General features: G+C 70.7%; 403 protein-coding genes, 4 tRNA genes and 1 pseudogene. 266 read left to right on the top strand and 142 right to left on the bottom strand.

Features of this window, described 5'->3' with window-relative positions; genetic code table 11:
* Nucleotides 1-67: 67 nt before the first annotated feature.
* On the bottom strand, nucleotides 68-1,036 hold the full coding sequence (locus tag LLS1_RS06240; RefSeq protein ID WP_226654054.1) for a Gfo/Idh/MocA family protein: 969 nt from the start codon (nucleotides 1,034-1,036) through the stop codon (nucleotides 68-70).
* A gap of 225 nt (nucleotides 1,037-1,261) precedes the next feature.
* On the opposite strand from LLS1_RS06240, the gene glsA reads away from it, so the two are divergent.
* From glsA to LLS1_RS06255, 3 genes are all read left to right on the top strand, one after another.
* Nucleotides 1,262-2,311 carry a glutaminase A gene (glsA, locus tag LLS1_RS06245; RefSeq protein WP_226654055.1) on the top strand — a complete coding sequence of 350 codons (1,050 nt, stop codon included), beginning with the start codon at nucleotides 1,262-1,264 and terminating at the stop codon, nucleotides 2,309-2,311.
* The gene (locus LLS1_RS06250; RefSeq protein WP_226654056.1) at nucleotides 2,311-3,930 is read left to right on the top strand and encodes an MFS transporter; all 1,620 of its coding nucleotides are present in this window, start codon (nucleotides 2,311-2,313) and stop codon (nucleotides 3,928-3,930) included. Before glsA ends, LLS1_RS06250 begins: the two co-directional genes overlap by 1 nt.
* Before the next feature lie 83 nt (nucleotides 3,931-4,013).
* Nucleotides 4,014-4,535: a hypothetical protein gene (locus LLS1_RS06255; RefSeq protein WP_226654057.1), complete on the top strand. Its 522-nt coding sequence runs from the start codon at nucleotides 4,014-4,016 to the stop codon at nucleotides 4,533-4,535.
* A 15-nt stretch (nucleotides 4,536-4,550) separates the two neighbouring features.
* Here LLS1_RS06255 and LLS1_RS06260 read toward each other — a convergent pair whose 3' ends face one another.
* Nucleotides 4,551-4,982 (bottom strand): hypothetical protein, encoded by a 432-nt coding sequence (locus tag LLS1_RS06260; protein ID WP_226654058.1) that lies wholly within the window; start codon nucleotides 4,980-4,982, stop codon nucleotides 4,551-4,553.
* A 159-nt stretch (nucleotides 4,983-5,141) separates the two neighbouring features.
* Nucleotides 5,142-5,957, bottom strand: coding sequence for a DeoR/GlpR family DNA-binding transcription regulator (locus tag LLS1_RS06265; RefSeq protein WP_226654059.1), 816 nt, complete (start codon nucleotides 5,955-5,957; stop codon nucleotides 5,142-5,144).
* A gap of 128 nt (nucleotides 5,958-6,085) precedes the next feature.
* Between LLS1_RS06265 and melA the strand changes: the two genes are divergently transcribed.
* Together melA and LLS1_RS06275 are read left to right on the top strand one after the other, a co-directional pair.
* Nucleotides 6,086-7,399, top strand: a complete 1,314-nt coding sequence (gene melA, locus LLS1_RS06270) for an alpha-galactosidase (protein ID WP_226654060.1) — start codon at nucleotides 6,086-6,088, stop codon at nucleotides 7,397-7,399.
* Nucleotides 7,396-8,256, top strand: a complete 861-nt coding sequence (locus LLS1_RS06275) for a class II fructose-bisphosphate aldolase (RefSeq protein ID WP_226654061.1) — start codon at nucleotides 7,396-7,398, stop codon at nucleotides 8,254-8,256. The genes melA and LLS1_RS06275 overlap by 4 nt, the downstream gene beginning before the upstream one ends.
* A 135-nt stretch (nucleotides 8,257-8,391) precedes the next feature.
* Here LLS1_RS06275 and LLS1_RS06280 read toward each other — a convergent pair whose 3' ends face one another.
* A complete protein-coding gene (locus LLS1_RS06280; RefSeq protein ID WP_226654062.1) occupies nucleotides 8,392-9,459 on the bottom strand; it encodes an amidohydrolase family protein in 1,068 nt (355 codons plus the stop codon).
* 139 nt (nucleotides 9,460-9,598) lie between these two features.
* Here LLS1_RS06280 and LLS1_RS06285 point away from each other — a divergent pair, with 139 nt between their 5' ends.
* The 6 genes from LLS1_RS06285 (at nucleotide 9,599) to LLS1_RS06310 (ending at nucleotide 15,695) form a co-directional block, all read left to right on the top strand.
* Nucleotides 9,599-10,480, top strand: a complete 882-nt coding sequence (locus tag LLS1_RS06285; protein WP_223358170.1) for an SIS domain-containing protein — start codon at nucleotides 9,599-9,601, stop codon at nucleotides 10,478-10,480.
* Between the two features lie 117 nt (nucleotides 10,481-10,597).
* Nucleotides 10,598-11,920, top strand: a complete 1,323-nt coding sequence (locus LLS1_RS06290) for an ABC transporter substrate-binding protein (protein WP_226654063.1) — start codon at nucleotides 10,598-10,600, stop codon at nucleotides 11,918-11,920.
* 19 nt (nucleotides 11,921-11,939) lie between these two features.
* Nucleotides 11,940-12,893 carry a carbohydrate ABC transporter permease gene (locus LLS1_RS06295; protein ID WP_226654064.1) on the top strand — a complete coding sequence of 318 codons (954 nt, stop codon included), beginning with the start codon at nucleotides 11,940-11,942 and terminating at the stop codon, nucleotides 12,891-12,893.
* A complete protein-coding gene (locus LLS1_RS06300; RefSeq protein WP_226654065.1) occupies nucleotides 12,893-13,780 on the top strand; it encodes a carbohydrate ABC transporter permease in 888 nt (295 codons plus the stop codon). Before LLS1_RS06295 ends, LLS1_RS06300 begins: the two co-directional genes overlap by 1 nt.
* A 5-nt stretch (nucleotides 13,781-13,785) precedes the next feature.
* Nucleotides 13,786-14,757, top strand: a complete 972-nt coding sequence (locus tag LLS1_RS06305) for a carbohydrate kinase family protein (protein WP_226654066.1) — start codon at nucleotides 13,786-13,788, stop codon at nucleotides 14,755-14,757.
* On the top strand, nucleotides 14,754-15,695 hold the full coding sequence (locus LLS1_RS06310) for a 1-phosphofructokinase family hexose kinase (RefSeq protein WP_226654067.1): 942 nt from the start codon (nucleotides 14,754-14,756) through the stop codon (nucleotides 15,693-15,695). Before LLS1_RS06305 ends, LLS1_RS06310 begins: the two co-directional genes overlap by 4 nt.
* Before the next feature lie 29 nt (nucleotides 15,696-15,724).
* Here LLS1_RS06310 and LLS1_RS06315 read toward each other — a convergent pair whose 3' ends face one another.
* Both LLS1_RS06315 and LLS1_RS06320 read right to left on the bottom strand, forming a co-directional pair.
* Nucleotides 15,725-17,386: a sialidase family protein gene (locus tag LLS1_RS06315; protein WP_226654068.1), complete on the bottom strand. Its 1,662-nt coding sequence runs from the start codon at nucleotides 17,384-17,386 to the stop codon at nucleotides 15,725-15,727.
* A 94-nt stretch (nucleotides 17,387-17,480) separates the two neighbouring features.
* The gene (locus LLS1_RS06320; RefSeq protein ID WP_223358163.1) at nucleotides 17,481-18,497 is read right to left on the bottom strand and encodes a LacI family DNA-binding transcriptional regulator; all 1,017 of its coding nucleotides are present in this window, start codon (nucleotides 18,495-18,497) and stop codon (nucleotides 17,481-17,483) included.
* A 79-nt stretch (nucleotides 18,498-18,576) separates the two neighbouring features.
* Between LLS1_RS06320 and LLS1_RS06325 the strand changes: the two genes are divergently transcribed.
* The 7 genes from LLS1_RS06325 (at nucleotide 18,577) to LLS1_RS06355 (ending at nucleotide 27,927) form a co-directional block, all read left to right on the top strand.
* Complete coding sequence (locus LLS1_RS06325) at nucleotides 18,577-19,941, top strand: ABC transporter substrate-binding protein (RefSeq protein WP_226654069.1); 1,365 nt, start codon at nucleotides 18,577-18,579, stop codon at nucleotides 19,939-19,941.
* A 13-nt stretch (nucleotides 19,942-19,954) separates the two neighbouring features.
* Nucleotides 19,955-20,869, top strand: coding sequence for a carbohydrate ABC transporter permease (locus LLS1_RS06330; RefSeq protein ID WP_226654070.1), 915 nt, complete (start codon nucleotides 19,955-19,957; stop codon nucleotides 20,867-20,869).
* Between the two features lie 2 nt (nucleotides 20,870-20,871).
* Entirely contained in the window at nucleotides 20,872-21,807 is a 936-nt protein-coding gene (locus LLS1_RS06335; protein WP_226654071.1) for a carbohydrate ABC transporter permease, read from the top strand.
* A 2-nt stretch (nucleotides 21,808-21,809) separates the two neighbouring features.
* Complete coding sequence (locus LLS1_RS06340) at nucleotides 21,810-23,912, top strand: glycoside hydrolase family 2 protein (protein WP_226654072.1); 2,103 nt, start codon at nucleotides 21,810-21,812, stop codon at nucleotides 23,910-23,912.
* A gap of 150 nt (nucleotides 23,913-24,062) precedes the next feature.
* A complete protein-coding gene (locus tag LLS1_RS06345) occupies nucleotides 24,063-24,848 on the top strand; it encodes a DeoR/GlpR family DNA-binding transcription regulator (protein WP_226654073.1) in 786 nt (261 codons plus the stop codon).
* Nucleotides 24,845-25,792 carry a 1-phosphofructokinase gene (gene pfkB, locus LLS1_RS06350; RefSeq protein WP_226654074.1) on the top strand — a complete coding sequence of 316 codons (948 nt, stop codon included), beginning with the start codon at nucleotides 24,845-24,847 and terminating at the stop codon, nucleotides 25,790-25,792. The genes LLS1_RS06345 and pfkB overlap by 4 nt, the downstream gene beginning before the upstream one ends.
* 32 nt (nucleotides 25,793-25,824) lie before the next feature.
* Nucleotides 25,825-27,927 (top strand): fructose-specific PTS transporter subunit EIIC, encoded by a 2,103-nt coding sequence (locus LLS1_RS06355; protein WP_226654075.1) that lies wholly within the window; start codon nucleotides 25,825-25,827, stop codon nucleotides 27,925-27,927.
* Between the two features lie 73 nt (nucleotides 27,928-28,000).
* Here the strand turns inward: LLS1_RS06355 and LLS1_RS06360 are convergent, their stop codons facing one another.
* A complete protein-coding gene (locus LLS1_RS06360) occupies nucleotides 28,001-29,086 on the bottom strand; it encodes an alkene reductase (protein WP_226654076.1) in 1,086 nt (361 codons plus the stop codon).
* A gap of 121 nt (nucleotides 29,087-29,207) precedes the next feature.
* Here LLS1_RS06360 and LLS1_RS06365 point away from each other — a divergent pair, with 121 nt between their 5' ends.
* From LLS1_RS06365 to LLS1_RS06385, 5 genes are all read left to right on the top strand, one after another.
* Nucleotides 29,208-29,699, top strand: a complete 492-nt coding sequence (locus LLS1_RS06365) for a hypothetical protein (protein WP_226654077.1) — start codon at nucleotides 29,208-29,210, stop codon at nucleotides 29,697-29,699.
* A 136-nt stretch (nucleotides 29,700-29,835) separates the two neighbouring features.
* Nucleotides 29,836-31,578, top strand: a complete 1,743-nt coding sequence (locus LLS1_RS06370; protein WP_223358153.1) for an MFS transporter — start codon at nucleotides 29,836-29,838, stop codon at nucleotides 31,576-31,578.
* The gene (locus LLS1_RS06375) at nucleotides 31,562-32,035 is read left to right on the top strand and encodes a MarR family winged helix-turn-helix transcriptional regulator (protein WP_226654078.1); all 474 of its coding nucleotides are present in this window, start codon (nucleotides 31,562-31,564) and stop codon (nucleotides 32,033-32,035) included. Before LLS1_RS06370 ends, LLS1_RS06375 begins: the two co-directional genes overlap by 17 nt.
* Nucleotides 32,036-32,118: 83 nt before the next feature.
* On the top strand, nucleotides 32,119-32,580 hold the full coding sequence (locus LLS1_RS06380; protein ID WP_226654079.1) for a hypothetical protein: 462 nt from the start codon (nucleotides 32,119-32,121) through the stop codon (nucleotides 32,578-32,580).
* A gap of 146 nt (nucleotides 32,581-32,726) precedes the next feature.
* Nucleotides 32,727-33,377, top strand: a complete 651-nt coding sequence (locus LLS1_RS06385; RefSeq protein WP_226654080.1) for an HAD family hydrolase — start codon at nucleotides 32,727-32,729, stop codon at nucleotides 33,375-33,377.
* A gap of 12 nt (nucleotides 33,378-33,389) precedes the next feature.
* On the opposite strand, the gene LLS1_RS06390 is transcribed toward LLS1_RS06385, so the two are convergent.
* On the bottom strand, nucleotides 33,390-34,772 hold the full coding sequence (locus LLS1_RS06390) for a sensor domain-containing diguanylate cyclase (protein WP_226654081.1): 1,383 nt from the start codon (nucleotides 34,770-34,772) through the stop codon (nucleotides 33,390-33,392).
* Nucleotides 34,769-35,590, bottom strand: a complete 822-nt coding sequence (locus LLS1_RS06395) for an alpha/beta fold hydrolase (protein ID WP_226654082.1) — start codon at nucleotides 35,588-35,590, stop codon at nucleotides 34,769-34,771. Before LLS1_RS06395 ends, LLS1_RS06390 begins: the two co-directional genes overlap by 4 nt.
* A 175-nt stretch (nucleotides 35,591-35,765) precedes the next feature.
* Between LLS1_RS06395 and LLS1_RS06400 the strand changes: the two genes are divergently transcribed.
* Nucleotides 35,766-36,551, top strand: a complete 786-nt coding sequence (locus tag LLS1_RS06400; RefSeq protein WP_223358147.1) for an EAL domain-containing protein — start codon at nucleotides 35,766-35,768, stop codon at nucleotides 36,549-36,551.
* A 19-nt stretch (nucleotides 36,552-36,570) separates the two neighbouring features.
* Here the strand turns inward: LLS1_RS06400 and LLS1_RS06405 are convergent, their stop codons facing one another.
* Nucleotides 36,571-36,831 (bottom strand): hypothetical protein, encoded by a 261-nt coding sequence (locus LLS1_RS06405; RefSeq protein WP_226654083.1) that lies wholly within the window; start codon nucleotides 36,829-36,831, stop codon nucleotides 36,571-36,573.
* A 134-nt stretch (nucleotides 36,832-36,965) separates the two neighbouring features.
* Here LLS1_RS06405 and LLS1_RS06410 point away from each other — a divergent pair, with 134 nt between their 5' ends.
* Nucleotides 36,966-37,286 (top strand): hypothetical protein, encoded by a 321-nt coding sequence (locus LLS1_RS06410; RefSeq protein ID WP_223358145.1) that lies wholly within the window; start codon nucleotides 36,966-36,968, stop codon nucleotides 37,284-37,286.
* A gap of 7 nt (nucleotides 37,287-37,293) precedes the next feature.
* Here LLS1_RS06410 and LLS1_RS06415 read toward each other — a convergent pair whose 3' ends face one another.
* From LLS1_RS06415 to LLS1_RS06445, 7 genes are all read right to left on the bottom strand, one after another.
* Nucleotides 37,294-38,097 (bottom strand): energy-coupling factor transporter transmembrane protein EcfT, encoded by an 804-nt coding sequence (locus tag LLS1_RS06415; RefSeq protein ID WP_226654084.1) that lies wholly within the window; start codon nucleotides 38,095-38,097, stop codon nucleotides 37,294-37,296.
* Entirely contained in the window at nucleotides 38,094-39,836 is a 1,743-nt protein-coding gene (locus LLS1_RS06420) for an ABC transporter ATP-binding protein (RefSeq protein WP_226654085.1), read from the bottom strand. The genes LLS1_RS06415 and LLS1_RS06420 overlap by 4 nt, the downstream gene beginning before the upstream one ends.
* Before the next feature lie 5 nt (nucleotides 39,837-39,841).
* Nucleotides 39,842-40,435, bottom strand: a complete 594-nt coding sequence (locus LLS1_RS06425) for an ECF transporter S component (RefSeq protein ID WP_223358142.1) — start codon at nucleotides 40,433-40,435, stop codon at nucleotides 39,842-39,844.
* Nucleotides 40,436-40,482: 47 nt separating this feature from the next.
* Nucleotides 40,483-42,054, bottom strand: coding sequence for an amino acid permease (locus LLS1_RS06430; RefSeq protein ID WP_226654086.1), 1,572 nt, complete (start codon nucleotides 42,052-42,054; stop codon nucleotides 40,483-40,485).
* A 136-nt stretch (nucleotides 42,055-42,190) separates the two neighbouring features.
* Complete coding sequence (locus LLS1_RS06435) at nucleotides 42,191-42,439, bottom strand: hypothetical protein (protein ID WP_226654087.1); 249 nt, start codon at nucleotides 42,437-42,439, stop codon at nucleotides 42,191-42,193.
* Between the two features lie 92 nt (nucleotides 42,440-42,531).
* Nucleotides 42,532-43,410: an EamA family transporter gene (locus tag LLS1_RS06440; protein ID WP_226654088.1), complete on the bottom strand. Its 879-nt coding sequence runs from the start codon at nucleotides 43,408-43,410 to the stop codon at nucleotides 42,532-42,534.
* Entirely contained in the window at nucleotides 43,410-43,994 is a 585-nt protein-coding gene (locus tag LLS1_RS06445) for a dihydrofolate reductase family protein (protein ID WP_226654089.1), read from the bottom strand. Before LLS1_RS06445 ends, LLS1_RS06440 begins: the two co-directional genes overlap by 1 nt.
* A gap of 94 nt (nucleotides 43,995-44,088) precedes the next feature.
* On the opposite strand from LLS1_RS06445, the gene recQ reads away from it, so the two are divergent.
* Nucleotides 44,089-46,071 (top strand): DNA helicase RecQ, encoded by a 1,983-nt coding sequence (recQ, locus tag LLS1_RS06450; protein WP_226654090.1) that lies wholly within the window; start codon nucleotides 44,089-44,091, stop codon nucleotides 46,069-46,071.
* A gap of 169 nt (nucleotides 46,072-46,240) precedes the next feature.
* Nucleotides 46,241-46,684, top strand: coding sequence for a DapH/DapD/GlmU-related protein (locus LLS1_RS06455; RefSeq protein ID WP_226654091.1), 444 nt, complete (start codon nucleotides 46,241-46,243; stop codon nucleotides 46,682-46,684).
* A gap of 121 nt (nucleotides 46,685-46,805) precedes the next feature.
* Here the strand turns inward: LLS1_RS06455 and LLS1_RS06460 are convergent, their stop codons facing one another.
* The 3 genes from LLS1_RS06460 to LLS1_RS06470 form a co-directional block, all read right to left on the bottom strand.
* On the bottom strand, nucleotides 46,806-47,228 hold the full coding sequence (locus LLS1_RS06460) for an Hsp20/alpha crystallin family protein (protein WP_223358135.1): 423 nt from the start codon (nucleotides 47,226-47,228) through the stop codon (nucleotides 46,806-46,808).
* Nucleotides 47,229-47,340: 112 nt separating this feature from the next.
* Nucleotides 47,341-47,847: a hypothetical protein gene (locus LLS1_RS06465; RefSeq protein ID WP_226654092.1), complete on the bottom strand. Its 507-nt coding sequence runs from the start codon at nucleotides 47,845-47,847 to the stop codon at nucleotides 47,341-47,343.
* On the bottom strand, nucleotides 47,840-48,448 hold the full coding sequence (locus LLS1_RS06470) for an RNA polymerase sigma factor (RefSeq protein WP_226654093.1): 609 nt from the start codon (nucleotides 48,446-48,448) through the stop codon (nucleotides 47,840-47,842). The genes LLS1_RS06465 and LLS1_RS06470 overlap by 8 nt, the downstream gene beginning before the upstream one ends.
* A 131-nt stretch (nucleotides 48,449-48,579) precedes the next feature.
* On the opposite strand from LLS1_RS06470, the gene LLS1_RS06475 reads away from it, so the two are divergent.
* The 3 genes from LLS1_RS06475 (at nucleotide 48,580) to LLS1_RS06485 (ending at nucleotide 52,001) form a co-directional block, all read left to right on the top strand.
* Nucleotides 48,580-49,134, top strand: coding sequence for a hypothetical protein (locus tag LLS1_RS06475; protein WP_226654094.1), 555 nt, complete (start codon nucleotides 48,580-48,582; stop codon nucleotides 49,132-49,134).
* Between the two features lie 171 nt (nucleotides 49,135-49,305).
* Nucleotides 49,306-51,393 carry an acyl-CoA dehydrogenase gene (locus LLS1_RS06480; protein WP_226654095.1) on the top strand — a complete coding sequence of 696 codons (2,088 nt, stop codon included), beginning with the start codon at nucleotides 49,306-49,308 and terminating at the stop codon, nucleotides 51,391-51,393.
* A 113-nt stretch (nucleotides 51,394-51,506) separates the two neighbouring features.
* Complete coding sequence (locus LLS1_RS06485; protein ID WP_226654096.1) at nucleotides 51,507-52,001, top strand: hypothetical protein; 495 nt, start codon at nucleotides 51,507-51,509, stop codon at nucleotides 51,999-52,001.
* A gap of 4 nt (nucleotides 52,002-52,005) precedes the next feature.
* On the opposite strand, the gene LLS1_RS06490 is transcribed toward LLS1_RS06485, so the two are convergent.
* Complete coding sequence (locus tag LLS1_RS06490; RefSeq protein WP_226654097.1) at nucleotides 52,006-52,989, bottom strand: malate dehydrogenase; 984 nt, start codon at nucleotides 52,987-52,989, stop codon at nucleotides 52,006-52,008.
* Nucleotides 52,990-53,109: 120 nt separating this feature from the next.
* Between LLS1_RS06490 and LLS1_RS06495 the strand changes: the two genes are divergently transcribed.
* From LLS1_RS06495 to LLS1_RS06505, 3 genes are read left to right on the top strand one after another with little or no spacing between them, the layout of a single operon-like run.
* Nucleotides 53,110-53,994, top strand: coding sequence for a neutral zinc metallopeptidase (locus tag LLS1_RS06495; RefSeq protein WP_226654098.1), 885 nt, complete (start codon nucleotides 53,110-53,112; stop codon nucleotides 53,992-53,994).
* A gap of 21 nt (nucleotides 53,995-54,015) precedes the next feature.
* Nucleotides 54,016-54,975 (top strand): prolyl aminopeptidase, encoded by a 960-nt coding sequence (pip, locus tag LLS1_RS06500; RefSeq protein ID WP_226654099.1) that lies wholly within the window; start codon nucleotides 54,016-54,018, stop codon nucleotides 54,973-54,975.
* Nucleotides 54,972-56,189 (top strand): amidohydrolase, encoded by a 1,218-nt coding sequence (locus LLS1_RS06505; protein WP_226654101.1) that lies wholly within the window; start codon nucleotides 54,972-54,974, stop codon nucleotides 56,187-56,189. Before pip ends, LLS1_RS06505 begins: the two co-directional genes overlap by 4 nt.
* Nucleotides 56,190-56,307: 118 nt before the next feature.
* Here the strand turns inward: LLS1_RS06505 and LLS1_RS06510 are convergent, their stop codons facing one another.
* A complete protein-coding gene (locus tag LLS1_RS06510) occupies nucleotides 56,308-57,162 on the bottom strand; it encodes a glycosyltransferase family 2 protein (RefSeq protein ID WP_226654103.1) in 855 nt (284 codons plus the stop codon).
* A 197-nt stretch (nucleotides 57,163-57,359) separates the two neighbouring features.
* Here LLS1_RS06510 and LLS1_RS06515 point away from each other — a divergent pair, with 197 nt between their 5' ends.
* From LLS1_RS06515 to LLS1_RS06580, 14 genes are all read left to right on the top strand, one after another.
* Nucleotides 57,360-61,910, top strand: a complete 4,551-nt coding sequence (locus LLS1_RS06515; RefSeq protein WP_226654105.1) for a DUF4082 domain-containing protein — start codon at nucleotides 57,360-57,362, stop codon at nucleotides 61,908-61,910.
* Nucleotides 61,911-61,978: 68 nt separating this feature from the next.
* A complete protein-coding gene (locus LLS1_RS06520; RefSeq protein WP_226654106.1) occupies nucleotides 61,979-63,061 on the top strand; it encodes a Gfo/Idh/MocA family protein in 1,083 nt (360 codons plus the stop codon).
* Complete coding sequence (locus LLS1_RS06525; protein ID WP_226654114.1) at nucleotides 63,058-64,050, top strand: NAD-dependent epimerase/dehydratase family protein; 993 nt, start codon at nucleotides 63,058-63,060, stop codon at nucleotides 64,048-64,050. The genes LLS1_RS06520 and LLS1_RS06525 overlap by 4 nt, the downstream gene beginning before the upstream one ends.
* Nucleotides 64,050-65,186 (top strand): DegT/DnrJ/EryC1/StrS aminotransferase family protein, encoded by a 1,137-nt coding sequence (locus tag LLS1_RS06530; RefSeq protein ID WP_226654116.1) that lies wholly within the window; start codon nucleotides 64,050-64,052, stop codon nucleotides 65,184-65,186. The genes LLS1_RS06525 and LLS1_RS06530 overlap by 1 nt, the downstream gene beginning before the upstream one ends.
* A 235-nt stretch (nucleotides 65,187-65,421) precedes the next feature.
* The gene (locus LLS1_RS06535; RefSeq protein WP_226654123.1) at nucleotides 65,422-66,066 is read left to right on the top strand and encodes a NeuD/PglB/VioB family sugar acetyltransferase; all 645 of its coding nucleotides are present in this window, start codon (nucleotides 65,422-65,424) and stop codon (nucleotides 66,064-66,066) included.
* A complete protein-coding gene (locus LLS1_RS06540) occupies nucleotides 66,063-67,100 on the top strand; it encodes a glycosyltransferase family 2 protein (RefSeq protein WP_226654125.1) in 1,038 nt (345 codons plus the stop codon). Before LLS1_RS06535 ends, LLS1_RS06540 begins: the two co-directional genes overlap by 4 nt.
* The gene (locus tag LLS1_RS06545) at nucleotides 67,097-68,608 is read left to right on the top strand and encodes a lipopolysaccharide biosynthesis protein (protein WP_226654127.1); all 1,512 of its coding nucleotides are present in this window, start codon (nucleotides 67,097-67,099) and stop codon (nucleotides 68,606-68,608) included. Before LLS1_RS06540 ends, LLS1_RS06545 begins: the two co-directional genes overlap by 4 nt.
* Before the next feature lie 168 nt (nucleotides 68,609-68,776).
* Nucleotides 68,777-69,883 carry a DegT/DnrJ/EryC1/StrS aminotransferase family protein gene (locus tag LLS1_RS06550; protein ID WP_226654129.1) on the top strand — a complete coding sequence of 369 codons (1,107 nt, stop codon included), beginning with the start codon at nucleotides 68,777-68,779 and terminating at the stop codon, nucleotides 69,881-69,883.
* Nucleotides 69,880-70,974 (top strand): glycosyltransferase family 2 protein, encoded by a 1,095-nt coding sequence (locus LLS1_RS06555; protein WP_226654131.1) that lies wholly within the window; start codon nucleotides 69,880-69,882, stop codon nucleotides 70,972-70,974. The genes LLS1_RS06550 and LLS1_RS06555 overlap by 4 nt, the downstream gene beginning before the upstream one ends.
* Nucleotides 70,975-70,976: 2 nt before the next feature.
* Complete coding sequence (locus tag LLS1_RS06560; RefSeq protein ID WP_226654133.1) at nucleotides 70,977-72,233, top strand: glycosyltransferase family 1 protein; 1,257 nt, start codon at nucleotides 70,977-70,979, stop codon at nucleotides 72,231-72,233.
* Complete coding sequence (locus tag LLS1_RS06565; protein WP_226654134.1) at nucleotides 72,230-72,982, top strand: hypothetical protein; 753 nt, start codon at nucleotides 72,230-72,232, stop codon at nucleotides 72,980-72,982. Before LLS1_RS06560 ends, LLS1_RS06565 begins: the two co-directional genes overlap by 4 nt.
* Before the next feature lie 19 nt (nucleotides 72,983-73,001).
* Complete coding sequence (locus LLS1_RS06570; protein WP_226654136.1) at nucleotides 73,002-75,023, top strand: O-antigen ligase; 2,022 nt, start codon at nucleotides 73,002-73,004, stop codon at nucleotides 75,021-75,023.
* A gap of 153 nt (nucleotides 75,024-75,176) precedes the next feature.
* Nucleotides 75,177-76,310 (top strand): hypothetical protein, encoded by a 1,134-nt coding sequence (locus tag LLS1_RS06575; protein ID WP_226654138.1) that lies wholly within the window; start codon nucleotides 75,177-75,179, stop codon nucleotides 76,308-76,310.
* 126 nt (nucleotides 76,311-76,436) lie between these two features.
* Entirely contained in the window at nucleotides 76,437-77,357 is a 921-nt protein-coding gene (locus LLS1_RS06580) for a glycosyltransferase family 2 protein (protein ID WP_226654140.1), read from the top strand.
* Nucleotides 77,358-77,441: 84 nt separating this feature from the next.
* On the opposite strand, the gene LLS1_RS06585 is transcribed toward LLS1_RS06580, so the two are convergent.
* Entirely contained in the window at nucleotides 77,442-78,089 is a 648-nt protein-coding gene (locus tag LLS1_RS06585; RefSeq protein ID WP_226654141.1) for a TetR/AcrR family transcriptional regulator, read from the bottom strand.
* Nucleotides 78,090-78,198: 109 nt separating this feature from the next.
* Between LLS1_RS06585 and LLS1_RS06590 the strand changes: the two genes are divergently transcribed.
* On the top strand, nucleotides 78,199-78,894 hold the full coding sequence (locus LLS1_RS06590) for an SDR family oxidoreductase (protein WP_226654143.1): 696 nt from the start codon (nucleotides 78,199-78,201) through the stop codon (nucleotides 78,892-78,894).
* 19 nt (nucleotides 78,895-78,913) lie between these two features.
* Here the strand turns inward: LLS1_RS06590 and LLS1_RS06595 are convergent, their stop codons facing one another.
* The 3 genes from LLS1_RS06595 to asnB are packed head-to-tail and all read right to left on the bottom strand — an operon-like array spanning nucleotide 78,914 to nucleotide 83,177.
* Complete coding sequence (locus LLS1_RS06595) at nucleotides 78,914-80,116, bottom strand: glycosyltransferase family 4 protein (protein ID WP_226654145.1); 1,203 nt, start codon at nucleotides 80,114-80,116, stop codon at nucleotides 78,914-78,916.
* A gap of 10 nt (nucleotides 80,117-80,126) precedes the next feature.
* Nucleotides 80,127-81,311: an L-2-hydroxyglutarate oxidase gene (lhgO, locus tag LLS1_RS06600; protein WP_226654146.1), complete on the bottom strand. Its 1,185-nt coding sequence runs from the start codon at nucleotides 81,309-81,311 to the stop codon at nucleotides 80,127-80,129.
* 9 nt (nucleotides 81,312-81,320) lie between these two features.
* Nucleotides 81,321-83,177: an asparagine synthase (glutamine-hydrolyzing) gene (gene asnB / locus LLS1_RS06605; RefSeq protein ID WP_226654148.1), complete on the bottom strand. Its 1,857-nt coding sequence runs from the start codon at nucleotides 83,175-83,177 to the stop codon at nucleotides 81,321-81,323.
* Nucleotides 83,178-83,284: 107 nt separating this feature from the next.
* On the opposite strand from asnB, the gene LLS1_RS06610 reads away from it, so the two are divergent.
* From LLS1_RS06610 to LLS1_RS06630, 5 genes are all read left to right on the top strand, one after another.
* Entirely contained in the window at nucleotides 83,285-84,661 is a 1,377-nt protein-coding gene (locus LLS1_RS06610) for a glycosyltransferase family 4 protein (RefSeq protein WP_226654150.1), read from the top strand.
* A gap of 318 nt (nucleotides 84,662-84,979) precedes the next feature.
* On the top strand, nucleotides 84,980-86,512 hold the full coding sequence (locus tag LLS1_RS06615) for a sugar transferase (RefSeq protein ID WP_226654151.1): 1,533 nt from the start codon (nucleotides 84,980-84,982) through the stop codon (nucleotides 86,510-86,512).
* 52 nt (nucleotides 86,513-86,564) lie between these two features.
* Nucleotides 86,565-87,206 (top strand): DapH/DapD/GlmU-related protein, encoded by a 642-nt coding sequence (locus tag LLS1_RS06620; RefSeq protein WP_374758249.1) that lies wholly within the window; start codon nucleotides 86,565-86,567, stop codon nucleotides 87,204-87,206.
* Nucleotides 87,206-87,877, top strand: a complete 672-nt coding sequence (locus LLS1_RS06625; RefSeq protein WP_226654153.1) for a hypothetical protein — start codon at nucleotides 87,206-87,208, stop codon at nucleotides 87,875-87,877. Before LLS1_RS06620 ends, LLS1_RS06625 begins: the two co-directional genes overlap by 1 nt.
* A gap of 124 nt (nucleotides 87,878-88,001) precedes the next feature.
* The gene (locus LLS1_RS06630) at nucleotides 88,002-89,012 is read left to right on the top strand and encodes a hypothetical protein (protein ID WP_226654155.1); all 1,011 of its coding nucleotides are present in this window, start codon (nucleotides 88,002-88,004) and stop codon (nucleotides 89,010-89,012) included.
* Nucleotides 89,013-89,216: 204 nt separating this feature from the next.
* On the opposite strand, the gene LLS1_RS06635 is transcribed toward LLS1_RS06630, so the two are convergent.
* The 5 genes from LLS1_RS06635 to LLS1_RS06655 form a co-directional block, all read right to left on the bottom strand.
* Nucleotides 89,217-89,927 (bottom strand): SOS response-associated peptidase, encoded by a 711-nt coding sequence (locus LLS1_RS06635; protein ID WP_226654157.1) that lies wholly within the window; start codon nucleotides 89,925-89,927, stop codon nucleotides 89,217-89,219.
* Nucleotides 89,928-89,954: 27 nt separating this feature from the next.
* On the bottom strand, nucleotides 89,955-91,145 hold the full coding sequence (locus LLS1_RS06640) for a DUF998 domain-containing protein (RefSeq protein ID WP_226654159.1): 1,191 nt from the start codon (nucleotides 91,143-91,145) through the stop codon (nucleotides 89,955-89,957).
* 26 nt (nucleotides 91,146-91,171) lie between these two features.
* The gene (locus LLS1_RS06645; protein ID WP_226654161.1) at nucleotides 91,172-92,734 is read right to left on the bottom strand and encodes a hypothetical protein; all 1,563 of its coding nucleotides are present in this window, start codon (nucleotides 92,732-92,734) and stop codon (nucleotides 91,172-91,174) included.
* Nucleotides 92,735-92,926: 192 nt separating this feature from the next.
* The gene (gene mgrA, locus LLS1_RS06650) at nucleotides 92,927-93,964 is read right to left on the bottom strand and encodes an L-glyceraldehyde 3-phosphate reductase (protein WP_226654163.1); all 1,038 of its coding nucleotides are present in this window, start codon (nucleotides 93,962-93,964) and stop codon (nucleotides 92,927-92,929) included.
* 124 nt (nucleotides 93,965-94,088) lie between these two features.
* Nucleotides 94,089-94,343, bottom strand: a complete 255-nt coding sequence (locus LLS1_RS06655) for a DUF1049 domain-containing protein (RefSeq protein ID WP_226654165.1) — start codon at nucleotides 94,341-94,343, stop codon at nucleotides 94,089-94,091.
* Nucleotides 94,344-94,607: 264 nt separating this feature from the next.
* Here LLS1_RS06655 and LLS1_RS06660 point away from each other — a divergent pair, with 264 nt between their 5' ends.
* Genes LLS1_RS06660 through LLS1_RS06670 form a run of 3 tightly spaced genes read left to right on the top strand, consistent with a single transcriptional unit; the run spans nucleotide 94,608 to nucleotide 96,060 of the window.
* Entirely contained in the window at nucleotides 94,608-94,970 is a 363-nt protein-coding gene (locus LLS1_RS06660) for a helix-turn-helix transcriptional regulator (protein WP_226654167.1), read from the top strand.
* Nucleotides 94,967-95,449, top strand: coding sequence for an SRPBCC family protein (locus tag LLS1_RS06665; RefSeq protein ID WP_226654169.1), 483 nt, complete (start codon nucleotides 94,967-94,969; stop codon nucleotides 95,447-95,449). The genes LLS1_RS06660 and LLS1_RS06665 overlap by 4 nt, the downstream gene beginning before the upstream one ends.
* Nucleotides 95,446-96,060 carry a dihydrofolate reductase family protein gene (locus tag LLS1_RS06670; protein ID WP_226654178.1) on the top strand — a complete coding sequence of 205 codons (615 nt, stop codon included), beginning with the start codon at nucleotides 95,446-95,448 and terminating at the stop codon, nucleotides 96,058-96,060. Before LLS1_RS06665 ends, LLS1_RS06670 begins: the two co-directional genes overlap by 4 nt.
* Nucleotides 96,061-96,229: 169 nt before the next feature.
* On the opposite strand, the gene LLS1_RS06675 is transcribed toward LLS1_RS06670, so the two are convergent.
* The 8 genes from LLS1_RS06675 to LLS1_RS06710 form a co-directional block, all read right to left on the bottom strand.
* The gene (locus LLS1_RS06675) at nucleotides 96,230-97,444 is read right to left on the bottom strand and encodes a sensor histidine kinase KdpD (protein WP_226654179.1); all 1,215 of its coding nucleotides are present in this window, start codon (nucleotides 97,442-97,444) and stop codon (nucleotides 96,230-96,232) included.
* Nucleotides 97,441-98,109 carry a response regulator transcription factor gene (locus LLS1_RS06680; RefSeq protein WP_226654181.1) on the bottom strand — a complete coding sequence of 223 codons (669 nt, stop codon included), beginning with the start codon at nucleotides 98,107-98,109 and terminating at the stop codon, nucleotides 97,441-97,443. The genes LLS1_RS06675 and LLS1_RS06680 overlap by 4 nt, the downstream gene beginning before the upstream one ends.
* Nucleotides 98,110-98,158: 49 nt before the next feature.
* A complete protein-coding gene (locus LLS1_RS06685) occupies nucleotides 98,159-98,911 on the bottom strand; it encodes an FAD:protein FMN transferase (RefSeq protein WP_226654183.1) in 753 nt (250 codons plus the stop codon).
* Nucleotides 98,908-99,408, bottom strand: coding sequence for an FMN-binding protein (locus tag LLS1_RS06690; protein ID WP_226654185.1), 501 nt, complete (start codon nucleotides 99,406-99,408; stop codon nucleotides 98,908-98,910). The genes LLS1_RS06685 and LLS1_RS06690 overlap by 4 nt, the downstream gene beginning before the upstream one ends.
* Nucleotides 99,405-100,793, bottom strand: a complete 1,389-nt coding sequence (locus LLS1_RS06695; RefSeq protein WP_226654186.1) for a ferric reductase-like transmembrane domain-containing protein — start codon at nucleotides 100,791-100,793, stop codon at nucleotides 99,405-99,407. The genes LLS1_RS06690 and LLS1_RS06695 overlap by 4 nt, the downstream gene beginning before the upstream one ends.
* 130 nt (nucleotides 100,794-100,923) lie before the next feature.
* Nucleotides 100,924-101,841, bottom strand: coding sequence for a helix-turn-helix domain-containing protein (locus LLS1_RS06700; RefSeq protein ID WP_226654188.1), 918 nt, complete (start codon nucleotides 101,839-101,841; stop codon nucleotides 100,924-100,926).
* Between the two features lie 78 nt (nucleotides 101,842-101,919).
* Nucleotides 101,920-103,260, bottom strand: coding sequence for a threonine/serine exporter ThrE family protein (locus LLS1_RS06705; RefSeq protein WP_226654190.1), 1,341 nt, complete (start codon nucleotides 103,258-103,260; stop codon nucleotides 101,920-101,922).
* Nucleotides 103,257-104,816 (bottom strand): LuxR family transcriptional regulator, encoded by a 1,560-nt coding sequence (locus LLS1_RS06710; RefSeq protein ID WP_226654192.1) that lies wholly within the window; start codon nucleotides 104,814-104,816, stop codon nucleotides 103,257-103,259. Before LLS1_RS06710 ends, LLS1_RS06705 begins: the two co-directional genes overlap by 4 nt.
* A 210-nt stretch (nucleotides 104,817-105,026) precedes the next feature.
* On the opposite strand from LLS1_RS06710, the gene LLS1_RS06715 reads away from it, so the two are divergent.
* The 8 genes from LLS1_RS06715 (at nucleotide 105,027) to LLS1_RS06750 (ending at nucleotide 114,820) form a co-directional block, all read left to right on the top strand.
* Complete coding sequence (locus LLS1_RS06715; RefSeq protein ID WP_226654194.1) at nucleotides 105,027-106,247, top strand: amidohydrolase family protein; 1,221 nt, start codon at nucleotides 105,027-105,029, stop codon at nucleotides 106,245-106,247.
* 79 nt (nucleotides 106,248-106,326) lie between these two features.
* Nucleotides 106,327-107,091, top strand: a complete 765-nt coding sequence (locus tag LLS1_RS06720) for an ATP-binding cassette domain-containing protein (RefSeq protein WP_226654195.1) — start codon at nucleotides 106,327-106,329, stop codon at nucleotides 107,089-107,091.
* Nucleotides 107,088-109,043 carry a YhgE/Pip domain-containing protein gene (locus tag LLS1_RS06725; RefSeq protein WP_226654197.1) on the top strand — a complete coding sequence of 652 codons (1,956 nt, stop codon included), beginning with the start codon at nucleotides 107,088-107,090 and terminating at the stop codon, nucleotides 109,041-109,043. Before LLS1_RS06720 ends, LLS1_RS06725 begins: the two co-directional genes overlap by 4 nt.
* A gap of 48 nt (nucleotides 109,044-109,091) precedes the next feature.
* On the top strand, nucleotides 109,092-110,495 hold the full coding sequence (locus tag LLS1_RS06730) for a glutamate decarboxylase (protein ID WP_223361012.1): 1,404 nt from the start codon (nucleotides 109,092-109,094) through the stop codon (nucleotides 110,493-110,495).
* A 75-nt stretch (nucleotides 110,496-110,570) separates the two neighbouring features.
* Nucleotides 110,571-111,236, top strand: a complete 666-nt coding sequence (locus LLS1_RS06735; RefSeq protein ID WP_226654199.1) for a hypothetical protein — start codon at nucleotides 110,571-110,573, stop codon at nucleotides 111,234-111,236.
* Nucleotides 111,233-112,141, top strand: a complete 909-nt coding sequence (locus LLS1_RS06740) for a DMT family transporter (protein ID WP_226654201.1) — start codon at nucleotides 111,233-111,235, stop codon at nucleotides 112,139-112,141. The genes LLS1_RS06735 and LLS1_RS06740 overlap by 4 nt, the downstream gene beginning before the upstream one ends.
* Nucleotides 112,142-112,248: 107 nt before the next feature.
* A complete protein-coding gene (locus LLS1_RS06745; protein WP_226654203.1) occupies nucleotides 112,249-113,907 on the top strand; it encodes a LuxR family transcriptional regulator in 1,659 nt (552 codons plus the stop codon).
* A 121-nt stretch (nucleotides 113,908-114,028) separates the two neighbouring features.
* The gene (locus tag LLS1_RS06750; RefSeq protein ID WP_226654205.1) at nucleotides 114,029-114,820 is read left to right on the top strand and encodes a thioesterase family protein; all 792 of its coding nucleotides are present in this window, start codon (nucleotides 114,029-114,031) and stop codon (nucleotides 114,818-114,820) included.
* On the opposite strand, the gene LLS1_RS06755 is transcribed toward LLS1_RS06750, so the two are convergent.
* A complete protein-coding gene (locus tag LLS1_RS06755; RefSeq protein WP_226654206.1) occupies nucleotides 114,807-116,423 on the bottom strand; it encodes an MFS transporter in 1,617 nt (538 codons plus the stop codon). The genes LLS1_RS06750 and LLS1_RS06755 overlap by 14 nt on opposite strands.
* Before the next feature lie 159 nt (nucleotides 116,424-116,582).
* Here LLS1_RS06755 and LLS1_RS06760 point away from each other — a divergent pair, with 159 nt between their 5' ends.
* The 9 genes from LLS1_RS06760 (at nucleotide 116,583) to LLS1_RS06800 (ending at nucleotide 127,710) form a co-directional block, all read left to right on the top strand.
* Complete coding sequence (locus LLS1_RS06760) at nucleotides 116,583-118,508, top strand: sensor domain-containing diguanylate cyclase (protein WP_226654216.1); 1,926 nt, start codon at nucleotides 116,583-116,585, stop codon at nucleotides 118,506-118,508.
* Nucleotides 118,509-118,542: 34 nt separating this feature from the next.
* Nucleotides 118,543-119,874 (top strand): diguanylate cyclase, encoded by a 1,332-nt coding sequence (locus LLS1_RS06765; protein ID WP_226654219.1) that lies wholly within the window; start codon nucleotides 118,543-118,545, stop codon nucleotides 119,872-119,874.
* Nucleotides 119,875-120,052: 178 nt separating this feature from the next.
* Entirely contained in the window at nucleotides 120,053-121,312 is a 1,260-nt protein-coding gene (locus LLS1_RS06770; protein ID WP_226654221.1) for an ABC transporter substrate-binding protein, read from the top strand.
* Nucleotides 121,313-121,323: 11 nt separating this feature from the next.
* Nucleotides 121,324-122,277 carry a carbohydrate ABC transporter permease gene (locus LLS1_RS06775; protein ID WP_226654222.1) on the top strand — a complete coding sequence of 318 codons (954 nt, stop codon included), beginning with the start codon at nucleotides 121,324-121,326 and terminating at the stop codon, nucleotides 122,275-122,277.
* A complete protein-coding gene (locus LLS1_RS06780) occupies nucleotides 122,277-123,251 on the top strand; it encodes a carbohydrate ABC transporter permease (RefSeq protein ID WP_223358070.1) in 975 nt (324 codons plus the stop codon). Before LLS1_RS06775 ends, LLS1_RS06780 begins: the two co-directional genes overlap by 1 nt.
* 1 nt (nucleotide 123,252) lies before the next feature.
* Nucleotides 123,253-125,178 carry a hypothetical protein gene (locus LLS1_RS06785; RefSeq protein WP_226654224.1) on the top strand — a complete coding sequence of 642 codons (1,926 nt, stop codon included), beginning with the start codon at nucleotides 123,253-123,255 and terminating at the stop codon, nucleotides 125,176-125,178.
* Complete coding sequence (locus tag LLS1_RS06790) at nucleotides 125,175-125,966, top strand: ribonuclease activity regulator RraA (protein ID WP_223358068.1); 792 nt, start codon at nucleotides 125,175-125,177, stop codon at nucleotides 125,964-125,966. The genes LLS1_RS06785 and LLS1_RS06790 overlap by 4 nt, the downstream gene beginning before the upstream one ends.
* A complete protein-coding gene (locus tag LLS1_RS06795; protein ID WP_226654226.1) occupies nucleotides 125,936-126,877 on the top strand; it encodes an aldo/keto reductase in 942 nt (313 codons plus the stop codon). Before LLS1_RS06790 ends, LLS1_RS06795 begins: the two co-directional genes overlap by 31 nt.
* Entirely contained in the window at nucleotides 126,874-127,710 is an 837-nt protein-coding gene (locus LLS1_RS06800) for an amidohydrolase (RefSeq protein WP_226654228.1), read from the top strand. The genes LLS1_RS06795 and LLS1_RS06800 overlap by 4 nt, the downstream gene beginning before the upstream one ends.
* Here LLS1_RS06800 and LLS1_RS06805 read toward each other — a convergent pair.
* From LLS1_RS06805 to LLS1_RS06830, 6 genes are all read right to left on the bottom strand, one after another.
* On the bottom strand, nucleotides 127,698-128,375 hold the full coding sequence (locus tag LLS1_RS06805; protein ID WP_223358065.1) for a GntR family transcriptional regulator: 678 nt from the start codon (nucleotides 128,373-128,375) through the stop codon (nucleotides 127,698-127,700). The two genes, LLS1_RS06800 and LLS1_RS06805, sit on opposite strands and share 13 nt — an antisense overlap.
* Complete coding sequence (locus LLS1_RS06810) at nucleotides 128,372-128,986, bottom strand: SGNH/GDSL hydrolase family protein (protein ID WP_226654230.1); 615 nt, start codon at nucleotides 128,984-128,986, stop codon at nucleotides 128,372-128,374. Before LLS1_RS06810 ends, LLS1_RS06805 begins: the two co-directional genes overlap by 4 nt.
* Before the next feature lie 137 nt (nucleotides 128,987-129,123).
* On the bottom strand, nucleotides 129,124-131,127 hold the full coding sequence (locus LLS1_RS06815; RefSeq protein WP_226654231.1) for a right-handed parallel beta-helix repeat-containing protein: 2,004 nt from the start codon (nucleotides 131,125-131,127) through the stop codon (nucleotides 129,124-129,126).
* A 71-nt stretch (nucleotides 131,128-131,198) separates the two neighbouring features.
* Nucleotides 131,199-133,154, bottom strand: a complete 1,956-nt coding sequence (locus tag LLS1_RS06820; RefSeq protein WP_226654233.1) for a DUF2264 domain-containing protein — start codon at nucleotides 133,152-133,154, stop codon at nucleotides 131,199-131,201.
* Nucleotides 133,151-134,287: a substrate-binding domain-containing protein gene (locus LLS1_RS06825; RefSeq protein WP_226654235.1), complete on the bottom strand. Its 1,137-nt coding sequence runs from the start codon at nucleotides 134,285-134,287 to the stop codon at nucleotides 133,151-133,153. The genes LLS1_RS06820 and LLS1_RS06825 overlap by 4 nt, the downstream gene beginning before the upstream one ends.
* Complete coding sequence (locus tag LLS1_RS06830; protein WP_226654237.1) at nucleotides 134,284-136,350, bottom strand: heparinase II/III family protein; 2,067 nt, start codon at nucleotides 136,348-136,350, stop codon at nucleotides 134,284-134,286. Before LLS1_RS06830 ends, LLS1_RS06825 begins: the two co-directional genes overlap by 4 nt.
* A gap of 146 nt (nucleotides 136,351-136,496) precedes the next feature.
* On the opposite strand from LLS1_RS06830, the gene LLS1_RS06835 reads away from it, so the two are divergent.
* Complete coding sequence (locus LLS1_RS06835) at nucleotides 136,497-137,516, top strand: hydroxyacid dehydrogenase (protein ID WP_226654238.1); 1,020 nt, start codon at nucleotides 136,497-136,499, stop codon at nucleotides 137,514-137,516.
* 159 nt (nucleotides 137,517-137,675) lie between these two features.
* Here LLS1_RS06835 and LLS1_RS06840 read toward each other — a convergent pair whose 3' ends face one another.
* The 7 genes from LLS1_RS06840 to LLS1_RS06870 form a co-directional block, all read right to left on the bottom strand.
* Nucleotides 137,676-138,089: a hypothetical protein gene (locus LLS1_RS06840; RefSeq protein WP_226654240.1), complete on the bottom strand. Its 414-nt coding sequence runs from the start codon at nucleotides 138,087-138,089 to the stop codon at nucleotides 137,676-137,678.
* 180 nt (nucleotides 138,090-138,269) lie between these two features.
* Nucleotides 138,270-138,443 (bottom strand): CsbD family protein, encoded by a 174-nt coding sequence (locus LLS1_RS06845; RefSeq protein ID WP_226654242.1) that lies wholly within the window; start codon nucleotides 138,441-138,443, stop codon nucleotides 138,270-138,272.
* Nucleotides 138,444-138,486: 43 nt separating this feature from the next.
* Complete coding sequence (locus LLS1_RS06850; protein WP_226654244.1) at nucleotides 138,487-139,116, bottom strand: hypothetical protein; 630 nt, start codon at nucleotides 139,114-139,116, stop codon at nucleotides 138,487-138,489.
* Nucleotides 139,113-139,685, bottom strand: a complete 573-nt coding sequence (locus LLS1_RS06855) for a DUF6286 domain-containing protein (protein ID WP_226654252.1) — start codon at nucleotides 139,683-139,685, stop codon at nucleotides 139,113-139,115. Before LLS1_RS06855 ends, LLS1_RS06850 begins: the two co-directional genes overlap by 4 nt.
* Nucleotides 139,682-139,999, bottom strand: a complete 318-nt coding sequence (locus LLS1_RS06860) for a hypothetical protein (RefSeq protein WP_226654258.1) — start codon at nucleotides 139,997-139,999, stop codon at nucleotides 139,682-139,684. Before LLS1_RS06860 ends, LLS1_RS06855 begins: the two co-directional genes overlap by 4 nt.
* Complete coding sequence (locus tag LLS1_RS06865) at nucleotides 139,996-140,187, bottom strand: hypothetical protein (RefSeq protein WP_226654260.1); 192 nt, start codon at nucleotides 140,185-140,187, stop codon at nucleotides 139,996-139,998. Before LLS1_RS06865 ends, LLS1_RS06860 begins: the two co-directional genes overlap by 4 nt.
* Nucleotides 140,184-140,606 (bottom strand): Asp23/Gls24 family envelope stress response protein, encoded by a 423-nt coding sequence (locus LLS1_RS06870; RefSeq protein ID WP_226654262.1) that lies wholly within the window; start codon nucleotides 140,604-140,606, stop codon nucleotides 140,184-140,186. Before LLS1_RS06870 ends, LLS1_RS06865 begins: the two co-directional genes overlap by 4 nt.
* Before the next feature lie 189 nt (nucleotides 140,607-140,795).
* Here LLS1_RS06870 and LLS1_RS06875 point away from each other — a divergent pair, with 189 nt between their 5' ends.
* The 3 genes from LLS1_RS06875 to LLS1_RS06885 are packed head-to-tail and all read left to right on the top strand — an operon-like array spanning nucleotide 140,796 to nucleotide 142,287.
* Nucleotides 140,796-141,350, top strand: a complete 555-nt coding sequence (locus tag LLS1_RS06875; protein WP_226654264.1) for an RNA polymerase sigma factor — start codon at nucleotides 140,796-140,798, stop codon at nucleotides 141,348-141,350.
* Complete coding sequence (locus tag LLS1_RS06880; RefSeq protein ID WP_226654265.1) at nucleotides 141,347-141,943, top strand: Asp23/Gls24 family envelope stress response protein; 597 nt, start codon at nucleotides 141,347-141,349, stop codon at nucleotides 141,941-141,943. Before LLS1_RS06875 ends, LLS1_RS06880 begins: the two co-directional genes overlap by 4 nt.
* Complete coding sequence (locus LLS1_RS06885; protein WP_226654267.1) at nucleotides 141,940-142,287, top strand: hypothetical protein; 348 nt, start codon at nucleotides 141,940-141,942, stop codon at nucleotides 142,285-142,287. Before LLS1_RS06880 ends, LLS1_RS06885 begins: the two co-directional genes overlap by 4 nt.
* A 48-nt stretch (nucleotides 142,288-142,335) precedes the next feature.
* On the opposite strand, the gene LLS1_RS06890 is transcribed toward LLS1_RS06885, so the two are convergent.
* Nucleotides 142,336-143,076, bottom strand: a complete 741-nt coding sequence (locus tag LLS1_RS06890; protein ID WP_226654268.1) for a TetR/AcrR family transcriptional regulator — start codon at nucleotides 143,074-143,076, stop codon at nucleotides 142,336-142,338.
* A gap of 107 nt (nucleotides 143,077-143,183) precedes the next feature.
* Here LLS1_RS06890 and LLS1_RS06895 point away from each other — a divergent pair, with 107 nt between their 5' ends.
* Together LLS1_RS06895 and LLS1_RS06900 are read left to right on the top strand one after the other, a co-directional pair.
* Nucleotides 143,184-144,659 carry an MFS transporter gene (locus tag LLS1_RS06895; RefSeq protein WP_226654270.1) on the top strand — a complete coding sequence of 492 codons (1,476 nt, stop codon included), beginning with the start codon at nucleotides 143,184-143,186 and terminating at the stop codon, nucleotides 144,657-144,659.
* 59 nt (nucleotides 144,660-144,718) lie between these two features.
* Nucleotides 144,719-145,435, top strand: a complete 717-nt coding sequence (locus LLS1_RS06900; RefSeq protein WP_226654272.1) for a class I SAM-dependent methyltransferase — start codon at nucleotides 144,719-144,721, stop codon at nucleotides 145,433-145,435.
* A 104-nt stretch (nucleotides 145,436-145,539) separates the two neighbouring features.
* Here LLS1_RS06900 and LLS1_RS06905 read toward each other — a convergent pair whose 3' ends face one another.
* Complete coding sequence (locus LLS1_RS06905; protein WP_226654274.1) at nucleotides 145,540-147,309, bottom strand: chloride channel protein; 1,770 nt, start codon at nucleotides 147,307-147,309, stop codon at nucleotides 145,540-145,542.
* A 68-nt stretch (nucleotides 147,310-147,377) separates the two neighbouring features.
* Here LLS1_RS06905 and LLS1_RS06910 point away from each other — a divergent pair, with 68 nt between their 5' ends.
* Nucleotides 147,378-147,848 carry a MarR family winged helix-turn-helix transcriptional regulator gene (locus LLS1_RS06910; protein WP_223358039.1) on the top strand — a complete coding sequence of 157 codons (471 nt, stop codon included), beginning with the start codon at nucleotides 147,378-147,380 and terminating at the stop codon, nucleotides 147,846-147,848.
* A gap of 14 nt (nucleotides 147,849-147,862) precedes the next feature.
* Here LLS1_RS06910 and LLS1_RS06915 read toward each other — a convergent pair whose 3' ends face one another.
* The 13 genes from LLS1_RS06915 to LLS1_RS06975 all read right to left on the bottom strand — a co-directional run bounded on the left by LLS1_RS06915 (nucleotide 147,863) and on the right by LLS1_RS06975 (nucleotide 161,652).
* Nucleotides 147,863-149,041: a redoxin domain-containing protein gene (locus LLS1_RS06915; RefSeq protein ID WP_226654276.1), complete on the bottom strand. Its 1,179-nt coding sequence runs from the start codon at nucleotides 149,039-149,041 to the stop codon at nucleotides 147,863-147,865.
* Nucleotides 149,038-149,880: a cytochrome c biogenesis CcdA family protein gene (locus tag LLS1_RS06920; RefSeq protein ID WP_226654278.1), complete on the bottom strand. Its 843-nt coding sequence runs from the start codon at nucleotides 149,878-149,880 to the stop codon at nucleotides 149,038-149,040. The genes LLS1_RS06915 and LLS1_RS06920 overlap by 4 nt, the downstream gene beginning before the upstream one ends.
* Entirely contained in the window at nucleotides 149,880-150,860 is a 981-nt protein-coding gene (locus tag LLS1_RS06925; RefSeq protein WP_226654280.1) for a cytochrome c oxidase assembly protein, read from the bottom strand. Before LLS1_RS06925 ends, LLS1_RS06920 begins: the two co-directional genes overlap by 1 nt.
* A gap of 274 nt (nucleotides 150,861-151,134) precedes the next feature.
* Nucleotides 151,135-153,042, bottom strand: a complete 1,908-nt coding sequence (locus LLS1_RS06930) for a family 20 glycosylhydrolase (RefSeq protein ID WP_226654282.1) — start codon at nucleotides 153,040-153,042, stop codon at nucleotides 151,135-151,137.
* A complete protein-coding gene (locus LLS1_RS06935) occupies nucleotides 153,042-154,142 on the bottom strand; it encodes a hypothetical protein (protein ID WP_226654284.1) in 1,101 nt (366 codons plus the stop codon). The genes LLS1_RS06930 and LLS1_RS06935 overlap by 1 nt, the downstream gene beginning before the upstream one ends.
* 10 nt (nucleotides 154,143-154,152) lie before the next feature.
* On the bottom strand, nucleotides 154,153-154,296 hold the full coding sequence (locus LLS1_RS06940; RefSeq protein WP_226654286.1) for a hypothetical protein: 144 nt from the start codon (nucleotides 154,294-154,296) through the stop codon (nucleotides 154,153-154,155).
* Nucleotides 154,297-154,451: 155 nt separating this feature from the next.
* A complete protein-coding gene (locus tag LLS1_RS06945; RefSeq protein WP_223358032.1) occupies nucleotides 154,452-155,138 on the bottom strand; it encodes a PIG-L deacetylase family protein in 687 nt (228 codons plus the stop codon).
* 37 nt (nucleotides 155,139-155,175) lie between these two features.
* The gene (locus LLS1_RS06950) at nucleotides 155,176-156,060 is read right to left on the bottom strand and encodes a carbohydrate ABC transporter permease (RefSeq protein ID WP_223358031.1); all 885 of its coding nucleotides are present in this window, start codon (nucleotides 156,058-156,060) and stop codon (nucleotides 155,176-155,178) included.
* On the bottom strand, nucleotides 156,060-157,022 hold the full coding sequence (locus tag LLS1_RS06955) for a carbohydrate ABC transporter permease (protein ID WP_223358030.1): 963 nt from the start codon (nucleotides 157,020-157,022) through the stop codon (nucleotides 156,060-156,062). The genes LLS1_RS06950 and LLS1_RS06955 overlap by 1 nt, the downstream gene beginning before the upstream one ends.
* Before the next feature lie 79 nt (nucleotides 157,023-157,101).
* The gene (locus LLS1_RS06960; protein WP_226654287.1) at nucleotides 157,102-158,397 is read right to left on the bottom strand and encodes an extracellular solute-binding protein; all 1,296 of its coding nucleotides are present in this window, start codon (nucleotides 158,395-158,397) and stop codon (nucleotides 157,102-157,104) included.
* Nucleotides 158,398-158,426: 29 nt separating this feature from the next.
* Nucleotides 158,427-159,401: a GNAT family N-acetyltransferase gene (locus LLS1_RS06965; protein WP_226654289.1), complete on the bottom strand. Its 975-nt coding sequence runs from the start codon at nucleotides 159,399-159,401 to the stop codon at nucleotides 158,427-158,429.
* Between the two features lie 125 nt (nucleotides 159,402-159,526).
* Nucleotides 159,527-160,723, bottom strand: a complete 1,197-nt coding sequence (locus tag LLS1_RS06970; RefSeq protein WP_226654291.1) for an exo-beta-N-acetylmuramidase NamZ domain-containing protein — start codon at nucleotides 160,721-160,723, stop codon at nucleotides 159,527-159,529.
* Nucleotides 160,724-160,782: 59 nt separating this feature from the next.
* The gene (locus LLS1_RS06975; protein WP_226654293.1) at nucleotides 160,783-161,652 is read right to left on the bottom strand and encodes a MurR/RpiR family transcriptional regulator; all 870 of its coding nucleotides are present in this window, start codon (nucleotides 161,650-161,652) and stop codon (nucleotides 160,783-160,785) included.
* A 315-nt stretch (nucleotides 161,653-161,967) separates the two neighbouring features.
* Here LLS1_RS06975 and murQ point away from each other — a divergent pair, with 315 nt between their 5' ends.
* The 5 genes from murQ to LLS1_RS06995 all read left to right on the top strand — a co-directional run bounded on the left by murQ (nucleotide 161,968) and on the right by LLS1_RS06995 (nucleotide 166,429).
* Nucleotides 161,968-162,909, top strand: a complete 942-nt coding sequence (murQ, locus tag LLS1_RS06980; RefSeq protein ID WP_226654294.1) for an N-acetylmuramic acid 6-phosphate etherase — start codon at nucleotides 161,968-161,970, stop codon at nucleotides 162,907-162,909.
* 10 nt (nucleotides 162,910-162,919) lie between these two features.
* On the top strand, nucleotides 162,920-163,954 hold the full coding sequence (locus tag LLS1_RS06985) for a Gfo/Idh/MocA family protein (protein ID WP_226654296.1): 1,035 nt from the start codon (nucleotides 162,920-162,922) through the stop codon (nucleotides 163,952-163,954).
* Between the two features lie 806 nt (nucleotides 163,955-164,760).
* A complete protein-coding gene (locus LLS1_RS06990; RefSeq protein WP_226654297.1) occupies nucleotides 164,761-165,903 on the top strand; it encodes a G1 family glutamic endopeptidase in 1,143 nt (380 codons plus the stop codon).
* A gap of 37 nt (nucleotides 165,904-165,940) precedes the next feature.
* A complete protein-coding gene (locus tag LLS1_RS19465; RefSeq protein ID WP_264186835.1) occupies nucleotides 165,941-166,072 on the top strand; it encodes a hypothetical protein in 132 nt (43 codons plus the stop codon).
* A gap of 111 nt (nucleotides 166,073-166,183) precedes the next feature.
* The gene (locus tag LLS1_RS06995) at nucleotides 166,184-166,429 is read left to right on the top strand and encodes a hypothetical protein (RefSeq protein WP_226654299.1); all 246 of its coding nucleotides are present in this window, start codon (nucleotides 166,184-166,186) and stop codon (nucleotides 166,427-166,429) included.
* A 745-nt stretch (nucleotides 166,430-167,174) separates the two neighbouring features.
* Here LLS1_RS06995 and LLS1_RS07000 read toward each other — a convergent pair.
* From LLS1_RS07000 to LLS1_RS07010, 3 genes are all read right to left on the bottom strand, one after another.
* Nucleotides 167,175-167,250 (bottom strand) — tRNA-Phe (locus LLS1_RS07000).
* 56 nt (nucleotides 167,251-167,306) lie between these two features.
* Nucleotides 167,307-167,383: transfer RNA gene (locus LLS1_RS07005), tRNA-Asp, on the bottom strand.
* Nucleotides 167,384-167,432: 49 nt separating this feature from the next.
* A tRNA-Glu gene (locus tag LLS1_RS07010) sits at nucleotides 167,433-167,505 on the bottom strand.
* 340 nt (nucleotides 167,506-167,845) lie between these two features.
* Between LLS1_RS07010 and LLS1_RS07015 the strand changes: the two genes are divergently transcribed.
* The 6 genes from LLS1_RS07015 (at nucleotide 167,846) to LLS1_RS07040 (ending at nucleotide 176,806) form a co-directional block, all read left to right on the top strand.
* The gene (locus LLS1_RS07015) at nucleotides 167,846-169,138 is read left to right on the top strand and encodes a peptidoglycan DD-metalloendopeptidase family protein (protein ID WP_226654300.1); all 1,293 of its coding nucleotides are present in this window, start codon (nucleotides 167,846-167,848) and stop codon (nucleotides 169,136-169,138) included.
* Complete coding sequence (locus LLS1_RS07020) at nucleotides 169,131-170,420, top strand: C40 family peptidase (RefSeq protein ID WP_226654302.1); 1,290 nt, start codon at nucleotides 169,131-169,133, stop codon at nucleotides 170,418-170,420. The genes LLS1_RS07015 and LLS1_RS07020 overlap by 8 nt, the downstream gene beginning before the upstream one ends.
* 27 nt (nucleotides 170,421-170,447) lie before the next feature.
* Complete coding sequence (locus LLS1_RS07025; protein WP_226654303.1) at nucleotides 170,448-172,853, top strand: LuxR C-terminal-related transcriptional regulator; 2,406 nt, start codon at nucleotides 170,448-170,450, stop codon at nucleotides 172,851-172,853.
* 74 nt (nucleotides 172,854-172,927) lie between these two features.
* Complete coding sequence (locus LLS1_RS07030) at nucleotides 172,928-173,200, top strand: hypothetical protein (protein WP_226654305.1); 273 nt, start codon at nucleotides 172,928-172,930, stop codon at nucleotides 173,198-173,200.
* Nucleotides 173,193-175,655: a LuxR C-terminal-related transcriptional regulator gene (locus tag LLS1_RS07035; protein WP_226654307.1), complete on the top strand. Its 2,463-nt coding sequence runs from the start codon at nucleotides 173,193-173,195 to the stop codon at nucleotides 175,653-175,655. Before LLS1_RS07030 ends, LLS1_RS07035 begins: the two co-directional genes overlap by 8 nt.
* Before the next feature lie 89 nt (nucleotides 175,656-175,744).
* The gene (locus LLS1_RS07040; RefSeq protein ID WP_226654309.1) at nucleotides 175,745-176,806 is read left to right on the top strand and encodes an alpha/beta hydrolase; all 1,062 of its coding nucleotides are present in this window, start codon (nucleotides 175,745-175,747) and stop codon (nucleotides 176,804-176,806) included.
* A gap of 173 nt (nucleotides 176,807-176,979) precedes the next feature.
* Here the strand turns inward: LLS1_RS07040 and LLS1_RS07045 are convergent, their stop codons facing one another.
* The gene (locus LLS1_RS07045; protein ID WP_226654311.1) at nucleotides 176,980-177,516 is read right to left on the bottom strand and encodes a DUF4232 domain-containing protein; all 537 of its coding nucleotides are present in this window, start codon (nucleotides 177,514-177,516) and stop codon (nucleotides 176,980-176,982) included.
* A gap of 159 nt (nucleotides 177,517-177,675) precedes the next feature.
* Between LLS1_RS07045 and LLS1_RS07050 the strand changes: the two genes are divergently transcribed.
* On the top strand, nucleotides 177,676-177,984 hold the full coding sequence (locus LLS1_RS07050; protein ID WP_226654313.1) for a hypothetical protein: 309 nt from the start codon (nucleotides 177,676-177,678) through the stop codon (nucleotides 177,982-177,984).
* 55 nt (nucleotides 177,985-178,039) lie between these two features.
* On the opposite strand, the gene LLS1_RS07055 is transcribed toward LLS1_RS07050, so the two are convergent.
* Both LLS1_RS07055 and LLS1_RS07060 read right to left on the bottom strand, forming a co-directional pair.
* Nucleotides 178,040-178,801, bottom strand: a complete 762-nt coding sequence (locus LLS1_RS07055) for a hypothetical protein (protein WP_226654315.1) — start codon at nucleotides 178,799-178,801, stop codon at nucleotides 178,040-178,042.
* Complete coding sequence (locus LLS1_RS07060; protein ID WP_226654317.1) at nucleotides 178,798-179,220, bottom strand: nuclear transport factor 2 family protein; 423 nt, start codon at nucleotides 179,218-179,220, stop codon at nucleotides 178,798-178,800. Before LLS1_RS07060 ends, LLS1_RS07055 begins: the two co-directional genes overlap by 4 nt.
* Before the next feature lie 275 nt (nucleotides 179,221-179,495).
* Here LLS1_RS07060 and LLS1_RS07065 point away from each other — a divergent pair, with 275 nt between their 5' ends.
* Nucleotides 179,496-181,400 carry a putative Ig domain-containing protein gene (locus tag LLS1_RS07065; RefSeq protein ID WP_226654318.1) on the top strand — a complete coding sequence of 635 codons (1,905 nt, stop codon included), beginning with the start codon at nucleotides 179,496-179,498 and terminating at the stop codon, nucleotides 181,398-181,400.
* 75 nt (nucleotides 181,401-181,475) lie between these two features.
* On the opposite strand, the gene LLS1_RS07070 is transcribed toward LLS1_RS07065, so the two are convergent.
* Nucleotides 181,476-181,967 carry an inorganic diphosphatase gene (locus LLS1_RS07070; RefSeq protein WP_223358013.1) on the bottom strand — a complete coding sequence of 164 codons (492 nt, stop codon included), beginning with the start codon at nucleotides 181,965-181,967 and terminating at the stop codon, nucleotides 181,476-181,478.
* Nucleotides 181,968-182,013: 46 nt separating this feature from the next.
* Here LLS1_RS07070 and tilS point away from each other — a divergent pair, with 46 nt between their 5' ends.
* The 13 genes from tilS (at nucleotide 182,014) to lysS (ending at nucleotide 194,198) form a co-directional block, all read left to right on the top strand.
* On the top strand, nucleotides 182,014-183,081 hold the full coding sequence (gene tilS / locus LLS1_RS07075) for a tRNA lysidine(34) synthetase TilS (protein WP_226654320.1): 1,068 nt from the start codon (nucleotides 182,014-182,016) through the stop codon (nucleotides 183,079-183,081).
* 16 nt (nucleotides 183,082-183,097) lie between these two features.
* Complete coding sequence (gene hpt / locus LLS1_RS07080) at nucleotides 183,098-183,649, top strand: hypoxanthine phosphoribosyltransferase (RefSeq protein WP_223358011.1); 552 nt, start codon at nucleotides 183,098-183,100, stop codon at nucleotides 183,647-183,649.
* Nucleotides 183,650-183,782: 133 nt separating this feature from the next.
* A complete protein-coding gene (gene ftsH, locus LLS1_RS07085) occupies nucleotides 183,783-185,789 on the top strand; it encodes an ATP-dependent zinc metalloprotease FtsH (protein ID WP_226654322.1) in 2,007 nt (668 codons plus the stop codon).
* Between the two features lie 12 nt (nucleotides 185,790-185,801).
* Nucleotides 185,802-186,377 carry a GTP cyclohydrolase I FolE gene (folE, locus tag LLS1_RS07090; RefSeq protein ID WP_226654324.1) on the top strand — a complete coding sequence of 192 codons (576 nt, stop codon included), beginning with the start codon at nucleotides 185,802-185,804 and terminating at the stop codon, nucleotides 186,375-186,377.
* Entirely contained in the window at nucleotides 186,374-187,177 is an 804-nt protein-coding gene (gene folP / locus LLS1_RS07095; protein WP_226654326.1) for a dihydropteroate synthase, read from the top strand. The genes folE and folP overlap by 4 nt, the downstream gene beginning before the upstream one ends.
* The gene (gene folB / locus LLS1_RS07100; protein WP_226654334.1) at nucleotides 187,170-187,547 is read left to right on the top strand and encodes a dihydroneopterin aldolase; all 378 of its coding nucleotides are present in this window, start codon (nucleotides 187,170-187,172) and stop codon (nucleotides 187,545-187,547) included. The genes folP and folB overlap by 8 nt, the downstream gene beginning before the upstream one ends.
* Nucleotides 187,544-188,104 carry a 2-amino-4-hydroxy-6-hydroxymethyldihydropteridine diphosphokinase gene (gene folK / locus LLS1_RS07105; RefSeq protein WP_226654336.1) on the top strand — a complete coding sequence of 187 codons (561 nt, stop codon included), beginning with the start codon at nucleotides 187,544-187,546 and terminating at the stop codon, nucleotides 188,102-188,104. The genes folB and folK overlap by 4 nt, the downstream gene beginning before the upstream one ends.
* The gene (locus LLS1_RS07110) at nucleotides 188,101-188,580 is read left to right on the top strand and encodes a DUF3180 domain-containing protein (RefSeq protein WP_223358005.1); all 480 of its coding nucleotides are present in this window, start codon (nucleotides 188,101-188,103) and stop codon (nucleotides 188,578-188,580) included. Before folK ends, LLS1_RS07110 begins: the two co-directional genes overlap by 4 nt.
* Nucleotides 188,564-189,070, top strand: coding sequence for a PH domain-containing protein (locus tag LLS1_RS07115; protein ID WP_226654338.1), 507 nt, complete (start codon nucleotides 188,564-188,566; stop codon nucleotides 189,068-189,070). Before LLS1_RS07110 ends, LLS1_RS07115 begins: the two co-directional genes overlap by 17 nt.
* On the top strand, nucleotides 189,067-190,728 hold the full coding sequence (locus LLS1_RS07120; RefSeq protein WP_226654340.1) for a PH domain-containing protein: 1,662 nt from the start codon (nucleotides 189,067-189,069) through the stop codon (nucleotides 190,726-190,728). Before LLS1_RS07115 ends, LLS1_RS07120 begins: the two co-directional genes overlap by 4 nt.
* Complete coding sequence (locus LLS1_RS07125; protein ID WP_226654342.1) at nucleotides 190,725-191,549, top strand: Rossmann-like and DUF2520 domain-containing protein; 825 nt, start codon at nucleotides 190,725-190,727, stop codon at nucleotides 191,547-191,549. The genes LLS1_RS07120 and LLS1_RS07125 overlap by 4 nt, the downstream gene beginning before the upstream one ends.
* A 217-nt stretch (nucleotides 191,550-191,766) precedes the next feature.
* Nucleotides 191,767-192,642 carry a pantoate--beta-alanine ligase gene (panC, locus tag LLS1_RS07130; RefSeq protein WP_226654344.1) on the top strand — a complete coding sequence of 292 codons (876 nt, stop codon included), beginning with the start codon at nucleotides 191,767-191,769 and terminating at the stop codon, nucleotides 192,640-192,642.
* A gap of 41 nt (nucleotides 192,643-192,683) precedes the next feature.
* Nucleotides 192,684-194,198: a lysine--tRNA ligase gene (gene lysS, locus LLS1_RS07135; RefSeq protein WP_226654346.1), complete on the top strand. Its 1,515-nt coding sequence runs from the start codon at nucleotides 192,684-192,686 to the stop codon at nucleotides 194,196-194,198.
* A gap of 13 nt (nucleotides 194,199-194,211) precedes the next feature.
* Here the strand turns inward: lysS and LLS1_RS07140 are convergent, their stop codons facing one another.
* Entirely contained in the window at nucleotides 194,212-195,105 is an 894-nt protein-coding gene (locus tag LLS1_RS07140; protein WP_226654348.1) for a cytochrome c oxidase assembly protein, read from the bottom strand.
* A 100-nt stretch (nucleotides 195,106-195,205) separates the two neighbouring features.
* Here LLS1_RS07140 and cls point away from each other — a divergent pair, with 100 nt between their 5' ends.
* Nucleotides 195,206-196,669, top strand: a complete 1,464-nt coding sequence (gene cls, locus LLS1_RS07145) for a cardiolipin synthase (protein ID WP_226654350.1) — start codon at nucleotides 195,206-195,208, stop codon at nucleotides 196,667-196,669.
* Nucleotides 196,670-196,777: 108 nt separating this feature from the next.
* Here cls and LLS1_RS07150 read toward each other — a convergent pair whose 3' ends face one another.
* Both LLS1_RS07150 and LLS1_RS07155 read right to left on the bottom strand, forming a co-directional pair.
* Nucleotides 196,778-196,951, bottom strand: coding sequence for a hypothetical protein (locus LLS1_RS07150; RefSeq protein ID WP_223357996.1), 174 nt, complete (start codon nucleotides 196,949-196,951; stop codon nucleotides 196,778-196,780).
* Between the two features lie 135 nt (nucleotides 196,952-197,086).
* Nucleotides 197,087-198,085, bottom strand: coding sequence for a pirin family protein (locus LLS1_RS07155; RefSeq protein ID WP_226654352.1), 999 nt, complete (start codon nucleotides 198,083-198,085; stop codon nucleotides 197,087-197,089).
* A gap of 74 nt (nucleotides 198,086-198,159) precedes the next feature.
* Between LLS1_RS07155 and LLS1_RS07160 the strand changes: the two genes are divergently transcribed.
* Entirely contained in the window at nucleotides 198,160-198,588 is a 429-nt protein-coding gene (locus LLS1_RS07160) for a hypothetical protein (RefSeq protein WP_223357994.1), read from the top strand.
* Nucleotides 198,589-198,621: 33 nt separating this feature from the next.
* Here LLS1_RS07160 and LLS1_RS07165 read toward each other — a convergent pair whose 3' ends face one another.
* Genes LLS1_RS07165 through LLS1_RS07175 form a run of 3 tightly spaced genes read right to left on the bottom strand, consistent with a single transcriptional unit; the run spans nucleotide 198,622 to nucleotide 199,944 of the window.
* Nucleotides 198,622-199,074 carry a VOC family protein gene (locus LLS1_RS07165; protein ID WP_226654353.1) on the bottom strand — a complete coding sequence of 151 codons (453 nt, stop codon included), beginning with the start codon at nucleotides 199,072-199,074 and terminating at the stop codon, nucleotides 198,622-198,624.
* A gap of 10 nt (nucleotides 199,075-199,084) precedes the next feature.
* Nucleotides 199,085-199,327, bottom strand: coding sequence for a helix-turn-helix transcriptional regulator (locus LLS1_RS07170; protein WP_226654355.1), 243 nt, complete (start codon nucleotides 199,325-199,327; stop codon nucleotides 199,085-199,087).
* Nucleotides 199,327-199,944, bottom strand: a complete 618-nt coding sequence (locus LLS1_RS07175) for a hypothetical protein (RefSeq protein ID WP_226654357.1) — start codon at nucleotides 199,942-199,944, stop codon at nucleotides 199,327-199,329. The genes LLS1_RS07170 and LLS1_RS07175 overlap by 1 nt, the downstream gene beginning before the upstream one ends.
* Before the next feature lie 176 nt (nucleotides 199,945-200,120).
* Here LLS1_RS07175 and LLS1_RS07180 point away from each other — a divergent pair, with 176 nt between their 5' ends.
* The 3 genes from LLS1_RS07180 to LLS1_RS07190 all read left to right on the top strand — a co-directional run bounded on the left by LLS1_RS07180 (nucleotide 200,121) and on the right by LLS1_RS07190 (nucleotide 203,938).
* Nucleotides 200,121-202,649, top strand: coding sequence for an ATP-dependent Clp protease ATP-binding subunit (locus LLS1_RS07180; protein ID WP_223357990.1), 2,529 nt, complete (start codon nucleotides 200,121-200,123; stop codon nucleotides 202,647-202,649).
* A 92-nt stretch (nucleotides 202,650-202,741) separates the two neighbouring features.
* Nucleotides 202,742-203,257 carry an amino-acid N-acetyltransferase gene (locus LLS1_RS07185; RefSeq protein WP_223357989.1) on the top strand — a complete coding sequence of 172 codons (516 nt, stop codon included), beginning with the start codon at nucleotides 202,742-202,744 and terminating at the stop codon, nucleotides 203,255-203,257.
* 45 nt (nucleotides 203,258-203,302) lie between these two features.
* Nucleotides 203,303-203,938, top strand: a complete 636-nt coding sequence (locus tag LLS1_RS07190; RefSeq protein WP_226654359.1) for a hypothetical protein — start codon at nucleotides 203,303-203,305, stop codon at nucleotides 203,936-203,938.
* Nucleotides 203,939-204,053: 115 nt separating this feature from the next.
* Here the strand turns inward: LLS1_RS07190 and radA are convergent, their stop codons facing one another.
* Nucleotides 204,054-205,415 carry a DNA repair protein RadA gene (radA, locus tag LLS1_RS07195; protein WP_223357987.1) on the bottom strand — a complete coding sequence of 454 codons (1,362 nt, stop codon included), beginning with the start codon at nucleotides 205,413-205,415 and terminating at the stop codon, nucleotides 204,054-204,056.
* A gap of 141 nt (nucleotides 205,416-205,556) precedes the next feature.
* Here radA and LLS1_RS07200 point away from each other — a divergent pair, with 141 nt between their 5' ends.
* Nucleotides 205,557-206,483 carry an alpha/beta fold hydrolase gene (locus LLS1_RS07200; protein ID WP_226654361.1) on the top strand — a complete coding sequence of 309 codons (927 nt, stop codon included), beginning with the start codon at nucleotides 205,557-205,559 and terminating at the stop codon, nucleotides 206,481-206,483.
* Here LLS1_RS07200 and LLS1_RS07205 read toward each other — a convergent pair.
* Entirely contained in the window at nucleotides 206,422-207,258 is an 837-nt protein-coding gene (locus LLS1_RS07205) for an SGNH/GDSL hydrolase family protein (protein WP_226654363.1), read from the bottom strand. The genes LLS1_RS07200 and LLS1_RS07205 overlap by 62 nt on opposite strands.
* A 108-nt stretch (nucleotides 207,259-207,366) precedes the next feature.
* Here LLS1_RS07205 and LLS1_RS07210 point away from each other — a divergent pair.
* The 4 genes from LLS1_RS07210 (at nucleotide 207,367) to LLS1_RS07225 (ending at nucleotide 210,770) form a co-directional block, all read left to right on the top strand.
* A tRNA-Ser gene (locus LLS1_RS07210) sits at nucleotides 207,367-207,456 on the top strand.
* Nucleotides 207,457-207,637: 181 nt separating this feature from the next.
* Nucleotides 207,638-207,928, top strand: coding sequence for a helix-turn-helix transcriptional regulator (locus LLS1_RS07215; protein ID WP_226654365.1), 291 nt, complete (start codon nucleotides 207,638-207,640; stop codon nucleotides 207,926-207,928).
* A 17-nt stretch (nucleotides 207,929-207,945) separates the two neighbouring features.
* A complete protein-coding gene (locus LLS1_RS07220; protein WP_226654367.1) occupies nucleotides 207,946-209,007 on the top strand; it encodes a protein kinase in 1,062 nt (353 codons plus the stop codon).
* On the top strand, nucleotides 209,007-210,770 hold the full coding sequence (locus LLS1_RS07225; RefSeq protein WP_226654368.1) for a hypothetical protein: 1,764 nt from the start codon (nucleotides 209,007-209,009) through the stop codon (nucleotides 210,768-210,770). Before LLS1_RS07220 ends, LLS1_RS07225 begins: the two co-directional genes overlap by 1 nt.
* A gap of 12 nt (nucleotides 210,771-210,782) precedes the next feature.
* Here LLS1_RS07225 and LLS1_RS07230 read toward each other — a convergent pair whose 3' ends face one another.
* A complete protein-coding gene (locus LLS1_RS07230; RefSeq protein ID WP_374758253.1) occupies nucleotides 210,783-211,202 on the bottom strand; it encodes a site-specific integrase in 420 nt (139 codons plus the stop codon).
* A gap of 38 nt (nucleotides 211,203-211,240) precedes the next feature.
* On the opposite strand from LLS1_RS07230, the gene LLS1_RS07235 reads away from it, so the two are divergent.
* The 3 genes from LLS1_RS07235 to LLS1_RS07245 all read left to right on the top strand — a co-directional run bounded on the left by LLS1_RS07235 (nucleotide 211,241) and on the right by LLS1_RS07245 (nucleotide 213,058).
* The gene (locus LLS1_RS07235) at nucleotides 211,241-211,546 is read left to right on the top strand and encodes a transposase (protein ID WP_226654370.1); all 306 of its coding nucleotides are present in this window, start codon (nucleotides 211,241-211,243) and stop codon (nucleotides 211,544-211,546) included.
* A gap of 307 nt (nucleotides 211,547-211,853) precedes the next feature.
* Entirely contained in the window at nucleotides 211,854-212,426 is a 573-nt protein-coding gene (locus LLS1_RS07240; protein ID WP_226654372.1) for an ABATE domain-containing protein, read from the top strand.
* Nucleotides 212,423-213,058 (top strand): LysE family translocator, encoded by a 636-nt coding sequence (locus tag LLS1_RS07245; RefSeq protein ID WP_226654374.1) that lies wholly within the window; start codon nucleotides 212,423-212,425, stop codon nucleotides 213,056-213,058. The genes LLS1_RS07240 and LLS1_RS07245 overlap by 4 nt, the downstream gene beginning before the upstream one ends.
* Nucleotides 213,059-213,166: 108 nt before the next feature.
* On the opposite strand, the gene LLS1_RS07250 is transcribed toward LLS1_RS07245, so the two are convergent.
* Nucleotides 213,167-216,088 (bottom strand): aminotransferase, encoded by a 2,922-nt coding sequence (locus LLS1_RS07250; RefSeq protein WP_226654376.1) that lies wholly within the window; start codon nucleotides 216,086-216,088, stop codon nucleotides 213,167-213,169.
* A 41-nt stretch (nucleotides 216,089-216,129) separates the two neighbouring features.
* Complete coding sequence (locus LLS1_RS07255) at nucleotides 216,130-217,971, bottom strand: MOSC domain-containing protein (RefSeq protein ID WP_226654378.1); 1,842 nt, start codon at nucleotides 217,969-217,971, stop codon at nucleotides 216,130-216,132.
* Between the two features lie 300 nt (nucleotides 217,972-218,271).
* Between LLS1_RS07255 and LLS1_RS07260 the strand changes: the two genes are divergently transcribed.
* The 9 genes from LLS1_RS07260 (at nucleotide 218,272) to LLS1_RS07300 (ending at nucleotide 227,706) form a co-directional block, all read left to right on the top strand.
* Nucleotides 218,272-219,897 carry an ABC transporter substrate-binding protein gene (locus LLS1_RS07260; RefSeq protein ID WP_223357957.1) on the top strand — a complete coding sequence of 542 codons (1,626 nt, stop codon included), beginning with the start codon at nucleotides 218,272-218,274 and terminating at the stop codon, nucleotides 219,895-219,897.
* A gap of 2 nt (nucleotides 219,898-219,899) precedes the next feature.
* The gene (locus LLS1_RS07265; protein ID WP_226654379.1) at nucleotides 219,900-220,871 is read left to right on the top strand and encodes an ABC transporter permease; all 972 of its coding nucleotides are present in this window, start codon (nucleotides 219,900-219,902) and stop codon (nucleotides 220,869-220,871) included.
* Nucleotides 220,868-221,749 (top strand): ABC transporter permease, encoded by an 882-nt coding sequence (locus LLS1_RS07270; protein WP_223357955.1) that lies wholly within the window; start codon nucleotides 220,868-220,870, stop codon nucleotides 221,747-221,749. Before LLS1_RS07265 ends, LLS1_RS07270 begins: the two co-directional genes overlap by 4 nt.
* Nucleotides 221,746-222,594, top strand: a complete 849-nt coding sequence (locus LLS1_RS07275) for an ABC transporter ATP-binding protein (RefSeq protein ID WP_226654381.1) — start codon at nucleotides 221,746-221,748, stop codon at nucleotides 222,592-222,594. Before LLS1_RS07270 ends, LLS1_RS07275 begins: the two co-directional genes overlap by 4 nt.
* Nucleotides 222,591-223,346, top strand: a complete 756-nt coding sequence (locus LLS1_RS07280) for an ATP-binding cassette domain-containing protein (protein WP_223357953.1) — start codon at nucleotides 222,591-222,593, stop codon at nucleotides 223,344-223,346. The genes LLS1_RS07275 and LLS1_RS07280 overlap by 4 nt, the downstream gene beginning before the upstream one ends.
* 14 nt (nucleotides 223,347-223,360) lie before the next feature.
* Complete coding sequence (locus tag LLS1_RS07285; protein ID WP_226654383.1) at nucleotides 223,361-224,392, top strand: P1 family peptidase; 1,032 nt, start codon at nucleotides 223,361-223,363, stop codon at nucleotides 224,390-224,392.
* Nucleotides 224,393-224,406: 14 nt separating this feature from the next.
* Complete coding sequence (locus LLS1_RS07290; RefSeq protein WP_226654385.1) at nucleotides 224,407-225,468, top strand: P1 family peptidase; 1,062 nt, start codon at nucleotides 224,407-224,409, stop codon at nucleotides 225,466-225,468.
* 87 nt (nucleotides 225,469-225,555) lie between these two features.
* A complete protein-coding gene (locus LLS1_RS07295; protein ID WP_226654387.1) occupies nucleotides 225,556-226,629 on the top strand; it encodes a C45 family peptidase in 1,074 nt (357 codons plus the stop codon).
* 12 nt (nucleotides 226,630-226,641) lie between these two features.
* Complete coding sequence (locus LLS1_RS07300) at nucleotides 226,642-227,706, top strand: LacI family DNA-binding transcriptional regulator (protein WP_226654389.1); 1,065 nt, start codon at nucleotides 226,642-226,644, stop codon at nucleotides 227,704-227,706.
* Nucleotides 227,707-227,825: 119 nt separating this feature from the next.
* Here LLS1_RS07300 and LLS1_RS07305 read toward each other — a convergent pair whose 3' ends face one another.
* From LLS1_RS07305 to LLS1_RS07320, 4 genes are all read right to left on the bottom strand, one after another.
* Complete coding sequence (locus tag LLS1_RS07305) at nucleotides 227,826-228,950, bottom strand: epoxide hydrolase family protein (RefSeq protein WP_226654390.1); 1,125 nt, start codon at nucleotides 228,948-228,950, stop codon at nucleotides 227,826-227,828.
* 55 nt (nucleotides 228,951-229,005) lie between these two features.
* Complete coding sequence (locus LLS1_RS07310; RefSeq protein WP_223361008.1) at nucleotides 229,006-229,335, bottom strand: multidrug efflux SMR transporter; 330 nt, start codon at nucleotides 229,333-229,335, stop codon at nucleotides 229,006-229,008.
* On the bottom strand, nucleotides 229,335-229,748 hold the full coding sequence (locus LLS1_RS07315) for a multidrug efflux SMR transporter (RefSeq protein WP_226654392.1): 414 nt from the start codon (nucleotides 229,746-229,748) through the stop codon (nucleotides 229,335-229,337). Before LLS1_RS07315 ends, LLS1_RS07310 begins: the two co-directional genes overlap by 1 nt.
* A 124-nt stretch (nucleotides 229,749-229,872) precedes the next feature.
* Nucleotides 229,873-230,364 (bottom strand): hypothetical protein, encoded by a 492-nt coding sequence (locus tag LLS1_RS07320; protein ID WP_223357946.1) that lies wholly within the window; start codon nucleotides 230,362-230,364, stop codon nucleotides 229,873-229,875.
* A 130-nt stretch (nucleotides 230,365-230,494) separates the two neighbouring features.
* Here LLS1_RS07320 and LLS1_RS07325 point away from each other — a divergent pair, with 130 nt between their 5' ends.
* Both LLS1_RS07325 and LLS1_RS07330 read left to right on the top strand, forming a co-directional pair.
* Nucleotides 230,495-230,839 carry a helix-turn-helix transcriptional regulator gene (locus tag LLS1_RS07325; protein WP_223357945.1) on the top strand — a complete coding sequence of 115 codons (345 nt, stop codon included), beginning with the start codon at nucleotides 230,495-230,497 and terminating at the stop codon, nucleotides 230,837-230,839.
* A 114-nt stretch (nucleotides 230,840-230,953) separates the two neighbouring features.
* Complete coding sequence (locus LLS1_RS07330; RefSeq protein WP_226654394.1) at nucleotides 230,954-232,825, top strand: alkyl/aryl-sulfatase; 1,872 nt, start codon at nucleotides 230,954-230,956, stop codon at nucleotides 232,823-232,825.
* A gap of 42 nt (nucleotides 232,826-232,867) precedes the next feature.
* On the opposite strand, the gene LLS1_RS07335 is transcribed toward LLS1_RS07330, so the two are convergent.
* Nucleotides 232,868-233,587, bottom strand: a complete 720-nt coding sequence (locus tag LLS1_RS07335; protein ID WP_226654396.1) for a DUF1345 domain-containing protein — start codon at nucleotides 233,585-233,587, stop codon at nucleotides 232,868-232,870.
* A 109-nt stretch (nucleotides 233,588-233,696) separates the two neighbouring features.
* Here LLS1_RS07335 and LLS1_RS07340 point away from each other — a divergent pair, with 109 nt between their 5' ends.
* Nucleotides 233,697-233,966 carry a hypothetical protein gene (locus tag LLS1_RS07340; protein ID WP_226654398.1) on the top strand — a complete coding sequence of 90 codons (270 nt, stop codon included), beginning with the start codon at nucleotides 233,697-233,699 and terminating at the stop codon, nucleotides 233,964-233,966.
* Between the two features lie 101 nt (nucleotides 233,967-234,067).
* On the opposite strand, the gene LLS1_RS07345 is transcribed toward LLS1_RS07340, so the two are convergent.
* Nucleotides 234,068-235,603 (bottom strand): MFS transporter, encoded by a 1,536-nt coding sequence (locus tag LLS1_RS07345; RefSeq protein WP_226654400.1) that lies wholly within the window; start codon nucleotides 235,601-235,603, stop codon nucleotides 234,068-234,070.
* A 71-nt stretch (nucleotides 235,604-235,674) separates the two neighbouring features.
* Here LLS1_RS07345 and LLS1_RS07350 point away from each other — a divergent pair, with 71 nt between their 5' ends.
* Nucleotides 235,675-236,304 carry a TetR/AcrR family transcriptional regulator gene (locus LLS1_RS07350; protein WP_226654402.1) on the top strand — a complete coding sequence of 210 codons (630 nt, stop codon included), beginning with the start codon at nucleotides 235,675-235,677 and terminating at the stop codon, nucleotides 236,302-236,304.
* On the opposite strand, the gene LLS1_RS07355 is transcribed toward LLS1_RS07350, so the two are convergent.
* The 6 genes from LLS1_RS07355 to LLS1_RS07380 all read right to left on the bottom strand — a co-directional run bounded on the left by LLS1_RS07355 (nucleotide 236,279) and on the right by LLS1_RS07380 (nucleotide 246,836).
* A complete protein-coding gene (locus LLS1_RS07355; protein ID WP_226654404.1) occupies nucleotides 236,279-236,758 on the bottom strand; it encodes a hypothetical protein in 480 nt (159 codons plus the stop codon). The two genes, LLS1_RS07350 and LLS1_RS07355, sit on opposite strands and share 26 nt — an antisense overlap.
* Nucleotides 236,755-238,140: a hypothetical protein gene (locus LLS1_RS07360; protein ID WP_226654406.1), complete on the bottom strand. Its 1,386-nt coding sequence runs from the start codon at nucleotides 238,138-238,140 to the stop codon at nucleotides 236,755-236,757. Before LLS1_RS07360 ends, LLS1_RS07355 begins: the two co-directional genes overlap by 4 nt.
* Before the next feature lie 25 nt (nucleotides 238,141-238,165).
* Nucleotides 238,166-238,804 carry a SipW-dependent-type signal peptide-containing protein gene (locus LLS1_RS07365; protein WP_226654408.1) on the bottom strand — a complete coding sequence of 213 codons (639 nt, stop codon included), beginning with the start codon at nucleotides 238,802-238,804 and terminating at the stop codon, nucleotides 238,166-238,168.
* A 3-nt stretch (nucleotides 238,805-238,807) separates the two neighbouring features.
* Nucleotides 238,808-239,419 (bottom strand): SipW-dependent-type signal peptide-containing protein, encoded by a 612-nt coding sequence (locus LLS1_RS07370; RefSeq protein WP_226654410.1) that lies wholly within the window; start codon nucleotides 239,417-239,419, stop codon nucleotides 238,808-238,810.
* 31 nt (nucleotides 239,420-239,450) lie between these two features.
* On the bottom strand, nucleotides 239,451-244,136 hold the full coding sequence (locus tag LLS1_RS07375; RefSeq protein ID WP_226654411.1) for an IPT/TIG domain-containing protein: 4,686 nt from the start codon (nucleotides 244,134-244,136) through the stop codon (nucleotides 239,451-239,453).
* 180 nt (nucleotides 244,137-244,316) lie between these two features.
* Entirely contained in the window at nucleotides 244,317-246,836 is a 2,520-nt protein-coding gene (locus tag LLS1_RS07380; protein WP_226654413.1) for a LuxR C-terminal-related transcriptional regulator, read from the bottom strand.
* A 206-nt stretch (nucleotides 246,837-247,042) separates the two neighbouring features.
* On the opposite strand from LLS1_RS07380, the gene LLS1_RS07385 reads away from it, so the two are divergent.
* From LLS1_RS07385 to LLS1_RS07400, 4 genes are all read left to right on the top strand, one after another.
* Nucleotides 247,043-247,879, top strand: a complete 837-nt coding sequence (locus LLS1_RS07385; RefSeq protein WP_226654415.1) for a siderophore-interacting protein — start codon at nucleotides 247,043-247,045, stop codon at nucleotides 247,877-247,879.
* A gap of 291 nt (nucleotides 247,880-248,170) precedes the next feature.
* Entirely contained in the window at nucleotides 248,171-248,878 is a 708-nt protein-coding gene (locus tag LLS1_RS07390) for a cohesin domain-containing protein (RefSeq protein WP_226654417.1), read from the top strand.
* 32 nt (nucleotides 248,879-248,910) lie between these two features.
* The gene (locus LLS1_RS07395) at nucleotides 248,911-250,767 is read left to right on the top strand and encodes an amidase family protein (protein WP_226654419.1); all 1,857 of its coding nucleotides are present in this window, start codon (nucleotides 248,911-248,913) and stop codon (nucleotides 250,765-250,767) included.
* A 132-nt stretch (nucleotides 250,768-250,899) separates the two neighbouring features.
* Nucleotides 250,900-251,373: a hypothetical protein gene (locus LLS1_RS07400; protein ID WP_226654421.1), complete on the top strand. Its 474-nt coding sequence runs from the start codon at nucleotides 250,900-250,902 to the stop codon at nucleotides 251,371-251,373.
* A 27-nt stretch (nucleotides 251,374-251,400) separates the two neighbouring features.
* Here the strand turns inward: LLS1_RS07400 and LLS1_RS07405 are convergent, their stop codons facing one another.
* The gene (locus tag LLS1_RS07405) at nucleotides 251,401-251,883 is read right to left on the bottom strand and encodes a DUF805 domain-containing protein (RefSeq protein WP_226654422.1); all 483 of its coding nucleotides are present in this window, start codon (nucleotides 251,881-251,883) and stop codon (nucleotides 251,401-251,403) included.
* A gap of 217 nt (nucleotides 251,884-252,100) precedes the next feature.
* On the opposite strand from LLS1_RS07405, the gene LLS1_RS07410 reads away from it, so the two are divergent.
* Nucleotides 252,101-252,676, top strand: a complete 576-nt coding sequence (locus LLS1_RS07410) for a ScbR family autoregulator-binding transcription factor (RefSeq protein ID WP_226654424.1) — start codon at nucleotides 252,101-252,103, stop codon at nucleotides 252,674-252,676.
* Nucleotides 252,677-252,739: 63 nt separating this feature from the next.
* On the opposite strand, the gene LLS1_RS07415 is transcribed toward LLS1_RS07410, so the two are convergent.
* The gene (locus tag LLS1_RS07415) at nucleotides 252,740-253,615 is read right to left on the bottom strand and encodes a LysR substrate-binding domain-containing protein (protein ID WP_226654425.1); all 876 of its coding nucleotides are present in this window, start codon (nucleotides 253,613-253,615) and stop codon (nucleotides 252,740-252,742) included.
* A 224-nt stretch (nucleotides 253,616-253,839) separates the two neighbouring features.
* Here LLS1_RS07415 and LLS1_RS07420 point away from each other — a divergent pair, with 224 nt between their 5' ends.
* Entirely contained in the window at nucleotides 253,840-258,633 is a 4,794-nt protein-coding gene (locus LLS1_RS07420) for an ExeM/NucH family extracellular endonuclease (protein WP_226654426.1), read from the top strand.
* Nucleotides 258,634-258,737: 104 nt separating this feature from the next.
* Here the strand turns inward: LLS1_RS07420 and LLS1_RS07425 are convergent, their stop codons facing one another.
* The 7 genes from LLS1_RS07425 to LLS1_RS07455 form a co-directional block, all read right to left on the bottom strand.
* Nucleotides 258,738-259,043 (bottom strand): DUF2470 domain-containing protein, encoded by a 306-nt coding sequence (locus tag LLS1_RS07425; RefSeq protein ID WP_226654427.1) that lies wholly within the window; start codon nucleotides 259,041-259,043, stop codon nucleotides 258,738-258,740.
* 97 nt (nucleotides 259,044-259,140) lie between these two features.
* On the bottom strand, nucleotides 259,141-259,479 hold the full coding sequence (locus LLS1_RS07430) for a CHY zinc finger protein (protein ID WP_226654429.1): 339 nt from the start codon (nucleotides 259,477-259,479) through the stop codon (nucleotides 259,141-259,143).
* Complete coding sequence (locus LLS1_RS07435; RefSeq protein WP_226654430.1) at nucleotides 259,476-260,072, bottom strand: energy-coupling factor transporter transmembrane component T; 597 nt, start codon at nucleotides 260,070-260,072, stop codon at nucleotides 259,476-259,478. The genes LLS1_RS07430 and LLS1_RS07435 overlap by 4 nt, the downstream gene beginning before the upstream one ends.
* Complete coding sequence (locus LLS1_RS07440) at nucleotides 260,066-260,755, bottom strand: energy-coupling factor ABC transporter ATP-binding protein (RefSeq protein WP_226654431.1); 690 nt, start codon at nucleotides 260,753-260,755, stop codon at nucleotides 260,066-260,068. Before LLS1_RS07440 ends, LLS1_RS07435 begins: the two co-directional genes overlap by 7 nt.
* Nucleotides 260,752-261,921: a thiolase family protein gene (locus LLS1_RS07445; protein WP_226654433.1), complete on the bottom strand. Its 1,170-nt coding sequence runs from the start codon at nucleotides 261,919-261,921 to the stop codon at nucleotides 260,752-260,754. The genes LLS1_RS07440 and LLS1_RS07445 overlap by 4 nt, the downstream gene beginning before the upstream one ends.
* Nucleotides 261,914-263,053, bottom strand: a complete 1,140-nt coding sequence (locus LLS1_RS07450; protein ID WP_226654435.1) for a fatty acid--CoA ligase family protein — start codon at nucleotides 263,051-263,053, stop codon at nucleotides 261,914-261,916. The genes LLS1_RS07445 and LLS1_RS07450 overlap by 8 nt, the downstream gene beginning before the upstream one ends.
* A complete protein-coding gene (locus tag LLS1_RS07455; RefSeq protein ID WP_226654437.1) occupies nucleotides 263,050-263,742 on the bottom strand; it encodes a biotin transporter BioY in 693 nt (230 codons plus the stop codon). Before LLS1_RS07455 ends, LLS1_RS07450 begins: the two co-directional genes overlap by 4 nt.
* Before the next feature lie 56 nt (nucleotides 263,743-263,798).
* Between LLS1_RS07455 and LLS1_RS07460 the strand changes: the two genes are divergently transcribed.
* Nucleotides 263,799-264,452, top strand: a complete 654-nt coding sequence (locus tag LLS1_RS07460; protein WP_223357921.1) for a TetR family transcriptional regulator — start codon at nucleotides 263,799-263,801, stop codon at nucleotides 264,450-264,452.
* Here the strand turns inward: LLS1_RS07460 and LLS1_RS07465 are convergent.
* The gene (locus tag LLS1_RS07465; protein WP_223357920.1) at nucleotides 264,433-264,810 is read right to left on the bottom strand and encodes a DUF3566 domain-containing protein; all 378 of its coding nucleotides are present in this window, start codon (nucleotides 264,808-264,810) and stop codon (nucleotides 264,433-264,435) included. The two genes, LLS1_RS07460 and LLS1_RS07465, sit on opposite strands and share 20 nt — an antisense overlap.
* A 147-nt stretch (nucleotides 264,811-264,957) precedes the next feature.
* On the opposite strand from LLS1_RS07465, the gene poxB reads away from it, so the two are divergent.
* A complete protein-coding gene (gene poxB, locus LLS1_RS07470) occupies nucleotides 264,958-266,691 on the top strand; it encodes a ubiquinone-dependent pyruvate dehydrogenase (RefSeq protein WP_226654439.1) in 1,734 nt (577 codons plus the stop codon).
* Between the two features lie 21 nt (nucleotides 266,692-266,712).
* On the opposite strand, the gene LLS1_RS07475 is transcribed toward poxB, so the two are convergent.
* Together LLS1_RS07475 and LLS1_RS07480 are read right to left on the bottom strand one after the other, a co-directional pair.
* Nucleotides 266,713-268,464, bottom strand: a complete 1,752-nt coding sequence (locus LLS1_RS07475; protein ID WP_226654441.1) for an LCP family protein — start codon at nucleotides 268,462-268,464, stop codon at nucleotides 266,713-266,715.
* Nucleotides 268,465-268,592: 128 nt separating this feature from the next.
* Nucleotides 268,593-269,111, bottom strand: coding sequence for a MarR family winged helix-turn-helix transcriptional regulator (locus tag LLS1_RS07480; protein ID WP_226654443.1), 519 nt, complete (start codon nucleotides 269,109-269,111; stop codon nucleotides 268,593-268,595).
* Nucleotides 269,112-269,456: 345 nt separating this feature from the next.
* On the opposite strand from LLS1_RS07480, the gene LLS1_RS07485 reads away from it, so the two are divergent.
* Entirely contained in the window at nucleotides 269,457-270,035 is a 579-nt protein-coding gene (locus LLS1_RS07485) for an NADPH-dependent FMN reductase (protein WP_226654445.1), read from the top strand.
* A 99-nt stretch (nucleotides 270,036-270,134) separates the two neighbouring features.
* Here the strand turns inward: LLS1_RS07485 and LLS1_RS07490 are convergent, their stop codons facing one another.
* The 3 genes from LLS1_RS07490 to LLS1_RS07500 all read right to left on the bottom strand — a co-directional run bounded on the left by LLS1_RS07490 (nucleotide 270,135) and on the right by LLS1_RS07500 (nucleotide 276,402).
* Nucleotides 270,135-270,911 (bottom strand): DNA-formamidopyrimidine glycosylase family protein, encoded by a 777-nt coding sequence (locus LLS1_RS07490; RefSeq protein ID WP_226654447.1) that lies wholly within the window; start codon nucleotides 270,909-270,911, stop codon nucleotides 270,135-270,137.
* Nucleotides 270,912-270,949: 38 nt separating this feature from the next.
* Nucleotides 270,950-275,605 (bottom strand): ATP-dependent helicase, encoded by a 4,656-nt coding sequence (locus LLS1_RS07495; protein WP_226654449.1) that lies wholly within the window; start codon nucleotides 275,603-275,605, stop codon nucleotides 270,950-270,952.
* Between the two features lie 146 nt (nucleotides 275,606-275,751).
* Nucleotides 275,752-276,402 carry an alpha/beta hydrolase gene (locus LLS1_RS07500; protein WP_223357913.1) on the bottom strand — a complete coding sequence of 217 codons (651 nt, stop codon included), beginning with the start codon at nucleotides 276,400-276,402 and terminating at the stop codon, nucleotides 275,752-275,754.
* Nucleotides 276,403-276,518: 116 nt separating this feature from the next.
* Between LLS1_RS07500 and LLS1_RS07505 the strand changes: the two genes are divergently transcribed.
* Nucleotides 276,519-277,103, top strand: coding sequence for an NUDIX hydrolase family protein (locus tag LLS1_RS07505; protein WP_223357912.1), 585 nt, complete (start codon nucleotides 276,519-276,521; stop codon nucleotides 277,101-277,103).
* Nucleotides 277,104-277,188: 85 nt separating this feature from the next.
* Here the strand turns inward: LLS1_RS07505 and LLS1_RS07510 are convergent, their stop codons facing one another.
* Nucleotides 277,189-277,848 carry a TetR family transcriptional regulator gene (locus tag LLS1_RS07510; protein WP_226654451.1) on the bottom strand — a complete coding sequence of 220 codons (660 nt, stop codon included), beginning with the start codon at nucleotides 277,846-277,848 and terminating at the stop codon, nucleotides 277,189-277,191.
* A 59-nt stretch (nucleotides 277,849-277,907) separates the two neighbouring features.
* Here LLS1_RS07510 and LLS1_RS07515 point away from each other — a divergent pair, with 59 nt between their 5' ends.
* The 3 genes from LLS1_RS07515 to LLS1_RS07525 all read left to right on the top strand — a co-directional run bounded on the left by LLS1_RS07515 (nucleotide 277,908) and on the right by LLS1_RS07525 (nucleotide 280,280).
* A complete protein-coding gene (locus LLS1_RS07515) occupies nucleotides 277,908-278,780 on the top strand; it encodes an SDR family NAD(P)-dependent oxidoreductase (RefSeq protein WP_226654453.1) in 873 nt (290 codons plus the stop codon).
* A gap of 62 nt (nucleotides 278,781-278,842) precedes the next feature.
* A complete protein-coding gene (locus LLS1_RS07520) occupies nucleotides 278,843-279,700 on the top strand; it encodes an alpha/beta fold hydrolase (RefSeq protein ID WP_226654455.1) in 858 nt (285 codons plus the stop codon).
* The gene (locus tag LLS1_RS07525) at nucleotides 279,693-280,280 is read left to right on the top strand and encodes a TetR/AcrR family transcriptional regulator (RefSeq protein WP_223357908.1); all 588 of its coding nucleotides are present in this window, start codon (nucleotides 279,693-279,695) and stop codon (nucleotides 280,278-280,280) included. The genes LLS1_RS07520 and LLS1_RS07525 overlap by 8 nt, the downstream gene beginning before the upstream one ends.
* 92 nt (nucleotides 280,281-280,372) lie before the next feature.
* Here LLS1_RS07525 and LLS1_RS07530 read toward each other — a convergent pair whose 3' ends face one another.
* Nucleotides 280,373-282,106 carry a DEAD/DEAH box helicase gene (locus tag LLS1_RS07530; RefSeq protein WP_226654457.1) on the bottom strand — a complete coding sequence of 578 codons (1,734 nt, stop codon included), beginning with the start codon at nucleotides 282,104-282,106 and terminating at the stop codon, nucleotides 280,373-280,375.
* Nucleotides 282,107-282,366: 260 nt separating this feature from the next.
* Between LLS1_RS07530 and LLS1_RS07535 the strand changes: the two genes are divergently transcribed.
* Complete coding sequence (locus LLS1_RS07535) at nucleotides 282,367-284,586, top strand: ATP-binding domain-containing protein (protein ID WP_226654458.1); 2,220 nt, start codon at nucleotides 282,367-282,369, stop codon at nucleotides 284,584-284,586.
* A 45-nt stretch (nucleotides 284,587-284,631) separates the two neighbouring features.
* On the opposite strand, the gene LLS1_RS07540 is transcribed toward LLS1_RS07535, so the two are convergent.
* Both LLS1_RS07540 and LLS1_RS07545 read right to left on the bottom strand, forming a co-directional pair.
* The gene (locus LLS1_RS07540; protein ID WP_226654460.1) at nucleotides 284,632-285,312 is read right to left on the bottom strand and encodes a DUF1684 domain-containing protein; all 681 of its coding nucleotides are present in this window, start codon (nucleotides 285,310-285,312) and stop codon (nucleotides 284,632-284,634) included.
* Nucleotides 285,309-285,935: a hypothetical protein gene (locus LLS1_RS07545; protein ID WP_226654462.1), complete on the bottom strand. Its 627-nt coding sequence runs from the start codon at nucleotides 285,933-285,935 to the stop codon at nucleotides 285,309-285,311. The genes LLS1_RS07540 and LLS1_RS07545 overlap by 4 nt, the downstream gene beginning before the upstream one ends.
* A 123-nt stretch (nucleotides 285,936-286,058) precedes the next feature.
* Between LLS1_RS07545 and LLS1_RS07550 the strand changes: the two genes are divergently transcribed.
* The 6 genes and pseudogenes from LLS1_RS07550 to LLS1_RS07575 all read left to right on the top strand — a co-directional run bounded on the left by LLS1_RS07550 (nucleotide 286,059) and on the right by LLS1_RS07575 (nucleotide 290,016).
* Nucleotides 286,059-286,556: an EVE domain-containing protein gene (locus tag LLS1_RS07550; RefSeq protein ID WP_226654465.1), complete on the top strand. Its 498-nt coding sequence runs from the start codon at nucleotides 286,059-286,061 to the stop codon at nucleotides 286,554-286,556.
* On the top strand, nucleotides 286,553-287,143 hold the full coding sequence (locus tag LLS1_RS07555; RefSeq protein ID WP_226654473.1) for a 2-phosphosulfolactate phosphatase: 591 nt from the start codon (nucleotides 286,553-286,555) through the stop codon (nucleotides 287,141-287,143). Before LLS1_RS07550 ends, LLS1_RS07555 begins: the two co-directional genes overlap by 4 nt.
* Before the next feature lie 106 nt (nucleotides 287,144-287,249).
* The gene (locus tag LLS1_RS07560; protein ID WP_226654475.1) at nucleotides 287,250-287,552 is read left to right on the top strand and encodes a DUF427 domain-containing protein; all 303 of its coding nucleotides are present in this window, start codon (nucleotides 287,250-287,252) and stop codon (nucleotides 287,550-287,552) included.
* A gap of 34 nt (nucleotides 287,553-287,586) precedes the next feature.
* Nucleotides 287,587-288,769 (top strand): annotated as a pseudogene (locus LLS1_RS07565) (sorbosone dehydrogenase family protein).
* Nucleotides 288,770-288,878: 109 nt separating this feature from the next.
* The gene (locus tag LLS1_RS07570; RefSeq protein WP_226654477.1) at nucleotides 288,879-289,391 is read left to right on the top strand and encodes a hypothetical protein; all 513 of its coding nucleotides are present in this window, start codon (nucleotides 288,879-288,881) and stop codon (nucleotides 289,389-289,391) included.
* 115 nt (nucleotides 289,392-289,506) lie between these two features.
* On the top strand, nucleotides 289,507-290,016 hold the full coding sequence (locus LLS1_RS07575) for a SprT-like domain-containing protein (protein ID WP_223357898.1): 510 nt from the start codon (nucleotides 289,507-289,509) through the stop codon (nucleotides 290,014-290,016).
* A gap of 14 nt (nucleotides 290,017-290,030) precedes the next feature.
* On the opposite strand, the gene LLS1_RS07580 is transcribed toward LLS1_RS07575, so the two are convergent.
* On the bottom strand, nucleotides 290,031-290,639 hold the full coding sequence (locus LLS1_RS07580) for a GNAT family N-acetyltransferase (protein ID WP_226654479.1): 609 nt from the start codon (nucleotides 290,637-290,639) through the stop codon (nucleotides 290,031-290,033).
* A 100-nt stretch (nucleotides 290,640-290,739) separates the two neighbouring features.
* Between LLS1_RS07580 and LLS1_RS07585 the strand changes: the two genes are divergently transcribed.
* From LLS1_RS07585 to LLS1_RS07600, 4 genes are read left to right on the top strand one after another with little or no spacing between them, the layout of a single operon-like run.
* Nucleotides 290,740-291,354: a CGNR zinc finger domain-containing protein gene (locus LLS1_RS07585; RefSeq protein ID WP_223357896.1), complete on the top strand. Its 615-nt coding sequence runs from the start codon at nucleotides 290,740-290,742 to the stop codon at nucleotides 291,352-291,354.
* Nucleotides 291,355-291,403: 49 nt separating this feature from the next.
* Nucleotides 291,404-292,165: a LamB/YcsF family protein gene (locus tag LLS1_RS07590; RefSeq protein WP_226654481.1), complete on the top strand. Its 762-nt coding sequence runs from the start codon at nucleotides 291,404-291,406 to the stop codon at nucleotides 292,163-292,165.
* The gene (gene pxpB, locus LLS1_RS07595; protein ID WP_226654483.1) at nucleotides 292,162-292,779 is read left to right on the top strand and encodes a 5-oxoprolinase subunit PxpB; all 618 of its coding nucleotides are present in this window, start codon (nucleotides 292,162-292,164) and stop codon (nucleotides 292,777-292,779) included. Before LLS1_RS07590 ends, pxpB begins: the two co-directional genes overlap by 4 nt.
* On the top strand, nucleotides 292,776-293,654 hold the full coding sequence (locus tag LLS1_RS07600; RefSeq protein WP_226654485.1) for a biotin-dependent carboxyltransferase family protein: 879 nt from the start codon (nucleotides 292,776-292,778) through the stop codon (nucleotides 293,652-293,654). The genes pxpB and LLS1_RS07600 overlap by 4 nt, the downstream gene beginning before the upstream one ends.
* Before the next feature lie 117 nt (nucleotides 293,655-293,771).
* On the opposite strand, the gene LLS1_RS07605 is transcribed toward LLS1_RS07600, so the two are convergent.
* Entirely contained in the window at nucleotides 293,772-294,638 is an 867-nt protein-coding gene (locus tag LLS1_RS07605) for a spermidine synthase (protein ID WP_226654487.1), read from the bottom strand.
* 173 nt (nucleotides 294,639-294,811) lie between these two features.
* On the opposite strand from LLS1_RS07605, the gene LLS1_RS07610 reads away from it, so the two are divergent.
* From LLS1_RS07610 to LLS1_RS07825, 44 genes are all read left to right on the top strand, one after another.
* The gene (locus LLS1_RS07610) at nucleotides 294,812-295,330 is read left to right on the top strand and encodes a hypothetical protein (RefSeq protein ID WP_226654489.1); all 519 of its coding nucleotides are present in this window, start codon (nucleotides 294,812-294,814) and stop codon (nucleotides 295,328-295,330) included.
* Between the two features lie 7 nt (nucleotides 295,331-295,337).
* Nucleotides 295,338-296,489: a sensor histidine kinase gene (locus tag LLS1_RS07615; protein WP_226654490.1), complete on the top strand. Its 1,152-nt coding sequence runs from the start codon at nucleotides 295,338-295,340 to the stop codon at nucleotides 296,487-296,489.
* Nucleotides 296,486-297,157: a response regulator transcription factor gene (locus LLS1_RS07620; protein WP_223357885.1), complete on the top strand. Its 672-nt coding sequence runs from the start codon at nucleotides 296,486-296,488 to the stop codon at nucleotides 297,155-297,157. Before LLS1_RS07615 ends, LLS1_RS07620 begins: the two co-directional genes overlap by 4 nt.
* A gap of 45 nt (nucleotides 297,158-297,202) precedes the next feature.
* The gene (locus LLS1_RS07625; RefSeq protein WP_226654492.1) at nucleotides 297,203-298,240 is read left to right on the top strand and encodes an aldehyde reductase; all 1,038 of its coding nucleotides are present in this window, start codon (nucleotides 297,203-297,205) and stop codon (nucleotides 298,238-298,240) included.
* Nucleotides 298,241-298,561: 321 nt separating this feature from the next.
* Nucleotides 298,562-302,059, top strand: a complete 3,498-nt coding sequence (gene rpoB, locus LLS1_RS07630; protein ID WP_223357883.1) for a DNA-directed RNA polymerase subunit beta — start codon at nucleotides 298,562-298,564, stop codon at nucleotides 302,057-302,059.
* Between the two features lie 48 nt (nucleotides 302,060-302,107).
* Nucleotides 302,108-305,983 carry a DNA-directed RNA polymerase subunit beta' gene (gene rpoC, locus LLS1_RS07635; protein ID WP_226654494.1) on the top strand — a complete coding sequence of 1,292 codons (3,876 nt, stop codon included), beginning with the start codon at nucleotides 302,108-302,110 and terminating at the stop codon, nucleotides 305,981-305,983.
* A gap of 85 nt (nucleotides 305,984-306,068) precedes the next feature.
* The gene (locus LLS1_RS07640) at nucleotides 306,069-306,299 is read left to right on the top strand and encodes a hypothetical protein (RefSeq protein ID WP_226654496.1); all 231 of its coding nucleotides are present in this window, start codon (nucleotides 306,069-306,071) and stop codon (nucleotides 306,297-306,299) included.
* 234 nt (nucleotides 306,300-306,533) lie between these two features.
* On the top strand, nucleotides 306,534-307,649 hold the full coding sequence (locus tag LLS1_RS07645; protein ID WP_226654497.1) for a hypothetical protein: 1,116 nt from the start codon (nucleotides 306,534-306,536) through the stop codon (nucleotides 307,647-307,649).
* A 10-nt stretch (nucleotides 307,650-307,659) separates the two neighbouring features.
* The gene (locus LLS1_RS07650) at nucleotides 307,660-308,154 is read left to right on the top strand and encodes a hypothetical protein (protein ID WP_223357879.1); all 495 of its coding nucleotides are present in this window, start codon (nucleotides 307,660-307,662) and stop codon (nucleotides 308,152-308,154) included.
* Nucleotides 308,155-308,491: 337 nt separating this feature from the next.
* Complete coding sequence (gene rpsL, locus LLS1_RS07655) at nucleotides 308,492-308,866, top strand: 30S ribosomal protein S12 (RefSeq protein ID WP_011186743.1); 375 nt, start codon at nucleotides 308,492-308,494, stop codon at nucleotides 308,864-308,866.
* Nucleotides 308,866-309,336: a 30S ribosomal protein S7 gene (gene rpsG / locus LLS1_RS07660; RefSeq protein ID WP_021759597.1), complete on the top strand. Its 471-nt coding sequence runs from the start codon at nucleotides 308,866-308,868 to the stop codon at nucleotides 309,334-309,336. The genes rpsL and rpsG overlap by 1 nt, the downstream gene beginning before the upstream one ends.
* A gap of 84 nt (nucleotides 309,337-309,420) precedes the next feature.
* A complete protein-coding gene (gene fusA, locus LLS1_RS07665) occupies nucleotides 309,421-311,535 on the top strand; it encodes an elongation factor G (protein WP_263282051.1) in 2,115 nt (704 codons plus the stop codon).
* Between the two features lie 113 nt (nucleotides 311,536-311,648).
* The gene (gene tuf / locus LLS1_RS07670) at nucleotides 311,649-312,842 is read left to right on the top strand and encodes an elongation factor Tu (RefSeq protein WP_223357878.1); all 1,194 of its coding nucleotides are present in this window, start codon (nucleotides 311,649-311,651) and stop codon (nucleotides 312,840-312,842) included.
* Nucleotides 312,843-313,309: 467 nt separating this feature from the next.
* On the top strand, nucleotides 313,310-314,272 hold the full coding sequence (locus LLS1_RS07675; RefSeq protein WP_226654499.1) for an endonuclease domain-containing protein: 963 nt from the start codon (nucleotides 313,310-313,312) through the stop codon (nucleotides 314,270-314,272).
* A gap of 405 nt (nucleotides 314,273-314,677) precedes the next feature.
* Nucleotides 314,678-314,986 carry a 30S ribosomal protein S10 gene (gene rpsJ / locus LLS1_RS07680; RefSeq protein WP_005050520.1) on the top strand — a complete coding sequence of 103 codons (309 nt, stop codon included), beginning with the start codon at nucleotides 314,678-314,680 and terminating at the stop codon, nucleotides 314,984-314,986.
* 14 nt (nucleotides 314,987-315,000) lie between these two features.
* Nucleotides 315,001-315,660 carry a 50S ribosomal protein L3 gene (rplC, locus tag LLS1_RS07685; RefSeq protein ID WP_226654501.1) on the top strand — a complete coding sequence of 220 codons (660 nt, stop codon included), beginning with the start codon at nucleotides 315,001-315,003 and terminating at the stop codon, nucleotides 315,658-315,660.
* Between the two features lie 5 nt (nucleotides 315,661-315,665).
* Complete coding sequence (gene rplD, locus LLS1_RS07690) at nucleotides 315,666-316,322, top strand: 50S ribosomal protein L4 (RefSeq protein ID WP_226654503.1); 657 nt, start codon at nucleotides 315,666-315,668, stop codon at nucleotides 316,320-316,322.
* Entirely contained in the window at nucleotides 316,322-316,621 is a 300-nt protein-coding gene (rplW, locus tag LLS1_RS07695) for a 50S ribosomal protein L23 (RefSeq protein WP_223357874.1), read from the top strand. Before rplD ends, rplW begins: the two co-directional genes overlap by 1 nt.
* Nucleotides 316,622-316,645: 24 nt before the next feature.
* The gene (gene rplB, locus LLS1_RS07700) at nucleotides 316,646-317,485 is read left to right on the top strand and encodes a 50S ribosomal protein L2 (RefSeq protein WP_223357873.1); all 840 of its coding nucleotides are present in this window, start codon (nucleotides 316,646-316,648) and stop codon (nucleotides 317,483-317,485) included.
* 12 nt (nucleotides 317,486-317,497) lie between these two features.
* The gene (gene rpsS, locus LLS1_RS07705; protein WP_018191964.1) at nucleotides 317,498-317,779 is read left to right on the top strand and encodes a 30S ribosomal protein S19; all 282 of its coding nucleotides are present in this window, start codon (nucleotides 317,498-317,500) and stop codon (nucleotides 317,777-317,779) included.
* A 25-nt stretch (nucleotides 317,780-317,804) separates the two neighbouring features.
* Nucleotides 317,805-318,215: a 50S ribosomal protein L22 gene (gene rplV, locus LLS1_RS07710; RefSeq protein WP_223357872.1), complete on the top strand. Its 411-nt coding sequence runs from the start codon at nucleotides 317,805-317,807 to the stop codon at nucleotides 318,213-318,215.
* A complete protein-coding gene (rpsC, locus tag LLS1_RS07715; protein ID WP_021759580.1) occupies nucleotides 318,215-318,982 on the top strand; it encodes a 30S ribosomal protein S3 in 768 nt (255 codons plus the stop codon). Before rplV ends, rpsC begins: the two co-directional genes overlap by 1 nt.
* Before the next feature lie 2 nt (nucleotides 318,983-318,984).
* Nucleotides 318,985-319,404 carry a 50S ribosomal protein L16 gene (gene rplP / locus LLS1_RS07720; protein WP_021755781.1) on the top strand — a complete coding sequence of 140 codons (420 nt, stop codon included), beginning with the start codon at nucleotides 318,985-318,987 and terminating at the stop codon, nucleotides 319,402-319,404.
* Nucleotides 319,404-319,739 (top strand): 50S ribosomal protein L29, encoded by a 336-nt coding sequence (gene rpmC / locus LLS1_RS19525; protein WP_308443799.1) that lies wholly within the window; start codon nucleotides 319,404-319,406, stop codon nucleotides 319,737-319,739. Before rplP ends, rpmC begins: the two co-directional genes overlap by 1 nt.
* Nucleotides 319,739-320,044, top strand: a complete 306-nt coding sequence (gene rpsQ / locus LLS1_RS07730; protein WP_018191959.1) for a 30S ribosomal protein S17 — start codon at nucleotides 319,739-319,741, stop codon at nucleotides 320,042-320,044. The genes rpmC and rpsQ overlap by 1 nt, the downstream gene beginning before the upstream one ends.
* The gene (gene rplN, locus LLS1_RS07735; protein WP_223357871.1) at nucleotides 320,041-320,409 is read left to right on the top strand and encodes a 50S ribosomal protein L14; all 369 of its coding nucleotides are present in this window, start codon (nucleotides 320,041-320,043) and stop codon (nucleotides 320,407-320,409) included. The genes rpsQ and rplN overlap by 4 nt, the downstream gene beginning before the upstream one ends.
* Nucleotides 320,410-320,412: 3 nt before the next feature.
* Nucleotides 320,413-320,772, top strand: coding sequence for a 50S ribosomal protein L24 (gene rplX / locus LLS1_RS07740; RefSeq protein ID WP_021755778.1), 360 nt, complete (start codon nucleotides 320,413-320,415; stop codon nucleotides 320,770-320,772).
* Nucleotides 320,772-321,359, top strand: coding sequence for a 50S ribosomal protein L5 (rplE, locus tag LLS1_RS07745; RefSeq protein WP_226654505.1), 588 nt, complete (start codon nucleotides 320,772-320,774; stop codon nucleotides 321,357-321,359). The genes rplX and rplE overlap by 1 nt, the downstream gene beginning before the upstream one ends.
* Before the next feature lie 112 nt (nucleotides 321,360-321,471).
* Nucleotides 321,472-321,870 (top strand): 30S ribosomal protein S8, encoded by a 399-nt coding sequence (gene rpsH, locus LLS1_RS07750; RefSeq protein WP_223357869.1) that lies wholly within the window; start codon nucleotides 321,472-321,474, stop codon nucleotides 321,868-321,870.
* Between the two features lie 6 nt (nucleotides 321,871-321,876).
* The gene (gene rplF / locus LLS1_RS07755) at nucleotides 321,877-322,413 is read left to right on the top strand and encodes a 50S ribosomal protein L6 (RefSeq protein WP_226654507.1); all 537 of its coding nucleotides are present in this window, start codon (nucleotides 321,877-321,879) and stop codon (nucleotides 322,411-322,413) included.
* Between the two features lie 2 nt (nucleotides 322,414-322,415).
* Nucleotides 322,416-322,787, top strand: a complete 372-nt coding sequence (rplR, locus tag LLS1_RS07760) for a 50S ribosomal protein L18 (protein WP_223357867.1) — start codon at nucleotides 322,416-322,418, stop codon at nucleotides 322,785-322,787.
* Complete coding sequence (gene rpsE / locus LLS1_RS07765) at nucleotides 322,784-323,491, top strand: 30S ribosomal protein S5 (RefSeq protein ID WP_021759563.1); 708 nt, start codon at nucleotides 322,784-322,786, stop codon at nucleotides 323,489-323,491. Before rplR ends, rpsE begins: the two co-directional genes overlap by 4 nt.
* Nucleotides 323,491-323,676, top strand: coding sequence for a 50S ribosomal protein L30 (gene rpmD, locus LLS1_RS07770; RefSeq protein WP_025156611.1), 186 nt, complete (start codon nucleotides 323,491-323,493; stop codon nucleotides 323,674-323,676). The genes rpsE and rpmD overlap by 1 nt, the downstream gene beginning before the upstream one ends.
* Complete coding sequence (gene rplO / locus LLS1_RS07775; RefSeq protein WP_226654508.1) at nucleotides 323,676-324,356, top strand: 50S ribosomal protein L15; 681 nt, start codon at nucleotides 323,676-323,678, stop codon at nucleotides 324,354-324,356. The genes rpmD and rplO overlap by 1 nt, the downstream gene beginning before the upstream one ends.
* A gap of 76 nt (nucleotides 324,357-324,432) precedes the next feature.
* Nucleotides 324,433-325,755: a preprotein translocase subunit SecY gene (gene secY / locus LLS1_RS07780; RefSeq protein WP_223357865.1), complete on the top strand. Its 1,323-nt coding sequence runs from the start codon at nucleotides 324,433-324,435 to the stop codon at nucleotides 325,753-325,755.
* Nucleotides 325,752-326,351 carry an adenylate kinase gene (locus LLS1_RS07785; protein WP_226654510.1) on the top strand — a complete coding sequence of 200 codons (600 nt, stop codon included), beginning with the start codon at nucleotides 325,752-325,754 and terminating at the stop codon, nucleotides 326,349-326,351. Before secY ends, LLS1_RS07785 begins: the two co-directional genes overlap by 4 nt.
* 8 nt (nucleotides 326,352-326,359) lie before the next feature.
* Complete coding sequence (gene map / locus LLS1_RS07790) at nucleotides 326,360-327,190, top strand: type I methionyl aminopeptidase (protein ID WP_226654512.1); 831 nt, start codon at nucleotides 326,360-326,362, stop codon at nucleotides 327,188-327,190.
* Nucleotides 327,191-327,374: 184 nt separating this feature from the next.
* Nucleotides 327,375-327,596 carry a translation initiation factor IF-1 gene (gene infA / locus LLS1_RS07795; RefSeq protein WP_011186713.1) on the top strand — a complete coding sequence of 74 codons (222 nt, stop codon included), beginning with the start codon at nucleotides 327,375-327,377 and terminating at the stop codon, nucleotides 327,594-327,596.
* An 81-nt stretch (nucleotides 327,597-327,677) separates the two neighbouring features.
* On the top strand, nucleotides 327,678-327,791 hold the full coding sequence (gene rpmJ, locus LLS1_RS07800) for a 50S ribosomal protein L36 (RefSeq protein WP_021759549.1): 114 nt from the start codon (nucleotides 327,678-327,680) through the stop codon (nucleotides 327,789-327,791).
* Between the two features lie 156 nt (nucleotides 327,792-327,947).
* Nucleotides 327,948-328,322: a 30S ribosomal protein S13 gene (gene rpsM, locus LLS1_RS07805; protein WP_025156616.1), complete on the top strand. Its 375-nt coding sequence runs from the start codon at nucleotides 327,948-327,950 to the stop codon at nucleotides 328,320-328,322.
* A gap of 36 nt (nucleotides 328,323-328,358) precedes the next feature.
* Complete coding sequence (gene rpsK, locus LLS1_RS07810; protein ID WP_018191944.1) at nucleotides 328,359-328,757, top strand: 30S ribosomal protein S11; 399 nt, start codon at nucleotides 328,359-328,361, stop codon at nucleotides 328,755-328,757.
* A gap of 120 nt (nucleotides 328,758-328,877) precedes the next feature.
* Nucleotides 328,878-329,873 (top strand): DNA-directed RNA polymerase subunit alpha, encoded by a 996-nt coding sequence (locus LLS1_RS07815; protein ID WP_021755754.1) that lies wholly within the window; start codon nucleotides 328,878-328,880, stop codon nucleotides 329,871-329,873.
* Between the two features lie 55 nt (nucleotides 329,874-329,928).
* Nucleotides 329,929-330,483 (top strand): 50S ribosomal protein L17, encoded by a 555-nt coding sequence (rplQ, locus tag LLS1_RS07820; RefSeq protein ID WP_226654514.1) that lies wholly within the window; start codon nucleotides 329,929-329,931, stop codon nucleotides 330,481-330,483.
* A gap of 73 nt (nucleotides 330,484-330,556) precedes the next feature.
* Nucleotides 330,557-331,600 (top strand): GNAT family N-acetyltransferase, encoded by a 1,044-nt coding sequence (locus LLS1_RS07825; RefSeq protein ID WP_226654516.1) that lies wholly within the window; start codon nucleotides 330,557-330,559, stop codon nucleotides 331,598-331,600.
* A gap of 10 nt (nucleotides 331,601-331,610) precedes the next feature.
* On the opposite strand, the gene LLS1_RS07830 is transcribed toward LLS1_RS07825, so the two are convergent.
* Nucleotides 331,611-333,560 (bottom strand): acyltransferase family protein, encoded by a 1,950-nt coding sequence (locus tag LLS1_RS07830; protein ID WP_226654517.1) that lies wholly within the window; start codon nucleotides 333,558-333,560, stop codon nucleotides 331,611-331,613.
* Nucleotides 333,561-333,703: 143 nt separating this feature from the next.
* On the opposite strand from LLS1_RS07830, the gene truA reads away from it, so the two are divergent.
* From truA to glmM, 4 genes are all read left to right on the top strand, one after another.
* Nucleotides 333,704-334,570, top strand: a complete 867-nt coding sequence (gene truA, locus LLS1_RS07835) for a tRNA pseudouridine(38-40) synthase TruA (protein WP_226654519.1) — start codon at nucleotides 333,704-333,706, stop codon at nucleotides 334,568-334,570.
* A gap of 227 nt (nucleotides 334,571-334,797) precedes the next feature.
* On the top strand, nucleotides 334,798-335,244 hold the full coding sequence (rplM, locus tag LLS1_RS07840; protein ID WP_223357858.1) for a 50S ribosomal protein L13: 447 nt from the start codon (nucleotides 334,798-334,800) through the stop codon (nucleotides 335,242-335,244).
* A gap of 48 nt (nucleotides 335,245-335,292) precedes the next feature.
* Nucleotides 335,293-335,805 (top strand): 30S ribosomal protein S9, encoded by a 513-nt coding sequence (rpsI, locus tag LLS1_RS07845; RefSeq protein WP_374758250.1) that lies wholly within the window; start codon nucleotides 335,293-335,295, stop codon nucleotides 335,803-335,805.
* Between the two features lie 27 nt (nucleotides 335,806-335,832).
* On the top strand, nucleotides 335,833-337,194 hold the full coding sequence (gene glmM / locus LLS1_RS07850; RefSeq protein WP_226654521.1) for a phosphoglucosamine mutase: 1,362 nt from the start codon (nucleotides 335,833-335,835) through the stop codon (nucleotides 337,192-337,194).
* A 1-nt stretch (nucleotide 337,195) separates the two neighbouring features.
* Here the strand turns inward: glmM and LLS1_RS07855 are convergent, their stop codons facing one another.
* The 3 genes from LLS1_RS07855 to coaA all read right to left on the bottom strand — a co-directional run bounded on the left by LLS1_RS07855 (nucleotide 337,196) and on the right by coaA (nucleotide 338,940).
* Nucleotides 337,196-337,504, bottom strand: coding sequence for a helix-turn-helix domain-containing protein (locus LLS1_RS07855; protein WP_226654523.1), 309 nt, complete (start codon nucleotides 337,502-337,504; stop codon nucleotides 337,196-337,198).
* A gap of 89 nt (nucleotides 337,505-337,593) precedes the next feature.
* The gene (locus LLS1_RS07860; protein ID WP_226654530.1) at nucleotides 337,594-337,896 is read right to left on the bottom strand and encodes a helix-turn-helix domain-containing protein; all 303 of its coding nucleotides are present in this window, start codon (nucleotides 337,894-337,896) and stop codon (nucleotides 337,594-337,596) included.
* A gap of 78 nt (nucleotides 337,897-337,974) precedes the next feature.
* Nucleotides 337,975-338,940 carry a type I pantothenate kinase gene (coaA, locus tag LLS1_RS07865; protein ID WP_223357853.1) on the bottom strand — a complete coding sequence of 322 codons (966 nt, stop codon included), beginning with the start codon at nucleotides 338,938-338,940 and terminating at the stop codon, nucleotides 337,975-337,977.
* Nucleotides 338,941-338,982: 42 nt separating this feature from the next.
* Between coaA and glmS the strand changes: the two genes are divergently transcribed.
* The 12 genes from glmS (at nucleotide 338,983) to LLS1_RS07925 (ending at nucleotide 348,696) form a co-directional block, all read left to right on the top strand.
* A complete protein-coding gene (gene glmS, locus LLS1_RS07870) occupies nucleotides 338,983-340,833 on the top strand; it encodes a glutamine--fructose-6-phosphate transaminase (isomerizing) (protein ID WP_226654532.1) in 1,851 nt (616 codons plus the stop codon).
* Between the two features lie 17 nt (nucleotides 340,834-340,850).
* A complete protein-coding gene (locus tag LLS1_RS07875; protein ID WP_223357851.1) occupies nucleotides 340,851-341,207 on the top strand; it encodes a holo-ACP synthase in 357 nt (118 codons plus the stop codon).
* Nucleotides 341,204-342,319 (top strand): alanine racemase, encoded by a 1,116-nt coding sequence (gene alr / locus LLS1_RS07880; protein WP_226654534.1) that lies wholly within the window; start codon nucleotides 341,204-341,206, stop codon nucleotides 342,317-342,319. The genes LLS1_RS07875 and alr overlap by 4 nt, the downstream gene beginning before the upstream one ends.
* On the top strand, nucleotides 342,316-342,840 hold the full coding sequence (tsaE, locus tag LLS1_RS07885) for a tRNA (adenosine(37)-N6)-threonylcarbamoyltransferase complex ATPase subunit type 1 TsaE (protein ID WP_226654549.1): 525 nt from the start codon (nucleotides 342,316-342,318) through the stop codon (nucleotides 342,838-342,840). Before alr ends, tsaE begins: the two co-directional genes overlap by 4 nt.
* Nucleotides 342,841-342,849: 9 nt before the next feature.
* Nucleotides 342,850-343,140, top strand: a complete 291-nt coding sequence (locus LLS1_RS07890; protein WP_226654551.1) for a hypothetical protein — start codon at nucleotides 342,850-342,852, stop codon at nucleotides 343,138-343,140.
* Nucleotides 343,140-344,960: an alpha/beta hydrolase gene (locus LLS1_RS07895; RefSeq protein WP_226654553.1), complete on the top strand. Its 1,821-nt coding sequence runs from the start codon at nucleotides 343,140-343,142 to the stop codon at nucleotides 344,958-344,960. The genes LLS1_RS07890 and LLS1_RS07895 overlap by 1 nt, the downstream gene beginning before the upstream one ends.
* Nucleotides 344,944-345,429, top strand: a complete 486-nt coding sequence (locus LLS1_RS07900) for a hypothetical protein (RefSeq protein ID WP_223357846.1) — start codon at nucleotides 344,944-344,946, stop codon at nucleotides 345,427-345,429. Before LLS1_RS07895 ends, LLS1_RS07900 begins: the two co-directional genes overlap by 17 nt.
* Nucleotides 345,429-345,713 carry a WXG100 family type VII secretion target gene (locus tag LLS1_RS07905; RefSeq protein WP_226654555.1) on the top strand — a complete coding sequence of 95 codons (285 nt, stop codon included), beginning with the start codon at nucleotides 345,429-345,431 and terminating at the stop codon, nucleotides 345,711-345,713. Before LLS1_RS07900 ends, LLS1_RS07905 begins: the two co-directional genes overlap by 1 nt.
* Before the next feature lie 38 nt (nucleotides 345,714-345,751).
* Nucleotides 345,752-346,372: a tRNA (adenosine(37)-N6)-threonylcarbamoyltransferase complex dimerization subunit type 1 TsaB gene (gene tsaB / locus LLS1_RS07910; protein WP_226654563.1), complete on the top strand. Its 621-nt coding sequence runs from the start codon at nucleotides 345,752-345,754 to the stop codon at nucleotides 346,370-346,372.
* Nucleotides 346,369-346,854, top strand: coding sequence for a ribosomal protein S18-alanine N-acetyltransferase (rimI, locus tag LLS1_RS07915; RefSeq protein WP_226654565.1), 486 nt, complete (start codon nucleotides 346,369-346,371; stop codon nucleotides 346,852-346,854). Before tsaB ends, rimI begins: the two co-directional genes overlap by 4 nt.
* Nucleotides 346,851-347,921: a tRNA (adenosine(37)-N6)-threonylcarbamoyltransferase complex transferase subunit TsaD gene (gene tsaD / locus LLS1_RS07920; RefSeq protein WP_226654567.1), complete on the top strand. Its 1,071-nt coding sequence runs from the start codon at nucleotides 346,851-346,853 to the stop codon at nucleotides 347,919-347,921. Before rimI ends, tsaD begins: the two co-directional genes overlap by 4 nt.
* 85 nt (nucleotides 347,922-348,006) lie before the next feature.
* Entirely contained in the window at nucleotides 348,007-348,696 is a 690-nt protein-coding gene (locus LLS1_RS07925) for a DUF4190 domain-containing protein (RefSeq protein ID WP_226654569.1), read from the top strand.
* Between the two features lie 30 nt (nucleotides 348,697-348,726).
* Here LLS1_RS07925 and LLS1_RS07930 read toward each other — a convergent pair whose 3' ends face one another.
* Nucleotides 348,727-349,914 (bottom strand): class I SAM-dependent methyltransferase, encoded by a 1,188-nt coding sequence (locus LLS1_RS07930; protein WP_226654570.1) that lies wholly within the window; start codon nucleotides 349,912-349,914, stop codon nucleotides 348,727-348,729.
* Between the two features lie 136 nt (nucleotides 349,915-350,050).
* On the opposite strand from LLS1_RS07930, the gene groES reads away from it, so the two are divergent.
* The 11 genes from groES (at nucleotide 350,051) to LLS1_RS07985 (ending at nucleotide 361,167) form a co-directional block, all read left to right on the top strand.
* Nucleotides 350,051-350,347 (top strand): co-chaperone GroES, encoded by a 297-nt coding sequence (groES, locus tag LLS1_RS07935; RefSeq protein ID WP_223357839.1) that lies wholly within the window; start codon nucleotides 350,051-350,053, stop codon nucleotides 350,345-350,347.
* Nucleotides 350,348-350,431: 84 nt separating this feature from the next.
* A complete protein-coding gene (gene rarD / locus LLS1_RS07940; RefSeq protein ID WP_226654572.1) occupies nucleotides 350,432-351,361 on the top strand; it encodes an EamA family transporter RarD in 930 nt (309 codons plus the stop codon).
* Nucleotides 351,362-351,365: 4 nt separating this feature from the next.
* Nucleotides 351,366-352,361 carry an Lrp/AsnC family transcriptional regulator gene (locus tag LLS1_RS07945; protein WP_226654574.1) on the top strand — a complete coding sequence of 332 codons (996 nt, stop codon included), beginning with the start codon at nucleotides 351,366-351,368 and terminating at the stop codon, nucleotides 352,359-352,361.
* A 96-nt stretch (nucleotides 352,362-352,457) separates the two neighbouring features.
* Complete coding sequence (locus LLS1_RS07950; RefSeq protein ID WP_226654577.1) at nucleotides 352,458-353,948, top strand: aldehyde dehydrogenase family protein; 1,491 nt, start codon at nucleotides 352,458-352,460, stop codon at nucleotides 353,946-353,948.
* On the top strand, nucleotides 353,945-354,667 hold the full coding sequence (locus LLS1_RS07955; RefSeq protein WP_226654578.1) for a gamma-glutamyl-gamma-aminobutyrate hydrolase family protein: 723 nt from the start codon (nucleotides 353,945-353,947) through the stop codon (nucleotides 354,665-354,667). Before LLS1_RS07950 ends, LLS1_RS07955 begins: the two co-directional genes overlap by 4 nt.
* Nucleotides 354,664-355,143: a DUF3830 family protein gene (locus LLS1_RS07960; protein WP_223357834.1), complete on the top strand. Its 480-nt coding sequence runs from the start codon at nucleotides 354,664-354,666 to the stop codon at nucleotides 355,141-355,143. The genes LLS1_RS07955 and LLS1_RS07960 overlap by 4 nt, the downstream gene beginning before the upstream one ends.
* Nucleotides 355,140-356,039, top strand: a complete 900-nt coding sequence (locus tag LLS1_RS07965; RefSeq protein ID WP_226654580.1) for a transporter substrate-binding domain-containing protein — start codon at nucleotides 355,140-355,142, stop codon at nucleotides 356,037-356,039. Before LLS1_RS07960 ends, LLS1_RS07965 begins: the two co-directional genes overlap by 4 nt.
* A gap of 10 nt (nucleotides 356,040-356,049) precedes the next feature.
* Nucleotides 356,050-357,015 (top strand): amino acid ABC transporter permease, encoded by a 966-nt coding sequence (locus tag LLS1_RS07970; protein WP_226654582.1) that lies wholly within the window; start codon nucleotides 356,050-356,052, stop codon nucleotides 357,013-357,015.
* Nucleotides 357,012-357,776, top strand: coding sequence for an amino acid ABC transporter ATP-binding protein (locus LLS1_RS07975; RefSeq protein WP_226654584.1), 765 nt, complete (start codon nucleotides 357,012-357,014; stop codon nucleotides 357,774-357,776). Before LLS1_RS07970 ends, LLS1_RS07975 begins: the two co-directional genes overlap by 4 nt.
* 88 nt (nucleotides 357,777-357,864) lie before the next feature.
* Nucleotides 357,865-359,367 (top strand): IMP dehydrogenase, encoded by a 1,503-nt coding sequence (gene guaB / locus LLS1_RS07980; RefSeq protein ID WP_226654586.1) that lies wholly within the window; start codon nucleotides 357,865-357,867, stop codon nucleotides 359,365-359,367.
* A 111-nt stretch (nucleotides 359,368-359,478) separates the two neighbouring features.
* Nucleotides 359,479-361,167 (top strand): ABC-F family ATP-binding cassette domain-containing protein, encoded by a 1,689-nt coding sequence (locus LLS1_RS07985; protein ID WP_226654588.1) that lies wholly within the window; start codon nucleotides 359,479-359,481, stop codon nucleotides 361,165-361,167.
* 22 nt (nucleotides 361,168-361,189) lie between these two features.
* On the opposite strand, the gene LLS1_RS07990 is transcribed toward LLS1_RS07985, so the two are convergent.
* From LLS1_RS07990 to LLS1_RS08015, 6 genes are all read right to left on the bottom strand, one after another.
* Nucleotides 361,190-362,308: a hypothetical protein gene (locus LLS1_RS07990; protein ID WP_226654590.1), complete on the bottom strand. Its 1,119-nt coding sequence runs from the start codon at nucleotides 362,306-362,308 to the stop codon at nucleotides 361,190-361,192.
* A complete protein-coding gene (locus LLS1_RS07995; RefSeq protein ID WP_226654592.1) occupies nucleotides 362,257-362,874 on the bottom strand; it encodes an ATP-binding cassette domain-containing protein in 618 nt (205 codons plus the stop codon). Before LLS1_RS07995 ends, LLS1_RS07990 begins: the two co-directional genes overlap by 52 nt.
* Nucleotides 362,865-363,920, bottom strand: a complete 1,056-nt coding sequence (locus LLS1_RS08000) for a peptidoglycan-binding protein (protein ID WP_226654594.1) — start codon at nucleotides 363,918-363,920, stop codon at nucleotides 362,865-362,867. The genes LLS1_RS07995 and LLS1_RS08000 overlap by 10 nt, the downstream gene beginning before the upstream one ends.
* A complete protein-coding gene (locus tag LLS1_RS08005; RefSeq protein ID WP_226654595.1) occupies nucleotides 363,917-364,555 on the bottom strand; it encodes a hypothetical protein in 639 nt (212 codons plus the stop codon). Before LLS1_RS08005 ends, LLS1_RS08000 begins: the two co-directional genes overlap by 4 nt.
* A gap of 93 nt (nucleotides 364,556-364,648) precedes the next feature.
* Nucleotides 364,649-364,948, bottom strand: coding sequence for a lactococcin 972 family bacteriocin (locus LLS1_RS08010; protein WP_226654597.1), 300 nt, complete (start codon nucleotides 364,946-364,948; stop codon nucleotides 364,649-364,651).
* A 135-nt stretch (nucleotides 364,949-365,083) separates the two neighbouring features.
* Nucleotides 365,084-366,229, bottom strand: a complete 1,146-nt coding sequence (locus LLS1_RS08015; protein ID WP_226654599.1) for a MalY/PatB family protein — start codon at nucleotides 366,227-366,229, stop codon at nucleotides 365,084-365,086.
* Nucleotides 366,230-366,306: 77 nt separating this feature from the next.
* On the opposite strand from LLS1_RS08015, the gene LLS1_RS08020 reads away from it, so the two are divergent.
* The 7 genes from LLS1_RS08020 to guaA all read left to right on the top strand — a co-directional run bounded on the left by LLS1_RS08020 (nucleotide 366,307) and on the right by guaA (nucleotide 374,301).
* Entirely contained in the window at nucleotides 366,307-367,425 is a 1,119-nt protein-coding gene (locus LLS1_RS08020) for a GuaB3 family IMP dehydrogenase-related protein (RefSeq protein WP_226654662.1), read from the top strand.
* 37 nt (nucleotides 367,426-367,462) lie between these two features.
* Nucleotides 367,463-369,307, top strand: coding sequence for a glycerol-3-phosphate dehydrogenase/oxidase (locus tag LLS1_RS08025; protein ID WP_226654601.1), 1,845 nt, complete (start codon nucleotides 367,463-367,465; stop codon nucleotides 369,305-369,307).
* 131 nt (nucleotides 369,308-369,438) lie between these two features.
* Nucleotides 369,439-369,969 (top strand): cation:proton antiporter regulatory subunit, encoded by a 531-nt coding sequence (locus LLS1_RS08030; protein ID WP_223357822.1) that lies wholly within the window; start codon nucleotides 369,439-369,441, stop codon nucleotides 369,967-369,969.
* 4 nt (nucleotides 369,970-369,973) lie between these two features.
* Nucleotides 369,974-371,359 carry a cation:proton antiporter gene (locus LLS1_RS08035; protein ID WP_226654603.1) on the top strand — a complete coding sequence of 462 codons (1,386 nt, stop codon included), beginning with the start codon at nucleotides 369,974-369,976 and terminating at the stop codon, nucleotides 371,357-371,359.
* Between the two features lie 57 nt (nucleotides 371,360-371,416).
* Nucleotides 371,417-372,223 (top strand): SURF1 family protein, encoded by an 807-nt coding sequence (locus LLS1_RS08040; protein ID WP_226654604.1) that lies wholly within the window; start codon nucleotides 371,417-371,419, stop codon nucleotides 372,221-372,223.
* A gap of 4 nt (nucleotides 372,224-372,227) precedes the next feature.
* Nucleotides 372,228-372,677 carry a DUF3817 domain-containing protein gene (locus LLS1_RS08045; protein ID WP_223357819.1) on the top strand — a complete coding sequence of 150 codons (450 nt, stop codon included), beginning with the start codon at nucleotides 372,228-372,230 and terminating at the stop codon, nucleotides 372,675-372,677.
* Between the two features lie 22 nt (nucleotides 372,678-372,699).
* Complete coding sequence (gene guaA, locus LLS1_RS08050; RefSeq protein WP_223361002.1) at nucleotides 372,700-374,301, top strand: glutamine-hydrolyzing GMP synthase; 1,602 nt, start codon at nucleotides 372,700-372,702, stop codon at nucleotides 374,299-374,301.
* A gap of 87 nt (nucleotides 374,302-374,388) precedes the next feature.
* Here guaA and LLS1_RS08055 read toward each other — a convergent pair whose 3' ends face one another.
* On the bottom strand, nucleotides 374,389-375,186 hold the full coding sequence (locus LLS1_RS08055) for a Bax inhibitor-1/YccA family protein (protein ID WP_226654606.1): 798 nt from the start codon (nucleotides 375,184-375,186) through the stop codon (nucleotides 374,389-374,391).
* A gap of 41 nt (nucleotides 375,187-375,227) precedes the next feature.
* Nucleotides 375,228-375,773 carry a hypothetical protein gene (locus LLS1_RS08060; protein WP_226654608.1) on the bottom strand — a complete coding sequence of 182 codons (546 nt, stop codon included), beginning with the start codon at nucleotides 375,771-375,773 and terminating at the stop codon, nucleotides 375,228-375,230.
* Nucleotides 375,774-375,837: 64 nt separating this feature from the next.
* On the opposite strand from LLS1_RS08060, the gene LLS1_RS08065 reads away from it, so the two are divergent.
* From LLS1_RS08065 to LLS1_RS08075, 3 genes are read left to right on the top strand one after another with little or no spacing between them, the layout of a single operon-like run.
* Nucleotides 375,838-376,908 carry a glycerophosphodiester phosphodiesterase family protein gene (locus tag LLS1_RS08065; protein WP_226654609.1) on the top strand — a complete coding sequence of 357 codons (1,071 nt, stop codon included), beginning with the start codon at nucleotides 375,838-375,840 and terminating at the stop codon, nucleotides 376,906-376,908.
* A gap of 52 nt (nucleotides 376,909-376,960) precedes the next feature.
* Nucleotides 376,961-379,471 carry an ATP-dependent helicase gene (locus LLS1_RS08070; protein WP_226654611.1) on the top strand — a complete coding sequence of 837 codons (2,511 nt, stop codon included), beginning with the start codon at nucleotides 376,961-376,963 and terminating at the stop codon, nucleotides 379,469-379,471.
* The gene (locus LLS1_RS08075; RefSeq protein WP_226654612.1) at nucleotides 379,468-380,499 is read left to right on the top strand and encodes an FUSC family protein; all 1,032 of its coding nucleotides are present in this window, start codon (nucleotides 379,468-379,470) and stop codon (nucleotides 380,497-380,499) included. The genes LLS1_RS08070 and LLS1_RS08075 overlap by 4 nt, the downstream gene beginning before the upstream one ends.
* Here LLS1_RS08075 and LLS1_RS08080 read toward each other — a convergent pair.
* Both LLS1_RS08080 and LLS1_RS08085 read right to left on the bottom strand, forming a co-directional pair.
* The gene (locus LLS1_RS08080; RefSeq protein ID WP_226654614.1) at nucleotides 380,496-381,356 is read right to left on the bottom strand and encodes an oxygenase MpaB family protein; all 861 of its coding nucleotides are present in this window, start codon (nucleotides 381,354-381,356) and stop codon (nucleotides 380,496-380,498) included. The two genes, LLS1_RS08075 and LLS1_RS08080, sit on opposite strands and share 4 nt — an antisense overlap.
* 45 nt (nucleotides 381,357-381,401) lie before the next feature.
* Nucleotides 381,402-382,910: a hypothetical protein gene (locus LLS1_RS08085; RefSeq protein WP_226654615.1), complete on the bottom strand. Its 1,509-nt coding sequence runs from the start codon at nucleotides 382,908-382,910 to the stop codon at nucleotides 381,402-381,404.
* 245 nt (nucleotides 382,911-383,155) lie between these two features.
* Here LLS1_RS08085 and sucC point away from each other — a divergent pair, with 245 nt between their 5' ends.
* The 11 genes from sucC to LLS1_RS08140 all read left to right on the top strand — a co-directional run bounded on the left by sucC (nucleotide 383,156) and on the right by LLS1_RS08140 (nucleotide 398,180).
* Entirely contained in the window at nucleotides 383,156-384,319 is a 1,164-nt protein-coding gene (gene sucC, locus LLS1_RS08090) for an ADP-forming succinate--CoA ligase subunit beta (RefSeq protein WP_226654617.1), read from the top strand.
* A 14-nt stretch (nucleotides 384,320-384,333) separates the two neighbouring features.
* On the top strand, nucleotides 384,334-385,221 hold the full coding sequence (sucD, locus tag LLS1_RS08095) for a succinate--CoA ligase subunit alpha (RefSeq protein WP_025156668.1): 888 nt from the start codon (nucleotides 384,334-384,336) through the stop codon (nucleotides 385,219-385,221).
* A 171-nt stretch (nucleotides 385,222-385,392) separates the two neighbouring features.
* On the top strand, nucleotides 385,393-386,778 hold the full coding sequence (locus LLS1_RS08100) for a hypothetical protein (RefSeq protein WP_226654618.1): 1,386 nt from the start codon (nucleotides 385,393-385,395) through the stop codon (nucleotides 386,776-386,778).
* Between the two features lie 55 nt (nucleotides 386,779-386,833).
* Nucleotides 386,834-388,084, top strand: coding sequence for a DUF6350 family protein (locus tag LLS1_RS08105; RefSeq protein WP_226654620.1), 1,251 nt, complete (start codon nucleotides 386,834-386,836; stop codon nucleotides 388,082-388,084).
* Nucleotides 388,081-389,403 (top strand): threonine/serine exporter ThrE family protein, encoded by a 1,323-nt coding sequence (locus LLS1_RS08110; protein ID WP_226654621.1) that lies wholly within the window; start codon nucleotides 388,081-388,083, stop codon nucleotides 389,401-389,403. Before LLS1_RS08105 ends, LLS1_RS08110 begins: the two co-directional genes overlap by 4 nt.
* Before the next feature lie 67 nt (nucleotides 389,404-389,470).
* On the top strand, nucleotides 389,471-390,064 hold the full coding sequence (purN, locus tag LLS1_RS08115; protein ID WP_223357807.1) for a phosphoribosylglycinamide formyltransferase: 594 nt from the start codon (nucleotides 389,471-389,473) through the stop codon (nucleotides 390,062-390,064).
* On the top strand, nucleotides 390,061-391,641 hold the full coding sequence (gene purH, locus LLS1_RS08120; protein ID WP_226654623.1) for a bifunctional phosphoribosylaminoimidazolecarboxamide formyltransferase/IMP cyclohydrolase: 1,581 nt from the start codon (nucleotides 390,061-390,063) through the stop codon (nucleotides 391,639-391,641). Before purN ends, purH begins: the two co-directional genes overlap by 4 nt.
* An 87-nt stretch (nucleotides 391,642-391,728) precedes the next feature.
* On the top strand, nucleotides 391,729-392,808 hold the full coding sequence (locus LLS1_RS08125) for a Glu/Leu/Phe/Val dehydrogenase family protein (RefSeq protein WP_226654624.1): 1,080 nt from the start codon (nucleotides 391,729-391,731) through the stop codon (nucleotides 392,806-392,808).
* A gap of 25 nt (nucleotides 392,809-392,833) precedes the next feature.
* Nucleotides 392,834-394,057 (top strand): dimethylargininase, encoded by a 1,224-nt coding sequence (gene ddaH, locus LLS1_RS19530; protein WP_308443802.1) that lies wholly within the window; start codon nucleotides 392,834-392,836, stop codon nucleotides 394,055-394,057.
* A 464-nt stretch (nucleotides 394,058-394,521) separates the two neighbouring features.
* Nucleotides 394,522-396,369: an ABC transporter ATP-binding protein gene (locus LLS1_RS08135; RefSeq protein WP_226654626.1), complete on the top strand. Its 1,848-nt coding sequence runs from the start codon at nucleotides 394,522-394,524 to the stop codon at nucleotides 396,367-396,369.
* Nucleotides 396,366-398,180, top strand: coding sequence for an ABC transporter ATP-binding protein (locus LLS1_RS08140; protein ID WP_226654628.1), 1,815 nt, complete (start codon nucleotides 396,366-396,368; stop codon nucleotides 398,178-398,180). Before LLS1_RS08135 ends, LLS1_RS08140 begins: the two co-directional genes overlap by 4 nt.
* A gap of 93 nt (nucleotides 398,181-398,273) precedes the next feature.
* Here the strand turns inward: LLS1_RS08140 and LLS1_RS08145 are convergent, their stop codons facing one another.
* Nucleotides 398,274-399,290, bottom strand: a complete 1,017-nt coding sequence (locus LLS1_RS08145; RefSeq protein ID WP_226654629.1) for a hypothetical protein — start codon at nucleotides 399,288-399,290, stop codon at nucleotides 398,274-398,276.
* Nucleotides 399,291-399,429: 139 nt separating this feature from the next.
* On the opposite strand from LLS1_RS08145, the gene LLS1_RS08150 reads away from it, so the two are divergent.
* From LLS1_RS08150 to LLS1_RS08160, 3 genes are read left to right on the top strand one after another with little or no spacing between them, the layout of a single operon-like run.
* On the top strand, nucleotides 399,430-399,777 hold the full coding sequence (locus tag LLS1_RS08150; protein ID WP_226654631.1) for a response regulator transcription factor: 348 nt from the start codon (nucleotides 399,430-399,432) through the stop codon (nucleotides 399,775-399,777).
* Nucleotides 399,778-399,781: 4 nt separating this feature from the next.
* Nucleotides 399,782-400,465, top strand: a complete 684-nt coding sequence (locus LLS1_RS08155; protein ID WP_223357800.1) for a response regulator transcription factor — start codon at nucleotides 399,782-399,784, stop codon at nucleotides 400,463-400,465.
* Nucleotides 400,466-400,470: 5 nt separating this feature from the next.
* A complete protein-coding gene (locus LLS1_RS08160) occupies nucleotides 400,471-402,267 on the top strand; it encodes a histidine kinase (RefSeq protein WP_226654632.1) in 1,797 nt (598 codons plus the stop codon).
* 21 nt (nucleotides 402,268-402,288) lie between these two features.
* On the opposite strand, the gene LLS1_RS08165 is transcribed toward LLS1_RS08160, so the two are convergent.
* The 3 genes from LLS1_RS08165 to LLS1_RS08175 all read right to left on the bottom strand — a co-directional run bounded on the left by LLS1_RS08165 (nucleotide 402,289) and on the right by LLS1_RS08175 (nucleotide 403,577).
* Nucleotides 402,289-402,714, bottom strand: a complete 426-nt coding sequence (locus LLS1_RS08165; RefSeq protein WP_226654634.1) for a hypothetical protein — start codon at nucleotides 402,712-402,714, stop codon at nucleotides 402,289-402,291.
* A gap of 85 nt (nucleotides 402,715-402,799) precedes the next feature.
* Nucleotides 402,800-403,141, bottom strand: coding sequence for an MGMT family protein (locus tag LLS1_RS08170; RefSeq protein WP_223357797.1), 342 nt, complete (start codon nucleotides 403,139-403,141; stop codon nucleotides 402,800-402,802).
* Nucleotides 403,125-403,577: a GNAT family N-acetyltransferase gene (locus LLS1_RS08175; RefSeq protein WP_226654635.1), complete on the bottom strand. Its 453-nt coding sequence runs from the start codon at nucleotides 403,575-403,577 to the stop codon at nucleotides 403,125-403,127. The genes LLS1_RS08170 and LLS1_RS08175 overlap by 17 nt, the downstream gene beginning before the upstream one ends.
* Nucleotides 403,578-403,723: 146 nt before the next feature.
* Here LLS1_RS08175 and LLS1_RS08180 point away from each other — a divergent pair, with 146 nt between their 5' ends.
* From LLS1_RS08180 to nagB, 12 genes are all read left to right on the top strand, one after another.
* Entirely contained in the window at nucleotides 403,724-404,941 is a 1,218-nt protein-coding gene (locus LLS1_RS08180; protein WP_223357795.1) for an NADP-dependent isocitrate dehydrogenase, read from the top strand.
* Nucleotides 404,942-405,150: 209 nt separating this feature from the next.
* Complete coding sequence (gene nrdH / locus LLS1_RS08185; RefSeq protein WP_226654637.1) at nucleotides 405,151-405,387, top strand: glutaredoxin-like protein NrdH; 237 nt, start codon at nucleotides 405,151-405,153, stop codon at nucleotides 405,385-405,387.
* A gap of 8 nt (nucleotides 405,388-405,395) precedes the next feature.
* Entirely contained in the window at nucleotides 405,396-405,794 is a 399-nt protein-coding gene (gene nrdI, locus LLS1_RS08190) for a class Ib ribonucleoside-diphosphate reductase assembly flavoprotein NrdI (protein WP_223361000.1), read from the top strand.
* A gap of 68 nt (nucleotides 405,795-405,862) precedes the next feature.
* Nucleotides 405,863-407,944 (top strand): class 1b ribonucleoside-diphosphate reductase subunit alpha, encoded by a 2,082-nt coding sequence (gene nrdE / locus LLS1_RS08195; protein ID WP_374758254.1) that lies wholly within the window; start codon nucleotides 405,863-405,865, stop codon nucleotides 407,942-407,944.
* A gap of 47 nt (nucleotides 407,945-407,991) precedes the next feature.
* Nucleotides 407,992-408,966, top strand: a complete 975-nt coding sequence (gene nrdF / locus LLS1_RS08200; RefSeq protein ID WP_226654641.1) for a class 1b ribonucleoside-diphosphate reductase subunit beta — start codon at nucleotides 407,992-407,994, stop codon at nucleotides 408,964-408,966.
* 137 nt (nucleotides 408,967-409,103) lie between these two features.
* Nucleotides 409,104-410,309 (top strand): ROK family transcriptional regulator, encoded by a 1,206-nt coding sequence (locus LLS1_RS08205; RefSeq protein WP_226654643.1) that lies wholly within the window; start codon nucleotides 409,104-409,106, stop codon nucleotides 410,307-410,309.
* Between the two features lie 95 nt (nucleotides 410,310-410,404).
* Nucleotides 410,405-411,754 (top strand): extracellular solute-binding protein, encoded by a 1,350-nt coding sequence (locus tag LLS1_RS08210; protein WP_226654645.1) that lies wholly within the window; start codon nucleotides 410,405-410,407, stop codon nucleotides 411,752-411,754.
* A gap of 104 nt (nucleotides 411,755-411,858) precedes the next feature.
* On the top strand, nucleotides 411,859-412,827 hold the full coding sequence (locus LLS1_RS08215) for a carbohydrate ABC transporter permease (protein ID WP_374758251.1): 969 nt from the start codon (nucleotides 411,859-411,861) through the stop codon (nucleotides 412,825-412,827).
* Entirely contained in the window at nucleotides 412,824-413,732 is a 909-nt protein-coding gene (locus LLS1_RS08220; RefSeq protein ID WP_374758252.1) for a carbohydrate ABC transporter permease, read from the top strand. Before LLS1_RS08215 ends, LLS1_RS08220 begins: the two co-directional genes overlap by 4 nt.
* Nucleotides 413,729-415,267, top strand: coding sequence for a beta-N-acetylhexosaminidase (gene nagZ / locus LLS1_RS08225; protein WP_226654647.1), 1,539 nt, complete (start codon nucleotides 413,729-413,731; stop codon nucleotides 415,265-415,267). Before LLS1_RS08220 ends, nagZ begins: the two co-directional genes overlap by 4 nt.
* The gene (locus tag LLS1_RS08230; protein ID WP_226654648.1) at nucleotides 415,264-416,166 is read left to right on the top strand and encodes an ROK family protein; all 903 of its coding nucleotides are present in this window, start codon (nucleotides 415,264-415,266) and stop codon (nucleotides 416,164-416,166) included. Before nagZ ends, LLS1_RS08230 begins: the two co-directional genes overlap by 4 nt.
* The gene (nagB, locus tag LLS1_RS08235; RefSeq protein ID WP_226654650.1) at nucleotides 416,159-416,944 is read left to right on the top strand and encodes a glucosamine-6-phosphate deaminase; all 786 of its coding nucleotides are present in this window, start codon (nucleotides 416,159-416,161) and stop codon (nucleotides 416,942-416,944) included. The genes LLS1_RS08230 and nagB overlap by 8 nt, the downstream gene beginning before the upstream one ends.
* Before the next feature lie 252 nt (nucleotides 416,945-417,196).
* Here nagB and nagA read toward each other — a convergent pair whose 3' ends face one another.
* Genes nagA through purU form a run of 3 tightly spaced genes read right to left on the bottom strand, consistent with a single transcriptional unit; the run spans nucleotide 417,197 to nucleotide 419,644 of the window.
* Nucleotides 417,197-418,351 (bottom strand): N-acetylglucosamine-6-phosphate deacetylase, encoded by a 1,155-nt coding sequence (nagA, locus tag LLS1_RS08240; RefSeq protein WP_226654651.1) that lies wholly within the window; start codon nucleotides 418,349-418,351, stop codon nucleotides 417,197-417,199.
* Nucleotides 418,348-418,710 carry a YrdB family protein gene (locus LLS1_RS08245; RefSeq protein ID WP_223357784.1) on the bottom strand — a complete coding sequence of 121 codons (363 nt, stop codon included), beginning with the start codon at nucleotides 418,708-418,710 and terminating at the stop codon, nucleotides 418,348-418,350. Before LLS1_RS08245 ends, nagA begins: the two co-directional genes overlap by 4 nt.
* A 43-nt stretch (nucleotides 418,711-418,753) precedes the next feature.
* Nucleotides 418,754-419,644: a formyltetrahydrofolate deformylase gene (gene purU, locus LLS1_RS08250; RefSeq protein ID WP_226654653.1), complete on the bottom strand. Its 891-nt coding sequence runs from the start codon at nucleotides 419,642-419,644 to the stop codon at nucleotides 418,754-418,756.
* Nucleotides 419,645-419,728: 84 nt separating this feature from the next.
* On the opposite strand from purU, the gene LLS1_RS08255 reads away from it, so the two are divergent.
* From LLS1_RS08255 to LLS1_RS08265, 3 genes are all read left to right on the top strand, one after another.
* Entirely contained in the window at nucleotides 419,729-421,213 is a 1,485-nt protein-coding gene (locus LLS1_RS08255; protein WP_226654655.1) for a cytosine permease, read from the top strand.
* Entirely contained in the window at nucleotides 421,210-421,758 is a 549-nt protein-coding gene (locus LLS1_RS08260) for a cysteine hydrolase family protein (RefSeq protein WP_226654656.1), read from the top strand. The genes LLS1_RS08255 and LLS1_RS08260 overlap by 4 nt, the downstream gene beginning before the upstream one ends.
* Before the next feature lie 169 nt (nucleotides 421,759-421,927).
* Nucleotides 421,928-423,124: an MFS transporter gene (locus tag LLS1_RS08265; protein WP_226654658.1), complete on the top strand. Its 1,197-nt coding sequence runs from the start codon at nucleotides 421,928-421,930 to the stop codon at nucleotides 423,122-423,124.
* 21 nt (nucleotides 423,125-423,145) lie between these two features.
* Here the strand turns inward: LLS1_RS08265 and LLS1_RS08270 are convergent.
* Nucleotides 423,146-424,044 (bottom strand): Ig-like domain-containing protein (locus tag LLS1_RS08270; protein WP_226654659.1); only part of this gene is annotated, 899 nt, incomplete at its 5' end.

The following is a 424,044-nucleotide window of genomic DNA, read 5'->3' on the forward strand; positions in this document are numbered from 1 at the left end:
CCCGCCGCGGGGGGGGGGCGGCCCCCCCCCCCGCGATTGCGGCGGCGGCGCCGCGAAGGGGCGCCGGCTAGGAGTAGTGCAGGCCGATGCGCTCGCGGATCGCGTCCAGCGAGCCCATGATCTCGACCGACTGCGAGAGCGGGAGGCGCGGGTCCTCCACGCCGCCCGCCGCGATCAGCCGCTCGATCGCCTGCGCCTGGTACTGCATCCCGCGACCGGTGACCGTCGCCTCGAACCGCTCGACGACCGTGTCCTCCGGGTCGAGCACCCGGAAGGCGGTCGGAGCGAAGAAGAACGGGTCGAACTCGATGCGGCCGTCGGTGCCGATCACGGTCGCGGTGTTGCTGCCGCGTGCGTCCAGCTCGGTCGTCAGCACGGCCTGCGCGCCGCTCTCGTAGGCGAAGAGGATGGCGGTCTGCCGGTCGACGCCGGTCGCCGTCGGCGTCGAGATCGCGTGGATGCCCGAGGGCGCTCCGAGCACATCCCACGCGAACGACACGGGGTAGATGCCGAGGTCGAGCAGGGCGCCGCCGCCGAGCGCCCGGTTGAGCATCCGGCCGGCCGGGTCGGGGCTCGCCTTCTGCGAATGGTGGGCGATGACCGAGCGGACCTCGCCGATCGTGCCGTCCGAGATCACCTCGTGCATGCGCAGCATGTGGGGGAGCCAGCGCGTCCACATGGCCTCGAGGGCGACGAGCCCGCCGGCCCGGGCGGCCTCCGCGATCTGCTCGGCCTCCGCGCGGTCCATCGTGAACGGCTTCTCGACCAGCACGTGCTTGCCGGCGCGGAGAGCGAGCAGCGCGTTGGGGGCGTGCTGCGGGTGCGGGGTGGCGATGTAGACCACGTCGACCTCGGGATCGGCCACCAGCTCCTCGTAGCTGCCGTGCGAGCGCGGGATGCCGTGGGACGCGGCGAACCGCGCCGCGGACTCCGACGTGCGCGAGCCGACCGCCCCGACCGCGTGGCCGTGCAGCGTCAGGTCGGCGGTCATGGCGGCGGCGATCCCGCCGGTGCCGAGGATTCCCCAGGTGGTCATTCGTGTCCTCTCGTCGGGCCCGCATCGGCACGGACCCGCGCCGCCATCGTAGCGACGCTCCCGCCGCGCTCGACTGCGCGCGAGTCATCGAGGCGGCCGACTGTGGGCCGTCTCGGCGTCGCGCACGGCATGTCGGGCCGTCTCGACGCAGCCGGGCCACACGGGGTCTGGCGGAGCGGCGTGCGGATCGATAGCGTCAGCACGGCAGGCGGCGGGAGGAGCGCGATGTTCGAGACGGACACCGAGGGGATCCGGCAGGAGGCGGCGACCGGCGCGCTCCCCGCGCGCGACCGCGTGGAGCAGTTGGTGCGAGCGGCCCACGAGCGCTACCGCGGGGTGGATGCGGGATCGGTCGCCGACTACATCCCCGCCCTCGCGGAGGCCGACCACGGCTGGTTCGGCATCTGCGTGGCCGACACGGCGGGCGGACTCGTCGAGATCGGCGACACCGGCGTCCCGTTCTCCATCCAGTCGATCTCCAAGGCGTTCGTCTACGCGCTCGTGTGCGACGCATTCGGGCACGAGCGGATCGGCGAGCTGGTCGGCGTCGACAACACCGGCCTCCCCTTCAACTCGGTGATCGCGCTGGAGCTCAACGGCGGCCACCCGATGAACCCGATGGTCAACGCCGGCGCGATCGCCACCACCGCGCTCGTCGCCGGGGAGACCGCCGACGCGAAGTGGGAGACGATCGCGCGCGGTCTCGCCCGTTTCGCCGGGCGCGCCCTGGAGGTGGACGACCGCGTCTTCACCTCCGAGTCCGAGACGAACTCCCGCAACCAGGCGATCGCCCGCCTCCTGCAGAGCTACGGCCGGCTGGACGGGGAGCCCGGCGAGATCGTCGAGGTCTACACCCGCCAGTGCTCGCTGCTGGTCACCGCCCGCGACATCGCGATCATGGGCGCGACCCTCGCCGACGGCGGCGTGAACCCGGTCACGGGGGAGCGGGTGGTGTCGGAGGAGGTGAGCCGCGACACGCTCGCCGTGCTCGCCGCCAACGGACTGTACGAGCGCTCGGGCGAGTGGCTGTTCCAGATCGGACTGCCTGCGAAGTCCGGCGTCTCGGGCGGCATCGTCTCGATCGCGCCGGGCAAGGGGGCGATCGGGACGTTCGCCCCTCCCCTGGACGCCGCGGGCAACAGCGTGCGCGGCGAGCGCGCGACCGCCTACCTGTCGCGCACGCTCGGCTTGAACCTGTTCGCGTCGGCCGCGGTCGGGGCGTCTGCCGTGCCTGCTCCCGCATCCACGCCCGCCCCCGACGAAAGGACCGTGTGATGACCGCGACGTCGGACACGCAGACCGCCCCCCGAGCCTCCTGGGCCCCGATGGTGGGGCTGTTCCTCGCCCAGGTGCTGATGTCGTTCAACGTGGCGGCACTGCCCGTCTCGCTGGGCGGCATGGTCCAGGACTTCGGCGTGCCGCCCACCTCGGTGAGCACGGCGATCGTGACCTACGGCCTGACGGTCGCGGCGCTGGTGATGGTCGGCGCGAAGCTCGGCCAGCGGATCGGCTGGGTGCTCATCTTCCGCATCGTGGTCGGGATCTTCGCGGTCTCTGCGCTCACGATGATCCTCGCTCCGACCGTGGGCTGGGTGATCGCGGCACAGGCCCTCGCCGGTGCATCGGCGGCCATCATCGTGCCGTCGCTCGTCGCCCTGATCGCCGAGAACTACCGCGGCGCGCAGCAGGCCACCGCCGTCGGGTCGCTCGGCTCGGCCCGTGCGATCTCGGGCGTGAGCGCCTTCCTGATCGGCGGCGCGCTCGGAACGTTCGTGGGCTGGCGGCCGGTGTTCGGCATCGTGCTCGTCCTCGCGATCCTGGTCCTCATCTTCAGCACGCGGCTGCGCAGCGACGGCGCCAATCCGGCCGTGAAGATCGACGTGGTCGCCGCGGTGCTCATCGGCGCGGCGATCGTGCTGCTCACCCTGGGCTTCAACAACCTGAACGCGTGGGGCGTGCTGCTCGCGCGCGACAGCGCACCGTTCAGCATCCTCGGGCTCTCGCCGGCCCCGGTCTTCATCCTGCTCGGCCTCATCCTGGGCCAGGCGTTCTTCCTCTGGACGCGGAGGCGCACCAAGCAGGGCAAGGTGCCTCTCGTCAGCCTGACCGTGCTCGGGTCCTCGCGTGAGCGGGCGGCGGTCTATGCGATGTTCATCGTCGTCGCGCTGGAGGCGGCGCTCAACTTCTCGGTGCCGCTGTACATCCAGATCGTCCAGGGTCGCACCCCGTTCGACACGTCGCTCGCGATGATGCCGTTCAACCTGACGGTGTTCATCGTGGCCACGCTCGTCGTGCGCTTCTACGGGAGGTTCGCTCCGCGCACGATCGGGGTCTTCTCGTTCTCGCTGACCACCGTGGCGCTGGTGTGGCTGGCGTTCGTCGTGACCAACAACTGGGAGACGCTGCCGACCATCCTGGGCCTCATCGTCTTCGGCGTCGGGCAGGGCGCCCTCGTGACCCTGGTGTTCAACGTGCTCGTCACATCCGCCCCGAAGAAGCTCGCGGGAGACGTCGGGTCGGTGCGCGGCACCACGCAGAACCTCGCCTCCGCGGTCGGCACGGCGCTCGCTGGGGCGATGCTCGTCACCATCCTGGGACTCAACGTCGGCCAGGCGGTCGCCGACCACCGCGAGCTGCCGCCCGAGATCGTCGCCCAGGTCGACCTCGACGACATCAACTTCGTCAGTAATGACGACCTGCGCGCGGCGCTCTCCCGCACCGACGCCACCCCGGCCCAGGTGGAGGCCGCCGTCGCGGTGAACGAGGACGCCCGCCTCAGCGCTCTGAAGCTCGGCCTCCTCATCCTCGCGGGCGTCTCGGCGGTGGCCATCATCCCGGCCTCGCGCCTCCCCCGGTACCGTCCCGGCGAGATCCCTGAGCCCGAGAACGTGTAGCCGCCGAGTCCGCGAATTCTCTGCGTACTCAACGGTTTCGGCCCCACTTTCCGCAGACTCGTCGGGGGCGGGAGGATGGTGGGGTGAGTATTCCTGCCAGCGAGCGCATCGTGTCGGTCAGCGTGAACCGGATCGAGCTGGAGGCCGAGGCGCCGTTCGTCGCGCTGCGGGCCGCGCTCGAGCGGGAGGTGCCGGCGCTCGACGAGAAGCGGGTGGCGTCACTCCTGCGCGCGGGCGCGTCGTGGGCGGAGCTGACCCGGGAGGTCTCGGGGCCGTCGGGGCTGCTGCGGTTCTGGTCGTACGACCCCACGCCGGTCATGCGCGTGGGCGGCGCCGACCTGCCCGCCGCCGGTTACGCGCTGGGGGACTACGTCACCGCGGCCCGGATGTTCCGCCACGACCCGGGGACCGCGCTCTACGCCCCCGCGCGCCTCGAGCTCCACGCCCGCGGCTCCCGCACGGTCCTTGCCTTCGACCAGCCGAGCTCTGCGCTCCGCACCTTCGGCAACAACAAGATCACACAGGCCGCCTTCGAGCTCGACCGCCTGCTCGGCGACCTGCTCGAAGACCTCGGCCTCCCGCGCCCGTCGGTGCTGCGGCTCTGAGACGGCGAGGCGGGGTCAGCCCTCGGCGGGCCGCGGGCTCGCGATCAACCGAACGGTCATCGCCACGGCGAAGACCAGCGACAGGAGGACGGAGACGGTCGCGCCGAGCCACGCCGCGCCCGCGATCTGCAGGAACAGCAGTTCGCCGGCGCCGGCCTGCACGCTGAGGAAGTGCTGACCCATCGCCAGTGCTCCGGTGATGCCCAGCCAGAGGGCGCACGTGACGGCGATCCACACCCGGCGCGGGAGGGACGCGGAGCCGAGCCGGCGGGTGGCGCGCGTCGCGAGGAAGTTCAGCACCGGCGGCGTCACGAGCGCCGCCGCGACGGACACGGCGGCGGCGAGTGCGCTGCCGCTGTTCGTCCCGACGAGTGCGGCGAGGGCGAGGAGGGGCAGCGCGAGGGCGAGGATGCGGACGGCCTGACCGGAGGTGCTGGTGCGCTTCATGGCTCCAGTCCACCGCGCGGGAGGCGCAGGCGCGTCGGCCGAGAGGACCAACCCGTCGTCCGTCCGGAGGATGACGTCACGAGCTCCGCGAGGTTCACGTCGTGGCCGTCACGCACGCGGAATGGCCGCACGGACGTGAACCTCGGCGGCCGGGCACCGTCACTCCTCGTCGGCGATGACGACCTTCACTCCGGCGGCGCGCAGCCGGTCGAGCTCGTCGGGGTCGGCGCTGCTGTCCGTGATGAGCATCTCGACCTGCTCGATCTCCGCCATCTGGGCGAGGGCGACGCCGCCGATCTTGGAGCCGTCGGCGACGACGACGGTGCGCTGCGCCTTGGCGACCATCGCGCGGTTCGTGCGCGCCTCGGTCTCGTCGTGGGTGGTGACGCCGCTCGTGGCGCTGATGCCGTCGGCGCCGAGGATGGCGGTGCCCACGTTGACGGCGTTGAAGGTGCTCTCGGCGAGGGCGCCGACGAGCTCCAGCGACTGCGGGCGCAGGAAGCCGCCGGTCATCACGACCCGCACGCCCGCGTAGCCGGAGAGCAGACCGGCGATGCTGAGGGAGTTGGTCACGACGGCGATGTCGCGGTGGTTCGCGAGGGCACGCGCGACGCTCGCGGTGGTGGTGCCGCCGCTCAGCGCGACGACGTGCCGCTCGGCGGGCAGCCTCCTGACCATGGCCTTCGCGATCGCCCGCTTGGCCTCCTGGAACCGTGTGTCGCGCAGCGCGACCGGGATCTCGCGGCCCTGCTCCAGGGCGGAGGCGCCGCCGTGCGTGCGTAGGATCAGGTTCTGGTCGGCGAGGTCGGAGAGGTCGCGGCGGGCGGTGGCGGCGGAGATGCCGAGTGCCTCGGAGAGATCGGCGAGGCTGATGGTGCCGCGCTCGGAGATCAGATCGAGGATGGCGAGCAGGCGCTGGGCGCGGCGACCGGAGGTGACGCGTGCGATGAGCGATTCGGCGGCGGGAGCGACCATGGAGCGGTCCTTTCGGCAGAGCGGTCGAGCACGGAGACGATCGCGAATCGATCACTCCACATGATCACTTTAGCGGTGAATCGCTCATTCTGTTGCGCGGAGTAGACACGCTACCGCAGGATCGCATCATGCCTCAGATTGTCTTCCTCGGAGCGGGCAGCGTGGTCTTCACCCGCCAGCTCCTCGCCGACCTGTTCCGCTTCGACGACCTGCCCTCGCTGCGGATCGTGCTGCACGACATCGACGCCGAGCGCCTCCACGTGGCGCAGGGCACGGCCGAGCACGTCGCCGAGCGCTTCGGCCGCACCGCCGAGATCGTCGCCACGCTCGACCGGCGTGAGGCGCTCGCCGGCGCGGACTTCGTGATCAACATGATCCAGGTCGGCGGCATCGACGCCACCCGCGTCGACCTCGAGGTCCCGGCCGCGGCCGGCCTCCTGCAGACCATCGGCGACACCACGGGCGTCGGCGGGGTGTTCCGCGCGCTGCGCACCTTCCCCGTGCTCTCGGGCATCGCCGCCGACATGCTCGACCTCTGCCCGGACGCGTGGTTCCTCAACTACACCAACCCGATGGCGATGAACGTGTGGTGGATGTCCGTCGTCGCCCCCTCGATCAAGACGGTCGGCCTGTGCCACAGCGTCTACTGGACGGTCCACGACCTGTGCCAGCTCATCGGCGTCCCGATGGAGGGCACGCACTACCGGGCCGCGGGCGTCAATCACCAGGCCTGGCTCGTGGAGTGGTCGCGCGACGGCGAAGACCTCTACCCGAAGCTGCGGGAGGCCGTCGAGCGCGACCCGGAGCTGCGCCGCCGCGTGCGCGTGGAGATCTTCCGCCGCATCGGCTTCTACCCGACCGAGACGAGCGAGCACTCCTCGGAGTACCTCGACTGGTTCCTCCGCTCGCCCGAGCAGATCGAGCGCTTCCGCCTGAACCCGCTCGAGTACATCGGCATCTCGGAGGAGAACGTCGCCGAGTTCGAGCACGCCCGGGCCGCGCTTGCCGCCGGGGAGCCGCTGGCGCTGGAGGAGGGCGCCGCCGAGTACGCGCCCCAGGTCATCCACTCGGTGCTCACCGGCACGGAGCGGATCATCCACGCCAACGTGGTCAACCGCGGTCTGATCGACAACCTGCCGGAGGGCGCCGTCGTCGAGGTGCCGAGCCGGGTGGACGCGGACGGCGTGCACCCCCTGCCGTTCGGCGCGATCCCCGTGCAGGGCGCCGCACTCAACCGCACCTACCTCTCGGTGGCGGAGCTCACGATCGAGGCTGCCCGCAGCGGCGACCCGGAACTCGTCCGCCGTGCCGTGCTCACCGATCCGAACGCGTCGTCGTCGCTCACCCCGGAGCAGATCTGGGCGCTGTGCGACGAGCTGACCTCCCGGCACGCGCCCCTGCTGCCCGCCGCTCTCGGCGGCACCCTGCAGGGGACGCCGTGAGCCTCGCGGCGACCCGCGAGCTGATCGCGGGGGCGGTCGCGGAGGGGGGAGCGCTCTCGGCCTTCAACGTGCTCTCCCTCGACCACGCGGAGGCCGTGGCGGCGGGGGCCGCCGCGGCCGGCTCTCCCGCGCTGCTGCAGCTCAGCGAGAACGCGATCGCGTTCCGCGGGGCGCCGGAGCCGCTGCTGGCGGCGTGCCGAGAGATCGCCGCCGCGTCGGAGGCGCCGCTGGGCGTCCACCTCGACCACATCGAGAGCAGAGACCTGGTGGATCGGGTCCTCGCCCGCGCGCAGGAGTTCGGCGTCGGCTCGCTCATGTTCGACGCCTCCCGGCTGCCGTACGACGAGAACGTCGCGGCGACCAGGGATGTCGTCGCCCGCGCCCACGAGGTCGGCGTCTGGGTGGAGGCGGAACTCGGCGAGATCGGCGGCAAGGACGGCGCGCACGCGCCCGGCGTCCGCACCGATCCCGGAGAGGCCGCCGAGTTCGTGTCCGCGACCGGGGTGGACGGCCTGGCCGTCGCGGTCGGCAGCTCGCACGCGATGCGCGACCGCTCGGCGCAGCTCGACCTCGACCTGATCGCCCGGCTCGCCGCCGCCGTCCCGGTGCCGCTGGTGCTGCACGGCTCGTCCGGCGTCGCCGACGATGTCATCGCCGCTGCCGTGGCCGCGGGCATCCGCAAGGTCAATGTGGGCACCGCGCTCAACATCGCGTACACGAGCGCGCTGCGCGGCGCTCTCGCCGACCAGCCGGACGCCGTCGATCCGCGCCGCTACACGCGCAGCGCGCGCGCTGCCATGGCCGACCTCGTCGCCGCCTTCTGCCGGGTCGTGGAGTCCCGCCGCACCCTCGCCTAGCCGCAAGCGATTCGTGCCGAATGTGGCGAAAGCGCGTCGCTTTTCCGCGATTCGTGCCGAATGTGGCGAAAGCGCGCCGCTTTTCCGCGATTCGTGCCGAATGTGAAGCGTCCTCGCGCGCGCACGAATGTGCGGTCAGAGGGCGAGGAGGCGGCGGGCGTTGCCGCGGTACACGGGCTCCAGGAGGACGGGGTCGAGATCGAGGGCGGCGACGTCCCATCGACCCTGACCCGGGATGTCGCTCTCGGGCGCGTAGCCGAAGCCCTCGTCCGCGGTCTCGAAGAAGCGGTAGTGCAGCCGGTACTGCTCGGCTGTCACCGGGTAGATGTCGGTGCCGAAGAGCACGCGGTCGGGATGCGCGGCCACGAGGCGCGCGAACCGCCGCGGCTGGCGGCCCAGCTCGGCCATGCGGCCCGCCGTGTCGATCGCGTAGTTCGGTGCGGCCTCCAGCAGACGCTCGACGCGGTCGAGATCCTCGGCCGCGCACCCGGCGTGCGCCCCGATGAACCTCGTTCCGGGAGCACCGAGCACGAGCGCCGCGTGCGCGTCGAGCAGCCGGTCGAAGCGGGGGTGCCGGTCGCTGTCGCCGAACCACCACTCGGGCATCGCGCCCAGCTCGTCGATCCGCTCGTTGTGGCGGTCGAGCGGCTCGAAGAAGGCGATGGGATCGGCGGTGTGGATGAGCACCGGGAGGCCGAGCGAGCCGGCGTGCGCGAGCACGTCGATCACCCGCCGGTCGTCCGGGAGGATCAGGGTGCCGTCCGCGTCGCGCACCGTCAGGCCGAGGCTCTTCCAGACCTTCACACCGCGGGCTCCGCGGGCGGCGCTGTCGTCGAGCGACGCGATCAGCCGGGCGACGCCGTCCGGCGCGGCCAGGAGGTCCCACTCCAGCTGGCAGAACGTGGCGAAGCGGCCGGGATGTGCGCGGTCGTAGCGCTCGACGTTCGCGGTGACCTCCTCGCCCCACAGGCCGTCGAGGTTGACGATCGTCTCCACCCCGCATTCGTCCATGAGGGCGACGAGCGCGGGCACGTCGTCGATCATCCAGTCCCCGTCGGTCAGCCAGCGACCGAGGTGGTTGTGCACGTCGATCACGGGATGGGCCGGCCTGTCGACGACGGTGGTGCGGGTGCGCAGCTGGCTGCGCGGCGCCCAGTCGGCGAGGCGGAGGTCGGCGAGGGAGGGGTGGTCCTGCTTCGGCATTCGAAACCTCTCTGTAACAAACAATCAGGCAGACTGAGCGATCTGCACAGTTTCGTTGTCAAACGCTCAATGTCCGCCAATGATAATCACAACGCGCACCGGAGTGCGCACGCACCGGAACGACCAACAGGAGCACCTCGTGACACTGACCTCCCGCGAAATCGCCAGCCAGCCGGACATCTGGCGCGAGGCGCTCGCGACCCGAGCCGACCGCGCGACCGAGCTGCTCGCCCGCCCGGGCGAGAGCGTCCTCGTGCTCGGCTGCGGCACCTCCGCTTTCGTCGCCGAGTCGTTCGCCTACCTGCGCGAGGGCGCCGGGCTGGGCGTGACCGACGCGGCCTACGCCTCCGAGCCGTGGACGTGGCGCGACTACGACGCCGTGCTGCTGCTGAGCCGCTCGGGCACCACGACCGAGGTGCTCGACGCGATCGAGACCATCCCGGCCGGCGTCCGTACCATCGCCGTCACCGGTGTGGCGGACTCGCCGGTCGCCGAGCGCGCCGACGACGTGCTGCTGCTGGACTTCGCCGACGAGGAGTCGGTCGTGCAGACCCGCTTCCCCACCACCTTCCTCCTGCTGGCGCGCCACGCCCTCGGCCAGGATGTCTCCGCCCTCCCCGCCGAGGCCGAGGCCGTGCTCGGCCGCCCGCTCGACGTCGACCTCGACGGCGTCAGCCACTTCGTCTACCTCGGCAGCGGCTGGACCTACGGGCTGGCCCAGGAGGCGGCGCTCAAGATCCGCGAGGCCGCACAGGCGTGGGCCGAGTCGTACCCGTCGCTCGACTACCGTCACGGCCCGCTGGCCGTCGCGGACTCCCGCTCGCTCGTGTGGATCATCGGCAAGGCCGAGCCCAGCCTCGTCGCCGACATCGAGCGCACCGGCGCGACCGTGCGCGTGGGCGACGCCGACCCGCTCGTCGAGCTCGCCCAGGCGCAGCGCCTCGCGGTCGCCGTCGCCGAGCGCGCCGGACTCAATCCCGACACCCCGCGTCACCTGACCCGCTCCATCGTGCTCGGCTGACCCCCCAGCCGCGCTCGTGGGGGGGGGGGGGGGGGGCGGGCGCCCCCCCGCCCGGCTGACCCGCAGCCGGGCGCGACAGAATCCGACACCAGCAGAATCCACAAGGGAGATCCGAAGATGCTGACTCCATTCCGCAGACGGGCGCTGCGCGCCACCGCCGTGCTGGCCGCCACCGTCGGAGTCGTCGCCCTGGCCGGGTGCAGCGGCTCGCAGGGCGCGACCACGCTCGACACGAAGGCCAAGGTCGAGATCGAGGTCTGGTCCGGCCAGGCCGACGCCGCGCAGAAGGTCATGGAGGGACTCGCGAAGGAATTCGAGAAGGCCCACCCGAACGTCACCATCGACCTCTCGCCGGGCGCCTCCTCGACCGACCAGCTGCTGCAGAAGCTCTCCGCCGGCTTCGCGGGCGACCAGTACCCGGACATGTCGTACGCGTTCGGCTCGTGGGCCGGCCAGCTGGAGGCCTCCGGGCGCACGCTGGACATCTCGGACGAGGTGAAGAAGCCGGAGGTCAAGTGGGACGAGTTCACCGCGGCCGCCCGCGGCACCGCCCAGCCCACCGGTAAGAAGGTCATCGGCTTCCCCGCCGTGGTGGACAACATCGGCCTCCTCTACAACAAGACGCTCTTCGACAAGGCCGGTGTCGCGTACCCGACGGCCGACTGGACGTGGGACGACTTCCGGGCGGCGGCGAAGAAGCTGACCGACCCCGCCAACCACATCTACGGCTACGGCTACTCGGTGTCCGGCAGCGAGGAGACGACCTGGCAGTTCTGGCCGCACCTGTGGCAGAACGGCGGCGCCATCCTCAACGACGACGCGACGAAGGCCGAGTTCGCCTCGCAGGCCGGCGACGACGCCCTGACCTTCCTGCGCGACATGGCCGTGGACGACAAGAGCGTCTATCTCGACCAGACCGACGTGAAGTTCGGCCAGCTGTTCGTCAGCGACCGGATCGGGATGATCACCTCGGGCCCCTGGCAGCTCTCCGACCTCAAGACCGGGGGCACGAAGTACGGCGTCGTGCAGCTGCCCGGCACGGACGGCGACCACCAGACGGTCTCCGGGCCGGACATCTGGGCGCTCTTCGACCACAAGGACAAGAACCGGGCCTACTGGGCGACGCAGTTCGCCGAGTGGCTGACATCGCCCGAGCAGGACGAGCGCTTCAACGTCGCGATCGGCAACCTCCCGCTGCGCTCGTCGGAGGCCGACTCCGCCGCCGTCGCCAAGGAGGCCGCGGAGTACCCCGGCTACGAGGTCTTCGTCGCCAACTCCGCCAATGTGAAGCAGACACGCCCGACGACCAAGGGGTACGCGGCCCTCTCCGTGGCGATCGGCAAATCGATCTCGGCGGTGCTGCAGGGCGACGGCGAGCCGAAGGCGGCGCTCGAGGACGCGGCGAAGACCGCCGACGCGGCCCTCGCCAAGGACAAGTAAGAGGGGCGAGGCCACGCGCATGGCAGACACCACCGCCCCCGCGCTCCGGCGGCCCGGCGCGTCCTCGGACGCGACCGGGTCGCGCCGGGGCCGTCGGCGCCGCGGGCTCACCTCGGCGCTGACCGGCTGGGGCTTCGTCGCCCCGGCGACCATCATCATCCTGGGCCTGTCGATCTTCCCGGCGCTGTGGGCGTTCGTGCTGTCATTCCAGAGCTGGGACGGTTTCAGCGACGCGTCCTGGGTCGGCGGGGACAACTACGCGCAGCTGATGAGCGACGCCGACTTCGGCAACGCCGTGCTCAACACGGTCGGCTTCACGCTGCTGTTCGTCCCCGCCTCCGTGCTGCTGGGGCTGTTCCTGGCTGTCGCCCTCAACCGGCGGATCCGCTGGATGGGCTTCTACCGCACCGCGATCTTCGTCCCGTTCGTCGCGTCGGCGGCCTCCACCGGCATCCTGTCGACGTACCTCTTCAGCCCGCAGTTCGGTCTGGTCAACAACGTGCTGCGGGTGCTCCACCTGCCGCAGCAGGGCTGGCTCGACGACCCGAAGCAGGCGATGCTCGTCATCGCGATCATGTCGCTGTGGGGTTCGGCCGCCTTCACGACGGTGATCTACCTGGCGGCGCTGCAGGATGTGCCCGCCGACCTCATCGAGGCCGCGCGCATCGACGGCGCGAACCGCTGGCAGACCTTCTGGCGGATCGTGTGGCCGCAGCTCGCGCCCGTCACGGCGTTCGTCGCGATCTGGCAGACCATCCAGGCGATCCAGCTCTTCGACCTCGTGTACACCACCACGCGCGGCGGCCCGCTCGACGCGACGAAGACCATCGTCTACTTCCTGTACGACAAGGCGTTCCACGCGCTGGAGTTCGGCTACGGCTCGGCCGCCGCCTACGTGCTCTTCGCCGCGACGCTGCTCATCACGATCGGCGTCGTGGTCATCCAGCGGCGCCGGGGCTCGGAGGCGTTCTGATGGCCACGGTTCTCGACGAGGTCTCCTCGGCCTCCCGCACGGTGGCGGAGGAGACGCGCGCCCGATCGCCGCGCCGCCGCCGGCTGAGCGGCTGGCACTTCGTGCTCTTCCCGATCGCGATCCTCTTCCTGGTGCCGTTTCTGCAGATGGCGCTCGCGTCGTTCTCGCCGGCGAAGGAGCTGGTCGCGTTCCCGCCGCCGTTCATCCCGTCGCACTTCACGATCGACGGGTACGTGAAGCTGTTCCAGCAGACCGACATCCTGCTCTGGCTCGGCAACACGGTCATCGTCTCGGCGACGGCGATCGTGTCGAACATCGTGCTGTGCTCGCTGGCGGGCTACGGCTTCGCCCGGCTGAAGTTCGCGGGCCGCGACTTCGGGTTCCTGATGATCCTGGCGACCATCATGATCCCGACGCAGCTGCTGATGATCCCGACCTACATCCTGTTCGCGAAGCTGGGGCTGCTGAACGGTCTCGGCGCGGCGATCGTGCCCTGGCTGGCGACCGCGTTCGGCATCTTCCTGATGCGGCAGTTCTTCCTCTCGCTTCCGGCCGAGCTGGAGGAGGCCGGAGCGATCGACGGCTGCAACCGCTGGCAGGTGTTCTTCCGGATCGTGCTGCCGCTCGCCCGCCCGGCGCTCGCCACGCTCGCGATCTTCACCCTGCTCGGGGCGTGGAACGACCTCGTCTGGCCGCTCATCGCGATCAACAACCAGTCGGCGTTCACCCTGCAGCTCGGCATCGCGAACTTCCAGGGCGCGCACCAGACCGATTGGAGCCTCATCATGGCCGGCAACGTGATCGCCACGCTTCCGCTCATCCTGTTCTTCCTGTTCGCGCAGCGGCAGTTCATCGCGACCATGACGTTCTCGGGACTGAAGGGATGAGCGGCGTGGCTGCACCCGGCGGCGGCGCCACCGTCGACGTGCTGGTCGTGGGCGACGCCAACCCCGACCTCCTGCTCACCGGAGACACGGTGCCGCGGTTCGGCCAGGCGGAGCAGCTGCTCGACTCGGCGGAGCTGCTGCTCGGCGGCAGCGCGGCGATCGTGGCCTGCGGGCTGGCGCGGCTGGGAGTGCGCACCGGGCTCGCTGCGGTCGTGGGCGACGACCAGTTCGGGACCGTCGTGCTCGACCGGCTCCGTGCCGGGGGCGTGGACGTCTCCGCAGTGACCGTCGACCCCGACCGGCCCACCGGCCTCTCGGTCGTGCTCTCCGAGCCCGGCGACCGCGCCATCCTCACCCTGCCCGGCACCATCCCGGTGCTCACCGTGGAGGCGGCCCGTGCGGCCATCGAGCGGCTGCGGCCCCGGCATGTGCACTTCGCCTCCTACTTCCTGCTTCCGGGCCTCGCGGCCGAGCTGCCCGCGCTGCTCGACGAAGTGCGTGCAGCAGGTGCGACCGTCAGCATCGACACGAACTGGGACCCGGCCGAACAGTGGGCGGGCCTGGAGGAGGTGCTCGCGCGCGTCGACCTCTTCCTGCCGAACCGCGAGGAGGCCCTCGCCATCGCCGCGGCGGTCGCCGGTCGCGCCTTCGCCGAGCTCGACGAGGCGGCCGCGGCGCTCTCCGCTCTCGGCTGCCGCGTCGTCGTGAAGGCGGGAGCCGACGGAGGCGTGGCGTTCGAGGGCGGCGCCCGTGTCGCCGCCGCGCCCGGGCTCGTGCTGGACGTCGTCGACACGACCGGCGCAGGCGACAGCTTCGACGCCGGGTATGTGGCCTCCCTCCTCGCCGACGTGGCGGAGGAGTCCGACCGCCTTCGCTGGGCCGCCGTCGCCGGTTCGCTCTCCGTTCGCGGAACCGGCGGAACCGGAGCGCAGGCCACGCGCGACGAGCTGGCCGCGCACACGGAGGTGCCGGTGTGACCGTCCACACGCTCGGGCTGACGCCGGCCCTCGACGTCGTCTACGTGCTCGACGAGGTGCGCGCCGGCGCGATCCACCGCCCTCCCGTGGTGCTGCGGTCGGCGGGCGGGAAGTCGCTCAACGTCGCGCGCGCCCTCGCGCTGCTGGGGGTCCCTGCCCGTGCCGTGGCACCGCTCGGCGGGCGCATCGGCGATCTCGTCGCCGAACTGCTGGCGCGGAGCGACGGCACGGGGGCGGGCACGGTGGAGCTCGACCGCATCCCCACTGCCGTCGAGACCCGGCTGTGCATCACGGCCTGCGACACCGGCGCGCGGAGCCTGACCGAGTTCTACGAGCCGGTCACCGAGTTCGATGTGGCGCCGGCGGAGATCGCGTCACGGCTCGCCGTCGCGCACCCGGGCGAGTGGCTGACGGTCTCGGGAGCGGCGCCCGCGGGCATCGACTCCGCCGCCTTCGCGGAGCTCCTCGCGGCCGAGTCGGCCCGCGGGGTGCTGTTGGCCGTCGACGTGCACGGGCCGACCCTCGGCGCGATCGTCGAGCGCGCCCGTCCTCGGCTTGTGAAGGTCAACCGAGCCGAAGCGGCGGACCTCACCGGGGCCGCCACCGGCGAGGAGTCGGCCCGCCAGCTGGTCGCACGCGGTGCGGCGATCGCCGTCGTCACCGATGGTGAGGCCGGGTCGGTCGCGGCGACGGCCGACGGCGATCTGGTCGTCGCGCCTCCCGTCGACCGGCCGGGGCTCTTCCCGGTCGGCAGCGGCGACTGCTACCTCGCCGGCCTGGTCGCAGCGCTGGACGCGGGAGCGGACCTGCAGCGCGCTCTGGAGGTCGCGGCCGCGGCCGGGGCGGCCAACGCGCAGGTCCCGGGCGCCGCGCGCTTCGACCCCGCCGAGGTGAGCCTGAGCGAGGTTCACGAAGTGGCGCCCATTCCGCCGGAATGAGCGCCACGACGTGAACCTCGGCTACGCGCCTAGGCCGGGATGGTCCACTGCTGTGTCCAGAGGCCGTTGCAGTCGTAGATCTGCAGCTTGGTGCCGTCGGTGGTCACACCCTGAGGGTCGTCCAGGCAGCGGCCCGACTGCGGGTTGAGCAGCGAGCCGTTGGCCTGGTGCACCCACTTCTGTGCGCCCGAGCCGTTGCACTCCCAGAGCTGCACCTTGGTGAAGTTGGCCGTGCCCTGGGCATCGACGTCCAAGCACTTGCCGAACGCGCGGATGCTGCTGTCGGGTGAGACCGACCAGTCCTGCCCCGAGGCCGTGCCGCACGTCCACAGCTGGGCGCGGTTGCCGTTCACCGCCGTGTTGGTGTCGACGTCGAGGCACTTGCCGCCCGGGCCGACGATCGCACCGGTTGGGCCCGGGAGGGTGCCGAGGCCCACGCGCACGTCGCACTGGTTGCCCTGGCCGAGCCAGGTCGCCGCGAAGTACAGGTAGGTCGTCCCGTTGCTCAGGGGGATGGCCGGGGTCGAGTAGCCCGGGCACGAGGGCACTCCCGAGGCGTAGCCGCCCGTCGGGTTCACCGTGACGGGGGTGGCGGCCTCGTACCAGGTGCCGGCGCCCAGCTGGGTGTTGGTGAAGAGGACGGTCCCGGACTCGGCGAGCACAGTCTTGTTGCCGGTCGGGCCGGCGACGACGCGCTGGCCAGAGAGCAACAGGGTGCCGTTCGGGCCGCCTCCCGGTGCCCACGAGATGTACGGCGTGTGCAGCAGTTCGCGGTCGTCGGACGTGCGGACGAGTGTTCCCTTGTCGCCGGCCGCGCCCCAGTTCAGGCCGTTGGAGCTGAACTTGATGTAGACCTCGCACGCGTGATCGGCGTTGGTCGCGTCACGGCACATCTCGTAGCTCATGACGAAACGACCGTCGGGGAGCTTGGCGAACGTCTGCATCCCGGGGCGGGCAAGGTTGTCGGAAGGGAAGACGACGTCGTCGGTCATGGCCGAGCTCCAGCTCGCACCGCCGTTCGTCGACGTGTAGTGGCCGATCTTCTGGTTGTTGGTGGTGCTGCCGGCCGGCCGCTCGTCCGAGATGAAGCAGGCGAGGGTGTCGTCGTTCGCCACGACGAACGATGGCTCCCAGATGCCGTGGCCCCAGGAGTTCGGGAGGCCGGAGGTCTGGGTGCAGTTCGAGAGGAAGGTCCAGCTCGCCCCGCCGTTCGTGCTCTTGAACACCTCCACCTTCTGGGTGGTGTAGTCGCCGACGTGCCAGGCCGTCCCGGCCGCGAGGATGTCGCCTGCGGCTAGGCCGGGGATGGTGCGCGGAACCTCGAACAGGGTCGGTGCCTCGATGTCCCACCCGGCGGTGTTGGACGAGATCGTCGAGATCTGCGACCAGCTCGTGCCGCCGTTGGTGCTCTTGTAGACGGGGAGGGTGCCGGGAGCGTTGTGGCCGCCCTTGGCGAAGGTCGCCAGCACGGTGTCGGCCGAGGTGCCGTCGTGCTCGAGGGCGATGGCCCGCGGGTAGCCGGCGGTGCCGTTGGGGAAGCTGCTCAGATTCGGCGAGTACAGCACGGAGCCGGGCAGGGCGGCTTCGGCGGGCGGTGCCGAGCCGGGGGAGATCGTGAGCACCGTCGCGGCGGCCAGGGCCGCTGCGGCGAGCAGTGGGAGCCGTCGCCCCCGACGCAGGATCGATTCCATGGAAAGTCCTCTCTGGTGAGGCGTCCGCGGCTTTGCGGACGTTGCAAACAGACCTTGCCAGGCATTTGCAAACGTTGCAAGGGGCAATCGCGGCTCAGACCGCGGGCGCGGTGCTCTCCCGGACGACGAGACGATGCGGCGCGACGACCTCTTCGGCGGGGAGGCCCGGCTCGTCGATCCGCGCGACGATGCGACGCACGGCCTCGCGCGCGATGAAGGGTGTGTCGAGGGAGACCGTGCTGAGCGAGGGCCGAGCGAAGCGACCCTCGTCGACGTCGTCGATACCGATTACGGCGACGTCCTCCGGCACGCGGAGTCCCGCGTCGAAGACGGCGCGCATCGCGCCGATCGCCAGAAGGTCGGAGAAGCAGAAGATCGCATCCGGTCGCTCGTCGAGGTCGAGGAGCTCCTGCGCTGCGCGATAGCCGCCCGGCCGGCTGTAGTGGCCGGCGGTCTTCACGAGATCCCCGTCGTACGGCAGTCCTGCGGCGGTGAGGGCCTCCGCGTATCCGGACTGGCGCTGGAGCGGGGTGGCGTACTCCTCGGCCGGCTGGGCGCCGATGGCCGCGATCCGGCGACGGCCGGTGGCGACCAGGTGCCCGACCGCGTCCTTCGCGGCCTGTACGTTGTCGATCGCGACGTGGTCGTAGCGGCCGTCGAACTCGTGCTCGCCGAGCAGGACCAGGGGCATCCGGGTCGCGCCGTGCATGTCGAGCAGTTCGGACTTGGTCACGAGCGGGCTGAACAGGAGGCCGTCGAACAGCATGGTCCGGTCGTCGCCGAGGAGCAGCTGGCGCTCCCGTTCGTGGTCGTGCCCGGTCTGGTCGATCATCACGCGGTAGCCCGTGAGTGCGGCGGCGTCGATGACCTCGCGCGCCAGCTCACTGAAGTACGGCACGTCGACTTCGGGCACGACCAGCGCGAGCATCCCCGTGCGCCCGGTCCGCAGTGTGCGGGCGACGGGGTTGGGACGGTAGTCGAGTGTCTCGATCGCCGCGAGGACGCGGGTCCGCATCTGATCGCTGACGTGCTCGTAGCCACTCACGACGTTCGACACCGTGCGCACGGAGACCTGGGCGAGCCGGGCGACGTCTCGCAGTGTTGCTGGCATGGAGTCATCGTAGCGTTTGCAACGTTCGCAAACGAACGCTACAGTTTGCATACGTTGGCAAAACACAAGGGAGTGTCCCATGAACCACCACCCGAAACGGCGGGTCCGCGGCCTCACGGTCGCTGCGGTGCTCGCCGCCTCCGCCTTAACCCTGACCGCCTGCGGTCCCGACATCGGTAGCGGCGGCGGGGGCACCGCCTCCGACCGCCTGCAGGCGCCGACCACCGATCAGCCCGAGGGTGAGATCACCATCTGGGACCGGTCGGGCGACCTGTTCAAGGTGTTCGACGGCGTCATCGCGGACTTCAACAAGAAGTACCCGAAGATCACCGTCCACCACGAAGCCGTCGACATCAACGCGAAGCTGCAGAACACGCTCATCACCGGGACCGACGTGCCCGACGGCGTCTTCCTGGACGACGCGATGGTCAGCGGATTCGCCGACCACCTGTGGGATCTCAGCGACGTCCTGAAGCCGTACGTGAAAGACATCGCCCCGCAGAAGATCGACGCGAACACCGTCGACGGCGGTATCTACGGCGTTCCGTACGACCTGAACCCTGGTCTGCTGTATTACAACGCGACGGCGCTCGAGTCGGCCGGCATCGACGCCACGAAGATCGCGACCTACGACGACCTCCTCGCCGCGGCCCGCGAGTACCAGAAGGCCAAGCCGGGCGCGAAGCCGATCCACCTCGAGCAGGGCGCCTTCCTGGGCCAGCTGCAGTTGGAGATGTACGCCAGCCAGCTCGGCACCTCGCTCGCGGACGCGAAGGGGAAGCTGCGCCTCGACAGCCCGGAGTACAAGCAGATCCTCACCTTCCTCGACACCGTGCAGAAGGAGGGTCTCGGCACCCGTTCCGAGTACCTCGGTCAGACCGACATCGCCGAGATGGAAGCCGGCAACGAGGTCTTCTACCCGTGGGCGATCTGGTTCGACTTCGCGCCGCAGCAACTGCTTCCGGAGACGAAGGGCGACTGGCGCGCGATGGAGCTCCCCGCCTGGAAGGACGGCGGCGCACGCAGCGGTGCGATGGGCGGATCCTCGTTCGTGCTGCCCAAGGACGGCAAGAACTCGCAGCTCGCGTGGCTGTTCTACGAGTTCCTGATGTACGACGAGGCGGGCTACTCGGCCGTCTGGGGCCCGAGCGATGTCTACCCCGAGGGGCTGAACACGTCCATCCCGGCCTACCTGCCGGCGGCGGAGCCGACGAAGCCGCTCTTCCAGAAGGTGCCGGCGCTCGGCGACCAGGACCTCTGGAAGGTCGCGACCGAGGCGGGCTCGCAGATCCCGGCCGACACGGCGATCCCCTCCTGGTGGAACGCGTCGACCGACTACCTCGGCACCGACCTGCAGCGGATGTACGACGGCGAGTTGAGCCCCGATCAGGTGATCGAGAAGGCCGGCGCGGACATCCAGACCAACCTCATCGACCGACAGTGAGCGCCAGAGAACGATGACGACCACGACCCTCCCCTCCGCGGCCCGGACGCGCGGCCGCTTCGGCGGCCCGCGACTGCGGCGCCGTCTCGCCCCGTACCTCTTCGTGCTGCCGTTCGTGGTGATCTTCCTGGCGTTCAGCGTGTACCCGCTGATCTTCACCGCCCGGCTGAGCTTCACGAACTGGCACGGGACCGGTGCCGCGGAGTGGGTGGGCTGGGGCAACTACGCCTACCTGCTGGGCAGCCCCGCCTTCTGGAGTTCGCTCGGCAACTCGGCCGTGCTCTGGCTCCTGATCGTGCCGGTGCAGATGGTGCTCGCGGTGATCGTCGCGGTGCTGCTCGACTCGGCCAAGCTGCGGCTGCGCGGGATGTACCGGGTCGCCTTCATCGTCCCGTTCGTCACGCCCCTGGTGGCGGTCGCGCAGATCTGGGTCGTCTTGTTCGACCAGGACCACGGCGCGGTCAACGCGCTGCTCGGGCTGGTCGGCCTCCCCGACGTCGGCTGGCTGACGACGAGCGCCTGGGCGAAGCCCACCCTCGCGCTCCTCTTCCTCTGGAAGACGACCGGCTTCATCGTGATCATCCTGCTCTCGGGGCTGCAATCGATCGACCGCTCGATGTACGAGGCGGCCGACCTCGACGGCGCCTCGCCGATCCGCCAGCTCTGGAGCATCACCGTCCCGCTGCTGCGCCGCACGATCATGTTCGCCGTGGTGCTGCAGACGCTCGCGGTGTTCCAGATGTTCGCCGAGCCGTTCGTCGTGACGCAGGGCGGCCCGTACAACTCGACGACGACGGCCGGCTACTACCTCTACAACCACATCACCCGGGGAGACCTCGGCACAGGAGCGGCGAACTCGTTCCTGCTCGTCATCATCGTGATGATCCTGTCGTTGTTCTTCGTCCGCCTCCTCCGAGCGAAGGACTGACCATGGCCACCCCCACGCTCCTCGACGGGCCGGCCGGCACGGCGGCCGCGCACCCGGCTCCGGCATCCCCCGCCTCCCCGCCCCGTCGGCCACGGCGCACGCGGCCGCGGATCGGGACGCAGGCGTTCCTCCTCCTGCTGCTGGTCGCCTTCCTCGCCCCGGTCGCCTGGGCGATCGTCTCGGCGTTCAAGCCGGCGAACGACATCATCCGCGACCCGCTGGGTTTCGACCCGTCGGCGTTCACCCTCGACAACTTCGCGGCGATGTTCCACGACGTGCCCATCGGCCAGGGCTTCCTCAACACCGCGGTCGTGCTCGTGGCGAAGGGCGCGATCACGCTGTTCTTCGCTCCGCTCGCCGCCTACGCGTTCGCGAAGTACCGGTTCGTGGGCAAGAACCTGATCTTCGGCACGGTCCTCGTCACGCTCATGCTCCCGACGATCGTGCTCATCATCCCGCTGCTGCTGGAGATGAAGACGTTCGGCTGGGTCAACACCTACCAGGCCCTCATCCTGCCCGGCTCGGTCGACGCCTTCGCGATCTTCTGGATGCGGCAGGTCATCAGCGCCGTGCCCGACGAGCTCCTCGACGCCGCACGCGTCGACGGCTGCGGCGAATTCGGCATCTTCTGGCGGGTGGTGGTGCCCGTGATCCGTCCGGGTCTGGCCGGGCTCGCGGTGCTCACGATCATGAACATCTACAACGACTTCGTCTGGCCCGTCGTGGTGGCGAGCTCCGACCGGATGGCCACCCTCCAGGTCGTGCTCTCCACGCTGGCGCAGAACATCACGGGCAATCGCATCGGCGCCGACTACGCCACGGTCACCGGTGAGCTGCTCGCGGCGAGCTCGATCGCCCTGGTCCCCCTGCTGGTGCTCTTCATCGTGCTCCAGCGTCACTTCATCAACGGCATCCTCGCCGGCAGCGTGAAAGGCTGAACATGACACTCTCCACGACCGACTCCGTCGTCACCGCCCCGCGGGCGACCCCGGATCAGCCGCGACCGGAGTATCCGAGGCCCGACCTCGACCGCTCGTCCCGCTGGCTCAACCTCAACGGGGTGTGGGACTTCGATGCTGCGGACGCGGCTCCGTCCATCACGGTGCCGTTCGCGTGGGAGACCACCGCGTCGGGCGTGAACCGCACCTGGCTCGAGCATGCCGTCTACCGCCGGTCGGTGACGGTCCCGGAGGACTGGGCGGGCGCGCGCGTCGTCCTGAGATTCGGGGCCGTGCACCACCATGCGGTCGTGCGGATCGACGGCAGCCCGGTCGGCGAGCACACCGGCGGCTACGAGTCGTTCGAGTTCGATGTCACCGCCCATCTCGTGCCCGGCATCGCGTCCGAACTGAGCGTCGAGGTGCACGCCCCGGCGGACAAGCGGGCCGTCCCGCACGGCAAGCAGCGCTCGATCCCCCGCGACGACTACGACGGCGTCTCGTTCACGCCGACCTCCGGCATCTGGCAGACCGTCTGGCTGGAGGCGCGCGGGCGTACCTACGCCCGGACCGTCTCTCTGCGCGGCGACAGCCTCACCGGCTTCGACCTCGTCGTGGACACGGCGGGCGAGGCCCCCGCAGGAGCTGTCGTGCGCGCACGCATCCGCGAGACGGGGGAGTCGGTCGACGTGCGCGCGGACAGCGAGGGCCGTGCCGTCGGGCGGCTCGAGGTCGCCGCGCCGCGTCTCTGGTCGCCGGCCGCTCCCCACCTCTACCGGGTGGAGGTCGCGGTCGGCGACGGGGAGCACGCGGACACGCTCATCGCAACGGCGGGCCTTCGCCGCATCGAGACCCGCGGCGAGCAGCTCGTGCTGAACGGCGAACGCTTCTCCATCCGCGGTGTGCTCGACCAGGGCTACTGGCCGGAGACGGGTCTGACCGCACCCGATGAGGCGGCGCTCCGCGGCGAGATCGCCCTCGCCCGCGGCCTGGGCTACAACCTCGTGCGCAAGCACCTCAAGTTCGAGGAGCCGCTGTGGCTCCACGAGGCCGATGTTGCCGGGATGCTCGTCTGGGCGGAGCCGCCGTGCCCGAGCCGGTTCTCGACCGAGGCGGCGGAGGCGTTCGAGGCGCAGCTGCCGGCCATGGTGGAGCGCGACGGCAACCATCCCTCGATCGTGATCTGGGGCCTGTACAACGAGGAGTGGGGGCTGGACTGGGATATCTCCGGCAGCCCGGAGCGGGCCGCCGCCGCCGAGCACGCCTACGAGACGCTGCGGGCGCTGGACGACACCCGTCCTGTCGTCGAGAACTCGGGCTGGTCGCACGTGCGCACCGACCTCGTCGACTGGCACTACTACGAGCCGGACCTCGCCGAGTGGAAGCGCGCGGTCGCGGCGATGGCCGACGGGTCGCAGGACGACTTCTCCGTCCGTCTCGGTCCGGACTTCATCGTGGACAAGTCCTTCTACGCCTCCGACGCGGTGCCGCGCACCGGGGTGCCGATCGTCAACAGCGAATACGGCGAAGGCTTCACGAGTCTCGAGCGCGCCTGGCACCTGCGCTGGGAGACCCAGGAGCTGCGCCGGCACGACCGCTTCGCCGGCTACGTCTACACCGAGTTCGCCGACGTGGAGCACGAGGCCGCCGGCCTGCTGACCACTGATCGGCGCGCGAAGGACTGGGGAGGCTGCGTGCCCGCGGACGTCAACGCCGAGACGGTCCTCATCCTCGACCTCGTGCCGCTGCGTGCCGGAGCGGATATCGAGCCGCCGCGCGAGCCGTTCGCGCTCACGGTGCACGTCTCGCACCACGGCCGCCTGCCGGTCGACGTGCGCGTCCAAGCCGCCTGGTTGTCGGCGGGCGCCCCGGTCGACGGTGCATCGGCACGGGCTGCGCGCGGTCGTCCGGATGCCGTGGGCGCCGAGCTGCGTGTCGAGCCGTTCGTCGTGTCGGACGGAGTGGAGCTCACGGTCAGCGCGTCGCCGGTCGCGGCACGGCTGCTGGTGTGGGCGACCGACACCTCCGGTGCCGTCGTCGCGCGGGCGTTCCTCGATGCGGCCGAAGTGGAGGCGCCCAACCGTCGCGGCGCGCGCCAGGTCTGACGCGCGAAGTTCACGTCGTGGTGCCCATTCCGCCGGAATGAGCGCCACGACGTGAACCTCGGCGGCCGACCCTGAGAAAGCAACACAAATCAATGTTGCTCTCTGTTGGTTTCTGTTGTAGCTTGTGGGAAACCAATGGAGGGCCACCACGTGTATGCAACGGAGCGTCAGGGACTGATCGAGCGTCAGCTGCTCGATGAGGGTCGCGTCGCGGTCGTCGAGCTCTCGGCCCGCTTCGGTGTCACCACCGAGACAGTGCGCCGCGACCTGGACGCCCTGGAGCTGGCCGGCGCGCTGCGGCGGGTGCACGGCGGCGCCGTCGCGATCGGCCGCGGGAGCACTGCGGAGGCGAGCGTGGGCGAGCGCACGACGCTCCGCGCCGACACCAAGCAGCGGATCGCCGCGCGCGCGCTCGACGTGCTGGGGGAGAAGTTCCGCGGATCCCTCTACTTCGACGCCGGCACCACGACGGCCGCCGTCGCGGGCCTCCTCCCCGGGCGGCTGTCCGAGACCCGCGGCGAGACCGAGGTGGTGACCCACTCCCTCACCCTCGCCCCGGCGCTCGCCGGAGCGGACGGGGTGGCGCTCACCGTCGTCGGAGGCCGCATCCGCGGGGTCACCGCAGCAGCGGTGGGCGCCGCCACGGTGCGCTCGATCCAGTCCCTCCGTCCGGACATCGTCTTCGTCGGGACCAACGGTGTCTCGGCCGGGTTCGGCCTGAGCACGCCCGACCCGGAGGAGGCCGCGGTCAAGGAGGCCATCGTGCGGGCGGCCCGACGCGTGGTCGTCGTGGCCGACTCGAGCAAGTTCGACCAGGAGTCCCTCGTCTCGTTCGCCGGCCTGGCCGCGGTCGATCTGCTGGTCACCGACCGGGCCCCCGAGGGCGCGCTCGCCGACGCGCTCGCCGACGCCGACGTCGAGGTGTGGGCGGCATGATCGTCACGCTCACGGCCAACCCGTCGCTGGACCGGGCGGTCACCCTCGGTGCGCCGCTCCAGCCCGGCGAGGTGCAGGCGGCGGTCGCCGCGCGCGAAGACGCGGGCGGGAAGGGCATCAACGTGGCCCGCGTCGTGGCGACGGCGGGCATCGCGGCGCTCGCGGTGCTCCCTCTCGCGGCGGACGACCCCTTCGAGGCTGCTCTGCAGGCCACCGGGGTTCCGACCCGACGCGTCCCGATCCGCGGCCACGCCCGCGCGAACCTCACCATCACCGACCCGTCGGGGGTCACCACCAAGCTGAACCTGCCCGGGGCCGCACTCGAGCCTGCGGACGCCGCCGCGCTGGTCGCAGCGGTGGTCGAGGCCTGCGCCGGCGCGCGCTGGCTGGTCCTCGCCGGATCGCTGCCGCCCGGGGTTCCCGACGACTTCTACGTCACCGTGATCCACGCGGTGCGCGAGCGCTGGCGGGATGCGGCGCCGCAGGTCGCGGTCGACAGCTCGGGGGAGGCGCTGCGGGCCGCAGCCCTGCACGCGCATCCCGACCTCATCAAGCCCAACGAGGACGAGCTCGCCGACCTGGCGGGCGTCGCCTTCGACGACGAAGACCTGCCGCACGCGGTGTCGGAGGTCGCGCGGACTCTCGTGCCGGACCGCGTGGGCGCGGCGCTCGTCACGCTCGGCGCGCGCGGCTCGGTGCTCGTCACCCCCGACGTCGCGTATGCGGCGGAGGCGCCCCGCATCCACGTGCGGAGCACGGTCGGGGCGGGTGACAGCGCCCTGGCGGGCTACCTGCTCGCCGACGTCGCGGGCGCGGCCCCGGTCGACCGTCTCGTCAACGCCATCCGATACGGCTCCGCGGCCGCGACCCTGCCCGGCACCCAGCCGCCCCGCCCCGCCGATCTGCCCGGCGACGACATCCGCGTCGCCGCGCTCCACCTCTGAACCACGACATCCGAACCATCCTGGAGGAACCCGTGTCATCGAAGACCATCACTCCCCGGCTCGTCGGGCTCGACCTCGCGGTCGGCTCCGACAAGAGCGCCGTCATCCGCGAGCTCGCCGGCCGCGTCGTCGCGGAGGGCCGGGCGACCGACGCCGACGCCCTGTTCGAGGACGCCTGGGCGCGCGAGCAGAAGGACGAGACCGGCCTGCCCGGCGGCATCGCCATCCCGCACGCCAAGAGCGTCGCCGTGACCGTGCCGTCCCTGGCGTTCGCGCGGCTGAAGCCGGGCGTCGACTTCGGGGCGAGCGACGGACCGGCCGACCTCGTCTTCCTCATCGCGGCCCCCGCCGATGCGGCGGAAGCCCACCTCGCCGTACTCTCGAAGCTCGCCAGGAGCCTCATGCTCGACGAGTTCACCGCGGGATTGCGCGCTGCGACGTCGGCGGAGGAGGTCGTCGCCCTCGTCGACGAGGCGATCGGTGAATCCGAGGCCGGCGCCGAGTCCGCACGGGCGGCCGACGTCGCCGACGACTCCCCGGCCGCCTCCGGGGACCCGGCCTCCGGCACCGCCACCCCCACGGGCCTCCTCATCGACGGCCGCCCCGCGCGCATCGTCGCCGTCACCTCCTGCGCCACCGGCATCGCCCACACCTTCATGGCCGCCGATGCCCTGACCGCGGCCGGGAAGAGCGCCGGAATCGACCTCGTCGTGGAGCCGCAGGGCTCGAGCGGCTACCAGGCCCTCCCGCAGAGCGTCATCGACGCGGCCGACGCCGTGATCTTCGCCAACGACGTCGACGTGCGCGAGGAGGCCCGGTTCGCCGGCAAGCCCGTCGTGCGCACCGGCGTGAAGAGCGGCATCGAGAAGCCGCGCGAGCTGATCGCGGAGGCGGTCGCGGTCGCGGCGGACCCGAACGGCGCCCGCGTCCAGGCGAGCTCCGGACCCGCGCAGTCTGCGGCGCCGCAGGACGCGTCGTGGGGGCGGAAGATCCAGCGCATCCTCCTCACCGGCGTCAGCTACATGATCCCGTTCGTCGCCGGCGGCGGTCTCCTCATCGCCATCAGCTTCCTGCCGTTCCTCGGCGGATACGGGATCGCGCTCGCGCACGGCACCGACGGGGTGAACAACGCCGTGTACACGCTCCAGCACTACGCCATCTGGAACCTGCCGCCCGAGGGCCTCGGCTACTACCTGGGGGCCATCGCCTTCGAGATCGGCAGCGTGAGCCTCGGCTTCCTCGTGCCCGCCCTCGCCGGCTACATCGCGTTCGCCATCGCCGACCGGCCGGGCATCGCCCCCGGATTCGTCGCCGGCGCGATCGCCGTCTTCATGAACGCCGGCTTCCTCGGCGGCCTGATCGGCGGCCTCCTCGCCGGCTTCGCGGCGTGGCTCATCGGCCGGCCCGCGGTGCCGCGCTGGCTGCGCGGCCTGATGCCGGTGGTCATCATCCCGCTGGGCGCGTCCATCATCGCGTCCGGATTGATGCTCCTGATCCTCGGGGCGCCGATCGCCTGGCTCATGACCCAGCTCACCGGCTTCCTCAACAGCCTGACGGGCGCGGGCGCGATCGCCCTCGGCGTGATCCTCGGCCTGATGATGTGCTTCGACCTCGGCGGCCCGATCAACAAGGTCGCCTACGCCTTCGCCGTCGCGGGCCTCGCCCAGCAGACCGACGCCAGCTTCCAGATCATGGCGGCCGTCATGATCGCGGGCATGGTCCCGCCGCTCGGCATGGCGCTCGCCTCCACCGTGCTCTACCGCCGCGGGTTCACCCAGGTGGAGCGGGAGAACGGTGCGGCCGCGTGGCTGCTCGGGGCCTCCTTCATCTCGGAGGGAGCCATCCCCTTCGCAGCCGCCGACCCGCTGCGCGTGATCCCGGCCAACCTCGTCGGCGGCGCGGTCGCCGGCGGCCTGGCGATGGCCTTCGGCGTCGAGTCCCGCGCCCCGCACGGCGGCGTTTTCGTCTTCTTCGCCATCGACCCGATCTGGGGGTTCCTCCTGGCCCTCGCCGCGGGCACCGTCGTCACCGCTCTCGTGGTCGTCGCCCTCAAGCGCTTCGCGGCCCCGCGACGCGCCGCGACGCTCGCCGCCGAGGACGCCGCCGACGCGTCGGCCGAACCCGCGCTCGTCTGACTCCACCGAGGTTCACGTCGTCGCGCCCATTCCGGCGGAATGACGACGACGACGTGAACCTCGGCGGCCATGGCTATGCCGTGGCCGACTCCGCGACCGTCGGGTAGTCGATGTAGCCGCGTGCCCCGCCGACGTAGAACGTCGAGGCGTCGTGGTCGTTGAGCTCGTGGCGTCCGGCCCACCGCTCGGCGAGGTCAGGGTTGGCGATGGCCGCCCGGCCGACCGCCACCGCGTCCGCGATGCCGGCCTCCACCAGATGCACGGCCTCCTCGCGGCTCGTCACCGTGCCGAAGCCGGTGTTCGCGATCAGCGGCGCACCGAGCTCGCGGCGGATGCCCTGCACGAGCTCGCCGGCCGGATCCGCGTGCAGGATGTCGACGAACGCGATGCCGAGCGGTGCGAGACCGCGGGCGACGGCCGCGTAGGTGGCAGCGGTCTCCGCGGCGTCGCTCTCGAGGGCGCCCTGGATGTTGTGCTCGGGGGAGAGGCGGATGCCGACGCGGTCGGCCCCGACGGCGTCGGCGACCGCCGCCACGACCTCGACCGCGAAGCGGGCTCGGTTCTCGGGGCTGCCGCCGTAGTCGTCCGTGCGCTCGTTGCTCGCCGGCGACAGGAACTGGTGGACGAGGTACCCGTTGGCCCCGTGCACCTCCACACCGTCGAAGCCGGCGCGGATGGCGTTCCGAGCCGCCGTAGCGTACCCGGCGACGGCCTCCCGCACCTCGTCGGCGCTGAGCGCGTGCGCGACGGGGAGGTCGGACTTGCCCTCCGGCGTGCGGATGGTCCCCGGCGCGGCGAGGGCGCTGGCCGAGACCACCCGCCCGGTCCCGGTGATGGCGGGGTGCGAGACGCGGCCTCCGTGCATGAGCTGGGTCACGATCGTGCCGCCCGCCGCGTGCACCGCGTCCGTCACCCGGTGCCAGCCTGCGACGTGCTCCTCGGTCTCCAGGCCGGGTTGCCCGATCCAGGTGCGTCCCTCCCGCACCGGCCACGTCCCCTCGGTGACGATCATGCCGAAGGAGGCCCGCTGCGCGTAGTAGGTGACCAGCAGGTCGCCCGGCGTTCCGTCCGCTCCCGCCCGGATGCGCGTGAGCGGCGCCATGACCAGGCGGTTGCGGAGGGTGAGCGAGCCGAAGGCGGAGGGGCTGAAGATATTCACCTCGAAACCAACCGGACCGACGCAGGGTGTATTTCCCGAGTGTCCGCGTCTCAGGAAACCATGATCCGGCTTTCACCTTCTGTGCTTAGGGTGCAGGTATGCGCGACAGGGGGATGCGTCGATGAGCCGGCCGCCACGGTCGGACGGCCTGCGCCGTCGTGCGGTCGCCGCCTCGATCGCACTCACCGCGGTCGCGCTGGCCAGCGCCGGCTACATCATCCACCTCGGCTTCAGCGCGGGCGACGACGGTGTGGTCGCGAGCGGGGGTGCGCCGCCGTCGGGGAGCGCGGCCCGGGCCGTCCCGGCGCTGCTGCGCGCTCTCGAGGCGGGTGACCGGCAGGCCGTCGACCGCCTCGTGCCGGGGTCGCCGACGGTGGACGTCGACGAGATCATGGCCGAGTGCCTCGGCCGGCAGAGCCCTGACTCTTCGGCGCACCTGAGCGATGGCGACGGACCGCAGGCGGTCCTCGTCGTCGCCGACGGCCAGCCCGCCTACACCGTGCCCCGCCCGGGCTCGTGCAGCTGGTGGATGTACTGGGACCAGCGCCATCGGTCGTGGACCATCGGCGCCGTGGTCGGCAATCCCCAACCCGAAGCCCCGCCCACCCCATAACGCCGCCGAGGTTCACGTCGTTGCGCTCATTCGGGCGGAATGGTGACCACTTCGTGAACTTCGGCGGGGGTGGCGGTTGTGTGCGGTTATATAGTTAATGCATATAAATCAACTACCGTCTCGTCAGGAAACTCCCGTGGCCCGCACCGGCATCTTCACCAAAGACCACCCGCACTATCGCTGGGTGGCGCTCTCGAACACCACGCTCGGCATGCTCATGGCGACGATCAACTCGTCGATCGTCATCATCTCCCTGCCCGCCATCTTCACCGGCATCAAGCTGAACCCGCTCGAGCCGGGGAACGTCTCGTACCTGCTCTGGATGCTGATGGGCTACATGCTCGTCACCGCGGTGCTCGTGGTGATGTTCGGCCGGATGGGTGACCAGTACGGTCGGGTGCGCATCTACAACCTGGGCTTCGTGATCTTCACGATCGCGGCCATCGCGCTGTGCCTCGACCCGTTCACCGGCGGGCCGGCCGCGATGTGGCTGATCGGGTGGCGGTTCGTGCAGGGCGTCGGCGGCGCGATGCTGTTCGCCAACTCGACGGCGATCCTGACGGATGCGTTCCCGGCGAACAAGCGCGGCTTCGCGCTCGGACTCAACCAGGTCGCGGCGATCGCCGGATCGTTCATCGGCCTCATCCTGGGCGGCGTGCTCGCCGAGATCGACTGGAGGATGGTGTTCTTCGTGTCGGTGCCGTTCGGCGTGATCGGCACGATCTGGTCCATCAAGTCGCTCCACGAGGTGGGGCAGAAGAACCCGGGACGCATCGACTGGCTCGGCAACGCCACGTTCGGCATCGGCCTGATCGCGCTCCTCACCGGCATCACCTACGGCATCCAGCCCTACGGTGACAGCAGCCAGGGCTGGGGCAACCCGTGGGTGCTCGGCTCGATCGTCGGCGGCATCCTGCTGCTCGTCGCGTTCGTCTTCGTCGAGCTGAAAGTGCCGGCGCCGATGTTCGACATGCGGCTGTTCCGGATCAGACCGTTCTCCGCGGGCATCTTCGCCGGGTTCCTGGCGGCGATCGGGAGGGGCGGCCTCCAGTTCATGCTGATCATCTGGCTGCAGGGCATCTGGCTTCCGCTGCACGGCTACAGCTACGAGTCGACGCCGCTCTGGGCCGGCATCTACATGCTGCCGATCACGATCGGCTTCCTCATCGCCGGACCGATCTCCGGGGCTCTCTCCGATCGGTTCGGATCCCGTGCCTTCGCCACCGTCGGCCTCGTGCTGGTCGCGGCCACGTTCATCGGCCTCCTGCTCATCCCGGTGAACTTCGACTACTGGCAGTTCGCGCTCCTGACCGGTCTCAACGGCATCGGCTCCGGCCTCTTCTCGTCGCCCAACCGCACCGCGATCATGAACAGCGTGCCGCCGAACGAACGCGGGGCCGCCTCGGGCATGGCCGGCGTCGCCCTCAACGCGGGCAGCTCGCTCTCCATCGGCATCTTCTTCTCGCTGATGATCGCGGGCCTCTCGGTCGCGCTCCCGACCGCGCTCACCCAGGGGCTCACCACGCACGGGGTTCCGCAGACCGTCGCCGCCCAGATCGGCAACACCCCGCCGGTCGGCAGCCTGTTCGCCGCCTTCCTCGGCTACAACCCGATCCAGAGCCTCCTGGAGCCGACGGGTCTGCTGACCAGCCCGCACGTCGATGCGGCGACCCTGACGGGCAAGGAATTCTTCCCCCAGCTGATCTCCGGCCCGTTCCACGACGGCCTCGTCATCGTGTTCCTCGCCGCGGCGATCATGAGCATCATCGGCGCAATCGCCTCGTTCGCGGGCGGCGCCAAGTATGTTCATGGGGAGGGGGCCGCGGCCGAGCGGTCCACCAGCGACGAAGGCGAGGACGTAGGTGCAGCCCGAGCGTGACGCGACGCCCCAGCCCGACGGCGGCGATGTGGCCGGGAGGCTCGCGCTCGCCGTGGGCCGGCTGAACCGGAGGATCCGGTCCGCGACCGGCGGGCTCAGCCACGGTCAGCTCTCCGCACTCTCGACGATCGTGCGGAAGGGTCCGCTGCGACCGAGCGAGGTCGCCGGCATCGAGCACGTCGCCGCGCCCACGGTCACCCGGCTGGTGTCCGAGCTGGAGGCTCGCGGTCTGGTCGAGCGCACGCCGGACCCCGACGACGGCCGCTCCTTCTTCGTCTCGGGCACCGACGCCGGCATCGAGCTGCTGCTGGAGGCGCGCTCCGACCGGGCGCGCGCCGTGTCCCGCATCCTGGACGGCCTCGACCCGAGCCAGGTGGAGGCCCTCCGAGCGGCCCTCCCGGCACTGGAGGAGGCCGCAGCCGTCGTCCACCACGGCGGAACGCCCTCGGCTCGCTGACTCCGGTCCCGCGCGGTTCTGAGCCGATCGCGCGGTTCTGACCCGATCGCGTCACCGGGCGGCGGATTCACCGTCTCTCCTGCATGGGCATCCCTCGTATCGACGACCCGCTCGGCGGCGACCCGCGGTCATCGGCGCAGCTCGCCCGGCTGCGCGCCGTCCTCTCCGCCGTCGACCCGTCGCGCTCGGCGACGGAACTCCTCCTCCTCGACGCGCCGGGTCCGGTCGGGTTCGTCGCTCTCCGTGTGGTCGACTCCGCCCTCAGGCATCCCGAGGGCGGCGAGTGGCGCCTCTCCACGATCGCGGTCACCGGCCTGGACCCCGAACGGATGCGCTTCGTCGCGCCGACCGACGAGGTGTGTCGGACGATGCTGACCGTGCTCGGCGGCGGTGCCGAGCACGCCCGGCGCGTCGCGTCCGAGTCCTGCACGGCTGTGCACCTGCTGCTGCGCGATCAGCACGGCCTCGTGCGGCCCCCGGTCGCTCCCGGCGAGGATGCGGGGCGGCGACCCGGTCAGACCCCCGTCCCCGGGCCGCCGCCCTAATCGGGAACGCAGTACTGCCGCCCGGCCATCCGGTCCGGCCTGCCATCCGATTAGTGCACTCACCAACGTACGGGAGTGGACCGGTCTGTCAAGGGGGTCGGACGGGAAGGATTGGCATCGCCCCGAACCGGGAGTAGGCAGGAGGGATGACGACCTCCACCATCCTGTTCGACGTCGACGGCACCCTCGTCGACTCCAACTACCTGCACGTCGACGCCTGGCAACGCGCCTTCGACGCGTCGGGGGTCCCGGTCGACGCGTGGCGCATCCACCGGGCGATCGGTCAGGACTCGGAACGACTCCTGAACAGCCTGGTCGGCGAGCGCGACGACGACTGGGTCGAGCGCGCCAGCGAGCTGCACTCCCGCTTCTACCGAGAGCAGGCCGATCGGCTACAGGCCTTCGAGGCCGCCGGCGCCCTCCTCCGTGCCCTGCGCGAGCGCGGTCTCGCGACGGTGCTCGCGACGTCCGCCCCGGACGACGAGCTCCAGCTCCTCCGAGACACCCTCGCCGCCGATGACGCCGTCACCGCCACGACGTCCGCCGACGACGTCGACGAGGCCAAGCCCGACCCGGGCATCATGAACGTCGCGCTCGACCGCGTCGGAGCCTCCCCCGAGGACGCCGTCATGGTCGGCGACTCGGTGTGGGACATGCGCGCGGCCGGCCGGGCCGGCATCCGCGCCATCGGGCTGCGGTGCGGCGGCAGCGGAGCCGAGGAGCTCCGGGAGGCCGGGGCATCGCGCGTGTACGACGATCCCGCGGAGCTGCTGCGTCGGGTGGGCGAGTGGGTCTGAGCGTGTGCCCGCTCAGACCGTGATCACGTTGACCCGGTCCTTGCCGGCCTGCTTCGCCGCGTACATCGCTTCGTCGGCAGAGCGGACGATGTCGGAGGTGGACAGCGGCTCCCGGCCTGCGGGGCGGTGGACGGCGACGCCGATGCTGGCGCTGATGGAGCGTTCGTCGGCGATGCCGGTGAGGGGGCGCCGGATCGCCTCGCGGATGCGCTCGGCGATCGCCTCGGCGACCGGTTCGTCGATGCCCTCGCACACGATGAGGAACTCGTCGCCGCCGAACCGGCCGACGCTGTCGCCCTGACGGATGCTGCGGCCCAGCCGGGAGGCCACCTCGCGCAGCACGGCGTCGCCCTCGGTGTGGTCGAAGTCGTCGTTGATCGCCTTGAAGCCGTCGAGGTCGACGAAGATCAGAGCGACGGGGGCGTGCTCCTCGGCGGCCCTCGCGAGCGCGTCGGCGAGGGACGAGCGCAGCGAGGCGCGGTTGACGAGCCCGGTGAGCGGATCGTGCAGGGCGTACGCCTCGAGCTGTGCCTGCAAGCGGATGCGGCGGAGCACCTGGGCGGCCTGGCGGGCGAGAGCCTCGTGCAGGCCGGTCTCCAGGGCGTCGACGCCGCGGGCGCGGCCGTAGAAGCAGGTGACGGCGCCGATCACGGAGTCGCCGTCGACCAGGGGGGTGACCGTGAGCTCGGCGACCCGCGCCTCCTCCAGCGCCTCGGCGAGAGACCGGTCCTGCACCTCGTCGACGCGGAGGACGAGGATGCGGTCCGCGCGGGACCGCTCGTCCAGGAGGGTGCGGAGGTCGGCGGGTTCCGCGCCGCCGGTGAGTACGAAACCCGCACCCGTCGCCATGTGGACGGCGGCGCCTGTCGCAGCGAAGGCGGTGCGCGCGCTCTCGGCGAGGGACTCGGCCAGCGCCGCCTCCGTGTCGCTGGTGACGAAGGCGGCCGAGGCCTCCTGCAGCACGCGTGCGCGCGCCTCCGACTCCTCGGCCGAGCGCCGCGCGGAGAGCAGCTGACGCTCCCAGTCCTCGCGGCGGGTGACGTCGAACAGAGCGATGTCGATGCGCTCCGCCGAGCCGTCCGGCCCGGCGACCGCGGTGGCATTCATCAGGCCCGGGATGCGGGCGCCGTCCGAGGCGATCACGGTCAGCGCGACCTCGTGCACGGCACCGTCGAGCCGCAGTGTCGGCAGCTGGCGGGTCTCATAGAAGATCCGGCTGCCGGGGTCGAGGAGCTCCACGAACGGCGTTCCGACGAGTTCGGCGGCCGGTCGGCCGATCCAGGAGGCGAGGGTCGTGTTGACGCGGGTGATGCGCCCGTCGACGTCGGCCGTGAGCAGGCCGCAGGGGGCCGCCTCCCAGAGCTCGGGATCGGCGGTGTCCTCGCCCGCCGTCACGCCAGGAACCCCCGCACGGCGTCGATGACCTCTCGCGGGGAGGACAGGTGGGGGCAGTGGCCGGTGGCCTCCAGCTGCACGAAGACGCTGCCCGGGATGCTCTCGTGCACGTACCGCCCGACCTCGACCGGAGCGATGATGTCCTCGGAGCACTGCAGCACGAGCGTCGGCACGCCCGCCTTCGCCAGGTCGCGGCGGTTGTCCGACAGGAAGGTGACCTGGGCGAACCGGCGCGCGATCTCGGGATCCGTGCGGCAGAAGCTCTCCGTCAGTTCGTCGCCGAGGGCGGGGGTGCCGGGGTTGCCCATGATCTGCGGGGCGATGGCCGCCGACCAGCCGAGGTAGTTGCGGTCGAGCGCGTCGAGCAGAGCGTCGATGTCTGCCTGGCTGAACCCGCCGCGGTAATCGACGTCGTCGACATAGCGGGGGGAGGGGGAGACGAGCGCGAGCGCGCCGAACAGGTCGGGCCGGCGGGAGGCCGCCAGCACACCGATCATCGCGCTGACCGAATGGCCCACCAGCACCGCGTCGTGCAGATCGAGTGTCTCGGCGATCTCGATGACGTCGTCGGCGTAGCCGTGCAGGGAGTCGTACGTGCCCGCATCGTAGGCGGCGAGGTCCGACGACCCTGAGCCGACGAGATCGAAGAGGACGACGGGATGCTCGGCCTCGAACGCGGGCGCGACCAGCCGCCACATCTCCTGGCTGCAGCCGAATCCGTGGGCGAAGACCAGTGGACGTCCGGTCGCGGCGCCCTGCACGCGTACGCTGCTGCGGCTCAGGATCCGGGCGGATTCGTCGGTGGTGACGGTCGTCATTCGGCTCCTCGATCGGGGGCCCGGCACCCGGGGCGGGCCCGTCGGTCCTCCCATTATCCGGTGCCGGAGCCGCATGTCGAGGCGGAGTACGCCGTTGCGAACGGCCCTTACACCCGATCGCCGAATCCGCAACCCCCGTTGACGGGGGAATTCGAATCCGCCAGCCTGGGATGTGATGACCAACGTGACGGATGACGGACGGATCGAGCGGCTCACCGCCGATCTGCCCGAAGCCGTGCGCCGGGAACAGATCATCCCCTACTTCCAGCCGCAGGTCGAGGTGTCGACGGGACGGGTCGTGGCGGCCGAACTGCTCGGGCGCTGGGAGCATCCCGAGTTCGGTTTCGTGCCCCCCGCGGTGTTCATCCCCATCGCCGAGCAGACCAACGCGATCCACGAGCTGGGTCGCCAGATGCTCCATGCCGGCTGCCGGGCCGCGGCGGAGTGGCAGCGCAGCGGGCAGCCTCTCGATGTCGCCGTGAACGTGGCGCCGTCGCAGCTCGCCACGGAGGACTTCTACGAGAGCGTCCGCGCGGAGCTCGCGGACTCCGGGATCGATCCCCATCTCCTCACCCTCGAGGTGACGGAGGAGACGATCATCGCGGATCCGGCACGGGTCGCGGGGCGGCTGGACCGACTGCGTGAGATCGGCGTGGTCGTCTCGATCGACGACTTCGGCGCGGGGCATTCGTCACCGCGCCGCGTCATCGACCTGCGCGCCTCGGAACTGAAACTGGACCGCCGGCTGGTCGCTCCCGTCAAGGGCGACCATTCGATCGCGACCGTCGTCGATTTCGCGCGGGAGCGCGGGATGCGCACCGTCGGCGAGGGTGTCGAGACGCGCACGCAACTCGACCGGCTCCGGGTCGCCGGCTGCGACCGAGCCCAGGGCTACTACATCGCCCGACCTGCCCCGGAGCAGCATTTCGGCGAGTGGCTGCGCGACGCCGCGCGGGCGTGACCCGGAGGCACCCGGTCCGTCAGAGGCTGTCGAGGTCCGCGTCGGTGGGAACGACGGGGGTCTCGTCGGCATCGCCCTCGCCGCCGACGTCGATCTGCGTCCACGTCACCGGCATTCCGGGCGAGAAGAGGATGTCCACACCGGGGCCGCCGCGCAGCGGTGGGATGTTGACGTAGCCGCCGCCCGCCTTGACCGCCTCCAGGATCTTCGTGCGCAGCTCGGAGACGGGCTCGGGCAGGAAGTAGTCCTTGCCGTCGACGGTGAGGCGGTTGACGATCATATTCGGGGGGACCTCCGGTGTCGGTGGGGGACGAGCACCTCCGACTGTACCGCGCGCACGCGAAAGCGATACCGGACCGCGGGTATCCTCGTGGAGAGCGCCCCACCCGTCCCGGCGCTCGCGAAAGGTTGATCGTGGGAACCCTGTCGTACAACGGCGAGAGCTTCGAGATCGACGACCGGGTGCTCACGCACCTGCAGATCGTGATCAGCACGAAGCTCCGCCGCGGAGAGAACTTCTTCCTCTCCTGGCCCCTCCCCGTGGAGCGCGGGAGCGGACGCCACGCGATCTGGGTCGACAACGGCGTCCCGATCCACATCTACTACAGCGGCTCGCGCGCCATCAGCATCAACCGCGACTGGATCGAGTCGATGATCGTGGCCGCCGGGCGCGCGTCCGGCCTGGTCATCACGGACGAGAAGTCGGCCACCGGCGAGACCGCCGCCGGATCCTGACCCGCGCTCAGCGCGGCGTGAGCACGAACACCGCCGCGGTGACCGCCCACGCCAGCAGCGTGAACACCGTATCGCGTGCCCGCCAGCGTGACGGCGTGCGCTCGGTGCGCGTGGGGTGGGCGCCGAACGCGCGCGACTCCATGGCCAGCGCCATCCGGTCGGCATGCCGGATGCCCGACGCGAGCAGCGGCACGACCGCAGCGAACGCGCGGCGGAAGGCGGCGATCGGTCCCCGGCCCGGGGCCACGCCCCGGACGCGCTGCGCCTGCCGGATCAGCGTGAGCTCGGCGCCGAAGCGGGGCACGAACCGGTAGGCCGCGACCGCCGTGTATCCGATGCGGTACGGGATGCGCAGGTGCGCCACCAGGGCCCGCGCGAGATCGGGTCCGGTCGTCGTGAGACCACCGATCAGCGCCAGCACGACGAGCGCGGTGAGCCGCAACGAGGTCGCGACCCCGACGGCCAGCGCGCCGGCGGTGTAGTCGAACGCCCCGATGGAGAACAGCACGGTCCGGTCGGCCACGCGGGACGGGTCCGTCCAGAACCCGAAGCTGACCGCCATCACCAGCACGACGAGCGGGACGCCGGCGAGCAGCGCCACCACCAGCGACGGGCGCAGGCGCGCACCTGCCAGCAGAAGCAGGATGCCGAGCGCGAGCAGCACGAGGGGTGTGAGGACGTCCCGCGTGAACAGCAGCGCGATCCAGGCGGGTACGACCGCCGCCACCTTCGAGAGCGGGTTGAGGTGGTGGAGGAAGCGGGCGGCGGGAGGCGCGCCGGTGCCGAAGGGGTCTGCCGAGAGGAAGGTCATGCCGTCCCCCCGGGGAGGTCGCGCAGCCGCGTCGCTCCGCGCAGCCCCGCGGGCACGCGCTCGTCCGCCAGGGCGCGGACCAGGGGCGGCTGCCGGAGTCCGGCGCGCTCCAGCAGGTCGGCATCGCTCAGGATGCGCGCCGTCGCCCCGAACGCGGCGATGCGGCCGTCGTCCACGATCGCGACGTGCGAGGCGTACTCGGCGGCGAGACCGAGATCGTGGGTGACGACGACCACCGTCGTCCCTTCGGCGTTCAGAGCGGCCAGGAGCTCCAGCAGCTCCGCCGCACGGGCGCGGTCCTGGCCGAAGGTGGGCTCGTCGAGGACCAGCAGCGGCGCGCCCGCGATGAGTGCGGTCCCGACCGAGAGGCGTCGTTTCTGGCCTCCGGACAGCAGGAAGGGGTGGGCCTCGCGGTGCGGCCCGAGGCCGAGTGTCGTCAGCATCCGATCGACGCGGTCGTCGACCTCCTGCTCGGGGAGACGACGCTGCCAGAGGCCGAAGGCGAGTTCGTCGACCACGCTGTGGGCGACGAACTGGTGCTCGGGGTTCTGGAAGACGAATCCGACCGCCGCCGACAGCTCGGAGACGGAAGCACGGGAGGGGTCGAGTGCGCCGAGCGCGACCGCCCCGCGCGGCGGCCGCAGAACGCCCGCGATCGCCTGAACCAGCGTGCTCTTGCCCGCGCCGTTGGGCCCGACGACGGCCACGAAGTCGCCGCGGTCGATCCGCAGGGAGACATCGTGCAGCACCTCCCGGCGTCCGCGTCGGAGGGTGAGACGGGAGACGGCGATGGCGGGATCGGAGTCGCCGGTCGCCCCCGTCGCCTCAGTCACAGCTGTCACGGCGGGCCGGCCGACCGGATCGCCGGAGAGCCCGCCGGCGACACTCCCCACCCCCTCGGAGAGCTCCTCCGGGGTGAGCGGCAGCGGGTCGAGCACGAATCCCGCCGCGCGCAGACGCAGGGCCGCGAGGGTGGCGGTGGGGAGCCACACGCCGAGGCCTGCCAGCTCCTCCGCCCGGTCGCGGAGCACCTCCGCCGCCGGGCCGTGCGCGACCATCCGGCCGGCCGCGTCGAGCACCAGGACGGTGTCGACGATCCCCATCGCGGCGTCGAGGTTGTGCTCCACGAGCACGACGGCGCGGCCGGAGCCCTCGCGCGTCAGTTCGCCCAGGAGCCGGTACACCTCGTCGGCGCCGACGGGATCGAGGTTGGCGGTCGGCTCGTCGAGCACGAGGAGCGGAGCGTCGAGCGCCAGCGCGCAGGCGATCGCGAGGCGCTGCTTGCCGCCGCCGGAGAGGGTGTCCGGGTCGTCCGCGCGGCGGTCCCACAGGCCGACCGCCCGGAGCGCGCGCTCGGCGCGTTCCAGCACCTCCGCCGCGGGGACGAGCCGGTTCTCCGGGCCGAAGCAGACCTCGTCGAGCACCGTGCCGGTGACGAGCTGCGCGTCCGGGTCCTGGAACACCATCCCGACGTGCTCGCTGAGCTCGGCCACGCGTGCGTCGGCGGTTGCGACGCCGCTCACGACGACGGTGCCCTCGAGGGTGGCGGGCACCGCGTGCGGGACGAGTCCGTTGAGGGCGAGGGCGAGCGTGGACTTGCCGCAGCCGCTCGGGCCGAGCACCAGGAGAACCTCGCCAGAAGCGATCCGGAGGTCGACCCCGTCGGGCGTCCATACCTCAGCGCCCTCGTGCCGGATGCGCACCCCGTGCGCCCGCAGGGGCGCCGGCCCCTCCGCCACGGCGGTCAGGCGGCCGTCATCGGCAGCGGGTCGGAGTCGCGGCGGCGCGGCCGCACGATCGGCAGCTGCAGGCCGCGGCCGGCGCCGGTGCGGTCGAGCCCGGCGGCCACGAGCCGACCCAGCCAGGTGAAGAGGATGGGGCTGACGACGAAGAGCCCGATGTGCACGACCTGCACCCACGGCTGGGCCAGGTCGGCGCCCTGCGCGACGAACACGCCGACGCCGAAGATCAGCCCGGCGATGGTGACCGCCGTGTAGAACAGCCACGCCCGCCAATAGCGGTAGAGCGTGATCGCGAACGGCACCTCCTGCAGCAGCCCGATGGATCCGGCCGCCATGACCGCGGCGAAGCCGATCGGCTGGAACGGCACCGACACCAGGCCGGCGATCACGGAGGTGATGAGCGCGACGCCGCCGCGACGCAGGAGCGCCTGGGCGATCACCCCGGGGAGGAAGTACACGCCGATCACCGCGCCGTAGAACATCGGTGCCGCCGCAGCGAGCGTGCCCGAGACATAGGCCGAGATCGAGAAGACGATCCCACCCGCCACGCCGATCGCGGCGCAGGTGAGGAGGAGTCGCGTGCTGGTGTTCTTCATGTCTCCCTCAGCCTAAGAGAGGCAAGCCTAGCCTTACAACACGGGCGTCATCCCCGCGGTCCGTCGTGCCGGTCGCGACGTGGGCGCGGGTGTCTGCGCGAGGCGACGACCGGATGCGCGCCGGTGTACCCCTCCCGCTCCTGCGCGATCGCGAGGATGCGCGACCGCTGCGCGTACCACCCGACGATCAGCAGCGGGACGATGACCACCAGCGAGGCGACTGTGAACGTCCCCGTCGGGTAGTCGAACGCCATCAGCACGAGCACCGCGACCAGGAAGGCGAGCGTCAGATACGCGGTGAAGGGCGCGCCGAACAACCGGAACGCGGGCCGCTGCAGCTTGCCCTGGAGCGCCCAGCGGCGCAGCTGCATCTGGCAGAGGACGATCATGGCCCAGCTGGTGATGATCCCGAGGGCGGCGACATTGAGCACGATGTCGAACGCCTGCTTCGGCACGACCAGGTTGAGGAAGACGCCGAGCACGCCGATCGCGGCCGTCAGCAGGATGCCGCCGTAGGGCACGCCGCGCGCGTTCATGCGCGAGGTGAACACTGGCGCCGCCCCGGACTGCGCCATCGAGTGCAGGATGCGCCCCGTCGAGTACATGCCCGCGTTGAGGCTCGACAGCGCCGCCGTCAGCACGACGAAGTTCATGATCGACCCGACGACCGCGCTCAGCTGCGGACCGCCGAGGTGGCTGAAGAACGTGACGAAGGGGCTCTCGCTCCCGCTGTACGCGCTCGACGGGAGCAGCAGCGCCAGCAGCAGGACGGAGCCGCAGTAGAAGACGGCGATGCGGAAGACCACGCTGTTGATCGCGCGCGGCATGATCTTCTCCGGGTTCTCGGTCTCGCCTGCCGCGATGCCCACGAGCTCCACGCCCGCGTACGCGAACACCACGCCCTGCACGAGCACGATCGCCATCCCGATGGTCGCCGCGCCGTGCGGCAGGAACCAGCCGTTCTCGGCCAGCATCGCGAAACCGGTCGGCCCGAGGTCGGTCGGCCAGCCCGCCGCCAGCACGACGATGCCGACAAGGAGGAACGCCACCAGCGCGCCCACCTTGATCAGCGCGAACCAGAACTCCATCTCGCCGAACACCTTCACCGAGATCAGGTTGAGGCTCACCACCACGACGAGGGCGATCAAGGCCAGGAGCCACTGCGGGACGACCGTGAAGACGCTCCAGTACTTCACGTACAGCGCGATCGCCGTGGAGTCGACGATCGCGGTCATCGCCCAGTTGAGGAAGTACATCCACCCGGCGACGTAGGCCATCTTCTCGCCGTAGAACTCGCGGGCGTACGACACGAACGACCCCGACGACGGCCGGTGCAGCACGAGCTCGCCGAGCGCCCGGAGCACCAGGAAGGCGAAGAACCCGCAGATCGCGTAGACGAAGACCAGCAGCGGTCCGCCCTGCTCGAGCCGGCCTCCCGCGCCCAGGAAGAGCCCGGTGCCGATCGCGCCGCCGATGGCGATCATCTGCAGCTGCCGCGCCGACAGCCCCTTGTGGTACCCCTCCTGCTCGCTGGCGAAGTCCTGGACCGCCTGGCTGACATCTCCCAGGTGCTCCCGGCGGTTCTCCAGCCCGTCCGCCGGATCGTGTGGTGCGCTCATCGGCTCCCCTCCCTGCTCGGCTACCGACAGTACCCTCCGACGGGGCTCGACCGCGCTGGTCAGTTCTCCCGCGATTTGGACCAAATCGCGGCTTTGGCGTCGCGTAAGCCGCGCTTTGGTCCAAATGTGCGAGCGTTCAGACCGGGGTGCCGCGGTTCCAGCCCGGCTGCTGCAGAAGGAGGTCGTCGTGCTCATGCCGGCGGCATTCCTCCACGAAGGCCAGCGCGGTGCCGGGATCGGCGAGGAATCGGGCATACTGCTCCGGGCTCAGCCGGTAGTACTCCTCGTAGTCGACGACGCCGTTGCTCACGGGGAGGGAGGCGTAGGGCGTCCCTGAGCCGACGTCGGTCCCGAGCGAGAACCGGTGCTCGCGGCTCGTGAACATGTCCATCGTCATGAACTTGGCCCCGCACATTCGGCACACATCGCGGGAATGCCGGAGCCTCAGCCGCGATTCGCGCCGAACGCCGGGACGCGCTACGCCGCCGCGAGCATCCCCGCCGCGCCGACCGCGAGCGCCAGCCCGATCCACTGCACCGGCGCGATCCGTTCGCGCAGCACGATCGCGGCGAGCAGGATGGTGCCGGCCGGGTAGAGCGCCACCAGCACCGACATCGTCGACAGGTCGCCTGCGCGCAGCCCGACCAGGATGAGGACGTTCGCCGACGCGTCCAGGACCCCGCTGCCGGCCGCGAGCCCGGTGCCGCGACGCGTGAACCGGTCCGCCGTCGCGCCGCCGGAGGGCCCGCCCTCCGCCGCGCGCGCCCGCACGACCGCGACGCCGACGACCGCCCACATGATCGCGCCGTTCACCGCGCGGTTCGCGATCAGCGGCACCACCCCCGAGTCGGCGGGCGTCTGGTCGAGCAGGATGAGGAAGGCGCCGATGAAGACACCGGCCCCGACCGCCATGAGCAGGGCCTTCCCGCTCGGGCGGACCGCGCCGCGCTCGGGCACGAAACCGACGAGCACGACGGCGATCAGGGCGACGCCGAGCGCCACGTAGCCGATCAAGGCGAAGCGGTCGCCGCCGATCAGGCCCCAGGTGAGCGGGACGATCGCCGACACCACCGCGGTCAGCGGCGACAGGATGCTCATCGGGCCGATCGCGAGGCACGCGTACAGCAGGAAGACGGCGACCGAGCCGACGATGCCCGACAGAGCGCCCCATCCCACCGCTGCGGAGGTCCAGGCGCCGCCGACCAGGGGGAGGGAGAGGAGCAGGAGCGCCAGTCCGCTCAGAGCGCCGACAGCGGTCGCCCGGAGCGCCCCGATACGCCGTGCTGCGACACCGCCGACGAAATCGGCCGAACCGTAGACGAGTGCGCTGAGGAGGCCGAGCGCGACGGCCGGCATCAGCTCCCGGCCAAGCGGTAGACGTGGAGGACGGCGCCGCTGTCGAACCGGTCGAGCCCGGCCAGTTCGAACGTCCACGTGGTGCGGTCGTCCGGGAAGATGCGCTGCCCGCCGCCGAGCAGGACGGGGTAGACGAGGAGGCGCAGCTCGTCCACGAGGCCCCAGACGATCAGGGCGCGCACGAGGGTCGGGCTGCCGGCGACCAGGATCGCACCGTCGTCATCGCCGTCGGCCTCCTTCAGCGCGGCGATCGCCGAGCGGACGCTGCCGGACGCCGCGCTGTCGAGCCGCTCCGCGTTCCACGCGAGAGCCCCGGGGCGGGAGGTCACGACGGCCTTGCGCAGGCTGTTCATCCGGTCGGCGAACTCGCCCTCCCGCGGCGGCCACGCCTCGACGAACTGCTCGTAGGTGCGGCGGCCCAGCAGCAGGGAACCGGCGTCGCGCACCTCCTGGAGCTTCGTCGCCTGCAGATCCTCCGTCGCGAACGGGAAGGTCCAGCCGGAGTGCGGGTGCGTGCGCTCGCCGCCCGGCGCCTCGACGACGCCGTCGAGCGACAGGAACTCCGTGACGACGAGCCGGCGCATGCGGCGATCGTACCGGAGGGCTGTGGACAGCGGCGAGAATCCACCGATTCCGTGCGCCGGGTCGACGGTCAGGCGTCGTCGTTACGATCGAGGGATGAGCTGGAACGCCTGGGTGCCGGACGACCGCGACGCACCGCCGCTGGAGGAGGAGCCGCCGCTGCCCGACTTCGGAGACGACCCGTACGCGGGGGCGGCGTCCGGCGACGCCCCGGCCGGTGCGTACGCCGCGCCTGCCGCCCCGGTCCCGACGGCCGTCGCCGCGCCGCGGTTCGCAACCGCCGTGGAGGCGTTGAAGACGGTCTTCGGCTACGACAGCTTCCGCGGCCAGCAGGCGCAGATCATCGACCAGGTGGTCGGAGGCGGCGACGCGGTCGTCCTGATGCCCACGGGCGGAGGCAAGAGCCTCTGCTACCAGATCCCGTCTCTGGTGCGGGAGGGCACCGGTGTCGTCGTGTCCCCGCTGATCGCGCTCATGCAGGATCAGGTCGACGCGCTCACTGCGGTGGGCGTGCGTGCGGCGTTCCTCAACTCCACGCAGGACGGCCAGCAGCGCGCGGCCGTCGAGCGCGCCTACCTGTCGGGGGAGCTCGACATCCTCTACGTCGCGCCCGAGCGGCTGTCGTCGGAGGCCACCAAGCGCTTCCTCGAGCGCGGCCGCATCGCACTGTTCGCCATCGACGAGGCGCACTGCGTCTCGCAGTGGGGCCACGACTTCCGGCCCGACTACCTCGCGCTCTCCGAGCTGGCCGACCGCTGGCCCGGCGTGCCGCGCATCGCGCTCACCGCCACCGCCACCGAGGCCACGCATCGCGAGATCACGTCGCGGCTCCGGCTCGAGCAGGCGCAGCACTTCGTCGCCGACTTCGACCGCCCCAACATCCAGTACCGCATTGTGCCCAAGGTGGAGGTGCGCAAGCAGCTGCTCGACTTCATCACCGTGGAGCACCCGGGCGAGGCGGGCATCGTCTACGCCCTCTCGCGCAACTCCGTGGAGCGCACGGCCGAGTTCCTCTCGGCACGCGGGCTCACCGCCCTCCCGTATCACGCCGGTCTCGACGCGGGGCTGCGCGCGCGGACCCAGTCGCGCTTCCTCCGCGAGGAGGGCGTGATCGTGGTCGCGACCATCGCCTTCGGCATGGGCATCGACAAGCCGGACGTGCGCTTCGTCGCCCACATCGACCTCCCGAAGTCGGTCGAGGGCTACTACCAGGAGACGGGGCGCGCGGGCCGCGACGGCCTCCCCTCGACGGCCTGGCTCGCCTATGGCCTGCAAGACGTCGTGCAGCAGCGCCGGATGATCGACGACTCCCCGGGCGACGTCGCGCACCGCCGCCGGCTCACGCAGCACCTGGACGCCATGCTCGCCCTGTGCGAGACGGTGCAGTGCCGTCGGGTGAACCTGCTCGGCTACTTCGGGCAGCGCTCCGAGCCGTGCGGCAACTGCGACACCTGCCTCACACCACCCGAGAGCTGGGACGGCACCGTGCCCGCGCAGAAGCTCCTCTCCACCGTCGTGCGGCTCGCCCGCGAGCGCAACCAGCGCTTCGGCGCCGGCCACCTCGTCGACATCGTGCGCGGCAAGCGCACGCCGCGCGTCGAGCAGTACGGCCACGACGCCCTCTCCACCTGGGGCATCGGCGCCGACCTCAGCGAGAGCCAGTGGCGCGGCGTCGTGCGGCAGCTCATCGCCCAGGAGCTCCTCAAGCCGGAGGGCGAGTACGGCGTGCTCGTCCTCACCCCCGACAGTGCGGCCGTGCTGGCCGGGGAGCGTCCCGTCATCCTGCGCCGGGAGCCCGAACGCCCCGAGCGGGCGAGCCGCTCCTCCCGCAGCGCCGCACCCGCCGACGTCTCCGCCGCCGATCTGCCGCTCTTCGAGGCGCTCCGCGCGTGGCGCGCCGGCGAGGCCAAGTCGCAGGGCGTCCCCGCCTACATCGTCTTCGGCGACGCCACCCTGCGCGCTGTCGCCTCCGCCCGCCCCGCCAGCCTCGGTGACCTCGACGGCATCAGCGGGATCGGGGCGAAGAAGCGGGAAGCGTACGGGCAGGCGCTGCTCGACGTGGTGGCTGCCGAGGGGTAGCACCCGACTCCCGGTCGACTCCCACCTGATCCCCTGGTCTCGTCGCGCGGTCGGGCGTACGGTGGCGATTCGCTGGGGCGATCAGGGAATCTTCGGACGCCTCCCAGTGTTGTACCGATGTTCGGGCAGGACACTGTCCGCACAGGCGACGATCTCGAAGGAGGAGACGATGGCACGGATGATCGAGGAGCTCGAGGACGAGACCGGCGCAGTGATCAAGTATCGGCGGCACGCCAACGGCCGGGGGCTGGTCGCTCCGACGGCGCGCGCGGCGGAGTCGGCCTACATCGAGCCGACCGCCTATGTCGAGGCAGAGGCCCGGATCGGGCTCGACGCCTATGTCGGCGCGGGCAGCTGGGTCGACCGTGGAGCCACCGTCGGCGACCGCACGTTCGTGGGCGCGAATGTCCACATCGGCGCGGGCAGTGTGGTCGGCAGCAACGCGAAGATCGGCAGCAACGCCAAGATCGGCGCGAACGCCATGATCGGCAACGGTGCGCGTATCGAGCGCGATGCCCAGCTGGAGCCGGGAACGGTCATCCCCGGACGGGAAGGCGTCCACGCGCGGGATGCGCTCCGCGCGGTGCCGCGCCAGGCGCGCCGCGCGGCCTGACCGCCGCCCCGCGTCGCCGCAGACGAGCGAAGGAGCCGTTCTCCCCACCTTTCGGTGCGGAGAACGGCTCCTTCGCTGTCAGCGGGTGAGTCGTGCCGTCTTCAGCGCGGACGGACGTCGGTCACGCCGCCACTTCTTTGCGCTCGTCGGCCGTACCGACCCTGATCTTGCGGGGCTTCGCGCGTTCGGCCATCGGGATGATGACCGAGAGCACGCCGTGCTCGTAGTTGGCGGTGATCCTCTCGACGTCGACGCCGTCGCCCAGGGTGAACTGCCGCATGTAGGCACCGAACGGCCGCTCGTGCGCGAGCCACTTGACGTTCTCGCGGGCGGGGGCGAGGCGTTCGGCCCGGATGGTGAGGAGCTGGCCGTCGACGTCGAGGTCGACCGACGAGGGGTCGATGCCCGGGAGGTCGGCGCTCAGGACGTACTGATCGCCCTCACGGAAGAGGTCGACCGGCATCAGGCGAGGCGAGCGGCCGGTGTCGAAGATGCTCGACGCGATGCGGTCGAACTGGCTCACGACATCAAATGGGACAGACATGATCAATCTCCTTTCGCGATGCGAACGAAGGGTCACGAGGGTCCCCGTGACCCGCCACCAGATTAGCACTCTCCCTATGAGAGTGCCAACGGTTTCCTCGCGGGATCCCGGCTCACGGCGTCGGGAGCGAGAGGCCCAAGCGTGCGCACAGGTCCGCCACCGCCCGCTCCGAGGGGAAGACGGCCAGGCGACCGTCGGGCAGCTGGCAGGCCTTCAAGGCGGGGACGGGCTCGTCCGCGTCGCTCGAACTGCCCTGCGGGCGGAAAGACCCGATACGCCACCCCGCCGCGCACTGGTCCTCCGCGAGCGCGATGCGCTGCTCCAGCGGGGTGGGGGTGGTCGCCTCGAGGTCGCCGGGCTGCCACGCCGAGGTGAAGGACGGCCCGTTCAGGTCGGCGGTGCCGTAGCACTCGACGGTGTCGTTGATCTCGCCCTGGCTCGCCCGGGCGATGGCGATACCGCCGGCGGTCGTGCCGGCGACGAGCACGCCGGCGATACCGATCGCGGCGAGCCGATGGCGGCGTGTGCGGCGGCGATCGTCCGTCGCGATCGTGTCGAGGAGGCGGTCCCTCAGCTCCTCGAATCGCGTGTCGTCCGGGAGCAGACTGCGGTCAGTCATCGGTCCCCCTGAGTGTCTGGAGTTCGGACCGGAGGCGCGTGCGCAGCCGGCTGAGTCGATTGCGCACCGCACCGGCGCTGATCCCGGCGGCCACCGCGGCCTCCTCGTAGCTCGCATACCCCCGGATGCAGAGCTCGAAGATCGTCCGATCCGGCTCCGGCAGTCGCGCGGCGGCGGCCTCGACCAGCGCGAGCAGCTGCGCGCGCTCGGTCATCGCGTCCGGCCCGGGAGCGGTGTCCGCAAGCGTGTCGTCGACGGGCGCGTCGGTGCGGCGGCGGGCGGCCGACTGGTTCGCCCGTCGCCGGTTAAGGATGAGGTTGCGGCAGGTCACCAGCAGCCATGGCAGCGCGGACTCGCCGGCGATCGACAGAGCGGACCGCTTGCGCCACAGCGTGACGAAGACGTCCTGACTGATCTCCTCCACGTCGTCGCGGGTGGTGAGGCGGGCGGCGGCGTACGCGTAGACGATGCGGCTGTGGCGGTCGTAGAGGCGCGAGAACGCGGCCTTGCTCCCTGCCGCGAGCTCCGCCAGCAGAGCGACGTCCGACACGTCGGACGCTGCCGCGCCCGTGGCGTCGGTCTCGTTGGCGAGATCGCTCATGACTAGGGAATGTGCCTCCTGGGCCGATCCTCTCAGGATCGGTGCGCGCACCGAAGAAGGTCGGAAGGGGCGTCGAGAGAATCGAGACGTGCTGGAACCCGCCGGCACAATGACACTCAAGGGGACCCGAGATGACCCGAACCACCCGATCCGCCCGCTCAGCCCGCCTCCTGCTCGCCGGCCTGGCCGCGCTCGCACTCGCCGCGGCGCCCGTCGCGGCCGCGAACGCTGCGGCGGCTCCGCTCGCGTCGTGCTCCTACGACCTCGGCACGGCCTCGCTCGTGTGCGTCGAGCCGGGCGAGGACCTCAACGCGGCCGTGCTCGCCGAGCAGCACCTCGTGGTGATCGGGCCGGGGGCACAGCGCTCGTCGGCGACGCCCGCGTCCCCGGCCACCGGCGCCCGCGCCACCTACGTCCAGACCCAGCTCTTCGACGACGCCGGCTACGGCGGCGCCGTCTTCCAGATCACGAACTCCGGCGCCTGCAACGGCTCCACGGTCTACCAGTTCGGTCCGCTCAGCTCGGTCGGCTGGGCGGGACGCGTCAGCTCGTTCAAGAGCTTCGCGGGCTGCACGACCAAGATCTGGTCCGGTCCGGCGTACTCGGGCTCGAGCTTCGGCTACCAGGTCAACGCCTCCAGCGTCGGCGCGATGAACGACCTGGCCAACTCGGTGACGATCAAGTAAACCGCGCGGAGGTTGTGGATCCTCCAAGCAGGGGCTCCCGGTTTTGGAGGATCCCACAACCGCCCGGCGGGACGTGCGACCGGCGTTTGTAGGCGGCGCACCGCGCGTTTCCGCTTCCGCGCGAGCGGACGTAGCGTGTCAGCGACCCACGAGAGAATCGAAGAGGAACTCATGGTTGACACTGCCGAGCGCGTCCCCGCCACTCCTGCCGCACCCGCCCCCGAGCCCGCGTCCTCCCCGGCCGCCGGTCCGTCCCCGCGCGTCGACGTCGAGGCGCTGGGCCGCCAGCTGCTGGGCGACTGGGCCGACGTGCGCCTGGCCTCGCGCGAGCTGGCGGGCCGACCCGAGCTGCAGAAGATCGAGGGACTCCCCGTCGCCGAGCACCGCAAGCGCGTCTTCGAGCAGCTCGGCCTGCTCGTCGAGAACGGCCAGGTGCACCGCGCGTTCCCGAAGTCGGTCGGCGGAGGCGACGACCACGGCGGCAACATCGCCGCGTTCGAGGAGCTGGTGGCGGCCGACCCGTCGCTGCAGATCAAATCGGGCGTGCAGTGGGGGCTGTTCGGCGCCGCGGTGCTCCACCTCGGCACCGCCCCGCACCACGAGAAGTACCTGCCCGGCATCATGTCGCTCGACGTGCCCGGCGCGTTCGCCATGACGGAGACCGGCCACGGCTCCGACGTCGCCAGCATCGCGACCACCGCGACCTACGACCCGGCGTCGCAGGAGTTCGTGCTCGACACCCCGTTTCGCGGGGCCTGGAAGGACTACCTCGGCAACGCCGCCGTCGACGCGACCGCCGCCGTCGTGTTCGCCCAGCTCGTCACGCAGGGCGTCAACCACGGCGTCCATGCCTTCTACGTCCCGATTCGCGACGCCGACGGCTCGTTCCTGCCCGGCATCGGCGGGGAGGACGACGGACAGAAGGGTGGGCTGAACGGGGTCGACAACGGCCGCCTCCACTTCACCGGCGTCCGCATCCCGCGCACCGACCTCCTGAACCGGTACGGCGACGTCGCAGAGGACGGCACGTACACGTCGTCCATCCAGAGCCCGGGGCGCCGCTTCTTCACCATGCTGGGCACGCTCGTGCAGGGTCGCGTCTCGCTCGACGGCTCCGCGACCATCGCGTCGAAGATCGGCCTCAAGATCGCGCTCACCTACGCGAACGAGCGACGCCAGTTCACCGCCGGCAGCGACACCGACGAGGAGGTGCTGCTCGACTACCAGCGCCACCAGCGACGGCTGCTCCCGCTGCTCGCCACCACATACGCGGCGGGCTTCGCCCACGAGGTCTTCCTGCACAAGTTCGACGACGTCTTCAGCGGCAAGGCCGACAGCGACGCGGACCGCCAGGACCTCGAGACGATCGCGGCGGCGCTCAAACCGCTGAGCACCTGGCACGCTCTCGACACGCTGCAGGAGGCGCGGGAGGCGTGCGGCGGCGCCGGCTTCCTCACCGAGAACCGGCTCACCTCCCTCCGCCAGGACCTCGACATCTGGGTCACCTTCGAGGGCGACAACAACGTCCTGCTCCAGCTGGTCGCCAAGCGCCTGCTCACCGACTACAGCAAGAAGTTCGCCAAGGCCGACGCCGGTGCTCTCGCCCGCTACGTCGTCACGCAGGCCGCCGACCGTGCCTACCACGGCAGCGGACTGCGCAGCGTCGGCCAGACCGTCCGCGACTTCGGCTCCACCGCCCGCTCGGTCAACTGGCTGCAGGAGTCGGCCACGCAGCGCGAGCTCCTCACCGACCGGGTCGAGTCGATGATCGCCGAGATCGCCGGCCGCCTCCGCCCCGCCTCCAAGCTGGGCAAGAAGGCCGCAGCCGAGCTGTTCAACTCGCAGCAGAACGAGCTGATCGAGGCCGCGCGGGCGCAAGGCGAGCTGCTGCAGTGGGAGGCGTTCACCGATGCGCTCGACCACGCCCCCGACGCCGGCACCAAGCAGGTGCTCACCTGGCTGCGGGACCTCTTCGGCTTCGGCCTGATCGAGAAGCACGCGGCCTGGTACCTCATCCACGGCCGGCTTTCGCCGCAGCGCGCGCAGGCCGTCACCGCCTACATCGACCGCCTGCTCGCGCGCATCCGCCCGCACGCCGTCGACCTTGTGGACGCCTTCGGCTACGGGCCCGAGCTGGTGCGCGCGAAGATCGCCAGTGGCGCGGAGGGCGAGCGCCAGGCGGAGGCTCGGGCGTACTTCGCCGAGGCGCGCGCGGCCGGCACGCTGCCCGCGCAGGAGAAGAGCCAGAAGAAGCGCTGAGCGCACTGCCCCGCCCTCGCACCGACGAATTGTCACGACACGCCGCCTCTCCGGGAGGGACGCGGCGTGTTCCGACACCCCCTTGCAGGGTCAACGGTGCATAGGATGGCCGCGTGGAGCAGGTGGAGTTGCAGAGCCACATCGTGATGGACGAGCCGATGGTGCGCAGAATCGCCTGGTACCAGTTCCGGCTCTGGTCGCGCGGTCCGCTCGGGGCGCTCGTCCTGCTGTGTGTCCTCACTGGCGCCGCCGGGGTCGGGTTTCTCCGTGACTCCGCGGGCCCGGTCGTCGTGGCCACCACGATCCTGGTGGTGGCCCTCCCCTTCGCCCTGTACTTCAAGTTGAGGAACCACTGCCGGAGAACCATCGGCGGAAGGACGCTCGCCGTCGGTTTCGGTGAGACAGCATTCGTCCTCTCGGGATGGGGGTCTCAGACGACGATCGCGTATACGCAAGTCCGTGATGTCAAACGCCGTGGGAAGCTGATCGTCGTTCGCCTGCGGGACGGTCGGGGCAGCGTTCTTCCGGTCGAACTCATCACCGACGATCGACTCCGCCTTCTTCGATCTGGCGGAGTCTCCGCGGCATCACCGCGATCGACGGGCTGAGCGGCTACAGCAGCTCCAGCTCCTGTACCGCGTCCCGCTCCTCGATGAGCTCGGCGACGGAAGCGTCGATGCGCTCGCGGGAGAAGGCGTCGATCTCCAGGCCGTCGACGATCCTCCACTGACCGTCGACGGCGCGCACCGGGAACGACGAGATGAGGCCGGCGGGGACGCCGTAGCTGCCGTCGGAGACGATCGCGGCGGAGGTCCAGCGGTCGCCGGTGCCGTTCACCCAGTCGTGCACGTGGTCGATCGCGGCGCTCGCCGCGGAGGCCGCACTCGAGGAGCCGCGCACCTGGATGATCTCGGCGCCACGCTTCGCGACGCGGGGGATGTACTCGTCCGCCAGCCAGCGCTCGTCCACGAGGTCCGTGGCGGGGCGCCCGTCGACCGTTGCGTGGCTCAGGTCGGGGTACTGGCTGGCGGAGTGGTTGCCCCACACGATGACGCGCTCGACCGCCGACACGGGCACGCCGAGCTTCGCGGCGAGCTGCGCGACGGCCCTATTGTGGTCGAGCCGGGTCATGGCGGTGAACCGCTCCGCGGGGACATCGGGGGCGTGCGCGCTCGCGATGAGGGCGTTCGTGTTGGCGGGGTTGCCGACCACCAGCACCCGGATGTCGTCCGCCGCGCCCGCGTTGATCGCCGCACCCTGCGGCCCGAAGATCGCGCCGTTGGCCTCCAGGAGGTCGGCCCGCTCCATCCCCGCCCCGCGCGGCCGGGCACCGACCAGCAGTGCGACGTTCGCGCCGTCGAACGCGGCGCCGGCGTCCTCCGTGACATCGATCGAGCGCACCAGCGGGAAGGCGCCGTCCTGCAGTTCGAGCGCGGTCCCCTCCGCCGCCGACCGCCCGGCGGGAATCTCGAGCAGCCGCAACCGCACCGGCACCTCCCGGCCGAGCAACTGGCCGGAGGCGATGCGGAAAAGCAGGGCGTAGCCGATCTGGCCGCCCGCGCCGGTGACGGTCACGGTGACAGGGGTGGGGCTCATGGGGCGAGCCTAGCCCGGGTGCACGGCGAGCGGGATGGGCGGGGCCGGGAGAAACCGCTGCCCCGGCCGACGCGCCGCCACCCATACCCGGGACCCCCGCTCCGCGGTACCGTGTGCCGCATGACGTTCAATCCCGACGCGGACATCAGTGGCGGCAAGGTCAAGCGCCGTGGGCGCACGGCGGGGATCGCGGCCGGCGGGGTCGGGGTCGGCGCGGTCGTGGTGTTCCTGATCGCACAGCTGCTCGGGGTGGATGTGAGCGGGCTGGTCGGCGGGGACGCGACGGGCTCCCAGCAGATCGGCACCGGCTCGGAGCTGCAGGACTGCCGGACCGGCGCGGATGCGAATGCGAGCGTCGACTGCCGGATGAAGGGGGCGGCGGCGTCGCTGGAGGCGTACTGGGCGACAGAGCTGCCCGCGCTCGGCGGGCGGTACAGCTCGCCGGACTTCGTCCTCTTCACCGGAGGGACGAGCACGGGGTGCGGGTCCGCGTCGAGCGCGACAGGGCCGTTCTACTGTCCGGCCGATCGCACGATCTACGTCGACACCGGTTTCTACGACGAGCTGCGGTCCCGGTTCGGGTCGAGCGGCGGACCGCTGGCAGAGATGTACGTGGTCGCGCACGAGTGGGGCCACCACATCCAGAACATCGGCGGGATCATGGCGCAGCACACCAGCCGCGCGACGGGGGCGGCGTCCGACAGCGTGCGCCTCGAACTGCAGGCGGACTGCTTCGCCGGTTCGTGGGCGGCCGCGGCGTCGACGACGGCGGACGAGAACGGGGTGGCGTTCCTGCAGCCGATCACGACGGCGCAGATCCAGGATGCGCTGAGCGCCGCGGCGTCGGTGGGCGACGACCGCATCCAGCAGGCGTCGACCGGGCGGGTGGACCCGGAGGGATGGACGCACGGGTCGGCGGAGCAACGGCAGCGCTGGTTCACCACCGGCTACCAGCAGGGCGCGCAGGCATGCGACACGTTCTCGGTGTCCGCGGCCCGGCTCTGACCGGCCGGTAGCCTCGACAACATGCGAACCCTGTACCCCGAGATCGAGCCGTACGAGACCGGAATGCTGGACGTCGGCGACGGCCAGGAGCTGTACTGGGAGGCGAGCGGCAACCCGGAGGGCAAGCCAGTCGTGTTCCTGCACGGGGGCCCGGGCGGCGGGACGACCCCGTCGCACCGGCGCCTCTTCGATCCGGCGAAGTACCGCATCGTGCTGTTCGACCAGCGGGGTTGCGGCAAGAGCCTCCCGCACGCGAGCGAGCCGGAGGCGGACCTGTCGCTCAACACGACGTGGCACCTGGTGGCCGATATCGAACGCCTGCGGGAGCATTTCGCGATCGAGAAGTGGCAGGTGTTCGGCGGCTCCTGGGGCAGCACCCTGGCGCTGGCGTACGCGGAGACGCATCCCGAGCGCGTGACCGAACTCGTGCTGCGCGGGATCTTCACGCTGCGCGCCGAGGAGCTGGACTGGTTCTACGAGGGCGGGGCCGCCGCGCTGTACCCCGATCTGTGGGAAGGTTTCCTGGAGCCCGTGCCGGTGGAGGAGCGCGGCCACCTCATCCGCGCCTACGCTCGGCTGCTCGCCGACCCCAACCCGGCGGTGCACGGTCCGGCGGCGGTCGCGTGGTCGCGGTGGGAGTCGTCCACGATCACGCTGCGTCCCCGGCCCGAGCTGGTGGCGACGTTCACGGAGCCGGAGTACGCGGTCGCCTTCGCGCGCATCGAGAACCACTTCTTCACGCACGGGGGCTGGTTCGAGGACGGGCAGCTGATCCGCGACGCGCACCTCCTCGCCGACATCCCTGGCGTGATCGTGCAGGGCCGCTACGACGTCTGCACCCCGCCGATGACCGCGTGGGACCTGCACCGGGCGTGGCCGGAGGCCGAGCTGCGGATGATCCCGGACGCCGGGCACGCCTACGACGAGCCGGGCATCCTCGACGCACTGATCGAGGCGACCGACCGATTCGCTGACCGATGAGCCGTGCGCACGACGCCACGGCGCGGGCCGCGGTGCTGCTGACCGACGTGCGGCCGTGGGGAGGCGCCGCCTCCGACCTCCTGATCGAGGGTGGCACGATCGCGGCCGTCGAGCCGCACGATCCCGCGCGGCCGGAGCTCGTCGGCGGCGAGACGATCGACGGCCGCGGGCTGCTCGCGCTGCCGGGGCTCGTCAACGCGCACGCCCATCTCGACAAGAGCTGGTGGGGGCGGGAGTGGGTGCCGTACGGCGGGGAGGCCACGACCCAGGGCCGCATCGCGCACGAGCGCGCCCACCGCGACGAGCTCGGCATCCCGAGCCCGGACAGCACACTGCAGCTGCTGCGCGCGCTGGTCGCGCAGGGCACGACGGCGTTCCGGTCGCACGTGGACGTCGACCTCGGCGTCGGACTGCGCGGCATCGCCGTGGTGCGGGAGGCCGTGGCCGCGCTCGGCGTGCCGGTCGCGCTGGAGGTCGTCGCGTTCCCGCAGGACGGCGTGCTGCGCCGCCCCGGTGTGCTCGAGCTGCTCGATCGCGCGGCCGCCGAGGGGGCCGACCACGTCGGCGGTCTCGACCCGGCGCTGATCGACCGGGATCCGGTCGGCCAGCTGGACGCGCTGTTCGAGATCGCGGATCGCCGCGGCGTCGGTCTCGACATCCACCTGCACGAGGGCGGCGAGCTGGGCGCGTTCGAGTACGACCTCATCGTCGAGCGGACGCGTGCGCTCGGGCTGGCCGGCCGCGTCAACGTGGCACACGGCTTCGCCATCGGCGACCTGCCGCCGGCGCGGCAGCGCGCGCTGGTGGAGGAGCTGCGGGAGGCCGGGGTGTCGATCACCACGGTCGCGCCGATCAACGCGTCCCGCCTTCCGCTCACCGACCTCCGCGCCGCGCGGGTGCCGGTCGGTCTCGGAACCGACGGCATCCGCGACCTGTGGGGGCCGTACGGCGACGGCGACATGCTGCGCCTCGCGACCCGGCTGGCCCAGCTCTCCGGTGCCCGGCGCGACGAAGAGCTGACCGACGTGGTGCGTCTCGCGACCAGCGACGCGGGGGTGTTCGTCGGGCGGCCGGTGCACGATCTGGTGGCGGGCGCTCCCGCCGACGTGGTGCTGGTCGACGCGCAGAACGTGCCGGAGGCGCTGGTGCTGGCTCCGCCGCGTGAGCTGGTGCTGGTGGGCGGGGTGCGGGTCTCCGGAACTCCGGACTTTTGAGGCGACGCGCCGGCGAATCCGCCGTTCGAACGGTGACTCTGAGGCGGGCGTGGAAGATCTCCGGAATTGCGCGGGGCGGGCGCGGTGGGGTCGGTCTGGGCGGGGCGGCGCGGGGCGGTCAGCGGGGGGAGGCCGGGGACGGTTCGCGGGTGCTGGGGTCGCGTGACCACTGGGTCGCGTCGGCACGGCGCGAGCGCATCCGGGAGATCTGGGTGAGGGCGGCGTAGCAGAAGGCGTCGACGGCACTGCGCGGGCCCTTCGCGCTCCGCAGGATGGCGCGGGCGCGCTGAGAAGACTGCTCGCCCAGGGAGACGCCGAGGTCGAGCTGCCCCCGGCGGTGCCGGGTGATGACGGCGAGCAGGGCGGTGGTCGTGCGGGGCACGCGCACGAGCATCGGCGGGGTGTCGAGGACCGCCTTCTCGTCGTCGGTGAAGAGGTTGTGGATCCAGGAGTCGTCGTTCACGATGTCGGGGAATCGGTCGAAGCGTGCGTGCCCGGTCTGCGACACCGCGTACCCGCCCGCGCCCCAGAGGCGCACTCCGACCTCCGGGATACGGGCACGGGCGCGGTAGTAGGCGCGGACCGGGAAGGTCGCGTCGTGCACGTCCTCCACCGAGGTGGGCCGGGCGGCGAGAGGGCCGTCGGGGCGCGCGAGCTCGTGCAGCACGGCGGCCACCGCCTCGGGCTCGATCTGGATGTCGGCGTCGAGATAGAGACGCGGCCAGCGCTGCGTCGCGGCATCTCCGACATTCATCGCGGCGACCTTGGAGGCCGCCTCGATCTCGATCACTGTGACGCCGGCGTAGCGGCGCGCGATGTCGGCGGTGGCGTCCGAGCACCCGTTGCAGACGACGATCACGTCGACGGTGCCGCTCGCGGCGACCGGCCGCAGCGCATCGAGCGTGCGCGCGAGCACCGCCTCCTCGTCGTGCGCCGGGACGATGACCGCCCCGCTCACCGTGCGGATGTCCACGGTTCCCCTTCCGTGCTGTCGAGACTCGAGACCGGACCGACCATCCTCCCCCGTGAGCGCATCAAAGACGAGGATTCGTCAGGTATGCTCCGATCGTACTCGTTCGGGAGGATGCGATTCGTCCCCCGTTGGGGGGTGCGCAGCTGGAGCGAAAATGTGACAATCTCTCAGATGTGAGTAAAGCTCAATCTATCTGGATGCGCGGGACAGGCACGGGGCGTCGCCTGTCACCGCTCGGCGCGGTCGCCGCCGTGATGGTCGTCGTGCTGGTCACCTGGCTCGCCGTGGCGTTCGGACAGGCGGCGCGGGCGGCCAGCGGCTGCGGCACCGCCGCGAACCCCGTCGTCTGCGAGAACGCGCTGGCCGGCACCGACCCCTCGGTGTGGGACATCAGCGGCGCGGGCGACCCCAGCATCCAGGGCTTCTCCACCGATATCAGTGTGAATGTGGGCGGCACGATCGGCTTCAAGGTCGACACCGACGCCCACGCCTACACCATCCAGATCTTCCGCACCGGCTACTACCAGGGCCTGGGCGCCCGCAAGATCGCCGACGTCCCCGTCTCCGCCACCCTCCCGCAGATCCAGCCGCAGTGCGTCACGGACGCGACCACCGAGCTCTACGACTGCGGCAACTGGGCCCAGTCGGCCTCCTGGAACGTCCCGACGGATGTCGTCTCGGGCGTCTACATCGCCCTCCTCACCCGCACCGACACCGGCGGCAAGAGCCAGATCACGTTCATCGTGCGCAACGACGCGTCGACGGCCCCCGTGCTCTTCCAGACCTCCGACCCGACGTGGCAGGCGTACAACACCTACGGCGGCTCCGACTTCTACCAGGGCGCCGCGAACGGCCGCGCCTACAAGATCAGCTACAACCGGCCGGTGGTCACGCGCGGCGACAACAGCGGGCGCGACTTCTACTTCGCCAACGAGTATCCCGAGGTCCGATTCCTCGAGAAGAACGGGTACAACGTCGCCTACATGGCGGGCGTCGACACCGACCGCTACGGCTCGCTCCTCACGAAGCACAAGGTCTTCCTCTCCGTCGGCCACGACGAGTACTGGTCGGCGAACCAGCGTGCGAACGTGCTCGCGGCGCGGGATGCCGGCGTGAACCTGCAGTTCCTCTCGGGCAACGAGATGTACTGGCACACGCGCTACGAGAACTCCGTCGCCGGGACGCCGACCGCCTACCGGACGCTGGTGTCGTACAAGGAGACCTGGGCCGACAAGAAGATCGACCCGACCGCCGAGTGGACGGGAACCTGGCGGGATCCGCGGTTCGCCTCCCAGGCCAACGGCGCGGGAATGCCGGAGAACGGCCTGACCGGCACGCAGTACATGTCCAACTTCAGCGACCTCGCGATCACCGTCACGGCGGCGCAGGGCAAGACCAGGCTCTGGCGCAACACCGGCCTCTCGAGCATGGCGGCCGGCTCCACGACGGCGCTCGCGCCCCACACCATCGGCTACGAGTCGGACGAGGACGTCGACAACGGCTTCCGGCCCGCCGGACTGGTGCAGCTCTCGACGACGGTCGGCGCCGTGCCCCAGTACCTGCAGGACTACGGCAACACGGTCATCCCCGGGACGACGACGCACCACGTCACCCTGTACCGCGCGGCCAGCGGGGCCCTGGTCTTCTCGGCCGGCACCATCCAATGGTCGTGGGGACTCGACCAGGAGCACGACGGAGACGGCGCGCCCGCCGACGCGCGGATGCAGCAGGCGCAGGTCAACCTCCTGGCCGACATGAACGCGCAGCCGGGGACGCTGATGGCGGGACTCGTCGCGGCCACCAAGTCCACCGACACGACGGCTCCGACCGTCTCGATCACCGCCCCGGCCTCCGGCGCCTCGATCGCCAACGGGGCGAAGGTCACCCTGACCGGCACCGCCAGCGACGTGGGCGGCGTCGTCGCCGGCGTCGAGGTCTCGACCGACGGAGGGTCCACCTACCACGCGGCGACGGGCACGACGAGCTGGACGTACACGTACACGCAGCAGGGCGCGGGCTCCCAGGCCGTCAAGGTGCGGGCGATGGACGACAGCGGCAACTTCGCGGCGACGCCCGCCAGCCGGTCGTTCACCGTCACCGGGCCGTACACCGTGTTCGGCACCGCCGCTCCGGCCACTGCTGACGCGGGTGACGCGACGCCGATCGAGGCGGGCCTGCAGTTCACGCCCAACCAGGACGGATTCGTGTCGGGCGTTCGCTTCTACAAGGCGACCACCAACACCGGAACGCACACCGGGTCGCTGTGGACCGCGAGCGGCACGCGCCTCGCGACCGTCACGTTCACGAACGAGACGGCCAGCGGATGGCAGACGGCGAACTTCAGCCCCGCCGTCGCGGTCTCGTCCGGGACCACCTACGTCGTGTCGTACACGGCGCCGAACGGGCACTACTCGGCCACGAACGAGTCCTTCTACTACCGCGGGATCACCGCCGGCCCGCTGACCGTGGCGGGTGGGTACGGCGCCGCCGGTGCAGGCGTCTACACGACGACGCCCGGTCAGTTCCCGACCTCGAGCTACGACTCCGCCAACTACTGGGTCGACGCGGTCTTCACCACCACCGACAGCTCGCCGCTGACCGCGACCGGGCAGTTCCCGCTCCCGGGATCGTCGAGCGTTCCGACGTCGTCGACCATCGGGGCCGTGTTCTCGAAGCCGGTCACCGCCTCCACCATCGCGTTCACCGTGAAGGATCAGCTGGGCAACCCGGTCGCCGGCACCGTCTCGTACGCGTCCACCACCCGGACCGCGACCTTCACGCCGTCGGCCGCCCTGAACGGGTTCGTGCAGTACTCCGTCACGATGACCGCGAAGGACACGGGCGGCCTGACGCTCTCGAGCGGAGGCACGTGGAGCTTCACCACGGTCAAGCCGGACCCCGCGCCCGGCACCTGCCCGTGCGGCCTCTTCACCGACTCGACCACCCCGAGCATCCTCCAGGTGACGGACAGCCCGGTCACGCTCGGCGTGAAGTTCCAGAGCTCGGTCGCCGGCACGGTCTCGGGGGTCAAGTTCTACAAGAGCGCGGGCAACACGGGCACGCACACCGGCTATCTCTACACCGCGACCGGCGGGCTCCTGGCGAGCGCGACCTTCAGCGGCGAGTCGACGTCGGGCTGGCAGACGGTGACGTTCTCGTCACCCGTGACCATCGCGGCGGGCACGACCTACGTCGCCGCCTACTCCTCGCCGACGGGCACCTACTCGGTCACGCCGGGCGACTTCAGCGGCTCCGGGATCACGCGGACCCCGCTGAGCGCCGGGACGAACGCGGGCGCCTATACGTACCCGACCGGCTTCCCGGGCAGCAGCTCCACCGCGAACTACCTCGTCGACGTCGTCTTCACGAAGCAGGCACCCGCGATCGCGGTGAGCTCGCAGTCCCCGGCGAGCGGAGCGACCGGGGTCGCCACGAACAGCCCGATCTCGATCACCCTCTCGGCGCCGATCAACGCCGGGGCGACCTACACGGTGACCAGCGGCTCGACGGCGATCGCCGGAGCGACGGCGCTCTCCGCCGACGGCAAGACCCTCACCTTCACCCCGTCGGCGGCACTGCCCGCCGGGGCGACGATCGCGGTGAGCGTCTCCGGGGTCACCTCGACCGACGGCGCGACACTGCCGACCCAGAACTGGTCGTTCACCACGGCCTCCGTCGCGCAGCCGACCACCTACTCCTTCTTCGGCAGCAGCACCCCGGCCACGCTCGCGGCGACGGACGACCCCTCCGCCGTCGAGCTCGGGATGTCGTTCTCGAGCTCGCAGGCCGGCACCGTGACCGCGATCCGGTTCTACAAGGGGGCCACGAACACCGGGACGCACACCGGCTCGATCTGGGATGCGAGCGGCAACCGCCTCGCCACCGTCACGTTCACGAACGAGACGGCGACCGGCTGGCAGACCGCGCAGCTGAGCACGCCGCTGACCCTGACGCCCGGGACGACCTACGTGGTCTCGTACCTGGCGCCGAAGGGCAACTACTCGTACACGTCGAACGACTTCGCCACCGCCAAGACGGCCGGACCCCTCACCGCCGGCACGACCGGGAACGGGCGGTACTTCTACGGCGCAGCGGGCGGCTTCCCGACCTACAGCTACAACGCGACGAACTACTTCGTCGACGTGGTGTTCGCCCCGGCGTCGAGCGGCTCCGGCAGCGGCTCCACCGGGACGACGGGAGGCTCGACCGGGACGACGGGCGGCTCGACCGGCTCCGGCGGCACGGGCGGCGGTTCGACCGGAGGCGGCACGACCACGCCCGCCTCGACCACCCTCTTCTCCGACGCCTCGGTGCCGGGGTCGACCTCCTGGCCGGACGGCAGCCCCGTCCAGCTCGGCGTGCGCTTCAGCTCGTCGACGGCCGGGACGATCTCCGGCATCCGCTTCTACAAGGGCGCAGGAGACACCGGGACGCACACGGCCACGCTGTGGAGCGCGACGGGTCAGGTGCTCGCGACCGCCAACTACACGGCGGAGACCGCGAGCGGCTGGCAGGAGGTGACGTTCGCGACGCCGGTGCCGATCCAGGCCGGTGTCGAGTACCGGGCCTCGTACCACACCACGGCGTCCACGTACGCCGTGACCGTCGGCGGGCTCGCGTCGGCGGTCACGAGCGGGGCGCTCACGATCCCGGCGAACGGCGGCGCGTACTCGTACTCGACCGGCTTCCCGGATCAGGTGGTGACCCACAACTACTGGGTCGACATCCGCTTCACCCCGTCGTCCTGACGACGGATCCCGCATCCGGTCGCACCCGAAGCGGCCGGAGCAGACAGAAAGGTGCTGGGGGCACGACAATGACAACACGACTGCGCATCGCCGTCATCGGCGCCGGGTACTGGGGCCCGAACCTCGCCCGGAACTTCCGCGGCAGCCCGGACTGGGAGCTCGTCACGATCTGCGACCTGGACGCCGCGCGCGCCCGCCGTGTCGCCGACCAGGTCGGACTCGACCGCATCGACACCGACCTCGCGACGGTGCTCGCCGATCCCGCCATCGACGCGGTCGCCATCGCGACCCCGGCCCGCACGCACCACGACATCGCCCGCGCCGCCCTCGCGGCGGGCAAGCACGTCATGGTCGAGAAGCCGCTCGCCGACACCGGCGAGCGCGGACAGGCCATGGTGGCCGCCGCGCGCGAACGCGGCCTCGTGCTCATGGCCGACCACACCTACTGCTACACGCCCGCCGTGCTCAAGATGCGCGAGCTGATCGAGGAGGGGACGCTCGGCGAGATCCTGTACGTCGACTCCACCCGCATCAACCTCGGTCTCGTCCAGCCGGACGTCGACGTGTTCTGGGACCTCGCTCCCCACGACCTCTCGATCATCGACTTCATCCTCCCCGGCGGTCTGCGGCCCACCACGGTCTCGGCCCACGGGGCCGATCCGCTCGGTGCGGGCAAGTCGTGCGTCGGATACCTGATGATGCCGCTCGCCGGTGGTGCGATCGCCCACGTGCACGTCAACTGGCTCAGCCCGACGAAGATCCGTCAGATGATCGTCGGCGGCACCAAGCGGACCCTGGTCTGGGACGACCTCAACCCGCAGCAGCGACTCAGCGTGTACGACCGCGGCGTCGACCTCGACCTGCAGGCGATCGACGGGGCGGAGCGGCGCGACGCGACCGTCTCGTACCGGCTCGGCGACACCTGGTCTCCTGCTCTGCCCGAACGCGAGGCGCTCGGAGCGATGGCGCAGGAGTTCGCGGGCAGCATCCGCGAGGCCCGCGCGCCCCGCACCGACGGCCGTGCCGGGCTGCGCGTGCTCTCGGTGCTGGAGGCCGCATCCCGCAGCCTCGCCGGCGGCGGTGCCGTCACCCCGGTGGACGAACCCATCGACCTGGCGACCGAGTTCGAGCTGGCGGGAGGCGCGCGATGACCGCCCTGCAGGGAGCGGACGTGCTCGTCACCGGCGGCGCCGGGACCATCGGCTCCACCATCGTCGACCAGCTGCTCGACGCCGGCGCCTCCCACATCGACGTGCTGGACAACCTGGTCCGCGGTCGCGTCGCCAACCTGGAGGGCGCCCTGGCCTCGGGCCGCGTCACTCTGGTCGAGGGCGATCTGCGCGACCGCGACCTGGTGCACGACGTGACGCGCGGCAAGGACGTCGTGTTCCACGAGGCCGCCATCCGCATCACCCAGTGCGCGGAGGAGCCGCGTCTCGCGCTGGAGGTGCTCGTCGACGGCTCGTTCAACGTCTACGAGGCCGCCGTCGCCGAGCGCGTCGACAAGCTCATCACCGCCTCCAGCGCCTCGGTCTACGGCCTGGCGGAGGAGTTCCCGACCGGGGAGCGGCACCACCACCACAACAACGACACCTTCTACGGCGCCGCGAAGTCGTTCAACGAGGGGATGCTCCGCAGCTTCCGCGCGATGAACGGCCTCGACTACGTCGCGCTGCGCTACTTCAACGTCTACGGGCCGCGGATGGATGTGCACGGCCTCTACACCGAGGTCCTGGTGCGCTGGATGGAGCGGATCGCCGACGGCACGCCGCCGCTGATCTTCGGCGACGGGCTGCAGACGATGGACTTCGTGGTCGCGTCCGACGTGGCGCGCGCGAACATCCTGGCCGCCGCGAGCGACGTGCGCGAGGGCGTCTACAACGTCGCCTCCGGGGTCGAGACGAGCCTGCTCGGGCTGGCGGAGGCGCTGCTCGCGGCGATGGACTCCGACCTCCCCGTCGAGCACGGCCCCGAGCGGGCCGTCAACGGCGTCACCCGCCGCCTCGCCGACACGACCGCCGCTGCGCGCGACCTCGGCTTCACCGCCGAAGTGCCACTCGAGCAGGGGCTGCGCGACCTCGTCGACTGGTGGCGTCCGCTCCGCGACGAGATCGCGGCCGGGCGGGAACTGGTGGCGTGATGGAGCGCATCAACGTCATGAAGCCGTGGCTCGGGGCCGAGGAGGTCGCCGCGGTCACCGAGGTCATCGAGTCCGGCTGGGTGGCCCAGGGGCCGCGCGTCGCCCGCTTCGAGCAGGAGTTCGCGGCGGCCATGCAGACCCCGCACGCGGTCGCGGCCTCCAGCTGCACGACGGCCCTGCACCTCGCGCTGGTCGTGGCGGGAGTCGGGCCGGGCGACGACGTCGTCGTCCCGTCCTTCTCGTTCATCGCCACGGCCAACGCGGTGGTCTACGTCGGCGCCCGGCCCGTCTTCGCGGACGTGGACGAGCGCACCGGCACTGTCACGGCCGAGACCCTCGCCGCTGCGCTCACCGACCGCACCCGCGCGGTGATCGTCGTCGACCAGGGTGGCGTTCCGGCCGACCTCGCGCCCATCCGGGCCCTGACCGACCCGCGGGGGATCGTCGTGGTCGAGGATGCCGCATGCGGCGCGGGTTCGACGTACCGCGGCCGCCCGGTCGGAGCGACGGCCGACGTCGCCGCCTGGTCGTTCCACCCGCGCAAGCTGCTCACGACGGGCGAGGGCGGGATGCTGACGACCGCGAACGCGGAGTGGGCCGATCGCGCCCGCCACCTGCGTGAGCACGCCATGAGCATCTCCGCCGCCGATCGGCAGGCCAGCCTCCTCGCGCCCGCCGAGCAGTACACCGAGGTCGGCTACAACTTCCGCATGACGGACCTCCAGGCCGCCATCGGCATCGTCCAGCTGGCGAAGCTCCCGGCCATCGTGGAGCGCCGCCGCGAGCTGGCGGCGCGCTATGCGGATCTCCTGGCCGATCTGCCGGGGGTTCGCCCGGTGACCGACCCCGAGTACGGCACGGGCAATTTCCAGTCGTACTGGGTGGAGGTGCCGGACCGCGAAGGCGTGCTGGCCTCCCTCGCCGAGGCGGGCGTCTCGGCGAGGCGCGGCATCATGGCCTCCCACCGCCAGCCGGCGTATCGCGACCGGGACACCGGCGCGGCGTCGCTCGCCGTCACCGAGCGGCTGACCGACGGCACGCTCATCCTGCCGTTGTTCCACCAGCTGACGGGGGCCGAGCAGGACCGCGTCGTCGACGCTCTGCGCGCCGCGGTCCCCGTCGCCTCCCTCGCCTGACCTGCGCCCGTCCCTCCTCCCGCCTCGTCGAGGCGGCGAGAAGTGCTCGCGAAAACGCCGAGGCGGCGAACAATTCGCCGTCTCGACGCGGGCTCTGTGAGCGGCCCCCCGGAGAGGGGGAGACGCGGAGATCGCAGGTGAGTTATTCTCAGTTGTGCGTAAGTGAGGATGAATCAGTTACGTGTCCGCGGGGGTCTCGCCCGCGGTGGAAACGGACTTCGGATGGGGGAGCACCGTGAGAGACCTGCTCTTGCTCGGCGCGAGCGGATTGGCACGAGAGGCCGCCGCCGCTGCCCAGAGCCGGCACCGCGTGATCGGCGTGCTGGACGACGACCCCGCCCTGCGCGGCACACGCGTCGCCGGCGCCGAGGTGCTCGGCGGAATGGCACACGCGGCCGAATACGACGCCGACCTCCTGGTGTGCGTCGGCTCCGGGGCGGGCCGCCGATCGGTGGTCGACCGGCTCGATGCGCTCGGCGTCGACGACCGGAGGTACACGACCCTGATCGACGACGCGGTGCGCGTCCCCGACGGCTGCACGGTCGGCGCCGGCAGCATCCTGCTCGGCGGGGTCGTGCTCACGGCCGACGTGACGATCGGCCGCCACGTCGTGGTGATGCCGAACTCCACGCTGACGCACGATGTGCGCCTCCACGACTTCGCCACCGTGACCTCCGGGGTCTCGCTCGCCGGCTCCGTGCGGGTGGGGGAAGCCGCTTACATCGGCATGAACGCCGCCGTGCGGCAGGGTCTCGCGATCGGCGCCGGAGCGGTGATCGGGATGGGTGCGGCTGTGCTCGCCGATGTCCCCGACGGCGAGACCTGGGTGGGCGTCCCCGCCCGGCCCGTGGGCGTCCCGCACCCGGAGGGCCGATCGTGAGCGCCGGGCTGGCGCGGGTGACGGTCGTCATCCCGTGCTACAACTATGGCCACTACCTGCCGGCCGCCGTGCGCAGCGCTCTCGAGCAGCCCGGGGTCGACGTGGACGTGATCATCGTCGACGATGCGTCGCCCGACGGCAGCGTGGCCGTCGCGCGGGCGCTGGCCTCCCGCGACGCCCGGGTGCGCGTGATCGAGCACGAGCAGAACCGCGGCCACATCCGCACCTACAACGACGGGCTGGCGGAGGTCACGGGTGACTACGTGGTGCTGCTCAGCGCGGACGACCTGCTGGCGCCGGGAGCGCTCGCCCGATCGACCGGGCTGATGCGCAGGCACCCCCGCGTCGGCCTCGTCTACGGCTACGCGCCCGAGTTCAGCGAGACGCCGCCGCCGCAGCTGCGGGCGCGCGCCCGCGAGCAGGTGTGGAAGGGGGATCGCTGGCTTCAGCGCATCTGCGACCGCGGCACCAACCTCATCGTCAACCCGGAGGCGATCCTGCGCCGCGACGTGATGGACCGCCTGGTCGGCTACGACCCCGACCTGCCGCAGACCGCGGACATGGAACTGTGGATGCGGGCCGCGGCGATCTCCGACGTCGGCCGGGTCGCCGGCCCGTACCAGGGGTTCTACCGGGTGCACGACGCGAACATGCACCTCACGGACTACCGTGGCCTGCTGACCGAGATCCGTGCCCGGCGCGACACGTTCACCTCCTTCTTCGACGGCCCGGGAGCCGGTCTGCCCCGAGCGCGGGAGCGCCGCGACGCCGCTCACCGCACCCTGGCCGCGGAGGCGGTGCGCCTCGAACGCGTCGCCCGTGCCGGTGGCGGCGGGCTGGACCCCGACCTGGCCGACGACTTCTCGGCCTTCGCCGCCGAGACCTGGCCGGGAATCACAGCCACCCGGCTTTGGCGGCAGACGGCGACCCGGCGGCACCGCCCGCCCGGCGCCCTGCGGCGCGCCGTCGAGTCGCAGGTGACGAGCGTGACCGGAGCGCTGCGCTGGCGGCGCTGGAGGCGATACGGCCTGTGAGCACCCCCACCCCGACCCCGGCCCCGGATCCGGCCGTCGCGAACGAGGCGGCCCAGGCGCCCGCCGCGCCCGCACCGCCCCGGCGGTCCCTCGGCCGCGCGGTCGGAGGCGGGCTCGCCTGGAGCACCGTCAACAACCTGGTGCTCCGCATCGGAAGCCTCGCCGTCGGCATCGTGCTCGCCCGCATCCTCGCGCCCGAGCAGTTCGGCGTGTACGCGGTCGCCCTGACCGTGCAGTCGGTGCTGATGACGCTGGCGGATCTCGGCCTGAGCGCCGACCTCATCCGCTCGCCCGACCACGAGCGCCTCGCTCCGACCGTCGCCTCCCTGGGCCTCACCGTGGGCGGCGCACTCACCATCGTGATGATCGCGACCGCGCAGCCGGTCGCCGACCTGATGGGGAGCCCCGCCGCCTCCGGCGCCATCGCGGTACTCGCCGTCACCCTCGTGCTCGGCAGTGCGGGCGTCGTCCCGTACGCCGCGCTCCAGCGGAGGTTCGCCCAGCGCCAGCTCTTCGTCATCGCCTCGATCGACTTCGTCGTCGGCACCGGGATCACCCTCGGCCTGCTCGCCGCCGGCTGGGGTGTGATGGCGCTCGCCGTCGGACGGGTCGTCGCGCAGACGGCGACCCTGGTGCTGCAGTTCGTCTTCGCGCGCGAGCGGCCGCGCTACGGCTTCGACCGCTCGGTCGCCCGCGCCGTGCTCGCGTTCGGCATCCCGGTCGCCGGGGCGAACGTGCTCTCGTGGTCGCTTCTGAACATCGACAACGTCGTGATCGCCCACGTCGTCGGGGCGACCGCTCTCGGCTTCTACGTGCTCGCCTTCAACATCTCCAACTGGCCGATGAGCGCGATCGGGCAGATCGTCCGATCGATCGCCCTTCCGCTCTTCTCGCGCACGGAAGGCGGGGGAGTCCTCCCCGCGACGGCCGCACTGACCTGGGCGATCGCGCTCCCCGCCGGCGGCTTCCTCGCCGTGCTCGCGGCGCCTCTGATCGTGGTCGTCTACGGGGAGAAATGGCTCCCGTCCGCGAGCGTGCTCGCGGCCCTCGGCCTGTTCGGGGCCCTCCGCGCCCTCTTCGACCTGTTCGCGTCCTTCCTCCTCGCGCGGGGAGCCTCCCGTGCCGTGCTCTGGACGCAGCTCGTCTGGTTCGTCGCGCTGATCCCGGCGTTGATCGTCGCGACCACGTCCTGGGGGATCGTCGGCGCGGGATGGGTGCACCTCGCGGTGTCCCTCGTCTTCGTGCTCCCCGCGTACTTCATTGCCCTTCGGCGGGCCGACGTCCGCCTCGGGGAACTGGTGCGGGCGTGCCTGGTGCCGACGGTCGCGATGCTCCCTGCGGCCGCGGCGGGCCTCCTCGTCGCCTCTCTGCTCCCCGGCGCCCTGCTCGCCCTGCTGGGCGGTGCCCTCGCCGGGGGCATCGTGTACGCCGCATGCGTGCTCCGCTGGTTCCTGCGCCGGGCGAAGGCGGCGCTGGCCGCCGGTCGCAGCGCCGAGCACGCGCGCTGAGTCCGCCCCGCCTCTTCCGGTCTGCGCCCCGTTAGGGGGCAAGACCACCCGAAAAAAGCGAGGTATTCTCATTCTGCAAGAGGTGAGGAAGAGTCATTTACCCGACCGACCAACCCGCCTCTTCTGGGGATGCTCGCGTGCCCGACGCGAGGAAGGATCTTTGGTCTCATGATCGTCAGTCAGAAGGTTCCCGCGGTCGACCTCGCGTGGCAGCACGCGCAGGTCGCCGACGAGGTCCGCGCCGGCTTCGACCGCGTGCTCGCGACGACGGGGTTCATCCTCGGCGCCGAGGCCGAGGCGTTCGAACGCGCGTACTCCTCCTACTGCGGCGTCACCGACACGGTCGGCGTGGGGAGCGGGACCGATGCGGTCGAGCTCGCCCTGCGCGGGGCGGGTGTCGGGGCGGGCGACGAGGTCATCATCCCTGCGAACACGTTCGTCGCGACGGCGGAGGGGGTCGCCCGTGCGGGTGGCGTCCCGGTGCTCGTCGACTGCGACGAGGACTACCTCATCGACGTGGAGCAGGCGGCCGCCGCCGTCACGCCACGCACCCGCGCCGTCGTCGGCGTGCACCTCTACGGCAGGCTCGCCCCCATCGAGCGGCTCCGCGCGGCCGTCGGCCCCGGCGTCGCGATCGTGGAGGACGCGGCCCAATCGCAGGGCGCGCGCAGCAGCGTCAGCGGCCTCCGGTCCGGAGCGCTCGGCGACGTGGCCGCCACGAGCTTCTACCCCGGCAAGAACCTGGGCGCCTACGGCGACGCCGGAGCCGTCACCACGTCCGATCCCGCGATCGCCGAACGGGTGCGTCGCCTGCGCAACCACGGCGGCACGGCCAAGTACGAGCACCTCGAGATCGGCACCACCTCGCGTCTCGACGGGCTGCAGGCGGTCGTGCTCTCGGCCAAGCTCGCGCGCCTCGACGCGTGGAACGAGCGTCGCCGCGCCGTCGCCGACCGGTACGACGAAGCGCTCGCCGGCCTCCCGGGGGTCGTCCTCCCGCGGCGCGGCGACCGCGGGGAGCACGTCCACCACCTCTACGTCGTCCGGGCGCCCGAGCGCGACCGCGTCGTCGCCGAGCTGAACGCTCAGGGCATCGGCGCCGCCGTCCACTACCCGGCACCCGTGCACCGCACCCCGGCCTTCGCCCACGTCGGCGGCTCGCATCCGCGATCCGAGGCGTTCGCGGCCGAGATCCTCTCGCTCCCGATCCATCCCGGACTCGCGGACGATCAGCAGGAGCACGTGATCGAGGCCGTCCGCCGGAGCCTCGGATGAGCGCCCTGACCGCGCCGGACCGTGTCGGTCCCGCGCGGCACGCTCCGATGGCGGCGACCGGCGAGCCCACCGTGACCGTCGTGATCCCCTGCTACAACTACGCGCTCTACCTGCCGGAGGCGGTGGCGAGCGCCCTCTCGCAGGAGGGCGTGCGCGTGGACGTCGTCGTCGTCGACGACGCCTCCACCGACGAGTCGTTCGCGGTCGCGCGTGGCCTCGCCCGGTTCGATGCGCGCGTCCGGGTGTTCGCGCACGCCGAGAACCAGGGAGCCGTCGCCACCTTCAACGACGGCCTGGCCGAGGCGACCGGCGAGTACATCGTCCGCCTCGACGCGGACGACCTGCTCACCCCCGGCTCGCTCGCCCGCTCGGTGGCCCTCGGGGAGGCGTTCCCGGCGGTCGGATTGATCTACGGCCACCCGGTGCACTTCAGCGGCGTCGTCCCCTCCGGGCACCGCGACCGCGTGAAGGCCTGGGACGTCTGGCGCGGCGGCGATTGGCTCGCCGACCGCTGCCGCCGCGGCGTCAACTGCATCACGTCGCCCGAGGTCGTGCTGCGCCGCAGCGTCGTCGACGAGGTCGGCGGCCAGCGACCGCTCGCCCACACGCACGACATGGAGATGTGGTTCCGCGTGGCCCGCGCCTCCGACGTCGGCTGGGTCGCGGGCGTCGACCAGGCCTGGCACCGCGAGCACGACGGCAGCCTCTCGCGGTCGAACGACGTGCTCTCCGATCTGCACGAGCGGGCCCTCGCGTTCGAGGTGCTCTTCAGCGACGGGATGGGCGACGAGGCCGAGAACCAGCGTCTCCTGAGCATCGCCGAGCGCGCCCTCGCCGACGAGGCGCTCGCCCGCGCCGCCTCCGCGTACGCGAAAGGCCGCGGCGGCTCCGCCGAGACGGAGGCGTACCTGGAGTTCGCCGCCGCCCGCGGGGTCGATGTCGACCGCCTCCCGCACGCGCGCACCGTGGCCCACGCCGAGCGCGTCGGGCCCGCCCGCGCCCGGTTCTCGCCGACGGTCGTGGCGCGGGCCGGACTCTTCCGCGCCTCACGCGAGTTCGGCCGGTTCGCCTGGCGCGCGAGGGGGGTCTGACCGTGTCCGCCTCCTCGATGGTCAACCGGGCGACCGGCATCCTCCGCGACGAGGGCGTGGGCGGCCTGACCGCACGCGCCCTGCGCAAGGCGCACCGCAAGTGGGGCGACAACGCGGAGGAGCTCAACCTGCTCGCGGACGATGTCGCCGACTCCGCCCGCGTCGCCCCGGCTCCCGCCGGCCGCGTCGTCCCCGAGGGCGAGCCGCTGAGGATCGGGTGGGTCGTCAGTGCTCCAGGCCCGGCGTCGGGCGGCCACACCACGATGTTCCGATTCGTGGAGGCGCTCGAGCAGGCGGGGCACACGTGCGTGCTCTACGTCTACGACGGCCACGGCGGTCCGGCAGCCGCCTCCGAGCAGCTCATCCGCACCTGGTGGCCGCGCGTGCGCGCCGAGATCCGCGACCTCGCCGACGGCCTGGGCGGGATGGACGCGTACATCGCCACCGCCTGGAACACCGCGCACGTGCTCGCCAGCCGCGGCGCAGGCGTCCCCGGGCGCCGCTTCTACCTGGCGCAGGATTTCGAGCCCTACTTCTACCCGCGCGGCAGCGCCTACGAGCTCGCGGAGGACACCTACCGCTTCGGCTTCGAGTCGATCACGGTCGGCCACATGGTCGCCGACGAACTCCGCCGCCGCTTCGGCGTCGAGTCGACGGTCGCCGAGTTCGGCTGCGACACCTCCCGCTACGGGGTGACGGCGCAGACCGGCCGCGACGACGTCGTCTTCTATGCCAAGCCCGGGATCGCCCGGCGCGGTTACGAGCTCGGGGTGCTGGCACTGGAGCGGTTCCACCGGGATCACCCCGACGTCACCATCCACACCTTCGGTATCCCGGCCAAGCGCCTCCCGTTCCCGGCGGAGGTGCACGCGCACCTGACCCCGGACGCGCTCAACGACCTCTACAACCGCTGCGGCGCCGGCCTCGCCCTCTCGTTCACGAACGTCTCCCTCATCGCCAGCGAGCTGCTCGCGGCCGGGGTCGTGCCCGTCGTCAACGACTGGCCCGGCACGCGCGCCGACCTCGACAACCCGCACGTCGCGTGGGCGCGACCGACGCCGCAGGGCGTGGCCGACGCCCTGGCCGACGCGCTGAGCATCCAGCGGGCCGCCGGCCCGCGTGCGCTCCGCGCCTCCGTCGACGCGCTGAGCTGGGAGCCGGCCAAGCAGGCCGTCGTCCGCGCCGTCGAGCGCGCCTGCGCCCGCGGGGATGCCCCCGCCGAGCCCGAAACCGCCACCGCGAGGATGGAGCGATCATGACACTGCGCAGCATCTGGGCCATCGTGGTCCGTTGGAAGTGGGTGCTCCTTCCCGGTCTCGTGGTCGCCCTGGGCGTCGGCGGCTTCCTGTTCATGAAGACCCCGCGCACCTACACGGTCGAGTCGAGCTACCTCTTCCTCTCGCCGGTGAAGGACGTGAAGGGGGTCGCGGGCAATCCGCTCCTCACCCTCGGCAACGGCGTCCCGCTGTCCGTCGACGTGGTCGCCGTCTCGCTGATGGACGGCGACACGGTCCGGACCTTCTCGGAGCACCACCCCGACCTGAAGTACACGGTCAGCCGTGACACCTCGCTGGCGGCCCCGCTGATGACGATCTCGGTCGAGGACAGCGACCTCGCCTACGCGCGCTCGACGCTGGACGCACTGGGCAAGCTGGTGCCGTCACGGCTGGACGCCTTGCAGCAGAAGGCCGGCGCACCGCAGGAGCAGTGGGTCACCACCACGAACCTGACCACCGACCGCAAGCCGACGATCTCGTACAGCACGCCCATCCGCAACGGCCTCATCGGCTTCGCCGGTGTGATGCTGGTGGTCGGGATCGCGGTCGCGATCGCCGAGCGCATCCGCGCCGGGCACGTCCAGCGGGCCGCCGCCCCCGTCCGCAAGCGCACCGACACGATCAAGGCGCTCCCGGTGCAGGAAGAGCTGCTCTCGACGGCGAAGCGCGCCGCCGGAGGCAAGACGGCACGGCCGGCGCTGACATCGCACAACTCCGGCCTCGGCGGCTGACGGGGACGACGGAGCCGACGTGACCGTCCTCGCCGGGAAGCCCGATCGCACGGGGCAGGTCGTCGACCCGCCCCGGGCGAGGGATCGGCGACGCCTCGACCCGCTGGTCGTCTTCCAGATCTATCTCGTACTGCTCGTCTTCTCGCCCGCGATCTACGTCATCAAGCCGCTCGGAGCCGCCGGGACCCCGGCGACGGTCTTCGGCTGCCTCGTCCTGCTGCTGTGGATCGTCGGGCGGCTGAGCTCGAGCCGGGAGCGCATCGGGCTGACGCCGGTGCACTGGATGGCGCTGGCCTACGCGGCGGCGATGGTCCTCAGCTTCGTCGGCGGGATGCTGCGGCCGATCAGCGCGGAGGAGGTGTCGTCCTCCCTGCGCGGGCTGATCTCGCTCGCGGGCGGGATGGGTGTCATCCTCTACGCGGCGGACACGATGCGCACGCGCGCCGCGCTGTCCTCCCTGCTCCGGTTCGCGGTGCTCATGGGCGCCTGCCTGGCGGCGATGGGCATCCTGCAGTTCTTCACCGGCCTCGATGTCGTGTCGCTCCTCCACCTGCCCGGCCTGCAGGCGAACAGCGATATCGGCGGCCTGTACGTGCGCGCGGGCTTCCGTCGCATCAGCGGCACGGCGACGCACTCGATCGAGTTCGCCGCCGTGCTCGGGATGCTGCTGCCGCTCGCGGCGCACTACGCGCTGAACGCGGCGAACCGGCGCTGGTGGGCGTGGGCCCAGTTCATCGTCATCCTCGGCGCCCTCCCGCTGACGGTCGCCCGGTCGGGCGCCATCGCCCTCCTGCTGGGCGTGCTGTTCGCACTCCTCATCGCCTCGACGTCGCAGCGGCTCAAGTTCCTCCTCATCGCCCCGATCGCCGCGCTGGTCTTCCGGCTCTTCGTGCCCGGCCTCTACGGCGCGATCGGGAACCTCTTCGCCGATGCGGGGAGCGACAACTCGATCAGCGGGCGCACTCAGGACTTCCAGGCGGTGGAGGCGTTCTTCGCTCAGTCGCCGCTGATCGGGCGCGGACTCAACACCTTCATCCCGAGCATCTACCGGACGTTGGACAACCAGTACCTGGCGACGGCGGTGGAGGCCGGGCTGATCGGCGCCCTCGCCCTCATCGCGTTCTTCGGGGTGCCGTTCGTCGCGTCGCTGATCGCCGGGGCAGGTGCGCGCGACCGTTTCGTGCAGACCCAGGCGTTCGCCATCGCCGCGGGCATCGCCTGCGCGGCCATCCTGGCGGCGACGTTCGACTTCTTCAGCTTCCCGATGGCGTTCGGCACGCTCTGCCTGCTGGTCGGGGCGGCGGGAGGCGCGTGGCGCGTCCACCGGGCGGAGGCCGCGCTCGCACCGGGCGGCCGGCCCACGGTCGCCGCCCCGAGACCGCCCGCGCTGCTGCCGCGCTGGGCGATCGTGCTCGGCGCCGTCGCCGCGGGGCTCGCGGTGTTCGCCGCCTGCTTCCTGGCCTCCCGGCGCGCCGAGGGTGTCTTCGAGGCGCGGGAGTCCGTCGTCCCGCAGGTGGACCCTCCTAAGTCGACCAACGCCTTCGACACCCGCATCGACACCGACGGCCTCTCCGTCGTGCTCAAGTACCGGATGGACGGACAGCAGGTGCACGACGAGCTGGCCGCAGCAGGCGTCGACTACTACGCGGTCGCCGTCGGCTCCGGCAGCCTCGCGCCCTACACGGACGTGCTCGGCTACGGCGATCTGATGCAGCTCGCCGCCCGCGGGGCGACCGTGGACCAGGCGAAGGAGAAGCTGATCACCCTGCGGACGACCTTGCAGCAGCAGCTCGACGCGCTGCAGGGGCCGGCGACCAACCCGGACCTGCACATCCGGCTCGAGGACTCGTTCTCGTCGATCGAGGTGTTCAGCGTGCCGGTGAGCCGCACGAGTGCCATCGCGGGAGGCGCCGTGCTGGGCGGCTTCGTGGCCGCGCTCGCGGCGCTGCTGCTCGCCGTGCCTCGCCAGCGGCCCACGCGACCCGCGCCGAAAAAGAAGGGAGCGGCGTTTCGTTTGACAAGCGTTTGGGAGAACGGATAACATCCGCTCACGATTAATGATGTTTCGTCATCTGTGCTATACAGGGAGGCGATTCGCGGCCATGCCCCCAAATGGGGGCCGGAGCCGCGGGTCTTGTCAGTGATCACCTCTCACAGGTCGACCCCCGCCGACACTGGAAGGAACATCCCCCTCGTGAAGCAGTTCTTCAGATCGATCCTGGGCACGCGTGTGCGCAAGGTCACGGCCATCGCCTCCGCGATCGCCGTGGCGCTCACCCTGACCACGGTCTCGGTCGCCTCTGCGCACAGCTTCAGTCAGCACCGCACGACCGCCTCCGCGGCGTCCACGCAGTGGAACGACTGGAAGAAGCACCACCGCTACAGCGCATCGAAGCCGACGACCGAACCGGCGCCGCCCCCCTCGGCGACCGCGACCCCCGCCCCCACGCCGACCAAGACGTCGACCCCGGCACCGACGAAGTCTCCGTCTCCGACGCCGTCGTCGACGCCCACCACGTCGCCGACGACCGACCCGAACGCCGGATCGGGCGCCTGGCCCGACGCGTCGAACACGGGCGTGCCCGCCGGGGTGACGCTCACCCCCTCGGGCGGTATGACCATCACCACGGCCGGGACCGTCGTCTCGGGACTCGACATCAACGGCGACGTGCTCGTGCGCGCGGCCAACGTGACCATCGAGAACTCGAAGGTGCACGGCCGCATCGACACGAGCGACAACGGCGGCGCGCCGAACACGATGATCAAGCGCGTCGAGATCATCGGCCCGTACAACGGCGCCAAGGACTCGGGCTCGCCCGCGGTGGGCTACACCGGATTCACGTGCGACGGCTGCGTCATCCACGGCTGGGGCAAGGGCTTCGGTCTGGTCAAGGACGTCACGATCAAGAACTCGTGGGTCTACGACATCGTCGTCTACGGCGACCCGGCCAATGGCGGCAGCCACAACGAGGCCATCCTGAGCCTCGGCGGCACCAACCTCACGGTGACCAACAACCGTCTCGACGCCGGGGATGCGCCCAACGTCTCCGCCTCGCTCGCCCTCTACAGTCAGATGGCCGCGTTCAACAACGTGCTCGTGCAGGGCAACCTGTTCGACGGCGGCGGCTACTGCGTCTACGCCGGCCTCGGTGGCAGCTATGGCGCCAGCAACACGCGCTTCATCGGCAACACCTTCGGCGACAAGTACGACAAGAAGTGCGGTGGCTACGGTCCGGCCATCGCGTACGCGACCGGCAATGGCAACCAGTGGGCGGGCAACGTGCTCCAGTCCTCCGGTGCGACCGTGGCGACCCCGGGTCGCGGCTGACCGGAAGCGCCTGATCGGAACGGCGTGAAGAGAGCGGCCGGACCCTTCGGGGCCGGCCGCTCCGTCATACCGTGTGCCCCGCACGGGGAGTTGAGCATCCCTCGGTTTCGTGAATAGGATGCTGCCGTGGGAGCACACGACCTCGACTGCGCGATCATCGCCGTCGCCTACCGCAGCGCCGCCGACCTGCCGCGGCTGGTCGCCTCCCTCCCCGCCGCCGCCGACGGCGTCCGCTGGCATCTCGTCGTCGTCGACAACGACGGCACCGACGGCCTCGCCGCCGCCCTCGCCGGCAAACCGGATGTGACGGTCGTCGCGTCGCCCGGCAACATCGGCTACTCCGGCGGCCTGAACGTCGGTCTCGCCGCCGCGCCCGCCGCCCCGGTCACGGTCTTCCTCAACCCGGACCTCACGCTGGAGCCCGGTGCGCTGCGCGCCCTCGTGGAGGCGGCCGACGGCGCCGCCGCCGCCCCGCGCATCCGCGACGGCGGCGGTGCCACCCAGCCCTCCCTGCGGCGCGAGCCGACGGTGCTGCGCTCGCTCGGCGAGGCCCTCTTCGGCGACCACTGGGCCTCCCGGCCCGGCGCGCTGGCCGAGCTCATCCGCGAACCCGACCGCTACGAGCGCGCCGGCACCGCGGACTGGGCGACCGGCGCCGCCCTCGCCGTCCCCACCGAGGCCGCGCGCGCTCTCGGCCCGTGGGACGCCGACCGCTTCTTCCTCTACTCCGAGGAGACCGACTACTGCCGTCGTCTCCGCGCCGCCGGCCTCCCTCTCGTCTACGTGCCGTCCGCCGTCGTCGTCCACGAGCAGGGCGGCTCGGGGCGTTCCGCCGGTCTGGACGCCCTCCAGACCGTCAACAAGCTCCGCTACTACGGCAAGTGGCACGGTCGGGCGGCGACCGCGGCGTTCGCGGGCACCCTGGTCGTCCACAACCTCCTGCGCATCAACGAAGCCAGCGCCCGGGCGTCGCTGGCCGCGCTGTTCTCCCGCGGACGGCGCGACGCGCTGCCCGGTGGAGTGCGGGTGGCCGGGGTCGTGGTCTGAGGGGGACGCATCCGCTCGCCTGCGCCTCCAGGCCTGGCTCGTCGAGCGGCTCGCGGGCCGAGGCGGATGATGTCACCGGGGGCCTCAGAGCACCTTGCTGAGGGCTTCGGTCATGGCGCGGAACGCCGGCGGCTCCGGCGCCAGCCGGTCGCCCGCACCTGGGCGCGTCCCGTCGACCACGACCGAGGCGTATCGCCGCCACAGGTCGGGCTCGGTGTCGCGCGCGGCGAGTGCGATGGTGCTGACCATCGCCGCGAGCGCGATGGTGTCCTGCCGGGTGAAGCCCGGGCGTAGTTCGCCGGCCGCCACGGCGTCGGCGATCAGGCGGTCCGCCGTCGAGCCGAGCCTCTCGCTCAGCTCGGGCGGGAACCGGTCGTACCGGCCGGGAGCGAACAGCACGGTGGCAATGCTGCGGTCGCACGCGTGGAGTTCGATCATGCCGAAGAGGTAGCTGCGGAACGCCTCGCCCGCGTCCGAGATCAGCGACGCCTCGTCGACGATCCGCATGATCCCGTCGATCTTGTCGTCGAACAGCGCGTCGAGAAGCGCCTGCTTGTCGGGGAACTTGCGATAGATCGTCCCCACCCCGACACCGGCCGCGCGGGCGACGTCGCCCAGCGTCGCAGCCGGGCCGTGCTCGGCGAACACCTGCGTGGCGGCGTCGAGGACCCGTCGGCGGTTGCGTTCGGCGTCGGCCCGCGGCCGGCGGGCAGGGGATGCTGTCGTACTCATGGCGTCAGAGTACACCGAAAACGGAAACGGAAGCTCCTATTCCACTTAATGCTAGGCTGGTCCTCTCGCGGCCCGGCCCGGGCTGCACGACATCGGAGGAGCGCACACCATGCCCGTGCTCATCGTCATCGGATACGGCCCAGGAAACGGCCACGCCATCGCCCACCGCTTCGGCCGGGAGGGCTGGTCGATCGCCCTCGTCGGACGGCGCGCCGAACGGCTTCAGGCCGGCGTCGCGCAGCTGGAGGCCACGGGTGTCGCCGCCCACGCGTTCGTCGGCGACGCCGGCGACCCCGACTCGCTCCGGGCCACACTGCGGGCGATCCGCGCCGACCTCGGGCCGGTCTCCGCCGTCGCTCTCACCGCCTACCGGAACGTGGTCGTGGACGATGTCCTGACCGCGGACCCGGAGACCGTCGCCCACGTCTTCGACATCGGCGTCGCGGGTCTGCTCGCCGCCGTCCAGACGACACTCGACGACCTGCGGACCGCCTCCGGTGCGGTCCTCGTCGTCAACGGCGCGCTGGGACTGCAGGACGACGCCATCGACGGGTACGCGGTGTCGTTCGGCGGCGACGGCGTCGCTCTGGAGTGCTCCGCGAAGACCAAGCTGGTCGGCCTCCTCGCCGCCCGGCTGCGCCCGGAGGGCGTCTACGTCGGCGAGGTCGTCATCAACGGCTCCGTGCAGGGCTCGCCGCACGCCGGTCCCACGGCGATCGACCCGGCCGAGATCGCCGAGCGTCTGTGGCGGATGGCGGCGGAGCGGGTCGAGACGCACGTCCACATCGCCGAGCAGCGCCCCTGACCGTCCGCGCCGCCGGACGCTAGCGCGCCTGCTCCGCCCCCTCCGCCGCCCGCATCAGCAGCGCCTCCCGGTAGCACCCGATGAGCGCCGTCGCTGCGGCATCCCAGCCCAGCGCGGCCCGGCCGGCCGTCAGGTGTGCGGAGAGCCGCGCACGGCGGACGGGGTCTGTGGCGAGGGAGCGCAGCTGGTCGGCGAGGGCGTCCGCGTCGCCGACCGTGTGGCGCAGGTAGTCTTCGCCGGGGGTGCCGAGTGCTCCGCCGGCGTCGCTGACGAGGGGGACGCAGCCGCTCGCCTGCGCCTCCAGGATGACGAGCGCGCTGCCCTCGGTCCAGCTCGGGAGGAGCAGCACATCGGCCGTGCCGAGCAGGGCCGGCACGTCGTCGACGAACCCGAGGCGGCGGACGCCGGGCTCCTCGAGCAGGGGGAGAAGGGCCGCCTCGTAGTCGGGCTGGATCCGGCCGGCGATGAGGAGCTCGCCGTCCGGGATGGCTGCGCGGACCCAGGCCTCCAGCGCGACGTGCAGCCCCTTCGTGGGGTCGCCCCGCCCGATGAACACGGCACGGAACGGGTGCGGGCCGAGCGGGCCGCGGGCGGGGAACCGCTGCAGGTCGCATCCGTACCGGTGCTGCAGCAGCCGGTCGGCGGGGAAGCCCTCGGCGATGAACTCGCGCCGGGCGTAGTCCGAGGGCACGAGGACGGCGGTTGCGGCGCGGTACTCGCGGTCCTCCTGGTCCAGCACGGCTGCGGAGGCGGCGTGGGAGTGGTCGGCGGGCAGCGGGACGCCCGCATCGGCGGACGCGGCGGCGGAGGCCCGCACGGTGCTGGTCGTGTGCGCGTTGGGGGACTCGCGCAGCGCGGCGATCCCGAGCCCGGCCGCAGTGGCGAGCGTGCGCAGGCATCCACGAGGCCAGGCGTGGACCACGTCGACGGCGTCGGGATGGCGGCGCAGCCAGGCGGACACCCGGCGGTCGTGGAGGTCGTACGCGCGCTGCACCCCGAGCGCCCGGTGCGGGATGCGGCGGCCCGCCAGCACCAGGGTCTCGTGCAGCTCGACGCCGGGCGGCAGCTCGACGCCGATCGCCGACGTGCAGAAGAGGACGACGGGGACCCCGGCGCGGGCCAGACCGCGCACTTGTTGCAGGGCGGTCTCGGCGATGCCGGCGCGTCCGAGCGTGTGCGGAAAGCTGTAGAGCACCCGCGGCGGGTCCGGTGTCACGTCCACGTCGGGCTCCTCAGTCCAGTCCGTCGGCCGCGGCGACGATGTGGGCGGCGATCTCGAGCGAGCTGGTCGCTGCGGGCGACGGCGCGTTGAGCACGTGCAGCTGGCGTGCCGCCGGCTGGATGACGAAGTCGTCCGCGAGGGAGCCGTCCCGCCGCATGGCCTGCGCGCGGACCCCCGATCCGGCGCGCACGATGTCGTCGCGCTGGAGGGCCGGTACCAGCCGCGCGAGGCTGCGGGCGAACAGGGTGCGCGAGAAGGAGCGTGCCACCTCGGCGGCGCCGGTGCCGAGATTGCGGCGCGCCAGGCGCAGGAAGCCGGGATAGGTCGCGGCGTCCCACGCGTCGCCGAGGCGGATGTCGGACCATCGGTACCCCTCCCGGGCGAGCGCGAGCACGGCGTTCGGGCCGGCGTGCACGCCGCCGTCGACTCCGCGCGTCAGATGCACGCCGAGGAAGGGGAGGTCGGGGTCGGGGACAGGGTAGATGAGGCCGCGGACGAGCGGGCGGCGCTCCTCCTTCAGCTCGTAGTACTCGCCGCGGAAGGGCACGATCCGCACCTCCGGCTCGATCCCGGCGAGGCGCGCGACCCGGTCGGCCTGCAGACCGGCGCAGTTGATGAGGACGTCCGTGCGGGACGTGCCCCGGTCGTGCTCGACCTCCACTCCCGCGCCCGTGACGGCGACGCGACGCACACGGGCGCCGGTGAGCAGCTCCGCGCCGTGCTCGCCCGCCAGCTCGGCGAGGCGCCGGCTGACGGCCGCGTAGTCGACGATGCCGGTGGTCTCCACGCGCAGTGCGCGCACGGCCGCGACCTCGGGCTCGAACTCGCGCGCCTCCTCCGGCCCGACGAGTCGGGAGGGCACCCCGTTGGCGCGGGCGCGCTCGGCCAGTCGATCGAGGCCCGGAAGCTCCTTCTCGGCGGTCGCGACGATGAGCTTGCCGCCGATCTCGTGCGGGATGCCGTGCTCGGCGGCGAAGGCCGCCATCGACGCGTTGCCCGCCCGGCACATCTCCGCCTTGAGGGACCCGGGCGCGTAGTAGGGACCGGCGTGGATGACGCCGGAGTTGTGTCCCGTCTGGTGAGCCGCCCAGCGGTCCTCCTTCTCGAGCAGGGTGACCGTGCGTCCTTCCCGGGCCAGGCGTTCTGCGACGGCGAGGCCGAGGATGCCGCCGCCGACGATCGTCGCGGATCTCACACGCGCCGCCTAGTGCGCCGGGGCGGCGGTGCGGCCGAACGCGGCCTCGTGCCACACTTCGAGGCTCATCAGCGTGAAGATGCGGTTCTCCTCGTTGAAGGCGCCGCTCTCGTGCCGGGTGAGCAGGTTCTGCACCGCGGTGCGGTCGAACGTCTCGCCGACGAAGGATCCCGGCCCGGTGAGCCGGTCCCACATCGCCTCGCGCAGGCCGCCGCGGAACCAGGAGTCGAGCGGCACGCGGAAGCCGACCTTCTTGCGGTCGATCACCTCGGAGGGGACGTACCGGCGCGCGACCTCCTTGAGCAGCCACTTGGTGGAGCCGTGCCGCACCTTGAACGCCGACGGCATCCGGAACGCGAGCTCCACGAGCCGGTGGTCCAGCAGCGGCGGGCGCAGCTCGAGGGAGGCGGCCATCGACATCCGATCCCCGCGCTCGAGCAGGTTGTCGGGCAGCCAGCTCCACAGGTCTGTCAGCAGCATGGCGCGGATGACGTCGTCGGAGTTCGTGTCGGGCAGCTGCGCCGTGCGCCGGGGGAGTCCCGTGAGCAGCTGCGCGCGCTCGCTGGCCGTGAACGGGGCGAACCAGGTGCGGTAGCGGTCTTCGGCATTGCGCATCGCGGCGACGCGGAGGGCGATGCGGGCCCGGCCGAGGCGGGCGGGCAGCCGGGGGTCGATGCTGTTGGCGAGGCTCGCGCGCAGGCCGGCCGGCAGGTGCGACGCGAGCTGAACGGCTCGCGCGGCGCGGTACTTCGGGTAGCCGGCGAACAGTTCGTCGCCTCCCTCGCCCGACAGGATGACGCGCACGGTGGTGCGCGCCGCTTCCGCGAGCCGGAACACGGCGATGTCGGCCGGCTCGGAGAGCGGAGCGTCGCGGAAGTAGGTGAGCCGCGGCCAGAGGTCTTCGAAGTCGCTGGCGTCGACGTGCACCTCGTGGTGCTCGGTCTCGAAGGCGTCGGCGACGATGCGTGCCCAGCCGAGCTCGTCGTTCCGCTTGTCCCCGAAGCCGGCGGCGAAGGTGTGCACGGTGCGACCGGGCCGCAGGGCGGCGACCTTCGCGACGATCAGACTGCTGTCGACGCCGCCGGAGAGGTAGGCGCCGACCGGAACGTCCGCGACGAGGGCCGCGTCGACCGCTTGCGTGACGGCCACGTCGACCGCGTCCACCGCACTCTGCTCGGTCCAGCGCGGGGTGTTGTCCTCCGTCGGCGGCTGCCAGTAGCGGAGCACCTCCAGACGGCCGTCGGGGTGGACTTCTGCGCGGTGGCCGGGGCGGAGCTTGTGGATGCCCTCGTAGAGGGTGTCCGGGGCCGGAACGCTGCGGCCGTAGAGGTAGGAGTCGAGGCTCGCCAGGTCGACGGAGGGCGTCCGCGGCAGGGCGGGCAGGATCGCCTTGACCTCCGACGCGAAGACGACGGCGCCGTCCCCGTGCGTGTAGTACACGGGGAGGACGCCCAGGCGGTCCCGCACCAGGTGCGTGATCCCCGTCGCGGAGTCGTGCAGCGCGAACGCGAACTGGCCGACCAGCCGGTCGATGAAGCCGATGCCGCGCTGGGCGATGCCCGCGAGGATGACCTCGGTGTCGCCGTCCGTCGTGAACGGGTACTGCAGGTCCTCCCGCAGCCGCCGGTAGTTGAAGATCTCCCCGTTGAACGCGAGGGTGAACCGGCCGTCCGCGGAGGTCATCGGCTGACGCGATCCGTGGAGGTCGATGATCGAGAGCCTGGTGTGCGCGAAGCCGGCCGCGCCGTGGGTCCAGACGCCCCGATCGTCCGGCCCGCGATGGCCGAGACGGTCCGCCATCGCGTGCAGGAGGGCAGGGTCGACGCCGGTTCCGTCGAGCCGGTGGATTCCAGCGATTCCGCACATATCGGAAGGTTATCGAGCTATGCTCACTTTTGTCGATGGGTCTGCCCGCCCCCAATGCAGGGTGCATGAGGGGGTCGCACCCGAAGCCCGAACGGAGGTCTCCCGTCGTGAAGAAGAAGCTGCCCGGCGCACGCAGACGTGTGCTCATCATCGTCCAGAACCTGCCCGTCCCCCTCGACCGGAGGGTGTGGCTGGAGTGCAAGGCCCTGACCGCTCAGGGGTACCAGGTGTCCGTGATCTGCCCCAAGGGCCCCGGGGATCCGTCGTACCAGGAGCTCGACGGCGTCGCCATCTTCAAGTACCCCCCAGCGCGCGAGGCGCAGGGCATCGCGGGCTTCGTGTGGGAGTTCGCCTACTCCTGGATCCGCACCGCCGGACTCTCGCTGAAGGTGCGCCGCCGCCGCGGCTTCGACGTCATCCAGGCCTGCAACCCGCCGGACACGTACTGGCTGCTCGCTCTGCTGTGGCGGTGGCGGAAGGTGCGTTTCGTGTTCGATCAGCACGACCTCAACCCGGAGCTCTTCCTCTCGCGCTTCGGCGAGCCGGCCTCGCTCCCGAGCCGCATCCAGTACAACGGCCTGCGCTGGCTGGAGCGGCGCACCTACCGGGCGTCCGACCATGTCATCTCGACGAACGGCAGCTATCGCTCGGTCGCGATGACCCGCGGCGGTCTGCCCGCCGAAGAGATCACGATCGTCCGCAGCGGCCCGGACACGCGCGTGATGCGTCCGGTGCTCCCCCCTGCCGGACTCAAGCGGCCGGGGACCTTCCTGCTCGCCTACCTCGGCATCATGGGCCCGCAGGACGGCGTCGACCGGGCGCTGGAGGTCATGGAGGAGCTCGTCCACCGGCGTGGTCGCACCGATGTGCACGCCGTGCTGATGGGCTTCGGCGACTGCTACAAGGATCTCCGTGCGCAGTGCACCGAGCTCGGCCTCGACGACCACGTCACCTTCACGGGCCGGGTCGGGCCGCGGGAGATCGCCGAGTACCTGAGCGCGGCCGACCTCGGGCTCGGGCCGGATCAGAAGACCCCGCTGAACGACGTCTCCACGATGAACAAGACCATGGAGTACATGGCGTTCGCGCTGCCCTCGGTCTCGTTCGACCTCGTCGAGACCCGCGTCTCCGGTGGTGACACGGCCGTGTACGTCCCGTCGGGCGACATCGGCGCGTTCGCCGACGCCGTGGAGGCCCTGCTCGACGACCCGGAGCGCCGGGCGGCGCTGGGCCGCGCCGCCCGGGAGCGCGTCTCCGTCGAGCTGGATTGGCGCGCCCAGGCGCAGGCGTACGTGAGCGTCTTCGACCGGGTGCTCGACCGACCGCTCGATCCCCAGCGGCTCACCGCGTGGCCGTTCGCCGTCGACCAGGCGCGTCCCGATACCGGTCTGACGCCGGTCGATCTCGACGATCCGGAGGCGTTCTCCGCGTTTCTCGCCGATCGGGGAGTCGCGTCGCCGGCGACCACCCCCGTAGAGGGGTAACCATCGCAGCAAAAGACGATGTATTCTCACTTTTGTGAAGAGGTGAGAAATCGTCACTTGTGACATCCCGAACTCTCTCTCCACCACCTGAAACGCCACCCGACGACTGAGGGAAGGGGGATGCGCCATGACCGGAACCGGTACCCGACCGACCGAGCACGGCACGCCCTCGTCCCGTCGGGCAGCGCCCCTGATCGGGGCCGGCGGCGGCAAGGCCGTTCGAGACCACGGCCTTCCCCCAGCCGCCGCCGGCTCTGTCCTCCCCGGAGGACGCCACGGCGAGACGGTCTCCTCGCAAGCGGGCGGGGGGTGCGGACGATGACCGTCATCCGCCCCCGCCAGCTCGCCCCCACCCGGCGCCTTCGCCGTCCCGTGGACGTCCGCACGGGCGATCCGCAGCTGCAGCCGGTCGGCACGCCGCGCGGCGGCGGACGGCACTGGGCGGCGCACTACCGGGTGCGGCTCGGCATCACGGACACCGTGATCGTGCTGGCGTCGGTCTCGGCCGCGTTCCTCATCCGCTTCGGGGTCGGGGACGTGGTGCCCAATCTGCTCGCCTTCCCGTTCGGCTACGGCGCGATCTCCCTCATCATCGTCGCGGGATGGCTGTTCGCCCTGAGCGCCGGACACACCCGCGACTCCCGCGTGGTCGGGATGGGGCTCTCCGAGTACAAGCTCGTCGCCGAGTCCAGCGCCCTCGCGTTCGGTCTCCTCGCCATCCTCTTCCTCGTCGCGCAGGTCGACATCGCCCGCGGCTACTTCCTCGTCGCGCTGCCGATCGGCGCCTCCGCCCTCATCTTCAGCCGGTGGACGTGGCGGCGGTGGCTGCTGCGCCAGCGCCGGTTCGACAACTACCTCTCCCGCGCGATCGTGGTCGGCAGCGCCGACGACATCGAGTACGTCGCGGGACAGATCCGGCGCAAGTCCGGCGCGGCCTACAACGTCGTGGGCGCCGTGCCGGACGAGCCCGGCCTCGTCACCATCGGATCCGACGCCGACCGCCTCCCGGTCGTCGCCGATCTGGCGGGTATCACCGCGGCGGCGGACCGGCTGGGCGTCGACACGGTCATCGTCGCGGGCCAGCCCCGCGGGGGCAGCCGGTTCATCCGCAACCTGGGCTGGGCGCTCGAGGGCACGGCGACCGATCTCGTCCTGGCCTCCCGGCTGACCGACGTCGCCGGGCCGCGCATCCACTTCCGCCCGGTGGAGGGCCTGCCGCTCATCCACGTCGAGATCCCGCAGTTCACCGGTGGCAAGCACGTGCTGAAGCGCGCGCTGGACGTCGTCGTCTCGGCTGCCGCCCTGGTCGTGCTCGCGCTCCCCATGCTGGTCCTCGGGATCGTCATCCGTCTCGACAGCGCCGGCCCCGCCCTGTTCCGTCAGGAGCGCGTCGGCCGCAACGGCTCGACCTTCACGATGCTCAAGTTCCGCTCCATGGCGGTCGACGCGGAGGCCCGCCTCGCGTCGCTGCAGCAGCAGAACGAAGGCTCCGGTCTCCTGTTCAAGATGAAGGACGACCCCCGCGTCACCCGCGTCGGACGCTTCATCCGCAAGTTCTCGCTCGACGAGTTCCCGCAGCTGTGGAACGTGCTCGTCGGCGACATGAGCCTCGTCGGCCCGCGCCCGCCTCTGCGGCGCGAGGTCGACGGGTACGAGAGCCACGTCCACCGCCGCTTGTACATCAAGCCGGGTCTCACGGGGATGTGGCAGGTCAACGGCCGCTCCGATCTCTCCTGGGAGGAGAGCGTCCGCCTCGACCTGTACTACGTGGAGAACTGGTCGCTCGCGGGCGACCTGGTGATCCTCTGGCGCACCGCCAAGGTGCTCCTGCAACCGACCGGCGCCTACTGAGGAGCCGCGCACCACCCACCCACTGTTGAGCGACGACCTGGGGGCGACGCCGATGACCTCTTCCACCACCACCACCATCACCATCTCGGACGGTACGGCCGTGCCCGTCATGGCCGCCACCGCCGATGTCGACCCGCGCGCGTCCATCGGCGACCGCACCCGGGTCTGGCATCTGGCGCAGGTGCGGGAGGACGCGGTGGTGGGCTCGGACTGCATCCTGGGCCGCGGCTCCTACGTCGGCCCCGGTGTCGTGATCGGGGACAACTGCAAGCTGCAGAACCACGCCCTCGTCTATGAGCCGGCGGTGCTCGAGGACGGCGTGTTCGTCGGCCCGGCCGCAGTGTTCACCAACGACGTCTTCCCGCGGGCGGTGAATCCCGACGGCACCCTCAAGTCGGCGGACGACTGGCATGCGGTCGGTGTCACCGTCCGCACCGGCGCCTCCATCGGCGCGCGCGCCGTCTGCATCGCCCCCGTGACCATCGGCCGGTGGGCGCTCGTCGCCGCCGGCTCCGTCGTGCGTGCCGACGTCCCCGACTACGCGCTCGTGGTCGGAGTGCCTGCCCGCCGCATCGGCTGGGTGGGGGAGGCCGGGCATCCGCTGCGCGACGAGGGGGCCGGCCGCTGGGTCTGCCCTGTGACCGGGCGCGCGTACCGCGAGATGGACGGCGCGCTGGCACCGGAGGTGGAGTGATGAGGCTCTCCCGTCGCACGTGGATCATCTCCGGACTCGCCGCCGCCGCTGTGCTCGCCGCGGGTGCCATCACCCTCTCGCTGCTGCCGGGGGCGGCGGGCCGGCCGGCCGCCGTGCAGCCGGCGGCGGACTCCGCATCCTCCCCCTCCTCGTCTCCGAGCTCCGCCACGCCGTCGGGCGGAGCGACCGCTCGGCCCGCACCCTCCGCGAAGAACACGCCGCCGGCCGCCGGCAAGCGCTTCACCACGGAGGTCATCCCGGCCGACCCGGCGGCATCGCCGGCGCTCCCGCCGAGCACCCCCATCCCGTACCCCGTGAGCGCGCCGCTGCCGAAGTCGGCCAGCGCGACCGGCGGCATCGTCGAGGGGTTCCCTGACATCCTCGTCCCCCAGCTCCAGGGCTCGAAGGTCTCGACCAGCTCGGTCGCCTCCGACAGTCCCAACCTCCAGGTCTCCCTCACGGGGACCACCAGCGGCTCGGTCACGGACGTCGTCGAGTTCTACCGGCAGGCCCTCGCCAAGGTCGGGATGTACGACACCGCCGCTCCCGCGCTGGGCGGTGCCACCGCCGTCACCTACAGCCGCGACGGCAATGCGGTGACGCTCACGGCGACCCCCGGCGACTCCGGCACGTCGTACGCGCTCTACGGCACATTCACGGCGAAGGGCTGATCGTGCACACCATCGACGCCCTCGTCGCGCCTCTCCACTCCGGGCTCGCGTCCCGTCGTCCGTCGCCGTGTCCAACCCCCGACGGGGGCGCGACGGCGGGACGCGATTCGGGGATACTGGCCGCATGACGTCGCGATCCCGGCGGTGGCTGCTCCCGGTGGTCACCGTGGTGCTGCTGGGCGGTGCGGCGGCGTTCGCGGCCGTCTCGTGGTCCGGCTACCAGGCGCGCCAGTCCGCCCCTGCCGCCGTCTCCACCCCGCGCCCGACCCTGCCGTCCGGTCCGCTGCTCGTCTTCCGCAACACCCAGCTGGGGGACGACTACGGTCTGGTCGCCTCCGTCCCGCTCTCCGATCCGCGGGCGAAGCGGACCGTCACCGACCTTCCGTGCGACCGCGTCTACGCCACCCACCAGAACCTCATGTGCCTGCACACCGACGCCGGCGTCGTCACCAGTTTCGGTGCGACGCTCTACGACGCCTCCGGCGGCCGGCTGAAGGACTGGGCGCTCCCCGGTGTGCCGAGCCGGACCCGCATCTCGGCGGACTCGTCGCTCGTCGCCGACACCTCCTTCGTCACCGGTTCGTCGTACGGCGTCAAGGCGTTCTCGACCCGCACCGACATCGCCCAGGTCAACGGCATCGACTACGGCAGCCTCGACCAGTTCACCTTGCTCGTGAACGGGGAGAAGGTCACCGCGGACGACCGCAACTTCTGGGGCGTCACCTTCTCGGACGACGACAACACGTTCTTCGCGACCGCGGCCTCCGGCGGTCATCACTGGCTGGTGCGGGGCAACCTCCGCGGCCGCAGCCTCGTCGCCATCAAGGACGGCGCCGAGTGCCCGTCGCTCTCGCCCGACGGCACCAAGATCGCGTACAAGAAGAACCTCTCCACCACGGGCACCCCGCACTGGACGCTGGCCGTGCTCGACTTCGCCACCGGCGTCGAGACGCAGCTCCCCATCTCCGACAATGTCGACGACCAGGCCGAGTGGTTGGACGACGCCACCCTGCTCTACGGCCTCGCCGACCCGGCCAAACCGGGCGACAGCAACGTCTACTCCATCCCCATCGATGGCCAGCACGGCCCCACTCTCTTCCTCGCCCACGCCTGGTCCCCCTCTGTGGTGCGCTGAGGGCGGGTCTGGCCGGCAGCCTGCGGCCCGCCTCGGCACATCCGGAGATCCTCCCGGCCGGTCCTGATTTCTCCGTCCCGACGGTGTTCCGACCGGCGCGTCGCTGCCGATCACCGGAGTTACGGACGACTGACCGGTGAAGCGGATGGCATCAGAGACGCGCGCGACCGTGGCTGAGTGGGATGAGGGCGTGGAGCTCGAGCGTCAGACCGGTTCGATCAGCTGCGGCCCGTCGTCCTTCGACGAGAAGGAGGCGATCTGGTCGAAGCGCAGGGTCTGGGCTTCGGCCACGTCGGTGGCGACCGCCTCGTCGACCAGCGCCTGGTCGCCCACGAGCGACGGGTCGATCCACTCCAGCCATTTGTCCTCGGGGAGGATCACCGGGTTGCGGTCGTGAATGTCCGCGAGGGTCTGCACCGCGTCGGACGTCAGGATGGTGGCCGTCAGCACCCAGCGGTCCGGGTCGTCGTCGGCCTTGGAGTGGTCGCGCCACCACGAGTAGAGGCCGGCGAACCCCATGAGCCGGTCGTCCGGGTAGCGGATGAAATACGGGGTCTTGCGTCCCTTCTCGCCCTGCCATTCGTAGTAGCCGCGCGCCAGCACGATGGCCCGGTGCGACTGCACGGGCTTGCGCCACGTCGACTTGTCGGCGATGCCTTCGGCGCGCGCGTTGAAGGTCGGGAACGTCAGCTTGAGCTCCTTCGACCACCCCGGCACGAGCGACCAGTGTGCACGCTCGAACCGCAGCTCGCGGTCCTTCGCCGAGTCGATGAGTACCGGGATGTCGTCGGTGGGGGCGATGTTGTACGCCTCCTCCCAGTCGGCGCGCCAGTCCTCCGGACGCCTCCCGGTGCGCTCCACGAACTCGGTGATCTCGGCGTTGACCCTGTCGTCCATCGCGAACCTGCCGCACATGTCGGCCAGCGTACCCGCGACCGCCGACTACGGCCGCTCCGTCACCGCCTGGTGCCGCCCGCGCGCGGCCTCGTCGGCGTTGGTCGCCGTCGTGATGCGCAGGAACACGATGATCCAGCTGAAGATCAGCACGGCCGCGACCAGCTCCACCGCCGTCAGGTTGTAGTCGCCGATCGCGAACAGCACGGCGACGCCGGCGATGACGGCGAGGAAGACCCAGCCGAGGACGATGAACGCGCGCGGCAGTGCGGGCAGCAGCCAGCGCAGCGCGATGACGAGGGCGCAGAAGACGAGGGCCATGCCGGTGGCGACCGTGTTGTGGATGAGGAGGAAGCGGTTGACCGGGAAGATGCCGACGCACGTGAGGAGGATGCCGATGGCGATGAGCGCTATGCGCACCTGGAGCTCGCCCCGGGTCGGCGACCGGCCGGCGCCGCCCGGCGCGGCGGTGGCGTAGCGCGCGATCGCCGTGACCAGCACGCCCGCCACGATGACGGTGAGGTTGAAGGTCATGCCGGAGAGATCGTCCGTCATCCCGAGCGCGCTGAGGTTCTGCTCCCACCAGTGCGGGTCGGACGCCGTGATCATGCTGGTGAGGGCGCCGAGCACGAGGAAGACGGCGAGGACGGTCGACAGCAGGAGCGGATTCATCTTCACCGCCGAGAGGAAGACGTAGTAGGCGCTGACCGCGGCGGCCGTGGAGACGAGGAGGGCGCCGGGGAAGGCGAACACGAACGCGTCCTGGAAACTGCGGGCGAGCACGTAGCCGAGCACGGCCCAGAGCAGGAGGACGACGACCGCGTGGGCGACGGCGATCGCGACGGTGTCGAAGACCTCGATGGCGACGCTCATGCGCGAGCGGCGGCCGGAGGCCGGGGCGCCGAACCAGGAGATGCGCCACACGGCCGCGCGTCCGCCTCCGTAGGCGAGCAACGCCACGACTCCGCCCGCGATGGCCGCGAACTCCCCGAGCGACCCCGCTCCGGAGATCGAGAGGTGGCGGCCGGCGAAGACGATGAGCGCCACGACTCCGACCAGCACGAACGCCACGGTCCCGACGCCGAGCGCCACCGACTCCACCGAGGAGGAGCGGAGTGACTCCAGGCGGGCGGCGGCCGTGTCGTCGGCGGCGAGATGCTCGGCCGGGTGGCGCCCGTCGGGGCGGTGGCCGCCGGACGCATGCTCGCCGGAGGGAGGGGTGCTCTCAGGTGCCCGCATGCCACCGAGCATAGGGGGAGAAGGGGTCAGCGGGTCAGCTCGATGATCGCCGTCCGGTGGGTGTCCACGACGCGTCCCGTCGGCTCGAAGCCGAGCTCGAGCAGGGCGTCTCTGCCGTAGTCGCTCAGGCGGCCGTCGATGTCGTTCTCGACCAGCCAGACCCGGTGCACGCCGTCGAAGCGCCCGATGGCGGCCGCGTCGGCGACGCCGTAGGCGCGATCGGCCCACCCGATGTTCTGCGCGTACGGGATCTCGAGGGTCACGTCGCGCGCGTTCACGAATCCGGCGGGGTAGGTGTGCATCGCGAGCCGCGGGCGCTGGGAGGGCCGCGTCGACTCGTCGAACACCACCGCATCACCCGGCTGGGCGAGCGAGCCCATCGCGGCGCTCACCTCTGACCAGTCGCTGTCGTTCTTCGCGTACGGCCCGCGCTGCAGCTGGTAGACGGGCGCGCAGACGCCGACGAAGCCGACGAGGCCGATCCCACCGGCGACGAACGCGCGGCGCGGGTCGCCGCGCCCGATCCAGCGGCCGAGCATGAGCACGCCCTCGGCGACGAGCAGGGCGGCGGCCGGGGCGGCGAATGTGGAGTAGCGCGCGGTGTAGAGCGGGAAGACGAGGTTCGCGAGCAGCAGCACGCCGGTCGGGACGATCAGCCAGCAGACGCCGACACTGGTGGCGGTCACCGGCACGCCCACGCGGAGCCGGAGACCGGCCCTGCGCCACGTGAGGATGCTGGCAGTCACCGCGACGACGATGAGCGCCCAGGCGACCGCAGCCACCCACGGTGTGCCGAACCACGGGACGTAGAGCAGGGTGCTCGGGTCCAGTGGCTGCGAGCCGAGGTAGCCGATCTGCCGTCGCTCAAAGAAGGCGAGCAGCGCGATCGGCGCGATGGCTACGCCGGTGCCGAGCATCGCGAGCAGCCAGGCCCGCACCGTGCGTCTCGACGCGCGGGCGAGCAGGAGCAGCGCGAGGTGCCCGGCCGCGAGGGCGATCATGTAGAGGAAGAGGTACGACGCGACGGCCATCCCCGCGGCGTAAAGCATCCAGCAGGTCCGCCTGGTGCGGTCCGGCACGGTGCGGCCGCGCCCGTCGACGAGCCAGACGAGCAGCAGGGTCAGCCACGCGGCGGCCGCGGCGCTGAAGGCGAACGAGCGCGCCTCCTCCCCGGCGTAGGTCATGCGGGGCAGCACCGTGCCGACGACGCCCGCGGCGATCGCCGCCGTCGGGCCTCCACGCCGCCCTGCGAGGAGGGTGATGGCCGCGACGGCGAAACCGATCGCGACGGCGCTCGGGAACCGGATGGCGAACGGGCTCTCGCCCGCCAGCCGGATCCACCCGTGCAGCCCCAGGTAGTACAGGCCGTGCACGGCGTCCACGTGGAAGAGCATGTCCATCAGGCTGCCGACGGGGCGTCGGGCCGACATGATGCTGGCCGCCTCGTCGCCCCAGAGCGACGGGATCCAGCTGCCCGCGGCACTGACCGCGGTGGCGACCAGGCCGAAGGCGATCGCGATCGTCCACGGACGCACCGCCGCCAGCGGTTCGACGCCCGCGCGCCGTTCGGTCTCGATGATCGTGGTCACGCCCACAGCCCCCGCACTCTATCCGTCGGAAGAGAACTGCGGGCAGTCAACCAGAGAACATCGAGTATCGACCGGGAACGGGATGCAGGTGCTCACATCTGTCATTCTTCCCGGGTGCACCTGAGCATCTCCGGTGCGCTCGCCGGAAACGGTGGGACCGCGGACCGCGGACCGCAGACTGCGGACTGCCCATCAGGCCTCCCCGCGCCGCGCCCCCGCCCACAGGTCCACGCCGGCGTCGACGGCGTGCTCGTCGATCGCCGCGAGCTCCTCGTCCGTGAAGTCGAGGCAGTCGAGCGCGCCCACGTTCTGCTCCAGCTGGGCGACGCTGCTGGCGCCGATGACGAGCGAGGTCACGCGGTCGTCGCGCAGCGCCCAGGCCAGCGCGAGCTGGGCGAGGGTCTGCCCGCGCGACGCCGCGATGTCGTTCAGGGCGCGCAGCCGCCCGATCGCCTCGTCGGTGAGCCAGTTCTGGTCGAACGAGCCGGCGGCGGAGGCGCGGGAGCCCTCGGGTACGCCGTTCAGGTACTTGTCCGTCAGCATCCCCTGCGCGAGGGCGGTGAAGCCGATGACACCGACGCCGAGCTCTCCGGCGGCGTCGAGCAGCCCCTCCGTCTCGATCCAGCGGTTCAGCATCGAGTACGACGGCTGGTGGATGAGGAGTGGCGTGCCCAGCTCCCGGAGGATCTCGGCGGCGCGGCGCGTCTCCTCCGGGCCGTAGGACGAGATGCCCACGTAGAGCGCCTTGCCGCTGCGCACCGCCGTGTCGAGTGCCTGCATGGTCTCCTCGAGCGGGGTGGAGGGGTCGGGCCGGTGCGAGTAGAAGATGTCCACGTAGTCGAGGCCCAGGCGCGCGAGCGACTGGTCGAGGCTCGCCAGCACGTACTTGCGGCTGCCGCCGCCCTGCCCGTACGGACCCGGCCACATGTCCCACCCGGCCTTCGACGAGACGATGAGCTCGTCGCGGAACGGCGCGAGGTCCTCCCGCAGGATCCGGCCGAAGTTGATCTCGGCCGCGCCGTACGGCGGCCCGTAGTTGTTGGCGAGGTCGAAGTGCGTCACGCCCAGATCGAAAGCCCGCCGGACGATCGCGCGCTGTGTCTCGATGGGGCGGTCGTCGCCGAAGTTCTGCCAGAGGCCGAGCGACAGGGCGGGGAGGTCGAGTCCGCTGCGTCCCGTGCGGCGGTAGGGCATGCGGTCGTAGCGGTTCGGGGCGGGTTCGTAGGCCATGCGTCCAGATTCGCCCTTCCGGGCGGGGAAGTCCAACAGTGCGCGGCGATCCGATTCAGCGCTGCGGCCGCTCAATCCGGTCGGAGGCGCTGCTGGACGCGTGACCCGACCGGATCGGGCGTCGTCAGCCCTTACGCGCCGCCCGGTTGCGCGCCAGCACCCAGCCGACGATCGCCCCCACGACGAACACGATCAGCACGAGAGCCCAGGTGGGCATGACGAGCTTGCCCCAGAGGGCGAACAAGGTGGCCTTGTCGCCGCCGAACGCGTTCTGGATGGCGACGATCGCCAGCAGCACGATCAGCACGATGGCGAGCCACCGGCGCTTGAGGAAGGTGACGAAGGAGTTCTCTCCCGTGCGGGATCCGGTCTGGCTCATGGGGTCAGTATGGCGCGCCGGCGGTCGGGAGCGAAGAGCGGATTGCCGGGGCGCGGGAGGCCGGAGTGGCGGAGGTGCGTCTGTACACGCACGAGAGGATGACCGAGAACCTGGCGTACTACCCGCGCCGCAGCTTCGTGGAGACCGCGAGGCGCACGGAGAATGAACTCCGTCGGGTGTTCTTCAGGAAGCGGGCATGACGATCTCTTGACTCCCTCCATGAGGACCTGTAGTCTTTATTCAACCGAAAGGTTGATAAACAAAATGATTGATAAAGCAGGAGCAATCGGCTCCGACGCCGCCCTCGACGCCGCGTTCGCCGCACTCGCGGACCCCGTCCGCCGGGCGATCGTCGCCCGCCTGAGTCGCGGCCCGGCCACGGTCGGCGAACTCGCCGAACCCTTCGACATCACCCTCCAGGCGGTGTCGAAGCACATCGGCGTGCTGGAGTCGGCCGGCCTGGTCTGGCGCACGCGGGAGGCTCAGCGACGCCCCGTGCACCTCGACGCGGCCGCACTGGAGCGGCTCACGTCGTGGATCGACCGGTACCGGCTGGAGGCCGAGGCCCGCTATCGGCGCCTCGACACCCTGCTCTCACCAGAAAGAACGAAGGAGAAGGAGTCATGAGCAATCCCGTCGTCATCGATGTCGTACCCGGAACGTCGTACGCCGATCTCACCCGGGAGTTCGACGCGCCCGTCGAGGCCGTCTTCGAGGCCCACGCCGATCCCGAGCTCTACAAGCGCTGGATCGGGCCGCGCGCCCTCGAGACGGTCATCACCCACTGGGACTTCCGCACCGGCGGAGGATACGGCTTCGAGCAGACCGACGCCGAGGGCACCTACGGGTTCCGCGGCGTCATCCACACGGTCATCGAGAACGAGCTGATCATCCAGACGTTCGAGTTCCTCGGCGCGCCGGGGGAGGTGAGCCTCGACCGGCTGCGGTTCGAGGCGCTCCCCGACGGTCGCACCCGCCTCGTGGGCCGCTCCGTGATGACGTCGAAGGAGGCCCTGGACGCCATGATCGCCTCCGGCATGGAGTACGGCGTGCGCGAGGGCTACGAGAAGCTCGACGACCTGCTGCTGGAGGGGGAGACGCCATGACCCGCGTCGTCGCCGACATCACCATCTCGCTCGACGGCTTCGTGACCGGACCGGACGCCGGGCCCGGCAACGGCCTCGGCACCGGCGGTGAGCCGCTGCACGCCTGGGCGTTCTCGGACGACCCGGACGACCAGCGGATCATCCGTCGCTCCACCGAGCGGTCGGGCGCGGTCGTCATGGGCCGGCACCTCTTCGACATCATCGACGGCCCGGGAGGCTGGAATGACGAGATCGGCTACGGCGCCGCCGAGGTCGGGAAGCCGCCGTTCATCGTGGTGACGACCACGCCGCCGGCGGAGGTCCGGCTGACCGGGCTCGATTGGACCTTCGCGACCACCGGACTCGCCGACGCGGTCGCGACCGCGCGCGCCCGTGCCGAGGCGGCCTCCACGGCCCGCGGCGCCGACCTCGACGTCGTCCTCATGGGCGGCGGCGCCCTCATCGGCTCCGCGATCGCCGCAGGGCTGGTGGACACGGTGAGCCTCCACCTGTCGCCCCTCATCCTCGGCGCGGGCACGCCCCTGTTCACCGGCGGACCGACACGTGCGCTGCGGCAGCGGGAGGTCCTGGTCACCTCGACGGCGACGCACCTGACGTACGACGTGGTGTGAGCAGCGGAAGCGAATCCCGCTCGGGCCCGCGAGTCAACCCGGTACGGAAGTCGGCACGCCGGCCTATCGTTCGGAACGGTGTGAAAACGCCACCTAGCAGCGGGGGCCCGGTCGACAGATCGGGCCCCCGTCTGCGGCTCCGCGCGGCAGCGCGTCGACCGTCGTCGTTTCAGGCGCGCGCCCGGGGCAGGCGGACGGTGAGCTCGGCGCCGCCTGTCGCACTGTTCGCGGCCGACACCCGCCCGCCGTGCCGCTCCACGACCTCCGCGACGAGCGCCAGTCCGAGACCGTAGTGGCGCCCGCGGTCGCCGTCGGCGTCCGCCCGCGACGAGGCGAAGCGGTCGAACGCCTGCCCCACCCGGTCCTCCGCGAATCCCGGTCCGTCGTCCGACACGGCGAGCACGACCTCCGCAGACGCGACCCGCACGTCGATCCGCACCTGCGTGCGCGCGTGGTCCAGGGCGTTGTCCACCAGGGCCACGATCATCCTCCGCAGCGAGACCGGTGCGCCCGTGACGACGGCGTCCGGTGAGGTCTCGGTGGCGATCGTGATCCCACCGTCCTGTGCGCGGCCCTCCGCCGCCCGGGCGACCGACGCCGCGAGGGCGCCGAGGTCGACACCTTCGCGCGGTGCGCTCTGCCGCGGGTCGGCGGCGATCAGCAGGTCTTCGACGATCTCGGTCAGTGCCCGGCTGTCGTCGACCACCTCGTCCAGTCCCGCCCGCAGCTGCTCGCCGTCGAGCGGGTGCGCGTCCGGGCCCAGGTGACGCCGGAGGAGCTGCGCGCGCGTGCTGAGCAGGGTGAGCGGGGTCCTGAGCTCGTGCCCGGCGTCCGCCACGAATCGACGCTGAAGCGCGAGCGCGTCCGCCATCGGGCGCATGGCCCGGCGCGCCAGCAGCAGGCCGAGCGCGGCGGCGGCGACGGCGGCGACGGCCCCCGATGTCACGAGGGCGATCAGGAGCCGGTTCAGTTCCTCCTGCTGCTCGCCGAGACCGTACGAGACCTGCACGACCTTCCCGCGGCGCACGTCCGTCTGGGTGAGGAAGCTCTCGCCGCCCGCCGAGATCGTCTCGAGCCGGGAGCCGCCGTATTGCTGGATCGCCGCGAGGGCCTTCTCGTCCGGGAGGCCGGCGGGCAGGTCGGGCGAGCTCTCCCGTCCGACCGGTGACACCACCGTGACGAGCAGGTCGCGCGGAGCGTCGTGCACGGAGTCCACCATCGACGCGTCGGACAGCGCTCGATGCGCAGCCTCGTCCTGACCCGCCGACACGACGCCATAGACGACGACGCCCAGGACGACGAAGAGGGCGACGATGATCGCAGCGAACTGCACCGCCAGCCGCCGCGAGGCGGACCGCAGCTCGCGCCGGCCGTCGTCTCTCACGAGAGCGCGCCCATCCGGTACCCGACGCCGCGCACGGTCTCGATGAGCGAGCGGCCGAACTTGCGCCTCAGGTGGTGGACGTAGGTGTCGACCACTCCCGGGTCGTCGGCGTCCGCGAACACCTCGTCGAGGAGGAGGGCGCGCGAGAACACCTGGTGCGGGCGGCGGGCGAGCACTTCCAGCAGCCCGGCCTCGCGGTCGGAGAGAAGTGTCCTCGAGCCGTCGTCGAGGGTGACGGTGCGACCTGCCGCATCCAGCCGGCCGCCGGGGAACCGCACCGTCGGGAGCACGGAGGAGGTGCGCCGGATGAGGGCCCGGACACGCGCGAGCAGCTCGTCGACGTCGAACGGCTTGGACAGGTAGTCCTCCGCCCCCGCGTCGAGCCCGTCGACCCGGTCGGGGGGAGTGCCGAGAGCCGACAGGATGAGGACGGGCGTCGTGATCCCGCCGCCGCGCAGCCCGCGCAGCACCCCGAGCCCGTCGACCGCGGGGAGGCCGCGATCGAGCACGATGGCGTCGAACGCCCCCGTGAGCCCGCGGTGCAGGGCGCGCTGGCCGTCGCGCGCGATCTCGACCGCGTACCCGTCCGAGTCGAGCAGCACCTCGAGCATCCCCGCGAGCCGGCTGTCGTCCTCGGCGACGAGCACCCGGTGTCTGCCGTCCATGTCCGCAGTATAGGAGTCGGGCACGGACGGCACCGGCACGCTCACGAGGTCACCGTCCGCTCCCCGGCGGCGCGAAGTCCAGCGCGCCCTGCCCCAGGAGCCGCCCGTCCGCCGCGACGGCGAGCACGCCGCGCGCGCCGTGCGCGAGCGCCCAGGGGAGGCCCTCCTCGCCGAGGGCGAAGACCGCGGTCGCCAGCAGATCCGCGGTGGTGAGGTCGTCGGCGACGACGGTCGCGCTCCGCAGCCCGGAGGCCGGCCGCCCGGATCGGCCGTCGACGATGTGGGCGCCGCGCTCGTACGCCCCGGAGGTCGCCACGCCCGAATCGGTGACGGACAGCACCGCGAGGACTCCGGCCGGGCTCTCCGGGCTGCGCACGGCCACGTTCCACGGCCTCCCCTCGCCCGGACTCCCCGACACGGCGACATCGCCCCCGGCGTTGAGGCAGAAGTGGCCGATGCCCGACGCGGTGAGGGTGCGGGCCGCGCGGTCCGCCGCCCAGCCCTTCACGACGCCGTCGAGATCCCAGCGACCGTCGGGCCCGCGCACCCGGAAGGCACCGCCGGACGCCTCGCTCATCGCCAGCCCGAGCGCGACGACCTCGCGCAGGTCGGCGCTCCCGGCCGCGGCGTCGGATCGCGTCGCATTCAGGAGGCTCACCTCGCTGTCCGATCGGTAGGTGCTGAACCGCCGGTCGGCCTCCCGGAGGGCGCGGAACGCCGCCTCGACCGCCGGTGCGGCGTCCAGGTCGTCACGCACGTCGACCGACATCGGGATGCCCATGACGGTCTCGAGGTGCCTCATCGCTGGTCGAGCGCCGACTGGAGCGACTGGATGTAGCCCTCGGACGTGTACGTGGCTCCCGAGACCGTGTCGATGTTCGCGGACTGGGAGGCCAGCGCCTCCTGCTGCAGCACGGGGAGGGCCTGCTGGTTGACCTCGACATCGCGCCCGCTGCCGTTCGGATACTGCACGGCGTCGATCGCGGTGATCGTCGATCCGCTGAAGGTGACCTTCACCTGGACCGGTCCGTAACGGGTGTCCACGGCCGAACCGGTGACCTCGGTGCTCGCGGGCGTCGCGGATGCGGAGGGCGTCCCGGATGCGGTGGCAGTGCTCGACGGCGCCGGAGTCGACGTCGGGGCCGAACTGCTCGTGCCGCGCGACGTCGTGCCCGCGGCGGCGGTTGCCGATGCCGTCGTCTGCTCGCCGACGCCGTACAGTTTCAGGCCGACCGTCGCTCCCATGACCACCAGGATCACGGTGAAGAGGACGGTCCCGCGCCAGGACTTGCCGTTCATGACATGCTCAGTTCTTCTCGGTGGATGAAACGCTGCGGCATCCCCAGCTCACGGAGCGACGCCTCCACGTTCGCAGCCATGGATTCGGGCCCGCAGATGAACGCCTCCCACTCGTGGAGGTCGTGGACGATGCGTCCGAGGGAGCCGGCGCCGAGTGGGTCGTAGCCGAGCTCGGCACGCCGCCCGACCAGGGGGATCACCTCGACCCCGGGCATCCTCTGCAGCTCGCCGAGGAGGGCCAGCTGCTCCCTGGTGCTGACCCGGTAGAGCACGAGGGGGTGGCCACCGCGGGCGACCAGTTCTTCGGCGAGGGCGCGGATCGGCCCGATGCCCGCTCCTCCCGCGACCAGGAGGAGGCGGGCGCGGCTCGCGCGGTCGGCCGTGAAATGCCCGAACGGCCCCTCCGCGAAGACCAGCGTCCCCGGTTTCAGTGCGGGCAGGCGTCGTGTGTGGTCGCCGAGCGCCCCGACCGTGATCCGCAGATGCCCGTCGGCAGGGACCGCGGACACCGAGTACGGGTGCGCGGTGCCCAGATGGCCCCACGCGAGGAACCGGAACAGGAGGAAGTGGCCGCCGCGCACGCCGAGCCGGTCCACGTGCGGGCCCGCCAGCCAGACGCTGTTGATGCCCTGGCCTTCCGGAACGACCGCGACGACGCGCATCCGGCCGCGCCAGGCGTCCAGCGTCGGGAGGATGAAGCGCCAGGTGAGGACGGCGGAGGCCGTCCCGAGATACAGAGCGATCCAGAGGACCCGGTTGACCGGGTTCGAGACGAAGTGCGCGCCGCCGCTCAGCTGGTGGGAGAAGGTCAGGAAGATCGCGACGTACGTCGTCAGGTGGAGCCAGTACCAGACCTCGTAGGACAGCTTCGCGCGGATGAGGCGCGCGCTGCTCAGCCCGACGGCGAGGAAGGCGATCGTGCCGGCCAGCGCCGTCAGCATGTCCGGATACGACTGCAGGACGGAGACGAACTCGGTCCACGGCGGATTGCGGCTGATCAGCTCGCCCCCGAGCACCAGGAAGACGACATGCGCGACGACCAGGAGGATCACCGAGGTTCCGAGCGAGCGGTGCCACGACAAGAGCCGGTCCAGCCCGACCGCGTTCTCGAACCAGGGGACGCGCGCGATCAGCAGCACCTGGGCGCAGACCAGCAGAGCCCCGACCATCCCGCTCAGCTCACCGATCGAGGTGAGGGCGTTCGCCGGCGTGGAAGCGAAGGTCGCCGGAACGCTGAGCCACCACATGGCCAGCACCGCGACCACGCTCGCGGTGAGCACCACACGCACGATGCGTGCGTCGCGCCGGTGCCGCGCGGCCGCGGCGCGCGCCGAGCGCGCTCGCCGGGTCGGCGCTGCCGCCGTGGTGGTCCAGATCTCGCTCATGACTCCACGATGACGCCCGTTTCTTTCCGCATTCTTACGCGGGCTGGGAGATCACCGGGTGCAGCTCATGAATTGAGTATCCGGCGAGCCCTGTCCGAGCGCGGCTCGCCCCTGAGCTCCTGGTCCTCCGTCACCCCGCCCGCTCCGCCTCCCCGTCGATCGCCCGGTACAACGACGACACCGAGCCGAAGCCGGCGGCCGTGGCGATCTGGTGGGCCGGGGCGTGGGGGCGGGCCCGGCGGAGTTCACGAGCGGCGCGGGCGCGGGTCGCGCGGAGTTCTTTCGCGACGCTCGTGCCCTCGGCGGCGAAGACAGCTTGGAGGCTGCGTTCGGAGACGCCGATCATGTGGGCCAGCCGCGGGACGGAGAGGCGCGGGTCGGCGTAGCCCTCGTCGATGAGGCGCATCGCACGCGTGAAGGGGGTGAGCTCACCAGGGTCGCTTTCGGCGATGAGGCGGGCGAGGGCACGGGCGACTTCCATCGCCGCGGAGCGCAGCGGGGCGATCGCGCCGCTCGCCGAGCCGCCGCTGAGGGAGGTGGCGAAGGCGTAGAGAGGGGTGAGCGCGCTCGGCGACAGCGGGGGACGCGGGGTGCTGTGGGGTGCGAGCTCGAGTCCCGCGACGAGGGCGGCCGGCGCGGTGATGCAGAGCAGCTCGGAGAGCGGGGCCCGCGTCTCGAAGGTCACCGGGTCGTCGCCGGGAGGGAGGAGGAACATCCCGGGCCGGCGATGCAGCACGGCGCCGGACGACTCGACCGTGAGCCGTCCGTTGGTGCACAGGACGATGGCCGTTCGGCCGTGCGCTTCGGCGTCGCGCGTCCACTCGACCCGCGCGGCGGGCGCGTGGAGGTGGGCGAAGCTGAGCTCGGGGAAGCGTGTCATGCGCAGCGTGAGTTCCTCCGCCTCGTCGAGCCGCGCGATGTGCAGCCCCGCCGCGTCGAGGTAGGCCGCGAGTTCGGGGTTGGCCTGCGCGGCGTCGGCTCCCCGCGCGCGCACGCGCAGCTCGTCGAGCGGTGCCACGGCGGCCCACGCCCCGTCTCCTGCGGTCACGGCGGCCTCCTTCCCGTCCGGCTTCTCCTCTCCAGTGAAGCATCGCGGGACGGTGGACCGAATACCGAATATCGCGCCTCAGCGGCGCGGATGCCGCCAGCCGCGGGCGAGAGCCACGACGTCGCGGCTGAACCCGGCGCCGAGCACCATGCCGATCGCGATCGCGATGAGGGAGCCGAAGGTGCGCAGGATGGTGCTGGTCGCGCCCGCGGTGCCGGAGGCGACCTCGCTCAGCCCGATGAACCCCATCGACCCCGGCACGAGCACCCAGTAGGCGCAGGTCAGCATGATCGCGGTCGACGGGGCGCGCCGGATCCGCCCCGCGAGTCCGACGGCGGGGATGACGATGAGCGCCCCGAACAGCCCGGAGAGTTCGGCGCCGACGAGGAGCGCGCCGAGAAGCTGGGCGGCGTGCGCGACCACGAGGGCGTACAGGATCCAGAGCAGCGACCCGCGCGGCGCGGCCGAGTACAGGTAGTAGCCCAGACCGACCAGGACGAGTCCGGCCCAGGGTGCCCAGACGCCCAGTTGCTCGACACCGCCGCTGGCGGTCGGGGACGTGCCGGCGACCGAGATCCCGGCGAAGACGCCGAAGGCGAGCAGGCCGAGCTGCGCGACCCCGTAGACGAGCCGGCTCGCCCCCGCCATGACCTGGCCGGAGGTGAGCTCGACGGCCGCGATGGTCAGCGTCAGCCCGGGCAGGAAGGAGACGAGCGAGGGGGCGACGAGCCGCACGACGTCGTCGCCGCCGGCCAGCGGGATGACGCCCAGCGACACGACGAGCGTCACGAGGAAGGCCGTTGCGACGGGCAGCACGAGCGACAGCGTCGGGATGCGGCTGCCGAGCACGACGATCGTGCCGACGGCGACCCCGAGCACGAGGTAGACGGGGAGCGCCGCGATGGTGGGGTTGAGGACCATCCCGAATCCGAAGGTGAGGAGGGTGTAGCCGAGGACGGTGAGCACCGGGCCGAAACGCGGCCCGCTCGTCCGGATCGTCGTGACCGTGGCGAGCACGTCGTCGGGGTCGGGGCGCCCGTCGAGGGCACGGCGGGCGAGCCTGTCGATGGCGCCCGCCTGGTCGAGCCGGAGCGTGCCTCCATCGGCTGGGAAGATCGAGGTCTGCGACGGCGTCGCCGCCGGGTCCTCGATGAGCACCAGGGTGGGCAGCACGAAGATCCGCAGCTCGGGGCGGTCGTACACGACGGCCAGTCGCCGCAGGGTCTCCTCGACGTCGCTCGTCGCTTTCGAGGAGGCGAGCGCAGCGGCCCCGAGCTGGCCGAGCATCCCGGTGACACCGGAGTCGCTCTGCGCATCGGCCCCGGTGACGAGGGAGGGGCGGAGGGCCGCCAGGGCCCCGCGGAGCCGGTCGATCAGTACCGTCCGGTGCGAACCGGCCGGCGCCGCGCGCTCGCTCATTCGGGCCGCCCCTCGGTCGTGGCGCCGAGGAGCTGGAAGCGTGCGGCGATGCGCATCGCGTCGTCCCTGGTCGAGCAGCCGAGCTTGCGGTAGAGCGAGGTGAGCTGCGACTTGACCGTGTTGGGGGAGAGGTGGAGGTCGTCGGCGATCTGCCGCGTCGTCGGGGTGGCCGGGAGCATGCCCAGCACCCGGAGCTCGCCGGGAGTCAGCACCGGGCGCCGGGAGAGCTCGACGTGTCCGAGCTCTGCGGTCGCCGCGTCGAATGCGGTGCCCTCGTCCTCGCTCTCGACCTCGGCACGGGCGAGCACGATCAGCCGGGACGGCATCGTCGCGAGCAGCCGCCGGGCGTCGCCGCCCAGGACGAGGCGGACGATCCGCCGGGCGGTCGCTCCGTCGAGCTCATCGGTTCGGGCGGTCTGGGCCCACGCACCGAACAGCAGGGCTTCGAGGCGGTGGCCCGGGCCCAGCGCGGGGTCGGCGGTGAGTCCCCGTACGGCCTCTTCGGCGACGTCGAGGCGGGAGTCCTCCAGCGCCACCCGTGTCGCGGCCAGCGTCGTCAGGACGCCCGATCGGTCGCGCAGCTCGGCGAGGCGGCGCGCCTGCGCCGGGTCGCCGGCGGCCAGCTGGGCCTCGATCGAGGCGGCGCCGATCACGTCGGCTGCGAACGAGCCGTGCTGGCTCGGATGCGCGTCGCTCGCGAGCCGCACGGCCTCCAATGCGTCGTCGGGCCGCTGCCGTGCCAGCAGGCAGCGCGTGCGGGCGAGGAGGGCGAACGGCCAGCTGAGCTCGATGCTGTCGTACGCCTCGAGACGTGCCAGCAGGTCGTCGGTGTCGTCGGTGAGGCGTTCCACTGCGATCAGTGCCGCGGCCGCGCGCTCGGTCATCGCGCTCGCGCTCGCGTGCGCCTCGGACGGCTCCGGCAGTCCGGCGAGCCGGGCCAGCGCCAGCTCGGCTTCGTCGAGGGAGCCTCGCACGGCGTGGGCGAGCGCCATCCGCCCGAGTGCGATGCGCTCGGCGTAGCGCCGGCCCGAGATGCGGCCGAGCTGGCGGGCCGTCGCGAGCTCCTGCAGGGCGCGGGCCGAGTCGCCCGCAGCGAGCAGCGTCGAGCCGATCTGGTGGTGGTAGAACCAGAGCGGCCCGTCCACCCGCTCCCGCGATTCCACGGGGGCCTGCGCGAGCCGCTCCTGCAGGCGCCGCGCGTACACCACCGCTGCCGCGACATCGCCGCTGAACCGGAACGACACCATCTGCGCCAGGGTGAGGACGTCGAGCTCGTCGGTCGACATCGCCCGTGAGGAGTCGGCGTACAGCAGCGGTTTGAACGGGCGCGTGCTGCTCGCCAGCACGGGCGTCATGCGGTGCACGGCGCGCAGCACCGGATAGCGGTCGAGCACGGCGCTCGGCAGTCCCTCGATCGCCTGGATCAGCAGGGAGAAGCGGCCGGTGTAGAGCGGCCAGATGTTCGCCATCGCCGTCTGGGCGATGGCCTCGGGCCGTCCGGAGGAGAGCGCGCGGCGCAACTCCTCCTCGGCCAGCGCGTCGTCGACGAGGTTCACGCGACGGGACCCTAGCCACACATCGCGACGGCTCGCGACGGGGATTATCGGCGGGTTAATCCGGGGGTGAGCGGGGGGATGACCGGCCGGGCGAAATATCCTGCGGACCCCCGTGCGGGCCTCTGACCGCCCCCTAGTGTCGGCCGCATGACGACAGAAACGCATGCTCCGCAGCGAATGATCATCCGCAATGTCCGTCTCTTCGATGGCGTGAGCGACCGCACTCAGGACAACGTGGATGTGCTCGTCGAGGGCCCGCACGTCGTCGCCGTCTCGAGCTCGCCGGTCGCCGGCGACGCGTCGGACGGTGTCGTCGAGTTCGACGGCAAAGGCCGCTTCCTGATGCCGGGACTGAGCGACGCGCACGTGCACCTGATGGGGAACGCCAACAGCATGATCGAGTTCCTGCAGGGGCCGACCGGGACCTTGTACGGCAATACCATCGCCGAGGCGAAGCGGATGCTGCTGCGCGGTTTCACGACGGTGCGCGACATGGGCGGCGACACCGCGCCGGTCAAGGCCTTGATCGACCGCGGGGTCTTCGAGGGCCCGCGGATCTTCCCCAGCCAAGCGATGATCTCGCAGACCTCCGGCCACGCCGACTTCTCGTTCGTGTACGACGTCCCGGAGGAGTTCGGCGGCACGCCCAGCCGCACGGAGGACATCCACTTCACCCGCGTCGCCGACGGGGTGCCGCGGGTGCTCGCCGCGGTGCGCGAACAGCTCAAGCAGGGCGCGACGCAGATCAAGCTGACCCTCGGCGGTGGGGCGGCGTCCATGTACGACCCGCTGAACACCCTCCAGTACACCCCGGACGAGATCCGCGCCGCCGTGCAGGCGGCCACCGACTACGGCACGTACGTCGCGACGCACGTCTACACGCCCGCCGGCATCGCGCGCGCCATCGATGCCGGCGTCGCGTCGATCGAGCACGGCCACCTCGCCGACGAGGAGACGGTCGCGAAGATCGCCGACGCCGGCGTCTGGCTCTCGATGCAGCCGTTCGCGGAGGACGACCACCACTATCCCGATCCCGTGCGCGCCGCCAAGAACACCGAGATCTGCAACGGGACCGAGCAGGTCTACGACTGGGCCAAGAAGCACGGCGTGAAGACCGCGTGGGGCACCGACCTCCTGCTCGAGCCCCAGGCGGCCCCGCGGCAGAGTGCGATGGCCGCCCGGCTGGGCGAGTTCTACACGAACGCGGACGCCCTGAAGATGCTGACCTCGGGCAATGCCTCGCTCTTCGAGCTGGCCGGGGAGCGCAACACCTACCGCGGCGGAAAGCTCGGCGTGGTGGCGGAGGGGGCGTGGGCCGACCTCATCCTCGTCGACGGGGACCCCCTCGCCGATCTGTCGGTGATCGGCGACCCCGACACCAATTTCGCGCTCATCGTCAAGAACGGCCAGATCGTCAAGAACATCCTCTGAACCGCGGCGACCGCCCCGGCCCACGATGCCCCGAACCCACCGACCCGCCCCCGACGAACCGAACCCAGAGGAGAAGACCGTGTCGCAGCCCACGGAGGAGTACGAGACCGGGACGCCGGACGTCGTCCCCGACGACCGCCCGCCTGCGCCGGGCGAGGTCCTGCTCGACGCAGAGCAGATCGGCGTCGCGGCGAGCTGGGGCCACATCTACGGCCCGGTCGACCTGACCGTCCGCGCCGGCGGGGTGACCGTGCTCGTCGGGTCCGGTGGCCGCGGGCGCACCTCGCTGCTGCTCACCCTGGCCGGGAGGATGAAGCCCACGACCGGGACCCTGACGGCCTTCGGCCACGTGGACGACGCGCATCGGCTGTTCGTGCGAGCGGCGATGGCGGACATCGACGAGGTCGACGGGATCGGCCAGACCATCCGGGTCAGGGACGTCGTGACGGAGCAGCTCCGCTGGAGCGCGCCCTGGTACCGCTGGGTGAATCCGGCGACGTCGGACGATCTCGAACGGATCGCGCGACCGGTGTTCGGCGACCTCGGGCTGCCGGCGATGGAGGCGATGGTGGAGGAACTGCCCGAGCTGACGTCGGCCCTGCTGCGGATCGCGCTCGCCAACGTCGCCCGGCCGCCGCTGCTGGTCGTCGGGGGCGTCGACAACCTCGCCAGCATCGAGAGCTCGCGCAAGCTGCTCGACCGCCTCATCGTGCTCGGCCGGGAGCAGACCGTCATCACCGCCGACGTGAACGGCGTCGAGCCGCGCGAGGGGATCCGCGAGCAGATCGCGGTGCCCAACCTCAGCGACTTCGCCGACCTCGAGAAGGAGGCACTGCAGTCATGATCGCCGCATTCGCACCGGGCAGCGACTTCAAGCGCTACTACCGCGGCCGCATGCCGCGGCTCGCGCTCATCGTCATCATCCTCATGCCCCTCATGTACGGAGCGCTCTACCTCTGGGCGTTCTACAACCCGTTCGGGCACGTCGACAAGATCCCCGTCGCGATCATCAACCTCGACCAGGGCACCACGGTCAAGGGCGAGCAGCTCGAGGTCGGCACGCAGGTGGTGAAGGGCCTGATCGAGTCGAAGCAGCTCGACCTGCACGAGACCTCGGAGAAGGCCGGCGTCGACGGGCTCGCCCACGGGAAGTACTACTTCACCATCACCCTGCCGAAGGACTTCAGCGCCTCGGTCGCCTCCGCGGCCACGGACGACCCGCGCTCGGCCGGCCTCCAGTTCACCTACAACGACTCCAACAACTACCTCTCGACGGTGATCGGGCAGGACGCCGCCGAACAGGTGATCAACACGGTCAGCGCCGAGGTCGGGCAGCAGATGTTCGAGAACGTGCTGCAGGGCGTCAAGGGCGCGATCCCGAAGATCAAGGCAGCGGTCGCCAGCGTCGACGAGCTGAACTCCGGAATGCAGACGGCGAACAGCGGTGCGCAGGAGCTGGCGTCCAATCTCGTCACCGCCAAGGAAGGCTCCGCGCAGTTGTCGAGCGCGATCGACGAACTCGACGACAAGGTGCAGTCCGCGATCGGCAAAGTGAACACGGCGGTCGCGACATCGGGCATCAGCAGCGACGAGATCCGCCAGATCGTGGCCAGGATCGACGCGAACACCAACGCCATCGCCGGTGCGCTCGACCGTGTCGCCTCCGCCCAGGCGTCCGCGCAGAGCCAGCTGCAGGGCATCATCGACGAACTGGCCTCCAGCGACGACCCGGCGGAACAGGCGCTCGCCACGCGGCTGTCGAGCGTGCAGGAGAGCTTCACGAAGGCGCAGCTGTCGCAGGAGGTCAGCGGGCTCTTCGACGCGATCCACTCCGACGTCGACCGGCTCGCGACGGAGTTCAACAACCCCCAGAGCCGTGTGAACGTCGTGCTGCGGGCCGTGGAGGGAGGGGCGGTGCAGCGCGACCTGGCGACGGCGTCGTCGGACTCGAGTCAGCTCCGCTCCGGAGCCGACACCCTCAGCTCCGGCCTGGTTCAGCTCTCGGACGGCGCGAACCAGCTCGCCTCCGGAACCACGCAGCTCGCCGGCGGGACCGACGAGCTCGCGGGCGCCGCCGGGCTCGGCCTCAAACTGCTCCCCACCTGGAACGACTCGCAGCAGGGCAACTTCATCAAGGCCCTGGCGCAGCCGGTCGAGCTCCACGAGAAGACGAACAACGAGGCCAAGACGTTCGCCTACGGGTTCGCACCGTTCTTCCTCGGCCTGGCCCTGTTCGTCGGCGGGATCATCGCGTGGATGCTCTTCACGCCGATCCAGTCGCGACCGCTGGCCCGCGGACTGGGGTCGTTCCGGGTGGTCCTGGCGTCGTACGCCCCGACCGTGTTCGTCGGCTTCCTGCAGGCCACCATCCTGTTCCTCGTCGTCCGGTTCGCCATCGGCATCAAGCCCGAGTACGAGTGGGGGACCTACGGGTTCATGGTCCTCATGGTCTTCATGTTCATGGCGATGATCCAGATGTTCAACGCCCTGCTCGGGCCGGCGGTGGGCCGCGTGCTGACCCTCGCGTTCCTGATGATCCAGCTGACCTCGGCCGGCGGCATCTACCCGGTGCCGACGACGTCCGTCCCGTTCCAGTACATCAACTGGATCGACCCGATGACCTACACCAACAATGCCCTCCGCCAGCTCATCCTGGGCGGCGTCGACTACCGGCTCGGGGTGGCGATCGCGGTGACGGCCGGTCTCACGGTCATCTTCATCGCCGCCTCCACCTGGGCCGCCCGACGCAACAGGCAGTACACGATGGACCGCCTGTACCCGCCCGTCGAGGTCTGACCGTGCCTTTCACCATCCCGCCGCAATAGAGGAGTAGAACAAGTGACCATCAACACCACCCCTGCCCGGACGTCCACCAACGTCGACCCGACGCTGAGCGTCAACCCCGTCTTCGTCCGTCCGGGCGAAGCCACCACCTTCGACAAGTTCCGGATGCCGGACGGCCCCAGCCTTCCCGAGACGGCCTACCAGATCGTTCACGACGAGGCGATCCTCGACGGCAACTCGCGGCTCAACCTGGCGACCTTCGTGACCACGTGGATGGACGACGAAGCGAAGAAGCTGTACGCCGAAGCCGCCGACAAGAACATGATCGACAAGGACGAGTACCCGGCCACCGCGGCGATCGAGGACCGCTGCTGGCGCATGCTCGCCGATCTCTGGCACGTGCCGGACACCGCCGACACGATCGGCACCTCGGCGATCGGGTCCTCCGAGGCCTGCATGCTGGGCGGCCTCGCGCTCAAGCGGCTCTGGCAGGAGAAGCGAGCGGCCGAGAAGAAGCCGGCCGACAAGCCGAACCTGATCATGTCCGCGGCCGTGCAGGTCGTGTGGGAGAAGTTCTGCAACTACTGGGACATCGAGGCCCGCTACGTGCCGGTCAGCCCCGACCACATCATCCTCGACGGCTACAAGCTCGAGGACTACGTGGACGAGAACACGATCGGCGTCGTCGCGATCCTCGGTCAGACGTTCACCGGTCTGTACGACGACGTGGTGGCCATCGCGAAGAAGCTCGACGAGATCCAGGAGAAGACCGGTCTCGACGTGAAGATCCACGTCGACGGAGCCTCCGGCGCCATGGTCGCGCCGTTCTGCCAGCCCCAGCTGGTGTGGGACTTCCAGATCGACCGCGTCAACTCGATCAGCACCTCCGGCCACAAGTACGGACTGGTCTACCCCGGCGTCGGGTGGGTCGTCTGGCGCGACACGGCCGTGCTCCCCGAGAGCATGATCTTCCACGTCAGCTATCTCGGCGGCGACATGCCCACCCTTGCGCTGAACTTCTCGCGCCCGGGTGCCCAGGTGCTGCTGCAGTACTACCAGTTCCTCCGGCTCGGTCGTGAGGGCTACCGTCGGGTGCAGCAGAACTCGATCGACGTCGCCACCTACCTCTCCAGCGAGATCGAGAAGATCGGGCCCTTCGAGCTGATCAGCAAGGGAGACACCATCCCGGTCTTCGCGTGGGTGCTCAAAGACGGCTACACCGACAAGTGGAGCCTGTACGACCTCGCCGATCGGCTGCGGATGAAGGGCTGGCTGGTGCCCGCGTATCCCATGGCGGACGACATGGCCGACGTGATCCTCCAGCGCATCGTCGTGAAGGTCGGCCTCAGCCGTGATCTCGCATCCGCCCTGCTCGCCGACATCAAGGGCGAGGTCGCGTACTTGGACGCTCTCGCCGCCCCGCTGCCCCGCGAGGCGAACGCGGGGACCCACTTCCACCACTGACGGACGGGCGGGAGGGGCATCGGGGGCCCCTCCCCGTCGCCGTCCGCCGTGCCGACACCATCGAGGAGACAACCCATGACCGAAGCGGCCATCGCCAGCGATCCGCCGCGGCGGCTGTTCGTTCCGACCCTGACCAAGCAATGCTCCCTGTTCATGATCGGGTCGGCGCTGTTCGCCCTCGGTTCGGCGCCCGGGCTGAGCGAGGTGCTCGGCTCGAACGGGTCGAACCTGCTCTATTTCGTCGGCGCGTGGTTCTTCACCACGGCCGGCCTCATCCAGCTCTTCCTGAGCGGCGCCATCGCGGTGCCCGTCTCCTATGCGCCGGGTCGCATGGTGCGGGCCGAGTGGCTGGCCGCGGCGACGCAGTCGTTCGGGACCGTGATGTTCAACATCAGCACGACCGCCGCGCTGCGCGCCAAGTCGGTGACGGCGCAGGAGCACTACGTCTGGAACCCGGATGCGGGCGGGTCGGTCGCCTTCCTCGTGAGCGGTTTCCTGGTGTTCGTCGCCTACTCGCACACCGCACCGCTCTGGGATCCCGGAAAAGCCTCCTGGTGGTCGGCGCTCGTCAACCTCATCGGCTGCGTCGCCTTCGGCGTCTCCGCCGTCGGCGCGTACATCCTCCCGAACGGTGACGTGGTCAACGGTGCGCTCGCGAATGGGGGCACGTTCATCGGGGCGCTCTGCTTCTTCCTCGCCTCCCTGATCGTGCTGCCGGCCTGGAGGCGCCGGGCGCGGTGACCGCGCCGCTGGAGTCCCAGCCTCTGCTCGGCATCGGGCTGGCGCTCGTGTCGGCCCTGGTGCTCTCCGTCGGCAACCTGCTGCAGGCGCGCGGGGTCGCCGAGACCGCGGACCGCCCCGGGGCGAGTGGTCTCGGCGGTCGCGCACTGGGGCTCCTGCGGGACCGCCCGTGGCTCCTCGGCGCCCTGCTGCTGGGCGCAGCCATCGTGCTCCAGATGGGCAGTCTGGCGTTCGCCCCGCTCATCGTCGTGCAGCCGGTCGGCGTGAGCGCCCTGGTCTTCACCGTCGCGCTCACCGCCGTCGTCGGCAGGCGGCGCCCCTCCCGGGCCGAACTGCGCGCGATCGCCGTGTGTGTCGTCGGGGTCGCGGCCTTCGTCACGGTCGCCGCCCTGGTCAGCACGCAGCACACCATCGGCGCCGGGGAGCTGATCGCCGTGCTGGTGGTGCTCGCCTTCGTGCTGCTCACGAACGCTGTCCTGCTCGTGGCCGGCCGGTCGCGCCCGGTGCCGCCCGTGCTCTTCGTGCTGTTGGGCGGGGTGTACTCGGCGTTCGTCGCCACGCTCGGCAAGACCGTCATCCTGCGCGTGCAGACCGCCCTGCAGCTGCACTCGTTCGCCGTCGACGCCACGAACCTCCTGACGATCGGCTGCATCGTCGGGATCGGCGTGGCGGGCGCCCTCTCCATCGCCTTCGTGCAGCGCGCACACGCCGGGAACCGGCCCGAGGTCGTGGTCGCCGGTCTGACCGTCATCGACCCGACGGTCGCCGTCGTGCTCGGCATCACCATCCTGGGGGAGGCCTCCGGCGCCCCGCTCTGGGCTTTCGCCGCCTTCATCGCGGCCGGTGGGGTCGCGGTCGCGGGAGTCTTCGTGCTCTCGCGGGCGGCGCGGGCGGGAACAGCGTGACGAGCAGTTTCCGCAGAAACCGTCGCAGAAACCGCACACTCATCGCCCGGCGGCTCACCCGGTGATGAAGATCGATCCCACAGTCCTCACCCGACGAGGGGAACGACATGAATCTGAACGATGCGGACCGCGCCGAGAGTGAACTGCGGCATGCGCTCGCCGGCGGCAACCAGGGGAGCATCGCGACCGCGGTGCTCGACAATGTGTGGCCCCTCTACAGTTCGCACCACGAACTGCTGCTCTCCACGATCGTCGCGCTGCCGAGCCCGCTGCTGGAGCGCCACCCGATCCTGCGGTTGCTGCACCCGCTGACCCCGGTGCTCGCGCGCACGGCGCGGCCGTTCAAGCCGCTCGTGAGCGCCGATCAGGCACGGCTGTTCGGCCCGGACGAGCTGGACCTGCTGGCGCTCGCGCAGATGATCGCCTTCCGGTCGAGCGGAGACCTCGAGTCGTCTCTCGTGTACGCGCGGCGGCTGGAGGACCGGATCGTGCAGACGCGGGTCGAGTCGCGCGAGCGCACCGACGGTCCGCTCTGGTACTACCACCACGAGATCGGGTCGACCCTGCTCGCCGCCGGGGATTCCGTGCGTGCGCTGGTCGAGTTCGCCACCGCGCGACAGCTCGGCCGGTTCGCGCTCCAACGCGACGCCGAGCGGCTCGCGCTGGGCCGCATGGCCCTCGCCCACGCGATGCGCGGCTCGCTCGACGACGCCGTGAACGCACTGGCGGAGGCAGCGAAGCAGCCACCGGCGACCCCCGCCCACCGGAGTGCCGCCCGGGCGACCGAGAGCGCGGCCTCGGCCCTGGTCGGCGCGGAGCGGCTCGCGGACGACCTCGACGAGCGGCTCGCGGCCCTGGAGCCCTACGACAGCGTCGAGCTGACCTGGCCGTTCGCCCTGCTGGCGCGCTCCCGCTCCCTGCTCGCCCGGCATCGGCCCGACGAGGCGCTGGAGGCGATCCGGCTCGCCGCGGCCGCGCATCCGACGCAGTCGGGGTCGTTCGCGGACGACGTCGTCGCGGCCGCCTCGATCGAGGCACTGATCGCGCTGGGGGAGTTCGCCGCAGCACGGTCGCTGGCGGGAAGCGACGGCTCCGGCGTCCTGACCTCGCTCGCTCGCGTGCGGCTCGGCCTGCACGAAGGCGACGTCGACGGAGCCGCCCGGCTCCTGCGCACCCTGGGCGCCGACCGCACCCTCGGCCCGGCGGCGCACGCCGAGTGGCTGGTGCTCTCGGCCTGGCACGAGTTTGCGACGACGGGCGGCCTCCTGCGCGACACCGCCGTGCGGGTGCTCAGAGTCGGGACGCGCCGCGACAGCCGGCGTCTCTTCGCCTCAGCGCCGCGTCAACTGGTGGAGCTGGTCAGGCAGCACCTCCCGCAGGACATCCCGCGCGGGTTCGACGGCATGGTGGGCGATCTCGAGCGCATCGACATCAAGGCACGACCGCAGCTCACGGTCGGCGAGCTCCGGATACTCCGCGCCCTTCCGGCGCACGACACCACTGCCGCCATCGCGGCGTCCTTCCATGTGTCGCCGAACACGGTCAAGTCCCAGCTGCAATCGATGTACCGCAAGCTGGGCTGCTCGACACGGGACGAGGCGCTGCGGCTCGCCGCGGGCTACCGCCTGTTCTCGGAGGCGCCGGGCAGCCCCAGGACCCCGTCCGTGCCGGTGACCGCTCTGCACGCGACCAGCGGCACCGTCCGCCGGCCGGTGGCCGTCGCCAGGACGGTCGAGGCGGCCGGTCCGCGGGAGGCCGACCGGTAGCGGCCCGCGCGTACCTGTCGAATCCTCCGGGCCGGCAGTGATCGGCGATGAGAATGCCTCCTGAGCATTCGGGCGCCGGCCGCAGCCGAGGGGGAGCCCACCACCGCCTAGTCTGGACACCGTGAACCCCCTGGCGCCGACGGCATACTTCCTGCAGACGAGCGAGCGGACGTTCGACCCGACCCGTCGGGCCGGCGGCGCGTGGGCGGACGATGAGATCCATTTCAGCCCGCTCGGCGGGCTGATCGCGCACGCCATCCTCCGTCATGCCGCCGACCGCCAGGGACCGCCGCTGCAGCTGGGACGGATCAGCTACGACATCCTGGGGTTCCTCGCCCTGGAGCCGGTGGAGCTCACGGTCGAGACGATCCGTCCTGGGCGGACGATCGAGCTGGTGGAGGCGACGGCGGTGATCCGTGGTCGTGCCGTGGTGAAGGCGCGGGCGTGGCTGCTCGCGGCGTTCGACACGGCGGAGGTGGCGGGAGGTGCCTCCGAGGGGCTCGTCTCTCCGGAGGCCGCCGTGAGCTGGCCGATGGCGGACGTGTGGCGCGGCGGCTACGTCGCCTCGCTCGACGCGCGCGCAGTGCTCCCGCCGGAGCCGGGTCGCGCGACGGTCTGGTTGTCGACGCCGTGCGACCTCGTGGCGGGCGTCGAGGTCGATCCCGTCGCGGCGTGGCTCGCGCTGGTGGACACGGCGAACGGGGTGGCCGTGCGGCGCCACCCCATCGAGTGGATGTTCCCCAACGTCGACCTCACCGTGCACCTCCACCGCACGCCGGCCGGACCGTGGCTCGGTCTGGACACCGAGGTCGTCTTCGGCGCGACCGGGCTCGGCGTGACGCGGTCGGTGCTCCACGACGCGGCCGGCGCGTGCGGCTTCGCCGAGCAGTCGCTGACGATCAGGAAGCTCTGACGGCGGCGTCCGGCGCGTCGTCCGTCTCGCCGGTCTCCTCCTCGAGCCTCGTCGGGAGGTGGCGGGAGAAGAAGAGGGCGGCGCACGAGATGAGCGCGAGGGCGGCGAAGGACAGCCGCAGCGCCTCCAGCTGGGATTCGCTGTAGATCGACTGCAGGGTGGCGCTGTCCGACGACGAGAGGCCCGCCTTCTCCGCGATCGCTGAGACCCCGGAGACAGGGATGACGCCGACGCCCTGGCTGGTCTGCTCCTGCACCTGCGTCTGGACGTCCTGCGGGAGGTCGCTCGCGGCGACATTGCCCGCGAAGGCGGTGGACAGGGCAGCGATGAGCACCGACCCGACCAGCGCCGTGCCGAGCGAGGAGCCGAGGTTCTGGAAGACCCCCTGCACGCCTCCCGCCTCGCTCAGCTCGTCCGGCCCGACGGCCGACATCGTGGCGTTTCCGAGTTGGGAGGCGAGGAGCCCGAGCGCCGCGCCCGCGACGAACATCCCGGCACCGAAGACGAAGGTGTCGAGCTTCGGGTCGACGGAGCCGAGGAGCACCAGGCTCGCCACCACGAGGGCGAGCTGGCCGATGCGCACGATGCGGCGGGTCGGCACGCGCCGCGCCAGCACGGTGCCGACGATCGAGAACAGCACCAGGGCGACCGAGAGCGGGAAGACCCGCAGGCCCGTCGAGAGCGCATCGAGGCCGAGGGTGAGCTGCAGGTAGATCGGCACCACGAAGAACAGCCCCGCCGTCACCGTGTATTGCAGGCCGATGCTCCCCACGCCGGCGCGCAGCTGCCGCAGGGCCAGGATCCGCGTGTCGACCAGGGGTGCCCGGCCGCTCGCCACCAGGCGGCGCTGGCGAACGAAGAACAGCCAGAGCACCACGGCGCCCGCCGCCACGATGAAGGGCACCGGCGAGAGGCCGAGGAGGGAGACGTCCGTGGTGGGAAGCACCCAGCCCCACACCTTGGACTGGAGGAGGCCCCAGACGATGAACACGAGACCGGCGGCGGACAGCAGCACGGAGAGAACGTCGATGCGCACCGGCCTGGTGGCCCCCGCCGTGCGGACGAATCGGTTGAACAGCAGCACGACGGCCATGACGACCACTTCGCCGGCGAACACGTATCGCCAGCTCGCGTACGTCGTGAGGAAGCCGCCGATCAGCGGGCCCGCTGCGACGGCGACACCCGAGGCCGCGCCGATCACCGCGAAGGCGGTGACCCGGGCGTGGCCGGAGTAGTTGTCCGCGATGAGCGCTGCGATGGCGGGGATGACGAGCACGGCGCCGAGGCCCTCGATGACCGACCAGCCGACGAAGAGCACGCCGATGTTCGGGCTCAGCGCCGTCGTCCCCGACCCGATCGCGTAGACGATCGATCCGATGACCAGTGCGCGCCGCCGCCCCCAGATGTCGCCGAGCTTGGCGCCGAGGAGCATGAACGCCGCCATCGTCAGCGTGTAGAAGGTGATCGTCGTCTGCATCGCCTCGATGGTGGTGTGCAGGTCGGCGACGACCGTCGAGATGGACACGTTCATCACGGTGCTGTCCAGCACCATCACGAACTGGGCGGCGCCGAGCACTGTCACCGCACCCCATCGTTGCGCCATCCCGACACCTCTTCCGCCGAATCCAGGTGGCCGGATGCTATCCGCGCGAGGGGCTGCGCGGGAAGGGCATAAATATCTCCGGGGGGATTGCCAAACTCGTCGAATCGTGCACCTTCCGTTTTCGTTTTGGAGTGCTGATCGGCAAGTTATTCTGGCCGGATGGCTGATGACGGCACGGTGGACTCCGCGGAACTCCGCCGACTCGAAGAGTGCGTGCGCGAGCCGATCCGCACACCCGGTCGCATCCAGTCGCACGGGATCCTGCTGGCCGTCGACCCCGCCACCTTCGAGATCGTCGTCGCGAGCGAGAACGCGCGCGAGTGGCTCGGCCGCCCGATCTCGGAACTGCAGAGCCCCACGATCGAGTGGAGCGCCACGGCCGGGCTGCAGGGGGACCCGGTGCGCGTCGAGCTGTCCGGGGCGCCGTACGACGCGATCACCCACCTGGTCGGTGGCCGCATCGTGCTCGAACTGGAGCCGGCGGTCGCGATCGCCGGTCAGCCGACGTACTCGGTCGTGGAGGCCATCCGTCGGCTCGGCCTCGTCGCCGAGCTCGACGACCTGCGCCGCGAGACGGCTGCGGAGGTGAAGCGGATGACCGGCTTCGACCGTGTCATGGTCTACCGCTTCTTCGAGGACGGGCACGGCGAGGTGGCCGGCGAAGCCGCCGAGACCGACATGGAGCCCTACCAGGGGCTGCGGTTCCCCGCCTCGGACATCCCCCAGCAGGCGCGGGCGCTCTACCTCACCAAGCTCTCGCGTGCGATCGTCAGCACCGACGACCTCGGAACACCGCTCGTCGCCCTGGATGCCGCGGAGCCGCCCCTGGACCTGAGCCAGGCCGAGCTGCGCGCGGTCTCCCCGCACCACCTCGAGTTCATGCGGAACATGGGGCAGGCCTCGACCGTGTCGTTCTCACTCATCCACGACGGCCGCCTCGTCGGGATGATCACGTGCGCCCACCGCACACCGAAGCGCATGCCGGTGCTCCTTCGCCGGGCTATCGAGGTGCTGGCCGCGCAGATGACATTGCAGCTGGTCGCGCTGGAGTCCATCGCCGCACTCCGGCACGACCTCTCCCTCCAGGGCCGTCGCGGCGTGCTGCTGAGCGCCCTGCCGTCGGCGGCCGACCCGCTCCTCGCCCTCGTGGCCCAGGGTAGTCAGCTGCTCGAGCTGGTGCGGGCGGACGGCGCCATCGTCTCGATCGACGGCGTCAGCCGCAGCATCGGGCGCGTCCCCCACACTGATCGCAGCCAACTGCTCGACTCCATCGGCATCGAGGCGTTCCAGACCGATGAGGTGGCGCGCAGCCATCCGGGCCTCGCCGGCCTGGTCGCCGGCTTCGCCGGCCTGCTCGTCGCCTCACTCGGCCCCCGCGGGGTGCTGGTGCTGTTCCGGGTGGAGGCGACCCAGGTGATCCGCTGGCTCGGCGACCAGTCGGCGGACAACCGCGACACCCCCCTCTCGCCCCGGCGGTCCTTCTCGGAATGGAAAGAGAGCGTCAGCGGGCGCTCTCTCGCGTGGGGCGAGACCGCGAGGGAGGTGCGGGAGCTCGGCCGGGAGATCGCGGGCGCCCTCGAGCGACACGGGGAGGCCCAGCTCGCGCAGCTCGCCCTCATCGACTATCTGACCGGCCTGCACAACCGCCGCTCCCTCGAAGGCCGCATCGAGGCGGCGCTGGCGACGGCGCCGGTGCCGGGCGGGATCGTGCTGTTCCTCGACCTCGACGGATTCAAGCAGATCAACGACCGTCTCGGCCACGAGACAGGAGACGCGGTCCTCCGCACCGTCGCCGACCGCCTCACCGGCGCCTGCCGCTCCACCGACCTGGTCTCCCGGCTGGCGGGCGACGAGTTCGTCGTCTTCAGCCCGGGAACGGCCGACGCCGACGGCGACGCACTCGCCGGTCGCCTCGTCGACCTCGTCAATCTCCCGATCGAGACCGACCAGGGCATCGTCCAGGTGTCCGGATCGTGCGGTTTCGTCGAGATCGCGACGCGCTCCTCCGCGAAGGACGTGATCGACGCCGCCGATGCCGCGATGTATCGCGCCAAGCGCGGCGGTCGAAACAGAGTGTCACGGTAATCTCGGAGCGATCGTCCGGACGGAGGAGAACGAGATGGAGGCGCTGAACGCCGAGGAGTTGCCGTGCGCCGTCGTCGTCGTCGATCACGACGGGCTCGTCGTCGACTCGACGGGACTGTTCAGCGTCTGGACCGGGCTCGACGCTGCGTCGCTCGTCGGCCGCCCCTTGCGCGGGCTCCTGGCGAGCCCCGAGTCGTCCTCGCTCGTCGGTGCTGTGTTCGAGCGGGTCCTCCATGTCGACGGGTCGGAGCGAGCCGTGGTGACCAGCCGGGCGGCGCGGCCGGACGGTGAGTTCATCCTGCTCGTCGAGACCTCCGATCGGGCCCTCCTGGTGGACCGTCTCGCGCAGACGAGATCGCTCGAGGAGCGCACCCGCAACCGTCTCGAACTGATCATCCAGGCTTCGATCGCCTTCGCGACGGCGCGGACGGAGCCCGAGCTCGCCGAGATCCTCGCGCGCACGGTGGGCCGTTCCTATCAGTCGGAGGAGGCGGCCGTCTTCTTCGTCGACGAGGAGAGCGGCGCGTTCGTGCGGTCGGCCGGATCCGACCCGCTGGCGAGCGCGCTCGATCTCGCGCCGACGATCGCCGCCGTCGTGGCGAGCGGCCGGGTGCTGCTCCTCAGCGGCACCGACGAGGCGGACGCGCTGGACACTGACCTGGGGCACGCGATGCGTAGCGCCGGCGTCCATTCGCTGCTCATCGCCCCGATCCGTCACGAGACCGACCTGTTCGGCGTCTTCGTGTGCTATTTCCTCCATCCTCGCGTCTTCGACGCGGAGGCCGTCCCGCTCGCGGATGCGCTTGCCGGTCAGGCCGGGCAGGCGGCGACCTCGCTGCGGCTCCAGCGCAGGCTCGCCCACGCCGCGACCCACGACGAGACCACCGGGCTGCCGAACCGTCGGCTGCTCGAAGCGCTCGTCCTGGAGTCCGAGGTCGGGGACGCCGCCCTGCAGGCGACGCTCTTCATCGACCTGGACGGCTTCAAGGCGGTCAACGACTCCCTCGGCCACCACGTCGGCGACGGGCTCCTGCGGCAGGTGGGCGGTCGGCTGCGGGAGCTGGTCCGCCAGCGCGACCTGGTCGCCCGATACGGCGGCGACGAGTTCGTCGTCGTCTGCGACGTGCCCGATCTCGCCGCCGCGAACGACGTCGCGGAGCGCATCCGGCTCGCGATCGGTGCTCCGTACGCGTCCCTGCCTCCGGGCGTCGGCGTCCGGGCCAGCATCGGCATGGTGGTCGCCCGGCACGGCGACCCGACCTGGAACCTCGACTCGCTCGTCCGGCTCGCCGACCACGCCATGTACGAGGCGAAGAGCGGCGGCGGCGATCGCGTCGTCGGCATCAGCCTCGGCGCGGTGGAGTGACAGGGGTGAAGCCCGTGCAGGAGCCGCGCCTCCGCTGACGCGGATGATCCACGAACGACCCCGGTGCCTCGCGCCCGGGGTCGTTCGCGTCATGGCGCTTCCTGTTTGCGACATAACCGATTATCGATTATTGTTGCTCCCGGCGACACGGTGGTCGTGCGCACGGAGAGGATCGAAGATGATCAGCAGGCGAACCATGATCGCGGTCGGCGCCCTCGCGGCTGCCGCCCTGGGCTTGAGCGGATGCGCGGCCGGTGGCACCGCGGAGAGCGGCGGCACGCAGACCGTCAGCCTGCTCGTCAACGTCACCCCGAATCTCACCGAGGACTGGTGGAACGAGCTGGTGAAGCCCTTCGAGAAGGCCCACCCCGACATCGACGTGAAGATCCAGAACCCGGGCGCCGAAGGAGTGGCAGCCGCTGTCCCGCGTCTGCTGGCCGCCGGCGAGGCCCCCGACGTCGTCGAGTCGCTGCCGCCCTCGACCGAGCTCGCCCCCGAACTCGTCGACCTCTCGACGTACAAGTGGGCCACCGACGGGCCGCTGGCGGAGCAGTACACGATCGACGGCAAGTACTACATGGCCGGAATCGGGATGCAGCTGCAAAGCCTCTGGTTCTACAACAAGGACGCCTTCGCCGCGGCCGGCATCGCCCAGACGCCGACGACGGTGGAGGAGCTCTCCGACGACCTGGCGAAGCTGAAGAAGGCGGGCTGGACCGGCATCCAGACCGGAGGCGACTGGATGTCGAGCTACGCGCTGCAGACCGTCGGGCTCCCCACCGTCGTCGCCGAGCATCCCGACTGGTACCAGAAGATGAGCGCCGGCAAGCTCACCTTCAGCACGACCTACGGCGCCTCGGTCGACGAGTACGCCGACTGGATCAAGCAGGGCTACGTCAACGACGACGCCCTGGGCATCAAGTACGCCGACGCCGAGCAGAACTTCCTCGCCGGCAAGTCGGCGCTGTACCCGATGGGCAGCTGGTTCGTGGCGAGCGAGGCCGCGGCGACCTCCCCGGCGAACATCGGCGTCTTCCGCGCCCCGGCCGTCGACGGCGTCAAACAGCCCGCGATGGGAGCCAACATCGCCAGCCCCTACGTGATCATGAAGGACTCCAAGCACGTCGACGCGGCGGCCAAGCTGGTCGAGTGGCTGGTGACGGACAAGGCCGCCATCCTCGACCAGCTGAAGGTCGACGGCAACTACCGGGCCGGCTACGAGTACGACACGACGGCGCTCGGCACCGACCTCGCGACGATCGTCGCCGACACCCCGGACGACGCGTACACACCGACCGGTCAGGGCTACGGCGAGCGCACCCTCCCGAGCGGCTACTCGACGGAGATCAACGCCCAGACGCAGGCGCTGCTCGGGGGCACCGCGCCCGGCGACGTGAACAAGGCGATGGACGACTGGTTCAGCGCCAACCTCAAGTGAGCGCCGCCCCCATGACGACCGAGACCGTCGCACCCGGACCGCGCCCGCGCGCGCGGTCCGGCGACGCGGGCAGCCGCCGTCGCACCCGCCCGAATTGGGGCGATCGGCTCGCGGGCCTCGTGATGGCCGGACCCGCCGTGCTGGTGTTCCTCGTGATGTTCATCGTCCCGATGATCCTGGCGTTCGTGCTCAGCCTGACCGACTGGAACGGCTACAGCCTGCGCTTCGACTTCATCGGGCTGGAGAACTACCAGTACGCGTTCCGCAACCCGCGCACGATCGACGCCGCGGTGTTCACGGCGACGGTCGCCGTGGTGGGGACCATCCTCTGCAACGGCTTCGGGCTCCTGCTCGCCGCCCTCATCTCGGGGCCGGGCCGGGCGAACACGGTGCTGCGGACGATCTTCTTCTACCCGTACATCATCAGCGCGCTGATCATCGGCTTCCTGTGGTCGGCGCTGCTGGCCCCGCACGGCGCGGTCAACGAGCTGCTCGGGATCGCGGGGATCGGTCCGGTGCCGTTCCTGACGGATCCGACGTTCGCCAAGACGACCGTCATCCTGACCATCGTGTGGGCGCATTTCGGGTTCAACATGATCCTCTACATCGCCGGCATCAAGTCGGTTCCGACGGAGTTCTACGAGGCCGCGACCGTCGACGGGGCGACCAGGTGGCAGCAGTTCCGCAGCGTGACGGTGCCGATGATCGCACCGGTCGTGACGGTGAACCTGGTGCTCACGCTGGTCGGCCTCCTCAAGGTCTACGACGTGGTGCTGGCCTTGACCGACGGGGGTCCGGCCGCCTCCACGCAGACGATCGTCTACCAGATCCTCAAAGACTCGTTCGCGCAGTCGCGGCTCGGGCTCGGCGCGGCCCAGTCCGTCGTGCTCCTGATCATCACGGCGGCGATCGGGCTCGCCGTGACGTTCGCCCGCCGCGGCGCGGAGAAGAAGGTGACCGACTGATGACGACACCCCTGCAGGACACGCCCAACGTCGGCGCGGAGCTGCTGCTCGCCGAACCGGAGGACGCCCGCTCGGGCCGCCGCACGCCGCGAACGACGGCGCCGCAGCGGCGACGGGGCCGCGGTCCCGCGAGCGCGCACCGCTCGCCCGTCGCCGCCGTCGTGCGCTGGATCGCCCTCGGCGCGACCGCGCTGGTGATGCTCGTGCCGCTCTACGTGCTGGTGATCAGCGCGTTCAAACCGCAGCAGGAGATCATCCAGCACCCGCTGGAGATCTCGCCCACGTCGTTCACCCTCGAGTTCCTGTGGAACGCGATCACCAGCACCAAGTTCAACGTGATCGCGGCGTACGGCATCACCCTGCTGTTCGTCGCGCTGGTGAACCTGTTCTGCATCCTGCTGTCGGCACCCGTCGCCTACGTGATCGCGCGCGGCCGGAAGAAGTGGCACACGGCACTCCTGCTCCTGTTCGTCTCCGGGCTCTTCATCCCGGGCCAGGTGACGCTGATCCCGGTGGTCTTCGTGCTCCGGGTGCTGGGGCTGATCAACACCATCCCCGGGTTCATCCTGTTCGAGACGGCCGCGACGCTGCCGGTGACGATCTTCCTGTTCAGCGCCTACCTGCGCACCGTCCCGCGCGACATCGACGAGGCGGCGGCGCTCGACGGCGCGGGGCGCATCCGCATCTTCTGGTCGTGCGTCTTCCCGATCATGCGGCCGGTCGTCGCGACCGTCGTGGTGCTCAACTCCATCGGCGTCTGGAACGACTTCGTGAGCCCGCAGATCATCCTGGGCCCGAGCTCTGGGATCTACACGGTGACGACAGGCGTGTACGCGGCGGTGGGGGAGTTCTCGACCGACTACACCGTCGTCTTCCCGACCCTGCTGCTGGCGATCGCGCCCATCGTCGTGTTCTTCATCATCATGCAGCGGCACATCATCGGCGGCCTGGTCGCCGGAGCGACGAAAGGCTGACGTGCAGACCATCACCGGCATCCCGCTCGACGCGATCCCCGCGTGGGCGGTGCTCCAGCGCCGTCTCTTCACGGACATCGAGGAGGCGTGGCGGCTCTTCGAGCGCCGCTACACCGGACCGGACGGCGGCATCCTCTTCCCTGCCGAGTTCACCGACCGTGACGGGGTGGACGACGTCTACGAGCCCTTCTTCAACTGGCCGGCGTTCTACCTCCTCGGCGGCAGCGACGAGGTGCTCGCTGCGGCGAAGCGCCAGTGGGAGGGCGTCACCGCGCAGCTGACCGCGGCGGGGATGCTGACCGGCGAGTACGAGAACGGCTACGACTGGTTCCACCAGGGGGAGTCGCTCCTCTTCTTCTACGGATTGTGCGCCGCCGACCCCGGCGACGAGGCCTTCGCCGCGCGCGCCCGCCGATTCGCCGAGCTGTACACCGACCCCGCTCACGGCAACTATGACGCCGAGCGGAACATCATCCGCGCACCGCACAACGGCGCGCTCGGGCCGCGCCCAGGCCTCAACGACACGGTCGAGCCGTATTCCGCCTCCCTCTCCGAGATGGAGCGGTACGGGCTGCCGCTCGAATACGTGCCGGGCATCGCCCGCTGGAGCGACCTCGCCGAGCCGAAAGCAGCGCGCGCGATGGGGGAGGCCATGCAGCGTGCCGCCGCCGGCGACGTCGTCGTGAACCTCGCCGCGACCGGCCTCGTCGCCAACCGCTGGCTGCGGGACCGCGACCCCGCCTCGGCCGCGTGGATCGTGCGCTACGTCGACGGCTGGAGCGAGCGGGCGCGGGCGAACGGCGGTCTGGTGCCCGACAGCGTCGCGCCCGACGGAACGGTGGGCGGTCTGCACGACGGCCGCTGGTTCGGCGGCCACTACGGCTGGACCTGGCCGCACGGCCTCCCGTCGGTCGGAATGGCCACCCTCGTCGGCGGCGTGAGCGCCGCCCTGGTGTCGGGCGACGACCGGCACCTGGACGCCGCCCGCCGTGTGCTCGACACCGTTCTGGAGGAAGCCGTGGTCGCCTCGGTCGCCGAGACGCCCTACAGCCTCCGTGGGAGCTGGCTCGCCCGGCTCGGCGACGCCGCCGACGCGCCGGCACTGCTCGTCCCGCACCGCTACGGCCGCGACGGCTGGTTCGATTACGCGCCGATGCCGCTCGAGCTGCCGACCTGGCTCTGGTGGTGGACGCACGACCCTGCCGACCGTGCCCGGCTCGACCGCGTCAGGGAGGGGCTGCCCGTGACGCCCGACCCGGTCATGGCGTTCCGCGACAAGGCCGAGGCGGGGCACGAGGCGCCGTGGCTCGACTTCCTCGCCGGACGTCTGCCCGACTATCCGGAGCGCGCGCTGTCGATGGCGCTGGGCCAGGTGGCCCGCCGTGTCGCGCTCATCCTCGCCGACGACAGCGATCCCGCGACCGTCCATCTGCATTTCTGGCAGCGTGTGAACCCGGTCGTCACCGAGGTGCTGACGCAGCTCGCGGGCGGGGCGCCGCAGGTGCTCTACAACGGCGGCCTCCCATTCACCGCGGTCGCCTACCAGGACGCCGATCGGGGCCGGCCCGGGCTCCCGCCCGATGTCGCGGCGCTGGTCACGGCTGTCGAGCGCGACCGCGTCGACCTCGAGCTCGTCAACGTCTCGCCGACGCAGCCGCGCCGGGTGGTCGTCCGTCCGGCGCATCCGGCCTCGCCGCGGCTGGTCGCGGTCGACGCCGTCGTCGAAGACGGCCTCGACTTCCCGGGACCGAGCACCGCCTACGCCGCCCGTCGCGGCACCGCGCGTCCCGTACGCCTCGAAGCGGACGGCGACCGTGTGGTGGTCCTCCTGCCTCCCGCGCACCGCGCCGAGCTGACGCTGCACACCGCGCCGGCCGCCCGCACCGCGATCACCGACCGAGCCGAGAACACGAAGGAACGACCATGACAGAGACCCCGGGCGCGCTCCCGCATCCCGACTTCACCCTGCCCGTGCGCGGCGGCGCGTACCGGCGCCCCGATGCGAGCACCCTCGCGGGGTTCGACACAATCACCTCCGCCACCGCCTGCGCCAAGCTGCACGGGATGGGTATCTCGCGCTCGTACGTGGACGGCCCGGTGCCGCTGAGCCCCGGCCAGCGCGTCGTCGGCTCGGCGATCACCCTGCAGTTCATGCCCCAGCGTGAGGACCTCGCGTCCGGCCTGGGCCAGGAGTACGTGGAGCGGCACACCGCGCTCTGGCACGTGCTCGAACAGGTGCAGCCCGGGGACGTGCTGGTGATCCAGGCGTACGGGAGCCGGTTCTCCGGGTGCATCGGCGACATCCTCGCCCGCTACTTCCTCCGCAAGGGCGGCGCCGGGATCGTGGTCGACGGCCGGATCCGCGACGCCGCGCGCATCCGAGCACTCGGGCTCCCGGTCTGGTCGACGGGCACCACCCCGCACTATGCGTCGCAGACGGAGCTGTTCCCCTGGGCGTACGACGTGCCGGTCGCCGTCGGGGGCGCTCTCTGCATGCCGGGCGATGTGGTGCTGGCCGACGACGACGGGCCGGTGATCGTGCCGCAGGCGATGTCCGGCCAGGTGATCGAGGCGGCGCGCGACCACGAGGAGTGGGAGACGTTCAGCCGCAGCCGTCTCGACGACGGGGCCCGGCTCAGCGACTACTACCCGCTCACCCCCGACACCCGAGAGGAGTATGAGGAGTGGCGTTCCGCCCAGGCGTTCGCCCTCTGACGGCGACACCCGGCGCGTCGGAGACCTTCGGCCTCGGCTGCGCGCCGATCGGCAACCTGTTCCGGGCGGTGGCGGATGCCGACGCCGAGGCGACCGTGCACGCAGCGCTCGCCGACGGCATCCGGTTCTTCGACACGGCGCCGCACTACGGTGCGGGCGCGAGCGAGCGACGCCTGGGCGCGGCGCTCCGCGGCGTCGACCGCGACACCGTCTCGATCGCCACGAAGGTCGGGCGCCGCATCGTCGACGCGCACGGTGATCCCGTGCCGGTGGGCGGCTCGGGCGCCGACACCGTGGGTGACCTGAGCGCGGACGGCGTGCTCCGCAGCGTCGAGGGCAGCCTCCGCCGGCTCGGCACCGACAGGATCGACGTGCTCTACCTGCACGACCCCGTGGACGTCGACGAGGCGCTGCGGGAGGCGATCCCCGCACTGCTCCGGCTGCGGGAGGACGGGGTCGTGCGCGCGATCGGCGTCGGGATGGTGTGGCCGGATCCGCTGACCCGCTTCGTGCGCGAGGCCGACATCGACGTCGTCATGATCGCGGGACGGGTGACCCTGCTCGACCGCACCGCGGAGTCGGACCTGCTGCCCGCCGCGGCGGACCGCGGTGTCGGCGTCATCGCGGCCGGCGTCTACAACTCGGGGATCCTCGCCGACCCGGTGGGCAGCCCGTACTTCGACTACCGCGAGGCCGGCCCGGAGCTGCGGCGCCGTGCACTCGCCCTCCGCGACCGCTGCACTGCGAGGGGGGTGCAGCTGCCCCATGCGGCGGCGCGCTATCCGCTCGACCGCCGGGGTGCTGAAGCCGTCGTGGTGGGCGCGCGCACGCCCGCGGAGGTGGCGGCGTTCGTCGCCGCCGCGACCGCGCCCATCCCGCCGGAGCTCTGGCCCGAGCTGGAGGCGGTGTGACAGGCGACGGTGCGAGCCCGGACAGCGGCGCTGTCGACGCCCACGTGCATCTGTGGGATCTGGACAGGGTGGAGCTGTCGTGGTTCCGGCCCGGCCTCGGCCTGCCGCGGGCCGCGAACGTCCGCGATCTGGCCGAGGCGTCGCGGGCGGCGACGACGCCGGTCGGGCCTGTGAGCGGGGTCGTCGCCGTGCAGGCCGCCGACACGCGGGAGGAGGCGCGCTGGCTGGCCGGCCTGAGCGACCCGCTGCTCGCCGGGGTGGTGCTTCAGTACGAGCCGGGCGATCCGTCGGGCGCCGCGCGGAGCGCCGTCGGCGCGCGCGTGCGCGGAGTGCGGGTCGCGGTGCCCGACCGCCGGGCCGACCTGGCGGACGTTCCGGGTCTCGACGCCCTGTGCGAGCGGGTCGCGGCGGCAGCCGGTGTGGTGGAGTTCCTCGTGCGGAGCGAGCAGCTGCCTGCCGTCGCGGCCGTGGCCGCCCGGCATCCCGCGACCCGCATCGTCGTGTGTCATCTGGGGCTGGGCGCCGCCGAACCCGGGTCCGACTGGGAAGCGGGCCTGCGGGCGGTCGCCGCGCATCCCTCCGTCGCCGCCAAGGCCTCCGGTCAGATCGGGGAGCGCGACCCGGACGATGGTCGACTGCGGCGCGCGCTCGCGGTTGCGGTGGACGCTTTCGGCGCGCACCGGCTCCTCTTCGGCAGCGACTGGCCGATGTCGGCCCGCGTCGCGCCCTACGCCGAGGTCGTCGCCCGCACGGCCGCTGCGCTGCCCGCGCTCGGGCCCGGCGGTTCCTCCGCCTTCTGGGGCGGCACCGCTCGTGCCCTCTATCGGCTCTGATCCGGTCCCGGCTCCTCCAGCAGGGTGCCGGCGGCGTGCGCGCGGAACAGGGCGGAGGCGGCGGCGGGGTCCTCCCCGTCGAGCTGGTCGAGCAGGCTGCGGTGCCACTCGGCGACCTCGTGCCAGTCGCCCTCGAAGCTCGGGTCGCCGAGCACGTGCATCGAGCGCAGGCCCGGCTCGATGATGTCCCACATCTTCGGCAGGTAGCTGTTGCCGCTCGCCTCGACCACGGTGCGGTGGAAGGCGAAGTCGAGTTCGCGGAACGCGTCCAGGTCGCCGGCGTCGGCGGCCGAGTGCATCTGTGCGATCAGCTGGTCCAGATGCGCCCGGGCGGCGGCGGAGAGTGTGCCGCAGGCGAGCCGCCCCGCGATCGCCTCCAGCTCCGCCCGCGCGGCGCGCGCCTGCAGGAACTCCTCTTCGGAGTAGCTGGCCACGAAGTTGCCGAGGTGGCGCACGTGCGAGACCAGGCCCTCGTGCGCGAGCTGTTTGAGTGCGTCGCGCACCGGCGCCTGGCTCACCTGCATGCGCTTGGCGAGCTGCGACTCGACGAGCTGCTCGCCGGGGGCGAGCGTGCCGTCCTTGATCATCGTCTTCATCAGCTCGTAGATCTGGTCGGAGAGCAGCCCGCGCTTGAGCCCGGCGAGGGAGGTGAACGGGTCCGTCATCGCGCGCCCGCTTCCCGGTCTGCGTAGGCCGCGAGCCACGCGTCGGCGATCAGCCGGGAGCCCGCCGGGGTCGGGTGGACGCCGTCGGGCGCGATGGCGGCGACGCCGTGCTCCGCGGCCGCCCGCGAGAAGGTCTCCTGCAGCGGCACCAGCACCGCGCCGGTCTCCTGCGCGAGGCGGGCGATCACGGCGCGCTTCTCGTCGAGGTCCGCCGGCCACTCCGCCTGCTCGGCGCGGACGGGCAGGAAGTACGGCTCGATCAGGAGGACGCGGTCGGCATCCGTTCCGGCGAGCAGCCTCCGGTAGGTCGCTTCGAACTCCTGGGCGGTGGTGGGGTCGTCGCTATCGAACCGGCGCCACATGTCGTTGACGCCGACGTAGACGGTCAGCACGTCCGGCCGCTGGGCCCGCACGTCCGCCTCCCACCGTCGCTCCAGGTCGACCGCGCGATCGCCCGAGATCCCCCGGTTCACGACGACGACATCGGCCCCCTGTGCCGGAAGCTCGTCGGCGATCAGCGACACGTAGCCGTCGCCGAACGAGTCGTCGTCGGTGCGGTCCCGCCCCGCGTCGGTGATGGAGTCGCCCGCGAAGACCAGACGCTGCGTCATGTTTCCCCTTCGATCGCATCGCACGGCGTGCGACATCCCTCCCAGCATAATCGATAATCGCTGGGAGGGAGTCGCGCGCAGGAGTCGCAGGCGCGGGGCGTGCCCGGGCACGACCCCCACCGTCGATCGGCTGCCTGTTAGCTGCCGGCCCCCGCCGTCCACGGCGCCGCCCCGTACTGGAACGCGCCGAGGCTGGGCGTCGCGTCCGTCGAGCCATCGTTCACTCCGGGTAGGGGGATCGCCGCGTTGCGCGCGGGCGAGCCCGCCTGCAGCCGGTAGTCGTGCGCTGCCGGGTCCACGTAGAGCGGGTCGCCGTCGATCAGATTGTTCGACAGCACGAGGCCGCCGTCGGTCGCGCCGGCGAGGCCGGTGATCGGGCCGATGTTGTTGTAGATCTTCGTGCCTGTGGACTGACCGGCCTCCTTCACGTAGAAGAGCGTCATCCCTCCGGTGTTGTTGTAGACGAGGTTGTCGTGGGATCCGGTGCCCAGGCCGTTCAGCTCGACGGTGCCTTCGTGGTTGCCCCAGCCGAGGTTGTTGTCGATCTGGAGGTCGCTCATCCCGTTGTCCGCGTAGATGCCCGAGATGCCGAACGGGTACACGCCGCCGGGGCGGGGTGTCGGATCGTGCAGCACATTGTGGTCGATCCGCGTGCCTTCCATGTGGGCCGAGCAGCAGGAGTAGATCGCCGCGGTGTCGACACTGAGCGAGGCGTGCCCGGAGATGTCGTTGTAGGCGATCCGGTCGGCGCCGGCGGTCGTGCCGGTCACACCGTTCCACTGCAGGTTGATGCCGCTGCGGCCGAGGCGCGCCATCGTGTTGTGGGTGACGGTCTGGCTGTGCCCCTGGACGGCGACGGCGGCGGCGTAGGTGCCGGCGTAGTCGACGTCCGTGATGGTGTTGCCTTCCGCGGTGTTGCCGTAGCCGCCGAGGGAGACGCCGTTGCCCGCGCTGTACTGCAGGTGGCTGTCGCGGATGCTGTTGCCGGTGCCTTTCAGGACGATGCCGCTGGTCGCGACGCCGCGGGTCACGTTCGCGCCGCAGTCCGTCGCGCCCTGGGTGACGTCCCAGTAGTGGCTCAAATACTTCCCGTCGATGCCGTCGAGCTGGACGCCGGTGCTGCTGTCGCCCGTGCGGATGGTGGAGGCGAACAGGCCGATCCCGTTCACGTGCACATTGCTCGCGGTCGTCAGGTCGAAGCCCAGGTCGCGCTTCTTCGCCTCGATGCGGTGGCCGTTCGGGTCGTCGTCGCTGTAGAGGTAGAGCCGCTTCGCCGTCGCGTCGTAGAAGTAGGATCCCGGATGCGAGAGCTCGCCGATCTTGCCGGAGAGCCGGAACCAGGTGTCGGTCGGCACGACCTTGTGCACGCACGGGGGAGCGGTCGTCAGCGTGACGGACCCCACTGCCGAGCTTGCGACGGTGCCGGTGGCCGTCACGTACCAGTACGACGTGAGCACGCGCGCGCCGTCCCAGTACCCGGCGGGACGGGTCAGCGTGGAGTCGACGATCGTCGCGTCCGCGGTGCCTGCGTCGGCGCGCTCGACGGCCGGGTTCAGGAGGTCGGTGCCGGGGAACGGGTACGAGGCCTCGATGTCCATCGCCCCGTCCGTGAAGATCTGCACCTCGGCGGCTGCGCTGCCGAGGTCGACGCCGGCGCTGTAGACCTTGCCGTCGGCGACGGCCTGGCTGAACGGGGTGTTCGCCGCGAACGGGTCGGCGGCCACGACCTGCGCGAGCTCGGTCGGCCCGACCGGGGTGAATCCGGTGACCGGGTCGGCGCCGCTGATCACGGGATGCGCGCCGGGCGCCGCGGTGAAGGTGATCGGCGCCGCTGCGGTGCCCGAATGCGCCGGGGTCACCGTCTCGTCGTAGATGCCGTCCTGGATCACGCAGGTGTCGCCCGGCTGGGCGACGTCGGCGCAGTCCTGCACCGACGCGAACGCCGAGTGCACGGTCCGGCCGTTGGCGGCCTTGCCGGGGTGCTGGCCCACGTAGTAGGTCGTGCCGCCGTGGTGGTGACCGGGCGGTGGGGCCGCAGCCGCGGAGGTCGCTGTGGCGGTGAGGAGGACTCCCGCGGCGACGAGGCCGCCCGCCAGGAGGAGGCCGCGTCGGCGGCGTGCACGTCGGAACCCGAGCATCATTGCTCCAATCGATAGTGAGTAATCGATAATCTACGATCCGACGATGACCCCGTCAAGGGGGGTCATGCGCCTCAGGCCATCAGGGGGAGGACGCTCACCGCCCCGTCCGGCCACGTCACCTCCGCGCTCGGGTCGCCCTCCACGGAGTGGAGCACCCGCAGAGCCGGGGCATCGGGCAGCGCTGCGCGACCGACCGCGGTCGCGACGCCGATCACGTCGTCGACGGCGACCCCGTGGAACTCGGCCCACTCCACGCTGGTGCGGCCGAGCGGTGAGGTGTCCGGCTCGGTGTGCGTGCTGATGGTCGCGTCGCCGAGCAGAGGGACGAGCCGAGCGACGGCGGGCGTCGCGTCGGAGACGGGCCACCCGCTCACCCGCAGGCGCACGGGTGAGTCCTTTCGCTCGTCGGCGACCCGCCGGATGACGCGCACCTCCCACGCGCCGCGGACGAGCGAGCCGGTCACGAGGGTCGGCCCCTCGGTGACACGACCGGTGCGGCCGGAGCCGTGATCGGGACCGCCGTCGTCCCCGTCGACCCAGTGCGTGCGCGCGATCGACGTCGCGAACGCGGCGACCCCGTCGTCCCCGATGACCCCGCGTGCGAAGCCCGAGCGGTTCGTCGAGCGCCCCTCCGCGTCGACCGCGCCGACGGTGTTGTCGACGGGCGCCGTCACCGTCGCTCCGACGAGCGGAGGGAGGCTGGCCGACGAGTAGCCGAGCCGCGCGTAGAGCGGGGAGTCGGCGGTGTGCTCACCGGGGTGCCCGTGGTCGGTCCCGTGGTTGATCACACGCACGACCCCGTCGGCCGCGGTGCCGCTGACGATCCACCCCGCCGCGCGGACGACACGGCGCACGTCGCCGCGCTCGACCGGCAGCGGCTCCTCGACCGCCGTCCACACCTCGTGGTCGGCGGGGAGTGCGAGCCCGAGGAATCCCTTGGCCGCCCAGTACGGCGATCCGGAACCGGAGTACGACTGCGCCATCGCCGGCCACTCGCCGAGCAGGCCGACCGAGAGCAGGCCGCGCGCGTCGACCGCGCCGCGGTCCAGGAACGCCCGCAGCATGCCCGAGGCGCCGCGGCGCAGCGTGCCCATCGGGACGCGCGTCGCACCCGTGATCGCGCCCATCCAGAGCGGTGCCGCCACGGCGAACCGGTAGATGAGGCTCCGCCCCTGCAGCACCGGCATGCCGTCGGCGCCGATCAGCGCGGCGTGGTCGTCGAGGAAGTCGGTGAGCCGTGACCGGAACACCGGCTCCAGGGCGCGGGCGCCGAAGGCGTCGGCGCCGGCGGAGGCCGTCCACAGCAGCGGGTAGAGGTGCATGGCCCAGCCGCAGTAGTAGTCGAACGCGCGCGTGGAGCCGTCGGCGTACCAGCCGTCCGCGCGGTAGTACGACTCGATGGTCGCGAGGTCGGCGGCGATCCGCGCGGGATCATGCGGGCCGCCGACGGAGGCGAGGAACGTCTCCACCGTGATGCGGAACCACAGCCAGTTGTTGTCCGGGTACCAGCCCGCGGGTGCGTCGGCCAGCCAGGCGACGACGTTCCGCTGCTCCGCCGCGTCCAGCGTGTCCCAGAGCCACGGGCGGGTGAGCTGCAGGCCGAGCGCGATCGAGGCCGCCTCCACCTTCGCCTGGCCGACGGTGCTCGGGAGGGGCCAGCGCTCGGGGCCCGCCGGGTCGGTCCCGGCCACCAGCCCGTCTCGGTACCACTCCGTGAGACCGAGGGGATCGACGCCGGCCTCGCCGCGCGTCCGGAAGGCGTAGAGCAGGAACGAGCGGGCGAACCCTTCGAGCCCGTCGCTGTCCGTGCCGTGCGAGCTCACGATGCCCGGCAGCTGCACCCGGCTCCGCGTCGACGTGAAATACGGTCGCAGGGAAAGAAGGAGGTGGTCGGCGACCGCTGCCCAGTGGTCGCGCGTCCACCCGGTGAGCGGCGAGAGCGAGCGGTCCTCCGGCGGCAAGGCGATGCGCGCGGTGTCGAAGGGACGCGCCGGGTCGGTGGTGGCGGCGGAATCGGCGGCGGTCATGCGGTCTCGTCTCCTTCGTCGAGTGATGCGGCGGGGGCGATCGACGCGGGCAGCGTCGACTGGCGGATGTGCAACTCCGGACTGAGCTTCACGCGGTAGGCGGGCCGGCCCTCTCCGGCCTCCAGCCGGGCGATCAGCAGGTTGACGGCCTCCCGGCCCACGAACTCCTTCGGCGGCCGGACCGCGGTGATGGCCGGGTCGCCGAAGCGGGCGACATCGTCGTCGTAGGCGACGATGGCGAGGTCGTGCGGCACCCCCACGCCGCGGTCGAGCGCGTGCTGCTCGAGCGCGATGGCCTGAGGGTCGGGGAGGACGATGACGGCGGTGGTGCCGGTCGTGCGGCACAGGTCGAGGGCCGCGTCCATCGCCTCCTCCCGGCCGGGGGCGTCGAAGCGGATGCCGCGCAGCATCGCGACGTCGGTGGGAAGACCGAGCGAGGCGAGGGCCGACTGCCAGCCGCGGCGCACGTACCGGCCGGTGGGGCTCTCGCTCTCGATGAAGAGTCCGATGCGCGTGTGGCCGACCTCGTGCAGGTGGTGGACCGCGAGGGACGCCCCGGCCGTGTGGTCGGAGACCACGGAGTCCAGTCGACGGGCGGCGGCGGCCGTGCGCACCCGCCGCTCGGCCAGCACCACCGGCACGGGCAGGGAGTCCAGCCAGCGGAGCGTCTCGATCGCATCGTCACCCAGGGTGTCGGGAGCGACGATGAGCCCGTGCAGTCCGGGCACCTTGAGCAGCGCCTCCACCTGACGGCGGTTGTCCCGGGAGTCGTAGGTCGAGGCGCGCAGCAGGAGGGATGCCCTCAGCTGGGCCGCCTGTGCGCGGGCGCCGTGCACGATCGGCGGCCAGTAGTACTCGAGCGAGGGCACGACCATCCCGATCGTGTACTTGGCGACCATCGGCGCGCCCGGCGACCGTGCGCCCGGGTCGAGGGAGCTGCGGAGGGTCGCACCTCCGTGCACGCGCGTGACCAGGCCCTGCTGGGCGAGTGTGTTGATGTCGCGCCGGACGGTCAGCTCGCTGACGCCCAGCTCGACCGCCAGTGCGCTCACGCTCACCGCGCCGCGCTCGCGCAGCTGGTCCATGATGCGCTCGCGGCGCTGCACCGAGTACAGGGGCTCTCTGTTCGTCATCGGATCTCCTCGATGGTCATCGTCAGGCTGCCTGCGAGGTCGGCCAGCGGGTACGAGAGCCGCGTGAGGCGCTCGCCCCAGACTCCCGCGAGCTCCGGATCGTCGAGCGCCCACGCCTCCAGCTCCGGCGTCAGGCCGGCGGCGTCGATGGCGATCGCGCGCCCGTCGGCCGAGACGACGACGCGGTCGGCCGACCGGTGCACCTCCCCGGCGGCGACGAGGTGCAGGGTGGCGATCGGTCCGTCGTCCACCTTCGCGTCGGCCTGCAGCCGCCACTCGTCGCGGATCTCGATGCGGGACGGCGAGACGAGGGACGCCCGTCGTCGCCACCGCTCGCCGGGCGCCAGCGGGTAGGCGGCGGTCAGATCCAGTTCCAGCGAGATCGGGAGGGCGACGCTCTCCGGCACCCCGGGCGCGGAGGCGGGCTCGCCGTGCGGTGCCGTCACGACCGCAGCCTCGAACGCCGGGCCTTCCCCCTGTTCGAGGCCGTGCGGCGCCGGCGCGTTGTGCCAGCCGCTCTGCATCGCGCGGATGCCGTAGCGCTCGGGGCTGAACGTCTCGCGCCGGTACGTCGGCTTGCCGACATCGACCAGCAGAGGGCGCCCGCCCGCGGCCACGATGAAGGAACCGAGGTCCTTGTGGTTGTGGTTCTCGTCGTTGGTGCCACCCTTGGCGGCCAGCGCGAGGCCTCCCGTGCTCCCGGCCACCGCTCGGCAGACCAGCACCTGCACCGACGGAAGCCACACCGACTGCGGGAGCGGTGGCGCGGCGGGGGGTGCCTCCCGCCACCGTGCGTCGGCCGCCGCGCGCACGAAGCGGGGCAGGCCGCCCGTCGCGGGCGCGATCGGGCGCCCGGGCTGCCGAGCCCCGCGGGCCCAGTCCACGACCCGGTCGTCGCCGAGGCGCAGACCCCAGCGGAACGGGAGGTGCCACGGCTCCGCGTGCCGGCTGCGCGCCCAGCCGTCGGCCACGTTGACGTACCAGTCCGCTCCGAGCTGCATCCGCATCGGGAACCGCAGCACTTCGGCGACGACGGGGACGCCGCCCGCGTCGAGCCCGCCGTCGGTGAGCTGGGCGACGAGCTCCAGCAACTCCAGCATGCGCCCGGCGCCGTTCCACCAGTACGCGACGCCCTCGTCGATCGCGCCGTCGGCGGGCAGCGTCGCGACGTACCGGTCGAGGCTGTCCAGTGCGCGCGCGATCATCGCGGCGATCCGCACGGGATCGTCCAGCAGCAGGGCCGCGGACAGCAGCACGTTGCCGAGGATCCACGGATTCCAATTGTTGACGTCCCGCCAGTAGCCCAGCCACCAGAGGTCGTCCCGGGTCTCGAACGGGGTGAAGACGCGCACCTCCACCTCGCGCCGGATGCGCTCGCGGACCCCGGGCCACGCGGCGTCCCAGTCCGTGCCGAGCACCCGGTCGGCGACCGCGAGCTGGGCGGCGATCTCACCGGCGACCAGATCGAGGTAGGGGGAGGCGGCGTCGGGCACCACGAAGCCACGGCGGGCGCCGGCGTCGTCATGGGCGGAGAGCGACCAGGTGCTCTGCTCGCACAGCACGATCGCGCCGTCGGCGGCCTCGTCGATCCACGCGGGGCCACGCGTCGTCGCGGCGAGGACGACGGCGCGGGTGAGACGCTGCTGGCGGGCGTCGACGGCGGCCTCGTAGCCGCGCCGGTCGCCGTCGCGCGCGTAACGGGCGAAGAGCGACGCCGGGACGCCGGGCCAGGGGAGGCCGCGCTCGGGCTCGGCCTCGGCGGCCAGCCCGTCGAGCGTGATCGGGTCCAGCCGGTCCCACACGCTCCGATCGGAGGCCGCAGGGATGCCCGTGCGGTCCTGGATGCGCTCCGTGCCCGCGGCGCCGAGCAGCGCGCGCAGCGCGGGCTCCCGCATCCCGTCGCCCCAGTGGGCGAACAGGGGTCCCTCGAACGGCTCCGCCGTGGCCTGGGTGCCGACGGGCGGCGCCGTGTGGGCGCTCACCCGCGAGAACACGTCGCCGTCCGCCGGGCGCGCCCCTGCCGCGTGATCGTCGGTCGTGGTGGGATGCGAGAGGTGCGGCACCGTTGCCTCCGGGTATGCGATCGTGTGTGTTCGTGTTCGATCGTGAATGATTGGTTTGTTTGTGACGGGTCTGAGTATGTACTGAGTCACGCGACGACGCAACGACCCGCGATCGCCGCTGGACGGAAAGGCTGGGCCTGGCGGCGATGACCGAGATCACTCCCCCCGAAGCGCTCGTCGTGATGGACCGCGACGTGTTCGAGCGTCAGTTCGACGCGCCCCGACTGGCACGCCTCCACCGGTTGGCACGCGTGCCCGACCCGGTGCTCGCCGACGACCTGGACGATCCCGCGCTGGCGGACCGGCTCGCGACCGTGGAGGTGCTGCTCACCGGCTGGGGAGCGCCCCGACTCGACGCCGAGCGGCTCGACCGCATGCCGCGCCTGCGGGCGATGCTGCACTGCGCGGGCACGGTGCGCCCGCAGGTGACTCCCGAGTTCTGGGAGCGTGGGATCCGCGCCACTTCCGTCGCCGAGGCCAACGCCGTCCCGGTCGCCGAGTACACGCTGGCGGCGATCATCCTCGCCGGCAAGAAGGCGCCGTTCATCGCCGCCGACCCGCAGGTGCGCCGCGACCACGGCCTCCAGATCCACCGCTTCGGCGAGCTGTCGAACCTCGGGCGCACCATCGGGGTCGTCGGCTTCAGCCGTGTCGGCCGCCGCGTCGTCGGCCTGGTGCAGCAGCTCGACGACGTCGTGTGTCTGGTCGCCGACCCCTATGCCGATCCGGGCGAGATCGTCGCTGCGGGGGGAGTACCCACGAGCCTCGACGACCTCCTGCCGCGGGTCGACGTCGTGTCGCTGCACGCCCCCGCGCTGCCGTCGACCCGGCACATGATCGCCGCACCGCAGCTGGCCGCGCTGCCCGACCACGCCACGCTCATCAACACCGCGCGGGGGAGCCTGGTCGACACCGCGGCGCTCGAGCGCGAGTGCGCCTCCGGCCGGCTCAACGCCATCCTCGACGTCACCGACCCGGAGCCGCTGCCCGAGGACTCCCCGCTGTACTGCCTCCCGAACGTGATGGTCACCCCGCACCTCGCGGGATCCCTCGGGTCGGAGATCCACCGCATGACCGACGCCGCCCTCGACGAGCTGGAGCGCTACGCGACCGGCGAGCCGTTGCTCGACGAGGTGACGAGCGAGGCACTCCGCCTGAGCGCCTGACCCGGACGACACCCTTCCCCTTCACCGGACGGTGCAGATCGGTCTGCGCTCCTGGCCTGGCCCCTGGTCCTGCCGCTCGCGCTGACCGTCCTCCATCGCTGGCGGGCGCGTTCGAGGTCTTCCGGCAGGTGCTGCGGACGGAGGGGTGAGGCGTGGAGCTCAGCGCCCGACCGCGCTCCGCAGCGCCTGCGCCACCCGCTCCTGCTCCTTCGCGCCCAGCCGGGCGACGGCGAAGCCGACCGGCCACAGGTCGCCGTCGTCCAGCCCCGCGGCGGGCTGGAACTCGATCGTCGCGTACCGCATCTTGAACTTCGAGGCCGGCTTGAAGACGACGACCGTCTTTCCTGCGGCGTCCGCGTAGGCCGGCATGCCGTACCAGGTCTTCGCCGCGAGGTCGGTGTTCTCGGCAACCAGCCGGTGGAACGTCTCCGCGAGCTCCTTGTCGGCGCCGGTGAGCGCCGCGATCGCCTCGGCGCACGCCGCGGCCGCATCGGCGCCCGCCTGTGCGGCCTTCTTCTCCGCCACCGCCGCCTTCATCGCGGCCTTCTCCTCGGCGCTGAACGTCGTCGCCATGCTGCTCCCTTTCGCCTTTCGTCGGTCGATCCGGATTCAACCTACGCCGCGGCGTGAGAGGCCGCTTCTCGAAAACTGCTCGGAGGGGCCGAACGCCGACGGAGCGGCGGCCCGCACGGGACCGCCGCTCCGTCGACCACGCCGGCGCCTGCTTCGAGAGGCGCCTGCTTCGGGAGGCGCCTACTTCGACAACGTGTCCTTGATGTCCTCGCCGGCGTTCTTGACCTTCGCGGCGGCCTGGTCCGCCTTGCCCTCGGCGACTTTCTTGTCGTCGTCGGTCAGCTTGCCGATCACCTCCTCGGCCTTGCCCTTCAGCTCCTGCGCGGTGTTCTTGATCTTGTCGGCAGCGCTCATGGCTGTCTCCTTTCCTGGTTGTTGTGGTGGTGGTGCGGGGCGTTCACGAGGGCCGGGCGGCGCTCGTGGACGAGTCGACCCGTGCCGGGGCACGGAGGCGGGCGCGGAATCCGCCGACCAGCTGCGCGTAGACGGGGAGTGGAGTCCCCAGTGCATCGTGGAGTCGGGACACCGCGTCGTCGAGTGCGTCCGCGATCGTGCGCGGCGAAGCACCGCGCCTGCAGCGGACCGTGATCTTGAGAGCGGGTGTGCCGCTCACGCGGTAGGCGCTGACGGTCACGCCGTCCACGCCGGGCACCGGGTCCAGACGGTCGGCGAGGAGGGCGGCGGGGATCGCCGTGTCGATCTCGACGGCGCCGTCGGGTGTTCCGACGGTCGCCACTGTCGAGGTGCCGCCGTGCCCCTGACGCAGGATGAACGCGAGCAGCAGCACGACGAACACGAGCGCGGCGAGCAGCGAGACGACGGCGGCCGCACTGACTGTGGTGCCCGGCCACAGTGGTCGTCCGAACACCGCGTCCGCAGTGGTCACAGCGTTCCCCGCCGTCCGCGACCAGACGGAGGCCGCGCCGGGGACGGCGAGCAGGAGCACGGCGGCAGCGGCCGCCAGCAGTGACGCCAGTCCGGTGATCGCGAGCAGCAGGCGGTTCAGCGCCCGGTTGGTGGAGTTCATGATCCGACCTTTCCGCTCGGCGGCACGACCACGGCGATGCGCATCGGCGCTCCCGTGCCCGCCGCAGCGAACTCCTCCGTGACGGCGTTCCGGACGGCGTCGCGGTCGACCGGTGCTCCGCTGACCGGGACGATCCGCACCGTGCCACTGCGCCGACCGAGCGAGACCGTGACCGCATCGGGAGCGACTCCGGCGACCTGTGCCGCGCGGCGTGCGAGCGCCGAGGCGAGCATCGTGTCGTCGGCGACGATCGCGAGCCTCTCGGCCGGCAGGCGGCGGCGAGGCCGACGGCCAGGGAGGATCGAGAGCGCGAGCAGCACGAGGCCGAGGAGCCCCGCCGCGACCGCCACGACGACCAGGGTCGCGGATCCGGCGGAGGGGGCTGCCGACACGCGAGTGAGGATGTCACGCGGGCTCATCAGCACCGGAGGCAGCTGAAGGAGGTGCAGGACGCTCTCCAGCGCCAGCCAGCACACGACGACGGCGATCGCGATCGCCGTCACCACGGCCGCTGTCGACCGGGGGGAGTGCGTCTCCCGGCGCACGATCCGTGCGTCCACTCCGCTCATCTCACTCTCCTCTCGGTCAGGACCGCGCCGGTGGCGCGGATATCGACCTGCACGACCGCCAGCCCGGTGAGGGCGGTGAGGCGCGCGCGGATGCTCCCGCCCGCCTCGCCCAGTCGAACCGTCAGCGGTGTCTCCGGCTCGATCGTCAGCGGCGGCATCGCCAGGGGCGAGGTCACTCGGACGGCGAGCGAACCTCCCTGATCGCGCACGCGCGCAGCGACCCGGCGGCGCTCGACGCCGAGTTCGTCGGCCGCCACCGCCTGCGCGAGGTGTTCGAGCGCCATGGCGGTGAACCGGTCCCGGCCGGCGGTCACGACGACGAGCGGCGGCCGCGCAAGGCGTCGGCCAGCCGGCCGAGGTCGATCTCGCCGCTCGCGACGCGCGCGACGAGAGAGCCGACGAGGGACGCGGCCGCGACGCCGACGAACACCCAGAAGCCGAACGCGGCCCACACCACGGCGAGGCCGCCGCCGATCAGAGCGCCGAACTTGGCCGTGCTCACTGGACTCGAGCCTCCTGGTCGCTGGCGTCGTCGTCGCTCGGGACGTGGACGTCGTTGATCGTCACGTTGACCTCGGTGACCTCGAGCCCGACGATGCGCTCGATCGCCTGCGCGATCGCGGAGCGGACATCGGCTGCGACCTTCTGGAGGGCGACCGGGTACTCGGCGACGATGGTCACGTCGGCCGCCACCTGGCGCTCTCCGACCTCGACGCTGATGCCCTGGCCGAGATCCGTCGCGTTCACGGCGTCGCGGAGCGCGCCGAGCGCGCGGGCGGCGCCGCCTCCGAGGGCGTAGACACCGGGCACCTCGCGCGCGGCGATGCCGGCGACTTTGGCGACGACGGCGTCGTTGATGACGGTCTTGCCCAGCGCGGACTCGGCGGGGCCGGCGGTGGTGGTGGTCGTGGTGGTGGCCATGAGCTGTCCTTCCGTTGGATGTATCGGGGCCGTTCGTGCGACCCTCACCCCTGAGACGGGTCGGCCGGGCCGTTCGTCACGCCGCGAAGCTGGGAGATCGCTTAGAGCCACGAACGACGGGGGCACTAGCCGTCGTCGGATGCCGAGCGTACGCTCGCGGGGCCGGTGCGGAGAAGGGGATGGACTCGGATGAGCGGTCGCCTCCTCGACGATGCCGGAGACGACACGCTCGCCGGGCGCGCGGCGGACGGCGACACGGTCGCGTTCGAGGTCCTGGTGCGCAGACACGGCCCGCTGATGCGCGCCTACGCGCGCCGCATGCTGGGGTCCACCTACGAATCCGACGACGTGGTCCAGGAGACGTTCGTCACGGCCTGGAGGAGGCTGGGCGAGCTGCAGGAAGGGACCGCGGTCAAGTCCTGGCTGATGCGGATCCTGAGCCGGCGGTGCATCGACCGGATCCGTGCGCGCCACGACCACGACGACGTCAGTGAGGTCGACGCGGCCGCGCCCGTGCGCGACGATCCCGAGCACCGGGCCGAGGTGCGCACGGCGAGCGAGGCCCTGGGCAGGGCGCTCGACGATCTGCCCGAGCTGCAGAGGAGGTGCTGGGTGCTGCGAGAAGCAGGACAGTACAGTTACGACGAGATCGCGCAGGAACTCGGCATCCCGGTCTCCACCGTCCGAGGGCAGCTGGCGCGCGGACGACGACGATTGCTCGAGGCGATGGAGGAGTGGCGATGACCGATCCGCACCTCCCGGGCGATGCCCTCATCGACGGGCACACCCTCGACGAGCTCAGCGATTACCTGGCCAGGGGGCGCCGTCCGGCCGACCCGGGCATCGAGGACTCCGCGGAATGCCGCGCAGCGCTGGCCTCGCTCGAACGGCTCAGCCGCACGACCCGCGACCTTCTCGAGGAAGAGGCCGCGCGCGTGCCCGTCGACGACTCCTGGGTCGGCCGTATCCTCGACGGCATCCGGCTGGACGTGCAGGCGGGGCGGCGCATCCCCCTCGCCCATCCGGATCCGCTCGCCGAGCTCGCCCTGACGGAGGGCGCGGTCCGCGCGCTCGTCCGCAGTGTCGGGGATTCGATCGACGGAGTGATCGTGGGGCGGTGCCGGCTCGACGGAGACGTGGAGACCCTCGGCGCCCCGCTCGCCGTGCGCGTGGAGATCTCCGTCCGATACGGCGTCCCCCTCGCCGACGTGGCCGAACGCGTGCGGACAGCGGTGGCGGCAGAACTGGCCCGTCACGCGGAGCTCGTCGTCACGGAAGTGGATGTGACGGTCACCGACGTTCGCGAGGACCAGAGCAGCAACGGAGGACGGGGATGAGCGCCGCGGGAGTGGACGATGCTGCGATGACGGGTGCGCAGCCGACCGGCGAAGCCGCCTTGCGGGCCGAGATCGCTGCCATCCCCGGGGTCGCTCGCCTGTACCCGGCGTCGAACGTCGTCGCGAGGATCGCCTCGGCCGTCGGGGCGACGGTGGCCCGCACCGAGCCGGGCGGCGGCGACATCGTGCTCGCGGAGGCGAGCATCGCCATCCGCATCGGTGTCGGGGCCGACCGGGCGGCTGCGGAGGTCTGCCGAGCGGTCTACGCGACGGCCAGGGACTGGGCGGCCGCCTCCGGGATGCACGAGCCGTCCATCCGCGTGACGGTCGCCGGTATCGAGTAGCGACGCCCGCTCCGGCGGCTCGGGCCGGCCGGCTGTTCCGGCGGCCCCTCAGCCGCGGGGCCCCGCCGCCCCTCTCGCCTGCAACTCGAGCCCGGCCAGCAGCAGGTCCAGGCCGGCGCGGAACTGGTCGCGGTCCTCGTGCACCGAGAACTCGTCGACGATGTGGTGGATGAACGGGTATCGCGCCGGGTCCAGCGCGCGCCATTGCCGGGTCGCCTCGGCCAGGTACTCCCTCTGGTCGAGCTCGCCGGAGGTGACGGCGTCTGGAAGCTCCTGGCCCATGTCGGCCGCGGTGCCGATCACGAAGCCGACCACGGCGGAGGCCGCGTAGAAGCTCTGCCGCGCGGTGAGGCCGAGTCGCATGACCTGTTCGCCGATCCGTTCGTACAACATCAGCGAATGGGTCTGGCGTCCGGTGTCACGCATCGCATAAGCGCCCAGCCAGGGGCGGTCGGCGAGGGTGTCGAAGAGCACATGGGCGATGGTGCGCAACTCGGCGATCGGGTCGTCCGATGCCACATCGGCGACCTCCTCCAGCACGCCGGCGAGCACGGAGTCCGCGGCGAGGTCGAGGAGCTCATCACGCCCCGACACGTACCAGTACACGCTCGCCGGGCCGCCTCCGAGCCGGGCGGCCAGCGCGCGGATGGTGAGTCCCTGCGCGCCCGACTCGTCCAGGATCGCGACGGCTTCGGTCAGCACGGACTCGAGCGAGAGCGAGGCGCGGGGACGTTGCGCCGTCGTGCGGCGACGTGTGCGTCGGTCGGTGTCCCGCTGTGCGCTGCTCATGACACCCATCCCATCACAGTGGCGCTCTCGCTTGCCGTTTATCGAACATTGTTCTATTCTATCGAACTGTGTTCGAGAATCGAACACCGTTCGATACAGGAGTCGCCATGAGCACCGAATCCATCGCCCGACCGCGCACCTACCTCTCCATGAAGGCCGCGTGGATGCCCCTCGCCGCGCTGTGCCTCGCCTTCTTCGTCGAGATGGTCGACAACACCCTGCTGTCCGTCGCCCTCCCGACGATCGGTCGCAGCCTCGGTGGCGACACCACCTCCCTGCAGTGGATCACCGGTGCATATTCGCTGACCTTCGGGGGCCTGCTGCTGACGGCCGGGTCGATCGCCGACCGGTTCGGCCGTCGTCGCGTGCTCCAGGTGGGGCTCGCGCTGTTCGGCCTGCTGAGCCTGGGCGTGCTGCTGGTCACCACCACGGGCGAGCTCATCGCGTTGCGCGCGCTGCTCGGCGTCGCTGCGGCGGCGATGGCGCCGATCACCAATTCGCTGGTGTTCCGGTTGTTCGACGACGAGAAGCTGCGGATGCGCGCGATCACCCTGATGATGGTCGTGGGCATGTCGGGCTTCGTCCTCGGGCCGCTGCTGGCAGGCAGCGTGCTCGCGCACCTCCCCTGGCAGTGGCTGCTGCTCGTGAACGCGCCGATCGCCCTCGTCGCGTGTCTCGGCGTGCACTTCGGCGTCGCGCCGGACACGGCCGAAGGGCTCACGAAGGACAGGCTCGACATCCCCGGCGCCGTGCTCAGCATCCTGACGATCGGCCTCGCCTGCTACACCCTCACGAGCGGCGTGCAGAACGGGTGGCTGTCCCCGGTCACGATCGCAGTCGCGGTCGGCGCCGTCGCAGCCCTCGTCCTGTTCATCGTGCGCGAGCGGCGGGCGGTCGCGCCGATGCTCGACCTGTCCTTGTTCCGCGGGGGGACCGTCCGAGGCGCAGCCATCGCCCAGATCGGCACCTCCCTCGCCATGGCCGGCGTGATGTTCGCTCTCGTGCTGCACTTCCAGTACGCGTGGGGGTGGACGCCGCTGGTCGCGGGGCTGGCGAACCTGCCCATCATCGTCACGATGATCGTCGCGACCCCGCTCACCGAGTGGCTCGTCCGTCGCTTCGGACACCGGATGGCGTGCTTCGTGGGCGCCCTGCTGCTGGCGGCCGGGCTCGCGCTGATGGCGTGGAGCGTCCAGCAGAACTACCTGGCCATCGCGCTCGCCATGATCGTGATGACGATCGGGCTCCGCACGGTCATGACCATCTGCGCGGTGGCGCTCGTGGGAGCGATGCCCGAGAACCGCACGTCGATGGGCGCGGCGATGAACGATGCAGCGCAGGAGGTGGGCACGAGCATCGGCACGGCTGTCGTCGGAACGCTCATCGCCGCCCTCGTCACCACCGTTCTGCCGAACGGGGCGTGGAACCACGAACTGGTCGCGTCCTTCTTCCACGGCGAGCAGGTGATCTTCGGCATCCTCGCCGTCGCCGTCGGTGTCATCGCGGGCGTCGGAGCACTCACGCTGACCAACTCGCGCACCGTCGACGAGCACGCGCCCGCCGAGGAGCAGGGCGTCGTCTGAAGGGGCCGGTCTCAGCGCGGGAGAGTGGAGGCACCAACACGTGTGACACGATCGGTCTCATGACGCACGCCTACGATGCGATCGCCGAGGGATACGCGGCGCTGAACGAGACCAGCCTCCTGAACGAGTACTACAACCGGCCCGCACTCGCCGAGATGGCAGGGAACGTCGCAGGGCTGCGCGTGCTCGATGCCGGGTGCGGTTCCGGCTCGATCTTCGCCGACCTCCGTGCGGGCGGCGCCGTCGTCAGCGGCGTCGATTCCAGCGCCGGGATGGTGGAGCAAGCCGCGCTCAGGCTCGGCGACGGCGCCGATCTCGCCGTCGCCGATCTCGGCGAACCGCTTCCGTTCGACGATGACACCTTCGACCTCGTCGTCGCGTCGCAAGTGCTCCACTACCTCGAGGACTGGGGGCCGACGCTGGGCGAGTTCCGGCGGATCCTCAAGCCCGCGGGCAGGCTGATCATCTCGGAGGAGCATCCCTCGGCCACCTTCCTCGGAGATCGGCTCTCGGGCGGCGACTCCGAGTACTTCGGTATCCGGTCGCGAACCGAGGAGTGGAGTCTCGGCGGGCGGAGCGCGCAGCTGGTGTTCTGGGACCGTCCCCTCCACGCGATGACCGATGCGTTCGCCGCGGCCGGATTCCGGATCACGGCGCTCAGCGAGCCGGCGCCTTCCGCGGACGCGTACGAGCGGTTCCCCGACGAGTTCACCGGTCGTCCCAGCGGCCGGTTCCTGGCGTTCCTGCTCTTCGATCTGGAGTCCGTCAAGCGCTGACAAAGCAAAAGCCCTCGGTTTCCCGGGGGCTTTCCGTCGTGGCTCCGACCCGCATCGATCCGATGACCTTCGTCCGGCGGGAGGACGGCGATCGCCCCATCTCCTCAGGATGGGACCGCGCGGAGCACGTCGGCGGGAGCCAGCCATCCGACGAGCCTGCCGTCCGTGGCGACGGGGACTCCATCGGTCGCCTCCGCCCCGATGACCTGGTCGAGAACGTCGGCGACATGCTCGTCGGCGGCCAGCACCGTGATGCGCTCGCTGAGCTCTGCCGCGGTGCGCGAGGCGGTCGCCTCGTCGGAGGCGAGCGCCTGGGCCGCATCGGCCGCGGTGAGTACCCCGATCAACGACCCGTCGTCACCCACCACGGGTGCTGCGCGCCGCTGCGACTCGCCCAGCCGGACGATCGCCTCGCGGGCGTCCTGACTGCCGCGGATCGACGGCGGTGGCGTCGACATCAGGGCGGAGACGGTCGTGCCGCGAAGGGCCGGGAGGGCGGGCGCGGTCAGGTCCACGCCACGGCGGCTGAGCTTGCGGGTGTAGATGGTGTCGCGGCTGAGCAGTCGCGAGGTGCCGGTGGCGACGATCACCGCGAGCAGCAGCGGCAGGATAATCGAGTACTCGCCCGTGAGCTCGAACAGGATGATGCCGGCTGTGATCGGGGCCCGGGTGGCGCCGGCGAAGACGGCGGCCATGCCGACGAGGGCGAAGGTCCCGGCGTCACCCGAGAGACCGGGGATCACGAGCCCGATGGCTTCGCCGGTCGCGGCACCGAACGCGGCGCCGATGACCAGGCTGGGGGCGAACACGCCACCGGAGCCGCCGATGCCGATGGTCAGACTGGTCGCGGCCATCTTGGCGAGCACGAGCAGGAGCAGGAAGCCGACGGTGTACGTGCCGCCGACGCTCGCCTCGAGCACGGGGTAACCGACGCCGTAGAGCTGCGGCATCGCGAACAGGAGCAGACCGAGCAGGAGGCCGCCCACGGTGGGCCGCAGCCACTCGGGCCCCCGCCACGCCCAGTCGCAGAGGTCTTCGACGAGGTAGAGGACCTTGCTGAAGAGCACCCCGACCGCGCCGGCGAGCAGGCCGAGCCCGGCGAAGAGCAGGTACTCGCTCGGACGGCCGACGGTGAACGCCGGAAGTGCGAGGAACGGGTGATCGCCCAGGATGGACCTGCCGACCACGGATGCCACGATCGACGACAGCATGACGGCGGCGAACGACCGGGTCGCGAAGTCGCGCAGGATCAGTTCGAGCGCGAAGAACACTCCCGCGATCGGGGCGTTGAACGTCGCTGCGATCCCTCCGGCGGCACCGCACGCCACGAGTGTGCGCAGCTGCGTCTCCGGCATGCGGGTGATCCGCCCGAGGGTGGAGCCGAGCGCCGAGCCGATCTGCACGATCGGCCCCTCCCGGCCGACGGACCCGCCGGAGCCGATGGTGATCGCCGAGGCGAGCGCCTTGACGACGGCGACCCGGCCCGGGATGTGTCCGCCGCGGCGGGCGACGGCGTACATGACCTCCGGAACGCCATGGCCGCGGGCCTCGCGCGCGAAGCGATGCACGAGCGGGCCATAGAGGAGGCCGCCGATCGCGGGGGCGAGGATGACGAAGGCGCCGCCGAGCCAGGGAACCCAGGGGTTGGCGGGGTGTCCGGTCGTGGCGGCGTAGTCGGCCGTGCCGGTGAAGATCAGCGTCGCCGTCTGCACCAGCCAGCGGAACACCACGGCGGCGAGTCCGGCTCCGGCGCCGACCACGAGCGCCGAAGCGATCAAAGGTGCGGGAGTCGCGCGCACGCGTCGCCACCAGTGCGCCATGCTGGCACGTGAGCCGTCGACGACTCCGCGGATGCTCGCGGTGATGGCGGACACAGAACCCCAATCATGTAGAGATGCAACTGTTGCATGAGTGCATCGAACAGCGTAACACTGGAGGAACCATGCAGGACCACGGCTTCCCGCACGAGGCGACCGAGGCGACGCTCCAGGCGTCGCGGGCGCTGCTGGGGATCGTCGCGCGCTCCGTCGCGGACGCGCTGGAGCAGGTGACGCTGCCGCAGTTCCGGGTGCTCGTCGTGCTGGCCGGTTCCGGCGCGATGCGGATGGGCGCACTGGCGGCGCGCGTCGGCGCCGTCCCGTCGACCTTCAGCCGGACCATCGATCGCATGGTCGACGGCGGGTGGGTGGTTCGACAGGAGAGCCCGCAGAGCCGGCGCGAGATCCTCGTCGATCTCAGCGACGACGGTCGTCGCCTCGTGGACCAGGTCACCGAGCGTCGCCGTCGCCAGGTCGCCGCTGTCCTGACGTCCCTGACCGCGGACGAGCAGCAGCAGATCATCGACGCGATGGAGCTGTTCTCGAGGGCCGCAGGCGAGCCGACGCCGGAGGATCTGCTGACGCTGGGCCTCTGACCCGGCCTCCCGCCCTACTTCGTGGCGGGCGGGACGAGGGAGTCGAGGATGTACTCGAGCTGCTCGGCGGTGAACGCGCCCGGGTGGCGGATGACGACCTGACCGGTCGGGTCCAGGATCACGGTGTACGGGAGTCCGGAGATCCGGTAGGCGCCGGCGACCGAGCCGTTCGCGTCCACCGCGAGCGGGTAGCCCGTGCCGGCCTGTCGTGTGGTGGCGCGGGCCGCGGCGGCATCGTCGGAGACGTCGATGCCGATCAGGTCGGCCCGCCCGGCGAACTCGGCCGACACCTTCTGGAGGTCGGCGAGCTCGCCGACGCAGGCGGTGCAGGTGCTGGCCCAGAAGTTGAGCACCGTGTAGTGGCCGGAGGTAGGGGTGACGCGGCCCGACCCGGTCAGAGCCGGCAGCGAGAACGGCTTCGGTCTCGTGCCGATGCCGGTGTCTCCTGTCGCGAGGTCGACGGTGGCCGATCCGGCGACCGGGCGCCGCTGGGAGGCCGGGAGGAGGTCGACGGCCTCCTGCGCCATCGTGTGTGCGAACGGCGCCGTGCTGGCGGAGTCGGTGCCGAACTGGCCGAGGGCGCGTTCGGCGCCGTCGGGGCCGATGAAGAAGATCTCCGTGCCGTGCACGACGGACTGGTGCGCCGCATCCAGCTCGATCGGCACGCCGTAGGCGCGGGCGACGGCCGCCAGGGTCGCCGGCGAGCCGGTGCCGAAGTACCAGTTCGCGTCGCCGCCCACCCCGTGGGAGTCGGTCCAGGACGCGACGTCGGAGACGGCCGGGTGGTACGGGTTGGCGTTGATCGAGACGAAGGCGATCCGGGAGGCGGCCGGGCCGAGGTCCCGGTCGGCGAGGGCGACGTCCTGGGCGAGGAGGGTGCAGAGGTCCTGACACTCGTCGTCGTTGAAAGTGAGGACGACGCTGCGTCCGCGGAAGGTCGACGGGGTGATCGTCCGTCCGCGCTGATCCGTCAACGTGTAGTCGGGGGCCTTCGACGCGGCTGTGCCGAGCGGATCGAGCTGGAGCAGGCTCGCTGCCGCGGTCGAGATCCCCGGCTCCGTCGGTGCGGACGCGGGGGCGGCGGACCCGGGGGACGACGGTTGCGCCGCCGCGACGAGGACGGCTGCGAAGCCGGCCAGGACGACGGTCGCGGCGGCGACGAGGGGCCAGGTGCGGTGACGGCGAGGGGTCATTGGTTCTCCGGAGGGCGGCGTGTTGATCGGGTGGCGACGGCGGCGACGGCCAGCGCGGCGAGCACGAGGCAGGCGCCGAACCCGCCGACGAGCAGAGGGTGGGCGAAGACGGCGGTGGTCAGGTCGCTGCTGGCCCGGGAGACGACGGTCGCGAATGACGGCTCCGTGCGCGGTTCGAGGATGAGCAGCATCCCGTCGGCGAGCACATACACCCCGACCAGCAGCAGGAGCACCGATGCGGCTCTCGGGAGGTGCTTCGCGTACCGTCCGGCGACACGAACGGCTTCCGCGCCGACGAAGGCTGCGAGAACACTGCAGGCCGTCACGAAGAGTCCCATCCCCAACGCGTAGGACAGGGCGGCCGCCGTCGTGTCGACCGCGGAGGCGGCCGTGGTGGACGGCGCGACGGCGGCGGCGAAGAGCGGGAACGCGCACCCGAGGGAGGTGGCCGCGAACGCCGCACCGTAACCGAGCATGGCCAGCATCCCCCGCCCGGAGCGGAAGGGAAGCGCGATCGCGGGGATCCGCACCTCGTGGCCCGCCACCCCGACGATCCCGGCGACCAGGAGGGCCAGGCCGAGGGCCGCGGTGAACCAGGGCACCCACGCCACGGCCAGGTGCACCCCGGTGGCGACCGCGATCCCGACGACGGCGAACACCGCCACGAAGCCACCGGTCATGGCGACCGACGCGCGGAGCGCTCGGAGAAGTCGCGTCCCGACGGGCGCGGGCTCGGAGCCCAGGAAGACAGCGAGATAGGCCGGCAGCAGGGGGAAACCGCACGGGTTGACCGCCGCGGCGAGACCGAGCGCGAACGCGTAGACGATGGCCGGCCCCATCAGCGGGTGCCCTCCCGGTCTCTGGCCGCCAGCCGCTGGAGGTAGTCGTTGTACGCCCGCCGTTCCGCTTCGGCACGCGCAGCGGACCGCTCCCGCCTCCGGGTCGTGCGCTCATCGGAGCGCTGCCACTGCAGGAGGAGGACGCCGAGCACGAACACGGTCGGCAGTTCGGTGAAGCCCCAGGCGATGCCGCCGCCGACGGCCTGGTCGGCGAGCGGGGCGATCCCCCAGCCGGAGATCGGGATGCGGTAGAAGCCGACGACGAGCGCGACCGACATCATCAGCATCACGCCGAAGAACGCATGGAACGGCGCCGTCGCCGCCAGCTCCAGGATCCGCACGGTCGGCGCAGCGTACTTCCGCAGCCCGCGGGAGGCGCGGCGCGGTGTCGGGTCGACGCCGAGCACGCACCAGAAGTAGAGGAACCCGATCGCGATGAAGTGCAGCAGCATCAGGTTGTGTCCCCACATCGTGCTCATCAACCCGTCGAAGGCCGGTGTGAAGTACAGGCCGTAGAGGCTGCCCAGGAAGAGCACGAGGGCCGTGGCCGGGTGAGCCACGAATCGGGCGGGTGCGCTGTGCAGCACCGACAGCAGCAGGGAGCGGGCCGACAACGTGCCCGCCGGCCGAGCCGGGAGCGCGCGGAGAGCGAGGGTGATGGGTGCGCCGAGCACGAGGAAGATCGGGGCGAGCATCGACAGGACCATGTGCTGGACCATGTGCACGCTGAACAGTTCCATCCCGTAGCCGTCGATGCCGGTGGCCGTCATGGCGAGCACGCTCAGGATCCCGAGCGACCAGAACACCGCGCGGCTCACCGGCCACCGGTCACCGCGGCGGAGAAGCAGGACGACGCCGGCGGTGTAGAGGCCGGCCAGGACGAGCATCAGCACCGGGATCACCGGGACCGGCTGCGGATGCAGCGCGACCAGGCGAGCGAGCGTGGGCGGCGCCATCGGCATCCACATCGGCCCGCTCATGGCAGGCGCCGATGGCGGGTCGACGGGAGGCGTCGATCCGGAGAGCAGTTCGAGAGTCGTTATTGATGCATACATGCAACAGTTGCGACTATACACAACTTTGGCGTTCGGCGAACGAGACTCCCGGTGCGGATGACGTCGGGCGTGTCGTGTCGGTCATCGTGGACGCCGCCGATGCCCCGATCGCGACGGTCTCCGTCTACGGACCCACGTACCGTAGGCACGAGCGACTGCGCGAGATCGGAGGCCGCTGCTCCGCCGCCGCCGCGATCTCTCAGCTGCTGGGCAGTGATCCGGCCGGGCGGCCGCCCCTGGGGTCCGGCAGAGCCACGGAGCGTCGTGCCCGGCCTTCGGCATCCTGGACTCCGGCCGGAGCCGAGTTCGCCGCCCGTTCCAGGAGCCGCCTGAACGGTCGCAGCCTGCCGATCGAGTCATCGAGTCCACCGGGCCGGGCGCGCCGCAGCCACAGCGCGCGCTGGTCGACGACCAGCCGGTCGAGCCGGTCGCGGAGCTCTGCAGCGACCCGCGGGTCGAGGTCGTCGAGCCGGTCGCGGCCGAGCGCGAGGACGTCCGCCCCGAGGAGTGCCAGACGGATGCCGTGCTCGAGCTCGGCGACACAGAGCCCGCCGTCGCCGGCGCTCGGATCTGCCGTGGCGAGCGCTCGACTCGCGTGCTCGAGGTGGGTGCGTGCGGCCGCGATGCCGGCCGGTTCCGGCCAGGCGGCGGCGGGAAGGCGGCCGGCGCGCCACAGCACCGTGAAGAGCTGGCTCGCGTTCAGGAGGGGCGAATCGAGTGCGGCGGCGGCGCGGCCGGCTTCGACGGTCGCGCGACCGAACCCGCCCGCCGCATCCTGGACCGCGATCCGGTCGAGCACTCCGGCGACATCCTGGTCGTGGTTCGTGTCGGAACACCATGCGATCGCGCCGCCGACCAGGAGCGGGCCGAACGAGATCGATGGCGCATCGAAGGAGCCGTAGTCGCCCCATTGGGTGATGAGGTATCCGCGCGCGCCCGTGTCGAGGCCGGTGCGGGCCACGTCGGCCAGGTTGTCGATCGCGTTGTCGATCCGGCCGACGAACGACTGCCAGGTGCTCGTGCCCGGCGCCAGCCAGAACGGCTCGCCGGCGGCGATCAGTCCTGCGGCCCTGCCGCGCACACCACTCCTGGTGGCCTCGACATCGAAGTCCATCGCCGCCCACCTCGCGTGCTGCTCGTCGTCCGCGCGCTCGATGGCTGCGGCGCTGAGGGCCGGCCCGTCGTACTGCCACACCACCGGCACGGCGCCTCGCGGCACCCGTCCCATCAGCTCGGGGTGCTCGGCGAAGATGTCCGCCCAGAACTCCACCTGGTAGCCGCGCCGGGTCAGGTTCTCCAGAACGTACTGCACGTAGTCGAAGTAGACCTCCCCTCGGCCGCGCTCGTCGACGAGCGCCGCTGAGGCGCCCAGGCCGAGCTCGAACGGCTCGTCGGCGCCGATGTTGATCTTTCCGCTGCTCGTCGTCGCGGCGATCTCGGTCAGCAGCTCCAGCACGAAGTCGGCGTTCTCGCGCGTCGGCCGGAGAGTCGCCGCCGGGCGGTGCTCCCCGGCCCATTCGAAGCCGTCGGGCTTCTCCGCACGGTCCCGGTACTTGTCGTGGACCAGCCAGCGCTCCATGTGCCCGAGGCAGTTCACCGACGGGACGAAGTCGATGCCGCGTGCCACGCACTGCGCATCGAACCAGCGGAGGTCCTCCGCCGTGAGCGGTGAGGCGTCCTCCCACACGACCTCGTGCCCGCGGTAGGCGAAGGTGTGCTCGATGTAGAGCTCGAAGTGGTTCAGGCGGGCCCGCTCGGCGAGGTCGAGATAGCGCACGAGCGTCTCGCGCGTCGGCACCCGGTCACGGCTGATGTCGAGCAGGTAGCCGCGCACCGGGAAGTCGGGATGGTCGGTGATCTCGACGACGCCCGACCCCCAGTCCGGATGGGAACGCAGCTGGGCGAGCGTCGCCAGCGCATGCCGGAGCCCGCGCTCGTCGGCGTGCTCGATCAGCACACCTCCCGAGTCCGCGCGGAGGCGGAATCCTTCCGGGCGCAGCGCCGGGTCGACTCGCACCACGAGCGGGGCGTCACGCCCCGGCCCGTCGCCGGGGGAGACCTGCGCTCGACGCGGCTGCGGAAAGAGCGATCCGATCAGATCGGTCATCAGTGTCCTCCGGTACGTGCTCGGTATGCGCACGCCCCCACGATCGCGCGGATGAGGGCGGGGACCTGGTCGGGTTCCAGGCACTGCGGATTGATCGCGATGGCGTCGCCGTCGACCCCGACGGCGACGGCGGGGTCCCCGGCGCGCAAACGCGCGGCCAGCTCCTCCGCCGGGAGCGCCGGCGCCGTGACGTACGCTCGAGGGATCGACGCCGGCTGGATGCCGGCCTCCCGGAGCCGGTGCCGACGCGCGTGCAGCAAGGGGTGGGCATCGAGCGTCCCGACGATCTGCTCGACCATCCGATCCCAGGCTCGGAACTGTGCGGCCTCGTCGCGCCGGACGTAGAGGTCGACGGCGCGGACGAGGCCGGCGATCGTCTCCTTGTCCGTCTTCATTCCCCGACCGATCCCGTGGTTCGGGAAGCCGATCGCCGTGCATGCCGCGATCAGGTCCTGACGTCCCAGGATCAGACCGGACGACTGAGGGCCGCGGATCTCCTTCCCTCCGCTCACGATGACGAGGTCGGCTCCGCGATCGAGGAATCGCCGGAGGTTCGAGCGCGGCGGGAGCTCGGCGGCCGCGTCGACCGCCAGAGGGACGCCGGTCCCCTCCAGCGCGCCCGCGACGACGTCGAGCGGAAGTGACCCGGGGGCGTGCTCCGCCTCCGCCACGTACAGCACCAGCGCTGTCCGGACGTGCACGGCGGCGCGGAGATCGGACGCTCCGTGCGCCGCGACCTCGACGATACGCAACCCCGCGACCGTGACCGCGCGGTCGTAGCGGCTGCGGTGGGCGCGCAGGATCACGCATTCGTCGCGGAGCACCGGCCGGTCGGCCTCCCCGCCGAGCCCGGCGCTCGCCGCCGCAGCGATCGTAATCCCGGCGGCGGCGCCCGACGTGACGCAGGCCGCCTCCACTCCGAGCATCCGGGCGATCTCCACGCCGGCGCGCCGGTGGAGCAGATGCAGGTCCACGAACGCCTCGGAGGCCTCGCGCATCGCGTCGACGACAGCAGGCGCCATCAGGGACCCGCCGACGGCGGTCACCGTGCCCCAGGCGTTGATCAGCGGGGTGATGCCGAGCTCGTCGTAGATTCCCATCCCGACCCGTCTAGCTGTCGGGACGCGTCGCACGCTCCAGCGGCTGCCGGATGCGCTCCCGCACGTGGCCGGTCACCCGCGTCATCCCGAGTTCGCAGGTGCGGTCGAGTGACGCGCGGGCGCTGAGGCCCGTGCCTCCCGACCGGAATGTCACGGACCTCTCCGAACCGCGCGGCCGCCGGAAGAGTTCCGCGACGGCTGCCGTATCGGCCGGGGTGAGGACTGCGGCCGGAACCAGCTGGTCGTGCGAGGCATCACGAGAGACCGCGTGACCCCAGGTCGCATCCGACGGCGCCGGAGGTGCGGCCGTCACGGTCCCGCGAGCTCGAACTTGGAGCTTCCGCCGCGCACGAAACCGCACGCGCGGTCGACACCCGCCAGACAGCCCTTGGCCGACATCAGCGCGGTGTAGTAGTCGATGTAACGGAAGCCGTACGTCTCGCCGCGCGCGAACGCCTGGCCCTGGATCGCGGCGGCCCAGCGCTCGAACGCCTCGTCGGGGATCGGCACATAGAGGTCGGGCACGAAGCCGTCCGCGTCCTCCCAGTTGTCGGCGTGCAGGAACGTCCCCACGCTGTGGCGGCCCAGCGGGCTGTCGACGGGAAGCGACGCGAGGAATCGCGCACGCTCGGCCAGCACGGCCGCGTGCTCATGGTCCCGGTGGATGCTCTTCGTCCAGTGGGTGATGATCGTGTCCGGCTTCTCCGTGCGGATGATGTCGGCGATCTGCTCCGCCGCCGTGTCGTCGGCGGGGAGGAAGCCGTCCGAGTAGTCGAGCACGCGGAACTCCGCTCCGATGCCCGCGGCGAACTCCTCGCCTTCGCGCACTTTCTGCACGCGGTACTCGTCCGGCGAGAGGCGGGGGTGGCCGCGCTCGCCGTAGGTGCACGCCAGGATGATCGTCCGCGCGCCCTCCAGCGCCAGTTTCGCCAGCGTGGGTCCTGCGGTCAGGTCCATGTCGCCGATGTGCCCACCGATGGCCAGCACTGTCCTCATTCGATTCGCTCCGTTTCTCGCGTCGTTCTCGGTCGGTTCACTTCATGCCGGACAGCACCACGCCACGGACGTAGTACTTCTGCAGGAAGAGGAACAGGATCAGCACGGGCAGGGTGCTGATGACGATCCCGGCCATGACGATCGGCATCGTGCGGTTGGGGTCGATGAAGCTCTGCAGCAGCTGGATGCCGACGGGCAGGGTCATCAGGTCGGGGTTCGCCGAGGCCATCAAGGAGGTCCAGATGTACTCGTTCCACTGGCCGACGAAGGTGATCAGGCCCAGCGTGATCGCCACCGGCTTGGCCTGCGGCAGCACGACGCTCCAGAACAGCCGCCACTCGCCCGCGCCGTCGATCCGTGCGGCTTCGAGCATCTCGTTCGGGACGCCCACCATGAACTGACGCATCAGGAAGATGCCGAAACCGCTGACCAGGAACGGGAGCATGAGCGAGACGATGTTGGTCGTCATGCCGCCGTCGCCGCCCTGGCCGAGGATGTTGTTGCCGCCGACCAGCGGCCAGTTCAGCATGATCAGGAAGTCGGGGATCAGCAGCAGGAACGGCGGGAGCATCATCGTGGCGAGGATGAAGCGGAAGATGACCTCCCGCCCCCGGAAGCGCAGCTTGGCAAGCGCGTAGCCGGCCATCGCCGAGGTGATCAGCACCGATGCCGTGACCGCGACGGTCACGATCACGCTGGTCAGGAAGAGCTTGCCCAGCTGCAGCTCGGTGAAGGCCGCGTAGTAGTTGCCCCAGGTGAACTCCTGCGGGAGGAAGTGATACGGCAGGATGCCGTACTCTCCCGATCCCTTGAACGAGCTCGACACCATGTCGAAGAACGGCAGGGCCATCGCGACCCCGCCGATGGTCACGACGAGGTACGAGAACCAGGGGGTGCGGACGCGTTTGTTACGGAGGCGCATCAGTCGTCGTCTCCCGCTCGTCGGCTGACCCAGAGCTGGATCAGGGTGATGATGAAGATGATCACGAACAGCACCATGGCCATCGCGCTCGCCGTCCCCCAGGCGCCGAACTTGAAGGCCTGCTGGTACATCTCGAAGGCTGCGACGTTCGTGGAGTTGACCGGGCCGCCGTCCTTGGTCATCACGATGATGAGGGCGAACGACTGCAGGCCGGCGATGACCTGCGTGATGAACACGAACACGAGGGAGGGGCGCAGCAGCGGCAGCGTGATGCCCCAGAACGTCTTCCAGCTGTTCGCGCCGTCGAGCTCGGCCGCTTCGTAGACGCTGCGGTCGATCGCCTTGATGCCGGCGGTCAGGATGAGCACCGCCGCGCCGATGGATGCCCACGCCTGCACCACGGCGACCGACGGCAGCGCGATCTTGGGATCGGACAGGAAGCCGATCGAGTTGATGTGCAGCGCGTTGAGCAGGCCGTTGATGAGGCCGGACGGCTGGTACATCATCTTCCACACGTTGCCGATCGCCACCACGGTGGCCACGACGGGGAGGAAGTAGAGGAAGCGCCAGAACCCCTGGAACTTGAGCCGCTCGATGCACTGCGCGACGATCAGCGATCCGGCGACGGCGAGCACGACCGACAGCGCCGCGAACACCAGCGTGTTCACCAGGATCGGCGAGACGAAGGTGCTGTTGAAGTTGAGGATGTCGGTGTAGTTCTGGACTCCGATGAAGTGGATCTGCGTGAGGTCGTACCCGCCCCACTTCGAGAGCGACAGGAAGATCGCGAAGAACGACGGAAGGATCAGGAAGACCAGGAAGAACAGGAGCGACGGTGCGAGGAACAGGTATCCCGCACGCCCCTCCCTGCGGAAGCGGCGACTTCTCGTCGTGGTCCGTGGCCTGGGTGCCTCGAGCTCGCTCACCGCTTCACGGGTGGGGGTCGCGACTGTGCCTGTCATCGTTCTGTGCCTGTCATCTGCTGCCTCCGCGGGGCGGGAGGGGCGGCGGGACGCCGCCCCTCCCGAGGGTCGTGTCGGGTTACTTGCGGTTGATCTCGGCGACCAGGTCGTTGAACGTCTGGTTGACCGGTGCGTTGTTCACGAGGATCTGATCGAGGGCGTTGTGGAGAGACGTCTTCGCTTTGTAGGCGTTCGCCGCGTTCGACTCGGCCATCGCGTAGCCGGCCGCCTCGTAGATCGGCTTGAGGTTGGGGTCGGCCGCCTGGAGCTTCGGGCCGAGGATGTCGGCGTCGGCTTTACGCGGCGGGATCAGACCGTTCGAGGCGAGGAAGTCGCCCATCTCGGTCACCCCCTCCTTGTTCTTGTGGGAGTTGAACCAGGTCAGGAACTGCCAGGCCTGCTCCTTGTGCTTGCTCCCGGCGTTCACACCGGTGAAGAACGCGTAGGCGAGTGAGCCCTGCTCGCCGGCCTTCGGGCCGGGGACGGGGGCCGTGCCGACGTTCTTGTACTCGTCCTTCATCTGGTTCTTGAGGCTGCCGATCCACCAGCTCGCCTGGATGGCCATCGCCACCTGGTTCGCAGGGAACGCCTTGGTCGGCATGATCGAGGTCGTCGTCGCGCCGTTCTTGGCCAGCTCCGACTCCAGTTCCATGGTCGCCTTCGCCGTGCTGTCGAGGGCGGAGCTGCCGTCCGGCTTCAGGAACTTCCCGCCCGCCGCGTCGAGCAGCGAGAGGAAGGGGTGCGCGGTCTGGTTGTCGCCGTCCTGGATGAGCGACAGGCCCTCGACCTGGTAGTTGCCGGAGGAGTCCTTCTTCGTCGTCTTCTCGGCCACCTCCTTGAGCTGGGCCCAATCCGTCGGCGCGGAGTCGTACCCGGCGTCGGCGAGGATCTTCTTGTTGTAGTACAAGACGTACGTGTTGAACTCGGTGGGGTATCCGAAGACCTGGCCGTTGCCGCCGGTCACGGCCGCGGCGGCCGCAGAGCTGTAGTTCGTCTTGATGTCCTCGGCGACGTCCGCCGGCGGCTTGTCCAGCACGTTGTTGGCCGCCAGCTGACCGCCCCAGAGCGCGTACGAGCTCAGGATGTCTGCGCCGCGCCCGCCGGTCTGGCGGACGTTGAGGGTCGTGAGCAGGTCGTCGAACTTGACGGTCTGCTGCTTGACCTGGATGTCGGGATGCTCCGAGTTCCACTGGGCGATGAGCGTGCTGATGCCGCTCTTCATGGGCTCGTCGCCGTAGTGGCTGAGGAAGGTCAGGGTGACCTTCCCGTTGTCGTCGCCGCTGGAGCCTCCGCTGCAGCCGCTCATGACGAGTGCGGTCGCCGCGGCGACGGCCGCGGCGGTGACGAGCCGGCGGCGGGACGGTGCTGTTCTCATGGTCTTCCTCTCGGTGATGTCGTGGCCGCTCAGCCAGCGAGCGGCGCGTGCAGGATCGCGAAGGTGCGGGTGACGCTGAAGCCGGTCTTGAGGTACAGGTGGCCGGCGGGCGAGGTCTCCTCCGTCCACAGGAACCAGGCGCTGTGGGCGCCGAGCGCCCGCATCCGTTCCAGCGTGAGGTGGAGGAGGATCTCACCGAGGCCGGTCCCCCGGCTCTCGGGAAGGACACCGAACGGGCCGAAGCGCTCGAGCACGTTCTCGTACGTGCCGTGCATCGCCCAGCCGAGCATCCTGCCCTGCGGGTCGCGGACCGTGATGATCCGTTCCAGCGGCTGGCCGCCCAGCACACCCTCGCGGATGCCGCGCGCCCAGTCGGGGTTGAACCGGGTGCCTGCGATGCGGATCAGCTCCGGCAGGTCGTCCCCGGTCGGCGACCCGAAGCGCCATCCGGCAGCGACCAGTGCATCGGCCCGCTCCCGGATGCGCTCCGGCATCGCGTAGTCGTTCAAGGTCCGGTCCATGGCGACCGACTCGTACTGCGTTGTGAAGCCGAGCGAGGCGAGGAGCCGCTGCGCGTCGGGGTAGCGCTCGCCATCGAGGCCGGGGAGGAAGTAGTTGGGGGTGTACGACGAGAAGTACGCCGTCGTCGCGCCCTGTTCCGCGAGCCAGCCCATCGTGCGCCGGAGCAGCGCCGTGCCGATCCCCGAGCGACGCGCCTCCGGCACGACGAAGAAGAACGGGATCCAGCCCGAGCTCCGCTCGAGGTCCGCGCCGTCGGCCGCGATCAGCCGGCGGACGCCGTACGCGGCTCCGACGATCTCGCCGTTCTGCTCGGCGATCGTCAGGCCGTCGGAGTCGAAGTTCCTGTCCAGCAGGAACATGTCGCGGAACCGCGATTCGGTGATCCCGTCGGCGGGCGCCGAACGCGTCCAGGCCTCGGCGATCAGGGGACCGTCGCCGGTGCGGAACGAACGGATCGTGGGTGTCGTAGTGGTCTGCAGCATGGCTCTCCTCGCGCTCACTTCGCTGTGGTGCTGGATGTCGGTGCGGTCGAAATTACCTTCATAAGAACAATGCTGTCAAGCATTTTCAGCCAGGAAAGGATTCTTGGCAATCATTTACGTGCCCGTTACACGGCGGAAACACGCGGATAGAGCAGCACATCGGGCCCGTAGAGCTCTGTCACGTGAGCGGCCGGGCCGACGAGCCCGCCCGCCGGCAGCCCCGACTCCACCGTCCTGCGCAGCTCGTCGGAACCCCAGAGCAGATCGATGGCGTGCCGGCGATCCGGCCCGTCCAGACGCTCTCCCGGCGGCAGGAACCGGAACTCGTCCGGATACAGCTCGGCGATCGCATCGAGGACCGCCAGCCCCGTCGCGACCGGACGGAACGCGTCGCGGTCGGTCACGTGCAGCTGTACGCCGCGCACCGTCGAGCCGGCGTACTTGTGGAACGTCGGCGCGAACCACACTTCGCGGAACAGGACCCCGGCCATGCCCGACTCGCGGAGCCGGGTCGCAAGGCGGCCGTCGATGTAGGGAGCGCCCAGCATTTCGAACGGGCGCGTGGTCCCGCGCCCCTCGCTCACGTTCGTTCCCTCGAAGATGCCGGTGCCGCAGAACGCGAACGCCGTGTCGAGAGTCGGCATGTTCGGCGACGGCGGCACCCACGGCAGTCCGGTGCTGTCGAAGCCGCCGCCCGGATTCCACCCTTCGGCCTCCACCACGTGCAGGTCCACCGTCAGACCGCGGCTGGCGAGGTCACGGGACGCGAACAGCCGCGCGAGTTCTCCTGCCGTCAGCCCGTGGCGCTGGTTGATGTCGCTGCGACCGACGAAGCTCGAGAACGCGGCATCAGGAAGGCCGGGACCCTCCGCGCGAAGGCCGCCGAGCGGGTTCGGACGATCGAGGACGACGAAGCGCATCCCCGTCCGCGCGGCGCTCTCCAGAGCGTCGTAGAGAGTCCAGATGTACGTGTAATAGCGGACGCCGAGGTCTTGCATGTCGAAGACGACGGTGGAGACGCCCGACTCCTGGAACACCCGGTCGAGCTCGGCTCCGGACTTCAGATAGGTCTCGACGATCGGGAGGTCGGTGCGCGGATCGTGCGACTCGGACTCGGTCTCTCCCGCCTGCACCGATCCGTTCAGACCGTGCTCCGGACCGAACAGAACGCTGATCGGAGCACCCGCCGAGACCAGCGCGTCCGACGTGCGGCCCAGGTCCGGCATCGTCCCGGTGAAGTTCGTCAGGAGCCCGATCCTGCCGTCGCCGAGCAGTCGGATGTCGTCAGCGGCGCGCTCCGCGCCCGTCCTGGTGCGGGTCATGATCCTCTTTCGTCCTGCGCCGCCAAGACCCGCGCGGAGGGCACAGGACGCGACGGCGCTCAGCTGTCGTCGCGGAGTTCCTTGACGATTTCGTACGTGCTCTTGAGCGCCTGAACGGTGCGGTCGTAGCGACCACGGGCCACCCCGACGAACAAGTAGTCGATGATCGTGAGCTGGGCGATCCTGCTGGCCATCGCGCCGGAGCGGAAGGTCGTCTCGCGCACGGCTGTGCGCAGGACGCTCTCCGCCTGCTCGGCGAGCGGCGAGTCCGGGACGTTCGTGACGGCGACCGTGTGCGCGCCATTGCGTCGGGCTGCACTCAGGAAGGCCATGGTCTCGCGGGTGCGCCCGTTGTGGGAGAAGCCGATCGCCACGTCGCCCTGCTCCACGAGCGCGGCGGAGACCAGGGCATCGTGGGCGTCATGGAAGGCGAGCGCGACGTGCCCGATCCTGAGCAGCTTCTGTGCGAGATCCTGTGCGCCGGCGTTGCTCGCGCCGACACCGAACAGCACCACGCGCTTCGCCCGCTCCAGCTTGCGGATCACCCGTTGGAGGACCTTGATGTCGAGAGTGTCCGCTGTCTCCCGGATGCCCAGGATCTCGCTGCCGGCGATCTTGGCGACCATCTCCGCGAGGGTGTCCGACGGGCTGATGTCCGCCCCGTAGGCTCCGTCTCCATTGCCGCCGAACTCCGCTGACTCTTTGGCCAGTTCGGCCGCCAGCTGGAGCTTGAGCTGCGGATAGCCCGTGAAGCCCAGGGCTCGGCAGAATCGCACGATGGACGCCTCGGAGGTGTCGCAGGCCCGCGCGAGCTCGCTGATCGTGTTCTCCATCACGATCTGCGGGCGCTCGAGGATGACGTCCGCCACGCGCCGCATGGTGGGCGGGAACGAGTCGACGTGAGACTGGATGCTCGTCTGAATACTCACGGTGAGAACACTAGTGACGTTGTCGCTCAGTGCCACGCGTCCTCCTTCCCACCTCGTCGTCGTGTCACAGTACTGAGATCGGGCAAAATCTGTCAATCATTTACTTGCTGGCTTCCGTTGCTGTAATTTGTCTTCATCCTAACCGTGGAGGACCTCCGTGAGCCCAGAAGCCGGACCGCGTTTCCTGACCGGTCTCATCACCGCGCTCCGCGCGCGAGGGCCGGCCTCCACCGCGGCGACCGCTCGGCGCCGCCATCGACCGTGCGGCGGCTCTCACCCTCCGCTCCGACCTGCCTCACGAAAGGTAAGCCATCCGTGTCTAGACTGACCGACCTCACCGGACGCCCGCGCGACGTCCTGCACCGCGAGCTGGACGCACTGACGACCGAGAGCGTGGCGTCCGACCTGGGCGACCTCGACACTTTCGAGACCTCGCGGCTGGTCTCGCTCATGAACGAGAACGACAGCGAGGTGCCCGCAGCCGTGCGCCAGGTGCTCCCCCGGGTCGCGGCGGCCATCGACGACATCGCCGCGCGGATGCGGGCCGGCGGGCGGCTGATCTATGTCGGCGCCGGAACGGCGGGGCGGCTGGGGGTCGTCGATGCCAGCGAGTGCCCGCCCACGTTCGATGTCGACCCGTCCCGCGTCGTGGGCGTCATCGCCGGAGGGGAGACCGCCATCCGCACGGCCGTCGAGGACGCGGAAGACGACCGCGACGGCGGCGCCGCGGCGATGGCGGCCATCGACGTGACACCGCTCGACTCGGTCGTGGGCCTCTCCGCCTCCGGCCGCACTCCCTTCGTCTCCGGTGCGCTGGAGTTCGCACGGTCGGCGGGAGCGCTGACCGTCGCCGTCGCGTGCAACCGGGATTCGGCGATCGGGCGGGGGGCGGACCACGTCATCGAGGTCGTGGTGGGTCCGGAGTTCATCGCCGGATCGACGCGCCTGAAAGCCGGGACCGCTCAGAAGCTGGTCCTCAACATGATCTCCACCGTGACGATGGTCCGGCTGGGCAAGACCTACGGCAACATCATGGTCGACCTCCGCGCGACGAACGAGAAGCTGCGTGTGCGCGCCGAGCGCATCGTGATGTTCATCACCGGATGCGCCGCAGACGAGGCGGCCGCGGCGCTCGAGGGCGGAGGCGGCTCGGTACAGGTCGCGGTCCTCATGCTCCTGCGCGACCTCAGCCCGGAGGATGCGGCGGAGCTCGTCGAGTCCAGCGACAGCCTGCGTACGGCGCTCGCCGGCGCGTGAGGGTGTGAAGATGAACGGACTGTCCATGGGTGCGATGCACCCCCGGGTGCTGATCGTCGGTGCGGGGCTGCGCGGCCGCATGTTCGCCCATGTCGTCGCGACGGAGCCGCAGGCCGAGCTGGTCGGATTCGTCGACCCCGCTCTCCCGCACGGGGCGACTGCGACCATCGACGGGCAGCCGTTCCCGGTGTGGCGGAGCATCGCAGACGCGTACGCGGAGGCCGACCCGAACTCCGCGATCATCGCCACACCCGACTTCCTTCACGCCGATGCCGTGACGGAGCTGGCGAACCGCGGTGCTGCGCTGATGCTCGAGAAGCCGGTGGCGACCACGCCGGAGGACACCGCACGGATCGACGACGCGGTCGCGCGGGCGGGCGTCTACTGCATGGTGGCCTTCGAGAACCGCTGGAACACTCCGTTCCTCACGATCCGCCAGAGCGTGGAGGCCGGCCAGACCGGGGCGCCGATCTTCCAGGCCGCCCGGCTGAGCAACACCTACTCCGTGCCGCAGCGCATGCTCTCCTGGGCCGCGAAGAGCTCGCCGTTGTGGTTCCTCATGCCCCACACGGTCGACCTCGTCCAGTGGATCGGCGGCGCAGACATCCGCACAGTCTTCGCACGGGGCACCCGGGGCGTCCTGGCCGGTCGCGGAATCGACACCTGGGATGTCGTCCACGTGCTGGCCGAGCTGACCGACGGTTCCACCGCCTCCCTCACCTCGGCGTGGGTCCTGCCGGAGAGCCACCCGGCGCCGGTGGACTTCACCTACGAGCTCGTCGGAACGCAGGGCTCCGCCCTGACCGACATCGGGCGCAGCGGAGTGCAGGTCTTCCAGGACCGCCACACGACTGTCGGCGTGCTCGGCGGGGCATTCGATGGCATCGACAGCGGGGCGCCCGCCTGGATGACGCGACGGTATCTCGCCGACCTGAGGTCGGGGCGCAGCCCGGAGACTCCCCTCGCGGCCGGCATCCAGGTCAACAGGGTGCTGTTCGCCGTCGAGCGGTCGCTTCGGTCCGGCGCGAGCGAAGTCGTCACCTGACACGAGACCATCGCGGTTGCGCTCCAGGCAGCAAAAACCCCCGGATTCCGTCATGGACCGGGGGTCTTCGTGGTGGCTCCGACCGGCATCGATCCGGTGACCTTTCGATTAAGAGGATGTCGCTTTCAGCGGTTGCTGCGGGCTACCAGCCAACACTTCACGTGCTGATCAGCGCTGGTTTCTGTTGCTAGCGGTTGTCCAGCTCGATTTCGACACAACCGGGTCTGCCGCCTGCTCGAGAGGACCGTCACCCAGGCCGGTGGCCGACGCCAGGCTCCCTTCGACGCTGACGCAGCCCCCTTGCTCGCGTCGGTCGCCGCCGACCGCAGCAGACCGGGGTTCACCGTGAAGCGATGAGCCATGCCTACCCCCAACATCCGATTCCCCACGCCCAACACGACTCCGTGGACCTCGTTCTATAACGCAGGATTCGCCTGACGGGCCTATCCAGTATCGCCGCGGAGCGCGCAGGGCCACTGGGGGAGATGTGTCTTCGGTCGTAGGTAACTGCAGTGTCACGTGCCGTCGAGCGCCGCTGACGCGTCCTACCGGTACTGGTCGACCGTGAAGGGCTCGCAACGCATAGACGCAGAATCGTGTCAGCACCAAGTCCGACGGGGTGGGATACCCGCCGGAACATCGAAAGGGCTGGAAGTCAACAATGTAGGGCCTTGATGACTCGATGCTGAACGTGACGGCTCCGTCGCCCTATCAGATGACTAGATCTCAGCTGGATACTTCGTGCCATCGGCCCCTAGCTGTTAGACAAACCCGTACCGGGTCGCGCGCTACCGAAGGGGTGAGTGATGAATCGACGGGGGAGAGTTACTGCCGGAATTGCGGCAGGTATTATCTGCGTTGCCGGACTGGTCTACGGAGGTCCAGGGGCAGTCGCATCAACGGCGGATGCTGACTCCTCGCTGGTAACCGGTGCGGCCAGGGTCGCGGAAGGTAACACGGGATGTCCTTCCTCGTTCGAGGCTGTCGTCCCTGACCGGACTGCGGTGAAGGCCAAAGGTGTGAAGGCGATTCTTCCGGAGGGCACTTCCGCCGATGTAATCGAGTCGGCGAGCAAGAACAAGCTGATGCAGAGGATCGTTGCAGACAATCCGACGTGGCTAGACCATATCGACTGTAAGGCGATGGACGTGCACTCTGAACCCGCCCGAAGCAGCTCAGGGATCAGTTCCGCAATCGATCCGTTTGCTTCATGCAGTTCGAATTGCGCATCATCCAACTGGTCTGGCTACGAATATGACGGGTTGGACTCCAACCACGTCTTCTACACGTTGGCGTCCCAACTTTGGAAGGTTCCTGCGCCTGATGCCCCCGTGGCGACCACAACACGACGAATCTCGATCTGGCCGGGAATCGGGAGCGGAAGGTCCGCATACGATCAGCTTATTCAGGCCGGCACGGAGACGTTCTCTGGTCCGCTCGGAGCTACGGGGACGTACGGCTGGTTCGAGTCTTTCCCGTACCAAAGCGAGCAGCAGATCGGCAATCTGACGATCCGGGCGAACGACGATGTCTACTCGATCATCACCTACAGTGGAGCCATCAACAGTTCCTGGACCTTCGACTTGTGCAACGGGACCCTCAACGTTTGCGCGTCAGGAAGTGAATCCTTCCCCGCCGGCGGCAGCAACTCTGTCATCGGGCAAACCGCCGAGTGGATCGTTGAACGATCCGGTACGCCTGTCGGCCTTTCCGAGCTGGGTGATTTCGTCCTCCAGCCAATCCAGGACGCACAAGGCTACAAAGAGCACGGTGGTGGCGCGTCGAACGACTTCTTCGCTGTCCAGAGCGTCGATGCGAACGCGAAGGCGATCAGGATGACCTCCTGTAGCGGAGCAACTCAGCTTGATCACATCTACACAATCCCGAACGTCGATGGAACCTTCAATCTGCTCTGGGACAACTACGGGGCAATCGAATCGTGCCCGTGATAGAACTGAAAACGTGGGGGCAACGAGGCGGGTTCTGATGTGGATCGGGCTCATCGTGGCTGCATTGCTATTGGCACTGATTCTGGTGGCGGTCGTCGCGGTAGGGGGCTACGCGCTCTACATCTGGATCGCGCATCCAAGTTCGTTCTCGGTGCCGTTCCGCTCGTAGCCGCTGATGCGGTGGATCGACGATTGGGGGATCGTTTGTCGAACGGGTGCTGCGCTGTTCCCGTGACGGGGGTTCATTATGAGTTGTCATAGCTGTCAGCGGGTGCGCGACGTGAAGATCATCGTCTATCTCGCCCAAGGCTATTCGCGGCAACAGATTGCGTCGCTGCTCTACATGAGTGAGGCGAACGTGGCCTACAGGCTTCACCTCATGCGAACGCGGGCACACGTGCAGAATTCGGCCGCATTGGTTGCTCGGGCATACAGCTTGGAGCTACTCGATCGCTCGGCATGGCCGCCCGCGGCTGGCGAACGCTGCCTGTGTGATTTGCGCGTCGACGTGGCGCAAGAGCAGTAGGCGCTGTCCTCACCGGTAGTGATCGATCGTGAAGGGATCGAACGCAGCGATGCCCTTCACCTACAGCGGGTGGTGGGGGTGGCCCGCGCGGCGGACGGTTCCTCTCGACACCCAGCTGCTCGAGGAGAGAGCGGGAGGGCGGGGACGTCTCAAAGGAGCGGCGCCAGGAAGGACCTCTTGGTGCTGAGCGCACCCCAGCCAGACCATAGGGTCAGGTTGCGCCCGTTGACGAGCTCGGCGACGTGCCGCTCGTTGTTGACCTTGAGTCTCGGTCCGGTGCGATGTGGAGCTCGTTCGAGCCGAGCAGCGTCATTGGCGCACATTCTGCAAGTGACAGCGCTGAGCATTCGGAAACCGGGTTAGGCTCCAGGCGGCATCAACAACGGCATCCGGCACGTCCTCCGCGCCCACCGTGGCATGAGCGAGAACCACATGAAACGCGCCGCCGAATGGTTCCTCACCCTCCACGAGATCCCCCTCCACGACGCCCACCAGCTCATCCAGCCGACCACAACGCCAGAGCCGAAAACCGCCGAACTCAACACCGACGACACCGTGCGCCGACCCCCTACGACACCGGCCTCAGCGCAGACGAAGGCCTCTGGACCCGCTCAGGCTGGGCAGGACGCCCCTGACACGCCCGACAGCATCCACACGTTCTTGCCTATAAGTCGACACGAGACCATCGCGGTTGCGCTCCAGGCAGCGAAAACCCCCGGATTCCGTCATGGACCGGGGGTCTTCGTGGTGGCTCCGACCGGCATCGATCCGGTGACCTTTCGATTTTCAGTCGAACGCTCTACCAACTGAGCTACAGAGCCTCACCGCCGGGGCGGTGATAGACGGAAGCCCTTCCGAGGGGAAGGGCTTGTCGCCGTGGCGACCCTGACGGGACTTGAACCCGCGACCTCCGCCGTGACAGGGCGGCACGCTAACCAACTGCGCTACAGGGCCTTACTTCTGTGTTCAATTGTACGTGACGCCCACTGCTTGCGAGGACGGGTGACCCCAACGGGATTCGAACCCGTGCTGCCGCCGTGAAAGGGCGGTGTCCTAGGCCGCTAAACGATGGGGCCGGGTTGTCCCGCTCCGCTTTCGCTTCACGACGACCACCGACGCATAAGCATACGGAAGATGCGGACGGAATGCGAATCGGTCCTGCATCCCGGGCGGGTCCGATGCCGGGCCGCCCCCGCAGGAGGTTCCGGATCGGGCGACGCCCCACGCAAATGCCGGGATTCGGCGGGTCTCCGTGGCAGATTGCGAGCGACGGCTCCCCCCGCCGTCCGCGTGAGTCACGCGCCGTCGGCCCCGCCGCGCCCACCGACCCTGGGCTTCGCGGGCGCATGTTGGTAAAGTTGCACGAGTTGACTAGCGATACCCGTGCGACTGGTGTGACGAACGAGACATGATGCGATGCGTGAAACGAGCGGGTTCGAGGTGGCGATGAGACGCGAGACGAGTGGATTCGGGGAGAGGACGCCCCGGCGACGCGGTCGGGTGCTGCGCACCGGGATCGCCGCCCTGGTCGTCGCGGCCGTCGCCGCGGTCGGCTCCGTCGCCCCGGCCTACGCCGAGGACTACCCGAGCTGGCAGGACGTCCAGAACGCCAAAGCCAACGAGTCGACGGCATCCGCCCAGGTCGACAAGATCACCAACCTGATCGCGCAGCTGAAGGGCGAGGTCGCCACCACGCAGGCCGAGGCCGAGAAGCGTGGCGCCGAGCTGCAGGTCGCCGAGGCCAAGTTCGACGACGCCAACATGCGGGCGCAGGAGCTCGACAAGCAGGCGGCGGAGAGCCAGCAGAAGGCCGACGCCGCGAGCGCCCAGGCGGGCAAGCTGGCGGCGCAGCTCTACCGCACGGGCGGCCGCAACCTGACCGCCAATCTCTTCCTGAGCGGCAACGGCGCCTCGTCGAAGAGCCCGGACAAGCTCCTCTCCGACCTCGGCAGCATGTCGAAGCTCGTCGAGCAGTCGAACAAGGTCTACAGCGACGCGAAGGCGGCGCAGAACACGGCGGACTCGCTCTCTGCGCAGGCGGAGGTCGCCAAGGCGGAGCGCGAGAAGCTGCAGATCGCCGCGCAGGCCGCGATGGAGGCCGCGATCGCCGCGGCGAAGGCCGCGCAGGACAAGCTCGCCGAGCAGCAGAAGCAGATCGTCGTGATGCAGGCGCAGCTGGCCGCGCTCAAGGACGCCACGGCGAAGACGGTGCAGGGATACGAGGCCGGGGTCGCCGCCGCGGCCGCTGCGGCCGCCGCGCGTGGTTCCGGCGGACTCCCGGGCGGCTACGTGGGACCGCAGGGGTGGGCGGTCCCCGCGGCCGGCCCGATCACCGACGGCTTCGGCTCGCGGCCGTCGCCCGGCGGCGTGGGCAGCACCTACCACCAGGGAATCGACATCGGCGCCGGCTGCGGCTCGCCGATCTACGCCGCGTACGGCGGCACCGTGATCTACGCGGGCTACTACGGCTCGTACGGCAACTTCGTGCTGATCGACAACGGCGGCGGCATCAAGACCGGTTACGCGCACATCCGCGACGGCGGCATCATGGTCGGCATCGGCCAGGGTGTGGGCGCCGGGCAGCCGATCGCCCGCGTCGGAACGACCGGAGCCTCCACCGGGTGCCACCTCCACTTCGAGGTGCGCATCAACGACGTGAAGATCGACGGCATCCCGTTCATGAGAGACAGGCAGGCCCCCCTTGGCTGAGAACGACAAGAGCACACGCACCCGCACCGGGCTGGCGATCGGCGCCGGCGTGATGGGAGCGGTCACCGCCTCCATCGGCATCGTGACCCCCGCGCAGGCGGTCGACTACCCGTCGTGGAACGACGTGCAGCAGGCCAAGTCGAACGTCGCGAACCAGCAGGCGATGATCGACAACATCACGTCGCTGATCGGCACCCTCCAGTCGGGGGTCGACGCCGCACGCGTCGAGTCCGCCAAGGCCGCCGAGGCGTACCTGCAGGCCAAGATCGCGCTCGACTCCGCGACCGCCAAGGAGGCGGACCTGCAGAAGCAGGCGACGGATGCGGCCGCCAAGGCGAAGACCTCGCAGATGCGTGCGGGACTCCTGGCCTCCCACCTGGCGAAGTCCGCGGGCGGCGACATGACCAGCCAGCTCATGCTCAACGGCGGAGGCTCGGGCGACAACGCCGACAAGCTCCTCTTCCAGCTCGGCACGATGAGCAAGCTCACGGAGCAGTCCAAGGCCGTGTACGAGCAGGCGACCAAGGACAAGAACGCCGCCGAATCGCTGAAGGCGCAGGCCACGTCCGCCAAGTCGGCCCGGCAGGAGCTCGCCTCGCAGGCCGACACGGCCCTCGCTGCCGCGAACGCCGCCCAGGTCAAGGCTCAGGCCGCGCTGGCCACGCAGGAGAGCAAGTCGACCGAGCTCGTCGCCCAGCTCGCCGCCCTGAAGAACACGTCGTCCACGGTCGAGGCCGCCTACCTCCAGGGCGAGCAGCTCAAGGCCCAGCAGGAGGCGGCGCGCAAAGCCGCGGAGCAGGCCCCGCCTCCGGCGAGCTCCGGCGGCGGATCGTCGTCCGGCGGCGGGTCGTCCTCGGGCGGCGGATCGTCCTCGGGCGGTGGCGGCCCGGTCGCGCCCCCCGACGGCAACGTCGTCGACACGGCCATCGCGTACGCGCGCTCGCAGCTCGGCAAGCCCTACCAGCTCGGCGGCGCCGGTCCGAGCACGTGGGACTGCTCCGGCTTGACGATGAAGGCCTACGCCTACGCGGGCGTCTACATCGGCTCGCACTCGGTGAACAACCAGTACTACACGGCCCAGGGCAGGGGTCAGCTCGTCTCGTACAGTGCCAAGCAGCCGGGCGACCTCATCTTCTGGGGCAGCGGCCCGGGCGACTTCTACCACGTCGGCATCTACATCGGCGGCGGACAGATGATCGCTGCGCCCACCGAGGGAGACGTCGTGAAGATCCAGTCCGTCTGGGGCTCGCCCTGGTATCAGGTGGCGCGTCCCTCGGCCTGATCCACGGCGAGGCGAAGGCGGTGAGCGATGGAGGTGCCACAGCAGTTCGTCTCGCGGCCCCGGCTGCTGCAGCGCCTGAGCGCGCCGACCCGGTTGATCTGCATCGGCGCGCCGGCCGGGTACGGCAAGTCGGCGCTCGTCCGTGAATACGCACGGGCCGCGCGCGAGCGGTGCGCCTCCGTATCCGGACGCGGCAGGGGCCGCGCAGAGCTCTGGTTCGACATCGCCGTGCGCTTGGACCTCGTGCAGCCCGGCGACCAGGGGGCCGGGTCCCAGCCGGACGACTGGATCGAGGCCGTGTCGCAGGTGGACGAGCCCGCCACCGTCATCGTGGACGACGTGCCGTCCGAGCCCGCCTTCGCCCACGACGTGCTCCGCCTGCTGGAGTCGACGTCGCTGCTCCGTTTCATCCTGACCAGCCGGCACCCCGAACGATTCACGGCACTCGCGGCGGCCTCACCCTCGGCGGTGGAGCTGATCGACGCGACCGACCTGGCGTTCACCTCCGCTGAGGCCGGCGGGCTCCTGAGCCGGCTGCGCCCGGCCAGTCCGTTGCCCGTCCCCGACAGCATCTCGCCTTTGCGGTGGCGGATCGTGCTCCTCGCCGGCGAGAACTTCGACGACAGCCGATCCGCCGAACGCTACCTCGAGTTCGTGCTCGCCACCCAGGAGGATCCGGACGGGCTGCTCTCGGCGTTCGCTCGCCTAGCCTTCTCGCCGGTGCTCTCGGACGCCTTCGTTCGGTCGACGCTCGGTGCCGAGCATCCCGCCCGTCTCTCGCTTGCGGAGGAGCTGGCGTTGGGCAGGTGGACGGGGCCGGATGAGTTCGAGTTCTTTCCCGAGATCCGGGCGGCGTTGCGCAACCGGAGAGCGGAGCGCGGGACCGACGAGACCCGGGCGTGGGTGAGGCGGGACGCGCTGTGGGCGCTGGAGAACGGCCACCCGTGGCCGGCACTGCAGGCCGCCCTCGAGATCGATGATCTGTACTTGGCGTCACGGGTGATCCGCACGAGTTGGGAGGGGCTGGTCGACTCGCCCGCCGCCGCCGCCCTCCAGCGGGTCCCCGTCGGCGACAGGAGCAGATTCCCGGCCATGAACCTGATGGTCGGCTTGCACTATCTCGCCGCGGGCAACAAAGACGCCGCCCTCCCGATGTTCGATCTGGCCGCGGAGTCCATCCGCAAGAACGTGGGAAGCGCCGAACCGGGGGAGCAGCTGTGGCTCCTCGGGATGCTGACGGCCGCGCTGCGTCTGCAGGGCAGGCTGACGGGGGCGGTGCGCGCGGCCGCTCGGGCCGAGGGGATCGTGCAGACGTATCCGGAGCGTGCGCTGATCGCCGAGCCGGGGACCAGCCGACTGATCGTGCATTTCGCGCTCACTTTCGTGAACGCCGGCCAGATCGATCGCGCCGAGGCCATGCTGACTCTGGGGTTGCGCTGCAACGGCCCGGGTACGGCGGGCTGGTTCCACTGCGTGAGCGTGATGGCCGGAGTCGTCGCCCTTGCGGGACGGCTGCGCGAGGCGACCGAACTGCTGCGGGTCCGCTCCGACACTCCGCATCCCGCGCGCTGGGATCACAGCTATCTGGGCTTCTTCGGGGTCCTCGCCGAGTCGATCCTGCTGCTCGAACGCGGGGACGCTGCACTCGCCCGGACCACGCTCTCCGTGCTCCAGCCGCACCTGGCGACGGTCGAGCATCGTCCCGCGGCGATCGCTGTGGAGTGCATGATCGATCTGGCCGAGGGAGACCACCCCCGGGTCAGAGCCGTGATCGACGGCGCCCTTCTCGACGGGTCAGCACCGTATTGGCGCGGCGTGCTGGCCGCCGAGTCCCGGCTCGCCTGGCTGCTCGCCGGGGTCCCTTCCCCGGCCGGCTCCCGCGCGCAGTCGCCTGTCGGGCAGGTGCTGTCGGCGCTCGAGTCCGTTCTCCGAGACGATGCCGGATCGGCGCTCGTCACCCTCGCCGACACCACAGCCGAGGGAGTCGCGGGGGTGTCGCCACGCGTGCGAGCGATGGCCGCCGTGGTCGGTGTCGCGGCGGCGGATGCCGCCGGGGCCGACCTCCTCGAGCGACTCGCGGCGGATGCCGGTGCCCTGCTGTCGCACCACGGGCTCTCCACCCCTCTTGCTCTCGCGCCGGACGGCGTTCAGGCGGTCATCGCCCGGCATATCGCGGGCGGCGCGCCATCCTGGCCCTACCGCTTCCCGGCGCTCGAGGAGCTTCCGACCCTTTCGCGACGAGAACTGGAGATCCTCTTCGCGCTCACGCGCTGCCGGACGCGTGAGGAGCTCGCCGACCAGCTGCAGGTCTCGATCAACACGATCAAGACGCAGTTGCGGTCGGTCTACCGGAAGCTGGGCGTGAGCAGTCGCGAGGCCGCGCTGGCGCGCGCCAGCGAGCTCCGGCTGATCGCCGGACCGCGTCAGGGGTGAATCCGAGGGCGATTTGCGTCCTCTGCGGTGGCCGGCGCCTGCCGGACCGCCGCCGCGCGTGGGCAGCATGAGGGGTGAATTCTCTCCCAGACGACGTGCACGGCGCCGACGACGAGACGGTGGTCAGTCGAGACGGATACGTCTACCGGTTCCCCTCATCCGTGCCAGAGCATGATCGGCAGGTCGGCCTCGGTCGCCCCGACTTCCGCGTCGGCTACATCGACGTGGCGCACGGCTGCTGGCAGGCCACGACCATCGACGGGGTGATCCTCACCGGTGACGGATGCTCGGACGACGCCGTCCGCGCCCTGCTCGATCTGAGCATCGGCGGCTCCGCCGATGAGTGAGCGGCGTCCGCTGCACCTGCCGGGATCGCCGCCCCCGCCGATGCCCGCGGCATTGGTCACGCGCGCCCGGCTCCTCGCGAAGCTCGATGCGGAGGCGCCCCTCGTGATCGTGGAGGGGCCGAGCGGGTGCGGCAAGTCGACCCTCCTCGCGCACTGGGCGAGTTCCGACGCCGATCGGACGATGCTGTGGTTCGACTATCCGACGACCGCCGGTTCGTTCTGGTCGCAGTTCGCCGACCTGCTGTCCCTTTCACCCGCCCCGCTTCCCCAGCTCGCCGAGCAGCTGGCGGCGATCGGCCGCAAGGTCGTCGCCGTCATCGACGAGTGCGACGACGATCCCGCCCTGCTCGCGCAGATCCGCGCGGTGACCCGCACCGCAGGCAACGCGCGGTTCGTCATCGCCACACGTCACGCTCCGGCGATGACGGACCTGTCGGAGAGCTGCGACATCGATCAGACCGTGATCGGCGCGCGCGAGCTCATGTTCCGTCGGTCCGAGGCGCGAGAGCTCGTCACACTCCTGGCAGGCCCCCACGACCCCGACGAGGTCTACCTCGCCGACACGGTGCTGCCCCTGGCGGCACGACTCATCGGTATCGCGCTCGCGCGCGGAAACTACGGCGCTTTCGACTGGAACGGGCGTGGGCGCGCCCACGTCGCCGAGGTCCTCGTCCGCCGCACCATGTCCCGGATACCCGACTCGGACCTGCTCACCGCGGCGATGCGTCTCTCGGTGGCCGAACGCGTCGATCAGGAGCTCTGCGAGCGGCTCCTGGCGACGGACCGGGCGTGCTCCGCCCTGGACGAACTCGAGCGTCTGGGGATCGGCTTCTCGACGGTCGAGGGCGACCGCCGGATCTTCACTCTGGTGCCTCTGTTGCGCCAGGGCTATTTCGACGAGTTGTGCAGACGACACCCGGGAGAGGTGGCAGGGCTCCGTCGCGTGACCGCGCTCTGGTGCCTGGAGAACGATCGTCCACTCGAGGCGATCCGCAACGCCGTCGCCATCGGTGAGTTCTATCTCGCCGCCCGCGCCGCGCAGTCCGGGTGGCTCCGGCTCGCCGGCCCGGACCTGCGAGCGACCGGAGAGTGTCTCCGCGCGATTCCCCGCGAGCTGATCGGCAGACACCCCGTCCTCGCTGTCCTGGCTGGTCTGGCCGTCGACGACGTGCGGCCGGGACGGGCGCTGGCGTACTTCGAGGACGCACTGACGGCGCTGCGTCGCGTGGGCTCGACGATGGAGTCCGACGCCGTGTGGACGCTGACGCTGCGGGCGATCGCCCGTCGCGCGCTCGGCGAATCGGCGCACAGTGCACGCGCAGCCCACGCCGCAGCACGCGCAGCAGAGCAGCTTCCGAAGCCGGCCCAGGAGGAGCTGGGGACGACGCTCGCCGCCCTCATGCTGGAATGCTCCCGCTGCCTGCTCTCCGCGGGAGCCACCCGGTATGCGGTCCACGCGGCCGAGTCGGGGCTGGGGTGGGCCGACGGCGCCGTCCGAGAGCAACTCGCCCTGGTCGCCGCCGTCGCCTCGGCGATCGATGGTCAGGTCGCGACAGCGCTCCGGCTGCTGCCCGATCCCGACCAGCGCGAGCGTCTCGCGGGGCCGTTGGCCGAGACCCTCCGTCTGATCCTGTGCGCGGAGAATGCCGCGCCTTCGCAGTATCCGCATCACGACCCGCTCGCGGCCGAGGACGCGCCGGGAGACTGGGCGCTGGTGTGGGCGTCCGGTCTGCATGCGCTCGGCACGGGAGAATGCGAGCGGGGCTGCGTCGGCGTCGGGGACGCCGTGGCCGCGCTTCCGGCGGCGAGCGCCGGGCGTGCGCGGGTGATGCTGATGCACAGCCTTCTGCTGATCGCGACCGGGCAGTCCGGTCGAGCCGACCTCATCCTCTCGTCATCGCCACGGCGCGGAGCGGAGGCCGCGCTCGTGCGGTCCCTGCGCAGCGCACAGGCCGGCCGGACGGAGGACGCGCTGCGGGAGGTGTCGACCGCATTGCGCGCGCCCGTCGAGGACGATCCGCGCGTCAGCGCCGCGGCGTGTGCCGTCGCCTCCGCGTGCCTGCACAGACTCGGGCGCCCGGCGGCAAGCGAACGGATGCTCCACCGCAGCGCCGCCATCGCGATGCAGCACGGGCTGACCACCCCGGCCCTCGTCTGGGGCCGCACAGGCCGGCCGGAGGCCCAGCGGCCCGGCGCGCTCGCCGCCTCGGGCTGGCTGGCCGGGGCGGACGCCTGCGAGCCCCTGACCGCGCGCGAACGCGCCGTGCTCGAGCACTTGATCGAGCACGACTCACGACAGGCTCTCGCTGACGCCCTCGGGGTGTCCATCAACACGGTCAAGACCCAGTTGCGCTCTCTCTACCGGAAGCTGGGAGCCACCGACCGGCGATCGGCGCTGCTCAACGCCGTCGATCTCGGGATGCTGGGACAGCCCACCGGCGCCCCGCGCGCATGACACGCCACAATAGGGGCACCGGCCCGGCACAGCTGCCGTGCTCGTCGAGGATGCCCAGGACCACCGACCGCCCGAAGGAGACGGAAACGATGAACGCGGCGAACGAAGAGGCTCTCCGACCGCGAGGGCTCTCCCCACGAAACCGGCGCATCGCCTACGGCGCGGGGATCACCGTCGTCACCGTCGCCCTGGTCGCGAACCTGATCGGTTCGACTCCCTGGCCCTCGGCGCTCCTCATCCGTCAGGTCTTCGCTCAGGGAAGCGCGAAGACCGTGGCGGAGCTCAACCGGCACCAGCCGGCCCCCGGACGCGTCGACGCGCGCACCGGCGTCCAGTACCGCCCGGGCGACCCGGACGCCACCCTCGACGTCTTCACGCCCGCAGGCATCTCGGCTCCCGCCCCCGTCATCGTGTGGGTCCACGGCGGGGCGTGGATATCGGGGAGCAGCGCCGACGTCGACCCCTATCTGCGCATCCTCGCCGACAAGGGCTACGTCACCGTGGGGGTCAACTACTCGCTCGGACCGGACCGGGTCTATCCGGCGGCGGTCGAGCAGCTGAACTCCGCGCTCGGGTTCGTCAGCGAACACGCGGCCGAGCTCCACATCGATCCCCGGCGCATCGTCCTCGCCGGGGATTCCGCGGGGGCGCAGCTCGCCAGCCAGCTCGCCACCCTGACCACCAGCCCGGACTACGCGCACCTTCTCGGGATCGCGCCCGCCCTCCGGCCCGATCAGCTCGCGGCGACCATCCTCCATTGCGGGGTGTACGACCTGGACGCGCTGGCCGACCTGACCGGCGTCAACGCCTGGGGCTTCCGGGTCGCGTTGTGGGCGTACACCGGCACGAAGGACTGGTCGCAGACTTCGGTCGGCAGCACGATGTCGACGATCAAGCACGTCACCCCCGCCTTTCCGCCGACGTTCATCTCGGGCGGGAACGGAGACGGGTTGACCTGGATGGAGTCCGTGCCGATGGCCAGAGCCCTGGCCCAGCAGGGGGTGCCGGTGACCGAGCTCTTCTGGCCGGCGAACCACCAGCCTGCGCTCCTCCACGAGTACCAGTTCCGGCTGGACTCTGCGGAGGCCGAGAAGGCTCTCGACGCGACTCTCGCGTTCCTCGACCGGACCGTCGGGGGTGAGCGGGGGTGAAATGCCGAGGGCGGGGCGTCGAGAGCGCCCTGCCCGGCGGGGGATCGCAGAGGATGGAATAGTCCGCGACGGGTAAGCGGACATCCCATCGAGTGCAGGGGCGACGGGCGGGTTCGGGTCCCCCCGCCGCCCCTCCACTCATCCGCCCGTCCGGCGTCGTCCGGCGGGCCTTCTCACAACACCTCCATCCCTGTCGTCGACAGCTGCTCGACGGCGAGGGAGCTGCAGGCCGTCCCGGTGAAATCGGTCACATCCACGGCGTCGGCGCTCTCCTCCGGGTAGATCCGGAAGCCGCGGGAGGGAGTGGCGCCGCACGCCGGGAAGTTGGCGTCATCCTCGACGACGATGGTGAACTTCGCCGATTTCTCGGGCCGGAGGTGCACGGCGGAGACCGGGCGACCGGTCTTCGACGCGGCGCCGATGGGGGAGCCCTGGGCATCGATGAACTCGACCACCGGCTGCCCGGCGACGGTGCACGCGTGCGTGCCCGTGTTCGTCACCGTCATGTCGACGGTCGTCTTTCCCATTCCGGGGTGTTCGACGCGCTGCTGCCGGAGGGAGAGGCCCCGGATCGCACACGGCGCGTCAGCCGCAGAAGAGAGGGGCGTGGTGCGAGGCGCGGGCGCGGCCCCGGAGCAGCCGACGAGCGCCGCGGCCAGTGCGGCGGGGGTGAGGGCGAGAAGGATGCGGGAGGCGGTTCGTTTCGTCATGACTCCAGCGTCCGCAGTACCCGGAGGGCGGCCGGCCCGGGACGGACGCCGCCTCCGGTATTCACCCGTCGCCTCGCCCGCGGGTGGCCGCCGGGTGAACCTGGTCGATCTCGACCCGCGGCCCCGCCCGTTCGCCCATCCACGGGGCAGCCTTGATGCATGAGAACGCGCACCGAGATCGTGGGCACGCCGCGGGAAGCCCTGGCCCGCGCGCGCCATCAGCTCGTCTGTGAGCTGCTCAACCTCCCGACGACCAGGACGGGGTCGGCGACGCTGCTCCTTCTCCTCATGACCGTCGACGAGATCAACCGGATCGCCGATGAAGCCGCTGCGAGTCGCCCCGAGGCCATGGAGGTCGCGGCGGACCACTTCCGCGCGGAGCTCGCGGCTCTCGACCGCTCGGTGGCGACGACCGACGAGGCGGCTCGTGCGCACCTCTCGCAGCTGCGCGCCCGATTGTCCCGGTGACACCGGATCGTCCCGGTGACCGGAACGTCGGCACGCGTCCGATGGTCGGTGCGGATCACCGCGACGAGACGCTGGGCGCGGCCCCGGCGGTCCGTGGCTGCGCCGCCGTCGGCGCGGTGCGATCGGCGAGCAGCCGGTGCGCGAGGTGCGCGAAACGCTCGAGGCGCCGCGGAAGATCGGCGTCGCTGCTGCTCGAGACGGCCTCGGCCGCCTCGAGGAACCGCGTCACGGCCGATACGTCCGACGGCGCGCAGGCGGTGAGGACCCGGGCGGCGGACGCCGGCACGCGTTCCTTCAGCGGCTGGAGCAGGTCCAGCGCCTGGGATTCGATGGAGCGGTAGCGGCGAGGCAGCCTCTGCGTGTCCGCGGCCTCCCGCGACCTCCGATCGAGCTCGACCGATGCCTTCTGAATGGCGCCGAGCGAAGCGGCCAGATCCCACGCGGGCGGCAATGCCGTCGGCGCCTCCTCGTCCGGTGCGATGGTGAGACCCTGCGCCCTCTGCAGCGCCGTCTCCGCCTCCTCGATGCGCCGACGCGAATCGTCGTCGAAGAGACCCGCGCTCTCCGCGTCCAGTGCAGAGAGGGCGGCACCCAGCAGCTGCGAATGCAGTGCGGCCGTCGCGATCAAGGCGTGCTCGGCTCGATCCTCGCGCAAGACCGTCGCCAGGCTGTGGTGAAGGCCGGAGAGGCGAGCCTGAGCGGCCGTGCAGGCGATTCCGTAGGCGCTCGATCCCAGTGCCGCGAGCACGACGAACGCACCTCCCGCGATCGCGACGGAGCGAAGTCGGCGCGTCCTGCCGTCCTGCGAGGCGCTCATCGCCGTGCCGCTGCGACGGGCGGGTGGTCGCCGTGTCGATGGACGAGCCTCCACACGCCCTCGCGGCGGCGGTAGACGTGCGAAACGCGGATGGTGAGCTCCGTCGCCGGTGCTCCGTCGACGCACAGCACCCCGCGTTCGGTGCTCACGGTGTAGGCGAGATCGGCGCCCTCGTGCACGATCTCGTGGTCGGCCACGAGGGTGCCCGCGCTGAATCGCGTCCCCACCCATTCCAGGGTCGCCCGGACGTCGTCGTAGCCGCGCTCCACCGTCCCGAACGCACCGAAGAGGGTGACATCGTCGCTGCGCTCCCAGCACGCGATGAACGGGGCCGGATCGCCGGCTCCCATCGCGGCCAGACCGTGAGCGGTCTTCTCGAGTGCGTAGGCGAGTGAGCCGGGTGGCATGGTCGTCGGCACGGGGTCCCTCCTTCGATCGGGCTGTTCGGTCGTCCGCCCAGCTTCCCGGTCGCGGGGGCCGCGGTGATTCCGTGACCGGCGCGGTCGCGCGAATTCACCCGGGGACCGCCGCTCGGCCGGCGTCGGCGGGCCGAGCGGGCTCGCGGGGGTGAATATCAGGGTGAGGGACGCCCCGCAGAGGTCCGCGACGATACCCTGCCCGGGTCGGCGACGGCACAGTGAAGACAGCCACAGACACGAAACCGGCCGCCTGGCCTCACACCGGAAGCATGGACATGAACAGAACCCGAATCATTCAGAAACGGCGAGGCCTTCTCGTCGTCGCCGCGTCGGTCGCGGTCGCCCTGGCGTCGGCGGCGCTAACTGCCTCGGCGGCGACGGCGGCGGACGCGGCGACGACCCACGCCGCAGCATCCACGCCCGCGTATCCCACCTACTACACCGGCTACAGCGACGCCGTCGGGATCGGCGGGGCGCCCATCGACGTGGCCTTCGACGCCTCCGGCCAGAAGGCCTATGCCGTGAACGAGTACGAGGTGTCGGTCTCCGTGGTCGACACTTCGACGAAGACCGCCGCCGACAAGATCTGGGGGTTTCCGTCGGTCCCGCTCTCGATCGCGGTGGACCCCCACCAGAAGGTCGCCTACGTCGGGATGGAGGCAGGGGTGGCCATCGTCGACCTGACCTCCGACAGCGTCACGGGGACGATCGCAGGGTACACGGGTGCCAATGCGACGTCGGTGGTCTTCACCCCCGACGGGTCCAAGGCTCTCGTCACCAATTCGATCAGCAACTCGGTCTCGATCATCGACACCGCGTCGGCGAAGGAGATCGGCGTCGTCTCCGGCTTCACCGGAGTGACCCCGAAGCACGTGGCTCTGAGCCGTGACGGACGCACCGCCTACGTCACGGACTCCGGCTCGAACGCGATCTCGATCATCGACGTCGCCTCCGGCGCGCAGACGGGCACGATCTCGGGCTTCACCGGCGTCGCACCGGAGGGTATGGCCGTCAGCCCGGACGGCACCATCGCCTATGTCACCAATATGGGCAGTGCCTCGATCTCGATCCTCGACCTCGCCACGGGCTCGCAGTCCGGAACCGTCGCCGGGTTCACGGCCGCCAACTCCTACGGTGCGACATTCAGCCCCGATGGCCGGAGCGTCCTCGTCACCACCGGAGGACCGGGCGGATACGGCATCGTCCTGCAGATCGATGTGGCCACGGCCACGGAGATCGGCGCTGTCGGCACACTCGACTCCGACCGGATGTATTACGGGAACTCGCCGTCGGGTATCGCTTTCCAGCCGGGAACCGACACCGCCTATGTCGCCGACTTCGACAGCGACGACGTCAAGCTCGTCTATCCTTCCAGCGCCCCGGCTTTCGAACAGGACGCGCCGCCGCTCACAGCGACGACAGGGACGCCGTTCGACTACACGTTCGTCGCAGCCGAGACCCCGGCTTTCGACCCGATGGGGTACGGCGTCACCGGCACCCTCCCGCCGGGCCTCGGCCTGAACCCGGGCACCGGCGCCGTGTCGGGGACGCCGACGACAGCCGGCAGCTGGACCTTCGCCATCACGGCGTACAACACGACCGGAACCACGTCGGGCGCCACCCACGAGATCACCGTCGAGGAGGCCGCCGCCCCGGCGATCACGAGCGCCGACCACCTCACCGGCCAGGACGGCGACGCGATCGACCCCTTCACGATCACCGCGACCGGAGCGCCGGCGCCCACGCTGTCCACTCCCACCCTGACCAGCGCGGACGAGCCCAGCACCGATCCGTCGAGCCAGCTCCTCCCGGACGGGCTCTCCTTCGATGCCGCGACCGGGAAGCTGACGGGCACCATCGCCGCAGGCGTCACGCCGGGCGACTACAGCTTCGACGTCACCGCGACGAACGGCACGAATCCGTCGGCGACGCAGCGGTTCACCGTGCACGTCGTGCCCGCAGCGGTGGCCAGCAGTCCGGCAGCCGCCCCCGGTGCGGATTCCCCCGCCCCCGCGACGGATTCGCCGACCGGGCACGCGGCGCAGGACCAGGAGTCCAGCGTCCTCGCCCACACGGGCTCGGATCTCGTCGGCGCCGGAATCGCCGCCGCCCTCCTCCTCCTCGGCGGTCTCGTGCTGTTGCTGATCGCCCGCCGCCGCCGTCGCGCAGCGCACCGCTGATCGCGTCGCACACGCAGAGCGCCGGAGAGATCATCGACCTCTCCGGCGCTCTGCGTGTGCTTCTGCGGTCGGGCGTCAGTGCCCTTCGGCCTTGAGCTTCTCGAAGCCCGCCTCGACGATCTTCTCGGCCTCGGCGGCGTCGCCCCAGCCCTCGATGGTGACGAACTTGCCCGGCTCGAGGTCCTTGTAGCGGGCGAAGAAGTGCTCGATCTCCTTGCGGGTCTGCTCCGGGACGTCGGTGATGTCCTGGATGTGGGCCCAGCGCGGGTCCTTGGCGGGAACGACGACGACCTTCGCGTCGCTGCCGGCCTCGTCGCTCATGTTCAGCACGCCGACCGGGCGGACCTTGACGCCGACGCCCGGGAAGGCCGGGTACTCGAGCAGCACCAGCGCGTCCACCGGGTCGCCGTCGAGGCCCAGGGTGTTCTCGAAGTAGCCGTAGTCCGTCGGGTAGACGAAGCTGGTGAAGAGCACGCGGTCGAGGTAGACGCGACCGGTCTCGTGGTCCACCTCGTACTTGTTGCGGCTCCCCTTGGGGATCTCGATGACGACGTCGTATGCGGCCATGTGCCGTTCTCCTTAGCTCTCGGAAAGACTGGAATAACGTTACTGGATGCACGTCACCGGTTCCCCTGAGCGCCGCCCGCGCCTCACGCCGCCCATGGCGGACGCCCGCCGCGCCGTTCGCGTCGCCCTCGCAGCGGCGGCCGCGCTGCCCGCTCCCGACCCGCATGACGACCACGGACCGCAGCGGCCCCGTCCGCTCGCCCCCGGCGCGCTCGTCCTCGTCGGTCTGAGCGGGGGAGCGGACTCCCTCGCCCTCGCGGCGGCCACCGCGTTCGAAGCGCCGCGGGCCGGATTCCGCGCCGGCGCGGTGGTGGTCGACCACGGCCTCCAGCACGGAAGCGCGGAGATCGCCGAGCGCGCCGCCGCCCAGGCCCGCGCGCTCGGCCTCGACCCCGTGCTGATCGAACGCGTGGAGGTCGCCGGCGAGGGAGGTCCCGAGGCCGCCGCCCGCACCGCCCGTCACGCGGCTTTCGATCGCGCCCGCGCCGCGACCGGTGCCGAGCGGGTGCTGCTCGGCCACACCCTCGACGATCAGGCCGAGACGGTGCTGCTCGGGCTGGCACGCGGTTCGGGGCCGGGGAGCCTGCAGGGCATGCTCCCCGACACCGGTGCGCTGCTGCGCCCCTTCCTCGGCCTGCGCCGGGAAGCCACCCGCGCCTTCTGCGCCGACTCCGGCCTGGAGCCGTGGGACGACCCGCACAACGACGACACCGCCTACCGACGGGTCCGGGTGCGCAACAGCGTGCTCCCCGTGCTGGAGCGCGAACTCGGCCCCGGGGTCGCGGAGGCGCTCGCCCGCACGGCGGAGCAGCTGCGGGAGGACGACGAGGCGCTCGACGGGCTCGCCCTCGAGTGGGCGCTCGAGCTGGTCAGCCAGACCGACGACGGCGCCGTCGCGCTCGACGTGCGCGGGCTGGCCGCCGACCCGCCTGCCCTGCGCCAGCGCATCATCCGCCTGGTCGTCTCCGCCGAGTTCGGCGTCTCCCTCTCTCGCGCGCACACGCTCGCCGTCGCCGAGCTCATCACGGACTGGCACGGGCAGGGTCCGCTCAGCCTGCCAGGCGTTAGAGTTGTGAGGCAGAACGGGCTGCTCACGTTTCACCCCAACAGCTAAGGACAGCACCCTCCCCATGGAACTCACGGACGTCGCCAACGACCTGACCGAGATTCTGATCACCGAGGAGCAGATCCGCTCCCGCATCGCCGAGCTGTCGCGCGAGGTCGAACGCGACTACGCCGGCAAGGATGTGCTCCTGATCGGCGTGCTGAAGGGCGCCGTGATGGTGATGGCCGATCTGTCGCGCGAGCTCAAGCTCCCGGTCACCATGGACTGGATGGCTGTCAGCTCGTACGGCAGCGGGACCCAGTCGAGCGGCGTCGTCCGCATCCTGAAAGACCTCGACACCGATCTGAGCGGCAAGACCGTGCTCATCGTCGAGGACATCATCGACTCCGGCCTCACCCTCTCCTGGCTGATCTCCAACCTCCGCAGCCGCGGCCCGGAGTCCATCGAGATCTTCGCGCTGCTCCGCAAGCCGGACGCCGCCCGCGTCGAGATCGACGTCAAGTACGTCGGCTTCGACATCCCGAACAAGTTCGTCGTCGGCTACGGCCTCGACTACGCCGAGCGGTACCGCACCCTGCGCGGCGTCGGCATCCTCGCCCCCGCCGTCTACAGCTGACGCGCGCGTCGAGGCGGCGCAAAGTGCGGGCCTGAGCGCCGAGACGGCTGACTATTCGCCGTCTCGGCGTCGAGCGCGCCCAGAGCGAACACGCAGCGCTCCCACAGCGGTCAGGCGGTACTGTGGTCGCACCATGAACGTCAAGAAGATCTTCCGCGGCCCGATTCTCTACGTCGTGCTCGCAATCATCGCCGTGTGGGTCGGTTCGAGCCTGATCACGATGTCGGGTTTCAAGGGAGTGTCGACGCAGGAAGGGCTCAAGCTCCTCTCCAACGACAAGGTCTCCAGCGCGAAGATCGTCGACGGCGAGAACCGTGTCGACCTGACGCTCAAGGAGGCCGACGGCAACCTCGGCACGCAGGTGCAGTTCTACTACGTCACGCCGCGCGGCGCCGACATCGTGAAGGCGGTCGACGACGCGAACCTGCCGAAGGGCTACGACGACGAGGTGCCGCAGCCGAACTGGTTCGTGAACATCCTCGGCTTCCTGATCCCCGCGCTGCTCATCGGCGTCTTCTTCTGGATCATGATCTCGGGCATGCAGGGCGGCGGCAACAAGGTCATGCAGTTCGGCAAGTCCCGGGCGAAGATGGTCACCAAGGAGACGCCGAAGGTCACCTTCGACGACGTCGCCGGGTCGGACGAGGCCATCGAGGAGCTCGAGGAGATCAAGGACTTCCTCAAGGAGCCGGCCAAGTTCCAGGCGGTCGGCGCCCGCATCCCGAAGGGCGTGCTGCTGTACGGCCCTCCCGGAACCGGCAAGACCCTGCTCGCGCGCGCCGTCGCGGGTGAGGCGGGCGTGCCGTTCTACTCGATCTCGGGGTCGGACTTCGTCGAGATGTTCGTCGGCGTCGGCGCGAGCCGCGTTCGCGACCTCTTCCAGCAGGCGAAGGAGAACTCGCCCGCCATCATCTTCATCGACGAGATCGACGCGGTGGGCCGCCACCGTGGCGCCGGTCTGGGCGGCGGCCACGACGAGCGCGAGCAGACGCTCAACCAGCTGCTCGTCGAGATGGACGGCTTCGACCCGAAGACCAACGTCATCCTGATCGCGGCGACCAACCGCCCCGACATCCTCGACCCCGCCCTGTTGCGCCCGGGCCGCTTCGACCGGCAGATCGGCGTGGATGCGCCCGACCTGCAGGGCCGCAAGAAGATCCTCGAGGTGCACGGCCGCGGCAAGCCGCTGGCGGCGTCGGTCGACCTCGAGGTGCTCGCCCGCAAGACGCCGGGCTTCACCGGCGCCGACCTGGCCAACGTCCTCAACGAGGCTGCCCTGCTGACCGCGCGCTCGAACGCGCAGCTGATCGACAACCGCGCCCTCGACGAGGCCGTGGACCGCGTCATCGCCGGACCGCAGAAGCGCACCCGCGTCATGAAGGACCAGGAGAAGCTCATCACCGCGTACCACGAGGGCGGCCACGCCCTCGCCGCGGCGGCGATGCGCCACACGGACCCGGTGACGAAGATCACGATCCTCCCGCGCGGCCGCGCCCTGGGCTACACCATGGTCATGCCGCTCGAGGACAAGTACTCCGTCACCCGCAACGAGCTGCTCGACCAGCTGACCTACGCGATGGGCGGCCGGGTCGCGGAGGAGATCGTCTTCCACGACCCCACCACCGGCGCCTCGAACGACATCGAGAAGGCGACCTCCATCGCCCGCAAGATGGTCACCGAGTACGGCATGAGCGCCGACATCGGCTCGGTGAAGCTCGGCCAGGCCAACGGCGAGATGTTCCTCGGTCGCGACATGGGTCACCAGCGGGACTACTCCGAGCGCATCGCCGAGCGCGTGGACGCGGAGGTGCGCGAGCTCATCGAGAAGGCGCACGACGAGGCGTGGGAGGTGCTCAACAACAACCGGGCCATCCTCGACCGCCTGGCCGCGTCGCTGCTCGAGCACGAGACCCTCGACCACAACCAGATCGCCGAGATCTTCGCCGACGTGCAGAAGCTCGAGGAGCGTCCGCAGTGGCTCTCCAGCGACAAGCGCCCGATCTCGGACGTGCCGCCGATCGAGTTCCCGAAGGCCAAGGCGCCGATCGACTCCGGCGCCGTCGACGGCGGGGTGGACTCCGAGCCGCCGTCGAAGCCGAAGCGCTCGCCGGCGATCAAGCCCCGGCCGGCGACCGCCTAGGTCGCAGACCGCATGACCGGTTTCGATCGCGCACGCATCGAGGCGGCCGTCGCCGAGATCCTCGCCGCCATCGGCGAGGATCCGTCGCGTCCGGGTCTCGCCTCCACGCCCTCCCGCGTCGCCGACGCCTACGCCGAGTTCTTCGCGGGCGTGGGCGTCGACGCGTCCGCGGAGCTGGGCGAGCCGGTGCCGCTGGAGACTGCGCGCGCCGAGACCGTGATCGTGCGCGACATCGCGTTCCGGTCCGTGTGCGAGCACCACCTCCTCCCGTTCCTCGGTGTCGCGCACGTCGCCTACCTGCCGGGGGAGGCCGTGGTCGGCCTGGGGCGCATCCCGCGTGTGATCGACGCGCTGGCCGCCCGCCCGCAGATCCAGGAGCGCCTCACCGAGCAGATCGCGGACGCGATCGAGCAGGGCGCCGGTGCCCAGGGGGTGCTGGTCGTGCTCGACGCGTCGCACGCGTGCGTCACCACCCGGGGCTCCCGGCAGACGGAGTCGACCACGGTGACCGTCGCGGCGCGCGGCGCGTACACCGAGCCCGCGGCACGCGCCGAGCTGATGGCCCTGATCGGGAGCGGCGTCTCGTGACGCTCATCATGGGCGTCCTCAACGTGACGCCGGACTCCTTCAGCGACGGCGGACTGTGGCTCGAGCCGGCCGCGGCCATCGAGCACGCGCTGCAGCTGGTGGAGCAGGGGGCCGACATCATCGACGTCGGCGGCGAGTCCACCCGCCCCGGGGCGCTGCGCGTCGAGCCGGAGGAGGAGCGTGCGCGGGTCGTCCCCGTGATCGCCGCTCTGGCCTCCCACGGCGTCACCGTGAGCGTCGACACTCTGAACGCGTCCACCGCACGCGCGGCGGCCGACGCCGGAGCGGCGATCATCAACGACGTCTCCGGCGGCCTCGCCGACGCCACGATGCCCGACGCCGTGCTCGACACGGGCCTACAGTACGTCGTCATGCACTGGCGCGGGCGCCTGGACTCCGCCGATTCGCTGGCCGTCTACACCGACACGGTCCGGGAGGTGCGCTCGGAGCTCTCCGCACGGGTCACCGACCTGCTCGATCGCGGCGTGGACCCGGCGAAGCTGATCCTCGACCCGGGCCTCGGCTTCTCCAAGCGCGGCGAGCACAACTGGCAGGTGCTCGCCGGCCTGCACGAGATCGAGACCCTCGGCTACCCGGTGCTCATCGGCGCCTCCCGCAAGCGGTTCCTCGGCTCGTTGCTGCCGGAGGGCGCGCCCGTCGTCGAGCGCGACGCCCCCACCGCCGTCATCTCGGCTCTCGCCGCCCAGGCGGGTGCCTGGGCGGTGCGCGTGCACGATGTGCCCTCGACGCGGATCGCGCTGGATGTCGTGCGGGCATGGCAAGCTGGACGCGATGACTAGCACCGAGGCGGCCGACGCGATCATCCTGACCGGGCTGCGCGTGCGCGCCCACCACGGGGTGTTCGACTTCGAGCGCGAGAACGGCCAGGACTTCGTGGTCGACGTGACCGCGCACCTCGACCTCGCCCGCTCGGCGGCGTCCGACGACCTCGCGCAGACCGTGCACTACGGCGAGCTGGCGGAGGAGGTCGCCGCGGCGGTGGGGCGCGACCCGGTCGACCTGATCGAGACCGTGGCGGAGCGCGTCGCCGGGGTGGTGCTCGCCCACTCCGCGGTGGAGCGCGTGGAGGTCACCGTGCACAAGCCGGACGCCCCGATCTCCGTACCGTTCGGCGATGTCGCCGTGCGCGTCGTCCGGAGCCGGCGATGACCCCCGGAACAGCGCGGCCCCAGCGCATGCGCGTCGGTGTGCCGGCGGTCCTCGCGTTCGGCAGCAACCTCGGCGACCGCGCGGCGACCATCCGCACGGCGCTGGACGCGCTGCGCGCCGAGCCCGGCATCCGGGTGGAGGCCGTGTCGCGGCTGTACGAGACCCCCGCCCTGAAGCTCGACGGGATCGACCAGGAGGCCCCGGCCTACCTCAACGCCGTCGCCCGAGTCGACACGGTGCTCGACCCGCTGGCGCTCCTCGCCGTCGTCAACCGTGTCGAGGATGCCCTCGGCCGGCTGCGCGCCGAGCGCTGGGGCGACCGCACCATCGACATCGACATCGTCGACTACGACGGGATCGTCTCGGACGACGAGCGCGTGACGCTGCCGCATCCGCGCGCGCACGAGCGTGCCTTCGTGCTGGTGCCGTGGCTCGATGTCGATCCGGAGGCCGTGCTCGCCGGGCACGGACGCGTCGCCGACCTCGCCGCGCGCGCGACCGATCCGGTCACCGTGCACCCGGACGAGACCCTGGACTCCGACGGAGACGCCCGATGAACCGCACCCGCCCCACCTCTCTGATCGGCCTCGGCGTCGTCGGGATCGTCGTCGGGTTCCTCGGCGAGCTGGCCGCGTCGGCCACCGGCATGCCCGTCTTCATCCCGCCGCTCACGCTGCCGATCACCCTGGTCGCGGTCGCCGTCATCATCGTCGCGTTCGCCGTCCCCATCCGTCGCGCCGTCCGCGGCCGCACCGGGCGCCGCATCGACCCGTTCCAGGCCACGCGCATCGTGGTGCTGGCGAAGGCGTGCGGGCTCAGCGGCGCGGTGCTCACCGGCGCCGGCGTCGGCGTACTCGCCTACCTGCTCAGCCGCGACGTCCTCCCGAGCGGCAACTCGATCCTCCTGACCGCCCTCGCCACCGGCGGCGCCGTGGTGCTGCTGATCGCCGGACTGGTCGCCGAGAGCTTCTGCAGCCTCCCGCCCGACGACGACGCCGACGACCCGGAGAACGCCCATGCCGACCCCCGTTGACCAGCCGCGCGCCCGCATCGACCTGAACGTGGGGGAGTGGCGACGCGTCTCGTCCACGTACGTCGTCGTGGTGATCGTCGGAACCCTCGTGAGCGGGGTGGTCGCCGCCGCGATCGCCACGTTCCTCTGGCTCGTGGCGGGCTGGACGCTCGGCTGGATCGCGCTCGGCGTCATCGCGGTCGTGACAGTGGTCTCCCTCGTCATCGCGCCGCGCCGCGCACGCTCGATCGGCTATCTGGAGCGGCAGGACGACCTCCTCTTCCGCCGCGGGATCATGTTCCAGCGGTTCGTCTCGGTGCCGTACGGCCGCATGCAGCTCATCGACATCAACCGCGGCCCGGTGGGACGGATGCTCGGCCTCGCCGACCTGAAGTTCGTTACAGCGGCCGCCTCGACCGGCGTGACCATCCCCGGCCTCCCGGACGCGGACGCCGCGGAGCTGCGTGACCGTCTGGTGGAGCTGGCCGAGAGCAGACGGGCCGGGCTGTGACCGAGCCGACCGGGCCCGCCACGCCGACCGGGTCGGCCACGCCGACCGGGCCCGCCACGCCGCCGCGGTTGCCGGGTGGGCCGCTCTCGGGCGTGGAGCGCGCCGCCGAGCGCTTCACCGACGGTGAGTGGCACCGGCTGCACCCGGCGACGCCCCTGCTGCGCGGCGGCATCGTGTTCATCGCGGTGCTCGGCTTCGTGCTGTCCAACCTGCGCGAGCGGCTGGTGGGCTTCTTCGTCGGCGCGCCCGACTACGGCGGTGACCCGCTGGACGAGATCTACGACCGCGGCTGGGAGGGCTGGGCGCTGCTGGGCGTGGCGGTCGTGCTCCTCCTGTGCCTCGCCGCCTTCTACTTCTCGTGGCGCATGCACACCTTCCGCATCACCGGTGACACGGTGGAGGTGCGCAGCGGCATCCTGTTCCGCACGCAGCGCAAGGCGCGGCTCGACCGCATCCAGGGGATCAACATCGTGCGCCCCGTGATCGCCCGCCTCTTCGGTGCGGCCAAGCTCGACATCACCGTCGCCGGGCACGACGCGAACCTGCAGCTCGCGTATCTCGGCTCGTCGCTGGCCGACGGGCTGCGCTCGGACGTGCTGCGCCGCGCGTCGGGTGTGCGCGCGGCCGAAGCGCAGGCGGCCGCGCAGGAAGCAGGCCGGCCGCCAGGCGCCGTCGCCGCGCCCGATGGTGCGCCGGTCCCCTCCCGCACCGCCGCCGTCGGCGACCTGGTCAACCGTCGCGTCACCGAGTTCCTCGCGCCGGAGCTCGACCCGAACGCGGCGCCGCCGGAGTCGGTGGTGAGGATCCCGCCGCTGCGCCTGCTGGGCTCTCTCGTGATGAGCGGGTTCACGGTGTTCGTCATCGTCGTGATCGTCCTCACCGCCATCGGCGCTGCGACGGGATGGCTGTGGCTCGCCCTCATCGTGCTGCCGGGCCTCATCGGCTCGGCCAGCTTCTACATCAACCGGTTCACCAAGTCGCTCCGCTACTCCATCGCCGGGACGCCCGACGGGGTGCGGGTCGGCTTCGGCCTGCTGAGCACGAGCAACGAGACGCTCCCGCCCGGCCGCATCCATGCCGTGCAGGTGCTGCAGCCGCTGCTCTGGCGCCCGTTCGGCTGGTGGCAGATCCGCATCAACACGGCCGGGCACTCGCGCGAGAAGGGCGCAGCCGGCCAGGCCAACACGACGACGCTGCCCGTCGGCGACGCGACGGACGTCGAGCACGTGCTGGCGCTCATCCTCCCGGGCCTCGCGACCGAGGAGCACCGCGATCTGATCCGATCCGGGATGATCTCGAAGGGACGCGACGACTGGACCGGGAGCCCGCGCCGCGCGATCTGGCTGCGCCCGTTCTCGTGGCAGCGCACCGGATACGCCACGGTCGACGGCGCGGTGCTGCTGCGTCACGGGTTCGTCTGGCGGCAGCTGGTGATCGTCCCGTTCGCGCGGCTGCAGAGCGTGAAGCTCGAACAGGGCCCGCTCGACCGCGCGCTGGGACTCGCCGAGGTCGACTTCCACACGGTGACGGGCCCGGTCCACGCCCGGCTCGCGGCGATGGACGCGGCGGAGGGCATCCGGCTCTTCGAACGCGCCTCCGCGGACGCGATCGCCGCGGGACGCTCCGACCGCAGCCACCGCTGGGGGGAGACCGCATGAGCGGCCTGCAGCGTTCGGGCCGCCTCGGCCTCGGGATCGTCGGCGCCGGGCACGTGGGCCCGGTGCTCGGTGTCGCGCTCGCCGGAGCGGGGCACGCCGTCGTCGGAATCTCGGCCGTCTCGGCCGCGAGCCGCGAGCGCGCGGAGGCGATGCTGCCCCAGGTGCCGGTGCTGGAGGTCCCGGTGCTGATCGAGCGCAGCGAGCTCGTGATCCTCGCCGTCCCGGATGCGGAGCTTCCCGGCCTCGTCGCCGGGCTCGCCGCGACCGGTACCTGGCAGCCGGGGCAGATCGTGCTGCACACCGCCCCGGGATACGGGGTGGACGTGCTGCGCCCCGCGGCCGCCGCCGGCGCCATCCCGCTGGCCGTGCATCCCGCGTTGGACTTCACCGGCACGAGCCTCGACGTCACCCGGCTGGCGGAGTCGTGGTTCGCCGTGACGGCGCCCGCCGCGGTTCTTCCCATCGCGCAGGCGCTCGTCGTCGAGATGGGAGGGGAGCCCGTGGTCGTGGCGGAGGCGGACCGTCCGGCGTACGCGGAGGCGATCGCCACCGCCACCGCGTTCTCCCGCTCGATCGTCGAGCAGTCCACGGGGATCCTGCGCGAGATCGGCGTGGAGAGCCCCGGCTCGTTCCTCAGCTCGCTGGTGCGCTCGGCGGTCGACAACGCCCTGACCCGGGCCGGCGCCGCACCCGCGATCGACGTGGAGGGCGTGCTCGAGGCGATGAGGGAGGACCGCACCTCCCGCCGCGACCGCCCCTCCCGCCCGGGCGAGGGCGACCCGGGCGACGACGGCCGCGGCTGGTTCCTCGGCGGTCACTAGGCTCGCGTCTGCGGCGCCACGGGACGACCGCGCCCCGGCGCCACCGCGCACTCGTCCCGAGGCTGCGCAGTCGTCCCGAGGCGCCGCACTTGTCTCGAGGCGGCGCAGTCGTCCCGAGGCACCGCGGTCGTCCCGGGCCGCGGCCCACGGCGAGTAGCCTGGACTCCGGCCGTCGCACCGCGCCGCATCTCCGGGCGCCGCGGCCGGAGGGATCAGCATGCCGCACGTCGTCACCACCATCGCCGAACTGCGCGCGCACATCGCGCGCGCCCGCCACGAGGCTCTCCTCGCCGAGCAGCCGGGCGACCCCGCGGGCCGCGTCGTGCTCGTGCCGACGATGGGCGCCCTGCACGACGGGCACCTGCGCCTGGTGAGCCGCGCCCGCGACCTCGGCGGCCTCGTCGTCGTGTCGATCTTCGTCAACCCGCTCCAGTTCGGCCCCGGGGAGGACCTCGACCGCTATCCGCGCACGCTCGACGCGGATGTCGCCGCCCTGGAGGGGCTGGCCGATGTGGTGTTCGCGCCCACGGCCGCCGAGATGTACCCGCAGGGGGAGTCCTCCACGCGCGTGACCGCCGGGGAGGTGGGCTCGCTCTTCGAGGGCGCCTCCCGCCCCGGCCACTTCGACGGGATGCTCACCGTCGTCGCCAAGCTGTTCAACATCGTCCAGCCCGACGTCGCGGTCTTCGGCCAGAAGGACGCCCAGCAGGTGCACCTCGTCGGGCGGATGATCGACGACCTGAACCTCCCCCTCACGCTCGCGGTCGTCGACACGGTGCGGGAGGACGACGGGCTCGCCCTGTCCAGCCGCAACCGCTACCTCGAGACCGCAGACCGGGCGGCCGCGATCGTGCTGTCCCAGGCACTATCGGCGGGTGCGGGTGCGGCAGCCGGCGGCGTGGAGGCCGCGCTCGCCGCGGCGCGGGCACGCATCGAGGCCGAGCCAGCGGTTAAGCTGGACTATCTCGTGATCGTCGACCAGGCCTCGTTCCGCGAGGCGGCGCCGGACCACCACGGCCCTGCGCTGATGCTCGTCGCGGCCCGTGTGGGCACGACGCGCCTCATCGACAACCGGCGCATCACGACCCCCTGAGCAGCCACCAGGCCGACTTCGCCACCGAACGGAAGACACCGATGACCGACGCGCCCACCCCCGAGGCCGACCTCACCGACGACGAGATCAGCGAGCAGAAGGCGGTCCGGCTCGGCAAGCGCGAGCGGCTCATCGCCCAGGCCGAGACCGCCGCGGGCGGCGCCTATCCCGTCTCCGTGCCGGTCACGACCACCATCCGCGAGGTCCGCGCGGCCTGGGAGCACCTGGCCGCGGACGAGGCGTCCGGCGAGACCGTGGGCGTGGCGGGACGCGTCGTGCACCTGCGCAACACCGGCAAGCTCTGCTTCGCCGTACTCCAGTCGGGAGACGGCACGCGCATCCAGGCCATGGTGTCGCTCGCGGCCGTCGGCGAGGACTCGCTGACCGCCTGGAAGGAGCTGGTCGACCTCGGCGACCACGTCTTCGTCACCGGCGAGGTCGCCTCCAGCCGCCGCGGTGAGCTGTCGATCATGGTCACCGGGTGGGAGATCGCGTCGAAGGCGCTGCTGCCGCTCCCGAACCTGCACAACGAACTCAGCGAGGAGACCCGGGTGCGCTCGCGCTACCTCGACCTCATCGCGCGCGAACAGGCCCGCACGACGGTCCTCGACCGCGCGAAGACGATGGCGAGCCTCCGGGCCACCTTCGCCGACCGCGGGTTCGTCGAGGTCGAGACCCCGATGCTCCAGGTCATCCACGGCGGCGCCTCCGCCCGCCCGTTCGTGACCCACTCGAACGCGTTCGACACCGACCTCTACCTGCGCATCGCCCCGGAGCTCTACCTCAAGCGCGCCGTCGTGGGCGGCATCGACCACGTCTTCGAGATCAACCGCAACTTCCGCAACGAGGGTGCGGACTCCACGCATTCGCCCGAGTTCGCCATGCTCGAGGCCTACCAGGCCTACGGCGACTACAACTCGATCGCCGACCTGACCCAGACGCTCATCCAGAACGCCGCGCGCGCCGTCTCGGGATCGCACGTCGTGACCTGGGCGGACGGCACCGAGTACGACCTCGGCGGCGAGTGGGATCGCATCCGCATGTACGACAGCCTCTCCGAGGCGATCGGGGAGGAGATCACCCCCGAGACCCCGATCGCGCGGCTGCGTGAGCTGGCGGCGGACGCGGGCATCGAGATCGAGCACCCGCTCGCCGGCAAGTACGTCGAGGAGCTGTGGGAGCACCACGTGAAGGGCGACCTCGTGCGCCCGACGTTCGTGATGGACTTCCCGGTCGACACCAGCCCGCTGGTGCGCGCCCACCGCTCGCGCGAGGGCGTCGTCGAGAAGTGGGACCTCTACACGCGCGGCTTCGAGCTCGCGACCGGCTACTCCGAGCTCATCGACCCGGTCGTGCAGCGCGAGCGCTTCATCGAGCAGGCGAAGCTCGCGGCGGCCGGCGACAACGAGGCCATGCGTCTCGACGAGGAGTTCCTCCGCGCACTCGAGTTCGGCATGCCGCCGACCGGTGGCATGGGCATGGGCATCGACCGCCTGCTGATGGCCCTCACCGGGCTTGGCATCCGCGAGACCATCCTCTTCCCCCTCGTGAAGTAGCCGCGGGCACGGCTCACCCGCGGCGCTCCAGGTGGGCGCGGGTGAGGGCGTCGAGCTGCTCGTCGGTCAGATCGTCGATGCGCTTGGCCTCGCGGCGGTCGAGGCGCATCCAGCGCACGAACAGGATGACGAGGATCGGCACGTCGGCGACCTCCGCGATGAACCAGAGGAAGTCGCCCGACAGGTGCTGGTCGTGCAGCGGGGTCGGGAACCAGAACGGCATCCTCCCCGCGATTCGCGCGGCCCCGTCCAGTACGCCGTCGTTCAGCCGCAGGAGCAGCCCCGGGATGGCGTCGAGCAGCAGCTCCGCGAACGCCAGCAGGAACTCCACCGTGATGAAGAAGCCGGTGCGCACCACCGAGTGCGCGGCGATCGGCAGCACCAGCAGCATCCCGGCGAGGGGAACGAGCACCGAGATCGTCCACTCCGACCACGGTGAGGTGCGCAGCACCGCAGCCACGGGTGTGAGGAACACCAGGAACACCGCGCACGCGAACACGGGGGCGAACATCGCGTTGCCGAGCACGCGGACGACCCGCGAGCGCAGCACCCGCTCGGTGCGCCGCCGACCGGTCGTCGACAACGCGGCCCGGGCGAGGGCGATCGGCCGGCCCAGGCTCATGAGCGCGGGCACGACGAACAGCAGCAGCGCGATGCGGGTGGTGAACGCCCAGCGCAGCTCCGTGCTGTACGCGCCGAAGAACCCGAACGAGATCCACGCGTAGGAGCCGAGCCCGAGCAGCAGGAACCACACGGTCAGCCGGGCGGGCCAGCGATGCCCGTGCCTCCGCAACCGCAGCACCCCGGCGAGGTACAGCGCGGCGGCGACGGCGAGCAGCGCGGCGGCGGCCGGGTCGAACGACCAGGTGGTGAGGAAGGTGGTGACGGGAGGCGTGGCGGGCTCCATTCCGGGCGGCGGCGCTCCATTGTCGCCCCGCGATCCTGGGACTTCGCTACGGTATCCCTGTAGGCGCCGCTCCCGGTGCGCCCGGGATCGAAGGGACGGGATGGACGCAGGGTTCCTGTCGACCGCCATCGTCGTGGTGGCGCTTCTGGTCGACTTCATCATCCGCGTCGTCGCGATCATCGTCGTCCCGCGCAACCGCAAGCCCACGTCGGCGACCGCGTGGCTGCTCGCGATCTTCCTGATCCCGTACATCGGGGTGCTGTTCTTCCTGCTCATCGGCAGCTACAAGCTCCCGAAGAAACGGCGCGACAAGCAGATCGAGATCAACAACTTCATCATCGAGTCGACCGAGGGCATCGAGCGGGTGCGCCGCGACCACCCGTGGCCGCCGTGGCTCGAATCGGTGGTGCAGCTCAACCGCAATCTGGGCGCCATGCCGCTGGTCGGCGGCAACCGCGCCACGCTGAACGGCGACTACGCCGGGTCGCTCGCCGCGATGACCGCCGAGATCGACGCCGCGCGCAAGTACGTCCACGTCGAGTTCTACATCCTGTCGCTCGACGACACCACGGCGCCGTTCTTCGACGCGCTCGCCGACGCAGTGAAGCGCGGAGTGACGGTGCGCGTGCTGCTCGACCACATCGCGTCGCTGCGCACCCGTGACTACAAGAGGACCATCAGGCGGCTCACCGAGATGGGCGCGCGCTGGCAGCTGATGCTCCCGGTGCAGCCGCTGAAGGGCAAGTACCAGCGACCCGACCTGCGCAACCACCGCAAGCTGCTCATCGTGGACGGCCGCGTCGCCTTCATGGGTTCTCAGAACATCATCGACCGGAGTTACAACAAGAGGTCCAACATCCGCCGCGGGCTCAAGTGGAAGGAGCTCATCGTGCGGCTGGAGGGACCGATCGTCGCCGGCCTCAACGCCATCTTCATCACCGACTGGTACAGCGAGACCGACGAGCTGCTCCGCCGCGAGACGGAACCGATCACGGACGACATCGACCCGGAGGAGCTGGACGCGCAGGTCGTGCCCTCCGGGCCCGGATTCGCCGGTGAGAACAACCTCCGGCTCTTCCTCGCCCTGCTCTACTACGCGCAGGAGCGCATCGTCATCACCTCGCCGTACTTCGTGCCCGACGAGTCGATGCTGACGGCGATCACCACCGCCACCCAGCGCGGCATCGCGGTCGACCTGTTCGTCTCCGAGATCGGCGACCAGGCGCTCGTCTATCACGCTCAGCGGTCGTACTACGAAGCCCTGCTGCGCGCGGGCGTGCGCATCTGGATGTACAAAGCGCCGTACATCCTGCACGCCAAGCACTTCACGATCGACGACGATGTCGCGGTGATCGGGTCGAGCAACATGGACATGCGCTCGTTCCAGCTCAACATGGAGGTCTCGCTCATGGTGCGCGGCCGTTCCTTCGTCGACGAGATGCGCACGGTCGAGGACGGCTACCGGCGTGACAGCCGCGAACTCACGCTCGACGAGTGGATGAAGCAGCCGCTGCGCTCAACGGTCCTCGACAACCTCGCGCGCCTGACCTCGGCGCTGCAATAGCGCGCTGCCCCGGTCGCACATTCGTGCCGAATGTCGCGAAAGCGTGGCCTATTGGCGACATTCGTGCCGAATGTCGCGATGGCGATTATCGCGGGGCGCGTGGGAGCGTTACGGCTTGGGGGCGAGGCCGCGGCGGGCGCGCTCCTCGGCCTCCATGCGGGCGTAGACCTTACGCTCGGTGCGGTCGGCATGCACGATCTTGCGCATGATCATCCAGAACAGGAGGCCGACCAGCACGGTCGGCGCCAGGGACCACACGATGCCGCCGATGATGTCGTTCATAACGCGCTCATCGTACCGCGCCCTCCTGTGGAGCCGCCGTGCCGTCCTCGCCACCCGTCGCCGAAGTGCACGTCGTTGCGGCTATTCCGTGCGAATGAGCGCAACGACGCGAACTTCGAGGAGCGGATGCGGGGGTCAGCCGCGGGGGCGGAGGCGGACGGTGGGTAGCTCGGGGGCGGGGAGAGGGCTGCCGTCGTATCCGGCGACGGTGCCGAAGCGACCGGCCTGATCCTCGCCGGCGATCACCTCGGCCTGCCACTGCGCGCGGGCCGCGACGATCTCGTCGTGGCTGCGGCCGATGAAGTTCCACCACATCACGATCTGCTCGCCGAGCGGTTCGCCGCCGAGCAGCACCAGCCGGGCCGGGCCGTCCGCGCCGACCACGACCTCCACCGCGTCGCGTCCCGGCGCGAGATACGCCAGCTGCGCGACCGGGACGGTGGTGCCCGCCACACTCACCGACCCCGCGTCCACCAGCACCCCGTGCTCGAACGCCGGACGCAAAGGGAGGCGCACGACCGCACCCGCCGGAGCCGTGATCTCCGCGCCGACCAGCGGGGAGAACACCGTCGCCGCCGTGCCGCTGCCCGCGAGCGAGCCCACGAACGCGCGCACCGTCGCGTCGCCGATGGCGACCGCCTCCGGAACATGATGCTCGAAGAAGGGAGCGACCTCGCGGGAGGCTGCGGGCAGCGCCACCCAGAGCTGGACGCCGTGCAGCACCCGCGCCTCCGGCGTCGACACCTCCGAGTGGCTGATCCCGTGCCCCGCGGTCATCAGGTTGAGCTCGCCGGGCCGCACCAGGGCGTGACTGCCCGCGCTGTCGCGGTGCTCGATCTCGCCCTCGAAGAGCCAGCTCACGGTCTGCAGCCCCGTGTGCGGGTGCGGCGGCACGCGCATCCCGCCTGTCGCGGTGACGTCGTCGGGGCCGTAGTGATCGATGAAGCACCAGCCGCCGATCAGCGAGCGTCGGCGCTGCGGGAGGGTGCGGCGCACGTTCATGGCGCGCGGCCCGCCGAGCGGGACGTCGCGCGGTTCCAGGATCTCCACCGCGTCGCCGGACGCCGGCGCGGCCTCGACCAGTGCCGTCCCGACCGCGGTCAGCTCGGCGGGGTCCCGCTCCAGGTTGCTCATAGCGGCATCCTAGGCTTCTCGCCGGGCGGCGGCGGCACAGGTCCCGCCACACTTCGCGTTCCTACAATGGAGGCGTGCCCTCGACTGCGACCCGCCCCCTGACCTCCCTCGCCGGAGGCCTGCTCGTGCTGGTCGCGCTGGCGGGCTGCGGGGTGAAGACCCAGCAGCAGCCGGTCAAGGACTACACGGGCGAGCCGACCGGCGTGGAGGCTCCGGCCAGCAGCGCGGGAGGAGCCTCGTGGGCCGCGTGGCTCGACGACGGCCGACAGTTCGGCATCGTGCTGTACGGAAGCTCGACCTGCCCGCCGACCGTCGCCTCCATCAGCGTCACCGCGGGCAACCAGCTCAAGGCCACGCTCTCGCCCGCGCCGGGCGGCGTCTGCACGCGCGACTACGTGCCGCACACGACCGTCTTCACGACGCCCGGCAGCGTGACCACGACCTCGGACGTGACCATCACGCTCCCGGACGGGACGCTCACCATCCCGGGACTGCAGGGCTGACCGCGACCGGTCGCGCTCCGTGGCGCGGCCGCCCTAGTCCGCGCTCGCCGCCGTCTTCGTCAGATCCTGTGCGAACATCACGATGATCCCGCTGGGCCCGCGCAGATACGTCAGCTTGTAGACGTCCTGATAGTTCGCGACGCCCCGCAGTGGAAAGCAGCCGTGCCGCGCCGCGATGGCGAGCGACTCGTCGATGTCGTCGACCTGGAACGCGACCCGGTGCATCCCGAGTTCGTTCGGGAGGGTCGGCTCGGTCTCGATCGCGTCCGGGTGGAGGTACTCGAACAGCTCCAGCTGCCCGTGCCCGTCCGGCGTCTGCAGCACCGCGATCTTCGCGTGGTTGCCGTCGAGCCCCACGGCAGTGTCGGCCCACTCCCCGCTCACCTCGTCGCGCCCGAGGACGCTGAGGCCGAGATCGGTGAAGAAGGCGATGGTCTCCTCGATGTCGCGGACGGCGATGCCCACGTTCTCCAGTGTGATCGGCATGCACCGCACACTAGCCCCGCCTCGCCTCCCCGGTCGGGGGCGCCAGCACCAGCAGGTCGCCGATCTCGCAGTCCAGCGCACGGCAGATCGCCACGAGGGTGGAGTAGCGGATCGCCTTGGCGCGGTCGTTCTTCAGCACCGAGAGGTTGACGACGCTGAGCCCGACCAGCTCGGCGAGCCGGACGACCGTCATCCCCCGCTCGGCGAGGAGCTCGTCCAGCCGGCAGTGGACCCCGGAGTCCTCCTCTCCCATCAGACCAGGCCCTCGGTGTCACGGCGCATCCGGTCGCCGACCGTGAAGGCGGTGACGACGATGGAGGCGGCGAACGCGAGGAGCAGCAGGGGCTGCAACGGGAGGGACATGACCGGGTTGTCGAAGTCCCGGTCGCTGATGCGCGCGATCGCCCCGTTGGCCACCATCGTGTTCAGGAGGGCGATCGCCGCCCAGGCGATGAGCCCGCCGATGGTCGCGGTGGCGACGAGTGTGGTGTTGGTGCGCGAGAAGATGCGGCCCCGGAGGACGTTGAGGGCGAGCCAGACCAGGCAGACGACGATCGCGACGACGACGCCGGCCCCCAGTGCCTCCCGCAGGATCAGGGCGGCGAAGGAGGCCGCCGGGAGCTGAGGCGCCGTCACGTAGGCGGTGACGAGTTCGACCTCGCGCGCCGCGCCGCCGGGGCCGATCGGCGCCTGCGCGGGCGTGCCCGCGAAGTCGGCGAGCACCCGCACGTCCCGGTTGCCCGCGGCCTCCGCGATCGCGACGGCCGCGGCGATCACCGACCAGGCCGCGAGCAACACGCCCGCCGCGATGAAGGCGACGATCGAGACGCGATCGCCTCGTGACGTCCGGATGTCCTGCACGGTGCTCATGACTCATCACTCCATATTGAATTTCGTTATTATCGACTTTCGATATGGTTGCACGCCGAGCGGCCGCACGCAACCCGGGTCACGCCCACGGCGAACAGACCCCCGGTATCCCGGGTGCGATGGTTACTCTCTTTGTATCGATGCCGACCCTGCAACGGCGTCGCGAGGAGTGAGACATGTTCGAGAGATTCACCGACCGCGCTCGGCGCGTCGTCGTCCTGGCCCAAGAAGAGGCCAAGATGCTCAACCACAACTACATCGGGACGGAGCACATCCTGCTCGGCCTGATCCACGAGGGTGAGGGTGTCGCCGCCAAGGCGCTCGAGTCGCTCGGCATCTCGCTGGACGCCGTCCGCGAGCAGGTCCAGGACATCATCGGCCAGGGCCAGCAGCAGCCGACCGGGCACATCCCCTTCACTCCGCGCGCCAAGAAGGTGCTCGAGCTGAGCCTCCGCGAGGCCCTGCAGCTCGGCCACAACTACATCGGCACCGAGCACATCCTGCTCGGCCTGATCCGCGAGGGCGAAGGCGTCGCCGCCCAGGTGCTCGTGAAGCTGGGCGCCGACCTCAACCGCGTCCGCCAGCAGGTCATCCAGCTCCTCTCGGGATACCAGGGCAAGGAGCAGGTCCAGGTCGGCGGCAACGATCAGACCACCGCGCAGGCCGGTAGCCAGATCCTCGACCAGTTCGGCCGCAACCTCACCCAGGCCGCCCGCGACAACAAGCTCGACCCGGTGATCGGGCGCGAGAAGGAGATCGAGCGCGTCATGCAGATCCTGTCGCGCCGCTCCAAGAACAACCCCGTCCTCATCGGCGAGCCCGGCGTCGGCAAGACCGCCGTCGTCGAGGGCCTCGCCCAGGCGATCGTGCGCGGCGACGTGCCCGAGACGCTGAAGGACAAGCAGCTCTACACCCTCGACCTCGGCTCGCTCATCGCCGGGTCCCGCTACCGCGGAGACTTCGAGGAGCGCCTGAAGAAGGTCACCAAGGAGATCCGCACCCGTGGCGACATCATCACCTTCATCGACGAGATCCACACGCTCGTCGGCGCGGGCGCAGCCGAGGGCGCGATCGACGCCGCCAGCATCCTGAAGCCGCTGCTGGCCCGCGGCGAGCTGCAGACCATCGGCGCGACCACGCTCGACGAGTACCGCAAGCACTTCGAGAAGGACGCCGCGCTCGAGCGCCGCTTCCAGCCCATCCAGGTCAACGAGCCGTCGCTGCCCCACACGATCAACATCCTCAAGGGGCTGCGCGACCGCTACGAGGCGCACCACAAGGTGTCCATCACTGACGGGGCGATCGTGTCGGCCGCGAACCTGGCGGACCGCTACATCCAGGACCGCTTCCTCCCCGACAAGGCGATCGACCTGATCGACGAGGCCGGCGCCCGCCTGCGCCTGTCGATCCTGTCGGCCCCGCCGGAGCTGCGCGAGTTCGACGACAAGATCTCGGCCGTTCGCTCGCAGAAGGAGGCCGCGATCGAGGAGCAGGACTTCGAGAAGGCCGCCGGCCTGCGCGACGAGGAGAAGAACCTCCTCGGCGAGCGGCTGCGCCTCGAGAAGCAGTGGCGCTCGGGCGACGTGAAGACGACGGCCGAGGTGGATGAGGGGCTCATCGCCGAGGTTCTGGCGCAGGCCACGGGCATCCCCGTCTTCAAGCTCACCGAGGAGGAGTCCGCCCGCCTGGTGTTCATGGAGAAGGCGCTGCACGAGCGCGTCATCGGCCAGGAGGAGGCCATCGCGGCGCTCTCCAAGACCATCCGACGCACCCGCGCCGGCCTGAAGGACCCGAAGCGCCCCTCCGGCTCGTTCATCTTCGCCGGGCCGACCGGTGTCGGAAAGACCGAGCTCGCCAAGGCGCTCGCCGAGTTCCTGTTCGACGACGAGTCGGCCATGATCTCCCTCGACATGTCGGAGTACGGCGAGAAGCACACCGTCTCCCGACTGTTCGGCGCCCCTCCCGGGTTCGTCGGCTTCGAGGAGGGCGGCCAGCTCACCGAGAAGGTGCGCCGCAAGCCGTTCAGCGTCGTGCTCTTCGACGAGATCGAGAAGGCGCACCCGGACATCTTCAACTCGCTGCTCCAGATCCTGGAGGAGGGTCGTCTGACGGACGGTCAGGGTCGCGTCGTCGACTTCAAGAACACCGTCATCATCATGACGACCAACCTCGGCACGAAGGACATCTCGGGAGGCCCCGTCGGCTTCCAGATCGAGGGTGACCCGACCACCGGCTACGAGCGGATGCGCGGCAAGGTCTACGAGGAGCTGAAGAAGAACTTCAAGCCCGAGTTCCTGAACCGCGTCGACGAGATCATCGTCTTCCCGCAGCTGAACAAGGCCGAGCTGCTCCAGATCGTCGACCTGTTCATCAAGCGTCTCTCCGACCGCCTGCTGGACCGCGACATGACCATCGAGCTCGAGGTCCCGGCCAAGGAGCGGCTGATCGAGGTCGGGTTCGACCCGACGCTCGGCGCCCGCCCGCTGCGCCGCGCCGTCCAGCACGAGATCGAGGACCGCCTGAGCGAGAAGATCCTGCACGGCGAGCTGAACGCGGGCGACCACGTCCACGTCGACTTCCGTGACGGGGAGTTCGTGTTCACGACCACGGCGCGCGCCGAGTCGATCGGCGCCGGTGTCAACGCGGCCGCCGCCATCGGAACCGGTCCGGCCACCCCGGACCTCGCAGCCAACGCGGAGCTGTAACCGCCGAGCACGCAGGGAGCCGGCCTGAGACCGCCGGGTACGCAGACAGTTCGCGTACCCGGCGGTTTCTGCGTGTCGGTAGGGTGGGACGAGTGAGTGGTGAGGCAAGCGCGATCCGGGTACGCCGGGCGCGCACGGGAGACGTGGCGGCGATCCAGGAGCTCGTGGAGCCCCTCGTGCGACGACGCATCCTGCTCGGCAAGGAGACGGTCACCTTCTACGAGGCCGTGCAGGAGTTCCGGGTGGCCGAAGACGCGGACGGCCGGCTCGTCGGGTGCGGCGCCCTCCACGTCATGTGGAGCGACCTCGGCGAGGTGCGCACGCTGGCCGTCTCGGACGAGTGGCTCGGCCGGGGTGTCGGGCGCGCGCTGCTGCAGCGGCTGGAGGCGGACGCCCGGGAGCTGGGGCTCAGCCGCCTGTTCTGCCTGACGTTCGAGGTCGGCTTCTTCGAGCGCAACGGCTTCGAGGACATGGGGGAGGAGACGGTCGACCCGGCTCTGTACGCCGAGCTCGTCCGCTCCAACGACGAGGGTGTCGCGGAGTTCCTCGACCTCGCCCGCGTCAAGCCCAACACTTTGGGAAATACACGTATGCTCAAGCGGCTCTAGCGCGTTGCGCCGGGGTTTCCGGCGCGTCGCGGATATGCTGCGGGCATGTCGACGTTCAAGCATCCTGTCGGCCCCCAGCCGAGCAGCGTCTACTGGCGCCGCCGGCTCATCCTCGGCCTCGGCCTCCTCGCCGTGATCGTCGTCGTGATCCTCATCATCGTGCGACCCGGCGCCTCCGACGGTGCGCCCGCTCCGGTCTCGACCAGCACGAACACGCCGAAGCCTACGGCCGCCGCATCCACCAGCATCCCGACGGCCAGCACGACGGCGAGCGGGGCGGCCTGCGACCCGTCCGCCGTGCGCATCGAGGCGGTCACCGATAAGGACACCTACGCCGCCGGCGAGCTGCCGCAGCTGTCCGTCGCCGTCACCAACACCGGAGCCTCCGCCTGCAAGATCGACGCCGGTACCGCGCAGCAGCTCTTCACGATCACGAGCGGCTCCGAGACCTACTGGAAGTCCACCGACTGCCAGACCGACAAGGTCGACGCGGAGGTGCTGCTCCAGCCCGGCAAGACCATCTCGTCGCAGACCCCCATCACCTGGGACCGCACCCGCTCCGACCCCTCCACTTGCCAGGCACAGCGGCAGCAGGTTCCGGCCGGAGGCGCGTCGTACCACCTGACGACCGCCATCGGCGGCATCCAGTCGCCCGAGACCAAGCAGTTCATCCTGCAGTAGCGCCGGGGCGTCCCTGCGCTCTCCGTACCTGTCGAAGCGGCTCGAAATGCGTCGTTCTCCCCCGAGGCGGCTGACAATGGGCCGCCTCGGGGGCGCTGCGGGGGGCGCCCCGGCGTCAGAAGGCGGCGTCGAGCTCGCGCTCGCGGGGCGTCGCGCCGGCGGTGAACGCGAGGCGGAGGGCTTCGCGGATGGAGGCGCTGCGGTCATCCACGCGCGTGGCGAAGCCGAGCCGGGAGGCCTCGGCGGCGCGCTGCTTGCCGTTCGAGACCGGGCGGATCTCGCCGGCGAGGCTGATCTCGCCGAAGGCGACGAGCGTGTGCGGGATCGCCCGGTCGGAGGCCGCCGACGCGACGGCGAGGGCGATCGCGAGGTCAGCGCCGGGCTCGGTGAGGCGCACACCGCCCACGGTGGAGACGTAGACGTCTTTGTCGCCGAGCTTGATGCCGGCGCGGCGTTCGAGCACCGCGAGGAGCATCGCGACGCGTGAGCTGTCGACGCCGTTGGTCACGCGCCGCGGATTGGGGGCGGCGGTGCCGACGACGAGGGCCTGGACCTCCACCGGCAGCGGCCTCCGCCCCTCCATCGCTACGGTCACGCAGGTGCCGGAGACGGGCGTGGCGGTGCGGCTGAGGAAGAGCCCGCTCGGATCGGGCACCTCGGCGATGCCGTCTCCGGTCATCTCGAAGCAGCCGACCTCGTCGGTCGGGCCGAAGCGATTCTTGAGGGCGCGCACGAAGCGCAGCGCGGTCTGCCGGTCGCCCTCGAAGTGGCACACCACGTCGACCAGATGCTCCAGGAGTCGCGGGCCGGCGATCGAGCCGTCCTTGGTGACGTGCCCGACGATCAGGATGGGCAGATCGCGCTCCTTGGCGATGCGGATCAGGGTGCTCGCGACCTCCCGCACCTGGCTCGGGCCGCCCGCGATCCCCTCCGTGCTGCCGCTGGAGACCGTCTGCACCGAGTCGACGATCACGAGGGAGGGGCGCACCGCGTCGATCTGGCCGATGATCGTCGCGAGGTCGGTCTCGGAGGCGAGGTAGAGCTCGTCGTGCACGGCGCCCGTGCGCTCCGCGCGCATGCGCACCTGACCCACCGACTCCTCCGCGCTGACGTACAGCACGCGCGACTGCCGGGCGGCGGCGCGGGAGGCCACCTCGAGCAGCAGCGTGGACTTGCCGACGCCCGGCTCGCCGCTCAGCAGGATGGCCGCGCCGGGCACGATGCCGCCGCCCAGCACGCGGTCGAACTCGCCGATGCCGCTCGGCCGGCGGCCGGCGGTCTCGGTCTGGATGTCGGTGATCGCGCGCGCCGCGCGACTCTCGCCGATGGTCACCGGCGTGAGGGCCCGGAGAACCCCCGTCGGCGCGGCGGACTCCTCGACGGTGCCCCAGGCCTGGCACTCGCCGCAGCGGCCGACCCACTTGGCCGCCGTCCAGCCGCACTCCGTGCAGCGGTAGTTGACGTGAGCCTTCGCCACGGCACCTCCTCGGTTCGCAATCCACCCTACGGAGCACCACTGTCATCGGCGGGAGGATCGCGGCGTTCGGTGGAGAAGTGGATGCGAGCCTGTGTCTGTGGAGGGTTCTCCGCCGCGCGCCTCTGGGCCACAATGGGCCGCATGGCGAACCTCACGCACACCCTGCGGTCCGGCCGGCGCATCGGCATCACCACCCTGGGAGACCCGGATGCGGAGCGGATCGTCGTCTTCTGCCATTCCGCGCCGGGTTCCTCGGTCTTCGACCCGGATCCGGACGCGTCCGCGACCCGCGACGTGCACATCGTCGCCATCGACCGGCCCGGGTACGGGGCGAGCGACCCCTGGCCGTACGGCGAGTGGCCGAGCATCACGCGTGCGGCCGACGACATCGCCGAGTATCTGAGGTCCGTCATCCTGGCGGAGACCCCGATCGGCGTGGAGCGCCCGCCCACCGTGGGCGTCGCAGGGTGGTCGGCCGGCGGGCGGGTCGCGCTCGCGTTCGCCGCGCGCCATCCCGATCTCGTCGACCGGGTCGCCCTCGTCGCCACGCCCGCCCCGAACGAGGCGGTCCCGTGGATCCCGCCGGAGTTGCAGGCCGAGTCGGATCGCCTCGGCGGTCTCGCGCCCGCCGAGGCGGTGCAGCAGCTGAGCGCTCAGCTCCAGCCCCAGGCCGACGCCGTGCTGGCCGCGGACGGCGAGGGCGACGTGCCGCTGGACGCCGTGGGGGCGTCCGCCGTCGACGACGCGGTGCTCGCCGGACCGGGCGTCCGGGACCGGGTGGGCCGCATGCTGCGGGACGCGTTCCGGCAGGGCCCGGCGGGAGCCGCCGCCGACATCCTGTCGTACACGGCACGACCCTGGGGTTTCGATCCCGCCGATGTGCGCGCGAAGACGCTCATCGTCGGCGGTCAGGGCGACGCGCTCGCGGGCAACGCGCACGCCGCCTGGTACAAGCGGGTCGTGCCGGACGCGCGCATGGAGATGGTGCCCGGGGCCGGGCACCTCGTCATCGTGCCGGCGTGGGGGAGGGTGCTGTCGTACCTGGCGCCGGGGCCGACGCGGCCGTGAGCGGCGTCGTTTCCGCGGGTCGCCGGGGGTACCGCGCCTGCGCCAGGCCGATCACGGCCGGGAGGAACGCCGACGCCCACACCCGGTAGCCGTGGTCGTTGGGGTGGAACAGGTCCTCCGCGAACTGGGTGAACGCGCCGCGCAGTCCCTGCCGCCGCATCGACTCGTGCAGCGGAGCGACCGTCAGCCCCGCATCCGCCGCCTCCTCCCGCAGGATCGCGTTCGCCACCGCGACCTTCTTCTCGTTCCAGGGAAGGTAGAAGTAGGGGAGATCCGCGACGACCGCATCCCGCGGGATCGCCGAGAACACGCGCCGGATGCCCGCCCGGAAGGCCGCCGGGTCGAACGCCGCGATGTCGTTCGCTCCGATCGCGACCGTCACGAAGTCCGGCTTCAGCTTCTCGAACCGCGGCAGCTGGTCCGCGACCGCGAGCGCGACCGTCGCCCCCGAGACGCTGAGGTTCGCGACGCGCACCGTGCGCCCGGTGGCCGACCGGAGGTGGTCGGCGATCACCCCGACATAGCTGTTCTTGGGCGCCGAGGCGCCGATCCCCTGCGCCGCACTGTCGCCGATCGCGACGTAGAGCAGCTCGCCCTCTTCCAGCGCCGCGTCCCGCCACCACTTCGAGTTGACCGGGAGGGTCTCGTTGAGTCGCACCTTGCCCGCGGCGATCGCCGCCCGCTTCTGCTGGATGCGGCTCCAGCCGTACGCGACGCCGCCGGCGACGGCACCCGCGACGGCGACAGCGGTGACGATGCGACCCGAGGTGTTCATGCGTGCAGCGTACTCCGCGCACCGTGTGCGCCGGGTCGGCGCGGACTGTGCGCTCGCTGGGTGGACGCTGATTGGCGGTCAGCGGAATCCTCGCCTAAGATTGTCCGCGGTACCGTGTCCGAGCGGCCGAAGGTGCAACTCTCGAAAAGTTGTGTGGGTGAAAGCCCACCGTGGGTTCAAATCCCACCGGTACCGCCAGCTCGAAGCCCCCGTGATCCCTGTGTTTATATGGGATCCGGGGGTTTTTGCTTACTGCCGCCAGCCTTTTTGACTACATTTTGACTACATCAGTCGCGATCTTTCTCACGCCTAGGTGGCGCAGCCCATCGGCGTAGCCGAGGTGTTGCCAAGAATGGCAACAGTGGACTAAAGTAGTTACATGGAAAACAGCGGAAGCGCAGCATCTTTGCTGCGCGAACTACGTCGCCGGGAGGGGCAGACGTTGCGCTCGGCGGCCTCCGAACTCGGGCTGGCACCGTCTCAGCTTTCTCGTATTGAGAGAGGTGAACGTCCAGTGGGCGAGCAGACCGCTCAAAGACTTTCGGATTACTACCGGGTTCCGGCTGAGGTGATTGAGATTGCTCAGGGCCAGATTCCATCAGATGTACTCGCCATTCTGCGTGCGCATCCTGAAGAGATTTCACGGCTTCGCGAGAGGTATGCGGGTTAGCGGATCGTGGGGGATCAGTGACGAACCAGTGGACTGCCGCGCTCGCGGGACAGACGCTGGGCGGATACAAGCTCGATCGATGGCTTGGGGAGGGCGCCTTCGGGATCGTTTTTGAAGGGACGAATGAGGCGACGGGTTCGCGAGTGGCAGTCAAGGTGCTAACGCCGAACAACGACCTGGAGGCCACGACCGACTTCCAGAACGAGGGTGTCCTCCTTAATCAACTGAACCCGTGTTCTGGGACCTTAAACTTCATCGACGGAGGGACGGGCCAGATCGAGGTTGTGGCCGCTGGGTCCATCACCATCCCGTTGGATGTCCGCTATCACGTTCTGACTCTGGCGTCCGGGTCGCTCGACGAATTGATCCTTGATCCGGCTTCACGTGCCCGACTCGAATGGGTTGAGAAACTTCGCTTATGGCGGGGCATGATCAAGAGCCTGATGCAGATGCACTCTCACGGGGTAGCCCATCGTGATCTGAAGTGCAGCAACTGCCTTCTTCTCGTTAGCAAGAACGAGACCACCGTGCGATTCGGCGATCTCGGCCGTTCCAAGGATATGAACGTGCCACCTGTCAGGCCTGTTGTCGAGTATGTGGTCGGTCGCGGAGACCTGCGATTTGCTCCTCCGGAAGCGCTATTTTGGCAGGGCGGTCACGCCAGAGAAGACCTTCTGGCCGCGGACTACTACGGGCTGGGCTCGCTACTTGTTGAGCTCACCACGGGTCAGCCGATCACTGCACTAGCTATCGGGGATTTCAGGATGGCGTTTGAGGAAGGGCGGGCGGACTTTCAGCTTGACCGACACCGCGACCTTTCCGCGCTCAGGTTGAAGTATCGAAACGTAATCGCTTCCGTTGTGGCAGAGCTCCCGAAGTCGGTTCAGCAGGACGCGACTGCCGTCTTAACCAGTCTCTGTCAGCCCGAGCCCAGCGAACGGCTGGCCAAGGCTCCTTTCAGTCGCGACAGGACCTCTCGCGACAAACTTGCTTGGATATTGAGGAGAGCAGACATCATGATTCACCGTCTGGAGATCGAAATCCGCGATGAGCACCGACGCGCGAGGAAGTCAGCCTAATGCGCGCCATCGGTGATCTGGAGATTATTGCCGCCGATACAAGTTTCCAGGCGGACTCCCCTACGCCGGCGCAACCTGGATCGAAGAGCAGTTTCGTTGAAGCCGGGGGAGTGCCCCCTGCGCGTTCGGATCGCAGCGGTACTCTGGATGCTCAAGCTCAGCTTGCCGTCGATGTGACACTTATGAATGCTCGCGCTCAGTATGAGCGCGTGCCATCTTCGACAACCGGGGCGTCCTTGGCGCAGGCTCTTGAGGCCTCGGGCCAATCTGATGACGCGATTGCAATGGCCGAACAGGTACTTGGTCTATGTGCGCGAGACGCGTCTGGTGCTCTGTTAGATCCCGCCGCTGCTCGGATTTGCTTGGAGATGCTGATCCGTCTTGATCTGCTTGATAAGGCAGTCGAGTTTTCACACCAACTCCCAATAGACCCCCACACTCAGTTAGTGATTGGTGCTGCGGTAGTGGGCACGGGCGACTTTGCTGCAGCTCGGGAACTCATTGCTGGTGCGTCCGTGGATGGCCAGGATGCCGTCCTCGGGTATCTCCTCGTTAGCGAGGGAAATGACGCAGCCGCGGTCGCAAAGCTACGGGCCGCCCTACGCCGAGCGCCCGATGACGCGGATAGCGCGCATAACCTCTCGATCGCTCTGTGGCGTCTCGGTTCGCGGCGGAAGGCAATTGCGGCGGCCCTGCAGGCGACGCGCTCAGCGCCAGGACGTGTGGATGTTTCTTTGCACTACTTGGAGCTGCTTCTCGAATGCAAGGAGTTTGATCAGACGAAGCGGGAAGTTTCGCGCGTTCTTGATCGCGGCGTTTCGCCCACATCACGTCTGCTCATCATTCAGGCCCGTGCATTTCTTGGTCAGCGAGAGTTCGGTCGGGCGGAGCCGCTCTTCGCTCGGGCGACGCAATTGGCCAAGGCTGAAGCCGACGCGGGGACGTTAGCTGAAGTCCAGAGCAATCTCGCGAGACTCAGGGTGGTTTACGGCAAAGTAACTAACGATGAAGCAATCCGGCAGTTGGTTCGTCTTCACGATGAGCACCCCGCCGAAGACGTAGTGGTTGCAAACCTCGCGCAGGTAAGTGTCCGGAAGCGCCACGCGGCGGTGCTTCGGAATGTCTTCTCGCAGAGTGCTGGAATCATGTCGCCGGCGCGTGCAGCCTTCGTCGAGTACCAGTTAGCGACGCTAGAAGGCGACAACGACCTTGCGATCGAGAAATCTCTTCATTGGCTCGAATTGGAGCCGTCAAACAATTTCGCAAGATCTGCGGCGTTGGTTGCACTGGGAATTGGTTCGGAGCGCTGGGGGGAAGCAGCAGAGATCGCCCAGACTCTCCTCGAACAGGGGCCGAGTGACCCACTTGAGTTGAATAATCTCGCCTACATCTTCGCAATGGCTGGCATGCCGGAACGATCCATAAAGCTGCTGGCAGATCACGCGGATGAGTCTTTCGTGCTGAAGGCAACCCTTGGGCTTGCTTATCTCGCATTGGCCGACATCGATCGGGGTATGAAGCTGTATCGCCAGGCCGCGGACGAGGCGGATGAACGAGGCGATGGCAACCGAAGCCTGATGACATTGTTCCAGGCACTTGTTGTCCGGCAACTTGGCATCTTGGACTCGAATGACAACAGGGTGATTGAGGCCTTGTCGCTCCCTCCGGTTGCATTGCCAGATGACTGGAGAGATCGGCCAGAATTCCTTCGGGTCTATGGAGTGGTCAAATCGCGCAATTATCCGTGGCCGCTTTCGATATAGCTGCAGTAAGGGTTAGGTCGACTCAAGAGTGGCCTTCGAACGCGCAAGATCGAGCGCAACAGCCACTGCGTCCAGGTCGTCATCGAAGAGATCAGCGTAGGTGTCGGGCGTCATCGCGGCAGAAGAGTGGCCCAGCATTCGCTGGACTGCCTTGACGTTCGCGCCTGCGCTAATCGCGAGGCTGGCTGCCGTGTGTCGAAGGTCGTGAATCGTGACCCGAGGAGAATATGGGTCCGAGCTCTGCGACCTAGCGATTGCTCCGATGTACCATCCACGGCGGCGATCTGGTTGGTGCAAGTAATTGCTGCCGTCTCCGAACAGAAGCTGATACGGCTTCTTCTGAGAACAGAGCTCTTCCAACAGCGGGGCAAGAAAGGGTGGAAACGGAACACTTCGGGACTGGGCGTGAGGAAGGAATTGGTGACAACTGATCGTTAGTGCCGTGGGGTGCTAACGGGGAGGATGTCATCATGCCCGCTCCCTATCCCAGAGAGTTCCGTGACGATGTCGTCGCGGTTGCCCGGCGCCGTGAGGACGGTGTCACGATCAAGCAGGTCGTCGCGGACTTCGGTATCAGCGCGGCGACGTTGCAGAACTGGTTGCATCAAGCCAACGTCGAGGACGGCTACCGTCCTGGTCACACCGTCGATGCGGCAGCGGAGGTGCGTGAGCTGCGTCGCCGTAACCGGCTGCTCGAGCAGGAGAGCGAGGTGCTTCGGATAGCGGCGGCGTATCTGTCGCAGGCGAACCTGAAGCTCGGTGGCTCCCCAAAATGACATACCCGCTCGTTGCCGAGCACGCCGCCGCGGGGTCCCCGCCAACGCGCCCAGGACACCGTCGGCGGCTTGACGCCCATCGAGTTCGAAGCGAAGCTACCCCCAGCGCCACGAACCCTCGCGGCCTAAACCCAACCTGTCACCAATTCCTTCCTCACGCCCTTAGCTGTGACCCAGGAGCCTTGGGGTGCGTCGACGTGTCCGCCGCGACCTGCCCGTCCTTCATCCTGGACGAACTGCCGCATCGTTACCCGAGTCCATGTAATGGTTTTTGCGCAACAATCCATGACAGGTCCATGATGTGGGCGTGACTTCACGGACGCGCTGGATCTGGCTGGGCGACCATCTGGCGGTCGACTTCGCCAACACCACCATCGGGCTGGGTGTTCGACGCGCAGAGCTCATCGGAACTGTCGAGGAGTTCCGCGCGTGGATCGAAGCCGAGCCCGCGTGGCTGCCGGCGGTGGACGGCGGGGACATCGAGCTGGGGCAGGTGCTCGAGCAGCGCGACGCCACGGACCGCTTGCTCCGCTGCGCGGCCCGGGGGATGCCCCTGGCGACGGAGGACATCGAGCTCATCAACTCCCGGGTGCGCGCTGCCGGCGTCTCACGGTTGCTGGCGACGGTTCCGGGAACGAGCCGGCTGGCGGCCGATGCCGGCTTCCCGGCGCTCCTCGGCGTCCTCGCGGCAGCGACCGTCGATCTCCTCGCCCGCGAAGACCTGGCCGCGATCGCCATCTGCGAGGCGCCGGGATGCGGGCAGATATTCCACCGTTCGCGGCGCAACCAGCGGTGGTGCAGCCCGGGGTGCGGCAACCGCGCGAGGGTCGACAGGCATCGCCACCGCAATCCCGTCGCCGGCGCGGTAGCCGCCCGATGATCGATGTCGCCGTCCTCCCGCTCTTCCTCCTGGCCAGCCTGCTGATCTGCATCGCCCCGGGAACGGACATGGCCTACATGCTCGCGGTGGGCATCCGCGGCGGTCGGACTGCTGCGCTGCGCGCGTCGGCGGGGGTCGCCCTCGGCGTGCTCGTCTACTCGCTCGCCGTCGCCGCAGGAGCCGGCACCCTCGTCCGCGAGCTTCCGTGGCCGCTGAACCTGCTGCGCCTGATCGGGTTCGGCTACCTCGCCTGGCTGGCCGTGGAGGCGTTTCGCGAGGCGCGCCGCGGTGCCGACGTCGGATCGGGTGGGCGGGACGGCGCGTGGTTTCGGCAGGGTCTCGTCGTCAACCTCACCAACCCCAAGATGGCGCTGTTCTTCCTGGCGTTCCTGCCGCAGTTCCTCGGCTCCGCCGAATCCAGCGCCGCCCAGTTCGTGCTGCTCGGTCTGTGCTTCATGGCGATCGGCTACGTCGTCGATACGACGGTCGGCCTTCTCGCCGGTGTGCTCCAGCGCCGTCTCGCGCCGGGCTCGTCCGCCGCCCGGATGCTGAGCGTCCTGGCGGGGATCGTCTACACCTGCCTGGCGGGCGTCGTCGGATGGGAGCTGGTTGCGTCGCTCGCGGAGCGCTGAGTCCGCCGTCGACAACGCGGAGGCGTCGTCGACGGCGGACCAGCTGAAGCAGCTCTCCGACCTGCACGGCAGCGGTGAGCTGACCGAGGAAGAGTACGAGCGGGGGACTCACCACCCCGTCGTGAGCACCTCGTCCAGCCGCTCGACGAATGCGTCCGTGTCGGCGATGGTGAGGCAGAGCGGGGGCTTGATCTTCAGGACGCATTGGCGGTCGCTCGTGGGTTGCACGATGACGCCCAGCTCGCGGAGGCGCTCGCAGATCGCCCGGGTCTCCTCCGTGGCGGGTTCGAGCGTCTCGCGGTCGCGCACGAACTCGAGGCCGAGGTAGAGTCCGGAGCCGTGCACGGCCCCGATGAGGGGGTGGCGGTCGCCCAGCTCGCGCAGCCGCCGCGCGAGGTGTGCGCCGACGGTTGCGGCGTTCTCCTGCAGGCGTTCGTCGCGCAGGACGTCGAGGACCGTCAGGCCGACGACGCAGGACACGGGGCTCCCGCCCGCGGAGGAGAAGAAGTAGCCCTGCGTGCGGAACCGCTCCGCGATCGCCCGCGAGGTGATGACCGCACCGAGCGGGTGGCCGTTGCCCATCGCCTTGGCGACGGCGACGATGTCGGGGACGACCTCCTGCTGCTCGAAGCCCCAGAACCACTCGCCGAGCCGGCCGTACCCGACCTGCACCTCGTCGGCGATCGTCACGCCGCCGTGCGCGTGGACGGCGGCGTAGACCGAGGCGAGGTACCCGTCCGGCAGCGGGATGCCGCCGGCGTTGCCGTAGAACGTCTCGGCGATGACGGCGCCGACCGGGGTTCCCTCCGCCGCCAGACGGTGAACCTCGGCGACGGCGTCGAGCGCGTACGCGCCCGCGTCCGCGCCCCGGTGGGTGCCGCGATAGCTGTTCGGTGCGTCCACCGTGTGCACCCAGCCGGGACGGGTGGAGAGCGCGTGCGGATTGTCGGCGAGGGAGGTCGAGACGGCGTCGGCGAGGCCGGTCCAGCCGTGATAGGCCTCCCGCATGGTGAGGACGTCCTCCCGGTCGGTGGCCGCACGAGCGAGCCGGAGGGCGAGCTCGACGGCCTCCGAGCCGCTGTTCACGAGGAAGACGCTGTCGAGTTCGTCGGGCAGGAGGGCGCTCAGGCGTTCGGAGAACTCGACCACGGCCGGGTAGTTGAAACGAGAGTTCGTGTTCAGCGTGCGGAGCTGCCGACCGACGGCCGACGCGACGCGGGGATGGGCGTGCCCGATGGCGCTGACATTGTTGAGCACGTCCAGGTACACGCGCGCGTCGGCGTCGATCAGGTACTGCTTCCAGCCGCGCACGATGACGGGAGGCTCATCGAAGTAGTGCTCCTGCACACGCGCGAACGCGCGGTCCCGCCGTCTGAGCAGCTCGTCGGCGGGCGCGGCGGTCGGCGACGGGGTCCGGCCGAGCAGAAGGGCCGTCGGGTCGGCGACCAGTGCCCGCCAGGCGGCGACGAGCGCGGGTCGGGTGGCCCACACCGTCGTGGCATCCGCCCGCTGCACGCGAAGGGCCAACGCTCCGTCCGCCACGCCGACCGGGTCCCCCGCCTCGACGGCGGTGCCCGGATCGACGACGGCCTCCGCCCCTTCCAATCGCAGCAGGAGGCCGCCGCCGCGGAGCTCGACCCCGTCGGGCGAGACGTCCGCGACACCGGGCCACGGCGCGACGAGTCGCTGGGGTGCGGCGAATGTGAGCTCGACGCCGAGCACCGCGTTCTCCGGCTCGGCGGGGTCCAGGGGACGGGAGCGGGTCAGTCGCGGCTCCGCGAACCGCGTCAGCGTCGCGCGGGCGCCGGAGGCGAGGGCCTCGGCCGCGATCCTCGTCTCCGCCTCCGCGTCGAGCCACACGCCGCCCTCGAGCGCCTCGCTCGACGCGGAGAAGTCGAGGACCGCGATATCGGCCGGGGCGAGGGCGGGGATGAGCGGCCCGGCTTCCGGCATGACCAGGAGCGGGCGTTCATGGCCGGTCGCGTCGAGGACCAGCGCGGTGGCGACCTCGAGCGGGAGGGCGGTCGCGCGCTCGAAGATCGCCGTCTCGTGCGTCAGGTTCTCGGCGGCGTAGCCGTTGCCGGGATCGGTCGCCAGTACGTGGTGCGCGCTGGCGATCAGCACCGCGCCACGGAGCACGACGAGGGGCCAGAGCGCCTCGGCCTCGTCGTGGCTGAGCGGGGACGCGGCGGCGTACGCCGCCAGTGCGGGCAGGGCGGTCTGGATGCCGCCCCCGGCATGGTGCAGCAGCGACGAGACCGTGATCGCGGGCTCGGCCACTCGCCAGCTGCGGTTCAGGTCGCCGAAGTCGATCACCCCGTCGGGACGCCGACCGGCAGGGTCGTCCGACACGAGGTTGTCGTCCGTCAGATCGCCGTGGATCGGTTGGACCGGCAACCGGGGCTCGACGCGCTGCACGTGCGCCCAGGCCGACTCGGCGGCGACGAGCAGCCGACCGCGCAACGCCGCGTCGCCAACGAACGGGAGGAGTGCGTCGAGTACCTGGGGTGCGCGGCGCAGATCCCACTGGTGGACGCGTTCCAGGCCGGGGTGGTCGAGGTCGGCCAGTGCGATGTCCACCTGGGCCGCGAGGGAGCCGATCGCGCGCGTGTTCGGACGGGAGAGGTGACCGGCGCCCGCGAGCGGTGTTCCGTCGACGTACTCCAGCAGCCGCGCGTTCAGCGTCCGCCCGTCGGGCCGGCCGCCCTCGCGGAACGTGTGGACCGTGCTGCCGTCCTGGCGCCGGCGGGAGAGCGGGGCGCGAATCCCCGCGACCTCGGCGACGCGGGCTGCAGCCGCCGACTGCGCCTCCAACTCCTCGGCCGTGGTGCCGGGGTTCGCCACCTTGAGCAGGAGCCGGCCGGATTCGGTCCGCAGGAGGAAGTTGCGGTCCTGATGGCTTCCGAGCGCGTGCGCGACGCCGCGGACGCCGAATCCGTCGAACGCGACGGCCTCCGCCTCCGCGGCGTCGAGCGTGGGCGGGGTCGGTTGTACGAGTCCGGCAGGAGGCAGGGCGGAGTGCGTGTTCACGTCGGTTCCTTCGGAAGGGAGGGGTCAGGAGGGTGTGGCGGTCAGGCGGGCGGTTCGAGCGCCACGTCCGAGGTCGGGGCGCTGCAGCAGACGAGGACGCAGCCGGCTGCAGGCGGCGTCAGCGGATCGGTCAGGTACTCGACCGTCCCACTGAGCAGCACGCGCGCGCAGGTGCCGCACGCGCCGACCCGGCAGCCGCTCGGCCAGTCGGCGCCGACCCCCTCCACGGCGTCGAGGATCGACCCGGAGGCCGGAGTCCACGTGGTCTCGTCGTCCCCGAAGCGAAGGCGGTGCGGGCCGGCCGTCGAGGGCGTGCGCGCGGGAGCGAGCGCGGCGGCCGTCGGCGAGAAGAAGACCTCGTATTCGAACCGGTCGGCGGGCAGCCCGAGCCGCGTGAGCCGGTCCCGGAGGTCGATCGCGAAGGTGCCGGGACCGCACGCGTACGCGGAGACCGTATCGATCGCCGCGCCCTCCGGTCCGGCCAGCTCCGCGAGAGCGGAGGAGAGATGGGCGTCGGTGGGGCGGCCGGCGATCGCGCCGAGCTCCGCCGCCTGGTCGTCGCTCTCGCGGGAGAGATGCAGCTGTGCGCGGGCGTCGGGCAGCGTCGCGCACAGCGCGACGACCTCGTGCCAGAGCGAGAGGTCGTCGCCGGAGCGCTCCGTGTGCACGACCCGCACAGGGCGGCGGGTCTCGCCGAGCGCGCGCAGCATGGCGACGGTCGGCGTGATGCCGACGCCGGCGCTGAGCAGCAGCACGCCTCCTGTCTCGTCCGGTGCGTCGTCGAGGGTGACATCGCCGAACGGCCCGGTGACGACGAGTTCGCCGCCCGTTCTCAGCGCGTCGTGCAGCGCACGGGAGATCCTCCCGTCGCGTTTGACGCTGATCCGGAACCGGCCCGGCTCGACGCCCGAGATCGTGTAGCACCGCCACGCCGGGGCCTCCGCGCCCGGGAGGTGGATGCGCACGTGCCGTCCGGCGGCGGCCAGCGGCAGCAGCCCGAGCGGGTCGTCGAACCAGAAGCTGACGACGGAGGGAGATTCCACCACGCGCTCCAGCACGCGTGCGGTGCGCGGCCAGTCGTGGCTCCCGGCCGGTCGGGGATCGGCGTCTCCCACGATCTCGATCCCATCACCGGCGGCGATCCGGCCCGCGTCGACCACGCGCGCGTACACGCCGCAGAACATGTGGCCGAAGCGGCTCGCGAGCAGGGCGGGCACGTTGAGGTCCGAGACGCCGGTGGCGGGGTCGATCGTGGTCGCCCGGCAGCGGTCGGTGGGCTGGAAGACCTCGAGCACCGCGCTTCCGACGCGGATCCTGCGCCCGAGGAGGCCCAGCTCACCCCAGGCGGGCAGGCCCTCCAGGTACAGGTTGCCCCGGAACCGGCGCGGATCGACGGGATGGTCGCCCGCCGCCGCCAGAGCCTCGAGGGTGGCGAGGTTGATGATCGAGAGCTCGGCGGCCGGCCAGTCCCAGAGGCCGCCGCCCCGGCGGACCAGGGTGGGAGGACCGAGGGGGCCGGCGGGGAGCGCGGCGGCCAGGAGGGCGTCCACCGCCTGCGCCTGCAGCGTCTCCCCGCCGAGCCGCAGCGTCGCTTCCCGTCCGTCGGGCAGTGTGGTCAGCGTCAGGAGGGGGTGCGCGCTCTCCGCATCGTCGAGGGCGGTCGCGATCCGGACGATCTGCTCGTTCTTCGCGACATGGAAGTACGTCTCGCGGGGATTCCATCCGCTGGCGCTGCGCGGCGCGACGATGCCGTTCTCGATCGCGTGGCCACGGTCCCAGCGCAGGCCGCGGCCCGGCAGCAGCTCGACCGGCCCGCGGGCGGCGACGCCGGCGAGGCCCTTGACCGGGTAGCGCAGGATGCTCTCGACGCGTGCTGGGGCCATCGGCTGCTCCTTCCGCCGTGCGTCCGAGCCGGATCGTTCCGGCATGCCAGCGAAGATAGCGACATCGGCCACCCTTCGTCAATGGCCGGCCGTGCCGCCGAACTCCTGCCGACTCCCGGGCGGGTCGAGTCCGCTGATGATTTCTCGCTTCGGGTATTGACGCGGTTCGCGAGGTGACGCTACATTGCCTCCAATGCCGGAACGATCCGGCATCGCACTTCACTGCAACTCCGGGTCCCCCCACCCCCATCCGCCCGCCCCCGCGGCCTCGCCGCACCCACAGCGCAAGGAGTCGCCAGCATGCGAAAATCCCTGACAATCGGGACGGCCGTCGTCACGGTCGCCCTGCTCCTCACCGCCTGTTCCTCGAATGACAAAGACGTCAGCTCGGGAACCGGCGACGTCTCGCCCGGCTTCCTCAGCGTCGCAGACACCTCGCTCCCCACCGGAGGCACCCTGCACGCCGACCTCGACTACGACACGGTCGAGGCGAACGGCCTCGACCCGCGCTACGCGACCACCGCACGCTCCTGGACGATCGAGGGGCTCAGCTATCAGACGCTCGTCACCGTCGACCAGAAGTTCGGGTTCAAGCCCGAGCTCGCCACCTCGTGGGACATCGTCAGCCCCACCGAGTACGTCTTCCACCTCCGCACGGACGCCGTGTTCTCCAACGGCCGTCCCATGACCGCAGACGACGTCAAGGGCAGCATCGAGCTGCTCCAGGAGAGCAAATCGTCCTGGGCGCTCCAGCTCGGCCCGATCTCTTCCGTGGAGGTCAACGCGCCCGACGAGGTGACCATCCACCTCTCCGCGCCATACACCGCGCTCCTCGGAGCGCTCGCCAACACCCCGGCCGCGATCGTCCCTGCCGCGGAGGTGCGCGCGGGCACGATCGACCTCGCCAAGCAGATGGTCGGCACGGGGCCCTACGTCGCCTCCTCGCACGTGCAGGACGAGTCGTGGACCTTCGAGAAGAACCCGCACTACTACGACGCGAAGAAGGTCGGCCCCGACACGCTCGACATCAAGATCGTGCCGGACGAGGCGAGCCGCCTGGCGGCCATCCGCGACGGCAGCGTGCAGTACGCCTTCTTCAACAACGCCGACACGCTCGATCTCCTCGCCGGCACCAAGGAGGTCAAGGCGGTCAACCAGCAGAACACCGACTTCTACTACCTCATCCTCAACTCGACCGACCCGTCCTCCCCTCTGCATGACGAGAAGGTGCGGTTCGCCGTGAACGCCGCCATCGACCGCGCCCAGCTGTCGGACCTCACGCTCGCCGGCCACGGCAAGGCCACGGGCGTCACCCCGGTCGGGCTCCCCGGCTCCTGCACGCCTTCCGAGCTCCCGTCCGCCACCCTCAGCAAGGACGACATCACGAAGCTGCTGAAGGACGCGGGCGCGAGCGACATCCGCCTCAGCCTGGTCACCTGGAACGAGGAGAGCGCGCCGGGCAAGATCGCACAGGTGATCCAGCAGCAGCTGCGGCCCTACGGCATCACGGTCGACATCAAGCTCGTCGACACCGCGACCTACACCGACGTGTTCTACGGCGGAGACAAGACCGCATCGGCCGACCTCGGAATCAGCTGGTACGCCGGCTACGGCGACGCCGCGATGGTCTCGCGCTGGTGGAACACCGACCAGGCCACCTTCACCTCGCGGTTCATGACGGGCTCGAAGACGCTCAACGACCTGGTGGTGCAGGCCAACGAGGAGCCCGTCGGCGACTCGCGCGACGCCGTCCTCACCAAGCTGTGCGCCGAAGTCGACCGCACGGCGGAGCAGGTGCCCCTGATGACCCGGCCCGGCGTGATCGCGTACCGCACCGACAAGCTGAGCGCCACGATCAACTCGACCGAGGGCTACGGCGACATCTTCCGCTACCTCACCGACTTCCGGCTGACGGGGTCGAAGTAGCGATGCGCGTCCTCCGGTGGCTTCCGGGGAGGCTCCTGAGCGCACTGGTGGTGCTGCTCGGTGCTTCGATCCTGATCTTCGTGGCGATCAGGAGCCTCCCCGGCGATTTCAGCCAGATCGTGCTCGGCCCGCTCTCGAGCGACGCGGCGAAGGAGCAGCTGCGGCAGACGCTCGGCCTCGGCAAGAGCCTGCCCGAGCAGTACGCGCTCTGGCTCGGCAGCGCGATGCGCGGCGACTTCGGCCTGTCGCTCGCCAGCCAGCGACCGGTGCTCGACGAGATCCTCGCGCGGCTCCCCGTCACGGCGATGCTGGCGGCGATCGCGATGATCGTCACCCTGCTCGTCGGCGTCCCACTCGGGATCGCCGCCGGCACGCACGCGTCGACCGGCCGACGCAGTGCGCTCACGCGGATCGTGTCGACCATCGGGATCAGCCTCCCGGAGTTCGTCGTCGGCTCGATCGTGGTGTTCGTGTTCTCCCGGTTCGATCTGGGTCTGTCGGTGGGAGGCTTCGTCTCCCCGGCTCAGGACTTCTGGGCGGGGACGGTGAGTCTTCTGCTGCCTGCGTTGGTGCTCTCCATCTTCTGCGTGGCGGCCACCGCTCGCACGACCCGGGACTCGGTGATGGGCGTGCTGGTCGAGCCGCACATCGCCGCCGCCGTCGCCCGCGGGGAGTCGCCGTGGTTCATCGTGCGGCACCACGTCCTGCGCAACGCCCTCATCCCCGTCCTGACCCTGACCGCGACGATCACGGCCTACCTCCTGGGCGGGGCCGTGATCGTCGAGCAGGTGTTCAACGTGTCCGGCCTCGGCAGCTACCTCGTCCTCGCGCTGAGCCGCCGCGATTACACCGTGATCCAGGCCTGCGTCCTGCTCGCGACCGCGGTCTTCGTGCTCGCGAGCCTGATGGTCGACGTGCTCACCGGCGTCATCGACCCCCGTGTCAGTGTCGCGAAGAAGGGGAGGAGAGCATGACCGCGATCATCTCCGAGAAGCGCAGCGGCAACGCCCTTGCACGGGCCTGGCGCTACCTCGCCTCGTTCGACGCCCTGACCACGTCGGCCATGTGGGTGCTGACGGTCCTCTTCCTCTCCGCGGTCCTGGGCCGCTTGCTCGGCCTGGGCGGCAGCCCCACCGACATCGTGGGACGCCGGCTGGCGCCGCCGTCGCTGGAGTTCCCCGCCGGGACGGACAGCCTCGGCCGCTCGCTCCTGCCCCGACTGCTGGAGGGGATCACGACGACGCTGCTGCTGTCGGCCGTGGCCGTCGCGCTCACCGCGGTCATCGCCACGTTCTGCGGCATCGTCGCCGGCTACCGCGGCGGCAAGACCGGCGGGACGATCATGCGGGTGGGCGACATCCTCTACGCGTTCCCGGCGATCGTGCTCGCGATCCTGGTCGCGGCCGTCGTCGGTCCCGGCATCGTGGCCGCCCTCGCCAGCATCGTGCTCGTGACCGTGCCGCTGATGACGAGGATGGTCGGGCAGGCGACCCGGCAGGTCGTCGAGCGCGATTTCATCACCTCGGCCGTGATCAGCGGTGTGACCTCCCGGACGATCATGACGCGGCATGTGCTCCGCAACGTCGCCGGCACCGTCGCGGTGCAGGGGACGTACGCGCTCTCGGTCGCGATCCTCGTGGAAGGCGGGCTCTCCTTCCTGGGCTACGGCGTCCAGCCGCCTGCGTCCTCGTTGGGTCTGCTGGTGCAGGAGGGCACGGTCTACATGGTGACGGCGCCGTGGCTGATCATCGCCCCCGGAGCCGTGCTCGTCGTCGCCATCCTGGCCATCAACCTCATCGGCGACGCCCTGCGCGACCGCTTCGACCCGCGGGAAGCGAGGAGGCTGACATGACCGCGATCCTCGACCTCCAGGACGCCACCGTCGAGTACTCCACCCGCGGCACCCGCGTGCGCGCCCTCGACGGCGCCACCCTGCGCGTCGAGCCGGGCGAGACCGTCGGCATCGTGGGCGAGTCCGGCTCGGGCAAGTCCACCCTCGGGCTGCTGTGCGGGAGGCTCCTGCCGGCCAACGCCACCGTCACCGCGACACGCGCGCTCGTCGACGGCAGCGCGCTGCTCGACCTCGGTGACGACGGCATCCGTCGCCTCCGCAGAGACTGCCTCGGCTTCATCCCCCAGGATCCCGTGGCCGCGCTCGACCCCACCATGAGGATCGGGCGCCAGCTGGCGCTCGCACTCCGCGGTCTCCCGACCGATACGGCGGCCCTGGTCGCCCGGTTGGAGAGCGTCCGCATCCGGGAGCCCGAGCGGGTGCTGCGCCTGTTCCCGCACCAGATCTCGGGCGGGATGGCGCAACGCGTCGTCATCGCCATGACCATGGCGCGTTCGCCGCGTCTGCTCGTCGCCGACGAGCCGACCGCCGCGCTCGACAGCAACGTGCGCGCCGACGTGGCGACGCTGATCTTCGGGCTCGCCGCAGAGGCCGGCACCACGGTCCTCTGGCTGAGCCACGATCTGCGTTCGGTCGGTCGCTGGTGCGACCGCGTCGTCGTCATGTACGGCGGCACGGTCGTCGAGGACGGCCCGGCCGCGCAGGTCCTGGAGCACCCGCAGCACCCGTACACCGTCTCCCTCGCGGCGGCCGATCCCGCCCGTGCGACGCCCGGCGAACGGATCCGCACGGGGTCGTTCGGCGTCGCGGACGTCGCGGCCCTCTCGAGAACGGAGCGACCATGACCGCCAGTATCCTCGAACTCGACCACGTGACGACCGAGTTCGTCAGCGGCTGGGGCCGCGGCCGGTCGGTGCTCACCGCCATGCGCGACGTCAGTCTCGCGGTCGCCCCCGGTGAGACCCTCGGGCTGGTCGGCGAGTCCGGCTCCGGCAAGTCGACGACCGCGGCCGTCGCCCTGGGATTGCGCGCGCCGACCTCGGGCGACGTGCGCTTCCTCGGCAAGCCGTACGGCAGGCGGAAGGAGAGGCTGGGGCTCGTCCAGACCGTTCCGCAGAATCCGTTCTGGTCGCTCGACCCGCGTCTGCCGGTCGCCCTGTCGGTCGCCGAGCCTCTGGCGGCGCTCGACCGCTCGAAGCTCTCGGCCCACGCGCCGGCCGTCGCGCGGATGCTCGAACAGGTCCGGCTCGACCCGGCGCTCGCCGACCGCTTTCCGCACGAGCTCTCGGGCGGTCAGCGTCAGCGCATCGCCATCGCGCGTGCGCTGATCACCCGGCCGCGGTTCATCGTCTTCGACGAGGCCGTCAGCGCGCTCGACGTCTCGGTCCAGGCGCAGATCCTGAACCTCATCGTCGACCTGCAGGCCGAGCACGGCTTCGGAGCGCTGTTCATCTCCCACGACCTCGCCGCGGTGCGCTATGTGGCGCAGCGGATCGCGGTCATGCGGCTCGGCGAGATCGTCGAGCTCGCCGAGACGAGCCGCTTCTACGACACCCCCCAGCACGAATACTCTCGCCAGCTCTTGGAGGCACTGTGACAACAGGAGGCACCGTGACACCCGCCACCGCCGACCACCGACTCACCGGCGTGCCGGTGTGGGGCGACCGCATCGCCAACCGCGATCTCGACCTCGTCCCGCTCACGCGGACCGGCGCCGACCGCGTCGAATACGACTTCCCCGGTGTGGAGGTCGGCGTGGCCGAGTACGCGGAGGGCCCGACCGGCACCACCGTGCTCCACATCCCGGCCGGCGCCCGCCTCGCGATCGACGCCCGCGGCGGGGCCATCGGCCTGAGCAGCGGGTTCGAGTACTTCGCGCACGCGATCTGCTTGACCGGCGGCTCGGTGTACGGGCTGTCGGCGGGTTCCGGGGTCGCCGACGAACTGCGGGCGCGCGGCGGCAACCGCGGTGCCGTCGACGACCTGAAGCTCGTCTCCACCGCGGTCATCTACGACTTCTCGGCCCGCGACAACGCGATCTTCCCGGACGCGGCCCTCGGCCGGGCCGCGATCCGTGCCGCCGAGCACGGCAGCGTCCCGGTCGGCCGGGTCGGCGCCGGAGCGAGCGCGAGCGCGGGCAAGCTGTCCTACGCGCGCACCGAGCTCACCGGCCAGGGCGCCGCATTCGGTCAGGTGGGCCGTGCACGGGTCCTCGTCATCACCGTGGTCAACCCTGTCGGCGTGATCGTCGACAGGGACGGCGACGTGATCCGCGGCAACTACGACGCAGCCACCGGCCGTCGCCGTCGCCTGGAGCCGGACTATCTGGCGGCGCTCGAGCGCGCGCAGCGGCCGGACTCCGAGCGCGGCAACACGACGATCACCGCCGTGGTGACCAACGTGCGGTTGAGCGACAGGGAGCTGATCCACTTCGGCAGGCAGGTGCACAGCTCGATGAACCGCGCCATCCAGCCGTTCCACACCGCGCTCGACGGCGACACCCTGTTCGCACTGACCACCGACGAGGTCGATCTCGACGAACGGGACGCCGCCGAGAGCGCGGACGATCCGATCACCGCCATCGCCGTCGGCGCGCTCGCCTCCGAGCTCGCCTGGGACGCGGTGCTGCGAGCGGCGCGATGAACCGGGAGACGACGATGACCAGCACCGAAGGAACGACGATGCCCCTCTACGACGACAGCCTCCCGCACCGGCTCACCCCTCCGCCGTTCTGGGGCGACCGGGTCGGCAACGACGATGTCGAGCTCGTCCCGTCCCACGGTCCCGGCCGCTCGGAGGTCGCGTTCGACTTCCCCGGCGTCGCCGTCGGCACGGCCGAATACGTCGAGGGACCGACCGGCGCGACCGTGATCTCCGTGCCGGCCGGTGCGCGCACCTCCGTGGACGCGCGGGGCGGCGCGATCGGCATCATCGGCCGCTACGAGGAGCTCAACCACGCGATCTGCTTCGCCGGGGGATCGTCCTACGGTCTGGCTGCGGCCACCGGCGTCGATGAGGAGCTTCTCGCACGCACGGGCAACCGGGTCGGCTGGCAGGACCTGCGGTCCGCCTCCGGAGCCGTCATCTACGATCTCGCCGCCCGCGACACCGGCATCGTCCCGGACGCCGCCCTCGGCCGTGCAGCCCTGCTGGCGGCTCGGGAGGACGCCATCCCGGTCGGCCGGGTGGGAGCGGGCATCGCCGCCTCCGCCGGCAAAGTCGATCTCTCGCGGTGCGAGTTCACCGGGCAGGGGGCGGCCTTCCGCCGGATCGGGCCCGTGCGCATCCTGGTCGTCACGGTCGTCAACCCGGTCGGCGTGATCGTCGACCGGGACGGGACCGTCATCCGCGGCAACTACGACCGCGAGACCGGGGAACGGCGACTCCCCGTCATCGACTACGAGGCCGCCCTGCTCGCCGGGGAGGTTCCGACCACGTCGCCGGGCAACACCACGGTGACGGCGGTGATCACCAACGTGAAGCTCGACGACAAGGAGCTGCGGCTGTTCGGACGGCAGGTGCACAGTTCGATGAACCGCGCCATCCAGCCGTTCCACACCAACCACGACGGCGACACGCTCTTCGCGCTGACCACCGACGAGGTCGCCCTCCCGCCGGCCGGCAGCACCCGGCTCGGTGAGCAGGCCGTCAACTCGATCGCGCTCGGGGCGATCGCGTCCGAACTCGCGTGGGACGCCGTGCTCAGCAGCGCGCGCTGACCCGTCCCGCTCCCGGTCCGGCACAACGGACCCGAGCACCACACCCGCAACACAGCACCGAGCACCGAGCCCAGAGAGGGACAACGCATGACCGTCCGCCGCTTCGAGACGACCCAGACCGATCCGTTCCTGCGTGGGGAGGAACTCGGTCGCGCCTTCGCCGACGGGATCGCCGCGAACATCGCCGGCTACACCGAGCTGTTCGAGGTCGTCGGTGTCGCCGCCGACGACCTCCCGGCCCTCGGGCTGACCGCGATCGAGCGCCTCGCGTCGTGGCGTCCGGCTCTCGCCGACGAGCTCCACGGGCTCGCGGCCGGCTCGGGACGGGCGGCGTGGGAGCTCGGGATGCTCAACGCGCGAACCGAGATCCTCGCGACCGTCGGCGCGATCGGGGAGGGCGAGTGCTCGACGTCGGTCTACCTCCCGGAGACCGGTGCGCCCCGCACCGTGCAGACCTGGGACTGGCACGACGTCTCCAACGACGACACGCTCGTCGTCCGCTCCCGCACGGCCGAGGGCCGCGAGGTGCGCTACTTCACCGAGTTCGGCATCCTCGGCAAGATCGGCGTGAACAACGACGGCGTCGGGGTGCACTTCAACATCCTCAACCACGCGGAGGACGGCGGCGGCATGGGCGTCCCGGTGCACGCGGTCGCGCGCGGCGTCCTGGACGGAGCGGGAACGCTGGAGGAGGCGGTGGCGATCGCGCTGTCCGCCGAGGTCACCGCATCCACGGTGCTCACGATCGTGGCCGCCTCCGCGGCGGGTCCGCAGGCGGTCAGCGTGGAGCTGAGCCCCGGAGGTCACGCCACGGTACTGCCCTCCGACGGCGGCCTGCTCCTCCACACCAATCACTTCCTCGACGACCGTCTCGCGGCCGGGGAACTCGTCCCCGGCACCTCCAGCAGCTACCGCCGGCTGGACCGGCTGCGCGAGCGTCGGGCGTCGCTCTCGTCCTCCGATCCTCTGCGGCGGGTGGCCGGTATGCTCATCCACGAGGCGGACGGTGCGCCGGTGTGCTGTCACCCCGACCCCCACCTCGCCTTCGAGCACCGCTGGCAGACCCTGCTCACGATCTCGCTCGACCTGGAGCACGCGCATCTCCAGTTCCACGAAGGCGGCCCGTGCACAGCGTCGCGGGAATCCTGGCAGGTCTTCTAGGGGGAGGGGAGCATGGCTCAGAAAGCTCCGACGCACGCACCGGTGACGATCATCGACGTCGCCCGGGCCGCCGGCGTCAGCAAGACCACGGCCTCCGACGCCCTCAGCGAGCGTGGCCGGGTCTCGCCGGCGACGCGCGACGCGGTGATGGTCGCCGCGGAACGCCTCGGGTACTCGATCAACCGCTCGGCGCGCTCGCTGCGCACGGCGACCACGGGGGCGATCGGCCTCTACATCCCGCAGGTGCTCGTCCGGAGCGAGCACTACCTGTCCTTCGTGTACGGGGTCGTCAACGAGGCCGCGGCGTTCGACTACGACGTGACGCTCATCGTCGCGGCCGCGGACGCCCGCCCCGCATACAGCCCGCACGTCGACGGCATCGTGCTCATCGACCCGGTCCTCGAGGACCCGATGATCACCCGGCTGCTGGGGACCGGGCTCCCTGTCGTCTCGTCGGAGCGCCTGCCGGGAGGGCGACAGCCGGCGGGCGTCGTGTGGTCGAACCACGCCCAGTACACCACCTTGCTGCTGGAGCACCTCAACGCCCGCGGCGCGCAGCACCCCGCCCTGATCGCCTCGACCACCAACTCCGACTGGTCGCACGCGATCCAGGGCGCCTACCGCGATTGGTGCCGCACGATCGGTGTCGAGCCCCGCCTCGAGGTGGCCCCGTTCGGAGCCGACACGGCGACACTGCAGCACACCGCCCGGACCCTGCTCGAGCAGTCGCCCGACACCGACGCGCTGATCGGCGCCGGCGACGGGGTGGCCACCGCGATCTCCCACGCGCTCGCTGCGGACGGCCGGAAGATCGGCAGCGACATCCTCCTCGCGTCCTGCGTCGACAGCAGCGACCTCCGCGCCGCGCACCCGCCGATCACCGCGATCGACACCAAGGGCGGCGAAGCCGGCCAGGCGTGCGCCCGCCTGCTCTTCGACCTGCTGCAGGGCCGCGTCGAGCCGCCGACGGCCCAGGAGCTCCCACTCAGCCTGAACCTCCGGGACTCGACGGCGAGAGCCCTCGACATCTCCGACGATTCCGCCTCCGCACGCCTCGGGCACCGCCGCGACGACTGAGTCGTGCGGATGCCGGAGGACCGGGAGATGTGTCACCACGGTGACGCTGGTCGGCGGACCCGCGGTCCTCACGGAGGCGGTGGCGAAGCTCACGGCCTGCGGCTGGTAGTTCGGCGGGCTCAGGCGAGCCCGCCGAAGAACTCCCTGATGCGGTCCGCCGCCAGGTGCGGCTGCTCCAGGCCGAGGAAGTGGCCGCCCCGCGGAGCAGGCTCGAAGGAGCGGAGGTCGGCGGCCGCCCGCTCGGCGAGGGAGCGCGGGAAGCCCGCCATGACGGGTTCGCGGCTGAGCAGCACGCCGACCGGCGCGGCGATCGGCGGACGCGGAGGGTTCGCGTCGTAGTCGAAGTACTGCCGGAACGACGTGCCGACGCTGCCCGTCGCCCAGTAGAGCGTGGCGATCGTGAGCAGCTCGTCCCGGGCGACGGCCGCGTCCAGATCGCCGTCCACCCAGTCATGCCACTTGTCGGCGATCCAGGCGAGCAGACCGGCGGGGGAGTCGGCGAGAGCGGCAGCGATGGTGTCCGGGCGCGTGCACATGATCTCGCTGTAGCCGCCGTCGCTCGCGTCGTAGGCGTCGACGGACGCGAGATAGTCGCGCTCCTCCTCGGTGCGCGCCTCGCCGTCGCTCGGGAACGGGGCGTGGAGGAGCTGGATCCCGATCACGTGATCCGGATGGTCGACCCCGAGCCACGTCGCCGCACCCCCGCCGATGTCCCCGCCGAACGCGGCGTAACGGTCGTAGCCGAGCACGGTCGTCATGAGCTCGTGGAGGTCCGCGGCGATCGCGGCACGGGTCAGCGGCCCCTCCGGCAGCTCGGAGAAGGTGAAGCCCGGCAGCGACGGGACGATCACATCGAAGGCGATCCGCGCGTCCGAACCCGTCGCGGCCGGGTTCGCGAGCAGTTCTGCGAGCGGCAGATACTCGGTGTACGCACTCGGCCACCCGTGCAGCAGCAGGAGGGGGATGCGCGTCTCCGCCGATCCGGCGGCCGGGACGTGGACGAAGTGCAGTCGATGGCCTCCCACGTCGGCCAGATGCTGGTCGTACGCGTTGAGGGCCGCCTCGCGCGTCCGCCAGTCGAAGGCGAGCCACGAATCGACGAGGTCGCGCAGCACCGCGCCGCCGGCGCCGCCGCCCCACGGCACGGAGCCGAGCGGCTCGACGAAGCGGGTCGCCCGGAGGCGGGAGCGCAGATCGGCGAGCAGCTCGTCGGACACGTGGATGCGGAAGTCGTCGATGCTCATCGCCACCACCGTACGCGCCAGGCCGGCGCCACCGTTCGCGGTCCCTCCCGGCGCGTCAGTGCGCCGCGCCCAGCTCAACCAGCACCACACCGGCTCCGATGAGCAGGATGCCGAGCGCCATCACCGGGGTGAGGGGCTCGCGGAAGAGCAGGCGACCGAGGACGGCGGTGAGGGCGACGCCGACGGCGGCCCAGATGCCGTAGGCGATCCCGAGCGGGAGACCGAGGGCGAGGGTGACCGAGAGCAGAGTGAAGGCGAGCACGTAGCCGACCGCCACAGGGAGGTACCAGATGCGTTTCGGAGAGGGGCCGGTGGTGGCCATGCGGAGGGAGATCGTGCCGGAGACCTCGGTGACGATGGCGCCGGCGAGCGCGAGCCAGACGATCATTCGCGGCCTCCCTCGACCGGATCGGAACCCGCGGCGGTCGCGGGCGAAGGTGCCGCCCGCGCCACGGCCGCGGCCGCCCCGCGGCGGTGCGCCGCCTGCGAGCCGAGCTCGACGAGCAGCACCCCGCCGATGATGAGGGCGATGCCCATCCCCATCAGCGGGGTGAACGGCTCCCCGAAGAAGACAGTGGAGAGGGCAGCGGTGAGGGCGACGCCGGTGGCACCCCAGATGCCGTACGCGACGCCGAGCGCCATCCCGGCCCGCAACGATGCGCCGAGGCAGGTGAACGACGCGACGTAGCCGATGGCGACGACGAGGTAGAGCGCGGGATGCGTCAGCGCGCCCTTGAGCGACAGGGAAGCGGTCACCTCGAAGAGGATCGCCCCGGCGAGGAAGAGCCAGCGGCTCACTCGATGTTCCCGAGCATGAGCGCCTCCTTGGTCCGGAAATCGTCGATGAGACCGGGCGCGCGACGTGAGTTCGTGCGGGTGCGAGGCCCGGCGCACCCGCAACGAGTCACGTCTCGCACCCGGATCAGCGCTTCGCGAGGTCCTCGCGGAGGGCGGAGAGGATGGTCCAGACGGAGCTGCGCTTCTGCGGAGTGTTGGCCTCGCTCATGGGGATGGTGAGCTCGAGACCGTCGCGGTAGCTCGCGCGGACGGTGAACCGGCCGGGCCAGTCGGCGTTGTCGTCGACGCCGAGGGAGGGGGTGCCGCCGATGACCTCCAGCCGATCGAGGTCGCCGCGCCGGTGGACGCGGGTGGTCACGTTCGCGGTGCCGCTCTGGAGGGAGTAGGCGGCTTCGACGGTCGCGACCGTGCCGTCGGTGAACGCGCCAACGCGGACCCCGATGACGTCGTCGGAGAGGACGGCGCTCGCACCCATGTAGCGCACCTCGCTCTCGCCGACCGCGAGCGCGACCCCCGTCACGATGGAACCGAGGAACGTGGCGGGAGCGCCGTCGAGCGCGCCCTCTCCGATCTCGTCCACCACGGCCCGGCCGATCGCGTCGCGTGAGAGCTGCATGGTCCATCCTCCTGATGGATGTGGCGTCGGCCTCCACACCCCTACCGAGTATGCGCTCGATCGGCGCATTCCGGACAGCCAGGACGATTCATGATTCCCTTAATTCAGGGTTCTCTGTACCCTCGATGCTATGAGCCTCCTCGCACCCGCGGCGACCGTCACCCACACGGCTGCACTCGCCCGCTTCGGGCACGCGCTCTCGGACCCGACCCGGGTGGGCGTGCTGCTCGCCCTGCGCGAAGCGCCCGCCTACCCGTCCGATCTCGCGGACGCGCTCGGCGTCTCGCGCCAGGTCATGTCCAACCAGCTGGCCTGCCTGCGCGGGTGCGGACTCGTGGAGGCGGTTCCCGACGGCCGCCGCATCTGGTACCGCCTCGCCGACGGCCACCTCGCCCCCGCGCTGGACGAGCTGCTGCGCGTCGTGCTCTACGTCGAGCCGGGATGCTGCGAGGGCGACGACTGCGGCTGCGCCTGATCGCGGCGACGATCCCATTGCTCGCCGGCGGCGGGGCGGTCGGGACGGGGACTAGACACGCCCCCAGCGGGTTGGCGATGATTCACCCTGAATGCGTCCACCGAAGGAGTTGGCATGCGGCAGAACGATCCCACCCCGTCCATCGAGTCGGCGAACCGCGCACTCCTGGATTCGCTGCCGTTCGCCGACACGGCGGACTTCGTCGCCGCCGACCGCGGCTTTCTCGGCACACTGGACGACCCGGTGATCCGCGACCGCGCCGGTGAGGTCGTGTGGGACGCGTCGACCTACGACTTCCTGCAGGGGGAGGCGCCGGCGACGGTGAACCCGAGTCTGTGGCGGCAGTCGCAGCTCGTCGCGCGACACGGGCTGTTCGAGGTGCTAGACGGCCTCTATCAGGCGCGCGGCCTCGACCTGTCGGTGATGTCGTTCATCGAGTCGGACAACGGCGTGATCGTCGTCGACCCGCTGATCTCGGCCGAGACGGCGAAGGCCGCGCTCGCGCTCTACCGGAAGCACCGCGGTGAGCGCCCTCTCGTGGCCGTGGTGTTCACACACAGCCACATCGACCACTTCGGCGGTGTGCTCGGGATCGTCGACCCGGCCGACCCCGACAGTCCGAGGGTCGACATCGTCGCCCCGCACGGGTTCCTCGAGCACGCGATCGCCGAGAACGTGTACGCCGGGACGGCGATGGCCAGGCGGGCCGGATACATGTACGGGGCTGCGCTCGACCGCGGTCCATCGGGACAGGTGGGCGCGGGACTCGGGCAGACGACCTCCACCGGAACCCCGGGCATCCTGGTGCCGACGATCGACGTGCGCGACACCGGCGAGACGCACACCATCGACGGCGTCGAGTTCGAGTTCCAGATGGCGCCCAACACGGAGGCGCCGGCCGAGATGCACTTCTACCTGCCGCGCTACCGGGCGCTGTGCATGGCGGAGAACGCCACCCACAACCTCCACAACCTCCTCACCCTCCGCGGGGCGCTCGTGCGCGACCCGCACGTGTGGTCGCGCTACCTGAGCGAGGCGATCCAGCGCTACGGGGACCGCGCCGACGTGCTGTTCGCCTCCCACCACTGGCCGACCTGGGGATCGGAGCGGATCGTCCACTTCCTGGGTGTGCAGCGCGACCTCTACGGCTACCTGCACGACCAGACGCTGCGCCAGCTCAACAAGGGCCTGACCGGGGCGGAGATCGCCGAGGACTTCCGGATGCCGCCGGCCCTGGAGGCGGAGTGGAGCACACGCGGCTACTACGGCTCGGTCTCGCACAACGTCAAGGCGATCTACCAGCGCTACATGGGCTGGTTCGACGGCAACCCGGCGCGTCTGTGGCCGCACCCGCCGCAGGCGCAGGCCGAGCGCTACGTCGCGGCGATGGGCGGGGTGGACCGCGTGATCGAGCTCGCGCGGGAGGCGTACGACCAGGGCGACTTCCGCTGGGCGGCCACCCTGCTCGACCATGCCGTGTTCACGGACTCCGGCAACGGTGCCGCGAAGGCGCTCTACGCGGACACGCTGGAGCAGCTGGGCTACGGGGCGGAGAACGGCACCTGGCGCAACTTCTTCCTCTCGGGCGCGACCGAGCTGCGCGAGGGCGGTTTCGGCACGCCGACGAGCACCGACGCTCCGGCCATCCTGGCGCAGCTGTCGCCCGAGCAGATCTTCGACGCCGTCTCGATCACGGTCGACGGTCCGAAGGCGTGGGACCTCGATCTCGCGCTGGACATCACGTTCACCGACCTCGGGCGCAGCTTCCACGTGACCCTGCACAACGGCGTCCTCATCTCCGTCGAGAAGGAGCCGGACGGGACGGCGCCGCTCAGCCTCAGGCTCACCAAGCCGCGCTTCCTGAGCCTGGCGGCCGGCGACATCACCTCCGACGGCCTCGACGTGGACGGCGACATCGGCATCCTCGACCAGTTGACGGCGGTGCTGGACCCGGGCGACCCGGACTTCGGGATCGTGCTGCCCTGAGACTTCCGGGGGGCCTCGAGCGCGCTCGGTCGAGGCCCCGCCTCAGTCGGTCAGGAAGATGACCGACAGCAGCATCGCGATCACGAAGGTGCTGTAGACGAACGCGATGATCGTCTGCCCGGTGACGACCTTGCGGCCGAGCGTGGTCAGGATCGTGACGTCCGACGACGAGAACGTCGTGGCGACCTGCGCAGAGAGGTAGAAGTAGTCCATGAAGACCGGCGGCCGGTCACCGGGGAATTGGATGTTGAGTGCGACAGAGTTCACTCGTGCGTAGTGGACGGCATAGGAGTACACGGTCACGACCCATGACGTGCCCACGACCGTGAACGCCAGCACGTTCGCGGGGACGCTGTCGAGCAGCCCGGGGGTCAGCCACACGACGGCGACGGAGACCATGGCGAGGATCGACCAGTGGGCGTTCGCGCTGGGGCCGCCTCCGCTCAGCGACGACTCGATGCGTTCTCTGCGCCGCACGGGCGTGGTGCGCCGGAGCCAGGTCGTCAGCTCGGCGGACGTGGCGCGTCCGAAGGTGAGCTGGGTCAGCACGAGATACGCGAGCGAGTAGAAGATCCAGAAGCCGAACGACGTGAGAGCGACGGTCCCGAGGGTGAAGCGGAGCGGCCGGACGGCGTCGTAGACGAAGAACCCGACGATGGTCGGCGCGATCGCCGCCACGAGGGCGGTCTGGTTGCGCGCGACATCGGAGGCGAGGAACGGCGTCCTGCCCGTCGTCGTGGTGGAGCTGTCGTCGGCGGCCACCCGGACATGATCGCAGACTCGCGCGCTTTACACCCGATTCGCCGTGCGTTCCAGGGTGTTCACGCGGGCCACGGGCCGGTGCGAAGGTGGGCACAGGATCGGAGGAGGGATGATGCGAGGCATCTGCGGGTTCGCCGCAGCGGTGGCGGTGATCGCGGCGATCGTGTTCCTCACGTCGCCGGGCGACCACGGGAACGGCGCGCTCCGGTCGGACGCACTCGTGGGAGTGGGCGCCGCGGCGGTCGCCCTGCTCGGGTTCGCCTGCCTTCGGTTCGCCGCGCGCGGGGAGGCCGCCGCCTCGGCACCGGCGAGCCAGGAGCCCGCCGCCGTCCGGACGCTCCCGGAACCGGCGGTCGAACTCGACGGCATCGTCGGCTGAGGCCGTTCCCTGTCGACGGCAACCGACACGGGGGACGTGAAACGCCGCTCTGCGGCGGGCAGAGCGGCGTTCCGCGTCCCCGCTGATGCGCGGGAGGGGCGTCAGTGAGCGATGACGGGCTCCGGTGCGCCGGCCGAGGACGGCTCCGAGCCCGCCGCGCTCGCGGCCTGCTGCACGAGTGCGGCACGGCGGCGGTAGAGGAACGCGGAGAGCACGGCGCCGAAGGCGAAGAACCCGGCGCCCCACCAGTAGGCCGTCGCGTAGCTGTGCACGGCGGCCTCCGCCGCGACCTCCGCGGTCGGCGGGAGGTGCGCCGCGAGGTAGTCCGTGGCCGCGGTGGCCGCCAGGGTGTTCAGCAGCGCCGTGCCGATCGATCCGCCCACCTGCTGGCTGGTGTTCACCATCGCCGACGCGACGCCTGCGAAGTGCCGGTCGACGCCGAGGGTGGCGGTCTGGATCGCGGCGGGCATCGTCGACCCCATGCCGAAGCCGAGGATCATGAGCGGCGGCAGCAGGTCGACCGCGTAGTTCGCGGTGACGCCGAGGTGGGTGAGGTACACCATGCCGGTCGCGGCGATCGTCATCCCGATGGGCACCATGACCTTCGGCCCGAAGCGCGGCACGAAGATGTTGGTCGACAGCTGCGCGGCGGTCACGAGCATGACGATCATCGGCAGGAAGGCGAGGCCGGTCTGGATGGGCGTGAACTTCAGCGTGGCCTGCAGGTAGTAGGTCACGAACAGGAAGATGCCGAACATCCCGGCGCCTGCGATCAGGATGGCGCTGTAGGAGGCCGCGCGGTTGCGGTCGACGACGATCGACAGCGGCAGCAGCGGGTGCGTGGCGCGGCGCTGCCAGAGCACGAAGGCGATCAGCAGCACGCCCGCTGCGGCGAGGAAGCCCCACGAGAGCGGCGAGTCCCAGCCGTCCGACTCGGCGTTCGAGAAGCCGTAGACCAGTGAGAACAGGGCGCCGGAGACGAGCACCGTGCCGGGCACGTCGAGCTTCGGGCGCGGGCCGGTGCGGTGCGCGGAGGTCACGAAGACGGCCGCACCGGCGATCGCGACGATCGCGATGGCGACGTTGATGTAGAGGTTCCAGCGCCAGTCGAACTGCTCGGTCAGGAAGCCGCCGAGCAGCAGGCCGACCGCGCCGCCGGCTCCCGCGATCGCGCCGAAGATCCCGAACGCGCGGGCGCGTTCCCTCGGAACGGTGAAGGTCGTGGTCAGCACGGCGAGAGCGGTCGGGGCGAGCAGCGCGCCGAACGCTCCCTGCAGGGCGCGCGCGCCGACGAGCAGGCCGAAGGTGTCGGCGGCGCCGCCGAGGGCGGAGGCCGCAGCGAAGCCGATGAGGCCGATGATGAAGGCGCGCTTGCGGCCGATGAGGTCGGAGAGGCGGCCTCCGAACAGCAGGAGGCTGCCGAAGGCGAGCGAGTAGGCGGTCACGATCCACTGGCGGTCCGCGTTCGAGAAGCCGAGGTCGGCCTGCGCGGAGGGGAGGGCGATGTTCACGACCGTCGAATCCAGGACGACCATGAGCTGCGCCAGAGCGACGGTGACGAGCGTCCACCAGCGGCGCGAGGAGGGCGCCGCCGCATCGGGTGCGGCGCTCGAAGGGGTGGGGTTTGTCTGCGACATGCGGGCCAGCATATACGAAACCAACCAGTTCCGGATCTAATCTGTTCAGAAATTCATCTACACTGGAGGAGATGGACATCTCAGCACCCGCCCCCGCGACGAAGCTCGGGCGCAAACGGGACCACACGCGGGATCCCGAGATCCTCGACGCCGCCCTCGACGTGCTCGCCGAGACCGGGTACGACCGCATGACGATCGACATGGTCGCCGCCCGCGCCAAGGCCGGGAAGGCGACCGTCTACCGCCGTTGGGCGTCGAAGGCCGATCTCGTGATCGACGCCGTCGCCTGCATGAAGAAGGGCGACATCGACTTCGACGCCCTCCCCGACACCGGAACTCTGCGCGGCGATCTGGTCGCGATGATGAAGCCGCACACCATCGTCGACGCCGAGAAGAAGCTCCAGATCATGGCCGGCCTCGTGTCCATGCTCGCGAAGGACCCCGGGCTGGCCGACGCCGTCAACGAGGCGATCGTGGAGCCGCGCGCCTCCGTCAACCGCATCTTCCTGCGTCGCGCGGTCGAGCGCGGTGAGATCCCCGCCGACGCCGACATCGAGAAGCTCGCGCTCATCGCGCCCTCGATGGCCTCCTACCGGGTGCTCGTGCAGCGCAAGGCGGTGGACCGGGAGTTCCTGCTCTCGGTCCTGGACGACATCCTGCTCCCGGCGGTGGGGATCAGGCGCACGTCCACCCCACGATGAGCCCGAGCGCTCCCAGGGTCGTCGTGAGGGTGCGCGTCTGCAACGACACCGGCGACGTCCAGCTGCCGTAGACCGCCGTGACCGTCACCGTGGACGTGCCGAGGAGGGTGAGCGTCGAGCCGGTGACGTTTCCGGTGGTGGCCGGATAGGCGACCGTCGTGCTGCCGGAGCCGGCGCTGCCGCTCCAGGCGATCGTGTAGCTCTGCGGGGCGATGGCGTTGCCGCCGATCGTCGGGGTGGTCCACGTGATCGGGATGTTGGTGGCGAGGAGGCCTCCCGCCGACCCGCACGCGACGGCCGGAACGGGAGTGAGGGTGCCGGAGGTCGCGGTGCCCGTGGCGTAGACGGACCGCGACCACCCCGCCCGGGCCGGGGAGCCTCCCGCGACGCCGAGAAGGCCCGCGGCGGTGAGGACGAGGGCGCCGACCGCGGCGAGGCGCAGGGTGCATCTCATCGCGCGCCCGCCTCGTCGCCCGGGTGGCGGTGGCGGCGCGCTCCGGCGACAGCGGCGATCCCGGCCCCCGCGACGACCGCGCCGCCCGCGAGCAGGGGCGTCAGGAGGGTCGGGGCCGCCCCGGTCGCCGCGAGCGCTACCGGGGGAGCGGCCGCCTGCACGTCGTCGGCTGAGGTCCAGGCCCACACGTCGAGGTCGGCCGACCCGTCCGCGGCGCCCGGCTGCAGCGTGACATCGATCGCGAGCCAGCGCCGCTCGCTCGACGGCATGGCGCCGACGGCGACGACACCGGCGGGCGCGGGCGGCTCGCCGGCCGCGGCTCCCGGGCCGGACAGCACGGCGGACAGCGGTGTCGTGACCAGCAGCGTCCGAGCGGCGCCCGGGCAGGACGTGCCCGACCAGCGCACCGCGCACGCCGTGATGCCGATGTCGAGCACGCCGGTCAGCGGGCCGGTCGATGACAGGCCCAGCCCGACCGTCGCGGCGGAGGGCGTGGCGGCGGCGACCCCGACCTCCCATCGGACGGGGACGCCCGGGCGGAGTTGTGCGAAAGCCGTCGGGTCGGCGACGGACGTGAGCGTCAGGTAGCGGCCGCTCGACACGGACTCGTCGGCCCGGGCCGGGGAGGGAGCGGCGAGGGCGAGGGCCGCGCCGGCGCCCACGGTCAGGAGCAGGACGAGTGCGGAGCCCATGGCACGGGAGCCCGGGCCTGCCCCGATGCCGGGGCCCGCATCGTCGTCGGCGTCGCGCCGGCCTCTGCGCCGGCGTCGCGACATCGGCTCCGCTCCGCGCGGCCAGAACGCCCACGCCACCAGCGCGGTCGCCGCCAGCGTCGCACCGCCCAGGAAGAGCGGGTTCGAGAAGAACGCGATGACAGGGGCTCCGCCCGGCACGCTCGCGATGACGAGCCGTACGTGCGACACGTCGTAGGGCGCGGGGTCGTTCTCGGCGTTCGCGTCGCCGCGGAGCACGAACTCGACCCGTCCCTCGCCGACCGGCCGCGCGGAGACGACGCGGTGGGTGATCGGGAGTGCTCGGGGCCGGTCGACGGTGACGATGTCGCCCACGCGCGCCTCGGCTGCCGGGATCTCGCGCACGAGCGCGACGGCGCCCGCCGGAATGGTGGGGCTCATCGAGCCGGTGCTGAAGAGGATCAGGGTGAGGTGGAAGACGGTGGCGGCGATGGCTCCGAGGATGCACAGAGCGCCGGCGACGGAGGCCAGCGTCAGGAGGGCGTCCCCGGCGCGGGAGGCCGCACGTGTCGCCGGGCGTGCGGCGGTCGGTTCCGGACCGGCGTGTGCAGCGTGCGTGACCGGCCGCCCGGCGGCGTGGCGTGCGGCGGGCGCGTGGGGCACGGCGTCGGTGTGCTGCCGGACGCTCATGCGGCCTCCTCCCTGTTCCGCGTGATCAATTCGAGGTGGTGACGAACTGCCACGTGGCGGTCGCCGTCTTGCCCTGCAGGCTGTTCGCCGCTCCGGCCGGCAGCGTCACCTCGAAGCAGAAACCGGTCGCCGCGCCCGGTGCGGTGCTGGTCGCGGCGGCGAGGGGATTGGTGACCCCGGTCTCCTGCCCCGCCGTCAGTGCGCGCGTGGTCCCCGCGGCGCCGACGACGAACGTGGGGGAGCCGGTGAAGGCTGCCGCGTTGCAGGTGGCGGTCGTGCGGACGACCCGGTAGACGAGCGCCGCCCCGAGCGTCGCCGCGTCGGTCCCGCCGAGCACGGCCCCGGTGAGAGTGGCGGTTCCGGCCACCGACTCGGCGGTCGTCTGGATGAGGACGGGGAAGTAGGACGAGACTCCCGGCGCGAACGGGCCGGCGACGGTGAACGTCGCCCCGGGCGAGACCGAGTTGTCGGCGTAGGCGCCGCCGTTCACGCTCGACTGGGTGTTGAAGACGGACGTCTGGAACGCGCCCGTCGCGAACTCGTTGTCGGTCCAGCTGGCGAGGGTGACCGCCGCGCCCACTCCGAGGACGAGGCCCGAGGCGAGCACCGCCCGCAGCCGGAGGGCCCGAACACTCCGGCTGCGGGGCGGCGACACCTCACGCATGGACTACTGGCTCGCCGCCTGGAACTGCCAGGTGGCGGCGCCGGTCTGCCCCTGCGCGAGACCCGCTCCCGCGGTGACCTTGAAGCACAGGAAGACCGGCGCCCCCGCCGCGCCTCCCGTGCCCTGGGTCAACGGGAACGTGGTCGAGCCGGGAACCGTGGTGAGAGCCGTCCCCGCCGGGACGAGGTCGGTGCCCGTCGTGCTGGTCGTGCAGCCGAACGTCGTCGTCTGCAGCAGCTCGTAGGTGAGGTTGGTGACTGTGCCGGTGGACCCCGCGCTGGAGATCGTGACGACGGCGGGGTTGGTGGTGTTCGCCGCCAGCTCGACGGCGAAGGGGGCGGCGGTGACCGCGCCCGGCGACAGGGTCGTGGCGTCGACCGTGAACCCGAGCGTCGCCGGCGAGCCCGCCGTCGCGTGATCGGTGTAGGTCGTGCCGTCGACACTGCCGACGAGGTTGAAGGTCCCCGCCGTGAACGTCCCCCGGGCGAACTCGGAGTCGTTCCAGGCGGCGAGCGTCACGGCGGCCCCGGCGCCGAGCACGAGCCCGGCGGCCAGCACGGCCTTGAGCTTGCGGGCCCGCCGGCTGGGGGCGGGGGCCGCGGGAGTCTCGGTCATGGACACTCCTCCTTTCTTCGTCCGGGTCCGGTCAGGCCCGGCGGGTACGGCGGATGAGGAATCCGGCGCCGCAGGCGATCAGCAGCAGGGCGAATCCGCCCAGGAGGCTGAAGCCGCCAGTGTCGGAACCGGTGTCGGCGAGTCCACCGGCTGTGGCAGCCGGGTCCTCGTAGCGGAAGCCGCCGGCGAGGGTGCCGGTGCCGCACTGGGCCGATCCGGTGACGGTGACCGCGACGGTGCCCGTCCCGGAGGGCGTGACGGCCGTGATCGTCGTGTCGTTCACGACGGTGAACGAGGTCGCCGGTTTCGATCCGAAGAGCACCGCGGTGGCGCCCGCGAAGCAGCTGCCGGTGATGGTCACTGTCGTGCCACCGCCCTGCGGGCCGTGGCCCGGGTCGACCGTCCCGACGGTGGCGCCCGTCTGGTAGGTGAAGGTCGCCGCGGGAGTGGGGCCGACCGGGGTGGTCACCACGATGGGCACCGGACCAACCGCGTGGGGCGGCGTGACGATGGTGATCGTGCCGTCGTCCACAACGGTGAAGGGGACCGAGGCGCCGTCGACCGTCACGGTGGTCGCCCCGGTGAACCCGGCGCCGGAAATCGTGACGGAGGTGCCGCCGATCGTCGGGCCGTGGTCGGGTGCGATGCCGCTGATCGCCGGCGCCCCCTCCAGCGGGGTGAAGGTGAACAGCGCCGGTTCGGAGTCTCCGTTGGGGCTCTCGATGACCAGGTCGTACGTGCCCGGCAGGTGCGCCGGGGTGGTGACCGTGATCGTCGTGTCGTTCACGACGGTGAAGTCGGTCCCCGGGGTGCCCGCCGCGAACGGGACCGCCAGGGCCGCCGCCGAGACGGGGTTCGTGCGGAGCTCGTCGCCGAACACGACCGCCGTCGCCCCGGTGAACCCGGTGCCGGTGATGGTCACGTGCGTGCCTCCGGTCTGCGGTCCGATGTCGGGGACGATGGAGCCGATGACCGGCGGTGCCGCGAGGTACGTGAAGTCGCCCGGCTGGGAGTCGCCGTTCGGGTGCTCCACGACGACCGCCGCGGTCCCCGGGGTCCCCGGCGGGGTGGTGACCGTGATGGTCGTGTCGTCCACGACCGTGAAGCCGGTGCCGTCGACGCCGCCGAAGGTGACGCCGGTCGCTCCGGTGAACCCGGTGCCGGTGATGGTGACGGCGGTGCCTCCCGCCTCCGGGCCGCTGTCCGGGGTGATCGAGGTGATCGCCGGGACGGCCAGGTAGGTGAAGTCGCCGGGCTGGGAGTCGCCGTTCGGGTGCTGCACGATCACGTCGACGTCACCCGGCGTGCCAGCCGGGGTGGTCGCGGTGATGGTGGTGTCGTTCACGACGGTGAACGCGGTTCCGGCGGTTCCGCCGAAGGTGACGCCCGTGGCTCCCGTGAAACCGGTGCCCGTGATGGTGACGGCGGTGCCGCCCGTCTCGGGGCCGCTGTCCGGGCTGATCGAGGTGATCGCCGGCACGGGGAGGTAGGTGAAGGTGCCCGGGACGGAGTCGCCGTTCGGGTGCTGCACCACGACATCCACGTCGCCCGGTGTGCCCGGGGGAGTCGCGACGGTGATGGTCGTGTCGTTCACCACCGAGAAGCCGACACCCGGGGTTCCGCCGAAGGTGACCCCGGTCGCGCCGGTGAAGCCGGTGCCGGTGATGGTGACGGCGGTGCCGCCGGTCTCCGGCCCGCTGGTGGGCGTGAGCGACGTGATCGCGGGGACCTCGAGGTAGGTGAAGTCTCCCGGCTGGGAGTCTCCGTTCGGGTGCTGGACCACGACATCCACGGTGCCGGGAGTGCCGGGCGGGGTGGTCGCGGTGATGGTGGTGTCGTTCACGACGGTGAACGCGGTTCCGGCGGTTCCGCCGAAGGTGACCCCGGTCGCGCCGGTGAACCCGGTGCCCGTGATGGTGACGGCGGTGCCTCCGGTCTCCGGTCCGCTGTCGGGGGTCACCGAGGCGATCGCCGGCAGCTGGTCGAACGTGAAGGCGCCCGGAGCGGAGTCGCCGCCGCCGCCGGTGACGACCACATCGACCGGTCCCGGGGCGTGCGCCGGCGTGGTGACCGTGATCGTGTTGGCGTCGACCACGGTGAACGCGGTCCCCGCGGTGCCGTCGAACGTCACCCCGGTCGCGCCGGTGAACCCGCTGCCGGTGATGGTGACGGCGGTGCCTCCGGTCTCCGGCCCGTGGTCGGGGGCGATCGTGCCGATGGCGGGCGGCCCCACCACCGGGTCGTAGGTGAAGTCGCCGGGGGCCGAGTCGCCGGCCGGCGTGGTGACGATGACGTCGACCGCGCCGGGTGCGTGTCCCGGGCTGGTGACGGTGATGGTGCCGTCATCGACGACGACCACGTTCGCACCAGGGGTGCCGCCGAACGTCACGCCCGTCGTGCCGGTGAACCCGCTGCCGGTGATGGTGACGGCGGTGCCTCCGGTCTCCGGCCCGTTGCCGGGAGTGACGCCGGTGATCACGGGCAGCGGGAGGTAGGTGAACGTCGCCGGGGCGGAGTCCCCGATCGGGTGCTGCACCACGACGTCGACCGGGCCTGCGGCGTGCGCCGGGCTCGCGACGGTGATCGTCGTGTCGTTCACGACGCTGAAGCCGACGCCGGGGGTCCCGTCGAAGGTGACGCCCGTGGCTCCCGTGAAGCCGGTGCCGGTGATGGTGACGGGCGTGCCACCGGTCACCGGTCCGCTCGTCGGGGCGAGGGAGGAGATGGCGGGCAGGGCGACGAAGGTGAAGCTGCCCGGGGCGGAGTCTCCGTTCGGGCTCTGGACGACGACGTCGGCCGCGCCCGGCGCGTGCGCGGGAGTGGAGACGGTGATGGTGGTGTCGTCCACGACCGTGAATGCCGTTCCGGCCGTCCCGCCGAAGGTGACGCCCGTGGCTCCCGTGAACCCGGTGCCGGTGATGGTGACGGCGGTGCCTCCGGTCTCCGGCCCGCTGGTCGGGGTGAGGGAGCCGACGGTCGGTGCCGCGAGGAAGGTGAAGGTCCCCGGTCCCGAGCTGCCGTTGGGTCCGTTCACGACGACGTCGGTCGCGCCGGGCGCGTGCGCGGGAGTGGTGACGGTGATGGTGGTGTCGTTCACGACGGTGAACGCGGTTCCGGCGGTTCCGCCGAAGGTGACGCCCGTCGTGCCGGTGAAGCCGGACCCGGTGATGGTCACCGCGGTCCCGCCGGCCGCTGGACCGCTGGTCGGGGTGAGCGAGTCGACGACCGGCGGGACGGCCAGCGCGTTCGGGCCGACGGACGCCGACGAGAGGTTGAGGGTGAGCGCCTGTGCGTCGGGGAGCACCGAGGCGCGCAGCGCGGTCTCCGTGAAGACACCACCGCTGGTGGCCTGGTTGTTGACCGTCAGCCGGACGACTCCACGCAGCACCGGGTTCAGAGCCGGCACGAGCGTGCCGGCGACGGGCGCGAGTACCGCGGGTCCGAGGGCGGTGACGGCGGCGCCGATCGAGTTCAGCGGGGTCAGCAGGGCGGAGAGGACCGTCCCGAGCGGGATGCCGGCGGCGATGCCCGCCACGCTGATGCCGCTGGTGTCGCCGGCGAGGAGCTGCCCGATCGTCTCGTCGACCGTCACGACCGGGAGTCCGAGCACCGTGGCGGACAGATCGACCGCCAGCGCGTTGGTCGTGTTGGTCAGGACCGTCTGGACCTGTGTGATCAGGCCGCCGAGGATGCCCGTGATCCGGTTGCCCAGCTCGCTGATGACGGCAGCGCTCAGGATGTCGGTGTTCGGCGCCTGGCTCTCGAGACCGGTGATCTGCGAGAGGTCGACCGTGACCGTCCCGGTCCCGAGGTTGATGCTCACACCCGGGTATGCCGGATTCGTGATCTCGCCGGTGAGCAGCGGGGCGACGGCGGCCTGGAGGTCGGAGGCCGTGACGGTGGCGGTGGTGGTGAGCACCCCGGGGATGTTGAGGATGCCCAGCGCGTTCGCCAGCGTCCCGTTCGCTCCCGCGAGCCCGTTGACGAGGTTCTGCACGGTGGTGACCTGGCTGTCGATCGCGCCGGTCAGCCCGGCGACCGTCGCGCTGTGGAAGCTGAGCCCCGCGCCGGCGATCGAGTAGGCGCCCGTGGGCGTGGCGGGCGCAGCCTGCGCCGCACGGGCGCCGGTGACGCCCACGGACAGGTCGAGCTGCGCCAGCTCGTCGAGGGTCGCGGTCGGCAGGCCCAGCGACGACACCGCCTGCGCCAGGTTCACGTGCAGCGGCCCGGGGGCGATCCCGGGCTTCGGCGTGATCCCGGTGCCGACGTCGCCGGAGTCGGAGGTGAGGCCGGAGGCGCCGACCGAGGAGCCGTTCTGGAGTGCCGACGCGTACTGCGACACCACGCCGGCGCCGCCGAGGTCCAGCGGGATCTGGATGCCGCCGGGAGCCGCGATGTTCACGACCCCGAGCACTCCGACGTTCAGGTTGTTCGCATTGGTCTGGTCGGCGCTGCCGGTGCTCGCCGCGGTCTCGCCGCCGAGGGAGGCGATCAGTGCCGCGTCCAGGCCGATCAGCGTGCCGCTGAGGTAGTGGCCGGTCGCGGTGGAGGTGTCGCCGGGGGCTGCCTGCGCGGGCAGGGCCCACAGGCCCGCACCCGCGAGCGTCAGTGCGACGGCCGCGCCTGCGGCGGTGGTGCCGAGCAGCCTGCGCGGGGTCCGTGACCTCCTCTCATCGCGTCTGCGCGCTCCTGTGCCGATGTCGAGACTCGATACCACGATGCAACCCCCAGCGAGAAAGAAATGAGAGACCTTACAGGGAGCCTCGCTGGAGCGGGGAGGGGTCTCAATCGCCCGGACCGGGTGATTCGACGGGCCTCCGTCCGGCGCCTCGACGCGCACGTGCGCACGCCGGCGGATGCCACGGCGGAGAGGGAGTGGCTGCGCGTGAGGTGGAGGCTACAGCAGCCCGAGCGAGCGGGCGTTCTCGACGGCGTGCGCGCGATCGCGGGCGTCGAGCTTCGCGTAGATCGAGCGCAGATGGGTCTTCACGGTGTTGGCGCTGATGCTGTGCTTCACGGCGATCTGCCCGATGCTCTGGTGCAGCGGCAGCTCCCGCAGGAGCTCACGCTCCTTGCCGGTCAGCGCCGGACCGCTCTCGGTTCCGGCGGGGCGCAGACCGAACGACTCCACCGCCTCCAGCACCGAACGGGCGAACTCCTCGCGCTCGCCGAAGCTCCCGATCCGCTCGGAGAGCAGCCGGGCGAAGGCGCCGTCCCGCGCCAGGAAGGGCCGTCGCGTCTCTGTGCGCGCGGCGACATTCAGCGCCTCCAGCAGGCGGGAGCGGACCAGATCCTCGCGACCGCGCTCGGCGGCGTGCTCAGCGAGGAGCAGCCAGCCGAAGACGATGTTGCTGCTGTGCCACGCCGGTGAGCCGGACAGCAGGAGGGACTCCAGCATGGCGTCGTCCGCGTCCTGCGTGTGCGTGCCTTCGTGCGCGATGGACCCGCCCAGGGCGGCCTCCACCGATCGCGGGCCGAGCAGCGAATCGAGCACCTCCACGAGTCCGCGCACCTCGGCGCGCCCCCGATAGTGCATCGTCAGATCGAGGAAGCGGAAAGCCCCCACGGCGATGGTGCGGGTGTTGCGCCGCAGCGCGACGCTGAAGAGGTCCTCCATCTCCTCGAAGACCACACGGGGGTCCTCCTCTTCGTCGAGCCGGAAGAGCAGGTGCAGAGCGCGCGGGCCGATCACGTCGCCGGTGTCGAGCCCCCGCCACCGCGCCTGCACGATGTCGGCGAGGTGCGCCGAGCGGAACGGCTCGCACGACTGGTAGGCGGCCGCGGCGGCGCGCAGGAGCGCACTGGCGGCGACGATGCTGTCGGTGCTCGGTTCGGCGCCGGCGATGCCGGCGAGCCGCCGCTCGAGGTGGTGCACGATCGGCCAGCTCCGCTGCGCCGCGGCCGCCGCTGCGGCCAACTCGAGCCCCAGCATCTGCAGCCAGGGCAGGCCGGTCTCCTCCGCGCTCGAGGCGGCCGCGTCGGCCGCCTCGAGGGCTTCGCCCGGCCTCCCGGAGCGCAGCAGCAGGGAGGCGCGCGCCGCCTCGGCGAAGATGCGGGCGTCGAGGACCGCCAGGGCGCCGCCATCGCCGGCGGGGCGGCGCATCGACTGCGCCACCGCGCGCTCGAGCCGGGCCAGGGAGCGATCGCGGTCCGCCTGGCTGTCACCGTCGCCGCGCAGACCCAGGATGCCGGCGAGCACGAGTTCGCTCTCGGGGGATCGGGCGGGCTCCTCCTCGGCGAGGGCGAGGAAGTGGTCGATGCGGACCGAGTCGAGCCGGGTCGGGGAGGTGACGAGCGCACCGAGCAGGCCGGTCGTCGCGGACATCACGCCGCGGTCCTCGAGGGCGCCCAGGGCGTCGCGGACCGGGCCGGTGTCGCCCGAGAAGACCATCTCCAGGCCGTGGCGGCGGAGGATGTCCTCGACGAGGTCCGTCGACCGGGAGGCGACCGCGTGTTCGAGGCCGCGGCGCAGGTCTCCGCCCGCCAGGTACCAGTGCGCGGCGGTGCGGCGCAGGCCGTCCAGCCGCGGGGCGTCACGCCGGGCCAGCTCGGCGAGCAGGTTACGGCGCAGCGACTCGTCGAAGCGGTATTCGTGGCCCTCCTCGCCGTCGTCGATGCGCTGGAGGAGGTCGTTGCCCTCGCGGAGCCGTTCGACGGTCGCCCCCGCGTCGACGTGCCCGGTCAGCTCGGCGGCGAGCCCGACTCCGAAGGCGGGAACCGCAGCCAGGGAGAGGAGGGCGTCGGCGTCCTCCTCGTCGAGCGCGTGCAGCAGGGTGCCCACGAAGTATTCGTCGGCGCCGACGGGGGAGTGGGTGAGCCGCCGGATCGCGCCCTGCGGGTCACGGGAGCGCGCGAGGGCGGCCACGGCCAGGGTCAGGGTGATGGCCCGTCCGCCGGTGCGGTCGACCAACTCGTAGACGTCCTGGGGAGGGAGGAGCACACCGGCGGAGCGCAGCAGTTCGTCGGCCTCCCGCTGTCCGAACGCGAGGTCCGCGACACCGACCGTGATGAGCGGGCGGGCGGCCGACATGCGGTCGAGCTCCACCGGCTGCGTGCGGCCGCTCAGGACCACGGCGGCGTCGAAGGCGAGCACCGCCTCCTGCAGCAGCTCGCGGTCGCTGTGCGTGCGGATGCGCTCGACGCCGTCGATCACGGCGGTGACGGGACGCCGTTGTGCCCGCACACCGTCGAGGGCCCTCCGCCAGTCGGTGCGGCCGCCGACGCGCGTGCGCCCCATCCCGCCGTCGACCTCGACGAGGAAGCGCTCTCCCGGCTCGGCGTCGCACCAGGAGCGGAGCAAGGCGGTCTTGCCCGTGCCGCCCGACGCGGTGATCGAGACGACGGCAGCGCGCCGCTCTCCGTCGTCCAGGACACGACGGAGCCCGCGACGGTCGACCCGAGTCGCTCCGTCGGGCACGAGTGCCCATCCTGAGATTCCGATCATCCACGTCCCCCGACGTCGTGAGCGTCCGCGTTACTCCTTCGTGTTTCGGATCGTAGGCGCGGGATCAGGACTGGTGCATCACCCGATACGGGTGACACGACTTCTGTGACCAAAGTTGTATTAGGTTAGCCTTACCTAAAGAATAGGCTCATCTGTGACCCACCTTGGAGGGACAGCCCGTGGCCCGAACCAACATGCAGACCACCCGCATCAAGCCGCAACGCTCGGAACTGCTGGTGCTGCACGTGCTCCGGCGCCAGCGCCTCTCGTCCGGCTTCATGCGCGTGACACTCGGGGGAGGGGACATCAGCCGCTTCGTCCCGCTCGGTGGAGACCAGTGGTTCCGGCTCTTCCTTCCCGTCGGAGGGGAGGAGGACGCGCTCAACCGTCTTCCCGCCAAGCTCGATGTCTTCGCGTTCGCGCGCTATCTGGCGATATCGAAGGCGGTGCGGCCGGTGCTGCGCAACTATTCCGTGCGCGCGTTCCGCCCCGACGGCGTCGACGGCCCGGAGCTCGAGGTGGACTTCGTGCTGCACGGGTCCGCAGCCGCAGGGACCAGTGGACCGGCGGCGAGCTGGGCGCAGACCTGCGCCGTCGGCGACGCGGTGGCCATCGTCGACGAGGGCATCTCCTTCACGCCGGCCCCAGGCATCGCGCACGTGCGACTCGTCGCCGACGAGACCGGCGTGCCCGCGGCGGCCAACATCCTGAGCACGCTCGCTGCGGGAACGAGGGGCACAGCCGTGCTGGAGGTCCCGCACGCCGACGACATCCAGCCGCTCTCCTCGCCCGACGGCGTCGACGTGCACTGGGTCGTCCGGGAGGATCCGCACGCGGTCCCGGGGATCGCGGCAGGAACCCGCGCGCGCCTCCTGCCGACCCCCGGCGAGCGCTTCTACGGCTGGGTGGCGGGCGAGTCCGCGCTGGCCATCGCCATGCGCCGCCACTGGATCGCCACGGGCGTCGCGAAGGAGGACATCCTCTTCTGCGGCTACTGGAAGGCCCAGCGCCGCTGACGCCGACCGCCGCGTCGCGCGGCCCGCACAGTCACCCGGCCCAGTCTGTGTAACGTCTCAGAAACACGACCGCGCGCTCCCCGAAACAGTCGTTCCGTAACCTCGCTGGTGTCGATGGAGCCGCTTCCTCAGCCGCTGGCCCACCCCCGGCCGGCCCTGGACCGTTCGCAGGTCGTGCTCCTCGACGCCTCCGAGTCTCCCCGTCCTCGCCGCTGACGGCGGACGCATCGGCGCCCCCTTTCGCCCCCAGAGGAAGGCACCACCCGAATGCACCAGAAACCCAGGCGACACGTGCGCCTCCTCGCCGCGACGGCGGCAGCGCTCGCCGGACTCGGCCTCGCGATCGGCGCCGCGGCCCCCGCGCTCGCCGCTCCCGCGGTCACCGGCGTCTCGATCTCCGCGCCCACGACAGCGACCGCGGGCGACACCTTCGAGGTGACGGTGACGCTCACCGGCGCCACCGACGTGTTCGGCTACGAAGCCGTCCTCGCGTTCGACCCCTCCGTCGTCTCCTACGTCGACGGCAGTGCAGTCGTCCCCGCGGGCGGCTTCGACGCGGTCCACACCGCGAGCGGGTCGGTCGACCTCGTCTACACCCGCCTCGGGACCTCCCCGGCGCTCTCGGGCGACATCGTCTCCACGCTGACGTTCACGGCGACTGCGGCGGGGTCCACGGCGTTCACGGTCCGCTCGCTCTCGCTGGTCGACTCCGCCTCCGCCGTCGTCACGTCCGCCAACGCCGCGACGAGCCCGGCGCTCACCATCACGCCGGCCGCCGTCAGCTCGCCGACCCCGACCCCGACGTCCTCCGCAGGAGGCTCGGGAGACGCCGGCACGAGCGCCGGCGGCACCGGCGGCTCGTCCGCGGTCGACGGCGACCTCGCCTCCACCGGCTCGAACGCGCTCCCGTACGTGATCGGCGCGCTGGCGCTGCTCGCCGCGGGCGCCGCCGCCGTGCTGTTCACCGTCCGCCGCCGCCGCGCGGGAGACGCCCGATGACCGCCCGACCGACCTCGAGGAGCACCACCCCCATGCAGACTCGCACGAAGGGCCGCCGGGTCGCCACGACCGCCGCCACCGCCGCGGCGCTCGCCGCCCTGGTCGCCACCGGAGCGGTCGTCGCACCGGCCGCGAGCGCGGAGCCGGCGCCCGCTCCCACGACCGGAGCGTTCCTGGCCCCGTACTACACCGCCGCCGACCTGACCGGCGACAGCCAGATCACCACCGCAGACCTCGACGTGGTCGCGGCGCACCTCGGCGAGACGTCCGCCTCCGCCGGCTGGTCGGCCGTGTCGAAGGCCGACCTCGACGGGGACGGCACGATCACCGTCGCAGACCTGGTCGGCGTCTCGCACCGCATGATCTACGACGACGGCCCCTTCCAGCTGGTGGAGGCGTCCGCCCTCGACATGCAGGCCGCGATGAACGCCGGCGTGACGACGTCGGTGAAGATCACGCAGGAGTACCTCGCCCGCATCGCCGCCCTCGACCGCACCGTCGTCGACACGGGCACCGGCGGCCGGGCGCTCAACTCGATCATCGCCGAGAACCCCCAGGCGCTGACCATCGCCGCGAAGGCCGACGCCACCCGGGCCGAGAAGGGCATGACGAGCATGCTCCTCGGCGTCCCGATCGCGGTGAAGGACAACTACGACACCGTCGACATGCCCACCACCGGCGGCTGCGGGTGCTGGGACGGCAACCAGACCAGCGACGACGCGACGATGGTGAAGGGGCTGCGCGCCGCGGGCGCCGTCATCCTCGCCAAGGCGAGCCTCGACGAGTTCGCGTACGGCTTCGTGTCGGAGTTCTCGTCGGGCCAGGAGCCGGGCAAGACCCTCCTCGTCGCCAGCCCGCTCAACACGGCGCGGACCGCGGGCGGCTCGAGCGGCGGGACGGGTGCGGCGATCGCGGCCAACCTCGCCGGGATCGGTTTCGGCACCGACACCGGCGGCTCCATCCGCGTCCCGTCGACATACAACTCACTGGTCGGCATCCGTCCGACCGTCGGCCTGACCAGCCGCGAGGGCATCATCCCGCTCGCGCTCAGCCAGGACACGGGCGGTCCGATCGCCCGCAGCGTCACCGACGCGGCCGTCGCCCTCGACGCCGTCACCGGAGTGGATGCGGCCGACCCGATCACCGCCGAGCAGGCCGGCAAGGTGCCCGCCTCCTACACCGCGGCCCTCGACCCCGAGGCGCTGAAGGGCAAGCGGATCGGCATCGTCACCTCGATGCTCGGCACCAACGCCACCGTGACCCGGCTCTGGGCGAGCGCCAAGGCGACGCTGGAGGCGCAGGGCGCGACCGTCGTCGAGCTCACCACCGTCCCGGCAGCGTTCACGGCGACCCTCAACGAGGGCAGCGGCAGCACGAACGAGTTCAAGCACGACCTGAACATCTACATCCAGAACCACCTGGCGCCGACTGTGACCGCGCGCTCGATCGCCGACATCCTGGCGAGCGGCCGCAACGTCACCTCCCGCAACAGCATCTACACCTCGCGGAACAACGTGACGGACGCGCAGTACCAGGCGTGGGCGGGTCCGTCCGGCACGCACACGACGGCGATCGCCACCGGGCAGGCGACGGTCACGCAGCTGATGAACGACAACGGTCTGGACTCGCTCGTGTACCCGAGCGGTTCGCCGTACAGCACCATCAGCACGAACATGCGCCTCAGCCCCAACACGGGCATGCCGGCCATCACTGTGCCGATGGGGCAGGCCGCCGCGGGTGACGGCACCAACCCGATCGTGGGCGCCAACGTCAACCTCGAGTTCCTCGGGCGCGACTACGACGAGAGCGGCATCATCGGCCTCGCGTACGCCTTCGAGCAGGCGACCCACGCCCGCGCGACTGCACCGCTCTACGGCCCCCTGAAGTAACGACACCCCGCGACATTCGGCCCGAATGTCGGGATTCGCTCACGCTTTCCCGACATTCGGGCCGATTCGCGACCTGTGGAATCGAGCGGGCGCGCGTAGCGTTACCGATGAGAGACAGGAGGAGGGGACGTCATGGGCAGCACGGCCACAGATCGCGGCAGGTTCTACGCGGAGGTCGCTGCGGAGTTCCGCCAGCACTACCGCTGCGGTCCGCGCTTCGTCGCGGTGACCGGTGTGCCGGAGGCGGACGCGGCCGGGGCTGCGGACGCGCTGGCGGAGGCGCTCCGAGCGGCGGGAGACACCGTCGAGCGCGTGAGCGTCACGGCCGACACCGCGGCGGACGCGTTCCGTGCGGAGGTCGTCGCACCCTCCCGAACGCGCGAGGGCGTGCTCGTCGTCGACGGCCCGGGCCTGCTCGCGCCGGAGTTCCGCGGGTTCTGGAACTTCTCCCTCTGGGTCGAGCACGATCCGGAGCGCAGCCCGGACTGGTCGTTCGTCGCCACCGGGCGCAAGGATCCGCTCGGGGCGCCGCGCGAGGTCGCGTCCGTCCTGCTGGACGACGCGGACCCCGCACGGCCCCGGAGACTGTTCGCCGACTCCTGCTGACCGTGCCGGCTCTGCTGAGCCGCCCCGCTACGCGTGGGGACGGTCGAAGCGTGCACCCTCGGGCTTGGAGGGGAGCAAGGTGAAGATGAAGACGACCAGGCTGCCGAACGGGACGAACGTCAGGAAGAAGAACGGCCCGGCGAGGTTCGCGTCGTGGAGGCGGCGCCAGAGGATCGCGAGGTGCGGCACGATCGTGCCGAGGATCCACACGAGGATCAGTACACCGGCCACCCAGAACCCCGGTCCCGGCTGAGACGATCCGTCCGCCGAGACGGTGGAGCCGGGCAGGCCGAGCACGAGGGCGAGCACCTCGAGGACGATCCCCACCAGGGCGGAGAACAGTATCCACCACCAGTACTCGCTGCGGCTGGCGCGTCCGGTGAAGTCGGCGTACTTGCGGAAGACGCGCTTGACGGCCGCGCCGAAAGAGGCCCCGTAGAGGGGGGCCCACAGCGGGACGGCCTTAGCAGCGACAGGGGGGACGGGAGGTGCGGGGTTCTCGTAGCTCATGACGATTCCTCTCTGGATGCCGCGCTCCGGAGGGATGTCGGCATCCCCCTCGCCGCGCGCTCGGCGGGTCGGTGCCGGGCGCGCATAGTCAAGCGCATCCCCGGCCTCATCGGAGGGAAATGTGACGCGGCGTGTCCCGCCTGGCCCCCGTTCCGGGGAGGTACAGTCTTCGCTGGGGGGACCCACATTCGTCCCATCTCCGGAGGTCTCCCCGTCCATGCCCCTTCAGGAACGCGCCGAGCGCAGCCGCACGGCGATCCTCGATGCTGCGGCCGCCGAGTTCGATGCGCACGGCTATGCCGGCGCCCGGCTCGACCGCATCATCGAGCGCACGCAGCTCACCAAGGGCGCCGTCTACTTCCACTTCCGCTCGAAGCAGGATCTCGCCGAGGCGCTCGTCGCCGAGAAGTATGCGACCTGGCCGGAGCTCGTGGCGGAGGTGGATGCGAGCGGGGCGACGGGCCTCGCCGCCGCTCGCGAGGTGCTGCGACGGGTGGCCGTCGTGTTCGCCACGGACGCGCGGGTGCGTGCGGCGATGAAGCTGAGCCGCACCGTGCTGACCCCCGAACCCGACGACGACGCGTACGCGCGCTGGTCGGCCGTGGTCGGTCGTTCCCTCGAACAGGCGGCCGAGGCGGGCGAGCTCTCCCCGGGGGCCGATCCCTCCTCTCTCGCGACGGTCGCGGTCCAGGCGTTCTTCGGCGCGTACCTCATCGCCGACGAGCGCGGGAGGCTGGACGGGCTGGAGGCGGACGCCGAGCGGATCTGGGACGTCATCGCGGGCCACGCCTGACCTGACCTCTCCGCTCGCCCGGCGCCGAGCGGCTTCGCGCCCGCTCCCGGCGGCCGGAGGCGCTCACTCCAGCGGCCCGAGCTCCTCCCGCACGAAGCGCGCGAACTGCGCGGCGGCGGCCGACTCCGACCGCGCGGTGTTGCGCGCCAGGCCGACGACCCTGGTCGCCTCGTCGGCGAGCGGCACCGCGACGATCCCCGCCTCGGCCGGTGTGTCCGGGATGAGCGCGACGCCGACGCCGTCACGCACGAGGGCGCGCAGGGTGGCGAGCTCGGTCACCTCGATCACCGGCGCCATGACGACACCGTGCGCCGAGAAGTAGGCGTCGGCGATGTGGCGGAGCCCGGAGCCCGGGCGCAACGAGACGAGCTCGTACGGGGCGAGGTCGTCGACCGTCACCCGTTCGCGGCCGGCGAGCGGGTGCCCGACGGGCACGCCCAGCACGAGTCGCTCGGCCGTGAGCGGGTGCCAGTCGATCCCGGGATCGCGCGGGTCGGGGCTGAGGAAGGCGACGTCGGCCGACCCCTCCCGCAGGGCGTCGAGCACCGTGTCCGCAGTGCCCCCGCGCAGGACGAACCGGATGTCGGGGAACAGCGCGCGGTATTCGCTCACGACGCGTGGGATGAGCCAGCCGCCGAATGACGACACGTACGCGACGGAGACGATCCCCGCGGACGGGTCCCGGAGGGCCGCGATCCTCGCCCGCGCGTTCTCCAGCTCCAGCTCGGCGCGCGCCGCGTGGGCGAGCAGGATCTCCCCGTACTGATTGAGCTCGAGGTGGCCACGCCGCCGGTCGAGCAGCTCGACGCCGGCCTCCGCCTCGAGCCGTGCCAGTGACCGGGAGAGGGTCGACTGGGAGACGCCGAGGGACTGCGCCGCGAGCGCCAGGTGCCCCTCGGCGGCCAGCGCCCGGAAATGGGCGATCTCGTCGATCCGCATGGGACCCATCATGGCGCACGGCGGGCCGGGCAGACCGTTTCCGCGGGGGCCGGAACCCACCCATACACGGGTGGTCGACCAGGACCACCCCCGAAGGCTGCTCAAATGAGCGGTCTACCCCTGAACGAGTTTTCTGTACGTTCACACAAGAGACAGAGTCCCGACGATCGTGGTTCCTACTCTGACCGTCGGATCCATCCCACCCCCACCGACCAGGGAGAGCAATGTCAATCAGGAATGGCAGGGTGTGGCGCGCTGCCACGGCCGCGATCGTCGGAGCCGGCCTGGCAGCCGGCGCCCTCGTCGCGACGCCGGCGTTCGCCAGCACCGACGGCACCGGTGTCGTCATCAACGAGGCCTACCTCTCCGGCGGCAGCGCCGGCGCGGCCTACACGAACAAGTTCGTGGAGCTGTACAACCCGGGCGACGCCGCCGTGAGCCTCAGCGGCTGGAGCGTGCAGTACCGCTCCGCGACCAGCACCGGCGCCGCGAGCGGCGTCGTGCCGCTGACCGGCTCCATCGCCGCCAAGGGCCACTACCTCGTCGCCGGAGGCTCGAACGGCACCAGCGGCGCCGCCCTCCCGACGCCCGACATCGCGAGCAACGCGCTGAACCCCAGCGGCACCACCGGCACCCTGATCCTCTCCAACGCCGCTTCCGCCCTCACCCTGCCCGCGGGCTCGGTCACGGGCGCGGCCGGCGTGGTCGACCTGCTCGGCTACGGCACATCGAACACGTTCGAGAAGGCCAAGGCCCCCGCGCCCTCCGCCAACACGGACGTCAAGTCGCTGAACCGCACGTCATTCACCGACACCGACGACAACAGCGCCGACTTCACCCTGAGCGCGACCATCACGCCGCAGAACTCGGCGACCACCCCCGGAGGCGGCACGACCGACCCGGGCGAGGGAACCGACCCCGGAACCGGGACCGACCCGGGACCCCCGGCCGGCGCGATCGCCATCTCCGAGATCCAGGGAACCGGTGACACCAGCCCGAAGGCGGGCCAGACCGTCACCACCGTCGGCGTCGTCACCGCGCAGTACGCGACCGGCGGCTTCAACGGGTTCTACATCCAGACCCCCGGCACGGGCGGCGCCGTCGACCTGGCCACCCACACCGCCTCCGACGCGGTCTTCGTCTACGGCTCCTCCTACGCCGCTTCCGTCGCCGCCGGCGACTACGTGCAGGTGACCGGCGCCGTCAGCGAGTTCAACGGCCTCACGGAGATCACCGCGTCGAAGCTCGACAAGCTCGACGCGAGCACCGTAACCGCTCCGGCGCCCGCCACGGTCGGCCTGCCCGCCACCGACGCGCAGCGCGAGAGCCTCGAAGGCATGCTGATCGCCCCGCAGGGACCCTTCACCGTCACCGACACGTACTCGACCAACCAGTACGGCGAGATCGGGCTGGCCGCCGGCGAGACCGCGCTGCTGCAGCCCACCGACGTCGCGCGCCCCGGCACCGCGGAGTACACCGCCGCCGTCGCCGACGTGAAGGCCCGCGGCGTCGTCCTCGACGACGGAGCCTCCACCAACTTCCTCAGTGCGGCCAACAAGTCCAAGCCGCTGCCCTACCTGTCGCTGACCGACCCGGTCCGCGTCGGCGCCCCGGTCACCTTCACGAAGCCGGTCGTCCTCGACTACCGCAACAACGCGTGGAAGTTCCAGCCGACCGCTGAGCTGACCCCGGCGAACGCGTCGACGGTCCAGCCCGCCACCTTCGCGAACACGCGCACCGCGGCCCCGGAGAACGTGGGCGGCGACCTCAGACTCGCCACCTTCAACGTGCTGAACTACTTCACCACGACGGGCGACCAGCTGAGCGGCTGCACCTTCTACACCGACCGCGACGGCAACAAGATCACGGTCAACAGCGGATGCGACGCCCGCGGCGCCGCCGACGCGACCAACCTCAAGCGCCAGCAGGACAAGATCGTCGCCGCGATCAACGGCCTGACCGCCGACGTCGTCTCCCTCGAGGAGATCGAGAACTCGGCCCGCTTCGGGCTCGACCGCGATGACGCACTGAAGACCCTCGTCGGCGCGCTCAACGCCGCGGCGGGCAGTGAGGTCTGGGCGTACGTGAAGTCGCCGTCGACCGTGCCGTCCTCCGAGGACGTCATCCGCACCGCCTTCATCTACAAGAAGGCCGTCGCGGAGCCGGTCGGCGCCTCCCGCATCCTGGACGACGCGGCGTTCTCGAACGCCCGCCAGCCGCTCGCTCAGGCCTTCAAGAAGGTCGGCGCGAAGGACGCGAACGCGTTCATCGCCATCGTGAACCACTTCAAGTCGAAGGGCTCCGGCGACGGGGCCGACGCCGACCAGGGCGACGGCCAGGGCGCGTCCAACGCCTCCCGCGTGAAGCAGGCGAAGGCGCTGGTCGCCTTCGCCGACGAGCGCAAGGCCGCCCTCGGCCTCGACAAGGTGCTCCTGATCGGCGACTTCAACGCGTACCTGCAGGAGGACCCGATCACGGTCCTCACCGACGCGGGCTACGTGGACCAGGTCAGCACGCGCACGAGCAAGCACACGTACTCGTTCGGCGGCACGGTCGGCTCCCTCGACCACGTGTTCGCCTCACCCGCCGCCAACGCTGCGATCACGGGCGCGGACGTGTGGAACATCAACTCGGGCGAGTCGATCGCGCTGGAGTACAGCCGGTACAACTACAACGTCACGAACTTCTACGCCGCCGACCCGTACCGGTCGAGCGACCACGACCCGATCGTGGTGGGCCTCGGTCTCGCCGCGAAGCCGGTGACGCTGAACCTGCTCAACATCAACGACTTCCACGGGCGGATCGACGCCAACACCGTGAAGTTCGCGGGCACGATCGAGAAGCTGCGCGCGGAGGGCGGCGAGGGCAACACCCTCTTCCTCTCCGACGGCGACAACATCGGCGCCTCCCTGTTCGCCTCGGCCTCGGCCGGCGACATCCCGACCATCGACGTGCTGAACGCACTCGGGCTGAAGACCAGCGCGGTGGGCAACCACGAGTTCGACAAGGGCTTCTCCGACCTGACCGGCCGGGTGAAGGACGCGGCGGACTTCAGCTACCTCGGCGCGAACGTCTACACGAAGGGCACCAAGAACCCGGCTCTGCCCGAGTACGCGGTGTTCGACGTCAACGGCGTCACGGTCGGTGTCATCGGCGCCGTCACACAGGAGACCCCGACCCTCGTCTCGCCGGGCGGCATCTCGACGCTCGACTTCGGCGACCCGGTGGAGGCGGTCAACCGCGTGGCGAACCAGCTCACCGACGGCGACGCCTCCAACGGCGAAGCCGACGTGATCGTCGCGGAGTACCACGAGGGCGCCGGGGCGGGGACGCCGGACGGCGCGACGCTCGAGCAGGAGGTCGCCGCCGGCGGCGCGTTCGCCGACATCGTCACCAAGACGAGCGCGAAGGTCTCGGCGATCTTCACGGGTCACACGCACAAGCAGTACGCGTGGGACGCCCCGGTACCGGGCGTCGAGGGCGCGACGCGTCCCGTCGTCCAGACCGGCAGCTACGGCGAGAACATCGGCCAGGTCACGCTGACCGTCGACCCCGAGACCGACCAGGTCACCGCCCACACCCTCCGCAACGTCGCCCGCACCACGGACGCCGACGCGGACCTCGTGGCAGCGTACCCCCGGGTCGCGCAGGTCAAGACGATCGTCGACAAGGCCCTCGCCGACGCGGCGGTCATCGGCAATCAGAAGATCGGCTCCGTCACGAAGGACATCACGACGGCGTACGCTTCCGGCCTCCGCGACGACCGCGCGAGCGAGTCCACCCTGGGCAACCTCGTCGCCGACTCGCTGCTGTCGACCCTCTCGCCCGCAGAGCTCGGCGGCGCCGAGATCGGCGTGGTGAACCCGGGCGGCCTGCGCGCCGACCTGCTCTACGGCGCCGACGGCTCCATCACGTATGCACAGGCGAACGCCGTGCTGCCGTTCGTGAACAACCTCTGGACGACGACCCTCACGGGCGCGCAGTTCAAGCAGGCGCTGGAGCAGCAGTGGCAGACGAACGCCGACGGCACCGTGCCGAGCCGGCCGTTCCTCAACCTCGGCCTGTCGAAGAACGTCAGCTACACGTACGACGCCTCCCGCGCCGCCGGCGACCGGGTCACGAGCATCCTCGTGAACGGCGCGCCGATCGACCCGGCGAAGTCGTACCGGATCGGCTCGTTCTCGTTCCTGCTCCAGGGCGGTGACAACTTCCGCGCCTTCGCGGCGGGGAAGGACACCAAGGACTCCGGTCTCATCGACCGGGACGCCTGGATCAGCTACCTGCAGAACACCAGTCCGGTGTCGCCGAGCTTCGCCCGGCGCGGCGTGGCCGTCAGCGGCGCTCCGACCGACACCCTGCAGCGCGGCCAGCAGGTATCCTTCACCGTCTCGAAGCTGAACCTGACCTCCCTCGGCAGCCCGGCGAACACTTCGCTGACGCTCTCGTGGACGGGCAGCGGCACCGACCTGGGCAGCGTCCCGGTCGATGCGAACGGCAGCGCGACCGTCGCGTTCACCGTCCCGGCCGACGCTGCGGGCGCCAGCACCCTGGTGCTGACCGCTCCCGACTCCGGCACCACCGTCACGGTGGCACTGAAGGTCGCGGACAAGCCGGTGGAGAACCCGAAGCCGACGAAGGACCCGAAGGCGGCCAAGGAGTCGGCCCTCACGAAGGCGCTCTTCGGCAAGGTCACCCTCGACAAGACCAGCTACAAGGCGGGCGACCCGGTCCAGGTGACCGTGGACGCGAAGCTCGCCGGCCAGTGGGTCTCCGTCTGGGTGTACTCCTCGCCGAAGAACATCTCGGGCGGCTGGGTGCAGGTGCCGGCGAACGGCGTCCTGAAGCTCACCCTCCCGGCCAAGCTCGACAGGGGCGACCACAAGCTCTCCGTGCAGAACGCGTCGAACGGCGTGATCGGCTGGAGCGCCTTCCAGGTGAAGTCCTCCGGCGGCGGCTGGTGGGACTGGATCTGCGACCTCGCCTGGCTGTGGAACTGGTTCCACAAGCTGTTCGGCTGATCCGCTGATCGGCTGATCCCATCGCGCCGCCATCGGCAACCGAGGCGGCCCGAAGTATGGGGAAAGCGCCGAGGCGGCCGAGAATCGGCCGCCTCGGCTCGCCGTCAGTGCGGCCGGGGCTCCACGCCCAGGCGGCGGCAGGATTCGTCGTAGAGGGCGACCACTTCGCGCCGCACTTCGGGGCGTTCCGTGATCGGGCCTCCCGGCCACGGCACGCGCACCTCGGCGGTCGTGCCGTCGGCGAGCTCCACGCGCCAGTCCCCGCCGTCGCCGTCGAATGCGGTCATCTCCGCGCCGACCGCCTCCGGCCACCCGAACGCCCGCACGATCAGGAGGTTGTCGCCGGTGTGGTCCGCGTTCATGTGTCCGAGCACGCCCGCCAGGGTCGCCTCATCGAATCCGTGCGCCATCCCTCCATCTTCGCTCACCCATCGCCCGGCGGCGAAGCGGCGGAAACTCCACGCGAAACCACCCAGGCGGCGAAGAATTCGCCGTCTCGGGAGCGGCTCAGTCGAAGTAGAGGGGGCGGTGGAGTGTGCAGCCCGGGTTGAAGGGGGCACGGCAGGCGGGGCAGGAAGCGACGGCCAGGTACTCGCCCACGGTCAGCTCGGCGCCGCAGACGCCGCAGAGCACGGCCCGCTCGTCGTCGGAGCCGGCCGGCCACGGCCGCGCGGGATGGTCCGCCGCCTCCGCGTGGCACAGGTGGCACGGGTAGTACTCGCCGCAGCACGCGAAACGGATCGCGATCACGTCGAGCTCGCTGCGGTAATGGATGCACCGGGTCTGCTCGTCGACGGTCGGCCCGAGGACGCGCGGCCGACCCCCATCCGGCGCCCCGCCGCTCACCGCACGCCCCGTGCGGTCAGGGCGTCGCCGAGCTGGTCGGCGTGCTTGAGCGCGACGACGAGGAACGGCACCGCGAACAGGCGGAGGCTCGCCCGGCCGCCGCGGGCGCGCTGGGCCTCGCGCACGTCGTGGGCGAGGCGGGCGAGCACGGGGAGGGTGCTGAAGGTGACCGTCAGCAGCAGCGCGGCCCGCTGCGGGTCGAGGCGCACGCGGGCGAGGGGGGCCAGCCCGCGCTCGATCGCGTCGAGCAGGGCGGTGACGCGCGTGGTCAGCACCAGCAGAGCGGCGAGCACGACCGCGGCCGTCACGCGCGCGGTGTTCGAGACGGCGGGCTCTACGCCCAGGAAGATCAGCTGCCCGGCGAGCGTCACGACGACGACCCAGCGCACCGCGACGACCTGCCGTCCGAGTTCACGCAGGCCGAGACCCGCGGCGAGGTAGGCGATCACGCACACGGCGGTCGCCGCGGCGGCGGTCCACCACACCGACGGCAGCAGGGAGACCGCCAGCACGAGCGCCAGCAGCACGAGCGTCTTCGGCCCGGCGGGCATGCGGTGCAGGAGGCCGTCTCCGGGCCGGTAGAGCGTCACCATCGGATGCTCGCCTCGTACTCGGCCACGATGTCGGCGGGCGTGCCGATTCCGGCGACCCGGCCGTCCGCGAACAGCACCGCGACATCGCAGCGCTCCGCGAGAGCCAGGTCGTGGGTGACGAGCACCAGCCGGTGGCCGTGCTCCTCCGCGAACAGGTGGTCGGCGACGCGGCGGGCGTTGCGGGCGTCGAGGAAGGCGGTGGGCTCGTCGGCGATCACGAGCTCGGGATGCCGGATGAACGCCCCGCAGAGCGCGAGCAGCTGCTTCTGGCCGCCCGAGAGATCGTGGGAGGACCGCTCGGCCAGGTCCGTGAGCCCGAACCGTGCGAGTGCGCCCGCGACGCGTTCGGCCGCCTCGGCGCGGGTCGGCTTCTCGGCGCGCAGGGAGAACGCGACGTCCTCGGCCACGGTCGGCAGCACGATCTGCGCGTCCGGGTTGCTGAAGACGACCGCGACGCGACGTCGCAGCTCCGCGGACTGCCGCGCGGGATCGAGCCCGAGCACCTCGATGCGGCCGGCGGTCGCCGGTGTGAGGCCGCCGAGCAGTCGCGCGAAGGTCGACTTGCCCGAGCCGTTCTCGCCGATCACCGAGACCGTGCGCGCGTCCAGGTCGACGGCGACATCGCGCAGCACGTCGGCGTCGCCGAGGCGCACGGTCACGCCGTCGAGTCGGATTCCGCTCATCGGACCACCTCCAGCACCGCGGCCACCCCGAGACCGCCTCCGACCGACGCCGCGGCGACACCGATCGTCCCCGCGGGCGCGCCGGAGCGCACGAGCCGGCTGAAGAGACGCACGACGCCGACCGCGCCGCTGGCGCCCCAGGGGTGCCCGAGCGCGAGCGCTCCGCCGTCGGCGCAGACACGGGCGTCGTCGTCCACGATGCCGAGGCGGTCGAGCACGGCCAGGCTCTGCGCCGCGAACGCCTCGACGATCTCGAACGCGGCCACGTCGCTCGTCCGGAGACCGGCACGGCCGAGCGCCGCGAGCACCGCCGGGGCGGCTCCGATTCCGGGGAGGGCGGGGTCGCAGCCGACGACGGCATGTGCGCGGACGGCGAGACCGACGGGCCGGCCGCCGCCGTGCGTGCGGCCTCCGACACCGGCTCCGCCGCCCTGCGCGCCGGGCACCAGCACCACGGCCGCGGCGCCGTCGCCGATCCGTGTCGCGGTGCCGGCCGTCAGCGATCCGCCCGCGAAGAGTGCGGGCAGCCGGGGGAGCAGGCGTTCGGCCCCGCCGATCGCGTCGTCCGCGGTCATGCCGGCGAGGGGGACGATCTCCTCCGCGAACCGACCGGCGACGAGGGCCGCACGCGCGCGGGCGTGGCTGCGTGCGGCGTGGGCGTCCTGGCGTGACCGGGGGATGCCGTCGTGCTGTGCCAGGCCCTCCGCCGCCTCCGTCATGCCGGGATCGGGCCACCCGTCGGGTGCGAAGGCCGCGCGGTCGTAGGCGACGCCGTCCAGGGAGCGCACCGGGGCGGTGGAGGCGCTCTCCACCCCTCCGGCGACCCGGGCGCGCTCATCGCCGGCGCGGATGGCCGTGGCCGCGTCGATGATCGCGGCCAGACCGCTCCCGCATTGCCGGTCGACGGTCGCGCCGGGGACGTGCGCCCCCAGGCCGGCGGCGAGTGCGGCGACGCGTGCCGGGTTGCCTCCGGGGCCCATGCAGTTGCCCAGGACGACGTCTGCGACCTCGATCCGCCCCCCGGTCGCCCGGGCGGCGTCGGTCAGCGCGGAGCGGATGACGGGCGCGGCGAGGTGCTCCACCCGCAGCGCGGCCAGCGCGCGGCCGCGCGTCCCGATCGGGGTGCGCCGGGCGGCGACGATCACCGGAGCGCTGCGCTCAGCCAATGCGGTCCACCTCCCCGGCGGTGGCGCGGCGTGCCGTCTCGGCGCGCGCCGCCTTCCCGGACGCGGTGCGGGGCAGGTCGGCCACGAACCAGCGCCGCGGCCGATGCGCAGGCGCGAGGCGCTCGTCGGCTGTGCGGCGCAGCTGTGCGAGGTCCGGCATCCCGTCGGCGGACGGTTCGATCACCGCCGCGACGAGCGCGCCGACCCGCCCGCGGGGCAGCGCGAAGACGACAGCGTCGCGCACGCCCGGGATCGCGCGCAGGACGCTTTCGACCTCCTCCGGCACGATCGTCGCCGAGGCGCTCAGGATGGCGTCGTCCGCCCGGCCGAGCAGACGCAGCCGTCCGTCCGTCAGCTCGGCGCGGTCGCCGACGGTCGCCCAGTCGCCGTCCCGTCGCAACGGCTCGGGGCCGTCGGAGGCCGCCGCGTACCCGAGCGCGGTGTACGGCGACCGCACCCACAGCTCGCCGTCGCGCACGTCGAGCTCCACCCCGGGAAAGGCGCGCAGGCCGTCTCCGGTGTCGATCGCGACGTACGACAGTTCCGCGGCGCCGTAGTACGCGGCCACTCGGATGCCGCTCTCTTCCGCCTGCCGGCGCAGGCGCGGGTCGAGGTGCGAGCCGCCGACGAGGGCCGTACGCAGTCGCCGGGGAGCACCGGCCTCCAGGAGGGCGCGCAGGGCATGGGGTGTCCCGTGGAAGGCCGTCGCCTCCGCGGCGTCCTCCGCCGTGAGCACGTGCCCGTGCGGCAGGAGCGGGCGGGGTCCGGCGCCGTCGAGGGCGTGCGCCAGCGAGAAGAGCGTCAGTGAGGAGGCCGGCGGCGCGGGGAGGGCGACGGCGTCGCCGGGTCCGGCGTCCAGCAGGTCGGCGATCGCCGGGAACGACGCCGCCCAGGAGGCTGCGGTGCGCTGCACGATGCGCGGGGCCCCGCTGCTGCCCGAGGTGAGGGTCGCCCACACCGCGTCGGGATGCGGTCGGGTGCCGTCCACCACCGCGCGCACCGTGTCCCATTGCGCCGCCGGTGCTCGCTCGTCCACGACGAGCGGCACGTCGCCTGCCGCGTGCGCCGCACTCACCCCCGCGAACACGGTGCGCGCCGGTCCCCGGAGGGCGACGAACCGGTGAGCGGTCACGGGGCCGGCGTGGTCGTCGTCGCGGCCTCCGGCTCTCCGGCAGGCACGCCCGCCACGGAGCCCTGCCCCGCGGACGCACCTGCGCGTGCCCCGGTGCCGCGCAGGCGCCACGTCCGACGGAACGCCCGCGGGTAGGCGCGCACCAGCGTCGAGACGATGATCGTCGCCAGCACGGCCTTCACCAGGTCGCCGGGCACGAACATCAGGCTCGTGAGCACGGTCTCGCCGAGGGGCAGACGGGTGACCAGACTCTGCACCGGGATGCCGACGGCGTAGATCACGAGGATGCCGCCCACGACCATCCCGAGAACGGTCCGCCACCACACCGGCTTGCGCCCCGCCGCATGCACGATCAGGCCGATGACGAGGGCGCCCACGATCCAGCCCAGCGCGTATCCGGCCGACGGGCCGAGGAAGACGCCGATGCCGCCGCGCCCGCCCGCGAGCAGCGGCAGGCCCGCGGCGACGAGCGCCAGCAGCACCGCCATCGAGAGCGCGCCGAGCCACGGGCCGAGGATCGCGCCGGCGAGCATGACGCCCAGGGTCTGCGCCGTGATCGGGACGCCGCCGAAGAAGGTGAAGCCGCCGGGGAGGCCGAGAACGGCGACGATGGCCGCGAACACGGCGACGCGCGCGAGGTCGGTCGCGTCGAGGCGCCGACGGGCGGCGGGAGCGGGGGCACTGGTCATGATGGGATCCTCACCTGAACACTGTTCACCTGAACAGCGTTCACTATAGTGGGATCGTGACGGGGATCGAAAGCGGACGCAGGCACACACGTGACGATGTGGCGCTCACAGCGCTGCGCATCCTGGACGACCACGGCCTCCCCGACCTCACGATGCGCCGTCTCGCGGCCGCCCTCGATGTGCAGCCGAGCGCGCTCTACTGGCACTTCCCGAACAAGCAGACCCTGCTCGCGGACCTCGCCGACCGCATCGTCGCCGCGAGCGAGGCCGGTGCGTCGGGCCGCGCGGCCGCTCCCGAGCCGACCGGGATGGACGCCGTCCGCGACGAGGCGGCCGCCCTCCGCGACGCCTTGCTCGCTTACCGGGACGGTGCGGAGGTGGTCGCCAGCACGCTCGCCCTCGGTCTGGGCGCGGGAGCCGCCCTCGACCGTCTCGCCTCCGCCGTGGCACGGGGCGGCTTCGACGACGCCACCTGCCGCCGCGCCGCGACCGCGCTCCTGCACTTCGTGCTCGGGCACGTCTCCCACGAGCAGCAGCGGATGCAGTACGACAGCCTCGGCGTGCTCACCGACGCAGCCGAGCCCGCGATCACACCGGGTGGGGACAGTGCGACGGCCGAGTTCTCCTTCGGCGTCGACCTGCTCGTCGGCGGCCTGGAACACCTGCGGGCGCAGCAGCGCGATGCGGAGGTCAGTCGCCCCCGAACGTGACCTTCCACCCGCCGACCGTGGTGGTCGCGAGGTTGAACAGCGCCGCGACGATCGCCCCGAGCGCTGAGACGACGATCAGTTCGAGCAGCGCGACGACGAGCGTGAACGTCATGAAGTTCGGGAACGTGATCCCGGCGACGAGCGCGGCCCCCTGCGCTCCCGCGACGTCTTCGAGGAAGCTGCGGGCGAGCCCGACGGCGCCGAACTTCTCGAGTGCGGCCCAGAGCAGCAGCGCGAGCACGACGGTGATCGCGGCGACGATCAGGCTGACCAGGAACGACATCTTCAGGGCCGACCAGAAGTCGATGTAGACGAGGCGCATGACCGCTCGCTTCGTCTGCTTCTTGCGTGCCGACATCCCGGACCCCTCCCCGTGCTGCTCCCGCCCCGCGGTGCGGTGCAGTCCCCGAGGGTCAGTCTAACCGGCCGCGACGCACCCCTCGTCAGCGGCGCGACCGGGGGCTAGCGTGGGCTGTATCGCCCGCCGACCATCAGGAGACCCGCTATGCCCACCGTCGCCGACACCATCGTGGAGATCATCAAGGATGCGGGGGTGAAGCGGGTGTACGGCATCCCCGGTGACTCCCTCAACGGCTTCACCGACGCGCTGCGACGGGATGGCGACGTCGCCTGGGAGCACGTGCGCCACGAGGAGGCGGCGGCGTTCGCGGCCGCGGCGGAGGCCGCCCTCACGGGTGAGCTCGCGGTCTGCGCGGGCAGCTGCGGCCCGGGCAACCTCCATCTGATCAACGGCCTGTTCGACGCCAACCGCAGCCGGGTCCCCGTGCTCGCGATCGCGGCGCAGATCCCGGGCCCCGAGATCGGGAGCACCTACTTCCAGGAGACGCACCCGCAGGACATGTTCCGGGAGGCGGCGGTCTACACCGAGCTCGTGTCGATCCCGGAGCAGCTGCCGCGCGTGCTCGAGATCGCCATGCGCACCGCTGTCGAGCGTCGCGGCGTCGCGGTCGTCGTGGTCCCGGGCGAGATCTTCCTGAAGGAGAGCACGGGACGTCGCACGTCGGCGCCCATCGTCTACTCGCCGCGCGTCACCCGGCCGACCGACGGAGAGCTGCGCGCCGCGGCCGACATCCTGAACGGCGCGAAGAAGGTCACCATCCTGGCGGGCGCCGGTGTCGAGGGCGGCCACACCGAGCTCATCCGGCTCGCGGGGGCTCTCAAAGCCCCGGTCGTGCACGCCCTCCGTGGCAAGGAGTTCATCGAGTACGACAACCCGTACGACGTGGGTATGACCGGTCTCCTCGGCTTCTCGTCCGGCTACCGGGCGATGGAGTCGTGTGATGTGCTGCTCATGCTGGGCACCGACTTCCCGTATCAGCAGTTCTACCCGTCGAAGGCGAAGATCATCCAGGTGGACCTCCGCGGCGAGAACCTCGGCCGCCGCACTCCGATCGACCTCGGCCTGGTCGGCAGCGTCGCGGACACGGCGGAGGCGCTCCTCCCGCTGCTGAAGGAGCGCTCGGACACCAAGCACCTCGACTCCTCGACCGCGCACTACGCCAAGGCGCGCAAGAGCCTCGACGAGCTGGCCGTCAACGACCGCAACCGCACGCCCATCCACCCGCAGTACGTCGCGCGCCTGATCAGCGAGCTGGCGACGGACGACGCCGTCTTCATCCCCGACGTCGGCTCGCCGGTCGTCTGGGCTGCGCGCTACCTCCGGATGAACGGCCGGAGGCGGCTCATCGGCTCGTTCTCGCACGGCTCGATGGCCAACGCCCTCCCGCATGCGATCGGGGCGCAGGCCGCCTTCCCCGACCGGCAGATCGTCGCGCTCGCCGGGGACGGCGGCCTCGCGATGCTCCTCGGCGAACTGCTGACGCTCCGCCAGAACAGGCTTCCGGTCAAGATCGTCGTGTTCAACAACTCGTCCCTGAACTTCGTCGAGGTGGAGATGAAGGCCGCCGGTTTCGTCAACTTCGGCACAGGACTCGACAACCCGGACTTCGCCCAGGTCGCGCAGGCCATCGGCCTGCACGGCCAGCGGGTCGAGAAGCCGGACGAGTTGGAGAGCGCCCTCCGCACGGCGTTCGCGCACGACGGTCCCGCTCTGATCGACGTCGTCACCGCGCGTCAGGAGCTCAGCATCCCGCCCGCGATCACGGCCGAGCAGGTCAAGGGATTCACCCTCTACGCGCTCCGCACGATCATGTCGGGCCGCGGCGACGAGCTGGTCGACCTGGCGGACACGAACATCTTCCGGCGGCTGTTCGACTGACGGGCCGGCGGAGGCAAGCGGTCAGTTGATGCAGACGGTGTCGCTGTAGGTCTTTGCCGGTCCGGACGGGGTCGGCGTCGGCGCGGGTGCCGATCCTGAGCCGCTCGAGCCAGAGGAGCCACCCGAGGAGGCGCCGCCGGCGGACGGCATGATGCCGTCGTCGCCGAGCACGACCGTCACGCCGGAGACGCTGCTGGTCTCCTGCACCGCGGCTCTCGGGAGCAGCGCGGCGACGGCCTTGGCCTGCGCCTCCTGGCCCGACGGGTACTGGATGGTCGTGGTGGCGACGGTGTCCGCGTCCCCCGGGGTGCCCGTCTTGAATCCCGCGGCGGCGAACGCCTCGGTCGCCGTGCCCGCCGCGCCGTTCTGGCTGCCGCCGTTCAGCACGGTCACGGTCGTGTCGGCGGGCTTCGCCGCGGTGGCCTTCTCGTAGGCGCTCGGAGTGCCCATCAGGCTCTGGATGAACGCCGGCATGGCGGCCGTGTCGACCTCGACGATGGAGAGGTCCTCGCCGTCGACGGTGATCGTCGGCGTGCCGGAGATCGGGATGGTCGCCGACTGGATCTTGCCGCCGGTGAGACCCTGCAGCTGAGCGGCCAGCTGCAGGAAGTTCAGGCCGGGGTCGGTCTCGAGCGACCCGCTCACGGCGTCGAGCACGTTGGTCAGCTTGCCCGGGTTGAGCAGGGTGCCCGCCGAGAGGAACTTGTGCGCCTCCACCGAGAGGAAGTACTGCTGACGCACGACGCGATCGAGGTCCCCGCGTGGGAGGCCGTGGCGCTGACGCACGAACGACAGCGCCTGCTTGGCATCGAGGGTCGAGACGCCGGCGGGGAAGTTCGCACCGGAGTAGGGGTCGTCGACCGCCTCGTTGAGGCACACCTGCACCGGCCCGAGCGCCTGCGCGATCGTGTAGAAGCCGAGCAGGGAGACCCGCACGTAGTGGTCGATCGACAGGCCGGTCAGGTTCTGGACGGTGTCGATGAGGAGTTTGGCGCCGCTCGTCGGATCGGTCGCGCCCCCGCCGAGGGAGAACGCGGCGTTGAGCTTGTTCATCCCGTGACCGGGCACGTCCACCCACGAGTCGCGGGGCAGCGAGATGAGCGTCGCCGACTTCCCGTCCGCCGGGATGTGCAGGATCATCATCGTGTCGGTGTTCGTGCCGCCGCCGTCGTCGGTGGTGCTCAGCTGGTCGAGCTCGGCCTGCGTGGCGCCGTCGGGCCGGTGGTCGTCGCCGACGAGCAGGATGTTCTGATCGGTGCCGTCGACATCCTTCCCCGACTTCGAGATCACGTCGACGTGCGTCACGCCGTTGACGAAGCGGAAGTAGCTGTAGGCCGCGTAGCCGCCGAGGACGACGAGCAGCACCGCGAGGGTCCCGGCGGTCCAGGCGACGATGCGCTTGGTGCGCCGGCGCTTGCGGGGGTCGCGGCCGCGTTTGCCGCCGCCCGCGCCTCCCGAGCCGTCGCCGCCGCGCCCACCGCGACCGCGTCCGCCGCGCCCGGAGCTGCCGCGTCCGGAGCCGCCGCCTCGCCCGGTCTCGGCCTCGTCGGCGGCCGCGCTGCCGAACGGGTCGAATCCGCCGTAGCCGGCGCCGCCCGCGCTCCCCGCGCCCGCCGCTCCCGCGCCGGACCGCACGGCCGACGCCGGTCTCGTCGCGCGCACGGGCCGCCGGGGGTCGGCCGCGGGCACGCGGCCGAAGACCTCGGTCGCCGGCTCGCGGGAGTCGTCACGGCCGTCGGCGCCGGGGGTGTCGGGGAGATTCGGTCGTCGCACACGAGAACGCTAGAGCGCCGAGGCTGAAGAGCCCCTGGTTTCGGCGGTGTTCCCGACGAATCGCCAGGGTTTCGGCTCCGACCTCCCAGGCGGACCTCAGCAGGCGAGCGGCGCCCCTGCGAGAACGTTCAGTCCGTCGTCGCCTCGGGGCAGTCCGCGCCCGCAGCGTCGAGCGCGGCCTCCATCGCCGCCGTCATCCGCTGCGAGATCTCCAGCAGCGTCTCCTGCTGCTCGGGTGTGATCGCGTCGTAGAGGATGCGGCGGATGGTCTTCGTGTGCTCCGGCAGTGCACGGACGACGACACGACGGCCGTCCCCGGTCAGCTGGATCCAGCTGGCCCGGCGATCCTCCGCGCAGTCCTGCCGCTCCACCAGCCCGCGCCCCGCCATCCGCGTCACCTGGTGCGAGACACGGCTCTTCTCCCAGCCGGTGAGGGCCACCAGATCACGCACGCGCAGGCGTCGGCCGGGGGAGCGGACGAGGGCCATGAGCACCTCGAGCTCGGAGATGGAGATGCCGTCGTCGCGCTGCAGCTGCGCATCGAGGGTTCGGTCGAAGCCGCGGCGCATCAGATAGAACGCGTGGAAGAGCTCTTCTTCGTCGGCGCTGAGCTTGCGCGGGTCTGGCCGGGTGCGCGCGGTGGGCATACGCCATCCTCGCACGCGACGGCCCTCTCCGCGCCGGTCACCCGCGCCTCCGCCCTCCCGCGCCTCCGCCCCACTCAATCCGGAGATCCGCCCGGACCGGCTCACGATCTCCGGCATTCCGGTGAATTACGCGGCGTGGCGGCGGAGAACTCCGGAGTCACGGAGCCTGCCGCCGCTCCTCCTCGGAGGCGTCGGACGGGAGGTTGACGTCATCGGGCTGTGGCGGGTGCCGCGGATCCATGCGACGAGCCGAGTCCGGCGGATTCCGTCGGCGCGGCGGGAATGCGGCAGTGGATGCCGGGGTTCGCACAGGGTGACACGTCACCTAATTATCGAAGGATGGACATGACGAAGATCGCCATCATCATCGGCAGCACCCGCCCGGGCCGCAACGGCGAGGCCGTCGCCCGCTGGGTCTACGAGCACGCCGCGAAGCGCCCGGGCGTCGAGTACGAGCTCGTCGACCTCGCCGACTGGAACCTGCCGCACCTCGACGAGGCCATGCCGGCCGCGATGGGGCAGTACGCGAACGACCACACCAAGGCCTGGGCGGCGAAGATCGCCGAGTTCGACGGCTACCTGTTCGTCACGCCCGAGTACAACCACAGCACGTCCGGTGCCCTCAAGAACGCCATCGACTTCGTCGGCGCCGAGTGGAACAACAAGGCCGCCGGCTTCGTCAGCTATGGCGTCTTCGGCGGCGCCCGTGCGGTCGAGCACCTGCGCCTCGTCCTCTCGCAGCTGCAGGTCGCGACGGTCAGCGCCTTCGTCGGCCTGAGCCTGGCCCACGACTTCGAGAACTGGTCGCTCAAGCCCACCGCTCAGCAGGAGGCCGCCCTCACCCCGCTCTTCGAGCAGCTCGAGTCCTGGTCCGCCGCCCTCGAGACCGTCCGCACCGGCGCGCTCGCCACGGCCGCGGCCTGACCGGTCACCGCCGAGTACGCGGATTCTCCGCGTGCTCGGCGGTCTCGCCCCCGGATTCCGCGCAACCGGCGGTGCGCGGGCGCGCGAGAAAGCGCGGGGTCAGGTCTGGCACGAGGGGCAGTAGTAGGTGACACGCTCCTCGAGCTCGGTGCGTCCGAGCTCCGTGCGGCGGATGTGTGTGCCGCAGCGGCGGCACGGTTGGCCGCCCCGCCCGTACACCCACGTGTTCCGGCCGCGGCGCGTGTCGCCGGTGGTGACCCGGAGCGGCCGGTCGCGGTTCGCGACGATGAGCCGGTGGCCCAGGTCGACGGCGGCGGGCACGTCGGCCTCCGCCACCGGTCGTGTGGGCAGCATGCCGCGCAAGAAGCACAACTCGTTCGCGTACACATTGCCCAGCCCCGCGAGATTCCGCTGGTCGAGCAGTGCCACGCCGATCGGAATGTCAGGACGAGCGGAGACCCGCCGCACGGCCTCGTCCGCATCCCAGTCCGCGCCGAGCAGATCGGGACCGAGGTGCCCGACGACGTCCTGCTCCTTCGACCGCGGCACGACCTCGAGGATGCCGAGCAGGAATCCGACCGCTTCGGCCTCCGCGGTCCGCAGCACCACCCGCGCCTGGAAGGCCGGATGCCGCCAGCGCTCGCCCGACCGGTACACCTCCCACGAGCCTTCCATCTTGAGGTGCGAGTGGATGGTGAACCCGCCCGCTCGCATCAGCAGGTGCTTTCCGCGGCTGAGCACGTCGTCGACGCGCTCTCCGGAGAGGTCGACGGTGGCGAAGCGCGGCACCCGGAAATCGGTGGCGGTCAGGATGCGCCCGGCCAGCGACTCCCGAAGCCGGCGGGCGGCCTGATAGACGGTGTCACCCTCGGGCACGCGGCCCCCGCCGGATTCCGTCGGTCACGGTCGCCACCTCATGATCGCAGCCGCAGACCGCGCGGGATGGGGAGGAAGCCGGCCTCGGCGAGCGCGTCGCCGGTCGGCGTCCCGAGCACGAAGGCCCCGTTGACCGTCTCGACGGCCAGCTTGTCGACGCGGCGCCCGGTGACGAGCGCCGCGAGTGCACGGGAGGCGGAGGCGAGCGCCAGGGGGCTCGCGGGCGCCTCGGGGTCCACGAACGAGAGCAGGCTCTTGCCGCCGCGCTCGACGTAGAGCGCCAGCTCGCCGTCGACGAGCACGACGAGCGCGCCCGCCTTGCGTCCCGGGCGGTGCCCGGTGCCGGTCTCGCCCGGGGCGGCCGGCCACGGGAGCGCCGCTCCGTACGGGTTGGCCGGGTCCGTCGCGGCGAGGGCGACCGCGGCGTAGGCGCGCTCTTGCAGCGGGTCGCGGGTGAAGCCGCGCATCCGGTCGACCGTCGCACCGGTGGCGAACTGGGCGGCGCCGAGCGTCTCGACGAAGTAGCCGCGCCGCGCGCGTCCCGTCTCCTCGAAGCCGCTGAGCACCTTGTAGGCGAGGGCGAACCCGCCGGGCGTCCCCTCGTTCATGACGGAGCCGCGCGTCACGACGCCGTAGCGATCGAGCAGCGTCTCCGCCTGTCCGTGCGCCCGCACCGTGGAGTCGAGGTCGCGCTCGGGCAGCAGGGACCAGCGGCCCGCGACCGTCGGCGGCCCCATCCGTGTCACCATCGCCGACCGGGCGGCAGCGCGACCGCGGTACATGCGCGCACGCGCGGGCTGACGGGGGCGCTTGTGCGCGCCGGACCCGCTCCCGGTGAGCGTGCGGAGCGGTGCGAGCGTGTCGTTCGTGACCAGCCCCGCCCAGACGAGATCCCAGAGGGCGGTGACGAGCGCTGAGTCGTCGACCGGCTCGCCCGCCGCAGCGCCGAGCGCGTCCGACAGCTGGCGGAAGAAGAATCCGCCGCCGCGGGACAGCGCGTCGAGCGCCGCCCCCTGCAGCTCGTCCGGTTCGTGCTCGCCCGGAGGCGCGAGCGTGAGGGGGGCGGAGTCCGCGAGGTGGAGGCTCACCCAGCCGTCCGACCCCGGGAGCGACCCGTCGCCCGCCCAGATCACCTCACCGCTCGCCGTCAGCTCGTCGAGCATCGTCGGGCTGTAGTCGGCGACACGGCTGGGCAGCACGAGCGACTCCCACGCCGACGCCGGGATGCGCGCCCCCGCGAGCTGTTCGACCACGGAGGCGACCGCATCCACCCCGCGTAGGGTGGAGCCGACGTGCTGCCAGTCCGGAAGGAACCGCGCGAACGTCGCCGTGTCGACCGGCTCGACCTCGTGGCGGAGGGCCGCGAGCGACATCCGCCGCAGCCGGCGGAGCACCTCGGCGTCGCTCCACTCGCTGCCGTGGGCGTGCGGCCGGAACTCGCCTTCGACCACCCGTCCGTCGTGCGCGAGGCGGCGGAGGGCGTCGTGGACGATCGCGGTGCCGAGCCCGAACCGGGTGGCGACCTCCGCGGTCTCGAAGGGACCGTGGGTGCGTGCGAACCGGCTGACCAGGTCGCCGAGCGGATCGTCGACCGGCTCGATGAAGGCGACCGGCACGCCGATCGGGAGTGGCACGCCGAGCGCGTCGCGCAGCCGGCTGGCATCTTCGATGGCGGAGAACCGCTCGACGCCCGCGATCGTCACCGCGAGGGCGCGCTTCGTCTCCACCAGCGCGGCGAGATGCGCGGTCGCCTCGGTGAGCGAAGCGTGCGGGAGGGCGTCGGGCAGGGATCCCTCGTCCGAGGCGGTCGCCCCGTCCTCCGCCTGCATGCGCTGTGCGATCTCCTCCGTGCTCAGCGGCCCGAGCAGGCGCAGGAGGTCCGCCACGCCCTCCACGCCCCGCACCCGCCGCTCGGGGTCGAGCCGCTGGAGTTGCAGCTCGACCCGCTCGATCACGGCCGGATCGAGCAGCTCGCGGAGCTCGGCGCGGCCGAGCAGCTCGGCGAGGAGTCCCGCGTCGAGCGACAGTGCGGCCGCACGGCGCTCGGCGAGAGGGCTGTCGCCTTCGTACATGAAGGCCGCGACGTAGCCGAACAGGAGCGACCGCGCGAAGGGCGACGCGCTCTCCGTGCTCGCCTCGACGATGCGGATGCTGCGCTGCTCGATCTGCTTGGCGACCTCGTCGAGCGCCGGGAGGTCGTAGACGTCTTGCAGGCACTCGCGGATGGTCTCGAGGATGATCGGGAAGCTCGGGTACTTGCGCGCGACATCGAGCAGCTGCGACGCCTTCTGCCGCTGCTGCCAAAGCGGCGACCGCTTGCCCGGGTTGTACTTCGGCAGCAGCAGGGCGCGCGCCGCGCACTCGCGGAAGCGCGAGGCGAACAGCGCGGAGCCGCCGACCTCGGCGGTCACGAGTTCGTCCAGCTCCTGCGGTTCGAAGACGAAGAGCTCGCCTCCGGGCGGCTGGGATTCCGTGTCGGGAATACGCACGATGATCCCGTCGTCCGCCGCCATGGCGCCCGCGTCGATTCCGTAGCGTTCGCGCACCCGCGCCTGCACGGCCAGCGCCCACGGCGAGTGCACCTGCATGCCGTACGGGGAATGCAGGATCACGCGCCAGTCGCCGAGTTCGTCGCGGAAGCGTTCGACCACGAGCGTGCGGTCGGTCGGAACGTGCCCGGTGGCCGTCTTCTGCTCGTCCAGGAACGACAGGAGGTTGCTGGTGGCCCAGGCGTCGAGCCCTGCCTCGACGCAGCGCAGCTCGGCATCGGCGGGGGAAGCCGTGCTCAGCTCGCGCTGGAAGGCGCCGACCGCACGGCCCAGCTCCACCGGGCGGCCGAGGCCGTCGCCCTTCCAGAACGGCAGCCGACCCGGCTCGCCGAACGCCGGAGTGACCAGCACGCGGTCGTGGGTGATCTCCTGGATGCGCCAACTCGTCGAGCCGAGCGCGAACACGTCTCCGACACGCGACTCGTAGACCATCTCCTCGTCGAGCTCGCCGACGCGGCTGGCCTTCTCGCCGACCATGTAGACGCCGAACAGGCCGCGGTCGGGGATGGTGCCGCCGCTCGTGACAGCGAGGCGCTGCGCCCCCGGTCGGCCGGTGATCTCGCCGCTGTCGCGATCCCACACCACCCGGGGGCGCAGCTCGGCGAACTCGTCGGAGGGGTAGCGCCCGGCCAGGAGGTCGAGCGTGGCGTCGTACGCGCTGCGAGGGAGGGTCGCGAATGGGGCGCTGCGGCGCACCGTGTCGAACCAGTCGTCCGCGTCGAGCGGCTCCAGCGCGCACGCGGCCACGGTCTGCTGGGCGAGGATGTCGAGCGGATTCGCGGGGACGCGCAGGGTCTCGATGAGCCCCGCCGTCATCCGCTCGGTCGCGACGGCCGAGTGGATGAGGTCGGCGCGGTGTTTGGGGAAGACCACGCCGCGCGAGACCTCGCCGACCTGGTGGCCGGCGCGCCCCACCCGCTGCAGGCCGCTCGCGACCGACGGGGGCGCCTCCACCTGCACCACGAGGTCGACGGCGCCCATGTCGATGCCGAGCTCCAGGCTCGACGTCGCCACCACGCAGCGCAGGCGGCCGGTCTTCAGGTCGTCCTCGATGAGGGCGCGCTGCTCCTTGCTGACGGAGCCGTGGTGTGCACGGGCCAGCACGAGGGCATCCGCGTCGTCGGCGACGGCCTGCGAACCACGGGTCTGACCGGATCCGCCCATCAGCTCGGCGGGCGGCCGCCGCTGCCCCGCCGCGTCGAGCGCGCCGCCCAGCACGCGCTCCTCGTAGATCTCGTTGAGGCGCGCGGTCAGGCGCTCGGCGAGCCTGCGCGAATTCGTGAAGACGATGGAGGACCGGTGCTCGACGACGCGGTCGACGATCGCCTCCTCGACGTGCGGCCAGATCGAGCCGGCCTGCGGGGGAGAGCCGTCGTCGTTGTCGCTGGCGAACGTGGAGGTGCCGAGTTCGCTCATGTCCTCGACCGGCACCACGACCCGCAGGTCGAAGCGCTTGCCCGACGGCGGCGCGACCACCTCGACCGGCCCGCGCCCGCCGAGGAAGCGTGCGACCTCCTCCGGCGGGCGTACGGTCGCGGAGAGCCCGATGCGCTGGGCGGGCTTCGGCAGCAGTGCGTCGAGGCGCTCCAGGGAGAGCGCGAGGTGCGCGCCGCGCTTGGTCGAGGCGACGGCGTGCACCTCGTCGACGATCACCGTCTCGACCGAGGCGAGGGTCTCGCGCGCCTGCGAGGTGAGCATGAGGAACAGCGACTCGGGCGTCGTGATGAGGATGTCCGGCGGGTTCGTGACGAGCGCCCGGCGGTCCGACGACGGGGTGTCGCCCGAGCGCACGCCGACGGTCACGTGCGGAGGTTCGGCCCCCAGCCTCTTGGCCGTCTGCGTCACGCCGACGAGCGGCGCACGCAGATTGCGCTCCACGTCCACCCCGAGCGCCTTGAGCGGCGAGATGTAGAGGACGCGTGTGCCCTTCGGGGCGTCCGGAGGGCGTTCCTCGCTCGCGAGCCGGTCGATCGCCCAGAGGAAGGAGGCGAGCGTCTTGCCGGAGCCAGTGGGGGCGATGACGAGCGCGTGGCGGCCGTGCGAGATGGCCTCCCACGCACCCTCCTGCGCGGCCGTGGGCGCGGCGAAAGCCCCGCGGAACCATTCACGGGTCGCGGGGGAGAACCGCTCGAGCACGTCGCCCATCCCCACCATCCTGCCCCCGACCACCGACACCCGGAACCCGCGGACCGTCTCGCCCGCACCGCCCCTCCCGCGCCCCGGCGATGTGGACAGGATGTCGCTTCCGCCCGGGCCGTTCTCCGCGTTCGGTCCGCATCGTGCGGCGCGGATCAGCGCGTCAGCTGTGCACGGATGAACGTGGAGATGTCGCCGAGCTCGATCGACGAGATGCCGTGGCCGAGACCTTCGTAGATGCGGGCGTCGAGGGCCGAGTGCCCGGGCAGCCAGCGGGCCGTGCGATCGACGGCCGAGGGCGGGATGGTGTCGTCGTGCGTGCCGCGTCCCCAGAACACCGGGACCGGCTCGCGGGCCAGGTCGGCGTCGCCGGCGTGCTCGCCCTGCACCATGAAGCCCGACAGCTGCACGGCGTAGTCGAAGCGCTCGGGTGCGAGCCGCAGCAGCTGCAGCGCCATGGCACCGCCTTGCGAGAAGCCGAGCAGGCCGGTCGGGGTCACGGGCTGTTCGTCGAGCCAGTCGAGGACCGCGCGCGCGGCGGCGTCGGCGTTCCCCGCGAGCGGGTCGGTCGTCACGTTGGTGAAGCGCGAGAACCACGCGAAACCGGGCCCCTCGGGGATGGGTGCGCGCAGAGACGCGATCACGGGCTCCAGAGGCAGATAGGCGGAGATCCCGAACAGGTCGGCTTCGTCCGATCCGTAGCCGTGCAAGAGGACGAGGAGGGGGCGGCCCCCTCTGTCCTTCTCGCCGGCCGACCAGAGGACGGCATCGCGGTCGATGCGGAGTTCGGGTGTGGGAAGAGGCACACAGATCATTCTGTCCCCCAGCACGATCCGCTCCACAGCCCCCGATCGCGTGTCGTCCGTCAACAGATCTGTCCACCCTCGGTGGCGGTGGCGCGCTCTGTCCGTAATATCGACCCATGAGCGTGCGCACCCCGGATCCCGATCCCACCCCCGATCCGCTGCCCGGCGACGGCGCACAGCCCGGGCCGGCGTGGCTCAGCGACATCGAGCTGGAGCAGATCCGGCGCCGGCTGCCGCTGCTCTATGTCGAGGCCGTGCCGGTGCGCGTGGACGGTCTCGGCCAGGTGACGGAGGTCGGCATCCTGCTGCGGGCCAACGCGGTCGGCGAGATCACCCGCACCATCGTCTCCGGCCGCGTGATGTACGGCGAGACACTGCGGGAGGCACTGTTCCGCCATCTCGAGAAGGATCTCGGCCCCATGGCCTTCCCCCTGCTTCCCGCCAGCGCCGTGCCCTTCCAGGTCGCCGAGTACTTCCCCATGCCCGGAGTCACCGCGTTCACCGACGATCGCCAGCACGCCGTCTCCCTCGCCTACGTCGTGCCCGTCACCGGAACCTGCGAGCCGCGCCAGGATGCGCTCGAGCTCACGTGGATGACGCCGGAGGAGGCGGTCTCCCCGACGGTCGCCGAAGAGCTGGAGGGCGGCAGGGGAGCGCTGGTCAAGGCGGCCATGGCCTCGGTGGGGCGGGTCGCTCCGTAGAGCGGCTCGCCGGCCACGAGTCGCGACACGCGAGTCACGAGATCCGTCGGCCACGCCGCCGAGGCCGCGTGATCAGGCCGCGTGGTCAGTCCGCGTCGGCCATCCCCGTCAGCAGCGCGGTCAGCACGCGCGTCAATCGCGGGCCGACCTCGACGATCGCGTGCCGCAGCCGCGGGTCGCTGCGGTAGAGCGCTTGCAGCTCGGGGCCGGGCGTCGCCATCTGCCACTGGGCGCCCGCCATGCTGGTGGCCGTCGCGATCACGTCGATCGCCTGCGGCTCGGTGAGTCCCGGGCGCAACCGTCGCAGTTCCCCGGCGATCGCCTCGACGTGCGTGTGCACGTCGAGCTTGAACTCGCGCACGGTGTCGACGGACACATTGCGTTCGAGGTTGAGGGGCGTGTGGGCGAGCAGATCGCAGAACAGGGGGCGCGAGACGAGCGTGTCGCTCAGTGCCGCGGCCAATCGCAGCGGGCTCGCGCTCCGCCATGACGAGAGCAGTGGCAGGAGCCATTCCGCCCAGGACCGCCACTCCTCCGCCGTGAGCCGCAGGAAGATCTGCTCGCGCGTCTCGAAGTAGCGGAGCAGCCCCGACTTGTGCATCCCCACGGCGTCCGCGATGTCGGTGAGCGTGATCTCCCGGATGCCCCGCTTCTGCGCCTCCCCGCGCGCAGCCTGCAGGATCGCCTGCTCGCGCGCCCGCTTGGCGTCGGCGGAGCGGGCGCGTTCGAACGGTTCGGTCGGCATCCCTCCAGCCTAGTGCAACCAAGTTGCGTTAATAACGAAACAGTGTTGTACTAACGAGCATGTCTGAGTTCACCTGGTTCATCACCGGTTCGTCGCGCGGCTTCGGCCGCGCCCTCGCGGAGGCGGCCCTCCGCCGCGGCGACCGTGTCGCCGCCACCGCGCGCACTCCCGAGCAGCTGGCCGGCCTCGTCGCCGCGTACGGCGACGACCGCGTCGTCACCCTGCCTCTCGATGTCACCGACCCCGTCGCCGCCCGGGCGGCGCTCTCGGCCGCGCGGGACCGCTTCGGCCGTATCGACGTGCTCGTCAACAACGCCGGCTACGCCAACGTCGCCCCCATCGAGACAGGGTCGCCGGATGACTTCCGCGCCCAGTTCGAGACGAACTTCTGGGGCGTCTACAACGTCACCACCGCCGCGATCCCGCTGTTGCGCGAGCAGGGCGGCGGCCTCGTCATCCAGTTCTCGTCCATCGGCGGACGCGTGGGAGGCTCGGCGGGGATCGGCTCCTATCAGGCGGCCAAGTTCGCGGTGGACGGCTTCAGCCGCGTGCTGGCGGCCGAGACGGCTCCGTTCGGTGTGCGCGTCCTGGTCGTCGAGCCGAGCGGATTCGCCACCGATTGGGCGGGGTCGTCGATGACGGTCGGCGACATCCCTGCCGGGTACGAGTCCACCGTCGGCGCGATGGGCCTTCTCCGGTCCGGCCGTGTGATGGCCGGCGACCCGGAACGCGCCGCGGAGATCCTCGTCCGCGTCGCCCACGCCGCCGAACAGCCCTCGCATCTCCCGCTCGGGCGGACGGCCGCCACCATGGCGGCCGACTACTCCCGGCGGCAGCTCGCGGAGGCGGGCGCCTGGCGGGAGGTGAGCATCTCGGCGGACGCGGCCGAGGCATACCCGGTGCTGTTGCCGGGCGAGTCGGCGGCCGAGTGAAGCCGCCGCTGACGCGGTGAAGGGGCTTGCGATCTATAGCTAATGGTATTAGCTTTATGGCTATGAAGACTTCCATCGCCTCGCAGGTCCATTTCCTGCAGCGCCCCGAGGGACGCATCAGCTACACCGTCGAGGGCTCCGGCCCGCTCGTGGTCGCCGTCCCCGGGATGGGCGACCTCCGCTCCAGCTACCGCGAGCTGGTCGGTCCGCTCGTCGACGCCGGTCTCCGCGTCGCGGTCACCGACCTCCGCTCGCACGGCGACTCCGATACCGGCTTCCGCACGTTCGGAGACGTCGCCACCGGCGAAGATCTGCTCGCCCTGATCGACGCGCTCGGCGGTCCCGCCGTCGTGCTGGGCAATTCGATGGGTGCGGCCTCCGCCGCTTGGGCCGCCGCCGAGCGCCCCGACGCGATCGCCGGCCTCGTGCTCTACGGTCCGCTTCTGCGCGACCCGGCGACGAGCCCGGTCGCCTCCTGGTTCCAGCACGCGCTGTTCCGGCTGCTGTTCGCGGGGCCGTGGGGCGCGGCGTTCTGGGCCGGCTACTACACGAAACCGCTCAACAGGGGCCGCACGGCCCCGTGGCTCGGCGAGCATGTGGCGGCCATCCGGGCGAGCCTGCGGGAGCCCGGGCGCCTGCGCGATTTCCGCCGGCTGACCCTCCAGCTCACCCACTCGGTGGTGGAGCCCCGCCTGCCCGAGGTCCACGCTCCGATGCTCGCCTTCGTCGGCGAGCTCGACCCGGACTTCCCCGACGCCTCCGCCGAGGCCGATTGGATCGAGTCGCTGGGCGCGGAGGTCGTCCGGGTGGCGGACGCGGCCCACTATCCGCACGCTCAGCGGCCCGATGTCACCGTCCCGGCGACGCTCGCCTTCCTGAGCGAGCGCCGCGCGGAAGGCTGGGAGGCCGCGCGTGCCTAGGGCGGGCCTCAACCGCGCCGCTGTCACCGCCGTCGCCCTCGACCTCGTCGACCAGGGCGGTGTCGCGGGCTTCGATCGGCTGACCCTCGCCGCTGTCGCCTCCCGGGCCGGGGTCGCCGTGCCCAGCCTCTACAAGCACGTCCAGTCCCTCGACGACCTGCGCCGCGTGGTCGCCACGGAGGCGGTGGGCGAGCTCACGCGGGCACTCGCCGCTGCGACCATCGGCCGCTCCGGAGAAGACGCGGTGCGTTCGGCGGCCACCGCCGTGCGCGCTTACGCGCGTGCCCACCCCGGCCGGTACGCAGCCACCCAGGTCGCCCCGCACCTCGCCGACCCCGCCGACGCCGAGCTCGTCGCCCGTGCCGACGAGACCATCCAGGTGCTCGCCGCCGTCATCCGCGGCTTCGGCCTCCCCGACGACGCGCAGATCGATGCCATCCGCATCCTCCGCAGCGCCCTCCACGGGTTCCTCAGCCTCGAGCTCGGCGGCGGCTTCGGCCTCCCCGACGACCTCGACCGCACGTTCGACCGCCTCGTCACCGGCCTGGTCGCAGCCCTGGCCGCCCAAGCGAACGCATAGGGCGCACCGAGGGGTCGCGAACTGTCGCTCCGGCGCGGCCGGAGCGGCAGTTCGCGACCCCTCGGTGCGACGCTGCGGGAGGGAGCGCCGGGTCAGCCGCGCGCGCGACGGGAGCCCAGGCCCCGGCTCGTGCCGGAGTTGACCAGGTCACCCATACGCATCGGGCCGCCGGAGCGGCGCTCGCCGCCGCGTCCCGACGACTGCTTGGCTGCGGAGCGCTCACCGGAGCGGTGTCCGCCCTCGGAGGCTGCGTCACGCCCGCGGGAGCCGTGCGAACCACCGGCGCTCTGGACCCCGTGCGACTGGCCGCCCTGACCGCGCGACTGGCCGCCCTGGCCGCCGCGGCGACGACCCTGGCCGTCACGCTGCTGGCCGTCACGCGCCTGGCCGTTCTCGACTGCCGCGCCACGGCCGCGTCCGCCGCGACGTCGTCCGCCACCGGCGGTCTCCCCGCCGTGCGTCGTCGCGTCGCCGCTCTGTCCGCGGGAGCTCTGTCCGCGGGAGCTCTGGCCACCCGAGCGCCCCGCGCCCGAGCGTCCAGCGCCCGACCGTCCAGCACCCGCGCGCCCGCCGCCGGAGCGTCCGGCGCCCGAGCGCCCGCCGCCGGCCTGGCCGCCGGCCGCTGCTGCCGGGGCGGACGACGGCGCGACGCGCTCGGCCGGCTCGCCGACGAGCTCGGTCACCGCGGCCGACGTCGCGGAGACGCGCTGCGGGGTCACCGTGATGGCCGCGTGGCGCAGGAGGGTCTTCACATCGCCGGCCTGCTCGGAGAGCATCACGGTGACGACGTCGCCGGCGCTGCCTGCGCGGGCGGTGCGGCCGGAGCGGTGCAGGTACGCCTTGTGCTCCGCCGGCGGGTCCACGTGCACGACGAGCTCGACGTCGTCCACGTGCACGCCGCGCGCGGCCACGTCGGTCGCGACGAGCACGCGCACCTCGCCCGAGCCGAACGCGGCCAGGTTGCGGTCGCGTGCGGGCTGGGAGAGGTTGCCGTGCAGATCCACAGCCGGGATGCCCGACGACGTGAGCTGCTTGGCGAGCCGCTTGGCCTGGTGCTTGGTGCGCGTGAAGAGGATGCGGCGGCCGCGGCCCGAGGCGAGCGCGGTCACGAGGTCCTTCTTCGCGTCGGGGTCCGGCACCTCGAAGACGTGGTGGGTCATCGCCTCGACCGGGCTGGTCGCGTCGTCGACGGAGTGCATCGCCTCGTTGCGCAGGAACCGCTTGACGAGCTTGTCCACGCCGTTGTCGAGCGTGGCGGAGAAGAGCAGGCGCTGGCCGCCGGCCGGGGTCTTGTCGAGGATGCGCGTGACGACGGGGAGGAACCCCAGGTCGGCCATGTGGTCGGCCTCGTCGAGCACGGTGATCTCGATCCGGTCGAGGGACACCTCCCCCTGCTTCATGAGGTCGTCGAGGCGGCCCGGGCAGGCGACGACGATGTCGACGCCGGCGCGCAGTGCGGCAACCTGGCGGCTCTGCGAGACACCGCCGAAGATCGTGGTGATGGCGAGCCCGGCCGAGTCGGCGAGCGGCTTGAGCGTGGCGGCGATCTGGGTGGCGAGCTCACGGGTCGGGGCGAGCACCAGGCCGCGCGGACGGCTGCTGCGGCCGCGCGGCGAGGCGCCGTCGGAGAGCCGGGCGACGAGCGGGAGGCTGAACGCGATGGTCTTGCCGGAGCCGGTCTTGCCGCGTCCGAGCACGTCGCGGCCCGACAGCGTGTCGGGGAGGGTGTCGGCCTGGATGGGGAACGGCTCGGTCTTGCCGTCGGCCGCGAGGGAGGCGACGAGGGGAGCGGGCACGCCGAGGTCGGCGAAAGTCGTGGTGGTCACTGGTGCCTTTCAGGCATCGGGTCCCGGCGCGACGGGTTTCGGTCGCGCGGGACGGAACTGGCGAAGGTGCGGGTCGCACGTTTCGTTCGCCGTGAGAATGTGGCGTGAGCGGGGCGGGGCCCGTCGCTCGCGCGGTGCGTTCTACGACGCAGGAGCCTTCGGATGGCTCGCAGTCCTCCCATACTAGCGTGCTCGCCTGTGAGCGCCGTCCGGGTTGGAGGTCGTAGACTTTCGGCCCGGAAACGAGAGGCGGTCATCGGGTGCACGAATCGGAGCTCGATCGCGAGCGGGCGGTCGTCGAGGGCCTGTACGAGCGCCTGGACGCCCTGCGGGCCGAGACCGCCGACAGCCTGACCAGAGTCCGCCGTGAGTCGGTGGGCGGCAACCATCAGGCGCGCAGCGAGCGCGACGCGTTCGCACGGCTCTATGAGGATCAGCTCACCCAGCTCCGCGAGGTCGACGCCCGTCTCGTCTTCGGCCGCCTCCTGCTCGAGGAGCCGGCCGACGGCTCGGCTCACCGGTACATCGGCCGCATCGGCCTGCGCGACGAGGAGCAGCGCTCACTCCTGGTCGACTGGCGGGCGCAGCAGGCGAGCGCCTTCTACCAGGCGACCGCGAGCGAGCGGATGGGCGTCCGGGCCCGCCGTCATCTCACGATGAGCGGCCGCCAGGTCGTCCGGATCGATGACGAGGTCTTCGACGAGTCCCTGCTGGCCGGCGATCGGTCGGCGGGGGAGACGGTGCAGGGTGAGGGTGCCCTGCTCGCCGCGCTGACCGCGCAGCGGACCGGCCGGATGAGCGACATCGTGGCGACGATCCAGGCCGAGCAGGATCGCATCATCCGCTCCGATCTCCGCGGAGCCCTGGTCGTGCAGGGCGGTCCCGGTACTGGCAAGACGGCCGTCGCCTTGCACCGCGCCGCGTATCTGCTCTACGCCAACCGGCAGCGGCTCGGCTCGTCCGGCGTGCTCGTCGTCGGTCCCTCCACGGCGTTCCTGCGCTACATCGAGGCGGTGCTGCCCTCGCTCGGCGAGACCGGGGTCGTGCTCCAGACGCTCGGCGAGCTGTTCCCGGGGGTGGAGGCCACGGCCGATGACGGTGCGGAAGCCGCGCGCCTGAAGGGTTCCGCCCAGATGGCCCGCCTGCTCTCGCGTGCCGTGCGCTCCCGCCAGAAGGCCCCGGCGGAGGAGCAGACGGTCGTCGTCGACAACGAGCGGCTCGTCGTGCAACCGGACCTCATCCAGCGCGCCATCGCGAAGGCGCAGCGCTCGGGCAAGCCGCACAACGTCGCCCGCGTCACCTTCGTCAAGCACGCGCTCGCCGAGCTGACCGATCAGCTCGCCGCCCAGCTGCGCGCATCCGGTTCGACCATCGACGACGCCGACCTGAAGGTCCTGCGGGAGGATCTCCGCACCTCATACGATGTGCGGGTCCTCCTGAACACGGCCTGGCTGCCGCTCACCCCGCAGAAGCTGCTGCAGGACCTGTATGCGCGTCCCGTGTGGCTCGGCGAGCTGACGCCGCGTTGGTCGGAGGCGCAGCGTGCGGCGCTGCTGCGCGACCGATCCGCCGCGTTCACGGTCTCCGACGTGCCGCTGCTCGACGAGGCCGCCGAGCTGCTCGGCGACTTCCCCGGAAAGCCGGATCCCGCCGCCCGAGAGCGCGGCCGGCAGCGCAAGCGCGACCTCGAGAACGCCCGGGCCGCCATCCGCAACATGGGGGTGGAGGGTCTGGTCAGTGCCGAGCAGCTCGCCGACGGCTTCGCCGAGCAGGTCGACCGCGGCACCACGGCCGAGCGCGCCTCCGCAGACCGCACGTGGACCTACGGCCACGTGGTGGTGGACGAGGCGCAGGAGCTCTCGCCGATGCAGTGGCGCGTGCTGCTGCGGCGCTGTCCGATGAAGTCGTTCACCATCGTGGGCGACATCGCCCAGGTGTCGTCGCCCGCGGGGGCGTCCAGCTGGGCCGGTGCGCTCCAGCCGTACTTCAAGGACGCCTGGCGGCTGGAGGAGCTCACGGTCAACTACCGGACGCCCGCGCAGATCGCCGAGGAGGCGGAACGTCTGGCCCAGGCCGCCGGACTCCCGATCACGCCGACGCGCTCCGTGCGCGAGGGCGACTGGCCCATCCGGCGGGTGTCCGCCGGCGGATCGCCGCTGTCGGAGGCGGTGGTCGCCGCGGTCGAGCACGACCGGGGGATCGACGCCCAGGGCTCGCTCGCGGTGATCGCGCCTCCGCACGAGGTGGAGGCCGTGGCCGCCGCGGTCGCGGAGCGCTTCGGGGACGATGCGGGTCGTGGCGCGGCCGGTCTGACGCGCCCGATCGCGGTCCTCAGCGGGTACGAGGCGAAGGGCCTGGAGTTCGACGCCGTCGTCCTCGCCGACCCCGACTCCCTCGCGGGCGACTCGGCGCTCGGCGCGGCCACGCTGTACGTCGCGATGACGCGCCCGACCCAGCGGCTCACCCTGGTCACGCACTGACGTCGGGCGTGCTCGCGCCCGGTTGCACGCAGGTCCCGTCCGCCGCTACGCGTACGTCCCGGCGTACCGCTCGCCCACGGGCACCTCGACCGCGAGCGTGTTGCCGGCCTGCGCCAGCGGGCACGCCCAGGCCGGGTCGTAGGCGCACGACGGGTTGTAGGCGAAGTTGAAGTCGAGTACGACGGTCGCCTCGTCCTCGTCGGCGTCGAGACCGAGGTCCGCGCCCTTGATGGTGTCGATGAGGTAGCGGCCCCCGCCGTAGGTGCCGCCCGGCCGGCCGGCGAGCGCGTCCTTGACCGGCACGAAGATGCCGCCGCCGTACGACGAGAGACGCCAGACGTCGAGGGTTCCGGAGAGGGGGACCCGCACCGTCCCGAGCAGGTCGAACGGCACGACGCCGTCCGTCCCGGTCTCCACGTCCATCCGACGCGGTTCGGACGGCGCGTGGATCGGCAGCTCGAAGCGCCACTCGGGGTCGTACGAGGTCACCGGCAGCCCCGTGAAGCGGGCGCGGTCCTCCGGGAGCAGCGGAGACGCGGGGTGGGACGAGAACAGCTCGTCCCGGCACGAGATCCAGTGCGCGTGGGCGGCGGCGGCATCGGATGCGGCCATCCTGCGCACCGAGGCGTAGAGGGCGAACACCCGTCGCCGCCAGTCCGCCGTCTGCAGGGCGGTCACGGCGGGGGATGCCGCCCGCGGTTCCCCGGCGCTCTCGACGGTGCTCATGGTGTCTCCTCCCGGCCGGCGGCGCCCGGCCATTCCGTCACGGTACCGTCCGCCCGCGCTGTCGGCGTGGAGGAGAGGGTCGCGTCGTCGAGGGCGGCGCGCTCCGGATCGAGCTCGGGATCGTAGGCCCACGTCGGCGCGAGGGCGCGGAGCCGGTGGCCGCGCCACTGCCAGAACGCCCACAGCGTGTACCAGGCGACGGGGGTGAGCACTCCCGCGCGGACGATCAGCCGATCTCGGTAGAGGGTCCGGAGGCGGCCGTCGGGGCCGGGCCCGGCCGGGTCGGGTGCGATGGCCATGCGATGGTCGAGGCGGGGCAGGGCGGACAGCACGCCACCGGTTCCTCCGCCGCTGTCGCGCAGGATGCGCGTCTCGCGCTCCCGGTCGTCGGACGAGCGCAGAGTGTCGAGCCGGATCGCCTGGGTCCCGACCGTGATCGCGCCCAGCGCGCGCACGCGCACGCGGTGCTCGCCTCCGCCCCACACCGTCGGGAAGGCGTCCGGGCCATCGGGCCGGAAGTCCAGCCACGGGAGCGCCACTTCGCGGAACGCGGTCGGACTCTGCAGGGCACGCCAGGCCGCGTCGGGGTCGCAATCCAGGATGAGCTTCAGCAGCACGCGCATCGTCCCAGTCTCGTCCCGGCGCCGGGGCCGGCGCGCAGGTTCACGGCCCTTTCCCACGACCCTCCCCGGCATGGCGTCAGGTGGCGTCCCAGCAGTGTCGCCGGTATGCGCTACAACGGGAGCATGGCGATCCGGTACTGGCTCGGCGTGGTCCAGCGAGACCACGTGCTCCGCGGCGTCGCAGGCGGGTTCGCACAGGTCAACCACGGCGCGCGGGCGCCGCTGGAACGGATGGGCCCGGCCGACGGGTTCGTGTACTACTCGCCCAAGACCGCGTACCCGGACGGCGAGCCGCTCAAGGAGTTCACCGCGGTCGGCCGCGTGGCGGAGGGCGAGCCGTTCCAGGTCACGCAGGGGCAGACGATGCGCGGACCGGCGGGTGACTTCCTCCCCTGGCGCCGCCGGGTCGAGTGGGACCACGACGCCGTCGCCACGCCGATCCGCCCGATGCTCCCGGCACTCGACTTCACCAGGGAGAACCGGGACTGGGGCTATCAGCTGCGGCGCGGGGTGATCGAGATCTCCCGGCACGACTTCGAGCTCATCCGTCGCCAGATGCGCCCGTCACCGGGCGAAACACGGCCGGCGGGCTCACGAGCGCGCACTACGATGGCCCGGTGACCGACCGCTCCGTCCCCTCCGCACCGACCGTTCCCGACGCGCACCGCCAGGCCAAATACCAGGTGCGGTTCGACTGGGCCGCGGAGGGCGCCCGTTCCGTGGCAGCGGACGCGGACGTCGTCGTCTGGGTCGACGCGCTCGGGGACGGGACGATCGTCCCGTCGGTCCCCGCCATCGCCGACCTCCCCGGAACCGGCGCCGTCATCGCCGCAGGCCTCACCAACCCTGCCGCCGTCGCCGCGTGGGCACTCGCCGAACAGGTGCGGCTCGGCCGTCGCGCCCTGATCTCGATCATCGCCGCCGGAGGGTCGACCCCCGCGGGCGCCACGCGTTTCGCGGTGGAGGACCTCCTCGCCGCGGGCGCCGTCGTGGACGCGCTCGCCTCCCTCGGCATCGACTACAGCTCGCCGGAGGCGGCCGCCGCCTGCGCCGCCTTCACCGGGCTGCGCGGAGCCGTCGCGCACCTCCTCACCGCCTCGGTGTCGGGCCAGGAACTCGTCGCGACCGGGATCGCCCCGGCCGAGATCGCGCCGGCCGGGCGCGTCGGGACGGTCGACGAGGTCGCCGTCCTGCGACCCGCCGGGTGAGCGCTCTGCGGCCATCGCCGACTGCCGGGTCGCTCGCGGCGGAGGGGAGTACCCGCCCGGAATGATCGGGCCGCGCCGCGCGTTCCGCCCTGCAGGAGGTCAACCCATGAAAGCAGTCCTGAACGACACCGTCATCGCCGAGGCTCCCGAAGAGGAGCTCATCCGCATCGAGGGCAACTGGTACTTCCCGCCCGCGAGCGTCAACGCCGACTACCTCGTCGAGAGCCCGACCCCGTACACCTGCCCGTGGAAGGGCGAGTGCCAGTACTACTCCGTGAAGGACGGCGACTCCCTCCTGCAGGACCGCGCCTGGTCGTATCCGACGCCCTACCCGAGCGCGTTCGACCGGGTGGGCAAGGACTTCAGCGGCTATGTGGCGTTCTGGAAGGACGTACAGGTCGTCGAGTGACCGGCGTGCCGAGCCGGGACGGGTGGACGACGGCGTGAGTGCCGCGGGCAGCGCACGAGCCGGAGTGACGGCCGCTCTCGCGGTCGCCGCCCTGGCGGCGCTCAGCGCGTGCTCGCCCGAGCCGCCCGCGCCCACGTCGGCGCGCACCGTGTCGCCATCCGCGGAGCCGCGCCCCACCGGCACCTCCGCCGCCGTCGCCGCCGTCCCCCTGCAGCCCGCGCGCGACGCGACCGTGCTCGAGACCGGGCTCGACGCCCCCTGGTCGGTGGTGCCGCTCCCCAGCGGTTCCGCCCTCCTCAGCGAGCGCGACTCGGGGCGCGTGCGAGAGCGGCTCCCGCAGGGCGGCCTGCGCGACGTCGGGACCGTACCGGGGGTCGTGCACGCGGGCGAGGGCGGTCTGCTCGGCCTCGCTGTGCCCGCCGGATCGGCCCCGACGCACCTGTACGCCTACGCGACCACGGCGGACGACAACCGGGTGGTGCGGATGCCGCTGGACGGTGTGCCCGGCAGCTACAGCATCGGCGCAGCGGAGACCGTGATCTCCGGCCTCCCCACGGCCGCCAACCACGACGGCGGCCGGATCGCGTTCGGTCCCGACGGGATGCTCTACCTCACGGTCGGCGACGCGGGCGTCCCGGATCGCGCGCAGGACCTCACCTCGCTCGGCGGCAAGATCCTCCGTCTGACGCCTGAGGGACAGGTCCCGGCGGGCAACCCGTTCCCCGGTTCGCCGGTGTGGAGCTCCGGCCACCGCAATCCGCAAGGCATCGGCTGGGACTCGCGCGGGACGATGTGGGCGAGCGAGTTCGGGCAGAACACCTGGGACGAGCTGAACATCATCCGTCCCGGGGCGGACTACGGCTGGCCGATCGTCGAGGGGATCGGCGGCGATCCCGCATACACCGACCCGGTGCAGCAGTGGCGCACCTCGGAGGCGAGCCCGAGCGGCCTCGCCGTCGTGGGCGACACGATCTTCGTCGCCGGGCTGGGCGGCGAGCGGTTGTGGGCGGTGTGGTCCACCTCCGGGGGGCGCGCCCGTCACCGCGGAGGCGTTCTTCGACGGAACGTACGGGAGGTTGCGCGACGTCGTGTCCCGCGGCGACCGGCTCTGGGTGCTCACCAACAACACCGACGGGCGCGGGGATCCGCGGTCCGGTGACGACCGGCTGCTCGAGGTGGCGCTGACGCCCGCCGATCCCGCGCGGCTCCCGGGCTGACCCGCCCGTCGTGCGGCTGCGGTGCGCCGCGCGCAGGTAGTCTGGATGCCGAACCGCACGATTCGGGAGCAGAACCCTGAACATCATCCTCGGATACGATCCGTCCACCTTGCGCGAGCGCGTCGACTTGCGTGCCGCCGGCGACCGTCTGGACGAGCTCGGCAACCTGCGCAGCATGAGCGCGCTCAACGAGAAGACCGTCCTGCTCCGGCTCCTCGACCGTCTCGACGAGGCGCTGACCATCGGCACGGAGGCGGTGCGCCAGGCGCGCTTCACCGGCGACCGCGAACAGCTCATCGGTGCGCGCATCCGCCGGGCGCAGGTGCTGCAGTACCTGGGCAAGTTCGACGAGGCCGTCGTCGAGCTGAGCGACTGCGTGACCGAGGCGCGCGGGCGCGAATGGACCGCTCTGGAGGCCTTCGCCATCCAGAGCCGCGGCAAGGTCTACTTCGACATGAAGGACTACGACAACGCCCTGTCGGACATGACGGCGGCGGTCTTCCTGCGCGAGAAGCTCGGGGCCTCCCCCGCCGAGATCGAGGGCGCCCTGACGGCGGTCGCCGTCGTGCAGGCGCTCTCCGAGGAGCACCGCGACGAGCCGGGCGCCGACGCGGCGGAGTGACGCGCGTCTTCCTGCCGTCTCCGTCGGCACCCGGGCGTAGGATTCCTCGCATGAACGGACCCGCCGCCACCGCCCGCCGACGCCGGGTCGTGCCGCGGCGAAGGGCCCGGGACTGATGGCCGAGCTCGACCGCGTGCGGCGGTGGGCGGACGCTCTGATCGCCCTCCACCTCGATCCGGCAGTGTGGAGCTTCGACTTCGACAACGCGAAGACGCGGGCGGGGCTCTGCAACTACACGACGAAGAAGATCACCGTCTCCCGCTATCTGGCGACGCGCTACGAGGACGACGAGATCCACCAGGTGCTGCTGCACGAGGTCGCGCACGCGCTCGCCGGGTCGCGCGCCGGGCACGGCCCGCGCTGGCGCGCCATCGCCCTCGACCTCGGCTACGAGGGCGAGCGCCTGCACGGCGGCGCCATCGCCGACGAGCTGGCCCCGTGGATCGGGACGTGCCCCAACGGCCACATCCACTACCGGTACCGCAAACCCGCCCGCGCGCTGGCCTGCGGCGCGTGCAGCCGGCGGTTCGACGCCGCGAACCTCATCGCGTGGCAGCATCGCGAGGTCACGCCGACGCAGCGGCGCACGGCCGCCGCGCAGGCACGGGAGGGCGCCGGGCGCTGACCGCCGACCCTCCGCTACACCGCTTCGGGCGCCAGCCGCTCGTCGAGCGACGCGCGCACGACGGGCCACTCCTCGCGGAGGACCGAGTAGACGGCCGTGTCGCGCCAGGTGCCGTCGGCCCGCAGCTGCGTGTGTCGCAGGATGCCCTCGAACTGCGCTCCGAGCCGCAGGATCGCCGCGCGGGAGCGTTCGTTGAGCACGTCCGCCTGCAGTTTCACCCGCTCGAAACCGCTGTCGAAGGCGGCGCCGAGCAACAGCCGCTTGGTCTCGGCGTTGACGCGGGTGCCCCACACCTCGGGGGCGTACGCGGTCCAGCCGATGTGGGCGGACCGGTTCGCGAGGTCGAAGTCGCCCAGCGTGGTGGTCCCGACGATGCGGCCGTCGTCGCGCAGCGTGACCGCGGTGACGTTGCCGGTCTCCCAGGCGAGGTATCCGAGCAGGAACTCGCGCCACTCCTCGTAGGTGTCGCGGTACGCGGCGGGACCGCCTCCCCACCCGCCGGCGAAGACTTCGGGGTGCCCGATGGCGTCGAAGAGGTCCGGGAGGTCGCCGAGCGCGAGCGGGCGGAGCCGGACGGTACGTCCCTCGAGCACGGCGGCGGGATCGGGGCGCGTGGCGGTCATCGGCCCAGTATCGCAGTCGGGGCGGTGCGATAGGGTGCTGGAGGTCTCGGCCCGGCTCGCGAGGCCGGGAGCCGATCTCCTAACCGAATATATTGGTTACATGGCGACCGACTCGATCCTCCCCCGCGGCACCGGACAGTGGATGGAGGATCCCGACGGACCGCGCTGGTGGTTCGACTCCGGATCGCTCGCGCTCGACTTCGCGTACACCGGCGGCCTCGACCGGCCCGAAGAGTCGCAGCCGGTCGCCGACCCTGCCGCCCTCAACGAATGGCTCGTCGAGCGCTTCCCCGAGGTGGCGCCCACGGCGGCGGATCGCGAGTTCCGCGACGCGACCGCCCTCCGTGCCGCCATCGGCCGGCTCGCGCGCCAGGCCAGCACCGGCGCCACGTTCTCGCCCGACGACGTCGACGTCGTCAACCTCTTCGCCGCCACGCCGGACATCCCGCCGGTGCTCCCCGGCGGTGGTCGCCAGGCGGGCCGGACCAACGCCCGGCCGCACCAGGCACTCGGGACGGTCGCCCGCGACGCCGTCCGTCTCTTCGGACCGCAGGCCGAGGGACGGATCCGCGAATGTTCCGCCGACGACTGCGACCTGGTCTACCTCGACACCTCCCGCAGCGGGAACCGCCGCTGGTGTTCGATGCAGCGTTGCGGCAACCGGGCGAAGGTGCGCGCCCATCGCGCCAGGGCGGGAGCGCGCGCGGCGCAGTAGGGCGCGGCGGCTTCGCGCCGAGCACGGGCCGGCACGCCACAATAGGGGGATGGCACGCACTGTCGACCTCAACAGCGATCTGGGCGAGTCGTTCGGCGCCTGGACGATGGGCGACGACGACGCCCTGCTCGGCGTCGTCACGAGCGCGAACGTGGCGTGCGGCTTCCACGCGGGCGATGCCGTGACCATGCTCGCGACCTGCCGGACCGCAGCGGCGCGCGGAGTCGTCGTCGGGGCCCACGTGTCGTACCGCGATCTCGCCGGATTCGGCCGGCGTGCGATGGACCTGCCGCCTGCGGAGCTGCGGGCGGAGACCCTCTATCAGCTCTCCGCACTCGCCGGCATCGCGCACGTCGCCGGCGCGCGCCTCGGCTATGTCAAGCCGCACGGCGCCCTCTACAACCGCATCGTGACCGACGCCGCCCAGGCGCGGGCGATCGCGCAGGCCGTCGCCGCTTTCGACCCATCGCTCGCGCTCCTCGGCCTCGCCTCCTCCGCGATCGAGCGGGAGGCGGGGGAGGCCGGGCTGCGGTTCGTGCGCGAGGCGTTCGTCGACCGCGCGTATCGGGCCGACGGCACCCTGGTCCCGCGCGGGCAGCCGGGCGCCGTGCTGCACGGCGGCGCGGGTATCGCCGAGCGCGCCCTCCGGCTCGCCACCGACGGTCGCGTCGTCGCGGCCGACGGCACCGACATCCCCGTCGCCGTGGACTCGCTCTGCGTCCACGGCGACTCTCCGGGAGCGGTCGCGATGGCCCGCGCGGTGCGACGCAGGCTCGACGAGGCCGGGGTCGCGGTGGAGGCGTTCGTGTGAGCCTGCGCATCCTCTCGTCGGGCGAGCGTGCTCTGCTCGCCGAGGTCGACACCCTCGACGAGGTGCTCGCGCTCTTCGGCGCGCTCGACGCGGACCGGCCGCCCGGTCTCGTCGACCTGGTGCCGGCGGCTCGCACGGTCGGCGTGGTCGTCGACCCGCGCATCCTCCCGTTGAGCGTCGCCCGTGCTTGGATCGAGCACGCCCGGCCGCGCCGCGCCATCGTGGACCGGGAGGCCGTCGTCGAGATCCCGGTGCGCTACGACGGCCCCGACCTGGCGGAGGTGGCGGCGCTCCTGTCCGTCACCCCGGCCGAGGTGATCCACCTCCATGTCTCCTCGGTCTGGCGGGTCGCGTTCGGAGGCTTCGCGCCCGGGTTCGGCTACCTGGTGACCGACCACGATCGGCTCCGCGTGCCGCGTCGCTCGACCCCACGCACCGCCGTGCCCGCCGGTTCGGTCGGCCTCGCGGACGACTTCAGCGGCGTCTACCCCCGGTCGAGCCCGGGAGGCTGGCAGCTGATCGGCACGACCGACGCGGTGCTCTGGGATGCGGAGGCCGACCCGCCCGCGCTGCTGCGCCCGGGGACGACCGTGCGATTCCGGGAGGCGCCGTGAGCCTGCGCATCCTGGAGCCCGGCGCGCTGGCGCTCGTGCAGGACCTCGGCCGCCCCGGGTGGGCGTCGCTCGGCGTCAGTCCTTCGGGTGCGCTGGACCGCGCGGCGCTCCGCCTCGGCAACCGCCTGCTGGGCGATGACGAGGGTGCGGCCGGGCTGGAGCTGCTGCTCGGCGGGTTCTCCGCACGCTTCGAGACGGAGACCTGGTTCGCCGTGACCGGGGCGGACGGTCAGCTCGAGCTCGACGGCCGATCGGTGGACCCGCATCTCGCCGTGCACGCCCCGGCGGGCGCGACGCTGCGCATCGGGCCGCCCCGCCACGGGATGCGTCACTACCTCGCGGTGCGGGGAGGGGTCGACGCGCATCCGGTGCTGGGGTCGCGATCGCGCGACACGCTCGCCGCGCTCGGTCCGGAACCGCTCCGCGCCGGGGATGTCCTCCCGTTCGGCGCCACCCGGGGCGCCGTCCCGGCGCTCGACTTCGTGCCGCTGTCCGCGCCGACCGCCGGCCCGATCGAGCTGCGTGCCCATCGCGGTCCCCGCTCCGACTGGTTCACCGCCGCAGCCGTCGACGCCTTCCACGACACGCAGTGGATCCTGAGCGCCGAGAGCAGCCGCGTGGGGGCCCGCCTCGATCCGCCGGCCGCCGGTCGCCACTCCGCGCCGCTCCTCGAGCGCCGGATCGCCGCCGAGCTCCCGAGCGAGCCGATGGTGGCCGGGTCGGTGCAGGTGTCGCCCGACGGCCGCCCGACCGTGCTGCTCGCCGACCACCCCGTCACCGGCGGCTACCCCGTCATCGCGGTCGTGGCGGACGCCTCCCTCGACCTCCTGGCCCAGGCGCGCCCCGGCCAGCCCGTGACCTTCCGCCGCGCCTGACCCCCGTCCGTTCTGCCCCACCTCGTTCTGCCCACCTCGGGGTCGCGAACCGCCGGAATGCGGCCGGCGAAGCGGCAGTATGCGACCCCTCTGCCGACGCGACCGAGGGGGTCGTGCTCAGTCGCGCCGGTTGCCCGTCTGGAAGATGCTCCGTGCGGGAGGCGGGGACGGCACGCTCGTCGCGTCCGTCACGATGGGCGCGTTCGCGGCGAAGGCCCGCAGCTCGTCCCCGGCCACCGCCTTGGCCGGATGCGGTCCGCTCGCCAGCAGCCGCGGCAGCCACTCCATCGGCAGGGGCGAATCCGATCCCACCAGGACCACGTTGCCGAATCGGCGCCCCTTCAGCACCTGCGTCTCCGCCAGCGCAGCGACGTTCCCGACCGCGGCGCCCAGCGTCGAGACCTGGCTGCGCGCGAACGCGAGGGGCGGCCCGTCGGCGACGTTGACCAGCACGATCCCGTCCGGCTTCAGCAGCGACACTGCCGACCGGTAGAACTCGATGCTCGTCACGTGCGCGGGAGTCCGCGCCCCGCTGAAGATGTCGATCACGAGCAGGTCGACCGCTCCGCGCAATCCGGCCGGCAGCTTGCCCACGACCTCCCGGGCGTCCCCGTGCCGCACCCGGATCTGCGCGTACCGCGGCAGCGGCAGCTCGTTCCGCACCAGCTCGACGAGCCGGCTCTCCAGCTCGACGACCTGCTGGCGCGACCCGGGCCGCGTGTACGCGACGTAGCGCGGCAGCGTCAGGGCTCCCGCACCGAGGTGCACGGCGGTGATCGGCTCACCCGGCTCGCCGATCAGGTCGATCACGTTGCCCATCCGCTGCACGTACTCGAAGAACAGTTGCGACGGGTCATCGAGGTTCACGTGCGACTGCGGCGTCCCGTCCACCACGAGCTGGTATGCCCCGGGCACGAACCGGTCCGGCTCCACGCGCGCGGTGTATCCGCTCTCCGACAGGACGACCGACGGGTTCTCAGGCACGAGGTCCAGCGTAGCCGGGTCACGAACGCCGAACGCCTCCACCCCGAAACCTCCACCCCGAAACCTCCACCCCGAAACCTCCACCCCCGTCTCCACCCCTGGGCGGTGCCGCCGCCGACCGGTGGGCGCGACGCTGGAGGGGTAGGTCGGAGGCTCCGGCCGGGGAGGCTGTCATGTCGGTTCAGATGCTCGGGAACGCGGTGCTCATCGTGCTGCTCATCGGCTGGGTGGGGTACAAGCAGCTGGTGTGGCGGCCGGTGGTGGTCGCGCGCATGTGGCGTGGGCCGGCGATCTTCGCCGTGGTGGGGGCGGTGATGCTGGTCCAGCAGGTGAGGCCGTCGGAGCTGAGCGCGCTCGACCTCGCGATCGTGGTGGGCGAGCTGCTCCTCTCGCTCGCGGCCGGGGCCTGGATGGGCGCGATCGCCCGGTTCCGTCCGCTCGCGCGGCCGATGGCGACCGGCAAGGACGGGCGCGATACCGCCGAGTACGAGTCGCGGACCGGCGTGCTCGGCCTGATTCTGTGGGTGGCCGTGATCGCGGTGCGTGTCGGGGTGGACGTGGTCGCCACGCAGGCGGGGTCGCATCTGGCGGCCTCGACCGGGATCATCCTGCTGGTGTTCGCGGCGAACCGGGCCGCACGCACGGCCGTCTTCGCGGCGCGGCTCGATCGTCACCGGGCGTTCGCAGCATGATGGTGCTGTGACATCCTCGATCTGGCCCGGCTGGCTGGCGTTCGCGTTGAACCTCGTGGGCGCCGGCTTCGTCGCGTACTCGATCGCCGGATCGCACGTGGCGGAGCGCCCGCCGTGGGTGCTCGTCGTGGGGATGATCGCGGTCGTGACGTGGGCGGCGCGCAGCCTGTGCGCGCTGCTGGGCGCGCGGCGGCTCGTCCTCGTGTTCGCGGTGGTCTCGGCCGCCACCGGATCCCTCGTGACACCGGCGACGGATGGGGTCGCCGTCGTGCCGGCGGCCATCGCGATCCTGGTGCTCGTCGGCGACATCCGGTGGCCGGCTGCTCTCGGGCTCGGCACGGCCTTCGTCAGCGTCGCCCTCATCGTGGCCGGCGCGCTGCCGTTCGACACCGCGGTCGCGGCGGTGCTGGGTGAGCTTGCCGGGATCCTGCTCGCCACCTTCGCCGGCCTCAGCCGCCGCCAGTTCCGCCGCTCGGAGGAGCAGTCCGCTCTGTTGCGCGACCGTGAGGCGGCGATGCGGGAGGAGGCGGCCAGGGTCGCACTGGCGCGGGACCTCCACGACGTGCTCGCCCACAGCCTCGGCGGCCTGGTGGTGCAGCTGGACGCGGTCGACGCTCTCCTGGAGGCCGGGGACACCGAGGAGGCACGCCGCCGCGCCGTCGCCGCGCGCGGTCTCGCCGCCGATGGACTGGCCGACGCGCGGCGGGCGGTGGCGGCGCTCCGCGATCCGGAGTCCGCGACGACGGGAACGGTCGGAGAGGAGGCGCTCGCCGCATCGCTCGACGACCTGATCGGAGCCCACCGTGCGCTCGGCGCCACCGCCGACCTGACGGTGACCGGCCGGCCGTGCCCGCTCGCCGCCGCGCAGGCCGCCGCGCTCCAGCGTGCGCTGCAGGAGGCGCTGAGCAACGCACGCAAGCACGCGCCCGGTCAGCCGGTGCGCGCAGACCTCGACTGGAAGGACGACCGCGTGACCCTTCGCGTCTGCAATCCGCTCCCCGCCGGCGCGTCCGTCCCCGGAGAGCTCGCCCGCAGCGGCGGCGGACACGGACTGGAGGGGATGCGCGAGCGATTCGCCGCGCTGCCCCTCGGCGGTACCGCCACGGCCGGTGCGGACGGCGACCGGTTCGCCGTGACGGCGGAGGCGAGGCTCGCATGACCGCCCAGGAGCGCACCATCCGCGTGATCGTCGCCGACGACCAGGCGATCATCCGCGACGGGCTGGTGACCGTGCTCGGCCTGCTGCCCGACGTCGAGGTCGTGGGGGAGGCCGCGGACGGCGAGCAGGCGGTCGCGCTCGCCGTGTCGGCGCATCCCGACGTCGCGCTCATGGATCTGCGCATGCCCGGCGTCGACGGTGTCGCGGCGACGGCCCGGATCGCCCGCGACGCGCCGGAGACGGCGGTGCTCGTGCTCACGACGTACGCGGACGACGCGTCCATCCTCTCCGCCCTGCGCGCGGGCGCCCGCGGCTACCTCACCAAGGACGCCGGGCGGGTGGAGCTCGCGGCGGCGGTCCGCGCGGTCGCCAGCGGGCAGTCGACGTTCGCGCCGGAGGTCGGCGCCCGGATCGTCAGCTCCCTCACCACCGCCCCCGTCGTGGCGGGGACCGTTCCGACGGCGGCCGAGTCGCTGATCGCCCGGTTCCCGGCCCTCACCCGCCGGGAGGCGGAGGTCCTCGCGCTCGTCGGGGAGGGGCGGAGCAACCCCGAGATCGCCGCCGGGCTGTTCGTGAGCGTCGCGACGGTCAAGACCCACATCAACGCGATCTTCGCCAAGCTCGCCGTGCGCGACCGCGCGCAGGCGATCGCGCTCGTCCGGTCCTGAGCCGCGCGTCTACCGCGGGGTCGTGCCGCGGAGGAGGATGGGCGCATGGCGGACCGCGTGCTGGTGACCGGAGGCTCGGGATTCGTGGGCGCGCACTGCGTCGCGACGCTCCTCGAGGCGGGCTACGACGTGCGCGCGACGATCAGGACCCCGGCACGGGCGGCCGACGTCCGCTCGCAGCTGGGCGTCGCCGGCCTCGACGACTCTGGTGACCGCCTCGGCTTCGCCGTGGCCGACCTCACCGTCGACGACGGCTGGGCGCAGGCGGTCGACGGCTGCCGGTTCGTGCTCCACTTCGCCTCCCCGTTCCCGGCACGGCAGCCGAAGGACCCGGACGAGCTGATCGTCCCGGCGAGGGACGGGGCGCTGCGCGTGCTGCGGGCGGCGGCGGACGCCGGCGTCGAGCGGGTGGTGCAGACCTCCTCCTTCGCGGCGATCGGGTACGGCCACGCTCCGACGGCGCGCGCGTTCACGGAGAAGGACTGGACCGAGCTCGACAGCGGCCGGCCGGTCAGCGCCTACGTGCGATCGAAGACCATCGCCGAACGAGCGGCGTGGAGCTTCATCGACGAGCACCGGTCGGCGGGCGGGGCGATGCAGCTCGCGACCGTGAACCCGGTCGGGATACTCGGGCCGGTGCTCGGACCCGACGTCTCGAGCTCGGTCGAGCTCATCCGGCTGGTACGCGACGGCCGGATCCCTCGTCTCCCGGACGTCTGGTTCGGGATCGTGGACGTGCGCGACGTCGCTGCGCTCCACCTCCTGGCGATGACGCGGCCGGAGGCCGCCGGCGAACGCTTCCTGGCCATCGCGGGGGAGGTGATGAGCGCCGCGCAGGTCGCGCGGTTCATCCGTGGCCGGCTGGGGGAGGATGCCGGAAGACGCGTCCCGACGAAGGTCATGCCCGCGTGGATGCTGCGCGCCGTCGCGCCGTTCAGCCGGACGGTCCGGGACGTCCTCCCGGAGGTCGGGGCGCAGCGGCGGGCCTCCGCAGAGAAGGCGCTGACGATGCTCGGCTGGGAGCCGCGCACGCGCGAGACGGCACTCGCCGCCACCGTCGACACCCTCCCGCTGCGGCGGTGACAACCGCGGAAACACGCGGATTCTGAGGGAATAGTGGCACTCCGCGCGGGGTTATACCCCACATCTGCACTCCCGGTCAAGAAAAGACTGGACACGGCGCGCCCTTTTGACATATAGTTGTTCTTTGCGCTCCCAGTCAGATCTTTCGCCTTCATATTGCGGTCGGCTTCGTCTTTCCCCGCGCACGCCTGGGCCCGATCCCTCGGGTCAGATACGGCGGCGCACCGCTGGGAGTCGCTGTTGAAAAACAGCTCGTCCTCACACCGACATCATCACTGACCGACAGTTACTGGCCTGACGGGGCCCACGGAGGTTATTTCCTTGGCTGCTGCGCGCAACGCAACCAACACCGACAAGACACCCAAGAACGGACGAGCCGCATCTCGTCTCTCGTTCGCCAAGATCACGGACACCCTGACCGTTCCCGATCTGCTCGCACTGCAGACCGAGAGCTTCGACTGGCTGGTCGGAAACGACGCGTGGAAGGCCCGCGTCGCCGAAGCCGAGGCCCAGGGTCGCCAGGATCTGCCCGGGAGCACCGGCCTCGAGGAGATCTTCGAGGAGATCTCCCCCATCGAGGACCTCGGCGAGACCATGCAGCTCTCGTTCACGAACCCCTTCCTCGAAGAGAAGAAGTACTCGATCGACGAGTGCAAGGAGAAGGGCAAGACCTACGCGGCCCCGCTCTACGTCGAGGCCGAGTTCATGAACCACCTCACCGGTGAGATCAAGACGCAGACGGTCTTCATGGGCGACTTCCCGCTCATGACGGAGCGAGGCACCTTCATCATCAACGGCACCGAGCGTGTCGTCGTCTCGCAGCTCGTCCGCTCGCCGGGCGTCTACTTCGAGTCGACCGCCGACAAGACCTCGGACAAGGACATCTACTCGGCGCGCATCATCCCGAGCCGCGGAGCCTGGCTCGAGTTCGAGATCGACAAGCGCGACCAGGTGGGCGTGCGCATCGACCGCAAGCGCAAGCAGTCCGTCACCGTCTTCCTCAAGGCGCTCGGCCTGACCAGCGAGGAGATCCTCTCCGAGTTCGCGGGCTTCCAGTCGATCGAGCTGACCCTCGAGAAGGATGCCATCCTCACGAAGGAGGAGGCGCTCAAGGACATCTACCGCAAGCTGCGTCCGGGCGAGCAGGTCGCTGCCGAGGCCGCGCGTGCGCTCCTCGACAACTTCTACTTCAACCCGAAGCGCTACGACCTCGCCAAGGTCGGCCGCTACAAGATCAACCGCAAGCTCGGCCTCGAGGCCCCGCTCACGGACTCGGTGCTGACCGTCCAGGACATCATCGCGACGATCAAGTACCTGGTCTCCCTGCACGACGGCCAGACCACGTTCACGGGTCTCCGCAACGGAGAGCCGGCCGAGATCCGCCTGGACGTCGACGACATCGACCACTTCGGCAACCGTCGCATCCGCGCCGTCGGCGAGCTCATCCAGAACCAGGTCCGCACCGGTCTCTCCCGCATGGAGCGCGTCGTCCGCGAGCGCATGACCACGCAGGACATCGAGGCGATCACCCCGCAGACCCTGATCAACGTGCGCCCCGTCGTCGCCGCGATCAAGGAGTTCTTCGGAACGAGCCAGCTGTCGCAGTTCATGGACCAGAACAACCCGCTCGCGGGTCTGACCCACAAGCGCCGCCTTTCGGCCCTCGGCCCCGGCGGTCTGAGCCGCGAGCGCGCCGGCGTCGAGGTCCGCGACGTCCACCCGTCGCACTACGGCCGCATGTGCCCGATCGAGACCCCGGAAGGCCCGAACATCGGCCTGATCGGCTCGCTCGCGTCGTTCGCGCGCATCAACTCGTTCGGCTTCATCGAGACGCCGTACCGCAAGGTCGTCGACGGTCGGGTCACCGAGCAGATCGACTACCTGACCGCCTCCGAGGAAGACGACTTCGTCGTCGCGCAGGCCAACGCCCCGCTCGACTCGAACGGCCACTTCACCGAGGAGCGCGTCCTCGCCCGGCAGAAGGGCGGCGAGGTCGACCTCGTCCCCGCCGACGAGATCGGCTACATGGACGTCTCCCCGCGCCAGATGGTGTCGGTGGGTACCTCCCTGATCCCCTTCCTCGAGCACGACGACGCCAACCGAGCCCTCATGGGTGCGAACATGCAGCGCCAGGCGGTGCCGCTGCTCCGCTCGGAGAGCCCGGTCGTCGGAACCGGCATGGAGGGCTTCGCGGCCATCGACGCCGGTGACGTCGTCACCGCCGAGAAGGCCGGTGTGGTCAGCGAGGTCTCGGCCGACGCGGTCACCGTCCAGGCGGACGACGGCACGGTCAAGACCTACTACCTGCGCAAGTTCGACCGCTCCAACCAGGGCACGTCGTACAACCACCGCGTGGTCGTGGACGAGGGCGACCGCATCGAGGTCGGAGAGGTCGTCGCCGACGGCCCCGCCACCGAGAACGGCGAGCTCGCGCTCGGCAAGAACCTCCTCATCGCGTTCATGCCGTGGGAGGGTCACAACTTCGAGGACGCGATCATCCTCAGCCAGAACCTGGTGAAGGACGACACCCTCTCCTCGATCCACATCGAGGAGTACGAGGTCGACGCCCGCGACACCAAGCTCGGCAAGGAGGAGATCACCCGCGACCTCCCGAACGTCAGCCCGGACCTCCTGGCCGACCTCGACGAGCGCGGCATCATCCGCATCGGCGCCGAGGTGCGCCCCGGCGACATCCTCGTCGGCAAGGTCACCCCGAAGGGCGAGACCGAGCTCTCGGCCGAGGAGCGCCTGCTCCGCGCGATCTTCAACGAGAAGAGCCGCGAGGTGCGCGACACCTCCCTCAAGGTGCCCCACGGCGAGGAGGGCACCATCATCGGTGTCAAGGTCTTCGACGCGCAGGACGGCGACGACGAGCTCGGCTCGGGCGTCAACCAGCGCGTGGTGGTCTACATCGCCCAGAAGCGCAAGATCACCGCGGGCGACAAGCTCGCCGGTCGTCACGGCAACAAGGGCGTCATCTCGAAGATCCTGCCGGTCGAGGACATGCCGTTCCTCGCGGACGGCACCCCGGTCGACGTGATCCTCAACCCGCTGGGTGTGCCCGGTCGAATGAACTTCGGCCAGGTGCTCGAGATCCACCTCGGCTGGATCGCCCAGAACGGCTGGGAGGTCAAGGGCAAGCCCAAGTGGGCCGCCGACCTGCCCGAGGCCGCGTTCAGCGCGGCCCCCGGCACCAAGGTCGCGACCCCGGTGTTCGACGGCGCGAAGGAGGAGGAGATCGCCGGTCTGCTCGACTCGACGCTCCCCACCCGCGACGGCGACCGCCTCATCGGCTCGTCCGGCAAGACGCAGCTCTTCGACGGCCGCTCCGGCGAGCCGTACCCGGACCCGATCTCGGTCGGCTACATGTACATCCTGAAGCTGCACCACCTCGTCGACGACAAGATCCACGCCCGTTCGACCGGCCCGTACTCGATGATCACCCAGCAGCCGCTCGGTGGTAAGGCGCAGTTCGGTGGACAGCGTTTCGGTGAGATGGAGGTGTGGGCCCTCGAGGCTTACGGCGCCGCATACGCGCTGCAGGAGCTCCTGACCATCAAGTCGGACGACATCCTCGGCCGCGTAAAGGTCTACGAGGCCATCGTCAAGGGTGAGAACATCCAGGAGCCGGGCATCCCGGAGTCCTTCAAGGTGCTCATCAAGGAGATGCAGTCGCTCTGCCTGAACGTCGAGGTCCTCTCGGCCGACGGCCAGCAGGTCAGCCTGCGCGACGCGGACGACGAGGCCTTCCGCGCTGCGGAAGAGCTCGGCATCAACATCTCCTCCCGCTTCGAGTCCTCGTCGATCGACGAGATCTGACCCGCAGCCAGACCCACCTGACGAATTCTTTACAGGAGAGAGTGAACATTGCTCGACGCAACAACTTTTGATGAGCTGCGTATCGGCCTGGCGACCGCCGACGACATCCGTCGTTGGTCCTACGGCGAGGTCAAGAAGCCGGAGACGATCAACTACCGCACGCTGAAGCCGGAGAAGGACGGTCTCTTCGGAGAGCAGATCTTCGGCCCGTCGCGTGACTGGGAGTGCTCGTGCGGCAAGTACAAGCGCGTCCGCTTCAAGGGCATCGTCTGCGAGCGCTGCGGCGTGGAGGTCACCAAGTCCTCCGTCCGCCGTGAGCGCATGGGCCACATCGAGCTCGCCGCGCCGGTCACGCACATCTGGTACTTCAAGGGCGTGCCCAGCCGTCTCGGCTACCTGCTCGACATGGCGCCGAAGGACCTCGAGAAGGTCATCTACTTCGCCGCCTACATGGTGATCGACGTGGACGAGGAGGGCCGTCACGCCGACATGCCCGGCCTCGAGAACGAGCTCCGCCTCGAGATCAAGACGCTGTCGGACCAGCGCGACTCCCGCGTCGCCGAGCGTCTCCAGCGCCTCGAGGTCGACCTCGCCGCGCTCGAGGAGGAGGGTGCCAAGGCCGACCAGAAGCGTCGCGTCAAGGACACCGCCGAGAAGGAGATGGGCCAGCTCCGCAAGTCCTTCGACGAGGACATCGCCCGTCTCGAGCGCGTGTGGGAGTCGTTCCGCACCCTCAAGGTCGGCGACCTCAAGCCCGAGGACGCGGACTTCAACGAGCTCGTCGACCGCTACGGTCTGTACTTCGAGGCCTACATGGGCGCCGAGTCGATCAAGCGCCGTCTGCAGGCCTTCGACCTGAATGCCGAGGCCGAGCTGCTCCGCGAGCAGATCGCCACGGGCAAGGGCCAGAAGAAGATCCGCGCGATCAAGCGTCTGCGCGTCGTCTCGTCGTTCCTCGCGACCGGCAACTCGCCGGCCGCGATGGTCCTCGACGTCGTCCCGGTCATCCCGCCGGAGCTGCGCCCGATGGTGCAGCTCGACGGTGGCCGCTTCGCGACCAGCGACCTGAACGACCTGTACCGCCGCGTGATCAACCGCAACAACCGTCTGCGCCGCCTGCTCGACCTCGGGGCCCCCGAGATCATCGTGAACAACGAGAAGCGCATGCTGCAGGAGGCCGTCGACGCCCTGTTCGACAACGGCCGCCGCGGACGCCCCGTGACGGGTACCGGCAACCGCGCCCTCAAGTCCCTCAGCGACATGCTGAAGGGCAAGCAGGGACGCTTCCGCCAGAACCTGCTCGGAAAGCGCGTCGACTACTCGGGCCGTTCGGTCATCATCGTCGGCCCGCAGCTCAAGCTGCACCAGTGCGGTCTGCCGAAGCAGATGGCGCTGGAGCTGTTCAAGCCGTTCGTGATCAAGCGCCTGATCGACCTGAGCCACGCTCAGAACATCAAGGCCGCCAAGCGCATGGTGGAGCGTTCGCGCCCGCAGGTGTGGGACGTGCTCGAGGAGATCATCCGCGAGCGCCCCGTGCTCCTGAACCGCGCGCCCACGCTGCACCGTCTCGGCATCCAGGCGTTCGAGCCCCAGCTCGTCGAGGGCAAGGCCATCCAGCTGCACCCGCTCGTCTGCGCCGCGTTCAACGCGGACTTCGACGGCGACCAGATGGCCGTGCACCTGCCGCTGTCGGTCGAGGCCCAGGCCGAGGCCCGCATCCTGATGCTCGCCTCGAACAACATCCTGAAGCCGTCCGACGGCCGCCCGGTCACCCTGCCCTCGCAGGACATGATCATCGGTCTGCACCACCTCACCACCGTCCGCGAGGGCGCCGTGGGCGAGGGCCGTGCGTTCTCCTCCGTCTCGGAGGCGATCCTCGCCAAGGACCAGGGCTCGCTGCACCTGAATGCGACCGTCAAGATCCGTCTCGACAACTACGTGCCGTCCGACGCGGCGGACACCGGAACGCAGCCGACCACCGCGATCGTGGAGACCACGCTGGGCCGCGCCCTCTTCAACGAGGCGCTCCCGTCCGACTACCCCTACGTGGAGGCCGTCGCCGACAAGGGCATGATCTCGTCGATCGTGAACGCCCTCGCCGAGCGGTACCCGAAGGTGGAGGTCGCCGCGGCGCTCGACCGGATCAAGGACGCCGGCTTCTACTGGGGCACCCGTTCCGGTGTGACCGTCGCGCTGAGCGACATCCTCACGCCGCCGAACAAGCCGCAGATCGTCGCCGGCTACGAGAAGAAGGCCGCCAAGATCACGGCGGAGTTCGAGAAGGGTCTCACGACCGACCTCGAGCGTCGTCAGGAGCTAGTGAAGCTCTGGACGGAGGCGACCAACGAGGTCGCCGAGGCCATGCGCGCCAACTTCCCGGCCGACAACACCATCAACCGCATGGTCACCTCGGGCGCCCGTGGTAACTGGCTGCAGGTGCGCAACATCGCCGGTATGCGTGGTCTGGTGAACAACCCGAAGGGTGAGATCATCCCCCGTCCGATCATCTCCTCGTACCGCGAGGGTCTGTCGGTGGCGGAGTACTTCATCGCGACGCACGGTGCCCGCAAGGGTCTGGCTGACACGGCTCTCCGTACGGCGGACTCGGGCTACCTGACCCGACGTCTGGTGGACGTCTCGCAGGATGTCATCATCCGTGAGGACGACTGCGGCACGACCAAGGGCCTCGACCTCCCGATCGCGACGGTCGGCGAGGACGGCACCCTCACCCGTGACCCGAACGTGGAGAACTCGGTGTTCGCCCGGACGCTGGCCGCCGACGCGGTCTCGCCCGACGGCACCGTGGTCGCCGCCGCCGGTGACGACGTGGGCGACGTGCTCATCGACAAGCTGGTCGCGGCCGGTGTCCAGGACATCAAGGTGCGCTCCGTGCTCACCTGCGAGTCCGCGGTCGGCGTCTGCGCCGCCTGCTACGGCCGTTCGCTCGCGACCGGCAAGCTGGTGGACATCGGCGAGGCCGTCGGCATCATCGCGGCCCAGTCGATCGGTGAGCCCGGCACGCAGCTGACCATGCGTACGTTCCACACCGGTGGTTCGGCCTCCGCGGACGACATCACCCAGGGTCTGCCGCGCGTCCAGGAGCTGTTCGAGGCCCGTACCCCGAAGGGTGCGTCCCCGATCGCCGAGGCCGCCGGCCGTATCGTCATCGAGGAGACGGACAAGTCCCGCAAGGTCGTCCTGACCCCCGACAACGGCGACGAGCCGCACGTCTACCCGGTGCTGCGCCGTTCGACCCTCCTGGTGGAGGACGGACAGCACGTCGAGCTCGGCCAGCAGCTGATCGTCGGCACCGTCGACCCGAAGGAGGTCCTCCGGGTCAAGGGTGTCCGCGAGGTGCAGAAGCACCTCGTCGGTGGCGTGCAGGGCGTCTACCGCTCGCAGGGTGTGCCGATCCACGACAAGCACATCGAGGTCATCGTCCGCCAGATGCTCCGCAAGGTCACCGTCGTCGACCACGGCGACACCGACCTGCTCCCGGGTGAGCTCGTCGACCGCTCGCGGTACAACGAGATCAACCGCGCGGCGCTGCAGGAGGGCAAGAAGACGGCCTCGGCACGTCAGGAGGTCATGGGTATCACCAAGGCGTCGCTGGCGACCGAGTCGTGGCTGTCGGCCGCGTCCTTCCAGGAGACCACCCGCGTCCTGACGCAGGCGGCCATGGAGGGCAAGTCCGACCCGCTGATCGGCCTCAAGGAGAACGTCATCATCGGTAAGCTCATCCCGGCCGGCACCGGCCTGCAGCGCTACCGGAACGTCACCGTCGAGGCGACGGAGGAGGCCAAGGCCGAGCGGTACCCCAACCGCATCTTCGCCGACGACTCCGCCTTCAGCGAGAACGACCTGAGCTTCGTCGACTTCGACAGCTTCAGCTCGGACGACTACACCCCCGGCACCTACAACTAAGGTCCCGTACGACGACGGCCCCCGGCGCGAACGCGTCGGGGGCCGTCGTCGTTCCCGCCCTCGGTCATGCGGGAGAATGGAACCCATGTGGCGCCATCTCCTCGAGTACACGGACACGACCGGCCGGGCGATGGTCGGTTTCTCGGCCGTCGCGCTCGTCGTCGCCGTGGTCAGCTTCGTCGTCGGCATCGTCCAGGCGACCGCCGGCCACGCCGCCGCGACCCTCCCGTTCTGGCTGACCACCATGGGCTGCGCCGTCCTCGCGGGCGTGCTCGTCTACCTCGCGAGCCGTCGCGGGGACTTCACGCGCCGCTGATCCTTCGCGCGACGGGACAGCACGGGGCACCTGTAGCCGAGGCGATCACGCCTGCGACGGCGGGGAAGACGGTGACATCGCTTCGCCGCCGCCGGATTCTCGCCCCGTGACGGCGTGGCCCACCGACAGCTCGACATGACCTGACCGCCCCCCGGTCCGCCTCCCTTCACATCCCGCAGCCCGTTGCTACAGTGGGCACCACGACGGGCCCGCCGGGCCCCTGGAGGTGCCACGATGAGCGACACGACACCGGACTCCGCATCCGCGGACACGGGGGAGCAGCAGGCGACGCCCGCGGAGCCCGCGACGGGTGCGGCCGCGTCCGCTGCTGCTGAGCCGCACGACTCCGATCCGGAGGTCGTGGACCCGCCGTCGAGCCCGGTCTCCGCGCGCGGGCACGTGAACCGTCCCGCCGGGGACACGAAGACCGAGGAGGCGGCTCCCGTTCCCGCTGCTGCTCCTCCCGCGCCGGCCGCCGTGACGGAGCCGGAGCCCGTGGTGAGCACCGACGACGACATCGCGGCCGCGGTCGCGCGCACGGCCGCACAGCCGGGGGAGGCCGGGGCCACGGCTGCCGGCACCGCCACCGTCGACACCGCGTCGCCGGCAGAGGCGGCCGCTCCGGTGGCCACTGCAGCCGCCGCCGCGGAGGCGCAGACCGCCCCCGCTGTCACCACCGCGTACGGAACAGCCCCTGCCGTGACCGGCGCGTGGGCTCCCGAGCCGACGGGTGCGCCCGTCCCGCTTCAGCCGCAGCCCGTCGCGCCGATCTTCCTGCAGCGGCCCGAGCCGCCGAAGCGCAAGAGCAACCGGGGCACGGGCATCCTGATCGTGCTCGTCGGGACGGTCGCGTTCGCGCTGCTGTGGAGCGTCGCGGTCGTCGTCGTCGGCGCGCTTCTGACGCCCAGCAACGAGTACCTGCAGGCACTGCTCCAGTACTACACGCAGCAGATCTCGGGCTGGGTCCCGGTCGTCGCCTTCTTCGTGGGCATGGTCGTGCTCGTGCAGATCGTGAACCGGGCGCGCTGGTGGGCGTACATCCTCGGCGGCCTCGTCGTCGCCGTCTTCGTCTACTTCTGCTACGTCGGCGCCTACCTCGTGGATGCCCGCTTCCTCGACCGCACCCCGGCCGAGTTCGCCATCCTCCTCCGCAGCGCGTGGCTGAACCCGTTCGCCGTGCTCGCCGGCGTCATCGCCCGCGAGATCTCGGTGTGGACCGGTGCCTGGCTCGCCGGGCGCGGTCGCAAGCTGAAGGCCCGCAACGCGGAGGCCCAGGCGGACTACGAGCAGCAGGTCGCCGATGCGCAGAACCAGGCCGTCGCCGCGTACGCCTCGCAGCAGGGGTACTGATCGGGCGGTCATGCGTGACGAACGCGCCTATGCGAGTGTCGTGGCCCTCTTCGCCGCGGGCCTTGACCTCGCGCTGATCGTCGCGGGCTTCGGCCTCCTGTCGCTCGCGACCAACACCGAGGTGGTCGCCGACCCGGCGGTCGGGACGCTCGTGGGCCCTGCCATGACGGGGGCGGCGGTCGTCGCTCTGCTGCTGGCGCTGATCGGGATCGGGACGCGCGTGCCCGCCGATCGCCAGCGCATCGCACCCGGCACGGCCCTCCTGGTCGGCCTGGTCTGCTACCTGGTCTTCGTGGTCGCGGGAGCGGTGGCCGGCATCGCGGGGGATCCCTCGCAATCGCTGCGTGCGCTCCTGTTCGCCGCCGGCCAGTTCGGCAGTTGGTACGCGGTTCTGGTCGGGATCGTCTCGTTCGTCGTCACGCTGCTCTACCAGCTCGTCCTGGTGGGCCGGTTCAGCCAGCGGGGGCGTCCACGCTGGCCGTGGGAGCGGGACGGCGACGAGTGAGCGCAGGCATCGGTTTCGCCCTGCGCGGACGAGGGCCTACCACAGCCGCTCTCATTTGACCGGGAAGGGCGCGGACGATAACATTTATCGGGTGTGCGCTCTGCTGCGCGCTCGTTCCGTGCCCAGAAATGGGACCAGCGATGGAGGAGCGGGCGGGCCGGCACGTACTCATCCGATGGGCAGGGAGACCGCACGGGATCCCGGCCCCCACGGCATATCGGCGGCGAGCCTTCATTCGTCGGCCGATTCCCCAGACGACCGAATGACCCGCCCGGCGGGTGAGTCGGTCATGGGACAAGCAACAACTGTCACCGTGCAGTCCATATAAGGAGAAGTAGTGCCTACCATTCAGCAGTTGGTGCGGAAGGGTCGGACGCCGAAGGTCACCAAGACCAAGGCCCCCGCCCTGAAGGCCAACCCCCAGCAGCGCGGCGTCTGCACCCGCGTCTACACCACCACCCCGAAGAAGCCGAACTCCGCGCTCCGCAAGGTCGCCCGTGTGAAGCTCTCCAACGGCACCGAGGTCACCGCCTACATCCCCGGTGAGGGCCACAACCTGCAGGAGCACTCGATGGTGCTCGTCCGCGGCGGTCGTGTGAAGGACCTCCCTGGCGTCCGCTACAAGATCGTCCGCGGCGCCCTGGACACCCAGGCCGTCAAGAACCGCAAGCAGGCTCGCAGCCGCTACGGCGCGAAGATGGAGAAGAAGTAATGCCTCGCAAGGGTCCCGCTCCGAAGCGCCCCGTCGTCGCCGACCCGGTCTACGGCTCGCCGGTCGTCAGCCAGCTCGTCAACAAGATCCTCCTCGACGGCAAGAAGGGCCTCGCCGAGCGCATCGTCTACGACGCGCTCGAGGGCGTCTCCTCCAAGTCGGGCAACGACGCGGTCACCACGCTCAAGAAGGCGCTCGACAACATCCGCCCGACCCTCGAGGTCCGCAGCCGCCGCGTCGGCGGCTCGACCTACCAGGTGCCGGTCGAGGTCAAGCCGCACCGCGCGAACACTCTCGCGCTCCGCTGGCTCACGAGCTACGCCAAGGGTCGTCGCGAGAAGACGATGACCGAGCGTCTCACCAACGAGATCCTGGACGCCTCGAACGGCCTCGGCGCCGCCGTGAAGCGTCGCGAGGACACCCACAAGATGGCCGAGTCGAACAAGGCCTTCGCGCACTACCGCTGGTAACACTCTTCGCCGTCCGGGCGTTGCACCCTTCGGGGAGCCGCCCGGACGGCGCCCCTTCCACTCTCTACTTTTCGGAGGAACCCTGTGGCACAGGACGTGCTCACCGACCTGACAAAGGTCCGCAACATCGGCATCATGGCCCACATCGATGCCGGCAAGACCACTACGACCGAGCGCATCCTGTTCTACACGGGCGTCAACCACAAGATCGGTGAGACGCACGACGGCGCCTCGACCACCGACTGGATGGAGCAGGAGAAGGAGCGCGGCATCACCATCACGTCCGCGGCCGTCACCTGTTTCTGGAACAAGAACCAGATCAACATCATCGACACGCCGGGTCACGTCGACTTCACCGTCGAGGTGGAGCGTTCGCTCCGCGTCCTCGACGGCGCCGTCGCCGTGTTCGACGCGAAGGAGGGCGTCGAGCCCCAGTCGGAGACCGTCTGGCGCCAGGCCGACAAGTACGTCGTCCCCCGCATCTGCTTCGTCAACAAGATGGACAAGCTGGGCGCCGACTTCTACTTCACCGTCGACACCATCGTCTCCCGCCTCGGCGCGAAGCCGCTGGTGATGCAGCTCCCGATCGGCTCCGAGTCCGACTTCGTCGGCGTCGTCGACCTGATCGAGATGCGCGCGCTGGTCTGGCCGGGCGACGCCAAGGGTGATGTCACCATGGGCGCCAAGTACGAGGTCCAGGAGATCCCCGCCGACCTGCAGGCTAAGGCCGAGGAGTACCGCGCCAAGCTGCTCGAGACCGTCGCCGAGTCCGACGACGTGCTGCTCGAGAAGTTCTTCGGCGGCGAGGAGATCACCGTTCCGGAGATCAAGGCGGCCATCCGCAAGCTCACCGTGAACAACGAGATCTACCCGGTGCTCTGCGGCTCCGCGTTCAAGAACCGCGGTGTGCAGCCCATGCTCGACGCCGTGATCGACTACCTCCCGTCGCCGCTCGACGTGCCCGCCATCGAGGCGCACGACCCGCGCGACGAGGAGAAGGTCATCCTCCGTCACGCCGACGCCACCGAGCCGTTCTCGGCCCTGGCGTTCAAGGTCGCGGTGCACCCGTTCTTCGGTCGTCTGACCTACGTGCGCGTGTACTCGGGCCGCGTCGACTCCGGTGCCGCGGTCGTGAACTCGACCAAGGGCCGTAAGGAGCGCATCGGCAAGATCTTCCAGATGCACGCGAACAAGGAGAACCCGGTCGACTTCGTCACCGCCGGCAACATCTACGCGGTCATCGGCCTCAAGGACACCACCACCGGCGACACCCTGTGCGACCCGGACAACCAGGTCGTCCTCGAGTCGATGACGTTCCCGGAGCCGGTCATCGAGGTCGCCATCGAGCCGAAGACCAAGGCCGACCAGGAGAAGCTGGGCACCGCGATCCAGAAGCTCGCCGAAGAGGACCCGACGTTCCGCACCGAGCAGAACCAGGAGACCGGTCAGACGGTCATCAAGGGCATGGGCGAGCTCCACCTCGACATCCTGGTCGACCGCATGAAGCGCGAGTTCAACGTCGAGGCCAACGTCGGCAAGCCGCAGGTGGCCTACCGCGAGACGCTCCGTCGCCCGGTCGAGAAGTACGACTACACCCACAAGAAGCAGACCGGTGGTTCCGGTCAGTTCGCGAAGGTGCAGATCTCGCTCGAGCCGATGGAGGTCACCCCCGAGACGTCCTACGAGTTCGTCAACGCCGTCACGGGTGGTCGCGTCCCGCGCGAGTACATCCCCTCGGTCGACGCGGGCATCCAGGACGCGATGCAGGTCGGCGTGCTCGCCGGCTTCCCGACGGTGGGCGTCAAGGCGACGCTCGTCGACGGTGCGTCGCACGACGTCGACTCCTCGGAGATGGCGTTCAAGATCGCCGGATCGATGGCCTACAAGGAGGCCGCTCGCAAGGCGAACCCCGTGCTCCTCGAGCCGCTCATGGCGGTCGAGGTGCGCACGCCCGAGGAGTACATGGGCGATGTGATCGGTGACCTCAACTCCCGTCGTGGTCAGATCCAGTCGATGGAGGAGGCGAGTGGCGTCAAGGTCATCCGCGCCAACGTCCCCCTGTCGGAGATGTTCGGCTACATCGGCGACCTGCGTTCCAAGACGTCGGGCCGCGCGGTGTACTCGATGACCTTCGACAGCTACGCGGAGGTCCCGAAGGCCGTCGCCGACGAGATCGTTCAGAAGAGCAAGGGCGAGTGACCTCGGTCGCTCCCTTTGAAGAACATCCCGTAACATAAGAAACCAATCCCGTAGGTCTGCCGGTCGAAATCCATCGACCGGGATACCTACATGAGAGTCCTGAGGAGGACCCAGTGGCTAAGGCCAAGTTCGAGCGGACTAAGCCGCACGTCAACATCGGAACCATCGGTCACGTCGACCACGGCAAGACGACGCTCACCGCGGCGATCTCCAAGGTGCTTGCTGACAAGTACCCGTCGGCGACCAACGTTCAGCGCGACTTCGCGTCGATCGACTCGGCTCCGGAAGAGCGTCAGCGTGGTATCACGATCAACATCTCGCACGTCGAGTACGAGACGCCGAAGCGCCACTACGCGCACGTTGACGCCCCGGGTCACGCCGACTACATCAAGAACATGATCACCGGTGCCGCTCAGATGGACGGCGCGATCCTCGTGGTCGCCGCCACCGACGGCCCGATGGCTCAGACCCGTGAGCACGTTCTGCTCGCCAAGCAGGTCGGCGTGCCCTACCTGCTGGTCGCGCTGAACAAGTCCGACATGGTCGACGACGAGGAGATCCTGGAGCTCGTCGAGCTCGAGGTCCGCGAGCTCCTCTCGAGCCAGGACTTCCCGGGTGACGACGCTCCGGTCGTCCGCGTCTCGGGCCTCAAGGCTCTCGAGGGCGACGAGAAGTGGGTCCAGTCGGTCCTCGACCTCATGGAGGCCGTCGACGAGTCCATCCCGGACCCGGTGCGCGACAAGGACAAGCCGTTCCTGATGCCGATCGAGGACGTCTTCACGATCACCGGTCGTGGAACCGTCGTCACGGGCCGCGCCGAGCGTGGCACGCTGGCCATCAACTCCGAGGTCGAGATCGTCGGCATCCGCCCGACGCAGAAGACCACCGTCACGGGTATCGAGATGTTCCACAAGCAGCTCGACGAGGCCTGGGCCGGCGAGAACTGTGGTCTGCTCCTCCGTGGCACCAAGCGCGAGGACGTCGAGCGCGGTCAGGTCGTCGTGAAGCCGGGTTCGGTCACGCCGCACACCAACTTCGAGGGCACCGCCTACATCCTCTCGAAGGAGGAGGGTGGCCGTCACAACCCCTTCTACACGAACTACCGCCCGCAGTTCTACTTCCGTACCACCGACGTCACCGGCGTCATCTCGCTGCCCGAGGGCACCGAGATGGTCATGCCCGGCGACACCACCGACATGACGGTCGAGCTGATCCAGCCGATCGCCATGGAGGAGGGCCTCGGCTTCGCCATCCGTGAGGGTGGCCGCACCGTGGGCGCCGGTACGGTGACGAAGATCATCAAGTAAGTCGTCTTCGACTGACTCGCGAGAGGGTCGGGCCTTCGGGCCCGGCCCTCTTTCGTGTCGTGTGGGGGTCTTTACCTTCGGCGCCGCGAAGCGCAGTATGGACTCACCGTTTCAACCGAACGGGTCCGTCGATGAAGGGAGACGCCTATGGAGAGCATGAACCTCGCCAACCAGGAGAAGCCGCTGACCGGATCACGGACGGAGAGTTCGGACACCGCGTGAGCGGACTTCAATCCAACTGAGCAGCGGCGCGAGGCGCTGCTCGAGCGGGGCCGGCAGACATGCCGAGCCCCGCTCCTTTGTGTGCGTGACTGCTGCTCTCTGGGACGACCGCTGCGCGGCGCCGCGCAGCTCTCGTCCCGAACTGCAGCGGCTGGTAGTTCTTCACAGGTCTGGGTGAATCGAGCGTCATCCACGTGTTGGCGGATCGGGGGCACAGGGGAGTCGCCTCCGGGTATCTGTCGAGGATGAGCGATCACAGCAACGGCCCCGATCTCGTCCTCGTCCGCGATCTCCTCTTCACCGGGGAGACCCGGCGGCAGCACGCCCGCGCTGCGGCCGCCGGAAAGGAGGTCCGCGTCGCTCGCGGCGCATACGTCGAACGCGAGCGGTGGGACGCGTTGGACGACCTCGAGCAAGCGAAGCTGCGAGTGCTCGCCCACGCCCGGACGAGGTCGCGGCCACCGGTGTTCTCCCACTGGTCCGCCGCGCTGCTGCACGGACTGCCTGTGTCCCGGCAGGCGCTCGCCTCGATACACGTCACCCTCCCACCCACGAGTGGAGGGCGCTCAGTGCCCGGCGTCGTGGCGCATTGCACCGGGATCGCTGCCGTCGACGTCGTCGAACTGGGTTCGCTCCGCTGCACGTCCATCGAGCGCACCATCGTGGATCTCGGTGCAAGCGCCTCGATGAGAGATGCGCTCCCGTCGGCCGATGCCGCGCTCCGGCAAGGAGTGCGGAAAGCGGACCTCCTCGCATCCTGGCTTCGCGCCCAGCCCCAGCGAGGGCATCGGCGCTCCCTCGAGCTGATCGAGTTCGCCGACGGCCGGGCGGAGTCACCGCTGGAGTCCGTCAGCCGAGCGAGCATGCGCGTCGCCGGGATGGCGGTCCCCCGGCTGCAGATGGCGTACCGGGACGCGGCGGGGCTCGTCGGCTACGTCGACTTCGCCTGGCCTGAGTCGAACGCCGTGGGAGAGGCGGACGGCGATGCCAAGTATCTCGATCCTGCGCTGCGCAACGGACGATCGGCCGAGCGGGTGGTGCTCGACGAGAAGATCCGGGAAGACCGGCTCCGTGCTCTCGGCCTCCGCGTGGTGCGATGGTGTTGGGAGACGGCGTGCGACCCGCGTGCGCTGCTGGCGGTGCTCGGCTCTGCCGGCGTTCCGACAGCGAGCGCTGCGGTTCGGGACGAGCGCGGTCCGGCGCGGTAGAGCGCTCGTCCCAAACCGCGGCGGAGGCGGGGCGCATCCGCGACACGCCCGGGTTGCAGCATCGGCGCGCATCTGGCAAACTTGTCTAGTTCAACATTCCGGGACGGGTGTGCTCACGCGCGCTTCGAACGGATCACTGCCAGGCAGTGCATAGCCCACCGCGAGGCCTCTCGAGGCCGGCGGGACGATGGTTAGGCCGCAGGCAGCAGGACACGCTCACAACGACCACCCTCGGGGACAAGGGGTTTTCCCTGTCCTCGATTCGGGCGACACGCCCGAGCGCGGGGGTCGGGGAGTTGACAGAAGAATAGTGGCGTTCCCCTGCGTTCGTCGCACCGCGTCCAATGCGGATCGGATCCACCAGGAGCCGACCGTACGACGCCATAACAAGAGAGAGAGTCAGACATGGCGGGACAGAAGATCCGCATTCGGCTTAAGTCGTATGACCACGAGGTCATCGACACCTCGGCGCGCAAGATCGTCGACACGGTGACCCGTGCCGGCGCGACCGTCGTCGGCCCGGTGCCGCTTCCCACCGAGAAGAACGTGGTGTGCGTCATCCGTTCGCCCCACAAGTACAAGGACAGCCGCGAGCACTTCGAGATGCGCACGCACAAGCGGCTGATCGACATCATCGACCCGACCCCGAAGGCCGTCGACTCGCTCATGCGTCTCGACCTGCCGGCGGACGTCAACATCGAGATCAAGCTCTAAGGGGGAGTGTCGCTATGTCCAACAACGAGACCAAGACCTCCAAGGGCCTCCTCGGCAAGAAGCTCGGCATGACCCAGGTCTGGGACGAGAACAACAAGCTCATCCCCGTGACCGTCATCGAGATCACGCCGAACGTCGTGACCCAGGTCCGCACCCCCGAGGCGGACGGCTACAACGCCGTGCAGATCGCCTACGGCCAGATCGACCCGCGCAAGGTGACCAAGCCGGCCGCCGGCCACTTCGACAAGGCGGGCGTCACCCCGCGTCGTCATCTCACCGAGGTCCGCACCGCGGACGCGGCCGACTACAGCGCCGGCCAGGAGCTCACCGTCGAGGGCACGTTCGAGGCCGGCCAGCTGGTCGACGTCGTCGGCACCTCGAAGGGCAAGGGCTTCGCCGGTGTCATGAAGCGCCACAACTTCCAGGGCGTCTCCGCTTCGCACGGTGCGCACCGCAACCACCGCAAGCCGGGCTCCATCGGCGCCTCCTCGACCCCGAGCCGTGTCTTCAAGGGCATGCGCATGGCCGGTCGCATGGGCGGCGAGCGCGTCACCGTCCTGAACCTCAAGGTGCAGGCCGTCGACGCCGAGAAGGGCCTGCTGCTGGTCAAGGGCGCCGTTCCTGGTGCTCGTGGCCGCATCGTTTTCGTCCGCAACGCAGTGAAGGGGGCCTAAGGTAAATGGCTACCTCGATTGACGTCCTCGACCTCAAGGGCAAGAAGGCCGGCTCCATCGAGCTCCCCGAGGCCCTGTTCGACGTCCAGACCAACATCCCGCTGATCCACCAGGTGGTCACCGCCCAGCTCGCCGCCGCGCGTCAGGGCACCCACAAGGTCAAGGGTCGTGGCGAGGTCTCCGGCGCCGGCCGCAAGCCGTTCAAGCAGAAGGGGACCGGCCGCGCTCGTCAGGGCTCGATCCGCGCCCCTCAGATGACCGGTGGTGGCATCGTCCACGGACCGACCCCGCGCGACTACTCGCAGCGCACCCCGAAGAAGATGATCGCCGCTGCTCTGCTCGGTGCTCTCTCGGACCGCGCCCGCGGCAGCCGCCTCCACGCCGTCCAGGCGCTCACGGCCGGCGAGGCCCCCTCGACCAAGGCCGTCGTCGAGCTGCTCGACGGCATCGCGACCTCGAAGCACGTCCTCGTCGTGCTCGAGCGCGATGACGCCAACGGCTTCAAGAGCGTCCGCAACGTGCGCAACGTGCACGTGCTGACCTACGACCAGCTGAACGCCTACGACGTGCTGGTGAGCGACGACATCGTCTTCACCCAGGCCGCGCTCGAGGGCTTCATCGCCGCGAAGACGGCGCCGAAGAAGGAAGAGGTGAACGCGTAATGGCCGCCCTGAACAAGGACCCGCGCGACGTCATCATCGCCCCGGTCGTCTCTGAGAAGAGCTACGGCCTGATCGACGAGGGCAAGTACACCTTCCTCGTCGACCCGCGTTCGAACAAGACCGAGATCAAGCTCGCCATCGAGTCGATCTTCAAGGTCGAGGTCGCGTCGATCAACACCCTGAACCGCCAGGGCAAGACCCGTCGCACCCGCTTCGGCATCGGCAAGCGCAAGGACACCAAGCGCGCGATCGTCACGCTGAAGTCCGGTTCCATCGACATCTTCACGGCCGTCGGCTGAGCGAAGGACTAGAGGAAGACAGACATGGCTATTCGCAATTACAAGCCCACGACCCCCGGTCGTCGCGGCTCCTCGGTCGCCGACTTCGCCGAGATCACCCGCTCGACCCCGGAGAAGTCGCTTCTCCGTCCGCTGTCGAAGACCGGTGGCCGCAACAACCAGGGCCGCATCACGACCCGTCACATCGGTGGTGGCCACAAGCGCCAGTACCGCGTCATCGACTTCCGTCGCAATGACAAGGACGGCGTGAACGCCAAGGTCGCGCACATCGAGTACGACCCCAACCGCACCGCTCGCATCGCGCTGCTCCACTTCGTGGACGGCACCAAGCGCTACATCCTGGCGCCGCAGGGCCTCAAGCAGGGCGACATCGTCGAGTCGGGCGCCGGCTCGGACATCAAGCCGGGCAACAACATGCCCCTTCGCAACATCCCCACCGGTACGGTCATCCACGCGATCGAGCTCAAGCCGGGCGGCGGCGCGAAGATGGCACGTTCGGCGGGCGCCTCGGTGCGTCTCGTCGCGAAGGACGGCCCCTACGCCCAGCTGCGTCTCCCCTCGGGCGAGGTCCGCAACGTCGATGCGCGCTGCCGCGCGACCATCGGCGAGGTCGGCAACGCCGAGCAGTCGAACATCAACTGGGGCAAGGCCGGCCGCATGCGCTGGAAGGGCGTCCGCCCGACCGTCCGCGGTGTCGCGATGAACCCGATCGACCACCCGCACGGTGGTGGTGAGGGCAAGACCTCCGGTGGTCGCCACCCGGTCAGCCCGTGGGGCCAGAAGGAAGGCCGCACGCGTCACCCCAACAAGGAGAGCGACAAGCTCATCGTTCGCCGCCGCAACGCCGGCAAGAAGCGCAAGTAGGAGTTCGAGAAGATGCCACGCAGTCTCAAGAAGGGCCCCTTCGTCGACGAGCACCTGTTTCGCAAGGTGGTCGCCGCGAACGAGGCCAACAGCAAGAACGTGATCAAGACCTGGTCGCGCCGCTCGATGATCGTCCCGGCCATGCTGGGTCACACCATCGCGGTGCACGACGGTCGCAAGCACATCCCGGTGTTCGTCACCGAGACCATGGTCGGTCACAAGCTCGGCGAGTTTGCGCCGACGCGTACCTTCCGCGGCCACGTGAAGGACGACAAGAAGGGTCGCCGCCGCTAACGCGGAGGCGAAAAGGAGGAGAGAAATGGTGGAGTCGATCGCACGCGTGCGACACATCCGCGTCACCCCCATGAAGGCCCGCCGCGTCGTCAACCTGATCCGCGGCAAGCAGGCTCAGGAGGCCCTGGCCATCCTGAAGTTCGCGCCGCAGAGCGCGAGCGAGCCGGTGTACAAGCTGGTCGCGTCGGCCATCGCCAACGCGCGCGTCAAGGCGGACCAGTCCAACACCTACCTGGACGAGCAGGACCTCTACGTGAGCCGCGCCTTCGTGGACGAGGGCACCACCCTCAAGCGGTTCCAGCCGCGCGCACAGGGTCGGGCCTTCCGCATCAACAAGCGCACCAGCCACATCACGATCGTCCTCGCGACGCCGGATGAGGTCGAGGACGCCAAGCCCGCTACCAAGGCAAACGCCGTGAAGAAGGGGAGCAACTAATGGGCCAGAAAGTAAACCCCTACGGCTTCCGTCTCGGGATCACCACCGACCACGTGTCGCGCTGGTTCTCGGACAGCACGAAGAAGGGTCAGCGCTACAGCGACTACCTCGCCGAGGACGTCAAGATCCGCACGCTGCTCAAGACGTCGCTCGACCGCGCGGGCGTGTCCCGCATCGAGATCGAGCGCACCCGTGACCGCGTCCGCGTGGACATCCACACGGCCCGTCCGGGCATCGTGATCGGTCGTCGTGGCGCCGAGGCCGAGCGCATCCGCGCCGACCTCGAGAAGCTCTCGGGCAAGCAGATCCAGCTGAACATCCTCGAGGTCAAGAACCCCGAGGCCGACGCTCAGCTCGTCGCCCAGGGCATCGCCGAGCAGCTCGCCGCACGTGTGGCGTTCCGCCGCGCGATGCGCAAGGGCCTGCAGGGTGCCCAGCGCGCCGGCGCCAAGGGTGTCCGCATCCAGGTGTCCGGCCGTCTCGGCGGCGCCGAGATGAGCCGCTCGGAGTTCTACCGCGAAGGCCGGGTGCCGCTCCACACGCTCCGCGCCAACATCGACTACGGCTTCTACGAGGCCAAGACCACCTTCGGTCGCATCGGTGTCAAGGTGTGGATCTACAAGGGCGACATCACGAACAAGGAACTGGCTCGCGAGCAGGCGAACGCCAAGCCGTCGCGCGAGCGCAACGACCGCCCGCGTCGCGGTGGCCGGGGCAACGCCCCCGCCGCGGAGACCGCGCCGGCCGCAGCAGGAGTTGAGGCATAACCATGTTGATCCCACGCAGAGTCAAGCACCGCAAGCAGCACCACCCCGGCCGTAGCGGCCAGGCGACCGGCGGCACGAAGGTCTCCTTCGGCGAGTTCGGCATCCAGGCCCTGACGCCCGCTTATGTGACCAACCGTCAGATCGAGTCCGCTCGTATCGCCATGACGCGTCACATCAAGCGTGGCGGCAAGGTGTGGATCAACATCTACCCCGACCGTCCGCTCACGAAGAAGCCGGCCGAGACCCGAATGGGTTCCGGTAAGGGTTCGCCCGAGTGGTGGGTCGCCAACGTCAAGCCGGGTCGCGTCCTCTTCGAGGTCTCGGGCGTCTCCGAGGACCTCGCCCGCGAGGCCATGACCCGTGCAATCCACAAGCTGCCCCTCAAGGCACGCATCATCAAGCGCGAGGAGGGCGACGCGTAATGGCGATCGGTTCCAAGGAGCTCGCCCCGAGCGAGCTCGACACTTTCGAAGACGACCGTCTGGTCGACGAGCTGAAGAAGGCCAAGGAGGAGCTGTTCAACCTGCGCTTCCAGTCGGCCACCGGCCAGCTCGAGAGCCACGGCCGCCTGCGCGCCGTGAAGCGCGACATCGCTCGCATCTACACGGTCATCCGCGAGCGCGAGCTCGGCATCCGCGCCACCCCGGCTCCCGCCGAGGTCGCTGACGCGAAGGCCGCCAAGAAGAGCAGCAAGGCGAAGAAGGAGGCCGCCGTGGCCGCCGAGGTCGCCGAGAACGAGACTGAGGAGGCCAAGTAATGGCTGAGACCACCAAGGCCGCGGCCGCGGAGTCGGCGGCCGACGAGGCCCTCGTCCGCGGGTACCGCAAGGCCCGCCGCGGCTACGTCGTCAGCGACAAGATGGACAAGACCATCGTCGTCGAGGTCGAGGACCGCGTGAAGCACCCCCTGTACGGCAAGGTCATCCGCCGCACCTCCAAGGTGAAGGCGCACGATGAGAACAACACCGCCGGCATCGGCGACCTCGTCCTCATCAACGAGACCCGCCCCCTGAGCGCCAGCAAGCGGTGGCGCCTGGTTGAGATTCTGGAGAAGGCCAAGTGATTCAGCAGGAATCGCGACTCAAGGTCGCCGACAACACCGGTGCGAAGGAGCTCCTGACCATCCGTGTGCTCGGCGGTTCGAGCCGTCGCTACGCCGGCCTCGGCGACGTCATCGTCGCCACGGTCAAGGACGCGATCCCCGGCGGCAACGTCAAGAAGGGCGACGTCGTCAAGGCGGTCGTCGTCCGCGTGCGGAAGAACACCCGCCGCCAGGACGGCTCGTACATCAAGTTCGACGAGAACGCCGCCGTCATCCTGAAGAACGACGGTGACCCCCGTGGCACCCGCATCTTCGGGCCGGTCGGCCGTGAGCTCCGCGACAAGAAGTTCATGAAGATCATCTCGCTCGCTCCGGAGGTGCTGTAAGCCATGGCGAACATCAAGAAGGGCGACCTCGTCGAGGTCATCACGGGCCGCTCGCAGGCCCGTGGTGGTGACCGCGGCAAGCAGGGTCGTGTCATCGAGGTCCTGGTCGAGAAGAACCGCGTGATCGTCGAGGGCGTCAACTTCGTCACCAAGCACGTCCGCGTCGGCCAGACGCAGCGTGGCACGAAGACCGGCGGCATCGAGACCCACGAGGCCTCGATCCACGTCTCCAACGTGGCCCTGGTCGACCCCGAGACCAAGAAGCCGACCCGCGTCGGCTTCCGCACCGAGACCGTTACGAAGGACGGCGTCACCAAGACGGTCCGCGTTCGTTACGCCAAGAAGTCTGGTAAGGACCTGTAATGACTGACACTGCAGTGGAGTCTGGCAAAATCCAGCCCCGCCTCAAGCAGAAGTACAAGACCGAGATCGCCAAGCAGCTCCAGGGCGACTTCGGCTTCACCAACGTGCACCAGGTGCCCGGTCTGGTGAAGATCGTCGTCAACATGGGTGTCGGCGAGGCGGCCCGCGACGGCAAGGTCATCGATGGCGCGGTCGCAGACCTCACGCTCATCACCGGCCAGAAGCCGCAGGTCACCAAGGCCCGCAAGTCCATCGCGCAGTTCAAGCTGCGCGAGGGCCAGCCGATCGGCGCGCACGTCACGCTGCGCGGCGACCGCATGTGGGAGTTCCTCGACCGCCTGCTCTCCCTCGCCCTGCCCCGTATCCGCGACTTCCGCGGTCTGTCGGACAAGCAGTTCGACGGGAACGGCAACTACACGTTCGGTCTCACGGAGCAGTCGATGTTCCACGAGATCAACCAGGACCGGATCGACCGCGTCCGCGGTATGGACATCACGGTCGTGACCACCGCCAGGAACGACGAGGAGGGTCGCGCGCTCCTGAAGCAGCTCGGCTTCCCCTTCCGTTCGGCTGAGACGGCCAACTAAAGCTAGTAGGCTTCTCTCTTTGTGGGCCGGCCGTCCCGGCCGGCCCACTTCCACCACAGGTCGTCAGTCGTGTAACGGCTGAACGAAACCTGGTGTACGAAGGAAAACCGCAATGACAATGACAGATCCGGTCGCAGACATGCTGACCAGACTGCGCAACGCGAACTCGGCGCACCACGACACCGTGTCGATGCCGCACTCGAAGCTCAAGGCCCACATCGCCGAGATCCTCACCACCGAGGGCTACATCTCGGGCTGGGACGTCGCCGACGCCCGCGTCGGCAAGACGCTGACCCTGCAGCTCAAGTTCGGTCCGAACCGCGAGCGTTCCATCGCCGGTATCAAGCGCGTCTCGAAGCCCGGCCTTCGCGTCTACGCGAAGTCCACGGAGCTCCCCAAGGTGCTCGGCGGGCTCGGCGTCGCCATCCTGTCCACCTCCTCCGGCCTTCTGACGGACCGTGAGGCTGAGAAGAAGGGCGTGGGTGGGGAAGTCCTCGCCTACGTGTGGTAACCCGCCATGTCGCGTATTGGAAGACTGCCCATCGACGTCCCCGCGGGCGTTGATGTGAAGATCGACGGCCAGGCCGTCACCGTCAAGGGCCCGAAGGGCGAGCTCAGCCTCACCGTCGCCAGCCCGATCGAGGTCAAGCTCGAGGAGGGCCAGGTCCTGGTCACCCGTCCGGACGACGAGCGCGCTTCGCGTTCGCTCCACGGCCTGACCCGCACCCTGATCAACAACAACATCATCGGCGTCACCGAGGGCTACTCCAAGGGCCTCGAGATCGTCGGCACCGGATACCGCGTCGCGCAGAAGGGTGCGGCCGTCGAGTTCGCGCTCGGCTTCTCGCACCCGGTGACGGTCGAGCCGCCTGCGGGCATCACGTTCACGGTCGAGGGCAACAACAAGCTGACCGTCAGCGGCATCTCCAAGCAGGCCGTCGGCGAGGTCGCCGCCAACATCCGCAAGATCCGCAAGCCCGAGCCGTACAAGGGCAAGGGTGTGCGCTACGCCGGCGAGGTCGTCCGTCGCAAGGCCGGAAAGGCTGGTAAGTAATCATGGCTCTGGGTACCAGAGGAAAGAGCAAGGCGGCCGCCCGCGATCGCCGTCACTCGCGTCTTCGCAAGAAGATCGCGGGTACCGCGTCCCGGCCCCGCCTGGTCGTGACCCGTTCCGCTCGCCACGTCTTCGTCCAGGTCGTCGACGACGCGCAGGGTCACACCCTCGCGTCCGCGTCGACCATGGAGGCGGACCTGCGCGGCTTCGACGGTGACAAGACCGCCAAGGCCCGCAAGGTCGGCGAGCTCGTCGCCGAGCGCGCGAAGAGCGCCGGTGTCGAGGCCGTCGTGTTCGACCGCGGTGGCAGCAAGTACGCCGGTCGCGTCGCGGCTGTCGCCGAGGGAGCTCGAGAGGGTGGATTGAACCTGTGAGCGACGAAAACAACAAGGAGCAGACCGTGGCAGAGCAGGCCGTGGAGACCGCGCAGCCGGTCGAGACCGCAGCCTCGACCAAGAACTCGAACGAGCGTGAGCCTCGTCGAGGTGGCCGGGAGCGCAACCCCAACCGCGACCGCGGCAGCCGGGACGCCGACAAGAGCCAGTTCCTCGAGCGCGTCGTGACCATCAACCGCGTGTCGAAGGTCGTCAAGGGCGGTCGTCGCTTCAGCTTCACCGCGCTCGTCGTCGTCGGCGACGGCAACGGGCTGGTGGGCGTCGGCTACGGCAAGGCCCGCGAGGTCCCCCTCGCGATCTCGAAGGGTGTCGAGGAGGCGAAGAAGAACTTCTTCCGCGTCCCGCGCGTCGGCAGCACCATCCCGCACCCCGTGCAGGGTGAGGCGGCCGCCGGTGTGGTCCTCCTCCGTCCGGCCGCCGCCGGTACCGGTGTCATCGCCGGTGGTCCGGTGCGCGCCGTCCTGGAGTGCGCCGGCATCCACGACGTCCTCAGCAAGTCGCTCGGCTCGTCGAACACGATCAACATCGTCCACGCGACGGTGGAGGCGCTCAAGCAGCTCGAAGAGCCGCGTGCCGTCGCCGCCCGTCGCGGCCTGGACTACGACCGTGTCGCGCCCGAGAAGCTGCTGCAGATCGAGGCCCGTGCGGCTGAGGCCGCCGCTACCGCGAAGGCAGGTGCCTGATGGCTGCGCGTCTGAAGATCACGCAGATCAAGTCGAAAGTGAGCGAGAAGCAGTACCAGCGCGACACGCTGCGCAGTCTGGGACTGAAGCGTATCGGCGACGTGACCGTCCGCGAGGACACCCCGCAGAACCGCGGGTACGTCAAGACCGTCGCTCACCTGGTGAAGGTCGAGGAGATTGACTAATGGCTGACGACAAGCCGAAGAACGAGGCTGCCGAGAAGCCGGCCGCCAAGAAGCCCGCCACCAAGGCGGCAAGCACCAAGGCCGCCGAGAAGCCGGCTGCCGAGAAGAAGGCGAGCACCGCGAAGAAGGCTCCGGCGAAGGCCGCTGCCGACAAGGCCGCCGCCTCGACGAGCGACGACACCGTCGCCGCCAAGCCGGCCGCGAAGAAGGCCGCTCCCAAGAAGGACGTCGCGGAGCCCCGCGAGCAGGTCCTGAAGGTGCACCACCTCCGCCCGGCCGCGGGTGCCAAGAAGGACAAGACCCGCGTCGGACGCGGTGAGGGTTCCAAGGGTAAGACCGCCGGCCGCGGTACCAAGGGTACGAAGGCCCGCTACCAGGTCCGTCCCGGGTTCCAGGGCGGCCAGCTTCCGTTCCACATGCGGACGCCGAAGCTGCGCGGTTTCAAGAACCCGTTCCGCGTCGAGTACCAGGTCGTGAACCTGGAGAAGCTCGCCGAGCTGTACCCGTCGGGTGGTGACGTCACGGTCGCCGACCTCGTCGCCAAGGGTGCGGTGCGCAAGAACGAGAAGGTCAAGGTTCTCGGTAACGGGGACATTGCGGTTAAGCTGAACGTTGCGGTCGACAAGGTCTCCGGCTCTGCTGAGCAGAAGATCGTCGCCGCTGGTGGCTCCATCAAGTAACCACCCGTAAAGCAGCGCAGTCGGGTGGCCGGAGGACCGGCCACCCGACTGACTCTTACAGGAAGCAGGACGCACTTTGTTTAGCGCCGTCGCGCGGATCTTCCGCACCCCGGACCTCCGCCGGAAGATCGCCTTCACCCTGGGCATCATCGCCCTGTTCCGGCTGGGGTCGTTCATCCCCGCGCCGTTCGTCGACTTCGGCAACGTGCAGACCTGTCTGAACGCGAACCAGGACACGTCGGGTCTCTACTCGCTCGTGAACCTGTTCTCCGGCGGTGCACTCCTCCAGCTGTCGATCTTCGCGCTCGGCATCATGCCGTACATCACGGCGTCGATCATCGTGCAGCTCCTGCGCGTGGTCATCCCACGATTCGAGACCCTCTACAAGGAGGGTCAGGCCGGTCAGGCCAAGCTGACGCAGTACACGCGTTACCTCACCATCGCCCTGGGCGTCCTCCAGTCGACGACCCTCATCACCGTCGCCCGCTCCGGCGCGCTGTTCGGCACCACCGCCGTCTCGCAGTGCACGCAGCTCATCACGGACGACTCGTGGTACGCGATCATGCTCATGGTCGTCACCATGACCGCCGGCACCGGCCTCATCATGTGGATGGGCGAGCTCGTGACCGAGCGCGGCATCGGCAACGGCATGTCCCTCCTCATCTTCACCTCGATCGCCGCGCAGTTCCCGAACTCGCTCTGGGCCATCGCCCAGTCGCAGGGCATCGAGATCCTCATCGTCGTCATCGCGATCGGACTCCTGATCGTGGCGGCCGTCGTCTTCGTCGAGCAGTCGCAGCGGCGCATCCCCGTGCAGTACGCGAAGCGGATGGTCGGCAGGCGCACCTACGGCGGCAACAACACCTACATCCCGATCAAGGTGAACATGGCCGGTGTGGTGCCCGTGATCTTCGCCTCGTCGCTGCTGTACCTCCCCGCCCTGATCGCGCAGTTCAACCAGCCGGCCGCCGGCAAGGCTCCGGCGCCGTGGGTGACCTGGATCACCAACTACCTCACCAAGGGCGACCACCCGCTCTACATGCTCCTGTACTTCCTCCTGATCGTCGGTTTCACGTACTTCTACGTGGCCATCACGTTCAATCCGGAGGAGGTCGCGGACAACATGAAGAAGTACGGCGGCTTCATCCCCGGTATCCGCGCCGGGCGCCCGACCGCCGAGTACCTCGACTACGTCCTGACCCGCGTCACGCTGCCCGGCTCGATCTACCTCGGCCTCATCGCCCTGATTCCGCTGGCGGCGTTCGCCCTGATCGGAGCGAGTCAGAACTTCATGTTCGGCGGCACGTCCATCCTGATCATCGTCGGTGTCGGACTCGAGACGGTCAAGCAGATCGACTCGCAGCTCCAGCAGCGACACTACGAAGGGCTTCTGCGTTGACCCGTCTACTGATCGTCGGACCTCCCGGAGCGGGGAAGGGCACTCAGGCCTCCCGCATCACGACCGCTTACGGGATCCCCGACATCTCGACGGGCGACATCTTCCGCGCCAACATCAAGAACGAGACGCCGCTCGGCCTTCAGGTCAAGGCGATCGTCGACGCGGGCGACTATGTTCCGGACAGCCTCACCAACCAGCTGGTCACCGACCGCCTGGGGGAGGACGACGCGGCGAACGGGTTCCTGCTGGACGGCTACCCCCGCACGCTGGCCCAGGTCGACTACCTCGACGAGATGCTGGCGGCACAGGGGCAGAAGCTCGACGCCGTGATCCAGCTCGTCGCCGATCAGGACGAGATCGTCGCACGGCTGACCAAGCGCGCACTCGAGCAGGGCCGGGCCGACGACTCCGAGGACGCGATCCGGCACCGCCAGGAGGTCTACCTGCGCGAGACCTCGCCGCTCGTCGACGTCTACCGCACGCGCGGTCTTCTGGTGGAGGTCGACGGCCTCGGCGAGATCGACGAGGTCGCGGCCCGCGTCCGGTCGGCGCTCGCCGAGCGGGGCATCGAGCCGATCTCCGAGACGGTGGCGTAGCCGCTCCGATGGTCTTCAAGCGGTCGATCTACAAGTCGCCCGCCCAGCTCCGCCTCATGGTGGCGCCGGGCCGGGCGACATCGGCGTCTCTGGATGCGGTCGCCGCGGCGGTGGCCGCGGGAATGACGACGCTCGAGCTCGATGCGATCGCGGAGCACGCGATCGAGGAGGCCGGCGGCCGGCCGAACTTCAAGCTGGAGCAGGGCTACCACCACACCATCTGCGCGTCGGTCAACGACGAGGTCGTGCACGGGATCCCCGGCGCCCGTGTGCTGCAGCCCGGCGACATCGTGTCGGTCGACAGCGGTGCGATCCTCGACGGCTGGAACGGCGACGCCGCGCGCACGTTCGTGCTGCCCGATCCGGCCCGCCCGGAGCTCGTCGCCGAACGGCAGAAGCTGTCGGACGTGACCGAGCAGTCGTTGTGGCACGGAATCGCGCGGCTGGCGAGCGCCCGCCACCTCAACGAGGTCGGCGAGGCGATCGAGGACCACATCCTGTCGCAGGGCGAGTACGGCATCCTGACCGACTACATCGGCCACGGCATCGGGCGCCGCATGCACGAGGATCCGCCGGTGTTCAACTACCGTGTGCGTGCGAAGGGTCCGGAGGTCAAGCCCGGTCTCGTCGTCGCGATCGAGCCGATGGTGGTTCTCGGCGACCAGGACACCTACGTGAAGGACGACGGCTGGACGGTCGCCACGGAGGACGGGCTGGCCGCCGCGCACTGGGAGCACAGTGTGGCCGTCCACGCGGGCGGGATCTGGGTGCTGACGGCCGCCGACGGCGGTGCCGAGGGCCTCGCGCCGTTCGGGATCACGCCGACTCCCCTCGCGTGAGAGACCGCCGCTGCGCCTCCGTCGCCGCGTTCGCTGTGAGCGGGGCGGGATCATAGACCCTCGGTTGGCGAAATGCGCGCTGATCCCATAAGATTGATCCTTGGTGTCTTGGGCACGTTTTCCGCATGCCCGACATCAGTCAACGCACGACCAGCAAACCACTACTATTAGCGACAGTGAGGCTATGGCCAAAAAAGACGGTGTCATCGAGATCGAAGGATCTGTGATCGAGGCGCTCCCCAACGCGATGTTCCGCGTGGAGCTCACCAACGGTCACAAGGTTCTTGCCCACATCTCCGGCAAGATGCGTCAGCACTACATCCGCATCCTCCCCGAGGACCGCGTGATCGTGGAGCTGAGCCCCTACGATCTGACCCGCGGCCGGATCGTCTACCGCTACAAGTAAAGGTCTGCTGTAAGTAACGGCCTCACCACCGGGTAGCCCCTGGTGAGGTACGAGGACAGCGAACAAAGGTAAAGAAACAGTATGAAGGTCAAGCCTTCCGTCAAGAAGATCTGCGACAAGTGCAAGGTCATCCGTCGCAACGGACGGGTCATGGTCATCTGCGAGAACCCGCGTCACAAGCAGCGCCAGGGCTGATGAACGCGAGCTGCTCGCAGCTCTCATAACCGAATATCGAGAACACAGGCGATCCCAGATCCCGCGTCCGTCCGACGGGCGCGGGGGACACCCTCGGAGGAGGCCGGGGCACCGGGATCGCTGCAGACCTCCACTCATCACAGGAGAAGCCAACACATGGCACGTCTAGCAGGCGTCGACATCCCGCGCGAGAAGCGCGTCGAGGTCGCACTCACCTACATCTACGGCGTCGGGCGCACGCGTGCGCTCAAGACGCTCGCCGAGACCGAGATCTCGGGCGACATCCGCGTCAAGGACCTGACCGACGAGCAGCTCGTCGCGCTCCGCGACTACATCGAGGGCAACTTCAAGGTCGAGGGTGACCTCCGCCGCGAGGTCGCGGCCGACATCCGACGCAAGGTCGAGATCGGCAGCTACGAGGGCATCCGCCACCGCAAGGGCCTTCCGGTCCGCGGCCAGCGCACCAAGACCAACGCTCGCACCCGCAAGGGTCCGAAGCGCACCGTGGCCGGCAAGAAGAAGGCGCGCTAAGGCCCGCGGCCCCAGCTCTAGGATTCAGGAGAAGAAATGGCAGCACCCAAGTCGGCCGCTCGCAAGCCGCGCAAGAAGGAAAAGAAGAACATCGCTGTGGGCCAGGCCCACATCAAGAGCACGTTCAACAACACGATCGTCTCGATCACCGACACCACCGGTGCGGTCATCAGCTGGGCCTCGTCCGGCGGCGTCGGGTTCAAGGGCTCCCGCAAGTCGACCCCGTTCGCCGCGCAGCTGGCCGCCGAGTCGGCCGCGCGTCAGGCGCAGGAGCATGGCATGAAGAAGGTCGACGTCTTCGTCAAGGGCCCGGGTTCGGGTCGCGAGACCGCGATCCGCTCGCTCCAGGCCGCCGGCCTCGAGGTGGGCTCGATCAACGACGTCACCCCGCAGGCGCACAACGGCTGCCGCCCGCCGAAGCGTCGCCGCGTCTAGTTCTCTTCACGTCGCCCGTCAGGCGGCGGTCCACCCGGGCCGCCGCCTGTCGGCGTGACGAACATCACCTCACTCAACGCAAGTGTCATATAGCGGACACTTAGCCGAAAGGAATCAACAGTGCTCATTGCACAGCGTCCTACGCTCACCGAAGAGAACATCTCCGAGTTCCGTTCCCGGTTCGTCATCGAGCCGCTGGAGCCCGGCTTCGGCTACACCCTCGGCAACTCGCTCCGTCGCACCCTGCTCTCCTCCATCCCCGGTGCCGCTGTCACCAGCATCCGCATCGACGGCGTGCTGCACGAGTTCAGCACCGTCCCGGGTGTGAAGGAAGACGTCACCGAGATCATCCTGAACATCAAGGGTCTCGTGGTGTCGAGCGAGCACGACGAGCCGATCACGGCCTACCTGCGCAAGACCGGCGCCGGCCAGGTCACCGCGGCCGACATCTCGGCTCCGGCCGGCGTGGAGATCCACAACCCCGAGCTGGTCATCGCGACCCTCAACGACAAGGCGAAGTTCGAGGTCGAACTCACCATCGAGCGCGGCCGCGGCTACGTGTCGGCCCAGCAGAACCGCAACGAGTACAGCGAGGCGGGCCAGATCCCGATCGACTCGATCTACTCGCCGGTGCTCAAGGTCACCTACCGCGTCGAGGCCACCCGTGCCGGTGAGCGCACCGACTTCGACCGTCTGGTCGTCGACGTCGAGACCAAGCCGGCGATCAGCCCACGCGACGCGATCGCGTCCGCCGGTCGCACGCTGGTCGAGCTGTTCGGTCTGGCGCGCGAGCTCAACAGCGCCGCCGAGGGCATCGAGATCGGCCCCGCGCCGGTCGACCAGGTCCTCAGCTCCGAGCTCTCGATGCCGATCGAGGACCTCGACCTGTCGGTCCGCTCGTACAACTGCCTCAAGCGCGAGGGCATCAACACCGTGAGCGAGCTCGTCTCGCTGTCGGAGACGCAGCTCATGAACATCCGCAACTTCGGCCAGAAGTCGGTGGATGAGGTCAAGGACAAGCTGACGGAGATGGGCCTGTCGCTGAAGGACTCGGTCCCCGGGTTCGACGGCGCCCACTTCTACAGCGGGTACGAAGAGGACGAGTCCACCATCTGAGGCCTCGTCTCACCGACAAGCCTTTCGACTTTTTCACAACTGGAGATAACCGATCATGCCTAAGCCCACCAAGGGCCCCCGCCTCGGAGGCGGTCCCGCGCACGAGCGTCTGCTGCTCGCCAACCTGGCTGCCGCGCTGTTCACGCACAAGAGCATCAAGACCACCGAGACCAAGGCCAAGCGCCTGCGTCCCTACGCCGAGCGTCTCATCACGTTCGCGAAGCGCGGCGACCTGCACGCGCGCCGTCGCGTGCTCGCTGTGATCGGCGACAAGTCCGTGGTCCACGAGCTCTTCACGGAGATCGCGCCGCTGGTCGCCGAGCGTGAGGGCGGCTACACCCGCATCACCAAGCTCGGCTACCGCAAGGGTGACAACGCGCCGATGGCGCAGATCGAGCTCGTCCTCGAGCCCGTCACCCCGAAGGCGAAGCCGGCCAAGGCCGCCAAGTCCGCCGCTCCGAAGGCCGCTCCGGTCGAGGAGGCCCCGGCCGAGGACGCCGCCACCGAGGAGACCGCTGTCGCCGAGGCCGAGGTCGTCGAGGAGGCGACCGGCGACGCCGAGGTCAGCGCCGAGGAGACCACCGCCGAGGCGGAGGCCGAGAAGGCGTAAGTCTCTCGCATCCTGTACGGAAGACCCCGCACCCCTCTGGGAGGCGGGGTCTTCCGCTTTGTAGGCTGGCAGGATGCACCAGAACGACGAGATCCTGCTTCCGCTGAGAGAGCGGCTGACCGCTCCGCCCGACTACTCTCCGCGTCATCCACTCGTCGCGCGCTGGCGACCGGCGTCCGTCGACGACATCGACGCGGTGTGGGAGATCGCGAAGGCGACCGACGCCGTGGAACACCCGAACTACATCGCCACGCGCGAGGAAGTGGCGGAGGAGCTCGGGTACAGCTTCGTCGACCTCGAGCGTGACAGCCTGCTCGCCGAGACGGCGGACGGACGCGTGATCGCAGCGGTGCTCGTGGTCGAGCCTCCGCGCAAGGAGACGCTCGTCCGTGAGTTTCTCAGAGGCGGTGTGCATCCCGACTTCGCCGGACGCGGGATCGGCCGGGAGCTGCTCGCCTGGCAGCTCGCGCGGGCGGAGCAGAAGCTGGCCGCGTCGGACGAACAGCTGCCCGGCTGGATCGTGGGCTATGCGGACGAGCGTGCGCCGCGGCGCGAACGGCTTCTGCGCGCGGGCGGACTCGAGCCCGTTCGCTACTTCCTCGCCCTCGAGCGCGACCTCTCGGAGCCGATTCCGGCGGTGATTCCCTCCGGCGAGGTGCGGATCGTCCCCTTCGCTCCCGAGCTCTCGGAGGCCGCCCACCGCGCGCGCGACGAAGCCTTCGGTGACCATTGGGGCAGCCAGCCGATGAGCGACGAGCAATGGAAGGCGTTCATCGGCGGCAGTTTCCGCGCCGATCTGTCGTTCGTGGCGCTCGCTGCGGGCACGGACGGCGACGAGGTGGCCGGCGTCGTGCTGAGCCAGGTCAATGAGGAGGACTGGACCGCGCAGGGCTTCACGGGCGCGTACGTCGCTGCGCTCGGAACGACGAGGGCGCACCGCGGACGCCGGATCGCTCCGGCACTGCTGTCCGCGACGCTCCAGGCGTGCGCCGACCGCGGCTGGGAGAGGGTCACGCTCGACGTGGACGCCGAGAACCCCACGGGCGCTCTCGGCCTCTACACGCGTCTCGGTTTCGCGACCACGACACGCGAGACCGGTCTGGTGCGGGTGTACTGACCCGCGGTCGTCACTGCGGCCGGGGGCCGGCCTTGTCCCACGGGTTCGCCGGGCGGATGGTCGATCGCTCGGCGAGCGTGTGGAGGGCGTCGCCGAGCGCCTGCCCGTAGAGCAGGCCGCCGCGATGTCCCGGGTGGATCTGGTCGTCGGCCAGCAGATCGAGGTGCCCCGTGATCGTGCCCTTCCAGTCCGCGATGACGACCCGTCCCGGATGCGCGGCCGCGAAGGCGTCGAGTGCGGCGTTGACTCCGTCCGTCCACGAGCGGGGCGCCTGCACGTTGACCAGCACGAGCGAGCGCGTGGTTCCGATCGCGTCGAGCACGCCCTCCAGCGTGCCGCCGGAGATCGGGCCGTTCGTCCCGAGCCCGATCACGACGACCTTCCGCAGAGTGCCCGCAGACGCGGCGGCGGCGACCACCTCCGGAGCCTTGCTCATCTGGCGCGAGACCACGGCGTCGACGGCGATACCCGGGTAGGTCTCCTGCAGTGCCGGGGCGGAGGCGAGCATGACCGAGTCCCCGAAGGCGGAGATGTCGGGTCCCTGCGCGATCGGGTGCGGGTCCGGCGGCACCCGGAGGGTCGGGGCGGAGGGAACGGGCGTTGCAGCTCCCGCGCTCGGTGAGCCGTTCAACGACGCGGCGCCGTCCTCGATCATCCGCTGGGCGTCCGTCGCCGCCGGGGCGACGACCATCGCGGCCACCGTTCCGGCGACGAGGAGCCCGGCCACGGCCAGGCCGGCGAACCCCGCCGTCGTCCCCGCGCGGGACGCGCGCATCCGCGCCCGGGCGCGACGGAGCGCGCCCGTCAGGCCATGCCGGCGGATGGGCTGCTCCAGGTACCGGTACGACAGGAGGGCTGCAGCGGCGGAGACGGCGAGGGAGCCGGTGCCGACGAGCAGCGCAGCGACGGGCTCGTGCTCGTCGGGCACGAAGGCGCACGCGAGCACGAAAACGGGCCAGTGCCAGAGGTAGAGACCATACGAACGGGCCCCGACGAATCGCAGCGGGGCGAGGTCGAGTGTGTGACCGAGGGAGGAGCGGGGGACGATCGCCGCCCAGAGCGCGATCGCGCTGAGGAGGCTGACGATGGGCAGCCCTCCGCGGTACGTGAACGCCGCGTCGGAGGTCATCGCGTAGGCGCACACGACCAGACCGAGCACCGAGAGCGCGCCGAGCGGCGGCAGCCAGCGACGGGCGAACGCCTGCAGGGCGGTCTCTCCCGCGTCGAGGTCGACCGGCCGCATCCGCGCGACCAGGAGCGCCAGGGCGGCACCGAGGGCGAGCCCGAAGCTGTGGGTGTCCGAGCCGAAGTAGACGCGGGTCGGGTCGTCTCCGGGCGTATAGAGCACCCCCATCCACACGGCGGACGCGACCGCGGCGGCGAGGATGAGCGAGAGCCGCGCCCACCACGGCCGCAGGAGCGCCAGTGCGAGCAGGACGAGCGGCCACACCAGATAGAACTGCTCCTCGACGGCGAGGGACCAGAGATTGCGGAACAGCTCCGGCGCCCCCTGGGCGAAGTAGCTGGCGTCCGCCGCGATCGACAGCCAGTTGGCGCTGAACGTGAGGGCGCCGAGGATCTGCCGGGGGAGCCCCACCAGCACGTCGCCGCCGATCGCAAGTGCGACGGCGGAGCAGACGACGACCAGAAGGGCGATCGCCGGCAGGAGGCGGCGCGCCCGCCGGATCCAGAACCGCCGCAGGTCGATCCGGCCTGTCGCGCTCCGCTCCCGCATGAGCAGGCTCGTGATGAGGAAGCCGCTGATGACGAAGAACACGTCGACGCCGATGAATCCGCCCGGCAGCACGCCGGGGAAGAGGTGGTACACGAGCACGACGGCGACCGCGAAGGCGCGCAGTCCGTCCAGTCCCGCGTACCGGATCGGTCCGGCGGCGCGCCCGGACGCGGCCGGCGACGGCCGCCGGTCGGTCACGACGGGATGGACGGTCAGGAGGGGCACGGCACTCTCGGGGCGGTCGGCGGGCGGGGCGGATGCTGCCGTGCCGCTGCGGCACGGAAGCGCCCACGATAGCAATCGCCGCTGACAGCCGGCTCACGCCGGAAGGCGTGCCGCCGACTCCGCGCGCTCCCTAGAATCAAGGGATGACCGAACTGGCGACGCGCTTCCGGCTCGACATCGCCTATCAGGGCACGGACTTCAACGGGTGGGGCAGGCAACCGGGGCTCCGCACCGTCCAGGGGGTGCTGGAGGAGGCGCTCGCGACCATCTTCCGGCGTGCGGGGGAGGCCCCCACCCTGACGGTCGCGGGCCGCACGGATGCGGGGGTGCACGCCCTCGGGCAGGTCGCTCACGTCGATCTCGCGCCCGAGCAGGTCGCCGTCCTGCGCAAGCCGCACGGCAAGCGGCCGCCGCTCCCGGCGCACGAGGCACTCGCGCGGAGGATCAACGGCATCCTCGGGCCGGTCCCGGACGTGGTCGTCCGCGCGGCGAGCGAGGCCCCCGCCGGATTCGACGCCCGCTTCTCGGCGGTGTGGCGACGGTACGAGTACCGCGTCGCCGACCGCGCGGCCGTGCGTGACCCGCTGCAGCGGCATCGCATCGCCTGGGTGTCGTCCGAGCTGGACGCGACCCGGATGGACACGGCGGCGCACGGGCTCCTGGGGCTCCACGACTTCGCCAGCTACTGCAAGGCGCGTGAGGGCGCGACGACGATCCGCACGCTCCAGGCGTTCTCCTGGCGCCGCGACGCGGACGGCGTGCTCGTGGGCGAGGTCGTCGCAGACGCGTTCTGTCACAGCATGGTGCGCGCCCTCGTCGGCGCCTGCGTCGAGGTCGGCGAGGGCAAGCTCGAACCCGCAGACCTCGTCGCGCTGCGCGATGAGCACCTGCGCACCAGCGCGTTCAAGGTCATGCCCGCGCGCGGTCTCACCTTGCTGGAGGTCGGCTACCCGAACCCGGCGGAGCTGGCGCTCCGGGCGGAGCAGACACGGGCGCTCCGCTCCCTCTGAGGCGCTGGGGTCGCCGGACGGCGATCTGTCCGGCCGTCCGCGGGGCGCATCGGTTTGACCGCCTCCGGGCGTGTCGCGTAGTATTGACCCTTGGTGTCCGCGCCTCCTGCGGTGCGGCACGCGAACGTGAGCCCTCCACCGGCACGGTTCCCGTCTCGTCGAGACGAGAACCCCCACGGAGTGGGATTCACGAACTCCTCCGTTCGATACAGAAAGCAGCCACTACTGTGACGCGCACTTACTCCCCGAAGGCAGACGAGATCCAGCGCGACTGGGTCGTCATCGACGCGACCGACGTCGTGCTCGGCCGTCTCGCCAGCCACACCGCCGCCCTCCTCCGCGGCAAGCACAAGGCGACGTTCGTCCCTCACCTGGACTCGGGCGACTTCGTCATCATCATCAACGCGGACAAGGTCGCGCTGACCGGCCAGAAGGCCGAGCAGAAGAAGGCTTACCGCCACTCGGGCTACCCGGGCGGCCTCAAGGCCACCACCTACTCCGAGCTCCTGGAGAAGAACCCGATCCGCGCCGTCGAGAAGGCCGTCCGCGGCATGCTCCCGAAGAACTCCATCGGTCGCGCCCAGCTCCGCAAGCTGAAGGTCTACACCGGAAGCGAGCACCCGCACGCCGCCCAGCAGCCGAAGCCGTACACGCTCGGCCAGGTCGCCCAGTAGGCGATCCCAGACCTTCACGACTGACAGAGACAAAGGATTATCACCACCGTGGCGAAGATCGCAGACAGCATCGACTCGGCCCAGGCCGAGAACGTCCAGGCCGAGAACGTCGAGTCCTACTCGACCGAGACCCCGGCCACCGAGGCCCCGGCCGCTCCGCGCGCCGTCCTCTCCGTTTCCGGCGGCGCCGTCGGCCGCCGCAAGGAGGCCATCGCGCGCGCGCGCCTGGTCCCCGGCTCCGGCACCATCACGGTCAACGGCCGTGAGTTCGCCGACTACTTCCCGAACAAGCTGCACCAGCAGCTCATCAACGACCCGTTCAAGGTCCTCGACCTGCTCGGCTCGTACGATGTCGTCGCCCGCATCACCGGCGGCGGCCCCTCGGGCCAGGCCGGCGCGCTGCGTCTGGCCATCGCGCGTGCGCTCAACGAGATCGACCGCGACAACAACCGTCCGACCCTGAAGAAGGCCGGCTTCCTCACCCGTGACGCGCGCGTCACCGAGCGCAAGAAGGCCGGTCTCAAGAAGGCCCGCAAGGCGTCGCAGTTCTCCAAGCGCTAAGCGACACCGAGCGTCTAGGCTGCCGTCATGCCACGTCTCTTCGGAACCGATGGAGTCCGCGGACTCGCCAACGGTAGCCTCACCGCCGACCTCGCGCTCGGCCTCGCTCAGGCAGCTGCTGCTGTCCTGACGCGAGGCCGCAGCGCGGAGGCACGGCGTGCCGCCGGCAAACGGCCGACGGCGATCGTCGCCCGCGACCCTCGCGTCTCGGGCGAATTCCTGTCTGCGGCGGTCGCCGCGGGCCTCGCCAGCTCGGGCATCGACGTGCTGGACGCGGGCGTCATCCCGACCCCCGCCACCGCCTTCCTCATCGCCGACTTCGACGCCGACTTCGGTGTGATGGTGTCCGCCTCGCACAACCCCGCGCCCGACAACGGCATCAAGATCTTCGCCCGGGGCGGCACCAAGCTGCCGGACGTGGTCGAGAACCGGATCGAGGAGCACCTCGATCTCGAGAAGCTCACCCCGACCGGCGCCGACGTCGGCCGTATCCGCCGCTTCGCAGACGCGGAGGACCGCTACGTCCTCCACCTCCTGGCGACCCTCCCGCACCGGCTCGACGGCATCCACGTCGTGCTCGACTGCGCCCACGGCGCGGCCGCGGGCATCTCGCCCGAGGTCTTCACCGACGCGGGCGCCCGCGTCACCGTCATCGGCGACGCGCCGGACGGTATGAACATCAACGACGGTGTCGGCTCCACGCACCTCGACAAGCTCGCGGAAGCGGTCCTCGCCGCCGGTGCCGATGTCGGCATCGCCCACGACGGGGACGCCGACCGCTGCCTCGCCATCGACGCCGACGGCAATGTGGTCGACGGAGACCAGATCATGGCGATCCTCGCGCTCGGCATGAAGGAGCGCGGCAAGCTCACGGACAACACCCTCGTCGCCACCGTCATGAGCAACCTCGGGCTGAAGCTCGCGATGCGCGACGCGGGCATCCGCGTCGTCGAGACCGCGGTCGGCGATCGCTACGTGCTCGAGGAGATGAACAAGAACGGCTACTCCCTCGGCGGCGAGCAGTCGGGCCACGTCATCATGAGCGAGTTCGCGACCACCGGCGACGGCATCCTCACCGGGCTCCACATCCTCAGCGAGATGGCCCGCCAGCGCAAGCCGCTTTCCGAGCTGGCGAAGGCCATGACCGTCTACCCGCAGGTGATGGTGAACGTGAAGGGCGTGGACCACCACGCCGTGCACACCGACGAGAAGCTGAAGGCGGCGGTCGCCTCTGCCGAGCAGTCGCTCGGCGACTCCGGACGCGTGCTCCTGCGCCCCTCGGGCACCGAGCCCCTGGTCCGTGTCATGGTCGAAGCCGCGGACCAGTCCACGGCCGAGCGCCTCGCCAACGAGCTCGCCGACGTCGTCCGCGAGCGGCTGACGGTCTGAGTTAACGACCCTCCTGCTGCCTCCGTGCGGCGATGTAGTCCAGGGCGGAGTACGGGCGGTCCACTTCAGGAAGCATGCCGTCCTCGGCCAGGCCGGTGACCAGGTCGGCGGGATCCATCGACAGTGTGATGGCCAACTGGACGATGGTCGTGAGGGTCGGGTTGCCGCCGCCGCGCTCCAGGCGGCCGTAGTTCGCCAGGTCGACGCCGCTCAGGTGGGCGATGTCGTACTGCGAGCAGCCGAGCTCCAGTCGTCGTGCGCGCAGTCGCGCGCCGAACAGGCGAGAGGCTTCTGAGCGCGTGCGAGGCATGCTCTCAGCCTTCGCGCCCCGGACCTAACGCACCAGAGGATTTGTACTGGAGGCGCAGGGGCCTGAGGTCTACAAGCAATATCGGCCACTCACTCCTGGGCCTTGCGCGCCGCGATGAAGTCGGCGACGGAGAAGGCGCGGTCGCGGTCGGGAAGCATCCCTTCGCCGTAGAGGCCGGCCAGCAGCTCTGCGGGGTCGGTGTCGAGCGCTGTCGCGAGTCGCACGATCGTGTGCAGCTCGGAGTTGGCTTCGCCGCGCTCGACCCGCCCGTAGTTCGTGACGTGCATCTCGGCGAGGTCGGCGATCTCCTCCTGGCTCATCCCGAGGGCGAGACGCACGGCGCGGACGCGCTCGCCGAACAGGCGTGCGGCGTGTGATCGAGGAGTTGGCATACTCCAGGCCTACGCGTCCCGCGCCTCCGAGACCAGAGTCCCCGCACGCGCGTCCTCTGCGCCTCAGGCCCTCACACCTCAGAGTTTGCGGAGCAGGACGGAGCTGACGGTGTGGTCGGCGTCCTTGCGGAGCACGAGCTTGGCGCGCGAGCGCGTCGGCCGGATGTTCTGCAGGAGGTTCGGCTCGTTGATCCGCGACCAGATGGACGCCGCCCGTGCGCGCGCCTCCTCCTCGGTGAGGTCCGCGAAGCGGTGGAAGTACGACTGGGGGTTCGCGAACGCGCCGCGCTGCAGCTTGAGGAAGCGCTCTTGGTACCAGCGCGCGATGTCCCGCGTGCGGGCGTCGACATAGACGCTGAAGTCGAAGAGGTCGCTGACGGCGAGACGGTTGCCGCCGCCGGCCGGCTGGAGCACGTTGAGCCCCTCGACGATCAGCACGTCCGGGCGCCGGACGACGATCTCGGCATCCGGGACGATGTCGTAGCTGAGATGCGAGTAGAACGGAGCGCGCACCTCGGGCGCACCGCTCTTGATCGCGGTCACGAACCGCAGCAGCGAGCGGCGGTCGTACGACTCGGGGAAGCCCTTGCGCTCCATGAGCCCGCGGCGCTCCAGCTCGGCGTTCGGGAGGAGGAAGCCGTCGGTGGTGACGAGCTCGACGCGCGGGGTGTCCTCCCATCGGGAAAGGAGCTCGCGCAGAAGGCGCGCGATGGTGGACTTGCCGACCGCGACGGAGCCGGCCACGCCGATGACGAACGGCGTGCGCTGGGAGCGCTCTCCGAGGAAGTCGCTGGTGACCCGGTGCAGCTGCCGGGCGCCGCCCGCGTAGAGGTTGAGGAGGCGGCTCAGCGGGAGGTAGACCTCCTCGACCTCGCGCATGTCGAGGGGGTCGCCGAGGCCGCGGAGCTGGACGATCTCCGTCTCCTTGAGGGGCAGCTGCGTGCTCTGTGCGAGCTCCGACCAATCGGCCCTGTCCAGCTCCACGAACGGGGTGCTGGCGTCGCCGCCTGTGGGTTCGCCGCGACCGGCGCCGTTGTCACGCATAGGCGACAAGTCTAGGCGGTGCCCCAGGTTAGAATCGGGTCCATGTGCGGAATCGTGGGGTACGTCGGTACCGACAAGAGCCTCGAGGTCCTCCTCGGCGGTCTGAAGCGCCTGGAGTACCGCGGCTACGACTCGGCCGGCATCGCCGTCATCGGCCCCGACGGCCGCCTCGGCACGGCGAAGAAGGCCGGGAAGCTCGCCGTCCTGGCCGGCGACCTCGACGCGCACCCCATCCCCGACGGCGCCACCGGCATCGGCCACACCCGGTGGGCGACCCACGGTGGACCGACCGACCGCAACGCCCACCCGCACCTGGGTGACGACGGCAAGCTCGCCGTCATCCACAACGGGATCATCGAGAACTTCGCGACGCTCAAGGACGAGCTGCTCGCCGACGGCTTCACCTTCGAGTCCGAGACCGACACCGAGGTCGCCGCCGTGCTCCTCGGCCGCGAGTACCGCACAACCGGTGACCTGGGCGAGGCGTTCCAGCGCGTCGTCTCGCGCCTCGAGGGCGCATTCACCCTCCTCGCCCTGCACCAGGATCAGCCGCACGTCGTCGTCGGCGCCCGTCGCAACTCGCCGCTGGTGATCGGGCTGGGCGAGGGCGAGAACTTCCTCGGCTCTGATGTCGCCGCGTTCGTCGAGCACACCCGCCGCGCGATGGCCATCGGCCAGGACCAGATCGTCACCATCACGCCGGACGCCGTGACCGTGACCGACTTCTCCGGCGCCCCCGTCGAGGTCGAGCCCTTCGAGGTCGCCTGGGACGCCTCCGCAGCGGAGAAGGGCGGCTGGTCGTCGTTCATGGCGAAGGAGATCGCCGAGGAGCCCGACGCCGTGGCCAACACCCTGCGCGGCCGGGTCGTCAACGGCGAGGTGCACATCCCCGAGCTCGAGGCGCTCGGCGACGCGTTCTTCACGGGGGTCGACCGCATCACGATCGTCGCCTGCGGCACGGCGGCGTACGCGGGCCTCGTCGGCAGCTATGCGATCGAGAAGTGGGCGCGCGTCCCCGTGACCGTCGAGCTCAGCCACGAGTTCCGCTACCGCGAACCCGTCATCACCGACGGCACCCTCGTGATCTCGATCAGCCAGTCCGGCGAGACGATGGACACCCTCATGGCCGTCAAGTACGCCCGCGAGGCCGGGGCGAAGGCCATCTCGGTCTGCAACACGCAGGGCGCCACCATCCCGCGCGAGTCCGACGCGGCCCTCTACACGCACGCCGGACCCGAGGTGGCCGTCGCGTCGACCAAGGCGTTCGTGGCCCAGATCGCCGCCCTCTACCTCTTCGGCCTGCACCTCGCCCGCGTGCGCGGCACGCTGCGCAGCGCGATGCAGCGCGACGCGGTGCAGGAGCTCTCCGAGGTCCCCGAGAAGATCGCCGCCGTGCTCGAGTCGCACGAGACCATCGCGCAGCTCGCGCGCTGGATGTCCGACACCCGCTCGGTGCTCTTCCTCGGCCGGCACGTCGGCTACCCGATCGCGCTGGAGGGCGCGCTCAAGCTCAAGGAGCTCGCGTACATCCACGCCGAGGGATTCGCGGCGGGCGAGCTCAAGCACGGGCCGATCGCCCTGATCGAACCGGGGCAGCCCGTCTTCGTCGTCGTGCCGAGCCCGCGCTGGTCGGACGAACTGCACAAGAAGGTCGTCTCGAACATCCAAGAGATCCGCGCCCGCGGCGCCCGAGTCATCGCGATCGCCGAGGCCGGCGATGCCGCGGTGCTCCCGTTCGCCGACGAGGTCATCCGTATCCCGCTGGCGGCACCGCTCTTCGAGCCGCTGCTGGCCGTGGTCCCCCTGCAGATCTTCGCGATGGAGCTGTCGGCGGCGAAGGGGCTCGACGTCGACCAGCCGCGTAACCTCGCCAAGTCCGTCACCGTCGAGTAGCGGGAGGCGGTCGGAACGTGATCGCCGGCATCGGCATCGACGTGGTGGACCTGGCGCGCTTCGCCCGGTCGCTGGAGCGGACGCCGAAGCTGCGCGAACGGCTGTTCACCGAAGCGGAGCGTGCGCTGCCGGTGCACTCCCTGGCCGCCCGCTTCGCCGCCAAGGAGGCGCTGATCAAAGCGCTGGGCGGCTCCGAAGGCGTGCGCTGGCACGACATGGAGATCGTCCCCGACGAGGAGAGGAACCCGGGTTTCGTGTTGCACAACGTGGTCGAGCGACAGGTGCGGGAGCGCGGGATCGCGCACATCCACGTGTCGATGTCGCATGACGCGGGCATCGCGACCGCCTTCGTGATCGCGGAGACCGCGCAGTGAGCGCCTTCCGCGAGCTCGAGGTCGACCTGGACGCCATCGCCTCCAATGTGCGGCGGATGCGTGCGCACGTGGGGACGCCGCACGTCATGGCCGTCGTCAAGGCGAACGCCTACGGACACGGCGCCGTCTCCGCCGCTCGCGCCGCTCTCGACGGCGGCGCGGACTGGCTGGGCGTCGCAGACCTGGACGAGGCGCTGCAGCTGCGGGAGGCGGGCATCGAGGCACCCGTGCTCGCCTGGCTCCACTCGCCCGACGAGGACTTCCGGCGGGCTGCGGCGGCCGGGGTGGATGTCGGCATCTCGTCGATCGCGCAGCTCGAGGCCGCGGCGCAGGCGGCGCGCCCCGGTGCGCCGATCGCGGTCCATGTCAAGGTGGAGACCGGGCTGAGCCGCAACGGGGTCGCCGAGGAGGAGTGGGCGGCGCTGTTCGGCCGGGCGCGCGTGCTCGAGGACGCCGGTGCGATCACGGTGCGCGGCATCTTCAGCCACCTCTCCAACGCGTCCGACGACGACGACCGCGCGGCGATCGCCGTGTTCGAGCGGGGGCTGGCGGTCGCCGCGGCGGAGGGGGTCGTCCCCGAGCTGCGTCACATCGCGGCCAGTGCCGCGGCGATCGCGCTCCCGGAATCGCGTTACGACCTGGTGCGTCTCGGGCTCTCGGTCTACGGCCTCTCGCCCTACGGCGCCGCCTCCGCGCGCGAGCTCGGCCTGCGCCCGGCGATGACCGTGCGCGGGCGGGTCGCGGCGGTTCGCCGTGTGCCCGCGGGCAAGGGCGTCTCGTACGACTACACGTACCGCACCGGGCAGGAGACGACCCTGGCGCTCGTGCCGCTCGGCTACGCGGAGGGGATCCCGCGCAGCGCGTCCAATGCGGCACCGGTCTCGATCGGCGGCCGCACGTTCCGGATCGCGGGGCGCGTGGCGATGGACCAGTTCGTCGTCGACGTGGGCGACCATCCCGTCGCCGTCGGAGACGACGTCGTGCTGTTCGGCGATGCCGCGGCGGGGGTGCCGTCGGCCTACGACTGGGCGGAGGCATGCGGGACGATCAGCTGGGAGATCGTGACCCGGCTCGACGGGCGAGTGGAGCGGACGTTCCGGGGCGGGCGATGAGCGAAGACAGGGGATTCCATCCGCCGGTGGAGCGGATCGTCGAGACCAGCGAGGGGATGCACACGCTCGGGATCGAGCTGGCGGGCATGCTCCGGCCCGGGGACCTCCTCGTGCTCTCCGGCCCGCTCGGCGCGGGCAAGACCACGCTGACCCGCGGCATCGGCGACGGTCTGGGGGTCCGCGGTCCCGTGACCAGCCCGACGTTCGTCCTGGCGCGCACCCACCCGAGTCTCGTCGGCGGCCCGCCGCTGGTGCACGTGGACGCCTACCGGCTGTCGAGTGCACTCGAACTCGACGACCTCGACATCGACTACGCGCGCTCGGTCGTCGTCGTCGAGTGGGGGAGGGGCATGCTCGAGGGAGTCGCCGAGTCTTGGCTGGAGGTCGCGATCGAGCGGCCGACGGGCGCGGGCGACTCGAGCGCACACGACGACGAACGGGAGCTGGACGCCGACGAACCCCGTACGGTCGCGATCACGGGTTTCGGGCCGCGCTGGAGCGAGCTCGCAGCCGACGGCTAGGCTGTGCACATGGGGGAATTCGCTGTGGAGGTCGGAGTGCTGCGCACCGCCGCGAGATCGGTGGACGATATCGCGGACGCGGCGACGGCGTCCGGAGACGTCGCGCATCCGTCGACGGTGGGGGACGACGGCCTGTCCAACGCCATCGCGTCCTTCGCCGCGAAGACGCAGCGCAGCTGGGCCGAGCGCCTGGCTGCGACCACGGCCCTCGCCGATGGCCTGCGTGCGTCGGCCGTCGAGTACGAGTCCGCTGACGGCGACGGCCGGGACGACGTCCGGTCGGCGGCGCGGGCGTACTGATGGCCGAGCTCGGACAGACGTCGGACCCGACGGCACTCGTGCCCGGATCGCTCGACAGCATCGACTCCGCGATCGCGCAATGGAAGAAGCGGGCCGCGACGGCCGACCAGGCCTCGACATCGTTGAACGCCCTCCCGGCTCCCGTCGGCTGGAGCGGCGCGGGCGCCGACGGGTTCGCGAGGCATCGGAAGAACGCCGCCGCACGCTGGGAGAGACTCTCGCACGCGTTCACGTCGGCGGCATCCGCGCTCGACGAGTACCGCACGGCGCTGCGCGCCGCGCAGAAGCGAGCCGGCCGGGCGATCGACCTGTGGGAGGAGGCCCGGCAGGAGACGGCGGCCGCGCTCGCCCCGGGTTCGGGCATGGTCGCACCGATCGTCACGGCGGACCCCGGCGCGGCCCTCCGCACGCAGGCGAAGCAGGTGCTGGCGGACGCCCGTTCCTCGGTCTCCCGCACGGCGTCGTCCGCCGCAGCGGCGATCCGCGCTGCGGCGGACGAGCCCGATCTCAGCGCGAAAGCGTGGGACGTGCTCTCCGATGCGAGCCTGACACCGAGGGAGGCGCTCGATGCGCTCGCCGGCGTCTCGGGCGACGAGCTCGCGAGGCTCCTGAAGGCGCGCCCCGACCTCGCCGGGCTGCTTCAGCAGGCCGACCCGCACGACGTGGCCCCCTGGTGGAAGATCCTCGACGCCCCGCAACGGGACGCCCTCATCCACGCCGCGCCCGCGGTGATCGGGAACCTCGAGGGCGTGGCGTACGGGGATCGCGACACGGCCAACCGTATCGACCTCGCGAACCAGCTCGCCGCTGCCGAGGCGGCTCTGACGAAGGCGCAGGAGCCGCTGCCGTGGTGGGCGCTGTTCGGCGGCGCGGGTGTCGTCGACGCGCACAGCCAGGACGTGGCGGACGCCCAGGCGCAGGTGGATGCCCTGAAGAACATCCTGGGTGCGGCGAAGACGCCGAAGGGCGGCGAAGGGCATTACCTCATCTCGTTGACGGACGACCGCCCTCCGCTCGCCGCGGTCGCGGTCGGCGACCTCGACACCGCGGACAGCGTCACATATGCCGTACCGGGAATGGGGACAACGACGGCGGGCATGCGGGGGTGGACGGAGGCCGCCGCCGCCATCCAGGCACAGCAGAGTGCCGTGGATCCCGGGCACTCCCACGCCGTCGTCGCCTGGATCGGCTACGAGACCCCGCCGATCCCTGGGCAGGGCGGCCTCGATGTGCTCGACACGAAGAAGGCCGAGGCCGGGGCCGTCAAACTCGAATCCGCCCTGGGCGGTTTCACCGCCTCGCGGGGGTCGAGTCCCGCGTCGCTCAACGTCGTGGCCCATTCCTACGGGACGACCACAGCCTCGATCGCCCTGACGGCCGCGGGAACGCACGTCGACTCGTTCGTCAGCGTCGGATCGGCCGGTCTGCCGTCCTCGATCGACAGCGCATCCGACATCCACGCGGACGCGGTCTACGCGGGCCAGGCGCGCAACGTGATCCCGGGCCTCGAGGACGGACAGGGCGATCAGTGGGCCTGGACCGGCCGCGACTTCGGCAATCACCCGGTGAATCCCGTGGATCCGTCGTTCGGTGCGCACACGTTCGGCACCGACTCCGGAACCGGGGGGACGGCTGTGACCGATCACGGGACCCATACCGATGGCGGCTCGGGCTATCTCGATCCCGGAACCGAGTCGCTCAACAACGTCGCCCTCGCCACGACCGGGCAGGGCGACCATGTCTCGGCCTACGTGCCGAAGGGACTGACACCTCTCCAGCAGGGCCTGGTGGATGGAGCGACGAGTGGTCCGTATTACTGAGCGGCGGGCCGGCGTCGTGATCGCCGCGGCGATCCTGGCAGCGCTGACCGGCTGCACCCCGACGAGCAAGGAGGCGACCATGACACCGCATGAGGCGCGCGACACCCTGGTGAAGACCATCACGGACACCGCGGCACGGCTGCCGGTCAGCGGGTGGACCGACAGCGGAGCCCCCAGCGTGACGGACTGCGATGCGAACGGCGCGGCGGGTGCCAAGTACGGGTACTTCTACCGTGCGTCGCCGGGCACGGACTTCGCCGGCGACGCCAAGACCGTCGCGGACTACTGGACGTCGCTCGGGATCAGCGTCCGCACGGTCACCGCGCCGGACACCGCGGTGTACGGCACCGGCGGTCCCGTCCAGACCATCAGCTTCCAGACGGCCCCGGGGGACTACGCGATCTCGGGCACCTCGCTCTGCGTGCCCGGCGATGTGGACACGCTCATCGACGAGCAGGCCGGCGACTGATGTCCATCGCGTTCCATCCCGAGCGGCACGAATCGATGCTGGCCGCGCTGGGGCGGGCGGCGGACCAGATCCAGGCCGAACTGGACACGCTCGACCGCGAGGCCGCCGTCCTTCGAGCGAGCTGGTCGGGGGAGGCGCAGCGGGCGTACGACACGGCGCACCGGGAGTGGACGGCCGCGCTGGCCGAACTGCACCGGGCCCTGACGGACGCCGCCCGAGCGGCCGACGCCGCCGGTGCCCGGCTCGCCCGGGCCGAGGCGACGGTGACCGCGCGCTGGAGCTGAGGCAGCGCGGCACGCGCGGACCCGCCTAGGCTGGAGGCATGCTCCTCGCCATCGACACCTCCTCCGGGACGAGCGTCGCCGTGGTCGACCGCGACGCCGGAGTGCTCTCCGAGGTCGTCGAGGCCGACACGATGCGCCATGCCGAGGTGGTCGGGACCCTCATCCGCGAAGCGCTGGACATCGCCGGGGTCCCCGTGTCCGCCCTCTCGGGCGTGGTCGCCGGGATGGGGCCCGGGCCGTTCACCGGCCTGCGGGTCGGGATCGCCGCGGCCAAGGCCTTCGCGGTCGGGGCGGGCCGCCCCCTCGTTCCCGTGGTCAGCCACGACGCCATCGCCGCCGAGCACTTCGGCTCCGGCGGTTCCGGACCGCTGCTCGTGGTGACGGACGCGCGGCGCCGCGAACGGTACTGGACCGCGTACAGCGGCCCCGACGAGCTGGGGCTCCCTGTGCGTCTGGACGGCCCCGGGCTGGCCAAGCCGGACCAGCTGCCGCACGCCGAGTTCGTCCGTGTCGACGCGGACGTCGTGAGCGCCGGCCGTCTCGGGATGATCGCCGAGGTCCGCTTCGCGAACAAGCGCCCCTTCGACCCCGACGAGCCGCTGTACCTGCGCTCGCCGGACGTGACCCCGTCCGCCGGTCCCAAGCGGGTGAGCGCGTGACGGCCTGGGAGCTGCGCCGCGCGACGGCGGCCGACGTGCCGGCGATCATGGAGCTGGAGCGCTCGACGTTCGTCACCGACGCGTGGTCCGAGCGGACCATGCGGTCGGAGGTGGCGGGCGAGCACGGCTACTACCTGGTGGCTTTCGAGCCCGGGGAGGAGAGCCGCATCGATGCGTACGCGGGTCTGCTCGCGCCGCGCGGCGCCGGCGAGGGCGACATCCAGACCATCGCCGTGGCTCCGCACGCACGACGACGCGGACTCGCCCGCGCACTCATGAACGACCTGATCGGGGAGGCCCGGTCGCGCGGCGCGCAGGAGATCTTCCTCGAGGTGCGGGACGACAATCCGGGCGCGCAAGCGCTGTACGTCTCGCTGGGTTTCGAGGAGATCGGCGTACGCCCGCAGTACTACCAGCCGGACGGTGTGGACGCGATCGTGATGCGTCTCGCCGTCCCGACCCCGGAGACGACGATCGCATGAACCGCGACGAACCCCTGGTCCTCGGCATCGAGACCTCGTGCGACGAGACGGGTGTCGGGATCGTGCGGGGAACGACGCTGCTCGCGAACACGATCGCCTCGTCCATGGAGGAGCACGCGCGCTACGGCGGCGTCGTGCCCGAGGTCGCAGCGCGGGCGCACCTCGAGGCCCTCACGCCGACCCTCCGAACCGCCGTGGCCGATGCCGGCATCGACCTGGCCGATGTGGACGCCATCGCCGTCACGAGCGGGCCCGGCCTCTCCGGCGCGCTCATGGTCGGCGTCGGCGCAGCGAAGGCGCTCGCCGTCGCGCTCGACAAGCCCCTCTACGCGGTCAACCACCTCGTCGGTCACGTCGGGGCGGACCTGCTCGACGCAGCGGGTGGCCCCGGTCACCCGGTCGAGCTGCCGACGATCGCGTTGCTGGTCTCCGGCGGTCACACGTCCCTCCTGGTAGTCAGGGATCTGGTCTCCGACGTCGAGCTCCTCGGCGAGACCATCGACGACGCGGCGGGGGAGGCCTTCGACAAGGTGGCGCGCGTGCTGGGCCTGCCGTATCCCGGAGGTCCGCAGATCGACCGCGTCGCGGCCGACGGCGACCCGCGCGCCATCCGGTTCCCGCGCGGGCTGACCAAGCCGAAAGACCTCGAGCGCCATCGGTACGACTTCTCGTTCTCCGGGCTGAAGACGGCAGTCGCCCGCTGGGTCGAGCAGCGCCAGGACGCGGGCGAGGAGGTGCCGGTCGCCGATGTCGCCGCCTCCTTCCGCGAGGCCGTCGTCGACGTGCTGCTCAGCAAGGCGGTCGCGGCCTGCCGCGACCACGACGTGCCCCGGCTCCTGCTGGGCGGCGGGGTCGTCGCGAACGCGCGGGTGCGTCAGCTCGCTGCGGAACGTACGCGCGAAGCGGGCATCGCGCTCCGCATCCCCGCGCTCTCGCTCTGCACCGACAACGGCGCGATGATCGCGGCTCTCGGCGCCCAACTCGTGATGGCGGGACACGCACCGAGCGAGCCGACGTTCGCCGCCGACTCGACGCTTCCCGTCACCGAGATCCAGGTGGCACGCTGAGTCGTTGACACGTTCCGACAGCGCTGGGACGATGGAATCGATACAGGGAGTTCCCAGAAACTCCCGTCTGAAGGAGATGCGGAACATGACCGATCCGAACGCGCCCGCCGGCCCCACGGACCCCGACGCCCAGAACGGAGTGGTCCCGCCCGCGGAGCCCGTCGCCCCGGCCGCCCCTGAGCCCACGCCCGCCGCCGCAGAGCCCACCCCGGCCGCACCCGCCGCTCCGGTTCCGCCCGCGGCACCCGCGTACACGCCTCCGCAGCCCTACGCTCAGCCGCAGGCTCCGCAGCAGCCGTACGGCCAGCAGCCGCAGGCGCCGTACGGCCAGCAGCCGCAGGCACCGCAGCAGCCCTACGGCCAGCAGCCGCAGCAGCCCTATGGACAGCAGCCGCAGCAGCCGTACGGGCAGCAGCAGGCGCCGTACGGCCAGCAGCAGCCGGCTCCGGGCTACGGAGCGCCGGCCTACGGACAGCCGGCCCCCGGCTACGCCCAGCCCTACGCCGCGCCGTCCAAGTCGCCGATCCTGAGCATCCTGTCCCTCGTCGGCGGCATCGTCGGCATCGTGCTCAACATCGCATGGGGCGTCGGCGTGCTCTTCGGAGTCGCGGCGGTCGTCCTCGGCTTCCTCGGTCGCAGCAAGGAGCCGCAGGCGAAGGGGTTCTGGCTCACCGGCCTCATCCTCGGCTTCGTCAGCATCGCGATCGCCATCATCGTGTGGATCGGGCTGGCGGTCCTCTTCGCCAGCTTCAGCGCCACCTACAACACCTACTGAGCGGACACGGCTCGCGCTGGCCGGGCGGCGTCAGAGCCGCTCGGCCAGCAGGGCGGTGTGCCGCCCGGCGATCCGAGTCAGGATCAGGGTCGCCGAGCGGTCGCCTGCGAGCGCCAGACGTCTGCGGAGCGCGGCGGGATCGACATCCACGCCGCGCTTCTTGATCTCCAGGGAGCCGACGCCGCGCTCGCGCAGGGCCCGCCTCAGATCCCGCTCCCCGTACGGCAGCGTCTCGAGCACCCGGAATCCGGCGGCGAACGGCGTCGGCATCGCGTGGTCCGTCGTGATGTAGGCGATGCCGTCGGCGACCATCCGGCCGTCCAGCTGCCGGGCGAGGTCGCCGATCAAGCGAGCGCGGATGACGGAGCCGTCCGGCTCGTAGACGTATTCGCCGAGTTCGCCGGTCTCGGCGTCTTCGCTGTCGCTCTCCGCCGTGAGCTCATAGGCCTCGTCGCCGCGCAGCACCAGCGCGGCGCGGCGGATGTGCGACCGCGCGAGCGCACCGAACCAGAGGCCGAGCTCGACGACCTGCCCGTCGGACGAGATCCACTGCGCCTCGGCGTTCGACGGGATGAGGTCGCGATCGAATCCGGGGCCCAGCTTGAGCCCGACCGACCGGCCGGTCGCGAGTTCGTAGGCGAAGCCGAGCGAGGGTGTGTAATCGTCGGGGTCGGTGAGCCGCTCGGTCTGCGTGTGGCCGGCGGTGCGACGCGCGGGGTCGAGGAAGACGGCGTCGACGCCGCGCAGATCGGCGTCCTCGGCGCGGCCGTGCACCACCGTCGCGTTCGGGAACGGAGCCAGGTTGTACGCCGCGATCGCGGCCGTGACCTCGTCGGCCTCGACGGCCGTCACGTCCAGCTCGATCGCCGCGACGGCGAGGGCGTCGCCGCCGATCCCGCAGCCGAGGTCGGCGACGCGGGTGAGGCCGGCCGAGCGGAAGCGGCCCGCATGCCGGGCGGCCACCGCGAGACGCGTCGCCTGTTCGAGGCCGGCCTCCGTGAAGAGCATCCGGGAGGCGAAGTCGCCGAATTTCGCGACGGCCTTCCGCCGCAGCTTCGACTGCGTCAGCACAGCGGCCACGAGGCCGGGGGCGTGGCCCTGCTTGCGCAGATCCGAGACGAGCCGGACCACGTCCTTCTCCGTCTGGTACGGCGGAAGGGAGTCGAGCAGCCGGAGCCCCTCCGGGCTCAGCAGTTCGAGGAATTCGGACCGGTCCATGACCCTCACGCTACCTCCTGGCACTCACGTTGCGTGACTGCTAACGCACCCTCTAGACTCCTGTTAGCACTCGCAGTGCGAGGCTGCTAATCACGTCTTCTGTCAAGACACCGTTCGTCATAGGAAAGGGGTCAACGTGTCGGTCTCCATCAAGCCGCTCGAAGATCGCATCGTCATCAAGCAGGTCGAGGCTGAGCAGACCACTGCGTCCGGTCTGGTCATCCCCGACACCGCCAAGGAGAAGCCGCAGGAGGGCGAGGTCGTCGCCGTGGGCCCCGGCCGCATCGACGACAACGGCAACCGCATCCCCCTCGACGTCGCCGTCGGCGACAAGGTCATCTACTCCAAGTACGGTGGCACCGAGGTCAAGTTCGGCGGCGAGGACTTCCTCGTGCTCTCGGCCCGCGACGTGCTCGCGGTCGTCGTCCGCTGACGCACCCCGCTCCACGATCGGCCCGGATGCCTCTGGCATCCGGGCCGTCGTCGTTCGTCGGCCGCTGTGGCTAGAGTCGGTCGGGTGGCACCACCTTCTCCCCGCGCGGCCGACCACCGCACCTCCGGACTGATCTTCGCCCTCTCCGCACATGTGCTGTGGGGTGTGCTGACCCTCTACTTCATCGCCCTGGCTCCGGCCACCGCGTGGGAGATCGTCGCCTGGCGGGTCGTGTTCTCGCTGGTCTTCTGCGCACTTCTGCTGACCGTCACGCGGGCGTGGCGTCCGTTCATCGGGCTGCTGCGCACCCCGCGCATCCTGTTCACGATGGCGCTCGCCGGAGCCCTCATCTACGTCAACTGGCAGACGTACGTGCTCGCCACCGTGACCGGCCACGTCGTCGAGGCGGCTCTCGGATACTTCATCAACCCGATCGTCACCATCCTGCTCGGGGTGCTTGTGCAGCGGGAGGGGCTGCGCCCGGCTCAGTGGGTGGCGGTCGGGCTGAGCGCCGTCGCGGTGGTCGTGCTGGCGGTCGGCTACGGGGCGTTCCCGTGGATCGCGCTGGTGCTCGCCTTGTCGTTCGGGCTCTACGGGCTCATCAAGAAGCGCGTCGGCCCCGCCGTCGACGCGGTCTCCGGCCTCACTCTCGAGACGATGTGGCTCACGCCTGTCGCGGTGGTGCAGCTCGTCGTCGTGGGCATGACCATGGGCATCACTCTCGGGGCGTACGGCGTCTGGCACGCGGTCGCACTCGCCGGCGCGGGCGTGGTCACGGCGGTGCCTTTGCTGTTCTTCGCGGCGGCGTCGCGTCGCCTCCCCCTGGTGTACATGGGCTTCGTGCAGTACATCACCCCGCTCATCCAGTTCCTCGTCGGCGTGTTCGTGCTCCACGAGGCGATGCCGCCCGAGCGGTGGCTCGGATTCGGGATCGTCTGGCTCGCACTCGTCGTCCTCAGCGCCGACATGATCCTCTCCGCTCGCGCCACGCGCCGGGATGCGCGGCTAGCGTAGGGCCGTGGCCATCTCGACCGACTTCGACGAACTCGACTCCCGTATCGCGGCGGCGCTGCAGGCGAACGGCCGTGCCAGCTGGGGGCTCATCGCGACCGTGCTCGACGCCCCCGTGCGCACGGTCGCGCGCCGCGGGCAGCGACTGCTCGACGTGGGGGCCGTGCGCGTCTCCACCTACCTCGACACGACGATGGTCGGCGACGCGCGTCCGCTCGTCATCCAGATCGGAACTCGACCCGGGCACGCCGTCGCCGTCGCGCGTGCCCTCGCCACCCGCACCGACGCCTCGAGCGTGTCGGTGCTGGAGAGCGGAGCCGACGTGATCTGCCAGCTGATGCCGCGTACCCCCGAGGACAGTGCGCGCCTGGTCGTGGAGGACCTCCCCGAACTCGATCACCTGGTCTCCGTGCGCGTCGGGACAGTGCTCAAGTACTTCCGGTCCGGGTTCGACTGGACCGCCATCCCTCTTCCGCCGGCCGTGCTCGCGCACCTGCGCAACGGCGTCAGCGACACGCCGCGTGCCGGGGGACGGATGGTCCTCTCCGCCGACGACGACCGACTCGTGGCCGTGCTCGCAGAGGATGGCCGCGCGACGGCGAGCGATGTCGCCGACCGCATCGGCGTCACGCCGCCGACCGTGAAGCGGCGACTCGACGCACTGCTGGCGGCGGGAGTCCTCCATGTGCGCACCGAGATCAGTCCGGCTCTGCACGGGCTGCGTGTCGAGGCGCTCACCTGGCTCCAGGTGTCTCCGGATCGGGTCGAGGAGGTCGGCGCCGCGCTCGGCCGGCACCCGTCCGTCCGCTTCTGCGCGGCGTGCACCGGGGCGACGCAGGTGCTGGTGGACTGCGTGGTGGAGGACGAGCACGCGCTCTACCGGTTCCTCACCGAGGATGTCGCGGCGCTCGGCGTGACGCAGGCGCAGACCTCGGTGGTGCTGCAGCCCGTCCGTCGCGGCCCGATGCTCGTCTCCGATTCAGTGGATATGGCTGATTTGTAAACATCTTGTTGCAGAAGTGGCCGAAAGCGTAGTTTTTGATTGCGATAGTGGCCGTTAACGCATAACCTCACTTCAACTACTGGAGAGAGGGCGGCAATGCGCGACACCTGGCAGGATGAGGCGGAGAACCTGGAGTGGGACACTGCGCCGCTCATCGGCGGCCGCCGGCTCCTCTCCGACGCCGCCGCCGGGTTCGACCTCGTCAGCCCGCGCGACGGAGCGGTGCTCGCGACCGTCGCCGACGGCGTCGCCTCGGACGTGGATGCCGCGGTGCGTTCCGCGCGCGCCGCGTTCGACGGTGGCGCATGGTCCCGCTGCGCTGCCGTCGAACGCGGACGCACGCTTGTCCGGTTCGGCGACCTCGTCGAAGCCAACGCCCGAGAGCTCGCCCTGCGCATCTCGCTCGAGATGGGGAAGCCCGTCCAGGATGCCCTCGGAGTCGAGCTGCGGGCGGTGGCACAGTGCCTGCGGTGGTACGGACAGCTCGCCGACAAGCTGTCGGACGAGGCCCCCCAGGCGACCCCCGATGCCCTCGCCCTGGTGACGCGCGAGCCGGCCGGGGTGGTCGGAGCCGTCGTGCCGTGGAACTTCCCACTGACGATGACCGCCTGGAAGCTCGGCCCCGCGCTCGTCGCGGGCAACAGTGTCGTACTGAAGCCGGCCGAGCAGACCAGCGTCTCCGCCCTGCGTCTGGCCGAGCTGGCGCTCGAGGCGGGACTGCCCGCGGGCGTGCTCAACGTGGTACCGGGCCGCGGGGACACGGTCGGCGAGGCTCTCGGTCGTCATCCCGGCGTCGACGTCCTGACGTTCACCGGCTCCGTCGGGGTCGGACGCCGCTTCCTCCTCTACTCGGCGGAGTCGAACGGCAAGCGGGTGTGGCCCGAGCTCGGCGGCAAGTCGGCCTCGGTCGTCCTGAGCGACGCCGACGTGGAGGCGGCCGGCCGCACCAGCGCCTGGGGTGCGTTCTACAACCAGGGTCAGATGTGCAGCGCGTCGTCGCGCATGGTGGTCCTGCGGGACGTGCACGACGCGGCCGTGGAGGCGGCCATCGCCCAGGCGGTCGCGATGGCGCCGGCCGACCCGCTGGCGGGGGACGCCCCGAGCGGGGCCGTCGTCAGCGAACGGCAGCTCGAGCGCATCCTGGGCTTCGTCGACCGGGCGCTCGCCGACGGCGCCGTTCTCGCGGCCGGGAGCGCCTCCCGCTACGACATCGGCACGGGGAAGGGCAGCTACGTCGCCCCGATCGTGCTCACCGGCGTACGGCCCGAGATGGAGATCGCCCAGGCGGAGGTGTTCGGACCGGTGCTCTCCGTCCTCGCGGTCGACAGCGTCGACGAGGCGGTCGCTGTCGCCAACGGCACGCCCTTCGGCCTCGGCGCCGGTCTCTGGACCCGCGACCTCTCCGCGGCCCACCGTGTGTCCCGTCGTCTCCGCGCGGGGACCGTCTGGGTCAACTGCTACGAGGAGGGCGACATGTCGATGCCCTTCGGCGGCGTGGGGGACAGCGGATTCGGCCGGGACAAGGGCGCCCACGCCGTCGACAAGTACACGGATGTGAAGAGCACCTGGATCGAGCTGGGCGCATGACCGGGCCGATCATCGCCGTCACGGTCTGGCGCCGGGCCTTGCCGACCGTCCTCGGCGCCCGGACGGACCTGTACACGCTGGGCGGCGAGTACGCCGACAGCGTCCAGGCCGCCGGCGGCATCCCCGTGCTCGTTCCCGATGTCGTCGAGCCGGACGCCGTCGCGCTCCTCCAGCGCGTCGACGGCCTGCTGCTGTCCGGAGGCCAGGACGTCGCGTCCGGCTCGCGGGATGCCACCGAGTCGGCGCTCCTCAGGGAGGCCCAGCGGCTCGGGATGCCCGTCTTCGGCATCTGTCGCGGCCTCCAGGTCCTCAACGTCCACCGCGGCGGCACGCTCGTCGACGACCTCCCGCACACCCCGGACCACCCCGCTGTCGGGCGCGGGGAGGAGCGGCTCAGCCGGCACCGGATCGTGGACGCTGCCGGCTGGGTCGCGGATTCCCTCCCCGACGACGGCATCGTGAACTCGATCCATCACCAGGCGATCGATCGTCTGGGCGCCGGTCTGTCCATCGCCGCCCGTGCCGACGACGGGACCGTCGAGGCGGTCGCCGGCACGGACGTCTCACGTTTCCTCCGCGCGGTGCAGTGGCACCCGGAGAAGATGCCGGGCCCGGATGGGCGCGCGCACGCGACGCGCCTGCTCGCGCCCTTCATCGCGGCGGCCGATTCCTATCGCCGACGCCCCGCTGCCATCCAACAGAGAAAGGAGTTCGTGTGAGCACGACCCCCAAGCGCATCTTCCTCGAGTTCGAGGGGGGACCGCGCGCGGAAGCGACATTGCTGCTCGACGCGGCGCCCCGGACCGCCGAGGCGATCTGGAGCGCACTGGAGTCGCCCGTGAGTGACGATGTCATGCACGCGATGTACGCCGGACCCGAGATCATGTTCGGGCTGCCGCAGAGCGCGCAGACGTTCGACCCGACCGCCCTCCCGGCGGAGAACCAGCAGGTCATCCCCGCGGCGGGCGACCTGGTCTGGTTCTTCCAGCCGAAGGAGCTCATGGCCGGGCTGGACTTCGAGCTGTGGGAGGTCGGCATCTTCTACGGCAAGGGCGGCCGGATCTTCGGCCCGCTCGGCTGGACACCCTGCACCATCTGGGCGTCGATCACCAGCGGACTCGAGGAGTTCGCCGCGGCGTGCCAGGAGACCCGCACCATCGGACTGAAGAAACTCACCATCGGGAGAATCGAATGACGATCACACGTTCACGGCTCCGCGGCCCCCTCGCCGCGGGCATCGGCATCGCGGCTGCAGCAGCCGCGCTGCTCACCGGCTGCAGCAGCGGCACGGCATCCTCGTCGGGCACCCCCTCCGCCGGCTCCTCGGCCGCGACGGTGAAGCTGCCCGACGCATTCGCCGGCAAAGACCTGGTGGCGCCGGCCGTCACCGGGTACCCGCCCTACGCCTACCTCGACGGCGGCAAGATCGTCGGCATCAGCACCGACCTCGCCACCGCCGTCGGCGGCCCCTGGGGCACGAAGGTGACCCTCAAGCAGGATTCGTTCGAGAACGCGCTCCTCGGCGTCAACAGCGGCACGTACTTCGGTGCGTTCGGCGCCGACGTCACAGCGGAGCGCGAGAAGACCTTCGACCAGGTCTCCTTCCTCGAGGACCATTACCAGTTCATGGGCCTGAAGGGCGCCGACCTGGGGTCGAGCCTGGACGACCTGTGCGGCCTGAAGATCTCCGTCGTCGCGGCGGACAGCGCCATCCCGGTGCTCCAGGAGCAGTCGACGAAGTGCACCGCGGCCGGCAAGCAGGCGATCAGCGTCCAGACCTTCGCCGACCAGGGGGCGGCGACCCTCGCCGTCAGCAGCAAGCAGGTCGATGCCACGACGGCGACGCTGACGAACCTCGGGTACATTTCGAAGCAGTCGTCGGGTCAGTTCACCATCGGCGGCCCGAAGTACCAGTTCGTCCTCATCGGTATCGCCACTAAGAAGGGCAACGGGATGGCGCAGGCGCTCGCCGACTCCATCAACGAGCTCATCGCGAACGGCGAGTACACGAAGATCCTCAAGAAGTACGGGGTCGAGGGCGACGCCATCGACAAGGCAGAAGTCAACCCGAACCCCAACGTCGGAGAGTAGCAGCACCCCCATGCCCGAACACGAACAGGGATCGGCGGCCCTCGCGCCGCACATCCCCAACCGCCATCTCGCGCGCTGGGTGGTCGCCGCCCTGCTCGTGCTCCTCCTGCTCGGCTGGCTCCAGGGTCTGGCGTTCAACCAGGCCCTGGACTGGCCGACGATCGGGCAGTACTTCCTGAACTACGACGTGCTGGCCGGTCTCGGCCGCACGCTGCTCATCACCGCGGTCTCCATCGTCGTCGCCGTCGTCCTGGGAGCGCTGCTCGCCACGATGCGGCTCTCCGACAACCCGGTGCTGCGCGGGCTCGCCTGGCTCTACGTCTGGTTCTTCCGGTCGATCCCGCTGCTGGTGCTGCTGGTGCTGACTTTCAACCTGTCGCTGCTCTGGCCGACGATCGACCTCGGGATCCCCTACGGGCCGGTGTTCGTCTCGATCAACACGCAGGAGCTCATCAACCCGATGGTCGCCGCGATCGTGACGTTCTCACTCCAGCAGGCGGCCTACACGTCGGAGGTCCTGCGCGCATCCATCCAATCCGTGCCGACCGGCCAGCGGGAGGCGGCCGTCGCCTTGGGGATGACGCGCACGCGCACCATGATGAAGATCGTCTTCCCGCAGGCGTTCCGGGTCGCGCTCCCGCCGATCGCCAACGACACCATCAACCTGTTGAAGTCGACCTCGCTCGTCGCCTTCATCGCCGTGCCCGACCTCATGTACTCGGTGCAGCAGATCTACTCGTCCAATTTCCGGATCGTCCCGCTCCTGATCGTCGCGACCCTGTGGTACATGATCGTCGTCTCGATCCTGTCGATCGGGCAGTTCTTCATCGAGCGCGCTCTGCGCTCGTCGCCGTCGCGCGTCGGACGGCGGACGATCGACGCCGACCCGATCCTCCCGGACTCCGCCACCCCGGACGACACCGTCGCCGAGAACGCGGCGGCCTCCGACACCGCGCCGAAGGAGAACCGCGCATGAGCCCCTTCCTGCAGGTGACCGACGTCACGAAGCGCTACGACGACGTGACCGTCATCGACGACGTGAGCCTCGACGTCGAGCGGGGCGAGACCGTCGTCCTCCTCGGCCCCTCCGGCGCGGGGAAGAGCACCCTCCTGCGGTGCATGAACATGCTCGAGCGCATCGATCGCGGACGCATCGTCCTGGACGGCGAGGAGCTCGGCTGGAAGCCCCGCAAAGGCGTCATGCGCGAGCTCTCCGGCCGGGCCGAGGCGCGGCAGCGCCAGGACATCGGGATGGTGTTCCAGAGTTTCAACCTGTTCGCACATCTGACGGTGCTGCAGAACGTGATCGAGGCGCCCGTCGGCGTGCTGAAGCGGCCGAAGGCGGAGGCGATCGCCGAGGCGCACGACCTCCTGCGCCAGGTGGGCCTCGACCACAAGGCCGACGCCTACCCGGCGCAGCTCTCCGGCGGCCAGCAGCAGCGCGTCGCCATCGCGCGTGCCCTGGCCATGCACCCGAAACTCATGCTCTTCGACGAGCCGACGAGCGCGCTCGACCCCGAACTGGTGAGCGAAGTCCTGGACGTGATCAAGGGACTCGCGACGACCGGCATGACGCTGGTGATCGTCACGCACGAGATCGGATTCGCCCGGGAGGTGTGCGACCGTTTCGTGTTCATGGAGAACGGGCGCATCGTCGAGGCGGGCCCCTCCGACCGCCTCACGGTCGACGGCGCCGCCAACGCGCGCACGCGCGACTTCCTCTCCCGTGTGCTCTGACGGCCGACGCCCAGCCGATTCGGAATAGAGCACAGGCCGGAGCCGTTACCATGGGACATCCACATACGCGCATCTTGATAGGGGTGAAATGGACCAGGCGGATCCGTTCGGATTCATCGGTTTGACCTACGACGACGTCATGCTGCTCCCCGGGCACACCGACGTCATCCCGAGCGAGGCTGACACCTCGACGCGCCTGACCAAGCGCATCACCATGGCGACCCCGCTGCTCTCGAGCGCGATGGACACCGTCACCGAGTCCCGCATGGCCGTCGCGATGGCGCGCCACGGCGGCATCGGCATCCTGCACCGCAACCTCTCCATCGAGGACCAGGCGGCGCACGTCGACAAGGTGAAGCGCTCCGAGTCCGGCATGATCACCAACCCGGTGACCACGACCCCCGAGGCGACGGTCGAGGAGGTCGACGCGCTCTGCGGTCAGTTCCGCGTCAGCGGTCTCCCCGTGGTCGAGGGAGACGGCCGGCTCGTCGGCATCATCACCAACCGCGACATGCGTTTCGTGTCCCCGTTCGAGCGGTCGACGACGCTGGTGCGCGACGTCATGACCCGCCAGCCGCTCATCACCGCTCCGGTCGGGATCGACCCCGACGCCGCGGTCGCGATCTTCGCGGAGCACAAGATCGAGAAGCTCCCCCTGGTGGACGCCGACGGCACGCTCCGCGGTCTCATCACCGTGAAGGACTTCGACAAGAGCGAGAAGTATCCGGACGCCACCAAGGACGACGAGGGCCGTCTGCGCGTCGGCGCCGCGATCGGCTTCTTCGGCGACGCGTGGGAGCGTGCGATGACCCTGGTCGACGCGGGCGTGGACGTCATCGTGGTCGACACCGCGAACGGCGACAGCCGCGGCGTGCTCGACATCGTCAGCCGCCTCAAGCACGAGCCGCGGGCCTCGCACGTCGACGTGATCGGCGGCAACGTCGCGACCCGCACCGGCGCCCAGGCGCTCGTGGACGCGGGCGCTGACGCGATCAAGGTCGGTGTCGGACCGGGTTCCATCTGCACGACGCGTGTCGTCGCGGGTGTCGGCGTGCCCCAGGTCACGGCGGTCTATGAGGCCTCGCTCGCCGCTCATCCCGCCGGTGTGCCGCTGATTGCGGACGGCGGTCTGCAGTACTCGGGCGACATCGCCAAGGCGCTCGTCGCCGGCGCGGACAGCGTCATGCTCGGGTCGCTGCTCGCGGGCACGGCCGAGTCGCCCGGCGACCTCGTCTTCGTCAACGGCAAGCAGTTCAAGAACTACCGCGGCATGGGCTCGCTCGGCGCGCTGCAGACCCGTGGCAAGAAGACCTCGTACTCCCGCGACCGCTACTTCCAGGCGGACGTGCCGAGTGACGAGCAGCTCATCGCCGAAGGCATCGAGGGGCAGGTCCCCTATCGCGGACCTCTCGCCGCCGTCGCCTACCAGCTCGTCGGCGGCCTGCGCCAGTCGATGTTCTACGTCGGCGCGCGCACGATCACCGAGCTGAAGGAGCGCGGCAAGTTCGTCCGCATCACCGCGGCCGGGTTGAAGGAGTCGCACCCGCACGACATCCAGATGGTCGTCGAGGCTCCGAACTACCGCCGCTAGACCGTCTCACGAAGTCGCCGCCCGCATTCGACGCGGGCGGCGACTTCGTTTATCCTGGAAGGCTTTGCCCACCGGCGAGGCATCTCACCACCGTCCTCCAGGAGTTCCACCGTGGGCCATATCGACGTCTCCGGCGTCTCGTACACCCTCGCCGATGGGCGACCGCTGCTCGACGACGTCTCCTTCCGTGTCGGCGACGGCACGGTCTCCGCACTGATCGGCGCGAACGGAGCCGGCAAGTCCACTCTGCTGCGCATCATCCGCGGGGAGGTCCGGCCCGAATCGGGCGGCGTCGTCATCGACGGCGGCCTCGGCGTCATGGACCAGTTCGTCGGCCACGTGCGTGACGACCGCACGGTGCGCGATCTGCTCGTCGGCGTCGCTCCCTCGGCCGTCCGCCGGGCGGCCGAGGCCCTCGCGGCGGCCGAGGAGGCGATCATCGAGCGTGACGAGACCGACACGCAGCTGCGCTACGCGAACGCCCTCGCCGAGTACGCCGACGCCGGAGGGTACGACCAGGAGGTCGTGTGGGACAACTGCACCGTCTCCGCGCTCGGCGTCCCGTTCGAGCGGGCGCAGTACCGCCTGGTTCGGACCCTCTCCGGTGGAGAGCAGAAACGCCTGGTGCTGGAGGCGCTGCTGCGCGGACCCGAGCAGGTGCTGCTCCTCGACGAGCCGGACAACTACCTCGACGTGCCGGCGAAGCGCTGGCTGGAGGAGCAGTTGCGGGCGACGCCCAAGACCGTCCTGCTGGTCTCGCACGACCGCGAACTGCTCGCGAACGCGGCCGACCGCATCGTGACGCTGGAACTCGGCGCGGCAGGCAACAGCACGTGGACGCACGGGGGCGGCTTCGGCGGGTACCACCAGGCCCGCGACGAGCGGATGGCCCGGCTCGAGGAGCTGCGCCGGCGCTGGGACGAGGAGCACGCCAAGCTCAAGGCCCTCGTGCTGCGGTTCAAGGAGAAGGCCAAGTACAACTCCGACCTGGCGAACGCGTACCAGGCCGCGCAGACGCGCCTCGCGAAGTTCGAGGCGGCCGGTCCTCCCCAGGAGCGGCCGCGCGAGCAGAGCGTGCGGATGCGGCTGACCGGGTCCCGTACGGGCCGCCGCGTCACCGAGCTGCAGCGACTCGAGTTGACCGGGCTGATGCGTCCCTTCGACGGGGAGATCTGGTTCGGTGAGCGCGTCGCGGTGCTCGGGTCGAACGGCTCGGGCAAGTCGCACTTCCTGCGCCTGCTCGCGGCGGGCGGCACGGATCCCGACCCCGGCGCCGGCCATCTCGCCGCGGCGGAGCACGCGGGCCCGCCGGTGCCGCACACCGGCGTCGCGAAGCTCGGGGCCCGCGTGGCTCCCGGCCTGTTCGCACAAGCGCACGAGCACCCCGAGCTGGTCGGTCGCACGCTGCTCGACATCCTCCACCGCGGCGACGACCGGCGTGCAGGCATGCCCCGTGAGGCCGCCAGCCGCGTGCTGGACCGCTACGGCCTGGCCGCGTCGGCGGAGCAGACCTTCGACTCGCTCTCCGGCGGCCAGCAGGCCCGCCTGCAGATCCTGCTCCTGGAGCTGTCGGGCGCGACGCTGCTGCTGCTCGACGAGCCCACCGACAACCTCGACCTCGTCTCGGCGGAAGCGCTGGAGGACGGACTCGCCGACTACGAGGGAACCGTGATCGCGGTGACGCACGACAGGTGGTTCGCGCGCGGCTTCGACCGGTTCCTGGTCTTCGGGGCGGACGGCGAGGTCTACGAGACGGACGAGCCCGTGTGGGACGAGAGACGGGTGACGCGGGCGCGTTAGCCGCGCATCCGCCCGATCCGTGTCACCGCTCTGCGAAGTAGCGGTAGAGCTGCTTCTCCCGTGCGCTCAGCGTCGCGACAAAGGCGCCGCCGACGGCTCCGACGGCGGCCGCGAGGGGGATACCGGAGACGGCGTCGAAGACGGCGCCCTGATCCTCCCCCGGGACGAATGACGCGGTGACGCCGGCGAGCGCGAGACCGATGACCGCGGCGGACGAAGCCCAGGCAAGTGCTTGGAGCAGCTGGGTCGAGATAAGGTCGACTCGCCGTACCCCCGCGTGGAGTGCCGATGCCAGCTGCAGGCGCCGCAGCCGAACGCTGACGAACCCGAGTCCGACTCCGACCATCGCTGCCACCGGCACGGCGGCGCGTGTCAGTCGTCCCAAGAATCCGGCCTCGCCGGCGACGGACAGGCCGTGGGACGTGTTCAGCTGCGAGATCTGCGGCTTCGAGGCGGGGTCTGACCCGGGAGTCATGGTGCCGAAGAGAAGTGCTCGAAGATTCGTCAGCTGCGGCCACGCCGTGACCCAGCATTCGTCGAATCCGCTCGGGTCGGCCGTGATGGAGAGGACGGCGTATCCCAAACCCGGTCGCCGTCCGTCCGAGGGATAAGCGAACGTCGATGCGACGGTCATCGAGCCTCGGTCCGTCGCGATCGATTCTCCGACCTGCGCTCCGACGTCCAAGGCCAGATCACGCGAGATCAGTGTGCCCGATCGGTTGCCGGACCGCGCCGACAGGACGTCGGCGAACCCCGGTGAAACCTCGAAAGACGGCACCGGGGCATTCGGGAGGACGCTGACTCTCACCTTGTCGGCGTCCGATCGAAGCGCACCGGACGCGACCACGTCGGGGAGGTCGCCGAGCCTCTCGCATTGCGCCGGATCGATGCGTCCTTCGGCGGTCAGGATCTGCGTGGACCCACCCGCTTCGCGGAAGTCCTCGGCCTCCGCGATCTGTCGCGCGATCGCGATCCCGTCGGCGGAGATCAGTCCGGAGATCGCGATCGCCAGTAGGATGCTGAACCCTGCGAAGCGGGTCGTTCCGGTCGCGATGTCCCGGGCCGCTTCGCGGAGGATCGCACCGAGCCTTATCGCGCCCTTCCGCCGGGGAGGGGCCGGAGGTCGAGCCGGACACTGCACCTCGCCGTGGTGCGCGGATCATGGGTCGCCACGATCACGATCACGTCGCTCTCCGCCGTCGCCGCGATGGCCGCGTCCACTCGTTCCGCGTTGTACGCATCCAGCTGCGCCGTCGGCTCATCGATCAGGAGCAGGTCCGGCTGCGAGGCCAGGCCCCGAGCGAGCATCAACCGCTGCGCCTCGCCGCCCGACAGCTCTCCGAACGGTCGCTGGGCGACCTCCGCGAGTTCGAACCGTGCAAGCAGGTCGTGGGCCTGACGCTCGGCGGACCGCATCGACGCGCCGCGAGTGAGCAGTGGAAGCGTGACGTGGTCGAGGGCGGTGCGACGTGCGGACCCGAACGGATTCTGGAAGACCCAGTTCACCCGGTGCACACCGTCGAATCGGATGCGTCCCTCGCACGGCCGAGCGAGTCGCGCCAACAGCGAAAGGAGTGTGCTCTTGCCTGAGCCGGAGGGCCCGGTGAGGGCATATGTCTCGCCCGGATGAAACTGGAAGTCCAGGCCCCGGAACAACCACCCGGCCTCGCCGAAACGGTGGCCGACGCCCTCCAAGGTCACGAGCACGCGGAGTCGCCCGTCGGTGAGAGGTCGGCTGAGGTCGGGCGTGCTTCCCCCGCGAACCGCACGAACGTCTGACCGAGCTGGGAGCCGACGATCGTCACCGGATATCCCGTCCCGCGCGAGGAGAGGCATCCGCTGTTTCCTCGCACCGAATGGACAGCGGTCGGCGGGACCGTGGCGATTTCTACAGGAGCCTCCAGCGCGAGCTGACCGGAGATCGCCTCGCCGGCGGACCCCGTCTCGCGCGAAGAGGTCGTGGCGGACGCGTATGACGGAGTGCCGGCCAGTGCCGACAAGGCTTCGGTGGCCGTGACGTCTCCCGCGCGGTCGACCGGGACGGTCACCTCATCGACCGTGAGAGTCCGTGCGCCGTCGACGAGGTCTCGAGGCAACGGGACGATGGAGACCGAGGCGAGTCCGCCGACCGCCGTCGCGAGCGTTCCGCCTACTCCCAACGACTCACCGACGTGGGCGTCGCAGGCCAGGATCGTCGTCGCGGGGGTCGGAAGCCAGACGAATCGGGCGGTGGAGATCGTCGTCGCCGGGAGGGCATCGTCACCCGCTCGGGCGAAGAGTTTCGCGACCGCCGCGAGGGTCTGCGTCCCGACCGCGCCGTCGTTCGTCACAGGAAAACCGAGCCTGGTGAGTTCGGCTTGAAGCGAGCGCACGTCGTCGCCTCTGTCGCCTGCCGCGAGGTCCCTCCACAACGGCGCGCTGGTCGCCAGAGCGATCAGGGGCTCGCCGTTCATCGACGCGAAAGGGAGACCGGACTCGACGGTCGTTCCGGGGGAGCATGACGACGCCGTGAGCCGTCCCGACGCTTCCGACACCAGCGGGGTCTCGGGGTGAGAAGTGAAAGCGAGCGAAACCGTGCGGGGATCCGTGAAATCGCGGTAGGCGATGGGAGCTTCGGCTGCCGCCGACGGTCCGGCGAGAGAAGCGGGAACGGCCGGGGAGAACCAGAGCCACGCCGCGCACGCTCCCCCCGCGAAGAGCACGATCCCGATCACGGACAGCAGAGTGATCCTCGAGAGCAGACGTCGGCTCATTCGTCTCCCGTGCCGAGGATTCCGAGCGGATCTGCGCTGCACTCGTCCAGCGCGTGATCACCCGCCGAATCGCTGATGAACGGATAGGTCATGTCAGGCGAGTCGCGGTCGTAGTCCGCGGCCGAGTATCCGGCGGGCACGGCCTTCTTCTCGACCAGGCACGCTGCCATGAGTCGCGCTTCGTCGAGGTTCTGCGGATTCCGTTGCATCGCGAAGTACAGGTAGCCGATCGTGTTCAGGCCGGAGCTCGCAGAGCAGTCATCTGCGATCGTGTTGGCCTTCTCTGAGGACACGCCCGCGCCGGGCCGGAACTCGTAGCCGCCTCCGGGCTTGAAGCCGCCGAACGTCACGTTGCGTTCGGTGAGACACGTCGTGAAGCGATTCTCCATCTCGGCGAACTCGGCGTCGGAGATTCGGCCGTCCGCCAGGGCCGTGCGCTCGAACTCGGTCGTCGCTCGACGGAAGACGGAGCCGAACTCGTCCGCCCATGGTCCCGCGAACTCCGGACCGGTCGATCCGCCCTGCACGGAGGCGGGTGGTGCAGATGAGGGAGGCTGCGAACAGCCGGACAGACTGAGCGCGACGGTGAGGAAGGCGGCCCAGAAGAGCGATGCGGAACGTGTCGTGGAGGTCATGTGTTCACCGGTGGTCGAGTGTGCAGCAGCAGTCGGCTTCTCGAGCGGCGCGAGGGGTGGCGGATCCGCGACGACCCACCACCCCGTGCCCGCTCAGTAGTTGTCGTAGTACCAAGTGTTTCCGGTCACGGTCCACGCGACGGTGGCCCGTGACCACGAGCCGCGCCCCGCGTCTGCAGACCGCAAACAGGTGTAGGAGTTGCACGCCGTCGAACGGTGAACCTTGCTCGGGTGGTGGTAATGCGACCACGTCGAACCCGAGTTGCCGTAGTCCCAGGTGCCTCCCTCCGGGTAGCTGACGTACGCATTGGCGGGAGCCGCCGAGAGCAGGGTGCCCCCGGTCAAGACTCCAGCGGCCAACGCGGTCGCGATGAGTGATTTCTTCAGTCGCATGTCGTTCTCGCTTTCGGGGTCCAGACGGCTCTGTCTGGTGAGGAGGGACGATGAGTGCCCCTGTGACACGCTACCTATAGAACTCCATTTAAACAATGCTGATATTTCGACTTCGGTATCGCGGTATCGCGGGTGTCAGTGTCGCATCCGCCCGATCCGTGTCACCGCCTCGGTCAGCACCTCCGGCGAGCAGGCCAGGTTGACGCGCGCGTAGCCGCGGCCTTCGCGGCCGAACGCCGGCCCGTTGCCCAGCGCGACCTTCGTCTCGGCGAGGATGCGCTGGGCCGGGTCGTCGCCCCAGCCGAGTGCGCGCAGGTCGATCCAGGCCAGATAGCTGGCGTGCGGCTGCCGGTAGAGCGCCTCGGGGACGTGCGCGGCGAGGAGGTCGGCGAGCAGCACGCGGTTGGCCTCGACAGCATCGAGCGCACCCTCGAGCCACGGCATCCCCTCGCGGTAGGCGGCTTCGGCCGCGATGCGGCCGAACAGGCTCGTGCGCTCCTCGATCTCGACGGGCAGGCCGCGGACGAGCGCGGCCTGCTCCTCACCCGCGGTCACGAAGAAAGCGCACTTGAGGCCGGCCAGGTTCCAGGCCTTGCTCGCGGCGTGGGCGGCGATGCCGACGCGGCGTGCGGCGTCGGAGACGCGGAGGAACGGGGTGAATTCCGCATCGCGATGCGTGAGCGACGCGTGCACCTCGTCGCTGACGACGCTCGCGCCGTAGCGCTCCGCCAGTTCCGCCACCACGCGCAACTGCTCGGGCGGGTGCACCAGTCCGAGCGGGTTGTGCGGGTTGCACAGCAGCAGGGCGCGTGCGCCGCTCGCGAAGGCGCGCTCGATGCCGGCCAGGTCGAGCGACCAGGTGCTGCCGTCGTCGACGAGCGGGACCTCCTCCACCACGCCGCCGGCCTCCGGGACGTACGAGAAGAACGGCGGATACACCGGCGGCGTGATGATCACCGGATCGCCGGGCGCTATCAGCCGGCGGAGCGCCTCCACGACGACGACGCCGATGTCGGTGGAGGTGCGCACCTGCGCCTGATCGACGGCCCAGCCCCAGCGCTCGCGCGCGTGCTCGGCGAAGGCCGTCTCCATGCCGCGCTGCGGTCCGACGTACCCGGTGTCGGAGCGGTCGACCGCGGCGTGCAGGGCGGCGGCGATCGGTTCGGCGAGCGGGTAGTCCATCTCGGCCACGAACAGCGGAAGCACGTCGTCGGGATAGGCGCGCCACTTCTCGCTGGTGCGCTGGCGGAGGCGGTCCAGGGGCTCGGCGTCGACCTTCATCCCTCCACTCTGCCAGTCCCGGCGGGGAGGCGGCAGGCCGCCCGCGGGAGGGTGGGCCATAGACTGGGGAGGTGAGCATGGAGATTGAGATCGGGCGTGCCAAGCGCGCCCGCCGCGTGTACGCCTTCGACGACATCGCGGTGGTGCCCAGCCGGCGCACCCGCGACCCGGAGGATGTGTCGGTGTCCTGGGGCATCGACGCGTACCAGTTCTCCATCCCGTTCCTCGCGGCCCCGATGGACTCGGTGGTGTCGCCCACCACGGCGATCATGATGGGCCAGCTCGGCGGCCTCGGCGTGCTCGACCTCGAGGGTCTCTGGACGCGCTACGAGGATCCGGAGCCGCTGCTCGCCGAGATCCGCGAGCTGCCCCCCGCGAAGGCCACTTCGCGCATGCAGGAGATCTACGCGGAGCCGATCAAGCCCGAGCTGGTGACCCAGCGTCTGGCGGAGATCCGCGAGGCCGGTGTCACTGTCGCCGGCGCTCTCTCACCGCAGCGCACGCAGGACCTCTACGAGACCGTCGTCGCCGCCGGCGTCGACCTCTTCGTCATCCGCGGCACGACCGTCTCGGCCGAGCACGTCTCGAGGAGCGTCGAGCCGCTCAATCTCAAGAAGTTCATCTACGAGCTGGACGTCCCGGTGATCGTCGGCGGCGCGGCCACCTACACGGCGGCCCTGCACCTCATGCGCACCGGCGCTGCGGGCGTCCTGGTCGGCTTCGGCGGCGGCGCGGCCTCCACCACGCGCTCCACCCTCGGCATCCACGCCCCGATGGCGACCGCGGTCGCCGACGTCGCCGGCGCGCGCCGCGACTACATGGACGAGTCGGGCGGCCGCTACGTCCACGTCATCGCCGACGGCGGCCTCGGCAGCTCCGGAGACATCGTCAAGGCCATCGCCTGCGGCGCGGACGCGGTCATGCTCGGCTCCACTCTGGCGCGAGCGACCGACGCCCCCGGCGGCGGCTGGCACTGGGGCGCCGAGGCGCACCACCCCCACCTCCCGCGCGGCAACCGCGTGCAGGTCGGCCAGGTCGCCCCGCTCGAGGAGATCCTGTACGGACCGGCGCCCGTCGCCGAGGGGACTGCGAATCTGGTGGGAGCCTTGCGCCGGAGCATGGCGACGACGGGATACTCGGACCTGAAGGAGTTCCAGCGCGTCGAGGTGGTCGTCGCACCGTACCAAGCGCACTAGACCCGCGGCCGATGGCGGCCGGGAGAGGGAGGCAACGATGGTTGAATCACGATCCACGTCCGACCCTGCTGTGGCGTATCCGTCACGGCTCGGCCCGGCCGAGCGCGCCGCGGCGATCGCGGCGCTGAAGGAGACCGAGCTCGACATCCTCGTGGTCGGCGGCGGCATCGTCGGCACCGGCAGCGCCGTCGACGCCGTCACCCGCGGTCTCTCGGTCGGTCTGGTGGAGGCGCGCGATTTCGCCGCCGGCACGTCGAGCCGGTCGTCCAAGCTGGTGCACGGCGGCATCCGCTACCTCGAACAGCTCGACTTCCGTCTGGTCCGGGAGGCCCTGATCGAGCGCGGCCTGCTGCTGCAGCGCATCGCGCCCCACCTCGTGAAGCCCGTACGTTTCCTCTACCCGCTGCACAAGCGCGTGTTCGAGCGCCTCTACATCGGCGCCGGCATGATGCTGTACGACATCTTCTCGTACACGGGTCTGCGCCCGCCGGGCGTGCCGCACCACCGTCACCTCAGCCGCCGTCAGGTGCTGAAGGCGATCCCGAGCATGGCCCCCGACGCACTCGTGGGCGGCATCACCTACTACGACGCGCAAGTCGACGACGCCCGCTACGTCGCCAATCTCGCGCGCACCGCCGCCCACTACGGCGCTCACATCGCGCCCCGCGTGCGGGTCGAGGGGTTCCTCAAAGTGGGGGAGCGCGTGGTCGGCGTGCAGGCGCGCGACCTCGAGACGGACGAGCGGTTCGAGATCCGCGCCAAGCAGGTCGTCAACGCGACGGGCGTCTGGACCGATGACACGCAGTCGATGGTCGGGGAGCGCGGTCAGTTCAAGGTGCGCGCGTCCAAAGGCATCCACCTCGTCGTGCCGCGCGACCGCTTCCAGTCGAAGATGGGGCTGCTGCTGCGCACGGAGAAGAGCGTGCTCTTCGTCATCCCGTGGGGTCGCCACTGGCTCATCGGCACGACCGACACCGACTGGCACCTCGACAAGGCGCATCCCGCGGCGACCGCGGCCGACATCGACTACCTGCTCGCCCACGTCAACGAGGTGCTGAACGTCCCGCTGACCCGCGAGGATGTCGAGGGTGTCTACGCCGGCCTCCGGCCGCTGCTCGCGGGCGAGTCCGAGCAGACGTCGAAGCTGTCGCGCGAGCACCTCGTGGCGCACTCGGTGCCGGGGCTCGTCGTCATCGCGGGCGGCAAATGGACGACCTACCGCATCATGGCGAAGGACGCGATCGACGCCGCCGTCGACGCGCTCGACGGCAAGATCCCGCAGAGCACCACCGACGAGATCGCGCTCGTGGGTGCCGAGGGCTACCAGGCGGCCTGGAACCGCCGCGGCCGGATCGCCGCGGAGAACGACCTCCACCCTGCGCGGATCGAGCACTTCCTCAACCGGTACGGGACACTGACGGAGGACATCCTCGCGCTCATCCGCTCGGACCGCTCCCTCGCCGAGCCGCTCCCCGGTGCGGACGACTACGTGGGAGCGGAGGTCGTCTACGCGGCAACGCACGAGGGCGCCCTCCACCTGGAGGACGTGCTCGCCCGCCGCACCCGCATCTCGATCGAGGCCTGGGACCGCGGTGTCTCCGCCGCTCCGGTCGCTGCGTCGCTGATGGCGAAGGTGCTCGGCTGGGACGCCGCCCGCGAGGAGCGCGAGGTGCAGACCTACCTCAAGCGCGTCATCGCCGAGCGCGAGAGCCAGCTCCAGCCCGACGACGCGTCGGCGGACCGGGTGCGTCTCGAGGCTCCGGACATCGTGGATGTCGACAAGGCAGCGGCCGCGGCGGTGGCGGCCGCGCCGTCGGCCAAGCCGTCCCGCACCCGGGCGCCGAAGCCCGGTGCGGCGAGAGGCGGCACCGCGAAAGCCTGAGGCGATGCGCCGCCCCCTCGTGCCGAGGGGGCGGCGCGCGTCTCCGCGTTCGCTCTCCGCGACTCCGGCCGTGCGCCGGGAACGCCTCCGGTAGGCTGGAGGTATCGCCTCAGACGGATCGGAGACGGACGATGGTTGACGTTCGACGGGTCAAACTACCCGGGGTCGGGGTGCTCCACACCTTCGTGACCGACGATGGCGGCAAGGTCGGCGTCATCGCGCACCGCTCGGGGCACAGCGACCTCATCACGTTCTCGGACCACGAGGACGGCGCCGACGTCACCAAGGTGTCGCTCCGTCTCAACGAGGACGAGGCGCACACGCTGGCGGAACTGCTCGGCGGCACCCAGATCACCGAGTCGCTCACCGCGCTCGACCAGATCCCCGGCCTCAGCATCGACTGGTTCACGGTCGACTACGAGGACCACATCGCCGGTCAGCAGCTCGGCGCCCCCGGTGACCGCGGCTTCGTCGGCCTCACGGTCGTCGCCGTCGTGCGCGGGGACTCCGCGAACCCGGCTCCCGCGCCCGACTTCAAGGTCTTCCCCGGCGACACCCTCGTCGTCGCGGGCACCCCGGAGAAGGTGGCGAAGGCGTTCGCCTTCTTCCGCACCGGCGAGATGCCCGCCCGCGTGACCGCCGACGCTCCGCCGGGAGGCTGATCCGATGCATCTCGGAGAAGATCTCATCATTCTCGGCCTCCTGCTGCTCGTCGCGTACGTGCTCGGGCGCCTCGGCAAGCTGGTGGGTCTCCCCGCGATTCCCATCTACATGATCGTCGGGCTGCTGGCCAGCCCGCACACCGGATGGTTCCCGCTCGACTTCGAGAGCCACTACATCGAGCTGATCGCCGTCTTCGGACTGATCCTGCTGCTGTTCAATCTGGGCCTCGAATTCGACCAGGACGAGTTCTTCGGCAACTTCGGCAAGCTGATCATCTCCGGCGGCTCCTACATCCTCATCAACATGGGCGTCGGGCTCGCGTTCGGCTTCTGGGTCGGCTGGGGAACCCGCGAGGCCCTGATCATCGCGGGGATCACGGCGACGTCGTCGTCGGCCATCGTGACGAAACTGCTCATCGAGCTGCGACGACTGCCCAACACCGAGACGCCGATGATCCTCGGCGTGACCGTCGTCGAGGACATCTTCATCGCGATCTACCTCGCCATCGTCTCCGTCGTGCTGAGCGGCGAGACCGACTTCTGGCCCGTGGTCCTCAAACTCGTCATCGCCTTCACGTTCCTCGTCGTGATGTTCACGCTCGCGCGATGGGGCGGCAGATTCGTCTCCCGGCTGTTCCGGACGAAGGACGACGAGCTCTTCACGATCCTCTTCTTCGGTCTCGCGGTGCTCTTCGCCGGCGTCGGGGAGATCCTCGGCGTCACCGACGCGATCGGCGCCTTCCTGATCGGGCTCGTCCTCGGCGCGACCAAGTACCGCAACAGGATCGAGCACATCGCCATCCCGCTGCGCGACGTGTTCGCGGCCTTCTTCTTCCTGAACTTCGGTCTCGAGCTCGACCCGGCCAAGTTCCCCTCGGTGCTGGGGCCGGTGCTGATCGCCGTCGCCATGACGATCGTGCTCAACATCCTCGCCGGGCAGTTCGTGGCTCGCCTCAACGGGATGGGGGCCCAGGCGGGCATCAACACGACCGTGATCCTGCAGAACCGGGGGGAGTTCGCGCTCATCCTCGCGACGCTGTCGCTCAGCGCGGGCCTCGACGAGCGCATCCAGCCGTTCGCCGGTCTCTACGTGCTCATCATGGCGATCCTCGGGCCGATCCTCGCAGCGAACTCCGAGCGGATCGGTGCGATGATCCTACGGACCGGGAAGAAGTCGAAGCGACGCGACCGGAAGAAGAAGCGCGATCCCATGCTCGACGAGGAGATCGCCCTCGTGGAGGCCGCCACCGCCGACCTCGACTCCGATGCGCGCCGCGACGACACGAGCGCCGACCACACGCGCGCGGCTGTCGACCGGATCGTCGAGCAGGCCATGCAGCAGCAGGCCGCAGGACAAGAAGACACGAGCGGCGACCGAAAGCGGGACTGACCCATCGACACGACCCCCTCTCGCCCCGCGATGACGGGCGAGACCACGCTGTTCCGGATGATGCTCCGCCCCCGGTGGATCGGAGCACTCGTCTTCGCGCTCGCCCTGGCAGCCGGTTTCGCCGCCCTCGGCCAGTGGCAGCTTGAGCGCGCGCTCGAGTCGGGCAAAGCGGTCGAGGCGCCGAGCGAGACGGTGCTCCCGCTCGCCGAGGTGGCGAAACCGGACGGTCCGATCACGGACAAGGCGGTGGGCCAGCTCGTCGAGTTCACGGGCAGCTTCGTCCCGGGCGACTACCAGCTCCTGGACGGCCGGCTCAATGAGGGCAAGTCGGGCTGGTGGGTCGTCGGCCACCTCAACCTCCGGCAGGCCGACGGCACCGAGGCCGCGCTCGCGGTCGCGCGCGGCTGGGCGCCCGACGAGGCGTCGGCGAAGTCGGCCCTGGCACGCCTCGCGGCCGAACCCGAGAACACCGTCACCGTCGTCGGGCGCATCCTGCCCGACGAGCAGCCCGAGGTGCCGCAGGACAAGAGCAACCCGACGCAGATGCGGACCGTCGGCATCGGCGCGCTCTACAACCTGTGGACCGGCGTCGACGGGATGGACGTGTACTCGGCGTACGTCGTGCAGCGCGGCGGATCGGACGGGCTGGACGCCATCTACTCCCCGCCGCCCATCGCGCAGACGGAGCTCAACTGGCTCAACATCTTCTACGCGGCGGAGTGGATCATCTTCGCCGGCTTCGCGATCTTCCTCTGGTACCGACTGGTGAAGGACGCCAAGCAGCGGGAGGACGAGCTGCGTGAGGAGCAGCTGCGGGAGCAGGAGCTCGCCGGGCTGGGCGCCTCCGCGGGCAAAGTAGAATAGCCCCATGCCCCTCGCTCCCAAGCTCGAAGACTTCCCGAAGATCCGCGGGGCCCTCCGGTTCTACCAGGTGTTCGCGTACGTCACGGGCATCATGCTCCTGCTGCTCTGTGCGGAGATGATCGTCAAGTACGGCTTCGGCTACGAGCTGTTCGCGTTCAGCAACTACGGCGCACTGACGTTCGTGGCGGTGGATGCGCCGGTGCCGCCCACGGGTGTCGACCTGAGCACGGGCATCCTGATCGCGCACGGCTGGCTCTACGTCGTGTACCTCTTCTCCGACTTCCGCCTGTGGAGTCTGATGCGCTGGCCGTTCACGAAGTTCGTCATGGTCGCCCTCGGCGGCGTCGTGCCGTTCCTCTCGTTCTTCGTGGAGATCCGCATCAGCAAGCAGGTCAAGACCTATCTGGCCGGCCGAGAGGCCGAGGCCGCGAACCTCGTGGAGGCGACAAATTAGCACCGACCCCGTTTTCAGCGACATCCTCGGAGGGGCCGACTCGGCCGATCCCGCCGGTCCCGTCCTCGTCGTCGACTTCGGCGCGCAGTATGCGCAGCTGATCGCGCGGCGGGTGCGCGAGGCGAACGTGTACTCCGAGATCGTGCCCCACACGGTCACGGCCGCCGAGGTCGCCGCGAAGCGCCCGGCCGGCATCGTGCTCTCGGGCGGACCGTCCAGCGTGTACGAGGAGGGGGCGCCCCGCCTCGACGAGGAGATCCTCGGGCTCGGCATCCCCGTTCTCGGCATCTGCTACGGCTTCCAGGTGATGGCCACCGCGCTCGGCGGCGAAGTCGCCAAGACCGGCCGCCGCGAGTACGGCTCGACGGCGGTCCGCGTCGTCGACGGCGCCGCGGAGCAGGAGAACGGCCTGCTCTCCGGCCAGCCCGACGAGCAGACCGCGTGGATGAGCCACGGCGACTCGGTCGCACGCGCCCCCGAGGGTTTCGAGGTGCTCGCGTCGACCGATGACACCCCCGTCGCCGCGTTCGCCAACGAGGAGCGCAAGCTCTACGGCGTGCAATGGCATCCGGAGGTCAAGCACTCCCAGTACGGCCAGGCCGTGCTCGAGAACTTCCTGCACCGTGCCGCGGGCATCCCGGCCGACTGGAACAGCGGCAACGTGATCGCCGACCAGGTCGCCGCGATCCGCGCACAGGTCGGCAGCGGCCGTGTGCTCTGCGCGCTCTCCGGCGGTGTCGACTCGGCGGTCGCCGCAGCCCTCGTCCACAAGGCCGTCGGCGACCAGCTCGTCTGCGTGTTCGTCGACCACGGCCTCCTGCGCAAGGACGAGGCCAAGCAGGTCGAGGTCGACTACGTCGCCTCCACGGGCGTCCGCCTCGTGACCGTGAACGCGCAGAAGCAGTTCCTCGACGCGCTGGCGGGCGTCAGCGACCCGGAGACGAAGCGAAAGATTATCGGTCGCGAGTTCATCCGCGTGTTCGAGCAGGCACAGGCCGACCTCATCGCCGAGGCTGCCGACGAGGGCGACCCCATCCGCTTCCTGGTCCAGGGCACGCTCTACCCGGACGTGGTCGAGTCGGGCGGCGGCACCGGCACCGCGAACATCAAGAGTCACCACAATGTGGGCGGCCTCCCCGAGGACCTCCAGTTCGAGCTCGTCGAGCCGCTGCGCACCCTGTTCAAGGACGAGGTGCGGGCGATCGGCCGTGAGCTCGGCCTGCCGGAGGTCATCGTCGGCCGCCAGCCGTTCCCCGGTCCCGGCCTCGGCATCCGCATCGTCGGAGAGGTCACGCAGGAGCGTCTCGACCTGCTGCGCGACGCCGATGCCATCGTGCGCTCCGAGCTGACCGCCGCCGGCCTCGACGCGGAGATCTGGCAGTGCCCCGTGGTGCTGCTCGCCGATGTCCGCTCGGTGGGCGTGCAGGGCGACGGGCGCACCTACGGTCATCCGATCGTGCTCCGCCCGGTCTCCAGTGAGGACGCCATGACGGCCGACTGGACCCGTCTGCCGTACGACCTGCTCTCCAAGATCTCCAACCGCATCACCAATGAGGTGGACGGCGTGAACCGCGTCGTGCTCGACGTCACGTCGAAGCCGCCGGGGACGATCGAGTGGGAGTGACCTCCCGCCGCCGTGATGGCGGGCGAACCGCGAAGGGCCCGGATGCCGCGAGGCATCCGGGCCCTTCGTCGTGCGGGGCGGGTGGCGTTAGTCGCGCGCGATCGCGAGGAGGCGCAGGATCTCGAGGTACAGCCAGATGACGGTGACCATGATGCCGAACGCGCCGGACCAGCCGTAGATGCGCGGGGCGCGGTTGGCGACGCCCTGCTTGATCGCGTCGAAGTCGAGCACCAGGGAGTACGCGCCGAGGAGCACGACGACGATGCCGATGACGACGCCGAGGGGGATGCCGAAGATGCGGACGTCGCTGCTGAGACCGAACGTGCCGCCGGTCACTCCGGTCCACATCAGGATCACGTTGACGAGGGAGTAGGCCAGGTAGCCGAACATCGCGATGAGGAAGATCTTGGTGGCCTTCTTGGAGGCGCGGATCTTGCCGGACGCGAAGAGTGCGAGCGTCACGCCCACGACCGCCAGCGTGCCGATGACCGCCTGGATGACGATCGACTGCCACTGCGCCTCGAAGACGAAGGAGATACCGCCGACGAACACGCCCTGCACCGCCGAGTAGGCGAGGATGAGGGGTGCGCTGGGCTTCTTCTTGAAGATGTTGACGAGCGCGAGGACGAATCCGACGAGAGCCGCGGGGAGGGCCAGCGCGGGGACGATCCAGCCGACGACGGCGCCCGCGAGCAGGAAGGCGAAGCAGATCGCGGTCTTGACGACGGTGTCTTCGACCGTCATCCGGTCCGTCTGGACGGAGGTCGCCGAGGGCGCCTCATACATCTGCTGGAGGTTCTCGGCGCTCAGAGTCGCGGCCGTCTGGGCCTGTCCGTTCTCCTTGAACGCCGGATTGGTCGAGAAGGCCGGGTTGGTGAGTGCCATGGGGTTCCTCGTTCTGTGGGGAATGGTCTCGTCAGACCAATCTAGTCGGTGGAGTTTCTGAGAGTTCTGACAGATCGCCTTGAATCCCATCGGACCGCGATGCCCCGGGCGACCCACGAGGCCGCCACGATCACGACCGTGCTGGTGACGATCGTGATCCAGCCCTGCTCGTAGGTCGTGACGAAGAGGGGGAGCACGAGACTCGATGCCAGCGGGAGCAGGAGGACGGCGAAGCTGACGAGCGGGCGGAGCCGGACCAGCAGCCAGGCCGCGAGGGTCACCGCGTAGCACCAGGCGAAGCTGGACCCGCCGAGCATGAGCCAGGTGAAACCGAGCACGGGGAGTGCGACCGCCACCCGGCGGCCGATCGTCGACGGGACGACGGCCCATGCGGCCGGCTGCAGGAGCGATCCGACGAGCAAGAGAGGAAGGCTGTACGCGGTGGTCGCGAGCACGCAGGCGCTGCCGACGACGAGCATCGCCAGCGCGACCGCCAGGCGGGGGCGGTACGACCCCCAGCGCAGGGGGAGGAGCGACGCGGGCTCCCGCCAGCGGTCGGTCGGGGGAGCGCTCTCGGCGACGGGCACCCGTCGATTCTGTCATCCGGAGCGGGGTCGTCGTCAGCCCCCGACCGCGGGCTAGGATCGCTCCATGCGCGCTCGGCCGGCTCCTCTCGTCATCGGTCATCGGGGTGCGCCCGGTTACCGCCCCGAGCACACCGGCGCGGCCTATGCACTCGCGTTCGCGCTCGGAGCCGACGCCGTGGAGCCGGACCTGGTCGCGTCGAAGGACGGTGTGCTGGTCCTGCGCCACGAGAACGAGATCTCGGGCACGACGGATGTCGCCGACCGCCCCGAGTTCGCCGACCGGCGCACGACCCGCGAGGTCGACGGCGAGGCGCTCACCGGCTGGTTCACCGAGGACTTCACCTGGGCGGAGCTCGCGACCCTTCGTGCCCGTGAGCGCCTTCCTCTCGTGCGGCAGGCGAGCGCGACGTTCGACGACCGCTATCCGATCCTGCGCTTCCGCGACCTGCTCGACCTGGTCGACGCCGCGTCGGACGACGCGGGCCGCCCGCTCGGGGTCGTCGCCGAGATCAAGCACGCCACCCATTTCGCGGCGGCCGGTCTGCCACTGGACGAGCTCCTCATCGCCGAGCTCGCGGACGCGGGTTGGACGGACAACCGCGGTCTCGTGGTCGAGAGCTTCGAGCCGACGGTCCTGCGGCAGCTGCACGAGCGCGGGTTCCCCGGCAAGCGGGTCTATCTGCTCGAGGACGCCGGCGCCCCCGCCGACCGGGTCGCCGCGCACGGCTCGGCCGCGGCCTCCTACGCCACCGATCTCACCCTGCGCGGGCTCTATGCGCTCGGCTCCGGTGCGGCCGACCCGTCCGCGCGTGTCGACGGCATCAGCGTGGAGACGGCACTCGTCCTCGCCTCCGGCTCGGTCTCCGTCTCCCTCTTCGAGGACGACGATGGCAGCATCGACATCGGGGCGGTCACGTCCGACCTCGTCGATCTCGCGCACTCGGCGGCCCTCTCGGTCTACACCTGGACGCTGCGGCCCGAGAACGCGATGCTGCCCGCGGAGTTCCGAACCGCCGGTCGTGAGGACGAGTGGGGGGACTGGCGCAGGCTGTTCTCGATCCTGCTGCACTCCGGCGTCGACGGCGTCTTCGCCGACCATCCGGATCTGGCGGTCGCCGTGCGCGACGGCCGGTGAGCGCGGGCTCCCGCCGCGGATGACGGTGGAGCCGGGTAAAATCGGAGGCGACATGACGAGCCTCCCCGACGCCCCCTCCGGCACCACCTCCTCCGTGCCGATCATCCTCGACGGCTGGGAGGGCGACGACCGCTCCGGCGGAGGCCGCGACGACCACGCGGGTGCTCGCGGTGGCGCCTCCGCCGCGAACGACCGTCTGTTCGCCGGCCTCAATCCGCAGCAGCGCATCGCCGCCGAGTACCGCGGCCCCGCGCTCCTGATCCTCGCCGGGGCCGGATCCGGCAAGACGAGTGTGCTCACGCGGCGCATCGCCGGGCTCATCGAGACGCGGGAGGCGTGGCCGAGTCAGATCCTCGCCATCACGTTCACGAACAAGGCGGCGAACGAGATGCGGGAGCGGGTCGAGGGACTGCTCGGCGGCAAGGCGCAGGGGATGTGGATCTCGACCTTCCATTCGGCGTGCGTGCGCATCCTCCGCCGCGAGGCCGAGACCATCGGCAAGACGCAGAGCTTCACCATCTACGACTCCGGTGACTCCCGTGCCCTCCTGAAACGGATCATCAAGGAACTCTCGGCCGACACTCTGGGCTTCACGGTCGCCGGTGCCGCGAACCGCATCTCGAAGCTCAAGAACGAGCTCACGGACATCGAGGCCTTCGCGCGGTCGGCGAACCTGAGCGACCCGCAGGAGGTGATGTTCCTCGAGATCTTCCGCCAGTACACCCGCGCACTGCGCACCGCCAACGCCTTCGACTTCGACGACCTCATCGCCGAGACGGTGTTCCTGTTCCGTGCGTTCCCGAAGGTGGCCGCCCTCTACCAGCGCCGGTTCCGGCACATCCTGGTCGACGAGTACCAGGACACGAACCACGCGCAGTACGCGCTGATCCGTGAGCTGACGATGCCGATCGCACCGGACATCGCCGACGACCTGGAGGCGCAGGGGCACCACATCGAGCGCATGCGCGACGCCGCCGGTGTCGTCCCCGGCGCCTCGCTGACGGTGGTCGGCGACTCCGACCAGTCGATCTACGCGTTCCGCGGCGCCGACATCCGCAACATCGTCGAGTTCGAGCGCGACTTCCCGGGGGCCAAGGTCGTGCTGCTCGAGCAGAACTACCGGTCGACGCAGAACATCCTGAGCGCGGCCAACGCCGTCATCGCGAACAACTTCGACCGTAAAGACAAGAACCTGTGGACCGCGGTGGGCGACGGCGAGAAGATCGTCGGCTACACGGGCTACTCCGGGCACGACGAGGCGCAGTTCGTCGCGGACGAGATCGAGAAGCTGCACGGCGCGGGCATGGCGTACAAAGACATCGCCGTGTTCTACCGGACGAACGCCCAGACCCGTGCGCTGGAGGAGATCTTCATCCGCTCCGCCCTCCCTTACAAGGTGATGGGCGGCACGAAGTTCTACGAGCGGGCCGAGATCAAGGACGCGATGGCGTATCTGATCACCGTCGCCAACCCGCAGGACACGCTCGCGCTGCGCCGCATCCTGAACACTCCCAAGCGCGGCATCGGCCCCGCGACGGAGACCCAGCTCGCGAGCTACGCCGAGGACAACGGCATGACGTTCCGCGAGGCCATGCGCGACGCGGGTTCGCTCGGTCTCGGCCCCAAGGTCACCGCGGCGATCCTGCAGCTCTCGGCGCTGCTCGACGAGGCGTCGGCGAAGACGGACCCTGCGAACCCGGCGGGTGTCTCGCCGGTGGCGGACGTGCTCCTCTTCCTGCTCGACGGCAGCGGCCTGCTCGAGGTGCTGCGCAACAGCCGTGACCCGCAGGACGAAGCGCGTGCGGAGAACGTGGAGGAGCTCGTCGCGGTGACGCGCGAGTTCGCGCGCAACAATCCCGACGGCACCCTGGTCGACTTCCTCACGGAGGTGTCGCTCGTCGCGGCGGCGGACGAGATCGACGACTCGAGCGGCTCCGTCTCGCTGATGACGTTGCACACGGCGAAGGGTCTCGAGTACGACGCCGTGTTCCTCACCGGGGTGGAGGAGGACCTCCTGCCCCACCGGATGTCGGCGAACGAGCCGGGCGGCCCCGCCGAGGAGCGGCGGCTCTTCTACGTGGGCATCACGCGCGCCAAGAAGCGCCTGTTCCTGTCGCTCGCGATGACCCGCGCGCAGTTCGGTGAGACCGCCGTCGCCATGCCGAGCCGCTACCTGCAAGAGATCCCCGCCGATCTGGTGGAGTGGCGGCAGTCTCCCGGCTCGGCGAACGGCCGCGGCGGCACGCAATCGCGGGCTCTCAATGCGCGCAAGCCCGGTCTCGGCTCCGGTTCGGGGTCCCGCTGGAGCGAAAGCTTCGGGTCGGGAGGTTTCTCGGCGCCGGAGCGGCCCAAGGCCGAGTGGCCGAATCGCGTGACGGGCAAGGTGCGCGACAACGGCGACCTCGAGCTCGCCCCCGGCGATCGCATCTCGCACACCGATTTCGGTGAGGGCCGCGTCACCGCCGTCACGGGGGAGGGCGCCAAGCGCGTCGCGCACGTCCAGTTCGAGAAGGTGGGCGCGAAGAAGCTCCTCATCAAGATCGCCCCTATCGACAAGCTGTGAAGGCTTCCGGGCTCGCCTCGACGAGCATCGAAGTCGGATTCCGTGCCGCGACGGCCGTCGCCGTTCCGCTGCTGGTCCTGTGGGCCGTCGGGCGACTGGACCTCGCCGCGTACGCGACGTTCGGCGCCTTCACCGCGCTGTACGGGCGGAACGAGCCGTACCGGCTGCGCCTGCGGAGCGTGTCCGCCGCCGGGGTCGTGCTCGTCGCCAGCATCGCACTCGGGGTCCTGATCGCCGTCCTCGGCGAGCCTCTGCCCCTTCTCGCGGCGGCGTTGGTGCTGGTCGTCGGCGGGGGGACCCTGTTCGTCACCGCGCTCCAGCTGCTGCCCTCGCAGCCGCTGTTCTTCGTCTTCGCCCTGCTCGTCTGCGCCAACATCCCGACCACTGCGGCCGATGCCTGGCCGCGGATCGGTCTCGCCGCGATCGTGGCCGTGTTCTCGTGGCTCCTGACGATGTCCGGATGGCTGGTCCGGCGCCTGGCGGGCGGCCGCCGCTGGACCCTGCTGAAGGAGCTGAACCGGCATCCGCGCGCGGACGCCACTGTGCTCCGGGACCCGCGCGTGTGGTTGACCGTCGCCCAGAATGTCGTCGGCGTGCTCATCGCCGGGGGGATCGCTCTGGCCTTCGGTCTCGGGCATGCGTACTGGGCCGTCGTCAGCCTGGTGGCGGTGATCCCGCCCGCCCGCGCGGCCCATTCGATCTCGCGCTCGCTGCACCGCATCGTCGGGACCGTCGCCGGCGTCGTGGTGGCGGCCGCGCTCCTGTTCTGGTCGCCGCCGGCTCTCGTCGTGATCCTGGCGATCGTCGTGTGCCAGTTCTTCGCCGAGATCCTCGTCGGCCGCCACTACGGCTCCGCGCTGGTCTTCATCACACCGATGGCGCTCGCCGTGTCGCATCTCGCGAGCCCCGCTCCGCTCGCCGCTCTGGTCGGCGACCGGGTGCTCGAGACGGTGCTCGGCGCCGGCATCGGCATCGTGCTCGTGCTCCTCGCCCGCGGTATCGAGCGCGCTCGCGGCCTCGCGGCCTAGGCCGGGGACGTCCCCGATCGTCGGGCGCGCTCCGCCCGGTCCTCCTTCACCAGGCGGCGGACCCGCCGCAGATAGTCGTCGCGTGGCGCAGTACGGAGGAAACGGGGGACGCGTGGGTACCAGCGTGCCAGCCGGTGCATCCAGCGCTCGTACCGGTGCGCACGGTCCGCGTCCCACGGCAGCCGGTACTGCTCGCGGACCTCGGCCGGCAGCAGTCCCGCGGTCACGAGCCGGATGTCGGGCAGAAGCACACGCATCCAAGACGGGACGTTCCGCGGGTACAAGATCTGCCGCGCGAGCTCTCGCGTGCCATCGCTCACAGCGAGGCGTTCGATCATCGCCTGCCAGTAGTCGTCGAAGGCGGCGCGTGTCGGTGGCCAACTGGACGGCGGGACCTGGAGGTTGGCGCCGAGCCGGGTGTACTCCTGGTAGACCCTCTCCCGCTCGTCGTCCGCGAGCCTTCCGAAGACGCGCTCGTAGAGCTGCGTCATGGTCTCGTAAAGCGTGGCCGCCACCCACAGCTGGAGCTGCGGGTCGTAGGCGTTGTAAGCCGGCGCCCCCTCGGCGGCCTCGGCGCGCACCGGGGCGTGGGCCTTGTTCACCCGGCGTCGCACGACGGCGAACTCCTCCGGCGTCGCGAACGTGGCCGCGTACATGAAGGTCATCGTGGCGTGAAGGCGGTCCATCGCCCTCTCCGCGAAGTCGCTGTGCTCCAGCACGCCGCGGCCGACCGCCGGATGCGCCACCTGCAGCAGGAGCGCCCGGCCGCCGCCGACGAGCGGCAGCGCCTCGGCGCCGATCGTCCGCAGATCGACCGGTGGTCGCGTGGTCGGCCCGCGGTGGAAGTCGTTCCTCACGCGGCCATCCTGCCGTGCCCGGCTGCGAGAGAGCGCAACGGCCGATCATGCTCCCCGCACCCGTCCGAGCTCGCGGTGGCGAGAGCTGCTGCGCCTGGACCGTGCGCCCGTCGCGAGCGCGACCACACCCGCGGCGGTCGCAGCGATTCCCGCGAGACCCCCGCCGAGGACGACACCCGGTGCGGCGCCGGTGTCGGCGAGCTCCGCCGCGGTCGGAGCAGCAGCCGGTGCGGCGTGGGACGGCACGGCCGGCGCCTCCGCCCGCGTGATCTCGCTCGCCACCCCGAACGGCGAGCTCCACGGCAGCACACGGGCTCCGCCGAGTGCGGGCTCCGTGCGCTCCGGATCGATCCTCTCCACCCAGACGTAGTACCCGGGAGCGGGAAGGACGCACGCGGGTGTCTGGTAGGTTCCCGTACCGTCGACGGCGGTCTCGACGGTGCAGACGACGGGGGCGTCCGCGGGGGAGCGCTCCGCACGGACGATCGGTTCGGAGAAGGGGCCGAGCAGGCTGCTGACGATCGTCACCTCGATCGGGATGAAGCCGTCGTCCGATGCGCGGACGCCCCACGCCGGAAGCAGGCCGTCGCCGCTGTCGACCGACACGTTCATGACGTCGGTGATGGAGTCTCCGACCGTCGCGACGGCCGCGCTCGTCGTGGTCTCGACGCGGGGCTGGAACGGCAGCGGCGACGGCCCGGCGGTGTTGGCTCCGGCGCTCGCCGACGTCGCCGCCGGGACGGCCATGAGGAGGGACTGCACCTCGCCGTTCGGCGATACGGCGACGCGCAACCCGGTGCCGTACGGCAGGCCGTCCAGCGATGCCGTCGCCGTCACGGACACGCTCGCCTCCTGCCCGTCCGGGACGATCGGCACATCACGGCCGGTCTCGACGGTCGCCGTCGTGGCGCCGTCGGCGAAGCGCGCGCCGTCGAGCTGCACGACAGCGGAATGGGCGGCGGCGGGGAGGAGCTCGGCGCCGGACAGCCGCTCGGCGGTGACGTCGACCCGAACCCGTCCTGGTCCGGTCTCCGCGAGCTCGACCACGGCCTCGGCGCGGACGGAGGTCGTCGCCTCACGCGCGGATTCCTCGACCATCGCGTGGGCCAGTGCCAGCACCGAGCCGGCGTCGGCTCCGGCTCGCGCGGCGTAGGCCTCGGGCGTGCGCCCGCCGAGGCCGGCGACCATCCAGGTCGCGATCTGCCCGGCGGCGGCGGTGAGGCGGTCGTCCGTGCCTGCCCAGGTGCGGGAGATGTAGGCCAAGCGCGCAGACTCTTCTGTGCCGAACCAGCCCAGCGCCGCACCGTCGGCGTACTGCAGCGGGTGACCGGTCGGGCTCAGGCGACCGGCGTGGAGGCAGAAGCCCTGGGCGCCGTCGTCGAGCCGGTAGGTGCCGAGCCACCAGCCGTCTGAGGAGAGGTAACCCGGCCCGTGCCCCGCACCGCTGAGCGCCTGTGCGGCGGAGGAGGGTGCGAGGGCCTGCAGGACGCCGAGGAAGACGGCGAGCCCCGCCAGCGCCGTCGCGGTCATGAGTCGTGTGATCCGGTGAGTCATGGCCTCCACCCTCGCCGGGCGGGACGGGCGCGAGGACGCCTCCGTGCGATCCGTGGAGAACACGATCGAGCACCCGTGCTGGGGAGAACGCGATGCCTCCCGTTTACGGGACGCACAGCCGGACGCGCTAAGGTTCTCACTGGCGAATTTATCTCGGCGTCGAGCTATTCTCTCGCGCCGACCGCCCAGCAGATGACAACCGGGAACGCCACAGCGAGCCCGGCCCAGCAGCGGATTGGATAACGGTGGATCTATACGAGTACCAGGCCAGAGACCTGTTTGAGAAGTACGGTGTCCCGGTCCTGCCGGGCATCGTCGCAGACACCCCGGAGGACGTGCGAGCGGCCGCCGAGAAGCTCGGCGGCGTCACCGTGGTGAAGGCGCAGGTCAAGGTCGGCGGTCGCGGCAAGGCGGGCGGCGTCAAGGTCGCGAAGACGCCGGACGAGGCCGAGGAGGCCGCCAAGGCCATCCTGGGTCTGGACATCAAGGGGCACGTGGTCCGCCGCGTGATGGTCGCCGGTGGCGCTCGCATCGCCCGCGAGTTCTACTTCTCGGTGCTCCTCGACCGGGCCAACCGCTCCTACCTGTCGCTGACCAGCGTCGAGGGCGGCATGGAGATCGAGCAGCTCGCCGTCGAGAAGCCGGAGGCGCTCGCGCGCATCGAGGTCGACCCCGGCGCCGGCCTCGACACCGCCAAGGCCACCGAGATCGCGAAGGCCGCCGGCTTCCCGGACGAGCTCGTCGCGAAGGTCGCCGACGTGTTCGTGAAGCTCTACGCCGTCTACACCGGCGAGGACGCGACCCTGGTCGAGGTGAACCCGCTGGTCCTGACCGAGGAGGGCGACATCATCGCCCTCGACGGCAAGGTCACCCTCGACGAGAACGCGTCGTTCCGCCACCCCGAGCACGAGGCGCTCGAGGACAAGGACGCCGCCGACCCGCTCGAGGCCAAGGCCAAGGCGTCCGACCTCAACTACGTCAAGCTCGACGGCGAGGTCGGCATCATCGGAAACGGCGCAGGCCTCGTCATGTCGACGCTCGACGTCGTCGCCTACGCCGGTGAGAATCACAAGGGCGTCAAGCCCGCCAACTTCCTCGACATCGGCGGCGGGGCGTCGGCCGAGGTCATGGCGGCCGGCCTGGACGTCATCCTGGGGGACCCGCAGGTCAAGAGCGTGTTCGTGAACGTCTTCGGCGGCATCACCGCCTGCGACGCCGTCGCGAACGGCATCGTCAAGGCACTCGAGATCCTCGGAACCGAGGCGAACAAGCCGCTGGTCGTCCGCCTCGACGGCAACAACGTCGACGAGGGCCGCCGCATCCTCACCGAGGCGAACCACCCGCTGGTGACCCTCGCACTCACCATGGACGAAGGCGCCGACAAGGCCGCCGAGCTGGCTGCGAAGTAAGGGCGCGATACAGAATGTCTATCTTCCTCAACAAGGACTCGAAGGTCATCGTCCAGGGCATCACCGGCGGTGAGGGCACCAAGCACACCGCGCTGATGCTGAAGGCGGGCACGAACGTCGTCGGTGGCGTGAACGCCCGCAAGGCCGGCACCACCGTCACGCACGGGGATGTCGAGCTGCCGGTCTTCGGCACCGTCGTCGAGGCGATCGAGAAGACCGGCGCGGACGTGTCGATCATCTTCGTCCCCCCGGCGTTCGCCAAGGACGCGATGGTCGAGGCCATCGACGCCGAGATCCCGCTCCTGGTCGTCATCACCGAGGGCATCCCGGTGCAGGACTCCGCCGAGGCGTGGGCGTACGCCAAGGAGAAGGGCAACAAGACCCGGATCATCGGTCCCAACTGCCCCGGCATCATCACTCCGGGCGAGTCGCTGGTCGGCATCACCCCGGCGACGATCACGGGCAAGGGCCCGATCGGGCTCGTGTCGAAGTCGGGCACGCTCACGTACCAGATGATGTACGAGCTGCGCGACCTCGGCTTCTCGACGGCGATCGGCATCGGCGGCGACCCGATCATCGGGACGACCCACATCGACGCGCTCGCCGCGTTCGAAGCCGACCCGGAGACCAAGGCGATCGTCATGATCGGCGAGATCGGCGGCGACGCGGAGGAGCGCGCGGCCGACTTCATCAAGGCGAACGTCACCAAGCCGGTCGTCGGCTACGTGGCGGGCTTCACCGCCCCCGAGGGCAAGACGATGGGCCACGCAGGCGCCATCGTCTCCGGCTCGGCCGGCACCGCCCAGGCCAAGAAGGAGGCCCTGGAGGCCGCGGGCGTGAAGGTCGGCAAGACGCCGTCCGAGACCGCCGCGCTGCTGCGCGAGGTCTACGCCGCTCTCTGAGCGCGGCACCCGTACGGCACGAGGCCGGACCCCGAGGGGTCCGGCCTCGTTGTGTGCGGGCGGCCTCGGAGAATCCCTCTGACGCGGCGAGCCCGCGCGGCGCTACAGTGAGGCACGATCTGCCGGATCCGCCGCGGTGACCGGCGGGGACAGGGACATGAGAGGGCCGTCATGCCACGACCGACCAATGCCGAGCTGCTCGGGCGCATCGCCGCCCTCGAGGCGGAGAACGCCTCCCTGCGGGACGAGCTCGGCGACGCCGCGACGGTTCCCGTGCGCGATGCCGCTCCCGTGGCCCCGTCCACGCACACTCGCAGCTGGGCGTGGACGCTCCTCGCCACGGCCCTCATCGTCATCGGTGCCCTGCTCGCCCCGGTGTCCGTCGTCGCCTCCTGGGCGAAAGCGCAGCTGACGGACACGCAGAGCTTCGTCGACACCTACGCACCGCTGGCCAAGGACCCGTCCGTTCAGGCGTACGTCACCGACGAGGCCGTGAAGGTGATCCAGCAGAACGTCGACATCCCGCAGGTGACGTCGCAGGTCGTCGACGGCATCACCGAGCTCGGGACCGGCCCGGTGGCGACGAAGGCGCTCGAGGCGTTGAAGGGACCGCTCGCCCAGGGAATCGTCTCGCTCATCCACACGACGGTGGGCAATTTCGTCTCGTCCGACGCGTTCGCGCAGGTCTGGCAGGAGGCGCTCCGCGCGACGCACACGCAGCTCGTCGCGACGATGCAGAACGATCCCAAAGCCGCGATCGCGGTGGGCGCGGACGGCTCGATCGGCATCCAGCTGGCCCCCATCATCGAGCGCGTGAAGCAGCTGCTGGTGGACCAGGGGCTGTCGTTCGCCTCGCAGATCCCGACGATCGACCAGACCATCACGATCGCGCAGAACTCGTCGATCCCGACCATCCAGCTGTTCTACGGAGTCGCCGTCGCGGCCGGGGCGCGGCTCACGTGGATCGCCCTCGCCTTCCTGGTGCTGGGGGTGGTCGTCGCCCGGCGCCGTGCACTCGCGCTCGTCTGGGCGTCGGTCGCCCTCGCGCTCGCGATGGTCGTGGTGGTGGCGGGGATCGGGATCGGCCGGCTGGTCTTCGTCGGCTCGGTGTCGCCGTCGCTGCTCCCGGCCGGTGTCGCGAACACCGTCTACCAGACCGTCACGACGCGGATGCAGGACACCGGCATCGCGGTGCTCGTGCTCGCGATCGTGGTAGCCGTGGTGGGCTGGTACTCGGGTCCGTTCACCGTGCCCCGCAAGCTGCGCGGCTTCTTCGGATCGGGCGTGACATGGGTGCGGGAGGCCGCGGAGCGTCACGGGATCAGCACGGGCCGCACGGGGGAGTGGATCTACGCCCAGCGGGTGCTGCTGCGCGTCCTGGTCGCGTTGATCGCCGCGGCGATCGTCCTCTTCGTGCGGCCGCTCTCCCCGGCGCTGATCATCTGGACACTGGTGCTCTCGGCCCTCGTCGTCGCCGTCCTCGAACTCGTCCAGCGCCCGGTGATCACCGTGCCGGAGAACGCCGGCGACGACACCCCCGTAATGACCGTCTCCTGACCGCCGAAGTGTCGCGGACGGCCCGCGACCCGTGGCCGGTAGGCTCCATCCGGTCATGAATCGCACAACCGTCGCCCTGCTCGCCGCACTGGAGGCGGTCATCGTGGCCGCGATCGGGATCGGGATCGCCCTCGTGCCGCTCACGATCCTGTGGGCGGCGCAGTACCAGCTCGGCGCGGATTGGCTGGTGGTGTGGCGGTCCGCGGCCGACATCTGGCTCGTCGGACACGGCGCCAACCTGACGGTGACGCTCGACGCGCAGACGGTGGCGACCCTGGGCCTGCCCGGAGCAGCGAAGCCGTTCCAGGTGACCATCGCCCTGCTCGGTTTCGCCGTGCTCACCGCCGGGCTGGGTGTGCGGACCGGTGCCCGCGCGGCCGAGACGACGTTCCGGCTCACCGGTGCACTCAGCGCCATCGCCGCTTTCGCGGCCGTCGCCGTCATCGTGACGCTCACGGCGGGGAGCGCGCTGGTCGTTCCCTCCCTGTGGCAGGGGATCGTCCTGCCGCCCTTCGTCTACGCCCTCGGCATCGCGGCGGGATTCGGATTCGCCGCGTCGCGCACGTCGAGGGCCGAACGTGCGGCGGGAGCGGCGGACGGGACCGAGCCCGCCCTGAACTCCGTCGTCATCGCTCTGCGGGAGCGTCTCGGCGGCATCCCCGAGGTCGTGCGGATGGGAGCGGCCGCCGCGATGCGCGCCGGCTCGGCCGCGACGGCTGCCGTCATCGGCGTCGCCGCGCTGATCCTCGCGCTGCTGATCTTCGGCAACTACGGCACGATCATCACCATGTACGAGCAGCTCCAGGCGGGGGCGCTCGGTGGGATCGCCCTCACCCTCGGACAGCTCGCGTTCCTGCCCAACGTGGTGATCTGGCTGGCCTCCTGGCTCGTCGGGCCCGGCTTCGCGATCGGGACAGGCTCATCGGTGAGCCCGCTCGGGACAGAGCTCGGGCCGCTCCCGGGCCTTCCGCTCTTCGGCGTGATCCCCTCCGGTGGGTACTCCTTCGGCCTGGTCGGGGTGGTGGTGCCCCTTCTCGCGGGCTTCCTCGCGGCCGTGCTGCTGCGCTCCCGTCCGTGGGTGCGTCTGCCGGGCGGAGCGCTGCCGCTCTTCCTGACCGCTCTCGGGATCGGTATCGTTGCGGGCATCGAGCTCGGACTGCTGGCCTGGTGGTCCTCCGGTGCTCTCGGCCCCGGCCGCCTGCACGACGTGGGACCGAACCCGTGGCTGGTCGGTGGGATCGCGGCGGCGGAGGTCGCTGTCGCGGCGGTCATCGGGCTCATGGCGGGAGGACGGGCGCGCAGATGAGCTCGTGGCTGACGCGACTGCAGCTGCCGAAGCTGAGGCTCCGCAGACGGTCGGTGGACGCGCGGCAGATCGTCGAGACCCCGTCCGCGCAGCTCCAGGAGTTCCTGGTCCTGCTGGGCAGTGCGCTGCTCGCGGTCGGCACGGCGTCGACGGACATCCAGCACACCCTCGGCCGGGTGGCGGTGGCCCTCGGCTCGCCGAAGGCCAGTCTCATCGTCTTCCCGACGCTGATCTTCGTGGGGATGCCGGGCGAGACGCAGACACGATTCGAGGTCGCGATGCCGACGGGCGGCGAGGTGCGTTTCGACCGCGCCGCGCGCATCTACGGGATCGTCGACCGCGCGCTGGAGGGCACCATCACCGCGGCCGACGGCATCGCCGAGGTGAAGGCCGTCATCGCCGCGAAGCCGCGGTTCAACCGGCTCGTGCGGGTGGCCGGGCACGGCGTCGCCTCGGCCGGCGTGGCACTCGTCCTGCTCGGCGCCGAGACGACGAGCATGCTCTACGCCCTCGTGCTCGGGATGCTGGTCGGCGCGGCCAAGCTGATCGTGCGCCCGGGCACCTACGCCGCGATCCTGCTCCCGGTCGCGACCGCGTTCCTCCTCGCCCTGCTGGTCTTCGCGCTGGGAAACACCGTCGTCGTCGGCGAACCGCTGCAGGTGCTCATACCGCCGCTGGTCACCCTGCTGCCGGGTGCCCTGCTGACGACGGGCATCCAGGAGCTGGCCGCAGGGGACATGGTGGCCGGCTCCAGCCGTCTCGTCTCGGGGATCGCCCAGCTCGGCTTCCTGGCCATCGGGATACTGGCCGCGCTCACCATCACCGGTGTGCCGGCCTCCGCCGCGCTGCTGAGCACGCAGCCTCCGCTCGGGGCGTTCCAGCCGTGGGCCGGGGTGCTGCTGTTCTCGGTCGGGATCTTCCTCTACTACTGCGGACCCCGGCGCTCGGTGTACTTCCTGACCCTGGTGCTGCTCGTGGCCTACGGCGCGCAGCTGGCGGGCGCGCTGCTCATGGGCTCCGTGTTCAGCGGCTTCTTCGGCGCGTTCGCACTGACCGTGGTCGCCTACCTGGTGCAGTCGGTGCCCGGCGCGCCCCCGGCCGTCGTCTGCTTCCTTCCCGCGTTCTGGTTGCTCGTGCCGGGCGCGACGGGACTCATCCGGCTCACGCAGAGCGCGAGCGGCGTCGATTTCGACGCCAGCAGCGTGCCGAACCTCCTCGGTTCGATCGTCTCGATCGCGTTGGGGGTGCTGGTGGGGACCGCGCTGTTCCGCCAGATCTACACGATCGCGCCGGCCCGCTGGAAGCTGCGGCTGGTCTGACGCCGTCCGCGGCCCTGGGCGAGAGAACTGGTCGGTCTGCTCATCCGCGCGCCGGTAGGCTGGTCGCGTGCTCTCGATTGTCGTGCTGATCTCCGGCGGAGGCTCGAACCTCCGCGCGCTGCTCGAGGCGTCGCAGGACGCGGAGTTCCCCGCCCGGGTCGTCGCCGTCGGCGCCGACCGTGACGCGGACGGACTCGCCCACGCGGAGGAGTTCGGCATCCCGTCGTTCACCGTCCCGTTCTCGTCGTTCGACAGCCGTGAGGAGTGGGGGGACGAGCTCGCCGAGCAGATCCGGCAGTGGGAACCCGACCTCGTGATCCTCTCGGGCTTCATGCGTCTGGTGCCCCCGCGCGTGGTCGAGGCCTTCTCGCCGTACCTGATCAACACGCACCCGGCCTATCTGCCGGAGTTCCCCGGGGCGCACGGCGTGCGGGACGCCCTGGCCGCCGGCGCGACGCAGACCGGCGCCAGCCTCATCGTCGTCGACGACGGCGTGGACGCGGGCCCGATCATCAGCCAGGAGCGCGTCCCCATCCTGCCCGGCGACACCGAGGCCGCCCTGCACGAGCGCATCAAACCCGTGGAGCGACGGCTGCTCATCGACGCCGTCCTCGACATCGCCAACGGACACATCGACCTCAAGGAGCTTTCCCGAGCATGAGCGGACCCCGCCACGACGCCAGCCTCTACCGCGAACGGGACGTCGTCCCGATCCGCCGCGCGCTGATCTCGGTCAGTGACAAGACCGGACTCCTCGACCTCGCGAGGACGCTCGCGGAGGCCGGCGTCGAGATCGTCTCGACCGGGTCGACCGCGCAGACCATCCGTGGCGCGGGGCACCCCGTGACGGACGTCGCCAGCGTGACCGGCTTCCCGGAATCGCTCGACGGCCGCGTGAAGACCCTGCACCCGGCGATCCACTCCGGCCTCCTGGCCGACCTGCGTCTCGCCTCCCACGAGGATCAGCTGAAGGACCTCGGCATCGAGCCGTTCGAGCTGGTCGTCGTCAACCTCTATCCGTTCGTCGAGACCGTCGCCTCGGGCGCGGTCGGCGACGACGTCGTCGAGCAGATCGACATCGGCGGCCCGGCCATGGTCCGCGCGTCGGCGAAGAACCACGCCAACGTCGCGATCGTGGTCTCCCCGTCCGACTACCCGGGGATCGCCGAGGCGGTCGCCGCGGGCGGGACCACCTTCGAGCAGCGCCGGGCACTGGCCGCGCAGGCCTTCGCGCACACGGCCTCCTACGACGGCGCGGTCGCCGCCTGGTTCGCCGGTGAGGCGCCGAGCACGGACGACTTCCCCGAACGCTTCGAGGTGCGCGCCGAGCTGTCCCGAACGCTCCGCTACGGTGAGAACGCACACCAGGCCGCGGCGCTCTACACCGACCCCGCCGGCCGTGGCATCGCGCAGGCGACGCAGCTCGGCGGCAAGGAGATGTCGTACAACAACTTCGTGGACGCCGACGCGGCGCTCCGCAGCGCCTACGATTTCGCCGAGCCTGCCGTCGCGATCATCAAGCATGCGAACCCGTGCGGCATCGCGGTCGCCGACGACATCGCGGATGCCCACCGCAAGGCGCACGAGTGCGACCCGGTGTCGGCGTACGGCGGCGTGATCGCGGCCAACCGCACCGTCAGCCTCGCGATGGCAGAGACCGTCAAGGGCATCTTCACCGAGGTGCTCATCGCCCCCGGGTACGAGCCGGAGGCGCTGGAGCTGCTGCAGACGAAGAAGAACCTCCGCATCCTCCAGCTCCCCGAGGGCTATGCGCGGGCGACCACGGAGTTCCGGCAGATCTCGGGCGGCGTGCTCGTGCAGGACGCCGACCGCTTCGACGCGTTCGACTCCTCCTCGTGGACGCTCGTGTCGGGTCAGGAGGCGGACGCGGCGACCCGTGCCGATCTCGAGTTCGCCTGGAAGGCCTGCCGCGCGGTGAAGTCCAACGCCATCCTGCTCGCGAACGACGGCGCGTCCGTCGGCGTGGGCATGGGCCAGGTCAATCGCGTGGACTCCTGCAACCTCGCCGTCAGCCGCGCCGGGGAGCGTGCGTCGGGCTCGGTGGCCGCGTCCGACGCATTCTTCCCCTTCGCCGACGGGCCCGAGATCCTCATCGCCGCCGGCGTGCGAGCGATCGTGCAGCCCGGCGGCTCCATCCGCGACGAGGACGTGATCGCGGCGGCGAAGGCGGCCGGGGTCACGATGTACTTCACCGGAGAGCGCCACTTCTTCCACTGACGTTGCGCCCCTCGTGGGGTCGCGGGAGAATGGACGGCGGTCCACAAGACCGCACCATCACCACCGCGATCCCACGAGGAGACACCGATGTCCGTCCTGCCCGCCGACCTGGTCGAAACCACCGGAACCGACCTGCCGCACGAAACACTGCATGTGGTCACGGGGAGGAGGAGCGGTCTCACCATCAGCATCGCGGTCCACTCGACCGTGCTGGGCCCCGCCCTCGGCGGTTGCCGGGTGTGGACGTACGACTCGTGGCTCGAGGCCGTCGCCGATTCACTGCGCCTCGCCGAGGGCATGACGATGAAGAACGCCGCCGCCGGGCTGAACCGCGGCGGAGGCAAGACCGTCGTCTACGTGCCGCGCGATGTCGAGCTGACACCGACGCTCCGCTACGAGGCGATGCTCGACCTCGGTGACGCGATCGAGAGCCTCGGCGGCAGCTACATGACCGCGGAGGACGTCGGCACGAGCGCGGAGGACATGGCGGTCGTCGCCACCCGCACCGCGCACGTCTGCGGACTTCCGTCGGCCGACGGCGGCGTGGGCGAGCCCAGCGACGCCACGGCCGCCGGGGTCTATGCCGGACTCCTGGCCACGCTCGAGCACGCCGTCGGGAGCCGTTCCGTCGCCGGTCGCCGTGTGACGGTGCTCGGCCTGGGGCACGTAGGCTCCATCCTGGCCATGCGACTGGCCAGCGAGGGCGCGCAGCTCACCGTCACCGATGTGAACCCGGCGAAGCGCGCGCTCGCCGACGCGATCGGCGCCACCTGGGTGGAGCCGTCGGAGGCGCACCGCGTCGAGGGAGATCTCTTCGTGCCCGCCGGAGTGGGCGGAGTGCTCACCGACACGGTCATCGACGAGTTGCGGGTGAAGGCCGTGGTCGGCCCCGCGAACAACCAGCTCGCCACGCGTGCAGGAGCCGCGCGCCTCGCCGCGCGCGGCATCCTCTGGGCGCCCGACTTCGTTGTCAACGCCGGAGGTGTCATCTTCCTGGCGATGATGAGCGGGGAGCAGCCGTCGGCCGAGGCCACCGCCGCGCGCGTGGAGCGGATCGGGGACATCGTGTCGGAGGTGTTCGCGGTCGCCGATCAGCGCGGGATCACCACGCTGGAGGCCGCCGACGAGCTCGCCCTCGCCCGCCTCCGCGAACCAGCGAACGCATAGAAACGCTCCGATAGGGTTGGTTCCCATGACGACTTCGTGGGGCCGCCGGCTCATCGCATCCCTTGTCGCCGCCTTCGTGGTGGCTCTCACCGTGCACGCAGCGATGATCGCCGCGTTCTACGTGGGGAGCCTCGCCGGGTCGTCGGCCCCGTCGGGGGCGTTGATCGTCGCCGTCAGCAACTACTTCTCGCTGACGAGCGTCTTCGGGTTCGTGCTGCTCTTCATCGCGGGCGTGGTGGGCGCGTTCGACCGCTGGTGGACGGCGCTGATCGCCGGCCTGGTGGCCGGGTTCCTGTCGCCCGCCCTCGGAACGCTCCTCACCGCGACGTCGGGCGGATCGCCGTTCAGCGGCGAGCTCATCGTCGCGGTGCTCGGCACCCTGCTCGGCATCAACCTCCTCTACGGCGTCGCCGTCACCGCGCTCACCCCGACCTTCGGCCGCTGGCTGTTCCGCGTGGTGGAGGGTGTGCGGAGCCGGTTCGAGACCGAGCGCAAGGTCGCGCTGGTGCGCATCCCGGCCAAGAACCTGCAGGACGGACTGGTCACCCACCTCGAGCGCACCGAGATCGACGCCGAGCTCGCGGACACCCAGTGGGACGGCTACGTGAACGCTCTCTCGCAGGCCGGGTGGCAGACGGTCGAGGTCGCGTCGGCCGACGACCTGGCCGACTCGGTCTTCGTCGAGGACACCGCCGTCGTGTTCGGCGACACCGCCGTCATCACGCGCCCGGGCGCGGACTCCCGCAAGCCCGAGACGGCCGGCACCGAGGCCGCGCTGCGCGCCCAGGGCCTGCACCTCGAGCGCATCGAGGAGCCCGGCACCCTGGAGGGCGGCGATGTCCTCAAGATCGGCTCGACCGTGTATGTCGGCCGCGGCGGTCGCACCAACGGTGAAGGCATCCGGCAGCTGCGCGCTCTCGTCGCGCCGCTGGGCTACACGGTCGTCGGCGTGCCCGTGACGAAGGCCCTGCACCTGAAGACGGCCGTCACCGCCCTGCCCGACGGCACGGTCATCGGCTACGAGCCGCTCGTCGACGAGCCGCGGATCTTCGAGCGTTTCCTGCCCGTCCCCGAAGCGCACGGCACCGCCGTCGTCGTGCTCGACGACGAGACGCTGCTCATCTCCTCCGCAGCACCGCAGACCGCCGCCCTGCTGAACGATCTCGGATACACGACCATCCCGGTCGACATCTCGGAGTTCGAGAAGCTCGAGGGCTGCGTCACCTGTCTGTCCATCCGGATCCGCTGACCGACCGCATCGCGTGCCGAGGGGCACGTCGTCGCCGCCATTCCCCGTGGATGAGCACGACGACGTGCCCCTCGGTGCATCACCGGCGTGTTTTCATGCGCTCGAATCGATGCTTGCGTGTTCGCAGAGCCTGGCAATAAGCTGTAGGGCTGCCTTGTCGCGGCAACTACGTGAACGCATCGAGGCCGGGAGGACGCAATGGAAAAGACTGGATACGCACGGATCGTGACGGTGTTCGGGCTTGTCGCGCACGCGTCCTCGGAGCCGGCCCCCGCCTGGTAGGTCCCAGGACGAGCTGCGTCTCCGGCTGACTGTCGCCGGCCATCCCCTCGGGCAGCGTCCCCGACGTCGAATGCGCTTTCGTGCGCCTTCGGCGACCCCAGACGGCGACCTCTCAGCACTGTTCACCGGGTCTTCGGTGACCCGTCGACGAAGTCGGAAAATCACAAGAAAACGGAACTCTCATGTCTGTCGCTGAAACGCATCAGCATCCCCCTCAAAGAGAAACGAAGAAGAAGCGCTCCGGCACGGTCCGCACCCTGCTGCGCATCCTGCCGTTCGCCAAGTCGGCCGCTCCGCGCATCGTGCTCGGCATGGTGGCGGCGCTGCTGGCGAGCCTTGTCGCGCTCAGCATCCCGCAGGTGCTGCGCTGGCTGGTCGACGGCCCGCTGTCGACCGGCGATCCGACCGCGGTGTGGCCGGCGGCACTGATCGTCGTCGGGTTGGGCGCGGCGGAGGCCGTGTTCATCTCGCTGCGCCGCTGGTTCGTGCTGACGCCGGGCACGCACGTCGAGGCGCGCATGCGCAACGGGCTCTACGCCCAGCTGCAGGACCTGCCCGTGGCGTTCCACGACCGCTGGCCGAGCGGGCAGCTGCTGTCGCGCGCGGTGAGCGACCTCGGCCTGATCCGACGCTGGCTGTCGTTCGGCATCGTGCTGCTTGTCGTCAACGTGGTCACCATCGTGGTCGGTTTCGCCATCCTCATCGGATGGAACTGGATCCTGGGGCTGATCTTCCTGGTCTGCTCCATCCCGCTGTGGATCTACGGGTTCGTGTTCGAGGCGAAGTACTCGGTCATCGCCCGCCGCAGCCAAGACCAGGCGGGCGACCTCGCGACCGCCGTCGAGGAGTCGGTGCACGGCATCCGCGTGCTCAAAGCGTTCGGCCGGGGCAAGCACGCCCTCAAGAACTTCGAGTCGCAGGCCGAGCAGCTGCGCGGCACCGAGATCGAGAAGGCGAAGGCCATCGCCGGCATCTGGCTGTGGCTCCTGCTCATCCCTGACGTCGCGTTCGGCATCAGCCTGGTGGTCGGCGTCTGGCTGGCCGCACAGGGCGAGCTGTCCGTCGGCGAGCTGGTCGCGTTCTTCGCGACGGCGACCGTGCTGCGCTTCCCGATCGAGTCGATCGGCTTCCTGCTCTCGATGACGTTCGACACGCGCACCGCGGCCGACCGCTTCTTCGAGGTCATGGACGAGGTCAACACGATCACCGACCCGGCCGAGCCGAAGCGGATCGCGGACCCGAAGGGCGAGCTCGTCTTCGACGACGTGCACTTCCGGTATCAGGACTCGCCGGAGCGCTTCCCCGACCTGCTCGACGGCGTGCGCCTGACGGTGGAGCCGGGGGAGACGATGGCGCTCGTCGGCCTGACCGGCAGCGGCAAGTCCACGCTGACGGCGCTCACCACGCGGCTCTACGACGTGACGGGCGGGGCCGTGCGCATCGACGGCGTCGACGTGCGCGATCTCACCCGCTACGACCTGCGGAAGGCGATCGCGATGGCGTTCGAGGACGCGACGCTGTTCTCGGCCTCCGTGCGCGACAACGTCCTGCTCGGCCGCGACGACCTCGACCCTGCCTCTCCCGAGGCCGAGCGCGTCCTCACCGAGGCGCTCGAGATCGCGCAGGCGGGATTCGTCTACGAGCTTCCCGAGGGGCTCGAGACGAAGGTCGGCGAAGAGGGGCTCAGCCTCTCCGGCGGACAGCGGCAGCGGCTCGCGCTCGCGCGTGCGGTCGCCGCGGCCCCCAGCGTGCTGGTGCTCGACGACCCGCTCTCGGCGCTCGACGTCGACACGGAGGCGCTCGTCGAGGCCGCGCTGCGGCGGGTGCTCGCCTCCACGACGGCCCTGATCGTCGCGCATCGCCCCTCCACCGTGATGCTCGCCGACCGGGTGGCGCTCCTCGAGGAGGGCCGCATCACCGCCGTCGGCACGCACCACGACCTGCTCGCCTCGAGCGAGCACTACCGGTTCGTCATCTCCAGTCTGGAGGACGGCGAGAACGAGGAGATCCTGCAGGAGGTGAACTTGTGAGCAGCACGACCGTACTGGGTGTCGAAGGCGAAGAGCGACACGACCTCAGCAAGGAGGAGAGCAGGCAGGTGCGCAGGCGCTCGCTGCGCCTGCTGGGCTCGCTCCTGCAGCCTCTGCGCGTCCGGTTGATCCTGACGGCGGTCGTCGTCGTGATCAGCACGGCCGGGCAGGTGGCAGGACCGGCGATCATCGCGTTCGGCATCGACAACGGCATCACGGCGCTGCAGTCGCAGAACTGGCTGCCCGTCGCGGCCGCCGGCGTCGCGTACCTGCTGACCGGGATCGTCGGAGCGGTCCTGATCGCCTGGTACACCATCTTGAGCGCTCGGATCAGCCAGGCCATCCTGATCGACCTGCGCAAGCGGGTGTTCCTGCACACGCAGAAGCTCTCGCTCGAGTTCCACGAGTCGTACACGTCTGGACGCATCATCTCGCGCCAGACGAGCGACCTGGACTCGATCCGCGAACTGCTCGACTCCGGCATCAACCAGCTGGTGCAGGGCTTCCTGTACATGCTGTTCATCGCGATCGCGCTGTTCGCCCTGGACTGGGTGAGCGGCGTGGTGCTGCTGTGCTCGCTCGTGCCGCTCTACCTGCTCACGCGCTGGTTCCAGAAGCGCTCGCAGGTGCTGTTCCGCATCTCGCGGGTGGCCTCGGCGAAGCTGATCGTGCAGTTCGTCGAGACCATGACGGGGATCCGCGCAGTCAAGGCGTTCCGCAAGGAGAAGCGCAACGAGAAGGAGTTCGGCGACCTCGTCGAGGACTACCGCGACGTGAACGCCCGCGTCATCCAGCTGTTCGGGATCTTCGACCCCGGGCTCGTGATGATCGGCAACGTGACCGTCGGCGTCGTCCTGCTCGTGGGCGGCTTCCGCGTCGCCGATGGCCAGCTCGCCATCGGCGTGCTGCTGGCGGCCCTGCTCTACACCCGGCGCTTCTTCGACCCGATGGAGGAGATGGCGATGTTCTACAACTCCTACCAGTCGGCCGCGGCCGCGCTCGAGAAGATCTCCGGCGTGCTGGAGGAGGAGCCGAGCGTCCCCGATCCGGTGAAGCCGGTCGACCTCTGGACGGCGGAAGGGCACGTGCGGTTCGACGACGTCGCCTTCGCCTACAAGGAGGACCGCGTCATCCTGCCGGATTTCAGTCTGGACATCCCGGCCGGGCAGACGATCGCCCTGGTCGGCTCGACCGGTGCGGGCAAGTCCACGCTGGCGAAGCTGATCTCGCGGTTCTACGACCCGAGCCGCGGTGAGGTGTCGCTGGATGGTGTGGATCTGCGCGACCTGCACCCGAAGGACCTCCGGCGCGCCATCGTCATGGTCACGCAGGAGGCGTACCTCTTCAGCGGGTCCGTCGCCGACAACATCGCACTGGGCAAGCCCGACGCGACGCGGGACGAGGTCGTGGAGGCGGCGAAGGCGGTCGGCGCCCACGAGTTCATCGAGGGACTGCCGAACGGCTACGACACCGACGTGAACAAGCGCGGCGGACGGGTGTCCGCGGGTCAGCGTCAGCTGATCTCGTTCGCCCGCGCCTTCCTGGCCGATCCGGCGGTGCTCATCCTGGACGAGGCGACCAGCTCGCTGGACATCCCGAGCGAGCGTCTGGTGCAGGAGGCGCTGCAGACGCTGCTCGCCGACCGCACCGCCGTGATCATCGCGCACCGTCTGTCGACGGTCGCGATCGCGGACCGCGTGCTGGTCATGGAGCACGGCCGCGTGGTCGAGGACGGCACTCCGGGCGACCTGATCGCCGGCACCGGCCGCTTCGCCCAGCTGCACGCGGCGTGGCGGGACTCGCTGGTGTGACGGGAGGGACCGGGCCGGGAGGCCGTGGTTCCGGAGGGGCGGCGCGTAGCGGTACGCGTCGCCCCTCCGCCGTGATCCCCGCGGTAGGGGTTGTCAGCCCGCGGGTGACCAGGTCGCGCGTGCCCGGCGCGGACGGAGGACGCGATGCCCACGTTCGGTGTCGGCACGGAAGAAGGAGAGGCGCTCGCGGAGGCCCGAGCGCAGGGCGCCCGTGAGAACCCGCACGTCGGCGCCCGCGTCGATGCACTCGCTCGCGTACGCCGGATCCGCCTCCCGCGCGCTCGCGCCGTCGACGACGCTCAGGCAGCCGGCCGTCACGGCGCGGGAGGCGGAGGCGATGATCGACACGTGCGAGGTGGCGGGGGCGACGATCGCGCGGACGGCACGGGCGAGCTCGGACTGCTCGGCCGGACGGGTCGCCGCGCGACCGGGGAACCCGTCGCCGAGGTCGAGGAACTCGAACCGGAGCCCCACCGCGGCGCGCACATCCGCGGCCACGGCGGCGGCGTGGGCGATCTCGGCGACGTAGCCGGACGGGGACGAGTGCGCCGGGGGCTGGAGGGAGAGCCCACCGACGCACACATCCCGGTCGGAGGCCGCGCGGACGGCGCGGACGATCTGATCGGGCGCGAACCCGCGCGACGCACGATGCGCGGAGCGCGGATCGGCCAGAGGGCGAAGGCGGAGCAGCACGCGGACGTCGTCCGGTGCGCCGGCGAACGCGTCCAGGTCGTTCTGCGCGTCCACGACGAAGCGGCGGACGCCCGCGGCGTAGGCCGCGTCCACTTCCGCGCGATGCGCGAGGAGGCCGGTGTGGAGGAACCGCGGGCGGCCGTCGCGGGCGATGACGGCGTTCACGGAGGCGGGGGTCGCGACCTCGAAGGCCCCGCTCGCGGCCGCGATCGCGTCGAGGAGGGCGGGGTGCGAGAGTGCGCTCACGTCGTAGTGCACATCCACCCACGGGAAGGCGGCACGCAGCTCGAGGTAGCGGCCGGCCGCGCGCTCCACGTCGATGACGACGAGCGGTGGCTCGCGGAGGTCGCCCGCCGTCACCGCCGCCGGCGCCGCAGGGGCGCCGATCGGGTCGGCGGTTCGGGTGACGGCGGGCATCGGGTGTTCTCCTCGGGATTAGGTGAGCTTGTCTCAGATGATCCTCGCGCCGCCGCGCGTCCCGCATCCGGGGGGTCACCTGAACCGATTGCGTGCATCCACGGATGAAGTGGACGCGCCGCCGGGCGAGGATGGGTGCATGTATCTGCGTGTAGTGATCGTCGACGACCACGCACGCTTCCGTGCGCAGGCGGCGGAACTGCTGCAGATCGAGCGGTTCGCGGTCGTGGGCGACGCCGACACCGGCGCCGGCGGCGTCGAGCTGAGCCGACGGCTGGCACCCGACCTCGTCCTGCTCGATGTCGGGCTGCCCGACGCGAGCGGGTTCGATCTCGTGGCCGACATGCACGCCACCGGTGCGGCGGTCGTTCTGACCTCCAGCCGGTCGTTCCGCGACTACGGCCGCCGCGTGGCCGACAGCGGCGCAGAGGGATTCATCACCAAAGGCGACCTGACCGGCCCGGCGATCCGCAGTCTGCTACGTTAGGCGCGTGGTAGCGGGAGAGAATTCGGTTCCCCGCGCGCTTCGGGTCGCGGTCGCCGACGACGCGGTTCTGCTCCGCGAAGGCATCGGTCAGATCCTGCGCGCGGGCGGTGTGGAGGTCGTCGCCTCCGTCGACACGGCGGAGGAAGTGCTCGCCGTCGTCGCTGCGGACGACGCGATCGATGCCGTGGTGCTCGACATCAAGATGCCGCCGTCCCACACGGACGAAGGCCTGAGGGCTCTCGAGACGCTCCGGGCCGGCGGCTCCACCGTCGGCGTCCTGCTGCTGTCGATGTACACGACGGCGTCGTACGCGATCCGCGCGATGAGCGCGGGCAGCGGAACGGGCTATCTGCTGAAAGACCGCGTCGCGGATGGGGAGTCCCTCGTCAACGCCGTGCGCACCGTCGCCGCAGGTGGGTCGGTCGTCGACCCCGAGGTCGTGCAGCTGCTCGTGACGGCCCGCTCGTCGGAGCGCACGGTGGAGGCGCTCTCCGCTCGGGAACGCGACGTGCTCAGCCGCATGGCGGAGGGCAAGTCCAACGTCGGTATCGCGGCGGAGCTGCACCTCAGCCTCCGCACCGTGGAGTCGCACATCGGGCACATCATGGCCAAGCTCGGTATCGAGGACTCCGCCGAGGGACACCGGCGGGTCCTCGCCGTGCTGCGCTTCCTCGGCAAGGACGGCTGACGGCGGTGAACGTCGCGCGCAGCTGGCTCCGCGCGCTCGCCGTGACCGTCACGATCGCGTCGAACGTGCTGGCCCAGGTGGCGAGCGCGGTGACGGGGAACTACGGCCCGCGACCGCAGGGTCTCGGCTGGGCGATCGTCTTCGTCGCGGTGGCGCTCGTCTACGTCGTGTGCGCGATCATCGCCTGGAAGGCCGTGCGCAGTCCCGTCCCGGGCTGGCTGATGATCGGTGCTGCGCTGCTCTGGTCGGCGGGCGCCTGGTATCCGCTCGCGCGCGGGATCGGCTGGCTCTGGCCCCCGGTTGCCGGCGTCACCGACCTGTGGGCGATCTTCGTCGGCGCCCTGGTGCTCTGCTATCCGACCGGTCGCTTCTCGCGCACGGACCGCATCCTCCTGCTGGCCGGGAGCGGGGCGATCCTGGTGCGCTTCATCGGGACACTGCTCTTCAGCTCGCCGTCGGGCTCCGACTGCGGCTGTGTCCAGAACGTCTACGCGCTGCTGCCCAACGACGACGCGGACTTCTGGCTGGGGGTGGCCTGGCGTGCCGTGGGGCTGACGCTGATGATCACGATCGCCGTCCGGCTCGCAGTGCGCTGGTTCACCAGCTCCCTGCCCGCGCGTCGCGTCTCGTTCGTCATGCCGCTGGCCATCGTGCTCTGGTGCTACGGCACGGTCCAGGACTCGCTGAGCTTCACCCTCGGCTGGGACGGCGGGTGGCTGCAGTTCATCCCGCCGTTCGCCATCGCGCTCATCCCGCCTGCGTTCGTGGGCGGGGTCTTCTACGCGCGTGGACTGCGCTCGCGCGTCGCCGACCTCGTCATCGTCGCGCGCGACAAGGTCGACCGAGCGCTGTGGGAGTCGAGCCTGGCACGCACGCTGCACGACCCCTCGCTCCGGGTGTACTGGTGGGACGAGCAGCAGCGGGCGTTCCTCACGAGTGACGGCGAGCACGTCCCGGACGACGGCGACCGCGATCGACGCGGTCGCTCCACCCTGGCGATCGACTCGGACCAGGGCCCGATCGCGCTGATCGAGCACGACATCGCGCTCAGCCAGGACGACCGGCTGCTCGACGCCGTCTCCTCGGCGCTGCTTCTCTCGGTCGACAACGACCGGCTGCGCGGGAGGCTCGAGCGGACCATCCAGGAGCTCCGGGAGTCCCGCCTCCGCATCGTGGAGGAAGGATACCTCGCGCGACGTCGCCTCGAGCGCGATCTGCACGACGGCTCGCAGCAGCAGCTCGTGTCGCTGGCGATCAGTCTGCGGATCGCGACGGCGAAGGCGGAGGCGGCCGGGAACACGGAGCTCGCCGGCGATCTCGAGCGGGCGTCGGCGCAGCTGGCGGACGCGCTGAAGGAGCTCCGCGAACTGGCCAGGGGCATCCACCCGACGGTGCTCACGGACGGCGACCTCGGCTCGGCGCTGGAGGAGCTGGGGCAGCGCAGCCACCTCCCGGTCGAGGTGCGGGTCGACACGACCGACCGGTTCGCGAACGTCATCGAGGAGACCATCTACTACTCGGTCTCGGAGTGCCTGGCCAATGCCGCCAAGCACGCCGGGGCGCGCAACTGCGCTGTGCTCGTCACCCGACGCGACGAGTACGTCTCGGTCGTCGTGAAAGACGACGGCGCAGGCGGTGCGCGCTTCGAACCCGGCGGCGGGCTGGAGGGCATCCGTGACCGCGTGGAGGCCGTCAACGGCCGCGCCGAGCTGCGGTCGGTGAAAGGCCTGGGGACCATCCTGGAGCTGACCATCCCGGTGCCGAGCCCCGCAGCCCACGACGACGGCACACGGGTCGAGTGACTCGAGGCGGAGGCGGCCCCGCTACTTGCTCTTCGCGGGCAGCGCGGCGTAGACCTGCTGACCGATGGCGAACGCGGACCAGCCGCCCGGGCACTTCGTCGCGGTCTTCGGCACGCCGTCGATCGGCCACCAGCTGTCCTGGATCGCCGCCTTCGGCGCGGTCGTCTGCTCGTTGCACACATCTTTGGCGAGGAGCGTCGGCGAGGTGTACGTCATGATCGCGGCGCCGGTCTGCGTGTCGTAGTCGACCCGGATGATCGTCGCGTCGTCGGGGACGAACTTCGGCGAGCCGAAGACAGCCGTGTCCGCCGCCTTGAACTCCTTGGCGGAGTCGAAGATCTGCGCATCGACGTGCGGGGTGAATGCGGCGACCACCGAGCATCCGGACAGGGCGAGGGCAGCGGCGGAGGCCGCCACGGCGAGGCCGACGGCTCGGTATCGGGGCACGGGACGCTCCTGGGTTTCTGATGACATGCGATCCGACTCAGTCAACACCATCAAGCTGGGCGCTTCATCGGCCGGAAGGATGATGTTAGCGCGGCTCGTGGCGTGCGACGCGCAGATCGACCCGGTAGGTCGTGACCGTGCCGTCCGCGCGCGGGCCCCCGATCAGCGGCGTCCCCTCGGCGCGGTAGTGCTCCAGGGCGAGCTGTTCGTGGTCCGCCGGCGGGTGCCCGCTGGCCCGGACGACGCGCCACCACGGCACCGTCGAACCGTAATACGCCATGATCTGGCCGACCATGCGCGCCGCGCGCGAGCCGAGCACCGCGGCGACGTCTCCGTAGGTCATGACCTCCCCGGGCGGGATGGACTCCACCACCGTGAGGACCCGTTCGACGAACGAGTCGGAGCCCCCGTCAGAGGTCGAGGGCACCGATGGTCTCGCCGTACTGCGTCTCGCCGACGGGGGAGAAGCCGCTGCGCAGGAAGAACTGCTCCGGGCCGAGCTCGCCCGATTCCCAGATGACGTAGAGACGGTCGTGGCCGCGGCGGCGCGCCTCGTCGGCGAGGGCGCGGACGGCGAACGTGCCGATGCCGCGGCCCTGGTCGTCGGCGTCCACGTTGATGCGCCAGAGGATCGCCTTGAACTCCTCGTGCTCCGCCTCGGCATTGAAGTCGCCCATGATGAAGCCGACGACCTCGTCGCCGTCGAGCACGACGCGCTGCCAGGAGGTGGTGGGGTCGGCGACGGCGGCCGCGGCCGAGTAGGAGACCGGAGCGATGAACTGCTCCTGGCCCGGCTTCAACGTGAGCGCGTTCGCCGCGACCACGGTCCGCGCGCTCAACTCTTCCAGTCTCAACTCAGCCATGACGAAAGGGTAACGTGCCCGGGCGACACTGGCATAGTCGCGTCCCGCCGCCGGAGGCCGGACGGCAATTTGTCTCGATGTCAAGATAGTTGCGCGGCTCAGGTAAGCTGTCTGCGGCTGAAAACGGCAGAGAAGCAGGAGAACCAGTGGACAAGATCAAGGTTGAAGGAACGGTCGTCGAACTCGACGGCGACGAGATGACCCGCATCATCTGGCAGGCGATCAAGGACTCGCTCATCCACCCGTACCTCGACGTGGACCTCGAGTACTACGACCTCGGCATCCAGAAGCGCGACGAGACCGACGACCAGATCACGATCGACGCGGCGCACGCCATCCAGAAGCACGGCGTCGGCGTCAAGTGCGCCACGATCACGCCCGACGAGGCGCGCGTCGAGGAGTTCGGCCTCAAGAAGATGTGGCGGAGCCCGAACGGCACCATCCGCAACATCCTCGGCGGCGTGGTCTTCCGCGAGCCGATCATCATCTCGAACATCCCCCGCCTCGTGCCCGGCTGGAACAAGCCGATCATCATCGGCCGTCACGCGTTCGGCGACCAGTACCGCGCCACCGACTTCACTTTCGACGGCCCCGGCACGCTGACCCTCAGCTTCCAGCCGAACGACGGCGGCGAGGCCCAGAGCTTCGAGGTCTACCAGGCCCCGGGCGCCGGCGTCGCGCTCGCGATGTACAACCAGGACGAGTCCATCCGCGACTTCGCGCGCGCGTCGTTCAACTACGGGCTCGACCGCAACTACCCGGTGTACCTCTCGACCAAGAACACGATCCTGAAGGCCTACGACGGCCGCTTCAAGGACCTGTTCCAGGAGGTCTTCGACACCGAGTACAAGGCGAAGTTCGACGCGGCCGGCCTCACCTACGAGCACCGCCTCATCGACGACATGGTCGCCTCCAGCCTCAAGTGGGAGGGCGGCTACGTCTGGGCGTGCAAGAACTACGACGGCGACGTGCAGTCCGACACCGTCGCGCAGGGCTTCGGCTCGCTGGGACTCATGACCTCCGTGCTGACCACGCCGGACGGCAAGGTCGTCGAGGCGGAGGCCGCGCACGGCACCGTGACGCGCCACTACCGCCAGCACCAGCAGGGCAAGCCGACCTCCACCAACCCGATCGCCTCGATCTTCGCCTGGACGCGCGGCCTCGCGCACCGCGGCAAGCTCGACGGCAACCAGGAGCTCATCGACTTCACGCACACCGTCGAGGACGTCGTCGTGAAGACCGTCGAGGAGGGCAAGATGACCAAGGACCTCGCGCTCCTGGTCGGCCCGGAGCAGCCGTACCTGACCACGGAGGAGTTCCTCGCGGCGATCAGCGACAACCTCCAGGCGCGCATGGGCGCGTAGCGCTCGCCAGCGCACCGGGAGAGGCCCGGCGGACTTCGGTCCGCCGGGCCTCTCTGCGTCTTCGGCGGCCTCCGCGTCCTGGTCGCCTCAGCGCGCCGCGCGCCGAAACGCCGGAAATAACCACATCATCTAGTGTACGGCGTGTCGTGTCGCCACTATATGTAGTGTTAACGCTCCGGCATCCCCTCGACATGAAAGGCGCAGGAGACATGAGCATCGTCGTCTACAGCAAGCCCGCGTGCGTGCAGTGCACGGCCACGTACACGGCCCTCGATCGGAAGGGGCTCGACTACCGGGTGGTCGACGTCACCACCGATGACGCCGCCCTCGAGGCGGTGCGCGCGCTCGGCTACGCCCAGGCGCCGGTCGTCGTCGCCGACGGCGAGCACTGGTCGGGGTTCCGGCCCGACCTGATCGGACGGGTCGCGACGAAGCTCGGGAAGTGACCGCGGCCGTGACCCGCCTCGTCTATTTCTCGTCCGTGTCCGGGAACACGCATCGGTTCGTGCAGAAGCTCGGCATCGCGGCCGCGCGCATCCCGCTGCGGGCGCACGAGCCAGCACTGCGGGCGACCGAGCCGTACGTGCTCGTGCTGCCCACGTACGGAGGCGGGGAGGACCGCGCGGCGGTGCCGAAGCAGGTCATCCGCTTCCTCAACGACGACGGCAACCGCAGTCTTCTGCGCGGCGTGATCGGCGCCGGCAACACCAACTTCGGCCCCGCCTACGGGATCGCCGGCGACATCGTCGCGGCGAAGTGCGGCGTGCCCCATCACTACCGTTTCGAACTCTTCGGCACTCCCGAGGACGTCTCCGCGGTGCAGAACGGATTGGAATCCCTGTGGCGACACTGACCGCCGGCCCCGCCGGCCCCGCCGACCTCGACACCGAGACGGCGCTCGACTACCACGCGCTCAACGCCATGCTGAACCTCTACGACGCGGAGGGGCGCATCCAGCTCGAGCGGGACCACGACGCGGCGCGGGCCTACTACCGCCAGCACGTCCTGCCCAACAGCCGGCGCTTCGGCTCGGTCGCCGAGCGCCTGGCCTATCTCGTCGACAACGACTACTACGACCGGGAGGTGCTCGGCCGGTACCCGGTGGCGGCGGTCGAGCGGCTGACCGCGCGGGCCGAGGCGTACGGCTTCCGGTTCCCGACCTTCCTCGGCGCGTTCAAGTTCCACACGTCCTACGCGCTCACGAGCTTCGACGGCTCGACCTATCTGGAGCGCTTCGAGGATCGCGTGGTCATGGTCGCCCTCACTCTGGCCGAGGGCGACGAAGGGTTCGCCGGCCGCATCGTCGACGAGCTGATGTCGGGCCGTTTCCAGCCCGCGACGCCCACCTTCCTCAATGCGGGCAAGGCGCAGCGCGGCGAACTCGTGTCGTGCTTCCTGCTGCGCATGGAGGACAACATGGAGTCCATCGGTCGCGGCATCACGTCGGCCCTGCAGCTCTCCAAGCGCGGGGGCGGGGTGGCGTTGCTGCTGTCGAACCTCCGGGAGGCCGGCGCACCGATCAAGCACGTCAGGGACCAGTCATCCGGGGTGATCCCGGTGATGAAGCTCCTCGAGGACTCCTTCAGCTACGCCAATCAGCTCGGTGCACGTCAGGGCGCGGGAGCGGTGTACCTCAGTGCGCACCATCCCGACATCCTGCGCTTCCTGGACACCAAGCGCGAGAACGCGGACGAGAAGATCCGCATCAAGACGCTCTCGCTCGGCGTCGTCGTGCCCGACATCACGTTCGAGCTCGCCCGCGACAACCGCCCGATGCACCTCTTCAGTCCCTACGATGTCGAGCGCGTCCTCGGGGTGCCGTTCGGCGACATCGCGATCAGCGAGAAGTACGACGAGCTGGTCGCCGACCCGCGCATCCGGAAGACCACGATCGACGCCCGGGCGTTCTTCCAGACGCTGGCCGAGATCCAGTTCGAGTCCGGCTACCCGTACATCGTGTTCGAGGACACGGTGAACAGGGCCAACCCGATCGCCGGACGCATCAACATGTCGAACCTGTGCTCCGAGATCCTGCAGGTCAACAGCCCGAGCACCTACGCGGACGACCTCTCGTACGAGCACGTCGGCACGGACATCTCGTGCAACCTCGGCTCACTCAACATCGCGATGGCGATGGATTCGCCGGACTTCGGGCGGACGATCGAGACGGCCGTGCGTGCCCTCTCCGCCGTGTCCGACCAGAGCAGACTGTCGGCCGTCCCGTCGGTCGAGCGCGGCAACGCCGGCGCCCACGCGATCGGCCTCGGGCAGATGAACCTGCACGGGTATCTGGCGCGCGAGCGGATCCACTACGGCAGCGAGGAGGGCATCGACTTCACGAACATGTACTTCCTGACCGTGCTGTTCCACGCCCTGCGCGCCTCGAACCGTCTCGCGATCGACCGCGGCGAGACGTTCCGCGGGTTCGCCGACTCGGCCTACGCGTCGGGAGCGTTCTTCGAGAAATACACCGAGCGCGTGTGGGAACCCGCGACCGAGCGTGTCCGCGCGCTCTTCGCCGAGGCGGGCATCGCCATCCCGACCACCGCCGATTGGGAGGACCTGCGCGCGGAGGTGCGGGAGCACGGGCTCTACAACCAGAACCTCCAGGCCGTGCCGCCGACCGGGTCCATCTCGTACATCAACAACGCGACCTCGTCCATCCACCCCATCGCGTCGAAGATCGAGATCCGCAAGGAGGGGAGGATCGGCCGCGTCTACTACCCGGCCCCGTTCCTCACGAACGACAACCTCGAGTACTACCGCGACGCGTACGAGATCGGCCCGGAGAAGATCATCGACACCTACGCCGCCGCCACGCAGCACGTCGACCAGGGGCTCTCGCTGACCCTGTTCTTCCCGGACACCGCCACGACGCGCGACATCAACCGTGCCCAGATCCACGCCTGGCGGTCGGGTGTGAAGTCGATCTACTACGTGCGCATCCGCCAGCTCGCGCTGGAGGGCACCGAGGTCGAGGGATGCGTCAGCTGCATGCTGTGACGCCCGGCCCACCCCCGCACCACACACACGAACCACTGAGGAGAGCCATGTCAGAGAAGGTCGCGCTGATCCGGCGCGTCGATGCCATCAACTGGAACAGGATCGAGGACGAGAAGGACGTCGAGGTGTGGAACCGCCTCACCGCGAACTTCTGGCTGCCCGAGAAGGTGCCGCTCTCGGGCGACGTGCAGTCCTGGGCGAAGCTCACGCCGGAGCAGCAGACGCTCACGATGCGTGTCTTCACCGGGCTGACCCTGCTCGACACCATCCAGGGCACGGTCGGCGCGGTCTCGCTGATCCCCGACGCGCTGACCCCGCACGAGGAGGCGGTGTACACCAACATCGCGTTCATGGAGTCGGTGCACGCCAAGAGCTACTCGTCGATCTTCTCGACCCTGGCCTCCACCCCGGAGATCGACGCGGCGTTCGAGTGGTCGACCGGCAACGCCGCCCTGCAGAAGAAGGCGCGCATCGTGCTCGACTACTACACCGGCGACGACCCGCTGCAGCGCAAAGTCGCCTCGACGCTGCTGGAGTCGTTCCTGTTCTACTCCGGCTTCTACCTGCCGATGTACTGGTCGAGCCGGGCGACTCTGACGAACACGGCGGACCTCATCCGGTTGATCATCCGCGACGAGGCCGTGCACGGCTACTACATCGGCTACAAGTTCCAGCGTGGGCTGGAGCATGCGGGGGAGCGCAGACGGCACGAGGTGAAGGACTACACCTACGCGCTGCTGCAGGACCTCTACGAGAACGAGCTGGAGTACACCGCCGATCTCTACGACGGCGTCGGGCTCACGGAGGATGTGACCCGGTTTCTCGCCTACAACGCCAACAAAGCCCTGATGAACCTCGGCTACGAGGCGCTCTTCCCGGCCGCGGCGACCGCCGTGAACCCCGCCATCCTGTCGGCGCTGTCGCCCAACGCGGACGAGAACCACGACTTCTTCTCCGGCTCCGGGTCGTCGTACGTGATCGGCACAGCGGTCGAGACGGAAGACGAGGACTGGGCTTTCTGACAGCCCGATCCCCCCGCCGAAGGTCGGAGGGGGGTCGGCCGTCCACTGCGGCGGCCGACCCCCCTCGCCTTCCGTCCGCCGGAGATTACCCGTCTCCACGCTTGCGTTTCTTTTGTTCGTAAGCTTTACTAACAAACATGACCACGACGAGGACGCAGGGTTCGGACGCCGCCACGGCGCCGGCCGGCAGTGCGCTCGCGGGTCTCGCCGGCCTCACTCCCGGCCGGGCGCTCCGCCCCCGGGCCAAGGTGCTTCCAGAGCACGCGCGCAGCCACAACCGGTCGCTCGTCCTGCAGACCCTCTACCGGTCGGGAGAGCAGAGCCGGGCCGACCTCGCGCGCGAGACCGGTCTCACCCGCGTGACGGTCTCCGACCTCGTCGCCGAGCTGATCGCCGAGGGCCTGGTCGTCGAGCTCGGCCAGCGCGAGTCGGCACGCCCCGGAAAGCCGGCCGTGCTGCTCGACATCGACCGCGCCGCCCACCAGATCGTCGGCGTCGATCTGAGCGACCACGACCGCTTCCGCGGCGCGGTCATGGACCTCGACGGCGCCATCCTCGCCACGGCCGACCTCCCCCTCGACGGCGCGACAGGGGAGGCGGCCGCGGACAAGGTGCGCCGCCTCGTCGCCGACCTCGTCGCCCTCGCGACCGCGCCGGTGCTCGGCATCGGTGTCGGCTCGCCGGGCGTCGTGGACCTGGCCGGCACCATCCTCACCGCGCCCAACCTGGGGTGGCACGGCCTGCGGCTCCAGGACGAGCTGCAGCTCGCCACCGGGCTGCCGGTCATCGTCGCCAACGACGCCAACGCCGCCGTGCTCGCCGAGCACAGCTACGGGGGCGCGGCGGGCGACCTGATGCTCATCCGCGTCGGGCACGGCATCGGCGCCGGGCTGATCGTCGCCGGCGCGCTCGTCTACGGCAGCCACTTCGCAGCGGGCGAGATCGGGCAGGTCATGGTCGGCACCGATCTCGGGCTCGAGGCGACCTACAACCGCGACCAGGTGCTCGAGCACTGGCTCAGCGTGCCCCGGCTGCGTCGAGGCATCGCCGAGGCGCGGGCCGCCGGCGCCGACGTCACGCCCGCCCTCCGGGAGGCCGGGCAGCGTCTCGGCATCGCCCTCGCCCCCGTCGTGGGCGCCCTCAACCTGTCGGAGATCGTGCTCAGCGGCCCGACCGACCTTCTCGATGGCCCCCTCGCCGAGGCGACCATCCACACGCTCCGGAGCCGGACGATGGCCGAGAACCACGCCGACCTCGCGCTCCGGATGACCACGCAGGGGCAGGACATCGTCCTGCGCGGCGCGGCCGTACTCGTCCTCTCCGGACGGCTCGGGGTCTCGTAACACAGCACTTCGGAACCACCGACCCCTGCACCACGGTGTGGCAACCGCACACATCGACCACCAGAGAAAGCCCGATCATTACGAAAGGAACAGCAATGAAGAGAAAGCTCGTCGGCCTCGCCGCAGTGGCTACGGCTTCCGCTCTCGTGCTCGCGGGATGCGCCTCCGGCGGATCGTCCGCTCCCAGCACCGACGGGAAGGGCAAGACGGTCACCCTGTGGCTCGTCGGCTCCGACACCCCGGATGAGCTGCGGAACTACCTGAAGACGGAGTTCAACAAGGAGACCGGGGCGACCCTCAAGATCGAGCAGCAGGACTGGGGCGACATCGTCACCAAGCTCACCACGGCCCTCCCCGACGCCAACAACACGCCGGACGTCACCGAGATGGGCAACACCCAGTCGCCGACGTTCACCAACGTGGGCGCGTTCCTCGACATCTCCGACATGTACAAGGACCTCGGCGGCGACAACCTGCTGCAGTCCTTCGTCGACGCCGGAGAGGTCGACGGCAAGAACTACACGCTGCCGTACTACTTCGGTTCGCGCTACATGTTCTACCGCAAGGACGTCTACGCGGCGGCGGGCGCCACCGTCCCGACCACGCTGGACCAGTTCAACACCACGGTCGCCGACATCACGGCGAAGAACCCGAAGGCGATCCCGAACTTCTCCGGCTTCTTCCTCGGCGGTCAGGACTGGCGCGACGGCATCTCCTGGATCTTCGCCAACGGCGGGGACATCGCCAAGAAGGACGGCGACAAGTGGGTGGCCACCCTCGACTCCGCCGACTCCCTCACGGGTCTGCAGCAGCTCCAGGACCTCTACAAGAACGCGTCCAAGGCGCCGAACGATGCCAAGGACTCGAACCAGTACATCTACCTGAACGACAGCGACCAGACGGTCGACGCTGACGGCAACAAGACGGGCGACACGTCGCTCGCCGCGGCGACCATCATGGCGCCGGGATGGGCCCACTGGTCGATCGGCGACCTCTCCCAGAAGGACGGCAAGGCCGTCCGCACCTGGAACGACGACACCTTCGGCACCTACGTCCTGCCGGGCAACGACGGCAAGCCCGCCCCGGTCTTCGCCGGCGGCTCGAACATCGGCATCTCGGCCAAGACGAAGAACCCGGGCCTGTCCAAGACGCTCCTCAAGATCATCTTCTCGAAGGAGTACCAGGAGATGCTCGGCAAGAACGGCCTCGGCCCGGCGAACTCGGAGTACACCTCCTCGCTCGGCGACGACCAGTTCGCGAAGGCGCTGATCGCGTCCGCGTCCAACTCCAAGCTCACCCCGGCGGCGCCGGGCTGGGCCAAGGTCGAAGCGGCCAACGTGATGGAGGAGTTCTTCTCCAAGATCCGCGACGCGTCCGACCTGAAGGCTCTGGCGCAGGAGTACGACACCAAGATCGACGCTCTCCTCAACGAGAAGAACGGCTGATCGTCCGCTCTCGCACCATGTAGCGACACCCGGCGGGCGAGGGCGCGGAAGAGCCTCTTCCGCGCCCTCGCTCCTGCCCCCAGAATCTCGGAAGGAGGACCGACGTGACCACCACTCAGGAGACCCCTGCGGCGACCGGCCGTCCGGCCCGCCCGGCGCGCTCGCAGAAGCCGGGCGCCGCCCGCCCCCGCAAGCGGCAGCTCGCCCCGTACGTGCTGATCCTGCCCGCCATCGCCATCCTGCTGCTCGCCCTCGGCTACCCGATCGTGTGGCAGCTCATCACCTCGATGCAGCACTTCGGCCTCGCGCAGCAGTTCGGTCAGCCCGCGCCGTTCGTGTGGTTCGACAACTACGTGACCCTGTTCTCCGACCCGTACATGTGGATCGTGGTCGCCCGGTCGATCGCGTTCTGCCTGGTCACCGCCGCGGTGACCGTGGTGATCGGGGTCGGCCTCGCCCTGATCATGACCGGCGTGCACGCGGTCGTCCGCGTCATCCTCCAGATCGCGCTGCTGCTGGCCTGGGCGATGCCCGTCGTGGCCGCGATGACCGTCTGGAACTGGCTGTTCGACTGGCGTCGCGGCCTCATCAACACCGTCCTCAGCTCGTGGGGCCTGGACTTCCAGGGCCACAACTGGCTGCAGAACCCGCTCTCGTTCTTCTTCGTCGCGATGGTCATCGTGGTGTGGATGAGCGTCCCGTTCGTCGCCTTCTCGGTCTACGCCGGACTCACTCAGGTCTCGAGCGAGGTGCTCGAGGCCGCCCAGATGGACGGCGCGAAGGGCTTCCAGCGCCTGCGCTACATCATCCTGCCGATGATCCGCCCGGTGCTCGGCATCGTGCTGCTGCTCCAGATCATCTGGGATCTGCGCGTCTTCACCCAGATCAAGCTGCTGCAGGACAAGGGCTCCATCGCGAGCGAGACCAACCTGCTCGGCACCTACATCTACCAGCTCGGCGTCGGGTCGAGCGACTTCGCGATGGCGAGTGCCGTCTCGGTGTTCGTGCTCATCCTGACCGTCGCCCTGAGCTGGTTCTACGTCCGCTCGCTGATCAAGGAGGACGAGTCGTGACCACCGCGTCGACCGCATCCACCGCATCCGCCGCCGCCGCCCCGACGGCGCCCGCCCGCAGGCTGCGCCAGAAGGTGCGGCCGGGCCGCGTCGTGCTCGGCGTCGTCGCCGTCGTGATCGCCCTGATCTGGGTCTTCCCGGTCTACTGGATGGTCAACTCGTCACTGCTGCCGAACGTCGTGCTGCAGAACACCACGCCGACCTGGCTGCCGTTCGGCGGCTCGTTCGACAACTTCACCGCCGTGATCGCGGGGGGCACGTTCTTCCCCGCCCTCGGGATGAGCCTGACCATCGCGCTCATCACGGTGGTGGTGTGCCTGGCGTTCGCGTTCCTCGCGGCGCTGGCGATCAGCCGGTTCCGGTTCCGCGGGCGCACGTCGTTCGTGCTGGCCGTGCTGCTGATCCAGATGCTCCCCGCGGAGGGTCTCTTCATCGCGCAGTACAAGCTGATGGGCAGCCTCGGCCTGCTCAACTCCGTCATCGGCGTCAGCATCCTCTACATCGCGGCGGTCGTGCCGTTCACGATCTGGATGCTGCGCGGCTTCGTCGCGGGCATCCCCGCCGACCTGGAGGAAGCGGCGATGGTGGACGGCCTGAGCCGCACGCAGGCCTTTCTGCGCATCACCTTCCCGCTGCTGGCGCCGGGCCTCGTCGCCTCGGGCGTGTACGCGTTCCTGCAGGCCTGGAACGAGTTCACCGTCGCGCTGGTCATCCTGCAGGAGAACAGCAGCCAGACGCTCCCGCTGTGGCTGCGCGGCTTCATCCAGCAGTCCGCCTCGCGCGCGACCGACTGGGGCCAGGTCATGGCCGCGTCCACCCTGGTGGCGGTCCCCGTCATCATCTTCTTCCTGATCGTGCAGGGCCGGATGACCAGCGGGCTCGTCAGCGGGGCGGTGAAGGGGTGACCGGCACGGCCGCCGCCGAACCCCGCCTCCTCGACCCCGCCCTCGCGCACCGCATCGCCGCCACCCTCCTCCCCGGATTCGTCGGCACGACGCTGCCGGACTGGCTGGAACGGCGGCTGCGCGACGGCCTCGGCGGCGTGTGCCTCTTCGGCCCGAACATCGTCTCGGCCGCCCAGCTGCGCGCCCTCACGGATGCGATCTACGCGGCCAACCCCGACGCGATCGTCGCGATCGACGAGGAGGGCGGAGACGTCACCCGGCTGCACTACGCGACCGGGTCGCCCTACCCGGGCAACGCTGTCCTCGGCCGCCTCGCCGACACCGGCCGCACCGAGGAGGTCGCCCGGCGGGTCGGAGCCGAACTGCGCGCCGTCGGCGTGAACCTCGACTTCGCCCCCGACGTCGACATCAACTCCAACCCGGACAACCCCGTCATCGGCGTCCGCAGCTTCGGCACGTCCCCCACGGTGGTCGCCGAGCACGGCGCGGCCTGGGTGCGCGGCCTCCAGGCCGCCGGCGTCGCGGCGTGCGCGAAGCACTTCCCGGGACACGGGGACACGGACCAGGACTCGCACCTCGAGCTGCCGGTCGTCGACCGCTCCGCCGCCGAACTCCGCGACCGCGAGCTGGTGCCGTTCCGTGCGGCCGTCGAGGCGGGGACCCGCACGGTCATGACGTCCCACATCCTCCTCCCGCAGCTCGACGCCGCCCAGCCCGCGACGTTCAGCACCCCTGTCGTCGACGGGCTGCTGCGCGGTGAGCTGGGCTTCGACGGTGTGGTCGTGACCGACGCGCTCGACATGCACGGCGCGAGCGGCGAGCGGGGCATTCCGGAGGCGGCGGTGCTGGCGCTCGCCGCGGGCTGCGACCTCCTGTGCCTGGGCACGGAGAACACGGACGAGCAGCTCGCCGCCATCGAGCGGGCCGTCGCCGCCGCAATCGGCCAGGGCCGGCTCTCCGCCGACCGCGTCGCCCAGGCGGCCGGGCGTGTGCTCCGCCTCGCAACCGACCTGCGCGCGGAGGACGGGGAGGCCGTGTCCGGCGCCGGCTCAGTGGTCGACCCCGCCGACCTCGACCCCGCCGAGGCTGCGGCGGTCGTCGCGGCGTTCGACCTGACGGACGGCGCTCGGCGGTGGCGGGAAGCCGGACACCGCGACTACACGGTGGTGAGGCTGGAGACCGTCGCCAACATCGCGGTCGGGACGGCTCCGTGGGGACCGTTCGCCGAAGCGGCGGCCGAACCGGACGCAAGCGCATCCGTCGCGTTCTCCTCCCGTCCGACCGTCGTGCTGGCGGAGGACGATCCCGCCCCGTCGACGCCGCCCGCCGGAGCGATCGTCGTGATCGGCAAGGACAACCACCGTCACGCCTTCGCCCGCGCGGCGATCGACCGCCTGCGTGCCTCCGGCGCCGATGTGCTCGTCGTCGACATGGGCTGGCCGGCGGATGACCGCCGCTATGCCGACATCGCCACCTACGGCGCGTCCCGCCTGCTGGGCCGGGCGCTGCTCGACCTGCTCGGACCCGGCTCATGAGGCTGGGCATCGACATCGGCGGCACCAAGACCGACGCGGTCGCCGTCGACGAGAGCGGCGCGCTCGCGCAGCGCATCCGCCTCGCGACCGGCTTCGGGCACGCCGCAGTCGTCGAGACCGCTGTGACCGCGGTCGCGCGCATCGGCGAGTTGACCGGCATCGACGCGCGGGGCTTCGCCTCCATCGGCATCGGCATCCCCGGACTGGTCGACACCGCCTCCGGCGAGGTCGCGCACGCGGTCAACCTCGGGGTCGACCGTCTGCCGCTCGGCGGCGCCCTGGCCGACCGGCTTGGCGTCGGCGTGCGGATCGAGAACGACGTGAAGGCGGCCTCCCTCGGCGCCTACGATGTGCTCGGTCTCGACGGCACCATGGCCTACCTCAACCTCGGCACCGGGATGGCGGCGGGCATCGTGGTGGACGGCCGCCTGTGGCGGGGAGCGACGGGTATCGCCGGCGAGATCGGTCACCTGCCCGTCGACCCGGCCGGCGCCGTGTGCGCGTGCGGGCAGCGCGGCTGCCTCGAGACGGTCGCGAGCGGATCCGCGATCGCACGCCAGTGGCGCACCGACGACCCCATCCCCGCACGCGCGTTGTTCGCCGCGGCGGCCGACGGCGACCGCGAGGCGCAGGCGATCAAGGATAGGCTGGCCGAGGGCATCGCTGCCGCAGTGCGCGTCCTGGTGCTGACCGTCGACGTCGACACCGTGGTGATCGGTGGCGGCCTGAGTCACCTGGGCGACCCGCTGCTCGGCGATGTCCACGAGGTGCTCGAGCGCTGGGGACGGACATCGCCGTTCCTCGCCTCGCTGGCGCTGCCGCAGCGCGCGCGCCTCGTTCCCGCAGGATCACCAGTCGCCGCCCTCGGGGCCGCGATCGTAGGAGGAACAAGTGGCTGAAGTCGTCGTCGTGAAGGATCAGGCCGCCGCCGGCGCCCTGGCCGCGGAGAGCATCGTGGAGCTGATCTCCGGCAAGCCGGACGCGGTGCTCGGGCTCGCGACCGGGTCGACCCCGCTGCCCGTGTACCGGGCGCTGGCATCCCTGGTCGCCGAGCGCGGCGTGGACGTCTCGCACGTGCGCGGGTACGCGCTCGACGAGTACGTCGGGCTGCCCGCCGGGCACCCCGAGTCGTACCGTTCGGTCATCAACCGCGAGGTCGTCGAGCCCCTCGGGCTGACCCCGTCGCTCATCCACGTGCCCAACGGTGCACGGGAGACCATCGAGCACGCGGGCGTCGACTACGAGAAGGCGATCGCCGAGTCCGGCGGCGTCGACGTGCAGATCCTCGGCATCGGAACCGACGGTCATATCGGCTTCAACGAGCCCGGCTCCTCGTTCGCGTCGATCACCCGCGTCAAGACCTTGACCGAGCAGACCCGCAAGGACAACGCCCGCTTCTTCGACTCCGAGGCCGACGTCCCCATGCACTGCATCACCCAGGGCCTCTCGACCATCCTCAAGGCGCGCCACCTGCTGCTGCTCGCGTTCGGCGAGGGCAAGGCCGAGGCGCTCGCGGGTGCGGTGGAGGGGCCGGTGTCGGCCGCCAATCCGGGCTCGGCCATCCAGCTCCACCCGCACGTGACGGTGCTCGTCGACGAAGCCGCCGCCTCGCAGCTGCGAAACCTCGACTATTACCGCTACGCCTACGCGAACAAGCCCGCCTGGCAGAAGCTGTAGGACGCGTCCGCGCTCCCCGGAACTCCGGTGATCGGGCCCGGCATGGGGCGAACCTCCGTTCGAACGGTGGATCGCCCAGCGTGTCGCGACTGACCTCCGGAGTTCCGGTGTTTTGGGCGTGGCCGGGCAACTCCGGAAGTCGGCCACGACACGCGGGGGGCCTCGCCGTGTGGACGGTGTTTTCGGCCGCGGGATCAGCGAACGCCGGAGTTACGGGGCCGCGCCGGCCGATTGCGGGGCGGGACGGCCGCGTCAGCGCAGGACGCGCCCGTCGGCGACCACCGAGCGCACGTGCCATTCGTGGTCGAGCAGCACGGCGTCCGCGGCGTAGCCCGGGTGGAGGCGGCCGAAACGGTGGTCCTCCCCCAGGAGGCGTGCGGGAGTGAGCGTCAGCGCCGTGACGGCGTGCACCGGGTCGAGGCCGACCGGTCCGACGGCGACGCGCAGGGCGGCGTCCTGGGTGAGGATCGAGCCTGCGATCGTCGAGGTGCCCGACAGCACGGCGAGACCGTCCCTGACGGTGACGTTCAGACCGCCGAGACGGTAGTCGCCGTCGTTCGCGCCCGCGGCCGCCATGGCGTCCGTCACCAGGGCGACGCGCCCCGGCGCGGCCGTGAAGAGCAGGCGCGCGACCGATGGGTGCACGTGGAGCCCGTCGAGGATCAGCTCGAGCGTGACCTCGGGGTTGTCGATCGCCGCCATGACGGGGCCGGGCGCGCGGTGGTGGATGCCGTTCATGGCGTTGAAGGCGTGCGTCAGGAGGCGCGCGCCGACCTCGAAGGCGCGGGCCGCCTGGTCGTAGTCGGCCGCGGTGTGCCCCACGCCGACGACCACGCCGGCCTCGATGAGCACGCCGATCGCCTCCAGGGCATTGGGCAGTTCGGGGGCGATGGTGGCCGTGCGGAGTGTGCCGCGCGCGGCGCCGATCAGCTCCTCCACCGTGGCGGGCCCCGGCTCGCGGAGGAAGTCCGCGTCGTGCGCCCCCCGCCGCTCGAGGGCGAGGAAGGGCCCCTCCAGGTGCGAGCCCAGCAGGAGCGGGTCCACGTGCGCCACGTCGGCGACGACCCCGAGGCTCTCCCGCAGCGAGGCCAGCGGGTTCGCGACGTGCGACACCAGGGAGCGCGTCGTCCCGTGGGCCCGATGGGTGGCGAGCGCTGCGAGCATCTCCTCCGGCCCGTCGTCGAACGGGTGGCCTCCGCCGCCGTGGCAGTGCAGGTCGATGAAGCCCGGCGTGAGCCAGTGGCCGCCCGCGTCGATCACGGTCGCTCCGGGGGCGCGCGCGGCCTCGTGCCACCCGGTGCCGGAGCCGGTCGCGGCGATGACGCCGTCGTCGGCGGCCAGCCAGAACTCGTCGACCAGCCCGTCCGCATCGACCTTGCGGGCGTCGTGGACGACGAGCCGGGTCATGCGAACTCGCGCCGCCCGTTGATCACGCCGCTGACCGTCGCGATGACCGCGAACACGAGGGCGACGATCGGCTGTCCGAGATCCCACCACGCGAACGCCGCGGCGCCCATGACGAGCACTTCGACCAGAGCCTTCACGAGGGCGTCGACGTGCAGGACGGCCTTGGGGGAGCGGAACAGCGCCCAGAGCAGGAGGGCGACGGCCGGCGTCGCGATGCCGAACACGACGTTCCACGGCAGGGGCCAGGCGACGAATCCCCAGATGCCGAGCGAGACCACGGCGAACAGCTCGAGCACGAACCGGAGGATGTCGTTCGGTCCGATGCGGAGGCGGGCCTGCTGGTCTTGCACGGGAGTCACCGGCCCAGTCTACCGGCCGCCTCCTGCAGGGCGGGCGAGGGCGTCAGCGGAAGATGATGGTGCGTGCGCCGTCGAGCAGCACGCGGTCCTCCGCGAACCACTTCACGGCCTGGGTGAGGGTGCGGCTCTCCTCGTCCTGACCGATCGCCACGAGCTGCTGCACCGTCTGCGCGTGATCCACCCGAACGACGTTCTGCTCGATGATCGGACCCTCGTCGAGGTCGCTCGTCACGAAGTGGGCCGTCGCGCCGATCAGCTTCACGCCGCGGGCGTGCGCCTGCCGGTACGGATTGGCGCCCTTGAACCCCGGGAGGAAGGAGTGGTGGATGTTGATCGCGCGTCCGGCGAGCTTCTCGCACAGCTCCGGCGACAGGATCTGCATGTAGCGGGCGAGCACGACCAGTTCGATGTCGTGCTCCTCGACCGCGGCCAGCACGCGCTCCTCGAAGGCGGCCTTCGACTCCGCGTCCGTCACGGGCTGCGATTCGAACGGCACGCCGTAGAACCCGGCGAGGTCGCGCAGCGTGCCGTGGTTGGACAGCACGAGCGGGATCTCGACAGGCAGCTGGCCGGCGCGCTGGCGGAAGAGGAGGTCGTTGAGGCAGTGGGCGGCCGTCGACACGAGCACCAGGGTGCGCAGCGGGCGACCGACGAAGTCGACGCGGTGCGTCATCCCGAACCGCTCCACGACCGGTGCGAGCGCACTCTCGAACTCCGCGCGGCTCGCGCCCGACTCCACCTGCAGGCGCATGAAGAAGCGCCCGGTGTCGAGGCTCGCGAACTGCTGGCTCTCGGTGATGTTGCCGCGCGCGGCCACGATGGCCCCGCTCACCGCGTGCACGATCCCGGGCTGGTCGGTGCAGCTGAACGTCAGCACCCAGTGGTTGGCGTGGCCGGGGGAAGCGGGGGTGGGGGAGGTCGCGCTCGCGGTCATCGGCTCAGGATATCGCTCCGTCGAGGAGGTTCCGCGCCGTCCTCGGCTGTTGACGGGCGACGGCGCGTGCACTTGGATCGGTGCATGACCAGCACCGGCGAGGACGCGCCCGACCGGGCGCCCGCCTCCCTGCCCGCGCCCGGCTCGGCCTTCGGGGTCGAGCTCAACGGCCTCAACACCATCGACGAGAGCGAGCGGAAGGGGCGCGCGAGCAGCCTGTTCTGGCCGTGGTTCGGCGCCAACGTGTCGGTCTTCGGACTCAGCTACGGCTCGTTCCTGCTCGGCTTCGGGATCTCGTTCTGGCAGGCCACCCTCGTCGGCGTGGTGGGGATCGTCGCGTCGTTCCTGCTCTGCGGCGTGATCGCGCTCGCAGGCAAGCGCGGCTCGGCCCCGACGATGGTGCTCAGCCGCGCGGTGTTCGGCGTGAACGGCAACCGCGTCCCCTCCCTGCTCTCCTGGCTGCTGACCGTCGGGTGGGAGACTGTCCTCACCGCGCTGGCGGTCCTGGCGACGGCCACCGTGTTCGAGCAGCTCGGCTGGGAGGGCGGGGTCGTCACGAAGATCGTGGCCCTCGTCGTCGTGGTCGCGCTCGTCGTGGTCGGCGGAGTGATCGGCTTCCACCTGATCATGCGCATGCAGATGATCATCACGGTCGTGACCGGTGTGCTCACCCTGCTCTACATCGCCCTGGTGCTCGGCCACATCGACCTCGGCGCGGTCGGTGCGCTCCCGGCAGGCGATGCGCCGCATGTGATCGGCGGGTTCGTCTTCATGCTCACCGGCTTCGGGCTCGGCTGGGTGAACGCGGCCGCGGACTACTCGCGGTACCTGCCACGCGGCACCCGCAGCCGCGGCGTCGTCGGCTGGACGACGTTCGGGTCGTCCCTGGCGCCCGTCGTCCTGCTGGTGTTCGGGATCCTGCTCGCAGGGTCGTCGCCGTCGCTGTCGGAGAAGATCGCGGCCGATCCGATCGGGGCACTGGCCTCCCTGCTGCCGACCTGGTTCCTGGTCCCCTTCGTGATCGTGGCCGTGCTGGGGCTCGTCGGCGGCGCGGTCCTCGACATCTACTCGTCCGGCCTGGCGCTCCTCAGCGTGGGTGTGCGCGTGCCGCGTTACATCGCGGCCGGGATCGACGGCGTCATCATGACCGCCGGTGCGATCTACGTGGTCTTCTTCGCGGGTGACTTCCTCGGACCGTTCCAGGGCTTCCTGATCACCCTCGGGGTGCCGATCGCCGCGTGGTGCGGCATCTTCGTCGCCGACATCGCCCTGCGCAGGAAGGACTACGCGGAGGCGGAGCTCTACGACCCGCGCGGACGCTACGGGTCGGTGCGGTGGCTGCCCATCGCGCTCATCGTGGTCGGCACCGCGATCGGCTGGGGCCTCGTGACGAACACCGCGGCGTCCTGGCTCGGCTGGCAGGGCTACCTCCTCGGCCCGCTCGGGCTCGGGGGAACGAAGGGCGACTGGGCCTACGCCAACCTCGGCGTCCTCATCGCGCTCGTGATCGGCTTCGTCGGCACAGCGCTCTTCTCGCGCGCCTCGATCCGGCGCCAGGAGGAGCGGTGAGCGCGCCCGTCCTGGTCGTCGTCGATATGCAGCAGGTGTTCGGCGATCCGGCGAGCGGCTGGTTCACGCCGGGGTTCGCCGAGGCCGAGACCGGCGTCGCGCGGCTCCTGCCGGCGTTCGGCGAACGTGTCGTCTTCACCCGGTTCACCGCGCCCCGGGCGCCGCGCGGGGCGTGGGTGCGCTACTACGAGGAGTGGCCGTTCGCGCTCGTGCCGCCCGACGACCCGCTCTACGACCTCGTCCCCGCCTTCCGCGACACCGGGCATCCGGTCGTCACCGAGACGACCTTCGGCAAGTGGGGTCCCTCCCTCCGGGAGGCGCTCCGGGGAGCGGACGAGATCGTCCTGGCCGGCGTCTCCACCGACTGCTGCGTGCTGTCGACCGCGCTTCCCGCCTCCGACGCCGGAGTGCACGTGCGCGTCGCTGCCGACGCGTGCGCCGGCCTGACCGAGGCCGACCACCGCCGCGCGCTCGACGCGATGGCGCTCTACGCCCCGCTCATCGAGATCGAGACGACCACCGCCATCCTCGCCGGCCTCCGGTAGACTCGTCCCTGGTCGGCGGTTCCCGCACGGCCCTGGGCGCGCACATGGGCGCGTAGTCGACCCGCCCCTCCTTCCTCGGAGGACTCCTCCCGCCAGTTGACCGGCCGGAATGGGCGGGGAACGCCGTTCGTTGGACAGCACCGTCATGACTGCCTCTTCAACGTCGCCATTGGCAACCGTTCCGAAGTTCCCCTGGGTGGGCCTGCTCGCGCTCGCCGCCGCCGTGTTCCTCTCGATCACGAGCGAGATGATCCCGACCGGGCTCCTGCCCGACATGAGCGCCGCGCTCGGGGTGAGCGAGGCGCAGATCGGACTCCTGGTCACGGTCTTCGCCTTCACCGTCGTCATCACGAGCACTCCGCTCACCGCGCTCACCAAGCGGTGGCCGCGGCACGGGATGATCGTGGGCGTCCTGGTGGTGCTCGGGCTCTCGAACCTGCTCACCGCTGTGTCGCCCGATTACGCCTGGGTCGTCGTCTCGCGCATCGTCGGCGGCGTCGCCCACGGGATGTTCTGGTCGATCGTCGGGGCGTACGCCGGGCACCTGGTCCCCACGGAGCAGATCGGCCGCGCCGTCTCCATTACCCTCGGCGGAGGCACCCTCGCGTTCGTGTTCGGGGTGCCGCTGGCCACCTTCGCCGGGCATGTGTTCGGCTGGCGGCTCTCGTTCGGGGTCCTCGCGGGGCTGATGTTCGTCGGGGCCGTGCTCGTCTGGCGGCTCCTCCCGGCGGTCGAGCGCGACGACGACAGCCCCGCGGGACGGCGCGACCGCAGCGTGCCGCGCCCCCGCGACCGCACCATCTCCGCGGTCGTCATGGTGTGCCTGATCGTCGCGGCCACGATGGTCGGTCACTACTCGTTCTACACCTTCGTCGTCCCGTTCCTGACCGGGCCGATGGGAGTGGCCGCCGGTGACGTCGGCGCCCTCCTGTTCGTCTACGGCATCGCCGGCGCGGTGGGGCTCGTGCTGGCCGGCTCGGTGCTCGGGCCGCGTCCGCAGCTCGGGCTGGTCCTCGCGCTCGTCGTGACGGGTGCGGCGGTCGCCGGTCTCGCCGCCTTCGCCGCGCAGCCGCTGCTCGGCCTCGCCTCGTTCATCGCGTGGGGCCTGGCGTTCGGCGCTCTGCCGCCGCTGCTCCAGACACGCCTGCTCCACACCTCGTCCGCCGCGTTCCGCGACACGGCCAGCGCGCTCTACACGACGTCGTTCAACATCGGGATCGGCGGCGGAGCGCTGCTCGGCTCGCTCGTCTTCGATGCGGGCGGTCTTCTGCTCCTGCCCGTGCTCTACATCGTGCTGCTGGCGGTGTCGCTCGTGCTGGTGCTGATCGTGGGGCGGATGGGCGCTCGGGCGAGTGCGGCCGGCTGAGCCGACACCGGCTGTCGATGGCTACGGCAGCCCCGGGAACGTGACCGGGGCGTCCATCACGATCCCGTGGCGGTCGCCGAAGTCGTAGCCGAACCCGAGCCGGTACGTGCCGGGAGGGCCGACCCACTCGTAGGTCTGCGCCGCGGTTCCGTCCGCCGCCGTCCGCAGGGTCGGCCCGGCGGGGGAGCCGTTCACATACAGCAGAAGCCCGGTCTCCGGGCGGCCGTACGCGGTCATCGCGACGTCGAACTGAGTGACGGTGGCCGTGATCGACGGCGCCAGAACGCTCCCCGTGGTAGGACCAGACCACGCGGAGACATTGCCCAGCACGTCGGTCTGGCGGGCGGTGATCGCGAACTCCTGCCCGACGTGAGTCAGCTCCCCGGTCGTCCACGAGCCGTCGGCCGCCGCGGTCACCGTGGTGAGCACTGTTCCGCCGTCGGAGACCTCGACCGAAGCACCGGGCTCGGCCGTGCCGGAGACGATGGGCGCGGCGTAGCCGGCGATCGCCCCGGTCCCGGTGTCGACGGTCGCGATCGTCGGCGGCAGCGCGGTGCGATCGATGACGATCGAGCGCGCCACGGCGTCGGAGGTGCCGGCCGCGGTCGTCTGGGTGAACGACAGCGTCCACGTGCCGTCGGCGAGCCCGGCCAGATCCAGACCGAGCCCCCAGGACCCGTCGGCGCCCGCGGTGGTGCTGCCCAGCGTGGCCGCCGCGGCCGCCGCCGAGCGGATGCCCGTGCCGCCGCCGGGAGCCGCAGTCGCCGTCACTGCGGCGTCCGGAGTGGCGGTGCCGGAGGCGTCCATGGCAAGCGCGTTGGTCGTGAAGCCGTCCGCGGGGAAGGCGCTCGACAGGGCCGGGGGTTGCGGCCGGGTCCCCGAGGGACCGGTCGGGGTGGTCGGTGTGGTGGGGGTGGTGG

The organism is Leifsonia sp. LS1 (assembly GCF_020521355.1).
GTDB lineage: Bacteria > Actinomycetota > Actinomycetes > Actinomycetales > Microbacteriaceae > Leifsonia.

Excerpts from the sequence above, each read along its gene's own strand:
- LLS1_RS07340 (WP_226654398.1), top strand. The coding sequence starts at position 233,697 with ATGATGCGAGGCATCTGCGGGTTCGCCGCAGCGGTGGCGGTGATCGCG.
- LLS1_RS06260 (WP_226654058.1), bottom strand. The coding sequence starts at position 4,982 with ATGAAGCGCACCAGCACCTCCGGTCAGGCCGTCCGCATCCTCGCCCTC.
- rpsM (WP_025156616.1), top strand. The coding sequence starts at position 327,948 with ATGGCACGTCTAGCAGGCGTCGACATCCCGCGCGAGAAGCGCGTCGAG.
- rpsQ (WP_018191959.1), top strand. The coding sequence starts at position 319,739 with ATGGCTGAGACCACCAAGGCCGCGGCCGCGGAGTCGGCGGCCGACGAG.
- LLS1_RS08205 (WP_226654643.1), top strand. The coding sequence starts at position 409,104 with ATGACCACGACGAGGACGCAGGGTTCGGACGCCGCCACGGCGCCGGCC.
- LLS1_RS08045 (WP_223357819.1), top strand. The coding sequence starts at position 372,228 with ATGCCCCTCGCTCCCAAGCTCGAAGACTTCCCGAAGATCCGCGGGGCC.
- LLS1_RS07510 (WP_226654451.1), bottom strand. The coding sequence starts at position 277,848 with ATGCCGACCGAACCGTTCGAACGCGCCCGCTCCGCCGACGCCAAGCGG.
- LLS1_RS06990 (WP_226654297.1), top strand. The coding sequence starts at position 164,761 with ATGAATCGACGGGGGAGAGTTACTGCCGGAATTGCGGCAGGTATTATC.
- LLS1_RS07440 (WP_226654431.1), bottom strand. The coding sequence starts at position 260,755 with ATGAGCGGAATCCGACTCGACGGCGTGACCGTGCGCCTCGGCGACGCC.
- LLS1_RS07260 (WP_223357957.1), top strand. The coding sequence starts at position 218,272 with ATGCGAAAATCCCTGACAATCGGGACGGCCGTCGTCACGGTCGCCCTG.
- LLS1_RS08055 (WP_226654606.1), bottom strand. The coding sequence starts at position 375,186 with ATGGCACTCACCAACCCGGCCTTCTCGACCAATCCGGCGTTCAAGGAG.
- nrdF (WP_226654641.1), top strand. The coding sequence starts at position 407,992 with ATGTCAGAGAAGGTCGCGCTGATCCGGCGCGTCGATGCCATCAACTGG.
- LLS1_RS07950 (WP_226654577.1), top strand. The coding sequence starts at position 352,458 with ATGCGCGACACCTGGCAGGATGAGGCGGAGAACCTGGAGTGGGACACT.
- LLS1_RS08135 (WP_226654626.1), top strand. The coding sequence starts at position 394,522 with ATGTCTGTCGCTGAAACGCATCAGCATCCCCCTCAAAGAGAAACGAAG.
- LLS1_RS06900 (WP_226654272.1), top strand. The coding sequence starts at position 144,719 with ATGACGCACGCCTACGATGCGATCGCCGAGGGATACGCGGCGCTGAAC.
- lysS (WP_226654346.1), top strand. The coding sequence starts at position 192,684 with ATGACCGACGCGCCCACCCCCGAGGCCGACCTCACCGACGACGAGATC.
- LLS1_RS06775 (WP_226654222.1), top strand. The coding sequence starts at position 121,324 with ATGACGACCGAGACCGTCGCACCCGGACCGCGCCCGCGCGCGCGGTCC.
- cls (WP_226654350.1), top strand. The coding sequence starts at position 195,206 with ATGGACGCAGGGTTCCTGTCGACCGCCATCGTCGTGGTGGCGCTTCTG.
- rpmD (WP_025156611.1), top strand. The coding sequence starts at position 323,491 with ATGGCTGCGCGTCTGAAGATCACGCAGATCAAGTCGAAAGTGAGCGAG.
- LLS1_RS06850 (WP_226654244.1), bottom strand. The coding sequence starts at position 139,116 with ATGAACTCCACCAACCGGGCGCTGAACCGCCTGCTGCTCGCGATCACC.
- LLS1_RS07925 (WP_226654569.1), top strand. The coding sequence starts at position 348,007 with ATGACCGATCCGAACGCGCCCGCCGGCCCCACGGACCCCGACGCCCAG.
- rpsJ (WP_005050520.1), top strand. The coding sequence starts at position 314,678 with ATGGCGGGACAGAAGATCCGCATTCGGCTTAAGTCGTATGACCACGAG.
- LLS1_RS06840 (WP_226654240.1), bottom strand. The coding sequence starts at position 138,089 with ATGGCGACGACGTTCAGCGCCGAGGAGAAGGCCGCGATGAAGGCGGCG.
- LLS1_RS07245 (WP_226654374.1), top strand. The coding sequence starts at position 212,423 with ATGATCGATGTCGCCGTCCTCCCGCTCTTCCTCCTGGCCAGCCTGCTG.
- sucD (WP_025156668.1), top strand. The coding sequence starts at position 384,334 with ATGTCTATCTTCCTCAACAAGGACTCGAAGGTCATCGTCCAGGGCATC.
- LLS1_RS06470 (WP_226654093.1), bottom strand. The coding sequence starts at position 48,448 with ATGAGCGATCTCGCCAACGAGACCGACGCCACGGGCGCGGCAGCGTCC.
- LLS1_RS06490 (WP_226654097.1), bottom strand. The coding sequence starts at position 52,989 with ATGAGCCCCACCCCTGTCACCGTGACCGTCACCGGCGCGGGCGGCCAG.
- LLS1_RS06300 (WP_226654065.1), top strand. The coding sequence starts at position 12,893 with ATGGCCACGGTTCTCGACGAGGTCTCCTCGGCCTCCCGCACGGTGGCG.
- LLS1_RS08125 (WP_226654624.1), top strand. The coding sequence starts at position 391,729 with ATGTCCGTCCTGCCCGCCGACCTGGTCGAAACCACCGGAACCGACCTG.
- LLS1_RS06280 (WP_226654062.1), bottom strand. The coding sequence starts at position 9,459 with ATGCCGAAGCAGGACCACCCCTCCCTCGCCGACCTCCGCCTCGCCGAC.
- rplW (WP_223357874.1), top strand. The coding sequence starts at position 316,322 with ATGGCCGCCCTGAACAAGGACCCGCGCGACGTCATCATCGCCCCGGTC.
- LLS1_RS07400 (WP_226654421.1), top strand. The coding sequence starts at position 250,900 with ATGGGCAGCACGGCCACAGATCGCGGCAGGTTCTACGCGGAGGTCGCT.
- LLS1_RS07485 (WP_226654445.1), top strand. The coding sequence starts at position 269,457 with ATGACGAAGATCGCCATCATCATCGGCAGCACCCGCCCGGGCCGCAAC.
- LLS1_RS06875 (WP_226654264.1), top strand. The coding sequence starts at position 140,796 with ATGAGCGGTCGCCTCCTCGACGATGCCGGAGACGACACGCTCGCCGGG.
- LLS1_RS06805 (WP_223358065.1), bottom strand. The coding sequence starts at position 128,375 with ATGACGGACCCGTTCACCTCCCTCGCCGGGCTCAAGCGCGGGCTGCTC.
- LLS1_RS07290 (WP_226654385.1), top strand. The coding sequence starts at position 224,407 with ATGACCAGCACCGAAGGAACGACGATGCCCCTCTACGACGACAGCCTC.
- LLS1_RS06495 (WP_226654098.1), top strand. The coding sequence starts at position 53,110 with ATGACGTTCAATCCCGACGCGGACATCAGTGGCGGCAAGGTCAAGCGC.
- LLS1_RS06460 (WP_223358135.1), bottom strand. The coding sequence starts at position 47,228 with ATGTCTGTCCCATTTGATGTCGTGAGCCAGTTCGACCGCATCGCGTCG.
- ddaH (WP_308443802.1), top strand. The coding sequence starts at position 392,834 with ATGACGACTTCGTGGGGCCGCCGGCTCATCGCATCCCTTGTCGCCGCC.
- LLS1_RS08020 (WP_226654662.1), top strand. The coding sequence starts at position 366,307 with ATGGAGATTGAGATCGGGCGTGCCAAGCGCGCCCGCCGCGTGTACGCC.
- LLS1_RS06465 (WP_226654092.1), bottom strand. The coding sequence starts at position 47,847 with ATGACTGACCGCAGTCTGCTCCCGGACGACACGCGATTCGAGGAGCTG.
- LLS1_RS07395 (WP_226654419.1), top strand. The coding sequence starts at position 248,911 with ATGCAGACTCGCACGAAGGGCCGCCGGGTCGCCACGACCGCCGCCACC.
- LLS1_RS06380 (WP_226654079.1), top strand. The coding sequence starts at position 32,119 with ATGGGCATCCCTCGTATCGACGACCCGCTCGGCGGCGACCCGCGGTCA.
- LLS1_RS06265 (WP_226654059.1), bottom strand. The coding sequence starts at position 5,957 with ATGGTCGCTCCCGCCGCCGAATCGCTCATCGCACGCGTCACCTCCGGT.
- LLS1_RS06790 (WP_223358068.1), top strand. The coding sequence starts at position 125,175 with ATGACAGAGACCCCGGGCGCGCTCCCGCATCCCGACTTCACCCTGCCC.
- LLS1_RS07270 (WP_223357955.1), top strand. The coding sequence starts at position 220,868 with ATGACCGCGATCATCTCCGAGAAGCGCAGCGGCAACGCCCTTGCACGG.
- LLS1_RS07675 (WP_226654499.1), top strand. The coding sequence starts at position 313,310 with ATGAGCGATCACAGCAACGGCCCCGATCTCGTCCTCGTCCGCGATCTC.
- pip (WP_226654099.1), top strand. The coding sequence starts at position 54,016 with ATGCGAACCCTGTACCCCGAGATCGAGCCGTACGAGACCGGAATGCTG.
- LLS1_RS07545 (WP_226654462.1), bottom strand. The coding sequence starts at position 285,935 with ATGCGCGTGCTGCTGAAGCTCATCCTGGATTGCGACCCCGACGCGGCC.
- LLS1_RS07280 (WP_223357953.1), top strand. The coding sequence starts at position 222,591 with ATGACCGCCAGTATCCTCGAACTCGACCACGTGACGACCGAGTTCGTC.
- nrdH (WP_226654637.1), top strand. The coding sequence starts at position 405,151 with ATGAGCATCGTCGTCTACAGCAAGCCCGCGTGCGTGCAGTGCACGGCC.
- LLS1_RS07175 (WP_226654357.1), bottom strand. The coding sequence starts at position 199,944 with ATGAGCACCGTGCAGGACATCCGGACGTCACGAGGCGATCGCGTCTCG.
- LLS1_RS07575 (WP_223357898.1), top strand. The coding sequence starts at position 289,507 with ATGGCCGAGCTCGACCGCGTGCGGCGGTGGGCGGACGCTCTGATCGCC.
- LLS1_RS06615 (WP_226654151.1), top strand. The coding sequence starts at position 84,980 with ATGACCGTCATCCGCCCCCGCCAGCTCGCCCCCACCCGGCGCCTTCGC.
- LLS1_RS06845 (WP_226654242.1), bottom strand. The coding sequence starts at position 138,443 with ATGAGCGCTGCCGACAAGATCAAGAACACCGCGCAGGAGCTGAAGGGC.
- purU (WP_226654653.1), bottom strand. The coding sequence starts at position 419,644 with ATGACCGCGAGCGCGACCTCCCCCACCCCCGCTTCCCCCGGCCACGCC.
- LLS1_RS06855 (WP_226654252.1), bottom strand. The coding sequence starts at position 139,685 with ATGAGCGGAGTGGACGCACGGATCGTGCGCCGGGAGACGCACTCCCCC.
- LLS1_RS06455 (WP_226654091.1), top strand. The coding sequence starts at position 46,241 with ATGGCACGGATGATCGAGGAGCTCGAGGACGAGACCGGCGCAGTGATC.
- LLS1_RS06385 (WP_226654080.1), top strand. The coding sequence starts at position 32,727 with ATGACGACCTCCACCATCCTGTTCGACGTCGACGGCACCCTCGTCGAC.
- rplP (WP_021755781.1), top strand. The coding sequence starts at position 318,985 with ATGTTGATCCCACGCAGAGTCAAGCACCGCAAGCAGCACCACCCCGGC.
- LLS1_RS07435 (WP_226654430.1), bottom strand. The coding sequence starts at position 260,072 with ATGGTGACGCTCTACCGGCCCGGAGACGGCCTCCTGCACCGCATGCCC.
- LLS1_RS06670 (WP_226654178.1), top strand. The coding sequence starts at position 95,446 with ATGACCCGCGTCGTCGCCGACATCACCATCTCGCTCGACGGCTTCGTG.
- rplD (WP_226654503.1), top strand. The coding sequence starts at position 315,666 with ATGGCTACCTCGATTGACGTCCTCGACCTCAAGGGCAAGAAGGCCGGC.
- LLS1_RS06985 (WP_226654296.1), top strand. The coding sequence starts at position 162,920 with ATGAACGGACTGTCCATGGGTGCGATGCACCCCCGGGTGCTGATCGTC.
- ftsH (WP_226654322.1), top strand. The coding sequence starts at position 183,783 with ATGAACGTCAAGAAGATCTTCCGCGGCCCGATTCTCTACGTCGTGCTC.
- mgrA (WP_226654163.1), bottom strand. The coding sequence starts at position 93,964 with ATGGCCTACGAACCCGCCCCGAACCGCTACGACCGCATGCCCTACCGC.
- LLS1_RS07645 (WP_226654497.1), top strand. The coding sequence starts at position 306,534 with ATGAGCGACACGACACCGGACTCCGCATCCGCGGACACGGGGGAGCAG.
- LLS1_RS08255 (WP_226654655.1), top strand. The coding sequence starts at position 419,729 with ATGACCAGCACCGGCGAGGACGCGCCCGACCGGGCGCCCGCCTCCCTG.
- purH (WP_226654623.1), top strand. The coding sequence starts at position 390,061 with ATGAGCGGACCCCGCCACGACGCCAGCCTCTACCGCGAACGGGACGTC.
- LLS1_RS06695 (WP_226654186.1), bottom strand. The coding sequence starts at position 100,793 with ATGAGCGAGATCTGGACCACCACGGCGGCAGCGCCGACCCGGCGAGCG.
- LLS1_RS07455 (WP_226654437.1), bottom strand. The coding sequence starts at position 263,742 with ATGACCAGTGCCCCCGCTCCCGCCGCCCGTCGGCGCCTCGACGCGACC.
- rplQ (WP_226654514.1), top strand. The coding sequence starts at position 329,929 with ATGCCTAAGCCCACCAAGGGCCCCCGCCTCGGAGGCGGTCCCGCGCAC.
- LLS1_RS07350 (WP_226654402.1), top strand. The coding sequence starts at position 235,675 with ATGGACATCTCAGCACCCGCCCCCGCGACGAAGCTCGGGCGCAAACGG.
- rpsS (WP_018191964.1), top strand. The coding sequence starts at position 317,498 with ATGCCACGCAGTCTCAAGAAGGGCCCCTTCGTCGACGAGCACCTGTTT.
- LLS1_RS07200 (WP_226654361.1), top strand. The coding sequence starts at position 205,557 with ATGGCGAACCTCACGCACACCCTGCGGTCCGGCCGGCGCATCGGCATC.
- LLS1_RS06885 (WP_226654267.1), top strand. The coding sequence starts at position 141,940 with ATGAGCGCCGCGGGAGTGGACGATGCTGCGATGACGGGTGCGCAGCCG.
- LLS1_RS06765 (WP_226654219.1), top strand. The coding sequence starts at position 118,543 with ATGGAGGCGCTGAACGCCGAGGAGTTGCCGTGCGCCGTCGTCGTCGTC.
- LLS1_RS06625 (WP_226654153.1), top strand. The coding sequence starts at position 87,206 with ATGAGGCTCTCCCGTCGCACGTGGATCATCTCCGGACTCGCCGCCGCC.
- LLS1_RS06415 (WP_226654084.1), bottom strand. The coding sequence starts at position 38,097 with ATGACCTTCCTCTCGGCAGACCCCTTCGGCACCGGCGCGCCTCCCGCC.
- poxB (WP_226654439.1), top strand. The coding sequence starts at position 264,958 with ATGCCCACCGTCGCCGACACCATCGTGGAGATCATCAAGGATGCGGGG.
- LLS1_RS07930 (WP_226654570.1), bottom strand. The coding sequence starts at position 349,914 with ATGGACCGGTCCGAATTCCTCGAACTGCTGAGCCCGGAGGGGCTCCGG.
- folK (WP_226654336.1), top strand. The coding sequence starts at position 187,544 with ATGACCCCCGGAACAGCGCGGCCCCAGCGCATGCGCGTCGGTGTGCCG.
- LLS1_RS07640 (WP_226654496.1), top strand. The coding sequence starts at position 306,069 with ATGTGGCGCCATCTCCTCGAGTACACGGACACGACCGGCCGGGCGATG.
- LLS1_RS06745 (WP_226654203.1), top strand. The coding sequence starts at position 112,249 with ATGAATCTGAACGATGCGGACCGCGCCGAGAGTGAACTGCGGCATGCG.
- LLS1_RS08065 (WP_226654609.1), top strand. The coding sequence starts at position 375,838 with ATGCGCGCTCGGCCGGCTCCTCTCGTCATCGGTCATCGGGGTGCGCCC.
- LLS1_RS07625 (WP_226654492.1), top strand. The coding sequence starts at position 297,203 with ATGGCGGACCGCGTGCTGGTGACCGGAGGCTCGGGATTCGTGGGCGCG.
- LLS1_RS06970 (WP_226654291.1), bottom strand. The coding sequence starts at position 160,723 with ATGACCCGCACCAGGACGGGCGCGGAGCGCGCCGCTGACGACATCCGA.
- LLS1_RS06320 (WP_223358163.1), bottom strand. The coding sequence starts at position 18,497 with ATGCCAGCAACACTGCGAGACGTCGCCCGGCTCGCCCAGGTCTCCGTG.
- LLS1_RS07190 (WP_226654359.1), top strand. The coding sequence starts at position 203,303 with ATGTCGACGTTCAAGCATCCTGTCGGCCCCCAGCCGAGCAGCGTCTAC.
- LLS1_RS06810 (WP_226654230.1), bottom strand. The coding sequence starts at position 128,986 with ATGACGCAGCGTCTGGTCTTCGCGGGCGACTCCATCACCGACGCGGGG.
- LLS1_RS07305 (WP_226654390.1), bottom strand. The coding sequence starts at position 228,950 with ATGAGCATCGACGACTTCCGCATCCACGTGTCCGACGAGCTGCTCGCC.
- infA (WP_011186713.1), top strand. The coding sequence starts at position 327,375 with ATGGCCAAAAAAGACGGTGTCATCGAGATCGAAGGATCTGTGATCGAG.
- glmM (WP_226654521.1), top strand. The coding sequence starts at position 335,833 with ATGCCACGTCTCTTCGGAACCGATGGAGTCCGCGGACTCGCCAACGGT.
- LLS1_RS07495 (WP_226654449.1), bottom strand. The coding sequence starts at position 275,605 with ATGGGCGACGTGCTCGAGCGGTTCTCCCCCGCGACCCGTGAATGGTTC.
- LLS1_RS06340 (WP_226654072.1), top strand. The coding sequence starts at position 21,810 with ATGACACTCTCCACGACCGACTCCGTCGTCACCGCCCCGCGGGCGACC.
- LLS1_RS06635 (WP_226654157.1), bottom strand. The coding sequence starts at position 89,927 with ATGTGCGGCAGGTTCGCGATGGACGACAGGGTCAACGCCGAGATCACC.
- LLS1_RS07275 (WP_226654381.1), top strand. The coding sequence starts at position 221,746 with ATGACCGCGATCCTCGACCTCCAGGACGCCACCGTCGAGTACTCCACC.
- LLS1_RS06755 (WP_226654206.1), bottom strand. The coding sequence starts at position 116,423 with ATGGCGCAACGATGGGGTGCGGTGACAGTGCTCGGCGCCGCCCAGTTC.
- LLS1_RS06400 (WP_223358147.1), top strand. The coding sequence starts at position 35,766 with ATGACCAACGTGACGGATGACGGACGGATCGAGCGGCTCACCGCCGAT.
- LLS1_RS07860 (WP_226654530.1), bottom strand. The coding sequence starts at position 337,896 with ATGCCAACTCCTCGATCACACGCCGCACGCCTGTTCGGCGAGCGCGTC.
- LLS1_RS07970 (WP_226654582.1), top strand. The coding sequence starts at position 356,050 with ATGCCCGAACACGAACAGGGATCGGCGGCCCTCGCGCCGCACATCCCC.
- LLS1_RS07410 (WP_226654424.1), top strand. The coding sequence starts at position 252,101 with ATGCCCCTTCAGGAACGCGCCGAGCGCAGCCGCACGGCGATCCTCGAT.
- coaA (WP_223357853.1), bottom strand. The coding sequence starts at position 338,940 with ATGCGTGACAACGGCGCCGGTCGCGGCGAACCCACAGGCGGCGACGCC.
- LLS1_RS07150 (WP_223357996.1), bottom strand. The coding sequence starts at position 196,951 with ATGAACGACATCATCGGCGGCATCGTGTGGTCCCTGGCGCCGACCGTG.
- LLS1_RS07890 (WP_226654551.1), top strand. The coding sequence starts at position 342,850 with ATGGGGGAATTCGCTGTGGAGGTCGGAGTGCTGCGCACCGCCGCGAGA.
- rpmJ (WP_021759549.1), top strand. The coding sequence starts at position 327,678 with ATGAAGGTCAAGCCTTCCGTCAAGAAGATCTGCGACAAGTGCAAGGTC.
- LLS1_RS06520 (WP_226654106.1), top strand. The coding sequence starts at position 61,979 with ATGACAACACGACTGCGCATCGCCGTCATCGGCGCCGGGTACTGGGGC.
- LLS1_RS19465 (WP_264186835.1), top strand. The coding sequence starts at position 165,941 with ATGTGGATCGGGCTCATCGTGGCTGCATTGCTATTGGCACTGATTCTG.
- LLS1_RS07425 (WP_226654427.1), bottom strand. The coding sequence starts at position 259,043 with ATGGCGCACGGATTCGATGAGGCGACCCTGGCGGGCGTGCTCGGACAC.
- LLS1_RS07955 (WP_226654578.1), top strand. The coding sequence starts at position 353,945 with ATGACCGGGCCGATCATCGCCGTCACGGTCTGGCGCCGGGCCTTGCCG.
- LLS1_RS07255 (WP_226654378.1), bottom strand. The coding sequence starts at position 217,971 with ATGGCCCCAGCACGCGTCGAGAGCATCCTGCGCTACCCGGTCAAGGGC.
- map (WP_226654512.1), top strand. The coding sequence starts at position 326,360 with ATGGTCTTCAAGCGGTCGATCTACAAGTCGCCCGCCCAGCTCCGCCTC.
- LLS1_RS07040 (WP_226654309.1), top strand. The coding sequence starts at position 175,745 with ATGAACGCGGCGAACGAAGAGGCTCTCCGACCGCGAGGGCTCTCCCCA.
- LLS1_RS06825 (WP_226654235.1), bottom strand. The coding sequence starts at position 134,287 with ATGACGAACAGAGAGCCCCTGTACTCGGTGCAGCGCCGCGAGCGCATC.
- LLS1_RS07330 (WP_226654394.1), top strand. The coding sequence starts at position 230,954 with ATGCGGCAGAACGATCCCACCCCGTCCATCGAGTCGGCGAACCGCGCA.
- LLS1_RS06240 (WP_226654054.1), bottom strand. The coding sequence starts at position 1,036 with ATGACCACCTGGGGAATCCTCGGCACCGGCGGGATCGCCGCCGCCATG.
- pfkB (WP_226654074.1), top strand. The coding sequence starts at position 24,845 with ATGATCGTCACGCTCACGGCCAACCCGTCGCTGGACCGGGCGGTCACC.
- LLS1_RS07365 (WP_226654408.1), bottom strand. The coding sequence starts at position 238,804 with ATGCGTGAGGTGTCGCCGCCCCGCAGCCGGAGTGTTCGGGCCCTCCGG.
- tsaE (WP_226654549.1), top strand. The coding sequence starts at position 342,316 with ATGAGCGAAGACAGGGGATTCCATCCGCCGGTGGAGCGGATCGTCGAG.
- LLS1_RS07050 (WP_226654313.1), top strand. The coding sequence starts at position 177,676 with ATGAGAACGCGCACCGAGATCGTGGGCACGCCGCGGGAAGCCCTGGCC.
- LLS1_RS07480 (WP_226654443.1), bottom strand. The coding sequence starts at position 269,111 with ATGCCCACCGCGCGCACCCGGCCAGACCCGCGCAAGCTCAGCGCCGAC.
- LLS1_RS08005 (WP_226654595.1), bottom strand. The coding sequence starts at position 364,555 with ATGACCTCCACGACACGTTCCGCATCGCTCTTCTGGGCCGCCTTCCTC.
- LLS1_RS06435 (WP_226654087.1), bottom strand. The coding sequence starts at position 42,439 with ATGTTCACGAGCCGCGAGCACCGGTTCTCGCTCGGGACCGACGTCGGC.
- LLS1_RS06430 (WP_226654086.1), bottom strand. The coding sequence starts at position 42,054 with ATGAGCGCACCACACGATCCGGCGGACGGGCTGGAGAACCGCCGGGAG.
- LLS1_RS07855 (WP_226654523.1), bottom strand. The coding sequence starts at position 337,504 with ATGCCTCGCACGCGCTCAGAAGCCTCTCGCCTGTTCGGCGCGCGACTG.
- LLS1_RS06870 (WP_226654262.1), bottom strand. The coding sequence starts at position 140,606 with ATGGCCACCACCACGACCACCACCACCGCCGGCCCCGCCGAGTCCGCG.
- LLS1_RS07895 (WP_226654553.1), top strand. The coding sequence starts at position 343,140 with ATGGCCGAGCTCGGACAGACGTCGGACCCGACGGCACTCGTGCCCGGA.
- LLS1_RS06895 (WP_226654270.1), top strand. The coding sequence starts at position 143,184 with ATGAGCACCGAATCCATCGCCCGACCGCGCACCTACCTCTCCATGAAG.
- LLS1_RS06530 (WP_226654116.1), top strand. The coding sequence starts at position 64,050 with ATGGAGCGCATCAACGTCATGAAGCCGTGGCTCGGGGCCGAGGAGGTC.
- guaB (WP_226654586.1), top strand. The coding sequence starts at position 357,865 with ATGGACCAGGCGGATCCGTTCGGATTCATCGGTTTGACCTACGACGAC.
- rpsK (WP_018191944.1), top strand. The coding sequence starts at position 328,359 with ATGGCAGCACCCAAGTCGGCCGCTCGCAAGCCGCGCAAGAAGGAAAAG.
- LLS1_RS07215 (WP_226654365.1), top strand. The coding sequence starts at position 207,638 with ATGGAAAACAGCGGAAGCGCAGCATCTTTGCTGCGCGAACTACGTCGC.
- LLS1_RS06515 (WP_226654105.1), top strand. The coding sequence starts at position 57,360 with ATGCGCGGGACAGGCACGGGGCGTCGCCTGTCACCGCTCGGCGCGGTC.
- LLS1_RS07325 (WP_223357945.1), top strand. The coding sequence starts at position 230,495 with ATGAGCCTCCTCGCACCCGCGGCGACCGTCACCCACACGGCTGCACTC.
- LLS1_RS08035 (WP_226654603.1), top strand. The coding sequence starts at position 369,974 with ATGCATCTCGGAGAAGATCTCATCATTCTCGGCCTCCTGCTGCTCGTC.
- LLS1_RS06555 (WP_226654131.1), top strand. The coding sequence starts at position 69,880 with ATGAGCGCCCTGACCGCGCCGGACCGTGTCGGTCCCGCGCGGCACGCT.
- LLS1_RS06250 (WP_226654056.1), top strand. The coding sequence starts at position 2,311 with ATGACCGCGACGTCGGACACGCAGACCGCCCCCCGAGCCTCCTGGGCC.
- LLS1_RS07580 (WP_226654479.1), bottom strand. The coding sequence starts at position 290,639 with ATGACCGCCACGCGCCCCGATCCCGCCGCCGTGCTCGAGGGACGTACC.
- rplB (WP_223357873.1), top strand. The coding sequence starts at position 316,646 with ATGGCTATTCGCAATTACAAGCCCACGACCCCCGGTCGTCGCGGCTCC.
- LLS1_RS07035 (WP_226654307.1), top strand. The coding sequence starts at position 173,193 with ATGAGTGAGCGGCGTCCGCTGCACCTGCCGGGATCGCCGCCCCCGCCG.
- rplC (WP_226654501.1), top strand. The coding sequence starts at position 315,001 with ATGTCCAACAACGAGACCAAGACCTCCAAGGGCCTCCTCGGCAAGAAG.
- LLS1_RS06565 (WP_226654134.1), top strand. The coding sequence starts at position 72,230 with ATGACACTGCGCAGCATCTGGGCCATCGTGGTCCGTTGGAAGTGGGTG.
- LLS1_RS07055 (WP_226654315.1), bottom strand. The coding sequence starts at position 178,801 with ATGAGCGCCTCGCAGGACGGCAGGACGCGCCGACTTCGCTCCGTCGCG.
- LLS1_RS07015 (WP_226654300.1), top strand. The coding sequence starts at position 167,846 with ATGCGTGAAACGAGCGGGTTCGAGGTGGCGATGAGACGCGAGACGAGT.
- LLS1_RS07070 (WP_223358013.1), bottom strand. The coding sequence starts at position 181,967 with ATGGCCGCATACGACGTCGTCATCGAGATCCCCAAGGGGAGCCGCAAC.
- LLS1_RS08085 (WP_226654615.1), bottom strand. The coding sequence starts at position 382,910 with ATGACTCACCGGATCACACGACTCATGACCGCGACGGCGCTGGCGGGG.
- LLS1_RS07065 (WP_226654318.1), top strand. The coding sequence starts at position 179,496 with ATGAACAGAACCCGAATCATTCAGAAACGGCGAGGCCTTCTCGTCGTC.
- LLS1_RS07520 (WP_226654455.1), top strand. The coding sequence starts at position 278,843 with ATGAAGACTTCCATCGCCTCGCAGGTCCATTTCCTGCAGCGCCCCGAG.
- melA (WP_226654060.1), top strand. The coding sequence starts at position 6,086 with ATGCCTCAGATTGTCTTCCTCGGAGCGGGCAGCGTGGTCTTCACCCGC.
- tsaB (WP_226654563.1), top strand. The coding sequence starts at position 345,752 with ATGCTCCTCGCCATCGACACCTCCTCCGGGACGAGCGTCGCCGTGGTC.
- LLS1_RS08000 (WP_226654594.1), bottom strand. The coding sequence starts at position 363,920 with ATGAGCCGACGTCTGCTCTCGAGGATCACTCTGCTGTCCGTGATCGGG.
- LLS1_RS06965 (WP_226654289.1), bottom strand. The coding sequence starts at position 159,401 with ATGCTGCAGACCACTACGACACCCACGATCCGTTCGTTCCGCACCGGC.
- LLS1_RS08145 (WP_226654629.1), bottom strand. The coding sequence starts at position 399,290 with ATGCCCGCCGTCACCCGAACCGCCGACCCGATCGGCGCCCCTGCGGCG.
- LLS1_RS06365 (WP_226654077.1), top strand. The coding sequence starts at position 29,208 with ATGAGCCGGCCGCCACGGTCGGACGGCCTGCGCCGTCGTGCGGTCGCC.
- panC (WP_226654344.1), top strand. The coding sequence starts at position 191,767 with ATGCCGCACGTCGTCACCACCATCGCCGAACTGCGCGCGCACATCGCG.
- glmS (WP_226654532.1), top strand. The coding sequence starts at position 338,983 with ATGTGCGGAATCGTGGGGTACGTCGGTACCGACAAGAGCCTCGAGGTC.
- LLS1_RS07295 (WP_226654387.1), top strand. The coding sequence starts at position 225,556 with ATGACCGTCCGCCGCTTCGAGACGACCCAGACCGATCCGTTCCTGCGT.
- recQ (WP_226654090.1), top strand. The coding sequence starts at position 44,089 with ATGAGCTGGAACGCCTGGGTGCCGGACGACCGCGACGCACCGCCGCTG.
- nrdE (WP_374758254.1), top strand. The coding sequence starts at position 405,863 with ATGCTGAACCTCTACGACGCGGAGGGGCGCATCCAGCTCGAGCGGGAC.
- LLS1_RS07415 (WP_226654425.1), bottom strand. The coding sequence starts at position 253,615 with ATGCGGATCGACGAGATCGCCCATTTCCGGGCGCTGGCCGCCGAGGGG.
- LLS1_RS08105 (WP_226654620.1), top strand. The coding sequence starts at position 386,834 with ATGAATCGCACAACCGTCGCCCTGCTCGCCGCACTGGAGGCGGTCATC.
- LLS1_RS08040 (WP_226654604.1), top strand. The coding sequence starts at position 371,417 with ATGATGCTCCGCCCCCGGTGGATCGGAGCACTCGTCTTCGCGCTCGCC.
- LLS1_RS06690 (WP_226654185.1), bottom strand. The coding sequence starts at position 99,408 with ATGAACGGCAAGTCCTGGCGCGGGACCGTCCTCTTCACCGTGATCCTG.
- LLS1_RS08015 (WP_226654599.1), bottom strand. The coding sequence starts at position 366,229 with ATGAAGGTCGACGCCGAGCCCCTGGACCGCCTCCGCCAGCGCACCAGC.
- LLS1_RS07360 (WP_226654406.1), bottom strand. The coding sequence starts at position 238,140 with ATGAGCGTCCGGCAGCACACCGACGCCGTGCCCCACGCGCCCGCCGCA.
- LLS1_RS07165 (WP_226654353.1), bottom strand. The coding sequence starts at position 199,074 with ATGCCGATCACACTGGAGAACGTGGGCATCGCCGTCCGCGACATCGAG.
- LLS1_RS07180 (WP_223357990.1), top strand. The coding sequence starts at position 200,121 with ATGTTCGAGAGATTCACCGACCGCGCTCGGCGCGTCGTCGTCCTGGCC.
- LLS1_RS06820 (WP_226654233.1), bottom strand. The coding sequence starts at position 133,154 with ATGACCGCCGCCGATTCCGCCGCCACCACCGACCCGGCGCGTCCCTTC.
- LLS1_RS06315 (WP_226654068.1), bottom strand. The coding sequence starts at position 17,386 with ATGGAATCGATCCTGCGTCGGGGGCGACGGCTCCCACTGCTCGCCGCA.
- LLS1_RS06425 (WP_223358142.1), bottom strand. The coding sequence starts at position 40,435 with ATGAAGAACACCAGCACGCGACTCCTCCTCACCTGCGCCGCGATCGGC.
- LLS1_RS08025 (WP_226654601.1), top strand. The coding sequence starts at position 367,463 with ATGGTTGAATCACGATCCACGTCCGACCCTGCTGTGGCGTATCCGTCA.
- LLS1_RS07205 (WP_226654363.1), bottom strand. The coding sequence starts at position 207,258 with ATGAACACCTCGGGTCGCATCGTCACCGCTGTCGCCGTCGCGGGTGCC.
- LLS1_RS08070 (WP_226654611.1), top strand. The coding sequence starts at position 376,961 with ATGACGAGCCTCCCCGACGCCCCCTCCGGCACCACCTCCTCCGTGCCG.
- LLS1_RS07225 (WP_226654368.1), top strand. The coding sequence starts at position 209,007 with ATGCGCGCCATCGGTGATCTGGAGATTATTGCCGCCGATACAAGTTTC.
- folE (WP_226654324.1), top strand. The coding sequence starts at position 185,802 with ATGACCGGTTTCGATCGCGCACGCATCGAGGCGGCCGTCGCCGAGATC.
- LLS1_RS07370 (WP_226654410.1), bottom strand. The coding sequence starts at position 239,419 with ATGACCGAGACTCCCGCGGCCCCCGCCCCCAGCCGGCGGGCCCGCAAG.
- LLS1_RS06550 (WP_226654129.1), top strand. The coding sequence starts at position 68,777 with ATGATCGTCAGTCAGAAGGTTCCCGCGGTCGACCTCGCGTGGCAGCAC.
- rplX (WP_021755778.1), top strand. The coding sequence starts at position 320,413 with ATGGCGAACATCAAGAAGGGCGACCTCGTCGAGGTCATCACGGGCCGC.
- LLS1_RS06585 (WP_226654141.1), bottom strand. The coding sequence starts at position 78,089 with ATGAGTACGACAGCATCCCCTGCCCGCCGGCCGCGGGCCGACGCCGAA.
- nagA (WP_226654651.1), bottom strand. The coding sequence starts at position 418,351 with ATGACCCGGCTCGTCGTCCACGACGCCCGCAAGGTCGATGCGGACGGG.
- LLS1_RS06440 (WP_226654088.1), bottom strand. The coding sequence starts at position 43,410 with ATGCCGGCCGTCGCGCTCGGCCTCCTCAGCGCACTCGTCTACGGTTCG.
- LLS1_RS07345 (WP_226654400.1), bottom strand. The coding sequence starts at position 235,603 with ATGTCGCAGACAAACCCCACCCCTTCGAGCGCCGCACCCGATGCGGCG.
- LLS1_RS06640 (WP_226654159.1), bottom strand. The coding sequence starts at position 91,145 with ATGCGGGCACCTGAGAGCACCCCTCCCTCCGGCGAGCATGCGTCCGGC.
- LLS1_RS07115 (WP_226654338.1), top strand. The coding sequence starts at position 188,564 with ATGCCGACCCCCGTTGACCAGCCGCGCGCCCGCATCGACCTGAACGTG.
- truA (WP_226654519.1), top strand. The coding sequence starts at position 333,704 with ATGACCGAACTGGCGACGCGCTTCCGGCTCGACATCGCCTATCAGGGC.
- rplF (WP_226654507.1), top strand. The coding sequence starts at position 321,877 with ATGTCGCGTATTGGAAGACTGCCCATCGACGTCCCCGCGGGCGTTGAT.
- LLS1_RS06880 (WP_226654265.1), top strand. The coding sequence starts at position 141,347 with ATGACCGATCCGCACCTCCCGGGCGATGCCCTCATCGACGGGCACACC.
- asnB (WP_226654148.1), bottom strand. The coding sequence starts at position 83,177 with ATGTGCGGAATCGCTGGAATCCACCGGCTCGACGGAACCGGCGTCGAC.
- LLS1_RS08150 (WP_226654631.1), top strand. The coding sequence starts at position 399,430 with ATGTATCTGCGTGTAGTGATCGTCGACGACCACGCACGCTTCCGTGCG.
- LLS1_RS08100 (WP_226654618.1), top strand. The coding sequence starts at position 385,393 with ATGCCACGACCGACCAATGCCGAGCTGCTCGGGCGCATCGCCGCCCTC.
- LLS1_RS06920 (WP_226654278.1), bottom strand. The coding sequence starts at position 149,880 with ATGGGGCCGGCCATCGTCTACGCGTTCGCGCTCGGTCTCGCCGCGGCG.
- LLS1_RS08030 (WP_223357822.1), top strand. The coding sequence starts at position 369,439 with ATGGTTGACGTTCGACGGGTCAAACTACCCGGGGTCGGGGTGCTCCAC.
- LLS1_RS06705 (WP_226654190.1), bottom strand. The coding sequence starts at position 103,260 with ATGAGCGAGCGCGCGGCGCCGGCCGGTTCGCACCGGACGGTACTGATC.
- LLS1_RS06325 (WP_226654069.1), top strand. The coding sequence starts at position 18,577 with ATGAACCACCACCCGAAACGGCGGGTCCGCGGCCTCACGGTCGCTGCG.
- LLS1_RS07140 (WP_226654348.1), bottom strand. The coding sequence starts at position 195,105 with ATGGAGCCCGCCACGCCTCCCGTCACCACCTTCCTCACCACCTGGTCG.
- rplV (WP_223357872.1), top strand. The coding sequence starts at position 317,805 with ATGGTGGAGTCGATCGCACGCGTGCGACACATCCGCGTCACCCCCATG.
- rpmC (WP_308443799.1), top strand. The coding sequence starts at position 319,404 with ATGGCGATCGGTTCCAAGGAGCTCGCCCCGAGCGAGCTCGACACTTTC.
- LLS1_RS07550 (WP_226654465.1), top strand. The coding sequence starts at position 286,059 with ATGGCGATCCGGTACTGGCTCGGCGTGGTCCAGCGAGACCACGTGCTC.
- LLS1_RS07560 (WP_226654475.1), top strand. The coding sequence starts at position 287,250 with ATGAAAGCAGTCCTGAACGACACCGTCATCGCCGAGGCTCCCGAAGAG.
- LLS1_RS06770 (WP_226654221.1), top strand. The coding sequence starts at position 120,053 with ATGATCAGCAGGCGAACCATGATCGCGGTCGGCGCCCTCGCGGCTGCC.
- rpsC (WP_021759580.1), top strand. The coding sequence starts at position 318,215 with ATGGGCCAGAAAGTAAACCCCTACGGCTTCCGTCTCGGGATCACCACC.
- LLS1_RS08210 (WP_226654645.1), top strand. The coding sequence starts at position 410,405 with ATGAAGAGAAAGCTCGTCGGCCTCGCCGCAGTGGCTACGGCTTCCGCT.
- LLS1_RS07465 (WP_223357920.1), bottom strand. The coding sequence starts at position 264,810 with ATGTCGGCACGCAAGAAGCAGACGAAGCGAGCGGTCATGCGCCTCGTC.
- LLS1_RS08010 (WP_226654597.1), bottom strand. The coding sequence starts at position 364,948 with ATGCGACTGAAGAAATCACTCATCGCGACCGCGTTGGCCGCTGGAGTC.
- LLS1_RS06950 (WP_223358031.1), bottom strand. The coding sequence starts at position 156,060 with ATGCGCCTCCGTAACAAACGCGTCCGCACCCCCTGGTTCTCGTACCTC.
- LLS1_RS06735 (WP_226654199.1), top strand. The coding sequence starts at position 110,571 with ATGACCGAAGCGGCCATCGCCAGCGATCCGCCGCGGCGGCTGTTCGTT.
- tilS (WP_226654320.1), top strand. The coding sequence starts at position 182,014 with ATGCACGTCACCGGTTCCCCTGAGCGCCGCCCGCGCCTCACGCCGCCC.
- LLS1_RS07825 (WP_226654516.1), top strand. The coding sequence starts at position 330,557 with ATGCACCAGAACGACGAGATCCTGCTTCCGCTGAGAGAGCGGCTGACC.
- hpt (WP_223358011.1), top strand. The coding sequence starts at position 183,098 with ATGGAACTCACGGACGTCGCCAACGACCTGACCGAGATTCTGATCACC.
- LLS1_RS07905 (WP_226654555.1), top strand. The coding sequence starts at position 345,429 with ATGTCCATCGCGTTCCATCCCGAGCGGCACGAATCGATGCTGGCCGCG.
- LLS1_RS07610 (WP_226654489.1), top strand. The coding sequence starts at position 294,812 with ATGTCGGTTCAGATGCTCGGGAACGCGGTGCTCATCGTGCTGCTCATC.
- LLS1_RS07620 (WP_223357885.1), top strand. The coding sequence starts at position 296,486 with ATGACCGCCCAGGAGCGCACCATCCGCGTGATCGTCGCCGACGACCAG.
- LLS1_RS07025 (WP_226654303.1), top strand. The coding sequence starts at position 170,448 with ATGGAGGTGCCACAGCAGTTCGTCTCGCGGCCCCGGCTGCTGCAGCGC.
- LLS1_RS07505 (WP_223357912.1), top strand. The coding sequence starts at position 276,519 with ATGAGCGTGCGCACCCCGGATCCCGATCCCACCCCCGATCCGCTGCCC.
- LLS1_RS06620 (WP_374758249.1), top strand. The coding sequence starts at position 86,565 with ATGACCTCTTCCACCACCACCACCATCACCATCTCGGACGGTACGGCC.
- folB (WP_226654334.1), top strand. The coding sequence starts at position 187,170 with ATGACTAGCACCGAGGCGGCCGACGCGATCATCCTGACCGGGCTGCGC.
- rplO (WP_226654508.1), top strand. The coding sequence starts at position 323,676 with ATGGCTGACGACAAGCCGAAGAACGAGGCTGCCGAGAAGCCGGCCGCC.
- LLS1_RS08110 (WP_226654621.1), top strand. The coding sequence starts at position 388,081 with ATGAGCTCGTGGCTGACGCGACTGCAGCTGCCGAAGCTGAGGCTCCGC.
- rplE (WP_226654505.1), top strand. The coding sequence starts at position 320,772 with ATGACTGACACTGCAGTGGAGTCTGGCAAAATCCAGCCCCGCCTCAAG.
- LLS1_RS07235 (WP_226654370.1), top strand. The coding sequence starts at position 211,241 with ATGCCCGCTCCCTATCCCAGAGAGTTCCGTGACGATGTCGTCGCGGTT.
- LLS1_RS07965 (WP_226654580.1), top strand. The coding sequence starts at position 355,140 with ATGACGATCACACGTTCACGGCTCCGCGGCCCCCTCGCCGCGGGCATC.
- LLS1_RS06945 (WP_223358032.1), bottom strand. The coding sequence starts at position 155,138 with ATGAGGACAGTGCTGGCCATCGGTGGGCACATCGGCGACATGGACCTG.
- LLS1_RS07045 (WP_226654311.1), bottom strand. The coding sequence starts at position 177,516 with ATGACGAAACGAACCGCCTCCCGCATCCTTCTCGCCCTCACCCCCGCC.
- LLS1_RS06295 (WP_226654064.1), top strand. The coding sequence starts at position 11,940 with ATGGCAGACACCACCGCCCCCGCGCTCCGGCGGCCCGGCGCGTCCTCG.
- glsA (WP_226654055.1), top strand. The coding sequence starts at position 1,262 with ATGTTCGAGACGGACACCGAGGGGATCCGGCAGGAGGCGGCGACCGGC.
- LLS1_RS08230 (WP_226654648.1), top strand. The coding sequence starts at position 415,264 with ATGAGGCTGGGCATCGACATCGGCGGCACCAAGACCGACGCGGTCGCC.
- LLS1_RS07300 (WP_226654389.1), top strand. The coding sequence starts at position 226,642 with ATGGCTCAGAAAGCTCCGACGCACGCACCGGTGACGATCATCGACGTC.
- LLS1_RS06815 (WP_226654231.1), bottom strand. The coding sequence starts at position 131,127 with ATGATGCTCGGGTTCCGACGTGCACGCCGCCGACGCGGCCTCCTCCTG.
- LLS1_RS07170 (WP_226654355.1), bottom strand. The coding sequence starts at position 199,327 with ATGGGAGAGGAGGACTCCGGGGTCCACTGCCGGCTGGACGAGCTCCTC.
- LLS1_RS06660 (WP_226654167.1), top strand. The coding sequence starts at position 94,608 with ATGATTGATAAAGCAGGAGCAATCGGCTCCGACGCCGCCCTCGACGCC.
- LLS1_RS07515 (WP_226654453.1), top strand. The coding sequence starts at position 277,908 with ATGTCTGAGTTCACCTGGTTCATCACCGGTTCGTCGCGCGGCTTCGGC.
- LLS1_RS06680 (WP_226654181.1), bottom strand. The coding sequence starts at position 98,109 with ATGGACGGCAGACACCGGGTGCTCGTCGCCGAGGACGACAGCCGGCTC.
- rpsH (WP_223357869.1), top strand. The coding sequence starts at position 321,472 with ATGACAATGACAGATCCGGTCGCAGACATGCTGACCAGACTGCGCAAC.
- LLS1_RS06655 (WP_226654165.1), bottom strand. The coding sequence starts at position 94,343 with ATGAGCCAGACCGGATCCCGCACGGGAGAGAACTCCTTCGTCACCTTC.
- LLS1_RS07110 (WP_223358005.1), top strand. The coding sequence starts at position 188,101 with ATGAACCGCACCCGCCCCACCTCTCTGATCGGCCTCGGCGTCGTCGGG.
- LLS1_RS06475 (WP_226654094.1), top strand. The coding sequence starts at position 48,580 with ATGACCCGAACCACCCGATCCGCCCGCTCAGCCCGCCTCCTGCTCGCC.
- LLS1_RS07155 (WP_226654352.1), bottom strand. The coding sequence starts at position 198,085 with ATGAGCAACCTGGAGCGGGACCCCGCCGAGCTGACCGCGGTCGGGACG.
- LLS1_RS06395 (WP_226654082.1), bottom strand. The coding sequence starts at position 35,590 with ATGACGACCGTCACCACCGACGAATCCGCCCGGATCCTGAGCCGCAGC.
- rplR (WP_223357867.1), top strand. The coding sequence starts at position 322,416 with ATGGCTCTGGGTACCAGAGGAAAGAGCAAGGCGGCCGCCCGCGATCGC.
- LLS1_RS07585 (WP_223357896.1), top strand. The coding sequence starts at position 290,740 with ATGGCGACCGACTCGATCCTCCCCCGCGGCACCGGACAGTGGATGGAG.
- tsaD (WP_226654567.1), top strand. The coding sequence starts at position 346,851 with ATGAACCGCGACGAACCCCTGGTCCTCGGCATCGAGACCTCGTGCGAC.
- LLS1_RS06890 (WP_226654268.1), bottom strand. The coding sequence starts at position 143,076 with ATGAGCAGCGCACAGCGGGACACCGACCGACGCACACGTCGCCGCACG.
- LLS1_RS06835 (WP_226654238.1), top strand. The coding sequence starts at position 136,497 with ATGACCGAGATCACTCCCCCCGAAGCGCTCGTCGTGATGGACCGCGAC.
- LLS1_RS06630 (WP_226654155.1), top strand. The coding sequence starts at position 88,002 with ATGACGTCGCGATCCCGGCGGTGGCTGCTCCCGGTGGTCACCGTGGTG.
- LLS1_RS07590 (WP_226654481.1), top strand. The coding sequence starts at position 291,404 with ATGGCACGCACTGTCGACCTCAACAGCGATCTGGGCGAGTCGTTCGGC.
- LLS1_RS06760 (WP_226654216.1), top strand. The coding sequence starts at position 116,583 with ATGGCTGATGACGGCACGGTGGACTCCGCGGAACTCCGCCGACTCGAA.
- LLS1_RS06290 (WP_226654063.1), top strand. The coding sequence starts at position 10,598 with ATGCTGACTCCATTCCGCAGACGGGCGCTGCGCGCCACCGCCGTGCTG.
- LLS1_RS07320 (WP_223357946.1), bottom strand. The coding sequence starts at position 230,364 with ATGCAGCTCTCACGCGACGCGATCGGCCGGGCCGTGGTGGACGAGATC.
- rpsG (WP_021759597.1), top strand. The coding sequence starts at position 308,866 with ATGCCTCGCAAGGGTCCCGCTCCGAAGCGCCCCGTCGTCGCCGACCCG.
- LLS1_RS07125 (WP_226654342.1), top strand. The coding sequence starts at position 190,725 with ATGAGCGGCCTGCAGCGTTCGGGCCGCCTCGGCCTCGGGATCGTCGGC.
- LLS1_RS06780 (WP_223358070.1), top strand. The coding sequence starts at position 122,277 with ATGACGACACCCCTGCAGGACACGCCCAACGTCGGCGCGGAGCTGCTG.
- LLS1_RS06330 (WP_226654070.1), top strand. The coding sequence starts at position 19,955 with ATGACGACCACGACCCTCCCCTCCGCGGCCCGGACGCGCGGCCGCTTC.
- LLS1_RS06955 (WP_223358030.1), bottom strand. The coding sequence starts at position 157,022 with ATGACAGGCACAGTCGCGACCCCCACCCGTGAAGCGGTGAGCGAGCTC.
- LLS1_RS06915 (WP_226654276.1), bottom strand. The coding sequence starts at position 149,041 with ATGACCCCTCGCCGTCACCGCACCTGGCCCCTCGTCGCCGCCGCGACC.
- LLS1_RS06910 (WP_223358039.1), top strand. The coding sequence starts at position 147,378 with ATGCAGGACCACGGCTTCCCGCACGAGGCGACCGAGGCGACGCTCCAG.
- LLS1_RS06685 (WP_226654183.1), bottom strand. The coding sequence starts at position 98,911 with ATGAGGCACCTCGAGACCGTCATGGGCATCCCGATGTCGGTCGACGTG.
- LLS1_RS06405 (WP_226654083.1), bottom strand. The coding sequence starts at position 36,831 with ATGATCGTCAACCGCCTCACCGTCGACGGCAAGGACTACTTCCTGCCC.
- LLS1_RS07420 (WP_226654426.1), top strand. The coding sequence starts at position 253,840 with ATGTCAATCAGGAATGGCAGGGTGTGGCGCGCTGCCACGGCCGCGATC.
- LLS1_RS07540 (WP_226654460.1), bottom strand. The coding sequence starts at position 285,312 with ATGAGCACCGTCGAGAGCGCCGGGGAACCGCGGGCGGCATCCCCCGCC.
- LLS1_RS06480 (WP_226654095.1), top strand. The coding sequence starts at position 49,306 with ATGGTTGACACTGCCGAGCGCGTCCCCGCCACTCCTGCCGCACCCGCC.
- LLS1_RS07975 (WP_226654584.1), top strand. The coding sequence starts at position 357,012 with ATGAGCCCCTTCCTGCAGGTGACCGACGTCACGAAGCGCTACGACGAC.
- LLS1_RS08175 (WP_226654635.1), bottom strand. The coding sequence starts at position 403,577 with ATGGCTGAGTTGAGACTGGAAGAGTTGAGCGCGCGGACCGTGGTCGCG.
- LLS1_RS06925 (WP_226654280.1), bottom strand. The coding sequence starts at position 150,860 with ATGAGCGGGCCGATGTGGATGCCGATGGCGCCGCCCACGCTCGCTCGC.
- LLS1_RS06930 (WP_226654282.1), bottom strand. The coding sequence starts at position 153,042 with ATGACCGATCTGATCGGATCGCTCTTTCCGCAGCCGCGTCGAGCGCAG.
- LLS1_RS06590 (WP_226654143.1), top strand. The coding sequence starts at position 78,199 with ATGCCCGTGCTCATCGTCATCGGATACGGCCCAGGAAACGGCCACGCC.
- LLS1_RS07405 (WP_226654422.1), bottom strand. The coding sequence starts at position 251,883 with ATGAGCTACGAGAACCCCGCACCTCCCGTCCCCCCTGTCGCTGCTAAG.
- LLS1_RS06445 (WP_226654089.1), bottom strand. The coding sequence starts at position 43,994 with ATGCGCCGGCTCGTCGTCACGGAGTTCCTGTCGCTCGACGGCGTCGTC.
- LLS1_RS06505 (WP_226654101.1), top strand. The coding sequence starts at position 54,972 with ATGAGCCGTGCGCACGACGCCACGGCGCGGGCCGCGGTGCTGCTGACC.
- LLS1_RS06960 (WP_226654287.1), bottom strand. The coding sequence starts at position 158,397 with ATGAGAACAGCACCGTCCCGCCGCCGGCTCGTCACCGCCGCGGCCGTC.
- LLS1_RS07355 (WP_226654404.1), bottom strand. The coding sequence starts at position 236,758 with ATGAGATGCACCCTGCGCCTCGCCGCGGTCGGCGCCCTCGTCCTCACC.
- LLS1_RS06665 (WP_226654169.1), top strand. The coding sequence starts at position 94,967 with ATGAGCAATCCCGTCGTCATCGATGTCGTACCCGGAACGTCGTACGCC.
- LLS1_RS06335 (WP_226654071.1), top strand. The coding sequence starts at position 20,872 with ATGGCCACCCCCACGCTCCTCGACGGGCCGGCCGGCACGGCGGCCGCG.
- LLS1_RS06935 (WP_226654284.1), bottom strand. The coding sequence starts at position 154,142 with ATGGGAATCTACGACGAGCTCGGCATCACCCCGCTGATCAACGCCTGG.
- LLS1_RS06725 (WP_226654197.1), top strand. The coding sequence starts at position 107,088 with ATGATCGCCGCATTCGCACCGGGCAGCGACTTCAAGCGCTACTACCGC.
- LLS1_RS07265 (WP_226654379.1), top strand. The coding sequence starts at position 219,900 with ATGCGCGTCCTCCGGTGGCTTCCGGGGAGGCTCCTGAGCGCACTGGTG.
- LLS1_RS06525 (WP_226654114.1), top strand. The coding sequence starts at position 63,058 with ATGACCGCCCTGCAGGGAGCGGACGTGCTCGTCACCGGCGGCGCCGGG.
- LLS1_RS07650 (WP_223357879.1), top strand. The coding sequence starts at position 307,660 with ATGCGTGACGAACGCGCCTATGCGAGTGTCGTGGCCCTCTTCGCCGCG.